The organism is Kaistia sp. UC242_56 (assembly GCF_044452255.1).
In the GTDB taxonomy this organism is placed as follows: Bacteria; Pseudomonadota; Alphaproteobacteria; order Rhizobiales; family Kaistiaceae; genus Kaistia; species Kaistia defluvii_A.
This window is the reverse complement of the sequence record NZ_JBIOAN010000002.1, coordinates 1,989,809-2,444,361: the sequence shown is the minus strand read 5'-3', so window position 1 is coordinate 2,444,361 and position 454,553 is coordinate 1,989,809. Positions and strand designations below refer to the sequence as shown.

The window sequence follows — 454,553 nt, the reverse complement described above, 5'->3', positions numbered from 1 at the left end:
TCGTGGGAAGAGGGCAGCAAAGTGGAAGCGAGCATGCGACCGTTGCACGGCCTCACGACAGTCATCGCCCTCACCGCCGCCCTGCTCACCCTAGCCCCCGCCCAGGCCCAGACCATGACCCCGCAAGCCACGCTTGAATCGCTGATGACGCCGATGGGCCTGCCCGCCGATCGCTTCAGCCCATCTTTCCTCGCGCAGTTGCCCGTGACGCAGGTCCAGGGCGTGGTCGCAGGGCTGGTTGCCAAGCATGGCCCGTTGCAGCGGATCGACCCAACCGAAGACGGCTATACGCTTCGCTTCGCCAGGGCCAATGTGCCGGCCTCGATCACGCTGGACAAGGAGGGACGCATCATCGGCCTCTGGTTCGGTGCGGCCGAAACGCTGGGCTCGATCGCCGATCTCGCCGGCGAAATCCAGGCGCTCCCCGGCAGGACGGCGCTGCTCGTCGTCAGCGACGGAAAGGACATTGTTGCCCATGCGGCGGATCAACCGCTCGCGGTCGGCTCGGCCGCCAAGCTCGCGGTCCTGGTCGCGATCCAGGATGCCGTAAAGCAGGGCAAGCTGCGCTGGGATCAGGTCGTACCGCTCGATCCCGCCTGGAAGTCGCTGCCCTCCGGCCAGTTGCAGGATTGGCCGGACGGAACCCCGCTGACGCTCGCAACCCTCGCCAATCTGATGATCTCGATCAGCGACAACACGGCGACTGACGCGCTGATCCGCATCGCCGGCCGTGAAGCAGTCGACGCCATTTCGCCCGCCAACGCGCCCTTCCTGACGACGCGCGAGCTTTTCACGCTGAAGACCACCGCGAACGCGCCGGTGCGCGCTGAATGGGCAGCAGGCGACACCGGAACGCGGCGCGCCCTTCTGGAGCAGATGGCGAACGAGCCCCTGCCCCCGGCGGCTGCGATCCTTTCCGACGTCACCCATGAAGTCGAATGGTTCTTCACGGCGCGCGAGCTCTGCCGGCTGCTCGACCAGACGGCCGCACTTCCGAGCGTCGCCATCAATCCAGGCCTCGCTGACGCCAAGGCGTGGAAGTCCTTCGCCTATAAGGGCGGCTCGGAGATCGGCGTGCTCAACCTCTCGACCCGCGTCGTCGGAAGGGATGGCGGTGTTCATTGCGTCGTCGCAAGCTGGAACGATGATGCCCCGCTTGACGATGAGAAGCTGTTCGCCCCCTATCGGGGCATCCTCAATCGCCTTGCCGAGCGGGAGTAGACCATGCGCCAGATAACCGTTGCCGCCACGCAGATGGAATGCGACTGGGATCGCCCCGGCAATATCGCGCGGGCGGAGCGCCTGGTGCGGCAGGCGGCAGCCGAGGGCGCCAACATCGTGTTGATCCAGGAACTGTTCGAGACGCCCTATTTCTGCCAGGACCAGTTTCACGACCATTTCAACCTGGCCCATCCCTTTGACGGCAACCCGCTGATCGCGCATTTCGCGGCGCTGGCGGCGGAACTCTCCGTTGTGCTGCCGGTCAGCTATTTCGAGCGGGCCGGCCAGACGGCCTATAACAGCATCGCCATCGTCGACGCCGACGGCAGCGTGCTCGGCAACTATCGCAAAAGCCATATTCCCGACGGGCCCGGCTACACCGAGAAGTTCTACTTCTCTCCTGGCGATACGGGCTTCCGCGTCTGGCCGACCCGCTTCGGCAAGATCGGCGTCGGCATCTGCTGGGACCAGTGGTTCCCAGAATCTGCCCGCGCCATGGCGCTGGGCGGCGCAGAGATCCTGTTCTATCCGACCGCGATCGGCTCGGAGCCGCAGGATTCCTCGCTCGATTCTGCCGCGCACTGGCAGCGCGTCATGCAGGGCCATGCCGGCGCGAACCTGATGCCGCTGGTCGCGTCAAACCGGATCGGCACCGAGCGCGGCCTGAACGGCACCGAGATCACCTTTTACGGCTCCTCCTTCATTGCCGACCCAACCGGCGCGAAGCTGGTGGAGGCCGACCGCAGCAGCGAGACCGTACTGCTCGCGACCTTCGATCTCGACGCCATCGCGCATCAGCGCCGCTCCTGGGGTGTGTTTCGCGATCGCCGCCCGGACCTCTATGGCGCCCTGACGACGCTGGACGGACGCCATCCCACCGCGGCCGGCCGCTGAACCTGACGCAAGGTGATTTGTAGAGGCGGCATGGGCGGGCATGGCCACCCCGTGCGGCTAGTTCATCGTCTGAAGAAGTTCTGACAATTTGCTGATATCGCTGATGATATAGTCGGCCTCCGGCGCCAGTTGCTCGGCCGACATGAAGCCGCTCTCGACGCCGATGGCGATCACCCCGGCGGCGCGCGCGGCGTGCAGGTCGTGCAGCGTGTCGCCGATCATCGCCGTCTCGCCCGGCTGGAAACCGAAGCGGTCGAGGAAGGCCATGATCTGGCCGGCCTCCGGCTTGCGGCCATGGCCGGAGTCATAGCCGAAGATCGCATCGAACCAGGAAACGAGACCGAGGCGCTCGCATTGCGACCGCGCCCCACGCTCAGAATCATTTGTGACGACACCAAGCCGGTAGCCGGCCTGCTGCAACGTTTCGAAAACGGCCGAAGGCTCGCCGATCGGCGTCGCGGCATGAAGCGTCGCGTCATGGAACAGATCGCGCAGAAGCTGGTCGAAGGCAGCGTCGCCCGGCCGGCCGAGCGCTTCGGCCCAGAGCGGGATCAGTTCGCCGACCGAGCTGGCGATGAACGGCGAAGTCGGCAGCAGGACCCGCGCTTCGAGATCATAGTGGACGATCGCGGCCAGACGCACGGCGACGGCGTCGTTGCCCTCCGCCAGCGTGGCGATGACCGAGCCGGTGGCGGCGTCCCAGGTCTTGGCGAAGTCGAGGAAGGTCCCGTCCTTGTCGAACAGGAGCGCGCGGAGCTGCATGGCGTAATCCGTTGGAAGTCTTCGGTAGCCTGCTCTAGCACGCTTGCGTTCGCGTGGCATTCCCGCTTCGATCGCCGAAGCTGCACTCGATCGAATGAGCATCATGTCCGCAACGCTCCCGAGCCTCCCCCGCGACGACGGCTTCCGCATGCCGGCCGAGTGGGAGCCGCATGCCGGCACCTGGATGATCTGGCCGGAGCGGCCGGACAATTGGCGGCTTGGCGGCAAGCCGGCGCAGCAGGCCTTTGTCGCGGTCGCAACAGCCATCGCGGAAGCCGAGCCGGTGACGATGCTGGTTTCTGCCGGCCAGTGGGAGAATGCCCGCCAGCGCCTGCCCTCGCATATCCGGCTCGTCGAGGCGACGACCAACGATGCCTGGTGCCGCGACACAGGACCGAGCTTCCTTGTCAGCGACGACGGACGTCTGCGCGGCAATGACTGGCGCTTCAACGCCTGGGGCGGCTTCAACGGCGGGCTCTATTCGCCCTGGGACCAGGATGACCGCGTCGCCGCCAAGATCCTGGAGATCGAGGGCGCCCCGCGCTATCGCGCGCCTTTCATCCTCGAAGGCGGCGCCATCCACGTCGATGGCGAGGGAACGCTGCTGACCACGCAGGAGTGCCTGCTCAACCCAAACCGCAATCCCTATCTCGACCGCGAGGAGATCGAGGAGCAATTGTCCGCCCGACTCGGCGTGACGAAGACGATCTGGCTCGGACCCGGTCTGTTCCATGACGAGACGGACGGCCATATCGACAATCTGGCCTGCTTCGCGCGGCCGGGTGTCGTGGCGCTGACCTGGTGCGAGGATCCCGACGACCCGCAATATGCAATTTCGCACGATGCCTATGAACGGCTCTCCAGCGCAACCGACGCCCGCGGGAGAAAGCTGGAGATCGTCAAGCTGCCTATGCCCGGCCCGCTGTTCATGACCGATTCCGAAGCGGCCGGCATCGACGTCGCCGAAGGCAGCGCCGTCCGGCAGGGCGGCGCGCGCCTCGCCGCGTCCTATGCCAACTACTATATCGCCAATGGCCTGGTGGTTATGCCGTTGCTCGACCCGGCCACGGACCCGGCGGCGATGGAGATCATCGCCGCGCTGCATCCCGACCGCCGTATCGTCGGCATCGAAGCGCGCGAAATCCTGCTCGGTGGCGGCAACATCCACTGCATCACGCAGCAGCAGCCGGTGGGCACACCCGGTTAGCCCACGATTAAAAAGCTCCCGGGCGCATGTACTGCGCCCGGGAGCTTTTTCAGAAGCGAGATCGCCGCTGGCTGAATTCAACCCTTCAGGATGCTGCGGCCGGCATATTCGGCCTGCGTCCCCAGCTGTTCCTCGATGCGGATCAGCTGGTTGTACTTGGCGGTGCGGTCCGAACGGGCGAGCGAGCCGGTCTTGATCTGACCGCAGTTGGTGGCAACCGCCAGGTCCGAAATGGTCGAATCCTCGGTCTCGCCCGAACGATGCGACATGACCGCGGTGTAGCCGGCGCGATGCGCCATCGAAACGGCGTCGAGCGTCTCGGTGAGCGAGCCGATCTGGTTGACCTTGACCAGGATCGAGTTGGCGATCGCTTCCTTGATGCCACGCGACAGGCGCGTCGTGTTGGTGACGAAGAGATCGTCGCCGACGAGCTGCACCTTGTTGCCGATCTTGTCGGTCAGGCCCTTCCAGCCGGCCCAGTCGTCCTCGCTCATGCCGTCCTCAATCGAGATGATCGGGAACTTCGAGGCGAGATCGGCTAGATAGTCTACCTGCTGCTCGATGGTGCGGACGACGCCCTCACCCTCGTAATTGTACTTGCCGTCCTTGAAGAACTCGGTCGCGGCGCAATCGAGGCCGAGATAGATGTCCTCGCCCAGACGGAAGCCGGCCTTCTCGATCGACTTCGCGACGAAATCCAGCGCCGCGGTCGCCGAAGGCAGGTTTGGGGCGAAGCCGCCCTCGTCACCGACATTGGTGTTGTGGCCCGCGTCCTTCAGCGCCTTCTTCAGCGTGTGGAACACTTCCGAGCCCCAGCGAACGGCCTCGGCCAGCGTCGGCGCGCCAACCGGCAGGATCATGAATTCCTGGAAATCGATCGGATTGTCGGCATGGGCGCCGCCATTGATGATGTTCATCATCGGCACCGGAAGGATCTTGGCGTTGACGCCGCCGACATAGCGGTAAAGCGGCTGGCCGGAAGATTCCGCGGCGGCCTTGGCAAGCGCCAGGGACACACCGAGGATCGCATTGGCGCCGAGGCGCGCCTTGTTCGGCGTGCCGTCGAGATCGATCATCGTGCCGTCGATCATCGCCTGGTCTTCGGCTTCCATGCCGCCGATCGCGTCGAAGATCTCGCCATTGACGGCCTCGACCGCCTTCAGCACGCCCTTGCCCTGGTACTTGGACTTGTCGCCATCGCGAAGCTCGACGGCCTCATGCGCACCGGTCGAAGCGCCCGAGGGAACGGCGGCCCGGCCGAGCGAGCCATCCTCCAGCAGGACGTCGACTTCAACCGTCGGGTTGCCACGGCTGTCGAGGATCTGGCGGGCAGTGATATCGATGATGGCGGTCATGCGGAAATCCTTGTTCTCGGACGGTTCGGCTCAGATATCGCAGCTTCTAGCCTGCCGCGAATGAAGGCGGAAGAGGATGGGCGAGAAACTGTCGTTGCCGGATGGCCACGGCGCGCCCGATCCATGCGCCGGAATGGCCGGAAAAGCTCCGACAGCGCGCATGTCTGTTGCCTTCCGTCTCGCATCGGATGATGAAGACGTCATGACGACGCTCCTCATCACCGACGGCGACCAGACCGTCGATCTACTCACCGCCGCCGGCAGCCGCGCCATCATCATGCCGTGGCGCGATGCGCTGCATGACGGACCGATCCCGCCGCTCGATACGCTCGAAGCGGTCTCGGCCGTGCGGGCAGAGCACCTGGCCGAGGTGTTCAAGTTCGATCCCGAAACGGTGGCGGCGACTTTCGCCGAACGCGACGCGGTCATGCGCCGCCATGCGGAGTTCGACCGGGTCGAACTCTGGTTCGAGCACGATCTCTATGACCAGCTGCAATTGCTGCAGATCCTCGACTTCTTCGCCAAAGAAGGCCGCTCGCAGGGGATCGTGATCGTGCAGGCGGACAGCTTCTTCGCCATGGAGCGCCCGGATACGGTAATGCGCTTTGCGATCGATGGCGTGCGAGTCAGCCCCGCACTGCTGGAGATGGCGGCCACGGTATGGGGCGAACTTACGTCGCCGACGCCGGAACGGATCGCCAAGCGGGCGGCACGGCCGATCAAGGGCTTCCCGTTCCTGCAGCAGGCGCTGGCGCGCTTCCTCGAGGAGTTGCCGCAGCCGAAGACGGGCCTGAACCGTACGGAGATGCGCCTGCTCGATTCGCTCGGGCTCGAGGACATGTCGGCCGCCGCCCTGTTCCATCAGGCGCGCCAGGCCGAGGAGGCCGCGTTCATGGGCACCTGGCCCTTCTACGCGGTGATCGATTCGCTCGCCTTCTGCGACTTCCCCCTGATCGAGGGGCTGCATGCGCCCTACTCGCACGCTGATTCAGAGGTGCATGCGGAATACGTCACTGCGCCCTTGCGACTGACCATGGTCGGCGAGGACATCCTTGCCGGCGATCAGGATCATGTCTCGACCAATGGCATCAAGCGCTGGTGGGGCGGCACCCAGATGAGCGGCTTCTCCGCCTGGCGTTTCAACCGCGACACGCGCGAACTCCTGGCGCCCTGCTAGGGCCGAACCCGATCGGAAGGCATTCCCATGATGACGGAACACGAACTGCAACTCGGCCGGACTGTCGGCATCGCAGAGAGCCCCGAGAAGGCGATCCTCGATCGCGTCCCCAATCCGCATCCGGACACGCTCTATGTCGCCCGCTTCACCGTGCCGGAATTCACGTCGCTTTGCCCCGAGACCGGCCAGCCGGATTTCGCGCATCTGGTGATCGACTACGTGCCCAGGGACTGGCTGGTCGAGTCGAAATCGCTGAAGCTCTATCTGCACTCGTTCCGCAACCATGGCGCCTTCCACGAAGGCTGCACGATCGACATTGCCAAGCGCCTGATCGACCTGCTCGATCCGCACTGGCTGCGCATCGGTGGCTACTGGTATCCGCGCGGCGGCATTCCGATCGATGTCTTCTGGCAGAGCGGCCCGGTACCGGCCAATCTTTGGCTGCCGGACCAGGGCGTCGCGACCTATCGCGGACGCGGCTGACTCAACCCCCCCTCATGCGAGGCCAGTGCCAGTCGAGCCGGATCAGGTGCAGGACCCGCCGGTCAGCGCTTCATCGATGGCCGGGGTGGCGCCGCTCAGCGACACCGTCCCGGCAACCGAGTCGCCGATCGATATCTCGATCTGCTTGCCGGTACGCAGGGTCTCGATGTTCTCCGGCGCCAGGCGGATGCCCCAGGTGTGCGCCGTCAGGGCCAGGAAGTCGCCCGCGAAGCCTTCATTGCGATCCGTCTTCACCTGGATCCGCTGGCGTTGGATGCCGTCCATGCTGCCGCGTTCGGCGATCTCCTGCCGCAGCGTGTCGGTATCCGTGCCATAGGCGACACGGAAAACCGTCAGGTCGGGCGTGTCGCAATAGACGGACACCAGCAGCGGCGTTTCACGATCCTGCGCGAGGGCCATCACCGGCTGTCCGGTGGGCTTGTCCTCATAGCCGCTCAGGCGCTCGGTGCGCCATTCCGAGGCGCCATTCAGGATCGAGACCTTGACATCGGTGACGCGCGGCACGCCAGGCTGCGGCGCAACCGGCGCGAAGGCGGTCGTGTTGTCGGGGTCGGCAGTGGGCTCGACGGCCGGGGGCGGCTGGGCGGCGACAACCGGCGGCGGCGTCTGGGCGCCGGCGAAGGGATCGGTGGCAGGTTCGCTCGCCACCGGCGCAGGCGCCGGTTCGCTGCTCGACGGCGAACTGGATTCACCACCCGCCAGAAGACCCCGTATCGGGCCACCCGGCAGCACGGCGATCACGACGCCCAACGCGACCGCGATCGCCGCCGCGCCGATGCCGATTCGCTTCAGCCATTGCGGCGAGGCTTCTTCGTCATCCGGCTCGGTCAGTTCGGGCGGCGGCGCGGGCGCCACCGTGACGGAGACGCCGGCCGAGGGGCTCGCCGCAGCCGCAGGGCTGGAAACCGGACGCGAGGCTGCAACGGGCCGGGCGGCGACATGGCTCGGACCTGCCGGCGGAGGTGCGGGCGCCACAGGCGTCGGCGTGACGGGCACGCTGGCCGAGGGCGGCACCGCGGCGGCTGCCGCCGTCCGCTTTGGCGCGGGGCTCCGTCTCTGCTGCTCGATGATGGCGATGGCGGCGCCGAGATCCCGGCGCAACGCCTGATAGCGCTCCATGTCCATCTCGCCGCCTTCCGGCGTGCAAGTGGCGCGGATCGTGCGTTCCACCCTCTCATAGACGCGTCGGCGCCCATCGGCGGACGGGTCCGGAAGGTTGGCAATCGCCCGATCGAGAATGACTACAAGTTCGTTCGGGTCCATCGGACGGGGCTTCTTCCAGCGTGGCGCAGGCACATATCCTGCGATCGTTTCACATCATCCCGCAAGCCGCTTCGAAACGACAGGCCGAGCCCTATCCCTTCGCAAGCCGGTCAAAGGCCAGCAACCGCTCCAGCAGCGCCGGCAATTCGTCGATCTGGATCATGTTCGGCCCGTCGGAGGGCGCATTGTCCGGATCCTGGTGCGTCTCGATGAAGACACCGGCGACACCGACCGCCACGGCGGCCCGCGCCAGGACCGAGACGAACTCGCGCTGCCCGCCGGAGGAGGTGCCCTGCCCGCCCGGCTGCTGCACCGAATGGGTGGCGTCGAAGATCACCGGCGCGCCCATCGCTGCCATGATCGGCAGCGCGCGCATGTCGGTAACCAGCGTGTTGTAGCCGAAACTGACGCCGCGCTCGGTCAGCAGGATGTTGGGATTGCCGCTGTCGACGAGCTTGGCCAGAACGTTCTTCATGTCCCAGGGGGCGAGGAACTGGCCCTTCTTGACGTTGATCACCCGGCCCGTCTCGGCCGCGGCCACCAGCAGGTCGGTCTGGCGCGACAGGAAGGCGGGGATCTGTAGGATGTCGACCACCTCGGCCACGATCGCGCATTGCTCGCGCTCATGGATATCGGTCAGCACCGGAACGCCGAACTCTTTCTTGATGTCCGCGAAGATCGGCAGCGCCGCGTCGAGACCGGCGCCGCGCTTGCCCGAGATGCTGGTGCGATTCGCCTTGTCGAAGGAGGATTTGTAGACGAAGCCCATACCGAGCTTGGCGGTCATCTCCTTGAGACGTCCGGCCATGTCGAAAGCATGCTGCCGGCTCTCGAGCTGGCAGGGACCGGCGATCAGCGTCAGCGGCAGATCGTTGCCGAAGGTCGCCTTGCCGGCGGAGACATGCGAATTGGGTTCAGTCGTCATTCTTCACCATGCCTAGAGGTCTCGCGTGCACGGCCAGACCCTTACAACGTAAGCGTCGGCGACGCGACCCTTGATCCGCCTGCGGGGAACGTCCAACCCGGTGTGGGGCCCGACAAGGACGATCGCGACCCGCGTTGCGAGAAGACACGCCGAGATCGCGGCGGATCCATGGCCGTCGCAGGCGCGCCGAACGTCGATCTTGCGGAGGGAGAAAACGGGTCGCCGACGCGGGCGACCCGGGAGCGGCCTCAGACGAGGCGCGACTGTTCGATGGCCGCCGCGATGAACGAGGCGAACAGCGGATGCGGATCGAGCGGCCGCGACTTCAGCTCGGGGTGATACTGCACGCCGATGAACCACGGGTGATCGCGAAGCTCGACCGTTTCAGGCAGGACGCCGTCCGGCGACATGCCTGCGAAGTGCATGCCGCAGGCTTCGAGCCGGTCCTTGTAGTCGATGTTGACCTCGTAGCGATGGCGATGCCGCTCGAAGACGGTGGTCTCGCCATAGATGCCGGCGATCTTCGAGCCGGGCTCGAGATGGCCTTCATAGGCGCCGAGGCGCATCGTGCCGCCGAGATCGCCGGTCGAATGACGCCTCTCGAGCATGTTGCCCTTCAGCCATTCGGTCATGAGGCCCACGACCGGCTCGTCCGTCGGGCCGAACTCGGTCGAGCTCGCCTTGGTGACGCCGGCCAGGCTACGCGCCGCCTCGATGACGGCCATCTGCATGCCGAAGCAGATGCCGAAATACGGCACGTTGCGGCGGCGCGCGAAGCCGGCGGCCTTGATCTTGCCTTCAGAGCCGCGCTCGCCGAAGCCGCCCGGAACCAGGATGCCGTTGACGCGCTCGAGATAGGGCGACGGATCTTCCTTCTCGAAGATCTCGCTTTCGATCCAGTCGATGTTGACCTTGACCGTATTGGCGATGCCACCGTGCTGCAGCGCCTCGATCAGCGACTTATAGGCGTCCTTCAGGCCGGTATACTTCCCGACGACGGCGATCGTGACCTCGCCCTCCGGGTGGCGGAGCTTGTTGGTCAGCGCCTTCCACTTGTCGAGCTGCGGCGGCTGCGCATCAGTGATGCCGAAGGCGGCCAGCACTTCGTTGTCGAGACCTTCCGCGTGATAGCTCGTCGGCACATCATAGATATGCGCCACGTCGAGCGCCTGGATCACGGCCGATTCGCGCACATTGCAGAACAGCGACAGCTTGCGGCGCTCTTCCTTGGGGATCGGGCGGTCGCTGCGGCAAAGCAGGATGTCGGGCTGGATGCCGATCGAGCGCAGTTCCTTGACCGAATGCTGCGTCGGCTTGGTCTTCAGTTCGCCCGCGCTCGGGATGTAGGGCATCAGCGTCAGGTGGATGTAGACGACATTGCCGCGCGGCAGGTCGTTGCCCAGCTGGCGAATCGCTTCCAGGAACGGCATCGCCTCGATGTCGCCGACCGTGCCGCCGATCTCGCAGAGCACGAAATCGACGTCGTCATTGCCGGAAAGCACGAACGCCTTGATCGCGTCGGTGACGTGCGGAATGACCTGCACCGTGCCGCCGAGATAGTCGCCGCGACGCTCCTTGGCGATGATCTCCTGGTAGATCTTGCCGGTCGTGACCGAATCGGCCTTCGAGGCCGGGCGCCCGGTGAAGCGCTCATAGTGGCCGAGGTCGAGGTCGGTTTCGGCACCGTCATCGGTGACGAATACTTCGCCGTGCTGATACGGGCTCATCGTGCCCGGATCGACGTTCAGGTAGGGATCGAGTTTCCTCAGGCGGACCTTGTAGCCGCGCGACTGGAGCATCGCTCCGAGCGCCGCCGACGCGATGCCCTTGCCAAGCGAGGAAACCACACCGCCGGTTATGAATACGTACCGCGCCATGGGTCTCTACCTCAGTTTCCGATCGATCGTTTCATACGTCAAAGGCAAGCCGTCGCGACAGAATGACGACTGTGCCTTCATTCACCAAATTGCCTGTTCCCAAATAAAACGTCGCCGCACGGAACCGCGCGGCGACGCGAAAGGGAGAAAGGCTTGAACGCGCGTTACTGCGAGCTCGGGACCGCCGGAGCGGCAGGCGTTGCCGGTTCCGCTGCCGGGGCGGGCGCCGCCGGAGCGGCGGGTGCCGGCGTGGTCGTGCCAGCGGCCGGAGCCGTCGTACCCGTCGCGGGAGCGGTCGTGCCGGAAGCGGGAGCCGTCGTGCCGGCGGCCGGAGCGGCCTCGCCAGCCGGAGCCGTCGCGGGAACGCTGGCCGGAGCCGCGGCCGGCTTCTGGCCGGGCAGCTGATCCAGGATACCGGTACCGGTGCCGGTCGGGGCCGAAGGCGCCGACTGGCTCTGGATCTGGTCCAGGATCGAGGCGGGCCGCTCGCCATAACGGCTGAGCAGGGCAAGACCCATCGACGTGACGAAGAAAATCGCCGCAAGAATCGCTGTCGTGCGGGTCAGCACGTTGGCCGAACCGCGCGCGGTCATGAAGCCGCCGCCACCGCCGATACCAAGCGCGCCGCCTTCGGACCGCTGCAGCAAAACAACGGCGACGAGCGCGACGACCACCATAAGGTGGATCACGATGATAACTGTCTGCATCGATGTCTCTGATCAGAATTCAAAAAAAGCTGGCGCCTTGTACACGATCGGTTTGGCGGTTTCCAGTGCCGCGCCCCTCATATGGAGAGCGGAAAGCCGGAGACAAGCCAAACCCTCGGTCAGGCATAGGCGGCGGCGATGCCGAGGAAGTCCAAGGCCTTCAGGCTGGCGCCACCGACAAGCGCGCCGTCGACATCGGCGATGGCAAGTATTTCGCCGGCGTTGGAAGGCTTTACCGAGCCGCCATAGAGAATCCGCATCCCCGCCCCTTCCGCGCCGAAGCGCGCAACCAGCCGCTGGCGGATATGGGCGTGCACCTCGGCGATATCGGCATTGGAAGGCGTGAGCCCGGTGCCGATCGCCCAGACGGGCTCGTAGGCAATGACCAGATTCGCCGCCGTCGACCCTTCCGGCACCGAGCCGACCAGTTGCGTGTCGACCACGGAAAGGGTCGTGCCGCCGCGACGCTCGGCCTCGGTCTCGCCGATGCACAGGATCGCGACCAGGCCGGCCCGCCAGGCCGCCTCGGCCTTGGCGCGGACGGTCGCATCCGTCTCGGCGTGATCGGTGCGCCGCTCGGAATGGCCGACTATGACATGGGTGGCACCGGTATCGGCGATCATCTCGGCCGAAATGTCGCCGGTATGCGCGCCGCTGGCCTTGGGGTGGCAATCCTGCGCGCCGATGGCGAGCGGGCTGGCGGCGGTCGCGGAAGCGAAGGCGATCAGCAGCGTCGCCGGCGGACAGATGGCCAGGTCGACCTTGCCCTGCAGATCGGCATCGTAGCCCGCCATGATATGATCGAGCTCGACGCCCGAGGCCCTGAGACCGTTCATCTTCCAATTGCCGGCGATCATCGGCTTCGGGCTTGGCATGGCGCTTCCTGAGATACGATGTTGATTGGTTGGTTGCATCCTATGCACCGGGCCGGGCGCGACAAGTCAAGACCCGGCTGCCAGGCGCCCAAAAACGCTTCCGGGACAACGATTTGCCGGGATGTCATATAGAATGGCGCTTCACCTTGCCCCGGAGAGGGCTCCTTTCTATGATCGCGCGCCCGAAGCGGGGCCGGCAAAGCCCCCGCGCGTTAGAGGACGTCTATGCTCAATACGATGCGCAAATACGCCGCCGGCTGGGTGGCACAGATCTTACTCGGCCTGCTCGTGCTGAGCTTTGCGGTATGGGGCATCGCTGATGTCTTCACCGGCGTCAGCAATCATTCCGTCGCCCGGGTCGGCGGCACGGACATCTCGTCGGTCAATTACGATCGCGCGTATCGCCGCGAGCTGCAGGCGATGAGCCAGCGCGTCGGCCAGCAGATCACGCCGGACCAGGCCAAGATGCTCGGCATCCCGAACCAGGTGCTCGGCCGCCTCGTCACCGAGGCCGCGCTCGACGACCAGGCCAAGAACCTGAACATCGGCGTTTCGCGCGAGATGCTGATCCGCGAGATCGCGGAAGATCCGGCCTTCAAGGGCGCCGGCGGCACGTTCGACCGCAACTATTTCGTATCGCTGCTGCGCAACAACGGCATGACCGAGGACGCCTACGTCCTCGAGCGCCGCGCGCAGGAGAAGCGTCAGCAGATCGCCGAGTCGATCTCGGGCGGCGCCACGGCGCCGCAGGCCCTGGCCAAGGCGCTGCATGAGTACCAGACCGAGCAGCGCGACATCCGCTACATCGCCCTGCCCACCTCGTCGGTCGGCGAGATCGCGGCGCCCAACGCCGACGAACTGACCGCCTACTACAATGACAACAAGGCCGACTGGCGCGCCCCGGAAACCCGGACGATCGCCTTCATCAAGCTCGGCCCCGATGAAGTCGCCCGTCCGGACGATATCAGCGACGCCGACGCGCAGAAGGCCTATGACGCCGAGAAGGCGCGTTACACCACGCCGGAGACGCGCCATGTGTTCCAGGCGGTCTTCACCGACGAGAGCAGCGCTCAGACCGCGGCCGACCAGCTGAAGGCAGGCGAATCGTTCGACTCGATGCTCGAAGGCATCGGCAAGAAGCTCAGCGACAGCGATTTGGGCGTCGTCACCAAGGACAAGCTGATCGACCCGAAGGTCGCCGAGGCCGCCTTCTCCTTGCCCGCGAACAGCTCCAGCGGCGTGATCAAGGGAAGCTTCGGCCCCGTGGTCGTCCACGTCACGGACATCGTTCCCGAGGCGGTCAAGGCGTTCGACGAGGTCAAGGCCGAGGTCAAGAAGGAACTCGCCCTCGCCTCGGCCAAGGCCGACATCAACGTGCTGCGCGACTCGATCGAGGACGCACGCGCCGGCGGCGCTTCGCTCGACGAGATCGCCACCAACAACAAGCTGACCGTCAAGAAGGTCGTCACCGACCAGACCGGCAAGGACGTCGACGGCAATGCCGTCGCCGATATCCCCGCCCAGGCCCAGTTGCTCAAGGACGCTTTCGCGAGCGACGTCGGCATCGACAATGCCGCGATCCCGACCGAGGACGGCGGCTATGTGTGGTTCACCATTGCCGACATCAACGAAGCGCATGACCGGCCCCTGGACGAGGTCAAGGACAAGGTCATCGAGGCCTGGAAGAAGCAGGCCACGACCGACAAGCTCGTCGCCAAGGCAAAGGACGCCAAGGACCGGCTCGGCAAGGGCGAAACGCTGGACGCCGTCGCAACGTCGCTCGGCCTCACCGTGCAGACGCTGGACAAGCTGACCCGCAGCTCGCGTCCGACGGGCGCCTTCTCCACCGAGGCGCTCAAGGCAGCCTTCGCCGGACCCAAGGGTTCCGTCGAGGTCGCTCCTGGGGCCGAGGACAGCGAGCAGATCGTGCTGCAGGTAGCGGATGTCGTCGAGACGCCCTACACTCCGGGCGCAAACGACAACGCGCCTGTTACGCAGCAGCTTGCTGATGCCATGCAGAACGATCTCCTGCAGCAATACGTGGCCGAGTTGCAGCGCCAGCTTGGCGTGACGGTCAACCAGACCGTCCTGCAGCAGATCATCAGCGCCATCTGAGGGTTGGTTGGAAACCATGTCGCCACGCCATTTGCCCGATATGCGAGCCCGCCGGTCGTGCCCCGCGCACGCCGCCGGCTTCGCCTTCGACGGAAGGCAGGCCCTGTCCCGGGCCGGCGTGTGGCCGTCCACGGGAAATGAGGCGTCGGCGGCATGGTGGCGGCGCACGCAAACCTGGCGATGGCGTTGATCGCCACCGGCTAACGCCGGGACGTTGATGCCATTGCCGCGACCGCGTCGCGTACCCAATCAAGGCTCCAGGAGCCTTCCCGAACTGATGGACTGAAACCATGTTGATCGAGCCGTCGCTGGAGACGATTTCGCCTGCCTATGAACAAGGGCGCGCGCAGGTCGTCTGGACCCGAATGGTTGCCGATTTGGAGACGCCCGTCTCCGCCATGCTGAAGCTTTCGGCGGGCAAGTCGAACACCTTCCTGCTCGAATCGGTTGAAGGCGGCGCCGTTCGCGGCCGCTATTCGATCATCGGCATCGAACCCGACCTGCTGTTCCGCGCCATCGGCGACCGCGCCGAGATCAACACGACGCCGACCACCGATCCGGAGGCCTATGCGCCGCTGGAAGGCCGCTCGCTCGATGCGCTTCGCGACCTGATCGCACAGTCGCACATCGACCTGCCCAAGACGCTCCCGCCGATGTCGGCCGGCATCTTCGGCTATCTCGGCTATGACATGGTGCGTCAGATGGAAGAGTTGGACGCGCCCAATCCGGACGCGCTTGGCGTTCCCGACGCCATCATGATGCGGCCGACCGTCATGGTGATCTTCGATTCCATCAAGGACGAGATCACCCTGGTCACGCCGATCCGGCCCCAGGCCGGTGTCACCGCGGCACAGGCGCATGCGCGGGCCATCGAACGGCTGACCGCCGCCGTAGACACGCTGGAAGGTCCGCTGAACCGCAGTGCCACCTATACCGACATCGACCTCGACGTGCCGGTCGTGTCCAACACCTCGCATGAGCGCTATCTCGAGATGGTCGCCAAGGCGAAGGAATACATTGCCGCCGGCGACATCTTCCAGGTCGTGCTGTCGCAGCGCTTCGAGGCGCCGTTCAGCCTGCCGCCCTTCGCGCTCTACCGCGCGCTGCGCAGGACCAACCCGTCACCCTTCCTCTATTTCCTCGATTTCGGCGGCTTCGCGGTCGCCGGCTCCAGCCCGGAAATCCTGGTCCGCGTCCGGGATGGCGAAGTGACCATCCGCCCGATCGCCGGCACGCGCCGACGTGGCGCGACGCCGGAAGCCGACAAGGCCCTGGCGGCCGAACTGCTCGCCGACCCCAAGGAACTGGCCGAGCACCTGATGCTGCTCGACCTCGGGCGCAACGATGTCGGCCGCGTCGCCGAGATCGGCTCGGTGAAGGTCACCGACAAGTTCTTCCTCGAATATTACAGCCAGGTGATGCACATCGTCTCGAATGTGATTGGCCGGCTGTCCCGGGAATACGACATGCTGGACGCGCTCGCGGCCGGCTTTCCCGCCGGAACCGTTTCCGGCGCGCCCAAGGTGCGGGCGATGCAGATCATCGACGAGCTCGAGGGCGAGAAGCGCGGCATCTATGCGGGCTGCGTCGGCTACTTCTCGGCCGATGGCGCGATGGATACCTGCATCGTGCTGCGGACGTCGATCGTCAAGGATGGCAAGATGTACGCGCAGGCCGGAGCCGGCATCGTCGCCGACTCGGTTCCCGAGAGCGAACATCAGGAGTGCATCGCCAAGGCGAGCGCGCTCTTCCGTGCAGCCGAGGAAGCGGTAAAGTTCGCTTCTCAGGCTGGACGCGGGCAGTAGTCGAAGCGGAGGGAAACAGCATCATGGCCTTTCTCGTCATCGATAATTACGACAGCTTCACCTACAACCTCGTCCATTATCTGGGGGAGCTTGGCGCCAAGCTGATCATCAAGCGCAACGACAAGATCACGGTCGAGGAAGTGATCGCCCTCGACCCCGAGGGGATCGTGCTCTCGCCCGGCCCCTGCACGCCAAACGAGGCCGGCATCTGCCTGGATCTGATCGAGCGCGTCGGCGACACCATCCCGATCTTCGGCGTCTGCCTCGGCCACCAGGCCATCGGCCAGGCGATGGGCGGCGACGTCATCCGCGCGCCGAGCCAGATGCACGGCAAGATCTCGACTATCGCCCATACCGGCCGGAGCGTGTTCCGCGGCATCAACGGCCCGTTCAAGGCGACGCGCTATCACTCGCTGACCGTGAAGCGCGAGACCATGCCGGCGGTGCTGGAGATCACGGCGGAGTCGGAGGACGGCGTCGTCATGGGCGCCATGCACAAGACCCTTCCGATGCATGGCGTGCAGTTCCACCCCGAGAGCATCGCTTCGGAACACGGGCACCTGATGCTGAAGAACTTCCTCGACATGGCCGCCGAGTGGAATGCGCGAAATCGCACGTCCCGGTCGGTCGCGTGAGGCGGATGCGGGCATGAGTGATCTGAAAACCCACATCGCCAAGGTCGCCGCCGGCAAGTCGCTGGATCGCGCCGAGGCAGAATCGGCCTTCGACGTGATCATGTCGGGTTCGGCCACGCCGGCCCAGATCGGCGGCTTCCTGATGGCGCTGCGCGTACGCGGCGAAACCGTCGACGAAATCGCCGGTGCGGTTTCGACCATGCGATCGAAGATGGTGCCAGTCGTGGCGCCCGCCGATGCGATCGACATTGTCGGCACGGGCGGCGATGGCGCGCATACCTACAACATCTCGACCGCATCGGCCTTCGTCGTGGCCGGGACCGGTGTGCCCGTCGCCAAGCACGGCAACCGCGCCGTCTCGTCGAAATCGGGCGCCGCCGACGTGCTGACGGCGCTCGGCGTCAATGTCGACATTTCGCCGGAAGCCATCGGTCGGGCGATCCGCGAGGCCGGCATCGGCTTCATGTTCGCGCCGATGCATCACTCGGCGATGAAGCATGTCGGCCCGGCCCGCGTCGAGCTCGGCACCCGGACGATCTTCAACCTGCTCGGACCGCTCTCCAATCCCGGCGGCGTCAAGCGCCAGTTGGTCGGCGTCTTCGCGGAAGAATGGGTCGAGCCGATCGCGCATGTGCTGGCGGCGCTCGGATCGGAAAGCGCGTGGATCGTGCATGGCGCCGGCGGCGTCGACGAGATCACGACGGCAGGCCCCACCAAGGTAGCATCGCTGCGCGACGGCAAGGTCGAGACTTTCACCGTCGATCCCGGCTCGGTCGGCCTTGCCGTGTCGCCGGTCGAGGCGATCCGCGGCGGCGATGCCGACTATAATGCCGCGGCCCTGCGCGCTTTGCTGGAAGGCGAGCGTGGCGCCTATCGCGACACCGTGCTGATGAACGCGGGCGCCGCGCTGATCGTGGCTGGTCGTGCGGCGACGCTTGCCGAAGGCGTGGCGCAGGCCGCCGCCTCGATCGATGAGGGCCGCGCCCATGAACGCCTCGATCGCCTGGTCGCGATCACCAACGGATGAGCCGATGACCGATATCCTGAAGAAGATCGAAGCGACCAAGCGCGAAGAGATCGCCGCCGCCAAGGCAGCCGTGCCGATGGCCGAGATCATCGCCCGCGCCAAGGACCAGCCGCCGGCGCGCGGCTTCGTCGACGCCATCCGCCGCAAGTTCGCCGCCGACGAGCCCGCGCTGATCGCCGAGATCAAGAAGGCGAGCCCGTCCAAGGGTCTGATCCGCCCGGATTTCGACCCGCCGGCGCTGGCGCGCGCCTACAAGGCCGGCGGCGCCGCCTGCCTCTCCGTCCTAACCGACACGCCCTATTTCCAGGGTTCGCCGGAGTATCTGGTCGCCGCCCGCGAGGCGGTCGACCTGCCGGCGCTGCGCAAGGATTTTCTCTACGAGGATTATCAGGTCCATGAATCGCGCGCCTGGGGCGCGGATTGCATCCTGATCATCATGGCCGGCGTCTCCGACGACGTTGCCAAGTCGTTGGAAGAGACCGCGATCGACCTCGGCATGGATGTGCTGATCGAGGTGCATGACGAGCCGGAACTGGAGCGCGCGCTCAAGCTGACGTCACCGATGATCGGTATCAACAATCGCAATCTGCGCACCTTCGAGGTGTCCCTCGAAACCTCCGAGCGCCTGGCGCCGCTGGTGCCGGAGGATCGCATCCTGGTCGGCGAGAGCGGGATCTTCACGCCGGACGACGTCGCGCGCATGCGCCGCGCGCGGATCGGCACCTATCTCGTCGGCGAAAGCCTGATGCGCCAGAACGACGTCGCGGCGGCGACCGCGCATCTGCTCGGCCGCGTATCGGCCTGATCTTCCTATTCTCACCTCTCCCTGAGGGAGAGGTCGGAGCGAAGCTCCGGGTGAGGGTTTAGGGAACAATCCGGTGAGGCCGTAAACCCTCACCGGCCGACCTTCGGTCGTCGACCTCTCCCTCAGGGAGAGGTGAAAGCCCGCCGTCTCGATTTGGATGGATCGTTCTACGACATGCCTTTTTCAATACGGTCTGCCCACCCGGACGAATGCCCGTCGCTTCGCGTCATCGAACGCGACGCGGCCCAGCGCTTTCGCACCGTCGGGCTCGACGCCGTGGCCGACAGCGACACCACGAGCGAAGCCTTCCTGCGGTCGGTCTTCGCGCATGGCATCGTGCTTTGCGCGGCCGAGGCCGATGATGCGCCGGTCGGCTTCCTGCTGGCGGGGCAGCTCGATCATGCGCTTCACCTCTACGAGATCTCCGTCTCCTCCGCCTATGGCGGCCAGGGGGATCGGCAGTGCGCTGCTGGCGGCGGCTGAGGACGAAGCGCGTCGTCGCGGCCTGTCACGCCTGACGCTCGCCACCTTCCGCGACGTGCCATGGAATCGGCCGTTCTACGAGCGGCGCGGCTTCGCCGAAGTCCTCGTCGACGATTGGACACCGGCTTTCTTTCTGTTGCAGGCTGGCGAAGAGCTTTCGGGCCTGCCGCTCGACAACCGCCTGTTCATGCGCAAGGAGCTTGGCTGATGCCCCCTCGCCTCACCCATCTGGACGAGACCGGTGCGGCGCACATGGTCGATGTCTCCGCCAAGGACGTCACGCAGCGCACAGCCGTGGCGGAAGGCGTCGTGACGATGCAGGCCGCGACGCTCGAGCTGATCCGCTCCGGCACGGCGGCCAAGGGCGACGTGATCGCCACGGCGCGGATCGCCGCCATCATGGCGGCCAAGAAGACGCATGAGCTGATCCCGCTCTGCCATCCGATCATGCTCTCCAAGGTGACGATCGAGATCGACTTCGACGACCAGCTTCCGGGGATGCGCATTCGCGCCACGACTAAGGTCGCGGAGCGCACCGGCGTCGAGATGGAGGCGCTGACGGCCGTGTCCGTCGCCTGCCTCACCATCTACGACATGGCCAAGGCGGTCGATCGCGGCATGACGATCGGCCAGATCCGGCTGGTTGAGAAGACCGGTGGCCGCTCGGGCGACTGGCACGCCGACATTGGGAACGCCGGCTGATGGCCGACGCCCTCCTTCCCGTCGCGGACGCCGTCGCCCGCGTCACGCAGGACGTCGCGCCTACTCCCACCGAGACCGTACCGCTCGGCCAGGCGCTGAACCGGGTGCTCGCCGAACCCTTGGCAGCCCGGCGGACCCAACCGCCCTTCGACGTCTCGGCCATGGATGGTTATGCGGTGCGCGCCGCCGACGTCGCGACCCTCCCCGCCAGGCTCACGCTGATCGGCGCTGCGCCGGCTGGCCACGCCTTTGGCGGCACGGTCGGCCCGAACCAGACGGTCCGCATCTTTACCGGTGCGCCGGTGCCCGATGGCGCCGACGCCATCCTGCTGCAGGAGGATGCCGCCGTCGAAGCCGATGGCCGCATCCGGGCCACCGAAGTCGTGCGCCCGCTTCAGCACATCCGCGCCAAGGGCCTCGATTTCCGCGAAGGCGAGGTCCTGCTGCCGGCCGGCATGCGGCTCGGCATGCGCCAGCTGTCGCTGGCCGCCGCCCTCAATCACGGAGAGCTCCCGGTCCGTGCCCGCCCGCGCGTCGCCATCCTCGCCACCGGCGACGAACTGGTGCCGCCCGGATCGGCGCTCGGCCCGAACCAGATCACCGCCTCCAACAGCTTCGGCATCGCCGCGCTCGTGGAAATCATGGGCGGCACGGCGGTCGACCTCGGCATCATTCCCGATGACCGAGCACTGCTCGCCGCCGCGATCGATCGCGCCTCCGCAAGCGGCGCCGACATTCTCGTCACGCTGGGCGGCGCGTCGGTCGGCGAGCATGATTTCGTGCGCGAGGTTCTGGTGGACCGGGGCATGGACCTCGATTTCTGGAAGATCGCCATGCGTCCCGGCAAACCGCTGATGTTTGGCCGGCTGGGCCCGATGCGGGTGCTCGGCCTCCCCGGCAATCCGGTCTCCAGCCTGGTCTGCGGCCTCCTGTTCCTGAAGCCGCTGATTCAGAGCCTGCTCGGCCTGCCGATCGCCGATGAGACCGAGGTCGCCGAACTCGGCGCGGCGGTCCGCGCCAACGACAAGCGGCAGGACTACATCCGCGCCAGCCTCGTCGATATGCCGGACGGGCGCCACATTGCGACGCCGCTGCCACGCCAGGACAGCTCGATGCTGTCGACTTTCGCCCAGGCGCTGTGCCTGATCGTACGCCCGCCGTTCGCGGAGGCTGAAGCCGTCGGCGCGCCCTGCCGTATCTTGCGCCTGCCCTAGACGCAGCGTCGATTCGACGGCTCGCTCGTCAAATATTTTAACCAATCGTTAACATGCCGCTTCACAGCGCCGGATTCTGATCTAGAATGCACCGTTCTCTGGCCTGTCAGGGAACCGGCGCTCCACCGCAATCATTGTGTCAGAGCGTAGCAAGCCGTGGAGGAATTCTATGGCCGACTCGAATCTGAAACCTTCCCTCAGCACGCGTACCTTGGAGTTCGGCTCCCACTTTGCCGCCGGGGCCATGATGCTGTCGCGGATGAACCGGTCCGAGATTTTCCGCTATGACGATCTGGTTTCGGATCTGTGCCGTATGCGCGCGCAGACGGCCGAGCGCGTCGATCAGCCCCGTCGCAACAGTGCCGCCCGGACTGCCAGCAAACGCTGACGCTACTCCGCCGATAGCCTCAGGGGCATGCGGGTAGGCGAAAGGTTGACCGTGAGATTGCCAATCTGCCCGTCGGCGTCTCAGACGGCGCTGACAATGGCCTCACGCGCATTGGTCTTCCGATGCGCGGTGAAATCCAGGTCGACGACCAGCGGCAGGTGATCGGAGGCGACGCGCGCCAGCGGTGTCCGAACCACCTCGACATTCTGCACGGCGGCGCGGCCTCGAAGCCAGACATGATCGATGCGCAGCGTCGGCAAGCGGCCCGGGAAGGTCGGCTTTGCCTTGCGCTCGCCCCAAGCCTTCTGCACGTCGATGAACTCGGCCGCCAAACGGCGATAGGGCGACAGTCCCGGCGGCGCGTTGAAATCCCCTAGGAACACCACGGGTTCGCGGCATTCGGGATGGCCGAGCCATTCCGGGCCCAGCAGGGCGGATAGCTGAAGCATCTGCTCGTGCGGCCAGACGCCGAGATGCGTGTTGACCACCTGGACATCAACGCCGCCGACATGCACGGACGCCCAGAGCGCGCCGCGGGGCTCGACCTTGATGCGCTCGTGAAAGCCCGGAAGCATGCCCATCTTCTTCATCGAATAGGGCAGCCGGGTCAGGATCGCGTCGCCATAGTGCTCGTCCGGGCCGATCCGGGTGGAGGGATGAAAATGCGCCTCCATCCCGAGCAATTCGGCCAGGACCTGCGCCTGGTCGATGCGCCCGCTGCGGGCGCGGCCGACATCGATCTCCTGCAACGCGACGATATCCGGGTCGCAGCTCTGGATGACCCGGGCGATGCGTTCGGGCGACAATTTCTTGTCCGTCCCGACGCAGGCATGGACGTTGTAGGAAAGGATGCGGGCGGTGCTCATGAAATCCAAGTTAGTGAAGGCAGGCGGGAACTCAACTCAACCTTTGTCCAATGTTTAGACATAGCGCGAGTTCCCTCGCCTCCGACGTGACCCTTGGCGGGATCAGGAACGCCGGCGATGCACGGCGGCGCCGAGCGCTGCCACCCAGGTGCGGGCCGGCTTGAAATCCGGCTCGGCAACACCCGCTTCGAGTTCACGGACAAGGGCCTGCAGCTTGCCGGCCAGCACGTCGAGCGTCTCGATGTCATACTTGTCGGACTTCGGATCGGCTTCGATCTCGCCGCGGATCACGCCGAACGCCTGCATCCAGCTTTCCGTATCCTCGACCGAGGCACCGGGTTGCAGGGCGTTATGCAGCGCGCCCAGAAGTTCGAGAACGTCCATGTCATCCATACCGGCTGATTGCGATGGCTCCTTATCCATCGGCCTCGGCCCTTCATCAAGGGCCGAGGTTCGGTTCCGGTCCCGGATCGGCCTTCAAGGCGTTTGCGCCACGGCGCCGCCTGAACCCTGCGGGCCGGCCTCGGGGCTCCGGGTCTCCCGTATGCGGAAACTAGTCACGTAGAGGGCCGGCAGGAACAGAAGCGTCAGCAGCGTCGCCCCCGCGAGGCCGCCGACGATGGCGAACGCCATCGGCCCCCAGAACACGTCGCGCATGATCGGGATCATGCCGAGAATCGCGGCCGATGCCGTCAGCATGATCGGGCGGAAACGGTGCTGGGCGGCCTCGATCACCGCTTCCCACGCGTCTTCGCCATCGCGGCGGGTGTGCTCGATCTGGTCGACGAGGATCACCGAATTGCGGATGATCATGCCGGCCAGGGCGATGATGCCGAGCGTGGCGACGAAGCCCATGGGCGTGTTGGTGAAGAGCAAGGCCGCGACGACACCGATCAGGCCGAGCGGCGCGACGCTGATCACCAGCAGCAGGCGCGAGACGCTTTGCAGCTGGACCATCAGGATGATCAGCATCAACCCGACCATCAGCGGCACCTGCGCGATCAGGGCCGCGTTGCTCTCGGCGCTCTTCTCGACGGTGCCGCCTTCGACGAGCAACCCACCCGGCGGCAAGGTCGCGCGGATCTTCTCGACCGTCGGCCGCAGCCGCTGGTACACGGTCGCCGCCTGGAGGCCCGGCGCCATGTTGGCCTGCACCGTCATGGTCGGCATGCCATCGCGCATGCCGACATACCCCTCGTCCAGAACGTAGTCGATCGTGGCGACTTCGCGCAGCGGCACGGACTGGCCGTTGGGCAGGCTGATCTGCAGATCGCGGACGCCATCCAGCGAAGCGCGCGTGCTCGAATCCGCCCGCGCCACCAGATTGATGAGATAGATCGAGTCACGCATCTGGGTGATCGTCGTGCCGGTCAGCACTGCTTGGAGCGCCTGCGACAGGACCTTGGAGCTGAGGCCGACCCTTCGCGCCATGTCCTGGTTGACGACGATCTTCAGCGTCTTGTTCTTGTCGCGCCAGTCGAAGTTCACGTCGCGCGCATAGCCGGAATCGACCATCGCCGTCACCAGTTGATCGGCGTATTTGCGCGCCTCGTCCGGCGTGCGTCCCGTGACGCGATACTGGATCGGCCAGCCCACGGGCGGGCCCAGTTCGAGATCCTGCACGAAGGTGGTTGCGTCGAGGACGGCGCCGGGAAGCGCCGCCTGCAGCTTCGCCTTGACGCGAACCCGCTCCTCGATCCCCTTGGTAACGATGACGAACTGACCGACGAAGGAATTATCGCTGAGCACGGCCAGCGGCAGGTAGAAGCGGATCGCGCCGCCGCCGATATAGTTGGAGTAGCGCTCGATATCGGGATCACCGTCGATCAGGGACTGGATCTTGTCCACGACCTGTTCCGTCGCGAAGATCGAGGCGGCGGCCGGCAGATTGATCGTGACGAGCAGTTCCGGACGGTCGGAAGACGGGAAGAACTGCCGCTGCACGAATTGCTGACCGAAGATCGCCAGCACGAAAAGGCCCAGCGTCACGGCGATCGTCAGATAGCGCATCCGCATGCAGAAGAGCAGCAGGTGCTTGTAGGCGGTGGTGATTCTCCCGTATTCGCGCGCGCCTTCCTTGTGCTTGGAAACGATCTTGTCCGGCAGCACCGCCACGCCGATGACCGGCGAAAACACGACGGCGACGAACCAGGACGACACGAGCGCGATCGCGATCACGGCGAACAGCGAGAAGCAGTACTGGCCGGTATTGCTGTCGGCGAAGCCGATCGGAAAGAAGCCGAAGATCGTCACCAGCGTGCCGGTCAGCATGGGAAACGCCGTGGTGACATAGGCGAAGGTCGCCGCCTTGGCCTTCTCGTAACCCTCCTCGATCTTCGAGACCATCATTTCGACGGTAATCATGGCGTCATCGACCAGCAGGCCGAGGGCGATGATCAGCGCGCCCAGCGAGATGCGCTGCAGGCTGATGCCGCCCACCTTCATGCCGAGGAAGACGATGGAGAGGACCAGCGGGATCGACAGCGCCACCACGAGCCCGGCGCGCAGGCCGAGGCTCAGGAAGCTCACCGCCAGCACGATGATCAGTGCCTCGAGCAGCGCATCGGTAAAGCCGGCAATCGCCTGTTTCACGACCTGCGGCTGGTCGGAAACCAGCACGACGTCGATGCCGATCGGGAATTCCTGCTCCAGCCCGGCTGCGATCTGGGCCAGCCCCTTGCCGAAATCGAGATTGTTGCCGCCGGCCTTCATCGAGATGCCGAGGCCGATCGCCGGCTTGCCATTGACCCGGAACATCTTGGTCGGCGGGTCGACATAACCCTCCTCGACCGTCGCGATATCAGTCAGGTTGAAGAAGCGGTTGTTGACGAACAGGTTGACGGCTTCGAGGTTTTCCTTGGTCAGGAATCCGCCGGTGACGTTGACGAGGATGTTCTCGCCGGGCGTGTTGACCACGCCCGAGGGAACGAGCGCGTTCTGGTCGGCGATCGAACTCAGGACGTCGTTGAGGTTGAGCCCGAGCGCCGCCAGTTTCTGCGGCGAGAAGGACAGATAGAAGGTCTGGTCCTGCTGGCCGAACATCGTCACCTTGGCGACGTCGCGGCCGTTCTGGAAGGCAACCTTGGCCCGCTCGGCAAAATCACGCGTCTGCCGCATGGTGAAGCCGTCATAGGTCAGGCCGTAGATGACGCCGAAGACATCGCCGAATTCGTCGTTGAAGAACGGCCCCTGATAGCCCTGCGGCAGCTGGTACTCGATATCCGCCACCTTCTTGCGGACCTCATACCAGATGAACGGGATCTGCTCCGGCGGGGTCGACTGCAGCAGGTTGACGTAGAGCAGCGCCTGGCCCGGCGTCGTGTAGCTGTTGATGTAGTCGATGTTGGGCGTCTCCCGCAGCTTCTTCTCAAGCCGCTGGGTGATCTCCGAAATCGTATCCGCGGTGCTGGCCCCCGGCCAGTTGACCTGCACCAGCATGGTCTGGACGGCGAATTCGGGATCCTCCTCACGGCCAAGCGACATGTAGGAGTGCACGCCGGCGACGACGCAGAGCGCCATGAAGAAGGTGACGAGCGTCTTGTGGTTGATCGCCCATTCGGAGAGATTGAGCCCTCCCATCATTGTGCGTCAGCCTTCTCGACCGTGACCTTCTGGCCGTCGTTCAGCGCGTTGACGCCGGCGGTGACGATGCGATCGCCCTTGGAGAGGCCGGACGAGATCGTCACCGTATCGGTGTTGAAACGGTCGACCTTGACCGGAACCTTCCTGACCGAATTGTCGGCGGAGACGAGCCAGACCTCCGGCGTGTCGCCCGTCTGCAGGATGGCGCTCGCCGGCACGGTCACGACCTCGCGGCCCTGGTTGCTCACTTCGCCTACGACGACCGCGCCAATGAACATGTCGGCCGGCGGATCCTGCAGCGTCACCTTGACCGTATAGGTGCCGGTGACCGGGTCGGCATTCGGCGAGATTTCGCGGACGACACCCTGCACCGTGACGCTCGGCTTTGCCTGCATCCAGACCTTGACCGGCATGCCCACCTTGGCGGCGCCAATATAGATGACGGAGATCGAAAAGACGCCATCACGGTCGTTGAAGCTGGAGAGCTGCACGACCATCTCGCCCGCCTGCACCACCTGCCCGACATTCGCGCCCGTCTGGGTCACGACGCCCTCGGTCGGCGCGTGCAACTGGGTGTAACCGAGCTGGTCCTGGGCGAGCTTGAGGTTGGCCTTGGCGCCGACAACGCCGGCCTGCGCCGTCTGGAGATCCTTCAGGGCCTGGTCGTAGCGGGCTTGCGGCGTGAAGCCATTGGCGAGGAGTTGCTTGAAGCGGCTTTCCTCGCCCGCGGCCTGGTCGAGCGCGGCCTGCGCCGACGTCACCTGGGACTGCGCCGCGGTCAGCCGCGAATTGTAGTCGACGGGATCGAGGCTCGCGAGCAGGTCGCCCTTCTTGACCGAGGCGCCGACATCGACATTGCGGGTCAGCACGCGGCCGCTGACCAGGAAGCCGATATTGTTGACGTAGCGGGCCTGGATCGTGCCGGCTCCCTCGGCAGAGAGGACGAGCGGCTTCTCCTCGACGACGATGGTACGCACCAGGCGCGGCGGCGGCGGTGCCGGCTTTTCTTCCGAACAGCCGCCCAAGATGAGCCCAAAACTCGCCGCGACCATTCCGGCGGCGAGCGTACCCATACGTCCCAACATGCTTTCCCCACGTGATCCCTGACGGAAACCCCGCTGGATCATGCCACCACGTTTGGAAAGCGCGCTAGCTAATTCTGGCAGCCGCCACTATTCGGCTGCGACATCCAGCAGGAAAGCAGCATCGTCGCCCGGCCGGCCGACGCTGACATAGCGGAAGCCCTCGCGAACGACATCGTCGCGCCGGTAGATGTTGCGCAGATCGACCATCAGCGGCGTGCGCATGGTCGCCTTGAGACGCTTCAGGTCGAGCGCGCGAAAGATGTCCCATTCGGTCACGATGACAAGGACATCTGCGTCCTGCGCCGCATCATAGGCATCGGCCGCGTAGTCCACATTGCCGAGAATCTGCCGCGCCGGCTCCATGCCTTCCGGATCGAAGGCGGACACAAGCGCGCCGGCGTCCTGCAGCGCCTGGATGATCGACAGCGACGGAGCCTCGCGCATGTCGTCGGTGTTCGGCTTGAAGGTCAGGCCGAGGATGGCGACCTTCTTGCCGCGAATCTCGCCGCCAGAGGCCTGGATGACCTTGCGCGCCATGGCGCGCTTGCGCTGGTCGTTGATCGACACCGTGGTCTCGATGAGCCGCAGCGGCGTCCCCTGGTCCTGCGCCGTCTTGACGAGGGCCAGCGTATCCTTCGGGAAGCACGAGCCGCCATAGCCCGGGCCGGCATGCAGGAACTTCGAGCCGATGCGATTGTCGAGGCCGATGCCGCGCGAGACGGCCTGCACGTCGGCGCCGACGCTCTCGCACAGGTCCGCCATCTCGTTGATGAAGGTGATCTTCATCGCGAGGAAGGCGTTGGCGGCGTATTTGATCAGTTCCGACGACCGGCGCGACGTGAACAGGATCGGCGCCTGGTTCAGATAGAGCGGCCGATAGACCTCGGACATCACATCCTTGCCGCGCTCGCCCTCGAGCCCGACGACGATGCGGTCCGGGCGCTTGAAATCGGCGATGGCAGCGCCTTCGCGCAGGAATTCGGGATTGGATACGACCGCGACATCGGCGTCCGGATTGGCCTCGCGGATGACGCGCTCCACCTCATCGCCGGTGCCGACCGGAACCGTCGACTTGGTGACGACGACGGTGAAGCCTTTGGCGGCCATCGCGATCTCGCGCGCCGCGGCATAGACATAGGAAAGGTCGGCATGTCCGTCGCCACGCCGCGACGGCGTGCCGACGGCGATGAAGACGACATCGGCGTCGCCGACCGGGCCTTCAAATTCGGTGGTGAAGGAAAGGCGCCCTGCCCGGACGTTCGAGGCGACCAGAGCTTCCAGGCCGGGCTCGTAGATCGGGATCCGATTCTGCTTCAGCGCCTCGATCTTGGCGGCATCCTTGTCGATGCACGTCACGTCATGGCCGAAATCCGCCAGACACGCGCCGGAGACGAGCCCGACATAACCAGAACCGATCATCGCTATGCGCATGTTGACGCCTTCGCTTTTCCCACAAATCCGAGCATGGGAGCATCCTACTGGAACAATATGGCGCGTTCATAACCCATATGGATGAGGCAATCGCCTGAGAATTCGTCCGCGCCCCCCACCGATCGATAAAATCCGTGGACCGTTCAACCCATGCCCGGCCGTGGACTATTGACCCGCCCGGTCGTGGCGACTAGGTTCCGCCCCAATTCGAGGCCCAACCTCGATGAGCCCGTAGCTCAGCTGGTAGAGCACGTGACTTTTAATCATGGGGTCTCGGGTTCGAATCCCGACGGGCTCACCACTCCCCTGATAGCTTCCCATCGACCACCCAAGGCGTTTCCGCCTTGCCGGGACGAGTGCGAGCGGCGGTCGATGTATCCGACCTCCGGACCGGGCAATGCGCGCGGGGCGGCCGAATGACAATCCTGATCTATGTCGCTGCCGGCCTGGCCGAAATCGCGGGCTGCTTCGCCTTCTGGGCGTGGCTCAAGCTTGACCGGTCCATCGCCTGGCTGGTGCCGGGGGTGCTGTCGCTGGCGCTCTTCGCCTATCTGCTGACGCTGGTGGACAGCGCCGCCGCCGGGCGCGCTTTTGCCGCCTATGGCGGCATCTACATCGCGCTGTCGATCCTGTGGCTCTGGATCGTCGAAGGCGCCCGGCCGGATCGCTGGGATCTGGCGGGCGCCGCCGTTTGCCTGGCCGGCGCCGCCATCATCCTGTTCGCGCCGCGCGGATAGCGGCTACTGCGCCTTGGGCGGCTTGCCGTTCGACTTGAACGAGCCGGTGAAGTTGCCCTCGGCGGTGGTCGCGGTGCAACTGACGATGGCCGGCTTGCCCGAATAGGGATCGCTGAACTTGCAGAGACCCTCCTTGGCCACGACGATCTTCGGCTCCTTGCCCGAGCGGATGTTGACGTCGACAACCGGAACGCCGGCAATGCCCGTCTCCTTGTCGCCGGCCAGCTTCGTCGCATCGCCGGTGAAGCCGATCAGCGTCTTGCCCTGGGTGAAGATGAACATCACCGCGCCGCCGGGCAGCGGCACGCTGGCCACCTCGTTCTTGCACTGCTTGGTGGCGTCCTTGCCGGCGACGACAAGCTTGTCGCACTTGCCCGCGCTTACCATGACCGGCGGGGCGACCGCCTTGCCCTGGGCGTGGCCGGCGGCCGGCAGCGCCAGAACAAGCGCGGATGCGATCAGGCTCAGTTTCTTCATGATGTCGTCTCGCTGCTAGGTCATGCCCGACGGCAAGGTCGCCGTCGAAACGGGCAAAAGAATGAATGTACCCCTGCATAAGCAGCCGAGACTGATTTGCACAGGCCCGGCGGCCTGCAACCGACATGCCCGCCGCGGCTACGCTTCCGCAGTCGGTTCCGACTTGCCGGCCTTGAGCGGCTTGGTATTCCGCAGCAGGAGCACCAGGGGCATCGCCAGAAGCGTGACGATCATCATCAGGCGGAAATTGTCCGCGTAAGCGATCGTTTCCGCCTGGACGTTGATCAGATCATTGACCGTTGCCCGGCCCGCCGGCGTGTCCAGCCGGAGGACAGGCCCCAATTGCTGCACGGCCCGGCTATAGGGCGACACGTCGCCGGAAAGCCCGGCGTGAACGGTGGCGGCGTTGCGGGTCAGCAGGAACGTCGTCACCGAAATGCCGACGCTGGCGCCGACATTGCGCATCAGGCTGTAGAAGCCGGTGCCCTGGGTGCGGAGATCCGGCGCCAGGGTCGCGAAGGTGACGGTGCTCAGCGGCACGAAGACGAAGCCGAGACCGAAGCCCTGGATCAGGCCGGTCCAGATGATCGTGCCCTGCGAGATGTCGGGCGTGAACTGGCTCATCTGGTGCAACGCGACCGCGGTCAGCAGCAGGCCGACGAGCAACAGATAGCGGGTGTCGACGAGCGACATCAACCGCCCGACCAGGACCATCGCCACCATGGTACCGATACCGCGCGGCGCGAGGACGAGGCCCGCCGTGAGGACGGGATAGCCCATCAGCCGCTCGAGATAAGGCGCCAGCAGCGACAGCGTCGCCAGCAGGACAGCGCCGACGATGAAGATCATCACCTGCCCCATGACGAAGTTCCTGTCGCGGAATAGCCGCCCGTCCAGGAAAGGCTTCGAGGTCGTCAGGGTGTGGACGACGAACAGATAGAGACCGAGCAGCATCAGCGCGAACTCGATCTGGATTTCCGTCGACTGGAACCAGTCCAGCTGTTCGCCGCGATCCAGGAACAGCTGGAGCGCGGCAATCGCGATGCCCAGCGTCGCGAAGCCGAACCAGTCGAGCTTGGCCGCGACGGAGCCGACCTTGCCTTCCAGGAAGCCGAAGGCGAGGACCAGCGTCATCACGCCGAGCGGCACGTTGACGTAGAACACCCAGCGCCAGTCGTAATACTGCGTCAGCCAGCCGCCGAGAGTCGGGCCAAGGATCGGGCCCAGCATGACGCCAAGGCCGAAGATCGCCATGGCCTGCCCGCGCATGCGCAAGGGATAGCTGTCCAGCAGCACCGCCTGCGACAGGGGCACGACGGGGGCGCCGAACGCGCCCTGGATCATGCGGTAGACAACCATCTGCTCGATGCTCGTCGCGGTGCCGCAGAGCATGGAGGCGACGACAAAGCCGGCGACGCACACGATGAACAGCTGGCGGCGGCCGAAGCGTGCCTCCAGCCAGCCGGTGGCAGGAGTCAGGATCGCGGCGGCGACGATATAGGAGGTCAGCACCCAGTTGATCTGCGTGCTGGTCGCGGCAAGACTGCCCTGCATATAGGGCAGCGCGACATTGGCGATGGTCGAATCGAGCGCCTGCATCAGGGTCGCCACCATCACGCAGATCGTGACGGCGGCGCGTTTCGAACCGGTCACCGGCGTCGCGGCGATGTCCGACATCAGTCGATCCCCACCATGCCCGCGAGGTCACGCCAGAGCGTCGCCAGCGTGCGGTGATAGCCGGTGTCGATGGAAACGCTGGCGCTGGCGCCGTCGCGCAGGACGACATCCGGGTTGTCGGTGATGATCTTGAGTCGGACGGGCATGCGCTGCACGACCTTGACCCAGTTGCCCGAAGCATTCTGCGCCGGCAGCAGCGCAAATACCGAGCCACTGGCCGGCGTGATGCTCTGCACCTCGGCCTTCAGCACCTGATCGGGATAGGAATCGAGCGTGACCGTGGCGGGATCGCCGACCTTGATGTGAGTGAGGTCGGTTTCCTTGATGTTGGCGTCAATCCAGGTCTGCAGGCCGATCAAGGAGAAAGCCGCCTGGCCGACCGTCAGGAAGCTGCCCGGCTGGATGTTCTCGACCTGGGTCACGGTGCCGGCAAAGGGCGCCAGAACCTTGGTGAGCCGGACATTGCGCGCCGCCAGCTCCACTTCCGCCTTGGCCGCGAGATAGGCCGCATGCTGCTCGATCGGCTTGTCCACGCTGCCGCCGAACTCGGCCAGGGTCGCGGCGGCACCGGATTCGGCGGCGCGCTGGGCCTGCTGGGCGACGCGCAGGGTGCGCTGGGCCTGGTCCAGCGCGGCCTGGGTCTCGACCCGGTCCTTCACCAGGGCGGAAACCCGGTCGAACTCCTGCTGCGCGAAGGTCACGTCGGCCTTGGTCTGCGCAACGCTCGCCTGATCCTGATGATAGGTGAGCAGAAGTCCCTGCAGCTTTTCGCTGGCCTCGGCGAGATTGGCGTTGGCCCGGTCGAGCGCAATCTGAAAGGGCTCGGGGTCGATTTCGAACAGCAGTTCGTCCTGCTGCACCATCTGGTTGGTACCAACGGCAATCCGGATGACCTGGCCCGTAACCTGCGGGGTGATGGTGACATTGGCCGCCCCGACATAGGCGTCGTCCTCGGTCACATACTGGCCGCCGCTCAGATAGAGCCAGAGGCCGATGACGATGGCGACCACTGGACCGGCAAGGAGCAGGATCCGCCGCAATCCCGAGTGCCTGGTTGCTTTTTCGGGAGCAGCGGGAGCGGAGGAATCGGTTGCAGTCACAATGGTCTCCAGGGTCACTTCGCAAAGCCGGCGCGGGCCATGCCATCTCTTCACGGGGCAACGACGTCGTCCGTCCTGCCTCGGCACGGCAGGATTCGAGCCGGCGCGGCGGCAGTCGAAACCAGTCCCAGGCGACGGATCGCCGGGCTAGCTAACGAATGAGGGCCTCCCGCCCAAGTTGCAAGCGCTTAAACGCGCGCTTGAGCGCAAATTTGGGTTGGGCGCCGAATGAATACGGCGCGAACATGCGGCTTGATCCGCGAGGCGGGGCGTAGCGGATTGCGCGGAATCGTGTCGCTGGGCCCCTCGTCCCGGACTGTCCGACCGTGTCCTGCCGACCCGAGCCGGCAGGACGGAGCCGCTGCTAGAATGCCCGGAAGGTCATGATCGTGCGCGTATCGCGGATGCCGTCGAAGCGCTGCACCGATTCGGTGACGAAATGGCCGGGATCGGCATCATCGGGGAGGTAGAACTTGACCAGCAGGTCGAACTCGCCGGCGGTCGAATAGATCTCCGACGCGATCTCCGCATCGGCGATGGCATTCGCCACTTCATAGGCACGGCCGAGATGGCATTTGATCTGGACGAAAAGGGCTCGCATCGGGGGCCTCCGGCAGTGCGTTGCGTGAGGCACGGGATATCAGGTCCGGTCCCCTCCCCGCAATCGCCCCGGCGCGTGACACGACAGACCGGAAAGAGTCATCGGCTCGCGAAACCTTGCCGCGGCGCGATGCGTAGCTAGTTCAACGGTGGGATCGTTGCGACCTTGCCGACGCGCCGGAGAGCCTGGACATGACCCGCATAGCCTTCGCGATCGTCTTCCTGATGGCGACTTCTCTGCTGTCGACGGCGGCCGTCGCCACCGAGCCGACTCAGGCCGAGCAGACACAGTTGAAGCAGTTGGTCCAGGACCAGCTGGCCGCCTTCCAGCGCGACGACGGCCCCGCCGCCTATGGCCTCGCGGCCCCGGGTATCCAGAAGATGTTCCCGTCGCCCGACGTCTTCATCGGCATGGTGAAGCAGGCCTACCCGCCGATCTACCGTCCGCAGAGCATTGCCTATGGCCAGGTGGCCGATAGCCCGATCGGCCTGGTGCAGAAGGTCTATGTCACCGGCCCGGACGGCCAGAACTGGGTGGCGCTCTATCGCTTCGAGAAGCAGCCGGATGGCAGCTGGAAGATCGCCGGCTGCTCGTTGATCAAGGATTCCGAGCCGACCATCTAGTCGCCGTTGCCGCGCCCGGCTTTTCCGAACGCGGCATTGGCAGAGCTTGGCCTCTCGGCCGCAGACTTAGTTTTCCTGGATGGAGATGCCGGATTTGTCGACCTGGATCTCGACACCCTTCGGCTTGGTCTGCTCGTTGTAAACATAGACCCCGAGGCCGATGACGACGACGATCAGGGCTCCGACGAGGAGATAAAGCGTATTTCTGTTCATGGTGGATTGGGTACCGGGTAGGAGAGAATGCGAGGAACGCCAGCGCCACAACGCGCTTCCTCCTGAATGGTTCCCTCGCCGGCCGGAAATCTTGCGATAAACTACAGCGCCGCCTGCGGTGTCACGATGAGCTGGCCTTCGACCGTGTCGATCTTAGCGCGAATGCCGAAGGTGACCGCAAGGTTTTGCCGCGTCAGCGCGACCTCCGGCGAGCCTTCCGCCACAATTCGCCCGCCATCCATCATCACCAGCCGGTCGGCATAGCGCGCGGCCAGCGAGAGATCGTGCAGCACCGCCATGACGGCCGCCCCGGCCCTCGCCCGTGCGCGCAGCAGGTCGAGCACGATGAACTGGTAGCGCGCATCCAGCGCCGCCACCGGCTCATCGGCGAGGATAATCTGCGGTTCGCCCGCCAGCACCCGCGCCAGCGCCACGCGGGCGCGCTCGCCGCCGGAAAGCGTGGTGACCGAGCGATCGGCGAATTCCAGCGTGCCGGTCGCTTCCAGCGCCGCTAACACGGCCGCGCGATCCTCGACGCCGAGATCCCCCGCGCCGGAGGCATGCGGAATGCGCCCGAGCGCCACGACATCGGCAACCGAAAGCGGCCAGTGGAAGACATGGCCCTGGGGCAGATAGCCGATCTTGCGCGCCCGCAATCGCGGCGATACTGCCTCGGCCTTCTGGTCGCCGAGATAGATCGCGCCCTTGCCATCGAGCAGCCCGGCCAGGCGGCGGACCAGCGTGGTCTTGCCGGCGCCGTTGGGGCCGATCACGACGACGAACTCGCCCGCCGCGAGGCTGAAATCGACGCCTGACAGGATCTGCCGGCGGCCGAGCGTGGCGCCGACGCCTTCCGCCCTGAGAAGCGCTGCCATCAGGACACCTCGCCGGTCAGCCCGCGCCGATGGCGGAACACGAGGAGGATGAAGAGCGGCGCGCCGATCAGTGCCGTGACGACGCCGACCTTGATCTCGTTCTGCGCCGGGATGATGCGGACCAGGATATCGGCCGCCGTCAGCAACGCCGCGCCGGCGAGCGCCGCCGGCCACATCAGCCGCGCCGGATCATGGCGGACGAAGGGGCGCACCAGATGCGGGGCCACCAGGCCCACGAAGCCGATCGTGCCGGCGACCGCGACGCCGCCGCCGACCGCCAGCGCCACGCCGAGCACGACGCGCAGCCGAACGCGGTTGAGCCGGATACCGAGGCTCGCCGCCGCATCCTCGCCGAGCGTCAGCGCGCGGAAGGCCCGGCCGTCGACGAAGAGCAGCAGGCAGCCCGCCACGATGAACGGCAGCGCGATGAAGACGTGCTGCATGCTGCGATCCTCCAGCGAACCGAGCAGCCAGAAGGCGATCTCCAGCGCCGCGAACGGGTTTGGCGCCAGGTTGAGCGCCAGAGAGGTCGCCGCTCCGGCGAGGCTCGAAATGGCGAGGCCGGCGAGGATGATCACCAGAAGGCTGGCGCGCGGGCCGGCGATCAGCAGCAGCAGGCCGACGGAAAGCAGCGCGCCGAGCATCGCCGCCATCGGCAGGAAGAAGGAGAGCGCGTCGAAGACGCCGAAGGCGATGACCAGCACGGCGCCGAAGGCTGCCGCGGAAGGCGCGCCGAACAGCGACGGCGACGCCAGCGGATTGCGCAACAGGCCCTGAAGCGAGGCGCCGGCAAGGCCGAGCGAAAAACCGATGGCCACCGAGAGGATGGCGCGCGGCAGACGGATTTCACGGACGATGAGGCGAGCCGCTTCGTCGCCCGTGCCGAGCAGGCCATCGACCACCGCCCTGAGCGGCAGCAGGACCGGCCCGACGCCAAGCGACAGAAGGAACAGCACGACGACGAGCGCCACCAGGCCGGGCACGAGCCAGCGGCTTGCCGCTGGCCTCAGCAGGAGATCCGGCCTGGGGGCTGTCAATGTGTCCATCTCAATCCGACATAGGCCGAACGCCCGGCATTGTTGTAGCCGAAGGCGTCCTGGTATTCGACGTTGGTCAGGTTCTCGAGCCGGGCATAGAGCGTCGTCTCGGGATTGAGCTTGTAGGATGCGCTAAGGTCGATCTTGGTATAGCTCTCGAGCGGAACCAGCGCCGCCGCCGTCTTGGCATCGTTGTTGAAGCGGTCGCCGACAAAGATCGCCGTGGCACCGAACTCGAAATTCTCGATGCCGGTGTAGGTCAGCGTCAGCGAGCCGCTATTTTGCGGCCGCCGCGACAGCGGCAGGTCGGTGTCGAGATTGATGGCGCGCATATAGGTGTAGGAACCCGTCGCCTTCAGCACGGACGGCCAGAGGATCGCATCCGCCGACAGTTCGAGGCCCGATGTCTCGGCGCTCTTGATGTTGTAGTAGCTCGACTTCGGATAGTCCGGCAGGGCCTTGGACTGGAATTCGATCAGATTGGTGAAGTTGTTGTAGAAGCCGGTGAGCGAGAAGTTCACCCGGCCGTCGAACAGTTCCTGGTCGATGCCGACATCGCCGCCATAGCTCTGCTCATCGATGAGATCGGGATTGCCGTACTGCGCGTCGTAGAGCTGGAACATGGTCGGCCGCTTGGCCGCGTTGCCGAAGCTGCCGCGCAGCTTGGTGCCGGTCTGGTCGATCAGATAGGCGGCCGTGGCGCGTCCGGTCAGGAACCCCTGCCCGTCGACATCCTCGTCATAGCGCCCGCCGAGCGACAGGTTGAGATTGTCGAACAGCGTGAACTGCTGCATGGCGAAGACGGCCAGCAGGGTTCGGGCATTGTCGAAATTATCGACCGTGTTCGCGACGCCCCCGAGCGACGTGGTGGTGGTGTCCTGCGCGCCCGATTCCTGCTCGGCCCGCGCACCGACGATCAGCGAGCCATAGCGCGCCATGTCGATGGTGGCCTGGTACTCGGCGCCGAAATCGTCACCGGTGGAATCGCCGACCCGTCCGCGGAAGGTCGTCGTCAGCGGCTCGGTATAGCGGCTGGTGGTCTGGGTGCCGAACACAGTGAACTGGTTGTTGACCCGGCCATCGAAGCCCTCGAATTCGAAGCGGCCGAACGCCGTCAGCACATCGCGGTCGCGCTCGTATCCCGGCAGGTCGTCGGTCGGCTTGGAGCCCTTCTCGACATCGGATTCCTGATGGTAGGCGGTGACGCCGAAGCTGAGGCTCTTGCCGTCGCCGGCATCGAAGCTCGCCCGCGCGGAGCCGGCCAGCTTCTTGGTGCCGTCCGGCTCGCCATTGTCGCGGTCGCCGACACGCGAAAAGCCGTTGGTATTGAACATCGTGCCGCTGACCGAAAAGCTGGCCGGGCCGATGCTGCCGCCCGCCGCCGCATTGCCGGCGAAGGTGTCGTAGTTGCCGCCCTCGGCACCCACGGTCATCGACAGCGCGCCGGTGCGCTTCTTGGTGATGATGTTGATGACGCCGCCCATGGCATCCGAACCGTAGAGCGCGCTCTGCGGACCGCGCAGGATTTCCACCCGCTCGATGTCGGTCGGCGAGAACACGGCGAAGTCGAAACTGTTGCGGGCGCTTGCCGGATCGTTGACCCGGATGCCGTCGACCAGCACCAGCGTGTGGCCCGCCTCGGCGCCGCGGATGCTGACTTCGGTCGTGCCGCCCGGTCCGCCCGACTGGGTGACGGTCAGGCCTGGCACCTGCCGCAACACGTCGACCAGCGAGCCTGGCGAGGCGTTGTTGATCTTGTCGCCGGGAATGACGGTGATCGCGCTGCCGGATTTGGAAATGTCAGTGGGACCGCGATAGGCGGTCACGACAATCTCTTCCAGATCGTCCGCGCGCGCCGCATGGGCGGCCAGCAGGACAGGAAGCGTGGCAAAAAGGGAGAGAGCGGCGCGCCCCCGGCGCCGTTCGAAGAAGCTCATCAGGCAGACCTCGGTTTGGATCGATCTGGTCGTCGCGCCCGTCACGTGTGTGTCCCGGACCCCGCGAACGGCTTTGCCGCCCGCTCCAGAAGCGGTAGACGAGGACCCTGGTCACTGCAAGCGGGAGCGCACGTCATGCGCGCGTGGGTCAACAGGTTCGGTCTGATTGTGGCAGCATGGGCACTCGCCGGCCCTGCGCTGGCCGAAAGCCCGTCGGCGACCGCGCCAAAGCGGATCGTCTCGATCAACGCCTGCGCCGACCAGTTGCTGCTGGCGCTGGCCGATCCCGCGCAGATCGCCGCGCTTTCGCTCTATGCGACCGATTCCGCCTATTCCTACCTGGCCGAACAGGCCAAGGCGTTCCCGCATGATGCGGGCGCGGCCGAGACGGTGATCCAGCGCGATCCCGACCTGGTCCTCGCCGGCCGCTTCACCAAGCGCGAAACGCGTTCCATGCTGAAGCGGCTGGGTTTCAAGGTGGTCGAACTCGACACGGTGAAATCGATCGACGATTCGATCGCCCAGATCCGCGATGTCGCGACCTTGCTCGGCCACCCCGAACGCGGCAATGCCCTGATCGCCCGTATCGAGGCGGCCCGCGCAAAGGCCGCCGCCGGTGTGCCGGCCGGCGCGCATCCGCCCACGGTCGCCGTCTACCAGCGCCGCGGCTATGTCACCGGGCAAAACACGCTGACCGGCGAATTGCTGCGCCTTGCCGGCTTTGCCGACATGGGCGGCCAGCTCGCCGGCAAGACAGGCGGCTTCGTTCCGCTGGAGCGCATCGTCACCGACAAGCCGGACATACTGGTCGTGGCAGACGCGCAAACCGTCGCCGCCGACCAGGGCAGCGCGCTGCTGGCCCATCCCGCCCTGCGCGAACTCTACCCGCCGGAGCGCCGCATCGCCCTGCCCGGCCGGCTCACCATCTGCGCCGGACCCTCGCTCCCCGAGGCGATCGAAACGCTGGCCGCCGAGCGCGCCAAGCTGGGCGGTTCGTGACCGCATGACCGAATTCCCGTTCGACATTCGCCTTCTGCTGCTGATCGCCGCCATCGGCCTCGATGCGCTTATCGGCGATCCCGACTGGCTCTGGCGCCGCCTGCCCCATCCGGTCACCTGGTTCGGCGCGCTGATCGGCTTTTGCGACCGGGCGTTCAATCGCGACACGGCGGCAGCAGTCATCCGCCGCGCGGCGGGTGTCGGCGTCGTGATCGTCCTCGTCGCGATTGCCTGGTTCGCGGGCTTGCTGGTTGAGCGGCTGGTGGCACGCATTCCCTATGGCATCGTGCTCATCCCCGTCATCGCCTCGGTACTAATGGCGAGCCGCAGCCTCCATGACCACGTCGCCCGCGTGCTCAACGCCTTCCATTCGGGCGGGCTCGACGACGCGCGCAAGGCGGTCTCGATGATCGTCGGCCGCGATCCCGACAGCCTCGACAAATCGGGCGTCACCCGCGCTGCGATCGAATCGACGGCCGAGAACTTTTCCGATGGCGTCGTGGCCCCGGCCTTCTGGTTCGCGGTGTTCGGCCTGCCCGGGCTCTTCGCCTACAAGATGATCAACACGGCGGATTCGATGATCGGCCACCGCACGGCCCGGCATGAGGCTTTCGGCTGGGCGGCGGCGCGACTGGACGATCTGGTCAACCTGCCCGCGAGCCGTCTCGCCGGCTTCCTCATCGCCATGGCAGCGCCCTTTGTCGGCGGCACGATCAAGCAATCCATGCTCGTCATGCTGGACGACGCCCGAAAGCATCGCTCGCCGAATGCAGGCTGGCCGGAGGCCGCGATGGCCGGCGCGCTCGGCCTGGCGCTCGCCGGACCGCGCCGCTATGGCGAGCGCGTGGTCGAGGACCCTTTCCTGAACGATGGCGGCCGGCACGAGGCCGGGCCCGGCGACATCGGTCGCGCGCTGAAAATCCTGCGCGTCGCAACGGCGGCCGGCGCGGTGCTGGCGCTTATCGTGTGGCTATACCTGCATAGTTGAGGATCGCGTCGGTATCGACATGCGCCTCAAGGTGATCGGCAAGCCGGTCGAGCGTGCGATCGACTTCGAGTTCGTAAGCCAGATCCGACACGTCCGCGCCAAGGCTGGAAAGAAATCCGCGTCGGAAAGCGTCGCCGCCGAACAGGCCATGCACATAGCTGCCGCGCACTCGCCCATCCGGCGAAATCGCCCCCTCGCCGACACCCTCCCGCTCCAACCAGGGCCGCGCCGTGTCAGGGCCCTGGGTGCGGCCGAGATGGATCTCGTATCCCGACACGGCGACGCCCGATCGGGCGTCCCGGCCCGAAAACGGCGCCGTCGTCTTGTCGTGCGCCAGTACCGTCTCGACATCGAGCAGGCCGAGTCCGGGCACGCTTTGCGCCGGCCCTTCCAGCCCCGCTGGATCGGAAATCATCCGCCCCAGCATCTGGTAGCCGCCGCAAAGGCCGATGACCCGGCCCCCGCGCCGCCGATGCGCCAGGATATCGATGTCCCAGCCCTGCGCGCGCAGATAGGCTATGTCGGCGATGGTCGATTTCGAGCCGGGAATGAGGACCAGATCGCAGACCGGGATGGGCTCCCCCGCCCGCACCAGCACGACCGACACGCCGGGCTCCAGCGCCAGCGGGTCGAGATCATCGAAATTGGCGATGCGCGGCAGCACCGGCACGGCGATGGTGAGCGTTCCGGGGCGCAGGCTTCCGCCCGAGAGATCGAGGATGTCCTCGGCCGGCAGCCGATGGGCCTCGGCGAACCACGGCACGACGCCGAGCGACGGCCAGCCCGTGGCGGCGCGGATCGCGGCGACACCGTCATCGAACAGGCTGATATCGCCGCGCATCTTGTTGACGAGGAAGGCCTGGATCCGGTCGCGATCCGCCTGCGGCAGCACGGCGCGCGTGCCGACCAGGCTGGCGATGACGCCGCCGCGATCGATGTCGCCGATCAAGATTACCGGCAGGTCGGCAGCCTCGGCGAACCCCATATTGGCAATGTCGCCGGCGCGCAGGTTGATCTCGGCCGGGCTGCCGGCGCCTTCGACAAGGATCAGATCGGCACTCTGCTTCAGCCGATCGAAGCTTTCGAGGATGCTCGGCAGCAGTTCGGCCTTGCGCCTTCCATATTCGCGCGCCCGCATCGTGCCGAAACGCCGGCCCTGCAGGATGATCTGCGAGCCGGTATCGCTCTCCGGCTTCAGCAGCACCGGGTTCATGTGGACGGTGGGCTCCAGCCCGGCCGCGCGCGCCTGCAGCGCCTGTGCCCGGCCGATCTCGCCGCCATCCACCGTCACGGCGGCATTGTTCGACATGTTCTGCGGCTTGAACGGCGCGACGCGGATGCCCTTGCGCGCATAAAGCCGCGCCAGACCGGCGACGAGCACCGACTTGCCGACATTCGAGCCCGTGCCCTGGAACATGATCGCGGCGGTCATTCTCTCACCTCTCCCTGAGGGAGAGGTCGACGGCGTAGCCGGCGGGTGAGGGTTTAGGAACCCATCCGGAGAGGACGTAAACCCTCACCCGGCCCTTTGGGCCGACCTCTCCCTCAGGGAGAGGTAAAGAAAGCCCAGGCGCGGCCGCTTCATGCCCCCTCTCCCGCCTGCGGGAGAGGGTTGGGGTGAGGGTCGTGATCCTCAATACTCGATGCCCTTCTGCGCCTTCACGCCGGAGCGGAAGGGATGCTTGACCAGTTCCATCTCGGTGACGAGATCGGCAATCTCGATCAGCGCATCGGGCGCGTTGCGGCCGGTGATGACGACATGCACATCGGCCGGCTTCTCGGTGGTGAGGAATTCCAGCACATCGGCCAGCGGCAGATAGTCGTAGCGCAGCACGATGTTGAGCTCATCGAGCACGACGAGGTGATATTCGCCGCTCCGGATCAGTTCCTTGGCCGTCTCCCAGGCATGCTTGGCGGCGGCGATGTCCCGCTGGCGGTCCTGCGTCTCCCAGGTAAAGCCTTCGCCGAGCCGGTTGATGGAGACGAGATCGCCAAAGCGCTCCAGCGCCATGCGCTCGCCCGTATCCATCGCGCCCTTTACGAACTGGACAATGGCGACCGGCAGGCCGTGGCCGAGCGAGCGGAACGCCATGCCAAAGGCGGCCGTCGACTTGCCCTTGCCCTTGCCGGTATGGACGATCAGCAGACCCTTCTCGACATTCTTGGAGGCCAGGATCTTGTCGCGGACGGCCTTCTTCTTGCGCATCTTCTCGGCATGACGGGCATTCAGTTCGTCTTCGGTCATTTCAACGGTCATGCGATTTCCTTTCGTGCGGGACGGCGGGAAGCGAGCGCTGCCAGCCGTTCATACGCGCTGTTGGCGCGGGGCGACCAGAGGCCGCGATCCATGGCTTCGAGAAAGCGATCCGCCATCTCAGTGAGTGCGGGTTCATTGGCGTCGGCGATGAAATCGCGGACCGCCTCATCCGCGATATAGGCGTCGTAAAGCGCATCGAAATGATGATCGCCGACGGCGTGGGTGGTCGCGGCGAAGGCGAAGAGATAGTCGAGCGTCGCCGCCATCTCGAAGGCGCCCTTGTAACCATGCCGCATGCAGCCGGCGATCCACTTCGGATTGATCGCCCGGCCCCGCACGACGCGGCCGATCTCCTCCGCCAGTGGCCGCACGACCGGCGTCTCGGGCCGCGAATGATCGCCATGATAGAGCCGCGGTGCCGCGCCCTTCAGCGTCTCGATCGAGGCCGAGAGGCCGCCCTGGAACTGGTAATAATCGTCGCTGTCGAGGATGTCATGTTCGCGATTGTCCTGGTTGTGCAGGACGGCGTCGGTGTCGACCAGCCGCGCGCGCAGCCGGTCTCCGGCCGCCTCGCCTTCGGCTCCGCCACCATAGGCGAAGCTCGACCAAGCGAGGAAGGCCTCGCCGAGATCGGCGCGGCTGTCCCAGATCTTCTCGTCGATCATCGCCTGCAGCCCGGCGCCATAGGCCCCCGGCTTGGCGCCGAAGATGCGGGCAAGATCCTGGCCCTTGCCATGCGCCGCCGCGATCGGATTGGCATCCGCCGGCTCCTCGCGCGCGGCGACGGCGCGGATCGCGGAATCGATCAGGTCGATCTGCTCGGGGAACGCGTCGCGGAACATGCCGGAGATGCGCAGCGTGACGTCGACGCGCGGGCGCTTCAGCTCCGAGAGCGTCAGCACGCGAAAGCCGGTAACGCGGCCGGTTCCCGTCTCCCAGTAAGGCTCTGCGCCGATCAGGGCGAGCACCTGGGCGATGTCGTCGCCGCCGGTCCGCATGTTGGCGGTGCCCCATGCAGAGATCGCCACGGAGCGCGGCCACTCGCCCTCATCCTGCATGTAGCGCAGCACGAGTGCCTCGGCCGCCGCCTTGCCGATCCGCCAGGCGGCGGCGGTCGGGACCGCGCGGGTATCGACCGAATAGAAGTTCCTGCCCGTCGGCAGCACGTCCGGCCGTCCGCGCGACGGCGCACCGGAGGGACCCGGCGGCACGAAGCGGCCATCCAGCGCGGTCAGCACGGCGGATATTTCATCCGCGCCGCAGCGATCCAGCGACGGCGCCAGTTCCCCCCCGATCCAGTCGAGCACTGCCGATGTGCCGGGGCCGGGCGTGGGCGAGGCGTTGTCCTTCGTCAGGAAGGCCCGCACGGTCGCCTTGGCGACCATCTCAATGCGTTCGACCGTATCGCCATTCGTCCGCCAGGACGCGTCGGTCGCGCGCAACAGCGCCTCCGGCCGCGTGCCTTCCCAATCAGCGGCGAGATCGCAGGCGAGCGGATCGAATCCCTCCAGGCCGAGATCGGCTGATATCGCCCTGTGCAGCGAGCCATCTTCCGGCCGGCCGCCGGAGCGCGGAATCCGCGCGATCGCGATCAGCGTATCGAGGCGGTGTTCGTCCTGCGGCGAACTGCCGAAGATGTGCAGCCCGTCGCGAATCTGCAGTTCCTTGATCTCGCAGAGATGCGCGTCGATGGCGCGCAGCGCACTGCCTTGGTCGCCATCGCGCAGGATGCCGAGATCGCGGTCGATGCCGTGGCGCACGGCCTGGTCGAGGATCTCGCGTTCGAGATGATCGCGGCGGCGCGGATCGGCGCCGAGTGCCAGATGATATTCGTCGATCAGCGTCTCGATCTCGGCAAAGGCCCCATACGCCTCGGCCCGTGTCAGTGCCGGCATCAGGTGGTCGACGACGACGGCCGAGGCGCGGCGCTTCGCCTGTGCGCCCTCGCCGGGATCGTTGACGATGAACGGGTAGATCAGCGGCGTCGGGCCGAGCACAACCTCCGGCCAGCAGGCATTGGAAAGGCCCAGCGCCTTGCCGGGCAGCCATTCGAGATTGCCGTGCTTGCCGACATGGACGATCGCATCGACATCGAAGCCTTTCCGCAGCCAGGCATGAAAGGCCAGATAGTGATGCGGTGGAACGAGGTCGGGATCGTGATAGGTCGACTTCGGATCGATGCCATAGCCGCGTGCCGGCTGGATGCCGACCACGACATTGCCGAACCGATGGATCGCGAGGCGGAAAGCGCCTTCGTCGAAGAACGGATCGGCCTCCGGCTCGCCCCAGCGGGCGCTGAGGCTGTCACGGACGGATTGCGGCAGCGCGTCATGGAAGGCGCGGTAGTCCGAGAGGGGGAGAGAAATGGCCTCCACCGCGTCGAGCGTCCTGTCTTCACCTCTCCCTGAGGGAGAGAGCCTGTCCCGGACTTGATCCGGGATCGACGGCGTAGCCGGCGGGTGAGGGTTTACGCCCTCTCCGGAAAGTCCGTAACCCCTCACCCGGCCCTCCGGGCCGACCTCTCCCTCAGGGAGAGGTGAAGGAAGGGAGCCTTCCTCCGTGACACATGCGGGGGAAAAGCCCTCGCCCGCTTGCGGGAGAGGGTTGGGTGAGGGTCTTGTTTTGAAAGCCGCCCGCTTCGCCAGCGCGTTGGTCGGGCCAGCGAGCAGCAGTTCCATCAGCGCCCTACCCGTCTCCGGGAAACCCTCCAGCGCGTAGCCGGCCGCCTTCATGGCGGCAGCGATCCGCGCCGCGCTTTCCGGCGTGTCGAGGCCGACGCCATTGGCGAGACGGCCGTCGCGGTCGGGATAGTTCGACAGGATCAGCGCAATCCGGCGATCGGCAGGCGCCGCGGCGCCCAGCCGGATCCAGCGCGCTGCCTGCGCCGCGACGAAGGCGATGCGCTCGCGATCCGCACGGTAGACGACGATACGGCTGTCGGTCCGGCCGTCGCTCTCGATTTCTTCCTTGAAGGAGACGGCCCGGGTCAGGATTCGGCCATCCACCTCCGGCAGCACGACATTCATGATCAGGTCGCGCGGGCCGAGACCGCGGCTGGATTCGAGCCATGCCTCGCGGCTGGTGCCGGCGAAGACGATCTGCAGCACGGGACGGCCGGCGCGATCCAGAACGGTCGGCTCATGCGCCCGGCCGGGCCGCGAAATGGCAAAGGCGGTGGCGTTGAGGACGATGGCCGGTTTCAGGTCGTCGAACGCCTGCTCGATAAAGGCGGCGGCTGCCTCGTTCTTCAGGCTGGAAGCGAAGATCGCGACGGTGGCAATTCCCTCGCGATCGAGCGCCTCGATCAGCGCATCGACGGGCTCGGTCGAGCCGCCGGGAATGACCGAGCGATAGAAGGTCAGCAGCGCCACCGGGCGCCCGGCATCGCCGGGCCGCAAGGCCTCTGTCACCACACCCTCGCCGGGACGGTAGAAGCCGACTTCCGGCAGCACCTGCGGCTCCGGCGGCGCCTCGTTGGCGCCGATGACGTGCCGGAGGTAGCCGAGCGCGCGGCCGATATTGACCGCGCCGCCCTCGGCGCAATAGCGCCATAGTTTTTGCGCGTTCTCCGGTGAGACCGTCGTGTACGCCTCCAGCGCCGCGTCCCAGCGATCCTCGCCCGGCACGACCGCAATCTGCGGCCCGCCGGCGCGCGAGAGCGCCCGCAGCGCCTCCAGCCCGTAGGGCCAGTAGCCGACGCCGCCCATCATGCGGACGAAGACGAACTTCGCCTGAGCGATGGTCTTTTCCAGATAGAGATCGACGGAATAGGGATGCGTCAGCTGCATCAGATTGGCGAGGCGCAGCGACGGGCCCTCGGGCTCTCGGGCAAAGGCCGAGGCGAAGGCGGCGAGCTCCGTATCGGCGGCCGACAGGATGACGATGTCGCCGGGCGACTGGTCGAGATCGACGGCGCTGCCGCCATCGTCGATCCGCTCCATTTCGCCGGCGACAAGATGCATGGCTCAGGCCTTGAAATGCGCGGCGATGGCGGCCGCGTCGAGGCCGCGCTCGCCGATCACCACGAGACGGCCGGCATTGTCGCCGGGCGCGAAATAGGTGTCGACGCGGGGGCCGACCGCCTGGACAACGGCAGGCGCCGCCTTGCCGGCGATCGCGGCACGCCCCTTGATGCGCAGCACGCCCTTCTCCGCCATGGCGGCGCGGACGCGGGTTGCCAACGCATCGATGGAAGCGAGCTCCGCGACATCGACGATGAAGGTGTCGAAGTCGTCGTGGTCGTGCTCCTCGCCTTCGAGGTCGTGATGACTCTTGCGCTCGAAGGCGTCGTTCTCCGCCGCCGCGCCAACGCCGAGCAGCACCGAGGCCGGCAGGCCGGATGCCGTTGCATGGACGACGCGCGCCTCCTTGCGGGCGTCGCGGGCGACGATTTCGGCAACCTCTTCCAGCTGCTTCGCGTCAACCAGATCCGTCTTCGAGAAGACGATCAGATCGGCGCAGGAAAGCTGGTCCTCGAACAGTTCCTCGATCGGATCCTCGTGGTCGAGCGAGGGATCCTCGGCGCGCTGGGCGGCGACGGCTGCCTCGTCATGCGCGAAGCGGCCGGCGGCGACCGCTTCGGCGTCCACCACGGTGATGACGCCGTCGATGGTGACGCGGTGGCGCACGGTCGGCCAGGTGAAGGCGCGCACCAGAGGCTGCGGCAGCGCCAGGCCGGAGGTCTCGATCACGATGTGATCGGGGGCCGGTTCGCGCGCCAGAAGCTGCTCGATGGTCGGCAGGAAATCGTCGGCGACGGTGCAGCAGATGCAGCCATTGGTGAGTTCGATCACCGTATCGGGCTTGCAGTCGTCGACGCCGCAATCGGACAGCAGCGAGCCGTCAAAGCCCATGTCGCCGAATTCGTTGACGATCAGCGCGATGCGGCGGCCTTCGGCGCCGGCAATCAGGTTGCGGATCAGCGTGGTCTTTCCGGCACCCAGGAATCCGGTGACGATGGTGGCGGGGATACGGGCGGTCAAAGGACGAACTCCGGGTTCGGATTGGGTTTCAGGCGCAGCGGCAGGCCGGCGGCCACGAGAAAGACGGTCTGCACGGCGGCGGCGATCTTCTGGTTGAGGCGGCCCTGCTCGTCGGCGAAGCGGCGGGCGAGCGCGTTCATCGGCACGATGCCGGATCCGACCTCGTTGGAGACGAGCACGACCGGCCCCCTCGCCTCGGCGAGCATACGGGCCAGCGCGTCGCCCTCGGCGGCGACGTCGCGCTCGGCCTCCATCAGGTTGGAAAGCCAGAGCGTCAGGCAATCGACGAGGATGACACGGCCGGGATCGGCCAACGTCGCGAGGCGGCCGGTAAGGTCGAGCGGCTCCTCGACCGTTGTCCAGTCCAGCCCGCGCCGGTCACGATGCGCCGAAATCCGTGCCTGCATTTCGGCATCGCGGATCTCGGCCGTGGCCAGATAGGTGGCGGGCAGCCCGGTCCGGGCCACGATATCCTCGGCGAAGCGGCTCTTGCCGGAGCGGGCGCCGCCGAGGATCAGCGCCGTTCGCGGCGCGGGGGATGGCACGGCCTCAGGCCGACCGCGACAGGCGTTGATAAAGCCAGCCGGAGCAAAGGCCGGAAAGCGCCCAGAGCAGCGCGCTGACCACCAGCGAGGCGGCGACGAATTCGCCGCCGAGGCCGGCCGGATAGGAGGCTTCCAGCGTCGGCGGCACGGGGGCGCCGATGACATGCGGCAGCACGCCGAGGACGAGGCCGGCGATCTTCAGGAGCCACGAACGCCCGAAGACGATCAGCGCGAGGCCGATCGCCGAGGCAGCGGCGGTCGAAAGCCACCAGACCTGGCGCGAGGTGATCTCGGCCGCGGCCGTGCCGGGAAGCTCCGGCGACAGGCCGAGCGAGGGCAGCAGCGACGCGGCGAAGAAGCCGGCAACGCCCCAGAGCACGCCCGTGCTGGCGTCGATCCGGCCGCCGCGGATCGACATCAGGCCGAGCAGCACGGCCGAGACGCCGACTCCCATCAACAGGTTGGCAATCAGCGTATAGGCGGAGCGCTCGAAGCCGTCGGCCGGCGACCAGGCGTCTTCGTCATGCTCATGCGCGGGCGCGGCAGCGGCGGGCGCGGCGGCCTCATGGGCGTGGGCCTCGGTCGTCGAGTGCTCATGCGGCGCGGCGGCGGCAGCCGGGGCCGGCTCGGCGCTTTCGAAGGTCTCGGCGTGGAGGATGAGCGGCTCGGTGGTGACAGCCTGCACCACGGAAAGCGCAATGCCCACGGCAAGCCCGGCGCCGAAGGCGCTCAGGATGATCGTCTTGAACATGATGGATCCTCAGGCGTCAGTGGCAGGGCAGACCAAGGGAATGCCGGGTGTCATGCGTCGCGTTGTGGATCAGGCTCGGCGCGGCGAAGCCGGTGCCGACGAACAGGAACAGGCCGAAGGCGATGGCGAACAGCGCCGGCACGATGCGCGATGCGGCGTCGCTCTTGGCGCCATCTGCGGCAATCGAGGTCGACCTCGTCGCGGTCTTCGAGAAATTGGTCATAGCGTCTCCTTCACCGTCCCACCGACGGCTGGCTGGTATGAGGCGCTGGCTGGTCTCCTGGCTCACGGGTCGCTGCTTCCTCGACGCCTTCCCGGTTTCCCAGTGGCCATCGCGAGGTCGCTCGCCGCTTACAGTTGCGGGGGCAGCTTCGGACTTGGAATCCCGCAAGGGGTCCTTCCGCACCGAATTCCCATTTCATCCCCCAAGGCCTGAGGCCTGTCGGGGGAACCGTCGCAGAGTCACGCTAGAGGGATTGCCGGTCTGGCGCAAGCCACGCCTCATTTGGCGGCAGGCGCGCCCTTGCTGCGAAATCTCGCCCAGCGGCGCAGCAGCGCCACTTCGGATCTCCGACGGATGCGGCGCACCCGCGCCGAGTCATGCGACAGCACCACCAGTCCGACCGGCACCATCCAGAAGCCGAGGATCGGCAGGAAGCCGAGCGTGCCCCCAAGAAGGAAGCCGCTTCCGATCGCGACGCGGGCCGTCCGGCTCTTGGGAAGCGGGAGGGCCTTCTTGCCGAAGCGGATGGACGGCATGCGGCTGGTTTTCTCCGTGGCTCGGATCGGGAAGGACGGTTCTGGCGGACAATGAAACGCCGAGCCCGCTGTCCCGGCGCTCTCTCTTATGTGGAAAGAACCGACATCATTGCAACGGCTGCAGCCGGCAACGGTTCCGGCCGAGACGGGCCGCAAAGAAAAGCCCGGCGCGGGGTGTCCGCGCCGGGCTTGAGGTCGATTCGCGCCGATCTCGCGTCCGGGTTAAGTCGCCGGGCGCATCGCCTTGCGCCGGCGCAGCAGCAGCATGGCTAGCGGGAACAGCCAGATCAGGATGGTGAAAACGCCCAGCCCGCCGGCGATGGGCCGCTCGAAGAAGCGGAAGATGTCGCCATCGGCCTTGATCATGGAGGTGATGAAGTTCTGCTCCAGCATCGGCCCCAGCACCATGCCGAGGATCGCCGGCGCGATCGGGATGTCGTTCTCCTCCATGAAGAAGCCGATGATGCCGAAGATCAGCATCATGACGATGCCGGCCACGGAATTGGCGATCGCGAAGGAGCCGACGATGCAGAAGATCAGGATCATCGGCATCAGCGTCGAGGGCGGAATGGAGAGGATCGGGCGCGCGCCGCGGATCGCCAGCCAGCCCAGCGGCAGCATGATCAGATTGGCCAGGATGAAGACGATGAAGATCGCATAAACCGTCTGCGGATCATTGATGAAGATCGTCGGGCCCGGATTGATGCCCTTGATGTAGAGCACGCCGATGACGATGGCGGTGATCGAATCGCCGGGAATGCCGAAGACGAGCGCCGGGATCCAGGCGCCGCTGACGGCCGAATTGTTCGAGGCGCCGGCCTCGACCAGACCCTCGACATGGCCCGTGCCAAACTTCTCCTTCTGCTTCGAGAAGCGCTTGGAGATGGCGTAGGAAATCCAGGCGGCGATATCGGCGCCGGCGCCGGGAAGAATGCCGAGCGCCGTCCCGGTGATGCTGCCGCGCAGGGTCTGAACCGGATATTGCTTCAGGTTCTTCCACTGCGTGCGGAAGATCCCCTGGCCGTCGGCGCGCGGAATCTTCCTGCGCGGCGACGTCGCCGTCACGGTGCGCAGAACCTCCGACACGGCGAACAGCCCGATCATGGCCGGGATGAACTGGATGCCGGCCATCAGTTCGAGATTGCCGAAGGAGAAGCGCGGCTCGCCCGAGGGGTTTTCCATACCGATCGTCGCCACGAACAGGCCGATCAGCAGCGAGATCAGGCCGCGGGTCGGCGAGCCCGGATTGACGAAGACGGCGCAGGAGAGACCGAGCAGAACAAGCCAGAAATATTCCTCGGAGGAGAATTTGAGGGCGATTTCGGCGAGGGTCGGCGAGACGGTCATCAGCACGATCGCGCCGAAAAGGCCGCCGATCGCCGAGAAGACGAGCGCCGCGCCGAGCGCTTCGTCGCCCCGCCCGGTCTGCGTCATCTTGTAGGCGTCATCGACATAGGCGGCGTTGGCGGGCGTGCCCGGCATGCGCAGCAAGGCCGCCGGAATGTCGCCGGCGAAGATCGCCATGGCGGTTGCCGTCACGATCGCCGCGATGGCCGGCACCGGATCCATGAAGAAAGTCATCGGCACCAGCAGCGCCGTCGCCATGGTCGCGGTCAGCCCCGGAATGGCGCCAACCAGCATGCCGAATACGGCGGATGCCAGGATGACGCCGAGCACATAGGGTTCGAAGACGAGGGCCGCAGCCTGTTCCAGAATCAGCATGCGTCACCCGAGAAAGGAGAGAAATTCGGTGCGCGGCAGCGGCACCATGAGAAGGCGGGAAAAGCCGTAATAGACCGCCAGGGTCGTCGCAGCGCTGGCCAGCAGCGCCGTCAGCCAACCCGTCCGCAGCGCCAGCATCAGCCCCAGGAGGCTGATGAAGGTCGTCGGAATGAAGCCGAGCGTCTCGGCGAACAGGATGTAGAAGACAATGACGGCGATGCAGGCGACCGCCGAGAGCACCAGCCGCGGCGTCCGCACCCAGTCGGCAAGATGCGGCTTCAGCATCGCCGGCAGGTGCTTGAGGCTGGTCGCCACCATGAAGCAACCGAGCAGGATGGCGCACCAGCCGATCAATCGCGGCATGGTGCCGGCGCCATAGGCCTGGCCCGGAAGGGCGGCGAAATGGGCCGAGGCAAGAAGAAGGGCGAGGCCGCCAAGGGCGGACAGAACCCCGAGATGCAGTTCACTGAGCTTGATCATGGCCGTTCCGTGCAAAGCTTTTCCGGGCGAGGCCGGGGAGCCGGCGCGACCGGGACCGTAGGTCCGGGCCGCGCCGCCAGCATGGGATCGAAGAGCCGACCGGCCGCCTATTTGGCGAGACCGGCCTCCTTCATGATCTTGCCGAGCGTGACGTCATCCTCGGCAACGATGCGGGTCGCTTCCGCGCCATTGGCCCAGCGCATGCCGAAGCCGCGCTCGGTCATGAACTTCTTGTATTCGGGGCTGTTGTAGGCCTTCTCGAGGGCGGCCTCGAGCTTCGCCTTCACATCCTCCGGCAGGCCCTTCGGCGCCGCGATCGTGCGCCAGACGGCCAGCGTCCAGTCGGAATCGACCGATTCCTTCAGCGTCGGGGCGTCGGGGAACAGTTCCTGCCGCTCGGGCGACATCGAACCCAGCGCCAGCACGCGCTTGGCGTCGATCATCGAGCGGCCTTCGGCGAGCGAAGTCGGCACGAGGTCGACGCCGCCGGCCACCATGTCGGTGATGCCGGGCGCGGCGCCCTGGCTCGGCACCCAGGTGACCTGGTCCGGCTTCAGGCCGTGCGACAGCATCCAGCCGGCAAGGCCGAGATGCCAGATGCCGCCCTGCCCGGTGCCGGACGCCTTGAAGGTTCCGGCCGGCTTTTCCTTGATGGCGGTCAGCAGCTCGGGAAGCGTCTTGAAGGGCGAATCCACCGACACCATCACGCCGCCCGGATCGGCATTGACCATGGCCAGGAAGTCGAAGTCCTTGTAGGTCAGCGGGGTCAGGCCCTGCCAATGCATCATGTCGATTTCGATCGTCACGATGCCGATGGTGTAGCCATCGGGCTTCGCCGTGGCGATGGCGCTGTGGCCGACCACGCCCGAACCGCCGGTGCGGTTGACGACGTTGACGGGAACGCCGAGTTCCTGCTGCAGCAGGGTTCCGAGGATACGTGCCACGGCATCGGTGCCGCCGCCGGCGCCCCAGGGGACGAGTAATTGGATGGGCCGGTCGGGATAGGACGACTGCGCCATGGCGGGCGCCGTGACAGCGACCGACGCAAAGGCCAGTGCGGTGCAAAGAAGCGTACGTCGCAGCATGAGATCCTCCCAGAATGCTGACAATATTGTACCATCGCGCCCGAGCCTCCCCGCCCGAGTCGCTGGCAAATCCGATCCCTGCTTGGGATTAGTTCCAGAACTATTTAGGCCGAGCCATAATCTGTCAACGCAAACATCGTAATGCAGAACGGATTGACGAGGGCCATCCAAAGATTACGTAGCGATATGCTGCGCAATGAATCCACAGATCTCGACTAATCTGTGCGCTGCAAAATCTATGCTGTAGTGCAATATGCTGGCGATGGAGGAGGCATGCCGTCGACCGCGTAGGCGATGGCCCGCGGTCGCGGTGGCCCGCTTGAAACGTCGGTGGGGTGTGGGATTCGAGACGGAATAGGGGCAGGCCAAGCCTGGCCGTAAACAATCAAGGGGCCGGATGGCAACCCATCCGACCCCTTGATCAAAACTGGCTCCGCGAGTTGGACTCGAACCAACGACCCGGTGATTAACAGTCACCTGCTCTACCAACTGAGCTATCGCGGAACAGCGTTTGCGGCGTCTGCCCGAAGCCTCGGCGCCGAGGCTTGGAAACAATCAAGGGGTTAGATGGCAATCCACCTAACCCCTTGATCAAATTTGGCTCCGCGAGTTGGACTCGAACCAACGACCCGGTGATTAACAGTCACCTGCTCTACCAACTGAGCTATCGCGGAACAGCGTCGCCGCTGCTGTGAGCGAGGCTATAGCAAAGCCTGTGTCGGCTTGCAAAGTCCTAAAACGCATGTTTTCCGCGCCAGCATGGCCGAACCCTTCAAAACGTAGCGTTCCTGCGGGTTTGGCGTGGGGATAACTCGGCGAGTTAGGACGGAATGCGGCGGTCGCCTCGATTTCTGCCGGGCATCGCGGGATTCGACGGCGCAATTGTTGGAAGGCGGTTGCGGCGCGGTCGCGGAGCGCGCCCCGCATGAAGGCTCAGACAATCCCCTACCCTCGCCGTCATCCCGGGCGAAGACCCGGCAACTGTGTGGTCACGGGTTGAATGAGAGGTGTTGTCGGAGCATGGCGTTGGCGATGACTAGGATCTTTCTGGCGATAGCGATGAGGGCGACCTTGGGTGGCTTTCCGGCGTTGATCATGCGTCGGTAGGCGTCTGCGAAGCGTTGCTCGATCCGGGCGGCGCAGACGGCTGCCATGTAGAGGGCCTCGCGGACGCGCCGTCGTCCGCCGTGGATGCGGCGACTGCCGCGGAACTGACCACTGTCGACATTGTAGGGTGCCAGGCCAGCCAGCGCGGCGATGGTCTTGGGAGAGCGCTGGCCGAGTTCGGGCAGCAGGGCGATCAGCGTGGCGCTGGCGACGGGGCCGACGCCGGGGATTGAGCGCAGCCGCGCCTCAGCACCGGCGAGATCGGCCGAGGCCTTGATGCAGGCCTGAATGGTGCGCTCCAGCGCCGCGATGCGGATGTCGAGCCAGGCCAGGGTCTCGCGGATGTCGTCGGCGATCTCGTCGCTGCATCCCTGCCGTCGGGTGCGTTCCTGCTTGCGCATGGCGACGAGCTGGTCGCGACGCTTGTGCAACTCCGCCAGACGGTTGCGCTCCGGGGAGCGCGGCTGGCGGGGCGCGGGACGAAGCGTCTGGGCCATGGCGGCGAGCATGCGCGCATCGATCCGGTCGGTCTTGGCGAGAACGCCGGTGGCGCGGGCGAAGTCACGCGCCCGGGCCGGATTGACGCGAACGAAAGCGATGCCGGCCTCTGTCAGGGCCTGAGCGAGGACCCGGTCGTACGGACCGGTCGCCTCGAACACGACGAGGATATCGCCATGCCGCCAAGGTTCGAGCCTTTGCGCGATCGCCTCGGCTTGATTGGCGATGCGTTCGGCCACGCCCACGGCGCCGTCGAACAGATCCAGATGGGCTTTGGAGATGTCGCAACCGACAAAGCCAGGGTGTATCTTCATGATGCCTATCCCTGTGCTGCGAGGTCCGTCACCACGGCCTCGATCAACTGTTCAGGCTTGGGTATCGAAGCAGGCGGACGAGGACCGGGCCGGCTCACGGTCTCGAAGACCAGGGATCCAACGATCTCTCGTCCGCCACCCCATCATCGCACAGCTTCAACACACAGGGATCCATTCAGCCGGGTTGGTCGAAGTCCCGCCCTACCCCGCCGCCGTCATCTCCCGCAGACGCTCGACAGCCTGTCGCACCAGCGGGTCGAGGTCGGCGCCGCCTGAATCCAGATGGGCCAGGATGCCGGCGCGCATCCTCGGATCCCAGAACTTGCGCAGATGATCGGCGATCGCGGCCGGCGCCTGCTCCGCGCCCTGGCTGGCGAAGAACTTGCCAATCTGGTTCGCCATGTGGACGAGCTTTTCGGACGTGCGCTCAGACATGGGCGGCGGCTTCCTCGGCAATGCGGTCGGGGTGGGTGAAAACTTCAAAGCCGTCACCGCGCGCGATGGCGACCAGTGTGATGCCCGCGGCTTCCGCCGTGCGGACGGCAAGCGCAGTCGGCGCCGAGACGGCGACGATCAGCGGTGCGCCCAGCATCGCCGTCTTCTGCACCATCTCAACCGAGACCCGGCTGGTCAAAAGAACCATGCCCGAGGCCACATCGACGCCGCCCCGCGCGAGGGCGCCGCAGAGCTTGTCGAGCGCATTGTGGCGGCCGACATCCTCGCGCAGCGCCACGACGCCCTCGCCGACCCGGGCAAAGGCGGCGGCATGCATCGCGTGGGTCTCGCGGTTGAAGAGCTGCAGCGGCGCCAGCGCGGCGAGCGCGGCCCGGATTTCCAAGGCGCTCACGCGCATCGCCTCGCCAAGGACAGGCAGGGAGCGCATCGCCTCGCTGAGGCTGTCGATGCCGCAGAGGCCGCAGCCGGTCGGCCCGGCCATATAGCGCCGGCGGCTCGCCAGCGCCTGGCCGCGCGAGGCGGCGAGCCACATGCGCAATTCGACGCCGATCGCCTGCTCCACGATCTCGAAGCGCTCGATCTCGGAGGGATGCTGAATGATCCCCTCCGACAGGCTGAAGCCGACGGCGAAATCCTCCAAGTCCGACGGAGTCGCCATCATCACGGCCTGCGTGCTGCCGTCATAGGTCAGCGCGACGGCGACCTCCTCGGGAATCGCGCGCTCGCCGGCCGACGCGCCCTCGGCGCGCCAGAGCGTCCTCGGCACGCGGAGAAAGGGCGGTTGCATCCCCTACTCCGCCGCCTCGACATGCGGCGCGATCCGGCGGCTTTGGCGCGCCTGCTCGTCATAGTCCTCCTGCCAGGCGGTCGGACCGTTGGAGGGCATGACCTGTACCGCCGTCACCTTGTATTCCGGGCAATTGGTGGCCCAGTCGGAGAAGTCGGTGGTGACGACGTTCGCCTGGGTGCCGGGGTGATGGAAGGTCGTGTAGACGACGCCCGGCGCGACGCGCTCGGTGATCAAAGCGCGGAGACTGGTTTCGCCGGACCGGCTGGCGAGCTTGACCCACTGGCCATCCTGGATGCCGCGCTGCTCGGCGTCGTGCGGATGGATCTCCAGCCGGTCCTCGCCATGCCAGACGACATTCTCGGTCCGCCGCGTCTGCGCGCCGACATTGTATTGCGACAGGATGCGCCCGGTGGTGAGCAGCAGCGGGAAGCGCGGGCCGGTGCGCTCGTCGGTCGCGACATATTCGGTGACCATGAAGCGGCCCTTGCCGCGCACGAAGCCATCGATATGCATGACCGGCGTGCCCAGCGGCGCCTTCTCGTTGCAGGGCCACTGCACCGAGCCCTCGGCGTCGAGCTTGGCGTAGGAGACGCCGGCAAAGCTCGGCGTCAGCGCCGCGATCTCGTCCATGATCTCGGACGGATGGGCGTAGTGCATGTCGAAGCCCATGGCCTGGGCGATATCGAGCGTGATCTCCCAGTCCGCCTTGCCGGATTTCGACGGCATCACCTTGCGCACGCGCTGGATGCGGCGCTCGGCATTGGTGAAGGTGCCGTCCTTCTCCAGGAAGGTCGAGCCCGGCAGGAAGACATGGGCGTAATTGGCGGTCTCGTTGAGGAACAGGTCCTGCACGACGACGCATTCCATCGCCGCGAGGCCGGCCGCGACATGCTTCGTGTCGGGGTCGGACTGCAGGATGTCCTCGCCCTGGACATAGAGGCCTTTGAAGAAACCATCGACGGCGGCATCGAGCATGTTGGGGATGCGCAGGCCCGGCTCGCTGTCGAGCGGCACGCCCCAGAGTGATTCGAACAAATGCCGCGTCTCGTCGCCCGAGACATGGCGATAGCCGGAAAGCTCGTGCGGGAACGAGCCCATGTCGCAGGCGCCCTGGACATTGTTCTGCCCGCGCAGCGGGTTCACGCCGACGCCGGGGCGGCCGATATTGCCGGTCGCCATGGCAAGGTTGGCGATCGCCATCACGGTGGTCGAGCCCTGGCTGTGCTCGGTGACCCCGAGGCCGTAATAGATCGCGCCATTGCCCCCGGTGGCGTAGAGCCGGGCGGCAGCGCGGATGTCCTCGGCCGGAACGCCGGCCAGTTCGGCAATCGCCTCCGGGCTGTGGCGCGGGTCGGCGACGAAGGCGGCCCAGTCCTGGAACTCGTCCCAGTCGCAGCGCTCGCGAACGAAATGCTCGTCGGCCAGCCCTTCTGTGACGACGACATGCGCCAGCGCCGTCAGCACGGCGACATTGGTGCCGGGGCGGAGCGGCAGGTGATAGGACGCCTCGACATGCGGCATGCGCACGAGGTCGATGCGGCGCGGATCGAGCACGATCAGCTTGGCGCCCTCGCGCAGCCGCTTCTTCATGCGCGAGCCGAAGACGGGATGCGCATCGGTCGGGTTGGCGCCGATCAGCAGGATGACGTCGGACTGCTCGACGGAATCAAAGTCCTGCGTGCCGGCCGAGGTGCCATAGGTCTGGCTCAGGCCATAGCCGGTCGGCGAATGGCAGACGCGGGCGCAGGTATCGACATTGTTGTTGCCGAAGCCGCCGCGGATCAACTTTTGGACGAGGAAGGTTTCCTCATTTGTGCAGCGCGACGAGGTGATGCCGCCGATCGACAGACGGCCATATTTCGCCTGGATGCGCTTGAACTCGGACGCCGTGTGGGCGATCGCCTCTTCCCAGGACACTTCGCGCCAGGGCTGGTCGATGCTTTCTCGGATCATCGGGTTGAGGATGCGCTCCTTGTGGCTGGCATAGCCCCAGGCGAAGCGTCCCTTGACGCAGGAATGGCCCCGGTTCGCCTTGCCATCCTTCCACGGAACCATGCGCACGACCTCGTTGCCGCGCATCTCGGCCTTGAAGGTGCAGCCGACGCCGCAATAGGCGCAGGTGGTAATGACCGAATGCTCGGGCTGGCCGATCTCGATCACCGTCTTTTCCGTCAGGGTCGCGGTCGGACAGGCCTGCACGCAGGCGCCGCAGGAAACGCATTCCGAGCCGAGGAAGCTCTCTTCCATGCCGGGAGAAACGACGGAATCAAAGCCGCGCCCGGCAATCGTCAGCGCGAAGGTGCCCTGCACTTCCTCGCAGGCCCGCACGCAGCGCGAACAGACGATGCATTTCGACGGGTCATAGGTGAAATAGGGGTTCGAACTCGTCGAGGCCCGGATTGGGGTGGTTGTGCCCCTCATGGCCATAGCGCACATCACGGAGGCCAACCGCGCCCGCCATGTCCTGCAGCTCGCAATCGCCATTGGCGGCGCAGGTCAGGCAGTCGAGCGGGTGGTCGGAGATATAGAGCTCCATCACGCCCTTGCGCAGGCGCTTCAGCCGGTCGGTCTGGGTCTTCACCACCATGCCCGGCATGACCGGCGTGGTGCAGGAGGCGGGCGTTCCCGCCCTGCCCTCGATCTCGACCAGGCAGAGGCGGCAGGAGCCGAACGCCTCGACCATGTCGGTGGCGCAAAGCTTCGGGATCGCCGTGCCCATCTCGCTCGCAGCGCGCATGATCGAGGTGCCTTCCGGCACGGTCATGGTCTCGCCATCGATGGTCAGCGTCACCATCGTCTCGGACTTGGAGCGCGGCGTACCGTGATCGATCTCGTGGATGAGCGACATGGCGATCTCCTAGCGTGCGGCTTCGAGGACCGGCGTCGTGGCGCCGAAATCCTCGGGGAAATGGTGGAGCGCACTGATGACAGGATAGGGCGTAAAGCCGCCCAGTGCACAGAGGGAGCCGAATTTCATCGTGTGGCAGAGGTCTTCGAGCACGACGAGGTTCTTCTCGCGGTCTTCGCCGCGGACGATCCTGTCGACCGTCTCGACCCCGCGCGTGGAACCGATGCGGCACGGCGTGCATTTGCCGCAGGATTCGATCGCGCAGAATTCCATCGCGAACCGCGCCTGCTTCGCCATGTCGACCGTATCGTCGAAGATGACGATGCCGCCATGGCCGATCAGGCCGTCCTTGCCGGCGAAGGCTTCGTAGTCGAACGGCGTATCGAACAGGGCGCGCGGGAAATAGGCGCCGAGCGGGCCGCCGACCTGCACGGCGCGGACGGGGCGGCCGGATGCCGTGCCGCCGCCGATCTCGTCGACCAACTCGCCGAGGGTGACGCCGAAGGCGACCTCATAGAGGCCGCCATGCTTCACATTACCGGCGATCTGGATCGGCATCGTGCCGCGCGAGCGGCCCATCCCGAAATCGCGATAGGCCGTTGCCCCTTCGGCGAGAATGATCGGCACGGTCGCCAGCGAAATCACGTTGTTGATGACGGTCGGCTTGCCGAACAGGCCCTTATGCGCCGGCAACGGCGGCTTGGCCCGCACGACGCCGCGCCGGCCTTCGAGGCTTTCCAGCAGCGCCGTTTCCTCGCCGCAGACATAGGCCCCGGCGCCGACCCGCACTTCCATGTCGAAGTCGAACGCCGAGCCGGCAACCGCCCGGCCCAGATAGCCCGCCGCGCGGGCGTTGCGGATCGCCTCTTCCATCCGGGCGACGGCATGCGGATATTCCGAGCGGATATAGAGATAGCCGCGCGTCGCGCCGACGGCGATGCCTGCGATCGTCATGCCCTCGATCAGCACGAAGGGATCGCCCTCGATGATCATGCGATCGGCGAAGGTGCCGCTATCGCCCTCATCGGCATTGCAGACGATGTATTTCTGCTCGGCATCCGTCGCCGCGACCGTGCGCCACTTGATGCCGGTCGGGAATCCGGCGCCGCCGCGTCCCCGCAGGCCGGATTGCACGACTTCCTCGATCGTCGCTTCCGCGCCGAGGACGAGCGCCTTCTCCAGCCCCTTGTAGCCGCCATGGGCGCGATAATCGTCCAGCGAACGCGGATCGACGATGCCGCAGCGCGCGAAGGTCAGGCGCGTCTGGCGCTTCAGCCAGGGGATCTCTTCCGTCGATCCGAGCAGCAGAGCGTGCGGCTCTCCGGCCAGCATCGCCTCGAGCAGCGCCGGAACGTCGTCGGCCGAGACCGGGCCATAGGCGACGCGGCCGGCAGCCGTCTCCACCTCGACCATCGGCTCCAGCCAATAGAGGCCGCGCGAACCGTTGCGGACGATGTCGAGCGTCAGCCCCTTGGCTGTCGCCGCCGCCTCGAAGGCCGTGGCGACTTCGTCCGCACCGACCGCGACCGCACCGGCATCGCCGGGAATGAAGAACCGCGCGCTCACGCCTGCGCCTCCGAGACAAGCCGATCCAGCCGGCGCGCGTCGAGCCTGCCGATCACGCGGCCATCCAGCATGGCGGACGGCGCCGTGGCGCAAAGCCCGAGGCAGTAGATCGGCTCCAGCGTGACGCGGCCATCCGCCGTCGTCTCGCCGAACCGGATGCCCAGCGCCTGTTCCGCGCGGGTCGCGAGCGCATCGGCGCCCATGGACTGGCAGGCCTCGGCCCGGCAAAGCTTCAGCACATGGCGACCGGCCGGCTTGCGTCGGAAGTCGTGATAGAAGGTGACGACGCCATGCACCTCGGCGCGCGAGAGGTTCAGCGCGTCGGCGATCATCGGCTCGACGGCTTCCGGCACGAAGCCGAACGTCGCCTGGATGGCGTGGAGGATCGGAAGCGCCGGCCCCTCGCAATCCAATTGGGCTGCGATGATCTCGGCGGCGCGCGCTGCGCTCCATGGCTCGGGGGAATTCACGACGAACGACCACTCCCAAATTAGAATCGTCGCAAGGTGCCGCTAATCCCGGATGCAATCAACCGTTCGATCGCTCCGGCAGGCCATACAACTCAAAAGTGTGACCGGCCGGCCCTGAAACGAAAAAAGGCGCGTCCTCGCGGACGCGCCTTTTAGATCAATGGATCGGCGGCTCAGTTGGCGGAGCCGCGTTCCTTGTTCTGCTGCTCGATGAGCTTCTTGCGGTTCTCTTCGGCGTTCTTCTGCAGCTGGTCCTGCAGCGCGTCGCGGCGCGCCTTGCCGGCAGCGCGGTCGAGACCCTCGCCATCCACCACCTTGGTGAAGCCGGCGAGCGAGAACGGGAACACCATCGGCTTGCCCTGCGGGTTGAGCGAGATCGCAACGACCTTGCCCCCCTTCTTCATCGACGAGATGAAGGCTGCGTCGATCTCGGCCTGGGCGTAGCAGACGCTCGGCTCGCAGACGACGTACTTCAGCTCGGCCGGCTTGTTCTGGTCAACCTGGACGCGCAGGCCCGGCTGGATCAACTGGCCGGTGAGCACGACGGCGGTCAGCGCCATCTTGGGCTCGCCTTCGAGCTGGCGGATCTGCAGCGAAGCGATGAACTGGTTCGTTTCGGCGCGAAGTTCCTGCGAGGTGATGCAGAGCTTCTTCTTGGACTGCGGGTCCTGGCCGCATTCCTTGACCCAGGGCGAAGCCGGCGGCGCTGCGTTCGCAGCGGCGGCGGGCGCCTTGGCGGCCGGGGCCTTGGCGGGGGCGTCAGCCGGTGCGTCCTGGGCGAATGCCACGGGAGCGGACAGCGCCATGATCAGCGCGGCAGCAGCCAGATGCGGCACCCGAACCAGGCCAGAATTCCAACGATGCGACATCGAGCGTGTCCTTGCGTTTATCTCAAAACCCTGCGCTTCGGCGACCGACGGTTCCTGCTGATGTCGCAGGCTGCCATGCGCCGAGGCTGGATGACCAGCAATTGAGGCGACACGGTGACGGAGAAGCTTCGGCGCATCAATAGCCGGACCGCGCTGGGATTTCTAGCTGGCACAAGATTGCCCCAGTGCTCGTGCTACGCTTTTTTTCATTCGATTCGTGGCCCGAGCCGTCTCGGGAGGAGTTTGTCATGCCGATCGGCACCCTTTGGCCCAAGGCCGCTATCCTCGCCTTCGCTGTATTCGCGACCTTGCCTTACGCGGGAACCGCTTTGGCCGAGCCGCGCCACGGCCTGGCCATGCATGGCGAGCCAAAGCTGCCGGCGGATTTCGACCACCTGCCCTATGCCGATCCCGCCGCGCCGAAGGGCGGCAGAATCACCTACGCCTTCGTCGGCAGCTATGACAGCCTCAACCCTTTCATCGTGAAGGGCGCGGAGACGACGGCGCGCGGCATCTGGGACGTGTCGCTCGGCAACAACGTGTTCGAGGCGCTGATGACGCGCAACCGCGACGAGGCCTTCACCCTCTACGGCCTGCTGGCCGAGAGCGTCGAGGTCCCCGACGATCGCAGCTCGATCACCTTCAACCTCAATCCGAAGGCGCGCTTCTCTGACGGCAAGCCGGTGACGCCCGAAGACGTGATCTTCACGCTCGAGATCCTGCGCGACAAGGGGCGGCCGAACTACCGCTCCTGGTACTCCAAGGTGAAGACGATCGAGAAGGTGGGCGAGTATGGCGTCCACATGACCTTCGCCGACGGCGCCGACCGCGAGTTGCCGCTTCTGATCGGCCTGATGCCGATCCTTCCGAAACACGCTACCGACGTCGAGAATTTCGACCGCTCGACCCTGAAGCCGCTGATCGGCAGCGGCCCCTATCTGATGGGCGACATCAAGCCCGGCGAGCGTTTCACGCTGAAGCGCGATCCGAACTATTGGGGCAAGGACCTGCCGATCAAGCGCGGCTTCGACAATTTCGACGAGATCCGCATCGACTATTACCGCAGCCGCAGCTCGATGTTCGAGGCCTTCAAGAAGGGTCTTTACGACGTCAACGCCGAGGCCGACCCGGCCACCTGGCGCAGCGGCTATGACTTCCCGGCCGTCGCCGATGGGCGCGTCGTCAAGGAGAGCTTCGAGACCGGCGTGCCGAAGGGCATGCTCGGCTTCGCCATGAACACCCGCCGGCCGATCTTCGAGGATGTCCGCGTGCGCCAGGCGCTGGCCTCGCTGCTCGATTTCGAATGGCTCGACAAGAACCTGTTCTTCGGCGTCTACCAGCGCAATGCCAGCTATTTCGAAGGGTCGGAACTGTCGTCGATCGGCATCCCGGCTTCCGACAAGGAAAAGGCGCTGCTGGTCGAATTCCCCGGCGTGGTCGAGCCCGACGTGCTCGACGGCACCTACCGCCCGGCGAAAAGCGACGGCACCGGCGGCGACCGCAAGCTGCTGCGCTCGGCGCTCGACCTACTGCAATCGGCAGGATACGAGCTGAAGGGCAATACGCTGATCAACACGGCCACCGGCCAGCCGCTGGCCTTCGAGCTGCTGCTCAAGGACCGCGAGCAGGAACGCGTCGGCCTCGCCTATGCCCGCACGCTGTCGCGCGTCGGCATCAAGGCGACCATCCGCACGGTCGACTCGGCGCAGTACGAGCGCCGCGTGCAGGAATTCGACTTCGACATGATCATGACGTCCTGGCCGTCATCGCTGTCGCCCGGAAACGAGCAGAACTTCCGCTGGTCCAGCACCCAGGCCGACGTGACCGGCTCCTACAACTATGTCGGCGCCAAGAGCCCGGCGATCGACGCGCTGCTGAAGGACATTCTCTCGGCCGAGAAGCGCGAGGATTTCATCGAGTCGGTCCGTGCCCTCGATCGCGTGCTGATCTCGCAGCATTATGTCGTGCCGCTCTATTACCTGCCGGAGCAATGGGTCGCCCGCTGGACCCGCGTCGGCCACCCGGAAAAGCAGGCGATCGCCGGCTACACCTACCCGACCTGGTACCAGTCGGCCAACTAGCCCGCCCGCATCGCCTTGGCCAGCAGCAGGCTGAGCCAATGCCGGAACATGCGACTGCGCGAGTTCATCTGCGCGCGCAGCTGATCGTTCTCGCGCAAAACAACCTCGTAGAGGCCGCGATGGGCCAGCGCGCGGAGATCCTCCGTGCCGCCCTCGCCCTCGGCGACGGATTGCAGCAGCTTCAGCAGCAGCGCATCGCCGTATACGGCGTCGCCGGGCTCGAAAAGATTGGCCCAGCGTGCGCCGTAATGCTCGATCTCCAGGAAACTCGCCTGCGCATCGACCGGCTTGTAGACCTCGAAGGTCCGCGTGACCGATAGCGTCGCCGCGCTTTCCAGCGGGCCGACCCAGCTTGGGTCGCGATCATAGAACCATGGCTGGGCGATCCAGTGTCGCAGCTGCGCGTCGGTGACGAAATAGCCGCCCGAATGCGGATTGCTCGGCGCGATGAAATCGATCCGCCGACCGTGCCAGTCGCCGGAGAGATGTGTCGCCTGGCCTTCATGGACGAAGCGTCCATGCCGCTCGCCGAGATCGGGATCGATGATGAACTTGGCCGGCGTTCCGGTCTTCGACACTTCGCAGCGGTGCGGCTGCAGCAGGCAGCGCTCTGAGAACGTCTCGACGAACCAGCGCAGCTTCTCGAAATGCGCCGGGTCAAGCAGGATGAGATCATCCTCCAGCATGCCATAGAAATCATACTGCCCTACCCGCTCGCGCAGGATCCGCTGCGCCTCGAAGGGCAACGTCATCGGCGGCCCGTCGAAGAGCACGGCCTCAAAGGCGCCCGGCGCGAGATCGAGGCGGTCGAGCACGTTGTGGCCTTCTACCGTGACCACGACGATGTCGAGGCTGTCCGCGGTCGACGGCGCCTGCCCCGGCCGCACCGGAACGTGGCTCGGGCCGAAATTCCGGTGCAGCGTCACGATCTGCTCGCTCAGCGCGGCGAGGCGCGGCAGCCGCGCCCCGGCGCTGCCGTAATAGGCGCCGGTCCCGTTAGTCTGGGGACTGCCACCACAGTAATGCGCGATCACCACCAGCAGCTTCATCGACGCCCCCGCCCGATGGCCGTTTCCGGCCGAACTACGCAGCCTTCTTGCGGCCTTCCTCGGCCATGCGCGCGAGCTGGGTCAGGATCACCGCCGTGCCCTTCAGGCGTTGCTCCGGCTTTTCCCAGTCGCGGATCAGCACGATCTTCTGGTCCGGGCGAACCTTCGCCAGGCTGCCCTGCTCGCCGATATAGCGGATCAGGCCGGCCGGATTGGCGAAGGTCGAGTTTCGGAAGGCGATGACGATGCCCTTCGGGCCGGCATCGACCTTCTCGACATTCGCCTTGCGACATAGTGCCTTGATGTAGACGATCTTGAGCAGGTGCTCGACCTCGTCCGGCAACGGGCCGAAGCGGTCGATCAGCTCCGCGCCGAAGCTGTCGATCTGCTCCGCCTCCTCCAAGTCGCCGAGGCGGCGATAGAGCGACAGGCGCAGCTGCAGGTCCGGCACATAGGTCTCCGGCAGCATGACCGGCGTGCCGACCGTGATCTGCGGCGACCAGCGGCCGTCGGATTCGGTTTGCTCCGTGCCGCCATCGCGAAGCGCCGCCACGGCCTCCTCCAGCATCTGCTGGTAGAGCTCGAAGCCGACTTCCTTGATGTGGCCGGACTGTTCCTCGCCCAGCAGATTGCCGGCGCCGCGAATGTCGAGATCGTGGCTCGCGAGCTGGAAGCCGGCGCCCAGCGTGTCGAGCGACTGCAGCACCTTGAGGCGGCGATCCGCCATGGCCGTCAGGCGCTTCTCGGCCGGCACGGTGAACAGCGCATAGGCGCGCGTCTTCGAGCGGCCGACGCGGCCACGCAACTGGTAGAGCTGCGCCAGGCCGAACATGTCGGCGCGGTGCACGATCAGCGTGTTGGCGGTCGGGATATCGAGGCCGGATTCGACGATCGTGGTCGAGAGCAACACGTCATAGGCGCCCTCGTAGAACGCCGTCATGATGTCCTCGAGCTCGGTCGGCGGCATCTGGCCATGCGCGATCGCGACCTTCACCTCGGGTACGAACTTCTCCAGGAATTCCTTGCGGTCGGCGAGGTCGGAAAGGCGCGGACAGACATAGAAGCTCTGGCCGCCGCGATAGCGCTCGCGCAGCAGCGCCTCGCGAACCACCAGCGCGTCGAACGGCGAAATGAACGTCCGGACCGCCATGCGGTCGACCGGCGGCGTGGTGATCAGCGACAGTTCGCGAACCCCCGTCAGCGCCAGCTGCAGCGTGCGCGGGATCGGCGTGGCGGAGAGCGTCAGCACATGCACGTCGGCGCGGATCTCCTTCAGCCGCTCCTTGTGCTTGACGCCGAAATGCTGCTCCTCGTCGATGATCAGCAGGCCGAGATCGCGGAACTCGATGCCCTTGCCGAGCAGCGCATGGGTGCCGACGACGATATCGACCTGACCCTCCTTGATGCCCTTCTTGGTTTCCGCCAGATCCTTGGCCGAGACGAGGCGCGAGGCCTGCTCGACGCGGATCGGGAAACCGGCGAAACGGGCCTGGAAGGTGCGGAAATGCTGGCGCGACAGCAGCGTCGTCGGCACGACGACAGCGACCTGCTTGCCGCTCATCACCGCGACGAAGGCGGCGCGCAGCGCCACTTCCGTCTTGCCGAAGCCGACATCGCCGCAGATCAGGCGGTCCATCGGCGTGCCGGCGCCGAGATCGGCAATGACCGCCTCGATGGCGGCGAGCTGGTCTTCCGTCTCCTCATAGGGGAAGCGGGCGGCGAACTCGTCATAGAGGCCATCGGCCGGCGCCAAGGGTTCGGCGTGGCGCATGGCGCGTTGCGCGGCGACCTTGATCAACTGGCCCGCCATGTCGCGGATGCGCTGCTTCAGCTTGGCCTTGCGCGCCTGCCAGGCGACGCCGCCGAGCTTGTCGAGCGTCGCCTCGGTATCTTCCGAGCCATAGCGCGACAGCAGCTCGATGTTCTCGACCGGCAGATAGAGCCGGTCGCCGCCCTGATAGACGATCTCGAGGCAATCATGCGGCGCGCCGGCGGCCGTGATCGTCTTCAACCCGGTGAAGCGGCCAATGCCATGGTCGACATGGACGACGATGTCGCCTTCGGAAAGGCCGGTCACTTCGCTCAGAAAGTCGGAGGCGCGCTTCGAGCGCTTGCGCGGGCGCACCAGGCGGTCGCCCAGAATGTCCTGCTCGCCGATGATGACCATGTCCGGCGTCTCGAAGCCGGCTTCCAGGCCCAGCACGCCGAGGCCGACCACGCCCTTGCCGAGCTTTTCGGCCGAGGCCCAGTCGTCGATCCGCTCCACCCGCTTCAGGCCGTGATCGTCAAGCACCTGCGCCAGGCGGTCGCGCGCGCCGTCGCTCCAGGAAGCGATGATGACGCGCTTCTTCTCGCGCAGCCCGCCGATATGGGCGATGACCGCATCGAAGACGTTGACGTCGCCGGCCGTGCGTTCCGCCGCGAAGGTGCGGCCATGCCGGCCGCCGAGATCGGCGACCATGGTGTCGTCCGGCTCGGCGAACGGCGTCATGCGCAGCAGCGGCGCCGTCTTCTCGCGGCCCTGCCATTCCTCGCGGGTCAGATAGAGCTGGTCCGGCGGCACCGGCCGGTAGGGCACGCCGCCCTGCGCCTGCCCCATGCCGCTCTTGCGCGCGTCGTAATGGTCCTTGATGTCGTCGAAACGCTCGGCGATCGCTTCCTCGACCAGATGGTCGAGCACCAGCGGCGCATCCGGCAGGTAGTCGAAGATCGTATCGAGACCGTCGACGAACAGCGGCAGCCAATGCTCGACGCCGGTATAGCGACGGCCGTCGCTGACGGACTGGTAGAGCAGGTCTTCGCGGTCGGTCGCGCCGAACATCGCCACATAGCGCGCGCGGAAGCGGGCGATCGCTTCGGGCGACAGCACCAGTTCGCTCATCGGCACGAGATCGAGGCGCTTCTTCTGCGCCACGGTGCGCTGGCTCTCGACATCGAAGGAGCGGATGGAATCGACGGTATCGCCGAAGAAATCGACGCGGACCGGCTCGCCCTGACCGGCGGCGAACAGGTCGATGATGCCGCCGCGCACGGCATATTCGCCGGCCTCGCGCACGGTCGAGGTGCGCAGGAAGCCGTTATCCTCCAGCCAGCCGACAAGCCGGTCCATCGACATCTGGTTGCCGCTGGCGATCGACAGGCTCTGGCGCGCGACCTGGTCGCGCTTCGGCAGGCGCTGCACGGCGGCATTGACGGTGGTGAGCACGACCAGCGCGCGCCCCTTCACCGGCTGGTAGTTGGCGAGATAGGAAAGCGCCGCCATCCGCCTGGCAACGACCGCCGTATTCGGCGACACGCGGTCATAGGGCATGCAGTCCCAGGCCGGCAGGGCCACCACCTCGGTCCCGGGCGAGAAGAATCGCATCGCCTGTTCGAGATCGGCCATGCGGTTGCCGTCGCGCGCCACGACCAGCACGAAGGGCAGACCTTCGCGCGCGGCGAGCGCTGCGATATCGGCGACGACCTTGCCGTCAAAGCCGTCGGGAACGCCCGAAAGCACCGTCGACGGACGGCCGAGAATGTACGGGAATGTGACCATTACGCCTAACGGGGAGTGGCGCCGGTAAAGGCGGCGAGCTTCTGGAAGAATGCGGTATTGACGTCGTCCGGCGTCGGGGCCTCTCCCGTCAGCCAGATCAGCAGATCGCGATCCTGTTCCTCCATCAGACTTTCCAGGAGGTCGAGTTCGCCATCATCAAGCGTTGCGATGTGGGCATCGGCGAAGCGGCCGAGGATCAGGTCCATCTCGCGCATGCCGCGATGCCAGCAGCGAAAATGGGTACGCCGGCGGCGAACGTCCAGCCCGTCGCTCGACAATGTCGTGCCGCTCATCCTTCACTCCGCCGCTCATGTCCGATGCGGCGTGATATAGCCCCCCGGCAGCCCGTTGTCAGCCTCGCAGGCCCGATGCCGATCAACTCCGCCGCCCGAGCCTCGAGTGTTCACGCATCGAGGTCGGTCCCGCCGCAAAAGTTGACGCTCCCCGACCGGCGACGGGCCTTGCCCACAGGGCTATCCACGACGAGGCGCGGACGACGTCGCCTGCCCCTCGCCCTATCCCCATCCAGGCCGCCGGATGCGCCTCCCGGCGCAAACCGCAGGCTGCCGCCATTGCCGCGCCGCGTGCCTTATTTCAGCAAGTTTTCGTCAACCGTCTTCGATCACCAGACGCTAACCCTGCCCATCATCGCCGGGCCGTTAACCATGTCTCTTAAGCTCTGGGGGGCGGATCGCATGGCATTGTCGCTTCAACAGAGAGCGGGCCCAGTCAACCGGGCCAACCCCTTAAGGTCCCGTTAACCGGACCGAAGCGAGGCAGTGATGGAGTGCAAGGCAATGGCAAACGCAACGGTTCAGGCGGCACATGGCGTTCGTGGCAACGACCTGCGACTCGACCCCTTCGCGCTGCCGGTCCGCTACTCCGCCACTCTCGCCGGTCCGGCTTCCGCCACCACGCCGGCCGTCTACATCGACCGTGAGCTGGCCATCGTCAAGCGCCGCCTCGGCGGCATCCCAACCACCCTCTCCACCCCGGTCAGCGCCTTTCGCGGCGTCGCCGTGCGGATGACCGGCGATGCCGAGACCGGCGCGATCCGCACCACCGTCGAACTGATGCACCGCGATCCCGCCATGTCGCTGCCGCTGGTCGTCGTCGAAGACCTAGGCGATGGCGAGGATGTCGCCGCCGACTGGCAGGCCTGGGGCCGCGCGCTCGGTCTGCCGCTGCTGATCGTCGACGCCGACGGCACCGTCCGCGCTCCGCTCGACCAGATGGGTCCGCTCGTCGTTGGTGCCGCCAAGTCCCGCCGCGCCCCCTCCTCGCTGACCGGCCGCCGCCCGCGCTTCCTGAAGCGCCGCAAGACCGGCTTCTACAAGGAAGTCGAGACGCTCTACGGCCGCGAGATCATCGCCCGCGACTGAACATTCCTCACGGCTCGAACAGCACAAGGCTCGCGGGCGAATGCGCCAGCGGGCGCACGGAGACGCCGCTGAAGCCGGCGGCCCGCGCAATCTCTCCCAGCCCGCTCGCCGTGTAGGCATCGCCCTGCGGCGTCGTGGCCAGCATCACCAGCGCAAACGCCGCCGGGAATGGCGGCGAGACCCGGTCCTCGTTCGGCACGAATTCGACCGCCAGCACCCGGCCGCCCGGCGCGAGGCTGCCCCGCACCTTCTGCATCAGCCTGGTGCAGGTCGCGATGTCGAAGTGGTGCAGGAAGTTCGGCAGCATCACGAGATCGTAGCCGCCGCCCCAATCTACATCGAAGGCGCTGCCCGCGACCGTCCGGTAGCGCGACGCCACGCCGGCCCGTTCGGCATTGCGCCGGGCGAGTTCGAGCACGGCCGCCCAGTCGACGGCGGTGATCTCCGCGTCCGGCAGCGCCTTGGCGACCTCGATGCCGAACATGCCGTGGCCGGCGGCGATATCGAGGACTTTGCGCGGCCGATCCGGCCAACTCGCCACTTCGGCGGCAACGCCCCCGGCGCTGGCGACGACGAATGGAATCATCGCCTCGGCGAATTTCAGCCAGATCGGATGATCCGGCGCCATGTTGGCGAGACCCATGGAGCCGCCATGGCGCACATAGGTCACCGGATCTTGCAGGAAGAGATCGAGCTGTTCCGGCGCGCTCAGGAAATCGACGACGCTGCCCATATAAGCGGGAGACCTGCGGTCGAGGAAAACTTGGCTGGATGGCGTCAGCCGGTAGTGCGCGCCCGCCTTGGTCATGAAGCCATGCGCGGTCAGGAAATCGCACAGGATGCGGACGCCGCGTTCCGAAGCCCCGGACTTCGCGGCAATCCGATCGCTGGTATCGTCGCCCGCCGCGATCGCCGTGAACACTTCCAGCGAGATCGCCGCCTTCAGCGCCGCGGTCTTGTGGAAGCCGAGAATGGCATCGACGATGCCGGCGGGGTTTACATCGGCAATGGATGCATCGGGCATTGCGGACATGCGCATTCCCTCCCAAGCAGATCGATCCTGAAAATCCTGTCGGCACGGCAATGGCTGGCTCAATTAGCGCGCCAGCCCTGCCGGATCTTCAAGTGACGTGTTCGTGAAGGCGCGGCGCAGTCTCGCGTGGCGTTCAGACCAGGCCGTTGATCACCAGACCGGCGAACAGGATCAATCCCGCCTCGCGGTTGGACTTGAACAGGCGCAGCGCCAGCGCCTCGTTGTCGAGCCGCACGCGGACGACCTGCCAGCCGAGATGCGCGGCCACGAGCGCCAGCCCGGCCCAAGCGACCCAGCCGATCCCGGCGGACCAGAAGGCCCCCGCCCAGAGCAGCACGGCGCCGGCGTAGAGCAGGCCAACGATCTGCGGCGCGCGGTCGCCGAACAGGCGCGCCGTCGAGCGCACGCCCATGATCTTGTCGTCCTCGATGTCCTGCAGCGCGTAGATCGTGTCATAGCCGATCGTCCACAGCACGCCGCCGGCATAGAGCAGCACCGGCGCCAGCGTCAGGCTGCCGAACCAAGCCGACCAGCCCATCAGCGCGCCCCAGGAAAAGGCGAGGCCGAGCACGAGCTGGGGCCAGTCGGTGATCCGCTTCATGAACGGATAGGCGGCGACGACCAGCAACGAACAGAGCGCCAGCACGACCGAAAACCAGTTGAACGACAGGAGCACGGCAAGCCCGGCGAGCGCCTGGAGCACGAGGAAGATCTTGGCGCCGCGGACGCTGACCTGGCCGCTCGGGATCGGCCGCGACCGCGTGCGGGCGACGCCGGCATCCAGGTCGCGGTCGACGATGTCGTTATAGGTGCAGCCGGCGCCGCGCATCGCCACCGCGCCAATCCAGAACAGGACCAGATGCGCGAGATTGGGCCAGGTCGCGCCGACGACGTTGCTCGCCAGCGCCGACGACCACCAGCAGGGCAGAAGCAGCAGCCACCAGCCGATCGGCCGGTCCCAGCGCGCCAGCCGCGCATAGGGACGCAGCCAGGCCGGCGCATGGCGATCGACCCAATTGCCCCGGGCGGCGTCGGCGACGGTTCCAGGACTGAGGCTCATCGGGACTCTCTCGCAATTTCGGATTTCTTGCCGCCTGTCATACCGCCAGTTGCGAAGCCGCGCCAAGCCCATGCGGCGCCCTGGCCGCGCCGGATCGCCGCGCGGCGGGCAGGAAACCCACCGCGCCGCCGCTTTCCGGATTCGACAAGCGAGCCCCTGCTTGCTAAGCGCCGCGCTAGGAATTCAACCACGGGCAGTTGGCATGACCGAGACGCGCATCAACATTCTCCTGATCGGATCAGGCGGCCGCGAGCACGCGCTGGCCTGGGCGCTCCGGAAATCGCCGCGTCTCGGCCAGCTTTTTGCCGCCCCCGGCAATCCCGGCATCGGCGCGCTCGCTGAACTCGTCCGGCTCGATCCGTTCGACCATCACGCGGTGATCGACTTCTGCCGCCACAACATGATCGATTTCGTCATCGTCGGCCCGGAAGCCCCACTGGTTGCCGGCCTCGCCGATGCGCTCGACGGCGCGAACATCCGGGTGTTCGGCCCCGGCCAGGAGGCAGCCCGCCTCGAAGGCTCGAAGGGCTACACCAAGGATCTGTGCGCCGAGGCCAATATCCCGACCGCCGCCTACCAGCGCTTCACCGAGGCCGCCCCCGCGCGCGACTATGCGACCCAGATGGGCGCGCCGATCGTCGTCAAGGCGGACGGCATCGCCGCCGGCAAGGGCGTGGTCGTGGCGGAGACGCTGGACGAGGCGCATGCCGCGATCGACGCCTGCTTCGACGGCGCCTTCGGTTCGGCCGGCGCGGAAGTCGTGGTCGAGGAATGCCTGGTCGGCGAGGAAGCCAGCTTCTTCGCCATCTGCGACGGCGTGAACGCCGTGCCGCTCGCCACCGCCCAGGACCACAAGCGCGTCGGCGACGGCGACACGGGCCCGAACACCGGCGGCATGGGCGCCTATTCGCCCGCCCCGGTGATGACGGACGCGATGATCGAGCGCACCATGGCCGAGATCATCCGCCCGACCATGGCCGCGATGGCGGCCCGCGGCGCGCCGTTCAAGGGCGTGCTGTTCGCCGGCCTGATGATCACCGCCAAGGGGCCGGAACTGATCGAATACAATGTCCGCTTCGGCGATCCGGAGTGCCAGGTGCTGATGATGCGACTGGAGAGCGACCTGCTGGAGCTGCTGCTCGCCGCCGCCGAGGGCCGGCTCGACGGCGTCACGACGCAGTGGCGGGACGAGGCGGCGCTGACCGTCGTCATGGCCGCCAAGGGCTATCCGGGCGACTATGCCAAGGGCACGCCGATCGCCGGCATCGAGGCCGCCGATGCCCTGCCCGGCACCAAGGTGTTCCAGGCCGGCACCGCGCTGGTCGACGGCAAGCTGGTCGCCAATGGCGGCCGCGTCCTCAACGTCACGGCGCTCGGCGCGAGCGTCGCCGAAGCGCAGAAGCGCGCCTATCAGGCCGTCGACACCATCGACTGGCCGGACGGTTTTTCCCGCCGCGACATCGGCTGGCGCGCCGTCTAGGTATTCCGGCGGGAGAGGATTTGTCCCCCCGCCCAACAGTTCCCTACCGCTCGCCCGGAGCGTCGCTCCGCCCCCCTCGCTTTCGGGGCCAGGTGAGACAGAACAAGGAGATACCCCATGTCGGACGAGATCATCGTGCGCGACAGCAACGGAACGCAGCTCAAGGACGGCGATTCCGTCTCCCTGATCAAGGACCTCAAGGTCAAGGGTACGTCGGAGACGATCAAGCGCGGCACGGTGGTGAAGAACATCCGCCTGACCGACGATCCCGACACCTTCGAGTGCAGCACCAAGCAGGTGAAGGGCCTTGTGCTGCGGGCCGAGTTCGTCAAGAAAGCCTGAGCGGGGCTCAGAACAGCAGGCGGCGCAGCGCCTCGCCGAGAGGGGGCAGCAGGCTTGCCTTCGGCAGCAGCGCGACGCCGACCTGCAGGCAGAACGCCACGGCGACGGCACCCGGCAGTAGCGGCAGCGCGCAAAGGATCAGCGCCAGATTGGTCCAGGGTTCCTTCGGCGCGCCCGCCAGGTTCTGCCGGATGTAGCGGGCCTTCAGCACCTGCACCAAGAGCGTGACGATGCTGGCGACCAGCGCCGACAGCGCCATCCAGGCCAGCACGCCGCCGAGCGCCGCCGCCAGTCCCGGCGCCAATTCCTCCCCCTTCTTCGGCAGCGACGCCAGCGTCGCCGCCAGAATGGCGAGGGTGAAGGTGAAGTGGCCGATCAGGAAGTTGAGACAAGGCCGGAACGGGTCCGCCTTCTTCAAATCCGCCTTGGCCAGCTGGTCGATCGCCGCCGCCAGATCCGCACCAGATATCGACATGTACGTCACCCGTCGCACATCGCCGTCGAGTTCCTGCCCGGCCTGCAAGGCATAGCGCGGCCACGCCGGGCCGGCGCCCGATGCCGGGATCAAATCTTTGCGATGATGCGCCGCGCCGGCGCACGGCCGTGCGCGCCGCCCTCTCCTTCCCTCGCGGGTGCGAATCCGGCAGGATCGCCGGCCAACAGACAGATAGATCGCCATGACCACCGTCCGCCGCCTGACCGAAGACATGATCAACCGCATCGCCGCCGGCGAGGTGGTCGAACGGCCGGCGAGCGTCGTCAAGGAACTGGTCGAGAACGCCATCGACGCCGGCGCGAAGCGGGTCGAGATCGTCACCGCCGGCGGCGGCGCGTCGCTGATCCGCGTCACCGATGATGGCGGCGGCATGACGCATGACGATCTCGGCCTCGCCATCGATCGCCATTGCACCTCCAAGCTGGTCGACGATCTGCTCGACATCCGCACGCTCGGTTTCCGTGGCGAGGCGCTGGCCTCGATCGGCTCGGTGGCGCGGCTTTCGATCGCCTCGCGCCATGCCAGCGAGCCGCATGGCTGGGAAATCGTCGTCGAGGGCGGCCTGGTGCATCCGCCGCGCCCGGCCGGGCTCAATTCCGGCACGCGGATTGAGGTCACCGACCTGTTCTTCTCGACCCCGGCCCGGCTCAAGTTCCTGAAGGGCGAGCGCGCCGAGGCGAGCGCGGTCACCGATATCGTCAAGCGCCTCGCCATGGCGCATCCGGAAGTGCGCTTCTCGCTGACCGGCAGTGACCGAGGCGCGATCGACTATGCCGTCGCGCATGGCGACGAACCCTTCGTCGAGCGGCTCGGCCAGATTTTGAGCCAAGATTTCGTCGACAATTCGCTGGCGATCGAGGCGGAGCGCGAAGGCATCCGCCTTTCCGGCTATGCCGGCCTGCCGACCTACAACCGCGCCAACGGACTGCAGCAATTCCTGTTCGTCAATGGCCGCCCGGTGCGCGACAAACTGCTGATGGGGGCGCTGCGCGCCGGCTATGCCGACGTGATGTCCAGGGACCGCCATCCGGTCGCAGCGCTCCGCATCGACCTGGAACCGCATGGTGTCGACGTCAACGTCCATCCGGCCAAGTCCGACGTGCGCTTCCGCGACCCCGGCCTGGTGCGCGGGCTGATCGTCGGTGCGCTGCGCAACGCCATCCACCAGGCCGGCCATCGTTCGGCGACGACCGGTGGCGGCGCCACCATCGCCGCCTTCCGCACCGGCGCACCCGCCACGTCCACGGCATGGAGCAGTTCGGCGCCGATGCCCACCTTCGGCAACACCGCCGCCGCGCCGTCCTGGCGCGACTGGGCCTGCGCCCCCTCGCCGGCGCCCCATTTCGCCGAAGCGGCGCAGCCGGCCTTCGCGGCGGTGAACCAGCCCTCGGCCGATGCACGCGCCAATGCGGTTGCCGCCACCGACCCGACCGACCGGCCGCTGGGGGCGGCCCGGGCGCAGGTGCATGAAAACTACATCATCGCCCAGACCGACCACGGCATCGTCATCGTCGACCAGCACGCGGCGCATGAGCGCTTGGTCTATGAGCGGCTGAAGACGGCGCTCGCCCGCTCCGGCGTGGCGCGGCAGATCCTGCTGATCCCCGACGTCATCGACCTGCCCGAGGATGACGTGGCGCGGCTGCTGAAACGCGCCGACGAACTGGCCGAGCTTGGCCTTGCGATCGAAAGCTTCGGACCCGGCGCGGTCGCGGTGCGCGAAACGCCCGCCCTGCTCGGCGAACTCGACACCCGCTCGCTGCTCATCGACCTCGCCGACGACCTCGCCGAATGGGACGACACGACGCGGCTCAAGGAAAAGCTCGACCATGTCGCCGCGACCATGGCCTGCCACGGCTCGGTCCGCTCCGGCCGCCGGCTGCGGCCGGAGGAGATGGACGCGCTGCTGCGCGAGATGGAAGCGACGCCCGGCTCCGGCCAGTGCAACCACGGCCGCCCGACCTATGTCGAGCTGAAGCTCGCCGACATCGAACGCCTGTTCGGACGACGGTAGGCGCGGAGCCTGTCCCGCGTGGGAGACACGTGGCAATAGCTGCCGTCTCACCACCGGAAGGCTGCCAAATGTCGGCCTTCAGGCGGGCGAGCGAGGCCTGCCCCGTCGCCCCGGCGAAGGCCGGGGCCCATGAACACCGCCCGACGAGTTCCTGGCTCAGCCCTCATACCCTGCGCCGGCGCATCTGGATCCCGGCCTCCGCCGGAATGACGCCGGAGGGTGGGATCGGCGCCGGTGCCATGCCGGCTCGCCGCGGGCGGGTGTTGCGTGCTTCGAGACGACCCTTCGGGTCTCCTCAGCATGTTGAAGGCTGTGCCGCATGAAGTGCGGCTGGGAGATCGACTCGCCCACGCTCATCCAGCGATCACCCTCGCCGTCATCCCCGACGCAGCGAAGCGGAGATCCGGCAACTGTGTGGTCACGGGTTGAATGAGAGGTGTTGTCGGAGCATGGCGTTGGCGATGACTAGGATCTTTCTGGCGATAGCGATGAGGGCGACCTTGGGTGGCTTTCCGGCGTTGATCATGCGTCGGTAGGCGTCTGCGAAGCGTTGCTCGATCCGGGCGGCGCAGACGGCTGCCATGTAGAGGGCCTCGCGGACGCGCCGTCGTCCGCCGTGGATGCGGCGACTGCCGCGGAACTGACCACTGTCGACATTGTAGGGTGCCAGGCCAGCCAGCGCGGCGATGGTCTTGGGAGAGCGCTGGCCGAGTTCGGGCAGCAGGGCGATCAGCGTGGCGCTGGCGACGGGGCCGACGCCGGGGATTGAGCGCAGCCGCGCCTCAGCACCGGCGAGATCGGCCGAGGCCTTGATGCAGGCCTGAATGGTGCGCTCCAGCGCCGCGATGCGGATGTCGAGCCAGGCCAGGGTCTCGCGGATGTCGTCGGCGATCTCGTCGCTGCATCCCTGCCGTCGGGTGCGTTCCTGCTTGCGCATGGCGACGAGCTGGTCGCGACGCTTGTGCAACTCCGCCAGACGGTTGCGCTCCGGGGAGCGCGGCTGGCGGGGCGCGGGACGAAGCGTCTGGGCCATGGCGGCGAGCATGCGCGCATCGATCCGGTCGGTCTTGGCGAGAACGCCGGTGGCGCGGGCGAAGTCACGCGCCCGGGCCGGATTGACGCGAACGAAAGCGATGCCGGCCTCTGTCAGGGCCTGAGCGAGGACCCGGTCGTACGGACCGGTCGCCTCGAACACGACGAGGATATCGCCATGCCGCCAAGGTTCGAGCCTTTGCGCGATCGCCTCGGCTTGATTGGCGATGCGTTCGGCCACGCCCACGGCGCCGTCGAACAGATCCAGATGGGCTTTGGAGATGTCGCAACCGACAAAGCCAGGGTGTATCTTCATGATGCCTATCCCTGTGCTGCGAGGTCCGTCACCACGGCCTCGATCAACTGTTCAGGCTTGGGTATCGAAGCAGGCGGACGAGGACCGGGCCGGCTCACGGTCTCGAAGACCAGGGATCCAACGATCTCTCGTCCGCCACCCCATCATCGCACAGCTTCAACACACAGGGATCCATACCGCCGCGCTGCGTCGCCCAGGCCGCCGGTAACCCGACTGAAAAGATTCCGCATCAAGCTTGGGATGACGGCGGAGCTTGTGTCCGGGCCTGCGTCCGACCTCCCCACGCCGAAAAGCGATGCCGAACGTGGGAAGCGCGATCCGCGCTGTTGCACATGGCGGCGTTCCGCACGATATTCCCGCTCATGAACCGTATTGATCCAGCCGGGCGCGGCGGCGAAGCGCGCATTCGTTATCTCGATGGCGATTACCAGATCCTGTCCCCGGGCGCCTTCGTGCGCTGCGCCGTGACGGGCGGCGTCATTCCGCTCGACGAGCTCAAATACTGGAACGTCGCGCATCAGGAGGCCTATATCGACCCGGCCACCTGCCTCGCCCGCCACAAGCAGCTCGGCCTGACCTGGCGCTAATCTTTGAGACGCAAGGGCGTCTCGATCTCGATCGGGCTCCGGCCCTTCCCCACCTCGGACTTGACCAGGGATCCACGCAGCCGGGTTGGTGGGCGAGTGAGACCGCAATTCCCACGCCACGGCCAAATGGATCCTGCTTTCGCAGGGATGATGGAGCTTTTTGGATCGGCCGAAGGGGCGTTCTGCCGCGTACCGTGAGCGGGCGAAGACGTTTCGCCCCGCGCGGCGTCCGAAGCCGAAATCTCCCCTCTCCGACAGATCGAAATGGACCGCCCTCAACATGCTGACGAGGCCCGAAGGGCCGTCTCGAAGCAGGCAGAGCCGTGGGGCGCGCGCCGCCGCCCGGACACGCTGCTTCCTTCGAGATGGCTTGCTCCGCAAGCCGCCGCAGGATGTGGGTAGCCGGGATGCAGTGAGGGCGTGGCCCCTTACCCAAAGGTCAGTCGCGCACGGTCAATTACTCTTCAAGGAAGCAAGCCCCTCACCCCACCCTCTCCCGCAAGCGGCGAGGGCTTTCAGCCTGCGCGTCGTGGAGACGGAACTCGACCTGCCCCCTCTCCCGCGCGCGGGAGAGGGTTGGGGTGAGGGTCTTGCCCGAAGCCACCAAGCCGGTGCGGCGGCCCCCACCGGCCCCTGCTCAGCCCAATATCACACCTCGACGCCGTAGACGGTCTTGGCTCGTTCCGGGCTGAGATAGCCGTTCTTGACGTCCTCGATCACCGCCGCGCGGTCGCGCTTCTTCGGGTCGCCATAGCCGCCGCCATTGCCGGTCACCACCCGGACGATATCGCCTTGGTTCAGCTCGACGCCGGTCGCAAAAGCGTAGCGCTTGCGGCTGCCGTCCGTCTTGATCACGTCGATATGGTTGCTCGTGCCGTCATGGCCGCCCTGCATGCCCCAGGGCAGGATGCGAGAACGGGTATAGCCGCAGGTCAGGAAATTGCCGTCGGCGCGGACGCGGTAATCCATGCGGATGCCCTTGCCCCCGCGCCACTGGCCCTCGCCGCCCTCTTCCGGGTTCAGCGCCAGCTGGTCGACGAACAGGCCGTAGCGCGCTTCCGCGATCTCGGCCGGGCAGTTGAACGTCTCGCCGTGGAAGCCAGAGAAGATCGCATTGTTGCCGTCGCGGCCGGGCATGGCGCCCCAGCCGCCGATCTCCGGCTCGACGATCGTGTAGTGGCGGCCGGTGTCGGGATGCGGGCCGCCGACGACGGTGCCGCAGATCGAGGCGAAGCTGCCGGCCGAAAGCTTTTCCGGCAGGTGCTGCGCCAGGCAGCGCAGGATCAGGTCGAACACCCGGATCTCGACCTCGTAGTAGAAGGCGTGCGCCGCCGGCTCCTGCGCGTCGAAAATCGAGCCGGGGCGCGTCTTGACGACGAGCGGCCGGAACGAGCCGCCATTGGCCGGCGCCGAAACGTCCGTCACCGCCTTGATCGCCATCTGGCAGGCGACGATGACGCCGTCGCGGCTGGCATTGTTGGGCGTCGGCGTCTGGTCGGGGTTGTCGATCAGGTCGACGATGAATTCGTCGTCCGTGATCTCGACCGTCACCTTGTAGATCTGGCCGCTATCCTGCTCCTCGGCAAAGGAGAACTTGCCCTTGGGCAGGTCCTTCAGCGCCTTCAGCGTCACCTGCTCGCCATAGTCCATGAAATGGTCCATGGCGGCGACGAAGGTGTCCTTGCCGTATTTGGCGACGAGGTCGAGGATGCGCTTGTCGCCGATGCGGACCGCCGCGATCGCCGCCCACATGTCGCCCTTGAGATAGGCCGGCAGGCGGGAATTGACCATCATCAGGTCCATCACCGCCTGGTTGGACACGCCCTTCTCGATCAGCTTGATCGCCGGGACGCGCAGGCCTTCCTGGAAGATCTCCTTGGCGTCGGTCGACATCGAGCCCGGCACCATGCCGCCGACGTCGTTCCAGTGCGCGATGTTCGCGGTCCAGGCGACGATCTCGCCCTCGGCGAAGACCGGCATGACCAGGACCATATCGTTCAGATGGGTGACGCCGCCATAGAACGGGTCGTTGGTGGCGAAGACGTCGCCCGGATAGATCGCGGTGACGGGATGCTTGCGCAGCACCGCCTTCACCGCCTTGTCGAGCACGCCGATGAAGGCCGGGATGCCGGCGCCGGACGAGGCGATCTCGCCATCGGCGGCGCAGATGCCGGTGCCCATGTCGAGCACCTCATAGATGATGGCGCTCATCGCCGTCTTGCGCATCGCCGCGAACATCTCGTCGGAAATCGCCTGCAGCGAGTTCTGGATGATGTCGAACGTGACGGGATCGTGGGTCGGGTTGCTCATCACTTGGCCCCCAGTTCGATGTGGGTGTTGCCGTAGGCGTCGATCGACACGCGGTTGCCCGGATGGATCACCACTGTGGTGCCGGGATCCTCGAGGATCGCCGGGCCGGCAAACGACATGCCGGGCTCCAGCTTCTCGAGGTCGTAGATCACGGCCTCGTGGACGCCTTCCAGCGCATAGTCGACGTCGCGGCGGCCCTTGACCGCCTGCTCGATCGTCGCGCCCGTCTTCGGCAGCGCGATCATCTCGAGCTTGCCGACCTCGGCGGAGGCGACGAGATGCAGGCCGACGATCTCCACCGGCGCGTCGAGGCGATAGGTGTATTCGCGCTCATAGGCGGCGTGGAAATGCTCAATCATCGACTGGATCGCCGCATCGTCGACGAAGGTCGCCGGCAGCTCAACCTCGACGGCGTGTTCCTGGTTCTGGTAGCGGCACTTGATGAAGGGCACGAGCTTGACCTTGTCGGCCAAAACCCCTTCCGCCTCGAACTGGCGCAGCGCCCGGTCGCGGGTCTCGCCGACCAAATTCGCCAGCGCCGTCGTGCGGCCATCACCACCCTCGATCAGGCGGGTGACAAAGTAGTCGCGGCGCAGGTCGGACATCATCATGCCCCAGGCCGAGAACACCGACGCGCCGCGCGGGATGACGACCTTCTTCATGCCGAGCTCGGTGGCGAGCGCCACCGCATGCATCGCGCCGCCGCCGCCAAAGGCAACCAGCGTGAAGTCGCGCGGGTCGTGGCCGCGATTGAGCGACACCAGCTTCAGCGCGTTGATCATGTTGTTATTGGCGATGCGGACGATGCCGCGCGCCGCCTCGATCGGCGACAGGCCGAGCTTCTGCGCCAGCGCGCCGAGGGCGCTGTCGACGGCGGTCATGTCGGCCTGGATCGTGCCGCCGCAGAAATAGTCCTTGTCGATGCGGCCGAGCGCCAGGTTGGCGTCGGTCGTCGTCGCCTGCGTGCCGCCCCGGGCATAGGCCGCAGGCCCCGGCTTGGCGCCGGCCGATTGCGGGCCGACATGCAGCTTGCCGAAATCATCGACCCAGGCGATCGAGCCGCCGCCATTGCCGATCTCGACCAGGTCGACCACGGGCACCATGATCGGATAACCGGAAGACGTGCGATCGCGCTCGATCCAGTAGTCGGTCATGATCTTGACGTGGCCGTTCTCGATCAGCGAGCACTTCGCGGTCGTGCCGCCAATGTCGAGCGCCAGCACGTTGGGCTCGCCGATGATGCGGCCAAGCTCGGCCGCGCCCCAGAAGCCCGAGGCCGGGCCGCTCTCGACCATGGTGATCGGGGTCTCGCGCGTCGCCGAAAGCGAGTCGACGCCGCAATTCGACTGCATGACGTAGAGCTGGCCGCCGAAATTCTTGGAAGCCAGGCCGTCTTCCAGCCGGCCGAGATAGCGGCTGGCGACGGGCTGGACATAAGCCGACAGCACGGCCGTCGAGGCGCGCTCATATTCGCGCCACTCGCGGGTGATCTGGTGCGAGGCGACGACGGAGACTTCCGGCCAGAGCCGGCGGATCTCGAGCGCGACGGCTTCCTCATGGCGGGGGTCGGCATAGGAATGCAGCAGGCAGATCGCGATCGCCTCGACGCCCTCGGCGCGGAAGTCTTCCAGGATCGCCGGCAGACACGTCAGGTCGAGCGGGATGCGCTCCGCGCCGGTATAGGCGATGCGGCCCGGCACTTCGCGGCAGAGATAGCGCGGCACGAAGGGCTCGGGCTTCACATATTGCAGGTTGAAGAAGTCCGGCCGGTTGCCGCGCGCGATCTCCAGCACGTCGCGGAAGCCTTCCGTCGTGATCAGCGCGGTGCGAGCGCCCTTGCGCTCGGTCAGCGCGTTGATGACGACGGTGGTGCCATGCGCGAAGAAGGCGATGTCGGCGGGGTCGACATCGGCCTTGGCGAGCACGTTGAGCACGCCCTGCTCGAAATTCGGCGGCGTGGTGTCGGATTTGGCGGTGCGCACCGTCTGGCGGCCGGTCGCCGTATCCGTCTCGAAATAGACGAGGTCGGTGAAGGTGCCGCCGACGTCGGTCGCGACGCGGATCGTCTTGTCGGTCATGTCAGGCCTTCCCGTCGCGGATCTTCGACGCCTGTTCGGTGACGGTGGCGGCCAGGATGCCGATCGCCGCGAAGGGGCGCAGCGCCATGGCGCGCTCGACCTTTTCGGGCGTGTAGGCGCCGGCCTTGTCGAGGATGTTGATGGTGCCGAGCACGCTGCCCTCGAACACGACCGGCACGTTGATGCAGGAACCGCAGCCGAGCGACTGGATCAGCTCATGGTCGTGGAAGACGGTGGCGATCTCCTCGATCGTGTTGGCGACATAGGGCTTCTTCTCGCCGAAGACGAGATCGTTCCACTTGCCGGCGGCCGACTGCTTGTAGCCGGAGGTCGGGTATTCCTGCGGATGGTTGGAATAGAGCCGGCGCGACATGCCGGTGTCGAAATCCGCGCTCATCACCGTGAAGATGATCGCGCCCACTTCGCGCTGGTAGAGTTCCTCGACCTTGGCGAGCGTCGCGGTCGGCTGGTCCTGTTCGCCCAGCGCGGCGATCAGCGCGTCCCAGGCCTTGGGGTCCAACACGGGATCGGCGGCGTTCCGCTCTACGGTGGTGCTCATGCTGTTTCCTTCCTATTCGGCCCCGGCCGGGACTGGCGCCCCGGCACGGATGGCGGCGCGCAGTGCCGCCTCGGCCTCCGTCACGACGGGAATGGCTCCGATCAATTCGCGCGTGTAGGCGCTCTTCGGATCGGAGAAGATGGTCTCGACCGGCCCGGTCTCGACGAGGCGTCCCTTCTGGAACACGCTCACCCGGTCGGCGATGGCACGCACGACGGCGAGGTCATGCGTGATGAAGAGGTAGGTCAGGCCCCGCTCCTGGCGCAGCCGCTGCAGCAATTGCAGCACGCGCGCCTGCACCAGCACGTCGAGGGCCGAGGTCGGCTCGTCCAGCACCAGCAGTTCCGGCTCGCAGGCAAGCGCCCGGGCAATCGCGATGCGCTGACGCTGGCCGCCGGAGAGACCGCGCGGCGAGCGGTGGGCATGTTCGGGCTCCAGGCCGACTTCCTTGAGCAACGAGGCGACGCGCTGATTGCGCTCGCCTCTGCGGCCGAGGTCATGCACGTCGAGGGGCAGGCGGATGGAAGCGCCGACGCTGCGGCGCGGGTTGAGCGCCGAGAGCGGGTTCTGCTGCACGAGCTGAATCGCGCGCTTCTGCTCCCGCGTCCGGCTTCGTCCCAGCGGCGCGCCATCGAAGCGGATTTCGCCCGAGGTGGCGCCGATCAGGCCGAGCACGAGGTTGGCGAGCGTCGTCTTGCCGGATCCGCTCTCACCGACAATGGCGTGGCACTCACCGCGCGTGAAGGCGAGCGAGACATCGTCCAGCGCCGCGACGCTGTGGCCATCGGCGGAGAACACCTTGCCGAGGCGATCGAGTTCGAGGATGGGTGCGCCGGCCTTGCTCATGCGGATGCCTCCACCGGCTCGCCGCAGCCTTCATGGGTGATCAGCGGGTTCTCGAATACGGGGCTGCGCTCGGGCAAATCCGGCAGGCCGCCGCCCGAGATCTTCGGGATCGCGGCGAGCAGCGCGCGCGTATAGGGATGGCGCGGATCGTTGAAGAGCTGCGCCGTCGTGCCGTGCTCGACGATCTTGCCGCGATAGATGACATAGACCCGGTCGGCGAATTCGCGCACGACGCCGAGATTGTGCGAGATCAGCAGCACCGAGGTGCCGGTCTTCTCGGTGAGTTCATGCATCAGGTTCAGCGTCTGCGCCTGCACCGTGACATCAAGGGCCGTTCCCGGCTCGTCGGCGATGAGCAGTTGCGGCCGGTTGGCGAGCGCCATCGCGATCATCACGCGCTGGTTCATGCCGCCGGAAAGCTGGAAGGCGTAGGAATCGAGCGCCCGCTTCGGGTCCGGGATCGAGACCTCGGCCAGCGCCGCCTCGGCGCGACGGTACGCCTCGTCGTTGGAGATCGAACGATCGCCGGAGCGCAGCACGTCGCGAAACTGGCCGCGGATCTTGAAGGTGGGGTTCAGCGCCGAGGTGGGATCCTGGAAGATCATGGCGACGCGATTGCCCCGCCGCCGCGCGATTTCCGCACCGCCTCTGGCGGCATCGATGCCGTCGAAGAAGATCGAGCCCGATACGTGCACCCGCTTCTGGTCCTGCAGAAGGCCCATGGCGAGGCGCGCCGTCACCGACTTGCCGGAACCGGATTCGCCGACAAGGGCCACTTTCTCGCCCGGCTGGATATGCATCGAGATGCCGTGCAGCACCGGGGTCGGATGACGACGGTCGCCAAAGGCGAGGCGCAGGTCGTGGATGGTGAGGACAGGCTTCTGCAGCGTGTTGCTGGCCATCTCAGCTCTCCGCCTCGAACGCTTCGCGCAGGCCGTCGCCGACCAGGTTGAAGCCGAGCACCACGAGCAGGATCGCGACCGCCGGGAACACCGTCAGCCACCAGGCATCGGGCATGTATTTGGCGCCATCGGCGACCATGGAGCCCAGATCCGGTGTCGGCGGCTGGACGCCCAGGCCGAGGAAGGAGAGCGAGGACGCCATCAGGATGACGAAGCCGATATCGAGCGTCATCTTGGTCAGGATCGACGGCCAGCAGTTCGGCAGGATCTCGCGGAACAAAATGTGCGCCGTCGACGCGCCGACCGTCTCGGCGGCCAGCACGTAGCCCTCCTGCGCCTCGGCGCGGGTGACGTTGTAGATCAGCCGCGCATACCAGGGCCACCACATGGCGGTGATCGCCAGCATGCCGTTCAGCAGCGTGGGCTCCAGGAAGCCCATGATCGCCATGGCCAGCACCAGAGGCGGCACGGCCAGGAACACGTCGGTGATCCGCATCAGGATGTAGTCGGTCCAGCCGCCCTTGTAGCCAGCCACGAGCCCGACGATGACGCCGATCGGCGTCGCGATGGCGAGCACAACGATCGCCATGATCAGCGACAGCCGGTAGCCGTAGATGATGCGCGTGAACAGGTCGCGGCCGATCACATCGGTGCCGAACCAGAAATCGGCGCTCGGCGCCGCGTTCATCGCCGCGAAATCACCCGTGGGCCCGACATGGTCGGGATAGGGCGTGACGAAGGGCGCGAAGATCGCAAGCCCCACGATCGCCACGACGATGACGAGACCGATCACCGAAAGCGGATCGGCGCTATAGGCGGTCCAGGCCTTGGAGCGGGTGCGCGAGGCGAGGACCGGGGAGCCGGGTTCCGACATCTTATGCCCTCCCCGCTGCGAGACGGATGCGCGGATTGATGACGTTCACCAGGATGTCGACGATGATGTTCACGATCAGGAAGGCCGCCGCGATGATCAGCACCGTGCCGACGATGGCATCGAGATCCTTGCGCAGGATGACCTCGACGCCGTAGCGCGACAGGCCGGGCCAGCCGAACACCTTCTCGACCAGGAAGGCGTTGCCGAGCATGGCCGCGAATTCGAGGCCGAGGATGGTGAGGGTCGGGATCAGCGCCGGCCGGAAGGCATAGCGTGTGGCGATGCGCCTGGCGGGAAAGCCATAGGCGCGCGCCATCTCGACATAGGGCCGCTCATAGACCTCGTTCATGTTGGAGCGCGTCAGCCGCGCCGTCTGGCCAAGGCCCGACATGGCCAGCGCCAGGGATGGCAGGATCAGGTGGTGCAGCGCGTCGAGGAAGGCTGCGCCATCGCCGGCGAGCAGCGTGTCGATCAGCATGAAGCCGGTCACCAGCGGCGGCGCCACGGTCGACTGTGCCAACTGGCCTTCGATCGGAAACGCGCCCCAGAAATAGCCGAGCACGAGCTGAAGAATGACGCCCCAGACGAAGGCGGGCGTGCAGACGCCGAGCAGCGCGATAAGCCGGCCGACATGATCCGGAAACCGACCGCGGAAATGGGCCGAGAGGATGCCGAGCGGCAGGCCGATCAGCACCATCAGGATGCCGGAGACAAGCACCAGCTCCAGCGTCGCCGGCAGGAATTGCGCGATATCCGTCGTCACCGGGCGGTTGGTATAGAGCGACGTGCCAAGATCGCCCTTGGCGAGCGACTTGACGAACTCGAAATACTGCACCGGCAGCGAGGCATCGAGATGCCGCTCCAGCCGGAGCGACGCGACCTGCTCGGCGGTCGCGTTGGGTCCAAGCGCGATGCGAGCCGGGTCGCCCGGCATGACACGGGCAATCGCGAAGATCAGCATCGAGATGCCGATCATGACGATCAGCGCGGCACCGAGACGATGCAGAAGGGATCGGAAGATGTTCGCCATGGTCTACCCGCTCGCTGGGCCTTTGTAGGCTGTCTTCACCTCTCCCTGAGGGAGAGGTCGGAGCGAAGCTCCGGGTGAGGGTTTAGGAACCCATCCGGTGAGGCCGTAACCCCTCACCCGCCGGCCGTTGGCCGTCGACCTCTCCCTTCAGGGAGAGGTGAAAGCACCGCGCCCAGCCCAAGCCCTGCTCCGAAGAAGAGCTCGCGGGCGCGACCGGAGAGAGGCGCCCACGAGCAGGATCGGAGGAAGGCGGCGCTTACGGCGCCATCTCCATTTCGCGGAACGAGAAGGAGTAGCCCGACAGGGCGTAGCGGTGCGCGTCATCCGAAAGCGCCGGCACCGTCACCGCCTTGCGGGCCGGGAACACGGCGACCTGGTCATAGGCGTAGATGGTCGGGGCGAGGTCGCGCAGGCGCTGGCTCAGATCCTCGTAGATCTTCTGGCGCTTGGCCGGATCGACTTCGGCGCGTCCGGCTTCGAGCAGCTTGTCGACTTCCGCGTCCTGCAGGTATTCCGGCGACTGCCAGGTGCCCTTGGCCGAGGAATGGTAGGTGTTGAACAGCAGCGAATCCGGATCCGGCGTCGTGGCGCTGTTGAAGATCTGCGAGATGTTCGGCGTCGTCTCCGGCTTGGTCACCATGTCGGTGAACAGCGCCCAGGGCACGCGCTTCACTTCCGGCTTGAAGCCGAGCTTGGAGAAGTTCGCCTGCATCAGCAGGGCGAAACGCTCTTCCAGAGGCACCTCGGCGATCCAGGAAATCTCCAGCGGCGTCTCTTCCGGCTTGTACTTGCACTGCGCCAGCTCGGCCTTTGCCTTCTCCAGGTCCTGCGCGTAGTTCGGAACCTCGCTGGAGGAACCGAGCATGCCATGCGGGATCGGGCCGTTCGCCGGCTTGCCGAGCGAGACGGTATCGCTGACCGCGACCATCTTGGCGGCGGTCGCATAATCGAACGCATAGGTGAGCGCGCGGCGGCAATGGACGTCGTCGAGCGGTGCCTTGGCCGTGTTCAGCTTGATGTAGAAGACGTTGGTGCCGGTTTCGGTCAGCAGCTGCATCTTGTCATCAGCCGCGAGCGCCTTGGCGACTTCCGGCGGCAGCCACTGCGAGCCGATGTCATGCTCGCCCTTCGACAGCAGCGCACGGACGGTCGAGGCTTCCAGGCCGTAGCGGAAGCGAACCTTGTCGGGCGACTTCGGCGTCGCGCCGAGGAAGTAGTCCGGGAACTTGGCGAGCGCCGTTTCCGACTGCGGGTTCTGCGTCACGACGACATAGGCGCCGGAGCCGGCATCGTTCGCGGACAGCCAGGCTTCCGAATAGTCACCGAATGCGCCGTACTTGCCGGCGGCCTGATGCTGCTTGGCGAGCTTCGAATCGAGGATCGGCAGGCGGACGAGCGCCGACAGGAAGGGGGCGTAGGGGCCCTTCAGCGTGAACCTGACCGTCTTGGCATCCACCGCCTCGGCCTTCTCGACATCCTCGACGAACAGGTTGGAGAAGCCCTGCCCGAGCGCGATCATGCGATCGAAGGAATAGACGACGTCATCGGCCGTCAGCTTGTTGCCCGAATGGAACTTGACGTCGTCGCGCAACGTGAACGTGTAGACATTGCCATCGACGGTCCAGCTCGACGCCAGGTGCGGCTGCATGCCCGGCTTGCCCGCCGTCGGCACGACCAGCGTGTCATAGACGTTGAACATCAGGATCGAGTCGGCATAGTCCGACGCCTTGCCCGGGTCGAGCTCGCCGACCGGCGCCTCGTCGAGGCGGAGCACCGTCTCGGCAAAGGCCGGCGCCGTGGTCAGGGCCGTCGTCGAAAGCGCCGCCAGCAGCAGCGTTGCACGCAACATCTTCATCGCATTACCTCGTTTCACCCTCGGCTACGTCGTGAACAGCGTTCTTGTCCTGGCTCTTGCGGGAATCCGCCGCCCCGGCATGGGACTGGGCCTGATGGCGGGGTGAATCCGTGAAGAGCTGCTGCGTTCCGACAGAAAGAACCTCGGCGACATGATCGGCAGGGTTGTGCACCCGGTGCGGACGATGGGCCGAGAAATGCAGGGTATCCCCCGCATGCAATTCGTAGATGGTCTCGTCGATCACATAGCGGATGGAGCCGCTCAGCACATAGACGACCTCCTCCCCCTCATGCGACGAGGTCTCGGAGAGATAGCGCGGCGGCACGTTCATCTTGACGGCGTTGAGCATCTGGCCCGGAAACGTCGTCGAAAGCCGCTCATAGGAAATCCAGGCCGGATTGATGCCGTAAGTCACCCTGCCCTCGCGCCGCGAAACCGCGTTCGGAATATCCGGCTGGTGCAGGAAAGCGCTGACCGGAAGGTCGAGCGCCTTGGCGATCGTGACAAGCGAAGATAGAGACGGCGTGGTAATATCGCGCTCGACCTGGCTCAGGAAGCCGATCGAAAGACCCGTCGCCTCGGCGACCCGCTGCAGGGTCAGGCGGCGCTGCTTGCGCGCATCTCGGATCTTCAATCCAACCTTCAAGGGATCGCTGCTCATGCCGGTGCTCCCCGCCGCTTCTAGCGGCGTTACAATTATTTCACCATAGCTAAAATCTTAAGGCAAGATTCTTCGCCCGCTTCGTCGTAGGGCCTTTGTTCCGACGGTCGTTTTGGAGCTTCCGCTCGTTTGATCGGCAGAACTGCACGCCTCGTCCAGTCTCATGTCCCGTGTCCCCCGCCGAACGGATCAGGGGCGACGCCCGGCCAGAGGCCACCGCCCGGCGGCCGACAGGACGCGGGAGCGATGGTCGAGGAGTGTCACAATCCATGCGTGCAATTGGAACGACTCTCAATCAGGACGGATTTAGTTCAGCAGTCTGATGAAAGAAATGCAACCGCCATGATGGGACGCGCGGCAGGGTTGTCCAAGGCGACAAGACGGCCTAGTGAGGTGACGCAGGGCTAACGGGGCGTTAACGCGAAAGGGCGCCGTTAACGCAGCGGTTGCGGCTGCGCGACGTCGAGAATGCGGAAGCTCGATTGCCGCCTGCCCTGCCAATGGTCGATAGACAGCGTGCCGGCGACATGCAGCGGCCGGCCTCGGGACCCAAGCAGCATGCGGCCGAGATCATTGTCGGCGGCACGGAAGGCGATCGCCTTCAAGTTCTGGTCACCGCCGGAAAGCGTGACCTTCACATGGCCGTTGCCGACCGTATCGGCATAGCCGACGATATGGGCCGGCAGCGCGAAGACCGGCTCGGCATGGCCGGATCCGAACGGCCCCGCCTTCTCCACCATGTCGATGAAATCGGGCGTGGCGGCGCGGGCCGTCAGCGCGCCGTCTATAAGCAGCTGGTCGGCCTGTCGCGCCCGACGCGAAGCCTCGGCAGCGCCCGCTTCGAGAAAAGCGCGGAATTCCGCGAATTTCGAGGGCTCGATGGTGAGGCCCGCCGCCATGGCGTGGCCGCCGCCCTTGACCAGTAGCCCCTGCTCGACGGCCCCGCGAACCAGCCCGCCGAGATCGACGCCGGCCACCGACCGGCCCGAGCCGGTGCCAAGCCCGCTCGGCATCAGGGCGATAGCGAAGGCGGGGCGGCGGAAGCGTTCCTTGAGGCGGGCGGCGATCAGCCCGACAATGCCGGGATGCCAACGGTCGCTCGCGGTAACGATGACGGCCGGCCCCTCGCCGGAGCCGATCTCGGCATCCGCCTCGGCGATCGCCTCTTCCAGCATCGATGTTTCAATGGCTTGGCGCTGCTTGTTCAGATCGTCGAGTTCGACGGCGATGCGCTCGGCCTCGGCCGGATCGTCGAGCGACAGCAATCGGGCGCCCAGCGCCGCGTCGCCAATCCGGCCACCGGCATTGATCCGGGGGCCGAGCAGGAAGCCGAGATGATAGGGCGCAACCGGCGCGTCGATGCGCGCGGCCTGTGACAGCGCCGCCAAGCCCGGATTGGCGCGGCGGCGCACGGCCAACAGGCCCTTGGTGACGAAGGCGCGGTTGAGGCCGATCAGCGGAACGACGTCGCAGACCGTGCCGAGCGCGACCAGATCGAGCCATTGCAGCAGGTCCGGCTCCGGCCGGCTCGGGCCATACCAGCCGCGCTTGCGCAGTTCGCGATTGGTGGCGACGATCGCCAGGAAGGTGACGCCGACGGCGGCGAGATGGCCAAGGCCGGAGAGATCGTCCTGGCGGTTGGGATTGACCACGGCCAAGGCCGGCGGCAGTTCCGCGCCCATCTGGTGATGGTCGAGCACCACCGCGAGGCGGCCGAGATCCCGCGCAACGGCAAGCGATTCATGGCTCGTCGAGCCGCAATCAACCGTCACGATCAGCTGCGCGCCCTCTTCGACGAGGGTGCGGATGGCGTCGGGATTGGGGCCGTAGCCCTCGAAGATGCGATCGGGAATATAGATGCGCGTCTCGACACCCTGATGGCGCAGGAAGCGCGCCAGCAGCGCCGACGAAGTCGCGCCGTCGACGTCATAGTCGCCGAAGATCGCGACATGCTCGCCGGCTTCAACTGCATCGGCGATGCGCGAGGCCGCGGCGTCCATGTCGGTTAGCACCGACGGGTCCGGCATCAGCCGGCGGAGACTCGGATCGAGAAAATGCGCCGCGTCGTCAAGGGCGATGCCCCGGCCGGCCAGCACACGGGCGACGAGCTCGGGGATCTCATGGCGCTGGGCCATGGCGGTTGCGACCAGGCTCGAGGTCGCATCGACCCGTTCGGTCCAGCGGCGCCCCGTCACGGATCCTTCTACGCCGAGAAAGGCGCGCCGTGCGTCGCTGGATGACATGGACATGGGAGCTGGATCAGCCCTCGTTGTCGAACTTTTCGAGATCGCGATGCGTCGCCTTGATCCAGCGAACGGTGCCGGAAGACGAGCGCATGACGACCGTATCCGTGGTGATCTCGCCATTGCGGGCGAAACGCACGCCGGAAAGCAGGTTGCCGTCGGTGACTCCGGTCGCTGCGAACAGGACGTCGCCGCGGGCCATCTCGTCATGGGTGAACTTCTTGTCGAAGTCCTTGACGCCCATCTTTGCCGCGCGCTCGCGCTGAGCGTCGGACTGCGTCACCAGGCGGCCCTGCATCTGGCCGCCGATGCAGCGAAGCGCCGCCGCGGCCAGCACGCCTTCGGGCGCGCCGCCAATGCCGAGATAGATGTCGATGCCGGTCTCGTCGGGATTGGTGGTGTGGATGACGCCAGCGACGTCGCCGTCACCGATCAGGCGGAGCGCGGCGCCGGTGGCGCGCACGTCCTCAATCAGCTTGGCATGGCGCGGACGGTCGAGGATGCAGGCGGTGATCTCGTTGACGGGAACGCCCTTGGCCGCTGCCAGCGCCTGGATGTTCTCCATCGGCGAGGCGTCGAGGTCGACCACGCCGGTCGCATAGCCGGGGCCGATGGCGATCTTCTGCATGTAGACGTCGGGCGCGTAGAGCAGGCTGCCGCCCTCGGCGATCGCGATCACGGCCAGCGAATTAGGTTGGTTCTTGGCGCAGATCGTCGTGCCCTCGAGCGGATCGAGCGCGATGTCGACGCGCGGACCGGAGCCGCGACCGACCTTCTCGCCGATATAGAGCATCGGCGCTTCGTCGCGCTCGCCCTCGCCGATGACGACGGTGCCTTCGATCGGCAGACGGTTGAGTTCGCGACGCATGGCGTCGACGGCTGCCTGGTCGGCTGCCATTTCGTCGCCGCGTCCCCGCCAACGCGCCGCCGCAACGGCCGCGCGCTCGGTAACGCGCACCAGCTCCAGCGTCAGGATCCGGTCCAGACCCGCTGCCTTCGCATTCCCCGTCATCGCCATAGTGCTGCTCCGCTCTCAGGCCAGTTGTTCAATGCGTATCATTTGCGGCTGCTCCGCAATATGACCATCCGCCGTAATCCGATCGAGCGCTTCCTTGACCTGCGACTCGGTGGTCTCATAGGTGATGAGCATAACCGGTTGCGGCTCGAGCGGCTGCAGATGCTCCGGCGCATCGGCCTTCGGCGCGCGTCGCCGCTGGACGATCGATTCGAGCGAAATGTTGTATTCGGCCATACGCTTGGCGATGGCGGCGAAAGCACCGGGCCGGTCGTAGACGGCAAGGCGGATGTAGTAGCCGCCGGCATGTGCCCGCATCACGGCCTGCTGGTAGGGCTGCAGCGTATGGGCGGGTCGGCCGAACGTTCCCACCACGTCGCCCCGCGCCAGATCGGCAATGTCGCTCATCACGGCCGAGGCCGTGGCGTCGCCACCCGCGCCCGGGCCGGAGAGAACCAGCCGGCCGACGAAATCCGCCTCGACCGCCACCGCATTGGTGACACCATCGACGCGTGCGATCGGGGAGGACTTCGGCACCATGGTCGGATGGACCCGCTGCTCGATGCCGCTCTCGGTGCGCGTCGCCACGCCCAGAAGCTTGATGCGGTAGCCGAGTTCGTCCGCCGCCTCGATGTCGGCGGTCGTGATCGAACGGATGCCCTCGACATAGATGGCGTCGGAATTGATCTCGGTGCCGAAGGCGATCGCGGTCAGGAGCGCCAGCTTGTGGGCGGTGTCAAAACCGTCGACGTCGAAGGTCGGATCCGCCTCGGCATAGCCAAGGCGCTGGGCCTCGGCGAGGCAGGCGTCAAAGGCGATGCCTTCCCGCTCCATCCGCGTCAAAATGTAATTGCAGGTGCCGTTCAGGATGCCATAGACGCGGCCGACCCGATTGCCGGCGAGCGATTCCCGCAGCGTCTTGATGATCGGAATGCCGCCGGCGGCAGCCGCCTCGAAATTCAGCGAGACGCCGTTGCTCTCGGCGCGACGCGCCAGTTCGGTGCCGTGCTTGGCGAGCAGCGCCTTGTTGGCGGTGACGACATGCTTCTTGGCGTCGAGCGCCGCGCGCACCGAATCGGCCGCCGCGCCGTCCGCGCCCCCCATCAATTCGACGAAGACGTCGATGTCGGGCGATTGCGCCAGCGACATCGGATCGTCGAACCAGGCCACGGTGGAGAGGTCGAGGCCGCGATCGCGGAAGCGATCGCGGGCCGTCACGGCAGTCACGACGACCGGCCGGCCGCAACGAAGCGCCAGTTCATTGGCATGGCGCTGCGTCAAACGCAGCAGGGACGCGCCGACGGTGCCGAGACCGGCGACGCCCAGCCGAAGTACTTGATTCATAAAAACGCCCCAGAGGGGCCCGGCTTATCGCCGGGCGCTGCTGATAGGGACGACGTTGTGCAACGTTTTGTCCGCCGTTTCAAGGAAGCGACGGACATTGCGCGCGGCCTGGCGAATGCGCTGCTCGTTCTCCACCAGGGCGATGCGGACGTAATCGTCGCCATGCTCGCCGAAGCCGACGCCCGGCGCGACGGCGACGTCGGCCTTCTCGATCAGGAGCTTCGAGAATTCGAGGCTGCCCAGCGACTTGAAGGTATCGGGAATCGGGACCCAGGCAAACATCGAGGCGCGCGGTGCCGGGATCTGCCAGCCGGCGCGGCCGAAGCTGTCGACCAGCACATCGCGGCGATGCTTGTAGATCTGGCGCATCTCCTCGATGCAATCCTGCGGGCCGTTCAGCGCGGTAGTCGCCGCCACCTGGATCGGCGTGTAGGCGCCGTAATCGAGATAGGATTTCACCCGCGACAGCGCGGCAATCAGGCGCTCATTGCCGACCGCGAAGCCCATGCGCCAGCCGGCCATGGAATAGGTCTTCGACATCGAGGTGAATTCGACGGCGACGTCGATAGCGCCCGGAACCTGCAGGATTGAGGGCGGCGGCACATCGTCGAAATAGATCTCGGAATAAGCGAGATCCGACAGCACGAACAGCTCGTGCTTGCGGGCGAAGGCAACGACATCGCGATAGAAATCGAGATCGGCCACATGCGCCGTCGGATTGGACGGGTAGCAGAGCACAACCGCGAGCGGCTTCGGGATGGAGTGCATGACGGCACGTTCCATCGCGTGGAAGAATTCGGGTCCCGGCTCGACCGGCACGGAGCGGATAACGCCGCCGGCCATCAAGAAGCCGAAAGCGTGGATCGGATAGCTCGGATTCGGTACGAGAATCACGTCGCCCGGCGCCGTGATGGCCTGCGCCATGTTGGCGAAGCCTTCCTTGGAGCCGATCGTGGCGACGATCTGCGTGTTCGGATCGAGCTTCACGCCGAAGCGGCGCTCGTAATAGGCAGCCTGGGCCTTGCGCAGGCCGTTGATGCCGCGCGACGCCGAATAGCCGTGCACGTCCGGACGGGCCGCCGTTTCGGCGAGCTTCTGGACGATATGCGCCGGGGTCGGAAGGTCGGGATTGCCCATGCCGAGATCGATGATATCGGCGCCCGCGGCTCGAGCGCTCGCCTTAAGCCGGTTGACCTGCTCAAAGACGTATTGCGGCAGACGCCGCACGCTGTGGAACTCGCTCATGACTCCGAATCCATCTTTCCTGGATAGTCGTTATGCGCCTCACCTGGCGCGGGGCGGTTCTACACCGAACCGCAGTCTATGGAAGCACCCTTATTGCGGGCATTTCGTGGCGTCTGCGCCGGGCTCGCCGCAGCGCTCCTGAATTTCGGAGAGCGCCTTCTTGGCATGCGTGGCGGCGGTCTTCTCCAAGGCCGCATTGGTGGTGGCACTATGCTGCCGCGCGGCCTCGGCCGTGCGCGGGTCGTTGCGGGCGCCCTTGGCTTTCAGACCTTCGGTAGCGGTCTTCAGCTCGGCCGGCGTCATCAGCTTGCCGGGCGGCTCGCCGCCCGCGACATTGATGTTGGGAAACACGCCCGGACGGTCCAGCTCGGGATCGGGCGAATTGTCCAGCGTCTTGGAAAGTTGCTGCGAGCACGCCGCCAGAGAGACGGCAATCGCCAGCATGAGGACGAGCGACGCGGAACGGGACCGCTTGATTCCGGACGGATTCATCTTGAACTCATTGTGGTAAGCGGGTCGATAGCATGCGCATCATATCCCTGTGAGCGCGAAGCTATTACACTCCGCGCGTCGGGGAAAGCAGCGCCGCCTTCCCGATCGCAGAATGGCATTCGGGGATACGATGGCCAAAGACAAAATCGGAAGCGACGGCACCAGCCCCGGCAGTGCGCCGATCAGCCTGATCATCAAGGACCCCGAGAAATTCGCCCAGAACATCGCCAAGATGATCGAGGGCATGACCCGGGCCGCCAACGCCTTCCTGAAGCCGCGCGAGGACGGCAAGCTCTCCGCCGATCTCACCGACGAGATTGCCGAGATTGTCCGCACGCTGGCCAAGGTGATCGAGTACTGGACGGCGGAGCCTGGCCGCAGCATCCAAGCGCAATCAAAGCTTTACGGCCAGTATTTCATGCTCTGGACCAGCATGATGCAGCGCATGTCCGGCGTGCCGATGCCGCCGGTGGCCGAGCCCGATCCACGTGATCGCCGCTTCAAGGACCCGCAATGGTCCGAGAACCAGTTCTTCGATTTCGTGAAGCAGTTCTACCTGATCACCACGCGCTGGGCCGAGCAGATGGTCGACGGCGCCACCGACCTGGACCCGCATGTCCGGTTGAAAGCAGGCTTCTATATCCGGCAGATCGCCAATGCGATTTCGCCGTCGAATTTCCTGTTCACCAATCCGGAAATCCTGCGCGACACGCTCGATTCGAGCGCCGACAACCTCGTGCGCGGCATGGACATGCTGGCTGAGGACATCGCGGCCGGCAATGGCGAACTGATCATCCGCCAATCGGACAAGTCCCATTTCGCCATCGGCAAGAACCTCGCCCTTTCCCCGGGCAAGGTCGTCCTGCAGAACGAGGTCTGCCAGTTGATCCAGTACAAGGCGGCGACGACGGAGGTCCTGAAGCGGCCCCTGCTGATCGTGCCGCCCTGGATCAACAAGTTCTACATCCTCGACCTGAACCCGGAAAAATCCTTCGTCAAATGGGCGGTGGAGCAGGGCCATACTGTGTTCGTCGTCTCGTGGATCAATCCGGACGAACGCCAGGCGGAGAAGAGCTTCGAGCACTACATGCGCGAAGGTATCCTCGAATCGGTCGACACGATCCAAAAGATCACGGGCGAGAAAGAGATCAACGCCATCGGCTATTGCGTCGGCGGCACCCTGCTCTCCTATACGCTCGCCTACCTGGCCGGCGTCGGCGACACGCGCATCGCCACGGCGACGCTTTTCGCGACCCAGGTCGACTTCACCCATGCCGGCGATCTCAAGGTCTTCATCGACGAGGAGCAGATCGAGGCAGTCGAGAAGAAGATGAGCGTGCGCGGCTATCTGGAGGGGAAGAACATGACCTCCTCCTTCAACATGCTGCGCTCGAACGACCTGATCTGGTCCTATGTCGTGAACAACTATTTCCGCGGCAAGGAACCGATCCCGTTCGACCTGCTCTACTGGAATTCCGACGCGACGCGGATGCCGGCGGCGAACCATTCCTTCTATCTGCGCAACTGCTATCTCGACAACAAGCTGGCCAAGGGCGAGCTGTCAGTCGACGGCAAGGCGCTGTCGCTCGGCGACGTGACCATCCCGATCTACAATCTCGCCACCCGCGACGACCACATCGCGCCGCCGCGCTCGGTGTTCTACGGCTCGTCCTTCTTCGGCGGTCCGGTGACCTTCGTGCTGGCGGGATCCGGCCATATCGCCGGCGTCATCAACCCGCCCTCGCGCGGCAAGTACCAGTACTGGACCGGCCCTGCGCCGAAGGGCGACGGGCTCGACGACTGGCTCGGCCGCGCCAAGGAGCATCCGGGCTCCTGGTGGCCGCATTGGCAGGCCTGGATCGAGCAGCAGGACGACCGCCGCGTCAAGGCGCGCACGCCCGGCGGCCGCAAGGTCAAGGCGATCGAGAACGCGCCGGGCAGCTATGTGAAAGTGATGGCGTAGCCTAGGCGCTTCCTGACGAAGGAAAGTCCCTCACCCTACCCTCTCCCGCAAGCGGGCGAGGGTTTTCGGCCGGTGCACTTCCCTAGGCGTGAGTCGTTTCCGACTGCCTTATCAAGGTGACAGCAGCGCATCGACCGGGTCGGCAGGACTCCCTCTCCCGCCGCGCGGGAGAGGGTTGGGGTGAGGGTCTACCCCACGCAAAGAACCGATCAGGTACCGGCGAGCGCCTGCTCGAGATCGGCGATGATGTCTTCCTTGTCCTCGATGCCGACCGACAGGCGGACGACATCCGGGCCGGCGCCGGCCTTGGTCTTCTGCACGTCGTCCAGCTGGCGGTGGGTCGTCGAGGCCGGGTGGATGATCAGCGAGCGCGTGTCGCCGATATTGGCGAGATGCGAGAACAGCTTGACCGTCGAAACGACCTTGACGCCGGCGTCATAGCCGCCCTTGAGGCCGAAGGTCAGCACCGCGCCCGCGCCCTTGGGAACGTAGCGGCGGGCGAGGTTGTGGTAGCGGTCGCCCGGCAGGCCGGCATAGCTGACCCAGGCGACGGCCGGATGGTCGATCAGATATTCGGCGACAGCGCGGGCATTGTCGGAATGCTTCTGCATGCGCAGCGGCAGTGTCTCGATGCCGGTCAGGATCAGGAAAGAGTTCTGCGGCGAGATCGCGGGACCGAGATCGCGCAGGCCGAGCACGCGGCAGGCGATGGCGAAGGCGAAGTTGCCGAAAGTCTCGGCCAGCACGACGCCGTTATATTCGGCCAGCGGCTGCGACAGCTTGGGATAGCGCGCCTCGCGGGTCCAGTTGAAGCGGCCGCCATCGACGATGACGCCGCCCATCGAATTACCGTGACCGCCGAGGAACTTGGTCAGCGAGTGCACGACGATATCGGCGCCATGCTCGAACGGCTTGCAGAGGTAGGGCGTCGCGAGCGTGTTGTCGACGATCAGCGGCACGCCGGCGCGCTTGGCGACCGCGGCAATCGCCGCGATGTCGACGACGATGCCGCCCGGATTGGCGATCGACTCAATGAAGATCGCCTTGGTCTTCGGCGTGATCGCCCGCTCGAACGAGGCGATATCGTCGGGATCAGCCCAGACGACGTTCCAGCCGAAGCTCTTGAACGAGTGGTTGAACTGGTTGATCGAGCCGCCATAGAGCTTGGTCGAGGCGATGAACTCGTCGCCGGGCTGCAACAGCGTGTGGAAGACCAGGAGCTGCGCGGCGTGGCCCGAGGCGACGGCGAGCGCGGCGGTGCCGCCTTCCAGCGCCGCGACGCGCTCTTCGAGCACGGCGGTCGTCGGGTTGGTGATGCGCGTATAGATGTTGCCGAAGGCCTGCAGGCCGAACAGCGACGCGGCATGGTCCACATTGTCAAAGACGAATGCGGTCGTCTGGTAGATCGGCGTGATGCGCGCGCCCGTGGTCGGGTCGGGCTGGGCGCCGGCATGGACGGCAAGCGTTGCAAAACCGGGAAGCCTGTCTTCGGACATTCTTGTCTCCTCCATTTTCGTTCTTGATGGGCACGGCCGGATTGATCGTAAGACCTACACGCATAGCGCGGCAGCCCGACAAATCGCAGCCATACGTTTCGCCGGGAGGCGGCTCCCGGCGAATATTCATCCTCCGCGGCGGCCTGCGCCGCAAAATCTCAGCCGATCAGGCGGGGCCGTTCGATCGCCGGGCAACGGTCCATGACGACCTGGACGCCCCTCGCCTCCAGCCGCGCCGCCTCGGCGTCATTGCGGATGCCGAGCTGCAGCCACATCACCTTGGGCAGAACCGGCAGCGCGAGGATCTCGTCGACCACGCCGGCGATCGCGTCCGAATTGCGGAAGACGTCGACCATGTCGATCGCGACCGGCACGTCGGCCAGTCGCGGATAGACCATGCGGCCGAACAGTTCCCGCCCGGCAATACCCGGATTGATCGGATAGGTCTCGTAGCCCGCGCGCGTCAGATAGCCCAGCACGCCGTTGCTGGCGCGGGCCGGATTGGGGCTCGCGCCGATCAGGGCGATGGTCCGCGTGGCCGTCAGGATGCCGCGGATATAGTCGTCATCGTATTGATCGTGATTCATGCGCTCACAGACCCGGAACGACGACGGCGGTGACCATCCATTTGCCCTCGACCTTGCCATAGCAGACGCTAGTCGCCTGGAAGCCGAGCGAGATGTCATTGGTCGAATAGCCGATCTTGCCCGAGGGCAGCGCCACCGAATACCAGTCGGCCGTGCCGTCCTCGCCGTCGACCGAGCCTTCGATAAAGGGCACGATGGTGCCGGCCGGAAGCTTCACCAGCACGGGCGACGTCTCGGTCGGCTTCTCGTGGAATTCCGTGTCTTCGGACAGGATCCAGAGATTGCCGGCGGGAACGCCGGCCGCCTCGGCGATGGCCAGCGCCTTGTCGCGGTCGAAGATCGGCTCGGCCGGCGAGCAGATCGCGCCCCTGGCGGTCTTGGAGTGTCCGATCGTGCCCGAATCCAGCGCGTTGCCGAAAAGGTCGACGACCAGGCCGTCCAGATCCTCGCGGCTGTAATCGACGTCGCCTGTGGAGGACATCGTCGCCGCGCTGTCCAACCGCTCATCGCCGGGGCGCTTCTCCGGATCGGGCAAAGCCTCGGCCGGCGTCGCGTCGGGGAAACCGATCATCGGCGAATAGATCTTCACTTCCGGCGCCGCGCTCGCCTTCAGCGTCGCCACGTCGCCAGTGGAGATCGCCACCTTCAACGTCTCGACCAGAGCCTTGAGTTCGGCGTCGTCGGTTCCGGTCGTGTCATAGGTGACGGTGAGCGCTTCGTAGGGCTTCGGCTGGATCGCCGGATCCTCTGCCGCGAAGGCTGTCGATCCGAAGAAGGCTAGCATCGCGCAAGCGGCCGTGCTGCAAAGAAGGTTCTTCATGATTGTGGACCTGGCAGTGCGAGGCGACCGGCCTCGTCAAACGGGAAGAAGGGATTGTAGGCCACCTCCCAGAGATGGCCATCCGGATCGGCGAAATAGCCGGAATAGCCGCCCCAGAACACTTTGGTGGCCGGCTTCACCAGCCGCGCGCCGCAATTCTCGGCATGCGCCAACGCGGCGTCGACCTCGGCCTCGCTCATGACATTGTGCGCCAGGGTGATGCTGCGAAATCCGTCGCCCGCCGGCGCGACATTCGCGTCGTCCGCAAGCGCATTGCGCTGGAACAGGGCCAGCACGACGCCGGAGAGCTGGAAAAAGGTGATCGCCTCCTGGCTTGCGGCCGAGGCCTGCCAGCCGAGCAACTCGTAGAATGCACGCGCCTTCGGCACGCTGGCGACACCGAGCGTCACAATGCTGAGCCTTGGTGCGAGGCCTGCTTCCGTCATATTGTATTCCCCGTCACGATTGGGCCGACAGCATAGCCGATCGCCCGGCCCGGTACAGATGCCGTCGTGGTCATGCCGCCTGTGCCGGGGCGCGCGATCGGCCGGAAACCGGCCCGTCCCATCGCATGCCGTCGGCAGAAGAGCGACAATCCGTCCCTACGTGGATACGGCAGGCTCGTGACAGATCGACGGCGGCGCGGGGCTTCCGCCAGCCGTCCCCTCGCCGTCAGGTCGTCGCCAGGATGAAGGCGCCCGTCGCGAAAAGCAGCACAACCAGGATTCCCCACTTCACCAGCGGGTGCTTCCATACGGTCCACATCGTCCAATCCCCCAATTTAGCCACGCAGGACCGGCATGCCGGCCCGATGCGACTCCCATACCATGCTTCGTGCCTGTCGCCGCCCCCATCCCGGTTCAATCCACCAGCCGGAGGTTCGCCGGGCGACTTTTGCCGCCAAAAGTGAGATTCTTCGCCCTGCGAGCATGCCTAGGGATGTCCGAAATCTGGTTCCGCTAGTGGTATAATAATACCGTATATATAAGCTATTGATTTCACTATGGTAATCCGCACGCCGTCGTTTTCTGCGCGCTTGACGGAATCTGTGGGGCAGGCTACACACCGGCACGATCGATGGGACCGTGTGTCCTGTTGCCGCTAATCCTGCCCGAACGGGGCACGAGAAAACGAGTTCAACCAATGAGCACCATTTCCACCAAGCCGGCGGACGTCGTGAAGAAGTGGATTCTGATCGACGCTGAAGGGCTGGTCGTTGGCCGCCTCGCCAGCATCGTGGCGAACCGCCTTCGCGGCAAGCACAAGGCCAGCTTCACGCCGCACGTTGATGATGGCGACAACGTCATCATCATCAATGCCGAGAAGTGCGTCTTCACCGGCGCCAAGTACACCGACAAGCGGTACTACTGGCACACCGGCTATATCGGCGGCATCAAGGAGCGCAGCCCGCGCCAGATCATCGAGGGTAAGTTCCCCGAGCGTGTTCTGGAGAAGGCCATCGAGCGCATGATCCCCGAGGGTCCGCTTGGCCGTCGCCAGCTGAAGAACCTGCGCGTCTATGGCGGTTCCGAGCATCCGCACGAAGCACAGCAGCCCGAGACGCTCGACGTCGGCGCCCTGAATGCCAAGAACAAGAGGATTGCCTGAACATGGCTGATCTCCAGTCCCTCCAGGACCTCGCCGTCATCTCGACCGAGAACGCGGCACCTGTCCATGTGCAGAAGCTTGACGCCCAGGGCCGCGCCTACGCGACCGGCAAGCGCAAGAACGCCATCGCTCGCGTCTGGATCAAGCCGGGCACCGGCAAGATCGTCGTGAACGGCAAGGAATACCGCGGCTACTTCGCTCGCCCGGTTCTGCAGATGCTCGTTCAGCAGCCGATCGGCGTCGCTTCGCGCACCGACCAGTACGACATCAACGCCACGGTTGCTGGCGGTGGTCTCTCCGGCCAGGCTGGTGCGCTCCGTCACGGCATCTCGAAGGCTCTGACCTATTACGAGCCCGAGCTGCGTGGCGTCCTTAAGAAGGGTGGCTTCCTGACCCGCGACAGCCGTGTCGTCGAGCGCAAGAAGTACGGCCACGCCAAGGCCCGCCGCAGCTTTCAGTTCTCGAAGCGCTAATCGGCGTCCACGCGACGTTTTCGAAGGGGCGCTTCGGGCAACCGCAGCGCCCTTTTTCTATTCGCGTCTGTCTTATTGCGGTTTCACGACCGTGCGAGATCCTTGCGGGTGGCGCGAGCGCCCCCATCTACTGATGCCCGAACGGAGGCGAGCCCATGGTATCCACGGTCTTCATCGACGGCGAAGCCGGCACGACGGGTCTTCAGATCCGCCAGCGCCTGGAAGGCCGCGACGACATCCAGCTGTTGTCGATCGCGCCCGAGCGTCGCAAGGAGACTGCGGCCCGGGCCGAGCTTTTGAACAGCGCCGACGCGGTCATCCTCTGCCTGCCGGACGCGGCCGCCAAGGAGGCTGTGGGGCTGATCGACAACCCGGATGTCAAGGTGATCGACGCCTCGACCGCCTACCGGACGGCGGCAGACTGGACCTATGGCTTCGCCGAGCTCGACAAGTCGCAGCGGGCCAAGATCGCCGCCTCGACGCGGATCTCCAATCCCGGCTGCTATGCGACCGGCGCGATCGCGCTGCTGCGTCCGCTGGTGTCGGCGGGGCTGCTGCCTGCCGCCTGGCCGGTGACGATCAACGCGGTCTCCGGCTATTCCGGCGGCGGCAAGTCGATGATCGCCGAGTTCGAGGATCCGAACGCCGCGAACTACACCCATGAGAATTTCCGCATCTATGCGCTGCCGCTGCAGCACAAGCATGTGCCGGAGATCCAGAAGCACGGCCAGCTCGACCTCCGCCCGATCTTCGCGCCGGCTGTCGGCCGTTATGCGCAGGGCATGATCGTCGAGATCCCGCTGCATCTGGACCTGATCCCGGGCAACCCGTCGCTGGCCGCGCTGAACGAGGCCCTCTCGGCGCACTATGCCGGTGAGCGCTTCGTCACGGTTGCGAACCTGGCGGAGTCAGGCGCGATGACCGGCCTGGATCCCGAGGGGCTGAACAGCACCAACCGGATGAAACTCTTCACCTTCGGCACCGAAGGCGCAGGGCAGGCCCGTCTCGTTGCTTTGCTCGACAATCTCGGCAAGGGCGCGTCTGGCGCCGCCGTGCAGAACCTGAACCTGGTTCTCGGCCTCGACGAGGCCAGCGGCCTCAACTAGCCGGTCGGGCTACACCACCTTTCAACGGCCATGTTGTCTCGGCGACATGGCCGTTTTCGTTTCTCCCGCCCCCTTCGCGCGGAATTCTACGCGCAGCGGTTTCCTTGACGTTACGTCAGCGCTACCTTCGATCGATCCGGATCCTCCGGCAAGAACGAACGAGGGAGCCTGAAATGCCTGCCACGGTCCTTCTCCATCCCACGATCGACTACGGCATCCGCAAGGGCGCGGATGATTTCGCCGGCGGAACGCTGATCTGCCACTGCCTCGACAAACCGGTACGCGTCGAGATCCAGGGGCAGGTCGCACATAACCATGCCTGCGGCTGCACGCAGTGCTGGAAGCCGGAAGGCGCGATCGTCTCGATCGTCGGCGTCGTCCCGACCGATCATGTGAAGGTCGCCGCCAATGGCGACAAGCTCGCGGTGGTCAACCCGGCCGCCACCATCCTGCGCCATGCCTGCCAGGTGTGCGGCGTGCACATGCACGGTCCGGTCGAGAAGGACCACGCTTTCAAGGGCCTCACCTTCGTGCACACGGAACTGTCGCGCGAGGAGGGCTGGCAGGCGCCGCAGTTCGGCGCCTTCATCTCCTCGGTGATCGAAGGCGGGGTCAAGCCGGACCGCATGGGCGCGATCCGTTCACGCATCCGCGAGCTTGGCCTCGAACCCTATGACTGCCTGTCGCCACCGCTGATGGACGCTCTGGCGATCTTCGCGGCGAAGAAGTCCGGCGTTCTCGCCGAATGATGCCTGTGCGTCCGGCCCTCAGGCGTGACTGAGAATGTTCACCAGCCGACCGAACGGGTCGCGCACATAAAAGCGCCGCACGCCCCAGGGCTCCGTCGCAGGGCCATATTCGATCGGGAGGCTGGCGCTGCGAACGCGAGCCAGCACCTCGTCTAGATCGTCCACCTCGATGGAGAGATCCGGCACCACGGTGCCGGATCCGCCTTCGCGCGCGATGCTGACCTGCGGGGTGGTGGCAATATCCGTTGCGAAACTGACGATCCAGCCATGGTCCATGACGATCTCCATGCCGAGGATGTCGCCGTAGAACGCCTGAGCGTCCGCCGGATCCCGGGCCGCGATATTCGCCACGATGCGCCGTACCGCCATCGAACCTCTCCCTACGCCGCCTGCCCCGCCACCCAGCCGGATGACCAGGCCCATTGGAAATTGTAGCCGCCTAGCCAGCCGGTGACGTCGACGACCTCGCCGATGAAATAGAGGCCGGGGACTTCCCTGGCTTCCATCGTCTTGGGATCCAGCTCGTTGGTATCGACACCACCCAGCGTCACCTCGGCCGTGCGATAGCCCTCGGAACCCGCCGGCCTCACGCGCCAGGCATTGATCGCCGCCTCGACGCGGCGCAACGCCTTGTCCGAGAGGTCGGCGAGATTGCCCGGGCCCTTCTCCTCCTCGGCGATCAACTGCGCCAGCCGCTTCGGCAGCAGCGTCGCCAGCACCGTGTGCAGCGCCTGCTTGCCGCGCTCGGCCTTGGCCGCCTTCAGCGTCGCGAACACGTCCGTCTCCGGCAGCATGGAGAGCGTGATCTCGTCGCCCTCGCGCCAATAGGACGAGATCTGCAGGATCGCGGGGCCGGAAAGGCCGCGATGGGTGAACAGCATTGCCTCGGCGAACCGCGTCTTGCCGTGCTGCGCGACCGCGTCGACGGCGATGCCGGCCAGCGGCTCCAGCCGCGCCAGCGTGGCGGGATCGAAGGTCAGCGGCACCAGGCCCGGGCGCGTCTCGACCTGCTTCAGGCCGAACTGGCTGGCGATCTCATAGCCGAAGCCGGTCGCACCCATCTTCGGGATCGACTTGCCGCCGGTCGCGATCACCAGCGATTTGCAGACGACGTCGCCCGTCGATAGCGCAACCCGGTAGCCGCCATCGACCCGATGCTCCACCCGCTTGATGGTGGTGCCCAGCCGCAGCTCGACGCCGGCCCGCAGCATCTCGGACACCAGCATTTCGATGATCTGCTTGGCGGAGCCGTCGCAGAACAGTTGGCCAAGCGTCTTCTCGTGATAGGCGATGCCATGACGCTCGACGAGGGCGATGAAATCGCGCTGTGTATAGCGTGACAGCGCCGAGATACAGAAGCGCGGGTTCTGCGAGACGAAGTTCTTGGCCGAGGCGTGGATATTGGTGAAGTTGCAGCGGCCGCCCCCGGATATGCGGATCTTGTCGCCGGCCGAGGGCGAATGGTCGATGATGGCAACCGAGCGGCCGCGCTTGCCTGCTTCGATGGCGCACATCATGCCGGCAGCGCCGGCGCCGAGCACGACGACGTCGTAGAATTTCGATCCTGGAAGCGTCACCCTGAGGCTCCAAACACCGCGTCGATGTCGGCAGGCGTCAGCAGGCGGTACGAACCGGCCTCCAGATCGGCAGGCAGATCGAGCAGGCCGATCCGGTCGCGATGCAGCGCCACGACATGGTTGCCGACGGCCGCGAACATCCGCCGGACCTGATGATAGCGGCCTTCATGCAGGGTCAGCGTCGCCTGCTTCGGGCCCGAGGATTCCATCTCGGCCGGCAGCAATGGCTTGTCGTCACCCTCGAGCAGCAGCCCGCCGGCGGCGAAGATCTCGGCCTCGTCGCCATTCAGCGGCCGGTCTAGCGTCACCTGGTAGCGCTTCGGCACATGATGGCGCGGCGAGATGATGCGATGGAGCAGCGCGCCGTCATCGGTCATCAGCAGCAGGCCCGACGTCTCCTTGTCGAGACGGCCGACCGTGGAGATGACGGGATCGCGGCGGCGCCAGCGTTCCGGCAGAAGCGAATAGACCAACGGGCCTATTTCCTTGTGCGAGCAGGTAACGCCGAGCGGCTTGTGGATCATCAGGGCCATGCCGGGCGCCGGGTCCAGCGGCTCGCCGGCCACCGTCATGCGGGTCACCAGGTCCGGCTTCACATAGATGTGCTGCGCCGGATCGGTTTCGGCCTCGCCGTCGAGGATGACCCGGCCGCCCTGGATCAGGCCCTGGACCTCGCGGCGCGAGCCATAGCCGAGATTGGCCAGCAGCCGATCAAGCCGTGCAGAGGGGAAGGCCTGCTTGCCGCCGGGCTTGCTCATTTGCGCGCCTCATAGACCTTGAAGCCATCGGCTTCGACGATCAGCACGGCGCGGGCGAACAGGTCCTTCAGGTGATCCTCATAGGGCAGATGCCGGTTGGCGGTCAGCCAAAGACGGCCGCCCTTGCGCAGGCTTTCGGCGGCACGGCGGACGAAGGACTGGCCGAGCGAGCGATCCTCGGCACCACCATCATGGAAGGGCGGGTTCATGACGATGAAATCGAGCCCTTCGGGAATCGTGCCGGCCTTGCGCACATCCGCCCAATGGATGCTGGCGCGCGGATCGGTGATGTTCTTCGCGGCAGCCTCGACGGCGCGCCGGTCGATATCGACCATGTGCAGCGCCTCGACGGTCGGCATGGCAAGCACGGCGCGCGCCAGATAGCCGACGCCGCAGCCGAGATCCGCGCCGCGTCCGGAAAGCTGCGGCAGGTGCTTCAAGAGCAGCGCGCTGCCCGGATCGACGCGGTTCCAGGAGAACACGCCAGGCTGCGACCAGAGGCCGGTTTCCTCGACCTGTCGCGGCGCGCCATCGTCGATCGCCGCCTGGAGCGCGGGCAGGTCCGTGGGCCGGGTCGAGACACAGATGCGATGATGCCGAAGCGCCGTTTCCTCGAATTCGCAGCCAAAGGCCTTCAGTTCCTTGGCGAGCCGCGAGCCGCCCTTGTCCTTCGGCGCCATCACCGTCAGCTGGCCGCCCGGCTGCAGTACGCGCAGCGCCTGGGCGATATCGTGCCGGCGCTCGATCGTGCCGGGCGGCGCCAGCATCACCATGGCGGCGAGCGAACCTTCCGCCTGGCGTTCTAGCGCCGGGCTCCCGGGCAGCAGCGGCGAAAACTGCACCGCGTCGCGCGGCACGTCCGCCAGCTCCGCCGGGGGGTTGCCATAGACGCCGGTTGTTGCTTCTTGGGTCATCGATCTCTCACGCACAATTTGTGCTGTTCCTACCCTGCCCGACGCCATGGCGAAAGGTTGGCGGGACGTTCTAATCTCCCGGCCAGGAGAATCATGCCCCGATGCGCCCCGAAATCCTGAATCCGCTGTTCCGCCCCGTCACGAGTCTGACCGGCGTCGGCCCCAAGATCGGCGAGGCCATGGGGCGGTTGCTGCTGGGTGGCGACGCGCCGGAACCGCCGCGCGTAACCGATCTCCTGCTGCATATTCCCGTGGGGCTGATCGACCGCCGCAATCAGCCCGGGATCGCCCTGTCGCCGGAAGGCGCGATTGTTACGCTCGAAGTACGCATCGACCGCCATCTGCCGGCGCCGCGCGGCAACAAGCGAATCCCCTACCGGGTCATGGCGCATGACGACACTGGCGAGATCGCACTGGTCTTCTTCCGCGCCGAGCAGAACTTCCTCGAACGCACCATGCCGGTCGGCGAAACGCGCTTCGTCAGCGGCAAGGTCGAGTGGTTCAACGGCCGGCCGCAAATGGTGCACCCCGACCATATCGTCGACCGCGAGGCCTTCGAGCAATTGCCGATGGTCGAGCCGGTCTATCCGATGACGGCGGGGCTGGCGCGCAAGACGCTGGGACGCGCCATGCGCGGCGCGCTCGACAGCCTCCCCGACCTGCCGGAGTGGCAGGATCCGACGTTGATGTCGCGCCAGCGCTGGACCGGCTTCAAGCCGACGCTGGAAGCCGTGCATGCGCCGACGACGCCAGCTGAGCTGGCACCGGAGGGCCCGGCGATCAGCCGCCTCGCCTATGACGAGTTCCTGGCCAACCAGCTTGCGTTGATGCTGACGCGCGCCAATCTGCGCCGCGCCGCCGGACGGGCGCGGATCGGCGACGGGCGGATGCGCCGCGCGATCACCGCCGCCCTGCCCTTCACGCTCACGGGCAGCCAGCAGGCCGCGATCGCCGATATCGAGAAGGACTTGGCCTCCGACGAACGCATGCTTCGCCTGCTGCAGGGCGATGTCGGCTCGGGCAAGACCATGGTCGGCCTGATGGCGGCGGCGACCGTCATCGAGGCAGGCAGCCAGGCAGCGCTGATGGCGCCGACCGAACTGCTCGCCCGCCAACACGCCAAGACGCTTCAACCGCTCGCCGACGCTGCCGGCATCCGCATGGCGATCCTGACCGGCCGCGAAAAGGGCCGCGAGCGCGCCGAGATCCTGGCCGGACTGGACGATGGCAACATCGATCTCGTCGTCGGCACCCATGCGGTCTTCCAGGCCGGCGTCGAGTTCCGCGACTTGGCGCTGGCGATCGTCGACGAGCAGCACCGCTTCGGCGTGCATCAGCGCCTGGCGCTTTCCGCCAAGGGTGCCGCCACCGACATCCTCGTCATGACGGCGACGCCGATCCCGCGCACGCTGGTTCTCACCGCCTTTGGCGACATGGATGTCTCCAAGTTGCCGGACAAGCCGGCCGGCCGCCAGCCGATCGAAACCCGCACGGTGCCACTCGAACGGCTCGACCAGGTGGTGGAGCGAATCCGCGCCGCGATCGCCGAGGGCGCCAAGGCCTATTGGGTCTGCCCGCTGGTCGAGGAATCGGAGGAGGTCGACGCCGCCGCGGCGCAGGATCGCTTTGTCGACCTGCAGCGCGCGCTCGGCCCGGTCGTCGGCCTCGTCCACGGAAGGATGAAGGCGGCCGAGAAGGACGAGGCAATGCAGCGCTTCCAGCGCGGCGAAACCCGGATCCTGGTCGCGACCACGGTCATCGAGGTCGGCGTCGACGTGCCGGACGCGACCATCATGGTGATCGAACATGCCGAGCGCTTCGGCCTCGCGCAGTTGCATCAGTTGCGCGGCCGCGTCGGCCGCGGCTCGAAAGCCTCGACCTGCCTGCTGCTGTACAAGGGGCCGCTCGGCGAGGTGGCGCATGACCGGCTTGCCATCATGCGCGACACCGAGGACGGATTCCGCATCGCCGAGGAAGATTTGAGGCTGCGCGGCGAAGGCGAATTGCTGGGCACGCGCCAGTCCGGCACACCGGGCTTCAAGATCGCGCGCTTCGAGCATCATGCCAGCCTGCTCGAAATCGCCCGCGACGATGCGCGGCTGATCGTCGAGAAGGACCCGGCGCTGCAATCGCCGCGCGGCAAGGCGCTGCAGCTGCTGCTCTATCTTTTCGGCCGAGACGAGGCGATCAAGCTGCTGCGCGCCGGCTGAGACAAGACGCGCCAAGCTTTTGAAGGCGGGAACGCCTATTCAAACGGCGAGCATAGGCATCGCGACTGACATGGGACTTTCCACCCTCCCCGACCGCGCCATGAGCCGCGCCCGCGCCCTGATCCGGACGCGGGAGCCCTCGCTGCTGATCGTTGCGGCGGTGATCGGATGTCTCGCCGGCCTTGCCGTCACGATCATGAGCCGGCTGGCGCAATGGCTGCACGTGGTGCTGTTCTCGATCGAGCCGGATGGCTTCCTCAGCGCAACCGCCATGATCTCGCCGCCCTGGCGCGCGGCCGCCACGGCCGGCGGCGGGGTGGTACTAGGCGCGCTCTTCCTCCTGTTCTTCCGGCGCGCCCGCCAGATCGTCGACCCGATCGAAGCCAACGCGCTGCATGGCGGGCGGATGTCGCTGCGCGACAGTCTGCGCGTCGCCCTCGAAGCGATCATTTCCAACGGCTCCGGCGCTTCGGTGGGCCTCGAGGCGGGCTACACGCAGGTCGGCAGCGCCATGGCCTCGCGCATCGGTCAGCGGCTGCATCTGCGCCGCACGGACCTGCGCACCGTCGTCGGCTGCGGCGCGGCCGGCGCCATCGCCGCGGCCTTCAGCGCGCCGTTGACCGGCGCCTTTTACGGTTTCGAGCTGATCATCGGCGTCTATACGGTCGCGAACATCGCCCCGGTGATGACGGCGTCGATCGCCGGCTTCCTGGTCGCCCAAGGCCTGGGCGCCGCCGCCTACACCATCGAGGTGCCGAAGGCACTGGCGCTGCATGCCGTCGACTATCCCCCCTACCTGCTGCTCGGTGTCATCGCCGGCTTCGCCGCCATCGCCATCATGCGGCTGGTCACGCTCGCCGAGGTGATCTTCCAGAAGAGCCGGCTGCCGCGCGCCATCCGCCCCGCCGTCGGCGGCGCCATCCTCGGAGGGCTAGCGCTCTACAGTCCCCAGGTGCTCGGGGCCGGCCATGGCGCCATGCATCTGAATATGGCCGAGGGCGTGCCAGCCGGCCTGCTGGCGACCATCCTTCTGCTGAAGATCGCCGGCGTCTCGATTTCGCTCGGGTCGGGCTTTCGCGGCGGCATGTTCTTCGCCTCGCTGTTTCTGGGCGTCATCGTCGGCAAGCTGTTCGCCATGGCGGTCGCCTGGATCGCCCCGTCCGCCGGCATCGACCCCGTGGCCGCCGCCATCGTCGGCATGAGCGCGCTCGGTGTCGGAATCGTGGGCGGCCCGCTCACCATGACGTTCCTGGCGCTGGAAGCGACCGGCGACCTCGCCATCACCGGCATCGTGCTGGCTGCCTCGATCCTCTCGGCCATCACCGTGCGCGAGTTCTTCGGCTATTCGTTCTCAACCTGGCGGCTGCATTTGCGCGGAGAAACGATCCGCAGCGCCATCGACGTCGGGTGGCTGCGCGGCCTCACGGTTGGCCGCATGATGCGAACCGACGTGCGCAGCGTGCTCGCCACCATGCCGGTTAGTGCCTTTCGCAGCCTGTTTCCGCTCGGCTCGACCCAGCGCGTCGTCGTCACCGATACCGATGGCCGCTATGCCGGCATCATTCTGGTCGCCGAGATCCACTCGACCCCATCCGAAGATGTCGACGATACGATCCAGTCCTTCTGCCGCCAGCCCGATAAAATGCTGTTTCCCAACATGAGCGCCCAGACAGCGGCCAAGGTATTCGACGAGGCGGAGAGCGAAGAACTGGTCGTGGTCGACGATGCGTCAAGCCGGCACGTCATCGGCCTGCTGACCGAGGCGCATCTGTTCCGCCGTTACGCCGAGGAACTCGACAAGGCGCGCCGTAGCCTCGCGGGCGAGTCCTAGCATCGCGCGGTCGCTGCAACACTTCGTCAACCATATGATCTCTCGGTTAATATAGTTGCCTTAGTGCAACAGCATTTCGAACGAGTTTTGTTACGATGGTTTCACAATCCTTCTGGTGGAGCTCATCATGACCGCTTCGAAGTTCGCCCTGCTTGCCACGACCCTGCTCGTTGCTTCCCCCGCGCTCGCGGCCGACCTGACCTACGAGCCCGCGCCGGCACCTGTGGCAGTCGCCGCACCATTCTCCTGGACAGGCTTCTATGTCGGCCTGAACGCCGGCTACGGCTGGGGCGACGTCGACACCAGCGAGAATTCGATGACCACGACCGGCCCGCTGGTCGGCGTGGGCCCCGGCACCTTCATACCGGCCGCGACGTTCCTTGGCGCCGACAGCTCGGCCAGCGCCGACGGCATCCTGGGCGGCGCACAGATCGGCTACAACTATCAGGTTGGCACCTGGGTGTTCGGCGCAGAGGCCGATTACCAGGCCGCGGACCTCAAGACCTCGGACAGCTTCCTGGGTTCGCCGCAGGGACCCTACTACCAGACCTCGGCGGAACTGCAGTCGTTCGGCACGCTGCGCGCCCGCGTCGGTTACGCCATCGACAACGTCCTGATCTATGGCACGGGCGGTCTCGCCGTCGGCCAGGGCAAGGCCGGCCTCACCATCCAGGGCGGCGTTCCCGGCGGCTTCACCGGTCCGGAATACTCCCAGACAGACAGCAAGACCATGGTCGGCTATGCCATCGGCGCCGGCGCGGAATGGGCGATTGCCCATAGCAACTGGTCGGTCAAGGCCGAGTATCTCTACACCGACTTCGGCTCCAAGACCTTCGACTTCGATTTCGGCTCCGCCGGCAGCGCTTCGAGCCGCGGCGAGATCAGCGCCAGCATCGTGCGCGCGGGCCTGAACTACCGCTTCTGATCGCGACGCGATCTCCTGCGAAAAGGCCCGGTCGAGACCGGGCCTTTTCGTTGGGGGGTTGGACTTTCGCCTAGCCGCCGGAGCGCCGTGTCAGGACCGGTGCGGGCGGGTCGAGCGGCGGGGTATGGGCCGCCACGTCATATTCGGGGGCGACCAGACCGGCCGAGATGACCAGCTTCGCGGCTTCCTCCACCGTCATGTCGAGTTCGATCAGTTCGGAGCGCCGCACGAACATCATGAAGCCCGCAGTCGGCGCCGGCGTGGGCGGCAGGAATACGGTCACCCATTCCTCGCCATCCTGGCTGATCCGCCGCCGGATCTCGCCTTTCGTCTCCGTCGCGATGAAGACGATCGACCACACGCCCTTGCGCGGAAATTCGAACAGCGCCGCCTTCTGGAACGACTTGCCGCCCTTGCCCGACAGCACGGTCTCGAACAGCTGCTTGAGGGCGCTGTAGAGATTGCGGACCAACGGCGTGTGGTTCAGCAACTGCTCGCCCATGCGCACCAACGAGCGCCCGACGAAATTCGCCGTCAGGAAGCCGAGCAGCGTCAGCGCCACCACGGCAACGAACACGCCGAAGCCCGGAACGGAGAAGGGCAGATAGGCGTCGGGGCTGTATTCGAGCGGGATGACCGGCTTGACCCAGCCATCGATCCATTTGATCAGCGACCAGGTCAGGTAGATCGTGATCGAGATCGGCGCGGCGATGACCAGACCGGTGAGGAAATAGTTCCGCAACCGTTTGATCAGCCGACTGCCGCCCGTTTCACCGGCTGGAGGGAGTTGGGGTTCCTGAGAGCTCATTCCACCGCCCGCGCGCCTGAATCATGCCTGCCAGCCGCCATTATGACGGCTGGCATACGGATGACCAGAAGATACTCCTGCGCAAAGGCGCCGGCGGCGAATTCGTTCCGCGGCGACCTGCCCTCCCAGCGTCGCGAACGCGCTACTCTACCGTCACCGACTTGGCGAGATTGCGCGGCTGGTCGACGTCCGTACCCATGAAGACGGCGGTGTGATAGGCGAGCAACTGCACCGGGATCGTATAGACCAGCGCCGTCACGCTGGAGGGCATCTCGGGCAGCATGATCGTCGCCATCGTATCCATGGCGGCCGCCTCGGCGCCCTTCCGGTCGGTGATCAGGATGATCCGGCCGCCGCGCGCCGCGACTTCCTGCATGTTCGAGACGGTCTTCTCGAAGATGTGGTCGTAGGGCGCGATGACGACGACGGGCATGTCCTCGTCGATCAGCGCGATCGGGCCGTGCTTCAGCTCGCCAGCCGCGTAGCCCTCGGCGTGGATATAGGAGATTTCCTTGAGCTTCAGCGCGCCTTCCAGCGCGATCGGATAGCTGGTGCCACGGCCGAGATAGAGGCAGTGCTTTACCTTGGCCAGGTCGCGCGCCAGCGCTTCAATCTGCGCGTCGAGCTTCAGCGCCTCGTGCATCAGACGCGGCACTTCGCTCAGCGCGCGCACCAGCGCCTGCTCCTCGTCGCCGCTGAGCACGCCGCGCGCCTTGCCGGCGGCGACAGCGGTCGCAGCAAGCACGGAAAGCTGGGCGGTGAAGGCCTTGGTCGAAGCGACGCCGATTTCCGGCCCCGCCAGCGTCGGCAGCACGAAATCCGCCTCCCGGGCGATGGTCGATTCGCGGACATTGACGACCGCAGCGATCTTCTGCCCCTCGCTCTTGGCATAGCGCAGCGATGCCAGCGTGTCGGCGGTCTCGCCCGATTGCGAGATGACGATCGAAAGACCGGCCTTCGATAGCGGCTGCTCGCGATAGCGGAACTCGGACGCGATATCAATGTCGACCGGCAGCCGCGCATAGCGCTCAAACCAGTACTTGGCGACGAAGCCGGCAAAGAAGGCCGTGCCGCAGGCGGTGATCGACAGCCGGTCGATCGCGGCGAAATCGATGCCGGCCGGAAGCTTTGCGCTACCGTTCACCAGGTCGAGATAATGCGCCAGCGTGTGGGCGACGACTTCCGGCTGCTCATGGATCTCCTTGACCATGAAGTGGCGGTAGTTGCCCTTGTCGACGACATGGGTGGTACCCTGCAGGCGCGTCAGCGGCCGCTCGACCGGATTGCCCGCCTCGTCATAGATCGCAGCGCTCGAGCGCGTCAGCACGACCCAGTCGCCATCGTTCAGATAGGTGATCTCGTCGGTGAACGGCCCGAGCGCGATGGCGTCGGAGCCGAGGAACATCTCGCCCTCGCCCCAGCCAATCGCCAGCGGGCTGCCGCGACGCGCGCCGATCAGCAGGTCTTCCTCACCCTCGAACAGGAAGGCGAGCGAGAACGCCCCCGTCAGCCGGCCGAGAACTGCCTGAACGGCCTCCTTCGGCGACAGGCCGGCGGCCAGCTTGACCGTCACCAGATGGGCGATGACCTCGGTATCGGTATCGGAGGAGAAGCTGCGGCCGGCCGCTTCCATCTCCAGCCGCAACTCGCGGAAGTTCTCGATGATGCCGTTATGGACGACCGCCAGGCGCTCGGTCGCGTGCGGGTGGGCATTGCGCTCCGTCGGCGCGCCATGCGTCGCCCAGCGCGTATGGCCGATGCCGGTCAGGCCGAAGCGCGGCGAAACGGCCAGCTTCAGGTCGAGATTTCGCAGCTTGCCCTCGGCCCGAAGCCGGTCGAGATGGCCGTCCTCCAGCGTCGCGATCCCGGCGGAATCATAGCCGCGATATTCCAGCCGCTTCAGCGCATCGACCAGAAGTGGCGCGACGGGCGTCCGGCCCAGAATGCCGATAATTCCGCACATGTTGCAGTTTCCCCGTTCGCGATGCCTTCAAGGCGGCATCTTAGTCCAAGTCAAATCCAAGCGCCTCTTAGCCTTTCGGGCCAAGTGCCGGAAATCACTTCCTGTTTCTAGCCTTCACCGACCGCCTAGACGCGGACGCGCTTGGTCTTGGCCTTCATCTCGCGGAAGCGGGCGGCCCAGCCCGGCTTTTCCACCTGCCGTCCGCGGGCAATCGCCAGCGCGTCGGGCGAGACATCCTCGGTAATGACGCTGCCCGACGCGACATAGCCGCCGTCGCCGATCGTCACCGGCGCGACCAGCACGCTGTTCGACCCGATGAAGGCGCCCTCGCCGATCACGGTCAGCGCCTTATCGTAGCCGTCGTAATTTCCGGTGACCGTGCCCGCGCCGACATTCGCCTCGGCGCCGACCTTGGCGTCGCCGATATAGGTCAAATGGCTGATCTTTGCGCCGGCGCCGATCTCGGCGTTCTTCACCTCGACGAAATTGCCGACCTTGCTCTTGGGCCCAAGCTGCGCGCCGGGACGAAGCCGGGCGAACGGCCCGACCTCGGCGCCGCGCTCCAGATGCGCGCCGGTCAGATGCGAAAAGGCGTGGATGACGACACCCTCGTCCACGGTGACACCGGGGCCGAAGAAGACGTTCGGCTCAATCACCACGTCGCGCGAAAGCTTCGTGTCATGCGCCAGGAACACCGTCTCCGGTGCGGTCATGGTGACGCCCGCAAGCAAAGCCGCCTGCCGGGCGCGGTCCTGCCAGATGCGCTCGACATCGGCGAGCTCGGCGCGCGTGTTGACGCCGCCGACCTCCGCCGCGTCCGCCTCGATAGCCACGACGCCGAGCCCACGCTGGTTGGCGATCTCGACCGCGTCGGTCAGGTAGAACTCGCCCTTGGCGTTGTTGTTGTCGATGGCATCGAGCACGGCCAGGATTGTCTCGCCACGAAAGCCCATCAGGCCCGCATTGCAGAAGCCGATGGCGCGCTCTTCCTCGCTCGCCTCGCGCTCCTCGCGGATCTCCAGCAACTGCCCGTCGCGCTCGATCAGGCGGCCATAGCCGGTCGGAACCTCCGGGCGGAAGCCGAGCACGACGACGCTAGCGCCTTTGGCCAGCTCAGCGCGCATCCGCGCCAGCGTCTCGGCGGTGACCAGGGGCGTGTCGCCATAGAGCACCAGCACGTCATCGGAGGCGATTTCCAGCGCCTCGCGCGCCGCCAGCACGGCATGCGCCGTGCCGAGACGCTCCACCTGCTCGACCAGCACTGCCGCAGGCGCGGCCTTGGCGGCGAAGTCGCGCACCGCGCCCGCGCCATTGCCGACGACGACGGCGAAACGGTCGATGCCGGCGCCGGTCGCCGTCTTCAGCACATGGCCGATCATCGGCAGGCCAGCGACCGGATGCATCACCTTGGGCAGGGACGATCGCATGCGGGTGCCCTCGCCTGCGGCGAGCACGATGGCGAGCGAAGAGCGATCCGGCATGTTTCCTCCAGGAGAGCGAAGCTGTGGCGCGTAGCTATGGCCCGAAAAGCCTAAATAGCTATTGCCGCATTTTTGGGATGATCCGAAATCAGCCGATCCGCGACAGCGCGGGGAAAGTTTCAAGCAGCCAGAACGACATCGCCGTCATCTGGCCGGTCAGGAACAGCACTCCGGCAAGAATCAGGAAAACGCCCATCGCCTTCTCGACCATCGGCATATAGCGACGGAACCGGCGCAACCCGCCGATGAAGCGCTCGGCAAAGCCGGCGGCGATCATGAAGGGAATGCCGAGGCCGAGCGAATAGACCGCGAGCAGGCCGGCGCCGCGGCCGACCGTATCCTGCGAGCCGGCAACGGCGAGAATCGCCGCCAGCACGGGACCGATGCAGGGCGTCCAGCCAAAGGCGAAGGCAAGCCCGAGCACGTAAGCCCCGACGAGGCCGCCCGGCTGGTTGGCGACCTGTACCCGCGCCTCGCGCTGCAGGAAGGCGATGCGGAAAACGCCGAGGAAATGCAGGCCCATGACGATGATCACGAGGCCGGCGACGATGGAGAGGATCTCCTGCTGCCGCGCCACCATCCGGCCGAGCACCGAGGCCGTCGCCCCGAGCAGCACGAAGACGGTGGTGAAGCCCAGCACAAAAGCGAAGGACGAACGCAGCACCATTCGCCGGTTGCGGCCATCCGCCTTGGCTCCCGCCACCTCGTCGAGGCTCAGCCCCGTCACGTAGCAGAGATAGGGCGGCACAAGCGGCAGCACGCAGGGCGAAATGAAGGAAAGCAGCCCTGCGATCAGGGCGCCCCAGAGCGTTACGTCTGACGGCATGGCTTCTCGGTCGTTGGCGCAGAAAACTTCGACGATCCGGCGGATGCCACCGGCGCAAGGCCGTTATAGGGCAAAGGCTACGACGAAACACGAGGGACATCGGATCGCACCCCGGCGCGGACCGACGCGACGCGTCGAAGCCGCTTGGCGGCGCGCCGCGCTTCGGCTAATGGGCATGGACGATACAGACCAGCGGGAGAAGACCGAGATGATCGTGAGTTGCGGCGAGGCACTGATCGACTTCCTGCCGGTCAAGGATGCGGCGGGGAACGATTCCTATCAGCCGAAAGTCGGCGGCTCGCCGTACAACGTGGCCCTGACCGCAGGGCGGCTGGGCAACCATACCGGTTTCCTGGGCGGCATCTCGACCGATTTCTTCGGCGAGATGCTGGTCGAGGAACTGAAGCGCTCCCTGGTCAGCCTGAAATATGTCGGCTTCTCGGCGCGTCCCACCACGCTCGCCTTCGTCAGCCTGCTGCATGACGAGCCGCAATACGCCTTCTTCGACGAGAATTCTGCCGGACGCCTGCACGATCCGGCCGCGCATGAGCCGATCGGCGACGAGGTCGAGGCGATCCACTTTGGTTCGATCTCGCTGATCCCCGAGCCCAGCGTCAGCCGCCTTGCCGCCGTGATGGATGCCAATCGCGGCAAGCGAGTGCTTTGCTACGATCCCAATGTCCGCCCGACCCTGATCCACGACCGCGACGCGTTCATCGCCAATGTCGAAAAGTTCGCGCATGGCGCCGACATCGTGAAGATCTCCGGCGCCGATCTCGAATGGCTCTATCCGGGCGTCGAGGCGGAGACGGTTGCCAGCCGCTGGCTCGCTGCCGGCACGGGCCTCGTCGTCGTCACGCGCGGCGGCAATGGCGTCACCGCCTATACGCCAAGTGGCTCGGTCTTCAGCCCGGTCATCCCCGTCACCATCGCCGACACGGTCGGCGCCGGCGACAGCTTTACCGGCGGCCTGCTGGCACGGCTCTCCGAAAAGGGCCACCTGACGATCGACGGCGTGCGCAACATCGACCCCGCAGCCCTCAAGGATGCGCTCGATTTCGCCAACCGCGTCGCCGCGATCACCTGCTCGCGCGCGGGCGCCAACCCGCCCTGGCGCAGCGAACTGGTCGAAGCCGAAGCCTGAGGCTTCGGCGTGACGCAGGCCCCTCGCCCTGGCCGGATCGTCATCCTGAACGGCGCGCCGCGATCCGGAAAATCGAGCATCGCGGCCGCCATCCAGGAGAGCTTCGACGGCCCCTGGATGAGCCTCGGCGTCGACGCCTATGTCAACGCCGTGACGCCACCACGCTATCGGCCGGGCATAGGCCTTCGTCCCGGCGGAGAGCGGCCGGATCTCGAACCGCGCCTCCCGACCTTCTACGCAGCACTCTACGAATCGATCGCCGCGCATAGCCGGCTTGGCCTCGACGTCGTCGTCGATGTCGGCCATCACGACGATTATTCAAAGCCGCTGCAAATCCTGCCCGATTGCGCCCGTCGCCTTTCCTGCCTTCCGGTGCTGTTCGTCGGCGTCCGCTGTCCCATCGAGACCATCATGCAGCGGCGTCGCGCCGGGCAGGCGGGGCGCGAGGGCCTCTATGCCGTAGGCACCGCCGGAGATCCCGTCCCTGCCCCGGTCCTCCGCTGGCAGAACGCCGTGCATGTCCCCGGCATCTACGACCTCGAACTCGACACGTCGCAGCTCACGCCAGCCGAGTGCGCCGCGCGGATCGACGCGCGCCTGAGGGACGGCATCCCGGGCCCGACGGCCTTTGAGCGGCTGGCAAAATTGGCACCGCTCACGGAAAGCTGATCGCCGCGGTGACACAAATCGCCTTCTGGTCACGTATGAGGACTAACAGCGATTGCATGAGGTCCCGATGAATCGATCCGCCACGCCGGCCGCCCGTCTCTATCCCTGGCAGGACAGGAAGGGCGATTTCTCGCCGCTCAAGGCCATCGTCTTCGCCGGCGTGTTCCTGCCTGGCCTGTGGCTCGTGGCCCGCGCCATGATGGGGACGCTCGGTCCCCGCCAGATGATCGAGATCAACCACCAGACCGGCCTCTGGGCGGTGCGGTTCCTGCTGCTGACGCTCGCCATCACACCACTGCGCCATGTCTGGCGCTGGCCGGAACTGGTCTTCGTCCGGCGCACGCTCGGCAATGCGGTCTTCGCCTATGGGCTCATCCACCTTGTCGCCTATGCCGGCGATCTCGCCTGGGATGTGCCAAAGGTGATCTCGGAGATCTTCGCCCGCGTCTATCTCACCATCGGGCTGATGGTGCTGATCCTGCTGACGCCGCTGGCGATCACCTCAACCAATGGCATGATGAAGCGCATGGGCGGCCTCAACTGGCGCCGCCTGCACCATCTCGTCTATCCGATCATCCTGCTGGCGGCGCTGCACTTCTTCCTGCAGTCGAAGCTCGGCGTCACCGAGCCGATCGTCATCACCGCCGTCGCGATCTGGCTGCTCACCTGGCGCTTGCTGGCGGCATGGCTCGGCGAGGCGCGGATCGCCACCCTGCCCGCGACGCTGGCGCTGGGCGCCACCATGACGGTGGCCACGGCGTTCGGCGAGGCGCTCTACTACTATCTGAAGATCGGCGTCGCCTTCAGCCGCGTCCTGCCGACCAATTTCAACCCCGCCGCCGGCATCCGCCCAGCCTGGATCATCGGCGGCATCGTTCTCGCCGTGCTGGCGGTGGCGGTTTTCCGCCGCTTCCTGCCGGCGAAGAAGTCGGCGCGGCGTTCGGCCCGTCAGCCCGGCGTCGCCGCGAAACCGGAGGCCTCGTCGCAGCCGCAGGGAAACGCCGCATAGCGCTCGACGCGGTAGGGCTTCATCGACAGCCCTCGGCAGAAGCCAGTCACGGCCTCCTCCAGCTTTTCGACCTTGGCGATCTCGCCGGCGTTCAGTTCCAGCATGCGGTCGCGCGCCGCCTCCGCCTTGTCGGCGAGCGACGCCATGTCGGAGGCAAGGTGTCGGCCGTCGCGGACGATGAACGTGCCGTCGACCATGACATGGCGCACGGCGGTCGCGTCCTCGGCGAAGACCAGCTGCGTCGCGGGATCGTTGATCGGCATCCAGTTGGGATGATCGAGGCTGAGAAAGACGATGTCGGCGCGCTTGCCGGGCGCGATGGCGCCGACATGGTCGAAGCCGGCCATCCGCGCCCCGCCCCGCGTCGCCGCGTCGATGATTTCGGGCGCCGTCAGCCAGCGGCGATGGTCCGGCTGGCGCACGGCGGCGACCTGGCCGGCGGCGCGCATCGCCTCATACATGTTCTGGTTATCCGACGAGACCGCACCATCCGTACCGATGGCGAGGTTGACGCCGCGTTCCAGCATTCTGCGCGCATCGGCGATGCCCGAACCGAGCCGCATGTTGCTGCCGGCATTGTGCGAAATGGACGAGCCACGGTCGGCGACGCGACGCAGGTCGTCATCGTCGAGCCAGATGCCATGCGCGATCGAGAAATGCGGCCCGAGGACGCCGAGGTCGTCGACATGGGCCAGCATGGTCTTGCCATACTTGGCAATCGCCGAGACGGCCTGCATCTTGGCCTCGCCAATATGGCTCTGGATGACGGTCCCATGCTCGCGCGCCAGCCGGTCGCAGCCAAGCATCAGCTCGTCCGAGCAGACCAGCGGAATGGTCGGGGCGATGCCGAGCTTGACGTGGTCGCGGTCATGCGGCCAGCGTCTCAGCGCCTCGTCCATCAGCCCCAGCACGCGGTCGGTGGCCGGCGCGCCGTCGATCTTCGCCAGCGCGCGCAGATCGCCGGGCAGGCTTTCTACCAGGCCCGGAATGCCGCGATAGAAGGTCGTATCGGCCAGCATCGGCGCCATCACGGCGCGAATGCCGGCGTCGCGATAGGCCTGCCCCATTGCCTCTAGTTCCTCGATCGAGGCGACCGGAAGGCCAAAGGTCAGGTCGAAGGCGAGCGTGCAGCCCTTCATCGCCATCTCGACCGCGCCGAGATAGGTGTTGAGATACTTCATCTCCAGCGTCTGGTTGGCAAAGCGCGCCGGGGTCGCCAACAGCAGGAGCTCCAGATTGAAGCGGTCGCGATAGCCGCGCGTCAGCGCCCCGGTGCCATGGGTGTGGCCGTTGACGAAGCCCGGATGCAGCAGATGCCGGCTGGCATCGACGACCTCCGCATCGTCCGGCGCGGCGAGACCGGGAGCGCCGATCTCGAGGATGGCGCCGTCGCGGATCAGGATATCGCGCAGCGGCGCCGCCCTGGCGCGCGCATCGAGCAGGCGGCCACCCCGGATGATCTTGAATGCGCGCATCGATTTCCCCTCTGACCCGCTCCGGCTCTATCGCCGTCGACCATGCTAGATCGCCGCTCCTCATCCGTCAGCCGCCACCGCATCGCCCGGCAGATGTTGCACCGCAATATTCGCTTGTCGGCGATTTAAGACAGTATTACTGTCCTATTGCATCGGTGCGGCTCGGAGATGGCCCATGGACGACGAACGGCAGCTCGCGCATTCGCTCTATGACGATGTGCTCGCCTTCCTGATCGGCACGCTGTTCATCGCGCTCGGCCTCGCCATGCTGAAGGCGGCGGGGCTCGGCATTGGCGGCACGGCGGGCATCGCCTTCCTGACCAACAACGCGACCGGGCTCGATTTCGGCAGCGTCTTCTTCGTCATCAACGTGCCGTTCTTCATCTTCGCCTATCTGGCCTTCGGCCCGCTCTACCTGCTGCGCTCGGTCATCGCGACGGCGCTGCTTTCGGTCGAGACCACCCTGCTTCCGTCCCTGCTGACCTTCGGCCATATAGAGCCGATCCTGGGGGCGGCGATGGGCGGGCTGCTGATCGGCATGGGCATGCTGTCGCTGATCCGCCACCAGGCGGGCATTGGCGGCTTCGCGACGGCGGCGGTCTATCTGCAGGAGCGCTATGGCTGGCGGGCCGGCAAGCTGCTGATGGCGGCAGATCTCTGCGTCATGGCGGCGGCATTCCTGCTGCTCCAGCCGAGCCAGGTGGCGCTCTCGGTCTTCGCCGTGATCTGCCTCAACATCGTGCTGGCCTTCTACCACAAGCCCGGCCGCTATGCCGGCTTCGCCCGCTTTGAGCGCAACCGCAGCGCCAAGGCGGCCTTGGTGCGCTCGCGCAGGGCGTGAGCCAGAGACGGCCTCAGTCGGAAGCCGGCTTGTAGCGTTCGGCCACCAGCTCGGCCATCGGATGGTCGCTCTGTCGCAATCCGTCGATGACGCCTTCGCGATCGGCGGCAGGCCGGTTCTGGCTCACCTTCCACTTGCCTTCGATACGGGAAATCGGGATCTCCAGCCCGACAATGCCCTTCATCTGGGCGGCAAGAAACGGCTCCGGCGCGTCATCGACGCGCCAGGCTCGCGCCTGCGACGCCTCGCTCGCATCGGTCAGTTCGCCGACCTGCTGGCGCAACCAATCGGTCGATTCGAGGATGCGGGGCGTGCCCCAGGCATGCACCGTGGCGTAGTTCCAGGTCGGCACGACCTTGTGGGTCTCGGCCTTGGTCGCATACCAGTTCGGCGTCACATAAGCGCTGGGCCCCTGGAACAGCACCATCGCCTCGGCGCCGGCACGGAGGGCCGCCAACTGCTCGTTGGCGCGGGCGAGATGGGCCCGCAACAGACCCTTTTCGGAGCCGGCCGGATCGATCAGGAACGGGATCAGATTGGCCATCAGCCCGCCCTCGCCCGCCGTCACCAGCATGGCCAGCGGATGGGCACGCATCAGCCCATGCATGACGTCAAGCCGGTCTTCACGAAAGGCGGGAGGCTGATACACGGTAAACCCTCATGCGGAACATTCGGCCGATCCTGCCATCGGCCGGCGGCGGATCGCAAGGCGCAGACGCCCTTGGCGCCAATCTCAGACCGCGTCGTTGAACCGATATTCGTGCGCGCCGCCATTCGGATCGGTGACAGTGCCGTCCTCCCGGACATAATCCGGCCCGATCGGCACCTTGCCGTAGCCCCCGGGAATGTCGAGCACATAGGTGGGCTGGGCGAGGCCGGAGAGCCGGCCGCGCAGGGCGCGCATCAGCGCCTGACCTTCCGCGATCGAGGTGCGGAAATGGCTGGTCCCGGGGGCGAGATCGCCATGATGCAGGTAATAGGGCTTCACCCGCGCCTCGACGAAGCCGCGCATCAGCGCCGTCATCGTCTCGGGATCGTCGTTGATACCCTTCAGCAGCACCGTCTGGCTGACCAGCGCGATGCCGGCGTCGACAAGCCGGGCCAACGCCGCCCGGGCATCGGCCGTCAGCTCGCGCGGATGATTGGCGTGGACGGCGATATAGACGGTCTTGCCGGTGTTGCGCAGCGCCGCGACCAGTTCGCTGGTGATGCGCGCGGGATCGACGACCGGCACGCGCGTGTGAAAGCGCAGGATCTTGACGTGCTCGATGGTGCGGAAGCGCTCCAGCAATTCCGCCAGACGGCGCGGCGCGATGACCAGCGGGTCGCCGCCGGTGAAGACCACTTCCCAGATTTCCGGCCGACCGCGAATGTAGGCGAGCGCTGCCTCCAGTTCTTCCTCGCCAAGCATGGTCGGGCCGCCGGGGCCGACCGTCTCGCGGCGGAAGCAGAAACGGCAATAGACGGCGCATACATGCACCAGCTTCAGCAGGACGCGGTCCTGATAGCGATGCACCAACCCCGGCACCGGACTGTGCGCATCGTCGCCGATCGGGTCGGCGCGCTCTTCCGGCAAGGTCGTCAGCTCGGCCGTCGTCGGCACAAACTGCGCCGCGATCGGGTCCTGCGGGTCGCTCGCGTCGATCAGCGTCGCCATGGCCGGCGTCACGGCCACGGCATAGCGCTCAGCCACGCGGTCCAGCCCTTCGCGCGCGGAGAGTGGCGCAAGGCCGACTTCGACAAGCGCTGCGGGCGAACGCAGGGTCAGTGATTTTTCAAGCGGAATGACGGGTGAGCGGGACATTCCGCACTCTTTCGGTCATTCCGCCGCCGGTGTCCAGATCACCGCGTCAAGACGCGGCGCTCCGGTCGCCAGCATGACCAGGCGGTCGAAGCCGAGCGCGATGCCGGATGCCGCCGGCATGATGGCGAGCGCAGCGAGGAAATCCTCGTCGAGCGGGTAGCGGTCGCCATAGACGCGCTCCTTCTCGTCCATCTCGGCGATGAAACGCCGACGCTGCTCGGCGGCGTCCGTCAGCTCGCCGAAGCCATTGGCGAGTTCGACACCGCAGCAATAGAGCTCGAAGCGCTCGGCGACGCGCGGATCGCCCGCCTTCGGCCGGGCCAGCGCCGCCTCGACCACCGGGTATTCGCACAGAACCGTCGGCCGGCCCTGCCCCAGATTGGGCTCTACCTTCTCGGCGATGATGCGGCTGAAAATGTCGCTCCAGCTGTCGTCATCGACAATGCGGATCCCGGTCGCCGTCGCCTGCGCCGCCAGCCCGTCGCGGTCCGGCGCGCCGTCCTCGGCAAGCGTCGCCAGCAGGTCGATGCCCGCATGACGGAGAAAGGCGTTGGCGACGGTCAGCCGCTCGGGCTCGGCGAACGGATCGGTTTCGAAGCCGCGATGGGTGAAGCGGCGTGTCTGGGCCGCCTCGGCGGCCGCGGCCAGTAGCGCGGCGCAATCTTCCATCAGCGTCTCATAGGCCTCGCCGGCGCGGTACCACTCCAGCATGGTGAACTCGCAGGCATGGCGGGGTCCGAGCTCGCGGTTCCGGAACACCGGGCCCAGCGTGTAGATCCGCTTCTCGCCCGCCGCCAGCAGCTTCTTCGCCGCGAATTCCGGCGAAGTATGCAGATACAGCGGTTGCCGGGTTCCGTCGGGAAACACCCGTTCGGTGGCGAAGGCGTGCAGATGGGCCTCGTTGCCAGGCGAAACCTGCAGGATGCCGCATTCGACCTCGACGAAATCGCGGCCCAAGAACCAGTTGTGCACCGCTGCCTTGATGCGCCCGCGCGTCATCAGCAAGGGACGGCGATCCGCATGGACATGCGGCGTCCACCAGGGGGATGCACGGGTCATTCTCGCAGTTCTCCTGTCATGGACACCGGGCAAGCCTGCCGGCCTCGACGAGATTCGACTGGCGCGAAGCAGCGGAATCGCTATGGTGCGCGCCATAATCGCGCCTTTGTACGGGCGCCGACGCCAATCTGAGGATTAATTCGTGAAGGTTATCGCCAGCCAGGTCCGCAAGGGCAACATTCTCGAAGTCGATGGCAAGCTCTACGCCGTTCTCACGGCCGAGAGCTTCCATCCCGGCAAGGGTACGCCGACGACGCAGATCGACATGCGCGGCCTCGCCGACGGCGTGAAGATCTCGAACCGCTACAAGACGACCGAGCAGGTCGAGCGCGCGTTCGTCGAGGATCGCGACTTCTCCTTCCTGTTCCAGGACGGCGAAGGCTTCACCTTCATGAACACCGACAATTACGAGCAGCTGATCGTCACGCCGGCCGTCATCGGCGACGCAGCGCCCTACCTTCAGGAAGGCATGGTCGTCCGCCTGTCGATCTTCGAAGAGCAGGCCGTCGGCATCGTGCTGCCGCAGCGCATGACGCTCGAAGTCGTCGAGACGGAGCCCACCACCAAGGGCCAGACCGCCTCCTCGTCCTACAAGCCGGCGATCCTGTCGAACGGCGTCCGCTCGATGGTGCCGCCGCATATCGGCCCGGGCACGCGCATCGTCGTCCTGACGGAAGACGGCTCGTATGTCGAGCGCGCCAAGGACTAAATAAGGCGGGCACGATCCTTCGGACATCGCGCCACCCTCATTCAACGGCGTCGGGCCATCGCCCGGCGCCGTTTTCTTTTGGCCACAGGCAGAGACCGACGGAAACATCCTTAAGATGGCGGAGAGGCCTTGATTCAACCATCTTGACGCAAAACGAGGCCTCAATACGGGCATCCAGAGGAGCAGGACCTGCACGCCAGGCCAATCAGGCGGCCAAAAGCCAACCTTACGTTGCGTCAATATAGAAATCGGAATTACTTCGGCAACGGGTTTCGAGTCTGGTGTTTTTCCAGCTTACCCATTCTTCTATTGACTTGAGCGCATGTTATCCGTGACCCTGTGAGCAGGTCGGACTGCGTTGCGCGGCAATTATATCGAGTTATCGGTATGCTGCTTCTGCATGACAGATCGAGGGCGCATTAGGCAGTAGTCATGTTGACCGGTATCGTTTTTCTTGGTTCGATTACCTTTTTATTGGGTATCTTGGGCATTTTTGCGGCACCATTTGGCGTGACGGCAAGTATTGTCCATATGTTTATCGCCTCAGGATTGTCCCTCTACGCCCTCGCCGGATTTTGCCTGTACCGAAATCTGACGCGCCTGCGTTCCGCACTCCAAATCTCCCTCGCCAACCAGCAGGAACTCAGCACAGCGCATACCAGCGATCCCCTCACGGGCCTGCTGACGCGCAGCGCCTTCCTGCGCGCGACCGACGGCGCTCTGGCATGCTGGCGCGACGGCGGCTCCGCCGCGGCGGTCTTCCTGATGGACCTGGATCGCTTCAAAGCCGTCAACGACACGCACGGCCACGCCGCCGGCGACCGCGTGCTGGCGGAGGTGGGCAAGCGCTTTGCCCAACTGGCCAAGGACGCCACGGCGGTTGGGCGCCTCGGCAGCGATGAGTTCGCGATCCTCGCCCAAGGCGGCGCCTGGGGCGACGCCGAGTCATTCCGCCGACGCATGCAGGAATGGCTGAGCAGCCCGATCGAGATTCCCAATGGCAGCATCGAGGTAAGCGCCTCGGTCGGACTGGCGATCTCCGAGCGGAAAGACATCAACGCCGAGGCGCTGCTGCGCGCCGCCGACGTCGCGCTCTATCGCGACAAGCGGATCGCCCGCAGCAAAGCGCGCGGACTCGCGGTCTGGATCGACGAAGAAGTCGAGTATCGCCAGGCGCTCCAGACAGATTTTCATCGCGCTCTGGATGCGGGCGAAATCGTCCCCTACTACCAGCCGCTGATCGCGCTGGACGATGACCGCCTTATCGGCTTCGAGGTGCTGGCCCGCTGGGATCACCCGACACGCGGCATCATCGCGCCGGCCGATTTCATCCCGCTTGCCGAAGAGGTCGGGCGGATCGGCGAACTCTTCGACAAGCTGCTGGTTCGCGCCTGCCATGACGCCCGCGTCTGGCCCTCGGACCTTCGGCTCTCGGTCAATATCTCGCCGACGCAATTCGCCGAACCCCAGATGGCAGCGCGGATCCTCGATATCCTCGCCCGCGAGAATTTCGCGCCCGCTCGTCTGGAGCTGGAAATCACCGAGAACGCGCTCGTCGACGAAGTGTCGGCGGCGCGACTGATCCTCACCACACTGCGAAATGTCGGAGTTTCGGTTGCCCTCGACGATTTCGGTACCGGTTACTCAAGCCTGCGCCACCTCAGCGACCTGCCCGTCGACCGACTGAAGATCGACAGAGACTTCGTCGAGCGCGCCCGGCTGAACGACGAGGGTTGGCGGATCGTGCGCGCCATCATGCAACTTGCGACGACCTTCGACCTTGCGACCACCGCCGAGGGCATCGAGGCGCCGGAGATCCTTGCCACGCTGCGCGAACTTGGGTGCGATATCGGACAGGGCTACCTGTTCGGCAGGCCGATCTCGGCCGCGGAAACGGGTATCTGGCTCCGCGAACGCGCCGCGCCGATCGCCCTCGCCTCCTAGCGAAGTCAAGTCGTTTCGACCAACAAGCCGCGGCGGGGACTCTAGGGTTTGCCAGGAAAGCAACGCTGGCACTGCCCGGCAATGAGGTCCAAACGCGGTTGCGCTCTGGTTCCATGCGGGACCAGAGCGCAACAATCCTTGAACGTGGATTAGAGGCGGATGTTACATCCGCACCGCGCCATGCTCGCCAACCGCCGGCTTGGCGCCGGTTACGGCTGCCGTCAGCATGATCGCTGCCGAAACCAGCTTGTTCGGCGAATCCCAGACCTCGCCCCGATAGGGCGTGACCGTCAGCAACCGAATGGCCGGATCGTCGGCCGAATCCCACCACGCCTTGGCGAAGGGCGACCAAAGCTCCTTGATCTTGGCGCGATCGTTGCTGAGCTCGGCCTTGCCGTTGATCACGACATACTTGCCGCCCGGCGAATCCGAAAAGCCGAGCATCACATCGGGATAGGTCTCAATGTGGTTGTAGCGGGCTGCTCCCTTGTCGACCAGGAAGTAGAAGGCGCGGGCCTCCTTGTCGACATGTGCGGTCAGCGGCCACTGCTCCAGCTTCTCGCCGGTCCAGGTGGTGAACAGCGCAAACTGGATCTTCTCTGTCAGTTCCCAGGCCCGCGCTTCGATTTCCGCGAGCGACTTGCCGTGATCTTCTTCATGAGCCATCTGGGCCTCCTTTGGTTCGCGGAGAAAACGCGGGCAAAGGAGTTTGGTTGCCTGACGGCCCGCCCCGCCCCCATCGGCGGAGCGACACATGGGCGGGCAACAAAAAGGGCGGCCCGAAGGCCGCCCCGTAGTGTCGCAGACCTAAGGCTTAGAACTTGTAGTTCAGGCCGGCCTTGAGCGTGTGGAAGTGCGTGTCGGCGTCCATCTTCAGATTAGTGGTCTCGCCAATCGGCAGATCCAACAAGGTCTGGCTGCCGAGATCGACATACAGATATTCGGTCTTGAGCGTGATGTTCTTGGTGATGCCGTATTCGAAGCCGGCGCCCGCAGTCCAGCCGTACTGGGTATCGGAGGTGGAGACACCACTGCCATTGATATTGATGGACGACTTTACGTCACCATAGGCGAAACCACCCGTACCGTAGAGCAGCAGGTTGTCGAGAGCGTAACCGACGCGACCGCGGACCGTGCCGAACCATTCGACTTCCGAACCGGCATCAAAGCCGAAGCCGGCGACGTTGCCCGAAATCTTGCCCTCATAAGACGCTGCAGCGATATCGGCCTCGACGCCAACCACCCAGTTGGGATTGAACTGCCAATTGTAGCCGACCTGCGCGCCGCCGAAGCCACCGCTGGCATCCTGCTTCAGTTCACCGCTGGTACCGAATTCGCCAGAGTTGATGCTCAGCGGATACTTGAAGTCGCCGGCGGCGACGCCGCCATGGACACCGACATAGAAGCCGGTCCAGTTGAACACTTCCGGAGCCGCAGCGACGGGCGCCGGCTCATAAGTAAGATCCGCAGCGTGAGCAGCAACGCCCCCCATTGCCAAGATCGAAGCCACCGTAAGACTACGAATTGCGAATTTCATTGCTGAGCCCTTCGCTCCTAAGATTTCACCCAAACCAGGTCGTGGTACTGCCCCGTATGGCTTCATCGTCTAGCGGATCCCAGCCGCGCTGGCTGTTGCAGCGTTGCATCACGTAAGGGAATCTCGCGTAGGGGAATATATGGTGAGTACATAATATCATAAGTCAGAAGAACTGATTGGCTTCGAAACATCTGATCGATCGAGATTTTTTCCGGCCATTACGTCTAGGTAATGCGCTGCGTTGCTGTGAAAACGCTGTCAAAAAAAGGTGAAGAGAGGTACAGCGAGCCCCCGCCCCGAAAGTAAGTCTGCCGTGCTTGATGCTATGGGTGCCAACCGGAAACATGCTGGAGATTCGGCCGGGGCTACGGTGGCGCACTGTCTAGACCCGCATGGGCGATCCAGGCGCCTGATGGCCCGGGTCCGCCACGCGTGGGGGTCGTGGCATCAAGGCGCAAGGGCAGGCATGCCGCCTTGATGGTATCGGCTGGGGCCATCCGCGCGCCGTGAACAGCTGAAAACGCGTGCCCCTGTGGCGGTCGCGCCTTCTCGGCGCGACCGGGGCCGGCTCGTTCGAGCTTCTTAGTCCTCGGCGCCCCCGCCCGCCAAAGGCACCGGCTGCACGAGCAGCTTGTCGATCCGCCGGCCGTCCATATCGACGATCTCGAAGCGCCAGTCTTCATAGTCGAAGCGCTCGCCAACCTTCGGGATGTGGCCAAGCTGGGCCAGGGCGAACCCGGCAATGGTATGGAACGCCCCATCCGCCGACCGCAGCCGAAAGCCCAGCCGGTCGAAGGCCGCATGCGCCGGCATCATGCCATCGAGCAACAGCGAGCCATCGTCGCGCTGGACCACGTCGGGATCCTCGCCTTCGGCGCTGGGCAGGTCGCCGGCAATTGCCTCCAGAAGATCCGTCTGGGTGACGATACCGTCCATGCTGCCATATTCGTCGACAATGATCGCGAGGCGGACCGGCGCCCTCTTGAACTGGTCGAGCACGCGGAAGATCGGCGTCGCCTCGTGCACCACCATGGGCTGGCGAAGCACGGCGAGCGGATCGATCGGCTTGCCTTCCAGCACCTGGCCGAGAAGATCCTTTTTCAGGATCATGCCGATCGGCTCGTCGATGCTTCCGCGCGCGACCAGGAGTTGCTCATGGCGAGATTCGCCGATGCCCCGCAGGATTTCCTCGGGGCTATCCTCGGAATCGACCCAGTCGATCTCGAGGCGCGGCGTCATGATGTCGGCAATGCGCCGGTCGCCGATGTTGAAGACGCGCTCGACCACTTCCTGCTGCGAATAGTTCAGCAGGCCGCCCTCCTGGCTGGCGGCGATCAGCAGTTTCAGTTCCTCCGGCGAATGAAGCGATTCCTCGCCGGCGCCCGGCCGCAATCCGCACAGGCGCAGGACGAGATTGCCGAGGCCGTTGAGCGACAGGATCGCCGGCCGCAAGACGAACAGGAAGACGCTGAGCGGCCGCACCACCCAGAGCGCCGTCGTTTCGCTGCGCTGCAGAGCCAGGCTCTTCGGCGCGAGCTCGCCCAAAACAATATGCAGCGCGGTGATGATGACGAAGGAGATCACGACGGCAATCGTGTGCGATGCTGCGGTGGCGATATTGCCCGGAAGCATAGCCAGCCAGGGCTCGATCAGATGCGCCAGCGCCGGCTCTCCGACCCAGCCCAGCGCGAGCGAGGAAATGGTGATGCCGAGTTGCGTCGCCGCGAGATAGGCGTCGAGATGATCGACGGCGCGCTTCAGCGCCAGCGCATTGGTCCGACCAGCCGCCACGAGTTCCGTAACGCGGCTACGGCGGACGGCGACGAGGGCGAACTCCGCGGCAACGAAAAAGCCGTTCGCGGCAACAAGAAGCAGTACGGCAAGTATCCCTGCGAAATCAAAGATACTACTGCCATCGGAACTGGGCATGGTCTCCTCTCGGACGGCTGCTGCCGCCGCGCTTGGTTGATTGACGCCTCACTCATACCATGCCGATCCCGGACACCCGCAAGATGGGCGGCGCAACAGGACAATCAAAACGGGTATGGCGCGCGCGGCCGATGTTCCAGGGCTTGGCTGCCTTGGCACCTGTCGCCCAGCTAGGCCGGAACATACGTCAGACGGATGACGCCCTCGCCGACCGGATCCGTGGAAATCAGGCGAAGCGGCGGCCGTGGTCCCACGAAGAATGGCTTGCCGCCACCGAGCACGACGGGATGCAGGTAGAGCCGATACTCGTCGATGAGACCGAGATTGGTGAGACTTCCCGCCAGTTCCGGGCCCGCAACCGCGACCTCGCCCGCGGGCCCTGACTTCAAATCCCGCACAGCCGCCTCGAAATCCGCTCCGACCAGGGTGGCGTTCGGGCCGACCGATTTCAGCGAGCGCGACACGACCCATTTGGGCTGCCGCCGCCAGGCCTGCGCAAACGCCTTCTCATCCGCGTTCCACTCCGGACGGTCCTCGTCCCAATAGCGCATGAGTTCGTAGACCCGCCGACCATAGAGGCTGCCAGCCAGGCTGCCGACCTGCTCGACCCAGTGACGAAACAGCACCGGACCCGTCGCCATCTTCTCGTGGTCGACATAGCCGTCCAGAGACTGGTTCATTCCAAAGACGAGCTTGGCCATGCTGTGCATCTCCACCGCAGGATCTTCAGAACCGCTTTCGCAACGTCGCGCGCCCGGCGCGCGCTTGGCAGGAACGCCGCTTCAACAGCCATATCCGAGAACCGCCCGCTCCCGCGCGTCACTGAAATTCTGCAGAAAAAGGGCAAAAAACACCATCGCTCCGACGGCGGATACGGCAGCGACGGACTGGAGGCGCACGCTTCCCTCAACTTGCACGGACGACACTCAAGCAGCGCTCGACAAGGTAGTTAGACCCAGATACACTGCAACCATAACTAGAAATTGTTTGCCTATCAATGATTGAACCTTATCCCGGTCCACCCGAACGCCAAGCTGTGTTTGCAGCCCGGCAGAATATTTACCCAGCCTCTAAGTCGCCAAGAATTCGCCACCCCGGTTACATGATCGATTGAAGCATGACTTATAAAATAGCGAAGCATGCGGATCGGGTGATTTACCGGAGCTGGCAGGAAAGCCCGCGACCGGGAAGCGTATTCCGAATTCTGGTGCTCAAGCTGGATCACATTGGTGATTTCTGGATGGCCTTAAGCCCGCTCAGGGAACTCAGAAGCCGGTTTCGCGATGCGCATATCACCCTGGTCGTAGGCAGCTGGAATCTCAATACGGCCGTGCAGTTCCAACTCGCCGATGAGTACGTGGCGTTTGATTTCTTTGCTCGAAGCCCAAAATCCGGCCAGAAGCGAAAGGCACCCGAAGACATCCTCCGCCTGCTGCCGGACCAGGCGTTCGACCTCGCCATCGACATGCGCGTGCCCGACGATACGAGACTTGTCCTGTGTGCCGTCCAGGCACGCCAGCGAGCTGCCATTGTCGACCGGTACCGGCACCCGGAAATCGATATCGCCATTTCGCCGTCGAGATTGAAGCTTCGCAGAACCCCTGCCTACAAGCTGCTGCAAAAATTGTCGCTCTCCGGCTGGATCCCGCGAAAATGGGTCAACAAGAGCGCGGATCGCGATCAGTTTCGAATTCTGCATGTGGCCGAGACGTTGACCCTGCTGGTTGCCAGGGCGGCGGCGGATTTTGACGAGCAGCGCAGCCGCGCCCGCGAGCCGCGCATGCCGGCTCGCGAGGGCGCGCCCATCGTCGTCGCGCCCTTTTCCAATTCCGCCCTGCGCGATTGGCCGATCCAGAACTTTCAGGAGCTGATCGCCAAGCTTTCGCTGGAGCGTCAGGTCATCATGGTCGGTCGCGACGACGACGCGGTCGAGCTTCAAAGCTCCGCCCAGAAGGCCCGATCCCTGGGGGCCGGGCACGTAGAAATCGCCACGGGCCTGTCAGAGCAGGAATTCAACCAGTTGCTGTCGTCGGCCGCCCTCGTCGTTTCCAACAATTCCGGAGCCGGACATGTCGCGGCCCAGTTGGGGCGGCCGACGATCGGCATCTTCACGGCTTCCCACTTGCCCGAACTCTGGGGTTTCCGCGGGCCCTCTGTAAGCATGCTGATGAGTTCGATCGAGTGTCGCGGCTGCGGAATTGACGTCGTCCGCCGATGCCCGGAGCGAGTTCGGTGCAAGTCCGACATCACGGTCGAGCACGTCCTGTCCGAGATCGAGGCGTTGATGCAGCGCGAGGTCGGGGCCAGCCCGGCGATCTGGCCAAACGTGGCGTAGTCCGCTCCTTTTCCAACCCGTGCGCGTGGGCCCGGTCGCGAATTTGAGCCCACGGACTTGGACATGGAAACGCTCTTTCCACTCCCCTTCACCCCCGCTCTCGCGGCAGTGGATTGGGCACGCTGCACGGGGCGCCATCCCATCTACGTCCCATACAAGCCCAAAAAGGCTCGAGCGCCGCCGCCATAAGATGGCGTGGCGCTCGAGCCGTTCGGGGACTTATGGAAACCGACGCCAGCCGCGCCGCAGCTGGCAGAGTTCAGTGTCCCCCGCTGAGGACCAGGGTCTGGACGGGCAGGAGGATCGCCTGCATGCGCAGGATCATGGCATGCACCAGCCCCACCGTATCGACCACATGGAGGAAGAGCCGGCGGCCGGTGCCGAGGCCCTTTTCCTCCAGCGCCTCGCGATTGTTGGTGTAGGCGTTGGCGATGCAGCTTCCGCCGGGTGGGACGCCTTCCAGCTGGCCGGCATAGAGGGGCTCCAGATAGGCGGTTATCGATCCGGGCTGACCCAGTTGCTGGACGTCGATCAACTGATCCGTCGGGCGGAACTGGCCGGAAGCCACGACGTCCTGCACCTCCGTCACCACCATGGGAATGATGGTGAAGGGTTTGCCGATGCAGGTGGCCTCCGCGATCATCCCGACCTTCAGGACCTGCGTCTCGATCTGGCCGAAGCCGGCGACCAGCGCCACCCGCCCGGCCTCGGCCGGCACGAGAATGCCCGCCGGCCGCAGCATCGGATTGACGACGTCACCCGGCCGCAGCGTGAATTGCTGCAGCGTTCCGGCGACGCCGGCGCGCACCAGCGTCTTGTCGAGTTCGACCTGCGCCTGGGCCAGGGCGGCCTCGGTGCTGGCTCGCTGGGCCGGCAGCAGTTCGGAGATCTGCGCCTCCAGCGTCTTCTTGTTGGCCATGGCAGCATCGACCGCACCCTTCTGGCCATCGACGGAGACCTGCAGGCGCTGGATCTCGCGCGTGGCGACGACGTTCGCGTTGCGCCGCATCAGTTCCTGCTTGGTATCCAGTTCATCCAGCGCTTGCTGATACGCATCTTCCGCCTGCTTGATCGTACCGTCCGCGGCCGCCAGCTGCGTCTTCGCCACGATCAACTGAGCATCGATCTCCGCGATCCGGCGCTGGGCGGCCTCGAGCGCCGCCTCCTGCTTTGAACTATCGAGCTGGAACAGCGGATCGCCGGCCTGGACCTTCTGGTTGAGGCCGACAAACACCTTGGCCACGCGACCGCCGCTTTCGGGAAGGATCGAAACCGTGCGGAAAACGGCCGTGACGTTCTTGGTCGAAGGATGGAAGTAGAAGATCAGCGTGATCAGCGAGACCGTCAGGATCAGGCAGGCGCTGATGCCCCAGCGCAGCTCATACCAGACGGAATACAGGGTGATCTCGCGACCGATCCGCTTGTTCTGGATGTAGCGGCGAAACAGATAGTCGGGAAAGATCGTCAGCATCGAGCACAGCATCAGCTCAAACATGGCTCGGTTCTCCTGCCGTCTGGCGCTGCTGGGCTGCTTCAGGCATCGCCAGCGGGGCGACTTCGACGGCCAGCCGATCGGATGATGGCGCGGCAGTCACTGGCGGGTTGCCGCCCGTCGTGGCAGCGGCCAGAGTCAATTGCTCCGTGCGTTCGGCCTGTTGTCCCGCGAGCTTTTCGAGCGACCCGGCGATCGATGCCATCGGGGTCGAGAAATCGGGAATGCGAACCAGCGCCAACAGCAAGCCCGCGATCCAGAAAAGGTGGTTGTGCGTGAAGAGGGAAATCAGCGCCAGGACCGCGACGACCTGCATCTGGACGACATTGGTCCGGTGCGCCATGCGCTCGGGGATGGCGTGGAGCTGGAAATAGAGATTGCCGACGACCAGGATGATCGCCAGCATGAAAATGGCCATCCCATTGAAGAGCACATCGCTCTGCCCGGGCGCGGTGATGAAGAATGGCAGGTATTCTGCCGCAACCGGATGCATGTTTCCGTCCAACGAGATGGCCTCTGGGCTCTGGGTGAAGTGGTTCTGAACGGCCTTCCGCGAGCCGCCAGATGGCGACGCCGCCGCACAGGTCCGTGCGGCGCGCACACCTCAAGGGGAGCCAGCCGCGCCGATCGCGGGACGTCCCGGCAAAGAAAAGTCCCGCCCCTGCCCTCAGGCCGAGGCGGAACTCCACGACAGGATTAATTCGTCTGAGAGAGAGCGGTAGCTTCCGCCGCGCAATCCTGTGCGGGCTTCAAGCCCTTGGCGCGCGCGGCCTCGACCTCGCCGCGCGCGGCGTTGAGATCCGCCAGGAAGACAGGGTCGGCATGCAGCCGGGCGACCGTGGCTGCCCCCATGATCCGTCCGCCGTCGACGTCGCTCTGCCAATGGGCATCGCAAACCACGCGGCTCTGTCCGAAGGCTATGCCGCGCGCCAGCAGCTCGTTGCTGCGGTCCGGCGCGATCTCGGAGAGCGCGAGCGCCCAAGCCCAGCCCGCGGCCGTGTGACCGGAGGGATAGGAGCCGTCCTCACGCAGGATCGCCTCCTGGTCCGGCGTGCAGGTCCCCTCGTTGTGGACAGCGAAGGGCCGGGTCCGCTCGTACTTGTTCTTGACGCCATAGGTCGAAAGGCCGGCGTCCGACAACAGCTTGACCATCAGGCCGTAGAGACGCGGCGTATTCGCCTCATCGATCGGAACGCCAAGGGCGCACGAGAAATTCTCGGCCGGCTTCGGGAACGCAAGATCCGCATCCTGAGTAGCGAGCTTCCAACGTTCCGCGCCGCGCAGATCCAGCGTCGCCCGGCGCGCCTCTTCGTCCCGGGCCAAGGCGGCGCTGCCGGCGGCGGGCGGCGGCCCGAGCAGCATCAGGCTGTTCGGCACGTCGGCTCGCTCGAGATAGCCGGGGGCGATCGTGAAATGCGCGTCGGTGACCTTGGGGCCGGCATCGGCCGCCTGCGCCACGGCCTGACCGCCGAGCGCGAGCAGCGCCAGCAGGGAAACTTGTGCGACCTGCACCGCAGTCCCGATCCTCGACATCGCCATCCCTTCTCACATTGCAATCAGAAAGAAAGCCAGCCCTTGGCGGGTAGGCTCCAAGGCGAGCTTCTGGGTCATGAGCCGCCGGTCCGTCTTGCCATTTCGCGCCATTCGCCCCGGGCTATACTCCGCCCGCCGCAATTCCCCGCGATTCGGCATGGTGAAGAGCATAGCCCCGGCTGCGGCGAGGTCTGATGACAAGTATCCCGTTGACGCGCGGGCAGTTCCTCCTGCCCTTCGTCAGCATCCTCGACGAAATCGGCGCGCCGACGGAGGCGCTGCTCGGAAAGTCCCGGCTGCCCTCCTCCCTTGCCGAAAAGAGCGAGCTCTATTTGCCGCTCCTGCCCGCCTTGCGCTTCGTCGAGACCGCGCAGAGAACCCAGGGCATCGAGGAATTCGGCTATCTGGCGGCCCAGCGCCTGCATTATTCCCATATGCGGGAGAAGACGCGGGCCCTGATCGCGCATGCGCCGACGCTACTCGTCGCGCTCCGGCACGCCTGCTATTGGGCGTCGCGAGAAGACACGATCCTGAGCATGTGGATCGAACATGACGTGGATCATGTGCGCGTCTGCAGCACGCTCTCGGGCACGGGAGGGATGCTGCATCTGAAATACGCGCAATGGATCCAGAACATCTTCCCGATCCACATCGTCCGGCAATTCGCAGGGCCAGACTGGATGCCGACGGCGATCGGCTTCGAATCGGCCTATTCGCCCGGGCCGGATACCCGGTCCCACTGGCCGAATGTGCGGTTTCACTCCAACCAGCCCGCCGCCTGGGTCAGCCTGCCCGACACGCTTCTGAGCCTCTCCAATCCATCGGCCGCCTCGTTTGTACCCAGCCGGAGCCAAGAGGGAGACGGCCCTTCCGACTATGACATTGTCGAAACGCTCAAGCTGATGCTGCCGGCCTATCTCGAAGAGGGAACGATCGCTCTGGCCGATGTCGCAGATATCGCCGGCCTCAGCCCGCGGACGCTGCAGCGCAAGCTCGCCCATCTCGGCCTGACCTATTCCGACATTCTCGAAACGGCCCGATATGAGACTGCGAGCCGGCTGCTGCGCGACACCGATTGCCGGATCATCGATGTCGCCTTTTCCTCCGGCTATACGGACCCCGCGCATTTCAGCCGCGCGTTCCGACGGATCTCGGGCACGACGCCGCGCCAGTTTAGGGAACGGTCGCGCCTGATCTAGCGGACGGACTCCGCATTTGATGGACGTCCATCGCCATCCGGGCCGAAGCGGGATGGATCAGCGTCTCACCACGACCGGCGTGCCGACATTCACCCGTGCAAACAGGTCGAGAATATCCTCATTGTGCATTCGGATGCAGCCGAAGGACACGAACCCGCCCACCGAGTTCGGCTGGTTGGTGCCGTGGATGGCATATTCCCCACCCGCGAGCGTCATCGCCGCGGCTCCCATCGGATTGGCCGGCGATCCCGACGGGATGAAGTCGGGCACGTTCGGGCGGGCCCGCTTGATGGCCGCGGGCGGCGCCCAGTTGGGACGCAGATGCTTGCCATCGATCGAGGACGCGCCGACCCACTGGCGCCCCGCCCGGCCGACGCCGACCATGTATCGCAGGGCGCGCCCGCCGGGCAGAACCAGGTAGAGCCTGCGTTCCTCCGTGCGTACGACGATCGTTCCGGGCGGGTCGCCGGCGGTAAAGGCGACAAGCTCGCCGGCGAAAGAACCGCTTGTCGGAATGACCGCCAGGACGAGGGCGACGAGAAGCGCCGGCAGAGACGCCCTGCCCGTTACCACCGGTATCTCACCTCGCCGGTCCCCGTGTAGGACTGGAAGCCGTCGGCAAACTGTCCGTCGACCGACCCGCCGATCGCGAATCCGCTTGCAAAGGCTAGCTCCGTGCCAGCCGACAGCAGGATCGAGTCCGTGGCCGGCTCCGCGCCCGTAACGGTGAAGGGCGATCCCGGCAGTTCCTGGAACGAGGCCTGCATTTCCGTCTTCGACCAGTAATCATGCGCCCAGGCTGCGCCGGCCCGCACCGAAAGACTGGTGCCCGGATCGAGCGCGAAGCTATGCTCGGCTCTGGCGCCCAGTTCCACGCGCGCGAAGGTGGTCGTATTCGCCTCGTAGGCCAGCGCGAAAGTCGAGGCGCCGACCGCGGTGCTCTCGCGATAGGCTGGCGTGCGAATGGCCTGCACGCGCAAGGCCGCATAGGGCGTCAGCCAGTCGGCGCGGTAGCCGGCTTCGATATGCACGGCGCCGTTATGGGCGGCGAATTCCGCGGCATACTGGTCATAGCCCGCGACGGTCACGGACCGGTCGGTCGAGACGTCATGATAGGCATAGGCGAGCGCCGCCGTGAAATAGGCCCTGTCAAAATTGGTTCGGCCATAGACGGCCGCCTGCACCATGTTGCTCCGTCCGCCCCCCAGCCAGTTTGCCAGGTCGAAATCGGTGTTGCCGCCTCCCACCGCAAACCCGATCTCGGTGTCCGGGCTGATCTTGTGGTCAGCGCCAACGGCGAAGCCGCGAAGGGTCGACGTCCGCTCATGGCTTCCGACCGAGAAGTCCCCGTCCGTCTTGCTGTTGCCGCCATAGCCTCCAGCCCAGAACTCCCAGCGGCGCGGGTCGGGAATGACGCGCGCCGGGTCCAGCGCTGCGAAAGCCGCGCTTCCCACGGACGCGCTTGCCGTGGCGTAGCCCAGCACCCTCACCGTGCTGGGAGTCTCCGCCGGGGTCGGCGCGGGCCTGCGGCCGTTGCCGTAGCCCGGCTGGAGAACCAGGTTCAGGAAGGAGTTCATGGCCTGGATCCCGGTTGGCGCCACGCCGGTCGCGACCTCCCCCGAGAGTTGCGTGAACGCCTCCGCCAGTTCGGCGGGCGAGAGGAAGTCAACGAGGTCCTGGAATCCGGGCTGCAGCACGCCACCGCGGGTCACGTAATCGTCGATCGCCCCCGCAACGGCTTCCTGGTTGTCCGTGGCGTCGGATCCGATCACCTCGCCAGCGGTCATCTGCTTCAGCACGCACACCGTGATGTTGTTGGTGTCCAGGGTCACGGCTGCCGTTTGGGCCCAGACGGCTCCGCAATTGATGTTGGCGCCGGTGGTGAGCGTAATGGCCGCGAGCGCCAGAATCTGGCCCTGGAACGTCGAGGTCGTGCCGAGTGTCGCCGACGACCCGAGCACGAAATAGACGTTGCCGCCCTGGGCACCGTTGATGAGCCTGACCTCCGACGCACTGTCGGTGGTGAGTGTGCTGCCGACCTGGAATATGAACACCGCATTGGGGTTGCCTTGCGCGTCGAGCGTCAGAGGGCCGCCCAGCGTGTTCAGCGAAGCCGATGTATCGAAGTGATAGACGCCAGCGGTGAGCGTCTTCCCGCCCAGGTCCTGGTTCGTCAGATCCTGGGTGGCCGGCCGATTCCAGAGGTCGTTGTACCGGGTCTCGAGCTCGATCTTCGCATCGATGGCAACCTGATCATTGGAATGCAGTGTCCCATTGACCACACCCGGGCTGGCAGTGGTGCCGAGGCCCGTAATGGCCGAGCCGGGGCTGACGCCGACGTTTCCGGTGATGATCGTGGGGCCGGTATTGGTGACGGTGGAACCCGCCAGCACCCCGAAGCTGTCGAGGCTCTGCGCGCCTGCCGACGTGGCAAACACGGCAAGTGCCACCGACAGGATCGGCGTTAACGGTGTCGGACGCAGGCGCTTCATGGTGGCTCCTTTGGCTTGCCAGAGCACGCTAGCCGATTCCGCCACCTGACCAGTCATGAATCAGTCGCACGAAACAATTCGTGACCAACTCAATTTGAAAACTGCAAGCCCTAATAAATCTTAAGTTCGAGATGCAAGTATATTTATAGCCAACGTGCGATTGTAAATCTTATAAAATATTTGAAACACCCGGATAAAATCACTCGATTTGGCCAAAATATTCGCGAGCAAGCCAATAAATATTGTGCTCTCGCGCGATTTTTCTTTTTACCACAGGGAAAGATAGGGAAGCGCCGACTCTACTTTTCGCGGCTCCAGGCCCGGCCGCGATGGCGCTGGTCCGGAAGCGCTTGGCGCCGAGTCCCTGTGGATAAACCCCGCCTGACCTCTGACGTATCAACCGGGGATGCACGACGTGGCGCTGCCGATGGCGCGATGCCTTGTCCATGCTTGCGGCGACGTGGTGCCTGCAGCGCGTCCGCCTGCCGGGGCCGAGACAGTCACGGCCAGATGCGCCGTCACGGAGGACGGCGACGAGGTCGACCGACTCTCACCCGCTTTCGCAGGGTGAATCGAAGCCCTGCGCTTTCGCGCCTGACGACCTCTATGCCATCACCACGGCTGATTGGCCGGCCCAACGGTGAATTCGTTGATCACGGTATCGTCCGGCTGATCGATGGCGAATTCCACGACGCGCGCTATGCGATCCGCGGAGATTCCATATTTGGCGTAGAGCCCGCCCATGGCGTCGGCGACGCCCTTGTCGCTGATGGTGTGCAACAGCTCCGTATTGATGGCGGCGGGATAGATTGTGGTCGCGCGGATATGGGTGCCTTCCATGGCCGTTTCCATCCGGAGCACCTCCATGAAGTCGCGCAGGAACCACTTGGTGCCGCCATAGACTGCGCCGCCCGGATAGGCCTTGAGACCCGCCACGGACGAGGTGGCGAGAATGTGCCCGCCCTTCTGCGCCGTGAACGTCGGCAGCACCGCAGCGACGCCGTTCAGCACCCCCTTGATGTTGACGTCGACCGTCTGGTGCCAGTCATCGGTCTTGAGCGCGGAAAGCATCGAGTTCGGCATCAGCCCGGCATTGAGAAAGGTGGCGTCGAGCCGTCCAAAGCTGTCCTTGGCAAGGGAAACGATGGCGTCGTTGTCGGCCTGACTGGTGACGTCGAGTTTCGCGTAGACCGCCTGTCCGCCGGCTGCCTCGATCTCTTCCGCGATGCGCTGGAGCTGATCGGTGCGCCTGGCTCCCAGCACGATCTTTGCACCCTTGCTGGCCAGCAGCCGAGCGCTGGCCTCGCCGATGCCCGAGGAGGCGCCGGTGATGATGATGACCTTGTCCTTGATCATGGAAGTTTCCTGTCTGTTGGTGCTGGTGGGGAGGCGATTTCGATGCGGAGCGGAAATTGCCCGGCGACGTGGAGAGCCTCGCGTCCCTCATCGAACCGCCCCAAGCGGATAAGATCCGGGTGGCGGTAGTCGGCATGGAACATGGCGAGGTTTCCCCACGGAACGTAGTAGCAGAGGTCGTAGGGCTGCTCGTTGCCGAAGGGGCCGGACCCCTGTTCGGTGAGTTTTCGCGGAAGGTGGGCGATCTTCTCGTTGCCGCCGAAATCCTGGATGATGAGATCGAGCGGCAGCATGGAATAGAAGTCGCGGGCGGAAGGGCTGTCATGGAGCGTCGCCGTCATGGTCCGCCCGGCGAAGCTGAAGCGCACGCGCATGTCGGTCGGCTCCTGATGGCTGTTCAGCGTTCTTTCCTGTGCCTTCGCCAGAAGCGGCATTGCGCTCGCCGCCAGCGCAGCTCGAACCAGCGAGCGGCGCGTGATTTTGTCGGCACTCATGAGGCCGATCCTGAACTGGCGCGGAAGGTCGCATAAGCAAGAATGGAGGAGCCGCAGAGCAGCACGGCCGCGAAGAGGAAAGGCGCCCACCAGCCGGCCCGGTCAAACAGCAGACCGCCGCCCGCCGCACCCACCGTGATAGCGAACTGGATCAGCGCCACTTGCAGGCCGCCACCAGCCTCGGCATCGCGGGGCAGCGTTCTCGCCAGCCAGGCGCCCCAGCCAACCGGCGCGGCTGTGGCGAAAATGCCCCAAAGCAGAAGCAGCAGAGCAACCGGCAGCGCCAAGGTACCCAAGGCGACCAACGCCACGGCGATCGCAGCCATCACGAGCGGGATGGCAATGAGGACGCTGAACAGGCGCGTGCGCAGAGCATGGCTGATCATCCAGGTGCCGGCCACGCCGGACAGGCCCATGATCAGGAGAATTGTCGAAAGCCCTGGGACGGAAACGCCCGTCACACCTTCCAGGAAGGGGCGGAGATAGGTGAACAGGCCAAACTGACCCATGAAGAGAAGGGTGATCGACGCCATGCCCAGAGCCACCGGACGATGCCGGAGCAAGCGGAAGACATTTCCAGTGCTGTCGGTCGCGCGGGAGGGCAGCGACGGCAGGGCGATCCATTGCCAGACGAAGGCCAGCACAGCGAGCGGAACCACGAAGAAGAACGCGCCGCGCCAGCCGATGATGTCGCCGAGATAGCTGCCCAATGGCGCCGAAACAGTTGCGGCAACGGCATTCCCAGCATTGAGCATGGCGAGGCCGCGCGGCACGTCCTCGGTCGGCACCAGCCGCATGACGATCGACGTCGACATGCCCCAGAAACCACCTATGGCAAGTCCGAGCAGCGCGCGCCCCACCATCAGCCAGAGATAGTCCGGTGCAAAGGCGACAAGGGCTCCGGACGCCACGAGCAATGCGGAAAAGCCGAGGATGACCTGGCGACGGTCCATATGGCGGGTGAGCCGCGCGGCGAACAGGCTGGAGACCACCGCGAACATTCCCGAGACCGATATCGCCTGGCCAGCCTGCCCGTCGGTGATGCCCAGATCGGCGGATATCGGCGTCAGCAGGCTCACCGGCATGAATTCCGAGGCGATGAGCGTCGCGACGCAGAGGGCCATGGAAAAGACCGCGCCCCAGGCCGCCCGGGGTCTCGATGTCGGTGCGCTATCTACGTACGTGGTCATCCTGCCATCCGCTGCAAATCGTTGCGCGGAAGGTAGACCGCCTCATTCCCCTTGATTAGAGGGTATAATTCGCTTGAACCTATCGATGCTCGATATGAATGGGATGGCCATGCAGCGACAGGATTTGAATGACATGCTGGCCTTCATGGCTGTCGCCCAGGAGCGCAGCTTCACGAAGGCGGCATCCAAGCTGGGCTCATCTCAATCGACTCTCAGCCATACCATCAAGCAGCTCGAGCAGCGCCTCGGCCTGCGATTGCTCACCCGCACGACGCGCAACGTCTCTCTGACCGAAGCCGGCGAGCAGCTGCTGCAAACCCTGGCACCGCGGATCGAGGATATAGAAAGAGAAATCGAAGCCCTGACGGCCTTTCGGGACAAGCCGTCCGGCAACGTTCGCCTCACACTTTCCGACCACGCGCTTGACTGGATCGTCTGGCCCAAACTCAAACCGATGCTGAAAGCCTATCCGGACATTCGCGTAGAGTTCAGCATCGACAACGGCTTTCGCGACATCGTGGAGGAACGCTTCGACGCCGGGGTAAGGCTGGGGGAAAGTCTCGACAAGGACATGGTGGCCGCGCGTATCAGCCCCGACTGGCGCCTGGTGGCGGTGGCGTCGCCCGAGTATCTCGACAGCCATCCCCCGCTCGAGTCACCGCAGGATCTGGTCCGGCATAATTGCATCAACCACCGACAGCCGCGATCCGGAGGTCTCTACGCATGGGAGTTTGCCAGGGATGGCAGAAATCTCCGCGTGCGGGTCGAGGGCCAACTGACCTTCAACAGTTCGATCGCCATGGTCGATGCAGCCGTGGCCGGGCTGGGAGTCGCTTACATCCCGGAAAGCCTGGTGATGCATGCGCGTGCCCGCGGCGAACTCGTCCAGGTCCTGGACGAATGGTGCCCCTTTTTCTCTGGCTACCACCTCTACTACCCCAGCAGAAGACAGCATTCCGCCGCGTTTTCGGTCGTGCTGGAAGCGCTCCGGGCCGCAGGCTAAGGACTGAGGAGACAAGCGCACCCTACTCCAGAAAGTACTGCCCCTGGGGGGCGCGACGAATGCGGTCTAACGCGTCAGCTCTACTCAAGGTTGACGCTGCGGCAGACATAGCTAAGCTCCGAGCGCGTTCGTCAGATGGGCCCCTTAGCCGACTGAAGCTCGCAGCCCGTCGGCCCCCTGCCAGGTGCCGGCGGGCACCCCAGTTCGAACGGCTCCGTCTTGGCTCTCAGGATGGCGGGGGTGGCGGGCGAAAGCGCTCGATGCGTCGGCGTCACCAGCGCATGGGAAGCGCCGCCAATGCCTAGGATTGGGGAACGCTTCGTAATATTACTGCGGCCTGCCCATGCGGAATAACGCAGGATTTCCGTCTAAGTCATTGATATATTTGGCGACCCCGGCTGGGCTCGAACCAGCGACCTGCCGCTTAGAAGGCGGCTGCTCTATCCAGCTGAGCTACGGGGCCAATTGTCTCGGCCCATCCGTCCGGACGGCGCCGAGGCAGGGTCAGTGCGTCCAGGACTGCAGGCGACCAAACTTGAAATTGTCCGAATAGGAGATCTTCTTGCGCGTGTCCGACTGCGCCGGCATCAGCTGGTAGGGAATGCCGTTCTTCTCGGCATAGGCCACGGCCTCTTCCTGCGTGTCGAACTGCAGCTTGATCTGGCGGTTCATGTCGGAGGACGAGGTGTAGCCCATCAGCGGCTCGACGGAGACGGGGATTTCCGGCTCGTAGGAAAGCGTCCAACGCTCGGTCTTCGCCTTGCCCGACTGCATCGCATTCCGTGCCGGCTTGAAGATACGCGCAACCATTGTCAGCTCGCCTCCATGGGATCTCTTCGGTCGAATGGTCGGGGCAGTAGATTCGAACTTACGACCCTCTGGTCCCAAACCAGATGCGCTACCAGGCTGCGCTATGCCCCGACATTCTTCGACTGGGGTGGATTACACGGTCCGCCCCGGGTCTTCAAGGCATTGCAAGCCGACAAATGGCGGCCTCAACAGCGCATCTTCGGCGCAGATCCGATTCAGGGCTTCGGAATGGTGAAACGATCGCCGGGCGCCAGCCCCAGTCGCTCGGCGCTGCCGGCCACCATCTCCAGCACGTAGCGCGCCGGCGCGCCGCCCGGAATCAGGTCCTCCGAAAAGGGCTTCGCGCCCCGCTCGATGCGCGAGGTGCGACCGTCCGCCTTGATGAAGATCATGTCGAGCGAGAGCGGCGTGTTCTTCATCCAGAAATAGAGCGGCTGCTCATTGCCGAAATCGAACAGCATGCCGTGATTGGGAGCCATCTTCTCACGCCCCATCAGGCCGCGCTCGCGCTGCGACGGGGTGACGGCCCATTCCACGGTGATCGCGTGGGTGCCCGAGCGAGTCTTGACCTGGATCTCGCCCGGCTTGTCCGCCGCCAAGGCGCCGCTGGCCAGGGCCAGCCCGAAGGCGAGCGCCGCCCCGAGGGTGCGCAACGGAGAAAAGCGAGAGCGGGATTGCGCCACGGCGATCAGTGCGACGACGGGCCGGAGCCGTCATCCGGGCGGATTTCGGCAGCCATCAGTCCCTTGTCGCCGTCGCCGAAGCGCACCAGCACGGTCTGGCCCGGACGGAGTTCCGTCAGGCCATAGCGGCGCAGCGTCTCCATATGGACGAAGATATCCTCCGTGCCCTCGCCCCGCGTGACGAAGCCATAGCCCTTGACGCGGTTGAACCACTTGACGATGCAGCGCTCGAGGCCGCTGGTCGGCACGATGACGGTGTGGGTGCGCGGCGGACCGACCTGGGCCGGATGGACCGCTGTCGAATCATCCATGCTGAGCACGCGAAACGCCTGCAGCCCGCGCTGGCCCTGGGTGACCTCGCAAACGATGCGGGCGCCTTCATAGGCGGTCTGAAAACCGTCGCGGCGCAGACAGGTCACATGAAGCAGAATATCCGGCGAGCCATCGTCGGGCAGGATGAAGCCATAGCCCTTCGAGGCATCGAACCATTTGATCGAGCCCGCTACTTCGACCAGATCCAGCCCGCCTTCGTCCTCGCGCCTTTCGGCGGACGATGGTTCAGCGCTGTTCTTGGAACCCATCTTGTCGGCCCCCGATAGGCCTTCTAACGAGGCCGTCATTTTCACATGGCCGATCGCGCGATACCGCCTTGCGGCGATGTTGCGACCGAATCCCCGCATGAGAATAACATCGGATCGAAGCGTGACCAGTGACATCCCGGCCACAACCGGGGATTTCCGTTAACGCCGGTTAAGGACTACCGCAGGGGCGGCGGGCGGGTTTCTGTTTGCGCCGCCGGAGTCTATGGTGTCGGCGCCATATGACGGACCGGCCCCAATCGGCGGCACGGCTCCTGATCGGGAACATCTGGGAAAGGACAACGCGCCAATGAAGTATCTCCACACCATGGTCCGCGTCACCGACGTCGACAAGTCGATCGCCTTCTACAAGGAGCTCGGCCTGAACGAGGTGCGCCGCATCGACAATGAGAAGGGCCGCTACACGCTGTATTTCCTCGCAGCGCCCGGCGACGAGGCCGCCCAGGTCGAACTGACCTTCAACTGGGACCCAGAAGTGTATGGCGAAGGCCGCAATTTCGGTCATCTCGCCTATCTGGTCGAGGACATCTACGCGCTCTGCGACAAGCTGCAGAAGGCCGGCATCGTCATCAACCGCCCGCCCCGCGACGGCCACATGGCCTTCGTCCGTTCGCCCGACAACATCTCGATCGAGCTGATCCAGGCCGGCGATCCGCTGCCGCCGCAGGAGCCCTGGGCCTCGATGCCGAATACGGGCAAGTGGTAGCAGCCAATCCGTGCCGCCTCAGCGATGAGGCGGCACTCTATCCACAGGCGGAAAACAAGACCCGCAAACGGTCTTGTCACTCCGGGGCTTGCCGCCTATAACCCGCCTCGCCGCGCCCTTCGTCTATCGGTTAGGACGCCACCCTTTCACGGTGGAGAGAGGGGTTCGATTCCCCTAGGGCGCACCACCCATCTTGATCGGGTGTCGGGATCAAGACTTGAGCTTGTCAGGCTCAAGGGAGCTACCTATAACGCGCATCGCTGCGCCCTTCGTCTATCGGTTAGGACGCCACCCTTTCACGGTGGAGAGAGGGGTTCGACTCCCCTAGGGCGTACCATTCCTCCTTGAACGATCTCTGAGATGGAGGTTCGCGCGTTTGAGCGCCGGACCACGCAGGTTGCGCAGGTAGCCGGCGGATTGCGCGTTTTGCGCGATGGGATCTCCTGTGGAGTTCCGATGAGGCGACCGGACGCCTCGGCCTCCCATGCTAGGATGGCCAGGCGGAAAAAGGCGATGTGGAGCACTATGAAAGCTGGAATCGAACTCGGGACGAACACGGCAGGCCAGCCCGCCCTTCTCGACCTTGAGGAACTGCTTTCGACCCGCCTGCTCGTGCAGGGAAATTCCGGCTCCGGCAAATCCCATCTCCTGCGCCGCCTGCTCGAACAGAGCGCGGGCATGGTGCAGCAGGCGATCATCGATCCCGAGGGCGATTTCGTCAGCTTCTCCGAGCGTTTCGGCCACACGGTCGTCGACGCCGAGCGCAGCCCCAGCGAATTGCAGCGGATTGCGCTGCGCATCCGCCAGCATCGCGCCTCCGTCGTGCTCAATCTGGAAGGCCTCGACGCCGAGGAGCAGATGCGCTGCGCCGCCGCCTTCCTGAACGGGCTTTTCGACGCCGACCGCAGCGTCTGGTATCCGATGCTGATCACCGTCGACGAAGCGCAGATCTTCGCGCCCGCCGTGGCCGGTGAAGTCTCGGACGAGGCGCGCCGCCTGTCGCTCGGCGCCATGACCAATCTGATGTGCCGCGGCCGCAAGCGCGGACTGGCCGGCATCGTCGCCACCCAGCGCCTCGCCAAGCTCGCCAAGAACGTCGCGGCGGAAGCGTCGAACTTTCTGATGGGCCGTACCTTCCTCGATATCGACATGGCGCGCGCCGCCGACCTGCTCGGCATGGATCGCCGCCAGGCCGAAGGTTTTCGCGATCTCGACCCCGGCCAGTTCATCGCGCTCGGCCCGGCGCTGTCGCGCAAGCCGATCCCGCTGCGCATCGGCGCGGTGGATACGGCCGGCCGCAGCGGCCGCCCCGTGCTGATGCCGCTTCCCGACATGCCGCAGGCGGAAATGCAGGACCTGATCTTCGTCGGAGGCGAGGCAGACCTGCTGCCTATGCCGGCTCCCAGCCAGTCCCGCGCCCGGGGCACGGCGGAACTGCTGCGCGAGATCGAGATCTCCGGCCCGCTCGACACGACGCCGGAAGCCGAACTCGACACCCGCACGGAAGCCGAGAAGCAGGAACTGCTCGATTCCGTCTATGCCGAGATCATGTCGGACCCGGACACGGCGTTCCGCCCGGCGCCGTCGATCTACCAGGACTTCCTGTTCCATTGCCGGATCAAGAAGCTTGGCACCTATGGCCAGGACATGCCGAGCTTCCGCAAGCGCCTGGCGCTGGCGCGCGCCGGTGTCAGTTCGGACAAGGGCGACGATGCCTGGGAGCAGGTTTTGGCCGTCGCCGAAAGCCTGCCGGAGGAGATGCAGGGCGTCTTCCTGCTGCTCGCCCGCGCCGCGCGCGAAGAGGCCCCCTGTCCGACGGATGAGGCGTTGGCCAACGCCTATGGCAGCCGCTCGCCCTCTCGTGGCCGCTGGCTGCTCACCTATATGTCGGAACATGGCCATATCCGCAGCGAAGCCGATTTCCGCGGCAGCCGGATCGTGACGATCGCCGGCGTCAACTGGCGCACCTTGCCGGGGGCGCCGAAGGCCGGCCCGATCAAGAAGGTCGACCCGCTGCGGCGGGCGCCGATGCTGCCGCTTCCCGCTGCCCGCCCGGCAGAATAGCGCCCCGCGCAAGGTTTGTGGCGGCAGTTGCATTCCCCGCCACATGCCCGCCATCATGCTGTCCAGAATCACGTGCTGCCTTGGCGTGAACAGCCGCGGTTTACCGGGAGAGTTGCCTGGGTACCGCGGCAAGGGGGAGACGCATGGAAGCAACAGCAACGACATCGGTAGCAGGAGCCCCCGCCGGAGGCCGCAACCGCCACGCCGCGCCGTGGCTGGCTGGCGCCGCGGCGCTTCTCGCCATTTCCGGCTGCGCATCGGTCACGGAGCGGGTCTCCCCGTCCGTCGCGCCGGCCACGCCGAACGTCTCGATCACGACGGAGGATCTCGTCGGCAATTGGGGCCTCGGCTCCTTCCGCGAGGAAAAAGACCTGCCGCGCACGATCAACGAGGCGCGCCGCTACTGCAACAATCCCTATGTCATCACGCGCGGACCCAATAACGGCGTGATGATGTATCTGGCCGACCAGTCGCAGCCGAGCGAGGTCGTGCTCAAGAATGCCAGCGGCCGCGTCTATATCGGACCGCCCGGCCCGGCCGGCATGCCCAAGGACCGCCAGATCACGTCGTTCCAGGATGGCGTCATCGTCGCGCCCTGGGTCGACCCAAGCGTTACCGCGCGCTACGGCACCATGGTGTTCGTGCGCTGCGCTCCGGCGGCTCCGGCCGCCACCCCGGCCCGCCCGGCATCCGGCTGATTTCGGGCCTGGCGCCGGCCGGGCCCTCCCCCCCCCAATCGCCTCTCCAGCGTTCGAGGTCCCCCATGCGAGACAAAGCGGCCCGTCTTCTCCAGTGGCTGAAACGTCCCCTGTCGCTCGCCCTGCTCGGCTGTGCCGCCGCCGTGGCGCTGGCGCCCGCGCTGCCTGCCCAGGCCGGCATTCGCGACATGCTCAACATCAACGAGCAGCCCGGCGTCGTCCCGACGAAGCAGGAATCGTTGCTGCCGCCGGAATTCCGGCCGCAGCCGGTCTATTTCCGATCCAACGAGCCGCCGGGCACGATCGTCATCAATACGGATGAGCGCTTCCTCTATCTCGTGCAGCCGGATAACCGCGCCATCCGCTATGGCGTCGGCGTCGGCCGCGACGGCTTCCAGTGGTCGGGCCTGCTGAAGATCTCGCGCAAGGCGGAATGGCCCGATTGGCGGCCGCCGGCGGAGATGATCCAGCGCCAGCCCTATCTGCCGCGCTTCATGGCCGGCGGCGAAGGCAACCCGATGGGCGCCCGCGCGCTCTATCTCGGCGACACCATCTACCGCATCCATGGCACCAACCAGCCGCAGACGATCGGCCATGCGCTGTCGTCGGGCTGCTTCCGCATGGTGAACAACGACGTCATGGACCTGTTCGACCGCGTGCCGGTCGGAACCAAGGTGATCGTTCGCCAGCAGGCCAAGCTCTGACAGCGACTATCCGGTCGCCTCTTCCGGGGTGACTTCCACGAACCATCTTCGGAGGGGCGACTATGTTTCCTGGGGTTCTTTCCCTGCGCGTCGCGACGCTGGCTCTCGCCGCGACGCTTGGCTCGGCCGTCGCGGCCCAAGCCGGAACGCTCGACACGGTGAAGCAGCGCGGCAATCTGGTCTGCGGCGTCAGCCAGGGCCTGCTCGGCTTCTCCAATGCCGACGCGAACGGCAAATGGACCGGCTTCGACGTCGATTTCTGCCGCGCGGTCGCCACCGCGATCTTCGACGATCCGGAGAAGGTCACCTATGTGCCGCTCTCGGCGGCAGAGCGCTTCGACGCGCTGAAGGACGGCAAGGTCGACCTGCTGTCGCGTAACTCCACCTGGACGATGTCGCGCGAGACGGACCTGCCGCTCGCCTTCGTCGGCGTCACCTATTATGACGGCCAGGGCTTCATGGTGAAGCGCGACAGCGGCAAGGTCTCGGCGCTGGAGTTGGACGGCTCGACCGTCTGCGTCCAGAGCGGCACGACCAGCGAAGAGAATTTTGCCGATTATTTCACCGCCAATTCGATGAAGTTCACGACGATCTCGGCCAGCACGCCGGCGGAATCGCTCGAGAACTACAAGACCGGCAAGTGCGCGGTGCTGACCACCGACGTGTCCCAGCTCTATTCCGAGCGCGCGGCGCTGGAAGACGCGGCCGACCACATCATCCTGCCCGACGTGATCTCCAAGGAGCCGCTCGGCCCCGTCGTGCGCCAGGACGACCCGAAATGGCGCGCTTTGGTGGCTTGGGTCCACAACGCCATGCTGAATGCCGAAGAGCTCGGCGTCTCGTCGGAGCGCGTCGACGAGGCCAAGGCCTCGAAGAAGCCCGACGTCATGCGCCTGGTCGGCACGGACGGCGCCTTCGGCGAAAAGCTCGGTCTTTCCAACGACTGGGCGATCAACATCGTCGCCAAGGTCGGCAATTACGGCGAGGTCTACGAGCGCAATCTGGGCGTCGGCTCGAAGCTCGGCATCCCGCGCGGCCTGAACCAGCTCTGGTCGCTGGGCGGCATCCAGTACGCCCCGCCGATCCGCTAGGATTTTGCACTGAAGGAAAAGGCCGGCATCGCAAGGTGCCGGCCTTTTTTGGTTTTTGGGGCGGGAGCGTTTCTCGCTTCACCTCTCCCATGGGGAGAGGTCGGCTCGAAGAGCCGGGTGAGGGGTTGCGGCATCTCCGGATAGGGTTGAGCCCCTCACCCGCCGGCCTTCGGCCGTCGACCTCTCCCTCAGGGAGAGGTGAAAGAACGGCCTCCCCCTCACCGGATCAGCTGGTCGATATAGCCTTCGCCGAGGCCGACATCCGTGTAGTGCTTGCGGCAGAGGTCGATCTTGGTGAAGACGTCCTCATAGCCCTGCACGGCGCCGTCGGGATCGACATAGATCATCGCGCCATTGACCTGGAACAGCGTGATCATCTCTGTCACATGCGGCTCGACCACCAGCGTGTGCGTCTCGCCGGGCGCCTCGTAGACATAGGAGCCCTCCTCCGCCGTCCAGTCGTGCTCCAGATAGTGCCAGCTGCCCTTCAGCACCCAGCCATGCACCGGCTGCGGATGGCGGTGGCGCGACAGCACGCCGGACTTCCGCACGCGGAGCAGGTTCATCCAGTAGCCCCGGCTCGCCGACAGGCAGAGCGGGCGGAACCAGACGTTTTCCTGCTGCGGCACCCAGAGCCGCTCGTCCGTCGGGATCGCGTTGGGGATGACGATCTCGGGGAAGGATTCCTTCGGCTGCGGATGCCGGTAGGGGATGCGCTTCGAATCCGCGTCGGTTTCGAGGCCGGAATGGTTGACCGTGGTGTTGTCGCTCATCGTCTCACTCTCTCGTCTCAAACCGAGGCATAGCCGCCGTCGACCGGCACGACCGTGCCGGTCATGAAGCGCGCGGCGTCGGAACACAGGAAGGCGACGACGTCGCCGATATCGCGGGGTTCGCCCCAACGCTTCATGGGCGTGCGGCCGAGAATGCCGGCGGAGCGCACCGGATCCTCGACAATGCCGCGCGTGACTTCGGTCGCGACCCAGCCGGGCGCCACCGCGTTGACGCGGATGCCCTCCTCGGCCCAGGCGACGCCGAGCGCCTTGGTCAATTGCGCGACGCCGCCCTTCGAAGCCGTGTAGGCCGGCACCAGCGGCCCGCCGAAGATCGCCAGCATCGAGGCGGTGTTGACGATGGCGCCGCCCTGCTTCGCCAGCAGAGGCCTGGCGCCGACGCACATGCGCATGGTGCCGGTCAGGTTCACGTCGATCACCTTCTGGAACACCGCCATGTCGTATTCCTGCCCGCGGAACAGCACGCCGGCGCAGTTGACCAGCGCATCCAGCCGGTCGAACCGGGCGATCGCCGCATCGGCCGAGGCCTGGTCGGTCACGTCGAGCACTATGGCGTCGAGATGCTCGCGCTTGGGCACGGCGGCGACTTCCGCCTCGCTGAGCCCAGTGACGGTGACGGCATAGCCGGCGGCGAGCAGCGCCTCGGCCACGCCGTAGCCGATGCCGCGCGCTCCGCCGGTAACCAGTGCCTGCTTCAAGATCGTGAACCTCTGTGGGAATGCCGAACGAATTGATCCGTAAAATTTTACATGTTAGGTGTCAAGCCAACATCCTATCTGCGCCAAAGGCCCGATTTGCCCCGCGAAAAATCCTCTCCCGCCCCCGTCACCGCGCCGGCCGGCATCGGCTTCGAGCCGTTGATGCATGCCGATCTGGGCGAGCAGACCTATGCCGCCATCCGCATGCGCATCCTCCGGCGCGAGCTGGAAACCGGCCAGCAGATCCCGATCGATCTCGTCGCCGCGGAACTCGGCGTCAGCCGGACGCCGGTGCTGGACGCCATGAAGCGGCTGGCCGCCGAAGGGCTGGTCGAGATCCGGGCGCGGCGGGGCTGTTATGTCCGCGCGCTGACGACGGACGATGTCCGCGAAATCTTCGAGGTGCGCGAGGCGATCGAACTGCACGGCATCCGCATGGCAATCCGGGAGGGCCGCAACGTGGCGCTCGCGAAATCGCTGGAGGAAGCCTGCGAGGCGATGGAGGCGGCCACCGCCGGCGACGTCTATGTCGATTACGACCGGTTCACCGAATGGGACCGCGCCTTCCATGGCGCCATCGTCACATCCGGCGGCAACCACCGGCTCCAGGAGCTCTACGGCAATCTGCATGTGCATCTGCACATCATGCGGGTGCACTATTTCCGCGAGCTGGAAGCGGCGATCCGCATCAAGGCCGACCATCGCGCCATCCTCGACGCCATTCGCCACGGCGATCTCGCCGCCGCCGAAGCGGCGATGTCGGCGCATATCTTCATCACCCGCGACCGCATCACCGCCAATCTGGCGGGTGATGGCGGCCGCATGTAGCTTGCCCCCTCCCAAACCCGGATCCACGCCATGCGCATTGCCATCACCGGCGGCAACGGAAACCTCGCCCGCAAGCTGATCGCCGGACTGGGCGCCGAACCCTGGTGCGAGGCGTTGGTGGCGCTGGATCGACGCTTCGACCCAATCGAGCCGCCGGCGCATGCCAGCCTCGCCTGCATCGAGGCGGATCTGCGCGATAGCGGCGACCGCCGCTGGCGCGACGCCATCGCCTCGGTCGACGCCGTGATCCATCTCGCCGCGCAGAACCCGTATCCCGAAGCGGACTGGACGGATTCCGCCCTCTCCTTCGACATGACCGCCCTGCTCGCCACCGCTGCCTCCGGCTCGGGCGTTCGGCGCTTCGTGTTCGCGACTTCCAACCATGTGATGGGCGGCTACAAGGAGACCGACATCGCCGTGACGCCGGGTGCGCTGACCGAAGCGCTTCCGCCGCTGCCGGGGACGCGGTGGCGCCATGATGGCGGCAGCAGCGACAGCACGCCTTACGCTGTCGCCAAGCTGATGGGCGAACGGCTCTGCTGCACCCTTGCCGCGCGCGACGGCATGACGGCGGTGGCGCTCCGCATCGGCTGGTGCCAGCCGGGTGAAAACCACCCCGCCACCATCTCCGGCTCCGGCACGCCGCATAGCCGCCTCGACGCGATGGACGAGACGGACCGACGCGACCTTGCCTGGTTCCGCGGCATGTGGCTGTCGAACCGGGACCTTGTCGACGTGTTCGCCGCCGCCCTCCGCGCCGACTCCGCCGGCTGGCCCGCTCCTGGGATCGTCGTCAACGCGGTATCGGGCAATGCCGGCATGGCCTGGAGCCTGGAAAGGGCCGCGACGCTACTGGGCTTCGTCCCGGCAGATGACGCTATGCGTGTGTTAGGAGAGGCAAAGGAGTTGCCCTGATTCTAGGCAGATCCTTCCTTGGCGGAAGCCAGGGTGCCGCTGCGTCGCTCCGGATGGCGATCCATCGCATAAATCGTAATCGATATGACTCCCCTACAGGCAGTCTCCTGCGCAGAATTGCCACAATTGCTCTAAACTGCAGCACAAATTGTTGCCCTCCGCTCCCTGAGGGGTCATAAACCCCGCGCCAACCTACGCGGGAAAAATCATGACAACCAACAAGCGGAGCGATGCCGGGATGACGGACGCCACCATGCTCGACCAGGCCCTCACGCGCCTCGACGAAGCAGCAGCCCACCTGCACCTGGACGGCGATGTCCTCGAAAAGCTCAAATATCCGCGCGAGACGACCAAGGTTCGCCTGATGATCCGCATGGATGACGGCTCGCGGAAGTCCTTCATGGCCTGGCGCTGCCGCTATGACGACACGCGCGGCCCGACCAAGGGCGGCATCCGCTTCCATCCCGATTCGACCATCGAGGAAGTCGAGACGCTCGCCTTCTGGATGACGATGAAGTGCGCCGTCATGAACCTGCCCTATGGCGGCGGCAAGGGCGCCGTGCGCGTCGATCCGCATTCGCTGTCGAAGGCGGAACTGGAGCGCCTGTCGCGCGCCTACATGCAGGCCTTCTCGAAGATCGTCGGCCCCGACCGCGATATCCCGGCGCCGGACGTCTATACCAATTCGATGATCATGGGCTGGATGGCGGACGAGTATTCCTCCATCGTCGGCCAGTCGACGCCGGCCGTCATCACCGGCAAGCCGATCTCGCTGGGTGGCTCGCTCGGCCGTGACGACGCCACCGCGCGCGGCGGCTATTATCTCGTCCGCAATCTCGCCTCGGAACTGGGCCTGACGCCCGGCGCCCGCGTCGCGATCCAGGGCTTCGGCAATGCCGGCCAGCACATCGCCAGCCTCCTCGGCGCCGATGGCTACAAGATCGTCGCCGTCTCGGATTCGAAGGGCGCGATCCACAACGACGCCGGCCTCGACGTCGCCAAGCTGCTCGCCGCCAAGAAGACCGGCTCGGTGCTTCAGCTGGCCGGCTCGGACGGCATCGCGGCCATCGACGCCGACACGATCACCGCGGTCGATTGCGAGATCCTGGTTCCGGCAGCGCTTGAGGACCTGATCCACAAGGATAATGCCGCCGCCATCAAGGCGCGCGTCATCCTGGAGCTCGCCAACGGCCCGATCACGCCGGAAGCCGACGTGATCCTGGCCGAGAAGAACGTCGTCGTCCTGCCCGACATCCTGGCCAATGCCGGCGGCGTCACCGTCTCCTATTTCGAGTGGGTGCAGAACCGCCAGGGCTATTACTGGACGGCCGAGGAAGTTCGCTCGCGCCTGCAGGAAACCATGGATCGCGAGGGCCGCGCCGTGTGGACCCTGGCGCAGGAACGCGACATCACCGTCCGCAGCGCCGCCTATGTCCACGCGCTGTCGCGCGTTGCCGGCGCCATCGAGGCGCATGGCACGCAGAAGTTCTTCACCAGCTAAACTGGCTGCCCGGCCATCCGGTCGGCACGGCAAGACCCCGCAAAATGGCGGCGGCGCGAACAGGCGCCGCCGCCATTTTCGTTTCCGCCCGCCACGCCCGGTTGCAGGAGCTATCGCGCCCACGCGTTGTTCGGATACGATCGAGAGGCTTCACGATCGTTTCGGCCCCGCCCGCCCCTTCCGTGCCTGCCTCGCCCAATGGATAGATGCCGATGGATATGCTGCTTCACATCCTTGCCGTTCTCGTAGGCCTCTTCGCCCTCTTCCTCTATTTCCGCTCGATCGTCCGCGTGGTGCTGATCAACCGCCGCGAGCGGGACTTCATCGAGCGGTTCGCCCGCTTCGGCGCGGTATCGATCGTCCACGCGATGGTCGCCAATGCGAAGGACTACGGCCAGACGCAGCGCCGCCAGGCCTGGGTGCTGCCGCTCTTCATCTTCATCGCGGTGGTCAGCTGGTTCCTGCTGGTGCAGGTCGCCTTCACGCTGATCCTCTGGGGGTTGGGGATCGAGACGCACTGGGGCTACGCATTCACGGCCAGCGGCTCCGCCCTCAGCACGCTCGGCTTCAAGACGCCGCCGAGCCTGACGGGCGAGTTTCTCGCGATCTTCGAGGCGGCGATCGGGCTTGCCGTCGTCATCCTGCTGTTCACCTTCGTTCCCGGCTATCAGGCGGCGGTCCAGATCCGCGAGCGGAAGGTCGGCTGGCTCTATGCCCGCACCGGCCGCCGTCCCACCACGTCCAGCCTGATCGAATCCCTGCAGCGCAGCGGCCAGATCGAGCATCACGCCGGGGTCTGGCAGGATTGGGAGCAGTGGTTCCGCGGCGTGCTGGAAACCCATTCGATCTCGCCCATCCTCGCCTATGTGCCGGCCATCTATCGCGGCACGAGCTGGGTCGGCGCCGCGGCTGCCGTGCTCGACGCGACCTCGCTTCTCTCCGCCTGCCAGGAAGCGGAGCACACGGAATCGGCCCGCATCTGCCGCGAGATCGGCTGTGCCGCCCTGAAGAACATCGCGATCGAGCTCAATCCGAAGATCCCGGCCGATGCCTGGACGCACCAGAGCGTCGATCCGCAGCTGATCGAGCACTTCGATCATCTCTACGACCGGCTGAAGGAGATCGGCCTGCCGCTGAAGGCGGACCGGGAAGAGTGCCGCACCGCCTTCATCGCCTTGCGAGCCGACTATGAGACCAGCATACGCCTTCTGGCCGAATCGACCCTGATGCCGGTCGAGGAGCCATGGATCCTGCCGCACCCGCACCAGGCCGAGCGCGTCAGCACTCCGCCGACGCTGGCCTGAGGCCTGCCCGCCGGACGCCTGTCAGCCCGGCTGGGAAGCGCCGCGCTCGCCCAGCTTCATGCCGAGCAGCACGGCGGCGTAACCGAGCACCAGGCTGACCAGCACGTAGACGATGGCGACGACGGCGCCCGAGGCCGAGGCGGTCATCAGCACGACTGCGCCATAGACGAAGCTGGAGAAGGTCGAGAGCCCGCCCATGATGCCCGTTCCGACCATGGTGTTGACGTCGTCGCTCACCGCCCGCCGCTTATGCAGGCCGGTCACCAGCCCAAGCAGGAAGGCGGCGACGACGTTGGCGACCAGAATCGCCATCGGAAAGCCGTCCGAGAGCTCGGGAACGCCGAGCATCAGGAATTCGCGCGCCATCGCGCCGATCGCGCCGCCGACGAAGACGAGTATCACGAGGTTGATCATGAGCCTTCTCCCTCAACCCTGGACGCGCGCGAGCGCGGCGCCGAGCGCCGCGGCGATCAGGCCGGCCGCCACCGACAGAAGCAGATAGCCAAGCGCCAGCTGCCCCCGGCCGGAGCCGGCGAGCTTGGCGGCGTCGATCTGCATGCTGCTGAAGGTGGTGTAGCCGCCGAGGATGCCCGTCAGCACGCCGGCGTTCAGCACAGTGCCATAGCGATCGCGCCAGTCGACGGAGAACAGCACGGAAAGGTAGCCGATGACGAAGGCGCCCGAGACGTTGATCAGGAACGTCGCCAGCGGAAAGCCGCCGCGATAGCGCTCGCCGACGATCCGCCCGATCCACCAGCGCAGCAGCGATCCCGCGCCGCCACCAAGACCGACCCACATGACATCCAGTGCGCGCATCCAACCCTCCGCCACGCTGGCGCCCCGGGAACTCGTCGGGTCGGCGAAGTCGCCGGTCCTCCGATTTCCCAGGGGCGCCCTCCCCAAGTGCCTCCATTGAATAGCGAACTTGCCCCAGCACCAAGGAAAAGTTGTAGAGATGGAAAACGCGTCGTGGCTCCGGTCCACGATCCCGACGGGCGCGGATTGGCGGAGCGCCGCGTTTCCGGCAGGTTGAACGCGCCATGCAGGCAAGGGGCTGCAAGGCCACGGAGACAGGAAGGGTACGCATGCACTGGATGCAGGATGGTCTGTCGCTGATCGAGCCCTACATCGCGGCCTATGGCAGCTTCGCCATCTTCGTCATCATCTTTTTCGAAGCGCTCGGCGCGCCATTGCCCGGCGAGAGCGCGCTGGTCGCCATCGGCGTGCTGGCGACGCGGGGCGACGTCGATCTCGCCCATGCCCTGATCGGCGCCTTCTGCGGCGCCGTGCTCGGCGACAGCACCGGCTATGCGATCGGCCATTTCGGGGGGCGCCCGCTGCTGCTGCGCTATGGCGGCTGGATCAAGCTGACACCCGAGCGGCTCGGCAAGCTCGAAGGGCTGTTTCGAGAGCGCGGCATCTGGATCGTGATGACGGCGCGATTCGTCGTCGTGCTGCGCCAGATGAACGGACTGATCGCCGGCGCGGTCGCGATGCCCTGGCTGCATTTCCTGTCGGCCAATGTCGTCGGCGCGGCGGCCTGGGTTCTGGTCTGGGGGCTCGGCCCCTATGTCGCCGTCGACTGGTTCAAGGCCTTCCTGCACCCCTGAAACGGCATGATTGCCGTAGCGGAATCAACGCCGTTCCGTGCTATCTCTCAAGGGTCCGCGCGGGCCGAGAGGCTCGTGGCGGGCTGACAGGTCAACAACCGGGACAGGCGTCGCGATGGGCCAAATCAACCGCACGAAATCAATGGTCCTTGCGCTGGCGCTCGTGGCCGTCGCCATTCCGAGCCTGGCCGAGGCCGGTATGCTCGAACGCCAGGCCGGCAGGGCGATCCGCCAGGCAGGCCACTGGTGCGACGAGGTCAGCCGCATGGCGGTCAACACCAAGATGTCGCTGCCCTCGCGGCGCGTCGTGCGGGTGACCTGCGACGACGGCACGCGCTATGTCCAGTACGACCTCGTCCTCCGCCCGGATAACAAGATCGCGTCGATCGAGACGGTCAAACCCTGAGCCAAATCCCGTTGCGCCGGCAGGCGACCTAGGCGGTCTCGCCCTCGACGATGTCGTAGCCGGTGTCGCAGATCGTCGGCTGCCCCGGATAGTCGGGGCTCTGGAGGATCATCTCGGCCGCCGTCTTGCCGATCAGGAAGCGCCGCGACAGGATCGTCGACAGCGGCTGCGGCAGCGCCTGGCCGATATCGAGGCCATTGAAGCCGAACAGCGCCAGATCCTCGCGCGGCTTGATCCCGGCGGCGAAGCAGTGGAACACCCCGCCCACCGCCATGTCGTCATTGGAAAAGACGACGACGTCGAGATTGGCATGCTGGGCCAGCAATTGGCCGAGAAGTTCGCGCCCGGCCTGGGTCGAGCTGGGCCCGTCCAGCGTCGCCTCGCCGATCAGCGACAGCCCGAGGGCCTGCAGCCCCTCGCGAAATCCCTCATAGCGGCGCGCGGCACGTTCGTCGCGCTCGCGGTCGTGGCCGACATAGCCGAAGCGGCGATAACCTCGCTTGTGGAGATGCATCGCCGTGTCATAGCCCGCCTGGCGATGCGACATGCCGACGGCGATGTCGAGCGGCGGGGAATCGATGTCCATCAGTTCGGCGATGCGCACGCCCGAGCGCTTCAGCATCGCTACCGTGTAGTCCGTATGATGCAGGCCGGAGACGATCATCGCGGCCGGCTGCCAGGACAGCAGCGACGCCACCAGTTCCTCTTCCGTGTTCATGTCGTAATCGGTGACGCCGATGACGGGCTGATAGCCGGAGGAAGCGAGCGAGGCGTGAATGCCGCGCAGCACATCGGGGAACACGATGTTGGAAAGCGACGGCAGCACGACGCCGATCAGGTTGGAGCCGGCCGAGGCCAGGGTCCCGGCCACCCGATTCGGCACGTAACCCATCTGCCGGACGACGGCGAGCACGCGCTCGCGCGTCTTGTCGGCGACCGAGGCCTTGTTGCGGAGCACGCGCGAGACGGTGATCTCGCTGACTTCCGCCCGCAACGCCACATCGGCCAGGGTGTAGGAGTTCTTCACGTTCATAGAGACGACGCCATCCAGAAAAGAGACGCCCGATCGTACCGGACGCGGCTCCTTATCATGGATCGCCGCGTCCGCATGGTCCGTGTCGTCCTCAGATCATGTCCAGCCGCCGTCGGCGACATAGCTCTGATTGGTGCAGGCGCCGGATTCGTCCGAGGCGAAGAACATGATCACCCGCGCGATATCGGCCGGATAGATCTTCCGCTTGATGCACTGGCGGGTGAAGATCGCCTGTTCGACTTCCGGGGTGACCCAGAGATCCAGCTGGCGCTGCGTCATGATCCAGCCCGGCAGCACGCAATTGACGCGGATATTGTGCGGACCGAGCTCGCGCGCGAGGCCACGGGTCAGGCCGATGACGCCCGATTTCGCCGCCAGATAGGGCGTCAGCCCCTCGACGCCGGCGATATAGGCAAACGAGCCGACATTGACGATCGAGCCGCCGCCCAGCGCCGCCATGTCCTTGTAGACCGCCTGCGAACAGAAGAACTGGTGCTTGAGGTTCACGGCCTGACGCGAATCCCAGAACTCCGGCGTGATCTCGTCGATCGTCGCGCGCTGGTCGTGCGCGGCGTTGTTGACCAGCATGGCGATCGGCCCGAACTTGTCGCGGATGCGTCCGATCGCGGCCTGGGTCGCGGCGATATCGGTCAGGTCGACATTCTCGAAATGGACCGTGTGGCCTTCGGCGGTCAGTTCCTCGACCAGCTTGCGGGACGGCTCCTCGACGATGTCGAGGAAGCCGACCTTGGAGCCCTGGCGGGCAAACTGGCGGACGATCTCCTCGCCAATGCCGCTGCCGCCGCCGGTGATGAGCACGACGCTGTCCACCAGGCTCGGATAGGCGGCGCCATAGCGCGGTTGGTAGGATGAGTCTGACGTCAACGCTTCTGTCCTTCTGTCATTCTGCGTCGGGGTGCCGGGTTGCCGATCCTCATGCGCCCTCCGCCCGTTCCACGCTGCGGATGTTCTGCACGTAGACATTGACGATCAGGGCGGCGAGCAGGATTAGGCCGCGGATCAGGATCTTCAGGAAGCTGTCGATCTGGATGTGATCGAGGCCGTTGTTGAGGACACCGAGCACGCAGAGGCCGACGATCGTGTTGCCGATGCCGCCGCGTCCGCCGAACAGGCTGGTGCCGCCGACGACGACCGCCGCGATCGCATCGAGCAGGTAACCGTCGAACTCGTTCTGCTGGGCGCTGCCGAAATGCGCGACGCCGACCATGCCGGCGATGCCGGAGCAGACGGCGCAGATCACCAGCGCCGCGCCCAGGATCAGCTTGACGTTGACGCCGGAATATTCCGCCGCCTCGCGATTGCCGCCGACCATGTAAATGTAGCGGCCGAAGCGCGTATAGGTCAGCGTCACATGGCCCGCGACCAGGAAGGCCAGCAGCACCAGCGCGATGGTCGGGAATCCTCCGACATTGCTGGCGCCCAGCGTCGAGACGATATCCGGCACGTTGTAGGCAATCTGTCCGCGCACCAGCAGCGCCGAGATGCCGGCGCCGATCTGCATCATCGCGAGCGTCATGATGAAGGACGGGATGCCGATGACGGTCGTGCCAAAGGCGTTGACCAGGCCAAGGCCGGTGCAAGCCGCGAGCGCCAGAGCCACCGCCAGCCAGCCCGCGACCGGGATGTTAGCGATGTTCACATAGCTTTCCTGCAGCGTGAAATAGGCCACCACGATGCCGGTCGCATTGGCGATCGAGGCGACCGAGAGGTCGATCTCACCGCACAGGATGACGAAGGTCAGCCCGACCGCCATGATGCCCGTCACCGAAATCTGGGTGAGGATGTTCGAGGCATTGTCGATGGTCGCGAAGGACGGGCTGGCGATGCTGAAGAAGATCAGCAGCAGGATCAGGGTCGCGAACGGCGCGATGTTGCGCATCTGACTGCGCAGGAACAGGCTCGACTTCGAGGCGCGCGCCGTACTGGTTTGCTGAAACGTCATGTCAATTCCTTCTCAGGCGGCTTCCAGCAGCCGATCCTTGCTGATCGTCTCATTGGTGAATTCGCGTACGATGCGTCCCTTCTTCATGACGAGGACGCGGTCGGCGAGCGACAGGACGGTTTCCGGCTCGGCCGAAACCACGATGACGGCGAGGCCCTCGTCGCGCAGCGCCCGGACGATCTTCACGACATCGTCCTTGGCGCCGACATCCATGCCGCGGGTCGGCTCGCTGAGCACCAGCACCTTCGGGCGGTGGGTCAGCCATTTGGCGAGCGCCACCTTCTGCTGGTTGCCGCCGGAGAGCGCGCCCAGCGCCACTTCGGCGCGCGGCGGGCGGATGCTGAGGCTTTCGACATGCTTGCGGGCGATGGCGCGCTCGACATTTGGCTTCAGCCAGAGGCGCGAGATGCGCCCGAGAATGCTGATCGAGACATTCTTGTAGACGGGCTGCTCGTAGAACAGCATGGAGCGGCGGTTCTCCGGCACGAAGGCGATGCCGGCGTCGCGCGCCTGGGTCGTGTTGCGCAGCCGGCGCTTGCGGCCGTCGATCGCTAGCGTCCCGGTATCGGCCTTGATCTTGCCGAACAGGGTGCGCGCCAGTTCGATCTGGCCGCAGCCCATGAAGCCGTAAATGCCGAGGATCTCGCCGGCCTTCACATCGAAGCTGACGTCGGTATAGGCCCGGCCGTAACCCAGATGTTCCGCCGCCAGCACCACGGGTTGCCCCGGTTTCGAGGCGAGCGTGATCGTGCCGGTATAGCTCTCCTCGAGATCCTCGTGGCCGGCGCCGATCATGCGTTCGATCAGCCAGCCTTTGTCGATGCCCTCGACCGGATGGGTGACGATCAGCTTGCCATTACGGAAGACGGTGACCGTGTCGGAGATCGACAGGATGTCGTCGAGGAAATGCGAGATGAAGACGATGCTGCGCCCGCTGGCGCGCACGCCCTTCAGCACGTCGAAGAGCAATTGCACTTCCGGCGGCGACAGGGCGGAGGTCGGCTCGTCGAGGATGATGATGCGCGCGCCGGAAAAGATCACCCGCGCCAGCTCGATCAGCTGCTGCAGCCCGATCGGCAGGTCGCCCATGCGCGTCTTCGGGTCAACGTCGATGCCGAGGCTCTTCAACTGCTCATGCGCGCCGCTCATCATGCTGCGCCAGTCGATGATGCCGGCGCCCGTCACCGGCTGCTTGCCGAGGAAGACGTTCTCGCCCACCGTCAGGTCCGGCATGATGCTCAGTTCCTGGTGCACCATGCCGATGCCGGCGGCCAGTGCATCGCGGGCGGAGCGGAAATGCACTTCCTTCCCGTCGATCAGCATCTTGCCTTCGTAATCGGTATGAACGCCGGCGATGATCTTCATCATCGTCGACTTGCCCGCGCCGTTCTCGCCGACGAGGCCATGGATTTCGCCCGCGCGCAGCGTGAAATCGACGTCGCGCAGGGCGGCGACGCCGCCGAACGACTTCGAGATGCCCTGCATCTGCAGGCGCGGCGTATCGCTGGGAACGAGAGGATCGGTCGTCATCGGTTTCACCGGGTCGGCGGCATGGAACGCTTCCCATGACAACGGGAACGGCCGGATGGAGCCCGCCGCCAACGCCTGTCAGGAACCGTCGCGGTCGCCTCCGGCACGATGTCTCGCGCGGAAGCGACCGCTTGTTCGGATGGATCAGATCAGGAAGTGGTTCTGCATCCACTGCATGCCGGCGGCATTTTCCTTGGTGACGACCGGACCGTCGGTGACGACATTCTTCGGAATGCCCTCGCCGGTCTTCTCGCCACCCGTCACAGCCGCGACGCCGGCGACGATGGCGCCGCCATGGATGCGGGAGGACGGATTGCGGACGGTGGCATACATGCGGCCATCCGCGACGGCGGCGATCGCCGGCGGCATGGCGTCGACGCCGCCGATCAGGATGTCGGTACGACCGCGCGACTTCATGACGTTGTAGGCGGCCAGCGCCATGTCGTCATTGTGGAAGAAGGCCGCGTCGATCTGCGGGTACTTCGTCAGATAGGTGTCCCACAGGCGCGAAGCCTTGGTGACGTCCCAATCGGCCGGCTGGTCGTCGAGCACTTCCATGCCCGGATTGGCGGCGATCACGGACTGGAAGCCCTTGGCACGACCCTGGGCGCCGGTATGGCCGAGCGCGCCCTGCGTCATGATGATCTTGCCCTTGCCGCCGAGCTTCTGCACGAGGGCCTGGGTCACCGAGGCGCCCATGAACTCGTTGTTCGGAGCAAGGAAGGTGTGGACGTTGATCTTGTCGAGCGGGGCGATCAGCGTGTCCATGTCGATAACCGGGATGCCGGCATCGATCATCTTCTGCACGGGCTGGATCAGCGTGCCGATGCCGAAGGCCTGGATCGCGACGAAGTCCCACTTCTGCGAGGCCATGTTGTCGATGGCGGCGCGCTGCTTGACCGCGTCGAGCTGGCCGTCGAACCAGGTAACCTCGACATTGAACAGTTTGCCCCAATGCTCGGCAGCCTGCTTGCCCTGGGCGCACCAGGTGGCCTGCAGGCCGGCGTTGGAGAAGGCCGCCTTGAGGGGCTTCTCGGAACGGCCGGTGGCCGCGGCCATCTCCTGCGCCATGGCGGGGCTGATGCCGAGACCGCCAAACATGGCGGCCGCGCTACCGGCGGCGGTGACGCCGGCAGTGCGGATAAAATCACGACGCGACTTGGAATGCTTGTCTTCAGACATCTCTTCCTCCCTCTCCGCTCGTCGAAACGCGAGCTTGAGCGGCTGATCATGACAGCGCTGTCAAAATAGTCAACGCGGTCCGTTTCATAATGTTCTGCCCGTCTTTTACGCTTGACGACGCTATTCATCGCACAATAGCGTAAGGGAGACCGCGTATAGGATCATCGAACTTAAACAAGGCGTTACGCCAGGATTGGCTAAGATCTGACCGGCCATCTCCCGCGAGGAGGTCGCCGCAAGACCTATACTGCATAGAGAGAGACTTCCGAGCTGGAGGACCCCGTCGACCGACGGGAGAGCGAGGAAAAAAATCTCCCCTATCCAGTACATCCCGGCATGCGGATCGGCAGAACATCGATCCGCGCGACACGAAGGACCGAGGATCCGTTCGCGTTCGGCAATGGATGCATTCAGGCGCTATGGCCTGATTATTTCCACACATTCAAAAAACAGTTTGAAACTATCAAAGGGCGAGGAAACCATGCACATCTTCAACAGGCGTTCCCTGATCATCGCGTCGTCGGCCATCGCCATGGCGCTGACCGCTACCCAGCCGTCCTTCGCGGCCGACAAGAAGACGCTCGCCTTCGTGGTGAACGTTCCGGCCGACTTCTGGACGATTGCCCGCGCCGGCACCAACAAGGCCCAGGCCGAGCTGCCGAACTACAACATCGAGTTCTACATCCCCGGCGAAATGTCGGCCGCCGCGCAGAAGAAGATCCTCGAGGACCTGCTCGCCCGCGGCGTCGCCGGCGTCGCCATCAGCCCGGTCAATCCGGACGACTCGACCGCCATCCTCAACGAAGTCGCCTCGAAGGCCGTCCTCATCACCCATGACGCCGACGCGCCGAAGTCGAACCGCCTGATGTATGTCGGCACCGACAACGTCGCCGCGGGCCGCCAGGCCGGCGAGCTGATGAAGAAGGCTCTGCCGAATGGCGGCAAGGCGATGCTGTTCGTCGGCACCATGGACGCAGCCAATGCGCGCGAACGCTCGCAGGGCATCAAGGAAGCCATCGCCGGCACCAAGATCGAGATCATCGACATCCGTACCGATGGCGGCGACCAGGCGAAGGCCAAGGCCAATGTCGAGGATACGCTGACGAAGTACCCGGATATCGACCTGCTGGTCGGTCTGTGGGCCTACAACACGCCGCAGATCTACAACGCCGTGAAGGCGCTCGGTAAGGCCGGCTCGGTCAAGATCGTCGGCTTCGACGAAGACCAGCAGACCCTCAAGGGCGTCGCCGAAGGCGTCATCGACGGCACCGTCGTGCAGCAGCCCTTCGAGTTCGGCTACCAGTCGATGATCAACATGGCGAAGATCATCGAAGGCGATAAGTCGGTCATCCCCGAGAACAAGCTGCAGATCGTCCCGACGCAGATCATCGACAAGTCCAACGTCAAGGAATTTGGCGAGAACCTGAAGAAGGTCCTGTCCGGCAAGTAAGAGCCCGATCGCTTGCGCGTCCCCGGCCGGCTTCCGTCCGCCGGGGACGCGTTTGGTGCACATGCAGTCCGGGCACACGCGCGGACAATCATCTCGCGGGCATGATGACAGAACAAATTCTCGAACTACGTGCCATCACCAAGACCTATCCGGGCGTGACCGCCCTCAGCGGCGTTGACCTCACCGTCAATTCCGGCGAGGTGCTCGGGCTGATTGGCGAAAACGGCGCCGGCAAATCCACCTTGATGAAGATCCTGGGCGGCGTCGTCGCGCCAAGCGCGGGAACGATCCGGATCGACGACGTCGAGCACGCGTCGCTGACGGTCAACAGTTCCACGGGCGCCGGCATCGCCTTCGTCCACCAGGAGCTCAATCTCTTCGAGAATCTCGACGTGGCGAGCAACGTCCTGATCGGACGGGAGCCCCGGTTCGGCGGCTTCATGAAGCTTATCGACCAGAAGGCGCTGCGGGCGCGGGTGCAACCCCTGCTCGACCGCCTCGGCGTCGACTTCAACGCCGGCGCGCTGGTCGAGGACCTTTCGATCGCGCAGCGCCAAATGGTCGAAATCGCCAAGGCGCTCTCCTTCGACGCCCGCGTCATCATCATGGACGAGCCGACCTCCAGTCTCACCCTGACCGAGACGGAACGGCTGCTGACGGTGATCGGCGAACTGCGCCAGTCCGGCGTCAGCGTCATCTACATCTCGCACCGCCTGTCCGAAGTGATGGCCTGTGCCGACCGCGTCGTCGTCCTGCGCGACGGCCAGCGGGTCGGCGCGCTCGATCGCGGGCAGATCACGCATGATGCGATGATCCGGCTGATGATCGGCCGATCGCTGAAATCGCTTTATGTTCCGCCGAAACAGCCGCCGCGCGACCAGGGGCTGGTCGTCGAGGATCTCGTCACCACCGCTTTTGCCAACAGCAAAGTGTCGTTCACGATCCGCCGCGGCGAAATCGTCGGGCTGGCGGGTCTGGTCGGCTGCGGCCGCACCGAGATGGCGCAGGCGATCTTCGGCGTCGACCCGGCGCTTGGCGGGCGCGTCACGATCGACGGCAAGCCGGTCAAGCTCGGCGACGTCCGCTCGGCCATCGCCCACGGCATCTATCTGGCGCCGGAGGATCGCAAGCGGTCCGGCCTGGTGCTGGACCTGCCGATCGCGGAGAACATCACGCTGGCCAGCCTGCCGCGCTATGCACGGATGACGCTGGTCGACACCACCGCCGAACACAAGGTCGCCGAGGAACAGAGCCGCAGGCTCAAGATCAAGGCGCCCAATGTCGACACGATCGCCCTCACCCTTTCGGGCGGCAACCAGCAGAAGATCGTGCTCGGCAAATGGATGTCGATGCAGCCCAATGTGGTGATCTTCGACGAGCCGACGCGCGGCATCGACGTCGGCGCCAAGAGCGAGATCTACGCGCTGATGCGCGAACTCTCCGACGCCGGCGTCGCGATCCTGATGATCTCCAGCGACATGGAAGAGGTGCTGGGCGTCAGCGACCGCATGATCGTCATGCATGAAGGCCACGTCTCCGGCCATCTCGAACGCAACCAATTCTCCGAACACAACGTGCTGACGCTCGCCGTCGGTGGAACGATCCAACAGGAAGCCATCGAACATGCTTAGGAAAGAACTCGGTCTCTTCCTGCTGATCATCATCATCGGCGCGATTACCGCGGTGCTCAATCCGCAGTTCATCTCGCAGATCAACCTCTCCAACCTCGCCAACCAGATCGGCCTGTTCGGCCTGTTCGCGATCGGCGTCGGCGTGGTCATCATCACCGGCGGCATCGAATTGTCGGTCGGCTCGATGCTGGCGCTGCTCGGCATCATCTTCCTCGACCTGCTCGTCAATCACGAGCTGGCCTGGCCGCTCGCGCTGCTGATCACGGTCGGCGGCGGCGTCATCCTCGGCACGATCCACGGCCTGCTGGTGACGCAGCTGCGGCTGCAGCCCTTCGTCGTCACGCTTTGCGGCCTGCTGATCTACCGCGGCCTGGCGCGCTACTACACCGCCGATTCGACCGCCGGCTTCGGCTATGGCAGCGGCTACGAGACGCTGGAATGGCTGGTTTCGGGCCGCGTCGGCGTGGTTCCGAACGCCTTCATCTTCTTCGTCGCGGTCTGCCTGATCATGTCGGTCGTTCTGCACAAGTCGGTGTTCGGACGCTACCTGTTCGCCGTCGGCAAGAACGAGGAAGCCGCCCGCTTCTCCGGCATTCCGACCAAGCTGGTGATCACCGCCGCCTATTCGATCGCGGGCCTGCTGACCGGCCTGTCGGCGATCTTCTTCGTGTTCTACACGCAGTCGGTCTCGCCCTCGGCGCATGGCAATTTCTACGAGCTCTATGCGGTCGCGGCGGCCGTGCTGGGTGGCTGTTCGCTGCGCGGCGGCGAGGGTTCGATCCTTGGCATCTTCCTCGGCACGGTGCTGCTGCAGGTGCTGCAGAACCTCGTCAACATGCTGGGTATCCCGAGTTCGCTGAACTACACGGTGATGGGCGCCGTGATCATGCTTGGCGTCATCGCCGACCGCGAACTGCAGCGCCGCCGCATGCAGAAGATCATGATCGAAAGCGCAACGGCCCGCGCCACGGGCAAGCCCTCGGCCGCAGCCGGCTGATCCCCGCCATACCGATGCGGACGGGGCCTGGGGGCAACCTCAGGCCCCGTTTTCGTTTTTCTCGGGGGTTATGCATAGAGGGCTCATGGGCCGAGGTGTAGGGGATCGTCGCCCTTGCCCTCCATGCCACCACACCCTCGCCGTCATCCCGGACGCAGCGAAGCGGAGATCCGGGATCCATGCAGCTGGGTTTTCTAGCGGTGACCCTACGCGGCCATCGCTCCGGCTGAATGGATCCCGGGTCAAGCCCGGGATGACGGCGAGGGTGTGGTGGGATGGGAGGCAGGGATGACGGCCCGGGAGACATGAAAGAAAGCCGGGGCAGTCGCCTGCCCCGGCCTTTTCCATGCCCGATGCCCAGGTTTAGCGAAGCGCCGTCTGCTTCATCCAGCCGAGGCCATCGAGCGTCGCGCCGGCGGGGCGGTATTCGCAGCCGACGAAGCCGGCATAGCCGAGCCGGTCGAGTTCGTCGAAAATGCGGAAATCGTTCAGTTCGCCGGTGCCCGGCTCGTTGCGCAGCGGCACGGAGGCGATCTGGACGTGGCCGATGATCGGCAGCATCGCCTCCAGGCTCTTGATCACGTCGCCATGCAGAATCTGGCGGTGATAGATGTCGTATTGGAGCTTCAGATTGGGCAGGCCCAGTTCCTCGATGATTCCCGCCGCCATGCCGAAATCGTTCAGGAAATAGCCCGGCATGTCGCGGCGGTTGATCGGCTCCAGCACGAGGTCGATGCCATGCGGCGCCATGGTCGCGCAGGCAAAGCGCACCGCGTCGCGATAGAGGGCGCCCGCCTCTGAAGATCCGCTCGGCGCGAGGCCCGACATCATGTGCAGCCGCCGGACGCCCGTCGCCAGCGCATAGTCGAGCGCCTTCGCCACCGAGGCGCGGAACTCGTCCTGCCGGCCCGGCAGCGCCGCGATGCCGCGCTCGCCAGCCGCCCAGTCTCCCGGCGGCAGGTTGAACAGCGCCTGCTCGAGCCCGGCCGCCTTCAGCCTCGCCGCGACGTCCTCCGGCGAGAAATCATAGGGGAACAGGAACTCGACGGCCTTGAAGCCGGCATCGGCGGCGGCGGCGAAGCGGTCGAGGAACGACCACTCGTTGAACATCATCGAGAGATTGGCGGCGAAACGCGGCATCGAAATCTCAGTCCTTGTCGGTGGAAGCGGTTGCCTTGTCGGTGGAGGCGGGTGCGCCGGGCAGGTCGAGGCCGGCGATCATGGCATAGAGGCGCGCGACCGAGGCGTCGTCATCCTTGCCCATTCCGGCGGCGGCAGTCATCAGGAACATCTGCAGCGCCGAGGACGCGATCGGCGTCGCGAATTTTTCGCTGCGCGAGATGTCGGCGATGATGCCGAGATCCTTGGTGAAGATCTCAACGGCGCTCTTCGGCGAATAATCGCCATCCAGCACATGCGGCATGCGGTTCTCGAACATCCAGGAATTGCCGGCCGAGGCAGTAATCACCTCATACACCTTGGCGATGTCGAGTCCGAGCCGCTTGGCGAAGACGATCGCCTCGGACGCGGCGGCGATGTGAACGCCTGCCAGCAACTGATTGACGATCTTGAAGGAAGCGCCGATGCCCGGCTCGTCGCCGAGCAGATAGAGCTTGGCCGACATGGCGTCGAGCGCCGCGCGCGCCTTGGCGATCGCCTCGGGCCTTCCCGAAACCAGCATGGTGAGCGCGCCCTCGGCGGCGCGCGCCGCGCCGCCGGAAATCGGCGCGTCGACATAGTGCCGGCCGGTCGCCTCGACCGCTTCGGCGAGCGCCCGCGCCCGCTCCGGCGCCATGGTGGCGCAGGAGACGATCACCGCGCCCGGCTTGGCCGAGGCCAGCAATCCGCCCTCGCCCAGCAGCACCTGCTGCGTCTGGTCGGCGTTAACGACGACAATGACAAGGATGTCGGCCGTGGCGGCGGCCTCGGCCAGCGACGCGGCGCCGGCGCCATGCTCGGCGGCGAATTTCGCCACGACCTCCGGGCGGGTGTCGAAGCCGGTGACGGCGAAGCCGGCCTTGGCCAGGGACTGCGCCATGCCATATCCCATCGACCCGAGGCCGATGACCGAGAGCCGCGCTCCCGACTCATCCTTTGTCGCCATGACGTCATCCTTTCCCAGGGAACGCCGCCCTTGTGCGCTCCATTATGCTAGCGCTGTCATTGGTTGCGAATTCCCTATGACAGCGCTAACAGTAGGCGATACTAGCCGAGCCGGAGCGGCGGTCGTCAAGCCCATGGGAGGGCGAAAGTGCTTTGCGTTGCCATTTATCGCCGCCCTTCCCCGACCGCTCCGTCCGGCAAGCCAGCCTGACCTCCCCTGCAAGGACATGACCGCATGCTGCTTGGATGCATCGCTGACGACCTGACCGGCGCTACCGACCTCTCGCTGATGCTGTCACGCGAGGGCCTGCGCACGGTGCAGAGCACCGGCCTGCCGCAGGACGATCTCGACCTTTCCGAGGTCGATGCGCTCGTCGTCGCCTTGAAATCGCGCACCATCCCGGCGGCCGACGCCGTGGCGCAGTCGCTGGCCGCGGCCGAATGGCTGCTGGCGCATGGCGCGCAGCGTCTGTTCTTCAAATATTGCTCGACCTTCGACTCGACCGATGAAGGCAATATCGGCCCGGTGGCGGAAGCGCTGCTGAAGCGGCTCGATGCCGGCTTCACCATCGCCTGCCCCGCCTTCCCTGCGACCGGCCGGTCGATCTACCAGGGCCACCTCTTCGTCAATGGCGTGCCGCTCAACGAAAGCTCGATGCGCGACCATCCGCTGACGCCGATGCGCGATTCGGATCTTCGCCGCGTGCTGCAGCGGCAGACCGAGCTGCCGGTCGGACTGGTCGCTTATGCCGATGTCGATGCTGGCGCCGAGGCCATCGCCAAGGCCTTCGCGCGCGAGCAGGCCGCCGGCAAGCGCATCGCCATCGTCGATGCCCTGCAGGACGCCCATCTGCGCGAGATCGGCAAGGCGCTGGTCGACGTGAAACTCGTCACCGGCGGTTCCGGCATCGCCATCGGCTTGCCCGCCGCCTATCGCGATGCGGGCCTGATCGACCAGCTGACGCCGCCGGCAACCTCGATCGCCGCGCCCAAGGGACGCGGCGCGATCCTCGCCGGCTCGTGCTCGGCCGCGACGCGCGGCCAGGTCGCCAAGGCGCAGGAAGCCGGGCTGCCGACGCTTCGCATCGACCCGCTGGAGATCGCCTCCGGCGCGCTGACGCCGGCCTCCGTGATCGACTGGCTGGTGTCGCAGGCGAGCGACGTCACGCCGCTGGTTTATTCCAGCGACGATCCCGACAGCGTCCGCGCCGTGCAGGAAAAGCTCGGCCGCGAGAAGGCCGGCACGCTGGTGGAAGACTTGCTCGCCGCCGTCGCAGCGGCTCTGCCGGCCAAGGGCTTCACCCGCCTGCTGGTGGCCGGCGGCGAGACCTCCGGCGCCGTCGTCAACGCGCTCGGCGTCAAGGCGCTGTCGATCGGCCCGGAAATCGATCCCGGCGTGCCGTGGACGCGCAGCCGTTCCGGTCCGGATGTTGCGCTGGCGCTCAAATCCGGCAATTTCGGCACGCCCGATTTCTTCCTCAAGGCATGGAGTTCGCTCGCGTGAGCCCGACATCCCAGACCGAATCCGCGCTTCGCGAGCGCATCTGCAAGTGCGGCGCCTCGATGTTCCAGCGCGGCCTGACCTTCGGCTCGACCGGCAACATCTCGGTCGCGCTGCCGGATGGCGGCTGGCTGATGACGCCGACCAACGCCTCGCTCGGCGACCTCGACCCAGCCCGGATTTCGAAGATCGACGCCAACGGCAACCATGTCGGCGGCGACAAGCCGACCAAGGAAGCCTTCCTGCACCGGGTCATGTATCAGCAGCGCCCGACCTGCGAGGCGGTGGTCCACCTGCACTCGACCCATTCGGTCGCGGTCTCCTGCCTGCACCATATCGACCATCATGACTGCCTGCCGCCGCTGACGGCCTATTACATCATGCGCGTGGGCAAGCTGCCGCTGGTGCCCTATCACCCGCCCGGAGACGAGAGCCTGGCGCTGGCCGTGGAAAAGCTGGCGGACAAGCATCATGCCGTGCTGCTCGCCAATCACGGCCCGGTCGTCGCGGGAAAGAGCCTCGAAGACGCGATGTATGCGACCGAGGAACTGGAGGAGACGGCCAAGCTGTTCCTGATGCTGCGCGGCGAGGCCACCCGCCCGCTGACGCCGGAACAGGTCGCCGAGCTGCGCAAACGCGGAGGCTGAGGCGCCCGCGCTAACCGCCGACCCAATCGTGATCGGGCCCTCGGTTCCGGTCACGATGGATTGACGGAACCGTCCTTGAGTCGCTGCCGGCAAAGCCGATAATCCTGCACCTGCGGTTGCATGGGGAGGACAGCATGAGACTCGTTTTCGCTCTGCTTTTCTGCGTGGTGTCCCTGGCCGGCTGCCAGACCGACCAGGCGTCAACAGACGGCACCTTCACGAGTTGCCAGTCGATCGGCACGGGCGGCACCGCCGACGTCATCTGCTGACCGGCGCGTGTGCGAACAGGGAAGCTTTTTGACGGCCGACGCGGCGTCGTCTCGGTCGGGTGAGCGAGCGTTCACCTGCCCCCGAGAGCGTTCGAATTGCGCCAACCTCAACATGCTGAGGAGGCCCGCCGGGCCGTCTCGAAGCACGCGGAGCGATGGTGCTCGATATAGCTGGGTTCCGATCGGGACCCTCCCCGTCGTCCCGGCGCAGGCCGGGATCCAGACGCTCCGCGACAGCAAGGCTGCGCCAGATCTCCAAGGCCGGTGTTCATGGGCCCCGGCCTTCGCCGGGGCGACGGAGCCTGCGCCGTACAGAGCTACTCTTCACCTCTCCCTGAGGGAGAGGTCGGAGCGGAGCTCCGGGTGAGGGTTTAGGGAATCATCCGGTGAGGCCGTAAACCCTCACCCGCCGGCCTTCGGCCGTCGACCTCTCCCTTAGGGAGAGGTGAAGGCTAGCATCCAGCGGAGAGAACCTACCCCTACCCCGGCCGGCAGGCGCGCCCATAGAGCTGCAGCATGCGTTCGATGCCGCGCTCCAGCAGCGCCTCGGCCGTCGGCGCGCATTCGGCGCTGCGCACGGCTTCCGCGTCCTCGGCGAGGAACTGCGTGATCAGCGGCTCCGGGATCGTCCGGCCCTTGAGCGTCGCCATCAGCTTCGCCACCGCGCGCTCCGCCTGCTCATGCGGCCAGTAATAGCGGATGCGGTCGCTGTAGCTGTAATGGCGCAGCACATGCTGCTCGTCGGGCGTGCCGGGATAATAGCGCTGCCAGTAGTTCGGCTCGGCCAGCATCAGCGCTTCCATCGCCTTTGCCAGCGCCCGGTCGCCATAGGAAGCCTCCAGCTCCGACGCGATCAGGTCGAGGCCATAGAGCGTCTGGCGCAGCGCGAAGGTCAGGCCCGGCCCGACCTTCAGGATCGGAAAGCCGTCGCGGACCAGCGTCGCGAGGGCCGCTTCCGGCTGGTAATCGGTCGAGTGCGCCTCGAACACGAACTGCGGCTCGTCGGCGAGCACGGCGATCAGCTCGCGCGCCCGCTCCGGCCGGTAGACGACCACCTTGTCATGGCCGAACTCGACGCCGGGCTGCACGACCAGGCCGATGACGCGGGCGAAGGCCTCGCCAAGGCCGGCTTCCGCGAAGACCCGGCGGTGGGTGGCGATGGTTTCGCGCGCGGCGGAAGCAAGGGTCGGCGGCACGTCGTCGAGATCGTGCAGCGCCCCGCCCGGCGTCGGCACTTCCGTGCCGATGATGTAGACCGGCAGCGCCAGGCCGTTCGACTTGGCCGTCGCCTCGGCCACCTTGGCGAGCCGCGCGGCGCGATGCGCCGTCGTCTCGTCGTCGAGGCCCTCCGGTTCGCCGGCGCAGCCCATGCTGGCGTCGAGATGGATTTTTGTGAAGCCGGCGGCGACATAGGCGCCGACCATGATCTCGGCCTTGGCCAAGGCTTCCTCAGCCGGCAGGTTGCGCCAGGGATTGGGTCCCAAATGGTCGCCGCCGAGGATCAGGTTCGCCATGTCGAAGCCGACCTCGGCCGCGATACCCTCGACGAAGCGGCGAAAGTCAGCCGGCTTCATGCCGGTATAACCACCCTCGTGATTGACCTGATTGCAGGTCGCCTCGATCAGCACGACGGTGCCGGTGCGGCGGCCTTCGCGCAGCGTCGCGCGGATGACGGCGGGATGCGCCGAGCAGACGGAGGTGATGCCCCGCGTGCGGCCGGCCTGGTAGTCGCGGGCGAGTTCGGTCAGCAGGCTCATCAGGCGGCTCCCACCGGCGTTGCGGCGATGAAGGCGTCGAGTTCGGCGAAGGACGAGGTGCCCTCCATCGGTCCCTTGACGGTGACGGTGCGCGCGCCGGCGGCATTGGCATAGCGCAAGGAATCCTCGACCGACCTGCCGAGACGGCGGGCGACCAGGAAGGTGGCGCCAAAACTGTCGCCGGCCCCGGTCGGGTCGATTTCCTCGACGACGAGGCCGGGCATGTCGGTTCGGCCGTTGCGATCGAAATGGCTGGCGCCGGCCTTGCCGCGCTTCAGCACGATTTCCTGCACGCCGGCATCGAGCAGCGCCGCGATGGCGCGGCCCTCGTCGGCCTCGCCGGAGAACAGCGACAGTTCCTCGCCCGAGGGCAGGAACAGGTCGGTCGCCGCCAGCACGGACTGGAACGCTGCCTTGCCGGCGGGGTCGCGCAGCATCTCGACGCGGATGTTGGGATCGAACGAGACCGTGCCGCCCCGCGCCTTGATGGCGGGGATCGACGCGCTGACCATGCCGAACACGGCCGGCACCGGCAGGCCGGAGCCCATCACATGCAGGTGCCCGGCCTCGGCCAGAACGGCCTGTGCCTCGGGCGTCGCGGCGATGCGCCCGGCGGCGCTGTCGCGCATGTTGAAGACGAAGTCGCGGCCGCCATCGGGGCGGTAACGGACGAAAGCGCTGCCGGTGGCGGCGCCGGGATGGATGGCGACGGCGGAGACATCGACGCCGTCCTGCTTCAGGCGCTCGAGATTGACCGTGCCGAAATCGTCGTCGCCGACGGCCGAGACGATCGCCGCCGGATGGCCGAGCTTGCCGACCTGGTCGATGAAGATCGCCGGCGCGCCGCTCGGGAACGGCCCGATCAGCGTCTGCGCCTCCAGGAAGCCATGGCCGAGCGTGGTCGCCATGATCTCGACGAGGATCTCGCCAATGGTGACGATCTTGCCTTCAATCATACTCTTCGCCCCTCCCTGGGCTCGCCCGCCTGGAGCAGGATAGCTTTCGTCCAACAGGACCGTATTTCTTCACCTCTCCCTGAGGGAGAGCTTCGCGCAACGTCGCCGAAACGCCAGCGCCGTCCCCCTCCGCCGTCATCCCGGCGAAGGCCGGGATCCATACCCACAGGCCCGCCAGAGAGAGGCCGGCCTGCTCGGCCGGTGTTCATGGGCCCCGGCCTTCGCCGGGGCGACGGTCTTTGAGGTTGCGAAGACGGCTCTTGGCAAAGGCGAGACGGCCGTTCGCATCCCCATCCTCGATATCACGTCTGAAACAGCGTGATCGGTTGGGCGCTGGCGTAGATCGCGCTTTCGTCGATGGAAAACATGCGCTGATGCATGATCAGCGCGCCACCCAGCGCGGGACCTTCGAGGCCCAGCGCCGAGACCTCGATCCTGGGCATCGGGAACCCTTCGAGGAACTCGCGGCGCATGGCCTCCTCGACCTCTTCGGCGACGAAACGGAACAGCGGCGCCACGGTGCCGCCGAGGATGATCACGCCGGGATTGAGCACGCTCGAAAGCTGGATCAGCCCGATGGCGAGGCCGCCACCCCATTCGCGCACCGTGCGGATCGCGCTCGCCTCCCCAGCTTTGAGTGCCGCCAGCAACTGGTCGAGATCCGCGCCTTCGGCGGCGCCATTGGCGCGGTAGCGCGCCAGCACGGCGTCCTTGCCGATATAGCTTTCGAGATGGCCGGGCTTGTGCCGCCCGGCATAGAAGCCCTCGCTGCCGAGCACGATCTGGCCGAATTCGCCGGCAAAACCGGACGAGCCCCGAAACAGTCGGCCGCCAATGACGATGCCGCCGCCGGCGCCATTCTCGATCAGCAGGAAAGCGACCGTTTCGGCGCTGTGCGAGGTGTCGCGATAGGTCTCGGCGATCGCGAAGGCATTGGCGTCGTTCTCGATCGAGACCGCCAGCTCCAGCTTCGGAAAGCGGGCGGCCAAGCGCCGGGTGATCAGGCTCTTCAGGTCGACGTCGCGCCAGCCGATGATCAGCGCGTTCAGCACCTTACCGTCCGCGTCGAGCAGCGCCGGCAGGGTGACGCAGAGGCCGCGAATCTGGCCCTGGTCCGGCAGGCCCTCGATGACCTCGCCGATCATCGCGGCGATGCGGTCGATGCCGTCCTCGACCGGCTGCTGATGGGTCGGAAACGGGGTGGAGATGCGCCGGATCTCGTGGGCGCAGAGGTCGATGGCGACCACGGTCAGCCGGTCGACGCCGATCTCGGCGCCCAGGAAGGTCGCGCCGGCCGGGTTGATCTCGATGTTGATACCGGGCCGCCCGGTCTTGGCGGCGTTCTCGCCGCGGCCGCCATTCGGCAGTTCGACGACGAGCGCATCGGCCATCAGATTGGTGATGATGTTGCCGGTGGTCGAGCGGTTGAGCCCGAGCATGCGCGCCAGATCGGCCCGGCTCATTCCCCCGCTGCGAAACAGCGCGTTCAGCGCCCGGATTTCGTTGAGGTAGCGGACGGATTGAGGGGTTGCCAAGATCTGGGACTCATTCTGGAACGACTTGGAGGCTTCCCGGAACGCGCGGGAAGCGAACCCACGCGGGCGGAGAGGGAGAGGCGGCCGAGACCGCCTCTCCGGAGTAGCTGCGCGCAATCTCTGCGCGCTAAGCCTGATTACTGCGTCTTGCGCATTTCGAGAAGGCCGTCGACGTTGTCGAGCGTGACGGGGATCCACGGCACGGAGTAATGCTGCTGCTTGCCGCCTTCCCAGGCCAGCTTGCCGCCATTGACGTCCCAGACCTTGGCCTGCGGCTTGTAGTCCGGCTGCTTGGCGACGAGGGCGAGGTCGATCGCGCCCTGGGCCTGTGCGTCGGCATCCTGCAGCGTCGACATCATCTCGCCGCGCTTGACGGCGAGCAGCGCGTCGGTGACGCCGTCGACGCCGGCGACCGGAATGGTCTTCGGGTCGAGGCCGTGCGCCTTGATCGCCTCGAGCGCGCCGATGGCGATCTCGTCATTCTCGCCGATGACGCCGTTGATCTGGCCGGCATGGGCGGTCAGCCAGTTTTCCATCAGCGACAGGGCCTCGGCGCGCGACCAGTTGGCCGTCTTCTGCTCGAGAACCTTGATGTCGGGATAGTCCTTCAGGGTCTCTTCGATACCCTGCAGGCGCTGCACCTGGGCCGACTGGCCGATCATGCCTTCGCCGATGACGACATTGCCCTTGCCGCCCATCTTGTCGAACACGGACTTGGCCAGCAGCTTGCCGGCTTCGATGTCGTTCGAGGCGATGTAGGCGTTGTAGAGGTCAGTGTTGGAGATCAGCGTGTTCGAGCCGATGACGGTGATGCCGGCATCCTTGGCGCGCTGGACGGGATCGTTGCCGGCGTCGATGTCGACGGGCACGAAGATGATCGCGTCATACTTCTCGCTGATCGCGGTGTCGAACTGGTTCGACTGGGTCAGCGCGTCCATGCGGCCGTCGAGCACGGTCAGCTTGACGCTGCCGTCCTTGACCAGCGGGTGCTGGTTGGCGGCATTGGCCCAGAGCACGTTGAATTCCGTGTCGAGGCTCTGCACCACGGCGGCGATGCGGACGGGGTCGGCGGCTGCCGCCTGCCCGATCGTCAGCGCCGCGATGCCGACGCCGGCCAGCATGGCCAGCCCGCGGCGGGTAAAGGTCTTGAGTGCCATTATGGGTTTCCTCCCTCAGTCATAGCTCTGTATTCCCGCGTGCAAGCACGCGGATCCCATCAAGGATTCAGGTTTCTGGAGCGGTCGATCAGGACGGCGACGACGATGATCGCGCCCTTGATGATCTGCTGGTAGTAGGACGACACCCCCATCAGATCGAGACCGTTCGAGATGACGCCGATGATCAGCGCGCCGATCAGCGTGTAGACCACCGAGCCGACGCCGCCGGTCAGCGAGGTGCCGCCGATGACGACCGCGGCGATCGCGTCGAGTTCGTAGCCGAGGCCCGCCTGCGGCAGCGCCGAGGTGGTGCGGGCCGTCAGGATCATGCCGGCGAGACCGGCCAGCGCGCCCATCAGCAGATAGGCCGAGAAGATCACGGTGCGGGTCGGGATGCCGCTCGTCTTGGCGCTCTTCACATTGCCGCCGACGGCATAGATCCAGCGGCCATAGACCGTGTAGCGCAGCGTGATCCAGGCGGCGAAGAAGACGATCGCGAAGATAATGACCGGAACCGGGATGCCGGCGATGAAGCCCTGGCCCAGCCAGCGGAATTCGGGCGAGAGATTGGGGATCGGCCGGCCGTTCGAATAGAGCAGCGTCGCGCCGCGCGCCATCGACAGCATGCCGAGCGTGACGACAAAGGCCGGCACCGAGAAGCGGGCGATCAGCGTGCCGTTGAAAGCGCCGAACAGCGCACCAACGCCCACCGCCGCGAAGAAGGCGATGGCCGGATTGTAGGGATCCGCGCCGGTGACCAGGCTGCCGGCGACGACGCCGGTCAGCGCCAGCACCGAGCCGATCGAAAGGTCGATGCCGCCGGTCAGGATGACGAAGGTCATGCCGATGGCGAGGATGCCGTTGATCGACACCTGCCGCAGCACGTTCATCAGATTTCCGCTCGACAGGAAATTCGGATGCGCGAAGGAGAGGATCACGAACAGGATGAGGAACGACAGCAGGATGCCGTAGCGCGACAGGAACCGGCCGATGGCCTGGTTTCTGGCTCCGGCAGCGCCGGCGGTGGTGGTGAGTTCGGTCGACATGGAGGCGCCTCGGTCGCTCAGCTTGCCAGATGGACGAGCGACTTCTTGGGTCGCAGCCGCGCCCTTGAGTTCGCCCGCGATCCGCCCGCGCCGGAACACGAGGATCCGGTCGGCATTGGCGAGAATTTCGGGGATTTCGGAAGAGATCATCAGCACGGAATTGCCGGCCGCCGCGAAGGCCGAGAGGAAGGCATAGACCTCCCGCTTGGCGCCCTCGTCGATGCCGCGGGTCGGCTCGTCGCAGATCAGGATCTTCGGCTCGGTCTCGACGCAGCGCGCGAGCACCACCTTCTGCTGGTTGCCGCCGGAAAGGCTCTGGACCGGCAGGTCGCGCGAGGCGGTGCGGATGCGGAAGCGGGCGATCTGGCCGTCGACATTCGACGCGACCTTCTTGCCGTCGACGAAGCCGAAGCTCGAAAACTGGTCGAGCGCGGCGAGCACGACGTTCTCCGATACGCTGGAGGTCAGGACCAGGCCCGTCTCCTTGCGATCCTCGGTGACGATGGCGATGCCGTTCGAAAGCGCATCGGACGGCGAGCGGATCTCGACCGGCCTGCCCTCGATCTTCACCGTCCCGGAATCCTTCGGCGCATTGCCGTAGAGCGCATTGGCGAACTCGCTGCGCCCGGCGCCCATCAAGCCGTATAGGCCGAGGATTTCGCCCTTGGCGAGATCGAGCGAGATGTCCTCGAACTGGCCCTGGCGCGCGAAGCCGGAGACCGAGATCATCGGTTCGCCGGTGCTGGTGCTCTTCCGGGCTTCCTGGTCGCGCAGATCGCGGCCAACGATCAGCGAGATCAGTCGCTGCCGGTCGATATCGGCGAGATCGCCCGCCTCGATGAAACGGCCGTCGCGGAACACCGTGTAGCTGTCGGCGATGGAAAAGATGTCGGTCAGGCGGTGCGAGACGTAGATGATGCCGACGCCCTGGTCCTGCAGCGAGCGGATCGCCTTGAACAGCGTCGCCGCTTCCTTCTCGCCGATCGCCGAGGTCGGCTCGTCCATGATCAGGATGTCGCTCTCGCGGCTGATCGCCTTGGCAATCTCGACCAGCTGGATCTTGGCGACGGAGAGCGAGCGCATCGTAACGCGGGCATCGATGTCGAAGCCGAGGCGGGCGAACAGCGCTGCCGCGTCCGCCTCCATCCTCGCCTTGTCGGCGAACCAGCCCATCCGGCGCGGCTCGCGGCCGAGATAGATGTTTTCGGCCACGGTCATGTCGAGGACCGGGCTCAGTTCCTGCGTGATGATGGCGATGCCGTCGGCCAGCGCCTCGGCAGCCGAGGTGTAATGAACGACCTTGCCCTTGACCATCACCGTGCCGGCATCGGCGCGGTGCAGGCCCATCAGGATGTTGAGGAAGGTCGACTTGCCGGCGCCATTGCCGCCGCAGAGCGCATGCACGCTGCCGCGCTTCAGCCGGATGCGGCCATCGACCAGCGCCGGAACGCCGGCAAAGGCCTTGGAAATGCTGGTGGCGGCGAGGAGCAGATCGGTATCCGCGACGACGCCTTGTTGAGGCGCGGACGGCGACACGGAGGCTGGCGGAACGAGGACGTGATGCGCCTGTTCCGGCTTGCCCTCACCAAGGGAGGCAGGCTCGGCCACTACGACGTTTCTCCCGATTGATCAGGGCTCGATGGCCCATTCTTTTTGTTCGTTGCGACACCAAACATATTTGTCCGGGTCGGGTGAGTCAACCTGCCGTTAGGTCAGGCGGACGGTCATTTGCAAGTTGCGAGTGTCAGGAAGAAGGACCGGTAGCGCGGACTCTGCTCTGCACGCAGTGCTTGCGCAAATCCGCGTAACCTACCGAATTTTCATCATGATCTGGCGGGACATGCCACGGCCGAAGCCGTTGGCCTCGCCGCTCAGCGATCGACGATCGCTGGCTCCCCCGGCCGGAAAGGATGGATGGCAGCCATTGCAGGCGCCATCCACCAAGGTGCGACGCGTCCCCGGGAGGAGGGTCGGGACGAGCCGCGGATCAGGGGCAGCCAGGGGTCAGCCGCCCCCTGCCCTTCAATCAGACTGTGCGCGCGGTGATCGCCTTGCGGGCGGACTCGCCCATGCGCGCCTCGATATAGGCCTTGGCCAGACGCGCCACCTCGACATTGTCGGTCCAGGTATTGCGCCAGATCGCGCAGGTGATCGACAGATCCTTGTCGACGACCTCGGTCGAGAAGCTTTCGAAGGTGATCCAGTCCTGGTAGTCGATCTCGAGCAGCGCGTCGAAGATCGCCGAGAAGTTGATCACGCCGGAACCGAGGAAGCCGCGATTGCTTTCGCCGATGTGGAAATAGCCGAGCTTCTTGCCGGCGGTGCGCAGCGCCTGGACCGGATCCGCTTCCTCGATGTTCATGTGGAAGGTGTCGAGGTGCAGGAAGATATTGTCCGAGCCGGACTGCTCGATGAAGGCCAGGCCCTGCGCGGTGGTGTTGAGCAGGTTGCTCTCGAAGCGGTTGACGACTTCGAGGTTCATCGACACGCCGGCAGCCTTGCCGATGTCAGCGGCGCGGGCGAGCGCGGCGACGCTGTTGTCCCAGCCCTTCTGGGTCGGCATGCTCTGGTACTTGGTGTGGGCGGAGAAGATGATGCCGCCGAGCTTCGAGCCGCCGAGATCGCGGGTGATCGAGATGGCCTCGGCCAGCAGGGCCTCGCCGCGCTTGACCACGGCCGGATCTTCCGACGACACGTCGCAGTCGAGCGGCAGGCCCATGGTGACGACGACCTTGAGGCCGTAATCCTGCAGCCGCTTGGCGAGCCAGTTGACGTCGAACTTCTTCGGGTCGAGGCGCGGGAACTCGATCAGGCCGTAGCCGAGGTCATGCGACTTCTTCATCGCGCCTTCGAGGTCTTCCTGCGTCGTCCCGCCGGTCCAGACGAACGAATGAATGCCAAGCTTCTTCATCAGCGTTTCCTCATGGTTTCATCGCCGTGCCGGCTTCCGGCCGGATCGGCATCCAGTGCGATTTCAACATCGCTTATTTGTTGGCAGTAGCAGCAAACAAACTTGCTTTCAAGCGGGGGCCGGCGCTAGTTTAGCGGAACGCACCGCCACAAACGAGCGGTGAGAAGCCATGCGCCCGGTTCGGACATGAGGTCCGGCAAGGGTTTTGGGAGGAAACCGAAATGTCTGCCAACCAGGCGTTTACCGCCGACCTGACGCGCCCCTTCGACATGACCGGCAAGGTCGCGCTGATCACCGGCGCCGCCGGCGGCATCGGCCGCGCGCTCGCCACCCTCTTCGCCGCTAATGGCGCAACCCTCGCGCTGCTCGACAAGAACGAGGCGGTGCACGACTTCGCGGCCTCGCTTGGCGCAGGCCACAAGGGCTGGACCGGCGACGTGACCGACGCTTCCGCCATCGAGCGCGCCGTCGCCGAAGTCGCGGCGCATTTCGGCAAGATCGACATCCTCGTCAACAATGCCGGCATCGGCACGCTGGCCCCTGCCGAAGCGACGACGACCGAGAGCTGGGACCTGCAGCTCGCCGTCAATCTGCGCGCGCCCTACATCTTCTCGCGCGAAGTCGCCGGCCACATGATCGCCGCCGGCTATGGCCGCATCGTCACCATCGCATCGCAGGCCGCCGTCATCGGCATCGAGGGCCATGTCGCCTATTCCGCCTCGAAGGCCGGCCTGCTCGGCATGACCAATTGCATGGCGCTGGAATGGGGCCCGAAGGGCATCACCGCCAACTGCATCTCGCCGACCGTCGTGGAGACCGAACTCGCCAAGGTCGGCTGGGCCGGCGAAAAGGGCGAGCGCGCCCGCGCCGACATCCCGACCCGCCGTTTCGCGCAGCCGGAAGAGATCGCTTATGCCGCGCTCTATCTCGCCAGCGACGGCGCGGCGATGGTCAACGGCGCCAACCTGCTCGTCGACGGCGGCTACACGGTTCGCTGATTTCTGGACATTGATGGAGGAAAACACCATGGCCGTATCGATTGCCGGCAAGGTGATGATTGTGACCGGCGCCAGCTCCGGCATCGGCCGCGCCGCTGCCCGCCGCTTCGCCGCCGAGGGCGCCAAGCTGGTGCTGGTCGCGCGCTCGGCCGAGAAGCTGGAAGCGCTGGCGAAGGAACTGGGCGGCGAAGCGATCGCCATCCCCGCCGACCTGACCAAGGCCGCCGATGTCGAGGCGATGGTCGCCAAGGCCGAAGCACATTTCGGCCGGATCGACATCCTGTTCGCCAATGCCGGCAGCTATGTCACCGGCGACGTCGCCACGGGCGATCCGGACGAATGGGACCGTGTCATCGGCGTCAACGTCAATGGCGTGTTCCGCACCGTCCGCGCCGTCCTGCCGGGCATGATCGCCCGCCGCTCGGGCGACATCGTGGTCACCTCGTCGATCTCCGGCCATCAGGCGATCCACTGGGAGCCGGTCTATTCGGCCACCAAGCACGCGGTGCAGTCCTTCGTGCATGGCGTCCGCCGCCAGCTCGGACCGCACAATGTCCGCATCGGCGCGCTCTCGCCCGGCATCGTGCTGAACGAGCTCTGGGGCATCACGGATCCGGCCGAGATCGAGCGCCGCGCCGAGGCGCATGAGGGCCTGCGCTCGGAGGATATCGCCGACGCGCTGGTGTTCATGGTCACCCGCCCGCCCAACGCCACCATCCGCGACCTCGTCATCCTGCCGCAGAACCAGGATATCTGAGCTTCGCTCTCCCCTCGCCCTGCCCTTCACCTCTCCCTGAGGGAGAGGTCGACGGCCGAAGGCCGGCGGGTGAGGGTTTAGGGAAAGATGAGGGCATCTCCCTCGCCCGTGCGCACCGTCCTCCTCCACATGCTGAGGAGGCCCGGAGGGCCGTCTCGGGCAAGGAGAGCGGCCGTCTCGGGCAAAGTGGAGGCAGAAAGCCCCTCACCCCAGCCCTCTCCCGCAAGCGGGAGAGGGAGCCCACCGCGCCCAGTGTCGCTGTCGCGCCCCCCCGCGGCATCGACCAGCCTCCCCCTCGACGCCACGCCGGCCGAAGAGCCCTCGCCCGCTTGCGGGAGAGGGTGGGGTGAGGGTCTTGCTGTCCCCCGTCCCAGCCAAGCAACCGACCAGCGCCCTCCCCGCATCGAAAAAATCCGCGCCCCTGTCGAATCCGCTCCTTCCCGCTCGTCGTCACCCTGACGGCGGCCACGCGCCGCTCGCGATTCCCATGTGAGGAGACAGGACGATGGACACCAGGACCGACGAGACAAACGCTTTCGCCAGCATGCCCAAGGTGCTGAGCGGCGTAGCGCCGTATCTGAGCGTCGGCGGCGCCGTGAAGGCTTCGGAATTCTACCAGCGCGCGCTAGCGGCCGAGGAAGTCATGCGCGTCCCCGTCGACGAGAAGGGACGCACCATGCACATCCACCTCTATATCAATGGCGGATCGGTCATGCTGGCCGACCCCTATGAGGAATACGGCCACCCGCTCGAGAAGCCGCAGGGCTATACGCTCCACCTGCAATTGGGCGACGACATCGACACATGGTGGCAGCGGGCGATCGACGCTGGCATGGAGGTCGTGATGCCGCTCGACCTGCAGTTCTGGGGCGACCGCTACGGCCAGCTGCGCGACCCGTTCGGCGTGCTGTGGTCACTGGGAGCACGGGCGAAAGCGGCCTGAGCCGCCCGCAAACTTGCGAGGGGCGACCAGCGCCCCTCGCCTTTGTTCGTCGTGAACGATCAGCCCACGCCCGGCGTATAGCGCGCCAACGCCTTGATCACCTGCTTGGCGGTGACGCGGCCGATCTGCTTGCCATCACCATCGACCACGCCGACCCATTGATGCTCGGCGAACAGCGGCAGCACGTCCTCGCAGCGCGCATCCATCGATACCGACTGCTCGCAGGGCTCGGTCACGCCGCGCTCCATGATCGAGCGCACATGGATGGCGCGGGCCTTGTTCACCTCGCGCACGAACTCCTCGATATGCTCGTTGGCCGGGCGCAGCACGATGTCCTCGGGCTTGCCCTCCTGCTGCAGGGCGCCGTCCTTCAGCACCGCGATGCGATCGCCGATCTTCAGCGCCTCGTCGAAATCATGCGTGATGAACAGGATCGTTTTGTTCAGCGATTTCTGCAGCGTGATCAGCTGGTCCTGCATGCCGGAGCGGATCAGCGGATCGAGCGCCGAGAACGCCTCGTCCATCAGGATGATATCCGAATCCATAGACAGCGCCCGCGCCAGGCCGACGCGCTGCTGCTGTCCGCCGGAGAGCTGGCGGGTGCGCGAGTTCTCATAGCCCGCGAGCCCGACCGTCTCGATCCATTTCGCCGCTGTCTCCAGCCGCTCCTTGCGACCGACGCCGCGGACCTCCAGGCCATAGGCGACATTGTCGATGACCGAGCGGTGCGGCATCAAGCCGAACTTCTGGAACACCATCGCCACCTTGGTGCGGCGATAGGTGCGCAGTTCGTCGAGGCTCATCTTCAGCACGTCGGTGCCGTGCACGAGGATCTCGCCCGCCGTCGGCTCGATCAGCCGGTTGACGTGGCGGATGAGCGTCGACTTGCCGGAGCCGGAAAGCCCCATGACGACGAATATCTGGCCGCTGGCGATATCGAGCGAGACATTGTCGAGACCGACGACATGGTTGGTCTCGGCCTGCACCTCGGCCTTCGACTTCCCCGCCCGAAGCAGCGCCAGCGCGCCCTCCGGGTCGGGACCGAAGATCTTGGTGACCCCGCGCATGGCGATGGCGAGATCGGTCTTCACGGATAGGTCGGACATTAGCGCGCCTCCTGCATGCCGATGCGGGCCTGCAACTGGCGGCCGAACGCCTGGGTGATGCGGTCGAAGATGATGGCGAGCGCCACGATGCCGAGACCGGCGAACAGGCCGCGGCTGACTTCGAGCCGGCCGATGCCCTGCAGCACCTGGTAGCCGAGGCCGCCGGCGCCGATCATCGAGGCGATCACCACCATGGAGAGCGCCATCATGGTCGTCTGGTTGATGCCGGCGAGGATGGTGGGCAGCGCGAGCGGGATCTGCACGCCAAGCAGGCGCTGGCGCGGATTGGTGCCGAAGGCGCGGCTGGCCTCCATCACGGCCGGATCGACCGAACGCAGGCCGAGATCGGTCAGCCGCACCAGCGGCGGCGCGGCATAGACGATGGTGGCGATCAGCGCCGGGATCTTGCCGGGGCCGAAGATCATCACCGTCGGGATCAGGTAGACGAAGCTCGGCAGCGTCTGCATCAGGTCCAGGACCGGCGCAACCGCCTGCCGGGTGCGCAGCGAGCGCGACATCCAGACGCCGACGGGGATCGAGACGAGGATGGCGGCGAGCGTCGCCGTGATCATCAGCGCCATGGTCGTCATGGCATCTTTCCAGAGATCCATCACGCCGAGGAACAGAAGCGCGCCCAGCACCACGGCCGGCAGCGGCCAGCGCCGCGTGGCGAGCCAGGCGATACCGGTCAGCACCGCGATGATCAGCCACCACGGCGTCGCGATCAGCAGGTTCTCGATCGCCTTGAGCAGCATGAGGAGCGGATAGGCGGCCGCCTCGAAGGTGCCGCCCCAATGGCGGACGACCCAGTTCAGGCCGTCATCGACCGCGCGGCGCCAGGGCCGCGTATCAATCAGTTGAGGAAACAAGATCTGTCTCTTTCTTCATCCCGCCAGGGCGGGGCAAATTCGCTATGGGCGCGCGAAGGCGCCCGCCCTGCCCGGCCTTGATGGCCAGGGCGCAGGGCAGCGGCAAAACGGAAACGGCCGGGAAACCACCCGGCCGTCCGTTTGCCTGTCGGCGATGTCAGTTGAGGCTGGCCTTGACCTTGGCGGCCACTTCCGGCGCGACCCAGCTCATCCAGCGGTCTTCCTTGGTCTTCAGGAAGTTGAGCGCGGTCGCCGCGGCGTCCGCCTTGTTCTCATCGCCATAGACGAGGATCTCGCTGATCTCGGCGTTGGTCAGGCCGACCTTGGCGAGATAGCCGGCGACGTTCGGCGCATCGCTCTCGATCCACTTCGCCGCGCCGACAACGGCCGGCGAGGACGGATAGGCGGTCACGCCCGGCTTGTCGGTGCAATCGCGGCTGGTGTTGCAGGCATAGACGTCCGGCTTGGTGGGACCCAGATCCAGCTGCACGGCGTCATACTTGCCGAGGATGGCCGTCGGGCCCCAATAGTAGAACAGGATCGGCTCTTCGCGGGTGAAGGCGCGGGCGATCGAGGCGTCCAGCGCGCCGCCGGAGCCGGGCGAGAACAGGTTCCAGCCCTTGTCCTTCATGCCCAGCGCCTCGAACAGAGCGCCGGTGGAAATTTCGCAGGCCCAGCCCGGCGGGCAGGAATAGAGCCGCCCCTTGCTGCTGTCCTCGGGATCCTGGAACAGCTCGGGATGGCCGATCACGTCCTGGACGGTCTTGATGTCGGGATGCGCCGTCTGGACATAGCGCGGGATGAACCAGCCCTCGACGGTGCCGTCGGTGATGGCGTTGGTCTGCTCGACGACCTTGCCGTCGGCCAGGCCCTTCGCCCAGGGCTCCTGGATCGTGCTGGTCCAGAGTTCGGGCGCCACCGCCGGGCTGCCGCGCGTCAACATCGAGGACGATGTCGGAACGGTGTCGCCGGTGACGATCTCGACGTTGCAGCCGAAACCCTTCTCGAGAATGATGGCATGGATATGCGCCAAGGCGGCCGCGGAGGGCCAGGTCATCTCGGCGATATCGATGGTTCGGTCGGTGCCGCAGCTGGCGGCGTCAGTGGCTTGCGGATCGGATCCCTGGGCAAGCGCGGAATGGCTCGTGGCGGACAAAAACGCAACGGCGATCGCGGCGGCAATGCCACCGGATTTGAATATCATCGGATAGAACCTCGTGTCAGTTGATGATCGAGACCATAGGGACACAGTGCAATTGTGTCAAATCCGACAATACATTGCCATAAATTGGCGATGAGATCGCCTTATTCTTGATCGATCATCCTTTGTCATGCTCTTGGCTTTCTCTGCCAAGAAAAGATCACCTGTCCGAACCATAGCGCAGCCGCGCCGGATACGATCGCCAAGAAAAAATAAATTTCGCACTGCTGTGCGAGATCTCGGTGCCCGCCGCAAAATCACCGGCTGCCGCCGGTTCAGGCGCGATCCCTTCGCGACAACCTTCCTCTACGGCATCCAGAATCTGGAGACTTGCGCCCAAACGCTGCCGGCGCGAGAAGGCGTTTCGCACCGAGCGAAGACGGCGCACGCTTGTCCGCGTTCACCCTTTGCCGATCTGGCTGCCGACCCGCAGCCTCTGACGCGCCGGACGTCGCCCGTTCGCGCCGGCGCACGCGGCCCGCCCGGGAGCCCAACCCAGCGCCGGTCTTGCGGAACGCATCGGGAACAGCTATTCTGTTCGCGTTTTGTACCTAAATGATTCCCGTGTCCGCCATCCCGCCCGGCTCCGTCGTCCGGGGTACGGCGACACTCCCTTGGCAATGCCCGCAGCGCGAGATCAACATGCTCACCCGGAAGCAGTATGAACTCCTCATGTTCATCCAGGAGCGGCTCAAGGAAGCGGGCGTTCCCCCCTCTTTCGACGAGATGAAGGATGCGCTGGATCTCCGCTCGAAATCGGGCATCCACCGGCTGATCAAGGCGCTCGAGGAACGCGGCTTCATCCGCCGCCTGCCCAACCGGGCCCGCGCGCTGGAAGTGGTCCGCCTGCCGGAGACGATGACGCCGGCCATGGCGCGTCCGAAGAAGCAGGCCTTCTCGCCCAGCGTGATCGAAGGCAGCCTCGGCAAGGTCCGCCCGGTCGACGACATGCACGACGTCGCCGAGCCGGTGATCATCCCCGTCATGGGCCGTATCGCCGCCGGCGTGCCGATCTCGGCCATCCAGACCCAGAGCCATTCCATCACCGTGCCGCCGGAAATGCTGCGCGGCGGCGAGCATTTCGCGCTCGAAGTACGCGGCGATTCGATGATCGAGGCCGGCATCCTCGACGGCGACACGGTGCTGATCCGCAAGAGCGACAATGCGGAATCCGGCGACATCGTCGTGGCGCTGGTCGACGAGGAAGAGGCGACGCTGAAGCGGCTGCGGCGCAAGGGCGCCTCGATCGCGCTCGAAGCGGCGAACCCCGCCTATGAGACGCGGATCTTCGGGCCGGATCGCGTCCGCATTCAGGGCAAGTTGGTCGGGCTGCTGCGGACCTACTGATCGGCCGGGTCGTCCTCATAGGGCGGCATCCAGGGCCTTCGCACCGGCGCATAGGCGGTGCGAATCTCGAAGCGCCGGCCGAGCCATGGATCGGGCGGCGCAGTCTGTGACTCAGCTGTGGCCGAGGGCTCCGGCGGCAGCACGTCCTCGTCCTCGGCATTGCGCTCGACGAGATCGTAGCGCGACGGCTCCATGGGGAGGCCGGCATCGGCAACAACCGGCTCGTGTCGCGCGTCGCGCGGCTCCAGCCCTGCCCTTCCCGCCGTTTCGGATGCCTGCCCGTCGCCACTCCCCTCCGATGAAGCACCCGCCCCGCGCGGCTTCATGAAGGAACTGGCTCCGGCAACAACCGTCTCCGGTTGCGCCTCGGTTGACTTCGGTCCCGCCCTTCCCGCCGTTTCGGATGCCTGCCCGTCGCCACTCCCCTCTGATGAAGCACGCGCTCGGCGCGGCTCCATGAAGGAACTGGCCTCGGCAACAGCCGTCTCCGATTGCGCCGAGGGTGGCTCCGGCCCTGCGGTTCCCGCCATTACGGATACCGGCCCGTCCGAACCGCCCGCCGATGACGCCACAGCCCCGCGCGGCCACATGGCCAGCGAGCCCGAGCGCTCCAGCGTGCCGCGATCGATCACGGCGGTATGGCGGAGGCAGGTTTGGGGCGCCGCCAGCGGCGTCACCACCAGCGTGGCGCGGCGGCAATCCTCCTCGAACGCCGCGCGGTCGAGCGCCAGCGCCACCCAGCTCCCATCCGGCATTTGGCCGACGCAGCCGGCGGCGTCGCAGCCACCCGCCTGCAACGCCGCCTTCGCGTCCCGCTCGTCGCCATCGGATCGAAGCCAGATATCGCTGACGAAGCGGTCCGGCTTGCGCGCGACGATGCGATAGAGGCCGTCCCCGCCCCGGATCGCCATCTGCCTGCCATCCGCGCTGACCAGCAGCTCCGGTCGCACGGGGAACAGGGCCAGTGCGATTCCCGCCAGCATTGGCACGACGCCGAGCAGCCGCCAGCGCTCGCGCCAGAGCGCCAGCCAGACGAAACCACCGACGAACAGCAGCAGGGCCGCGACGCCCGGCATGGCCGCGCCGCCGGATTGACCCGACCATCGGGCGACCGTCGCCGACACGCCGAGCATGCCGTCAATGCCCCAGTGCACGACCGCGAAGGGCAGCGCCTCCATTCCGAACGGCATGGCGAGCACCGAGAGCAGCGCGAAGGGCATGATGAGGAAGTCGGTGAGCGGCATCGCCGCGACATTGGCCAGGATCGACAGCGGCGCCATGCGCTGGAAGTGATAAAGCGCGAAGGGCGTCGTGCCGAGGCCGCCGAGCAGCGAGGTCAGCGCCATGCCGGCGACGAACAGGAAAGCGCGCCTCGGCAAGCCGGCCGCGCCGCTGCGGGCGCCGAGACGCGGCGCTGGGTTGTTGCGCCGGCGGTCGGCCAGCATCTCGAAGCCGGCGACGAGGGCGATCGTGGCGGCAAACGACATCTGGAAGCTGGCCGAGAGGATGCTTTCCGGCGTGATTGCCAGCACGACCAGCCCCGCCAGCGCGACATTGCGCATCGAGATCGCCCTTCGGTCGAGCAGAATGGCGAGGAAGGCGATCGAGGTCATGATGAAGGAGCGCTGGGCGGCGACGTCGAGACCGGAGATCAGCAGGTAGAAGCCGCTGACCAGCAGTGCCGCGATCGCCGCCCATTTCTTGATCGGCCGACGCAGCGCCAGCGACGGGATCAGCGCCAGCCCGGCCCGCACGCTCCAGAACACCACGCCGGTCACCAAAACCATGTGCAGGCCAGAGACGGAGAGCACATGCGCGAGGCCGGAGAGGCGCAGATCGTCCTCCGTCGTCTCCGAGAGACCTCCGGCATCGCCGATGATCAGCGCCGAGGCGATGTAGCGACTCTCGCCATCGAGATTGGCGACGATGCGGGCGCGGATCGCCTCCCGGACCGCCTCCAGCGGCTGGCGCAGGCGGATCGACAGCGGCGCGGGGCCGAGTTCGGCCGGCTGCGCCGCGCCATAGCCGAAGCCGGTGGCGCCGATGCCGCGATAATAGGAATCGCGCGCGAAATCATAACCGCCCGGCAGCACCGGCCCGGATGCCGGCCGCAAGCGCGCCAGCACCTTGATGCCGTCGCCGACCGCCGGGGCCGACTTCCCCCGCACCGTCACGGTGACGCGCTGCGGGATGACCGTCACGCGCTTGGCGTCGAGGCCGGCGACCCGGACGGTCAGGCGATAGCCGCCCCGCCGCGCCTTGCGCTCCTCGACCCAGCCGGTGACCGTGCCCGTCACCTGCCGCTCCAGCACGCGGGTCGCCAGCGTGTCGGTGCGCAGCTTGATCGCGCTGGCGCCGGTCGCGGCCATGGCGAGCACGATCAGCAGGCGCACGGAAGCGGTGCGGTGCCGGCGCGCCACCGCCAGCCCCCAGAGCAGGACCGCAAGGGCGGCGAGCGCCAGGATCGAAGGCTCGGAGGGCAGCGCGAAATAGATCAGCGCGCCGATGCCGAAGGCGACGGGCAGCCAGGGAAAGCCACGCCCGGCCTCGATCTCGCGCTCCAGCCAGGCGCCGGCGCCGAGCCAGAACCGATCGAGCGCGACGGCGGCGCGAAAGCTTGGCGGGATGGCGACGGGGGCAAGGAAACGGCGCGCGCGAACCGGGGCCGGCTCGTCGCTTATGCCCTCCTCCTCGCGCGGATCGCTTTCAGCCATGCCCCCGCCTTTGCGCAGCTGGGCAAACAGGCCGGGCGCTCCCAAACCCGTTTGGCCCCTGCGCCCCCCTATGCTACATGACCAGCCGCAGATCGCCGAGTGGCGAGACTCCATGCCCCTTGCGGCTTCCCGCACATCGAGAACAGTCCATGTCCAAACCGGTCGTCACCCGCTTCGCCCCCTCGCCTACCGGGTTCCTGCACATTGGCGGTGGCCGCACCGCGCTGTTCAACTGGCTCTATGCGAAGCATACGGGCGGCAAGATGCTGCTGCGGATCGAAGACACCGACCGCGAGCGCTCGACAGAACCCGCCATCGAGGCCATCATCGACGGGTTGAAGTGGCTCGGCCTCGACTGGGAGGGCGAGACCGTGTTCCAGTTCGCCCGCGCGCCGCGCCACCGCGAGGTGGTCGAGGAACTGCTGGCGGCGGGCAAGGCCTATCGCTGCTACTGCACGCCGGCCGAGCTCGACGCCATGCGCGAGAAGGCGCGGGCCGAGGGCCGTGCGCCGCGCTATGATGGCACCTGGCGCGACCGCGACCCGTCCGAGGCGCCGGCCGGCGTCAAGCCCGCCATCCGCATCAAGACGCCGCTCGACGGCGAGACCGTGATCGAGGATCAGGTGCAGGGCCGCGTCGTGATCCCGAACAAGGATCTCGACGATCTCGTGCTACTGCGCTCGGATGGCAACCCGACCTATATGCTCTCGGTCGTGGTCGACGACCACGACATGGGCGTCACCCATGTCATCCGCGGCGACGACCATCTGACCAATGCCGCACGACAGATGGTGATCTACCACGCCATGGGCTGGGACGTGCCGGTGATGTCGCACATCCCGCTGATCCACGGCTCGGACGGCGCCAAGCTGTCGAAGCGCCATGGCGCGCTCGGCGTCGACGCCTATCGCGCCATGGGCTACCTGCCCGAGGCGATGCGCAACTATCTCGTCCGCCTCGGCTGGGCGCATGGCGACGATGAAATCATGTCGCTCGACCAGATGATCGAGTGGTTCGACATCGTCGATGTCGGCCGTTCCGCCTCCCGCTTCGATTTCGCCAAGCTGGAGAACCTGAACGGCCACTACATGCGCGCGACCGATGACGAGACGCTGCTGAAGATCTTCCTCGAGACCCTGCCTTATCTGCCGGGCGGCGAGGCGATGGAAGTGCAGCTCACGCCGGAAAAGACCGAGCAGCTGCGCATGGCGCTGCCGGGTCTCAAGGACCGCGCCAAGACGCTGGTCGAGCTCAAGGACGGCGCCAACTTCCTGATGGTGCAGCGCCCGCTGGCGCTGGACGAGAAGGCGACGACCATCCTCGACGCCAATGCCCGCGCGCTGCTCAAGGACGTGCATGACGTGCTGGCCGGCGTCAATGACTGGACCGTCGAGGCAACCGAAGAGGCGGTCAAAGCGTTCGCAGAATCGCGCGAGCTGAAGCTCGGCAAGATCGCCCAGCCCCTGCGGGCGGCCCTGACGGGACGCGCGACGTCGCCGGGAATCTTCGACGTGCTGATCGTGCTCGGCCGCGAGGAAAGCCTCGGCCGCATCGCCGACCAGGCGCTCTGAAAACCGACGCCGCGGCAGGAGCGAACCGCCGCCTGCCGCGACGTCCCGTTGATATCAAAGCCTTATTATAGGCCAAGCTAGGCCCGCTTGCCGCGGTGCAATAAATCGGATACCCATCGGACCGTTAATTTTCTCGGCAGCGCTGCCAGATTCACGCATGACACGCGCGCGAGCACCCGCCCGAACAAAACAATTCTTCAAGGGGGTAGGTTTCATGAGCGAAACCAAAGCGACACTCACAGTTGGTGGCGAGTCCTGGGACTTCGACGTCAAGCAAGGCACCCTTGGCCCTGACGTCATCGACATCGGCTCGCTCTATTCCAAGACCGGACGCTTTACCTACGACCCCGGTTACACGTCGACCGGTGCCTGCGACAGCAAGATCACCTTCATCGACGGCGACAAGGGCGTTCTGCTCTATCGCGGCTACCCGATCGAGCAGCTGGCCGAGAATGGCGATTTCCTCGAGACCTGCTACCTGCTGCTCTATGGCGACCTGCCGACCGCGGCGCAGAAGGCCGATTTCGATCAGCGCGTGACCTATCACACGATGGTCCACGAGCAGATGTCGCGCTTCTTCACCGGCTTCCGCCGCGACGCGCACCCGATGTCCGTCATGGTCGGCGTCGTCGGCGCGCTCTCCGCCTTCTACCACGACTCGACCGACATCTCGGACCCGCATCAGCGCATGGTGGCCTCGCTCCGCCTGATCGCCAAGATGCCGACAATCGCGGCCATGGCCTACAAGTACCATGTCGGCCAGCCCTTCGTTTATCCGCTGAACTCGCTCGACTACGCGTCGAACTTCCTGCGCATGTGCTTCGCCGTGCCGGCGGAAGAGTACAAGGTGAACCCGATCCTCGCCCGCGCGATGGACCGGATCTTCATCCTGCACGCCGATCACGAGCAGAATGCCTCGACCTCGACGGTCCGCCTCGCCGGCTCGTCGGGCGCCAATCCGTTCGCCTGCATCGCGGCCGGCATTGCCTGCCTCTGGGGCCCGGCGCATGGCGGCGCCAATGAAGCGGCGCTCAACATGCTGCAGGAAATCGGCAGCGTCGACCGCATCCCGGAATACATCGCCCGCGCCAAGGACAAGAACGATCCGTTCCGCCTGATGGGCTTTGGCCACCGCGTCTACAAGAACTACGACCCGCGCGCCAAGATCATGCAGAAGACCTGCCATGAGGTGCTCGGCGAGCTCGGCATCACCGATGATCCGATCCTTGAAGTTGCCCTCGAGCTCGAGCGCATCGCGCTGCATGACGAATATTTCGTCTCGAAGAAGCTCTATCCGAACATCGACTTCTATTCGGGCATCACGCTGAAGGCGCTGGGCTTCCCCACGACCATGTTCACCGTGCTGTTCGCGCTCGCCCGCACCGTCGGCTGGATCGCGCAGTGGAAGGAAATGGTCGAGGACCCGAGCCAGCGCATCGGCCGTCCGCGCCAGCTCTACACGGGCGCCGCCTCGCGCGACTACGTCCCGGTCTCCAAGCGCCACTAAGGCGTTGGGGTTCTGATATGCAAAAAGGGCGCCTTCGGGCGCCCTTTTTTGTTTGCTCTACGCGGCCCGTGACGGCGGCGGTCATCCCGGCCAAGGGGTTGGAAGCAAACCCCTCACCCCAGCCCTCTCCCGCGCGCGGGAGAGGGTGGCGGCCGCGCATGCGCCCTGCGGCGTGTCGCTCCGGCCCTCGTCCCATCCTCGCCGTCATCCTGGGCTTGACCCAGGATCCATTCAGCCGAGGCCTTGGGCGTCGCGGTGAATTGCCTCCGGCCACCCCTTCCCTCCAACCCGGCAGGATGGATCCCGGATCTCCGCTTCGCTCCGTCCGGGATGACGGCGAGGGTGGATTCAGGAAGAGGAAGGGCCGCGCAGGCGCAGAAACCCCCTACCCGCGAGCGGCCAGCAAGGTCAGCACCGTGTCGGCGGCGCGGTCGGAGGGCGGGACGCCGCCCGTGCTCATCAGCGCGTCGAGGCGCGCGAAGCCGTCGAGCTGGGCCTGGCGCGCGGGGCCATCGGCGATCAGCGGCTCCAGCGCCGCGACCAGCTTCTGCGGCGTGCAGTCATGCTGGATCAGCTCCGGCACGACCGGCCCGTCCAGGATGATGTTGGGCAGCGTCGCAAAGCGGCCGGTGATGAAATACTTGACCAGCCGCGCCTCCCAGCCGGGAACGCGATAGGCCGCGGCGAAGGGCACGCCGGCCAGCGCCAGCTCCAGCGTCACCGTGCCGGAGGCGGCCAGCGCCATCCGGGCCGAGCGGAACGCCGCCAGCTTGGCCTCCTCGCCGGCCACGATATGGGGCCGCACGGACCAGTCCCGTGTCATCTCGGTGACGCGGTCGACCAGACGCGGCAAGGTCGGCAGCACCAGCTTGAAATCATGCCCCCGCGCCTTCAACAGGGCCAGGGCCTCGCCAAATGGCTCGCCGAGCCGCTTCAGTTCCATGCGGCGGCTTCCCGGCAGCACGAGCAGGATCGGCGGCTCGCCATTGCGCAGAGCGAGATCGCCAGCCGTCGGCTGCAGGTCCGGGATCTCGCTCAGCAGCGGATGGCCGACATAGGTCGTCTCCGGCCCGCCCAGGCGATACATGGCCTCGGGCTCGAAGGGCAGCAGCGCCAGCACATGGTCGATCGATCCGTGCATCGCGCGGGCCCGGCCCGGCCGCCAGACCCAGACGGTCGGCGCCACATATTTCACGATCAGCAGGTTGGGCAGCCGCCGGCGCACCCGCGCCGCGACGCGGTGGGTGAAATCGGGCGCATCAACCAGGATGAGGATATCGGGCGGGTTGGCGACGATCGCCTCGACCGTCTGGCGCATCCGCTTCAGGATGGTCGGCAGCTTGCCGAGCACGGCGCTGAAGCCCATCGCCGTCAGATCGTCCATCGGATAGAGGCCGCGAAGACCCGCCGCCGTCATGCGGTGGCCGCCGACGCCGCGATAGCGCACCGGCCCCGGACGCTTCTCGGCCAGCGAGCGCATCAGCCCAGCGGCGAGGATGTCGCCCGATTCTTCGCCTGCGATGATGAAGACGTCGAGCGGCTTGCTGGCCGGCAGGGTCATTTGTCGAGTCCGATGATGAACAGGCCCTTTTCGTCCGCGATGCGCACGATGGCCTCGATTTCGGCGGCGATGACGCCGCCCGCCTCGACCGCGACGCCGGCAAGCCCGGCCTCGGCAGCAAGCTCTATGGTGCGCGGGCCGATCGACGGCAGATCAAGCCGCCGGTCCTGACTGGGCTTGGGCGCCTTGACCAGGACGCCGGCGCGGCCATGCAGCTTGATCCGGCCAATGGCGCGCAGTTCGCGGCAGCGCGCGAGCATCAGATCGGTGCCTTCCGCCGCCTCGACCGCCAGAACGTGGCGGCCGCCGACAACGACCCCCTGCCCGATATCAAACGGCCCCAGAGCGCGCACCACGTCGCGGCCGAACTCAGCGGCGGCGAGATCGTCCGCGCCCGGTTGATGCGCGCCCAGCACACCCGCCGGCACGAGGATATCCGGCGCGATTTCATGCGCGCCCACCAGCTCGAAGCCGTTTTCCTCGAAAATGCGGCCGACGGCGGAGAGAAGATGATCGTCGCCACCCCGGAACATGCCGAGCACGCGAGGCAGCAGCTTCAGCGAGCCCCAATCGACCCGGAGCTTGCGGATGCTGGGGCGCAGCACCGTGCCGACGAAGACCACTTGGCGGCAGCCATTGCGCTTGAGCACGGAAGAAAGCTTGCCGAAGGCGCCGATATGGATCCACTCATGCGGATAGCGGGCCACGGCGGCGGGCTCGGCAAAACCGTGGATCGGCAGCAGGAAGACGTTGCGCCCGGCCTTGAGCGCCGCCTCGGCGACGACGACCGGAAAGGCGCCGCCACCGCAGATGATGCCGAGCGTGCCCGGATCGGACGCGCTCGGCTGGGATCGGGCCGCTTCCGTCACGGCCAACCTCTCACGCGTCCGCGTCGTGATGTTCGGTCGCGGCCGAACGCGGCGTCGTCAGCCGGCGCTTGCCGCGATTGCGGATGAACTCGATCACATGCATGACGTTGGCATCGTCGGTATAGCGCTCGGCCACCGTCTCGATGCGCTCGGCCAGCTGGCCGGGGCCGAAGAACAGGTCGCGATAGGCGGCGCGCAGGCGCTGAATCTGCGGCCGGTCGAAGCCGCGACGCTTCAGACCGATGATGTTGAGTCCGCCCAGGCCTTCCGCGCCCTCGCGGACGGCGCCGAACGGGATCACGTCGTGCCAGATCGGACAGAGGCCGCCGATGATCGCCTGGTCGCCGACGCGCACGAACTGGTGCAACGCGCAGAGGCCGCCGAGGAAGACGTTGTTGCCGATCTCGACATGGCCGCCCAGCGTCGCACAATTGGCCATGATGACGTCGTTGCCGAGTTGGCAATCATGCGCGATATGCACGCCGGTCATCAGGAAGCAGCGATCGCCAACCTTGGTCTCGCGACGTTCGCCGACCGAGCCGATGCTGATCGTGACGTTCTCGCGGATGACGCATTTCTGGCCGATCGTCACCAGCCCCGGCTCGCCCTTGTAATGGACGGACTGCGGGTTGCCGCCGATCGAGGCGAAGGGATGGATGACCGTGCCCTCTCCGACCGTGGTCCGGGCGGTGAGCGAGACGTGGTTCTGGACCACTACGCCATCGCCGAGCACGACGTCGCGGCCGATCAGGGAGAATGCGCCGACGCGGACATCGGCGCCAAGACGGGCCCCATCCTCGATGACGGCTGTGGGATGAATGTTGCTCATGAAGCTCCGTTCACTGATCAATCAGCATGGCGCTGATCTCAGCCTCTGCGACCTTGGCGCCTGCGACGATACCCTCGCACTGGAACTTCCAGACCGCGCCGCGCGAGCGCGTCTTGCGGACGTGATATTCGAGCACGTCGCCGGGGACCACCGGCTTGCGGAACTTCGCGCCGTCGATCGTCATCAGGTAGACGACACCCGGCGGGCCCGACTTGCCGGCATTGGCGATGCAGATAGCACCGGCCGTCTGCGCCATGCCCTCGAGGATCAGGACACCCGGCATCACCGGATGCCCGGGGAAATGACCCTGAAAATGCGGCTCATTGAAGGAGACATTCTTGATGCCCCTGGCGCTCTCGTCACGGTCGATATCGACGATCCGGTCCACCATCAGGAACGGATAGCGGTGCGGCAGCAGCGCAAGGATCTTGTGGATGTCGGCCGTGGCCAGCACCTTGGCGTCTTCGGTCATGGGATTATTCCCCCTCACTGTCCTTGTTGTGCCCGGACTTGATTTCCCGCTGCGCGAGGCGGCGCATCGCCACTTCCTCGCGGTACCATTCCCGGACATTGCGCGCGGGCGCGCCGCCATAGCGGCCGCCGGCTGCCAGATCATCCTTGACGCTCGCCGTCGCCGCGACCTGCGCGCCGGAGCCGACCGTCACATGACCGAGCACGCCGACCTTGCCGCCGAGCACCACGAAATCGCCCAGCGTCGCGCTGCCGGCCAGCGCCACCTGCGAGATGATGATGCAGTGGCGGCCGACCACGACGTTGTGGCCAATCTGAACCTGGTTATCGATCTTGGTGCCCTCGCCGATCACCGTGTCGCGATTCGCGCCGCGGTCGATCGTCGTGTTGGCGCCGACCTCGACGTCGTCCTGGATGACGACGCGGCCGATCTGCGGGACCTTGGCATGGCCCTTGGCGCTCATCTGGTAGCCGAAGCCATCCTGGCCGACGCGTACGCCCGGATGCAGGATAACCCTGTTGCCGATCAAGGCATTGGTGACGGTTGTTCCAGCGGCGATCGAACAATCGCGGCCGATGCGCACGCCGGCGCCGATCACCGCGCCGGGGCCGATCACCGTATTGGAGCCGATCTCGACATCCGCGCCGATGACGGCGGCGGGCTCGATCGTCACGCCGGATTCAAGGCGGGCCTTTGGATGGACATGCGCCGCCGGCGAAATGCCCTCGCCATAGACGATCGCAGGCCGGAGCGAGGTTGGATAGAGCTTGGTCTGGACCGCGACATAAGCCTCGTAGGGCTTGGCGGTCTCCAGCGCGGCGACGCCAGCCGGCACGGCGGCGGCGTGCTTCGGCGAGCAGAAGCAGGCGGCTGCCTGGGTTGCCGCCAGCAGCGGCGTATAACGGGGATTGTCGATGAAGGTCAGGTCCGACGAACGGGCCTGATCCAGCGGGGCGACACCCAGGACCTGCCGGCTTCCATCAATGCCGTTGGCGATCCGCGCGCCCGTGAGGGCAACGATGTCATCGAGCGTGATCGGGCCTGACGGAACGAAGAAGACGGGATCTGTCATGCCGCGAAGGTCCACAAATAGAAAGGCCGCCGGCTCACCCGGCGGCCTATCAGATTTCTATAGAGGCTATCAGAACTGGGTGCCAGCGCTGAAGCGGAAGACCTGCGTCTTGTCGTAGTCGGCCTTGGTGAGAGCCTCCGCGAAGTCTGCGCGCAGCAGACCGAACGGCGAGTTCCAGATGACCGAGGCACCGACCGACGAACGGATCGTCGAGTCGTCCTGGAGGTAGGTGCCGGCCGGCAGCCCTTCGAGATCCGAGCCCCAGAGCGAGCCGGCATCGGCGAACACGGCGCCGCGCAGACCGAACTCTTCCGGGAACAACGGCAGCGGGAACTGCGCTTCGGCCGTCACGTTCCAGTAGTTCTTGCCACCGATCGGGTAGTCGTCGTCGACGCCCTGAACACGGCCGCCGTAACCGAAGGATTCGAAGCCACGGATCGTCTCGCCGCCACGGAAGAAGTTGTCGAGAACAGACACGTCCTTGCCGAGGCCGGTGATGTTGCCGGCGCCGCCCTTGACGAAACCGATGACGCCGCTGTCGGGCCACAGTTCCTTGTAGTAGCGCGCATCGATGATGCTACGCATGAACTGGCCGTCGCCACCGACACCGGCAAAGTCCTGGGCGAAGCGCAGGAACACGCCGTCATGCGGATCCTGCAGATTGTCGATCGTCGAGTAGGTCAGCTGATAACCGACCGACGAGTTGATCCACGAACCCTGCGGGTAAAGGATCGGCAGCAGGCCGTTCGGGCCATTCGGCGGCGGATTGCCGGGCTGAAGCGGGCCGTCACCGTTATACGAGCTGCCGTACGACGTGACGTCGCGCTGCACCAGCTTGTAGTTGAACTGGACGTTGAAGTCGTCGGTGATCGGCAGGCCGAGACGCACCGTGCCACCCCAGCTGTCCATGTTGTACGGACGGAAATCCGTATCCTTGGCCTGGTTGTAGAACACGTCGAAGCCGAGCGACATGCGACGACCGAGGAAGTAGGGCTCGGTGAACGAGAGGTTCGCCGTGCGATCGTCGACGCCGCCGCCAACCGAGACCTTCAGGTACTGGCCACGGCCGAGGAAGTTCTTCTCGGTCATCGAGACGGAAGCGATGAAGCCGCCGCCCTGATCGGTGGTGTAGCCACCGCCGACCTGGAACGAACCGGTCGACTGGTCCTCGACCTGCACGTCGATGACAACCTTGTCGGGCGTGCTGCCCGGCTGGGTCGTGACCGAGACGGTCTTGAAGTAGCCAAGATTCTTGAGGCGACGCTCGGCCTTGTCGATGATGACGCGGTTGTACGCATCGCCTTCGGACAGGTCGAACTCGCGACGGATGACATAGTCACGCGTCCGGGTGTTGCCGCGCACATTGATGCGCTCGACATAGAGACGCGGACCCTCATCGATCAGATAGGTCAGATCGATGGTGTGGTTTTCGTAGTTGCGGTCGCCGCGCGGACGGATCTGCGCGAAGGAGTAACCCTTGCGGGCGACAGCCGTGTTCAGGTCTTCGGTCGTGCGCTCGATCAGCGTCGCGTTGAAGACGCGGCCTTCACGGGTGCGGACCAGGCCCTTGAGATTGGCGGCGTCCACTTCCGGGATCGACGAGTCGACGTTGACGGTACCGAAACGGTAGCGCGGACCTTCATCAACGGTGATCACGAGACGATAGCGGTTGGCCGCCTCGTCGAAATTCGCCTCGGCCGAAACGATGCGGAAATCGGCAAAGCCGTTGCGCATGTAAAGGCGGCGGATGAGTTCCTGGTCGGACTGGAAGCGAGATTCATCGAAGGTGTCGCGCTTCGACAGCCAGCTGGTGATGTTCGTCCGCTTGGTCGTCATCGTGTCGCGAAGACGGCTGTTGGAGAACGCCTTGTTGCCGACGAAGTCGATGCTGGCGATGCCCGTGCGCGTGCCTTCGTTGATCACGAAGGTGACGTCGATGCGGCCATTGTCGCGCGGCGTCGTCTGGACCGTGACGCCGGCCTCGGAACGACCGTTGCGGCGATACGCTTCCTTGATGCGCTCCACGTCGCCATCGAGCTTCTCCTGGGTCAACACCCCACGAGATTTCGTCTCGATGATCGGCTGCAGCATGTCCTTCTTGAGCTTCTTGTTGCCCTGGAAGCGCACGGTGCCGACGACGTTGTTTTCCTTGACGCTGACAACCAGGTTGTTGCCCTGACGCGAAATCTTCACGTCGGAGAACAGGCCGGTGCCGTAAAGCGCCTTGACGGACTCGTTGATCTCGGCCGCGCCGAAGTTACGGCCCGGTTCGATCGTCAAGTAATTGCGGACGGTTTCCGGATCGACGCGCGAGTTGCCCTGCACGACGATGTTACGCACTACGTCAGCGTGGGCTTGCGTTGCCCCAATGACGGACATCTGCGCGGCAAGCGCCGGCACGGCCACTGTCATGACCGCGGCACGGGCCGCTCCCCGCGTGAAAGTCTTGAAGGAATTCATTGGGTTCAAACGCCCTGCTCTATTCTGACTTCCCAGATCGAGCCCCGAGACGGGATTCGTACCGGACCGATCAACTGCAGCTTTGTGGCATGCGCCCGTACCGATCGCAAGCCGAGCCCCATAGTGGCACGACGGAATTTAACCGTCCGTTGCCAACGGGCCACGCTCCCTCAAAGAGAGCTCAAGTGGATGATATCGTTCCAGGTTGTGAAGATCATCAGCATGAGCACGGCGGCGAGGCCAATGCGGAAGCCGATGTCCTGGGCCCGTTCGCTCAGCGGGCGACCGCGGATGATCTCGAAGAGATAGAAGAGCAGATGGCCGCCATCGAGCATCGGCACCGGGAAAAGATTGAGCAGGCCGATCGATACCGACAGGATTGCTGCCAGATTGATGAGCGCCACCACGCCGAGCGTCGCAACCTGTCCGGAGACCTGGGCGACCCGAATCGGTCCGCCCAGCTCCTCGGTCGACTCGCGGCCGGTGAAGATGCCGCCGATATAGTCGAAGGTGCGCTCGACGATGAACCAGGTTTCCTTGGCGCCCTGCCAGACCGCCTGGGGCGGCGAGAAGCGCTCGAGCTTGACGTCGCCGCCGGTCGCGCTGCGGGAAAGACCGAGCTGGCCAATCTTGTGGACATTGCCGAAACGGTCGGTGACTTCGCGGCGCTGCGGCGTCGCCGAGAGCGTGACTTCGCTGCCTGCGCGCTCGACGCGAATCGAAAGCGGCTGGTCGGCGCTGGCGCTGACGATCCGCTGCAGGTCGTTGAAGGACGAGATCGGGCTGCCATCGATCGACAGCACAAGATCGCCAACCTGGAAGCCGGCCGCCTCGGCGGCGCCTCCCGCGACGATCTGGTCGACCCGGGCGCTCGTCACCTCGCGACCATAGATCGTGAAGATGCCGGCGAAGATCAGGATGGCGAGGATAAAATTGGCAATCGGGCCGGCCGCGACGATGGCCGCGCGCTGCCAGACATTCTTGGCGAAGAAGGTGTCCTTGCGGTCTTCCTCGGGCATGGCGTCGATGGCCGTGCGGCTCGGCGTGCTGGCCGCGTCCTCGTCGCCGAGGAACTTGACGTAGCCACCCAGCGGAATGGCCGAGATCTTCCAGCGCGTGCCGCGGCGATCGTTGAAGCCGATCAGCTCGGGGCCGAAGCCGATGGAAAAGGCCTTGACCCGCACGCCGCACCAGCGGGCGACCAGGAAGTGGCCCAGCTCATGGAAGAACACCACGATGGTCAAAACGAAGAGGAACGGAATCAGGTAGCCGAGCGTGCTCGATCCGAAATGTCCCAGAGGGGCCAGAAAATCCATTCCTCACATCACCTTTCCGCTTTCGCGTGCAGCGCCGTCAGCTGGCGCGCCGTCCTCGGAATTCAATTCGCTCGGCGGCCAGGCGCCGCCCTTCGCCGTCCAGCGCCAGCACCGCCTCGACGGTATCCAGAACCGTGCCGCCGACCGTCGCGGTCGCTCGTTCGAGCACGGCCTCGACGGTCGCCGCGATCTCCAGGAACTCGATGGTTCCATCCAGAAACGCCGCGACGGCCACCTCATTGGCAGCATTCAGAATATTGGTGGCCCAATCGCCGTTTTCCAGCGCGGTTCGCGCGATCGAGAGCGCTGGAAAGCGCTCCAAATCCGGCTTTTCAAAGGTTAGGGTGCCCAGCGCCGCCAGATCCAGCCGCGGCGTCGCGGTTTCGGCACGGCGCGGCCAGTTCAGGCAATGCGAGATTGGAATGCGCATGTCGGCGGCGCCGAGCTGCGCGATGACCGATCCGTCGGCATAGGTGACGAAGCCATGCACGACCGACTGCGGGTGCACCAGCACGTCGAGCCGGGCGGATTCGATATCGAACAGATGGTGCGCCTCGATCAGTTCGAGGCCCTTGTTCATCATCGTCGCCGAATCGATCGAGATCTTCGGCCCCATCGCCCAGCGCGGATGCTTCAGCGCCTGGGCGGGGGTGGCGCGACGCATCTCGTCCAGCGTGGCGGTGCGAAACGGGCCGCCCGAGGCGGTAATGGTGATCCGCTCGACAGCGCGAAGGTTGTTGGCTTCCAGCGACTGGAAGATGGCGTCATGCTCGGAATCGACCGGCAGCACGCGCACCGAGGCCGCCGCTGCGCGACGGTTGAACAGCGCGCCGGCGCAGACCATGCATTCCTTGTTGGCGAGCGCGATATCCGCGCCGGCATCGATGGCCGCGAGCGTCGGCTCCAGCCCGGCCGCGCCGACAATCGCGGCGACCACGAGATCGACCGGACGCGACGCTGCCTCGACGATCGCCGCCGGGCCGGCGTCAACGGCGATTCCCGTGCCGGCCAGCCGCTCGCGCAGGCTCTCAAGACGCGTGACATCGCCGATGACGGCGAGCCGCGCGCCAAGCTGGATCGCCATCTCGGCCAGTTCGTCGACCCGGCTCTGGGCCGTCACGACCTCGACGTCGAAGGCATCCCGATGCTGAAGAACAACGTCGGCGGTGCTGCGCCCGATCGAGCCGGTGGCGCCCAGGATCGACAGGGTGCGGCGGGCCTTGTCGGCACGCGTCCGCCCCGCCGGCAAGGCAGGGCTTCTCACCATGAAAGCAGCCCCTGGCCGATATGGTGGTTGCCGCCGTGCAGGGCGCCGATCAGCGCGGCGCCGATGGCGGCGAAGATCAGGCCATCGACCCGATCCATCATGCCGCCATGGCCGGGGATGATGCAGCCGGAATCCTTCTTGTCGAAATGCCGCTTGATCGCGGATTCGAACAGGTCGCCCGCCTGGGAGACGATGGAGAGCAGCGCCAGGACCAGCACCAGCACCGGACCGACCCGGACGCCGAACAGCATCGCCGTCAAGGCCGCGAGCAGTACGCCGCCGACGAGGCCGCCAATCGAGCCGGACCAGGTCTTCTTCGGCGAAACGCGGGGCCAGAGCTTCGGCCCGCCAATCGTGCGGCCGGCGAAATAGGCGAAGCTGTCCGTGCCCCAGACCAGCACCAGCAGCACGACCACGGCGGTGAGGCCATCGGCGCCATCGCTGCGCAGCGCCGCGAGGCAGACGCCCAGCAGGCCAGCATAGGCGACGCCGCCGGCAAGCCAGGCCGAACGCGACAGCAGCGCGACGCCGACAATGCCGGCGATGAGCACGGCGAGGCCGGCGCCGAAGCCCTGCAACCCGGCGACGATCGCCGAGAGCGCGACAAAGGCGATGCCGACCGAAACGTCGGTCGTCGAGGGAAGCAACCGCGGCGAGCGGCCGACAATGTTCGCCCATTCGGCGAAGACGATCGCGGAGACGAGGGCCACCAGCAGGAAGGACGGCAGGCCGCCCCACCAGGTCACCACCAAAGCGAGCGGAATCAGCACAGCGGCCGACCACACCCGAAGCGTCAGATCGCTTCGACGGGGCTTGCCGTCGTCATTCGCGGGCACGCCCACGGGATGCTGGGATTTCAACCGCTCCTCCGGGCGGCAATCCCGCCAAAGCGCCGCGCACGACGCGAATATTCCTCGACCGCCTGCAGATAGGCCGCGCGGTCGAAATCAGGCCAATAGGCCGGCAGGAAGACGAGTTCGGCATAAGCCGCCTGCCAGAGCAGGAAATTGGACAGCCGCATTTCGCCGCTGGTGCGGATCACCAGGTCGGGATCGGGCATGTCGGCCGTATCGAGACGGGAGCGGATGGTGTTTTCGTCGATCGCGTCCGGCGTCAGCCGACCGTTGGCGACATCCTCGGCCAGGCGGCGCACGGCGCGGGTGATCTCGTCGCGCGCGCCATAGTTGAAGGCGATGACCAGGCGAAGGCCGGTGTTGTCGCGGGTCAACTTCTCGGCCTGCTCAAGCAGCGAGCGGATATCGGCCGACAAGCGGACGCGATCCCCAATGACGGTGACGCGTACGCCGTTGCGATGCAGATTGGCCAGGTCGCGCTGGATGAACAGGCGCAGCAGGCCGAACAGGAACTGGATTTCCAGCGGCGGCCGCGACCAGTTCTCCGACGAGAAGCTGAACAGCGTCAGATAGGAAACGCCGAGCTCGCGCGACGTTTCGACGGCGGCGCGAACCGCCTCCATTCCACGCCGGTGCCCTTCGGTGCGGGTAAGGCCCCGCCCCTGTGCCCAGCGGCCATTGCCATCCATGATGATGGCGACATGGCGCGGAATGCTCAGCGGCGAAACCGCTGCGTCAGAGGGTTTCGCCAGAAGCTCGGCGCCCGAATCGTCGGCATTCGAGTTCATGGCTAATCCGCCCTGGTCAGACCTGAGTGATCTCCGCTTCCTTCGCCGCGAGGACCGCGTCGATCTCGGCGATGGTGTCGTCGGTGAGCTTCTGGACCTTGTCCGACATCTTGCGGCTGTCGTCCTCGCTCATGCTGCCGTCCTTCTCCGCCTTCTTCAGGCCGTCAATGCCGTCGCGACGGACATGGCGAACCGAAATGCGGGCCGACTCGGCATATTTGTGCGCGACCTTGACGAATTCCATGCGGCGCTCGGTGTTGAGCTCCGGGATCGGAATGCGGAAGACCTGGCCTTCGACGACCGGGTTGAGCCCGAGGCTCGACTCGCGGATCGCCTTCTCGACGGCGGATGCGGTGGCGCGGTCCCAGACCTGGACCATGATCAGCCGCGGCTCCGGCACGCTGATCGTCGCGAGCTGCGTGATCGGCATATGCGAGCCATAGGCATTGACCATGATCGGGTCGAGCATTCCCGACGAGGCGCGGCCGGTGCGAAGGCCTGCGAGTTCTGTCCTCAGGACCGAGATGGCGCCGTCCATGCGGCGTTTCAGGTCGTCCAAGTTCATGGCATCCTCTTTATACTTGGTGCGCGTCGGAGATTACCGAGGCGCGCATCACTCGTCAGCGACAATCGTCGCGCGGCCTTGGCCACGCAGGATGTCGACGAACGCGTTGGGTTCCTGGATCGAAAATACGACAAGCGGAATGCCGTTGTCACGGGCCAGCGCCACAGCGGCCGTATCCATGACCTGCAGCCCGCGCGCCAGCACTTCGGCGTGGGTAATGCGCTCGAAACGGACGGCGTTCGGGTCCTTGCGCGGATCGGCGGAATAGATGCCGTCCACCTGTGTGCCCTTGAACAGGGCGTCGCAGCCCATCTCGGCCGCGCGCAGCGCCGCGCCCGAATCCGTCGTGAAGAACGGGTTGCCGGTGCCGCCGGCGAACAGCACGACCTTGGAGCGCTTCAGCGCCCGCTCGGCGCGCTGCTGGCTGAACGTTTCGCAGATGGTGGGCATCGGCACGGCCGAGAAGACGCGCGAGGAGATGCCGCGGCGCTCCAGCGCCTCATGCATGCCGATCGCATTCATCACCGTGGCGAGCATGCCCATATGGTCGCCGGCGACGCGGTTGCCGCCCGCCTTGGCGATCGTCATGCCGCGGAAGATGTTGCCACCGCCGACGACGAGGCCGACTTCGACGCCCAGTTCCACTGCCTGGCCGACTTCCCCCGCGATCCGGTCGATGACTTTCTCATCGATACCGAAGGGTTGATCACCGAGAAGCGCTTCGCCAGAGACCTTGAGGAGGACACGTCGAAAACGGACCGACTCCGCCATGCTTGCTTCCTCTTCGCTTTATGAAAGGCGCCTTCGGATACACGAAGGGCGCCGGGATGTCATCCGGCGCCCTGTCTTTTCTCGCAAAGGAACGGATGTTCCCCGAATTATTTGGTGCCCGCTGCGGCGGCCACTTCGGCCGCGAAATCGGACTCTTCCTTCTCGACGCCTTCGCCGAGGCGGAAGGAGACGAAGGTGGTGAGTTCGATCGGCGCGCCGACATCCGCCTCGGCAGCCTTCAGCGCCTTCTCGACGGTCAGGTCCGGGTTGATCACGAAAGCCTGCGAGAGAAGGACGACTTCCTCGTAGAACTTGCGGACGCGACCCTCGACCATCTTTTCGATGATGGCTTCCGGCTTGCCGGATTCACGCGCCTGCTCGGCATAGACCGAACGCTCGCGCGCGACGACGTCGGCATCGAGATCTTCGCTGCGGACCGAAAGCGGGTTGGTGGCGGCGATGTGCATCGCAACCTGGCGGCCGAGGGCAACCAGCTTGTCCTTGTCGCCCGTCGACTGCAGGCCGACGAGAACGCCGATCTTGCCGAGGTTCGGCGCGACGGCCGAGTGGACATAGGTTGCCACGACGCCATCGGTCACCGAAACGGCGGCCGAACGGCGCAGGTTCATGTGCTCGCCGATCGTCGCAACCGCGGTGGTGATCGCGTCTTCGACGGTCTTGTCGGAGCCCGGGAAGTTCGATGCGGCAACCGCTGCGACCGAGCCGTCGGTGGCGAGAGCGGCCTGGGCCACGTTCTGCACGACCTGCTGGAACTCGGCGTTGCGCGCCACGAAGTCGGTCTCGGAGTTGACTTCGACGACAACGGCGGTCGTGCCCGACGCCGCGACGCCGACGAGGCCTTCCGCTGCGACGCGGCCGGCCTTCTTGGCAGCCTTGGCGAGACCCTTGGTCCGCAGCCAGTCGATCGAAGCCTCGACGTCGCCGCCGTTCTCGATCAGCGCCGCCTTGCAATCCATCATGCCTGCGCCGGTCTTCTCGCGCAGGTCCTTCACCATCGAAGCGGAAATGGTCATCGTCTGCCTCGTTTTCTCGTGTTTCTAACGAACAGCCGGGCAAAAGCGCCCGGCTGCGTTTGTCCTCAGTTCCAACACCACGCAGAGATGCGTGACGGCGGGATGACTTAGGCGGCGGGAGCGGCCGGAACTTCCTCGGCCTGAGCTTCCTCAGCCGGAACTTCCTCGGCCAGCGCCTCTTCGTAGACTTCGTCCTGGGCGCCGAGATCGACGCCGGCATGGCCCGAAGCGCGCATGATGCCGTCGAGCGCTGCACGGGCGACGAGGTCGCCATAGAGCGTCAGGGCGCGGCCGGCGTCGTCATTGCCGGGGATCGGGTAGGTGATGCCATCGGGATCGGAGTTCGAATCGATGATCGCCGCGACCGGGATGTTCAGACGACGGGCTTCCTGGATCGCCAGGGCTTCCTTGTTCGTGTCGATGACGAACAGGAGGTCCGGAATACCGCCCATGTCCTTGATGCCGCCGAGCGCGTTCTCGAGCTTGTCGCGCTCGCGCGACAGCGTCAGACGCTCCTTCTTCGTCAGGCCCTGCACGTCCGACGAGAGCAGCTCGTCGAGGTGGCGCAGGCGCTGGATCGAATGCGAGATCGTCTTCCAGTTGGTCAGCATGCCGCCGAGCCAACGCGAATTGACATAGTACTGAGCGCAACGCTTGGCAGCCGAAGCGACCGGCTCGGAAGCCTGGCGCTTGGTGCCGACGAAGAGCACGCGGCCGCCGCCGGCGACGGTGTCGCTGACAGCCTGGAGGGCGCGGTGCAGCATCGGCACGGTCTGGGCCAGGTCGATGATGTGGATGTTGTTGCGCACGCCATAGAGGTGCGGTGCCATCTTCGGGTTCCAGCGGTGCTTCTGGTGACCGAAGTGGACGCCAGCTTCAAGCAACTGACGCATAGAGAAATCCGGAAGAGCCATGGCCCTATCTCCTTGTTTACCGGTTCAGCCTCCGTGGGGAAAGCCGCGATTGCGACACCGGTGGGTTCCGTCGGACGATGCAAAGATCGCCGCCGGAGCCCGAGCCCCACGTGTGGAATGCGCGCCTTATAGGCGGCGAAAGGCCAGAGTGCAAGCGTTTCGCCGCGGCGCACCGACACTAGATGGGGATCGCAGGGCGGATTGGCGAGGCTTGGAAGCCGGTGGCTCTTCGCAGCGCGGGTTTTAAAGCAAGCCCCTCACCCCAACCCTCTCCCGCGCGCGGGAGAGGGAGCCGACGGGGCCCAGTCTCGGCGTCGAAACCCCGCCGGCCGAAACGCCCTCGCCCGCTGGCGTGAGAGGAGCCGGCGGAGCCCGGTCTCGGCGTCCAGACCCCACCGGCCGAAAAGCCCTCTCCCGCTTGCGGGAGAGGGTTGGGTGAGGGTTTGCTGGCTTTTCGCCCCGAGCCGCCTGCAAGCCGCGGCATGCAATGGCCCGTCGCCCCGGCGGAGGCCGGGGCCCATAAATACCGGCTGGGCACGTGTTAGCGAGCGCTCTCTGAACAAGGCGGGAGGGTATGGATCCCGGCCTTCGCCGGGATGACGACGGAGCGAAACGACGTCCTGCGTTTCGACCGACGCAACTCCTCACCTCTCCCTTGGTAAGAGAGCTGAAGAACGCACCTCCATCCGTCCACCCGTACCAAGCCGTAGACGACGGGCGCGTTGCCCCCGCCGGCTCAGACGAGCGCCCTCCCTATACCAGCTCGACCTGCACGACGCCGCTCACGGCTCGGAGCGCGCCGGCGATCTGGGGGGAGAGCAGGTAGCGGCCGGGGAGTTGCACCTCGACCTCGCGCTGGCCCTTGTCGAGCATCAGCACCAGGCTGACGTCGCCCTCGCCCTTGCCGCGGGAGAGATGGCGCTCGATGCTCTTCAAAGGCTCCTCGCCGCGCATGAAGATGCGGAGCTGCTTCAGGCCGGTGGTCATCTGGTCGAGCGGCTTGACCGTGACGATCCGGACGCTGATGCCTTCCGGGCGATCCTCGGCCGCGACCTGGACGATCACGGACTGGCCCGGCTCCAGCTTGTCGCGATACTCGTTCAGCGCCTCGGAGAACAGGATCGCCTCGAACTGGCCGGTCGGGTCGGAAAACTGGACGATGCCCATCTTGTTGCCGGACTTGGTCCGCCGCTCCTGCCGCGTCGTGACCGTGCCGGCCAGGCGCCCGGCGGCAGAGCCAAGGCGCACGGCCTCGGAGAATTCGGCCCAGGTCTGGACGCGCATCCGCTTCAGGATCGGCGCATATTCATCGAGCGGATGGGCACTCAGATAGAAGCCGACGACGGCATGCTCGCGCTGCAACCGTTCGGACGGCATCCACGGGTCGACGAAGGGCAAGGTCAGCGCCTCGCCCTGCCCGCCCCCGCCGAACAGCTCGTCCTGGCCGATCGCCTGCCCTTCGACCACGCGGCTGCCGATGGCCATGATCCGCTCGACGCCCGCCATGACGCGGGCGCGGTCCGGGGTGAAGCCATCCAGCGCGCCGGCGCAGATCAGGCTCTCCAGCGTGCGCTTGTTGAGCACGCGCGGATTGATGCGGGCGGCGAAATCGGCGAGATCGCGGAACGGACGGCTGCCACGGCTCTCGACCAGATGCTCGACCGCCTGGCTGCCGACGCCCTTGATGGCGGCGAGCGAATAGATGATGCGGCCGTCCTCGACGTCGAACACGGCGCCGGAGCGATTGACCGAAGGCAGGTCGACGGTGAAGCCGAGGCGCATCGCCTCGCGGCGGAAATCGTTCAGCTTCTCGGTATTGCCCATGTCCAGCGTCATCGACGCGGCCAGGAACTCGACCGGGTAGTTCGCCTTCAGATAGGCCGTCTGGTAGGCGACGAGCGCATAGGCCGCCGCGTGGCTCTTGTTGAAGCCGTAATCGGCGAACTTCGCCAGCATGTCGAAGATGGTGTTGGCATGGTCCTTGGTCAGGCCCTGCTTGACGGCGCCGACGACGAAACGGTCGCGCTGGGCGTCCATCTCCGCCTTGATCTTCTTGCCCATGGCGCGGCGCAGCATGTCGGCTTCGCCGAGCGAATAGCCGGACAGGATCTGCGCGATCTGCATCACCTGTTCCTGGTAGATGACGACGCCGTGCGTCTCCTTTAGCACGACCTCGATCAGCGGATGGTAATAGTCCGGCTTCTCCTCGCCATGCTTGCGCGCATTGTAGGTCGGGATGTTGTCCATCGGACCCGGGCGATAGAGCGCCACCAGCGCGATGATGTCCTCGAACCGGTCCGGCCGCATGCCCATCAGGGCCTTGCGCATGCCCTGACTTTCCAGCTGGAACACGCCGACCGTCTCGCCGCGCGCCAGCATCTCGTAGGAAGGCTTGTCGTCGAGCGGAATGGCGGCGAGATCGACGGTGATGCCGCGCTTGGCGATCAGCTTCACCGCCGTGTCGAGCACCGTCAGCGTCTTCAGGCCGAGGAAGTCGAACTTCACCAGCCCGGCGCTCTCGACCCACTTCATGTTGAACTGGGTGACGGGCATGGTCGAGCGCGGATCGCGGTAGAGCGGTACGAGCGCGTCGAGGCGCCGATCGCCGATCACGATGCCGGCGGCGTGCGTCGAGGCGTGGCGATAGAGCCCTTCGAGCTTCTGCGCCATGGCGAGCAATTGCGCGACGGCCGGATCCTCGTCGCGCGCCTCACGCAACCTTGATTCATCGATCAGCGCCTGCGCCAGCGACACCGGATTGGCCGGATTCTGCGGCACCATCTTGCAGAGGCGATCGACCTGGCCATAGGGCATCTGCAGCACGCGGCCGACGTCGCGCAGCACGGCGCGCGCCTGCAGCGTTCCGAAGGTGATGATCTGCGCCACCTGGGCGGCGCCGTATTTCTGCTGGACGTAGTCGATGACCTCGCCGCGCCGGTCCTGGCAGAAGTCGATGTCGAAGTCCGGCATCGAGACGCGTTCGGGGTTGAGGAAGCGCTCGAACAGCAGCGCGAAGCGCATCGGGTCGAGATCGGTGATGGTGAGCGACCAGGCGACGAGCGAGCCGGCGCCCGAACCACGGCCCGGCCCGACCGGAATTCCCTGCAGCTTCGCCCATTGAATGAAGTCGGCCACGATCAGGAAGTAGCCGGGGAACTTCATCTTCTCGATGACGGAAAGCTCGAATTCGAGCCGGTCCCAATACTCCTTGTCGGTCAGTCCGGGCGCGAGACCGTGAAAGGCGAGGCGCTTCTCGAGGCCGGTCCGGGCCAGGTCGCGCAGCGCCTGGACCTCGGCCAGCTCGGCGGCCTCCGGCTCCGCATCGGCGCCGGCGAAGCGCGGCAGGATCGGCTTGCGCTTCATCGGCCGGTAGGAACAGCGCAGCGCGATCTCGACGGAATTGTCGGTCGCCTCGGGAAGGTCGGCGAACAGCGCCACCATCTCGGCGCGCGACTTGAAATAATGCTCCGGCGTCAGCCGCCGCCGCTTCTCGTCCGCCACCACCGAACCCTCGGCGATCGCGACCAGCGCGTCATGCGCCTCATAGTCGTCGCGCTTCGGGAAGAAGGCCTCGTTGGTGGCCACCAGCGGCAGGCCATAACGATAGGCGAGATCGATCAGCTCCGGCTCGGCGCGCTGCTGCTCGATCGCCTGGTGGCGCTGCAATTCGACATAGAGCCGGTCGCCGAGCAGGCCGGCCATGCGCTCGACCCGCCTTTCGGCGAAGGCGCCCTGCCCGATGCGGATCGCCTGGTCGAGCGGCCCGGCGCCGCCGCCGGTCAGCACGATCAGACCCTCATGGGTTTCTTCCAGATCGCCGAACTTGATATGCGGCTTGTCGCCGGGGTCCGTCTCCATGAAGGCGCGCGAGACGAGGCGGACGAGATTCCAGTACCCCGCCTCGTTCGAGGCGATCATGACCAGATCGGAGAGGTTCTTCTGGCCCGGGACCGGGCGACGCGACGGTTCGAACCCGTCGTCGAAATGGACCGCCACCTGGCAGCCGATGATCGGCTGAATGCCGGCCTCGACCGCCCTCTCGGAGAATTCCAGCGCGCCAAACAGATTGCCGGTATCGGTCAGGCCAAGCGCCGGCATCTTGTCCGCCGCCGCCAGCTTGATCAGCGATTTGAGCGGCAGCGCGCCTTCCAGCAGCGAATAGGCGGAGTGGACGCGGAGATGAACAAATCCGACGTCGCGAGCAATAAGACTCATCAGGCGATCCTCTTCCGCCTGATTTACGTCCAGAGCGCCGCGCCTGTCCATCACGCCGGCGCCTTTCCCCCGCTGAGGCGGCTCAGACGACGTGGACGAGCAGATCCGACCAGAGGCTCACCATCGCGATGAACAGCATCAGGGCACCCAGGGCGGCAACGTCGCGGATATAGGCGGTCATGGCTATCTCCTTATCGGACTGTCGATATCTCATATGTTCACGTTTTGTTCTAGTCGTCAAGTCTTTCCGTCTGGACGGCATTTTTGCCGCCTGTCGGCAGGCAGGAATGGCGGTTCGGGCGGCGGCCGCGCGGCACGCCGAAGACGGCTGTGCATCAACCGGTCTTTCGGGACAGGAAGCCGCGCGGCGGGACGGGGCGCGCTCGCAATCCTGCGCCGTCGCGCTATGGTAGCGTTGCTGTGCCATTGCATGTTCGCGGCGGCCGTATGCCGACCGCCAACCGGCCAACAGTTCAAGATCGTTCCGAACGATGGAGTTTTCCCAATGAGCGACCTCGTCTTTATCGCCTTCCCGTCCGAGCAGAAGGCCGAGGAAGTGCGCGACCGCGTCCTCGAGATGCAGAAGGAATATCTGATCGAGCTCGGCGACGCGGTGGTCGCAGTGCGCGACGCCAATGGCCGCATCAAGCTCAACCAGCTGGTGAACACCACGGCGACCGGCGCCGTCTCCGGCGCCTTCTGGGGCACGCTCATCGGCTTCATCTTCCTGATGCCGCTAGTCGGCACGGCGATCGGCGCCGCTTCCGGCGCGCTCGGCGGCAAGCTCACCGATGTCGGCATCAACGACGAGTTCATGAAGGACGCGGCGCAGTCGCTGGCGCCGGGCAATGCCGGCCTGTTCCTGCTGATCCGCAAGATGACCACCGACAAGGTCCTGGCGGACCTGCGCGGCGTCGGCGGCACGGTGATGCGCACCTCGCTCACCGACGAGCAGGAAAAGGCGCTGCGCGAGGCGCTGGCCGATCATGCGGCCGCACCGGCCGAGACCACCGCCCCCGCCGACACGACCGCCCCCCGCCGGCGGCACCACGAGCTAGCCGGATTGATGTCGCCCTTGCCCGTGTGCCGCCGATGAATCCGATTGTCGATCCCCGCAAGGGCGACATTGAAGACGACGCCTCCAGCACGAAGCAGCGCTCGCTGTTTTCGATCGCCGGATCGCTTCTGGCCGAGATCAGCCCGCTCAAGCTGATCCTCGCCTGGACCCTGCTGATGGGTCTGCCCGGGCTTGCGCTCGGGCTCGCCCCCTTCTTCCTGTCGATCTGGATCAGCAAAGTGTCACGCCAGGCGGCGGAGCTGTTTACGGGCCTGGTGCCCATCCTGCTGCTGGCGATCCTTGGCCTGGTCGCCTGGTATGGCGGCCGGCCGCTGTTCCGCATGATCGAGAGCAGCTTCTGGTCGCTGAACTCAATCGCGGTGCAGCCGGCCTATGCGCTTTGCCGCGAAACGCTGCGCCATCTGATCGAGCACCGGCTGCTGCGCCGCATCGATGCCAAGCCCGCGACGATCGCCCGGGCGCGCGCCATGACGGCGGCGATCGCCGGCCTCACCGTGTGCGTGCTCGCCATCGGCGTCGCGGCGCTCATCTGGCCGGCGACGCACTGGACCGGGACGCTGGCCGATCTCAGCGCGCCGCGCCGCGTGGTGGGGATCGCGCTTGCCAATGGCACGGTGCTGCTCTGCGCCTATCTCGCCATCGCGGCGCTCGTCTGGGGCATCGCCGACGCCACCATGGCGCAGCCGCGCGGCTTCACCGGCTTCCGCCCGGCGCCCGACGATGCGCCGCGCTGGCGGGTCGCCCATCTCTCCGACATTCACTGCGTGGGCGAGCGCTACGGCTTCCGCATCGAGAGCGGCCGGGTCGGCCCGCGCGGCAACGACAAGTTCAAAGCGACGCTGGAGCGGCTGCGCGCCGTGCATGCGGCAAGGCCGCTCGACGCGATCCTGATCACCGGCGACATGACCGATGCCGGCATCTCGACAGAATGGGCCGAATTCTTCGACGCGCTGGAGCCGTTCCCGGACCTCGTACCGCTGGTCACGATCTTGCCCGGCAATCACGACGTCAACGTCGTCGACCGCAACAACCCTGCCCGGATGGACCTGCCGACGAGCCCGAACAAGCGGCTACGGCAGTTGCGCACGCTCTCGGCGATGGAAGCCTTGCAGGGCGACCGTTACCGGCTGGTCGACCGCGAACACAACCGGCTCGGCGAGACGTTTCGCGAGGCGATGGAGCGCCAGCGCGGCTCGATCGAGACCTTCGCCGACCGCGCCTCGCGCCGGGCCTGGCGGCCGGTGTCGGATATCTGGCAGACGTCCTTCCCGATGGTCCAGCCGCCCTCGCGCCCGGACGGGCTCGGCATCATCGTGCTGAACTCGAATGCCGAGACGCATTTCTCCTTCACCAACGCGCTCGGCATGGTGTCGCTGGAGCAAGCGCGGGCGATGGATGCGGTCAAGGCCGACTATCCGCAGGCGTCCTGGCTGGTCGCCCTGCACCATCACGTCGTCGAGTATCCGCAGCCCGCCAATGCGCTCTCGGAGCGGATCGGCACGGCGCTGATCAATGGCAGCTGGTTCGTGCGGCGGCTCCAGCGTTTTGCCGGCCGGGTCGTCATCCTGCATGGCCATCGCCATGTCGACTGGATCGGCGAGAGCGGCGGCATGCCAATCCTTTCGGCCCCCTCACCGGTGATGGAGGGGACCAACGCCAAGGGGAGCTATTTCTACGTCCACACCCTGCATGTCGACGGCAAGGGCCTGGCGCTGGCAAGGCCGGAACGCATCCTGGTCGCCGCGCCCGAGCCGGAAACGACTTGAGCGCTGACGGGACGCTAACGGGGCGTTACCAGAACGGACGCTGTTAACCTCGCCTCAGCCGGCTTCCGGATCGGCCGGCGGGGAGCCGAGGATGTCGGCGATCCAGCGGCTCGAATCGTGGTGGGCGCAGATGGTGACGATGGCGATGACGATCGGCACGCCGATGAAGGCGCCGGCGATGCCCCACAGGAACGTGCCGAAGAACACGGCGAACAGCACCATGACCGGCGAGAGCGACAGCGACTTGCCGGCGATCCGCGGCTCCAGATAGCTGCCGACCAGGAACTGGATCAGGTTCAGGAAGACGAAGATCAGGATCGCCGCCTGCCAGGTCTCGAACTGCGCGATGGCGAACAGGGTCGGCAGCACGGTGGCGAAAAGCGGCCCGATCACCGGGATGTAGTTGAGCGCAAAGGCGATCACGCCCCACTCGGCCGAGAGGCTGAGGCCGGCGCTGTAGGTCAAGCCCCAGACCAGAACGCCGGTCATGATGCTCATCAGCGTGCGCACCAGCATGTAGCGGCGCAGCTTGGCGCCGGTCTCGCCGCTGCCGACCAGGAAGGCGTAGCCGAGGCTGCCGGGCTTGAAGCGGCGCAGCTTGCGGCCGATATCGCCGACTTCCAGCAGGCCAAGCATGACGTAGATCAGCACCACCAGCGAGAAAGTCAGCGTGCTGTTGAGGCGGCCCGTGACCTGCTGGACGATGCGCAGGATCCAGCTGACGTTGAAATGCTGTTCCCAGAGGCCGGAAACGGCGATGCCATGGCCCTCGAGCCAGGCCGCGAGTTCGTTGTACATCGTCTGGAAGCGCGCCGTGTCGCTCAGCACATAGATGCCGACCCGGTTGAGGCTCCAGCCCAGCAGCAGCGTGAAGATCCCCATCACGACGATGGTGCCGACCAAGCATACCAGCAGCGCCACGAGTTGCGGCAGGCGAGCCTGGAGGGCGCGCTGCAGGGGCCAGACCATGGCGATGATCAGCAGCGCGAAGGAGATGGGCGCAAAGACATTGCTGGCCCAATACATCGCCGCCACGATCAGGATCACCGCGCAAAGGCCGATCATGGCCGGTACCGGGCTGCGTCCCGCATTGCTCGTCGAATCGTTCATGGAAGGCCCTGGCTACGTCCTGTTCGCGCTGTCGCTCCGAGCGTCGTAGCACGCGCGTCCTGATTCGACTGCGCAATCCCTGCGCGAAGCCTATGCCAGGTGCGTGACGAAAGCCTTGCGGAACGTTACGGTGGGGTAGGTTCGGCTGCCTCAGGCGGGTGCGCCGGGACCGGCTGGGGGAAGGCTGCCCGCCAGCGCTTCGCGGATCCTGTCGAGCAGGGCCGGGCCCAGCAAGGGCTTCTCGACCAGCGCAACGCCGGCCGCTTCGGCCTGGCGTGCCAATGCCGGCGAGGGGTTGGTGACCGTCAGGATCGCCGGCATCGGGCAATCGCGCCGGCGCATCGACTGGATCAGCTCAAGCCCGCTCATGCCCTTCAGCCGATAATCGACGACGACGCAGGCGTCGGGCCGGCATTCCCCCACCTTCAGAAACGCCTCTGCATCGGCGAAGGTGTCGACCTGAAAGCCTTCGATCCCCAAGGCGAACCGCAGGGAACGCCGGACGGCGCCATCGCCGTCGACGACGAAGACCACAGGCGGTCGCGGTTCGGAATGTGCAGAAGCGGCCATGGATCTCGGGTTCGCGCGGAAAGCCTAAACCCTGCCCGGCTCCCCGAGCGGCCGCATTGATCCACCTCAAGACGGCCGGTCAGCCGTCCCTGGCGGCGAAGTCTCCCGTGGCCCCCACGACCAGCGCCATGCGCACGAGTTCCGACAGGCTCGATGCGCCCATCTTGGTCATCACATGCGCGCGGTAGATCTCGACGGTGCGCGGGCTGATGTCGAGGTCATGCGCGATCCGCTTGTTGGCGTGGCCGGCAACCAGCCCCTCGAGCACCTGATGCTCGCGGTTCGACAACGCCGCCAGGCGCTGCCGGATCGCGGCCCGCTCCTGTCCCTGCTCGCGCGTCGTGCCCTGGCGCGCGAAGGCGGAGCGGACGGCGCGCAGCATGGCTTCGTCGTCGAACGGCTTCTCCATGAAGTCGACCGCGCCGCTCTTCATCGCCTCGACGGCCAGCGCAATATCGGCATGGCCAGTGATGACGATGACCGGCAGCGTGATCGCCTTCGCCTTCAGCCGCCTCAGCAATTCAATGCCGTTGATTTCCGGCATCCGCACGTCCGTGACGATGCAACCATCCGAAAGACCGGGCGCAACGGCGAGAAAGGCCTCCGCGGAAGGGTAGGTCGCCACCGCGATGTCTGCGCTTTCGAACAGGAAGGCGAGCGAATCGCGCGCGGCATCGTCATCGTCGATGACATGAACCCTACGTTCAGTGGACACGCTCCGCCTCCTCGATCCGCACGGCCGGCACGGTGAAATTGAACACGGTGCCGCCGCCGGGATTGCCCTCGGCCCAGATCCGCCCGCCATGCGCCTCGACGATGGTCCGGCAGATCGACAGGCCGACGCCCATGCCGTTCTGCTTGGTCGTCAGGAAGGGCTGGAACAGCCGCGCCATCACGTCGGGCGCAATGCCGGTTCCCCGGTCCGAAACCTTCACCCGGATCATGTCGCCCGCCTCGACCTCGCTGGAAATGACCAGATCCCTGCCGCCGCCCTCCTCCATAGCGTCGATGGCGTTGCGCATCAAATTGACCAGGACCTGCTGGATCTGGACCCTGTCGCCGAAGAGGAGGTCGACGTCGGGGGCGAGCTCGAACCGGATGCGGATGCCCTTCTCCTTGGCGCCGACGAGTGCCAGCGCGCTCGCCTCCTCGATCAGCCGCGCCAGGCTCTCCACCCGCTTCTCGGTCTCGCCGCGCGCCAGGAAATCGCGCAGGCGGCGAATGATCTCGCCGGCCCGCAGCGCCTGGTCCGCCGCGCTTTCCAGCGCGGCACGAACCTTGGGGATATTTTCCGGCGTCGCGTTTTCCAGCAGCCGGCGTGAGCCGCGCAGATAATTGGCCACCGCCGAGAGCGGCTGGTTCAGCTCATGCGCGAGCGTCGAGGCGATCTCACCCATCGCGGTGACACGCGAAATATGCACCAGCTCCGACTGCAGTTCCTGCAGCCGCGCCTCCGTCTCCTGCCGTTCGGAAAGATCGCGGACGAAGCCGGTGAAGAATCGTTGCTCGCCGGAGTGCATCTCGCCGATCGCCAGTTCCATCGGAAAGGTCGAGCCATCCTTGCGCTCGCCTACCACGATGCGGCCGATGCCGATGATCCGCCGCTCGCCCGTCTTCCGGTATCGCTCGAGATAGCCGTCATGCTGCTCCCGGTAGGAGGACGGCATCAGGAGCTTGACGTTGCGTCCGAGGATCTCCGCCGCCGTATAGCCGAACATGCGCTGCGCGGCCGCGCTGAAGGACTGCACCAGACCCGACTCGTCGATGACGATCATCGCGTCGGGAATCGTCTCGAGGATCGAACGAAGATGCGCCTCGCGATAGCGCAGGTCCGCGGCCGCCGTGGCGAGTTGCCCCCGGACGCGGTGCAGCCACTCGCCGAGTGCGACAAGGCCGCCGCCGATCACCGCAAAGGCGACGCCATTCCAGACATGGGAGGTGCCGAGCCCGTCCGCCTGGCCATAGATCGCCATGCCGAGCGACAGGCTGGCGACGATCGCCACGATTCCCGGCCAGAGCCCGCCAATGCCCGCCGCGACAATCACGGCCGGAATGTAGAGCAGGAATGCCGCCTGCGCGCGAAACACGGGCTGCAGCGACAGCCAGGAGGCGCCGACCACGAGAATGGCAACAAGCAGGGAAGAAAGCAGTGTCCGTCTCATGCCGGTGACGGGCCAGGAAAAGATCTTCATGGCCGAGCCGCCACCTTCCGAGCTTCGCGCGCGACGCCGAAGGCGGCCGCTTTCCGCAATCCAAACACGCACCCTACCCCTCGCCCCGAGCCCGATCACCTACGGGATATCCCTTAGGTACATGATCTGAATGTCGGCGCAGCCGTCTTCATCCTATTCCAGCGTTCATGCTGATCGAATGCAAGGAAAACGACATGCTGACCGCCGTTGCAACCGCCCGGAACATCCTGCCGGAAATGAAGGATCGCTCGGCCGGAATCGTCGTCAAGGGCTCGCGCTTCGCCCCGTCGAACTTCATCGGCCTGATGGGCATCACGATGCACTTCGAACGCGGCGCCGAGATCGTCGCCGAGGAGGACCCGGCGGAGTATGTCTACCAGGTCATCAGCGGCACGGTGCGGACCTGCAAGCTGCTCAGCAATGGCCGCCGCCAGATCGGCGCCTTCCTGATGGAGGGCGACTATTTCGGCATGGAGGCGCGCGCCGTTCACTGCTTCGCCGCTGAAGCGATCACGGACGCGACCATCCATATGATCAACCGGAACACGGCCTTCGCCGCGGCCGGTCGTGACCCCGAGATCGCCCGCGCGCTGTGGGACATCACCGCGCGCAGCCTCGATGCCTGCCAGCAGCATTCGCTGCTGCTTGGCCGCAAGACGGCGCTCGAGAAGATCGGCTCGTTCCTGACCGAGATGGCCGAGCGTCAGGGCAGCCACGCAGAGATCGAGCTGCCCATGTCCCGCCAGGACATCGCCGATTATCTCGGCCTGACGATCGAGACTGTCTCGCGCACCATGACCCAGCTCGAATGCGCCGGCACCATCGCGCTGCCGACCTCGCGCCATGTGCTGGTGAAGCGACGGCAGGAGCTGGCGCGTCTCAGCGCTTGCTGAGACCTCAGGATCCGTGCAGCGATCCGGCGCTGCCGGTCACCCGCTCCAGGATGGTCTTCACGAAAAGGGTCAGGAGCGCGACCAGCGTCAGCACAGCCGCCGCCGCAAAGGCGCCGGCTGCGTTGTAGTCGTGATAGAGCAGCTCGACATGCAGCGGCAGCGTGTTGGTCTCGCCCCGGATGTTGCCGGAAACGATCGACACCGCACCGAACTCGCCCAGCACGCGCGCATTGCAGAGCACGACGCCATAGAGCAGGCCCCAGCGGATGTTGGGCAGCGTCACGCGGAAGAAGGTCTGCCAGCCATGTGCGCCCAGCGTCGCGGCGACTTCCTCGTCGCCATTTCCCTGCAACTGCATCAGCGGGATCAACTCGCGCGCCACGAAGGGCGCGGTGACGAAGGTCGTCGCCAGGATGATGCCCGGCAGCGCGAACATGATCTTCAGATCGTGCGCCTCAAGAAACGGGCCGAACAGCCCCTGCCCGCCATAGACGAACAGATAGGAAATGCCGGCAACGATCGGCGAGACCGAGAACGGCAGCTCGACGATCGCCAGCAGCAGCTTCCGACCGGGGAATCGGAATTTGGCGATGGCCCAGGCGGCGGCGATGCCGAAAACCGTATTGATCGGCACGACGACGATGGCGACGGTGATGCTGAGCCAGATCGCGGCGCGCGTGTCGGGCTGCGCCAGCGATTCGAGCGCGTAGCCGAGGCCCTGTGACAAAGCCTGCGTGAACACGGCGACGACCGGCGCACCGATGACGAGCGCAGTGACCAGCAGGACGATGCCGATCAGGACAGGACGCGACCATCCCTTTCGAGCGCCGACGGGCGGTTGCGAGGTCACGCTCATGGCGCCAACTCGTGGCGGCGCGCGTAAGCCTGCAGCGCGTTGGTGACGACGAGAAGCACGAAGGCCGTCCCAAGCATCACGGTCGCGATCGCGGCGGCGCCGGGATAGTCATATTCCTCGATCCGGATGAAGGCGAGCAAGGCGGTGATCTCGGTACTGTAGGGCTGGTTGCCGGCGATGAAGATGACGGCGCCGAATTCGCCGAGGCAGCGCGCAAAGGCAAGCGAGACGCCGGCCAGCAGCGCCGGCACGAGAATCGGCAGCACGACGCGGAAGAAGATCGTGACCTTGCCCGCACCCAGCGTGCGGGCGGCTTCCTCGATCTCGCCGTCCAATTCCTCCATCACCGGCTGCAAGGTGCGCACGATGAAGGGCAGGCTGGTGAAGGCCATGGCGAGCGCAATGCCGATCGGCGTGTAGGCGACCTTGATGCCAAGCGCGCCCAGCGGTTCGCCGAACCAGCCATTCTTGGCAAAGATCGCTGTCAGCGCCACGCCGGCCACTGCCGTCGGCAGGGCGAAGGGCAGATCGACGATCGCGTCGAGCACCCGCCGGCCCGGAAATTCATAGCGGACCAGCACCCAGGCGAGCGCAAAGCCATAGAAAGTATTGAAGATCGTCGCGAGCGCAGCGGCGCCCAGCGTGACGCGATAGCTGGCGAGCGCGCGTGGCGAGCTCACGACAGCCCAATAATCGGCAGGCCCGAGGCGCGCGCCGACGAGAATCAGCGTCGCCAGCGGCAGGCAGATGATGATCGCCGCGTAAAAGAGCGTGATGCCCAGCGAAAGGCGAAAGCCGGGTACGACCCGGCCCTGCCCTTTGCCATTTGTCTTCGATGGGCGGCGGCGCGCCAGCGCGCCGGCTCCGCCCATGCCTATGTCGACGGAGCTCACTGGCCTGCGAGCTGCTGATCGAGAATGCCGTCGGAGCCGAAATAGGCCTTGTTAACGGCGGACCAGCCACCGAAGACGTCCTCGACCGTGACCAGGCGAACCGGCTGGAACGAAGCCGCGAACTTCTCGGCGACCGCCTTGTCGCGCACGCGGTTGCCGTTCTCGGCGAGGATGGTCTGGCCCTCCGGCGAATAGAGGAAGTTCAGATAGTCGGTCGCGATCTCCTTGGAGCCACGCTTCTCGGCGACCTTTTCGACGACGGCGACCGGGAAATCGGCCAGCAGGCTGACGGAGGGAACCACCGTGTCGAACTTGTCGGCGCCGAACTCCTTGCGGATGCCGGTGGTCTCGGTCTCGAAGGTGATCAGCACGTCGCCGATCTCGCGCTCGACGAAGGTCGTCGTCGCACCCCGGCCGCCGGTATCGAACACCGCGACATTGGCGAGGAACTTCTTGACGAAGTCGTTCACCTTGGCCTCGTCATTGCCAAAGGCTTCCTTGGCGTAGGCGGTCGCGGCCAGATAGGTGTAGCGCGCATTGCCCGAGGTCTTCGGGTTCGGGAAGACCAGCTTGACGTCGTCGCGGACGAGATCGTTCCAGTCCTTGATGCCCTTGGGGTTGCCCGCCCTAACGAGGAACACCGGCAGCGAGTAATAAGGCGACGCATTGTCCGGGAACTTCGTCGTCCAGTCGCTGGCGACGAACCCCTTGTCGGCCAGGACCTGGACATCGGTCGTCTGGTTGAAGGTCACGACATCGGCGTCGAGACCTTCCAGGATCGAGCGCGCCTGCTTGGACGAACCGGCATGCGACTGCTTGATCTCCAGCGTTTTGCCGGTGTCCTTCAGATATTTCGCGGCATAGGCCTGATCGACCGCGACGAACAGCTCGCGCGAGACGTCATAGGAGGCGTTGAGGATCGTGCTCGGCGCCTCGGCGAAGGCCGGAAGACCGCCAAGCGCAAAAAGGACCGCAGCCGTTACAACCGGAAGGCGACGCATCGTGGTTCCTTGCTCATGTTTTCGGCACGACGGAGCCGCGACCGATGAATGGGATGAGCAAAGTAGCAAGCGTATGCGGGGCGCTCGAGAAACGGATATCTCATTTCCCGAGCAACATAGGATGGATGTCCTAGAAACCCGCCGCGCCGCGCACAAACGCGATGCGGCTCAGAATTCGACGATCTTGCCCGCCTGAAGGGTGATGCGCCGATCCATCCGCTCCGCCAGTTCCATGTTGTGCGTCACGAAAAGCGCCGCCAGGCCGGAGGCGCGAACCAGAGCCTCCAGCGCCTCGAAGACGTAGTGCGACGTCTCCGGATCGAGATTGCCGGTGGGTTCGTCGGCCAGAAGCAGGCGCGGCGCGTTGGCCACGGCCCGGGCGATCGCCACGCGCTGCTGCTCGCCGCCGGACAGCTCGGACGGACGGTGCGTCACGCGCGCCTCCAGCTTCATGTAGGCAAGCAGTTCGGCAGCGCGGCGGGCGGCCTCCTTGCGGTTGAGGCCGCGGATGAGCTGCGGCATCATCACGTTCTCAAGCGCCGTGAATTCCGGCAGCAGGTGGTGGAACTGATAGACGAAGCCGATTTCCAGCCGGCGGATCGCGGTGCGTTCGGCATCGCCCAGCGAACCGGCAAGCCGCCCGCCGATCTCGACGTCGCCGCCATCCGGACGCTCCAGCAGGCCCGCCATGTGCAGGACGGTCGACTTGCCGGCGCCCGAGGGCGCGACGAGGGCGACGATCTCGCCGGGATAGATGGCGAGGTTGGCGCCGGTCAGGATCGAGAGCTTGCCCGAGCCTTCCTTGTAATGGCGCTCGACGCCCAGAAGGCGGAGCGCGGGCGCCCGCTCGGCGCCGGATTTCGGCTTCTGCCGTTCGTCGGTCAAGGCGTTGCTCATTCGTATCGCAGGGCCTCGACCGGATCGAGCCGAGCCGCGCGCCACGCCGGATACAGCGTCGCGAGGTAGCTCAGCACGAGCGCCATGATGACGATCGAGAGCGTTTCGCCGGGGTTCATGTCCGCCGGCAGCTTCGACAGGAAATAGAGTTCCGGCGAGAACACCTCGGTGCGCGTCAGCCAGGACACGAACTGGCGGATCGATTCGATGTTCAGGCAGACCACGGTGCCGAGCAGCACGCCGAAGGCGGTGCCGACGGTTCCGATCGCGGCGCCCGTGATGAAGAACACGCGCAGGATCGAGCCCCGCGTCGCGCCCATGGTGCGGAGGATGGCGATGTCGTGACTTTTGTCCTTCACCAGCATGGTGAGGCCCGAGATGATGTTCAGCGCCGCCACGAGCACGATCAGCGTCAGGATCATGAACATCATGTTGCGCTCGACCTCGAGCGCCGAGAAGAAGGTCATGTTTCGCTGGCGCCAATCGGTCAGCAGCACGGGCCGGCCGGCGGCGGTCTCGATCGGCTCGCGCAACGCGCCCGTCTGTTCCGCGTCAGAGAGGTAGATCTCGATTGCCGACGCCTTATCGTCCGAATTGAAGAAGGCCTGCGCCTCGGCGAAGGGCATGAAGACGAAGGACGAATCATATTCCGACATGCCGATCTCGAAGATCGCCACGACCGGATAGGCCTTGATGCGCGGCGTCATGCCCATCGGCGTGACGTTGCCGCGCGGCGAGACCAGCGTGAGCTTGTCGCCGATGGTGAGGCCCATATTGGTCGCGAGCCGCGTGCCGATGGCCACGCCCTCAGCTTCGTCGAAATTGTCGAGCGTGCCGAGCTTCACGTTCTTGGAAATGCTGGGCAGGTTCGGCAGGTCCTCGGACCGCACGCCGCGAACGAGCGCGCCTGTCGAGTTGTTGGCGCCCGACGCCAGCACCTGGCCCTCGACCAAGGGAATCGCCGCCGTCACGCCCTTCACCATGGTGATGCGGCTGGCGACGTCGGCGAAATCCGTGAACGGCGTCTCCAGCGGCTGCACGACGATGTGGCCGTTGATGCCGAGGATTTTGTCGATCAACTCGCCGCGAAAGCCATTCATCACCGACATGACGATGATCAGCGTCGCGACGCCGAGCATGATGCCGATGAAGGAAAAGCCCGCGATGATCGAGATGAACGTCTCACGCCGGCGTGCGCGCAGGTAGCGCAACGCCAGCATCCATTCGAAGGTGGAAAACGGTTTCGTGCCGGTCGGCTCAGCCATTCCTGTCCCGATCGCGGCGCGCCGCGCGTTAAGAGCTGCCCAGAAGTTTGGCCACTGCCGCATCCAGGCTAACGGATTCGCGTTCGCCCGTCGCCCGTCGCTTGATCTCGACTTCGCCACGCTCAAGTCCCTTCGGACCGACGATCAGCTGCCACGGCACGCCGATCAGATCCATGGTCGCAAACTTCGCCCCGGCGCGGCCCTCGACATCATCGTAAAGGACTTCGATTCCGGCATTCGTAAGGCGCTCATAGAGGCCGTCGCAGGCCAGGTCCGTCGCCGCGTCGCCGACCTTCAGATTGATCAGGGCGACCTTGTAGGGAGCGATGCTCTCCGGCCAGATGATGCCCGCCTCGTCATGGCTCGCCTCGATGATGGCCGCCACCAGCCGCGACACGCCGATCCCGTAGGAGCCCATGTGCACCGGACGATCCACGCCGTCCGGTCCGGTGACCGTGGCGCCCATCGGCTCGGAGTATTTGGTGCCGAAATAGAAGACCTGCCCCACTTCGATGCCGCGCGCCTCGACCCGGTTCTCTTCCGGCAAGGCCTCGAAGACGGCCTTGTCGTGCATCTCTTCGGTAGCGGCGTACTTCTCGGTCCAGGCCGAGACGATCGGCGTCAGATCGCCATAGAAGTCTACGTCGTCGCCGGGCACCGGCGTGTCGAGCGCCGCCTTGTCCAGGAACACCGCGCTCTCGCCGGTCGAGGCCAGCACGATGAACTCATGAGTTGCGTCGCCGCCGATCGGGCCCGAATCAGCGCGCATCGGGATCGCCTTGACGCCAAGCCGGTCGAAGGTGCGCAGGTAGGCGACGAACATGCGGTTATAGGCGCGGCGCGCCGCGGCCTCGTCGACGTCGAACGAGTAAGCGTCCTTCATCAAGAATTCGCGGCCGCGCATCACGCCGAAGCGGGGACGCAGCTCGTCCCGGAACTTCCACTGGATATGGTAGAGGTTCATCGGCAGCTCCTTATAGGAGCGCACGTAACTGCGGAAAATGTCGGTGACCATTTCCTCGTTGGTCGGGCCGTAGAGCATCTCGCGCTCCTGCCGGTCCTGGATCCGCAGCATCTCCTTGCCGTAGTCATCATAGCGACCGCTCTCGCGCCAGAGATCGGCGGACTGCAGGGTCGGCATCAGGATCTCGACGGCGCCGGCGCGGTTCTGTTCTTCGCGGACGATGCGCTGGATGTTGCTCAAGACCTTCTGGCCGAGCGGCAACCAGGAATAGATGCCTGCGCTCTGCTGGCGGATGAGGCCGGCACGAAGCATCAGACGGTGGGAAACGATCTCGGCTTCCTTCGGCGTCTCGCGGAGAGTCGGCAGGAATGAGCGGGAAAGGCGCATCAGAAAAGGGCTCCAGCGAGTCGAATGGGCGCACATCAAGCCATACGCGGACGAAAACACAAGTCCCGGAAATCAGCGCCTTTGTCGCGGCATTGATCAAGCCTTGTGCAGAGTTGCCAGAACCCGTCCAAAGCAAATTCCGACGCGCAAATGCTCCCTTCGCGCGTCGTCTCCACTAAGGTCAGTCATACTGACGCAAAAAATATGGGCTGCCCTTGCACAATTAGATGACAAGCGCGTGGGCATTGGATAACGTCGGGTCATAATAAAGGAACACGCAATAAAGCGTGGCTCCAAACAAAGGCACGCGGTCTAAGTCTTGGGAGGAAGCCCCCTCTGGCGCGCTGAAAAGCAGCTGCCGCCGAGCTCGCCATAACGAGCTCGATCAAAGCCAATCGAGCGAAAAGCTCGGCTGAGGGGTTGAACGCGAACTATTCAAGGCAAGATCCTCGCGGATCTTGCCTTTTTTATTGCCTGGAATCGGCGCTGTTCTTTTCCGGATCAGAACGAGATGTGGCTGAGGACTTCCGCGGTCCAGCCCATCTTCACATAGCCGTACCAGATGCCGTAGACGATGATCGCGCTGATGACCGAGGTGATGATCATCTTGCGAACCAGACGAAGATTGGCCGGAGCGCTCTCGGTGGTTCCCAGCAGCACATCGCCCTGCTCGTCATGGGTGCGGACGCCGAAGGGCAGGACCATGAAGATCACCAGCCACCAGACGATGAAATAAACGGCGAAAATGCTGTAGATCGGCATGGTGTTCAGGCCTCCTCGAGTTCGACCAGCGTTCCGCAAAAGTCCTTGGGATGCAGGAACAACACCGGCTTGCCATGCGCGCCAATCTTCGGCTCGCCATCTCCCAGCACTCGGGCGCCATCCGCCTTCAGCCGATCGCGCGCGGCCAGGATGTCATCCACCTCGTAGCAAAGGTGATGAATGCCGCCATCCGGATTGCGGTCCAGGAATTTCGCGATCGGCGAATCCTCGCCCAGCGGCGCCAACAGCTCGATCTTGGTGTTCGGCAATTCGACGAAGACCGTCACGACGCCATGCTCGGGAAGCCGCAGCGGCGCGGAAACCCGCGCGCCCAGCGTATCGCGATAGGTTCGCACCGCGGCATCGAGATCCGACACCGCGATCGCGACATGGTTCAGTCGGCCGATCATGCCCTGCTCCTTCGCGGACGTTGCGTCCGCACAGGCGTCATACGATCGCGACGAACACAGTGCAAAGTGGCTTTTTGCCCCAAGCCTGCCGGACCGAGGCCCGCACCGAGCGGCGAATCGCCTCGCGGACCAGTTCGGCGTCGCGGCGACGCGCGCGCGGGATGCTCTCGATCGTGCCGAGAACCGCCGTCATGACCGTCTCCTCGAACGGGTGGCCGGAGACGCCCTGGATCGGCAGGCCGGTCAGCGCGATTTCCGGATCGACGGCGACGCCGCCCTTGGAATCGAGCACCACGGAGATGGCGACATGGCCGGCAAAGCCGAGCTTGCGCCGCTCCGGGACGCCGACGCCGTCCTCGTCCGAGATGATCATGCCGTCCTTGTAGAGGCGGCCGACCGGAACGTCGTCGATCTCTTCAGCGGGACCCGGCGCCAAGCGAACGATATTGCCGTTCTCGGTCAGCACCACCTGCTTGACGCCCATGTCGCGGGCAAAGGCCGCGTGCGCCCAGAGATGCATGGCCTCGCCATGGACGGGAATCGCGATCTCAGGCCGAACCCAGCCGTACATTTCGGCGAGTTCGTCGCGACGCGGATGGCCCGACACATGCACGAGCCGGTCACGGTCGGTGATCACCACGATGCCCTGGTCGCAGAGCGCGTTGATGATGTTGCCGATCGCCTTCTCGTTGCCGGGGATCGGACGCGCCGAAAAGACAACCGTGTCGCCCGGCGAGAGGCCGACGAACTTGTGCTCGTCCTCGGCGATCCGGGCCAGCGCCGCGCGCGGCTCGCCCTGGCTGCCGGTCAGGATCGCGACGACCTTGGAACGCGGCAGGTAGCCGTAGGATTCTTCATCGAGGAAGGCCGGCAGACCTTCCATGTAGCCAAGCTCGGTCGCGACCTCGATGGCGCGGCGCAGCGCACGGCCGACCACCACGACCTGGCGGTCCGCGGCCTGGGCGGCCAGAGCGATCGACTTGATGCGGCCGACATTCGACGCGAAGGTGGTGAAGGCAACGCGCCCCGTCGCTTCCTTGACGATCTCGGTCAGCGACAGGCCGACTTCGGTCTCGCTCGGGCTGCGGCCATCACGCATCGCGTTGGTCGAATCGCAGACGAGCGCCAGAACGCCCTCGTCGCCAATGGCAGCGAATCGCGCACCGTCCGTTACCGGGCCGAGCACCGGCGCGGGATCCAGCTTCCAGTCGCCGGTATGGACCACCGTGCCGAGTGGCGTGCGGATCGCCAGCGCCATCGGCTCCAGGATCGAGTGCGCGACCGCGATGAACTCGACCTCGAAGTCGCCGATCGTGATCCGGTCGCCCGGATGGACGATGGTGATCGGGATTTCGGGAGCACCGGGCTGGGCCGCCCGCTTGGCGTTGAGCAACCCGGCGGTGAAGGGGCTCGCATAGACGGGCACGCGCAGGCGTGGCCACAGATCCAGCAGCGCGCCAAAATGGTCTTCATGCGCATGGGTGATGATGATGGCGTCGATGAAGTCGCGCTCTTCCACCATGTAGCGGATATCGGGCAGCACGATATCGACGCCCGGTAGGTCCGGTCCGCCGAAGCTGATGCCGAAATCGATGCCGATCCAGCGCCGCCGATTGGAAGGGCCGTAGCCGTAAAGGGCGAGATTCATACCGATCTCGCCGACGCCACCCAGGGGAAGAAAGACGAAGTCGTCCGTAGCTGCTGTTTTTGCGCTCATTGCCTCGACGTCGCCACTGTACCGAAATGGACTTCGCCGGCGGCGATCGTCCTAACCAAACCCTCGGGAGAACGAATGACAAGGCGGCCTTCCTCGTCGATCGTCTCGAAAACTCCAGAGAATACCTGTTCGCCAACCCGCACGGCGACCGTCTCGCCGAGACCGGCAGCACGATCGAGCCATAGCCGTCTTACCGACTTGAAACCGCGACCTTCATTCCAGACGCGTGCAACGCTCGCCCAGGCATCGGAAAGCGCTTCGAACAAGCGAAACGCATCGATCCCGACACCCAGTTCGGCAAGCGCCGTCGCAGGATACGGCAAGCCCTCAGGGGCCGCGACGACATTTACACCGATTCCGATCACAACCGCGAGGCGGTCATCCGGAAGCGGCTCTGCTTCCAGTAGGATGCCGGCCAGTTTGGCGCCGTCGAGCAGGACGTCGTTCGGCCATTTGAGCCGCAGGCGATCGCGGCTGCCGGCCGGCCCGTGTCCCTCAATGCCGTCCAACCCGATCCGGAACGCCAGACCGGGCGCCACCGAACGCAGCGCCTCGTCGAGCGCCAGCCCGGCCACGAAGCCAAGCGTCGCGGCGGTGGCAGGCTGATTGGGGACGACGACCAGGAGACTGGCGGCGAGGTTGCCCGCGGGCATGGCCCATGGGCGTCCACGACGCCCCCTGCCCGCCGTCTGCTGTGCCGTCACGAACCAGCAACGGCCGGGATCCCCGGCGCGCGCGGCCGCCAGGCCCTCGGCATTTGTCGAACCCGTCGTCTCGAAGAACTTGAGACGGTAGGCGCTTTCTGCGGAGGCCCGGCCGAGCTTGAACTCCATCAAATCAGAAGAAGGTCTTGGCTGCGACGCTCGCCGCCGTGCCCAGCGGGCCGGCGATGAAGACGAAGAGGATGACGAACAGCCCCGACAGACCGAGAACAACGCGCAGTTCGCCGGACATCGGCTCGAAGGCGCCGGCCGGTTCGTCGAAATACATGATCTTGACGAGACGGAGATAGTAGAAGGCGCCGACCACGCTCGACAGCACGCCGATCACCGACAGCACGTAGAGGTTCGCCTCGATGGCTGCGAGGAAGACGTAGAACTTGGCGAAGAAGCCGGCCAGCGGCGGGATGCCCGCCAGCGAGAACAGGATCATCGCGAAGATGAAAGCGACGACCGGATGGGTGCGCGACAGGCCGGCGAGATCGCTGGTGTCCTCGACCATAGTGCCCTGGCGGCGCATGAACAGGATCACCGCAAAGGCGCCGAGCGTCATGGCGACATAGATCGCCATGTAGATCAGCACGCCCTGCACGCCCGCCTCGGTGCCGGCGGCGAGGCCGACAAGCGCGAAGCCCATATGGCCGATCGACGAATAGGCCATCAGTCGCTTGATGTTGCGCTGGCCGATCGCGGCGAAGGCGCCGAGGATCATCGAGGCAATCGCGATGAAGGTAATGACCTGCTGCCAGTCCGCGAGCGCCGGGCCAAGCGGGCCAACCAGGACGCGCACGAGAAGCGCCATGGCGGCTGCCTTCGGCGCGGCGGCGAAGAACGCCGTCACCGAGGTCGGGGCACCTTCATAGACGTCCGGCGTCCACATGTGGAACGGCACGGCCGAGACCTTGAAGGCAAGGCCGGCGATGACGAACACCAGGCCGAACACAACGCCGACCGAGACCGGGCCAGCGCTCAGCGCGGTGGCGACGCCCTGGAACTGGGTGTGACCGGTGAAGCCGTAGATCAGCGAAATGCCGTAGAGCAGCATGCCGGACGAGAGCGCGCCGAGCACGAAGTACTTGAGGCCAGCTTCCGTCGAACGGACGGAGTCGCGGTTGCTGGCGGCGACGACGTAGAGCGCGAGCGACTGCAACTCGAGGCCGAGATAGAGCGCGATCAGGTCGTTGGCCGAGATCATCAGCATCATGCCGAGGGTCGCGAGCAGGATCAGCACCGGATACTCGAAACGGGCGATCTTCTCCCGCTTCGTGTAGTTCGTCGACATGATGATGGCGAAGCCGGAACCGGCGAGCGCCAGGAGCTTCATGAAGCGCGCGAACGGATCGAGCACGAAGGCGCCGTTGAAAGTGACGCCGTCCTCGGCCTTGAAGACCAGCACGAGACCGGCGACCAGAACCAGCAGCACCGCCAGCGTGGTGACGAGCGAGGTCGTCCGTTCGCCGCCGAAGGCGCCGATCATCAGAAGGACGAGCGCACCGACCGCGAGCGTCAGCTCCGGCAGGAAAGGCATGAGCGAGGGGAACGTAGCGAGGTCCATCATGATCTGTCCGTGTTCCTCACTGCGCTGCCAGCGCGAGCTTGCCGGCAGCGGAGAGCGCGGCCTGATAGTTGGTGATCAGCTTGTCGACCGCCTGCCCCGTCACGTTGAAGACGGGCGTCGGATAGACGCCGAAGAAGATCGTCAGCACGACCAGCGGAACGAGAATGGCGATCTCGCGACGCGACAGGTCGAACATCGACTTGAGGTTCGCCTTGTCCAGCGCACCCATGATCACCTTGCGGTAGAGCCACAGGCCGTAGCTTGCCGACAGGATGACGCCGGAAGTGGCGAAGGCTGCGACCCAGGTGTTAGCGCGGAAGATGCCGATCAGGACCATGAACTCGCCGACGAAGCCGCTGGTACCCGGCAGGCCGACATTCGCCATGGTGAAGACGAGGAAGGCCGTCGCGTAGAAGGGCATCCGGTTGACGAGGCCGCCATAGGCCGCGATCTCGCGGGTGTGCATCCGGTCGTAGATGACGCCGACGCAGAGGAAGAGCGCGCCCGACACGATGCCGTGCGACAGCATCTGGAAGATCGCGCCTTCGACGCCCTGGGCGTTCATCGTGAAGATGCCCATCGTGACGTAGCCCATGTGGGCGACCGACGAGTAGGCGATCAGCTTCTTCATGTCGGTCTGAACGAGCGCCACCAGCGAGGTGTAGATGATGGCGATGACGGAGAGCGTGTAGATCAACGGCGCGAAATCGGCCGAGGCGATCGGGAACATCGGCAGCGAGAAGCGCAGGAAGCCGTAGCCGCCCATCTTCAGCAGGACGCCGGCCAGGATGACCGAGCCCGCCGTCGGCGCCTCGACGTGCGCATCCGGCAACCAGGTGTGCACCGGCCACATCGGCATCTTCACCGCGAAGGAGGCGAAGAAAGCGAGCCAGAGCCAGGTCTGCATCGAGGCCGGGAACTGGTGGTCGAGCAGCGTCGGGATGTCCGTCGTGCCGGCCTGCCAGTACATCGCCATGATGGCGAGCAGCATCAGCACCGAGCCGAGCAGCGTGTAGAGGAAGAACTTGAACGCCGCATACACGCGCCGCTGACCACCCCAGACGCCGATGATCAGGAACATCGGGATCAGGCCGGCTTCGAAGAAGACGTAGAACAGGAACAGGTCCATCGCGCAGAACACGCCGATCATCAGCGTTTCGAGCACGAGGAAGGCGATCATGTACTCCTTGAAGCGGATCTTCACGGAGTACTTGGACGCCACGATGCAGGCCGGCATCAGGAAGGTCGTCAGGATGACGAACAGCATCGAGATGCCGTCGACGCCCATCGAGTAGGAGATCTTGCCGCCGAGCCATTCGCTGCGCTCGACGAACTGGAAGCCGGCGCTCGAATTGTCGAAGTCGACCCAGATCAAGATCGACACCAGGAAGGTGACGATCGTGGTCCAGAGCGAGATCCAATAGACGTTGCGCCGCGCCGCGGCGTCATCGCCGCGGATCAGCAGAAGCAGGAGTGCGCCGACCGTTGGCAGGAAGGTAACGGTCGAGAGGATCGGCCAGTCAGTCATCTAAAACCCCTCAACCCGCAAACATCATCCACGTGACCAGCGCAGCGACGCCGATCAGCATGGCAAAGGCATAATGGTACACGTAGCCGGACTGCAGCCGGATCACCCGGTTGGTGACGTCGACGACGCGCGCCGAAATGCCATCCGGACCCAGACCGTCGATCACCATCCCGTCGCCCTTCTTCCACAGGAAGCGGCCGAGCGCCCTCGCCGGTCGAACGAACAGGAAGTCGTAGATCTCGTCGAAGTACCACTTGTTCAGCAGGAACCGGTAGAGCACCGGCTGCTCGGCGGCGAGGCGCTTCGGCGTCTCGGGCGAGCGGATGTAGAACCAGTAGGCGACCGCCAGGCCGAGCACCATGGCGATGAACGGCGAGTACTTCACGAGCGACGGAACGCTGTGCATCTCGTGCAGGATGTGGTTGTCCGGATTGGTGAACAGCGCACCCTTCCAGAACTCGGCATATCCCTCGCCGATGAACTGGTTGGCGAAGACCATGCCGGCGAACAGGGCGCCGATCGACAGCACCAGCAGCGGCACGGTCATGACCGGCGGCGACTCGTGCACATGGCTCATGACCTCGGCCGAAGCGCGGGGCTTGCCGTGGAACGTCATGAAGATCAGGCGCCAGGAGTAGAACGAGGTCATCAGCGCGGCGGCCACCGTCAGGACGAAGGCGTAGCCGGAGAAGGTGTTGTGACCGACGAAGGCACTCTCGATGATCGCGTCCTTCGAATAGTAGCCGGCGGTCAGCGGGAAGCCGGTCAGCGCCAGCGTACCGATGATCATCGTCCAGTAGGTTAGCGGGATCTTCTTCCTGAGGCCGCCCATATGGCGCATGTCCTGCTGGCCCGAGACGGCATGGATCACCGAACCGGCGCCGAGGAACAGCAGCGCCTTGAAGAAAGCGTGCGTGAACAGGTGGAACACGCCAGCGCCATACGCACCGACGCCGAGCGCGACGAACATGTAACCGAGCTGCGAACAGGTCGAGTAGGCGATGACGCGCTTGATGTCGTTCTGGACCAGGCCGACCGTGGCGGCGAAGAACGCCGTCGTCGCACCAAAGAAGGTCACGACCGTCAGCGCCGTCGGCGCCAGGTCGAACAGCGGCGACATGCGGGCGACCATGAACACGCCCGCGGTCACCATGGTGGCGGCGTGGATCAGCGCGGAGACCGGCGTCGGGCCTTCCATCGCGTCCGGCAGCCAGGTGTGCAGCAGGAACTGCGCCGACTTGCCCATCGCACCGATGAAAAGAAGGATGCAGATCGCCGTCAGCGCATCAAAGTCCCAGGACAGGAAATGGATCGTCTGGCCGGCGACGCTGCCGGTATTGGCGAAGATGGTGTCGAACTCGACCGAGCCGAACATCACGAAGATGGCGAAGATGCCGAGCGCGAAGCCGAAATCGCCGACGCGGTTGACGACGAACGCCTTCATCGCGGCTGCGTTGGCGGCCGGACGCTTGAACCAGAAGCCGATCAGCAGATAGGAGGCAAGACCGACGCCCTCCCAGCCGAAGAACATCTGGAACAGGTTGTCCGACGTCACCAGCATCAGCATGGCGAAGGTGAAGAGCGACAGATAGGCGAAGAAGCGCGGCCGGTGCTCGTCATGGCTCATATAGCCGATCGAGTAGAGGTGCACGAGCGACGAGACCGAGGTGACGACGACGAGCATCATCGCGGTCAGCGTGTCGACGCGCAGCGCCCAATCGAAGGAGAGCGTGCCAGAGGTCACCCAGGGCAGCACCTTGATCCGCACCGCCTCGCCTTCCGGCGAACCGATCGTCAGGAAGGCGATCCAGGAGAGAACCGCCGAGACCAGCAGCAGGCCGGTGGTGATCAGCTCCGCCGGGCGCGAACCCGGAGCGGCGGCGTGATGGTGATCATGGCCATGATCGTCATGACCATGGTCGCCATGGCCGTGATGGTCATGATCGTGCCCATGCGCCGCATGATCATGATGCGTGTCGACCCCGTCGGCGGGGGCGCCGACCATGGCAGCGGTATAGCTGCCACGGAGCGCGATGATGCCCGCCAGAAAGAAGCCCAGGAGCGGGAGGAAGACGATGGCTGAATACATGGCAGGCCTCAGCCCTTCATCATGTTGATGTCTTCCACCGCGATCGAGCCACGGTTGCGGAAGTAGACGACGAGGATGGCAAGGCCGATGGCCGATTCAGCGGCCGCGACGGTCAAGACCAGGAGCGCGAAGACCTGCCCGACGAGATCGCCCAGGAAGGACGAGAACGCCACGAAGTTGAGATTGACGGCGAGCAGGATCAGCTCGACCGACATCAGGATGACGATCACGTTCTTCCGGTTCAGGAAGATGCCGAACACGCCGATCGTGAACAGGATCGCCGCGACCGACAGATAATGGGAGAGACCAATTGCCATGGGGTGTTCCTCGTCTCTCGCTCAGATGCCCTTGCCGGGCTCGACGGAGTGCAGTTCGACTTTCTGCGTCCGCGCGACCTGGTCGGCGATGTTCTGCCGCTTGACCCGCGGCTTGTGGCGCAACGTCAGCACGATGGCGCCGATCATGGCCACCAGCAGCACGAAGCCGGCGATCTGGAAGAAGAAGATGTAGTGGGTGTAGAGCAGCCGCCCGATCGCTTCCGTATTGGAAATCTGCGCCATGTCCGGGATGGGCTGGACCGGGTTGCCGGCGACATTGGGCGCGAAGGCCCAGCCGCTCAGCACGATCAACAGCTCGGCCAGCAACACGACACCGATCAGCCCGCCAACCGGCAGATACTGCAGGAAGCCCTGGCGCAGTTCCGTGAAGTCCACGTCGAGCATCATGACGACGAACAGGAACAGCACCGCGACGGCGCCGACATAGACTACCACCAGCATCATCGCCAGGAACTCCGCGCCCAGCATCACGAAGAGGCCGGCCGCGTTGAAAAAGGCGAGGATCAGGAAGAGCACGGAGTGCACGGGATTACGCGACGAGATCACCATCAGCGCCGAGGCGATGGTGATGCCCGAAAACAGATAAAAGAAAATGGTATGCAGGATCATGATCCGTGCCCTCGGACAGCGCGGCAAGCCGCGGCATCCCTCCAAAATTGCGTCGGAACCACACCCCGCCTAGCGGTAGGGTGCGTCCATGCTGATATTCTGCGCGATCTCGCGCTCCCACCGGTCGCCATTCGCGAGAAGCTTTTCCTTGTCGTAGTAAAGCTCCTCGCGCGTTTCCGTCGCGAACTCGAAATTCGGTCCCTCGACGATGGCGTCGACAGGGCATGCTTCCTGGCAGAAGCCGCAATAGATGCACTTCACCATGTCGATGTCGTAGCGCGTGGTCCGGCGCGTGCCGTCATTGCGGCGCGGACCGGCCTCGATCGTGATCGCCTGGGCGGGGCAGATGGCCTCGCACAGCTTGCAGGCGATGCAGCGCTCTTCACCGTTCGGATAGCGGCGCAGCGCATGCTCGCCGCGGAAGCGCGGGCTCAGCGCCCCCTTCTCGAACGGATAGTTCACGGTCTTCTTCGGCGCAAAGAAATAGCGCATCGCCAGGAAGAAGGCGGACACGAATTCCGTCAGGAAGATCGACTTGGCGGTCTGGTCGAGGCGCATCACGGTGCCCATCCCATGGTCTGCAGAACAACGGCGACCACGACGACCATACCCAGCGAGATCGGCAGGAATACCTTCCAGCCCAGACGCATCAGCTGGTCGTAGCGGTAGCGCGGCACGAAGGCCTTCACCATCGAGAACATGAAGAAGACCAGGGAGCCCTTCAGCACGAACCAGACGATGCCCGGCACCCAGGTGAAGGGCGCGACGTTCACCGGCGGCAACCAGCCTCCCAGGAACAGGATGGTCGTCATGGCGCACATCAGGCAGATCGATGCGTACTCGCCGAGCATGAACATCATGTACGGGGTCGAGCCATATTCCGACATGAAGCCGGCGACGAGCTCGGATTCCGCTTCGACGAGATCGAAGGGGGGACGGTTGGTCTCCGCCAGCGCCGAGATGAAGAAGATCACGAACATCGGCAGCAGAGCGAGCCAGTACCAGTCCAGGAAGCTTCCCGGCAGGCCGAGCTTGGTCCCGAGACCGGTCTGCTGCGACATGACGATGTCTGTGAGGTTCAGCGAACCGACGCAGAGCAGCACGGTGACGATCACGAAGCCGATCGAGACTTCATAGGAGACCATCTGGGCGGCGGCGCGCAGCGACGACAGGAATGGGTACTTCGAGTTCGAAGCCCAGCCGCCCATGATGACGCCGTACACGCCGAGCGACGAGATCGCCAGCAGGTAGAGCACGCCCACATTGAGGTTGGCGATCACCCAGCCGAAATTGAACGGGATCACCGCCCAGCCGGCGAGCGCCAGCGTCACCGTGACGAGCGGCGCGAGCAGGAAGATGCCCTTGTTGGCGCCGGACGGAATGACCGGCTCCTTGAGGACGAACTTCAGCAGATCCGCGAAGGACTGGAACAGGCCGAAGGCGCCGACGACGTTCGGGCCGCGACGCATCTGCACCGCCGCCCAGATCTTGCGGTCGGCAAGCAGGACATAGGCGATGAACACCAGCAGCAGCACGAGCACAAGCAGGCTCTGCCCGACCATGATCGCGCCAGGGATGAGGTAGTTTTCGACGAAGCCGTTCATTCCCGCCTCACTCCGCAGCAGCGGCAAGCTGGCCGGCCGCGAGCGCCGAGCATTCCGCCATGATGGCGGAGGCGCGGGCGATCGGGTTGGTCAGGTAGAAATCATGGATCGGATTGGCGAAAGCCGCCCAGCCGAGCGAGCCGCCGGCCGAAGCCAGCGCCGCCACGTCGGCGAAATCGCCGGCGCGGACCGTGTCGACGGCCGCGAGATGCGGATGGGCCGCATAGAGCGCCCTGCGCAGTTCGCCGAGCGAATCGAAGGGCAGCTTGTGGCCGAGCACGTCGGACAGGGCACGAAGAATGGCCCAGTCCTCGCGCGCGTCGCCGGGCGGAAAGCCGGCCCGGTTGGCGATCTGCACGCGGCCCTCGGTATTGACGAAGGTGCCGGACTTCTCGGTATAGGCCGCTCCCGGCAGGATGACGTCGGCGCGGTGCGCGCCCGCGTCGCCATGGGTGCCGATATAGACGACGAAGGCCGAGCCGAGGCTCGTGGTGTCGATCTCGTCGGCGCCGAGCAGGAAGAGTACGTCAAGCGCGCCCTGCCCTGCGGCGGAAACCATGCCGGCGACATCCAGTCCGCCTTCCGCCGGGACGAAGCCGACGTCGAGCGCGCCGACGCGCGAAGCGGCGGTGTGCAGCACGGCGAGGCCGTTCCAGCCTTCGTCACGACCCGGAGCCGACGCAATGGCAGCGGCTGCGGCCAGCACGGCCTTGCCGTCGTCGCGGGCGAGAGCGCCCTGCCCGACGATGACGATCGGCCGCTTGGCATTGGCGAGGATCTCGCCGAACGCGCCCTTGCCGGCTGCGATCTCGCCGAGAGTCTCGGGACCGGCGCCGAGGTAGTCATGCGGGTAGGTCAGGTCGACATGCTCACCGACGACGCCGATGCGCACATTGCCGGCGCGCCAGCGCTTGCGGATCCGCGCGTTCAGCACCGACGCTTCCTTGCGCGGATTGGCGCCGACGATGAGGATTGCGTCCGCCTGCTCGATGCCGGCGATGGTCGGGTTGAACAGGTAGCTCGCACGGCCCAGCGCCGGATCGAGCTTCGCGCCATCCTGGCGGGCGTCGAGATTAGCGGAGCCCAGCGAACCGATCAGCGCCTTCAGAGCATAGAGCTCTTCGACGGCGGCCAGATCACCGGCGATGGCGCCGATCTTCGAACCCGAGGTCGCGTTGACGCGGTCAGCAATGGCGGCGAAGGCCTCAGCCCACGAAACCGGCTTGAGGCGACCGTCGACGCGCAGATACGGACGGTCGAGGCGCTGCGTGCGCAGGCCGTCCCAGATGAAGCGCGTCTTGTCCGAGATCCACTCTTCATTGACCGCCTCGTTGAGGCGCGGCAGCACGCGCATCACTTCGCGGCCGCGCGTGTCAACGCGGATGTTCGAACCGACGGCATCCATGACGTCGATCGACTCGGTCTTGGTCAGTTCCCAGGGACGGGCCTGGAAGGCATAGGGCTTGGAGGTCAGCGCGCCGACCGGGCAAAGGTCGATGACGTTGCCCTGCAGCTCCGACGAAAGCGCCTTCTCGAGATAGGTCGTGATCTCGGCGTCCTCGCCACGGCCGATCAGGCCGAGCTCGGAGATGCCGGCGACTTCCGTGGTGAAGCGGACGCAACGCGTGCAGTGGATGCAGCGGTTCATCGACGTCTTCACCAGCGGGCCGATATGCTTGTCTTCGACGGCGCGCTTGTTCTCGGCGAAGCGGTTCTTGTCCACGCCATAGGCCATGGCCTGGTCCTGCAGATCGCACTCGCCGCCCTGATCGCAGATCGGGCAGTCCAGCGGGTGGTTGATCAGCAGGAACTCCATCACGCCTTCGCGTGCCTTCTTCACCATGGGCGACTTGGTGAGCATGACCGGCGGCTCGCCGTTCGGGCCCGGACGCAGGTCGCGCACGTTCATGGCGCAGGAAGCGGTCGGCTTCGGCGGTCCGCCCTTTACCTCGACGAGGCACATGCGGCAATTGCCGGCGATCGACAGACGCTCGTGGAAGCAGAAACGCGGCACTTCGGCGCCCGCAGCTTCCGCCGCCTGCAGCAGCGTGTAGTCCGGCGGAACGTCGACTTCGATGCCGTCAACGATAATCTTGGCCATGATTTACTCCGCCGCTTCCATCATCTGCCGTTCGACCGGCCTGGGGTTGCGGGAATAGAGGTCGATCCGCTCCTCGATCTCGTGCCGGAAATGCCGGATCAGGCCCTGGATGGGCCATGCCGCGGCGTCGCCGAGCGCGCAGATCGTGTGGCCTTCGACCTGGGTCGTGACCTGGAGGAGCATGTCGATTTCGCGCTTCTCGGCTTCGCCGCGCGCCATGCGGTCGATCACGCGCCACATCCAGCCGGTGCCTTCGCGGCACGGCGTGCACTGGCCGCAGCTCTCATGCTTGAAGAAGTAAGCGATGCGGGCGATGGCGCGGATGACGTCGGTCGACTTGTCCATGACGAGCACGCCGGCCGTGCCGAAGCTCGACTTCACGGCGCGGGTGCCGTCGAAGTCCATGATGAGGTCTTCGCACTGGTCGGCCGGGATGATCGGGCAGGAAGCGCCGCCGGGGATGATCGCCTTCAGATTATCCCAGCCGCCGCGAATGCCGCCGCCATGCTTCTCGATCAATTCCTTGAACGGGATGCCCATCGCCTCTTCGACGATGCAGGGGGTGTTCACATGGCCGGAGATGCCGAACAGCTTGGTGCCGACATTGTTGGCGCGACCGATCGAGGAGAACCAGGCGGGACCGCGACGCAGGATGGTCGGGGCGACCGCGATGCTCTCGACGTTGTTGACCGTCGTCGGGCAGCCATAGAGACCGACATTCGCCGGGAACGGCGGCTTCAGGCGCGGCTGGCCCTTCTTGCCTTCAAGGCTTTCGAGCAGAGCCGTCTCTTCGCCGCAGATATAGGCGCCGGCGCCATGGGCGACATAGATATCCATGTCCCAGCCATGGACGTTGTTCTTGCCGATCAGGCGCGCGTCATAGGCCTGGTCGATGGCGGCCTGCAGATGCTCGCGCTCGCGGATGAATTCACCGCGCACATAGATGTAGGCGACATGGGCGCCCATCGCGAAGCCGGCAATCAGCGCGCCTTCGACGAGATGGTGCGGGTCGTGGCGCAGGATCTCGCGATCCTTGCAGGTACCCGGCTCGGATTCATCGGCATTGATGACGAGGTAGTGCGGCCGGCCGTCGTTCTGCTTGGGCATGAACGACCATTTCAGGCCAGTCGGGAAACCGGCGCCGCCACGGCCGCGCAGGCCCGAGGCCTTCATCTGGTCGACGATCCAGTCGCGTCCAGCCTCGAGGATGGTCTTGGTGCCATCCCACGAGCCGCGCTTCAGCGCGCCCTGCAGGCCCCAGTCATGATGACCGTAGATATTCGTGAAGATGCGGTCTTTGTCCGAAAGCATCGTCCGCCCCTCTACTCTTTCTTGCCCGCGTCCGGGCGGACGGCAGGGTCCGACGCCGGTACGGTCTGGTTGACCTGATTGGGAACCTTTTCCTTGTCGGCCTCGCCCTGCGCCTTGACGGCGGGAGCAACGGGCGGCTCGGCAGGCTTATTGTCGACGGGAGCGGGATTGGCTGCGGCGCGGGCGGCTTCCTCGGCAGCGGCTGCGCGGGCGGCGATCGCCTCGCGGGCTGCGGCCAGGCCGGCGCCCTGGCCGACCATCGATCCGTCATAGAGTTCCGGGGTCGTCAGCGCGCGGAAGCCACCGACGGGCGCCGAATGATGGCGCTCGATTTGCGGACCGGGCTTGATCGGCCGGTCCGCCTGGATGTCGTCGATCAGCTTGTCGAGGGTCTCGACCGTCAGATCTTCGTAGGTATCCGGCACGATCTGCAGCATGGGCGCGTTCACGCAGGCGCCGAGGCACTCGACTTCTTCCCACGACAGATTGCCATCGGCCGAGACGTGGAACGGCTCGGGATGGATGCGCTCGCGGCAGCGGTCGATCAGCTTGTTGGCGCCACGCAGCATGCAGGGCGTGGTGCCGCAGACCTGGATGTGCGCCTTCTTGCCGACCGGGGCCAGCAGGAACATCGTGTAGAAGGTGGCAACCTCGAGGACGCGGATATAGGGCATGTCGAGGAACTCGCCGACCCAACGGATCGCGGGTTCCGACACCCAGCCTTCCTGCTCCTGAATGCGCCAGAGCAGCGGAATGACGGCAGAGGCCTGCTTCCCTTCCGGGAACTTCAGCAACTGCTTTTCAGCCCAGGCCAGATTGTCCGGCGAGATGGCGAAGCTTTGCGGCTGCTCGGATGCGAGACGACGTACGGACATTAGCGGTCAACCTCTCCGAACACGATATCGATGGAGCCCAGCACCGCGGAGACGTCGGCCAGCATGTGGCCACGGCACAAGAAGTCCATCGACTGGAGATGCGCGAAACCGGGAGCGCGGATCTTGCAGCGATATGGCTTGTTCGAGCCGTCCGCCACCAGATAGACGCCGAATTCGCCCTTCGGCGCCTCGACGGCCGCGTACACCTCGCCGGCGGGCACATGGTAGCCCTCGGTGTAGAGCTTGAAGTGATGAATCAGCGCTTCCATCGAGCGCTTCATCTCGCCGCGCTTCGGCGGAACGATTTTGTTGTCGGTGTAGGAAACCGGGCCAGTCTTCTCGGTGCCGAGCAGGCGCTTCACGCACTGCTTCATGATCCGGATCGACTCGCGCATCTCCGCCATGCGGACGAGATAGCGATCATAATTGTCGCCATGCACGCCGGTCGGGATGTCGAATTCGAGTTCCGAATAGCACTCGTAAGGCTGTGAACGGCGCAGATCCCATGCTGCGCCCGTGCCGCGGATCAGCACGCCCGAATAGCCCCACTTCCAGGCCTCTTCCTGCGTCAGCACGCCGATATCGACATTGCGCTGCTTGAAGATGCGGTTGCCCGTGACGAGACGATCGAGATCGTCGAGCCGGCGCAGATAGGGATCGCAGAAATCGCCGATATCGCGGACGAGCTGCTCCGGGATGTCCTGGTGGACGCCGCCGGGCCGGAAATACGCAGCGTGCATCCGGGAGCCGGACGCGCGCTCGTAGAAGATCATCAGCTTTTCGCGTTCCTCGAAGCCCCAGAGCGGCGGCGTCAGCGCGCCGCAGTCCATCGCCCAGGTCGTCACATTCAGGATGTGCGACAGGAGACGGCCCATCTCGGAGAAGAGGACACGGATCAGCTGGCCACGCTTCGGCACTTCGATCTCGAGCATCTTTTCGACGGCGAGCGCGAAGGCATGCTCCTGGTTCATCGGCGCGGCATAGTCGAGCCGGTCGAAATAGGGCACCGCCTGAAGATAGGTCTTGGTCTCGATCAGCTTCTCGGTGCCGCGATGCAGCAGGCCGATATGCGGATCGACGCGATCGACGATTTCACCATCGAGCTCCAGCACCAGACGCAGCACGCCGTGCGCGGAAGGATGCTCGGGACCGAAGTTGATATTGAATGGACGAACCTGGGCTTCTGCCATGGGTGCCTCAGCTCGGCTTCTGTTCGGGCTTGGGAGCTTCCTTGGCCTTCTCGTCGCCCGGCAGCACGTAGTCCGTGCCTTCCCAGGGGGAGAGGAAGTCAAAGTCGCGGAATTCCTGCGTCAGCTTGACGGGCTCGTACACGACCCGCTTCTGCTGGTCGTCATAGCGAACCTCGACATAGCCGGTCAGCGGAAAATCCTTGCGCAGCGGATGTCCTTCGAAGCCGTAGTCGGTGAGCAGGCGGCGCAGGTCCGGGTGACCGGTGAACAGGATGCCGTACATGTCATAGGCTTCGCGCTCGAACCAGTCCGCGCCCGGAAGCACGGAGGTGATCGAGCGAACCGGCGTCACGTCATCCGTCTCCAGCTTCAGCCGGATGCGGAGGTTCCGCGTCGGGCTCAGCAGGTGATAGACGACGTCGAAACGCATCTCGCGCTGCGGGTAGTCGACACCGCAGACATCGATGATGCTGATGAAGCCGGTATTCGCATCGCGCTGGAGCCAGGTGACGAGATCGAGGATCGCGTCGCGCTGCACGGTGACGGTGAGCTCGCCATAGGCGACCTCGAAGCCGATAACATCGCTCGCGCGCTGCGCGACGATGTAGTCACCGAGCTCTTTGAGGGTCTCTTCCATGCTGTACCTTCAGCGCTCGATGGTGCCGGTGCGGCGGATCTTCTTCTGCAGCAGCAGAACGCCATAGAGCAGCGCCTCGGCCGTCGGCGGACAGCCCGGAACGTAGATGTCGACGGGGACGACGCGGTCGCAGCCGCGCACCACCGAATAGGAATAGTGATAGTAGCCGCCGCCATTGGCGCAGCTGCCCATCGAGATGACGTAGCGCGGCTCCGGCATCTGGTCGTAGACCTTGCGGAGCGCGGGCGCCATCTTGTTGGTCAAGGTGCCGGCGACGATCATCACGTCCGACTGGCGCGGCGAACCGCGCGGCGCGAAGCCGAAGCGCTCGACGTCGTAACGCGGCATCGAGACCTGCATCATCTCGACGGCGCAGCAGGCGAGGCCGAACTGCATCCACATCAGCGAGCCGGTACGAGCCCAGGTGATCAGGTCGTCAGCGGCGGCGACCAGGAAGCCCTTGTCGGCCAGCTCGTTGTTGACGTCCATGAAAAAGGGATCGTCATGGCCCAGCGGGCGGCCAGACGCATCGACAAGCCCCTTCGGCCGCTGCGCGACCTGGGTGCCAGAGGTTCCGCTCAATCCCATTCGAGCGCTCCCTTCTTCCATTCGTAGATGAAGCCGATCGTGAGCACGGCCAGGAAGCTCATCATCGACCAGAAGCCGAACCAGCCGAGATCCCCGAACACGACGGCCCACGGGAACAGGAAGGCGACTTCGAGATCAAAGATGATGAACAGAATTGCGACGAGATAGAACCGGACGTCGAACTTCATGCGCGCATCGTCGAAGGCGTTGAAGCCGCACTCATAGGCGGAGAGCTTCTCGGGATCCGGATTGCGATAGGCGACAAGGAACGGTGAAATCAGCAGCGCCAGACCGATCACGAGGGCGATCCCGAGGAACACGACGATCGGAAGGTATTCGCGCAACAGGTCTTCCATGAATCCGGCTCCGTTGCTCCATCCCGAGCAGCCGCGCCGCTGCCTCAGGATGGTGCGGCGCAAAAAGGCCGCCAAGCGTTTCACTCAACTACGATATCGGCCGGCCGCGAAAAGGCGGCGATCCGCCGGGGCGGCGGTCGAAACATGAGGCGAGGCTTATCGGAGGCGAACAGACGTGGCAAGCCCCAAGCCCACTCGGAGGAAGCGCCCTGGAGCCCCACCGTAGCGCATCCCGGCTGAAAACCGGCAAAAATTAGAACTGGAAGAATGAAAGCAATCGGGTGTGCGGCGAGATGTCCCGCCGAAAGGCGCGGAAACCGCCCGATTGCCGGCGGAAACCGAGAGTTCACCATAAGGGCGGCTTTCCATAAAAATGGGGGCGAATCGCCCCCATTTTTCTCAGCCTGTGCTTCCGGAGATACGGTCCCGCCTGCGCCGTCAGCGCCGCCCTATCGCGCGCCCGAAACCTGATTCTTCAGCATGCCGATTATGGCCGTCAGGATCGCGCCGCCGGCACCGCCGCCAACGATGTCCGTGACGATCTTGCCGATGTCCATGCCGGCCATCGCGGCACCCGCGTCCGGAGCAGCGCCACCCATCACGGCCTGCAGAATCTGGCCCAGAATAATGCCGCCGACGCCGCCGGCGATCGAATTCCCGGTCGTCCCGAGGCTCCTCTCCTTGAGCGCCGCGCCGGCCGCGTTGCCGCCAATCAGGCCGGCAACCACCTGTAGGATCAAAGGCAGTAGAGTTTCCATGAGAACCCCCTGATATGCCGACCGGATTCGAATCATTCGTGACCGAGATCAGCAACAGGATGATAAACTTGTCACGGTTCTCGATCTAATCTTATCGTCATTGCGCCGCAGCATAAGTATTCGTCTCCGGCAGGCATCCTGCTGGCGCCGTTCGGCCCGATATCAACATCGCGACCACACCAGCCAGGTAGGGCCTCAAGCGTCCTTCGCCGGAATCCCGCCCTGGTTTCGCGGCGGGGCACCACGAGCCGGCGTCGGCGCGCTGCCGGGCAGCAGCCCGATGATGACGGCGGCGATCACTAGGCCCCCGACTGTCAGCAGAACCCTGTCCATGGCCACGGGAAGCGGATGCGCGGCGGGCCCGAGATCGAAGGCGAGCGCCACGGCTGTCAGGCAGAAGGTCCACGCGCCATAGCGCTTGGCGCCGATCGTCAGCATGGCGAACACGAGCCCGCCGACGAGCAACGCATGGAGCCAGGCGGCGCTGGCCCAGCCGAGGATCAATCCGCCCGCCGCGGCGCCGAGCAGGCTGCCGACGCCGCGCTGCTTCATGCGGCGCAGCGTCTCGGCCCGGGTCGGCTTGAGAACGCGGAGCGCCGCGGCCGGGAGCCATCCCGGATGCGAGCTTGGCACGAAGACCGCCGCCAGCGAGCCGAGCAGGCTCGTCACCGCCGCAGCGCCGAGAAAGCGCGTAGCGGCAGCCTCCCCTTCTCCCTTCGGAGCGGGCTTCGCCGGCGCCCTGGGAAGGACAGCGGCCGCGACGAGGCCGCCCCAAAGCGCGCCAGCGAGAAAGAGCCCGCCATAGGTCAGCCATCCGCCCGCGGGCATTTGACCGACCGCCAGGAAGAAGGCCAGCGCGCCCAATGCCACCGGCAGGCGCAGGGGGCCACCCCGGAGCTCGGCGGCAGCCTGCGCGAGCGCGGCCAGAATGGCGACGATGAAGAAGGCGGGGCTGCCGAGCGCGATGCTTGCGCCGAGGCCTGCGAAGAAGCTCAGGATCAGCGCGGAGGCCCCGAGCGTGGCAAACGGCCGGACAAGCGGCACGGTCGGGAAAGAAACGATCAGCAGGTACGCGCCAAAGGCGGCAACGGAACCGTTCCCGGCCTCCTCGACGGCGATGCCCACGGCCCATGGCGCCACCACGGCCAGCGCCAGCAGGAGCGAGCGCCGGATCCTGGCAAGATCTGCGCTTGGGGATGGCGGGGCAATGTCGGTTGGCATCGGCGGGCTCTCTTGGGAAAGACGGCTCCGCGCAGTCATAGAGGCACAGGCGAGATATGCAACCACCGCGCGAGCGCAACGCACGGCGCGCGCCAACTGCTGCAAAATGATGTCGATGGAGATTGGAAAAAATGGCGGGAGTGACGGGGCTCGAACCCGCGACCTCCGGCGTGACAGGCCGGCGCTCTAACCAACTGAGCTACACCCCCGCGGGTGCCCCTTTCGGGTCAATACGGCCTTGGCCGCATCGTGCAGAGAAACCGGAAGCGGATCGAACCCGAGAGGTCCGTGATGGCTTCCAATCCTTATCCAAGCCGATGGATGCAGTGCAATCCGAGGCTTGGTAAAATGAATGGCGGGAGTGACGGGGCTCGAACCCGCGACCTCCGGCGTGACAGGCCGGCGCTCTAACCAACTGAGCTACACCCCCGCTGGGGTCCCCTTCCGGGGGCGCCGCAGCTCGTCGCCGCGTCGTGTTGAGCGCTGAAGTACGGTACCGACCTATCCAAGTCAAGCACGCGATCCAGCGGTATTGTGGAAAACCGGATAAGCCGGCGAAAACCGCTGGAACCGGCCAAAAGCGCCCTTCCCTGCGTATGGACTAGGCGACTGGATGCGCATGAGCCGCACATTTCATGCACCCGGCCGAGAGGGCTTACGGCGAAATCGACACAGAGGCCCCAAGGAAGGGATTGCGAGCCCAACAAGGGGGACCAGAGCAGGGAAGAGGAGAGATGGGCGCAGGAGGCCGGCGCGCGTGGCGCGGAGGCATGGTGGGCGATGAGAGACTCGAACTCCCGACATCCTCGGTGTAAACGAGGCGCTCTACCAACTGAGCTAATCGCCCGCAGTGTCCTGCAGCGCCGAGACGTGTAGGCGAAAAGCGCCCTGCCTTACAAGTCCGGAAAGCGGGCCTTTCCGTCGCACGCACAAAATAAAACGGCCTCGCGCGGGAAGCGCAAGGCCGTAGAAACCCAACAAGCCAGGAATGGCTTAGTTGACGGCGTCCTTCAGGCCCTTGCCGGCCTTGAACTTCGGCGTCTTGGAAGCGGCGATCTGGATCGTCTCGCCGGTACGCGGATTGCGGCCTTCGCTCGCGGCGCGCGCGGCGACGCTAAAATTGCCGAAGCCAATGATCTTGACCTCGTCACCCGACTTCAGGGCAGCCGTGATCACGTCGAACGTGGCGTCGACAGCCTCGGCGGCGGCGGCCTTGGACGTGCCGGTACGCTCGGCGACGGCAGCGATGAGATCGTTCTTGTTAGCCATGGATGATCCTTTCTCAGGTCTTGAGCCGGGACGATTCGCATGACCCGACCGAGCGCGAGAAATCACTGAAAACGAGGCCAAAGGCAAGCGAAACTGGCGGAATTCTGCGCTTTTGACCGATATTTCGGTGAAATTGCACATGAAAACGCCCGCCGAGGTGGCGGGCGTCTCCGTTTTCGCAGGATTGAGCCGTTAGTGAGCGGTAAGAGCCGATGCCGGATCGTCCTCGGCAACGACCGTTTTATCGGCCACCACCTTGCTCTCATCCCATGTGATCGGCTCCGGCTTGCGCACCAGAGCGTGTGCCAGAACATCGTCCATACGGGCGACCGGAATGATCTCGAGGCCGTTCTTCACATTGTCCGGGATCTCGGCGAGATCCTTGGCATTGTCCTCGGGAATCATCACCGTCTTGATCCCGGCGCGAAGCGCCGCGAGCAGCTTTTCCTTCAATCCGCCGATCGGCAGGACGCGACCGCGCAGCGTGATCTCACCCGTCATGGCGACGTCCTTGCGGACGGCGATGCCAGTCATGGTCGAGACGATCGCCGTCACCATCGCGATGCCGGCCGAAGGTCCATCCTTGGGCGTCGCGCCTTCCGGCACGTGCACGTGGATGTCGCGCCGGTCGAACAGCGGCGGCTCGATGCCGAAATCGACGGCCCTCGAGCGGACATAGGATGCCGCCGCCGAGATCGATTCCTTCATCACGTCGCGCAGGTTGCCGGTGACGGTCATGCGGCCCTTGCCGGGCATCATGACGCCTTCGATCGTCAGGATCTCGCCGCCGACTTCCGTCCAGGCGAGGCCTGTCACGACGCCGACCTGATCCTCGAGCTCCGCCTCGCCGTAGCGATAATGCGGAACGCCGAGATATTCCTCGACGACCTTCTCGTTGACCTCGACCGACTTCACCTTCTTCAGCAGGATGTCCTTGACCGCCTTGCGGGCCAACGTGGCCAACTCGCGCTCAAGACTCCGGACGCCGGCTTCCCGCGTGTAGCGACGGATGACGAAACGCAGCGCCTCGTCGTCCAGCGAGAACTCCTTGTCGTTCAGGCCGTGGTTCTTCACGACCTTCGGCAACAGGTGGTTCTTGGCGATCGCCAGCTTCTCATCCTCGGTGTATCCGGCGATCCGGATGATCTCCATACGGTCCATCAACGGGCCGGGGATGTTCAGCGTGTTGGCGGTCGTCACGAACATCACGTTCGACAGGTCGTAGTCGACCTCGAGGTAATGATCGTTGAACGTGCTGTTCTGCTCCGGATCCAACACCTCGAGCAGCGCCGAAGACGGATCGCCGCGGAAGTCCTGGCCCATCTTGTCGATCTCGTCGAGCAGGAAGAGCGGATTGGCCTTCTTCGCCTTCTTCATCGACTGGATGACCTTGCCAGGCATCGAACCGATATAGGTGCGCCGATGGCCACGGATCTCGGCCTCGTCGCGCACGCCGCCGAGCGACATGCGGACATATTCACGGCCGGTTGCCTTGGCGATCGAACGAGCCAGCGAGGTCTTGCCGACGCCCGGAGGGCCGACGAGGCACAGGATCGGCCCCTTCAGCGTGTTGGCGCGGCTCTGCACGGCCAGATACTCGATGATCCGGTCCTTGACCTTGTCGAGGCTGTAGTGATCGGCATCGAGCACCTCCTGCGCGAAACGCAGGTCGTGCTTGACCTTGGAGCGCTTGCCCCACGGAATGCCGAGCAGCCAGTCGAGATAGTTGCGGACCACCGTCGCCTCGGCCGACATCGGCGACATCTGGCGGAGCTTCTTCAGCTCGCCCATCGCCTTCTCGTTGGCTTCCTTCGACAGCTTGGTCTTGGCGATGCGCTCCTCGAGTTCGGCGAGTTCGTCCTTGCCGTCCTCCTGGTCGCCCAGTTCTTTCTGGATCGCCTTCATCTGCTCGTTCAGATAGTACTCGCGCTGAGTCTTCTCCATCTGCCGCTTGACGCGGGAGCGGATGCGCTTTTCCACCTGAAGAACCGAAATCTCGCTCTCCATCAGGCCCAGCACACGCTCCAGGCGCGCGCCAACGGTCGGCAGAGCCAGAATGGCCTGCTTCTCCGGGATCTTGATGGCGAGATGCGAGGCGACCGTGTCGGCCAGCTTCGAATAATCGTCGATCTGCGTGACCGCGCCAACGACCTCGGGCGAGACCTTCTTGTTCAGCTTCACATAATTCTCGAACTCGGTAACCACCGAGCGCGACAGAGCCTCGACCTCGACCTTGTCGCCGAAGTCGTCGACAAGCACCGTGGCATAGGCCTCGTAATAGGATTCATGGTCGGTGTAGCGCTGGATCTCGGCCCGGGCGATGCCCTCGACCAGAACCTTGACGGTTCCGTCCGGCAGCTTCAGCAGCTGCAGCACGCTGGCGAGCGTGCCAACGGGGAAGATCGCCTCCGGCGACGGATCGTCGTCGCTGGCATTCTGCTGGGTCGCCAGCAGGATCTGCTTGTCCGCCCGCATCACCTCTTCCAGCGCACGGATCGACTTTTCTCGCCCGACGAAAAGCGGCACGATCATATGCGGGAACACGACGATGTCACGCAGCGGCAGGACCGGATAGAGTTCGTCGCCTGCTTCGAGGCCGATCGAACGCTTGGTATCAGCTGTCATGAGGCATTCCTTTCGAACCGGGTACGGCCCAAATTTGGCACCGTTCGGCTTGGGAGATGAGCCACCGGCTTGGGAGGATTAGCCGGCGGATCGACTCAGGGGTCGGAGCATCTTGCGATGCGTTGTCCATTAGGTGGCGTTGCACCATCGGGGTGTCAAGTTGTCCGGGCGATGCAGAATGCGGTTCCGATCCGGGTTTTCGTCGGCAGCCTTAGGACAGAGCACCTGCCCTGCCCGCTGTTGCCGCAAAGCCGCAGGAAATCGGCCGAAACGAGCGGTAGCTCCGTGGGATAGGCCATCGAAAGCGACAGCCCACGCTCGATCTGGGCCGAAGACAAAAAAACGGCGGGGACATGCCCCGCCGTTCAAATCGCTATGGCAGCCTGCGTTTACGCGCCGGCGCTGGCAACGGCATCTTCCTGCCGCTCCGCATAGATGTAGAGCGGGCGGGCCGAACCGTCGACGACCTCGGCCGAGATGACGACTTCCTGCACGCCGTCGAGGCCGGGCAGGTCGAACATCGTCTCGAGCAGGATCGCTTCCATGATCGAGCGGAGACCGCGGGCGCCGGTCTTGCGCTCGATGGCCTTCTTGGCGATGGCCGACAGAGCGTCGGGATGAAACGTCAGCTCGACATTCTCCATCTCGAACAGACGCTGGTACTGCTTGACCAGAGCGTTCTTGGGCTCGGTCAGGATCGTGATCAGCGCCGGCTCGTCGAGATCCTCGAGCGTCGCCAGGACCGGCAGACGACCGACGAACTCCGGGATCAGGCCGAACTTCAGCAGATCCTCTGGCTCGACATTGCGGAACAGCTCGCCGGTGCGGCGATCTTCCGGCGCCGAAACCCGGGCGCCGAAGCCGATCGAGGTCGAGCGGCCGCGATCCGAGATGATCTTCTCGAGACCCGCGAAGGCGCCGCCACAGATGAACAGGATGTTCGTCGTGTCGACCTGCAGGAATTCCTGCTGCGGGTGCTTGCGACCGCCCTGGGGCGGCACGGAGGCAACCGTGCCTTCCATGATCTTCAGAAGCGCCTGCTGAACGCCCTCGCCCGACACGTCGCGCGTGATGGACGGGTTGTCCGACTTGCGGGAGATCTTGTCGACCTCGTCGATATAGACGATGCCGCGCTGGGCCCGCTCGACGTTGTAGTCAGCCGACTGCAGCAGCTTGAGGATGATGTTCTCGACATCCTCGCCGACATAACCGGCCTCGGTCAGGGTCGTCGCGTCGGCCATCGTGAACGGCACGTCGAGGATGCGGGCGAGCGTCTGCGCGAGCAGCGTCTTGCCGCAACCGGTCGGGCCGATCAGCAGGATGTTCGACTTGGACAACTCGACGTCGTTGTTCTTCGCCGCGTGGTTCAGCCGCTTGTAGTGGTTGTGAACGGCAACCGACAGCACGCGCTTGGCGTGGCGCTGGCCGATCACATAATCATCGAGGACCGCGCAGATCTCGAGCGGCGTGGGAACGCCGTCGCGCGATTTCACCAGCGAGGACTTCGATTCCTCGCGAATGATGTCCATGCACAGCTCGACGCATTCATCGCAGATGAACACCGTCGGGCCTGCGATCAGCTTGCGCACCTCATGCTGGCTCTTGCCGCAAAACGAGCAATAGAGCGTATTCTTGGTGTCGCTTCCGCTGACTTTGCTCATCCGTCTACCTCGCTGTCGTTCAGGCTCGGAACCTCCAAACGACTTTCTTCGATGTCTCTTCCGGCTCGACTTCCGCCCAGCCAGCGGTCGAAAATTCGGACCCTGCTGTCCCTACCGACGGAGACAATCCGAAGATTGTGATCCAATCATGCTAATCGCGACATGATCAATATATACTTAATGTCGCGGTCGGCTGACGAACAGCCGACCTAGCTCCGGAAGGGCGGATCCCAGCGTGATCCGGTCAGTCCTTCTTGATCGCGTCGAGCGCGTCGCGGCTCGTCAGGACCTGGTCGATCAGGCCGAATTCGACGGCCCGCTCGGCGACCATGAAGTTGTCGCGCTCGAGCGCGTCTTCAACGGTCTTCATGTCCTGACCCGTGTGATGCACATAGATCTCGTTGAGCCGCTTGCGCAGGCTCTCGACCTCACGGGCATGGATCAGGATGTCGGTCACCTGGCCCTGGTAGCCGCCGGAGGGCTGGTGCACCATGACGCGGGCGTTCGGCAGCGCGAAGCGCATGCCCTTCTCGCCGGCCGTCAGGAGCAGCGAACCCATCGAGGCAGCCTGTCCGACGCAGAGCGTCGACACGGCCGGCTTGATGAACTGCATCGTGTCGTAGATCGCCAGGCCGGACGAGACGACGCCGCCCGGCGAGTTGATATACATCGCGATCTCTTTCTTCGGGTTCTCGGCCTCGAGGAAGAGAAGCTGGGCGGTGATCAGCGTCGCCATGTAGTCCTCGACGGGACCCGTGACGAAAATGATCCGCTCCTTCAGCAGTCGCGAATAAATGTCATAAGCGCGTTCGCCACGGTTGGTCTGCTCGACCACCATCGGAACCAGAGTACTCATATAGAGGTCGACAGGATCTTTCATGATCTTCCTTCGGCGCAGTGGACTGCCACAAATACCTTGAGATGCCCCGGCCCGACCTCACTCGGTACGACCGATTCCCGGGGCTCGAAGGCCCATACATATGGTACGCCGACTGCGTTCGAAAGGGGTGGCGGAAGGCCCTTTCGCAGATCGTCATCCCCGACGCGGTCGAGATCGCAGATCCCCGTCGCATCGCTACCGTTCCGCCGGCGCGTCGGATACCCCGGCTTTGGCCGGAGTATCCTTGTCGTGATGGACGCGGGCTTGCCCGGTCCTAAGGTCTCAGCAAAAGCCGATCAGGCCTTCGCTTCTTCCTCGTCATCCTTCATCAGGTCTTCGCGCGACACCGTCTTGTCGGTGATCTCCGCGAGGCCCAGAACGTAGTCGACAACCTTCTCTTCGAAGATCGGCGCGCGCAGGCTTGCCAGCGCGTCCGGGTTCTCGCGGTAGAAGTCGTAAACCTGCTTTTCCTGGCCCGGGAACTGACGGATCCGGTCGACGAGAGCGCGCTGCACTTCCTCGTCGGTGACCTGGATCGAGTTCTGCTCGCCGATTTCCGACAGCACGAGGCCAAGGCGCACGCGGCGCTCGGCGATCTTGCGGTAGTCGGCCTTGGCGGCTTCTTCCGTCGTGTCCTCGTCGGCGAAGCTGCGGCCCGAACGCTGCAGATCCTGGGTGACCTGGTTCCAGACGTTCTGGAATTCCTGTTCAACCATGGTCGGCGGCAGTTCGAAGGCATGCTTCTCGTCGAGCTGGTCGAGCAGCTGGCGCTTGACCTTCGTGCGGGTCGCGGAGCCGAGCTGGCTCTCGAGCTGCTGGCGCATCGTTGCCTTCAGCTCATCGAGCGACTCGATGCCGAACTTCTTCGCCCATTCGTCGTCGATGGTCGTCTCGGCAGGAGCCGACACTTCCTTGACGACGACGTCGAAGGTAGCAGCCTTGCCGGCCAGCTGCTTCGCGCCGTATTCCTCGGGGAAGGTCACGTTCAGGACGCGCTCTTCACCGGCCTTGGCGCCAGCGAGCTGCTCCTCGAAGCCCGGGATGAAGCGGCCGGAGCCGATCGTCACGAACGCATTGTCGTCGGCGCCGCCCTCGAAGGGCTCGCCGTCGAGCTTGCCGAGATAGGAAATGGTCAGGCGGTCGCCATCGGCAGCCGCGCCATCCTTCGGCGCATATTCAGCGGAATCGCGCGCGAGCCGCTTGAGCTCGGTCTCGACTTCCTCGTCGGAGACTTCCGCAACCGGACGCTCGATCTTGATGCCCTTGAAATCACCGAGTTCGAACTTCGGCAGGACTTCATAGGTCATCTTGTAGGCGAGGTCCTTCTTACCGGCGAGCACTTCGCCAGCATCGGACTCGTCCTCGGGCAGATCGAAGCTCGGCTGCATGGCAGCACGTTCGCCGCGCTCTTCAAGCGTCTTGCGAGCGTTCTCGTTCAGGACGTTCTGAACGATCTCGGCCATGGCCGACTTGCCGTAGATCCGGCGCAGATGCGCGACCGGCACTTTGCCTGGACGGAAGCCCTTGAGCTGGACCTGGCCCTTCATCTCTTCCAGACGCGCCGAAAGGCGGCTGTCGAGTTCGGTCGCCGGCACCACGATCTGGAGTTCACGTTTCAGGCCCTCTGAGAGGGTCTCGGTCACCTGCATGTTCAGCGCTTTCTGTCTTGTTCCGATCGGTCTTTGGCGTTTCGCCCGGCTGCTTTCACGGCTTATTCCGGACGTTGGTACGGGCGGAGGGACTTCGAACCCCCAAACCGCGAGGCGGCAGGACCTAAACCTGCTGTGTCTACCAATTCCACCACGCCCGCAATAACCGGTCGCAGCTAGGCTCCGGCCAAGGTGGGGCCTCTATAGCACTAGCGGTCGCAGGGTCAAACGAAAAGCCGCGCAAACACACGGGGAAGCGCGTCCGCCAGGTCATCCGCGATCAAACCGCGCCCGAGAACCACGCCGGCGTCGCCATGCAACCATACAGCCGCGGCCGCTGCCTCGAAGGCGGGCATCCCTTCCGCGAGCAGGCCGGTGATCATGCCGGCCAGCGTATCGCCCGATCCGGCGGTTGCAAGAAAGGGCGGCGCATTGTCGGCGATCGCCGCGCGGCCCGCCGGTTCCGCGACGGTGGTGTCGGCGCCTTTCAGCAAAACGATGGCGCCGGAGCGCGCCGCCGCCTGGCGGGCGCGATCGAGCTTGCCGGGCAGGCTCGCCAGATCCGGGAACAGCCGCGCAAACTCGCCGTCATGCGGCGTCAGCACGACCGGTGCGCTCCGCTGGCGAATGGCCGCGAAGAGCCGTTCCGGATCCTCGCGGAATGCCGAAATGCCATCCGCGTCCAGAACGATCGAAGCGTCGGACGCCAAAGCCGCCTCGACCAAGGGCAGCGAAACGTCGACTGGGCCGAGGCCAGGGCCGATCGCAACGGCGTTCAGTCGCTTGTCGGCAAGCAGTTCCGACAGCCCTGTGGCCCCTTCCATGCGCTTCAGCATGATCGAGGTCAGATGCGCCGCGTGGACCGCGAGCGCGTCGGGCGGCGACGCCACCGTCACCAGCCCTGCCCCGATGCGCAGCGCGGCACGCGCAACCAGCCGCGCCGCCCCCGTCTGCGTCATGCCGCCGGAAACGACAAGGGCGTGGCCGCGATCATATTTGTGGCCATCCACCTTCGGCGTCGGCAGATGCGGCAACCACAGTTCAGGCCGGTTGAGCGCAGCGCGGGGCCGGATCGAATCCAGAACCTGCGGACGGATGCCGATATCCGCCACCGTGAGGCGGCCGGCATGCGCCCTGCCCGGCATCAGCACATGGCCGGGCTTCGGGCGGAAGAAGGTGACGCTGTCGTCGGCACGGACCGCGACGCCCAGCACCTGCCCCGTCCCGCCATGGATGCCGCTTGGCAGGTCGACGGCGACGACGCGCGCCCTGGACGCATTGATCGCGGCGATCGCGGCAGCCGAAGGACCTTCGATCGGCCGATCGAGGCCGGCGCCGAACAGCGCGTCGATGATCAAGTCCGCGCTGGCGAAATCGAGGTCGCCGAGCGGCAATGTCTCGCCGCGCCATTCGGCGGCAGCCAGCGCCGCATCGCCCTTGAGGGCAGCGATCGAGCCAAGCAGACCCAGTTGAACGCGGTATCCGCGCGCCATCAGGATTCGCCCCGCGACAAAGCCATCGCCGCCATTATTGCCGGGGCCGCAGGCAATCGCGATGCGCGTTCCAAGCGGCGATCGCGCGGCGACGTCGGCCACCGCGCGGCCCGCCGCTTCCATCAGGACGATGCCCGGCGTGCCGGATGCAATCGTCAGGCGGTCGGCTTCAGCCATCTCGGCCGGGTCCAATAGCTCGATCATACCTCTTCGCCCTCCTCTGAACCGAACCGGCAGACAGCCGGTCGGCCTGCGCGCCTTCGGGGCAGAGTGGCGCGGCACCGGCAGGGCCGCAACCGCCTGCACGGCATGGGACCAAGCTATCCGACCCCAATTCCGGACTTTGTGGCGGAGGATACGGTTGTTCATTTGCCGCGCTGCGATAAGTTCTCCGCCAACCTTCACCGCCAACGGGGAACCGCCCATGACCGATCTCATCAAGATCAATGACAAGCTCTCCATCGCCGGACAGATCGAAATCGAGGATTTCGCGACGCTTGCGGGCCTCGGCTACAAGGCCGTCATCAACAATCGTCCCGAGGGCGAAGAGGCATCGCAGCCCGCCTCGGCCGAGGAAGCGGAAGCGGCCACGAACGCCGGGATGGCTTATGCCCACATTCCGGTCACGGGTCCCTCGATCAGCGAGCTCGACGTCCGCGGGCTGCAGGCCGTGCTGGCCAATACGGACGGACCGGTGCTGGCACATTGTCGCAGTGGCACGCGTTCGCTCAATCTGTTCGCGATCGGCGAAGTGCTGGATGGCCGCATGAACCGTGAGGATTTGCCCGCTTTCGGCGCCGAACACGGCATCGACATGCGTATGGCCGACGGATGGCTGGCGCGAAACGGTCGTTAAGGCAGCAGCACTAAGACGGGCTCTGTGCCAACTTGTTGTTCATTTGCCTATAAAATGGACAATTGGCGGATCGCTTTTGCGCGATACGCGCTATGATGCAATGCGATGAGCCCATTTTTCCGGCGTTTTCCAGCGAGATCGGCAATTGGCACGGAGCCTGCAAGTGATTGGCCAGGCCGGTCACATCGGCCAGGTTGGGCAGGCACTAGAGGCAAGCATTCGGAGATGCGGAGGCAATGAAAAAGATCGAAGCCATCATCAAGCCGTTCAAGCTCGATGAAGTGAAGGAAGCGCTGCAGGAAGTTGGCCTGCAAGGCATCACCGTCACCGAGGCCAAGGGCTTCGGCCGGCAGAAGGGACACACCGAGCTGTATCGCGGCGCGGAATATGTGGTCGACTTCCTGCCGAAGGTGAAGGTCGAGATCGTGCTGGGCGACGAACTCGTCGAACGCGCGGTGGACGCCATTCGCAAGGCCGCGCAAACCGGTCGCATTGGCGACGGCAAGATTTTCGTTTCCAACATCGAAGAAGCAGTTCGCATTCGCACGGGCGAAAGCGGCCTGGACGCGATCTAAGCCCCTCATTTCTCGCCGGCGACCTTTTGCCGGCACTCCCCCTCCTGCCGGCCTCGCCGGCTACCTGTTTGCCTCAGCCACGACCGGGCACAGTTCACCTGATAGAAGGAAGAGAGTTATGACGACCGCGAATGATGTCCTGAAGCTCATCAAGGAGCAGGACGTGAAGTATGTGGATTTCCGCTTCACGGATCCGCGCGGCAAGTGGCAGCATGTGACGTTCGACATCGGCATGATCGACGAAGAAATCTTCGCCGAAGGCACGATGTTCGACGGCTCGTCGATCGCCGGTTGGAAGGCCATCAACGAATCCGACATGCTGCTGATGCCCGATCCGGCAACGGCGACCATCGACCCCTTCTTCGCGCAGTCGACCCTCTCGATCGTTTGCGATGTGCTCGAGCCGACGACCGGCGAAGCCTATGACCGCGACCCGCGCGGCATTGCCAAGAAGGCCGAAGCCTACCTGAAGCAGACCAAGATCGGCGACACGATCTATGTCGGCCCGGAAGCTGAATTCTTCGTCTTCGACGACGTGAAGTTCTCGGCCACCCCGTACAACACGGGCTTCAAGCTCGACGACATCGAGCTGCCTACCAACTCCGACACCGATTACGAGAGCGGCAACCTCGGCCACCGCGTCAAGACCAAGGGCGGCTACTTCCCCGTTCCCCCGATCGACAGCCTCCAGGACATGCGCGGCGACATGCTGGCCGCGATGCAGTCCATGGGCGTCGTCGTCGAGAAGCACCACCACGAAGTGGCTTCGGCGCAGCACGAGCTGGGTGTCAAGTTCGGCACGCTCGTGACGATGGCCGACCACATGCAGATCTACAAGTACGCGATCCACAACGTCGCGAACTCGTATGGCAAGACGGCCACCTTCATGCCGAAGCCGGTTTACGGCGATAACGGCTCGGGCATGCACGTCCACCAGTCGATCTGGAAGGAAGGCAAGCCGGTCTTCGCTGGCAACGAATATGCCGACCTGTCCGAGACCTGCCTGTACTACATCGGCGGCATCATCAAGCATGCCAAGTCGCTGAACGCCTTCACCAACCCGCTGACCAACTCCTACAAGCGTCTGGTCCCGGGTTACGAGGCTCCCGTGCTGCTCGCCTACTCGGCGCGCAACCGTTCGGCTTCCTGCCGTATCCCGTTCGCGACCTCGCCCAAGGCGAAGCGCGTTGAAGTCCGCTTCCCCGATCCGGGCGCGAACCCCTACCTCGCCTTCGCAGCCATGCTCATGGCCGGCCTCGACGGCATCAAGAACAAGATCCATCCCGGCGCCGCGATGGACAAGAACCTCTATGACCTGCCCCCGAAGGAACTGAAGAAGATCCCGACGGTTTGCGGCTCGCTGCGCGAAGCGCTGACCTCGCTCGAGAAGGACCATGGCTACCTGCTCGAAGGCGGTGTCTTCTCGAAGTCGATGATCGACGCTTATATCGAGCTCAAGATGGAAGAAGTCATCCGCTTCGAGCACACCCCGCATCCGGTCGAATTCGACATGTACTTCTCGGTCTGACCGAATCAGGATGCACTATCAGCGGGGCGCCTTCGGGCGCCCCGTTTCGTTTCAACAGATTCAGCTCCCAGGAGGCACGATGACCGCCCAGAACGCGCCCGACTTTCCCCATTCGACGACCATCCCTGTCATCCGCACCATCGCCATGCCGCACGACACCAATCCGGCCGGCGACATTTTCGGCGGCTGGCTGATGTCGCAGATGGATCTGGGAGCGAGCACGATCGCGACACGCCGCGCGCGCGGGCGCACCGTGACGGCATCGGTGGATGGCATGTCGTTCCTGAGCCCGGTCTTCGTCGGCGACGAGGTCACCATCTACGGGCGCATCCTCGCGACCGGGCGGTCGTCGATGCGCGTCTTCGTCGAGGCCTGGCGGCGCAATCGTGAAAGCAATGACGTCACAAAGGTGACGGAAGCGACCTTCACCTTCGTGGCGATCGACGCCACGCGCAAATCCCGTCCGCTGCCGCCGGAAGAATAGGGCGGCGCCGACAACGCGGAGAGCCGGAAGGATCTCCCAATCTCGACCATCATCCTGAGGGGCTTCGCGTGCGCGAAGCCTCGAGGGAGGGTCCAGTAAACTCACAGCGCTGCCGGAATGCCTCGCGCTGTGGCCCAGCCGCGCCGGGAAGCCCCCTGAACCCTCCTTCCAGGCCCGGCTGCGCCGGGCACCTCAGGATGATGACAACGGTGTTTTGGGCGAAGGTTTCCTTTGGGGAGAGGTAAAGACCCCTCCCCAAGAAAATCAGACGTCGCGGAAACGCGAGACCGGCGAGCCGCCGACGGGCGAAGTCCCGATGAAGACCGAGCCCGTGAGCGGCCAGCGCTGCAGCTGCTCCTCGGTGCGGCCATCGCGCAGGCTGGTCAGGAACAGCGTCTTCATGTCCGAGCCACCAAAGGCCGGCATGGTCGGCGATGCCGCCGGAACATCGTAGCTCGCCAGCAACTCGCCTTCCGGCGAGAACTGGTTGAGCTTGGCGCCCGAAACGCCGGCACTCCAGTAATTGCCCTCGGCATCGGTCGCGCCGCCGTCCGGGCGGCCAATCGTGTCGTCGAGCACGGCAATCCGCTTGCGTTCGCTGATCTCGCCCGTCGCCGGGTCGAATGCCCAGCGGTCGATCCAGGGGCCGCGGGAATCCGAGTGGAACATGGTGCGCCCGTCCGGGCTGAAGGCGAGGCCATTGGACACCATGAGTCCGTCGATCTTCTTCTCGACGGTGCCATCCGGAGAAACACGGTAGAGCGCGCAGACCGGCTGGCGATTCGCGTCCATGGTGCCGACCCAGAAGCATCCATCCGGTCCGACCTTGCCGTCATTCAGGCGCGTATCCGGCATATCCGCTTCGATTTCGGCGAGCGTCCGGCTCTCTTCCGTCTCGGGGTCGAACAGCACGACGCTGTCGCGAAGCGCCACGACGAAACGACCGCTCTCGGTCAAGCCGAACGAGCCGACCACGGTCGGAAACCGCCAGACCTTGGTATCGCCCGTCGCGAGGTCGACCGCGTGGATCGACTTGTCGAGGATGTCGCAATAGAGAAACCGATTGTTGCGATCGTCATAGACGGCACTCTCGGCCAGCTGATGCAGGGTGGGAACGAGCGGGCGAAGGCCGAGATCCGTCATGAAGTGACTCCAGGTGGTTGCGAGGGCGCAACCATGGCATGCTCGCCGCCGCACGTCGACCGCCGCCGGCCGCCGCTTTCGGCGGTGTCACGACCTGCCCTTTCAGCGTCCATGCGGCACGCCATCCGTCGGCGAACCTGCGTTCGTCCCTGCCCGCCGTGGCCGAACGGCGCATATGGCGCAAGCTCACAACGATTTGATCGCGGTCCCGAATGCACCCCTATGGGGCGCGTCTCCCCGGTTTTCCGTTCGCTGGCTGTCGAATCCGGGCCACAGCGGGGGGGAAATTCGCCGCGCACGCATGGAATGTAAGGCCGCAGGACCGCCCGGCTCCCTTGCAAATCCGTCCTGCCGGGCGCATTTCTCCGACGTCACCGCGACCGAAGACGAAAGCCTGCCCCCCATGAATGATCAGGGCCCTGCCCACCACGCCGCTCCGGCGACGGCTGCCGTTCCCATCTACGACGACTCCTTCGAACTTCAATTCTCGCCCAACATGCTGGCCAAGCTGGAGACCCGCCGCTCGGTTCCGATGCGGGCCTTCGACCCGATGCCGATTCCCCCTGAGCATCTCGAGCGCATCCTGAAGATCGCGGCGCGATCGCCCGATCACGGCCGCCTGGCGCCTTGGCGCTTCATCGTCATCGAAGGCGAAGCCCGCCAGCTTTCCGGCCAGCGCTTCGATGCGCTCTACGCGGCGCGCAATCCTGGCCTCGACGATTCCAAGCGCGATATGTGGACGCTCTACATGATGCGCGCCCCGGTCACGGTCGTGGTCGTGAGCCGCCCCGATCCAACGTCCCGCATTCCCGAGTGGGACCAGATCCTCGGTTCCGGCGCCGTCGGCATGAACCTGATTCTTGCCGCGTCAGCCCATGGCTACGCCACGCAATGGCTGCTGAAATGGCCGGGACGCGATCCGGAAGCGGCCGCCATTCTGGGCGTGCAGCCGGGAGAACGCGTCGCCGGGTTCATCCATCTCGGCCGCCAGACCGAACGCCCTGCCGACCGCGCGCGTCCGGACCTGAACGCAATCGTCACCCACTGGGCGGGTTGACGGCTGCCGGCTCGGCGATCCGCGCCAGCCGCATTTCGCGCCGGAAGGTGTAGACGCCGGTCGCCACGACAATGAGCGTGCCGACCAGCGTCAGCACGTCCGGCACGTCGCCCCAGACCATGTAGCCGAGGATCACGGCAAACAGGATTCCGGAATATCGGAACGGGGCGACCACGGCCATCGCGCCATAGCGCATCGCCAGGATCGACGTGCCGTAGCCGAACAGCAGCAGCACCGACGCGGCACTCAGGGTCGTCCATTGCCGCGCGTCCGGAATCGGCCAGGTCTCCGCCAGCGACATCGTGGCTCCTGTGGCCGTCATCGCAGCGGCGGTGATCGCAACCACGAGCAGCGTCGGCACGCCCGGCGCCATTTCGCGCGTGACGAGATCGCGCAGCGTGATGAAGCCCATCGAGCCCAATGCCGCCAGCGAGAACAGGTCGAAGCCAGAGACGCTCGGACGCATGATCAGAAGCACGCCGAAAAAGCCGACGGCGATCGCCGTCCACCTGCGCCAACCGACCGGCTCCGCCAGGAAAACGGCCGCCGCCGCGGTCGTCATCAGCGGCACGATCTGGCCGATCGCTGAGACATTGGCGATCGGCATGTTGAACAGCGCATAGAGATAGAGGACCGTCGCTCCGATCTCGCCGACCGTTCGCCACGCCACCAGGCGGTTGCAGACGGCGCGCCATTGACGATGCGTGCCCGTCGCAAAGACGACCAGGCAGATCAGCACGAAGGAGATCGAGCCGCGGATGACGAGGATCTGCCCGGTCGGGAGCCCCTCGCTGACCAGCTTGATCCAGGTGTCGTTGATGATGAAGGCAAGGTTCGAAAGCACCATCATGATGATGCCACGAGAATTGTCGGCCAGGGCGGGCATGGAACTTCAGGCTATGCGCGGCAGCGCGGCGCCGCAGATGATCCGGGTCGGGCGGTTGGGGCCTGACCTGGCAAGATTGACCAATAAACCGGCACGAAGCAACCGAAGTGACGCCGCCGGCGGTCCGAAATACATGCAAAGACAGAAAAACGCGCAAAGCCGACAGCAACGCGCCGTGTGCAGCGCAACATAAAAGCGAACGATCCGGGCGAAACTACCCGCCGGTCATGCTCATGTGACGACCCAGCGCAGGGCGGCGATGATCGCGGTCTATGATGAAATCATGGCCCTTGGGCTTGCGCCCGATCGCTTCATCGATCGCCGCGGAAAGCAGCGCGTCGTTCTCGGATGCGCGCAGCGGCGCGCGCAGGTCGGTCGCGTCCTCCTGGCCGAGGCACATGAACAGGGTGCCCGTACAGGTGATGCGGACCCGGTTGCAGGTCTCGCAGAAATTATGGGTCAGCGGCGTGATGAAGCCGAGCCGCCCGCCCGTCTCGGCGACTTCCACATAACGCGCGGGGCCGCCCGTCTTGTAGGGGATGTCGGTCAGCGTCCACTGCTCCTCGAGCCGCGCGCGGACGGTCGAAAGCGGCAGGTACTGCTCCGTGCGATCGCCCTCGATCTCGCCGAGCGGCATCGTTTCGATCAGCGTGAGATCCATGCCGCGCCCATGCGCGAAACGCAGGAGATCGTCGATCTCATGCTCGTTGACGCCCTTGAGCGCGACGGCGTTGATCTTGACCTTCAGGCCCGCGGCCTGGGCGGCATCGAGGCCCGCCATGACTTTGTCCAGGTCACCCCAGCGCGTGATCGCGCGGAAGCGAGCCGGGTCCAGCGTATCGATCGAAACATTGATGCGGCGCACGCCGGCATCCGCCAGTTCGGACGCAAAGCGCGCGAGCTGCGAGCCGTTGGTGGTGAGAGTCAGTTCGTCCAGCTGGCCGCTCTCGATATGGCGACCGAGCGAGCGGACCAGCGACATGATGTTGCGGCGAACCAGCGGCTCGCCACCGGTCAGCCGCAGCCGTCGCACGCCCTTCGCGATAAACGCGCTACACAGCCGATCCAGTTCCTCCAGCGACAGCACGTCCCGCTTCGGCAGAAACGTCATGTCCTCGGCCATGCAATAGACACAGCGGAAATCGCACCGATCCGTCACCGAGACGCGGAGATAGGTGATGGAACGCCCGAATGGATCGACCATCGGCGTCGTCTCGGCCATGAGCGGCACGATCTGGTTCATGCGCATTCCTCAAACCGCCCCTCTTTAGGATCGGGGCGGCGATCTCTGCTATGTAGACGAGATACCGCGCCGTTTCAAAGGCAAGCGGCCAAAAGCGGGACGTCGGGTGACGACCGCCCTTGTTTTTCACGGCCGAACGGCCGTCGGGGTCCAACATGAATACTGCATCCACGCCGTGGCCGACCGAGATTCGCCTGTCGCCCGACAAGCGCACTCTCACCGTCTCTTTCGAAGACGGCGCCCGGTATGAGCTGGCGGCGGAATATCTCCGCGTCACCAGTCCCTCGGCCGAGGTGCAGGGTCACAACAAGTCGCAGAAGCAGACGGTTCCGGGCAAGATCGATGTCGCCATCGCCTCGATCAATCCGGTCGGAAACTACGCCATCCGACTGAACTTCGACGACGGCCACGATACCGGCCTTTTCACCTGGACTTATCTCGCGGAATTGGGTCGCGACCGAGACAAGCTCTGGGCTACCTATCTGGCCGAATTGCAGGAAAAGGGCCTCTCGCGCAGTCGCCGCTGAGGCTCAGAGGTCCTGAAGCTTATTCGACGCGAGCGCGTTAGGATTGCGACATTGAAGCTGGGAGAGATGCGATGACCGAGGCCAAGTTTCTGATCGAAATCGATGCACGCATCGCCGCGATCCGCGAGACGATGCAAAGGCTTGGCGAACAGGCCGCCTCGACGGCCAATTCTGCCGAGAAAACCCGACTCGCCGAGGAGATTTCCGGCCTGAAACAGCAGCTCGCGACCCTTCACAACGAGCGCGACGCGCTTTCCTGACCCTGCGGCCTGCGAAATGGCGCCGGTTTCTATCGATGCGAGGCGAGGCGCCAGAAGAGCCGAACCGTCCCCACGCGCTTCCGGAGGCTGGATGGGTTAAGCGCTCTATCTGCTGAATCCGTGCAAGAAACTTGGGGCAAATGGAAAAGCCCCTTGTTTGAAGCGATCCTCTCCATTAGACCCAGCGGCGGAGAGGTGGCCGAGTGGCCGAAGGCGCTCCCCTGCTAAGGGAGTAGACGGCTTAAAACCGTCTCGAGGGTTCGAATCCCTTCCTCTCCGCCACTCCCATTTATGGGCCCTTTCTGATCAATGGTTTAGCTGCTGTTTTGGCTAACCTGCGCGGTCGGTTAGCCAAAGTCTGTTCCCGTTCTCCCCCATCGACCGAATCAATCGCCTGCCCGGCGAGTCGCTGCTGATCGGCGGCAGCCGTGTATCGGGAGACCTCTTTATCGGTCTTGTGGCCGGTCACGGCCTTGATCTGCTGGTTGCTGCAGCCGGCCTCTGCCAGCCTTCGGGCCGCTGCCTTGCGCAGGCCGTGAGCAGAGCATTGCGACAGTCCAGCCTCATCGCAGCGCTCTCGAAACCAGTTGCCGAAGCCGGCAGGCGTAAAAGGCTTGCCGTGAGATGTGACGATGAACGTTAAATTGTCACGCGACGTCCCTGACAACACCTGGCGGAGCGACGAATGGATCCGGATCGCGAGACGGGCATCCGTTTTCTGCTGTCGGACGTGAATAAGATCACCGTCGATGTGCTGCCATCCCATTGTGACCGCATCGGAGCGACGCTGACCGGTGAAGAGCATCAAAGCCAGCGCCAAACGCGGCTGCGTCCCGATCGGATGCCTATCCTCGAACTGCTGAATTTCGTCTTCAGTCCAGGTATGAAAACCGTCGCCAGAAATCCTGAACCCACGGACCCGAATCGTCGGGTCATCCTTTCGCAACCCGATATCTAGGGCGAGGGTCATGAGCGACTTCAGACGGTCTAGCAGGTTGTTCGCAGCTGACGGTGTCTCCGCCATTGCGCCGATGATCGCCTTGATATGCTGGCGCTCGATCAGCGCCACGCGCTTGTCGCCGTGCTTTTCGCGAAAGCGCTCTATGATGCCGCGATAGGTGACCTTCGTGCTGTCCCGCAACCCCGTAAATTCAGGCGTGCTGTAGTACGCTGCGATCAGCGCCGAGAACGTTCCCGGCTTAGTGCGACTTGCACCAACGATGAGACGCGGCGCGGCCTCCTTGGCCATGCATGCCTCATACTCCTGCATGAAGTCAGCCGACCAAGGGACCGATTTGAAGTAGTACGTCGCCTGCCCTTTGCGGCGAAAGCGGACGTGCATCTTTCCGTGGCGATCGGCGAATTCCGACACATACTGAGGCAGGCGCCGGCGGCCAGTCATTTCAGCACCTCATCCCACTCGTTGAGGGACAAAGGGGCCCCAGACGGCGTTTGATCGCCCATGAGTAGGGTCACGCCGTCTGCGGTCATCTTGAGGCCTGTGATGCGCTCTGAGGGCACGCCGGCCGCGATCAGGCCGCGCACCACGCGTGTAATGTCGGCTTGGGTCACAACGGCGGAACGACGGGACATCCTCAAGCAACCTCGCCTCTGACAAGCTTCTCAATTTCTTCGATCGATACTCTCACCGGCGAGGTGCACCCGCCGGGCTTGAAGCCTTTCAGCTTCCGATCGCGCAGCCAGCGCCTCAACGTCCTCTCAGAGATAATCATGCCGCGATCGGCGAGCGCGCCGGCCACGGCAGCTATACCCACGTACATTGTTGGGGCGACGAGACTCTTGCTCACAGAAGTCGCCCCTTTCCGGCTGGCTCCCAGACTGCGGCCAATGGAAGGACTGTGGGTGCAGACACGGGCATCATTTCGAATTTCCCTTCCCGGGCCATCGACTACCTGGTCCTTAGTCAGCCGGGCCGATGATCGAACGCTGCTCCTCAGTCGCCTCCGCGATGAGCTCCCGCAGTTTGCTGATCCTGAAGGTCGTGACCTTGCGGATCTCCACGCCGCTGAACTTGAGATCGTCCCACTCAGACGGCGCCGGAATAGCCTCAGACGCATAAGCACCGCCACCGGCGCCGCCTTCCAAATAAGTCTGGACATAAGAAATTGCGCCAGCACCCGGGTTACGCCGGGCCGCTCCGCTGACGGCGCAGGCAATCTTTCCGGCCCTCGATGCGTCAAGGCCGTCATCCATCAGCTCGCGAAACAGCCACAATGCAATCATGTCATCAGGATCAAACAGGCGAGCGCGCCCCGGAGTCGTCTCCGGAGCGCAAGGAAACCGCCCTCCGGCGACATGTTCATTGAAACGGTCGCGATCGATGCGAGCGACCTGGCAGGCGGCTACAGCGGTCAGCTTGGGGATCATTACACGTTCCTCCTCTTGGTATTTTCAAGAGGTATTCCATCCTCTTGAAAAACACAAGAGGAGAACGGAACGCAAACACAACTTAGCTGGTCGAGTGAATCAGAAGGGCAAATCCACCGCTCAGGCACACCTCTTTGCGCCACGTACCTGGACGCAGATTGGTCAGAGCTCCGACAGAAATCCGCAGCCCCTCCTCCAAGCGCAATTCAGGTGATTTGCGCTGCGGTTGCACGGAGTAGATGGGGGCCCCTCGGTAAGGCGCCGAGGCCCTGACCTCCCACATCCCGTCATCCAGAACACCTAAGAGATGAGACATTTCCTCGGCGAGAACGCGTACGCGCCTCGCGATATCGATGTGGGACGACGAAACCGAGGCACCTGGTGCTTTGGCCGCATGTACCGAGTTGGGCCACGTCGACGCCACCGCTCCGGTGGCTGCGATGAACACTCGTCGATTGATCATATGGCAGCCCCGCCAAACTCATTGGCGAAGCCCTGCTCAAACATCCCCTCAAGATCGCCTACGCCACTTTCGGCGCCATCGCATCGTCGCAGGAGACGGCCTTCAGCACCGATTTGGTCTTCGGGTGCATGACCTGGTGCTTGTAATCGGCGAAGTTCATTTTCGACGAAATGCGACTGTCTTCGCGGATGATGTTGGCCGCCTCCTCGAAGGCAATCCGGGCCTGCTCACGATCGGAAGCTGCGCAAATCACTTGCCCGCCATTCACCCGTTCCGGGCCGATGGCGTGCAGTAGCGCAAGGCAGGCGCCGAGGCTCGTCTTTCGGTTGCCCCGTGGCAGGAGCATTACAACTGTGCGCACGATCCGCCTGCCGTCCGGGTGGCACGGCCCGTAGATTTTGCGGATGATCCGTTCTTGCCAGTCAAAGAGCTCAAAGGCGCGGCCCGGCGCCCGGCTCTTGGGATGCCTCAAGGCACGCACGAAATTGACAGCACGCTGGCCATAGCCAAACGGATCCTCAATTTCCGAGCTGTCAGAAATCCACGCCGAAGAGTTCCGGTTGGCCGCTAGTGTCACGATCGTCATCCCTGATAGAAGGCCGCGAACGGCTCACAGGCGTCAGGCCCAGTTCATTGGCTAGCAGTCGCGCTCGCGTCGACGCGTCGGCTTGTATGGCCACCGCTGGGTGTTTACGGGGGCCTCGCTTCGGGTCGTTGATCACCGCACCTTCAGTCGCGATCAATTTCTGCATGTCGCGTACCTGTCCCATGGCGAGGCAGTAGGATTCGAGGCTGCCGAGGTCGCCATCGTTCAAGCGCCGCTTTGCGACCAGGTCGGGAATCACGCGTCGCCACTCTGCTGCAGCGCTTTCGCTGAACCACTCGGGCGGCTCCGGCTCTGCATGGATGGCGCCAGACCCATTGTCGACGGCGTGGTATGGTTTTACGCCTCTCACCGGGAAGACCTCCTATTCCCTCGTTCGGCTTGGCGCTCCTGGGACTGCTTGTCCTTGCTGTGATGATGAGCGCATAGGGACTGCCAGTTGTCTGCGTTCCAGAACAGTTCCGCGTCGCCGCGATGTGGTCGTATATGGTCCACGACCGTCGCCGGAGCGGCCCTCCCTTGGGCCTGGCACATGACACAAAGAGGCTGCACAGCGAGGTGGGCCTCGCGTGCCTTTTGCCAGCGCCGGTCATAGCCGCGATTGCGAGCCGATGGCCGGCGCCCATCCGCTTCCGCCTTTCGACGGACCTCGCAAGCGCAATTTGCCCCTGGCTGGACGACCTGGCCGCAGCCGCAGATCCGGGGAACCGCCTTTGGCATATCGACTTTCCTCAAATGAGTTAGCGGGCGCCTCTGTGCTGGCGCCCGCCGGTGAACCCTTGGCCGAAGGATTGAACGGCTGGTGTTCGCGACCTTGTCGACCTTGAGCCCCAATCCCTCCTTCGAGGCGGCGCTAGGCAGGTCGATTTACCGTTGTTGGACGGGCCGCTAAGCGCCCTCACGAGTTGGCGCCCGGAAGGATCACGATACGGGGTGGGCGTGGGCACTTCCCTTGACAACAAGGGCAGAGATCGGAGTGCCGGTGCCGTGGGTGCCTGCGAAATCGGCCAGCAGCTTCAGGTAGCGCTTGCCGCCCACATAGCCGACCTTCGTCACGTCGGCTGCCGCATGAGCAGTCCTCAGCGACTTGATGATGCCGTTGCTCACATTGTCGGCGCCTTGGACATCACCGGACACAACCGGCGCGTAAGTCACGTCGTCGTCACTGTGCGTGAGGACGAAATCGACCTTGTTCGTGCCGTTGAAGGTAATACCGCCGATTCCGACATGCAGCGCGATCGCCACGCTCTCGAAACCGAGGAGATCGATAACGGCCGGCGCATTGTCCGAGGCATAGACGGCCGGGTCGATCGCATTGACCAGGCCGATGTTGTGTATCAAGTCGCGCATTGGCTTTCTCCACGTTGGGTAATTTTTCGGTTTGAGCGGTGCTGCTACGTCCAGCGTCTGAAATTGACGAGTAAGGCCGCTACGGCTCGGTCGACGGCCCCTGTGACCTCGACAACTCCTCCGAATTGCTGCGAGCCAATGCCCTCGACGGCTTCGGTTCGCACCAGAGCGTCCTTGCCGGACAGGCTGATCGCCATGCCGAGGTGAAGCAGGATTGCGGAGGCGATCGGAGCCGGAACCGCGCTCGCCAACCCGTAGCCGGCCGTTGCGGTCATCTTGATCCTCGAGCCCGCTTGTATTGCCGGCCAACTCTTGCCGAAGCGGCGAACGATAGTTGGCGACAGGCCGTCAAGCCTCGGCTCAAAGACATCGGACGGTAGGATCTGGTCGATGCCCGCACTATCGACATAGGCGATCGACACGACCGCTTGGAGCGGGGCCTCAGGAAGGGAACCAAGATCGCCGAAGAGATCGCAGGCGACCTCAATCGTCTGGGACACGAGGCGAATACCGCAATAGTGTTCGATAAAGACCCGCGCCGATTGGATGGCGCGAACGAGCTCAGAATCCCGGTCTTCGCCGATGACGCCGCACTGGGCACGCGCTTCGGAAACCGTTACCGGCTCCTCCGCTGGCGCTGCTATCACTTTGGCCTCATGCCACATTCGTTCGCCCCATCAGAATTCCCCAATCGAAAGATCTAGTTCCACCAAGCGGCGAGTTAGGTGCCGCCAATGGCGACACCATCTCCGCCTAGGACGTGGCGCATCGGATCTTGCGGAGAGCCTCGGCTTGGACCATGCCGCCACCAACCCGGCGTCGGGCGTGGAAGCGGGTCAGGCCGTTCGTCGCCTTGCTGTAGGGATCACGCAGGATCGACAGCGCGAGCCGGTCATAGATCCGGTATGCGCTCGCGAAGTCGCCGAAGATGATCGGCTCGGTCCCGGCGCCAATGTCAGGCATGTCGAGAGCTTCGATCACCGGATAACCGAGGATCGTCTCGGGCTGGCCGGCGACAAAGGCCGGCTGCCAAAGGAAGTTGCCCTGCCCGTCCTTCAGCTTGCGGATGGCCGACAGCGTGGCCCCGTTCATCATCCAGGCCGAACGGGTGCGGTAGGTCGCCGGCAGGCTGTAGAGCGCGGTGATCAGCAGATCGGCCGGCGCAGCGCCCAAGGTCGCCGCGTTGCCCGTTGGCACACGTATGACGTCCGGGTCCTTCAGCAGGCCCAGCGGCTTCTTGACGCCATCGCCGGTCAAGAAGGAGACGCCCTCAAGGCGCCCGAATTCTTCGGCGAGATCCGAACCGACCTCAGCCTCGACGTTGACGGCGGCATCCTCGAGGAGCCGGTTCGACACATCGACAAAGCAGGCCATTTCGTGCGCCGAGATCTCCATCTGGCCGTAGCTGGATTCCGTCTCGGAGCGATCCTCGGTCTCCCCGACCCAATGGGCGGTCGGCCGGCCGGTACGCTTAGGCAGGATGATCGAGCCGGATGCGATCGAACCGACACGTGCTGCCTGGCGAACCGGCGAGAACTCGACGATGCCCTTGACGATCTCGGTCGAGAACTCGGCCGGCGCCAGATAGCCACCCGCCGTGTCATCGCCGATCGTGAGAGCCTTCACCTCATCGGGCGACAGCGATTCCCGGCCGGCGCGCAAATAGCCGGTGAAGGCCTTGCGCTCAATCGGGGGGCCATCCTCGGGCTTTTCCTTGCCGGCGTTCAGACGGTTGGCCTTTGCCTCGACCTTGTCCAGCCGATCCGAGATCTTGCCGAGGGTATCGGTCTGCTTCGTCTGGAACTCGGCCGACGATGCTTTCAGCTCTTCGACAGCGGCAAGGATCGGATCGTCATCGTCGCCGGCTTCCTTGGTCTCAAACGGTGCCGCCGTGACGAGCAAAGCCGATCGGAAATGTTTGGTCATAGGGGTCGGCCTCCTAGCCGCGAAGCGCCAAAGCGGCGCGGTTCATAGCCTCGATCAGACGACGCGCGCGATCGGGATCATGGTTTTTGACCGCCGTGACGGTCGCTTTCGGATTCATGGGAAAGGTGACGATAGAGACCTCGGCCAGTTCGACTTCTTCGATCAGGCGGGCATTCTTGGTGCGGTCGAAGCGAGCGCGCTTGACGCAGTAGCCGATCGACATGCCGTCGAGTGCGCCGGCCTTCATCAGCAGATGCGTCTCGCGGCCCTTGATGGTGTCGACGATGATCCGACCTTCGGCCTTCAGGCCCTTGCGGTCCTCGACCAGCGAGGTCCAGACGCCAATCGGCTCAGACTGATCATGCTGGCGCAACATCTTCACGCGGGCCGCCGGCCGTGCGGCCAGCGACTTGACGAAGGCGCCGGGCAGGATGATGTCACCGCCCTGGTCGACGTTGCCGAAGGTGGCGGCGTAGCCGGAGAACGTGCCGTCCTCAGCGATAGCCTTGAGGTCGAGTTCGATCAGGAGGCCATGCGTGCTCATGCGGCCACCGCACGATCGTTCTCGTCGAAGACGGCGTCGTCAGGCGCAAGGCCGAACAAGCTGGCTTCCAGGATCTTGAGTGCCAAGGCGGCGTAGCGAGCCGGCGCATTGTCGAGCAGGACGCGATCAATACGGCTCGGGCCGCATCCCCGGCCGAGGGCGCGATCAAGCACATAGCTGTTGAAACCGACCGCAGCTGTCTGGCGATGGGGCGCCTTGTCTGATGCCGACATCGCAGCGAAGTTCAGGACCGTACAAAGATCCGTGACGCTCCAGAGACCGCCGGCGAACTTGGTGAAGATCGTATAGGCGGGGAGTCCGATCGCCATCTCGAGCGCGACCAGGTCCTCGCGCGCAATGGCGAAGCGCATCTCCTGGCCGCCGAAGGTAGCGAGGACCGATCCGGTCATCTCCGTCATGTCTTATCTCCGGGCTTCGGCGCCGAGGCCGGTGCTGTGGTGATGTTGGGATTGGTGAAGGCGTTGCCCTCGGCATAGGCCGGTAGGCCCTCCCAGCGGCGCGCCTCGTTCGGGTTCAGCACACGGGATGCAATCAGCGAGGAATAGGCGGTCGCCCTCGCGCCGAGATCCGCGCGGGTCAGGTCATCGCGATCGAAGACGATGCGGTAGCGCTTGCGGTCGTCGGGGCTGAACAGCGCGCGGCGCAAAGCGCCTTCCAACGATCGCAGCCACGGCTCTAGGCAGTAGGTCAGGAACTCCTTGCCCATCTGCTCGGAGTTCGACCAGGTCGCGCGGTCGAGGTCGAAGAGCATCGATGGCGGCACGCGGAAGTGGCGCGCGATCTCGACGATCTGGAATTTCCATGTTTCGAGGAACTGCGCGTCCGTCGAAGAGAACGTGATAGGCCGGAAGGTCGCGCCGTCCCAGAGGATGGCGGTCTTGCCGCTGTTGGCGCTGCCCTCATGTGCGGCTTTCCAACCGGCCTTCATCCGCTTCAAGCCCTCGTCGCCGAGGGCCTTGGGAACCTCGATTACGCCGGACGGGCGCGCGCCATTCGAGAACAACTTACTTGCATGGGCGCCCATCTCGGCCGCGATGCCTATCGCCGCGCTGGCGAGTGACAACGGGCAACGACTGAAGGCGCCGCGCAAATGAACGATGTCATTCGGATCGATGACTTCGCCATTGAGGCGATAGGTCGGCTCGCGGTTGCGGGCGTAGCTGACATCGATGGTGCCGGGATCGTACTGGATGACTTCGACCGGCTTCCCGTCGACCCGATTGACCCAGGCGATCCCGCCCGCGTCGCGTGTCAGAGCCTCGGACGTCAAATCGCGGATGAATTCGAAACCGCTCGTCCAGGTATTGGCAGCATCCCGAAGCAGACCAGCTACAGGATGAGTGGGCTCTTCGATTTCTTCAGCGCCGTCGACCCGAACCACCCGCACATCCAGCGTCGCGGCGGCTTCAGAAATGACGCGCACGGCAGCAGAGACGGCCGGAACAGCTAAAGCCGCAGCTGGCGAGATCGGCGCTGTGCCGGCTGCCGCACCGAACAGAGCGAGCAGTTCGCTATCTGGGGCCGCGAGCGACTTCGCTTCGGCGGCTGCAGGTCGGCGGGTGAGGAACGGGATGTGCATCCCAATTCTATGCCACCACCTGTCGCGCCAAAGAACCTGACAACTGCGGCCAACTGAGGCCACAAAATCCCTATTTACGGCTCCCTAGAGCGCGATTGACCCCAGCGGTCCCGCCCCCTTCCCTCTAAGTCTCAAGCCCCCCCCCGGGCAGTATGGTATCGAGGCCTCATCAGGGGGAATGAGCAGTGTCAACCAAGTTTCATGTCACCATCCTGGCTTGCATAGCGGCGGGCCTTAGCGCTCCGGCTTATGCATCTTGCTACGAGCCTTCCGCACCCTACTGCGCGTCAAGCTACGGCGACTTTGACGATCAGTATGAGTTCGATCGGTGCCGTCGCGAGATGCAGAACTATCAGAGCGAGGTGGAGAACTATCTCAGCTGCGTCGAGGGAGAAATGAAGCGCCTCCGCTATTCAGCGGAAACGGTGACCAGCGACTTCAACAGCGCGGTGGCATCGTTCAACCGCAGGGCGAATTAGCTGATCCTCCCATCCTCCCAAACGGTCCCAGAGCTAACCTATTGAATGGATTAGCATTGGGAGGATTTGGGAAGATGGGAGGATTATAATGGGTCTTTCGTATGCATGTGTGCGCGCGCACACGCATATAAGGGAAGGCAAAAGACGGTCCCATCCTCTCAGATCCTCCCAAGCCCAATCTTTTCAGTGGGTTACGAGTGGGAGGATTGAGAGGCGATCCTCCCAATGGGAGGATGAAGGGCGGTCTTCAGTCGTCGTCTTGGGTGGGGTGCGGGGCGTGAAGACCATCGAACTCATTGCCAGCGGCTGTCAGTCGAACGTTTAACCACCACATAACGCTGGACTGCATGGACTTGTACCCGCGCTCCTTGAGGGCGAGGGAGAGCCCTTTAGGCGTCCACTCCCTCTCACCGACGGCCTTAGCCCAGGCAATGAAGACCCGATGCAGTGCAGAGGATTGGATGCGGTCGCCTTCGGAACGCTCGACGGCCAGGCGGAGGAAGCGACCTAACGGATCTGAATCGTCACGATAGCTGGCCGTCGCTTCGCTAATGGCGGGTGGGGTGATGAGCCCGTTGTCGACATAGTCTCGAATGCCATCGAGCAGCCGGTTCAGTATCCCGGACGCTTCCTTACTCAACTTCGACGGTAAATTGCGATCTGGCTTCTCGACCGTCACCAGCCACGGAACAAGGGCCACGCGCCGCCAGATACCTTCGTCCGTGCCGTCGATGGCTGGTCGGTAGTTGCCGCTCATGGTCAGCTTGAATGCCGGCTTGAACTTGAAGTAGCCGCTGTTCAGGTGTCTGGCCAGAATGGGCTCACCACCGGTCACCAGCTTGATCAGTGCTTCCGCAAGCTTAGCGCCCTTCTCCGGCTCCGATGTCCGTAGAAAACGGACGCCCGGTAGGATCGCGAGATCCGGCGTTGCCGCTCCAGCGTTGCGCCCCTTGCCCTGACTGATAAAGGTCTCGATAGGGACCGTCTCACCATAGTCGCCAGCGACTGCCGCCCATGCGTCAACCAGCGTGCTCTTCCCGTTTTTCCCCTTGCCGTAGAAGAAGCAGAGGCGCTGTTCAGACGTATCGCCACTGAGCGAATAGCCGCCCCACTGATGCATGAATCGCCGCGTATCAACGTCGGGCATGACCTCCCGCAGGAAGCGATCATAGTGCGGACAGCATGCATCGGGATCGTAGACAACCGGTGCGAGCTTCGTGATGCGGTCTGAGGGGCTGTGCTTGTCGAACTTCACGACGTCGCCAGCACCTCCCGTCCGATCAATCGATATGGTTCCGTTCAAGACGTTGAAGCGCCAAGGATCGGCATCGAGGCTGTCGGCGCTGGCGGATAGATATGCCGTTGCATGCTTGGGTATCGCCTGCAGCTTTGGCGCGGCTTCCGAAGCTCGGCCCCAGCTGGCGATCATGTCCGACATCCTCACCACTTCGCCGTCCGACTTAACGCGCACGACTATGTCAGCCTCAGTCCCGGCGATAGCAGCGGCTTCGTCCTGAATAGCTCGGACGGTATCGTGAACAGCCTTCAACAAATGGCCTTCGGCGCCGTCTTTCGCCCAGCGCTTTCCATCCCAGGCGAGCCAGCCGATTTCGGGGACGTGCAGGAACCTCATCTGATTTCGCCGGGCGAACCGTTCGGCATTGCCAAGGTCTGTCAACGGAAACAGGGCAAGGTGGCGCGACAACGACTGCGCCGCCGCTCGCTTGATGTCCTCCTGGGACGCCCTTTTGCGAGCGCCCTGCCTCTTGTCTGCAGCGGGTGCATCTGCAGCAGCACCGTCGCTAATGGGCTCGGCGTCGTCGATGATGGCGACAATTAGATCCTTGCTGTGATCCACGACCATGTCGCTGGCTGTGATGCTCATCTCGATCGCCGATCAATGAGCGCATCGAAGTCACCCGGCCGACACGCAAGCAAGGCGCCTCGGCGAGTTGCCGAACCATAAGTAGAGTCGATGATCGCCATGGTCTCGACGGTCGCACGCCTCAACCCAGCAAATGGACCGACGATCGGCCGGCCGTCGAGATATGCAATCCAGCCGTCTGGTAGTCGATAGAGGCTCGCCAGCACGCGCCGGCCCACCCGAATAAATGCCCTCGGTTCTCCGGCCAGAATACCCCACACCAGAGGCGGCGCCGGATTTGATGAACTCCGATCGCTGTGGTAAAAATGACCATCTGCATTGATATCGAAATTCGCGCCGTTCCGGGGTCCAGCCGGGACGGCGTTTCTCTTTCCAGAGGCGTTACCCGAGTTAGCCAGTTCCGTAAAAAACCCTTTCGGATCAATCGGAACCGAAGTGCCGGTTAGCCTGCCTAACTTGTTGAAGGGCTTGGATTTCCTCAGTCCCTTCCTCTCCGCCATTCCCCCTTTAAGTCCTTGAAATTGCCCAGGCCCTGCTCGCTCGCAACGGTAGCGTGCTGTCGTTGGTCGGGCAGCATTTCACAAGGCGCTGGGCACCCCATCCGCGATCCGGCCTCGACGTCCAATCCAGCCCCGTCGGTCCTATCTCGGCCTGCGGGCTTGCCTTGGCGCCTTCGTTACTTCCTTCAGCAATCGCTGGAATTTCGGACAGGCCATGTGGGATTCGGCCGAGCACTCCGCCACGTGCCGCAGCACGTTCCGCAGTGTCGTCAGTTCGCGGATCTGGTCCTCCAGCTGATCGACCCGTCCGTGCAGGGCCGTGCGCGAGAGTTCGGGAGCGCCGTCCTTGCCGAACATCCCGCGGATCTCGTCCAGCGAGAAGCCAGCCTTTTTCCCGAGTGCGATCACCGCAAGCTGGTCCAGCGTCCCCAGGTCAAACTGCCGCCGCAGGCCCCGGCGCGCAACCGAGGCGATCAGGCCGACTTCCTCGTAATAGCGAAGCGTCGAGGCCGGCACGCCGCTTCTCTCCGCCAGGACACCAATATCGAGAAGATTCACGCTTGACCTCAAGGTGACTTGAAGTGGCAAACCTAACGGAAGCCCCTGAAATCGACAAGAGGAATGCCGCGATGAAAACCCGGACGAACCACAGATGGGCCACGCAAGCGGCGCTGGCAGGGGCGATGCTGCTCGCCTCGCTCGGCACCAGCATCACCTCCGTGGCGCTTCCAACCCTCAGCCGGGCCTTCTCGGCGTCCCTTTCCAGTATCCAATGGGTGGTGCTCGCCTATCTGATCGCCGCGACCGTCGCGATCGTCCTGGCGGGTCGCCTGGGCGATATGTTCGGTCATCGCCAGGTGCTGCTTGCCGGGCTTACCCTGTTCGCTATTGCTTCTGTTGCCTGCGCGACCGCGCCGACGCTGGGCGTGCTGATCGCCGCTCGGGCCGCTCAGGGCGTCGGGGGCGCCATCCTGATGGCGCTGCCAATGTCCATCGCGCGCGATGCCGTGAAAGAGGAACAGCTCGGCGCGGCGATGGGACTGCTCGGGACAATGTCGGCGGTTGGAACCGCCTTGGGCCCGTCCCTGGGCGGCGTGTTGGTCGCGGCCTTGGGATGGCGGGCGGTATTCCTGCCGCTCGCAGGAATTGCCGTGCTGGTGCTGGGACTGGTCTTGCTCGCCATTTCGCCGCCGGCCGCTCGCGTCGGGAAGGTCGGCGCAAGCCTGGACTGGCCCGGCGCCGCCGTGCTCGCATTGAGCTTGACCGCCTATTCGCTGGCGACGGCCGGAGGAAGGGCCGGCGTTGCCGGGGCCGCGAGCCTTTATCTGCTGATCGCGGTGATTGGCCTTGCGCTGTTCGTCCGGATTGAGACGAGAACGTCGGCACCTCTTGTCTCGGTTGCGATGCTGCGCAAGCGGGAGATCAGCGCCTCCCTGGCCATGAACGGGATTGCCAGTACGGCCATGATGTCGACGCTGATCGTCGGCCCGTTCTTCCTGGCGCTCGGCTTGCACCTAAACGCCGCCGCCGTCGGGCTTGTCATGGCCGTGGGGCCGGTTACGTCCGCCTTGGCCGGCATTCCCGCCGGCCGCCTGACGGATCTCTTCGGCGCTCCGAGAATGCTCGTGGTGGGGCTGGCGCAGATGACGATCGGTCTTGTCTCTCTCGCGCTGCTGCCTCTTGCTTTCGGAATAGCGGGCTATGCCGTTGCCCTGGTGCTGCTGACGCCGGGATACCAGCTCTTCCTCGCCGCCAACAACGCCAGTGCCATGCTGTTCGCCCCGGATCAGCAGCGCGGCATGCTGTCCGGCTTGCTGGGGCTGTCGCGCAATCTTGGCTTTATGACCGGCGCTTCCGTCATGGCCACGCTGTTTGCCGGCTTGGTCGGTATCGAGCCGATCGCGAACGCAACAGCCGATGGAATCGGCCATGCGTTCGCGGCGACCTTTGTCGTCGCCGCTGGCATGACGTCAGTGGCGCTGCTGCTGGCCGTCTGGATCTGGGCGAAGCCTGCCGCGGCCAAGCAAGCCGCGACCTGAACGCCCTGAAAACTTCCAGCCGGTCGCAGGCCGGTTTAGAGCTCGGAGGCGATCTTCTCCGGCGGCATGTTTTCGCCGGCGACCTCGCTCTGGCTCTTGGGAGCCTGTGACGCAGCTTTCAGATTTTCGATCGCCTGCTGCCAGTGACTGGCGGCGCGGCCCTCGGGGCTTCCCTCGGCAAGCCACAACCGGTGGGCTTCGTCCGCAATCTGCTGCTCGGTGAGCTGGGTCATTCTTGTTCTCCTTCTGGGCGGGCGGGACGTTCCCGCATTCAACACATCGAGCGATACGGGGTTCCGCCCTCTTTACATGGGGCGGCGAGGCTGCCCCTTCCCGTCCGTTCGTCGCAATCCGTTCAAATGCCGGCTCTAGACTGCGAATAAGGGTTTCCACTCTGACGACAGAGCACGCTCGGGCCGACGTTTCGCCAGGCACGGGCGCTGCGACGATGGGCCATTCCACTTCCGGCACGGAAAGCCCTAAAAATGCAGGGCGGTATGCGTTGGCATGGGCAGCCGCATCCGCCACACTGACCGTGGTTTCCGCATTCGGCAGGATCAAGCCCCTCCGGCATTCCGTGTCATGTGTGCTAACCCATTGGAGAACTTGACTTGGCAGACGTGAGAATCCCTGCGGAACCACCCTTGCCGACGCGCGAGCCGCGTCTACTCGGCGCTGCAGGATCGTCCCGATCCGGCCTGATTGCCCCGCTTTCGGCAGCCCGCTGGCTTGTGATTCTCATCGGCATTGCAGGAATCTATTTCTTTCACAGCTTTGTCGTTCCGGTCCTGGCCGCCTTGGTCATCGCCTTTGCCGGCTGGCCGATCTATCGGCGCATCGTCGATTTTACGGGTGGTAACCGGACGGTAGCCGCCACGGTCGCGCTGGCCCTCTTCACCCTGTTCCTGATCGTCCCGATCGCCATCGCGGCCTGGTATGCCATCGACGAGGTTCGCGGCCTTTCGGCCTGGGCGATCCAGACCAACCGCTTCGGATCCGACGTGCCGGCCTGGATGGCCAACATCCCTGGCATCGGCGAGTGGCTCTCCGTCCGATGGGCCGAATATGTCGGCCGCCCCGGCGCCATTGGCGAAATGATCTATGCGATCAGCGGCGCCAATATCGGCAACATCTATCGCGCGGTTCTGGCGGCCGGCGGCGGCCTGTTCGGCCTGCTGCTCACCCTCATCTTCATGCTGATCACGCTGTTCTTCGTCTTTCGCGACGGCGAGCTGTTCGTCGCCAAGATCGACCTGATCGGCGAGCGGATCATTCCCATGCGCTGGGAGCGAATCTCCCGTGTCGTCCCGGCGACGATCAGCGCCACCGTCACCGGCATGACCCTGATCGCGATCGGCGAGGGCATCGTGCTCGGTTTCGCCTACTGGATCGCCGGCGCCCCCTCGCCGATCACGCTTGGCGTCATCACCGGCATGATGGCCCTCATCCCCGGCGGTGCGCCGCTGGCGATGACGCTTGTGTCGATCTATCTCGCGGCGAGCGGATCGATCGTCGCCGGCATCAGCCTGTTCGTCTGGGGAACGGTGGAACTGTTCATCGTCGACAAGACGCTGCGCCCCAAGCTGGTCGGCGGTCCGATCAAGCTGCCGTTCCTGCCGACGATTTTCGGCCTGGTCGGCGGCGTCAAGACGCTGGGCTTCCTGGGCCTTTTCATTGGCCCGGTGCTGATGGCGCTGCTGGTGGCGATCTGGCGCGAATGGGTGCGGGATATCGAGGCGATCGACCCGCCGCAACCATCGGTGAAGATTGCCCAGGCCGAAATGCGGTCGGAGATCCAGACGCCCGTCGAGCCGCTCTAGGCGTCGCAGGGCGCCGGAGGCGCCCCAACCTCACGTCTGTAACTTCGCCTCCAAAATTGACATCAATCTGAAACTTTGTAAGACATTTATCAGTCGTCGAGCAGGGGTGGAGCGATGTCGATCCGCGAAGATCTCGCCAATACGAGCCTGGTCCTCACCTCGGCGGAATCGAAGATCGTCCAGGCACTTCTGGATGATTATCCGATGTCGGGATTGGGCACCGCCACGCGCCTGGCCAGCCGCGCCGGCGTTAGCGATCCGACCGTCACCCGCCTGATGATCAAGCTCGGCTATAGCGGCTTTGCCGAGTTCCAGTCGAAGCTCTTGGCCGAAGTCGAGGCCCGGCTCCTGTCTCCGCTGCTCATGCTCGAAGTGAAGCGGCCGCCGCCCTCGGGCGAGGTGGCTCCCGCCCTCGCCTATTTCCATTCCATCGCCGATAGTCTCGAGCGCACCAAGACTGCCGTACCGTCGCAATCCTATGTGCGCGCCGTCCAGATGCTGCTGGAGTGCAAGGGTCAGGTCTATCTGCTGGGCGGGCGCTTCAGCCGCCACGTCGCCTCGATGCTGGCCGCTCACCTGATCCAGTTGCGGCCCGGCATTCGGGATCTCGGCGCGTTGACGCCGGCGGATTTCGACCTGCTGATCGACATGGGCAAGCGCGATCTGCTCGTCGTGTTCGACTACCGCCGCTATCAGTCCGACGTCGTCGATTTCGCGCAGCAGGCCCACCGGCACGGTGTCGAAATCCTCCTGTTCACCGACCCGTCGCATTCGCCGATCGCCGATATTGCCACCCTCACCATGGTCGCGACCACGGACGCCCTTTCGCCCTTCGACACGCTGACGACAGCCGTCGCCCAGGTCGAGGCGATATGCGCCCACGCCCTCGAAAGCCGCGGCCAGCCCGCCCGTCGACGCATCGAGGAAATCGAGGCGATCCGCCGGGCCAACGCCGTCACGCTCGACATTCCCGAGACGCCGGACCCTGCCGCTGCCAGCGACAGCGCAGCACCCAATTCGGCCAAACCCAGATCCGCCAAAGCCAGAAAGAAATCCACGCCATGACTTCGCCCCTGCCGCGCCGCGACGAGCCCTTCCGGCGCAACGAGACCGCTCTTCTCCTCGTCGACATGCAGCGCATCTGGCTGGAGCCGGGCCTGGATCCCGACCATGCGGATTGGGGGCCCGACCATTATTTCTATCGCCAGACGCGCGAGACGGTGATCCCGAACCAGCAGCGCCTGCTGGCGACGGCGCGGGCCTCGGGCGTCGAGGTGCTGCACACCATCATCCAGAGCCTTACCGAGGACGGACGCGATCGCTCGCTCGACCACAAGCTGACGCCGATCCACATCCCGCCGAGTTCCCCCGCCGGCCTGCCCGCGCCCGAGGTAGCCCCCATCGGCGACGAGATCCTGATCCCGAAGACCTCGTCGGGCATCTTCAACTCGACCAATATCGACTATCTGCTGCGCAATCTCGGCATCCGCCATCTGGTCGTCGCCGGCATTCTCACCGACCAGTGCGTGGACATGACGGTTCGCGACGGCGCAGATCGCGGGTTCCTCGTCACCTGCGTCTCCGATGCCTGCGCGGCCCCGACGCCGGAACGCCATGCCAATGCGCTGAAGGCCTTCGGCGGCTATTGCTGGGTTTCCGACACCGCCACCGTCGCGGCCCGCTTCGAAGCGCTGGGCGGCGCCAAGTGAGCGAGTTTCCTTCGCTCGTCAGCGTCGTCACCACCGATCTCGCCGCCGTCACGCGCGGTCGCCCCGTCACGGCCGCACGGCTCGATAAGACAGCCGAGACCGGCGTAGGCTGGGTTCCCGCGAATGTCTGCCTGACCGCCTTCAACACGATCGCCGATCCGAACCCCTGGGGCTCCTCCGGCGATCTGCGCATCCTGCCGGATCTGGCAGCCCGCTATCGCACCACGGCGACGGGTGCCGAAACTCCGTTCGACATGGTGATGGGCGACATCATCGAACTCGACGGTTCGGCCTGGAGCGCCTGCACCCGGACGCTGCTGCGCGACGCCCTGGCGACGCTGAAGGCCGAGACCGGCTTCACGCTGAAGGCTACCTTCGAGCAGGAGTTCAAGCTCCAGCCGGCCGAGGTAAGGGAAACGGCGCCGCTGCACGCCTTCTCGTTCGAGGCGCTGCGCGCCGCCGACCCGTTCGTGCCGCGCCTCGTCGCTGCGCTGGAGGAAGCCGGCGTCGAACCTGAAATGGTGCTGGCCGAATATGGCGCAGACCAGTTCGAGGTGACGCATGCGCCGACCGACCCGTTGACCGCCGCCGACCGCGCCGTCGCGATCCGCGAGATCACGCGCGAGATCGCGCGATGCCTGGGCAGCCGCGCCAGCTTCGCGCCGAAGCCCGCGCCGAACGAGGTCGGCAACGGCGTCCATATCCACTTCAGCCTCGTCGACGCTACGGGCAAGCCTGCGACCTACGACGCGGCCAATCCCGGCGGCCTCTCGACGGAGGCTGGAAGCTTTTGCGCCGGCATCGTTCGCCACCTGCGGGGGCTGACCGCGCTGACCGCGCCCAGCGTGCCGTCCTACTACCGGCTGGCGCCGCACAACTGGAGTTCGTCCTTCACCTGGCTGGGCGACCGCGATCGCGAGGCGACGCTGCGCATCTGCCCGGTCGTGACGAAGGGTGGGCGCGATCCCTCGGGCCAGTTCAACGTCGAATATCGCGCCGCCGACGCCACGGCCAATCCATATCTCGCCATGGCGGCCATCGTCTGGGCCGGTCTCGCGGGCCTTCGCGAGGCCTTGCCGACGCCGCCGATCGTCAATGGCGACCCGACACTGATGAGCGAAAGCGAACGTCAGTCCAACGGCTTGCACCGCTTGCCGGAGACGTTGCCCGAAGCGCTGGAGGCGTTGAAGGCGGACCCGCTGCTGTCGAGCTGGCTGCCACCGAAGCTGCTGCAGAGCATCCTCGTCATGAAGCAGGCGGAGATCGGCCTGATGGAGGGCCTGTCGCGCGAAGCGGTCTGCGCCGCATTCGGAGCGCGGTACTGAGCGTGGACACCCAATCCGCTTCGTCGGCCGACTGGCCGGAGCCGATCGAGGTCCTCAACGAGGACAGCGACTGCGAGATCGTGCTGATCTGCGAGCACGCCGCCAACCACATCCCGGCAGAATATGACCGCCTCGGCGTCACCGAGGCCGATCTGGAGCGGCATATCGCCTGGGATGTCGGCGCCGCCGCCGTGACGCGGGGGCTTGCCGAGACACTGGGCGCGCCCGCATTCCTGGGCACCTATTCGCGGCTCCTGGTCGATCTGAACCGCCCCTTCGGCTGCCTGTCCAGTATGCCGGTGCGGTCGGAGGCCACCTCGATCCCCGGCAATGTCGATCTGACCGAGGCCGAGTTCCAGCGGCGTCGCGAGCGGGTGTTCGATCCGTTCCACGACCGGATCACGGCCCGGCTCGACGCGCGCGACGCTGCGGGCCTGCCGACGCGGATCGTCGCCATTCACAGCTTCACGCCGGTCTATCTCGGGGTCGCGCGGCCCTGGCATGTCGGCATCCTGTTCGATCAATCGGCCGATTTCGCCGAGGCGACCATGGCGGCGCTGGCGCAGGACCCGGCCCTGGTGGTCGGCGCCAATGTCCCCTACGTCATCGACCGCGACGAGGACTACGCGATCCCCGTCTTCGGCACCGATCGCGGCAATCCCGCCATCCTGGTCGAGATCCGCAACGACCTCATCTCGGACGCGGCCGGGATCGCGGACTGGACCCGACGCATGACGCGGGTCCTGCAGGACGTTTCAACGCAATGAGCGGCACGCCGAGGGGGCACGCCGCCGATGAATGTCAGGGAAAGGGCACGAACCATGCTGGATAAGGAAGCCGCCATTGCCGCGGTACAGGCGGAAATCGAGGCGGATCGCGATTGGGTCATCGGCCTGACGCAGGACATCGTCCGCATTCCCTCGGTCAATCCGAAGTTTCACCTCGACCCCGCCATCAACCGCGAGGCCGATGTCCAGGCACACCTCGATCACGTGCTGACCGCCGAGGGTTTCGCGACCGAGCAGTGGGACGCCCTGCCCGGCCGGCCCAACCTCGTCGCAGAGAAGCCTGGTACTGAAGAACGCAGCCTCATTCTCTGCGGCCATATCGACGTCGTGCCGGTCGGCGACGAGAAGGACTGGACCGTCGACCCGTTCGGCGGCGCGATCTCCGATGGCAAGCTCTATGGCCGTGGCGCCATCGACATGAAGAGCGGCCTCGCTGCTTGCATCGCCGCGGCCCGCGCCATCCGCAAGGCCGGCATCACGCTGGAAGGTCGCCTTGCCATCCACGCCGTGGTCGACGAGGAATCGGGCGGCTTCGGCGCCATGGATGCGGTTGCCAAGGGCAAGCTCGCCAAGGGCCTGATCGTCGCCGAGCCGACCTGGGGCGACGTGCTGCCGGTCGAGGGCGGGCTGGAATGGGCGCGCGTCACCATCCGCGGCCGCAACGCGCATTCGGCCTTCCGCTTCAACGAGATCTACCCGCAGCGGCATGAGCCGGGCGCGATGGTGCATGGCGTCAATGCCATTGAACTCGCCGCACGCTTCATCACCGCCGTTCGCCAGTACGAACTGGACCGGACCCGCGCCAAGTCGCATCCGCTGCTGCCGGTCGGCATGAACACAATCAATATCGGCGTCATGCATGGCGGCACGGGGCTCGGCGCCAACGGCCTGCCGACGGTGATGAGCAATCCGGCGATCATCCCGGATGTCGCCGTGCTCGACCTCGACATGAAGTTCCTGCCGGACGAGACCTCGGCCGACTATCGCCGCGATTTCGAAGCCTTCGTGCATCACTTCGCGCAGCAGGATGCCTGGCTGCGCGAGCATCCCCCGGTGATCGAATGGGAACTGGGCGGCCTGCATTTCCCGCCGATGAACACGTCGGTCGAGCATCCGCTTGTTAAGTCTCTGGTAGCACGCCGCAACCAGTTGGGTAGCCCCACCAAGGTTCAGGGCTTCGTCGCCGTGTGCGACGCGGCGCACTATGCCGGCGCGGGCGTCGATGGCGTCATCTTCGGACCCACCGGCGACGGCCTGCACGGGGCCGACGAGTATGTCGAGATCGAGTCGCTGGTCGAGGCCACCAAGGTCATCGCCGCGGCGGTGATCGACTGGTGCGGCGTCCGATAGCGTTTTCGAGCGAAGTGGAACCCGGTTCGCGTGAGGAAAACGCGGAAAAGCGATGAATGAGAGCCACGGCTCGTCGAAACGAGGCGTGGCTCTCGCGCCGCACACATAACCAGATCAGGCCGTGCGCTTCATGCGCGCGGCGATGGCGCCCCAGCCGGCGCGGATCATGCCGACGAGACCGCTCGGATAGACGAGCATCACGACGATGATCAGCAAAGCCGTGATCATTGGCCGCCAGGCGCCGAAATCGGCCATCGCCTCGCCAAACACCGTCAGCACGAAGGACGCGATGATCGCGCCATAGATCGTGCTCGCGCCGCCGAGCAGCACCATCGACAGGATGATCGTGGCGAGGCTCATGCCGAACACGTCGACCGAGGCATTGCGCTGGTAGGCGGCGTAGAAGGCGCCCGCCATGCCGGTGAAGAAGGCGCTGGCGGCGAGCGTGATCATGCGCTGGCGGACCAGCGACATGCCCCGGCTGATCGCATATTCCTCATTGTCCCGCAGCGCCACGACGCCCGCTCCCAGCCGCGAGCGGACGAAGACGCGCAGGAAGACCGTGCTGGCGACCAGCAGGCCGAGCGCGATGTAGAAATAGGCGAACTTGCCGTCGCGGATCATGTTGTGGTCGAACCAGTAGAGCCCCGGCACGCGCACCAGGCCCTGCGTGCCACCGGTGATCGCGGACTGGCTGATGACGATCTGCATTACCAGTTGCGCGAAGCCGAACGTCACCAGGATGATGTAGATGCCCTTCAGCCGCAGGATCGGAATGGTCACCAGCACGGCGGCGACGGTTGCGATCACGCCGCCGGCGAACAGCGCCAGCCACGGATCGAGGCCGACCAGCTTGGTTAGCAGGCTGTAGGCGTAGACGCCGATTCCGAACAACGCCAGATGGCCGAAATTGAACACGCCGCCATAGCCGAGGCTCAGATCCCAGTTGGAGGCGACCACGGCGTAGATGAACACCATGATCAGCACATGCCGGCTGTAGGTGTCTCCGATGACGAGCGGCAGCAGCGCCAGCACCAGAAGGGCGATGGCGAAGCCGATGGCCTCATGCTTCCACGGCGTACGGCCGGGGGAGACAGGAACGGCGCGGGTCGGAATGGCGGGGGCGACGGCGTCGGTCATGCGAGTCCTCGGGAACGGCTGGCGAAGATGCCTTCGGGGCGCACCATCAGGATCAGGATGAGCACGGCGAACAGCAGCGTGGGCGTCCAGTAGAGCCCGAAATAATAGTTACAGGCGGCCTCGAAGAAGCCGATCAGATAGGCGGCGAAGATCGGCCCCGAAACGCTGGAGATGCCTCCGAACACGACGACGATCAGCGCCTTGAGCAAGGGATCGCTGCCCATCACCGGCGACATGAAGCGATAGCCGCCGATGAAGATGCCGGCGAGGCCGGCCAGTGACGCGGCAATGCCGAAGGCGAGACCGTAGAGCGCGGTCACGTTGAGGCCGACCAGATGGCTCGCATCCTCGTTCTGCGCCACCGCGCGCATGGCGAGGCCAAGCCGGGTGCGGTTCAGGAACAGCCAGAGCGCGCCGAGGATGATCGGCGTGATGACGATGATGGCGATCTGGTGCAGCGAGACGCCGACGCCGCCAATGGTCGCGTTGCCGGAGATCAGGCTCGGCAACTGCTTGGAGCGCGGCCCCCAGAAGGTCAGCGCGCCGTTCTCGATCAGGGAGCCCGCGGCCAGCGTCGTGATGACGACGACCAGCACGATATTCGGCCGGCCGATCAGCGGGCGCACCACGCTGGCCTGCAGAAGCCAGCCGACGCCGCCCAGGACGACGATCGCCAGCGGAAACGCCGCCCAGGCCGGCAGGCCGATCTCGATCAGCTGCCAGGCGACATAGGCGCCCAGCATCATCAGCACGCCATGGCTGAAATTGAACACGCCGATGGTGGTCCACACCAGCGCCAGTCCCACCGCCATCATGGCGTAGAGCGAACCCTGGAACAGGCCGCCAAAGGCGATATCGGCGAATGCGCTGCTCATGCCGGGGCCCCTTCTTTCGGCACCAAGGCCGGGATCTGCCGCGCCGGTGGCATCACCGGGGAGCGAGGAAAGCGAATGTCACGCGATGCGCTTACGATCTGCATCGGTGCCCTCAATGGCCGAAATACATCGACATGATCTCTTCATGACCGAGGCTCTTCTCGCCCGGCTTGATCTCGGTCGATACCGCGCCGTGGTCGATCAGGTAGAGCTGCTGGCTGAGCTCCAGAAGGAACTCGATGTCCTGCTCCACGACGATGAGCGGCACGCCGCCGCGCGAGATCTCCAGCACAGAGGCACAGAGCTCGTCCTTGATCTTCGGGGCGAGGCCGAGGGTCGGCTCGTCGAGGATCAGCAGGCGCGGATGGCTCATCAACGCGGTGCCGATCGACACCATCTGCCGTTCGCCGCCCGAAAGCGTGCGCACCTTCTGGCGCCAGCGTTCGGCGAGCTTGGGGAAGAGCTTCACGACCTTCTCGCGGTTCTCTTCCTCATGCGGACGGGCATGTGGCGAGAAAGCGCCGAGCGCCATACAATCGCCGATCGAGAGGTCCGGAAACAGCCGGTTGCCCTGCGGCACATGGATTAAACCGCGGGCGACGATGCTGCGGGCGCTCCCGCCGGCAATGTCGACGCCGTCAAAGACGACGCGGCCGGATTGCGGCTTCAGCAGGCCCGACACGACCCGCAGCAGCGTCGTCTTGCCGTGACCGTTCGGTCCGAAGAGACCGACATTGCCGAACCGGCCGGCTTCCAGCGTGATGTCGCGCAGCACCGTGACGCGGCCATAGCCGGCGGTGACGCCTTCGATGGAAAGGATGGGATTGCTCACGCGTCGGGCCTCCGGGTACCCAGATAGGCTTCGACCACGCGAGGATCGGAGATGACCGTCTTCGGATCGCCCGCCGCCAGAACGGTTCCCTGATTCAGAACAAGGAGATGCTGCGAGAGGCTCATAAGGAAGGTCAGCACGTGCTCGATCAGGACGATGGTGATGCCGCGCCCGGCAATGCGCCGGATCAGGCCGATCGAGGTCTCGATCTCCGGCTTGGTCAGGCTCGAGGCCGGCTCGTCGAGAAGCAGCATGCGCGGCTCCATCGCGATCGCGGTGGCAAGCATCAGGCATTTGCGATCGAACACGGAAAGCTCGCCCGCCAGCCGGCCGAACTGCACAGGGCCCAGACCGACGAATTCGAGCGCCTCGGCCGCCGCCTCGCGCACAGCCACCGACTTGCGAGCCGGGCCGCCATATCCGGCGCCGATGACGGCGTTCTCGAACACGGTCAGACCGTCGAAGCTCGTCTCGCGCTGGAACGTCCGCGCCAGGCCGAGCCGGGCGATGTCGTTGCCGGACTTCCTATGGATATCCGTACCGTCAAACCGTATCCGGCCCTTGTCGGGGCCGAACGGTATGCCGGTGATGACATTGAACAGCGTGCTCTTGCCGCTGCCATTTGGGCCGGCGACCCCGAAGATCTCGCCGGCCTGCAACTGGAAAGAGACGCCGTCGACGGCTTTCAGCGACCCGAAAGCCTTCGACACGCCATCCAGCTCTAGAAGAGCCATATCCTACTTCATCCAGGGCTGGATCTTGAATTCGCCGGTTGCGTAGGCAGCGGGCGAAATCAGGGTGCGCTCGCCATCCCAGATCTGGAAGAAGGTGATCGGGATATAGTCGTCGCCCTGCATCGCCAGATGGGTGGCTGGATCGAACTTCAGGCGGCCCTGCGCGGTCTGCTTGTCGGTCTCGCCCAGCGCCTTCATTATGCCGGCGTGATCGGACGGATCGCCAACCTTCTTCAGCGCGTCGAAATAGACATTGGCAATCTCGTAGAGACCGACGCCATAGGTGCCGCTCTCGACGCCGAACTTGGCCTTGAACTTGCCGGCGACCTCTGCGGCGCGCGGGTTCTTCGGCGTCGTCAGCGCGCCGCCCAGCAGGTTGTAGATCACGCCGTTGGAGTTCTTGCCGGTCAGCTGGACGAACTCCGGCACGCTCGGCGCATACTGCAGGAAGACCAGGCTCTTGGTCGGCTGCTCCAGGAACTGGTTCAGGAACGAGGCCGAGTTGCCGGGCAGGTAATCGGTATTGATGATCAGGTCCGGGACATTCTCGCGGACCTTGGCGAGGATCGAGCGCCAGTCGGTCACTTCGCCGAACGGCACGATCTCGTCGACCGTGATCGTCCAGCCCTTCTCGGTAAAGGTCTTCTTCATGCCTTCCGAGATCGTCTTCGAATAGGCGTTGTCGGACGAGATGATCGCGACCTTCTTGGTCGGCAGCGAGATCTTGCCATCGGCCGCCAGCTTCTCGGCGAACGAGGTCACATCTGTGTTGTAGGCGTCGAAGGAGGGCGTCAGCGACCAGCAGCAGCCATACTTGTCCGGCGCCGGCGCGATGATGTCCTTGGTCTGCTGCGACGTGGCCGCCAGCATGTAGGGCATCTCGGCTTCGGCCATGTTGTCGATCTCGAAATTCGAGAGACTGGCGTAGCCGGTCATCATGAAGTGAACGTCGGGATCGCCCAGCAGGCGCTCGACGGCGCTGGTGACGTTGCTGGCCGACTGGTCCTTCACGTCGCCGATCGCGAGTTCGAACGTATGACCGTTGATACCGCCGGCTGCGTTGACCTCGTCGATCGCCATCTGCGCGCCGCGCTGGTATTCCTGACCATCCGCCGCGGCGGGACCGGTCAGCGGCGCGAGCAGGCCGAGCTTGACGACGTCGGCGAAGGCCGGCGCGCTTGCGAAGATCGTCGCCATCGCCGTACCCAGAATGACCTTTCGCAGGCGGCTTGTCTTGGAATGGGAAACCATGGTCGCGACCCCTCTTATTCGACCTGTGCACTTGCGTGCGATAATTGACAATCTACGCATATGCGGCTTCTTTTGAAAAGATAGTTTCACAGTCTTGAGCTGCCTGAAGACGCTGGTGCCACAAGCGAAATCTTCATGCCGCGCCCTTGTGCAGATGCCGCTGAAACCGGCAGATTCTTTGCGGAGACCCGGATGACGATAACCACCAGCACGATCCAGACCAGCCATGGCGACATCGCCTATCGCGAGACCTCCGGAACCGGCACCGCCGTGCTTCTCATCCATGGCAATTCGTCGTCCGGCGCCGTCTTCCGCAACCAGATGAACGGGCCGCTGGGCGAGCGCTATCGCATTATCGCGCCCGACCTGCCCGGCCATGGCGCCTCGTCCGACGCGATCGATCCGAAGCGCTCCTATTCGATGGAAGGCTATGCCGACGCGATGACCGAGTTTCTCGGCCTGCTCGGCATCGAGAAGGCGATCGTCTTCGGCTGGTCGCTCGGCGGCCATATCGGCCTGGAAATGATCGACCGCTATCCCGGCCTGCTTGGCCTCATGATCACCGGCACGCCTCCGGTCTCGGCGGCCGAGGTCGGTCTCGGCTTCAAGCCGAGCGAGCACATGGGTCTCGCCGGCAAGGAGGACTTCAGCGACGCCGACGTCGAAGCCTATGCGCGCAGCACCTGCGGCGAGCCGTTCGAATCCTTCCTGCTCGACACGGTCGCCCGCACCGATGGCCGCGCCCGCCGGCTGATGTTCGAGAGCTTCGCGGCGGGAACCGGCCGCGACCAGAGCGCCATCGTCGGCGGCCCGACGCCGCCGATCGCCGTCCTGAACGGGCTCGACGAACCCTTCGTCAACACGGAGTTCGTCGCCAACGTGACCTATTCCAATCTCTGGGAAGGCAAGGCGCACGAGTTGGACAATTCCGGCCACGCGCCTTTCTGGGATGCCCCAGACCGCTTCGACCCGATCTTCGCGCGCTTCCTCGAAAGCGTCGACGACCGCGCCTGATCGCGAGGTCACGGCGGGCGGCGTCGCCAAGCGGCGCGGCTCCGGCTATGGATGAGCGCCTGCCGATTCCGGCTCTCGCATTCGTTCAGGAACCGCGCCCGACATGCCGCCCGCCCTTTCCGACCTGCTGACGGCACAGCAGCCCTTCGTCCTGCTGGAAGACCGCCTCGCCACTCCGGCGACGGCAATGCTCTATGCCGATCCAGTCGAGATCATCCGCTGCGAGGAAGCGGCGGATGTCGAGGCCTCTCTCCAGCGGATCGAGGCCGGACTGGCGCAGGGGCTACATGCCGCGGGATTCCTCAGCTACGAGCTCGGCTACGCGCTGCAGGAGCGTCTGGTCGCCTCGATGCCAGCCGGGCGCACGCTGCCACTGCTCTGGTTCGGCCTGTTCCGCGAACCGACCCGCACTCCATCCTCGGAACTGGACGCCTTCTTCGGCGCCCTCGCCCCGTCCCCGCCGCTTGGCGATGCGCGGCCCAGGCTGGACGCTGAAGGACATGCGGCGCGGATCGCTCGCATCCTCGACTATCTGCGCGAGGGGGACGCCTACCAGGTCAATCTCACCTTCCCGATCGACTTCCGCTACAGCGGCGACCCGCTGGCGCTCTATGCGGCGCTGCGCGCGAGCCAGCCCGTCTCGCATGGCGGCCTCGTCCGTTTCGACGGGGCGACGATCCTGTCGGTATCGCCGGAGCTCTTCCTCGATATCGACAACGGCCGCGCCACCACCCGGCCGATGAAGGGCACGGTGCCACGCCAAGACACGATTGAGGCGGACGAACGGGCGAAGGCGGAGCTCAGCGCCGATCCGAAGCAGCGCGCCGAGAACCTCATGATCGTGGACCTGCTGCGCAACGATCTCAGCCGGATCAGCGAGGTCGGGTCCGTCGAGGTTTCCAACCTCTTCAACGTCGAGACCTATCCGACCTTCCACGCCATGGCATCCACGGTGACGTCCCGCCTGCTGCCCGGCACGTCACTCCGGGATTGGATCCCGGCCGTCTTTCCCTGCGGTTCGATCACCGGCGCGCCGAAACTGCGCGCCATGCAGATCATTAGGGAGCTGGAGGACGCGCCGCGCGAGGTCTATACCGGCTCGATCGGCGCCCTGGCGCCCAATGGCGACCTGCGCCTCAACGTGGCCATCCGCACGGCGACGCTGCTGGCCGATGGCACGGGGCGCTACGATGTCGGCAGCGGCATTGTCACGGATTCGGAAGCCTCGGCCGAATACGCCGAATGCCTGCTCAAGGCGCGCGTCCTGACCGATCTCGCCGAGGATTACGGCCTGATCGAAACGCTGCGCTGGTCGCAGGAGACTGGTTTCGAGCGGTTCGATCTCCACCTGGCCCGTCTCGCCAGATCGGCCGGGGCGCTCGGCTTCCACTTCGACCGCGCCGAAATCGAAGCCCGTTTTGCCGCGCTCGCCGCAACGCTTCCCGTCGAAGGCGCGCGCCGCGTCCGGCTCGAACTGCGCCGAAGCGGCGCGTTCGACCTGATCGCGCCCGAGCTCGCGCCCGAGCCGGATCGCCCGGTCACCACCCTCTTCGCCAGCCTGCGTGCCGATAGCGCCGACCCGTTCCTGCGCCACAAGACGACGCGCCGGCAGCTCTACGATGCAGCCTTCGCCGAGGCGACCGCCAAGGGCGCCGACGAAGCGATCCTGCTCAATCGCGCCGGCTTCGTGACGGAAGCGACCCGCAGCAATGTCTTCGTCGAGCGAGACGGCCTGCTGCTGACGCCGCCGCTCACCGACGGCCTCCTGCCCGGCATCCTGCGCCAGCACCTGCTGGAAACAGGGGCTGCGATCGAACGGCAGATCACCCCCAAAGACCTCGCCACCGCATCCCGCTGGTTCCTCGGCAACAGCCTGAGAGGGTTGCGACTGGCACGCCTGAGCTAAATCTCCAGCGTCGCTAGCTCGATGCCCCGGAAGGCGGCGCAACCTCAGGTTCGAAGATCGTCCGGAACATCGGGATCATCAGATCGGCCCCGCGCATATTCAGGTGGTTGTCGTCGCCGTAGATCGGGATGCCGTCGACCGCCCCGTAGCAGCGCTCCTTGTCACAGAGATAGGGCAAGGGATCGAGTATTTTGACCCCGCATCTTTGCGCCGCGAGATCCTGCGTCGCCCAGATCCAGGCGTGCCGCTGGCGATAGGCATCGAGCGAGATCGAAACATCAAGCCGATGCCCCCACATGAGCGCTCGCCCCATCGATTTCGGCACGTGGTACTTCATCTCCGGAATTGGCCGAACGTAGTAAACGGGCCGAGTTCGGGCGAACTCGCAGGCGGTCGAGATAAGGCCCTCCCTGATTTCCTCAAAGAAGGCCGCGTTGCGAGAAGCGTGAGGTTTGCTGATATAGAAACCTGGCGCCTGCGACATGGCGGTCGCCTGCTGGGGATCCACTTCGACGCTCGTCCGGTTCAGGATCACCAGCGGCGCCGGGGGCAGCGTCTTGCTCTTGTCCACCGCGTACTGCACGAACTCGCCACAGGAGACGACCTGGCCGCCAATCTTCTTCAGCCCGGCAATCGTCTTGCAGCCAGCCATTGTCCAATCCAGAACATGAAGATTGGGGGACGGCAGCGCCTTCTCGACGGATCGCACGATGTTGCCGGCGTGGCTGTCGCCAATCACGACGATCCCGAGATCAGGCCCGCCATATGTGCACTCCGAGACGCGAGTCTTCTCGTTGCCCTGGCACTGCATCATCCGCGGGTTGGCGTCGTCGGCAGCCTTGAAGATCGCATTCACCTCCGGCGGGAGCCTAGAAGGAAAGCCGTCAAAGCTGCGCACGACATGGGCCGATAGCATCACCGCCAGCAGAGCGGCCATGATGGCGCCGAACTCCAGGCGACGGGGCATCCGGGCCAGACGCGTGCGCGTGGGGGTCTCGATCCATCGATACGAGAGCCATCCCAGAACCAGCGTCAGCGCCAAACCCGCGAGCCTCGCGACGAGATCCTTCTCCAGCTCCAGGTAATAGAGCGCTACCACGATCGGCCAGTGCCAGAGATAAAGCGAATAGGACGCCTTCCCCAGCCACTGGGCCACGCGGCTACCACTCAGGATCGAATCCTGGCGCGACGCCAGCAGAACAAAACCGGTACCGATCACTGGGATAACGGCCAGCCAGCCCGGCCAGACGACGGAAGCGTCCAGCAGCACGATGCTGCCGAGGATCAGGAGGAAGCCCGCGATCTCCAGTGCAATCTTGGGGAAATCGCCCAGGCGGGGACGCACCTGATAGAGCAGCCAGATGAGGGCACCGCCCAGCAGTTCCCACGCACGCCATGGCAGCAGGAAGAAGGCGCGGGCCGGCATGCTGGCCGATGTCAGGATTGACAGCGCCAGCGACGCCGCGGTCAGGCAAGCCAGCGCCACGGCCAGACGCCGGCGGCTGCGCGATAGCTTGTAAAGGCCGATGACGATCAAGGGGAACAGTAGATAGAACTGCCACTCGACGGACAGCGACCAAGTGTGGAGCAGGACCTTTTCGTGCGAGGAGGCATCGAAATAGCCCGCCTCCCGGTTGAAGCGGAAGTTCGAGAGGAAGGCCAGGGCGCTGACGATGTTCTTGCCGACGCCCTCATATTCCTTTGCCGACATGACGAACCAGTCGACGACGAGAATCACGGCACACAGCACGGCCAGCGCGGGGACGATCCGGCGCGCGCGCGCGAGGTAGAACTTGGCAAGGAAAGCGCGGATGGAGGCAGCCGATCCGTCGATCGCCTCGACGCCGCCGATGACGATTCCAGCCATCAGGAAGCCGGACAGGACGAAGAAGACATCGACACCGATGAAGCCGCCCGGGAAGCCGGCAATGCTGAAATGATAGCCAATGACGGCAACGACAGCCCAGGCGCGCAAGCCGTTGATATCTTTTCGAAACCCGTCGGTCTTCTCGATCATTAATTCATCTCGGTCATACGTCGTGCCAAGCGAGCACGGGTTGGCTTGCCTTGAGATCGGCGGCAGTCGTCGACCTCTGGGTGGTGAGCTGGTGATGAAAAGAAACGGGAGCGGCTATCTTCTCGACCGCCCCCTTGCTCCAATCCGGAGCGGCGCGATCCTAGATATGCCTGACACTACGTCATCTGATTATCGATCTGCTGATGGATATCAGCAGCAAATATCGGATGCGAACGCAACCCGCTAATCCGGCGAATTGGCAGTTTTGGCCGGCTGGTTGCTATCTGGACGCAGCCCCGGAAGGCCGCTGTGTGCTAAGGTCACTTGGCAAAATCGAACAGAGGGAACACGATCAGGGATGGCCAAGCGAGCCGGGAGCGCGGATCTGTCGCTGCATGGCGGGCATGTGCCGCGCTGGCTATCCGACCGGATGACGAAGCTCGGCGCCGTGATCAGCGAGGCGATCGTGCAGGAATATGGTCGCGACGAACTGTTGCGCCGCCTTGCCCACCCGTTCTGGTTCCAGTCCTTCGGCGCCGTCATGGGCATGGATTGGCATTCGTCCGGCATCACCACCAGTGTGCTCGGGGCGCTGAAGCGCGGACTGACGCCGCTTTCCCGCGAACTCGGCATCCATGTCTGCGGCGGCAAGGGACGGCATTCCCGCCAGACGCCGCAGGAACTGATCGGGATCGGCGAGCGGGTCGGCTTCGACGGAATGGCGCTGGCCAAGGCCAGCCGACTGGTTGCCAAGGTCGACAGCGCGGCCATCCAGGATGGGTTCGATCTCTATCTGCACGGCTTCATCGTCACCGATGACGGCCATTGGGTGGTCGTGCAGCAGGGCATGAACGACGACACGCATCAGGCGCGGCGCTATCACTGGCTGTCCGAGGGGCTGACGAGCTTCGTCGAGGCGCCGCATGCGGCGATCGACGGCGTGCAACAGGGCGAGATCGTCAACCTGACCGACAAGCGCGCCGAGGCCTCGCGCGCCGGCCAACTCACCATGCTTGCGGATCTCGGCCCGGACAAGATCGCGCTGGAGTTCGCCGCGCTGCGCGCCGAGACGGCCCCGCCGCCGCCCGCGACCGACCAGATGCTGCTGCCGCATCTGATCATGCCGGCACATCATGACGTGCGTTCCAGCGATGTCGTGACGAGACGGCTGCATGGGGCGCTGGCCGCAGCGGCCGACCAGGGGCCGGCCGATTTCGCGGATCTGCTGCTGGTGCCGGGCGTCGGCGCCCGGACGGTGCAGGCGCTAGCGATGGTGGCGGAAGTGGTGCATGGCGCGCCGTATCGCTTCAGCGACCCGGCCCGCTTCTCCTTCGCGCATGGCGGCAAGGACCGCCACCCCTTCCCCGTGCCGCTCCGCGTCTATGACCACACGATCCGCGTCATGACCTCGGCCGTCCAGAAGGCGAAGCTCGGCGAGGCGGAAGAGATGGCGGCACTGAAGCGGCTCGACGAGCAGGCCCGCCGGCTGGAACGCGTCGCCACCGGGCCGAGCGTCGAGGAAATGATCGACGACGAGCGCGAACGGTCGGCAAGCTATGCCGGCCGCAGCGTGTTTGGCTGGGAGTAGCGGCCCACCCCGTTTTCAAGGTTCCGGCCAGGCCGCTCATCCCGCGCCAGGCAGGCCTCAGGCCGCGCGGGCGGCCGCATGGCGGGCATTGAGCCGGGCGGCAAGCGCGCGGGCCCGTTCAATCGACTCGGCGCGATCGGCATCGAAGCGCTCGCCGATCTCCATGATCAGCGCCGTGCCGGGCAGCACGTCGATGGTGTCGAACACGCTCTCCCACGGCAGGTCGCCCCAGCCGAGCGGCAGATGCAGATCGCCGATCCCCAGCGCGATCGCCTCGCTCTGGTGGTAGAATTTTGACATGGTGTAGGGGCGGCCGAAGCTGTCATGCACATGCAGATGGCCGGCGACTGGTCCCATCGCCGCGACCTCGGCCAGCAAATCGCCGCCGGTCCGGGTCGCCTCGATATAGGCGTGGCCGAAATCGATGGTGGCGACGAGATAGGGATGGTGGATCGCCTGGACGGTCGCGGCGACCTCGGATGGCTGCTGGCGATACCTCTCGTCATCGACGGCGAAGATGTTTTCAAGCGCGATGCGAACGCCATGCTTGCCACCGAAATCGGCAAGTTCCTTCAGCGCGTCTTCCTGCATCCGGTCATAGCCGGCGATGACGCGAGCCGGCGCCATGGGCGCATGGCCACTGTGATGGACCAGCGTGTCCGACCCGACGCGATGGCTGAGCTCGACCATCGCCTTGGCCGCGGCCATCTGGAATTCGAGGTTCGGCGCGTCCATGAAATTGGACACGATCAGGCCATGCACCGTATAGCGCAGCGGGAACTTTGCGCAGATGTCGACCAGCCGCCTGGCGCGCGCTTCGAGCACGCGGCCGCCGGAGATCAGGTCGTCGCCGCAAAGCGATAACTCGGCGACGTCGGCGCCGAGTTCGACGATGCGGGCAAGCGACGCCTCGATGTGGTTCATGTCGCCCTCGCCGGACGTGGTGGCGAAGCCGATATGCGTGATGAGATCTTTCGTCATGACTTGTCTCTCGAAACGGGGATCAAAGGGAGGCGGCAGCGAGCGGCTGTGACGTGAGGGCGTCGATGCGCTTGCCCGTGTCGGCGGCGAACAGGTGGATATCGGCCGGATCGATCTGGATGCCGACGGCATCGCCGGTCTCGAAGGAAGCGGGGCCGCTGAGCGCGACCGCGAAAGACAGGCCATCGAAATCCGTGTGCACGACCCGACCGGCGCCCAGTTCCTCGATGAAATCGACCGTGGCAGGGAGCGAACCGGGCGTGCCGGGGGCGACGAGCCGGGCAGCTTCCGCGCGGACGCCCAGCGTGACCTTGTGGCCGACCAGGCGAGCGTCGATCGCGCCCGGCAGCGGGATGCGTCGCTGCTCGTCATAGACGAAGACGCCATGCCGATCGATCGCGCCTTCCAGCAGGTTCATCGACGGCGAGCCGACGAAATTGGCGACGAAGCGGGTGGCGGGGCGGTTATAGACCTCGGCCGGCGTGCCGACCTGTTCGATCCGGCCGCCATTCATCACGACGAGACGATCGCCCAGCGTCATTGCCTCGGTCTGGTCATGCGTGACGAAGACGGAGGTGGCGCCGAGGCGGCGATGCAGGCGGCGGATCTCGGCGCGCATGGCGACGCGCAGCTTGGCGTCGAGATTGGAGAGCGGCTCGTCGAACAGGAACACCTTGGGCTCCCGCACGATGGCGCGCCCCATGGCGACGCGCTGCCGCTGGCCGCCGGAAAGGGCTGCCGGGCGGCGGTCGAGGAAGGCTTCGAGACCGACGACCTTGGCGGTGGCGGCGACCCGCTTCGCCCGCTCGGCCTTCGGTACGCCGGCGACCTTGAGCGCATAGCCGATATTCTCGGCGACGGTCATGTGCGGATAGAGCGCGTAGTTCTGGAAAACCATGGCGCAGCCGCGTTCGCGGGGTTCCATTTTGTTAACCAGTTTGCCGTCGATCCGGATCTCGCCGCCGGAGATCTCCTCCAGCCCGGCGATCATGCGCAGCAAGGTGGACTTGCCGCAGCCGGACGGGCCCAGGATGACGATGAACTCGCCGGTGGCGATCTCGAGGTCGACCCCGTGCACGACCGCGTTCCTGGCATAGGCCTTCTTGACGCCCTTGATGGCGATCGATGACATCGGATTGTCCTTCTACTTCTCGGTCGAGATCAGGCCGCGCACGAACCAGCGCTGCATCACGATCACGACGATGAGCGGCGGTGCCATGATGATGAGCGTCCCCGCCATGGCGACGTTCCAGTCCGGCAAGCCGAATTCGGAGGGAATGAGGTGCTTCAGCTGCGTCACGGCGATGCCGAAATTCGGATCGGTGGTGATGAGCAAGGGCCAGAGATACTGGTTCCACGACCAGACGAACATGATGGTGAACAGCGCGATCATGTTGGGCTTCGACAGCGGGAACAGGATGTCGACGAAGAAGCGGACGGGACCTGAGCCATCCATCTTCGCGGCTTCCGCCAGTTCGTCCGGCACCGTCAGGTAGAACTGGCGGTAGAGGAAGGTGCCAGTCGCGGTGGCGACGAGCGGCAGGATCAGGCCGGGGTAGGAATTGAGCAGGCCCCATTCCAGCTTGACCTGCAGGCCGGAGACGGCGTGGATCAGCCAGGAGATGCCGGTGATATCCAGGATCGCCTGGAACGGCGCCAGCGCATTGGCCGCCACCGCATAGGTCGGCACGATGCGCACCTCGAGCGGCAGCATCAGGGTGACGAAAATCACCCAGAACATCAGCATCCGGCCGGGAAAGCGGAAATAGACGATGGCGAAGGCCGCCATCGACGACAGCAGGACCTTGCCCGCCGCCACCGTGCCCGCGAACACGAATGAATTGAGCAGCTTGCGGCCGAGATCCGCCCGGACCCAGGCCTCGTGCAGATTGGTGAAGAGGTCAGAGCCTGGCACCAGCGACATCGGCACCGTGTTGACGGCGCGGATGTCGTGCGTCGCCGCGACGATGACGATCACGAAGGGAAACAGCACCGTCAGCAGGCCGATCAGGAGAACGATCTGGCAGACGGCGTTGAAGATTGGCGTGCGTTCGACCATCGGATCCGCCTCTATTTGTAGTGCACGCGCCGCTCGATGAAGCGGAACTGCACGATGGTGAGGAGGACGACGAGGCCCATCAGGATGATCGACTGCGCGGCGGCGCCGGAATAATCGAGGCCTTTGAAGCCGTCGAAATAGATCTTGTAGACCATCAGTTCGGTCGCCCTCGCGGGGCCGCCCTGGGTCATGATATCGACGATGCCGAAGCTGTCCTGGAAGCTCTCGGTGATGTTGATCACGAGCAGGAAGAACAGGGTCGGCGTCAGCAGGGGCAGTTGGATGTCCCACATGCGACGCATCGGGCCGGACCCGTCCATCGCCGCCGCCTCGATCAGCGAGCGGGGAATGCTCTGCAGCGCCGAGAGGAAGAAGATGAAGTTGTAGCCGATATATTTCCACGAGAAGGCAATGATGACCGCGATCATCGCATCGGTGCCGTCGAGCGCCGGATTCCACAGCCCCGGCCAAATCTGGTTGATCAGCGACAGGAAGCCGGCTTCGGGCGCGAGGATGAAGCGGAAGGCCAGGCCGAGCGCCGGAGCGGCGATCGCATAGGGCCAGATGAAGATGCTGCGATAGGCCTTGTGGCCGCGCATCTCGCGATCGGTAAACAGCGCCAGCAGCAGCGCGACGCCCATGGCGATGCCGGTCGAACCCAGCCCGAACACCATGCTGCGCGAGATGGCGCCCCAGTAATAGGGATCGCTCAGCAGCTGGCGGAAATTCTGCAGTCCAACCCAGGTGTTGCCGCCGCCCCAGGGTTGTTCCAGCGTGAAGGCCCAATAGAGCGCCTGGCCGCTCGGCCAGTAGAAGAAGACGAAGATCAGCACGAGCATCGGCAGCGCGAACAGCAGGCCGATCGTCGTGGACGAGAAGGTAGCGCGCTTTTCCATCGGACGGTCTCATTCTTCAGGCGGCCGGCACTCCGAGATGAAGCGACGACGGCCTGGATCCGGCGCGGCGCATGGCGCCATGGCCGGATCGAGGAATAGGCGGAACGTGAACGGGCCACGTTCCGCCCGGCCTCCCGTGCCCCTCCCCGCCTGGACGAGGAGGGTGGGGTGGGAGTTCGGCCCGGCAGACTAGGGAAGCGTCTTGCCGGCGTAGGTCTGCTCGAACTTGCGCAGGATCTGGTTGCCGCGTTCGACGGCAGTGTCGAGCGAAGCCTGGACGTCTTCGTTCTTGATGAAGATCGCCTGCAGGCCGTTGGAGACTTCCTGGCGGATCTGCAGCAGGCCGCCGAGGCGGATGCCATGCGGGGCGGCGTCATCGGCCGGCGAAGCCGTCAGGCTCTCGATCGCCAGCTCACGGCCCTTATAGGGAGCCTTGCCGTAGAAGCCCTGCTCGTTCAGGTACTTGAAGCCGGAGTTGCGCACCGGGATGTAGCCGGTCACGGTCGACCAGGTCAGCGCCTCTTCCGGCTTGGCGATGAAGTCGAAGAAGGCGGCGGCGCCCTTGTATTCGGCGTCCGACTTGCCGGTCAGCACCCAGAGCGAGGCGCCACCCACGAACGAGCTCTTGCGCTGCGTGCCCTCATAGACCGGGAGCATCGCGACGTCCCAGTTCATGCCTTCCTTGGCGGTACGGCCGATATTGCCATGGTCGCCGACCGAGGTCAGGATGACCTGGCAATCGCCATTGGCGAAGGCTTCGACAAAGGTCTGGCCGGTTTCCTTCGACTTGATGACGGCTTCGCCATTGTCGTACCAGCCCTTGAGATCGCGAACGAACTGGACCCACTTGCCCTTGTTGAAGGTCAGCTCGGCGTCGAGGCCTTCATAGCCATTTTTCTTGGTGGCGATCGGCTCGCCATGAATGGCGTTGAACTGCTCCTCGAGCTGCCAGACCTCATCCCGCGAGATGTTGAAGCCGAGCGGGCACGCATAGCCGGCCGCCTTCAGCGCCTTGAAATCGGCTGCCGCTTCTTCCCACGTCGCCGGAGCATGGTCCTTGCCGATCTTGGCGAAGGCGTCCTTGTTCCAATAGAGCAGCGCCGTCGAGGAGTTGAAGGGGAAGGAGTACATCTCGCCCTTCGACGTCGCATAGTAGCTGGCGATGCCGGAGAAATAGTCCTTCCAATCGACCGTATAGCCCATGTCGGTCATGAGCTTGTTGGCCGGGTAGTAGGCGCCCGACAGCATGATATCGAGCGTGCCGGCGTCAGAGACCTGGGCGATGGTCGGCTGCTGGCCGGCGCGGAAGGCCGCGATCGTGTTCTGCAGCGAGGCGTCATAGGAGCCCTGGCTGGTGCAGACCACTTCGTAGTCGGCCTGGCTGGCGTTGAAGCGCTCGCACTGCTCCTGCACGCGCTTGGCGATATCGCCCGAATTGCCGAACCAGAAATCGATCTTGGTCTTGTCGGCCGCGGCCGGGCCGGCGAGCAGCGCGGCAACGGCGAAGGTGCCGACGGCGCCGAGGAATTTGGCGTTCATGAGAGCCTCACGAAAGAAAGGGAGCGCCGGTCCGGCGCGACGGTCCCCGCTTAGCCCGCCGCCCGTAACGCTCGGATGACACGACGGCTAAGCGCAGCGCCGGATCCCCTCGCCTCGCCGGCCGCTCTCGGGTCCGCCGCTACGTCACTATTGAAACCGAATGAAAAATAGAGAGCGGGGACTGTTCTTGCTGTCCGAGAGCGCGCATAGAACCTCACCCCCGAACAGCACGGGCGCCCCGGCGCCCAGACCGCCAAGGCAGTCTCCATGAACTCCCGCACGGCGGTTCTCGCCCTCGGCCTGACCCAGATCATCGGCTACGGCACGCTCTATTACAGCTTCAGCGTCCTCGCGCCGGCGATGGCGCGCGAGTTCGGGCTCTCGACCGAGTGGATCTTCGGCGCCCTTTCCGTTTCGCTCCTGGTCGGCGGCCTCTGCGCGCCTTGGGTGGGCGGCTGGATCGACCGCCGCGGCGCCGGCCGGGTCATGACGATCGGCTCGCTGGCAGCCGCGCTCGCACTGGCCGCCTGCGCCATGGCGGGCAATACTTCGACGCTGGTGCTGGGGCTGATTGCCATCCAGATCGCCTCGACACTGGTGCAATACAGCGCATCCTTCACGCTGCTGGTGCAGTTGAACCCGGCCAGGGCGCAGCGCTCGATTACGTATCTGACGCTAATGGCCGGCTTTGCATCGACGCTGTTCTGGCCGTTCACCACGGCGCTGCACGCCCATCTCGACTGGCATCACGTGTACCTGCTGTTCGCGGCGATGCACCTCTTCCTCTGCCTGCCGGTGCATTTCTGGCTAATGGTCAAGACGCGCACGGTTTCCGACCGCCGCGCGCCGCTGGATCACGCGCCGCGCGCGGTCGAAGCCGTGGCCGGGGTCATCGCGGCGGCCGCCAGACCGCGGGCGTTCGCCCTGATGCTGCTCGGCTTTGCCATCCAGAGCTTCGTCACCTCGACCTTTCTGGTCCACATGCTGCCGATGCTGACGGAACTCGGGCTCGCCAAGGCCAGCGTGCTGGTCGCCTCGGCGTTCGGGCCGGCGCAGGTGCTGAGCCGCTTCACCAACATGACCTTCGGCGGACGGCTTTCGCAGCGGACGCTCGCCGTCATCGCCTCGGCCTTCCTGCCGCTGGCGACCGTCATCCTGCTCGCTACGGCGCCCAGCCTTGCCGGCGCCTTCGCCTTCGCCATCGTGTTCGGACTGAGTTCCGGCCTCGCCAGCATCGTGCAGGGAACGCTGCCGCTCGAACTCTTCGGCAGCGACGGCTATGGCAAGCGGCTCGGCCGCGTCACGTCGGTGCGGCTGGTGGTGTCCTCCGCCGCCCCCTTTGCCTTCGCCCTGATGACGGAGCACCTCGGCTATCCGATCGCACTGTCGATCATCGCCGCGCTCAGCACCCTCGCCGTCCTGGCCTTCCTGGCAATCGGCGGTTCCGGCAAGCCCACGGTCGAGGCGACGCGAACCGAATAGACACAGTCTTTCCCCAACCGACCGAAATTCCCGGCTTCCGTGCATTAGCCGCACACACGACCACCCGACTCAGCTAAGCGTCGTAAGAAGCTTAAGGAGAAGTTAAGTGTTCGATTCGGCGGTCTATTATGTTCAGCCCAATGAAGACCGGGGCTATGCGATCGTGAGCCAGAGCGGGTCGCAAATCGGAGCTTTCACGTCGCATGACGTCGCGGTGTCGATGGCCAAGCATCTGGGTCATTCGGCCTCCGAACTTGGCATGGCCGCCCGCGTTTTCGAACGCTCGGCCGAAAACGAGGAAACCCTCGTCTTCGAGCGCTGGCCGATACGCGTCGCGGACCTGCCCTGGGACGCCGTCACGGACTGACCCAGCGGCCACGGATTGCCACCCTGCGTCAGCTTGACAGGCCTCGTCCGATTTGTTGAAAGGCGCGCCCCTCCGCGAACCGCAAGGAGCAGCCCCATGGACCCTTCGACCGTCGCCGCGCACTGGGAAGCCAATGCCGAAGCCTGGACCCGCCATTCGCGGGCTGGCTACGATATCTACCGCGACGCCCTCAACACACCGGCCTTCCTGGCCATGCTGCCGCCGATCACCGGTCTGCAGGGCCTCGACATCGGCTGCGGCGAGGGCTCCAACACGCGACAGCTCGCCCGGCTCGGCGCGAAGATGACGGCGATCGACATCGCGCCCACTTTCGTTCGCCATGCGCAGGACAGCGAGGCCAACGAGCCGCTCGGCATCCGCTATCTGCATGGCGACGGCATGGCCCTGCCCTTCGCCGAGGCGAGCTTCGATTTTGCCACCGCCTTCATGTCGCTGATGGACATGCCGAACCAGCAGGCCGTGCTGCAGGAAGCGTATCGCGTCCTGCGCCCGGGCGGCTTCCTGCAGTTCTCGATCCTGCATCCCTGCTTCGTGCCGCCGCGCCGCCGCAACGTCCGCGACGCTGACGGCATCCCGCGTGCCGTCGAGGTGGCCGACTATTTCGAGGAGACCGACGGCGCCGTCGAGACCTGGTGGTTCTCGACCTTGCCGGCGGAAGAGCGCAGCAAGGTCGAGCCCTTCCGCGTTCCGCGCTTTCATCGCACGCTGAGCGACTGGGTCGCGATGATCGTCGGGGCCGGCCTCGTCATCGAGGCCTTTGGCGAGCCGAGGGCGACCGAGGCCCAGGCAGACGCCGAGCCCGTCATCGCTGACACGCGCGTGGCACCGATCTTCCTGCACGTCCGAGCCCGCAAACCCGGCTGACGTCAGGCCAGAGCGCCGACCCGCAAGCTCCTGAGATAGGCCACCAGCTCACCGCCCGATTGCTCGATCGGGCGGTCGTTGACGATCGTCAGATCGGGCTGGATCTCGCTCGCGCAAATCGCCTCGCGCGCAAGGCGCGCCGCGATGGCTTCGTCGCTTTCGCGCCCGCGCGCAGCAAGGCGCGCGGCCAGCACCGCGTCGGGCGCCGAGATCGCGACGACGCGTACCGCCGGAAACCTCTCCCGCGCCGCGTCGATGGCGCCACGGGAGAAATTGCAGATGACGACCGCGCCTCGGGCGACCGCATCCAGCGTGTCGATCGGCAGCGCATAGCCAAGACCATGCGCGCGCCAGGACACGGGGAACCGTCCGGTCGCGACGCCTTTCTCAAAGGCTGCCTCGTCCAGCGTGTCGTGGTCCTCGAAGGCATTCTCGCCGCGTGTCACCAACCGGCGGACGAAGACGAACCCTGCCTCCTCCGCCAGCGCTGCCTTCGCATGGCCGAGCAGACTGTCCTTGCCGACGCCGCTCGGCCCGACCACCGCTACCAGTACACCCATGCTCGTCATGCTCTCATGAAACCCGCTGGCCCTCGCGCCAGACCTGGCGGACGAGCGGCGTCGGGCTTTCCTTGTCCTTGCCGCTGACATGCACGCGGACGAGATCAGCCCGAAGCCCGGTCTCGATCGCGCCGCGATCCGTCAGCCCGGTCGCGCGGGCCGGCGTCTGGGTGACGGTACGGATCGCCGCCGCGAGGTCGATCGACGGAATGCGACGGGGCAGTTCGAAAGCAGACATCAACAGACTCGCAGGCACATAGTCCGACGACAGAATATCGAGAAAGCCGGCGCGCGCGAGATCCTCGGCTGCGACATTTCCGGAGTGCGAGCCGCCGCGCACGACATTCGGCCCGCCCATCATCACGCGGATGCCGGCCTGGTTCAGCGCCTCGGCCGCTTCGAGCGTCGTCGGGAACTCGGCAAGGGCGACGCCATTGTCGACGGCTTCCGAAGCATGCGCCGCCGTGGCGTCGTCATGGCTCGCCAGCACGGCGCCCTTCTCGGCGGCGAGCGCCACCAGCTTTAGGCGGTTCGGGCCGGCATTGCTGGCATGCTGCTCGAGGCGCGCCGCGACGAAGCGGTTCACGTCCTCGTCCGACATCGGCTTCTTGCGCATGTAGTAGCGGCGCCATGTCTCGAGATCCTTGAACTGGCGCTGGCCGGGCGTGTGGTCCATCAGCGACATCATGTGGATCGGGTAGAGAGCCGCATAGGCCTCGACATGCTCGATGACGTCGTCGCAGGCGATCTCGCAGCGAAGATGCGTGCGGTGATCGACGCGGAGATGGCCGGTGGCGCGGGCTTCCTCGATGGCGGAGGCCAGCACGGCGAGATCGGTGCCGATCGAGGCGGAGTCGGCGTCCGAGCCGGCGCGCAGCGAGTCGAACACCGTGGTGATGCCGGCCGCCGCGATCTGTGCGTCATAGGCCATCACCGAGGACAGCGCATGCCAGCGGACATGCGGGCGCGGCGCGAAATGCGCTTCGAGGTGATCGGTGTGCAGTTCGACGAGGCCCGGCACCAGATGATCGCCGGCAAAGTCGATGCCGCGCTCCGGCGCGTCGCCTTCGCCGGTCTCGGCGATCTCGCCATCGACGACGGCGACCCAGCCCTTTTCGACCACGCGGTCGGGCAGGACGAGGCTGGCATTCTCGATCAGGAATTCTGTCGGTTCGGTCATTTCGATCTCGTTTGCTCTAAGCTCTCAGGCCGCCTTGGAGGAGGCGAATTCCGTCACGTCGACGATGCGGTCGGCGACCAGTTCGCGGACATCGTCATCATGGAAGATGCCGATAACAGCCGCGCCCGCCCGTTTCTTTTCCTCGATCAGCCGTACGACGACGGCACGGTTGGCCGCGTCGAGCGAGGCGGTCGGTTCGTCGAGCAGCAGGATCGGCCGGTCGGCCGCGAGGCCGCGCGCGATGTTGACGCGCTGCTGCTCGCCGCCGGAGAAGGTCGCCGGCGGCAGGCTCCAGAGCCGCTCCGGCACGTTCAGAAGCGTCAGCAGGCGCTCGGCCCGCGCCCAGGCCTCCGCCTGCGGCACGCCGCTATCGGTCGCGGCGCCCGCGACGATATCAAGCGACGACACACGGGGGATGACGCGCAGGAACTGGCTGACATAGCCCATCACCGAACCGCGCAGCGCCAGGATGCGGCGCGGCTCGGCATTGGCGACATCGACCTGCTCGTCGCCGTCGCGGACCAGGATGCGGCCGTGATCGCAGCGGTAGTTGCCGTAGATCATCTTGAGAATGGAGGACTTGCCGGCGCCCGAGGGGCCGCCGAGCACGACGCATTCGCCGGGCTTCACGCCAAACGAGACATTGTCGACGACGCTGATCTTCATGCCGTCGCGCAGATGCAGGGTGAAAGCCTTGGAGACGCCTTCGAGGGTGACGAGGTTCCGAGTCACGTTGTTCTGGGTCATGCTGCGAGCACCGAGGAAACGAGAAGCTGGGTGTAGGCTTCGCGCGGATCGTCCAGCACCTGGTCGGTGAGGCCGGTCTCGATCACCCTGCCCTGCCGCATCACCATGATGCGGTGCGACAGCAGGCGGGCGACGGCGAGGTCGTGGGTGACGATGATGACCGCGAGGCCGAGTTCCGAAACGAGGCCGCGGATCAGGTCGAGCAGGCGCGCCTGCACCGAGACGTCGAGGCTCGATGTCGGCTCGTCCATGAAGACCAGGCGCGGATGGGTGACCAGGTTGCGGGCGATCTGCAGGCGCTGGCGCATGCCGCCGGAGAAGCTCTTCGGCAAGTCATCGATGCGTTCCGGCTCGATCTCTACCCGGTTGAGCCAGTCGCTCGCCGTGTCGCGGATGCGGCCATAGTGCCGGCCGCCGACTGCCATCAGCCGCTCGCCGACATTTCCGCCGGCCGAGACACCCATGCGCAGGCCGTCCCGCGCATCCTGGCGGACGAAGCCCCAGTCGGTGCGCAGCAGGAAACGGCGCTCGGCCTCGGTGAGGTCGAACAGGTTCCGCGTCTCGCCGTCGCGCATCCGGTAATTGACGGCGCCGGCAGTCGGCGGAAGCTCGGTCGCGAGCAGGCTGAGCAGGGTCGATTTGCCCGAGCCGGATTCACCCACCACCGCCAGCACCTCGCCCTCATAGAGGTCGAAATTCACATCGCGGCACCCGAGCCGTTGGCCGTAATGCTTGCCGAGATTGCGGGCGGAAAGCAGCGGCTTGTCGTTCAGCTTCGCCATCATGATGCGGCTCCGTCGATGAATTCAGCCTGAGGGGCGCGCTCGCCGGACACCGGCTCCAGCCGAAAGCTGAAGCCGTATTTCTCGAAGCCGAGGCTTTCGTAGAAGGCGTGCGCCTTGGTCGATTTGATGTTTGAGGAGAGCGCCACCTTGTAGGCGCCTTTCGCTTCGGCCAGCCTAAAGGCCTGCTGGATCATGGCGCGGCCGATACCCTCGCCCTGATGCCCCTTGGCGACGACGACGTTCTCGACCAGCGCCGATGACATGCCCCAATGGGCGAGATTGTCGATCACCATCAGCGAGAAGGTGCCGACGATTTCGCCATCCGCCTCGACGCAATAGGCGGCGAAGTCGGGATATTGCGCCATGCGAGCGAGCGTCGCCCTGGCCACCTCAAGCGAGGTGACGCGGCCATTGTTGAAATCCGGCTGGGCATAGAGCGCGAGCAGCGCCGGCAGGTCAGCCTCGGTCGCCTTGCGAACGGAGATATCGGCCATCACGCCGCCCCTCCGACCGCATGCAGCCCCGGCGCCTCGCCGGAGAGCTCGCCGCGATGGCCATCGGCCCGGCGTTCCTCGCAATAATCCGAGTCCGAGCAGACGAACATCCGCCCGCCGCGGTCGTCCAGCACGACCTCGTCGAGATAGACGTTGGTCGCGGCGCAAAGCGCGCAGGGCTTGTCAAAGCGCTGCACCTCGAAGGGATGATCCTCGAAGTCGAGGCTGCGCACCTTGGTGAAGGGCGGCACGGCGTAGATGCGCTTCTCGCGACCGGCGCCGAACAATTGCAAAGCCGGCGACATGTGCATCTTCGGATTGTCGAATTTTGGCGTCGGCGACGGGTTCATGACGTAGCGATCCGCCACCTCGACCGGATAATCGTAGGTCGTGGCGATGTGGCCGTGGCGCGAGATGTCCTCGTAGAGCTTCACATGCATCAGGCCATAATCGGCGAGCGCATGCAGCTTCCGGGTTTCGGTCTCGCGCGGCTCGAGAAAGCGCAGCGGCTCCGGGATCGGCACCTGGAAGACGATCGTCTGCTTTTCCGTCAGCTGCCGCTCCGGGATGCGGTGGCGCGTCTGGATGATCGTTGCGTCCTTCGTTTCGGTCGTCGTCGCGACGCCCGCCGTCTTGGCGAAGAATTTGCGGATCGAGACTGCGTTGGTGGTGTCGTCCGAACCCTGGTCGATCACCTTCAACACGTCATCCGGCCCGATGATCGCCGCCGTCACCTGCACGCCGCCAGTGCCCCAGCCATAGGGCATCGGCATTTCGCGGCTGGAGAAGGGAACCTGATAGCCGGGGATGGCGATCCCCTTCAGGATCGCGCGGCGGATCATCCGCTTGGTCTGTTCGTCGAGATAGGCGAAATTGTAGCCGCTCGCCTGCGGTGCTGCCACGGCGCTCATTCGGCCGCCTCCTTCAGCTCTTGCTGGCGCGCCGCATATTCGGAGCGCATCTTTCGGACGAGCCCGAGCTCGGCCTGGAAATCGACATAGTGCGGCAGCTTCAGATGCTCGACGAAGCCGGTCGCCTGGACGTTGTCGCAATGGGACAGCACGAATTCCTCGTCCTGCGCCGGGGCGGTGACATCCTCGCCGAACTCGCGGGTCCGGAGCGCCCGGTCGACCAGCGACATCGCCATCGCTTTGCGCTCGCTCTGGCCGAACACCAGGCCGTAGCCGCGGGTGAACTGCGGCGGCAGCTCGGCCGAACCATGGAACTGGTTGACCATTTGGCACTCTGTCAGCGAGACAGGCCCGAGCGGCACAGCGAAGCCGAGCTCTTCCGGCACGAACTCTGCCATCACCTCGCCGAAGCGGATTTCGCCGACGAAGGGGTGGGTGCGGCCATAGCCGCGCTGGGTCGAATAGCCAAGCGCCAGCAGGAAGCCTTCATCGCCACGAGCGAGCGCCTGCAGGCGCAGGTCTCGATCCGCCGGGAAATCGAGCGGCGCGCGGGTCAGGTCGCCGACTTCCGCCGTTTCGTCGGGAAGTTCCGCCTCGATCAGCCCCTGGCCGTCGAGCAGGTCGGTCACGCGCGGCGTCGCCTCGAAATCGGTCTCGACTTCGGCGGGTGCCGGCGGGGTGACGCCAGCGGCGAGCATGAAGTCTATCAGGCGGTGGGTGTAGTCGAAGGTCGGCCCGAGCACCTGTCCGCCGGGCAGATCCTTGAAGGTCGCGGAAATGCGGCGCTCGATCGCCATGGCGCTGGTATCGACCGGTTCGCCATTGCCGAAGCGCGGCAAGGTGGTGCGGAAAGCGCGGACGAGGAAGATCGCCTCGATCAGATCGCCACGCGACTGCTTGATCGCGAGCGCGGCCAGGGCCGGATCATAGAGCGAGCCTTCGGCCATGACGCGGTCGACGGCGAGCGCCAGCTGGTTTTCGATCTGGTCAGGGGAGAGATCGGGGACCGAGACGGGACCGCGACGCTCATGAGCGAGAAGCCCATGCGCATTGTCGATCGCTTCCTCGCCACCCTTGACGGCGACATACATGATCAGACCTCCGAAACGAGTGTCGTGCGCGGCAGCGCCGCGACTTCGCGGGCGCCGACGAAAACCAGATCGACGCCGCGCGGAAATTTCGCGCGGTTGGCGGCGAGTTGAACGGCAAGGCCCTCGGGCCGGGGCGAGAGATCGAAGCGGGTCCGATCCTCGATGCCGGGGCCGGTAAGTTCGAGATCGCCGCCGGCGGCGAGCGTCTCGACGGCGACGGCGATCGTCGTCGAGCGATCGGGATACTCGTCGGTCCCCTGCGCGAAGCTGGCGAGCGTCGGCATCGCCGCCACGTCGGCGACCAGCGCGAAGGCGGCGTCGGATGGGTTGGCGACCAGGCGGGCGCCGGTATGGAAGCGGAGATAATCGACGACCGACTTCGAGGCGGCGAGCGTCTCGTCGAGCCAGAGCGTCGCCTCATGGTCGGCCAGCGTCAGCGCGACGGCGGCGAGTTCCGGCGTCAACGGCGCGGGGGCGTCGAGGGCTGCCGGGAAAGGCTGGATCGAACCCGGACGCGCCAGCGCGTTCATCAGGGCATTAAAATGCGCCTGCGCCTCGATGACAGGATCGGCAAAGCCGGCGGTGATAGCGAGGGCGGACATCAATCCTCTCCGCGAACCATGGTGAAGAAATTGACCCGGGTCGCGGCGACGCGGCGGGCCTTGGCGGCGGCTTCCCCGGCGATCCGGTCGCGGATCGGCGTCAGCACGCGCTCGACGGCGGCGCGCTCCGGACCCTGCCAGAGCGCGTCCAGAATGGCTGATATCCGCGCCTTGGCGGTATCGCGGCCGAGCTGGTAGGCGAAGCCGGTGCGGCCGTCGTCCAGACGAACCGCGGCGCGCGTGACCGTCGCCTCGCCCAGGTTGAAGGCGCGGCCATCGCCGCCCATCCGGCCGCGCAGCATGACGAGACCGTTTTCGGTCCCGCGCAGATCGCTCGCCGCCGGTATCTCGCCAACGCCCTGCAGCGCGTGCTCGAGCTCGGCGGTCGTCGCGCCGGTGCAGGTCGCCATCACCGCCTGGCGGGCGGCAATATCGGGGTCGGTTGCCGGCTTGGCGCCGTTCGCTTCATGTCGCATGACCAGATCCATCACCTACGAGGCTTCTCATTCGAGTTGTCTAATGATATAGACAACTGCATGAATAGGTCCAGTGACGATTTGATGACAGACACAGTGCTCCCGGCCGACGACAACGGCGTGACGGAAGTGGCCCGCGGCCGCGGCATCGCCGCCTGGCGGCAGATCGCCGACGAGATCGAAGCGGATATCCGCAGCGAACGCCTGCGAGCCGGCATGCAGCTGCCGACAGAGAGCCAGCTCGCCACCCGCTTCGCGGTCAACCGCCATACGGTCCGGCGCAGCTTGTCCGAACTCGCGGCGCGCGGCCTGGTGCGGGCGACGCAGGGGCGCGGCACTTTCGTCGAGGCAAGGCCGCTGCCCTACCCGATCGGCGCACGCACCCGCTTCTCGGAAAACGTGTCCCGCGCCGGGCGCGAGGCCGGCGGCAAGCTGCTGGAAGCGTATGAGACGGTGGCGGATCCCGGCGTCGCCAAGGCGCTGGCGATCGCGGAGGGCGCGCCGGTTGTCCGGCTCGACACGGTCCGCATGGCCGATGGCAGCCCGATCTCGCTCGGCAACGCCTATTTCCCCCTGCCCCGCTTTGGCGGGCTGGTCGATGCCTATCGCGCGGTCGGCACGGTGACACAAGCGCTGGAAGCCTGCGGCGTCGGCGATTATCGCCGGCTGGAGACGCGGATCTCGGCGCGGCCGGCCGGCGTCGAGGAAGCGCAGAAACTCGACCTGGCGCCGGGTCGCCTGCTCCTGACGGTCGAGAGCGTCAATGTCGATCCGGCCGGCACGCCGATCCAGTTCACCCGCGCGGCGTTTTCCGCCGACCGGACGGAACTGGTGGTGGAGAGCTGAGGGGCCTCAGGGAGAGGTTGAGGATAGTACGTGCTTCGAGACGCCGCTCTGCGATCGGCTCCTCCGCATGTTGGGTTTGAAAGCCTCTCCAATAGGAAGAGGCCTGCGACGGCCAAGACCTGTCAGCAGACCTCCAACGCAACATGCTGAGGAGCCGATCGCAGAGCGGCGTCTCGAAGCACGCACGCCCCTTCGGGACAGCCCTCAAACCATCTTTGACTTGCCGATCACCGCCATGCGCAGCTTGGACGAGATGAAGTCGATAACCGCGACGGTGACGAGGATCATAAGGATCAGGAAGGCGACCTGCTTCAGCTCGAGCACGCGGATCAGTTCGGTGAGATACGCACCGACGCCACCGGCGCCGACAATGCCGATGATCGTCGCCGAGCGGACATTGGATTCGAAGAAGTAGAGCACCTGGCTGGCGATCACCGGTAGAACCTGCGGCACCAAGCCGAAGCGGACCTGATGGGCCTTGCTGCCGCCCGACGCCGCGATGCCCTCGGTCGCCTTGCCGTCGGTCGCCTCGATCGCTTCGGAGAACAGTTTTCCAAACGCGCCGAAATCGGCGCAGGCAATGGCAAGCGCGCCGGCGAAGGGGCCAAGGCCCACGACGTTGATCCACATCAGCGCCCAGATCAGCGTGTCGACCGAACGGAACACGTCAAAGGTCCGGCGGGCGCCGAAATGGACGAAGGGGTTGGGAATGACGTTCTTGGCGGCCAGGAACGCGACCGGAAAGGCGAGGATCGCCGCCGTCAGCGTGCCGAGGAAGGCGATCGAAAGCGTTTCGCCGAGCGCGATGGAGAAGGCCATGAACCGGCCTTCGGGCGCCGGCGGGATCATCAGCACGGCGAACTGACCGAGCCGGTGCAGGCCGTTCCAGATTCGCACCAGCGAGAAATCGAGCCAGACCATGGCGCCGAATGCCAGCAGCGCCATCGCCAGCGGCAGCCCGATCATGAACACGCGCCGCGTCGCCGACTGGGCGAAGGCGCCGGGGTGGCGTCGTCGGAGACCGTCGAGATCGGCCAGCGCCGTTTCGCGAATGGCGCGCTTGCCTGAGGGCATCGTAGAGGAAGCCGTGTTCATCGCATGCGCTCCATGCCGATCAATCGATGACGAACCTGTTCGGTGCCGAGATCGATCAGGATCACGGTGACGATGATCATCAGGAGGATGGCGCTGACGTCGGTGTAGTAGAAATTGCGGATGGCGATCAGGAATTCCTGGCCGATGCCGCCGGCACCGACGAAGCCCATGACGCCTGCACCGCGGACATTGATCTCGAAGCGCAGCAGGGCATAGGAGGCGAAGCCGGACGAGACCTGCGGCAGCACGCCGAAGCGCACGACCTGCAGCCAGGAGGCGCCGGTCGCCTGAAGACCCTCGACGGGCTTCATGTCGATGTTCTCGACCACCTCGGCGAACAGTTTTCCCAACGCGCCGACCGTGTGGATCGTCAGTGCCAGCACGCCCGCCATCGGACCGAGGCCGAAGGCGATCACGAAGATCAGCGCGAAGACGATATCGGGAACGGTGCGGCAAAATTCGAGGAAGCGCCGGGCCACGAACCGCGTCGTCTTGTTGCGGACGAGGTTGGCCGAGGCGAAGAAGCAGAGGCAGAAAGCCAGAATACCGCCCAGGAACGTGCCGAGATAGGCGATCAGGATCGTCTCGACCAGCAGCCGGAACCAGGCGCCGAAATTCCAGTACCAGCTGGCCATGTCGGCGAAGAAATTGCCTAGGGTCAGCGTCGGCAGCGTGCGTCCGATGAAGGAGCCGAAATTGCCGATATTGGTGATCAGCTTCCACGGGCGGATATCCGCCATCTGGCCGCTGATGACGATCAACACCGCGAGGACAGCGAGAACGCCGAGCGTCTTCATCCGCTTGGCCGCAACGGAGCTGGCATAGGCGCGGCTGAGCGCCGCCGCCTGCTGGTCCGGAAGCTTTGCAATGGCGGTTGCCAAGAGCCGTCTCCGCTCGTTCTTCGTCCGCCCCGAGGGACGAACAACCGCGACATGCGGCCGGTTACGAAAAAGGCGGCCGGATGAACCGGCCGCCTCCCGAAAAGGCTGGAAGAGGCTTAGGAGCCCTTCTTGCGCTGCTCGTCGTTGAACTTGACCATGTCGATGATCGGCTGGAGCGTCGCCGGCTCGATCGCGACGAATTCCTTGTCCTTGCCGTCCGAGAGGCCGGCAAACGCCTTGGCATCGTTCTTCGGCATGTCGAGGAAGGCCTGCTTGATCTGGGCCTTCAGGTCGGCCGGCAGGGTCGACAGCACCGAGAACGGACCTTCCGGCAAGAAGTCGGTCTTGAAGACGATGCGGAAGTCTTCCTTCTTCATCGGCTTGCCATCGGCATTCTTGAGGACGCCCTTCGAGATCATGCGGGTCAGGTTGGAATCGTCTTCCGAGTTCCAGGAATTGGCCGCGGCGTCGACGGTGCCCTGGGCGAGCGCGAGGACGGCGTTGTCATGGCTGCCGGCGAAGATCGCCTTGCCGAAGAACGAGTCGACGTCCTTGCCATCGCGATGCAGGAAGAAGCGCGGAGCGTTGTTGCCCGAGGTCGAGTTGGAGTCGACCAGCGCCAGCGTCTTGCCCTTCAGGTCGTCGATCGACTTGTAGGGGCCGTTGGCGAGCGTGTAGATCACCGAATAATAGCCGGTGGCGCCGTTCGAATGACGCGGCACGACGACCGGGTCGACTTCGACGCCGGTCAGCACGGCGCGGGCATAGGAAGCCGGGCCGTACATGGCGATCTGAGCATTGCCTGCGCGCTGGGCCTCGATGACGGCGGCGTAGTCGGTGGCGACGGCCAGCTTGACCGGAACGCCGAGCTGCTTGCCGAGATAGTCGGCCAGCGGCTGGTAGCGGTCGGCGGTGGTCGAGGCGTTTTCGGCCGGGATGACGGCGATCGTCAGCTCGGGATACTGGGCCTTCCAGTCAGCGAAAGCGGGCGAAGCCACGCCGGCCAGCGCCAGGCCAGCGACGGCGGCGCCGATAAGGGTACGACGGTTCAACATCGGGTAGTCTCCAGGTTTTGGCGGTGCCGTATCGACACCGATTTGGAAGCAGTGCTTGGGATCAGGCCGCGGCCGCGATGGCGCCGCGGAAACGTTCCGGCGCAACCGCCGGATCGAAATCGAGAACATCATCGGCCTCGAGGCCGTAGAGGTCGCGGGCGACATCCTCGGTCAGCTCTTCGGGCACGCCGTCAAAGACGACGCGGCCGGCCGACATGCCGATCAGCCGATCGCAATAGGTGCGGGCGAGATCGAGCGAGTGCAGGTTGCACATGACGGTGATGCCGTAGTGGCGATTGATGCGCAGCAGCGCGTCCATCACGACCTTGGTGTTGCGCGGGTCGAGCGAGGCGATCGGCTCGTCGGCCAGGATGATCTCCGGTTCCTGCACCAGCGCGCGGGCAATCGCCACACGCTGCTGCTGTCCGCCGGAAAGGCTGTCGGCGCGCTGGGCGGCCAGCGCCGAGATATCGAACTGCTCCAGCGCCAAAAGCGCCACGGCGCGATCCTCGTCCTTCCAGAGCTGTAGCAGCGAGCGCGGCGTCGAGACGGTGTTGAGGCGGCCCATCAGGACATTGGTCAGGACATCAAGGCGGCCGACCAGGTTGAACTGCTGGAAGATCATGGCGCAGCGGGCGCGCCAGTCGCGCAGCTCCTTGCCGCGAAGCTTGGTGACGTCGACATCGCCGAAGCGGATCGAGCCGGCGGTCGGATCGACCAGGCGGTTGACCATGCGCAGCAGGGTCGACTTGCCTGCGCCGGAGCGTCCGATCACGCCAACAAAGCTGCCCGAACCGATCGTCAGGCTGACGTCGCTGACGGCTGCCTTGTTGTTGAAGTGTCGTGCGACGCCGTCCAGAACCAACATGCAATGATCTCCTCGTTGGGCGGATCATGCATTTTCGAAGCAAATCTTTTGTGACAGGCAACCTACCCTGTGCACCACTGTGGAAGCGCGCGAAGACAAAGTAGAAATCGACTTCGCCGGCTCATTCATCGTTGCGTCACACAGTCGGGACGGCGCGCCACCGACAGAATTCGTGTCAGGGATTCTTGGCAGCGCAGCCCACCTCCCTCCGGACGGCGCGGCTCACGGTCGGAGGCAATTACAGGCGGCTCTCCGCCTAGGCGCCCTCGCCCCGGATCGCGGCATTGATCGCAGCCGCGGCCGCCTGCGCCGCGTCGCGAACCTCGCCGATCGGCCGCCGGCTGTAGCTCGTCGCGACATAGGGCACGGTGAGAGCCGCGACGACCCGGCCATCGCGGCTCCAGATCGGGAAGGCGAGATCGGTGATACCGGGTTGCAGGCTGTCCGGCTCTTCCTCGAAACCATGCTCGCGAATGATGGCAAGCCGCCCCAGCATGGTTGCGCGCTCCGCCTCGGGAACGGACAGATCGAGCCAGTGGCGCGCCAAGGCTTCGGGCTCGAAGGCCATCAGCATCCGGCCGGTGGCGCTTTCAAACAGCGGAAACGTTGCTCCGGCCCGCACGCGGAATCCAAACGGGCTCGGGCTGTCGATCTGCGCGATGACGACGACCCGCCCGGCATCATGGATGCTCAGATTGCTGGATTGGCCGATCGCTTCGCTCAAGCTGCGCATCGCCGGCAGCGCCATGTCGATCAGGCCGCGCATCGGTTCCTGCCGGTGGGCGATCTCGAACAGCATCAGCGACAGGAAATAGAGCCCGGAGGGGCGCGCGCGGAACAGGTAGCCGCGCCGCTCCAGCGTCACCAGCGTGCGGTAGATCTGGTTGACCGAGCGGTCGACCGCCGCAGCTATTTCGCCGAGCGTCATCCCCTCCTTGCTGCCGGCCAAAAGCTCGAGGATATCGAGCGCCTTGTCGAGCGCGGGCACGCCGTAGTTCGGGCTCTCGATTCCGGTGTCGGCGACCATTTGGCTGTCCATGGCTGCGGCCATCTCCAAGGCGGATGGCAGAGGGATGGATGACCTCCTACAGGTCGACGCCCATCTCCGCCACCATGCGTCGGGCGATCGTCTGGTTGATGTCGGCGGGAACCGGCTGGGCGCCCTCGACCAGCGCTGCGCGGCTGTCGCCTGCGACCCGCGCCAGCGACAGCGCCTGCAGCATGAAACCGATATCCATCGATTCGATCGAGTTGCCCTTAGGCTCGCGGCCGGCGAGATTGAACATCCGCCCATCCGCCACCAGCACGACATGCCGGCCATCGGCAAGCTCGATCCGTTCCAGCGAGTTCGTCCACCAGTTCCGAGCCGGTCGCCTGCGTCCGCAGGGCTGCAACGTCAATCTCCCACGGGAAATGGCCGGAATTGGCGAGGATCGCGCCCGAGCGCATCCTTGCGATCGCCGCTTCGCCGATGACGCCGGGACGGCCCGTGGCGGTAATGAAGACCTCGCCCCAGCCGGCCAGGTCCTCGATCTTTCCAACCCGATAGCCGTCGAGGGCCGCTTCCAGCGCCTTGATCGCATCGGTCTCGACCACGGCCACGCGACCGCCAAGCGCGTCCAGATATTGCGCGATGCCGCGCCCGCACCAGCCATAGCCGACCACGACGAAACGGCGGCCAGGGATCATCAGATTGGTGATCCGCATAAAGCTTTCGACGATCGACTGGCCGACGGCGTGGCGGTTCTCGGCGATCTGCTTCAACGGGCTGTCGTTGATGACGATGACTGGGAACGGCACCCTGCCGGCGAGCTCGTCGCGCAGGCGGTCGCCGCCGGATGTCGTCTCCTCCGTGCCGCCGCGTATCGATCCCTCCGTGCCCGCCTCGATCGCCAGCGCGACCAGATCGGCGCCATTGTCGAGCAGGATGTCGGGACGGGCAGCAACGACCTTGGCGACGTTCTTCAGGTGCTGGTCGATATCGTCGTCGCGCTTGCCGTAGAGCTGCATGCCCTTGGCCTTGAGCACGGCGACGATATCGTCCTGGGTCGAGCCGTGATTGCCGGTTCCGACAATCGCCGCGCCGCCGGCCTGCAGCACTTCGAGCAGTACCGCCGTCTTCGGCTCCAGATGCAGCGAGACACCGATGGAAAGGCCAGCGAACGGCCGGTCGCGCTCGAAATCGGCGCGGACGCCGGCCAGCAACCGCATGCGCGAGCGAATCCAGTTGATCCGCTTGCCGCCGCGCTCGATCCGTTCGCTCTCCGTCAAGGTGTCGGCCATGTCCCGTCTCCCGCATACATTTCCTATGCGAAAAACTTTTTCATATTTGTCGAGAGCGAGTCAATCCTGCCGCTCCCGTCCATCAGCTATGAAAGGTTGTTGGGCGGCCTCAGCCGCGCGGGCCGAACAGGTCGATCACTTCCAGGCTCGCGCTGCGATTGAAGGTATGCAGGCCGGTATTGTCGCCCCAGGGCAGCACCATCGCCGACAGCGTCTGCGCATAGGCCTCGGACGTGAGCGTGCGGATTTCGGCAAAGCCCAGTGCCGCGCCATAGAGCCCGTCGCAATTTTGCACCGGCCGCACCAGCCGGCCGCCGATCTCGAGGATACGCCCGGCGGGACGCGCGGCGTTAAGATCGACCATCACCGGATTGCCGGGATGGGGCTGCCATGGGCCGAAGGGCGACGGCGCGCGATAAAGCGAGAGCGCATCCCAGCTCGACGTCCAGCGCTCCCGCGAGCCGGCGAACATCCACCAGCTGTCGCTGACCTTCTGCAGGGTCGCATCGCCGAGATCGACATTTTCCAAGAGCACCGAATGCAGCGTCCAGCGATCGGGGAACGGATCGGCGCGATAGAGCTCGACGGTGCGGCGCGCGGATGTCTCCGGGATCATCCAGTGAGCGCCCTCATGCTCGAACAGGAACGGATAGGAGAGATGGCAATCGGTCTCGAAGATCACGCGCGGCCGATCGATCTTGCCATCGCCGTCGATCTCGCTGAGCGAAAGGACGCCCTTGCCCGTCGCATAGGGGAATTCCTCGACGAAGAGATAGCGCTTGCCGTCGCGTTCCCAAAGGAATGGGTCGGCATAGAAGCGCTGGCCGTCATCGGCGAGCCGGCGAAAGCCGGTCGGCGTGATCACAGGCAATTCGTCACCGCCCGTCCGCTCGCGCCAGGCGACGAACCAGTTCGGCGCGCGGCCCAGTTGCCTTTCGATCCGATGGCGCACGCGGGCAGACAGCGATGCGGCAAGGAAGCCTGCCGCCGAACGATTGCGCTTGGCCGGAGCCGGAGGAGCGGCAAGGCTGCCCGCCGGGATACCTTCGACGAGCCGCGCCGCATCATGCACGAGCATGTGGGCGGCGCGGCCGAGCAGCATGCCGAGCGCCGCGGTCGCGCTGCGCGGATTCTCGACCGCCGGCCGCCAGACGGAAAGAACCCGCGAGGCCCCCTCGATCGCCAGCACAGTTTCGAAACAGGGCGCGCGCTCGTCGAGCACCGCCGCCAGCGCGCCCGCTTCCAGCGGCTCGCCGTCGCATCGGATCGTCAGCACATCCCCCGCGCGCTCCTCGCTGCCGTCGCCACAGAGATCGATCCGAAGATCCGGATTCCAGTCACCATCCGCGATTGGCAGATCGGGCCAGCCAGCGTGGGTCGCCAGGGCGCCGTGTTCGGCATGGAAAAGCGTGCGCTCCAGCCAGAACAGGGTCTCGGCGGATTTCGGCAGGCCGCCGGTCGCCCTGCCCTTGGAGATCCTGACTTCGCATTCGGGAAGCGCGCGCAGGCCAGCGACAACTTCGACCTGCCAGCCGCGCAATTCCGCCGGGTCGAGCCGGATATCGATCCGCATGGCATCTCTCTCCTTGGCGCGGCGCGCATTCGGCATTACGGCTCGATACGATACATTTCCGGCACGCGGAACGAGCAGGCTAATGGCAAAGCGTAAGTATCTGTTTTACACGCGTTCGCTCGCCGGCGGCGGCGGGGCGGAGCGCGTCTGGGCTCTGCTCGCCTCGCATTTCGCGTCCCAGGGCGACGAGGTCATTCTAGCTGTCGATGGCGCGGGAGACGACGCAACGCCGCTCAACCCCGCCGTCCGGCTCGAGATCCTGAAGCCCGGCAACCGGGCCAATATTGCCGGGCTCGCCCGCCTGCTGCGCCACTTCAAGCCGGATGTGGCGCTCTCCGCCCTTTCCGGCAACGCCACCAAGCTGGCGCTCGCCAAGGTGGTATCCGGCAGCCGCGTGCCGCTGGTCGTCTCGTTCCATGGCTTCCAGGAATACCGGACCGGCAAGCTCAGCGCCGCCGCCTATTACGGCATGCCGATCCTGACCAAGCTGTGCAGCCGGATCGTCTGCGTCTCGGAGACGCTGAAAACCGTGATGATCGATCGCTGGGGCGCGGAAGCCGGCAAGACCGTGCGGATCTACAATCCCGTGCCGCTACCGCCGACAGAGGTCGACGCCGGGAGCCTGGCGGCGCGACCGCCCGCCGTCGTCACCGTCGGCCGGCTGTCGCGCGAAAAAGGTTTTGGCGACCTGATCGAGGCCTTTGCCCGCGTCGCGACCCATCATGCGACGCTGACGATTGCCGGCGAAGGGCCCGAGCGCGGCGCGCTGGAAGCGTTGATCCGCGAGCATGACCTCGGCTGGAAAGTGAACCTCGTGGGCTACACCGACCCCGCGCCGCTCTACGCAAAATCGCGGCTCTGCGTGATCCCGTCGCGCACGGAAGCTTTCGGCATGGTCGCGGTCGAGGCGCTGGGTGCCGGGCTGCCGGTCGTTGCCACCGCCTGCGCGGGCCCGCGCGAAATCCTCCAGGGTGACACGTTCGGCAAGATCGTTCCAATTGGCGACACGCGGTCGATGGCGCATGCGATCGATGCGGCTCTTGCCGACCCCGGCGATCCGGCGCCGCGCATCGCCCGGGCAAAGCTGTTTTCGAGCGAGGCCGGCTTTGCCGCCTGGCAGGCTCTGCTCGACGAGATCGTGCGCGAGCGCCGAGGCGGCTAGCTCCGGGCCGCCGCCAGTTGCCGGTGACGCTCGAACAGCTTCGGCATCTGCACCTCGGTCGAATAGGGAACCGCCCTGGCGCGGATCGCGGCGGGATCGAGCTGGCCGGACTGGATCTCGTCCCAAAGCTTCAGGAAGCCAGCGGTCATCGCCTCCGCAGAGGCGACCGGATCCGCCGGCCGTTCAACCAGGAAGCCGCTTTCGCCGTCCACAAGCAACGGATCGAATTGCGGCAGGCGGATCGCCCCTACGGGGCGACCGGTCGACAGCGATTCCAGGAGGTAGCAGGGCATTCCCTCGAAGAACGAGGTCAGCACGCCGGCATGGCATTGCCGCATGATCGCCGCGACGCCCTCGGAATTCTGGAAGCCGTGCCGGATCGTAAACGGCTCGATCGCGGCGAATTCGGCGAAGCGATGGGGATCGCTGGTGCCGATATAGTGAAACTCGAAACGGCCGCCGCGCGAACTCGTGCAGCCGGCGCGTCGTCTCGAACATCAGGGGCGGGTCCTTGAACGCATCGAGGCGGCCCGCAAAGACGATCCGGAACACGTCGCCTTCGGGAAAGGGCGCCAGCGCAAAGCGGTCCATGTCGACCGAGACGGTCAACAGTTCCGACTTCGCCACGAATTGCGGCATCACCTTCTTGAAGCGCTCGATGATGTTCTGGTTGACGCAGACGATGCGGCTCGCGAGCCGCAAGGCGATGCGCTCGTTGACGGCATTGATGTACCAGAAGCGCTTGATCAGCGAATCCATCTGGTCCTTGCGGCTGCCCTCGCCATGCACGAGCTGCACGACGGGGCGACCGAGCATCCGTCCGATCGGCGCGAACTCGAAGCGCTGCAGTTCGGTCGTCGCCCTAGGCGAGGCACCCGCGCGGCGGATGGTCGGCAGATACCGTAGCGCGCCCAGCGCGAAGCGCAGCGTCACCGATTGCCAGAGCTTCTTGGCTGCGCCGTGGATCTCCTTGCCGGGGATATGCACGACGGGCAGGAAGTCGATCGTGTGGTCGCCGACCGGAAGCTTCACCACCTTGCCAAGCTCGAGATCGCCGCGCTCGTCGACGCCGACCAGCAGCACCGAGAAATCGGGCGGGTGGCGCTCGAACATCAGGCGGACATGCGTTTCGATGCCGCCAACCTTGGAGCCGCGCGGATCAATCGGATGCAGCATTGTCAGGCGGTGTTGCATTGCCCGGTATTCCTCAGCCGCGACGCGAGCCCTTTAGCAGATAAGCGATGTAATAGGCCATGGAGCGCGCATAGCGCATGCCGAGCCGGCGCGGTTCCTGGAGAAAGCGCCAGACCCATTCCGTGCCGGTGCGCTGGAAAGCGACCGGCGCGCGCTTGCTGTGGCCGGAGATGAAGTCGAGCGCGGCGCCGATGCAGATATAGACGACGCTGCCGGCGCGCTGCGTGGCGGCGTGGGCGAACAGTTCCTGCTTCGGCGCGCCGAGCGCGACGAAGCATATGCCGGCGCCGGACGCAGCGATCCGGTCGGCGGCAGCCCTCGCCTCCGCGCCGTTCGGGTCGAAGCCGCGCGGCGGCGATTCCGATCCGGCGATCACGAGCCCCGGAATTTCGGTCCGCAGCTCCGCCGCCGCGGCATCGCGGATCGTGTCGGAGGTGCCGAACAGATGGATGGAGACGCCTGCCTCGGCCGCCGCCTGGCAGAGCGGCACGACCAGATCCGCGCCGGTGACGCGATCGACCGCCGCCCCCTGGCGACGGGCGATGCTGACAACCGGCGCGCCATCGGCGGTGACATAGGTCGCGGCCGCATAGGCGTCGCGAAAGGCGGCATCGTCGCGGAGCTTCACCAGATGATCGAGATTGAGCGTGAAGACGGAACCACCATGGCCGCTCCGCGCATCGGCGATGACGCGTGCGATCAGCTCGGCCTGCGTCGCGACATTGACGCGACCGGCATCGATGCGCACGAGGTCCGCCGGGCCTGCCGATCGCTTGATGTCAGGGCTTGCCATGGTCGTCCGCTCGCATCTTCTCGAGTGCTTCAACGCCTGTCGGATCGCGAAGGCGACGCGGCGCCGGCGGCAATCCCGCGACCCGCACGACGTCTTGTCCGCTACCGGTATAGCTGAGAAGGTTAAAAAGACTGGAACCGCTGCCGGCACAGGTGACTTCATGAGATTTTCTCGTCGGGATGTTCTGCGCATGGGCGCCGCTCTTACCGCCTGCGCCGCATCGCAGGGCAGCCGCGCCCTGGCCCAGACGAACGAGGAGACGCTCGGCGCCATCGCACAAGAGTCGGGCATCACCTTCGGAACGTCGATCGCCGCGGACACGATGGAGATCCCCGCCCAGGCGGCGCTCTACCTGCATCAGGCGCGGATCTTCACCGTCGACTGGGCGCTGATGTTCGGCAATCTGCGGCCCGAGGCAAACCTGTTCCTGCCGGGCGACGCCGAGGCCATCCTGGCTTTTGCCGACGCTGGCAACCTGCCGGTACATGGCCACGCGCTGGCCTGGAACGAAAGCCGACCGGAATGGCTGATGTCCCTGTCCAAGGCCGGGAAGCAGAAGGCGCTCGACCGGCATATCGACGAGACCGTCGGCTATTTTGCCGGACGATTGCCATCCTGGAACGTCGTCAACGAGCCGTTCTGGCCGGGCCATGGTCTGGATGGCGGGTTTCGCGACGGGCCCTGGCTGCAGGCGTTCGGCCAGGACTATGTCAGCCGGGCCTTCAAGCGGACACAAGCGGCCGATCCAAAAGCCCGGCTCGTGCTGAACGAAGCGATGGCGGAGGTCTGGAGCGAAGACGGGGCCAAGATCCGCGCCGGGCTGCTCAAGCTGGTCGACCGTCTCCAGCATGACGGCGTGCGGCTCGACGCGGTCGGGCTGCAGGGCCATCTCGACCCGGCACGGCCTTACGACGATGCCGGCTTCGCCGACTTCCTGCATCAGCTTGCCGAGCGCAATATCGACATCATGATCACGGAACTGGATGTCGATGACAGCAGCCTTCCCGACGACATCCCGACGCGTGATGCGGCCGTTGCCGCCCGCTACCGCGATTTCCTGAGAGCGGTCCTTGCGGTGCCGGCGGTGAAGACCGTGATCACCTGGCAACTTGCCGATTCCGCCAGCTGGTACGACCACGCCGCGCGCGAGGCGGATCCGGACGCGAAACGTCTGCCCCGCCCCCTGCCCTTCGACGCGGCCTTCCGGCCCAAGCCGGCGGCCGACGCGATCGCCGAAGCCCTGAGGGATCGCCGGATCTAGCCGCGCGCCGCAAGCTTCGCAGCCAGGCGATCGATCAGTTGCGCGTGATCCCGGTCGGCAGCTGCGTTCCAGCGATCGAGATTGTCGCGCGCGAGCGACGCAGCGGCGGCAAGGCCATCCGGGGCGTCGATGAGCCGGGCGCGGATCTGTTGGGCCGCCGCATCCGGCCGGGCCGGATCGACGAGCAGGCCGGACTCGCCCAGCGCCTCGCGAAATACCTTGATGTCGGCGGCGATGGTCGCGAGACCGCCATGCTGCGCCTCGAGCGGCGCGAGGCCGAGGCCCTCGTCATGCGACGTGGTGATCAGCGCATGCGCGGCCGCGATCAGGTCGCGGACTCGATCCGCTTCCTGATAGCCATGCAGCGTGACATGCGGCATCGCCTTCAGCGCCTCGACCTCATTGCCCCAACCGAGCCTGCCGACAATGTCGAGTTGCGCATCGATGCCGATCGCCTGCAGGGCGGCCACGATGGCCGCTGCCGCACGCAGGTTCTTGCGCGGCTCGACCGTGCCGATGGCGATCAGCCGGAGCGGCTGGCCCTCTGACCAGGAGCGAGGCCGATTGGCCTGATCCGCAATGCCGAAGACATCGCGCACCCGGGGCCGATAGAGCGAGATGTCGGCGTCGGATCGGGCGAAGGCGGCGACCTCGGAGCGGGTCGTCTCGGAGTTGACGAGCAGCCATGGCAGACGGCGCAGGGCGAACCGGAAAGCGGGCGCCATGTAGGTCCGGGCGCGCCAGTTCAAATCCTGCTTGCGGGTCAGCAGGAAGGTGTCGTGAATATAGGGAATGACCCGATCGCCAAACAGCGACAGGGGAATTGACGGCGGAAAGCCCGGACAGAGCGCCAGCGAGCGCCGGTTGGAAGCCAGGCGCGCCGGCAGGCGCATGGTCTGCGCCACGATCATGCCGCGCGTGCCGGAAGCGCGCAGTGGCTCGACGGCAAGGGGCGCCAGGGCGGCTGCGGAAAACAGCTCCAGCGTGATCCGCTCCAGCCCCGTCACATAACGGCCGAGATGGCTCTCATCGACATAGATAATGGGAGCCTGGACCATGGTTTCACGCCGTTGCCGTCGCAGGGGGCGTTTCGACGACGATGGTGGTCGCCCTTGTCGCGACCATGCCGCGCAATTCCGGCACCAGATGCTGGAGATCGGCGAACATGGCGCGGATTTCCGGGGAGTCTACCTCCGGCGCGTCCACGACCATGACGACGTCGTCGGCAATGCCGATCAGGGCGTTGAACAATGCCGGCGGACAGGATGGCCCGAGATCGACCACCACCCGTTCGAAGCCGTCCGCGACATCACGGATGGTCTCGACCAGGCGATCGCCGTGGAAGCCGATCTCATGGCGCAATCGGGCGCTGGCGGCGGGGAGAAGCACGATCGAGGTATCCTCGAGCCGGCTGCCGATGGCATCGGCTTGGGCGTGATTAAAGTCGACATCGAGAATGCCGTGGACGTCGCGGCCGATCAATGATGAGCCCGTGGTCACGGTGCCGCTACTGGCATCGATCAGCAGCGTCTCGACCGATTGTTCCGCCATGACGCGCGCCAGCCCGTAAGCCACGGCGGCGATGGCGCCGCTGGCGGCGGTGCCGAACAGGACATGCACGGCCGGGCCTTCGGTATCGCCGGGCCGGGTCAGGGCCTCGGCGATCGCCTGGAAGGCAGGACGGGAGTCGACGGCGACACCGCCGAGCAATTCGCCGGCGGCCTCTTCGGTCAGCGCACCGCCGCTTGCCAGCGAGCCCGGCACGCCGATTTCGGCAAGCACGTCCGGAGACACGCTCCCTTCAGCTGCGACGGGTTCTGGTTCAGCCTGCGGCAAGACCGGATCCTCGAGGACCGGAAAAGTCTCCCGCACCACCGGCCGGACCGGCCGTATCCGTCCCCGATAAAGCGCCAGCGCCAGCCCGACGCCGAGCCCGCCAATGCCGGCCAGTCCCAGGATGATCTTCTTGCGCGGTGACGAGGGATAGAGCGGCACCTGCGCCGGGCTGATGATGCGCGCGTCGGAGACCTGCAGGTTTTCCTGGAGGCCCGTCTCCTGGGCGCGGGCGACGAAGGCGCGATAGACGTCGCGGCGGATCGCCGCCTCGCCTTCGAGATCGCGCAAGGCCACGCTGGCGTCGCTGGTCTCGTTCACCTTGCGGGTGGCGGCCGCCAGCGCCGCGGCGGAACTCGCCACCTGCGACTTGGCGAGGTCGGCCTCGACGCGGGCGCGCGCCACGAGCGTATTCAGCTCCTGCGTGATCAGGCTGCGGCTTCGCGCGATGTCCGCGCCGATCGCCTGCATGCGCGGATGGCGATCGCCCAGCGTCTGCTGCAGTTCCGCCTGCTCGCGCAGGGCCATCGCATATTCGACCTTCAACCGCCCCAGCACGGGGGAATCGATCGACGACAGTGCCGAGGCGAGATCGCCGCCGGTCGTCCGCGCGATCGCGTCCAGCTTGGCGAGCCGGCTGGATGCCTCGTCTGCTTTCAGCCGCGCCGTGACATTGGCCTCGTTCAACTGCTTCAGCGTCTGCTCGTCGACCGGCCGCCCGTCGACCTGGACGACGCCGTTCTCCTTGCGATAGGCCTCGACCCGGTCTTCCGCTTCGCGCGCCTTGGCCTTGAGATCGTCGATCTGCCGCGCGATCAGCAGATTGGCCTGGCGGGCGGCGTTCTGCTTCGCCTCCGTCAGGCTCGCCATGAAGGCTTCCGCGACCGCGATCGACAGGCGGGCAGCCTTTTCCGGCGATGTCGAGGAAACGATGATGTCGATGACGTAGGTCTGGGCGCCACGCTCGGCGCGTACGTGCCGTGCCAGCGACGTCAGCACCGCGTCCATGTCGGAGGGATTGCCGGTGCCGCCGAATTCCGGATCATCGATCAGGTTCTCCCGCTCGACCACCTTGCGCAGCGTGCCCGATGCGGTAACGAGGTCGACCTGCGTCTCGATCCAGCTCAGGTCGACGCCCTGGGTCGGGCGCACGACCTCGGGCCCGACGAGCTGCTTGTCGCGCGGATCGAGCAGGACGCGCGTGGTCGCCTGGTAGATCTTGTCGGCCAGGTAGGAATAGGCAAAGCCGGCGCCGAGGAACAGCGCCATGGTCAGGATGATCAGCAGCCACTGGCGGCGCAGCAATCCGAAAAGGGCCGACAGATCGATAGAATCCGAGGCAGGGTCGAACACCCCGCCGCTTTCGGCCGCCAGCTCCGGCGGTCGAGTCATCGAAAAATTGGCCCTGGCCGCCATTGTCTTCCAACGGACGAGATCTGAATCCGCATGGTTCACGGGTCGCCGGTCCGCCCACCCGGCCCAACGACTATGGCGACGCGCGATTAAGGATATCTAAACGATAATTTTCGCGCATCCGCGACGTTTTCAGTCTCACGCGACCACGAGAGCCGGGGCCGGCAAGGCCATTTTCCTGACGAACATTTCCATTCATCATGGCCGGGGAATGAACGGTTAACGCTATCGACAGGAAACCGGCCGCAGCAGGACGAATAGCCGTATAGCTCGTGCGCGCGCACGCCTCTGTCTAGACGGACAAGTTCAACGGTATGGTGACGACCTCCCCTCGCCGAGACCGACACATCGACGCCCTGCGCGGGCTCGCTTGCGTGCTGCTCGTCGCCTACCACGTCATCGGTAACGACCCCGAACATGGCATGCACATCGTCGCCCATAATGGCTGGCGACTGTTCACCGAGCTGTTCATCCACATCCGGATGCCGCTGTTCTCGTTCCTGTCCGGCTTCGTCTTCCAGGCCTATGTCGCCGACAGGGCGGCGCTCTCCAGCGCCTTCGGCAAGAAACTGCGGCGTATCGGCATTCCCTTCGTCGTCGTCTCCACGCTGTTCTATCTCTGCTTCGGCATCATCAACCACGACTTCTCGCAGCCGATCTGGCAGATCTACATCCTGCCCTACGAGCACTACTGGTATCTGCAGGCAACCATGCTGATCATGGCGGCGCTGCTGGTCGGCAGCTATCTCGCCGGGCACCATGCGCGCGCCTTCCTGACCGGGCTGTTCCCCATTGCCTGCGCGATCTTCATCGCGGCCCCGACCTTCGATCCCGACATCTTCGCGATCGGCTCCGCGCTCTATCTGCTGCCCTATTTCCTGCTTGGGCAATTGCTGAAGATCTGGTCGCTGAACCGCCGGATCGGCGACGTCCCGGCGCGGCGGCGCGCGGCGGTCATCGTGTTCGGCGTCGCCGTCGCGATCCTGTTCCTGCTCAATCTCGGCCAGTATGAAGGCTGGAACACGCTCAACTTTGCCCGCCAGTCCGCCTTCGGGCTGCTGTTCGGCCTTTCGGCCTGCCTGTTCCTGTTTTTTTCGCCGCTGGAGTGGCGGCCGCTCGAATTCGTCGGCGCCTACTCCTACACGATCTACCTGTTCCACGTGTTCTTCACGGCCGCCTTGCGCAAGGCGATCGGCATCGCGGATCCCGGCCTGCCGCCCGGCATCTACTTTGCCGCTGCGCTTGCGGCTGGCCTGTTCCTGCCGATCCTGCTGCACAAGGTGCTGGTCCGCTGGCGCTGGAGCGCCCTGCTGCTGCTCGGAATTACGCTCCGGCCCTCCTCCCGGCCCCGGTCCGACGAAGCCGGGCCCAGGCAGGAGAAAGCCGTGCTGCCATGAGCGCCTCCTGGACCACGCCGGTCCATCGACCGATCCGCATAGCGCGGCCCATCGGGCTCGCGACCGGGTTGACGGTGGTCACCATCGCCGTGCTGTTCCTGGTCTCGTCCAAAGTGCTACAGGCCCTCGGCATCCCCTATGCGTCGACCGGCGGATCGCCCCTGACCAAGTTTCACCCCGCCACCTTCCTGTCGCTGGCGGCGCTCGGCACCTGGGCCATCGTGATCGGCCCCGGCCGGCTGCTGGCCGCGCTCGCGGCGCAGCGCCCCGGCATTCTCGTCTTCGCGATGGCGATCGCTCTGCTGACCTTCCAGGCGGCCGTGGTGCAGCAACTGCCCATCTCCGCCGTCGTCGACACTTTCGTGCTGCCGCTGGCGCTGTTCATCTCGATCCTGGCGCTCCGTGCCAGCGTGATGGAGCGCCTGGTGATCGCGCTGCATCTCTTCTTTCTGCTCAATTCCACGCTCGGCTACGCGGAGTATTTCACCGGCTGGCGGCTGACGCCCTATTATGAGGGCGGGGTGCTGATCACCTATGACTGGCGCTCGACGGCGCTGCTCGGCCATCCGCTCATCAATGCGCTCGCCACCGGCCTGTACCTCCTGATCCTGAGCGGACCCGGCGGCCGGCGCTTCGACCTGCCGGTCCGGACCTTCCTGCTGATCTACAGCCTCGGTGCCATGGTTGCCTTTGGCGGACGCGCCGCGACCGTGATGGCGCTGGCGTTGCTGGCGGCGCGTGGCCTGTTCAGCCTCGCCAAGGTGCTCTCCGGCCGGCCCTTCGGCCGACGGGATGCCTTCGCCGTCATCGTCGTGCTGACCCTGATCGCGACGATCGGCTCGCTGCTGGTGCAGGGCGGTGTCCTCGACACCTTCCTCAGCCGGTTCGAGGACGATTCCGGCAGCGCCGCGACCCGTGTGGCCATGTTCCACGTCTTCGACGGCATGGCGTTGCGCGACCTGTTCTTCGCGCCGGACCTCGGCCATGTCGCGTTCCAACCAGCGCCGGCTCGACCTCACCATCGGTATCGAGAGCTTCGTCGTCGCCTTCTTCGCCTATTACGGCATCGTCACCACGCTGGTGTTCTTCGCCGGCCTCGCCTTCTTCGCCGCGGAAATCATCCGCACGGTCGGCACGCCGGGCCTTGTCCCGCTTGCCTATTTCTTTCTCGTTTCCTCGACCTCGACCGGCATCGCCAACAAGACCACCGACATGGCGCTGATCATGGCAATGATCCTGATCGGGCTCGACCGGCGCTTCATCCCGCCCATCTCGGACGGACGGTCCTGATGCTGATCCGCCAGACGATCCGCTACCTGCCGGCCCAGCTGCTGTCGCCGGCATTCCAGCTGCTCTCCATGGTGGTCTGGACCTATTTCCTGCCGCCGGGGGAAATGGGCTCCTATGTGCTCATCACCGCGACCCAGGAATTTGCCTATCTGATCGCGCTCTCCTGGTTTTCGGTCTATGCGCTGCGCTTCATGCCCTTCGAGCGCGGCCGGTCGGAGCGCAGCGATTTCCTGCATACCGAAGCGGCGATCATCGCGCTGTCGGTTCCGATCAGCCTGATCGCGGCGCTAGCGACGGTGGCGATCATCGACGAGACGCAGGTCTCGCTGCAGACGGTGCTGATCACCGCCTTCTTCTTCGCGACGCGCGGCATCAACACCCACTATTCGGAGCGGGCGCGGGCGCAGTCGAACATCTTCGCCTACACCATGCTGCAGATCCTCGGCCCGATCCTCGGCTTCGGCTTTGGCCTGGCTTTGCTGACCTGGTGGCAGCCGACCAGCGAGGCGCTGATCCTTGCCTATGGCGTGGCACAACTCATTGCCAATTTGGTCGCCGCGCCGCTGATCGGCTTCGCCATCCTGCCGCGCCGGATCGACAGCGCCATCTTGCGCGCCGCCTTCGCCTATGGCGGTCCGATCCTGCTGCTCTATGGGCTTGGCTGGATCGCCGAGAACAATTTCCGCTATGTGATCGGCCATATCTCGGGCGCGGCCGCCTTCGGCCTGATGGCGGTGGGCTGGGGCCTCGGCCGTCGCTGCGCCTCGTTCGGCGCGATGCTGGTCGCCGCCGCCGCTTTCCCGATTGCCGCGCGCCTTCTCAACGAAGGCAAGCGGACCGAGGCGCTGGCTCAGCTCGCCACCACCGCCGCCCTCCTGATCGGCGTCATGGCGCCGACCGTCGTCGGCATCGCCATGATCAGCACGCCGGCCACCGATCTGCTGATCGCCGAGCCCTATCGCGAGATGACCAAGGCGATTCTCGGCCTCTCGGCGCTCGCCGCCGCCATACGCTTCCTGCATGTGCATGTCAGCGACCAGATCTTCATCCTGGAGAAGCGGCTGAGCTATGCCGGCATCGTCGACATCGTCGAGATCGTCGCCGCCGTCATCCTGACGATTGCCGGGCTGCTGCTGCACGGACCGGTCGGCGCCGTCATCGGCACGGCGCTCGGCTCGGCCATGGCCGCGATCGTCAGCATGTATCTCGCCATGCGCAAGCTGGACTTCGTTCCCCCGGTCCTCGACATCGTCAAGGTGCTGGCCGCCACCGGGGCGATGGCGCTCGGCCTCGCGGCAATCCCCACGGCGCAGAGCATCACCGCGCTGGTGCTCACCATCCTGTATGGAATGATCGTCTACGCCGTCGCGATCCTGGTCGCCTATCGCGGCGAGGCTCGCGGCATCCTGCAGCGCCGGCTCGATCGCAGGGCGCAGGCGTCCGCCTGAGCCTCAGGCCGCGCGGCGCAGGACCTTGCGGGCCAACCGCTCGATCGAGGGATGGCGCTTCACGAACGCCTTGGCGCCCTCATAGCCGACGGTTCCCCAGCCGCGCCAGGAAACGCTCTCGTGGATGTTGAGCAGCGGGATGTGCTCGACCTCGAAGCTGCGCTTGTGGCCGTAGTCGCCGATGGTGAAATCGAAGGTGCGGAAGCCCTGCCGGTGCAGCGCTTCCATCGTGCGCTCGATCAGCAAACGGCCGGGCGAGCAATTGGCCCACTCCCCGCCCGCCGTGCTGATGCGCACCATCGAATAGTGATCGCCATGCGCGATGCCGAACAGGCCCGCGACCAGTTCATCACCGGCCGTGAGCGCGGAGAGCTTGGCCGAACCGTCCTTCAGCCCGTCCAGCAGAAGCTCGCGATAGAAGGCGTCATAGTCGGGCTCGTCCAGCAGATAGGGCAGACCAAGCGACCGGATGCGCGCGCTCTGCTGCGCCGTGAGGTGCCCGTAGATCTTGCCGACCGTCTCCGGATCCTCGGCAAAAACGAACTGGGCCCGTTCGTCGCGCGTGAACACGCGCCAGAACCGGCCGAGTTCCTTGCGGTTGTCCTTGGCGAGGCTGCGCAGCCAGGTCTCGTAGTCCGTATCGATGCGGACATAATTGCCGAAGAGGTTGGAGACCTCACCGCCAAGCGCCTGCACCAGCGGATTGGGGCGGTCACCGATCTTCGTCAGCACCTTGGTGAATTCGATCAGGTCGGCCTGCGGCAGCGCGGCGCGTACCGCGCGCCACAGCGAGCGCGCCCCGGCCTCGTCGGCCGGCGCAGCGGGTCCCAGCAGCGGCGCGTTGTAATCGCTGATTCCGAGATCGGCGAATTCGACCGTCCGCAGCTTCTCCCGCCGCAGGATCAGCGGCAGCGCCAACGCGTCCTGGCCTTTGGAGTCAGCGACATGAACCAGCAGCGGCTCGACATCGGGGCGGCCGGAAAAGCTGGCGTACCAATGCGATAGCCAATGTTCCGTCTGGAACGGCGTCACCGGAGCGTCACTGGCGAAGAAGGGCCGCCAAATCGGGGCCGCCTCTTGCCAGGATCCATGCACGGTGACCGTCCAGCGGTCACCCGGCGCGTTGGTCATCGTGAAGCTCCCCCGATCGTCGCGACCTTCCAGACGGAATCTCAGACGACATAGGCGGGGATATCGACGATGTTGGTGGTCGTTCCTGGCGCCAGGCGGAAGTCGACCGGCAACATCTTGCGCTGCTCGCGCTTGTACCAGGGGCTGCGGCGCCAGCCGGCCTGCAGCACGGCCTTGGCCCAGAAACCGGCGCCCTCGGTTGCGTTGCGCTTCGGCGAGACGCCGAAATGCTTGCGCAGGATGCCATTTGCAACCGTCAGCATCTGTTCGCGGCGGATCTGCTCCGTCCAATGCTCGGTGGTCATCGAGACGCTGAGCTCGTCATGGTTCTCGACGCGGTGCGGCGCGTTCAACTCCCAGGTCAGCATCTGGCCCGGCTCAAGATCGAGAACCAGCGCATGCCGGTCGAATTCCGGATCATAGCGAAGCGCCGATTCCAGCCCCGTCAGCGCGATCTTTTCCAGCTCTTCCTGCGGCAGATAGGGCTCTTCGGCGGGATAGATGTAGACCCGCTTGCGGCCCATGATCTGCCAGAGCGCCTGACCCGGCAGGTCGGCGTGATAATGCGCCTTCGCATTGGGCGAGGAGATCAGGACACCCATCTCATGGCTGAACGAGTCGAAGCCCGGCACGCGTTGCTCGACTTCGCCATAGATCGACATCAGCAGGTCGTAGTAGCGCTTGTCGACAAGCTTCAGTTCGCGCAATTGCAGCCACAGGCCGCCGGAGGCGATCTGGGCCATGACTTCATGACCGCTCAAGCCGCCGACTTCGCCGCGGCGCCAGATCTTCTTCTCTTCGCCGCGCGAACTGGTGCGCATCAGAGAATAGTGTTCGATCGGGTAGCGCTGGATCAATTCCGCCAAGGCGTCCTTGGAGAACAGCTCATTCTGGCTCAAGGAATGATCGATCCGGAGCGGCTTCTTGCCCCAGTCACGGCTCAGCTCATCCGTCCAGTTCCTGAAAATCGTTTCCGGCACGACAGCCTCCGTCAACAGCGCGGAATTCTTGACTACAAATTTAACGAAAATCGGCAAGCCCAGCCACCGAATTAGCGCAACAGCGTAAATGACGAGAAGCGCTGATCTCGCTGGTTTATGTAAAATCTTCTTGATCGAGCAACAAGGCCAAGAATTGCGACGCGGATGAGCTAGCCGAGGAAGAGCAATACCGATCGAGGCGGCAGCGAGAGGGGCTGGTCCGGGCTGACCGGCGAGGACGAAATGGCGAGATTCCAAGGATTTCCGCCGGCATTGGGCGGCAACCGGAGCTCGGTCTCGGTCGTGCCGCCATTCAGCACGAGGCAGACGCGATCGACCTCCCCTTCCCGCATTGGCACGGCGAAAACGGCGACCAGCGTCCGGCCCTCCGGCGCGTGCCAGCCGCCCTCGTCGAGCGGCTCGCCGTCAGCACCGTACCAGGCGACATCGGGCTCGCCCCCCGCGGAAAATGGCTGTCCGGTGAGGGGGCGCGAGTCCCGCAGCGCCAGATGCGCCGCGCGCAAGGCGATGATCTCGCTGGTGAAATCGATCAGATCGCGGTCCGCCGCGGCCCAGTCGAGCCAGGCCAGCGCATTGTCCTGCGCATAGGCGTTGTTGTTGCCCTGCTGGCCGCGACCGAGTTCGTCGCCCATGGTCAGCATCGGCGTCCCGCGCGAGAACACCAGCGCCATCAGCAGCGCGCGGACGTCGGAGCGGCGGCGTGCAAGGATGGCAGCGTCGTCGGTTTCGCCCTCGGCGCCATTGTTCCAGGAGCGGTTGTCGTCGGTTCCGTCGCGATTGTTCTCGCCATTGGCGCGGTTCTGCTTGCGCTCATGGGCGACCAGATCGGCGAGCGTGAAGCCGTCATGGGCGGTGACGAAGTTGATGCTTCTGTTAGCTCTCCGGTAACGGGGCGTAAAGATGTCGGAGGAGCCGGCAATCCGCGTGGCAAGATCGCCGATCATGCCCTCGTCGCCACGGAAGAAGCGCCGCACGGTGTCGCGGTAGCGATCGTTCCACTCACCCCAGGCGGCCGGGAAATTGCCGAGCTGGTAGCCGCCCCGTCCGATGTCCCATGGCTCGGCGATCAGGATCAGGTCGCGCAGAAGCGGATCCTGGTCGATGGCGGCGAGCAGTGGCGCCGCCGGATCGAATCCGTCGTCGCGGCGGGCGAGCGTGGTGGCGAGATCGAAGCGGAAGCCGTCGACGCCGGCGCGCTCGACCCAGGTCCGGAGCGCGTCCATGACCAACCGCACAACCGCTGGCCGGTCGCAGGCCAGAATGTTGCCGGTGCCGGCATCGTTGACGTAATGCGCCGGGTCACGCGGGTCGAGCCGGTAGTAGCCAGCATTGTCGAGGCCGCGCATCGAGACGGTCGGGCCGAGATGGTCGCTCTCGCCGGAATGGTTGAAGACGACGTCCAGGATGACGGCGATGCCGCCCTCGTGCAGCGCCGCGACAGCGGCCGCCACTTCGGCGAAGCCCCCGGGCGCCAGGCGCGGGTCGGGCGCCATCCAGGCGACCGGGTTGTAGCCCCAGTAATTCGTCAGCCCGAGCGGCGGCAGATGGCGCTCGTCGAGCCAAGCGGCGACCGGCAGCAGTTCCACCGTGGTGACGCCAAGGCGCTTCAGATGCGCGACCGAAGCCGGATGGCCGAGCCCGGCAAAGGTGCCGCGAAGGGCCTCGGGAATGGCGGGATTGAGCTTGGAGAAACCGCGCACATGCAGTTCGTAGATCACCTGCCGGTCCCAGTCGACAGGCGGGTTTAGGCGCGGCTGCGGAGCCGCTGCCGATGTCACGATCGCCTTCGGCACTACGCCGGCGCTATCGCGCTCATCGCTGGCAACGCCAAGGCGGCGGGCGTCGAACAGCAGGTCGTCGAGCCGGAATGGCCGGTCGAGCGCCAGGGCGTAGGGGTTGACCAACAGCTTCGCGACATTGAAGCGCTGGCCTGCCCCGGGATTCCACTCGCCGTCGGCGCGCAGGCCATAGCGGTCGCCCGGCTTGATGCCCTCGACATGGCCATGGAACACGTCGCCGGAGCGGGCCGGCAGGCGGATGCGCTGGAGTTCGACCTGCCCCGTCGCGTCGAACAGGCAGAAATGGATCGCCTCCGCATGGGCGGAGACCACGGCGACATTGACGCCCGTCGCCGTCGGGGTGACGCCGAGCGGCTCGGGCGAGCCGTCGCTTACAGACGCGTCGAAATTCATCCCGCGTGGCCGGCCACGAGCTCGCGGTAGAGCCGCGCATAGGCGGCGGCTGGCCGGGTCCACGAAACGTCCGTTTTCATCGCGTTCTTCTGCATCTTCTTCCAGGCCGGGCGGTCGCGCCACAGATTGGCCGTCCGCAGGATGGCGGATTCCAGCGCATCGCCATTGACCGGATTGAACTGCACGCCGGTGCCGACGCCCGCGGCGATCGCCACCTCATTAGCGTCGATCACGGTATCGGCCAGGCCGCCGACCCGCGACACCAGCGGCAGCGCGCCATAGCGCAGCGCGCAGAGCTGGGTCAGGCCGCACGGCTCGAAGCGCGAGGGCACGAGGATCACGTCCGAGCCGGCCTGGATCAGATGCGCCAGGCCCTCATCATAGCCGTTGATCATGCCGACCCGACCGCGATGCAGCGTCGTGGCGCCGCCGAAACCATTCGCCAGCCACGGCTCGCCGGAGCCGAGCAGCGCCAGTTGTCCGCCCGAACCGAGGATCACCGGCAGGCGATCGAGCAGCAGGTCGAGCCCCTTCTGCCAGCTCAGCCGGCTGACGACGCCGAAGATCAGCGCATTGGGATCGACATCGAGGCCAAGCCGCTGCTGCAGCGCCTTCTTGTTGACGGCGCGGCCAGCCATCTTGGCGAGGTCGTAGGGCGCGGCGATCGAGGTGTCCGTCGCAGGATTCCAGACCGCCGTATCGATGCCGTTGAGGATCCCCGAGACGGCATTGCCGCGACTGCGCAGCAGGCCGTCCAGACCCATGCCGCCCTCGCCCGTCCGGATCTCGGCCGCATAGGTCGGCGACACGGTGGTGATGCGATCCGAGAGCTGCAGCCCGGCCTTCAGGAAGCCGATGGTGCCGTAATATTCGACGCCGTCCACGGCATAGGCGCGCGCCGGCAGGCCAAGCGCCGGCAGCAGGTCGCGGCCATACTGGCCCTGGAAGGCGAGGTTGTGGACGGTCATCACCGTCGGGATGGCGACGCGCTCGTCATAACGCATATAGGCGGCGGTCAGCCCCGTCTGCCAGTCATGCGCATGGATGACATCCGGCGTCAGCCTCGGCACCAGCCCCTGGCCGATTTCGGCGGCGACGCGCGAAAGCGCGGCGAAGCGGAGCGGATTGTCCATCCAGTCCCGCCCGTCGCCATCGACATAGGGGTTGCCCGGCCGGTTGAAGAGATGGGGCGCGTCGAGAACGAGCAGGTCCAGACCCTTCGCGTGCGCCCTGAGCAGCCGCGCGTCATGGCCGAACAGGCCGGGAAAGGTATGCACGACCTCGGGCTTCTTCAGCTCCGCCATCACCCCCGGATAGCCCGGGATCAGCGTGGTGACCGCGATATCCTCGGCCGCGAGCGCGCCCGGCAAGGCGCCGGCGACATCGGCGAGGCCGCCGGTTTTCACGAGCGGGTAGATCTCGGAGACGACGGCGAGAACTTTCAGGGTCATCAGCTAAACCTTGGAACAGGAAGCAAGGCCCTCACCCCCCTCTCCCGCAAGCGGGAGAGGGTCTGGGACGAGGGTCTTCAAAGATTCAACGCATCGATCATCGGCTGGGTGATCAGGCAGATGCCGTTATCGGTGCGCATAAAGCGTTTCGCGTCGAGTTCCGGATCCTCGCCCACGACGAGCCCTTCCGGGATCTGCACGCGCGCATCGACCACCACATTGCTGAGACGGGCCGAACGGCCGACCTCGACATAGGGCAGGATGACGCCGTTCTCGACATGCGAATAGGAATTGCAGCGCACGCCGGTGAACAGCAGCGCCCGTTCCAGCGACGCGCCGGAGACGATGCAGCCGCCCGAGACCAGCGACGACAGCGCATAGCCGCGGCGATGATCCTCGTTATGGACGAACTTCGCCGGCGGCGTGACCTCGCTATAGGTCCATATCGGCCAGTTGCGGTCGAACAGGTCGAGATCGGGCACGATGCTGGTCAGGTCGATATTCGCTTCCCAATAGGCATCGACCGTTCCGACATCCCGCCAGTAGCTGACGGATTCCTGGGTCGAACGCACGCAGGAATCCTCGAAGTGGTGCGCGACGGCTTTCCCGTTCTTGACGATGTTCGGGATGATGTCCTTGCCGAAGTCGCGGCTGGAATTCGGGTCGTTGGCGTCGCGCTCCAGTTCCTCGATCAGGAACTTGGTGTCGAAGACATAGATGCCCATCGAGGCCAGCGCCTTGTCCGGCTTGCCGGGCATGGCCGGCGGATCCGCCGGCTTCTCGACAAACTCAAGAATGCGATCGGTCTCGTCGACATGCATGACGCCGAAGCCTGTCGCCTCCATGCGCGGCACTTCCAGGCAGCCGATCGTCACGTCGGCGCCGGAGTCGACGTGCTGCTGCAGCATCAACTCATAGTCCATCTTGTAGATGTGATCGCCGGCGAGAATGACGAAATACTTGGCTTCGTAGTCCTTCAGGATATCGAGGTTCTGATAGACCGCGTCGGCCGTGCCGCGATACCAGGCGTCCTCGGAGACGCGCTGGCTCGCCGGGAAGACGTCGAAAATCTCGTTGCGCTCTGGCCGGAAGAAGTTCCAGCCCCGGTTCAGGTGCCGGATCAGGCTGTGCGCCTTGTACTGGGTGGCGACGCCGATCCTGCGGATGCCCGAATTGACGGCATTGGAGAGCGCGAAATCGATGATGCGCGACTTGCCGCCGAAATAGACCGCCGGCTTGGCGCGCCGGTCGGTCAATTCCATCAGGCGGCTGCCGCGTCCACCCGCCAGCACGAAGGCCATGGCATTACGCGCAAGCGGCGCATTGGTCTGCGGCCGTTCCATCCTTAGTCCTCCCGAAACGCACGTTGTCTTGCAGTGTTTTTGTCAACCACGCCCCCGCGCTGACGGTTCCTTCGGATCATATTCGAAGAAGACCGTCGCGAGCGGAGGTAGAACGAATTCGGCAGAAGCCGGGAAACCATGCGCCGGCACGGACGTCGCCTCGACGGCGCCCAGATTGCCGACACCCGAACCGCCATAGATCGTAGCGTCCGAATTGAGGATCTCGCGCCAGCGGCCTGCCTCGGGCAGGCCAATGCGATAGAAATCGCGCACCACCGGGGTGAAGTTGGAGATGACGAGCACCGGCTTGTCGCCCGGCGCGCCGAAGCGCAGGAAGGCGAAGACCGACTGGTCCTTATCGTCCGGAACCACCCAGCGAAACCCTCCGCCCTCGCAATCGCGCGCATGCAGCGCCGGATGGCTGCGATAGGCGGTGTTCAGGTCGCGGACGAAATCCTGCAGGCCGGAATGCTGCGGATCGTCCAGCAGGTGCCAGTCGAGACTCTGGTCGAAGTTCCATTCCTTGGCCTGGCCGAACTCCTGGCCCATGAACAAAAGCTTCTTGCCGGGGTGGCCCCACATATAGCCGTAATAGGCGCGGACATTGGCGAATTGCTGCCAGCGGTCGCCCGGCATCTTGCCCAGGATCGAGCGCTTGCCATGCACCACCTCGTCATGGCTGAGCGGCAGGACGAAATTCTCCGAGAAGGCATAGAGCAGGCCGAAGGTCAGCTTGTCGTGGTGATAGCGGCGATGGATCGGCTCGAGCGACATGTAGTCGAGCGTGTCGTTCATCCAGCCCATGTTCCACTTGAAGCCGAAGCCGAGCCCGTTCTCATGCACCGGCAACGTGACGCCCGGCCATGAGGTCGATTCCTCGGCGATGGTCGTGGTGCCCGGATGCTCGCCATAGCAGAGCTGGTTGACGCGGCGCACGAACGCCACCGCGTCCTTGTTGTCGTTGGTACCGTCCGGATTGGGCGACCATTCGCCGTCCTTGCGCGAATAGTTGAGATAAAGCATCGACGCGACCGCATCGACCCGGAAGCCGTCGACATGATAGCGGTCGAGCCAATAGAGCGCGTTGGCGGCGAGGAAGTTCGACACTTCCTTTCGGCCGAAATCATAGATCGCCGTGTTCCAGTCGGGATGGAAGCCGCGGCGCGGATCGGCATGCTCATAGAGCGGCTTGCCGTCGAAATGCGACAGGCCATGCCGGTCGGTTGGGAAATGCGCCGGAACCCAATCGAGGATGACGCTGAGCCCGGCCTGGTGCGCGCGATCGACGAAGCGGGCGAAGCCGGCCGGGTCACCATGCCGCCGCGTCGGCGCGAACAGGCCGATCGGCTGGTAGCCCCAGGAAGCGTCGAGCGGATGTTCGCTGACCGGCAGCAGCTCGAGATGGGTGAAGCCCATCTGGACCGCATAGGGGATCAGACGGTCGGCCAGTTCCTCATAGGTGAGGAAGGAGTTGCCGTCGCCGCGCTGCCAGGAGCCGAGATGCACCTCGTAGACCGACATGGGCTGGCGCCGGGCCTGGCCCTCGCCGCGCTGGCGGAGAAACGCCTCGTCGTTCCAGGTGAAATTGTCCGTCCGCGCGACGATCGAGGCCGTCGAGGGCCGAAGCTCGCCGGCAAAGCCGACCGGATCCGCCTTGAGCGGCTGGACGATGCCATCGGCGCCGACGATCTCGTATTTGTAGATCGCCCCCTCGCCGAGGTCGGCCGCGAAGATTTCCCACAGGCCGCTGTCCACGCGCTTGCGCATCTGGTGGCGGCGGCCATCCCAGCCGTTGAAATCGCCAACCACCGAAACCCGCTGCGCATCGGGGGCCCAGACGGCGAAATGCACGCCGTCGACGCCTTCGTGATGCAGCAGGTGTGCGCCGAGCTTTTCATAGAGCTGGCGATGGGTACCTTCGACCAGCAGGTAGTCGTCGGTCGCGCCCAGCACGCCGACGAAGCTGTAGGGATCATGGAAGGTCCAGCCGCCGCCGGCATTCTCCGCCCGAAGCCGGTAGCGGAAGCGCGCGGTGCGGCCGGGAATCAGGGCCTCGAAGAAATCGGTGCCGGGACGCCGTTCCAGCGGCGCGACCCGGTTGCCGTCGCGATCCTCGACCACAAGCGTTTCCGCATGCGGCATGAAGGCCCGGATGACAAGGCCATCCGGCGTTTCATGCGGCCCTAGAAGAGCGAAGGGATCACCGTGGCGCGCGGCAATGAGGGCTTCGACATCCGATACGCTTGCCCGCCAACCCGTCATCGCAACTCCCTGTACGCTTTGCCTATCCAGCCGGTCTGACGGGCACATTCCAGATCTCCCCGGCATATTCCGCAATGGTGCGGTCCGAAGAGAACCAGCCGACCCGAGCCGTGTTCAGCAGGCTCGCTTTCCACCATGCTGCTCTGTCGAGCCACAACGCGTCAACGTCTCGTTGCGCTGCATAGTAAGAATCGAAATCTGCGGTCACCAGGAAGTAGTCGTGATGGCGCAGCGCCGTCGTCAGGGCGGCGAAGCGGGCGGGCTCGCCGGGCGAGAAGATGCCCGTCTCGATCGCCTCGAGAACGTCGGCCAGCATGCGCGACTTGGCAATCGTGTCGCCCGCGTCGATGCCGGCGATCCGGCGCGCCGCGACCTCCTCGGTGGTCAGGCCGAAGATGAAGATGTTGTCGTCGCCGACGCGCTCCTTGATCTCGACATTGGCGCCATCGAGCGTGCCGATGGTGAGCGCGCCATTGAGCGCCAGCTTCATGTTGCCAGTGCCGGACGCTTCCATGCCGGCGGTCGAGATCTGCTCGGACAGGTCGGCGGCCGGGATGATCATCTCGGCCAGGCTGACATTGTAGTTCGGCAGGAACACCACCTTCAGCAGGTCGCGCACGGTGGGGTCGTTGTTGACGACCTGCGCCACGTCATTGGCAAGCTTGATGATCAGCTTGGCCTGGTGGTAGCTCGCCGCCGCCTTGCCGGCGAAGATCTTCACACGCGGCACCCATTCCTTGTGCGGCTGGGCGCGCATGGCCTGGTAGAGCGCGATCGTCTCCAGGATGTTGAGTAGCTGGCGCTTGTATTCGTGGATGCGCTTGATCTGCACGTCGAACAGCGCGTTCGGGTTGACGCGGATGTCGAGACGGTCTCGGATCAGCTTGGCGAGCGCGATCTTGTTGTCCCGGCGCACGGCGCCGAACTGCTCGTGCAGGCCGAAATCGCTGGCCCAGGGCTCCAGCTTGGTCAGCACCTCGGCATTGTCGAGGATCGACGCGCCGCAGGTGTCGACGAGGATGCGCGTCAGCCCCGGATTGGCCTCGTGCAGCCAGCGGCGGAAGGTGATGCCGTTGGTCTTGTTGTTGAGGCGGTTTGGATAGACCTCGTCAAGATCGCGGAAGATCGTCTGCTTGATCAGGTCGGAATGCAGCGCCGAGACGCCGTTGATGGAATGCGAGCCGATGAAGGCGAGATGGCCCATGCGCACGCGGCGGCCATTGTTCTCGTCGATCAGCGACACGGAGGAGAGGAAGCGGTCATCCGATTCGGTGAGCTTCTTCGCCTTTTCCAGATGAATGGCGTTGATCAGGTAGATGATCTGCATCTGGCGCGGCAGCAGCCGCTCCAGCAGCGGCACAGGCCAGGTTTCCAGCGCCTCGGGCAGCAGGGTGTGGTTGGTGTAGCCGAGCGTGCGGACGGTGATGTCCCACGCCTCTTCCCACGGGATCTCGCGCAGATCGACCAGGATACGCATCAGCTCGGCGACCGAGATCGCCGGATGGGTGTCGTTGAGCTGGATCGCCACCTTGTCGGGCAGCGAGCGGATGTCGCCATAGGTGCGGGTGTGGCGGTGGATCAGGTCCTGCAGCGAGGCGGAAACGAAGAAATATTCCTGGCGCAGGCGCAATTCCTGCCCGGCCGCGCTCTCGTCGCTCGGATAGAGAATCTTGGAGATCGCCTCGGCCCGAACCTGCTCGACCAGCGCGCCGATATGGTCGCCGGAGTTGAAGGCGTCGAGGCGGAGCGGGTCGACGGCGCGCGCCGACCACAGGCGCAGCGTGTTGACGTGGCGGCCGCGCCAGCCGGGGATCGGCGTGTCATAGGGCACGGCCTCGATCGTCTCGGCCGCGTGCCAGACATAGCGGGCAATGCCGGTCGGCGACATGATCGCCTCGACCGAGCCGCCGAACTGGATGTCGTAGACGACTTCCGGGCGCTCGAACTGCCAGGGATTGCCGAAGGAGAGCCAGGTCTCGGGATATTCCTGCTGCCAGCCGTTCTTCACCACCTGGCGGAACAGGCCGTGATCGTAGCGGATGCCGTAGCCATAGGCCGGGATCGACAGCGAGGCCATGGAATCCATGAAGCAGGCGGCGAGACGGCCAAGGCCGCCATTGCCGAGCGCTGCGTCCGGCTCGACCGTCTTCAGCCGCTCCAGGTCGACGCCGAGATCGCCCAGCGCGGCGCGGAACGCCTCGGTGAGGCCGAGATTGTTCATCGCGTCGAACAGCAGGCGGCCGATGAGAAATTCGAGCGACAGATAATAGACGCGCTTGCGACCTTCGGCATAGGTCGACTTGGAGGAGGCGATCCAGGGATCGACCATGCGGTCGCGCACCGCGAGCGCCGTAGCGACGAACCAGTCGCGGTCGCTGGCGGTGACGGCGTTCTTGCCGACCGCATAGGTCAGCTTGGCGTTGATCGCATCGCGGGCGGCGGCGATCTCGGCCTCCGTCGCCGCGGCGACGGGCGCGCGCGCGGCCTCCGCGTCCTGGGTCGATATCGACATGGTGGCGTCCTGCATCGAATGGCCTCGTCCTGGCTCGCCGCGAATTGCCTCGCATCCGGACCGACGGCGATCGCTCGGGCCAGACTGCACTCCATGCAACAACAATGCCGAATTGCATCGCCCCCGGGATTCACCCGGAAGGGCAGAAAGCGGCCGCTGGTCACTCGGCCACCTTATGGCATAGTCCGTTTCGTTTAGACGACAGCCTAATTTATGGGCGAGCGTCGGCGCACCGGAAACAGCGACACTGCCGCTGAGCCACGCCGGATCAGGCCTCGCGGGTCGAGCGGTGCACGTTGATGCGATGGCCGTCGACGGAGAGGCGGCCCTCCTTGATCAGGGCGCGGATCTGCTTGTTCACCGCCTCGCGGCTGGCGCCCAGCATCTGGGCGAGCGTGCCCTGGGTCAGGTCGAGCTCGACGACCGCGACATCGCGTTCGATGCGGCCGTGGATCAGCGCGAGCTGGCGCAGCAGCACCAGCAGGCGATGGCGCAGATCGGTGAAGACGGCGCGGTTGACCTGCTCATTGGTGTGCCGGAGCCGCTCGCACAGACTGAGGATGATCTGGCGCTGCAACTGGCTCGAACTGTCGAGCAGGTTGAGGAAGGACTGGCGCGGGATGAAGATCAGCCGCGTCTCGGTCAGCGTCGCGGCGCCGGCGCTGCGCGGCAGCCCGTCGATCAGCGCGATCTCGCCGATGACCTCGCCTTCCTCGTAAAGCTGGATGGTCAGCTCGCGGCTGTCATCCGCTGTCAGGAAGATGCGGACGATGCCGTCGACGACGGCGTAGAGCCCGTCGGATTCATCGCCCTGCGAGAACAGGATGGTATCGGCCGCATAGGTCGAGACGCGCGCGATCTGGGCGAGGCGCGTCAGGTCGTCCCTTTCGAGGCCGTTAAAAAAGCTCGTCCGTCCGAGCCGGGAAACGATGTCGGCGACCTGCACCCTGCCCTCCGTCGAAAACCGCGCACCACACGAATGCGTTGCGCAACGGATAGCATTCAATTGGCGTCATGACGAGGGAAGCGAATCGCGTCCCGGGCCGCGCTTCAGCAATTCGCGAAACAGCGACCGCCGCCAGGATTGCAGGGCCCGCTCGCCTGTTTCCATCGCCATCACGACATCGCCATTGATGAGCAGCCGCGCCGCGCCGCGGAAGCGCACCGGCGCCAGCGCGCGGCCGATTTCCCGGCATCGCTTGTCATCGTACAGCGTCGCCGCCAGATCGAGCGCGGCGACCAGCGCCAGCCGGATGCCCGAACGGCGGACCAGATCCTCCAGCGCCTGCTCCTCCGCCGCGCCCTGCAGCCGGCGCGCCGCCTGCAGCACGTCGACGACCAGCCGCAGCAGTTCGAAATGGTGCGAGCTCGCCGCATGGACGCCGGCGATCGCCAGCCGAGTCGACGGCCGCGCCGCCTCGGCCGGGTCGCCATGCGGGCAGAGCTCCGCGAAGCCGAGCGAGAGCTTCGAGCGCAGGCCTGGCGCATGCACCAGATTGCCCTGGATCTCCAGCATCAGGCGGCGATGGACCGAATGGATCCACTTGCGCTCCAGCTGCTCGTCGTCGCGCTGGTCCGGCAACAGCTCGAATCCGGACGACGCCACCACCGCCTCGACCGAGGCGAGGCTCTCGAGCGGGACGATGATGTCGATGTCGCTGGTCGGGCGCAGGACCGGGTCGGGATAGATGTTGTCGGCGAAATCATGCCCTTTGATCAGCAGCGCCGGCTGACGGGCGGCGCGCAGCGCCGTGGCAAGACGCTTCGCCTCGACGCGCAGCTGCATGTTGAAGGCGACGCCGGCCGAGAAACGCGCCACGAAATCGTCGCGCACCGGCCGGAGATCGGCGCTGGTCAGGATCGGCCGTAGCTTGCGCAGCACGGCCGGCAGCACGCCATGGCGCTCGGCCTGCGACAGCAGCAGATTCGCCCGCTCGGGCGCGAGCGACATCGGAGCCAGGCTCGATTCCGGATCGGCTAACGCGATCAGCAGCCGGCCATCGGCGCGCGAGAGGCGGCGCGGCGTACCGCCTCGAAGCGGCACGGCCTCGGCAACGTCAAGGGTGGACATTCAGCTTCATTCCAGCGACGGCAAAACCGGAGGAACATGTCCAACCGGATGAACGAAGGGCGATGCCCGGCACCGCCCGTCATCCTGGAAAACCAACGTCAGCCGCCTGCGACCAGGAGCACCGGCCCCGCCGACGGCCAGCCGTCCTACGGCGGCGGCGGCGGCGTGTTGCCGGAAGTTGCAGCGACAATCATCGCGACCCGATCCCGCTTCAGAAGCTCGGGCTTCTCATAAGCCTTCTTCATTCCATATTCCCCAGTCATCTTTTGAATCGCGCAGGAATTACCCGCCGATAGATCAGCCAACCGCAAGCTTGACCTCTGGTCAAGCACATGAGCTTCGGCTATCCCACTTTTCGCACCAGCCTTACGGAGAGACATCCCGTGTCTAGAATCGAGCCGAGCGCCGTTTGGGCGCTTCATGAAAATACAAGCTTTCAGCCGCTCGGCGACGGCGAAGGCGGCGTGCTGCTCGACACCGTGTCGGGCCAGCTGTTCACCTGCAACGACACTACGGCAGCCTTCCTGTCGACGGTCGACGGAACGCGCAACTTCGCCGGCATCCTGACGGAACTCGAAACGGTCTTCGACGTCGACGCCGACATGCTGCGCGACGACATGTCGGAACTCGCCAACCATCTGGCCTCCGAAGGCCTGATCGTCCGCGTCGACAAGTGACAGACGGCAGCGTCCTGCGCCGGGCGATGTTCCGGGCCGAAATGTGGTTCTGGGCTCGCACCCTGCCGTTGCGCTGCCGAAAATCGCGCGATTTCGCCGATATCATGCGGATCGCCGATGCCGGCGCGGATCGCCGCTACCACGGTTTCGCCGCGCCCTACATCGCCCATCGCGCCAAGCGCGCCGCGCGCCGCCCGTGGGTGATGCGCGACCGGCGCTGCCTGCGCGAGGGCATTCTCGCCTATCGCTTCCTGACACTCGCGGGCATCCCGGCCGACATGTATTTCGGCGTCGACCGCAAAAGCATCGGCAGCGCGAAGCTCTCCGCCCATTGCTGGGTCGTCGTCGACGGCAAGCCGCTGCTCAACCCACCCGAACCGTCCATGGTGACGGTCTTCATCGAAAAGAACCGCGCCGGACACGCCTGATGCACACGACCCGCTACGTCATTCCCGGCCTCGCCTTCAACATCGTCGCCGAACGCGAGGGTCTGGCCGCGCCGATCTTCCCGCAACTTGTCGGGTTCCAGCAGCCGGAAGGCCCGGTCGCGCATGAAATCCGTGTCCGCGAGGCGGCCGACGATGACATTCCCACCGAGGGCGAGGTGATCTGGTCCGGCAAGCTGATCGATGGCCTCTATGCCGAGATCAGCACGCAGGGCAACCGCCAGCAGTTCCGCGTGCCTGGCAAGCTTTCGATCGTCGAGGAACTGGGCAAGCCGCACACCGACGTCCAGGTGACGGCAGCCGCCGAGCAGCCTTTCCGATCCATGGCCGGGGCCGTGCTGTTCGACATGGTGCTGCGCGGGCACGGGCTGATGACGATCCACTCCGCCTCGCTGATGGTGCCGGGACGCGACGAACTCCTGCTGCTGTTCGCCCCCAGCGGCTTCGGCAAGACGACGACCTCGCTGGCGCTGGCGCTGGGCGGTTACGGCCATATGGGCGATGACGTGGTGATCCTGCGCCAGGAAGGCACCGACCTATTCGGCTGGGGCATGCCGCGCACGCTGAAGGTGCAGCGCCGGACGGCGGCGATGTTCCCGGAGATCCTGCCGCATCTGGGCGAATTCGGCGGCGAGGAGGACGAGGCGCCGCTTACCCGCGCCGCGCTGGCGGAACTGATGCCGCTGCCGGACGCCTCGAAGAGCTACAAGATCGCCGCCGTGGTGGTGGTCGGCCCCCGCTCGGAAGGCGAGGCGAGCCTTGCCCGCCTCAGTAAGGGCGACGCGCTTTCCGTGATCCTCAGCGACAATATCGGCCTGCTCGGCGGCGGCGTCCCGCGCTCGCAGCAGGTGCTGTTCCGGCTGCTGTCCAAGCTCGTCGGCGCAACCCCGACCTTCCGCCTCGACGCCGGCAACCAACCACATCGCATCGCCCCGGCCTTCGACGCGGCGCTGGGGATCATGCGCGAGGCGCAGGCCGCCGAGGTTTAGGGCGACTGGGGCTTAGGGCGGCTGGGGTATGGGCCGACCGGGGGTTGGGAGATCCCTGGATCCTCCTTCGAGGCCCGGCTGCGCCGGGCACCTCAGGATGATGGTCGGGGGTGCTCGTCGTTCTGGACTGCTGGTGAGCGACCAGCGCGGCGATGAAGATACGGCGCATGGCCGCCTCTTCGATCGGGGGCAATGGGCAGCGCTCCGGCCATAGCCGACTGCGATCACCGGACTGACGCACCAGTTCCATCCACTACTCACTCCACCGTCCCCTCACCCACCCCGGCCATCATCCTGAGGTGCTCCGCGCAGCGGAGCCTCGAAGGAGGGTCCAGCCATCTCAACTCTCCCCGCCCAGCATCCGGCGCACCAGCAGGAGGCCCAGTTTACGGGGCTCGGTTTCGGCGACCAGCGTCAGCTTGCTCGTGACGGCCAGGGTCGAGATGCCGTGCAGGCCCGCCCACATCGTGACCGTGGCCGCCTGCCGCGCCTCGGCCGAATTGTCCGGCATCAGCGGGCCCAGCGCCTCGGCGACGAGCGCGATCAGCGCCGCGAGCTTCGGCCGGTACCAGTCCGGCAGGTCCTCGCCCTCCGGCAGGCGATGCTCGAACAGCAGGCTCCAGAGGCGCGGGCGGCTTTCGACGAAATCGAAATAGGCCTCGACCAGCCGCTCCGGCCTCGCCGGCAACTCCGCCCTTGCCGCCTCGACAAGCACCACCGCCAGCGCATCGAGCGTCGCGGCGTTGAGCTGGACGATCAGGTCGTCGAGATTGGCGAAGAGATTGTAGAGCGTGCCCGGCGCATAGCCGATCCGCTCGGCGACCCGGCGGACCGTCAGGCCGCGCAGCCCCTCCTCCATGACGATCGCACGCGCCGCCTCCAGCGCAAGGCGCTTCAGCTCCTCCGGGGCGTGGTCGCTGCGTCGTGCCATGTCACCTCCTGCCAGGGCTTTCGGCCCCTCGATCCCATATCGCTTCCTAACATATATTGAACATCGTTCAAAACACTGATAGAGAATTGAACACCGTTCAATTAATGCGGCTTGCGACTTGCCGCGAACAGGCTGAGGTTTGACGCCATGGATGCTTCCGCACAGACACCTTCGCCCGACGCCCCGCCGCTCGACCGCACGCAGGCCGGCTCGCCGCCGCTGCTGAAGACGCCCGGCTTCCTGCCGCTCTTCATCGTGCAGTGGTTCGGCGCCTTTGCCGACAATGCGCTGAAGAGCGCCTTCGGCTTCATGGTCGCCTATGGTGGCGCCGACCTGTTCGGCCTGTCGCCGCAGGTGGCGGTGACGCTGGGCGGCGCGGTGTTCATGCTGCCCTTCTTCCTGTTCTCCGGCGTATCGGGCCGCCTCTCCGACACGGTCGACAAGAAGCTGGTCGTGCGCTGGACCCGGCTTGCCGAAGTGGCGCTGGCGATCCTGTCCTCGATCGCGATCATGATCCACTCGGCGCCGCTCGCCCTGCTCGGCATGTTCTTCTACGCCGTGCAATCGACCATCTTCGGACCGGCGAAATATTCGATCCTGCCGCAATTCGTCAGCCGCGAGCGGCTGGTTGCCGCCAACGCGCTGTTCGAGGGCTCGACCTTCGTCGCCATCCTGCTCGGCACGCTGTTCGGTGGCCTCACCATCGGGCTTGGCGGCAAGTGGGTCGCGATCGTCGGCCTCGTCTCGGTCGCGCTGGTCGGCGCGGTCGCCGCCTTCTTCATCCCCTCCGCGCCGCCGGCTCCGGGCGCCGGAAAATTCAAGTTCTCGCTCGTCGGCTCCAGCCGCGACGCCTTCGCCGCCATCCGCCGCAAGCGCACGCTGTTCCTCGCCGTCTCCGGCATTTCCTGGTTCTGGATGATCGGCCTGATCGTGATGTCGGTGTTCCCCGACTTCGCCAAGACCACGCTGAAGGTCGACGAGATCGTCGCCAACCTGCTCGTCGCCGCCTTCGTCATCGGCATTGCGCTCGGATCGGCCGCCACGGCAAAACTGCTTGCCGGACGGATCTCGGCCCGCCACACGCCGATCGGCGCGCTCGTGATGGCCGCCTTCATGGTCGACCTGTCGCATTCGGCGAGCGCGCTGGGCGTGGTCGGCGCCGGCGGGACGCTGGATTTCGGCGCCTTCATCACTTCGGCCGCCGGCATCCGCGTGCTGGTCGATCTGGTCGGCGTCGCCTTTGGCGGCGGACTGTTCACCGTGCCGCTCTATGCGCTGCTGCAATCGCGCGCCGAGGAGCATGAGCGTTCCGCCGCGATCGCCGGCAACAACATCATGAACTCCGCCGTCATGGTCGCCGGCACCGTGATCGCGGCCGCCCTGCTCGCGGCCGGCGTCACCACGCTGCAGCTGCTGTTCTGGCTCGGCCTCGCCAACATCATCGCGGCGATCGTCTGCCTCAAATTCGTGCCCGACGAACTGGTCAAAGCGATCGGCCACCGGCTGATGCAGCTGCTGTTCCGCGCCCGCGTGAAGGGCCTGGAAAACTATGGCGACGGCGAGGATGCCGCCGTCGTCGTGATCAACCACACCTCGTTCATCGACGCCGTGCTGATCGGCTGCATGCTGCCGGGCAAGCCCGTCTTCGCGATCAACAAATACATCGCCGAGAAGTGGTGGGTTCAGCCGGCCTTCCTGTTCTTCGATCTCGTGCCGGTCGACCCGACCAGCCCGTTCACCGTGCGCAAGATGGTGAAGCTGGTGAGGGATGGCCGCCGGCTCGTGATCTTCCCGGAAGGGCGCATCACCGTCACCGGCGCGCTGATGAAGGTCTATGACGGACCGGCGATGATCGCGGCTCTTGCCGACGTGCCGATCATCCCCGTCCGCATCGACGGCGCGCAATACACCATCTTCTCGCGCCTCAAGGGCAAGGTGCGGCGCCGCTTGTTCCCCGAGATCCAGATGACGGTGCTGCCGACGCGGCGGATCGAGCTGACGCCCGGCCTGGTCGGCCGCAAGCGCCGGCACGAAGCCGGGCATCATCTGCAGGCGATCATGACGGAGATGGTCTACGAGACCAGCCCGGCGGCGGAGACGCTGTTCGACACCCTGCTGCGTGCCCGCCACATCCACGGCAAGCGGCCGGTGCTGGAAGACGTGACGCGCAACCCGATCGGCTACAAGCAAATCATCCGCGGCGCCTTCGCGCTCGGCAAGTCGTTCGCGAAGCTGTCGGCGCCGGGCGAACGGGTTGGCGTGCTGCTGCCCAACACCCTGGCCGCCGTCGTCACCTTCTTCGGGCTGCAGGTGACGGGCCGCATCCCGGCCATGCTCAACTTCTCCGCCGGGCCCGCTTCGGTCGACGCGGCGCGCAAGGCGGCCGAGGTCAAGCTGGTGCTGACCTCGCGGTTGTTCGTCGAGAAAGGCCGCTTGCAGCCGCTCGTCGACAGCCTCGGCCAGAACGCCCGTATCGTCTATCTGGAGGACCTGCGCGGTGAGATCGGGCTGTTCCGCAAGCTGTTCGCGATTCTCGGAGGCGTCGCGCCGCGGTTCCTGAGCCGCGTCGCGTTCCAGCGCCCGACCGATCCGCAGGCGGAGGCCGTCGTGCTGTTCACCTCCGGCTCGGAGGGCACGCCCAAGGGCGTCTCGCTCAGCCATCACGCCATCCAGTCGAACCGCCAGCAGATCGCCAGCGTCATCGACTTCTCCGGCGAGGATATCGTCCTCAACGCACTGCCGCTGTTCCACGCCTTCGGGCTGACGGCCGGCTGCCTGCTGCCGCTGTTCTCCGGCGTCCGGCAGATGCTCTACCCCTCGCCGCTGCACTACCGGATCGTGCCGGAAATGGCTTATGACGTGAACGCCACGATCCTGTTCGGCACCGACACCTTCCTGGCCGGCTATGCCCGGATGGCGCATCCCTACGACTTCTATTCGGTCCGCTACGTCTTCGCCGGCGCCGAGCGGGTGAAGCCGGAGACGCGCCGCGTCTGGTCGGAAAAGTTCGGCATCCGCCTGCTCGAGGGGTACGGCACGACGGAAATGGCGCCGGTGATCTCGATTAACACGCCGATGGCCAACCGGCCGGGCTCGGTCGGCAAGGCGCTGCCGGGCATCGAGACGCGGCTGGAGAAGGTGGCCGGCATCGAGGAAGGCGGCAAGCTGCTGGTGCGCGGCGCCAATGTCATGCGCGGTTACTATCGCGCGGAGGCGCCGGGCGTGCTCCAGCCGCCGGTCGATGGCTGGTACGACACGGGCGACATCGTCACCATCGCGGACGGCTTCATCACCATTTCGGGCCGTGCGAAACGCTTCGCCAAGGTCGGCGGCGAGATGGTGTCGCTGGCGGCGATCGAAACGCTGGCAGGCGAGTTCTGGCCGAACCACGCCACGGCGGCCGCCGCGGTGCCGCACGAACGCAAGGGCGAGGAGATCGTGCTGGTGACGGAACGGCCGGAGGCCGATCTCTCGGAGTTCCAGCGCTTTGCCAAGATGCGCGGCCTGTCGGACATCATGCTGCCGCGCACGGTGCTCTTCGTCGAAAAGCTGCCTCTGCTCGGCTCCGGCAAGCTCGACAACACGGCCGTGACGGAGATCGCCGTGAAGGCCAAGACGCGGCCGGCCGAGGCGGTGGTAGCGTAGTAAGCCCCTCACCCCAGCCCTCTCCCGCACGCGGGAGAGGGAGTCCGGGCGGAGCATTTGGACCTGGTGCTCTCGTTCTGAATGAAACCCACCGGCGGAAAAGCCCTCGCCCGCCTGCGGGAGAGGGTTGGGTGAGGGTCTTGCTTCGGGGGAGCGATGCGGAAGGAAATCGCAAGAGCCCGATCGCTCCGCCGGACCCAGACGGACGCCGAATTGAAGCTCTGGCTGCATCTCCGCGATCGCCGACTGGAAGGGTTGAAGTTCCGCCGGCAGGTGCCGATCGAAGGCTACTACGCCGATTTCGTCTGCAAGGATGCGATGCTGATCGTGGAACTCGATGGCGGACAGCATGCGGAATTGCGGGCGGTGCATGACCAGCAGCGCGCCGAGGTCTGGCTGGCCTTGGCTACCGGGTCATCCGGTTCTGGAACAACGATCTGTTCGAGAATATCGGCGAGGTACTGAGGCAGATCGTCGAGGCCTGTCAGCAAGCCCCTCACCCCAGCCCTCTCCCGCATGCGGGAGAGGGGGCGATCACGACAGACCGCGAACAACCGGAATAGCAGGAGCTATCCGGCGACCGCCAATAGCCGTCGATGTTGATGAAACCCACAGGCGGAAAAGCCCTCGCCCGCTTGCGGGAGAGGGTTGGGTGAGGGTCTTACTTCCGCTGCTTGACCGACTTTTTCGCGTTGGCGCGGATCGCCACGTCGATGGCCGCCAGCGCCCAGTCGCGCAACTCGTCGGTGTCGTCGAGCAGGCGTTCCGGGATGCGGTAGTAGTTGAGGGACGTCTTGCCGCCATTCTTCGAGCCATAGACGAACGGGCCGCAGCCCTCCGCCTCGAAGGCTGGGCGGGTTTCGTCGTCGGCCTTCAGGAAGATCCCGTCGCTCTGCCAGATGCCGAACATCAGCCCGTCGCGAAAGAAGCCGAGACCGCCGAACATGCGGCGGATGCGGACGCCGCCGACCGGCTCGAACAATTCGGCGAGGTATTCGAGGTCAGCCGTCATAGCGATGCTCAGCCTGCGAGATCGAGACCCATCTGCCAGAAATCGGCCTCCAGGCGAACGGCCTGGCGGAAGATCTCCAGCAGGCGCGGATAGCGCGCCTCGGTCAGGTAATCTGCCGCAAGCCGGTCGATCTGGGCAAGACTGGCCTCGGCCACGGCCTGATAGCCCTCGCCCGCATATTCGTGGATCCAGGGCGCATAGGGATTTGGGCCATCGAGGCCGGTGCCGGACGCCGCAAGAGCGGTACCGATCTCGGCATAGCCGACGACGCAGGGCGACAGCGCGACGATGAGATCCAGCATGTCGCCGCGAAGGCCCGCCTCCTGGACGAAGCGCGTATAGGCGACAGTGGCGCGGGCTTCCGCCGTGTTCTCGACGGCGTCCTGCGACAGGCCCCATTCGGCGCAGAGCTTCAGATGCAGGCTGGTCTCGTCGAGAATCGCGTGCATGCCGGCCGAGGCCTTGCGCATTTCCATCGCGTTGGGCGCCTTGTAGACGCCGATCGCATAGGCGCGGGCGAACTCGATCAGGAACAGATAGTCCTGCACGAGGTAGTGCTGGAAGCTGGGCTTGGGCAGCGAGCCGTCCCCGAGGCCGAGGACGAAGGGATGGCGGACATAGGCGTCCCAATCGGCGGCGGCATCGGACTTCAGACGTTCGAACAGGCTGGACAAGGAAGACTCCAGAATGGGGATTGTCGGACTGGATGACGGAGGGCGCGGGCTCGTCGCCCCGGCGGAGGCCGGGGCCCATAACCGCAGGCCATGGGGCATAGGGCGCGGTTGTCTGGAAATCCGGCGGTGGGTATGGATCCCGGCCTTCGCCGGGATGACGGCGATGTACAAATTTGCCTTGCGTGCTTCGAGATGGCCCTCAGGCCTCCTCAGCATGGGGCGGTCGGTGGGTTGGGAAACAATCCTATGAGGAAGTCGCCCCTCACCCGCCGCCCGTCGACCCGGATCAAGTCCGGGGCAGGCTCTCGCTCGGGGAGAGATGGGGACAGAAGACCGCGGACGAGCCTAGTGCTCTGCCGCTGTTGAAACGGCGTCACCAAGTTCGGCCGGCTTCAGCATGACGGATTCGCCGCAGCCGCAGGCCGAGACCTCGTTCGGGTTCTTGAACACGAAGCCGGAGCGAAGCTTGGTCGTCTCGAAATCCATCACCGTGCCGAGCAGATAGAGGACGGCGGCCGGATCGATGAAGACGGTGGCGCCTTTCTCCTCCAGGCGCTCGTCCTTCGGGTCAGGCTCGGCAACCGGCTTCATGGTGTATTCCATGCCGGCGCAGCCGCCCTTCTTGACGCCGATGCGCAGGCCCAGCACGGGCTCGTCGGAATCCTCGACGATCTCGCGCACGCGCTCCGCGGCGGCTTCGGTCAGGGTCATCACGGCAAAGCGTGAACGGACGCCCATGGCATATCTCCAATTCGCGGCGCGAAGCGCCCTTGTCGACCCTAAGATCGGCTTTCAGATCCCGTTCTGCAAGGCGCTGACGGGTAGATCGGAATCGTTCGCCCAAATGCCCGGCGTCGCCAACTCGACGACATGGCCATCGGGATCGTTGAAATAGAGGCTCTCGCCGCCCTGCGGCCACTTCATCTCGGCGGTCACCGTCACGCCCTTGGCGACCAGATGATCGCGCCATTGGGACAGCGAATCCTTCGGGATGCGCAGCGCGAAATGGTAGGGGCCGCTGCTGTCATGCGCGGGAATGGTGCCGCCCGGCAGCACGACATCGCTCAACGTCGCGCCACGCAGGAACACCAGCAGGACGCTGGAGGGACCGGCATCGAAGGCAACCAGTCGGGCGTCCTCGAGCAGGGGCCGCAGGCCGAGAATGTCGCGATAGAAGCTTGCCGCGCGCTCGATGTCGTCGACATAGATCGCCGTTTCGAGAACACCGGTGATCGGAGGCGCCATCGTCAGTGCCTCAGTACCAGTCGAGCGCGACGCGGGCTTCGTCCGACATGCGGTCCTGCGACCAGGGCGGATCGAAGGTCATGGTGACATCGACGCGGCCGACGCCGGGCACCGAACCGACGGCGTTCTCGACCCAGCCGGGCATTTCGCCGGCCACAGGACAGCCGGGCGCCGTCAACGTCATCTCGATCGCGACATTGCGGTCGTCGTCGACGTCGATCTTGTAGATCAGGCCGAGTTCGTAGATGTCGGCCGGGATCTCGGGGTCATAGACCGTCTTGAGCGCGGCGACGATGTCGCCGGTCAGACGCTCCAGTTCCTCGGCCGGAATGCTGGAAACAGGCGCTTCCGGTGCGGCGGCCGCCGTCTCGTCCTGCCCTTCGCCGATCACTGCGATATCGTCCATTTCAGATCCTCATGCGAAGAAAGAGTGCGCCTTGATCAGCGCATCGGCAAGCCGGTCGACTTCATCGAACGTATTGTAGAGACCGAACGATGCCCGACATGTGGAGGTCACGCCGAAGCGGTGCAAGAGCGGCTGGGCACAATGGGTTCCCGCTCGGACGGCGACGCCCTCGCGGTCGATGATGGTCGAGACGTCATGTGCATGGGCGCCGGCCATCTCGAACGAGACGATCGCGCCCTTGTCCTTCGTGGTGCCGAAGATCTTCAGGCTGTTGATCGCCGAGAGGCGCTCTGTCGCGTAATCGCGCAGCGCCAGCTCATGCGCCAGGATCCGGTCGCGGCCCAGGCCTTCCATATATTCGAGCGAGGCGCCAAGCCCGATCGCCTGGACGATGGGCGGGGTGCCGGCCTCGAAGCGGTGCGGCGGCACGCCATAGGTGACATTGTCTTCGGTGACGTCGCGGATCATCTCGCCGCCGCCCAGGAAGGGCGGCATGACCTCGAGCAGCGCTTTCTTGGCGTAGAGCACGCCGATGCCTGTCGGGCCGTAGAGCTTGTGGCCGGTGACGCAATAGAAGTCGGCGTCGAGCGCCTGCACGTCGACCGGCAGGTGCACGGCCGCCTGGCTGCCGTCGACCAGCACCTTGACGCCATGGGCGTGGGCGATGCGGATCACGTCCTCGATCGGCACGATGGTGCCGGTGACGTTCGACATATGCGTGATCGCGACGATCTTCGTGCGCGGCGTGATCAGCTTCTCGAATTCGTCGAGCAGGAAGGTGCCGTCATCGGCGATCGGCGCCCACTTGATCACTGCGCCCTTGCGCTCGCGCAAAAAATGCCACGGCACGATGTTGGAATGGTGCTCGAGGATGGAGACGATGATCTCGTCGCCCTCGACGATCTCCATCTGGCCGAGCGACGAGGCGACCAGATTGATCGCCTCCGTCGACGAGCGGGTGAAGATGATCTCGTCGACCGAGCCGGCATTCAGGAAACGCCGCACCGTCTCGCGCGACTTCTCATAGGCGTCGGTGGCGACATTCGAGAGATAATGCAGGCCGCGATGGACGTTGGCGTATTCTTCCGAATAGGCCTTCGTCACCGCGTCCAGCATCGCCTGCGGTTTCTGCGCCGAGGCGCCATTGTCGAGATAGACGAGCGGCTTGCCATAGACCGTCCTCGACAGGATCGGAAAATCCCGCCTTATCGCCTGAACGTCATAGGCGCCCTGCTCGCTCATGCTGCCTCTTGCCCGCGCGCGGCGAGCCAGTTGCGGGAGATCTGCTCGAAGGCTTCGCCGATGGCTTCATCGCCAAGGCCCTCGATGGCTTCGGCCAGGAAGGCCGTCACGAGCAACGTCTCGGCCTCGGCGCGGGGCAGGCCGCGCGAGAGCAGGTAGAACAGGATGTCCTCGTCGATCTCGCCGCTCGTCGCGCCATGCGCGCACTGGACGTCGTCGGCGAAGATCTCCAGCTCCGGCTTGACGAAGAAGGAGGCGTCCTCGGAAAGGAGCAGGCCCTGCGTCATCATCCGGCCGTCGGTCTTCTGCGCATCGGGGCGCACGATGATGCGGCCCTGGAACACGCCCTCGGAACGGCCGTCCATCACCGCCTTGAACAGTTCGCGGCTGGCGCCATTCGGCACGGCGTGATCGACGCTGAGCGCGATATCGGCGTGCTGCTTGCCGCGCAGCATCGTCGCGCCAAACAGGCCGGCGCGGGCATTCTCGCCCGAATAGGTGACGAAGGTCTGCGAGCGCGAGATCGCGGCGCCGATCATCAGGGTCAGGTGATCGAACTCGGTCTCGGTGCCGATGGTGACGGCGAGCGTGCCGAGATGGACGCTGGCATCGCCCTCGCTCTGCAGCTTGGCCCAGACGACCTTGGCGCGATGACCCGCCGTCGCCTCAGTGACGATATTGGCCTGATAGGCGCTGCCGGCCGGACCGACATGCGTCTCCAGGATGCGGACGAAGGCATCGTCGCCGACGGTCACGAGGTTGCGCACATGTGAGGCGACGGCCGAGGTCGTCACATGGGCGATCTCGATCGCCCGCTCGATGCGGACGCCGGCTGGAACCTCGATGGCGACGCCACCCAGCATCAGCGCGGAATTCAGCGAGACCATCGCATCGTTCAGCGAGGCGACCTGCAGGCCGATGCGCGCATCGCCTTCCTGCAGAAGATCCACCAGCGGACGGATGGTGACGCCTTCGATGCCCGTGAGATCGGAAAGTTCGGGACGGAAGCTGCCATCGACCACAACGAGGCGCGCCCGGTCGAGACCCGGCAGCGGATCGGCCAGGGTGCTCGCCTCGGCGATTGGGCCGATTGCCAGCGGCGGCACGGTGCGCAGCAAGGCGCGCAGATCCGTATAGCGCCAGGCTTCGGTCCGGCGATGCGGCAGGCCCTGCTTCTGGAAGGCGGCGAAGGCGTTTTCGCGCGCCGCGGCGATCGCCGGCGAACCGGGCAACTGCGTGCGGGCGGCGGCGAATTCCAGCGCCAGCGTTTCTTCAGCCTGTGTGCGCAGGATGCGCGGCTCGGCGTTCATCGATGCCACTCCCCCGCTCAAGCCGCTTCGCCGGCATAATCGGCATAGCCCTTGGCTTCGAGCTCCAGCGCCAGCTCCGGACCGCCGGTGCGGACGATGCGGCCCGCCGACATCACATGCACCTTGTCGGGCACGATATGGTCGAGCAGGCGCTGATAGTGGGTGATGACCAGCATCGAGCGGCCGGGATCACGCAGCGCATTGACGCCTTCGGAGACGACGCGCAGGGCATCGATGTCGAGGCCGGAATCCGTCTCGTCGAGGATCGCCAGCTTCGGCTCGAGCAGCGCCATCTGTAGGATCTCGTTCCGCTTCTTCTCGCCGCCCGAGAAACCAACATTGAGCGGACGACGGAGCATTTCCTGAGTCACGTTCAGCTTTTCCGAGGCCGTCTTCACGCGGCGCATGAAGTCCGGCGTGGTCAGCTCGGCCTCGCCGCGCGCCTTGCGCTGGGCGTTCATGGCGGCCTTCAGGAAGGTCATTGTGGCGACGCCGGGGATTTCCAGCGGATATTGGAAGGCCAGGAACACGCCGGCGGCTGCACGCTCTTCGGCCGGCATCTCGACGATGTCCTTGCCGTCGAACAGGATCTCGCCCTCGGTAACGTCATAGCCATCGCGGCCGGACAGCACATAGGAAAGCGTCGACTTGCCGGAGCCGTTCGGCCCCATGATCGCATGGACTTCGCCGGTCGGGACGACCAGGTCGACGCCGCGCAGGATCTCCTTGCCGTCGATGGAGGCGTGGAGGTTCTTGATCTCGAGCATAGTATTGTTCCGTTCAAACTGGCTGTCTGAACCCTCCCCTTGAGGGAGGGTCGAAACGCTGCAAGCGTCTCGGGGAGGGCTTTCCGGTGCCTGGACCGAGCGCCCCTCCCGAAACCGGCTTTGCCGGTTTCGACCTCCCCGCAAGGGGGAGGTTCAGAGAGAAAGGGCTTAGCCGACCGAGCCTTCGAGGCTGATCGAAATCAGCTTCTGGGCCTCGACCGCGAACTCCATCGGCAATTGCTGGATGACGTCCTTGACGAAGCCGTTGACGATCAGCGCCACGGCCTCCTCCGACGAAAGCCCGCGCTGCAGGCAATAGAACAGCTGGTCGTCGGCGATCTTCGAGGTCGTCGCCTCATGCTCGAACACGGCGCTGGCGTTCTTCGACTCGATGTAGGGCACGGTATGCGCGCCGCACTTGTCGCCGATCAGAAGGCTGTCGCAATTGGTGAAATTGCGCGCGCCGGACGCCTTGCGGTGCGCCGAGACGAGGCCGCGATAGGTATTGTCCGAGCGGCCGGCGGCGATGCCCTTCGAGATGATCCGGCTCTTCGTGTTCTTGCCGAGATGGATCATCTTGGTGCCGCTGTCGACCTGCTGGTAGCCGTTCGACACCGCGATCGAATAGAACTCGCCCTGGCTGTCATCGCCGCGCAGGATGCAGGACGGGTATTTCCAGGTGATCGCCGAGCCGGTCTCGACCTGAGTCCACGAGATCTTCGAACGGTCGCCACGGCAATCGCCGCGCTTGGTCACGAAGTTGTAGATGCCGCCCTTGCCGTCCTTGTCGCCGGGATACCAGTTCTGGACCGTCGAGTACTTGATCTCGGCATCTTCCAGCGCCACCAGCTCGACCACCGCCGCATGCAGCTGGTTCTCGTCGCGCATCGGCGCCGTGCAGCCTTCGAGATAGGAGACGTAAGCCCCCTTCTCGGCGATGATCAGCGTGCGTTCGAACTGGCCGGTGTTGCGCTCATTGATGCGGAAATAGGTCGACAGCTCCATCGGGCAGCGGACGCCCTCGGGGATGTAGACGAACGACCCATCGGAGAACACGGCCGAATTCAGCGTCGCGTAGAAGTTGTCGGTCACCGGGACGACGGAGCCGAGATATTTCTTCACGATCTCCGGATATTCGCGGATCGCTTCCGAGATGGCGCAGAAGATCACGCCGGCCTTCTTCAGCTCTTCCTTGAACGTCGTCACGACCGAAACGGAATCGAACACCGCATCGACCGCGACCCGGCGATCCGACGCGCCCTCGACGCCGGCCAGGATCTCGCGCTCGCGCAGCGGAATGCCCAGCTTCTCGTACATGGCGAGCAGTTCGGGATCGACCTCGTCGAGCGACTTCGGACCCGGCGTGCTCTTGGGTGCCGAGTAATAATAGAGGTCTTCGAAATCGATCTTCGGATAGTGGACGCGCGACCAGGTCGGCTCGGTCATGGTCAGCCAGCGCCGATAGGCGTCCAGCCGCCATTCGAGCATCCAGTCGGGCTCGTTCTTCTTGGCGGAGATGAAGCGGACGATATCCTCCGACAGGCCCTTGGGGGCGCGGTCGGATTCGATATCGGTCACGAAACCGTATTTGTACTGATCGACGTCGATCTGGCTAACCTGATCGACCGTCTCCTGAATTGCAGGCATTGCCTACTCCATCCACAGCGGTTTCAAGGACCGCGGGTTGAGTGCGTTGTCATGCGGCGCGTGTCACGCCCGGCGCGAGCCGTCTCATGACACGTCCCCAGACCTCCGTAAATCTACGTATGTCGGATTCGGTGGTCGCCCATCCGAAACTGACGCGGATCGCGGCCTTCGCCTGGGATTCGGGCACGTTCATCGCCCGCATCACATGCGAAACACCGACTTTTCCCGAAGAGCAGGCCGATCCGGCGGATACCGCCGCGCCTTCGAGATCGAGCGCGATCACCAGCGTTTCCGCTTGGAGACCGTCGACGCCAAGTGACAGCGTCTGCGGGAGCCGCTCGGCGCCCCCGCTCAAGAGAATGGCCGGAGCCGACTTCGTCGCGATCTCGTCGCGCCAGAGGCTCCACGCGGCAGACCGATCGAGATCGGCGCGGGCGCAATCCGCCGCCACGCCGAAGCCGACGATCGCCGCCACGTTCTGCGTGCCGGCGCGGCTGTATTTTTCCTGCCCCCCGCCGACCAGGAGCGGCAGCGGCGAGACGAGATCGCCGCCCAGAACGATCGCACCAGCCCCCTGCGGACCGCCGATCTTGTGGGCGGAAAGGGTGAGGAAATCGACGCCAAGCGCCGCAATATCGACCGGGATCCGGCCCGCCGCCTGGATCGCGTCGGTATGGACCAGCGCGCCAAACTTGCGCGCCAGCGCCGCAATCTCGGCAACCGGCTGAATCGTGCCGGTCTCGTTATTGGCCAGCATGACGGAGACCAGCGCCCGCTTGCCTTCGGCGGCAGCCAGCTCCAGCGCCGCGCCCAGATCGGTGAGGCTCAACCGCCCCTCGCCATCGACCGCAATCGAACGGACCCTGTCGGGACCGAAACGGCCACCAGCCAGCACGGACGGATGCTCGGTCGCCCCCACCAGCAGCAGGTCGATCGCCAGTTCACCGGCACCCATACGCATCCGCGGCGACAGCACGGTGACATTGGCCTCGGTGCCGCCGGAGGTGAAGATCACGCGGGTCGGGTCGGCGCCGACAAGGGCTGCAACCCGGCGGCGCGCCGCCTCGACCTTGGCCCGAGCGGCCCTGCCCTCGCCATGCACGGAGGACGCATTGCCGGTCGCATCCAGCGCATCGATCATCGCCATGCGCACTTCGGGACGAAGCGGCGCACCGGCGTTGTAATCGAGGTAGATACGCGGCGCGGCCACGGCTGGCAGTCTCCCGTTGCAAGGCGGATGTCGCATTATGCTTGAAATCCGGACCCTGCCTCATGCTACAAGGCCCGCTACAAGGCAGGATCGACATCCGACGCCGATTTCGAATAATTCTAAAGTGTTCTAGAAACCCTGAGCATCAGAGTCAAGTTAGGATTTGACGCTGATATAGGTCGCTTGGGACGTTCTGAACAGATCGAAAGGTCCGAGGCTAAACATGCCCGAGGTTATTTTCACCGGCCCCGCCGGCCGCATTGAGGGACGCTTCCAGCCGTCCAAGGAAAAGAACGGCCCGATCGCCATCATCCTTCATCCGCATCCGCAGTTCGGCGGCACGATGAACAATGCGATCACCTATCAGCTGTTCTACATGTTCGCGAAGCGCGGCTTCGCCGTGCTGCGTTTCAACTTCCGCGGCGTTGGTCGCAGCCAGGGTGAATTCGACCATGGCGAGGGCGAGCTTTCGGATGCCGCTTCGGCGCTCGACTGGGCGCAGACAATCCATCCGGACGCGCGCGCCTGCTGGGTCGCCGGCTTCTCGTTCGGCTCCTGGATCGGCATGCAGTTGCTGATGCGCCGCCCGGAGATCGAGGGCTTCATCTCGATCGCGCCGCAGGCCAACCTGTACGACTTCTCGTTCCTGGCGCCCTGCCCGTCCTCCGGCCTGATCGTCCATGGCGACCAGGACAAGGTCGCACCGCCCAAGGACGTGCAGACCTTGGTCGACAAGCTGAAGACGCAGAAGGGCATCATCGTCGAACAGACGATCATGCCGGGCGCCAATCATTTCTTCGAGGGCCAGGTCGAGCCGCTGATCGATATCTGCGGCAACTATGTCGACAAGCGCCTCGCCATGCTGAGCGCCGCTTAAGCCTTCCCCTGCGGCAGCGCTTCGGCGCTTCCGATGCCGATTTTGACGGCCCGCGGCGACCTCGCCGCGGGCCGTTTTCTTTGGGCGATGCCGTCAAGCGGCACTGGCAGATGTTAGTCAACGGATACTGCGAGCCCACGGCTGGTTCGATGAGGCCCGCCCTCAATGGAATCCGTCCTTCCGCCGAGGCGCTCGGTACAGCGCGCTAGAAAGCGCCGGCGGACCCAACCCCAAATCGTTTGCGATCAATGGCTTGCGGCGAGAGACTGAGAACCCGATTCTGGTCGAAGCGACTGCCGCGACCACAGGCAAGGCTCGTTTCATTCCGCCCACATCGCCATCTCTACGAACGAAGAATCCCTGCCCGCGCCTGGCGCGGTTGGCGCTAAAACCGTTCTGGCTACCGCCCGATGGTCGGAGGCCGCTTTTGCAGGTCTGACCGCAACGTGGATTGCTGGAGGTTAGGCCTTGGCCCGTCGACATCAGGAAAACCCTAGCCGAGATTGATCGAGCGGTGCTCGATGGCAAGCCGGGACATCACCTCGAAGACGGTGGCCGGAAGGCCAGTAGGACGGATTGGTCCCGGCCGATGCCAGGCCTGTGGAGCCCCACCCCGAGGGAGGCATCCCGGAGAGCTTGCGGGGCGACAAAAACCAAAAGGCTCCGCCGAAGCGGAGCCTTTCAGTATGCGCCCCGTCTATGAGATCAGAACTTATAGCTCAGGCCGACCGTGACGGCCGTCTGCGTAAAGTCAGCATCGACCGGACCTTCGAGCAGCTGGTAGGTCTTGTGGCCGAAATCGCTGTAGCGAAGCTCGGCACGAGCGATCCAGTTCGGCGAGAAGGCGTATTCGGCACCGACACCAGCCGTCCAGCCGACATGCGTATTGCTGTCGTCGGAACCAAACGCCGCGCCATCCTCATCATAGTTACCATTCGAGGACATCTTGGCGTTGGCGAAGGCGATGCCGCCGGTGCCATAGATCAGGAAGTTGTCAAAGGCATAGCCGGCGCGAGCCCGAAGCGAGGCCTGCCATTGGCTTTCGAATTCAAGATTGCCCGTGACGAACTCATCGAAATTTGTCACGTAGCCGGCATAGCCTTCGCTGCCCTTGATGTTGGCATAGTCGAGGTCACCCTCAAGGCCGAAGACGAACTGGTCCATCTGCCAGTTGTAGCCGGCATGGACGCCCCCGATGAAGCCGTCCACGTCGAAGCTGTCGGCGACGGCCGAGTCAGTGAGCACCTGCGCTATCGGCGGCTCGCCGAACAGGCTGCTCTGGTTGTCGTCCTCGCTGCCCCAGGCATAGCCGGCATGCACACCGGCATAGAAGCCAGACCAGTTGAACGCGGCGGGGGCCACGACGACCGGGGCTGGTTCATAGGTGAGATCGGCGGCGCGAGCTCCACCGAGGCCCAGGGCCAGGACAGATGCCGCTGCCGTCGCAGTCAGTAGCGAATGTTTCATTGCGGGCCTCTTCAGTCTTACTGTTCACGAAGAATGCTATGAAAGTGCCACCCAGAGACCAAAGCCTAGCACCGGATTCGCAAACAAACCATTGCCGATTCATCGACGGAAGGAAGAATCCGGGCCTATAAAGGCCGATTCCGTGACAATATTGCAATCACCGCAACAATAGTTTCTAGAGAGACCTCTAGGTAAGATGATAGAGATACACGTTAGCTAGGTGCACCTTCGTCTAGCTAATCCATAAATACTGGACGGCATCGGCTCCATTCCGCATCGACGGATGCACGATATCCCACCTGCGGTAGCAAGACGGGACGCCCCCGCTTTCCGGCAGAGTCTGACAAGCCGGCGCAGGCCCCATGCAATGCCCCAATAGAAAAGGGCCCTGCGATGCAGGGCCCTCCGGTACCGATATGGGACGTCGGATCAGAACTTGTAGTTCAGACCGGCCTTTAGGGTGTGGAAGGCGGTGTCTACGCTGCTATGCCCATCATAGTCGGCAACACCGTTGTATCCAGAACTGTCAATGCTACCCAGGTCGACATAGAGGTATTCGGTCTTCAGGGTAATATTCTTTGTTATTCCGTATTCGAACCCTGCGCCGGCCGTCCAACCCCACTGGGTGTCCGACACCGAGAAGCTACCGGACTGATCGCCGTAATAGCCATAGGAACCAGAGGTCTTAACCTCGCCGTAAGCGGCACCACCGGTTCCGTAGATCAACAGATTATCCCATGCGTAGCCGATGCGGCCGCGGATGGTTCCGAACCAGTCGACCTTCGTCTCCGAATTCTCGCTGTAGTACTGATCACCGTCATAATAGTCGGTGAACTGGTGTTTTGCCTTCAACCCCGATGCGGCGATATCGGCCTCAACACCAGCCACCCAATTTGGCGAGAACTGATAGTTATAGCCGACCTGCACACCACCAAATCCGCCAAAGCCGTTGTCACTGCTACTGGTGGAGTAGATATCGCTCTCGCCATCATCAAAGGACGTGAACGAGCCATCAAATTTTCCACCAGCGATGCCGCCATGGACACCGATGTAGAAGCCGGTCCAGTTGAAGACTTCCGGAGCAGCCACCGGGGCGGGCTCGTAGGTCAGGTCGGCCGCCTGGGCGCCGACAACGCCCAGCGCCAGTAGGGATGCCATGGTTGCACTGCGAAGAATGAATTTCATCAGAGATGCCCCTCGCTCGGAAAAGTGGGTCCGAACAACCGATCGTGCGGGGGTCGGTTGCTCAGTTGGGACACGCTACCGCAACCAGGCTTAGTTGACTGTTGCGAAAAGGCATCACGAACTACGCAAGTGACGCAACGGAATTCAAACATTCGTTCGAGATATTTAAAGTGGACCTTATGGGTTTGACGAAAAAACATTGCAGATCAAGCTGATTGATACACAAGCCTGCCGCGCTCCCATTGCTCGACTCCAACGATCGAAAATCACTGCGATCATTGCTTGCAAGATCTCGCTGCGCTTCAAAATCTACTGAAATCCGCCTTGTGATGGCAGTTTTGAAGCGAAACCAAATCGCTGCTTGGCCTTGGAAACCCACTGTCGATGGGAATCACCAGCTCAGGGATGGCCATGAGGGCATTCGCACGAAGCGCGGCGGGGATGCTGGCAGCCGTGGCGGCGGATGTGCGCTGGAAGAGTGGCTCCCCTGCCGCCTGCGGCTGCGGAAGCCCCCTCGCCGCCCCGTCCGCACCCGCAGCCCGCCGAGCGCGCGCCGTAGGTTCCCGGCGCTCCGGGGGAAAGTCCTTCGATTAAAGGCCACAAAAAAGCCCTCGCCCGCCTGGCCAGCGAACGAGGGCTGAGACTGGGAGACGGCGAACCGCCCAGCGGCTACATCGCGCCGGATTTGGGCTGCAGCTTCACCTTGCCGCCGGCCAGACGGACGATTTCCGCGACCACCTGCTGGTGCAGCACGCGGTTCTTGTCGATGTCGAAATGCGAGACGGCAGCCTTGATGTCGGTGCGCTTGCGCACGTCGGAATTCACCACGCGCTTGCCGGCGCCCGGCGGCACGTCCAGCGCCTCGGCCCAGCCATTGTTGGACTGGTACAGGTTCAGGTAACGCCGGACGCCGGGGGCGACGGGGCCCTTGGTCGTCGGGTCGAAGGTGACGACGAGATCGACCGGGACGCCGTTGCGCGCCAGTTGCTGACCCATCAGGAGAACGGCATTGGCGCCCAGCGAATGGCCGACCAGGACGATCGGACGGGTGGCCTTCGGGTTCGCCTTGTACTTGGCGGTGATGTCGGCGGCGACGCTCGGCCAGTTGGCGTGGTTCAGCACCTTGTTGGGGATGCCCTGGGCCTTCAGCTCCTTCGACATGTCGTCCATGCCGAGCGAGAACACGTTGGCGAGGCCGCGGAACAGGTAGACCTGCGGGTCGCGCTGGACGACCGGCGCACGCTTCGTGGCCCTGGCGACCAGCCGGGGCGCGGGCTTGGCCGCGCCGGCTTCAGCGCCGGCGGCCGGGGCCGTCATGGGCGGCATGGCGGCACTTGCGGTCGTCACCGGCCGCGATCCGGCAGCGCCCTGGGCGGATGCGGCGAGCGGGGCAACAAGGGCTGCGCCCGCGACCAGCAGGACGCCAAATTTCAGCATGCGAACGAGCATCCGGATCTCTCCCAAAGAAGAATTTGAAACGATGGTGGCGGACAAGGCGGCGGTTCGAGCCATCACGGGGCCACTGCCCCCGGCTCGGCCAGGACACCGCCCGGCATGGGATGCGGCACCCCGGTGGTCTCGGGCAGGCTGAGCGGCAGGCCGGCGACGCTGCGCGCCGCTAGATAGGCGAAGGCCTGCGCCTCCATGAAATCGCCGGACCAACCGAGGGAATCGGCCGTCATGACCTTGGCCCCGCTCGCCTCGGCGAGCTGGTGCAGGATGGCCGGATTATGCGCGCCGCCGCCGCAGACGATGATCTCGCCGGCGCCGCCCGCGAGCGCCACGGCGCGGGCGATCGATTCGGCGGTGAAGGCGGCGAGCGTCGCGCAGGCATCGGCCGTCGACAGACGCGCCACCGGCGCGCGGGAAAAGGCATCGCGATCGAGCGATTTGGGCGGCGGCAGGCTGAACCAGGGATCGTCCATCAATTCGGCCAGGGATTGCAGCTGGACCGTGCCCGAGGCGGACAGCGCGCCGTCGACATCCATGCTCGCGCCGGTGCGCTCACGCACGAGATCGTCGATCAGCGCATTGCCCGGGCCGGTGTCGAAGGCGACGATCGAGCCATCGGCGCCGATCCGCGTGACATTGCCGACGCCGCCGATATTGACCACCGCGACATCGCCCTCGAGCCCGGCCGCGCGGACGAGGGCCGCATGGAAGATCGGCACCAGCGGCGCGCCCTGCCCGCCGGCGGCGACGTCGGCGGCGCGAAAATCATAGACGACGGGAAGACCCAGCCGCCGCGAGAGCGCCGCGCCATCACCGATCTGGATGGTGAGCCGGCGCGCGGGCGCGTGAAACACCGTCTGGCCGTGAAAGCCGACCAGGGTGACGCGCGGCGCGTCGACGTCCTGGCGCGCCAGCAACGCTTCGACGGCTTCCGCATGCGCCTCGGTGACGATCCGCTCGGCCTCGCCCAGGATGCCGGGGCGAGCCTCGCGCCGATCGAGCCCCACGGCAGCCGCCAGCGCCGCGCGAAGCACGGTGCGCTCTTCCGCTGCATAGGGCCTGAAATAGGTGGGGCCAAAAGCCTCGACCTCTTCCCCGTCGGTCGCGATCAATGCCGCGTCGACGCCATCCATCGACGTTCCGCTCATGAGCCCGACAACGACCGTTCTGCGCATTGGTTCCCCCGGAACTATTCCAATCCGGGATAGCCGCATGCGTCGCTTCCGCAAAGAGCAGATCGGCAACAGTCGCGCCGTTTCGTCAAAAGCCGCAACGTCCCCCGTGACAAACCGTTTCGGCTGATCTATATGCGCTGTCATGACTTTCGCCGCCACCACCTATGCTTGGTACTTTAGCTATCCGCTCGCAATGGCGGAGGTAGGGGTGCGCGCGGTCTAAAAAGCCGCAAAATGTCCCGAAGCCGCCAGACACCTGGCGGCTTTTTTATGCCGCCGGGTGGTCCAATTTCTCAAGGAGCCACACCGTGCTGATCACCGACGACCTCCGCATCCGCGAATTGAAAGAACTCTCGACACCCGAACAGGTGATGCGCGAGTTCCCCCGCACCGAAACCGCCAGCGACACCGTCACCTGCGCCCGAACCGCGCTGCACAACATCCTGCACGGCACCGATGACCGCCTCGCCGTCGTCATCGGCCCCTGCTCGATCCATGATCCCGTCGCCGCGATGGACTACGCCCGCCGGCTCGCCGAAATCCGCCCCTACCTCGCGGACCGGCTCGAGATCATCATGCGGGTCTATTTCGAGAAGCCGCGCACGACCGTCGGCTGGAAGGGCCTGATCAACGATCCCGACCTCGACGGCAGCTTCGAGATCGACAAGGGCCTGCGCATTGCGCGCAACCTGCTGCTCGACATCAACGATCTCGGCGTGCCGGCCGGCTCCGAATTCCTCGACATGACGACGCCGCAATATTTCGCCGATCTCGTCGGCTGGGGCGCGATCGGCGCGCGCACGACCGAAAGCCAGGTGCATCGCGAGCTGGCCTCCGGCCTCTCCTGCGCGGTCGGCTTCAAGAACGGCACGGACGGCAACGTCAAGATCGCGCTCGACGCGGTTCTCTCGGCGTCGCAGCCGCATCATTTCCTGGCCGTCACCAAGACCGGACGGTCCGCCATCGCCACCACGGTCGGCAACGAGGACTGCCACATCATCCTGCGCGGCGGAAAATCGACCAATTTTGACGCCGCCAGCGTCGAGGAAGCGGCCAAGGCCTCGGAAAAGGCCGGCATCACGCCGAAGATCATGATCGACGCCAGCCATGCCAACTCCTCGAAGAAGCCGGAAAACCAGCCGATCGTCGTCGAGGACATCGCCCGCCAGGTCGAGGCCGGCGACAACCGCATCATGGGCGTGATGGTGGAGAGCAACCTGGTCGCCGGCCGGCAGGACCTGATCGAAGGCCAGCCGCTCGTCTACGGCCAGAGCATCACCGATGGCTGCATCGACTGGGACACCTCGGTCGACGTTCTCGAGCGTCTCGCCGCCGCCGTGGAAGCCCGCCGGGCCCGCGCCCGCCGCGCTGCCTGACCCTGATCCGGGAAATTTCGCCCTTCGAGGTGAAATTTCCCGTTCCGGCTGCTAGAAAGCCGGCCAATCCCATCCTTCTTCCAAAGGTCCGTCATGAGCGCCTTCAAGTCCGAGTTGATGCAGATCCTGACCGAGCGTGGCTTCGTCCACCAGTGCTCGGATAGCGAAGGGCTCGATCGCCGCTTCGCGACGGAGACGGTCACCGGCTATATCGGCTTCGACGCCACGGCGAAGAGCCTGCATGTCGGCTCGCTGATGCAGATCATGATGCTGCGCTGGATGCAGAAGACCGGCCATCGCCCCCTGGCGCTGATGGGCGGCGGCACCACCCGCATCGGCGACCCGTCCTTCAAGGACGAGGCGCGCAAGCTGCTCACCGACGAGATGATCGACGAGAACCTCGCCGGCATCCGCAAGGTGTTCGCCAACTACCTCGATTTCGACCGCGCCGAGCGCCCGGCGATCATGACCAACAATGCCGAATGGCTGAACGGCCTGCATTATATCGACTTCCTGCGCGATGTCGGCCGCCACTTCTCGGTCAACCGCATGCTTTCCTTCGACTCGGTGAAGATGCGCCTCGACCGCGAGCAGTCGCTCTCCTTCCTCGAATTCAACTACATGATCCTGCAGGCCTATGACTTCGTCGAGCTGAACCAGCGCCATGACGTGACGCTGCAGATGGGCGGCTCCGACCAGTGGGGCAACATCGTCAATGGCATCGAGCTCGGCCACCGCATGCTGGACAAGCAGTTCTACGCGCTGACCACGCCGCTGCTGACCACCTCGTCCGGCGCCAAGATGGGCAAGACCGCGAACGGCGCCGTCTGGCTCAACGCCGACATGCTCGGCTCGTACGAGTTCTGGCAGTTCTGGCGCAACACCGAGGATGGCGACGTCGAGCGCTTTCTGAAGCTCTACACCGAGCTGCCGCTGGACGAGATCGCCCGCCTGGCGGCGCTGGGCGGCTCCGAGATCAACGACGCCAAGAAGATCCTCGCCACCGAGGTGACGGCGCTGGCGCATGGCCGCGCCGCGGCCGAGGAAGCCGCAGAAACGGCGCGCCGCACCTTCGAGGAAGGCGCGCTGGCGGAAAATCTGCCGACGATCGAGGTCGCTGCGTCCGACTTCGCCAACGGCCTTGGCGTGCTGTCGCTGTTCGTGCAGGCCGGCCTCGTCGCCTCGAACGGCGAAGCCCGCCGCCAGATCAAGGGCGGCGGCCTGCGCGTCAACGACCAGGCGATCACCGACGAGAAGGTTCTGGTCGGCCCGGACGCACTGACGGCGGAAGGCGTGGTCAAGCTGTCGCTCGGCCGCAAGAAGCACATCCTGGTCCGCCCGCTCTAAGCTTCCGGACCGGTTGAATTCCAAGGCGGCGCAGGCAACCGCGCCGCCTTTTTCTTGTTTTGAGGGAAGCGATCCGGAACGATCAGTAGCCCCGCCGTTCAGTTGACCGGAAACTCGAAGATCTTGCGGAAGATGCCGGGGGTGATGACCGAGAGGGGGTTGATCATCAGGCTGGGCGCGCCGAGCTTGCCGTCCACCTTGAAGGTGACGCCGATCAGGCCGCCCTTGCTGCCGCCGCCCAGCGCCAGACCGATGATGGGAAGCCTGCCGAACAAATTGTTGAAGGCATAGGCCGGCAGGTAGGTACCGGCCAGCGAGACGGTCTGGCGGGCGAGGTCGAGCGTTCCGTTGAATGTCGCGCCGACCGAGGCGCCGCGCAGGGTAGCGTCGTCGATGACGACGATCGAGCCACGCTTGGTGTAATCGAGCCGCATGCGGTCGAACGGCACGTTGGACGGATCGAGGCCGGTGCGCGTCGCCTCGGGGCCGCTGCCATTGGTGGCGGAAACCAGCCGACTCATCGACGGCTCGTCGACGATGCGGAAATTCCAGACGTCGAATACGCCGGAGAACGGCCCGCTGGAGCCCGCCCGGGTTCCCGTCAGGGTCAAGCGCCCGCCGGCGATGCGGCCGTAAATGTCGATGAAGCGGAACACGCTGCCGGCATCGCCGGAGTTCAGCCGCAGCTCGGCCTTGTCGCCGCCGTCGATGAAGCTGAGCGAGATGCCGCCCTTGTCGAGCATGCCTTCGAGCGACGCCTTCTGCACGGTGCCGCCACGTGCCTGCACGACGACGGTGGCGTCCGACAGCGTCGCCTGGTTGAAGCCGATCAGCGTGCCGACCTTGGCGTCGAGCGAGATGTCGGCCGCGCCCTCGCTCGGCCCCATCGCCGCCGACTTGTACTGCGCGATCAGCCCGCGCACGTCGAAGGAAGACCCCCGCGCCACGATCGCGTAGCCATTGCCCTTGCGGCTCAGATTGACGGAAATCTGGTCGCCCTTGCGCAGCGCCAGCCGATCGAGATCAGCGGAGACGAGGCCGTATTTGGAGTCGAGCACGGCCTTGCCCTTGAAGCCGAAGCCGTCGCCCGCAGCGACCATGTTCTCGACGACAAAGCCATTGCCGCTCGGGCGCAGATCGAAGCTCAGCTTGGCCGGAACGCCGATGCCCTTGGACCAGCCGACGGCCTGGAGCACGAGGCGCGCCTGCTTCAGGTCCAGCTCGTAATGCTGCCCCTTGCTGCCATCGCCGAGGTCGGAAACGGTGGCGCCGACCGTGCCGCCGATGACATTGTCGAGGCCGATGCCGAGCGCCTTGCGGGCCTTCTCATCGAGGCTCAGCGTCACCTTGCGACGGCCGGCCTCGGTCTGCCCGTCGCCATCCGTGTCGCCGAGCGGCTGGGTGACGTCGATCGAGACCGGGACGCCGTTGATCGTCGCCTTGCCGTGCAGTTCGACCTCCGCCTGCGTCGCTGTCATGGAGAAGGCGCCGTTCTTTACCAGCTTGCCTTCGATCGGCTCGCTGCTGGCAAAGCCCGTGGTCGTCAGCCCGACGCGCCAGTCGACTTCGGTCGGCGTCAGCCCGGGCTGGAGCGGCAGCTTGATCGAGACGGTGGCCTGCGCCTTGCCGGAAAGGGTCGCCGGGTCGATCGAGCGGCGCTCCATGGCGCGCATCGGTTCGCTATTGGCGATCTCGGCCATGGCGCCGACATCGCCTTCCAGCTGCATCTCGATCTGCGCGTCGGGGAAGCGCTGGGCGGTGTTGGAGACGGCGAAGGCGCCGGCCGTGATCTCGACCGTCTTGCCAAGCGAGGTGACGACCCTGCCCTTCTCGATGTCGAGGCCGAAGGTCGAGCCCGCCAGCACGGCATTGCCGCTCGCGCCGGTGACGGTCGGGACCGTTCCGATCGTCGTGAACGACACGTCTTCGAGGCGCATGTCGAGGCGCATATATTCTTCCGGCAGGACCACACGCTCGCCGGTCCACAGGACGCCGGCCGGCACGGATGCCTCGAAGCGGCCCGCTTCCAGCGTCCCGCCCGTCACATGCTCATAGGCCCACTTGCGCGCCCCGCCGGCGAGAAAGGGCGGCCACATTTGCTTCAGCGTCGAGAGCGCCATCGGCGAGAACGAGGCTGCCATGGCGAGCGACGGCGTTGCGCCCTCAAGTCCCAGCGAGCCGGCCGCGGCGATCGAGCCGCCCTGGGTCGTGATCGAGGCGTCGGTGAAATCGATGCGCTTCGCGTCAACATCGGCGGTGCCGACGAAGGCGATCCTATCGGCGACGATCGGCGGTGCGTTGGCGTCGGCGGCGAAGAGAACCGCATTGCGGCTCTCCAGCGTGAAGCCGTATCGGCCATCCGCCTTGTCGCTCAGCGGCTTGACCTCGCCGGCGACGACGGCGCGGGTGTCGCCGAAGAAGAAGGAGGACGGCTCGATGACGATGGCGCGGCGCGGCACATCCCAGCGCAGCCGCACCGTCGCCTCGTCGAGCAGCACCGTGTCCTTGCCAAGCCCCGAGACGAATGTGCCGGCGCCGAGATCCAGTCGAACCGTCGCTGCCTGCACGTTTCCCTTGTCGTTCAGGCGAACGGTGGCGCGGCCGAACATCGGCACGTTGGATTGCAGCATGCTGTCCGGCCGGCCCAGGGCAGGATTGAGATCGGCCAGCGACAGCTGCGAGAAGATCAGCGAAAGGTTGCGGTCGTGGGTCTCGGGATCGACGGTGCGCTCGGCCAGCACGCCCCAGCGCCCGGCATAGCCCGACGTATCGAGATTGGCCTTCACGGCGCCGGTATCGGCATCCACGGTCAGCGCGATGTCGGTGTGCCCGAAGCTGCGCTGCTGCATCTGCACGGCGTCCCAGACCCGGATCGTCGAGGCATCGACCGACAGACGCTCGAAGCCGCGCGAGATCGCGAAGTCCACGGCCGGATCGAGCGCGCCATTGACGGTGCGCAACGCCCGCAGCAGGTCGGGGAAGCCGCCATCGGCGACATCGGCGCTCTCGGGCGCGGTGGCGCTCTCTGGCGCCGTCGGCGCCGCCGCGGTCACCGTCGGTGGCGGACCGGGCTGGTGATCGGTATCCGCCGTGCCCAGATAGACCGCGCCCGAGGGGGCACGCACGAAGGAGACGTCGGCGTCGGAAATCTCGACCGTGCGGATGTTGAGGCGAAGACGCAGGAGCGAGAGCGGATCGATCGCCAGCCGCGCCGCCGGAACGTTGCCGACGACGACATTGGCGCGATCGCGCACGGAGATATCGTCGAGCTGGACGACGAGGCCGAGCACGGGATCGACATCGATCAGGGCGCGGCCGACCTTTACCGCATAGTCCGGCCCGAGGCGGGAGGCGAGCGAGGCGCGCACACGGTCGCGCACGGCGTCGAGTTCGACCGGCCCTGTGGCCACGATGGCCGCCAGCGTGCCGAACAGGATCACGACGAGCAGAAGAAACGCCCCAAGAAGACGCAGCAGCAAGCTGGACCAGCCACGCCGTCTCGGCGGCGGACGCTCATAGAGAGGCCGGTGAGCGCGCGCCGATGGATACTCGTCGAGGCGCATTGTCAGGCGTCAACACCCCTTGCCGGCCGCATCCGTTCGGGGAGCGGCGTGAAACTCATCGGTGACGTCGACCGATCCGAAGCAGGAGACCGACGTGCGGATTCTGATCTCATCCGGAATCGCGAGCCGATCCAAGCCCCACTTGCAAATTCCCCGTCAATTCTGCTTCTCACGCCAGACAAGTGCGACGAAAGGAAGGCAGCATGTCCACACTGACCCAAGGTTCCCTGGCTCCGGATTTCGACCTTCCGACCGATGGCGGCAGCAGAATCAAGCTCTCGGAGCTGAAGGGACGCAAGGTAGTCCTCTATTTCTACCCGAAGGACAACACTTCCGGCTGCACTGTGGAAGCGATCGACTTTTCGGCGCGTCAGGCCGACTTCGAGGCGGCCGATACCTTGGTGATCGGCGTGTCGCCCGACAGCGTCCAATCTCACGAGCGCTTCCGGAAGAAGCACAAACTCTCGATCACGCTCGCCTCCGATGAAAACAAAGCCATGCTGGAGAGCTATGGCGTCTGGGAGGAGAAATCGATGTTCGGGCACAAATATATGGGGGTGGTCCGCACCACCTATCTGATCGACCGCGACGGCAGAATCGCCCGCACCTGGGAAAAGGTGAAGGTGAAGGGGCATGTCGACGAGGTCCTCGCCGCCGCCCGGAGCGCATGAAGCCCCTCATGGAACCGACCGACCTGCGCAGCCTCGCCGCGGCTTCCGCCCGCATTGTCGCCACCGCCGATCTCGACGAGAAGGTCGAGCTTGCCTTCGCCACCGCCAAGGCCTGGTTCGGCCGTCGCCTGTCGCTCTCGGCGGGGCCGCTCGACGGCGCCATGCCGGAACGGCCCGGCCGTCCCGCCAATCTGGTGCTGGTGCCGCCGCGCGAATTGCCCAAGCGCTCGGTTCATTCCGAGCATGGCCGGATCTCGATGATCCATTCGCTCGCCCATATCGAGCTGAACGCCGTCGACCTGACCTGGGATCTGGTCGGCCGCTTCGTGCGCGTCCCCCTGCCCCGCTCGTTCTTCGACAATTGGGTGCAGGTGGGGCTGGAGGAGGCCAAGCACTATTCGCTGCTGGCCGACCGGCTTCGTTCGCTCGGCGCCGCCTATGGCGACCTTCCGGCGCATGACGGGCTCTGGCAGGCGACCCAGGAAACCGGACACGACCTGACCGCCCGGCTCGCCATCCTGCCGCTCGTGCTGGAAGCGCGCGGGCTCGACGTCACGCCGCCCTTGATCGACAAGATGATTGAAGTCGGCGACGCCGAAAGCGCGGCCATTCTTTCGATCATCTACCGCGACGAAAAGCGCCATGTCGCCTTCGGGGCCAAGTGGTTCCGCTTCATGTGCGACCGACAGAATCTGGCGCCGGAACCGACCTTCCGGCAGCTGGTAATCAAGCATTTCCGCGGTCCGCTGAAGCCCCCCTTCAACGAGGCAGCGCGCTCCGAGGCAGGCATGACGCCGGGCTTCTACCGCCCCCTCGCCCCCTCCCGGGACCGCTGAGACGGCGCGGCATCAACCAAGCTTTAACCTTAACCGCCTCTAATCGTTGCGATCGGTCGTTCTCCTCGGCCAAAGGTCCGAGTACCGACGTTACGGTTGGAACGCAGATGCCGAGTCAGTATCAAGATTATCATCCAATCCCCCGCCAGAGCCTCGTCTCTCACCTTCCCGCCCCCCCGCTACCGGAGCCCGAAGCGCCGCAGGCACGGGCGGGTGGCAGACGGGGCAAGACGCAAATCGTGATCGCCGATGGCGACCGCGTGCGGGCCATCCACGTTCGCCGGCGCACGATCGCGCTTGGCGGTGTCTGCCTGCTGCTGCTCACGACGCTGTACTTCGGCGCAACGGCCTATCTCGTCTTTCGGGACGGCCTGCTCAAGGCCGCCGAAGAGCAGCAGAAGGCCATCATCGCCTCGCAAAACGTCCGCGAGGCGCGCGAGCTCGAAGCCAGCGCCATTCACGAGGGCCAGATCACGGCCTATGAGACCCAGGTCGCAACGCTGCGCGACAAGGTGGGCAAGCTGAATGCCGAGATCGAGACGCTGAACAAGACGCGCTCGAAGGAGAGCGCCGGCGTCGACGAGAAGGTGCGCAGCCTGCTCGACCGCCAGAAGGAACTCGAAGCCCGCCAGAAGGCGCTTGCAAAGGTTGCCGAGGCAGCCCGCCGCGCCGGATTGGATGTGCCGATCCAGCCCTCGACCCCCGCCAAGCCAAAGCCGGCCAAGGGCCGCAAGGCCGCGCTCGACCCCGAAGTGACGGGTTCGATTTCGCCGGCCGTCGCCAAGCCTTCCGTGCAGTTCGCCGACATGGGCCTGCGTTCGCCGCAGCCCATGCCGGCCATTGTCGCCCCGCGCCTCGATCCGCTCGAGGACAAGATCGCCTCGATGGCGGCCGATCAGGACGCGCTGGTGGGCGGCCTGATGGCCGGCGTCACCAAGCGGACACAGAAGATCGACGCGGCGCTGCGCAAGCTCGGCCGCCGCGTGCCGCCCGCCCCGTCCGGTGTCGGCGGTCCGTTCGTGCCCGCGCCCAGGGGCGCGATTTCCAGCCCGGCCAACTTCAAGGCGGATGTGGCGACGCTGACCAGCCAGTTCGACCGCCTCGCCAAGCTCCGGCAGATCGCGCTCGACCTGCCGCTGAAGCGGCCGATCGAGAACGCCGACATCAGCAGCCGCTTCGGTACCCGCTCCGACCCGTTCCTCGGCCGTCCGGCGATGCATACAGGAATCGATTTCCGCGCGCCGACCGGCTACCCGGCCCGCGCCGTCAATGGCGGCCGGATCGTTGCCGCGGGCTATAATGGCGGCTACGGCAATTGCGTCGATGTCGACCACGGCAACGGCGTCGTGACCCGCTACGGCCACCTGAGCAAGATCAGCGTCAAGGTCGGCGAGCGCGTCGTGGCCGGGCAGAAGATCGGCCAGGTCGGTTCCACCGGCCGCTCGACCGGCCCGCACCTGCACTACGAGATCCGCATCGACGGCGAAGCCATCGATCCGATGATCTATCTCCGCGCCGGCCAGGAAATCACCGCCCTGCTCTAGCGAGCAGTCTCGCTTTAGGCGTGAAAGCGCCGGCGGTATTCCGCCGGCGACAGCCCGACGATCCGCACGAACACCTTCCGGAACGCACCGGAATCGCCATAGCCGACCTGCCAGGCGATCTGGTCGGCCGACAGCGCGCTGAACTGAAGCAGTTCGCGCGCGCGGTTCACCTTGAGCTGCTGCTGGTATTCCGTCGTCGTCAGCCCGGTCGCCTTGCGGAAGCGGCGCAGGAAGGTGCGCTGCTCCAGCCCCGCCTGCGAGGCGAGCCGCTCCAGCGAGGCCTCGCCGTCGGCCAGCCCATGCAGCCAGTGCTGCGCCTGCAGAACCGCCCGGTCGCCATGACCCAGCCGCGGCACGAAGGTGCTGTAGTAGCGCTGCTCGCGCCCCGGCGGATCGACCAGCAGCACGCGCGCCGTCTCAAGCATCACCTCCGAGCCGAGATAGCGATCGACCAGCTTGAGGCCGAGATCCGTCCAGGCCATCAGCCCGCCGGCGGTGACGATGTCGCCCTCATCGACGATCAGCCGGTCGAGATCCAGCCGCACGTCGGGAAACCGCCGGGCGAAGGCCTCTCCGAGCCCCCAATGCGTCGTGGCGGTCCGGCCTGCGAGCAGGCCGGTTTCGCCGAGCAGGAAGGCGCCGGCGCAGACGGAGACGAGCGTACCGCCGCCCGCATGGAATTCGCGCAGCCATGCCGCATAGGGCGCGGCGGACTCCGGCCCGATCGGATCGCCGAGGCTCGGCGGCAGGATCAGGGCGGCGGGCGTGCTGGCGCCCTCCGGCGCGCTGTCGAACACGCGGACGACCGCCCCACCCGGCTCGGACAGGCGCCAATGGGAGACACGAAGCGGCGCGCTGGCGGCCTTTCCCTGTCGCAATGCCGTGCGGTTGGCGACGGCGAACAGGTCGGTCAGGCCGAGCACGCCGGCCATCTGCGCCTCGGGATAGAGCACCAGGCCGAGCTCTCGAATTTCCACCTTCCCCATATGTCCAAATCACCCCGCCATTTGTCGATATCGACAATATGGCGCTGTCCCCTACGCTGCCATAGTGGCGCTGTGAACAACCAGCCATCGGGAAGAGCCGCCATGAGCCAACGCGCCATCGTCGTCGTCGATCTGCAGAATGACTATTTTCCGGATGGCAAATGGTCGTTGGAGGGCATCGAAGCCGCCGCTGCGCAGGCGGCGAAGGTCATCGACGCAGCCCGCCAAAGGGGCGATGCCGTCATCCACATCCAGCATCTGGCAACGTCGCCGGAAGCGCCCTTCTTCGTCCCCGGCACCGAGGGCGCCGAGATCCACGCGACCGTCCGGCCCCAGGGCGACGAGACGGTCGTGACCAAGCATTTCCCGAACGCGTTTCGCGAGACGGTACTGAAGCAGGTTCTCGACGAGCGCGGGATCGACGAGGTCGTGCTCGTCGGCGCAATGAGCCACATGTGCATCGCCGCGACCGGCCGCGCCGCCGCCGACTTCGGCTACAAGACCGTCGTCATCCACGATGCCTGTGCAACGCGCGCGCTGGAATTCAACGGCACGACGGTTCCCGCCGCGCAGGTCCATGCCGCCAACATGGCCGCACTGGCCTTCGGCTACGCCAAGGTGATCGGTGCGGCCGAGTGGATCGCTGGCGAGGGCTGATGGCGGCGGAGTGAGTCCCCAACATCCGGGCGGAGCCAAGCCCCGCCCGGAGAAGAATCAGTCGAGATCCTGGACGTCGACTTCGTTGCCGCCGAGGCGCTGGGCCAGGGCTGCTTCCATGAAGTCGTTCAGATCGCCATTCAGCACGTCCTGCGGGCTGGTCGATTCCACGCCCGTGCGCAGATCCTTGACCAGCTGGTAGGGCTGCATGACGTAGGACCGGATCTGGTGACCCCAGCCGATGTCCTTCTTGGTCGATTCCGTCGCCATCGCGGCAGCCTCGCGACGCTCCAGCTCGGCCTCGTAGAGGCGCGAGCGCAGCATGTCCCAGGCAGCGGCCCGGTTCTTGTGCTGCGAGCGCTCGTTCTGGCACTGCACGACGATGCCGGACGGAATGTGCGTGATGCGCACGGCCGAGTCGGTCGTATTGATGTGCTGGCCGCCGGCGCCCTGCGCGCGATAGGTATCGATGCGGCAGTCGCTCTCGTTGATCTCGATCTCGATCGAATCATCGACGACCGGATAGACCCAGATCGAGGCGAACGAGGTGTGGCGGCGCGCGGCGCTGTCATAGGGCGAGATGCGGACCAGGCGGTGCACGCCCGATTCGGTCTTCAACCAGCCATAGGACTGCTCGCCCTTGACGAGGATGGTGGCCGACTTGATGCCCGCCTCTTCGCCGTCATGGACTTCCAGCAGTTCGACCTTGCGGCCGCTCTTCTCCGCCCAGCGCGTATACATGCGCAGCAGGATGTTGGCCCAGTCCTGGCTCTCCGTGCCGCCGGCGCCGGCATGCACTTCGACATAGGTGTCGTTGCCGTCGGCCTCGCCGGAGAGCATCGAATTGACCTGGCGCTTGCGAATGTCGCCCTTGAGCGCGAAAATCGCAGCCTCGGCCTCGGCGACGATCGAGGGATCCCCCTCGGCCTCGCCCATCTCGATCAGCTCGATATTGTCCTGAAGCTCGCGCTCGCTGGTCAGAACGGCGTTGATGCCGTCCTCGAGGCCCTGGCGTTCGCGCATCAGCTTCTGCGCCTTCTGGGGATCATCCCAGAAGTTCTGCGTCTCGGAGAGGGCGTTCAGTTCGAGCAGGCGTCTCTGGGCACGATCCCAGTCAAAGATGCCTCCTCAGCAGGGTGATGCCCTGCTTGATCTCGTCGATGATCGTTTCGATCTCGGCTCGCATTGGATAGACGTCCATTTCTCGTTCGGGCGGGTTACCCCGCCGGGTGGGGCAACATAGTGATGCCCCTATCCCATGTAAACCAAGCCGACCAACCAGGGAGATCCCGATGACGCCGCTTCCCAAGGCTTTGTTCGCCCGCCGCTTCCGCCCGATGGCGGCCCTGCTGCTGATCCTCGTGCCAGGCAGCGCCCTCGCCGATGGCACCATGGCGGCGCGAACCCTGACCAAGACCGACAAGGAGCGGATCGCCCGCTACGAGGCGACGCAGAAATCGGCCATAGCCGAGGCGCGGGCCAAGGGCGACAAGGCGGATGTGGCGACGCTCGACGCGCTGCTGGCCGGGAAGCCCCAGCCGATCCTCGGCGTCGATATCCGCGGCGACTATCGCTGCCGGACGATCAAGCTGGGCGGCAGCCTGCCGCTCACCGTCTATGGCTGGTTCAACTGCAAGATCGACGAGGACGACCTCGGCTACCGGCTGACCAAGACCAGCGGGTCGCAGCGCCTGACCGGCCGTTTCATCGACGATTCCGCCAACCGCTTGCTCTATTACGGCGTCTCCTTCATCGCCGGCGAGAAACCCGGACGCTATGGCGCCAAAGCCGACGACGACCAGGTCGGCTATTTCCTGAAGACCGGGCCGAAGAGCTACCGGCTCGACCTGCCGCTGCCGAAATTCGAATCGAAGTTCGACATCATCGAACTGCAGAAACGGTAGTCCAGACAGGGCGGCGCGCGTGCTTCGAGGCCGGCCTTTGGCCGGCACCTCGGCATGTTGAGGTTCAGGGCTCCCTGGGGAACAGTCCTCAACATCCTGAGGTGCCCGAGCGAAGCTCGGGCCTCGAGGGACGCACTCTGACCGTTTGCTAAAGCAGCGTGCCGCTCAGGATCACCATCGCCACGCTGAAATAGATCACCAGGCCGGTGACATCGACGAGCGTCGCAACGAAAGGCGCCGAGGCGCTGGCCGGGTCGAAGCCGAGCCGCTGCATGATGAAGGGCAGCATGGAGCCCGCCATCGAGCCGAAGGTGACGATCCCGAGCAGGCCGGTGCCGACGGTGGCCGCGATCAGCATCCAGTGCGGGCCGTAGTCGTAGAGGCCGAGCACCTGCCAGGCGCTGATGCGGATGACGCCGAGCGTGCCGAGAATGGCGCCCAGCGTCAGGCCGCTCGGCAATTCGCGTAGCGCGACCCGCCACCAATCCCGAAGCTTGACCTCGCCCAGCGCCAGCGCACGAATGATCAGAGAGGTCGCCTGCGAGCCGGAATTGCCGCCGGAGCTCATGATCAGCGGAATGAACAGGGTCAGCACGATCGCCCGCTCCAGCTCATGCTCGAAATGCTGCATGGCGGTCGCCGTCAGCATCTCGCCGATGAACAGCGCGCAGAGCCAGCCGGCCCGCTTGTGCATCATCTTGAGGAAGCCGATGTCCATGTAGGGCTGGTCGAGCGCCTCCATGCCGCCGAACTTCTGGACGTCTTCCGTGCTCTCCTCGAAGATCGTGTCGATGATGTCGTCGACGGTGACGATACCCACGACATGGAACCGTTCGTCGACGACCGGCACGGCGATCTGATCGTATTTCGAGAACAGGCGCGCCACTTCCTCGCGGTCGGTGCGGGGCGTGACGGTGATCGGACGGCGATGGCGGGCGGCGGACAGGACCGGGGCATTGAGGTCGGCCGCGATCAGGCGGCGCAGCGTCACGGTCTGCACGAGCGCATGCGTGACCGGGTCGAGCACGCAGATCGTGTAGATCGTCTCGCGGCTCTTCTCGACGACGCGAATGTGCTGCAGCGTCTGGCCAACGGTCCAGTTGGCCGGGACGCTCACCACTTCGGTGGTCATGATCGAGCCGGCGCTGCCTTCCGGATAGGCGGCGAGCCGGGCGACGGCGTTGCGGGTTTCGGGATCGAGCTTGGCGATCAGCTGCGAGCGCGTCGGCTCGTCGATTTCCGCCAGCAGGTCGGTCGCCCGGTCCGCCGACATGCCGGCCAGCACCCGGACCGCGCGCTCGCTCGGCAGGCTCGACATCAGCTCGACCGCGGCTTCGAACTCCGGCTGGTCGAGAACCTCGATCAGCCTTTCGTCGGAAACGCCGGCCAGAAGCGCCGGATTGGCCTCGGCTTCATGTTGGTTGAGACGTTCGACGAGATCCGCAACGTGCTCGCCTTCGAGATCCAAAGCGCGCGAACGCACGGTGGCCTCGTCTTCGCGGACGATATCTTCCATGACTCACTCCGATCGGCCACCCAGCCGGTCGCGTGAGCCGATCGAGCGATCAGATCACGGCGGCCGTGGGCGGCGCCTGTATTCGACAGCTACTGTCGCTCGACATGAAACTGGGGTTCCAATGGGGGTCGGCCGCAGAAGCGGAAACCGACTTGACCCGGGTCAGGTGCGCCACTCCGCCGGCCGCGTCAAGCTCTTTCGCTCCCTCGGCGCAACGAAATTCAATTTGACGCAGTTTTGCCGCGCGTCGCCATTTTAAGGCGGCTAGGGAACGCTGCAGCGCCCGAGAGCGCGATGCCCTAGGTGAACGGCCTCAGCTTCGCATGGCCACCAGAATCGCCCCGGACGCGATCAGGAGAACGCCGAGCCAATTCCGGGCGGACAGCTTCTCGCTCAGGAAAACGACGCCGGCGCGGGGAACCCTCGTCGCCCCGGCGAAGGCCGGGGCCCATGAACGCCGGCCGAACAAGCCCAGGTGCCAGCCCCTCCAAGCCCGGCCTGCGTGTATGGATCCCGGCCGTCGCCGGGATGACGGCTCAGCAAGACCGAGCGCTCGCGCTTCAACGATGACGTGTGAAGGCCTCCCTCAGGGAGAGGTGAAGGAAGTGCGCCTGCCCTCAGACCGCCTACGCCAGCGGCCGGACCATGAAGCGGGCGTCGTCGTCATAGCTGCGCAGCTTGGCGTCAAGCCCCGGGATGGAGACCGTGTGGAAGCCGTGGCGGCCCCAGAAGCCGGCCGAGTCGTTCACGGCGACGAGGGAGACATCCGGGCAGCCGGACTGGCGCGCGCCATCCAGCAGGAGGCGGACAATGGCCGAGCCCGCGCCCTGCCCGCGCGTCTCGGGCAACAGGGCGAGGTCGTGGATGTAATAGGTCGTGGGCAGCTCCGGCAGCGCGCCGAGCAGCGAGTTGAGCGGTGGCGGGGCGAAGGCCTGCGCCGGATGGCTCAGCACATAAGCGATCAGTTCGCCGTCGCTCTCATAGACCCAGCATCCGCTGGGCCAGAGGCGCAGGCGCTCGGCGAAGATTTCGGGATCTTCGGGATAGGCCGCGTGAACCCGGTCTGCGATCGCGGCCACCGCGGGCAGATCGGCCGGCCGCATCGGCCGCCAGGTTCCCGGCTTGGTCGGGATATCGCTCGTCATCGTCAAGGAAACAGCACCAAACAAGAGGCCGCGGATTGGAGCCCGCGGCCTGCTTGATCAGTAGAGGCCACCGGTGCCCGATATGACGGCCCGGTCGGCTTCCGGCGTCACGGTCAGCGGCTGACCATTCGCATCGGTCTGGCCGATGATCGAATAGGTATCCGGCGGACCCGTGCCCGGCTTGAAGGCTTCGAGGATCGTGCCCGCGCCGCCGGCGGTGGAGCGCATACCGGTCTTGCGGTCGATGGGGATCAGGGTGAGACCCGGCGGCACGCGGAACGGGATGGCGGCCTTGTCGGCCAGCGCCAGCTTGAAGAAGTCGCCAGCGATCGGAGCCGCGATTTCGCCGCCCGTCATGCCGCGTCCCATCGGCTTCGGATTGTCGTAGCCGATGAAGACGCCGACCACGAGATCCGGCGAATAGCCGATGAACCAGGCGTCCTTGTAGTCGTTCGAGGTACCCGTCTTGCCGGCAAGCGGCTTGCCGACGCTCTTCAGCACCGTCGCGGTGCCGCGCTGAACGACGCCTTCCAGCATCGAGGTGATCTGGTAGGCGGTCATCGGATCGAGCACCTGCTCGCGATTGTCCTCGATGACCGGCTCGTCCTGATGCGACCACTGCTCGGCATCGCAGCCTTCGCAGATGCGCTCTTCATGCTTGAAGATGGTCTTGCCGAAGCGATCCTGGATACGGTCGATCAGCGTCGGCTTCACCTGGCGGCCGCCATTCGCGAACACCGAATAGCCGGAGACCATGCGCAGCACCGTCGTTTCCGACGCGCCGAGCGCGTTGGGCAGGAAGGGCCCGAGCTTGTCATAGACGCCGAAGCGCTTGGCGTATTCTGCCACAAGCGGCATGCCCATGTCCTGCGCCAGGCGCACGGTCATCACGTTACGCGACTGCTCGATGCCGGTGCGCAGCGTGGAAGGCCCGTAGAACTTCTGGGCGTAGTTTTCCGGACGCCAGATCGGCTGGCCATAGCCGGGGTCGACTTCGATCGGCGCATCCATGACCACCGACGACGGCGTGTAGCCATTGTCGAGGGCGGCGGCATAGACGAACGGCTTGAACGAGGAGCCCGGCTGGCGCAGCGCCTGGGTGGCGCGATTGAACTGGCTCTCCGCATAGGAAAAGCCGCCATCCATCGCCAGCACGCGGCCGGTATGGGGATCCATGACCACCATGGCGCCGGCGATGCTGGGCACCTGGCGCAGGCGGAACGAGCCCGGCTTGCCATCGGCCGGCTCGACATAGACGACGTCGCCGACTTCGAGCGCGTCGCTGGCGCCGGTCAGCTTCTTGCCGGCGGGCTTTGCCCACTTCATCTCCGAGAACGGGATGACGCCGGTTTCGCGGGCGGGCAGCAGCTTGCCGGTCTCGTCCCGGCCCGGCTGCAGGCCGATCTCGGCCTCGTCCTTGTTGACGGCCGTGACGATGGCGAGGCGCCATTCGATGATGTCGGAAAGCGCCGGCACGGTGCCGACGGCAACGCCCCAATCGCCTTCGATCGGCACGTTCTTGACGGGTCCACGCCAGCCATGCTGCTCGTCGAACTGGACCAGGCCGTTCATCAACGCTTGGCGCGCCATGACCTGCATGCCCGGGTCGAGCGAAGTGCGCACCGAGAGACCGCCGTCATAGAGCGCCTTCTCGCCATAGATCTGCATCAGCTGGCGGCGCACTTCCTCGACATAATAGTCGGCGGCGAAGATGTGCGGGCTGGCGACGCGGGTCTTCACGCCGAGCGGCTGCGCCTTGGCGGCCTCGCCTTCGTCGGCGGTCGCGAAGCCGTTCTCGACCATGCGGTCGATGACCCAGTTGCGACGCTCGATGGCGCGGTCGGCATAGCGGAAGGGATTGTAGTTGTTCGGGCCCTTGGGCAGCGCCGCCAGATAGGCGGCTTCCGACAGGGTCAGCTCGTGCACGGACTTGTCGAAATAGGACAAGGACGCGGCGGCGACGCCATAGGAACCAAGGCCGAGGAAGATCTCGTTCAGGTAGAGCTCGAGGATCTTGTCCTTCGAGTTCGCCTGCTCGATGCGGAGCGACAGGATCGCTTCCTTGATCTTGCGGTCCAGCGAGCGCTCGTTGGTCAGCAGGAAGTTCTTGGCGACCTGCTGGGTGATCGTCGACGCGCCGATCATGCGCTTGTCAGACGAGAGCGCCGCGATGTTCTGCAGGGCCGCGCGGGCGATGCCGTAATAGTCGAGACCGGCGTGCTGGTAGAAGTTCTTGTCTTCCGCCGAGATGAAGGCAGCCTTGACCCGATCCGGGATCGCCTGGATCGGCAGATAGAGGCGACGCTCGCGGGCATATTCGCCGACGAGCTGGCCATCGGACGCGTGGATGCGCGTCATCACCGGCGGCTCGTATTTCGCCAGGACCTCAACCGACGGCAATCCGCCCGTCAAGCCGGAGACATACCAAGCCACACCTGCAGCAACTGCCAAGAAAAACACGGCGCCAATCCCGAATAAATAGCCGATTAGTCGCAGAAACATATCGCTCGCGTTCCCCGCTGGATCGCCTTGCCGGCGACAAGCTCAGGCCGACGAGACGAACCCCGGTACGAAATTGGTTGATCTACCTGGCAGCTCTTGCCAGGCCGGTCCCGAAAAAAGAACGACACCGTCCGCGCGATATGCGCGACCAACGCCTGAAGGCTTGGGGCTCAACCGCCCGTTGACTGAAGGCGAACTACAGGTTCGTTTGGCCTCGATAGACCCAACAGGTCCGTTCTTCCAGTCCGTTTGTGGAGAAACTTGGGCGCTGCCGGCCGGAAGGGAAGCGCGAGCCGCCGCGTGTTGTTCGAGCAACAGCGCCTTCATGGCTCGCCGACCCCCGAAGTCAGGGCTTCGGAGGCGGCCATGTTGGCGACCCGGTTGCGAAAATAGGCGTCGATGGCGCGGGTGATCGCGACGGCCGTCTTGTCCCGCCATTCGGGAGAAGTCAGCAGTTTTTCGTCATCCGGATTGGACAGATAGCCTAGTTCGACGAGAGCCGAGGGGACGTCGGGCGCCTTCAGGACCATGAAGCCTGCCTGCTGGTGCGCGCGCTTGAACAGGCGCACCGCCGGCTTCAGTTCCTTGATCATATTGCGGGCAAAGACGACCGCGAAATTTTTCGTCTCGCGCCGCGCCAGGTCGATCAGGATGTCCGAAACCTCGTTGGTGTCCTCCGGAACGTCGACGCCGGCGAGGATGTCGGACTTGTTTTCCGATTCTGCGATCGAGGCCGCCATCTGATCCGACGCGCGCTCCGACAGGGTGTAGACGGTCGCGCCGCGGATATCGCTGCCCGAGAAGGAATCGGCGTGGATCGAGATGAACAGGTCGGCGTGCTTGGAGCGCGCGAACTGGACGCGGCCTCGCAGGGTCACGAAGGTGTCGTCCGACCGGGTCATCAGCACTTCGTAGCGGCTATTCGCCTCGAGCTTTTCCTTCAGCGTCTGGGCGAAGGCCAGCACGATGGTCTTTTCCAGCATGCCGGACTTGGCGATGGCGCCGGAATCGATGCCGCCATGGCCGGGATCGAGCACGATGCGCAGCTTGCCGTCGTTCGGGGCGGGACCGGGCACGGCCTCGCGCTCATGTCCCGCGGTGGCGCGGTCGCGATCACGCGAGATGCGCAGCGTGTCCAGGAAGGCGGTGCGGGTGCTCTTGACCAGATCGACGACGAGCCGTGCCGGCTGCCCCTTGTCGGCCGGCAGCACGAAAGCCTTGTCGACCGAGACCGGGCCGGTGGCATCGAGCACGATGCGCGACTTGCCGGCGGAGATCAGGCCATAGCGGAAGGCGGAGACGAGCCCCTTGCCTGCCTTGCCCGCATCGGCGGCGAGATCGAAGTGGACTTCCGGCAGATCGACGACGACCCGGTAGGGTTCGTCGAGGGTGAAGACGGAGACGGCCGAGGGGCCGGTCAGATCCATCACGAAGCGGGTGCGCGATCCGTCGCCGACGACGCGCGCCTCGCGCGCAATCACCGGCTCGCCGGATACGGCCGGCGGCGCGGCAACGAGAGGCGCATTGTCGGGCGCCGGCGCGATTGCGGCTGGCGTCTCGGCGCCTTCTGTCGAGGCAACCGGGGAAATGGCGGAGGTGACGCTATTGTCGATCGGCGATTGGGCGGCGGACGCCCACGCGGAAAACAAGACGAAGCAGCCTGCGCCCAGCCATCGCCCGGCACCCTGTGTGGCCCTTCGCCCATTCTGTCGATCGGCGCTGACGCCTTGTCGTTCTCGCATGTCTATCGTGTCGTCCGGTGCAGCCTTGCCCCCGCCCCGATCTTGGCTGTGTAGACGATTAGGATCGAATGGTTAAGACCTCCTAACCAAACCGGCTTCATGCACAGCTGGATGAGTGTAAAACGGCTGGTTCGGGAAGCGAGATCCCCCTTCGGCACCGCCATGCTTCGCCGTCCAATATCCTTGCCAAGAATCGTCGCCTTCCATAAAAGGAGACTACGGAATTCATCCTCCGACCGGTTTGCTGCCTAACGTGGCGTGATCGGCATGATGCGGTGGGGCGCTGAGAGACGATCGACCCGATCAAGGGTTGCCGCCTCAAGAGCGTTCCGCGGTCACTTCGGTGCACGGTCTGGGGATGGGACAGGTATCTTTGTCGTGCAGGCTCGACCCTTTCCGAGCGCACGGCCGGCGAGCCTGCGATCCGGCGGCTGTGGGACGCGGAAGCGTCCGCGGTCGGGATTTCCGGCGGGGGCAGCTCTGCCGGTCTGTTCTTCAAGAGGCTCATAGCGCGTACCCATGTTTTTGCCGACCCCCTACCGTTCAGCCAACCTTGAACCGGCCATTGCCGGTCGGGTGGTATCTACGGTGCTGGCGCAGGCGCGCGCACGTTCACTTTTCCCCCATCACGGCTTTCTTCGCGACCAACACGGCATCGGCGCTCAGCGCCGGCCGGAGATTTGCGCGTCGAGCCATGGAGAATTTCCAATATGGCAAACAAGATGCTCATCGATGCCACCCACCCGGAGGAGACCCGGGTCGTGGTGGTACGCGGCAATCGGGTCGAGGAATTCGACTTTGAATCCGCGAGCCGGAAGCAGCTTCGCGGCAACATCTATCTAGCCAAGGTCACGCGCGTCGAACCTTCGCTGCAGGCGGCCTTCGTCGAATATGGCGGCAACCGCCACGGCTTTCTCGCTTTCTCCGAAATCCACCCGGACTACTACCAGATCCCGGTCGCCGACCGTCAGGCGCTGATCGACGCCGAAGAGCAGGAAGAGCGCGAGGCTGAAGAGCGCGCCGCCGCCAAAGCCAAGAGCAGCCGCCGCCGCGGCAGCAATCGTTCAGTCGCCGCCAAGGCCGCCGACGAAGCCCGTTCCGAGGGTGTTTCCGAGGAAGGCCAGGAAGGCGTGTCGGCTGACGAAGCGCATCACGACGACCACCACGAAGACGGCCATCACGACGAGCACCATGACGACGAGTCGAATGGCGAGCGTCCGGTCTCCGCCGGCGCGTCGGACCATGGCGACGAGAACGGCTCGGGTGACGAGAACGGTTCGGACGACAATTCCTCCTCGCATCTCGATGCGCCGGCCTCCGACCATAGCGTCGAGGAAATCGGCGGCGACGAAGAGCATGAGGAAGACGTCGTCGAGTCGGTCGGCGCCGAGGACGCGCTCGAGGAACTGCCCGAGCGGCGTCGCGGTCGCGGCCGCCAGTACAAGATCCAGGAAGTGATCAAGCGCCGCCAGGTGCTGCTCGTCCAGGTCGTCAAGGAAGAGCGCGGCAACAAGGGCGCGGCTCTCACCACCTATCTGTCGTTGGCCGGCCGCTACTCGGTCCTGATGCCGAACACGGCACGCGGCGGCGGCATTTCCCGCAAGATCACCAACACCGCCGATCGCAAGCGCCTCAAGGAAGTCGCCGCCGATCTGGAGGTGCCGGAGGGCATGGGCGTCATCCTGCGCACGGCAGGCGCCTCGCGCACCAAGGCCGAGGTCAAGCGCGACTTCGAATATCTGCTCCGCCTCTGGGAGAATGTCCGCGAACTGACGCTGCGCTCGGCCGCCCCCACCCTCGTCTACGAGGAAGGCAGCCTGATCAAGCGGTCAATCCGCGATCTCTACAACAAGGACATCGACGAGGTTCTCGTCGCCGGCGATGACGGCTATCGCGAGGCGAAGGACTTCATGCGCATGCTCATGCCGAGCCATGCCAAGAACGTTCAGCCCTATCGCGAGAGCCAGCCGATCTTTGCCCGCACCGGCATCGAGGCGCAGCTCGACGCGATGTTCTCGCCGCAGGTGACGCTGAAGTCCGGCGGCTACATCGTCATCAACCAGACCGAAGCGCTCGTCGCCATCGACGTGAACTCGGGTCGGTCGACGCGCGAGCACAATATCGAGGACACGGCCTACCAGACCAATCTAGAAGCGGCCGAGGAAGTGGCGCGCCAGCTTCGCCTGCGCGACCTTGCCGGCCTGATCGTCGTCGACTTCATCGACATGGAAGAGAAGCGCAACAACCGTTCGGTCGAGCGCAAGCTGAAGGACGCGCTGAAGAACGACCGCGCCCGCATCCAGGTCGGCCGGATCTCGCATTTCGGCCTGCTCGAAATGTCGCGCCAGCGCCTGCGCACCGGCGTCGTCGAAAGCTCGGTCGAGGTCTGCCCGCATTGCCATGGCACCGGCTATGTCCGCGCGCCGGCATCCGTCGCGCTGCATGTGCTGCGGTCGCTCGAGGACAACCTTCTCAAGGGCGCGACCCACAACCTCACCATCCGCACCAGGACAGTCGTCGCACTCTACATTCTCAACCAGAAGCGCAATCACCTGGCCGAGATCGAGGCGCGCTTCGGCATCGCCATCACGGTTCTGGCCGACGAGACCGTCAACTCGGCCCAGCATTACATGCTCGAGCGTGGCGAGGCCGTGCAGCCGCGCGACGTGCCGCTGATCACGGCACCCTCGCCGATCGTCCATCCCGACACGATCTATCCGGAAGACGAGGAGATCGAGGACGAGGTCGAGTCGGAAGAGAGCGAAGCCGAGGCGGACGCCGATACCGAGGCCGCCGGCGAAAGCTCGACCGAGGCGGCGCGGGCCGATGAAGGCGGACGCCGCAAGCGTCGTCGCCGTCGGCGTCGGCGGGGCGGCGAGGCTGGCGGTGCTGGCCAGGAAGCCGGTTCTGCGGGTGAAGCCGGGGACGAGGAAGACGAAGGCGAAGCGGGCGAAGGCGCCGCCGCCGAAGGCTCCAGCAGCGAAGCCTCCGAAGGCGGCAGCGATGCCGAGGGCGACGAGCAGGAGCACGACGAGAATGGCGAGCCGCGCCGTCGCCGTCGTCGCGGTCGTCGGGGTGGCCGTCGCGGTCGCCGTGGCGCCGAGGGCGAAGGCTCCGAGGTCGAGGGTTCCGAGGGCGAAGGTTCCGAAGAGGGCCGGACGCTGGAACTCGACGAGACCGGTGAAGTGCTCTCCGAGCGGTTTGTCGAGGTCGAGGATGAAGGCATTCGCGACATCGAGCCGGAAGATGCCGGCGAGCGCCTGATCGCCGAGGATATTCCGGTCGCCGACATCGCCGACATGGCCGAACCCTTCCTTGACGAGATCGGCGATGAGCCGGAGCTCGACATGCCGGAAGTCGGCGATGACGAGGATGACGAGCCGGAAGAGGAAATCTCCGACCTGCGCGTCACCACGGAAGAGGTGATGGCGAGCCAGAGCGACGATCCGCTCGGCCTCGACGACGAGTCGATGGTCGACAAGACCCCGGCCGAGATCGAGGCCACCAAGCAGGAGCCCGAAGCGCAGCCCGAGGACGATCGTCCGAAGCGCGGCGGCTGGTGGCAGCGGCGCTCGTTCTTCTAGAACGAGCTCCCGAAATTCACGCCAGCGCCTCGGCGCTGGCGTCCAGAACTAGAAAAGGCCCGGCATTGCCGGGCCTTTTCTTTTGGCTCCAGTCCCTGGCTTAGACCGCGACGGAAACGCGGAGGTCGAGATTGGCGCGGGTCGCTTCCGAATAGGGGCAGACGATATGCGCCTTGGCGACGAGGTCTTCCGCTTGCGCCTGGTCGAAGCCCGGAAGGGCGACGTGGATCGCGACGTCGAGACCAAAGCCGGTGCCGTCGGGGCGCGGACCGATGCCGACCTCGGCCGTCACGCTGGTGTTTTCCGGAAGCTTGGCCTTTTCCTTGCCGGCGACAAAGCGCAGCGCGCCAAGGAAGCAGGCGGAATAGCCGGCCGCGAAGAGCTGTTCAGGATTGGTGCCCGGGCCGTCATTGCCGCCCATCGACTTGGGAACGCTGAGCTGCAGGTCGAGGCGACCGTCCGAGCTGGCGGTGCGGCCATCGCGGCCGCCGCCGGTTGCGGTTGCGGCGGCGGTGTAAAGTATCGTCATGATGGGCTCCTGGCTGCATGGGCGCCGATGCGCTTCAAGGGACCGGTCTCGTCCGGCGAGCAATTAAATCGCACACGATTTGATCGCTGACGATGCACATTCTCGCATGGCTGCCCTGCCGGTAGCGCGCTTCCGCTTCAATCGCGCACGATATAATATGCAGGGTCAAACCGGAGACCAACCATGACGCCGCACGCTGCCTCTGCGCTCGACCTCGACCGGATGCTGTGCTTCGCGATCTACTCGGCCAATGGCGCCTTCAACCGCGCCTATCGGCCGCTGCTCGACAGGCTCGGCCTCACCTACCCGCAATATCTGGTGCTGATGGCGCTGGGCGAAGCGGAGGACCTGACCGTCAGCGAGATCGGCTCGCGCGTGTTCCTGGAATCGAACACGCTGACCCCGCTGCTGAAGCGGCTGGAAGCGGCCGGTCATCTGGTCCGCCGCCGCGATGCGGCCGACGAGCGGCAGGTTCGGGTCTCGCTGACCGACCAGGGACGCCGGCTGCTGCAGGACGCCTGCGGCGTGACGCAGTCGCTGGCCGGCACGCTCGCCATGAGCGAGGCGCAGGTGATGGCGCTGCGCGACAGCATCGCGGCGCTGCGAGACATCCTCAACGATCCCGCCGCCGACGCCAGCCGCGACGGATGAGCGCAAGCCGGGCCGCATTCCTCGGTATGGGCTCTTGCAGCCTTTGACTTGGCCGCGCCATGGCGGCATAAGCAGGGTGAAATCGCTGTCGAGAAGAGGGTCGAAAATGGGCTGGTTCCTGACCGAATTGTTCACCTGGTGGAACGGCCAGACCATGGGCACGCGTCTCTATACGCGGCGCAAGGGCCAAAAGGTCGGCACCGACGAGTTCGGCAACACCTATTACCGCACGCCCGACCCGGACCGCACCGCCGGCGGCTTTCCCGAGCGTCGCTGGGTGATCTACAACGGCTATGCCGACAGCTCGACGATCCCGACCGGCTGGCATGGCTGGATCCATCACCGCAGCGAACTGCCCCCGACGCAGGTGAGCTACGCTCCGCGCGACTGGCAGAAGCCGCACAAGCCGAACGGCACCGGCACCGCTGCCGCCTACCGGCCGAAGGGCTCGATCGTCGGCGCCGACCAGCGCCCGCGCGCGACCGGCGACTACGAAGCCTGGACGCCCTAGACTTCCTTGCTGTTTCCCGGCCCTGCCGTCTCACGAGCCCTCCCTTGCGGGGGGCTCGTTTCGTTTGGGCGGTTGGCTAGATCCCCTGCCCGCCCGACACTTCGATCCGCTGCGCGTTGACCCAGCGATTGTCTGGCTGAAGCAGGCTCGCGATCATCGGACCGATATCGTCGGGGACGCCCGCCCGGCCAAGCGCCGTCATGTCGGCGAAGATCCGGTTGACCTCGGGGTTATCCCGAACGGCACCGCCCCCGAAATCCGTCTCGATCGCGCCAGGCGCAACCGTGTTGACCGCGATTCCGCGGCTACCCAGTTCCTTCGCCATATAGAGCGTCAGGATCTCGACCGCGCCCTTGACCGCCGCATAGGCGCCGTACCCCGGATAGGAAACGCGCGTCAGGCCGGAAGAGAGATTGACGATGCGGCCGCCATCGGCAAGCAGCGGCGATAGCGCCTGCGTCAGGAAATACACGCCCTTGAAGTGTACGTTCACCAGCCCGTCGAACTGTGCCTCGGTTGTGTCGCCGATCATGGCATAGTCGCCATGGCCGGCATTGTTGACGAGATGGTCGAACGTCTCTCGCTGCCATGTCTCGCGCAGCGCATAGCGCAGCCTATCGGAGAAGGCTGCGAACTCGGCCAAGTTGCCCGTATCGAGTTGGAAGGCGAGTGCCTTGCGGCCCAGCGCGGCAATCTCGGCCACGACCGCTTCCGCCTCCTCGCGCTGGCTGCGATAGGTCAGGATCACGTCGCCGCCATGGCGGGCGATGCTGAGGGCGGTGTTGCGGCCAAGGCCACGGCTGGCTCCGGTAACAAGTGCAATGGTCACGCTGAAAACTCCTGTTGCGAGGAGCCCTACTTAGCGATTCCCCAGGTTTCGCCCTTGCCGGAAGCTCGCCGTTGCTTGCCTATTCCTACAAGACGAATGCATCCCTAGCCGGAAGAGGCTACGGTCGGCCCATGACCCACACGCTTCTCGACGCCGTCCGACGCTATGTCGAAACCCATGGCGATCCCGCGGGACAAGCACAGACGCCCATTCCCGGCCTGACCACCATCCGCTCGCGGAGGCCCAGCGATCTCATCCATGCGATCTCCCGGCCTTTGGTTTGCCTGGTCCTGCAGGGAGCCAAGCAGGTAACGACGGGCGCGCAGACGCTGACGTTCCAGGCCGGCGACTCGCTTCTGATCACGGCGGATGTTCCCACCGTTAGCCAGATCACTCGCGCCAGCTTCGGCGAGCCCTACCTCTCTCTCGTGCTGGAGCTGGATCCTGCGGTAATTGCCGAGCTTTCCGTGGAGATGGGTTCCCTGCCGGCTACCGAAAGCGCCGCGGTACGGTTCGAGCCGACCGACCTCGAGGTCTCGGACGCAGCGCTCGGGCTGATGAGACTGCTCGACCGTCCGGCATCGGTGCCGATACTGCATGCGCAACGGGTACGCGAACTCCACTACTGGCTGCTGGAGGGACGCCACGGCGCCGCGATCCGCCGGCTCGGGCTCGTGGATGGACACCATCGGCGCGTGGCGCGCGCCGTGGCGGTGCTCCGGACCGACTATGCCCGGTCGCTGCGGGTCGAGCATCTGGCGGAGATCGCAGGCATGAGTCCCTCGTCCTTCCACCAGCATTTTCGAGCCGTGACCTCGTTGTCGCCGCTGCAATTCCAGAAGCAGTTGCGGTTGATCGAGGCGCGGCGGCTGATGCTGGCGGAGGGGGTGAACGCCAGCAGCGCCGCCTTTGCCGTGGGCTATGAAAGTGCATCGCAGTTCACGCGGGAATATGGTCGCCTTTTCGGCCTGCCACCCAGCCGGGACACCGTCGCGGTGCGCGATAGAACAGAGGCCTTGCCGTCGCATGGAGCCTCCTCGGCGTTGCCAGACGGCATGGGGCCGGGCTGATTCGCGCAACGTCGATTTCCGACGGAATATGCGTTTGCGGCAGCTCCGCAGCATTCCGCCGTTTTCATTTCCGCAAGGCCATCGGGGCCACATCCGGCCACGAATTGAGCGCCTGTGGAGATTGAGGATAAGGCGCCCCGCCCTTTCGCGATCGACAGCGCGTCATACGGGCGTCGTCCGTTCCAGCCTTCCCGCGCAAGGCTTTGTTAACTTTGAAACTCCTGACGTTTCAAACGCCCGCGCGAAATCGCTACGCAACCCCTCGCGGATTTTGCAATGCCAAATCCACATGTAGGCGGCTTAGAATTCACCACCACTATTCCTTGACGCTTTTGCCGGACTCGTCATAGCTTCCGGCTTAGAGTTGGAATGCGCTCCGGATCCCCCCGATCCGGTTTTCCAGGACATGGTTGGCAGTCGGAACATACGGCGGTTGGGTGGACTCCCTTCCCCGTCTGATCGCCCTATTGTGTCTTGGATCGGCATGTCCAAACCGTGACATTTTGGTGTGTAAACACTATATTTAGAGTCTCAGCGTATCTTGAGCACTAGATAAGGGGTGGGGCCGAAACCCATCCTGGTGTAAAGCGTTGGGCAAGGGACAGAGCGGGCGCCATGCGCCGGCCGGTGGTGCGCCGAGGCTGCGCCACCCGAAAACAAAGGGCTTGAGACGATGCGGATCGAACGGCGCTACACGACGGCAGGCCAGTCAGCCTATGCCGGCATCGAGTTCCGAACGACGAAAAGCGAGATCCGCAATCCCGATGGATCGATCGTTTTCCGCCTGGAAGGCATCGCGGTGCCCTCGACCTGGAGCCAGGTCGCCAGCGACATCATCGCCCAGAAATATTTCCGCAAGGCCGGCGTCCCGGCGCGGCTGAAGCGCGTCGAGGAGAACGACGTTCCGTCGTTCCTCTGGCGCTCGGTCGCCGACGAAAAGGCGCTCGCCACGCTGCCCGAGAAGGAGCGCTTCACCGGCGAAGTCGATTCGCGCCAGGTGTTCGATCGTCTCGCCGGCACCTGGACCTATTGGGGCTGGAAGGGCGGCTATTTCGACACCGAGGAAGACGCCCAGGCCTTCTTCGACGAACACCGTTTCATGCTGGCGACGCAGAAGGTGGCGCCGAACTCCCCGCAATGGTTCAACACCGGCCTGCATTGGGCCTATGGCATTGACGGCCCGAGCCAGGGCCATTTCTACGTCGACTACAAGACCGGCAAGCTCGTCAAGTCGAAGACCGCCTACGAGCACCCGCAGCCGCATGCCTGCTTCATCCAGTCCGTCTCCGACGACCTGGTGAACGAAGGCGGCATCATGGACCTCTGGGTCCGCGAGGCGCGCCTGTTCAAGTACGGCTCCGGCACCGGCTCCAACTTCTCGGCGCTCCGCGGCGAAGGCGAAAAGCTTTCCGGCGGCGGCAAGTCGTCCGGCCTGATGAGCTTCCTGAAGATCGGCGACCGCGCGGCCGGCGCCATCAAGTCGGGCGGCACCACACGCCGCGCCGCCAAGATGGTCGTCGTGAACGCCGACCATCCGGACATCGAGAAGTACATCAACTGGAAGGTGCACGAGGAGCAGAAGGTCGCCGCCCTCGTCACCGGCTCGAAGATCAACGCGCAGCACCTCAAGGCCATCATGAAGGCCTGCGTGAACTGCGAGGGCTCGGGCGACGATTGCTACGACCCGACCAAGAACCCGGCCCTGAAGCGCGAGATCCGCGCTGCCAAGAAGGCGCTGGTGCCGCAGAACTACATCCTGCGCGTCATCCAGTTTGCCAAGCAGGGCTACACGGATATCGAATTCCCCGTCTATGACGCCGATTGGGATTCGGAGGCCTACCTCACCGTTTCCGGCCAGAACTCCAACAACTCCGTCTCGATCACCGACGATTTTCTCCGCGCGGTGGAGAGTGATGGGGACTGGAACCTGATCCGCCGCACCGACGGCAAGGTCGCCAAGACGCTGAAGGCCAAAGACCTCTGGGAGCAGATCGGCCACGCCGCCTGGGCTTCCGCCGATCCGGGCCTGCACTTCAACACCACGATGAACGAGTGGCACACCAGCCCGGCCTCGGGACGCATCAACGCGTCCAATCCGTGCTCGGAATACATGTTCCTTGACGACACGGCCTGCAACCTCGCCTCGCTGAACCTTCTGCAGTTCCGCAACGAGGACAAGAGCTTCGACGTCGAGCGCTACGAGCATGCCTGCCGCCTCTGGACGGTGGTGCTCGAGATCTCCGTGCTGATGGCGCAGTTCCCGTCCAAGGAAATCGCCGAGCTCTCCTATGAATTCCGCACGCTCGGCCTCGGCTACGCCAATATCGGCGGCCTGCTGATGACCGCCGGCATTCCCTATGACTCGGCCGAAGGCCGCGCCATCTGCGGCGCGCTGACCGCGATCATGACCGGCACCGCCTATGCCACCTCGGCCGAGATGGCCAAGGAACAGGGCCCCTTCCCCGGCTTCGCCAAGAACCGCGAGCACATGCTCCGCGTCATCCGCAACCATCGCCGCGCGGCGCATGCGGAAGCGACGGGCTATGAGGGCCTGTCGGTCCTGCCGGTGCTGCTCGACCATGCCTCGCTCAAGGATGCCCGCCTCGGCGAGCATGCGAAGGCTGCCTGGGACAAGGCGCTGGCGCTCGGCGAACAGCATGGCTACCGCAACGCCCAGTCCACCGTCATCGCGCCGACCGGCACGATCGGTCTGGTCATGGATTGCGATACCACAGGCATCGAGCCCGACTTCGCGCTGGTGAAGTTCAAGAAGCTCGCCGGCGGCGGCTACTTCAAGATCATCAACCGCGCCGTGCCGGAAGCCCTCCAGGGCCTCGGCTATGCCGAGCACCAGATCGCCGAGATCGAGGCCTATGCGGTCGGCCATGCGTCGCTGCGCCAGTCGCCCGGCGTCAACCACACGACGCTGAAGGCCAAGGGCTTCACCGACGAGGTGCTGGAGAAGCTCGAAGGCGGCCTCGCCTCGGCCTTCGACATCAAGTTCGTCTTCAACAAGTGGGCGCTGGGCGAGGACTTCCTCAAGACGCTCGGCTTCACCGAGACGCAGCTGAACGACCCCGCCTTCGAGATCCTGCCGGCTCTCGGCTTCTCGAAGAAGGAAACCGAAGCCGCCAACGTGCATGTCTGCGGTGCGATGACGCTGGAAGGCGCGCCGCATCTGAAGCTCGAGCACTACGCCGTGTTCGATTGCGCCAATCCCTGCGGCAAACTCGGCAAGCGCTATCTCTCGGTCGAGAGCCACATCCGCATGATGGCGGCGGCGCAGCCCTTCATCTCGGGCGCCATCTCCAAGACCATCAACATGCCGAACGACGCCACCGTCGAGGATTGCAAGAACGCCTACATGCTGTCCTGGCGCCTGGCGCTGAAGGCCAACGCGCTCTATCGCGACGGCTCGAAGCTGTCGCAGCCGCTGAATTCGCAGATCCTCGCCGATGACGACGAGGATGCGGACGACGCCGTCGAGGCGCTGATGGCCAAGACGCCGGCGGCGCGCGCCGAGCAGATCGCCGAGCGCATCGTCGAGCGGATCATCGAGCGCGAAGTCCGCAAGCGGGAGAAGATGCCGGACCGCCGCACGGGCTATACCCAGAAGGCGAATGTCGGCGGCCACAAGGTCTATATCCACACCGGCGAATATCGCGACGGCCGGCTCGGCGAGATCTTCATCGACATGCACAAGGAAGGTGCCGCCTTCCGTGCGATGATGAACAACTTCGCCATCGCCATCTCGCTCGGCCTGCAATATGGCGTGCCGCTCGAGGAATATGTCGAGGCCTTCGTGTTCACCCGCTTCGAGCCGGCCGGCCTGGTCACCGGCAACGAGGCGATCAAGAACGCCACGTCGATCCTCGATTACGTGTTCCGCGAGCTGGCCGTTTCCTATCTCGGCCGCAACGACCTCGCCCATGTCGTCCCCGAGGACAATAATGCGACGACGCTGGGCGGCGGCGACCTGCCGACCTCCAAGCCGCCGCAGGTCAGCCATGGCCTCGTCCGCGGCAAGACCGAGCGCTTCAAGCTGGTCGACCGCGCTGGTGAATCGAAGGGCGCGGCCACCGCTCCCGCCGTCACCGGCTCGACGGTAACGGCGCTGCGCACGACGGGCATCGGCGGCGCCGCCGCCACGGCCTTCAAGCGCGACGTCGCTCCCGAGACGGAGCTTTCTGTCGGCACGGTGGAGCCGGTCGCGGTCTCGCCCGCCAGCCAGCCCAAGCCAAAGGCGGCCGAACAGGTCGCGATCGCGCGGATGAAGGGCTATGAGGGCGAAAGCTGCACCGAATGCGGCAACTTCACCATGGTGCGCAACGGCACCTGCCTGAAGTGCGATACGTGCGGCAATACGAGCGGCTGCTCGTAGGGAATTGAACTAAGCCGGGCCTCGCGCGAGCGGGGCCCGGAATACTTAGGGGAACATATCGTAAACAGATATACTCGCGAGCTTATGGGGCAGAGAGTTGGCAGCCAATGAAGACAACAACGGCGACGCTGATCGCGGCTATGTCCTGTCAATCGCAGAGAATGCCATAGCCCCTGAGAACATTAAGAAGCGATGCTGCTTCGCTTGTGGTGGCCCTCCGAGCACAGGCCAAGGCGAACACGTTATACCAAAGTGGCTCCAGAGAAAGTTCTCGCTACATGACGAGCGGCTGGGGCTACTGAACCAAACACTCATCCCCTATCGCCACCTTACTGTCCCATGCTGCACCCCGTGTAACACCGGTTTTCTATCTGAAATCGAACGGAAGGTTCAATCCATTGTAGATCGCGGGGAAATTGGGTCTGATGATGAGCAATTGGCTATTGCTCGATGGATGGCAAAGATATTGATCGGGATCTTGGTCCTTGAAACTGCGTTGCTACTAGACCGAAAAAATCCTTCGTTAGGCAGCATAGTTCCAGTCGACTGGATCCAGGAACTGCATCACTGCCACCTCATCTTGCAGAGCGCTCGGAAGCCAACAATCTTCAATTGCTTGCACTCACCTTTTCCATTCTCAGCATACTGGTACAAAATAGAATACCAGGAGAACGAATTCCCTTTTGATTTATCAACCAACATCATTGGCCAATCAATTGCCATGCGTCTGGGTTGCCTTGGAATAGTTCTCATCAATGATGGAGGGCTGCAGATGGAAGTTGGACCCAAAGGACCTTTTGACTTACTGGGGTCCACGGTTTCAGAGACACAATTTAGCGAATTATACGCAAGAATTCACTACAAGTCATCGTTACGGGATGCAACACATTTTTACATAAACTCGGAAAGCCCGACAAGCATCATAATCAATCAGGAAACAGTTCGACCATATACATCTACATTATTACCAGGAGGGGAGATTAAAATCTTCAGGCCGTGGGATGAGACAACGTTCTCTTATATTGCCTCGCGAGCAACAGGTGCTGATAGGTCAATTTTCTTCGATCCCGCGACAGGCAAGCGAGGTACTTTTCTTGGAAATCTCCTTGGTGAAGACATGGTGGAGCGCTCGGACGCAAATTAGTCCCCAAGCTAGTGAGCGGACGAACGTGCTTCAACTCCGAGTTCACTAGATCGGCATTGCTTAGCACGCCCAGCTACCGGTCCCGCCCCTACCGCGAAAAATTCAGTCACAGCCCCTCGCCGCCGCCGAGGTTTCCATTGCTGTTGATGAGAGGAACGCGACTGGCGCCGGTCGACAGCACATCTTGCCGCCTCTTGCTGTCCCGGCCATATGCACCTACATTCTTGGCATATCGCCAGGAGGCGCTCATGGCTCACACGCAAGCACTCGATATTGTCGGCGGGGAAACCGCGCTCGGGCTTTCGATCCGGAGCGGGCGGGATCTGATCGCCGCCGTGCGGCACGGATTGCCGGTGCGCGCCGTCGAACACGTGCTCGATAGCGGCCGGATGACGCTGGCCGAGCTCGACCTCGTCGTGCTGCCGCGAAAAACGCTGTCGCACCGTCGAAAGATCGGCACGCTCACCGCCGACCAGTCCGACCGGCTGATGCGCGCCGCGCGCGTGATCGCGGCGGCCGAGGATACGTTCGGCAGCCAGCAGAAGGCCGCGACCTGGCTGCGGCGGCCGACGACCGCACTGGGCGACGAGACGCCCCTGTCCCTGCTCGACACGTCGGAAGGCGCGCTGCAGGTCGAAAACCTGCTCGGCCGGATCAGCCACGGCATCGCCGCCTGATGGACGCATGCAGCCCTGCGAGCCGTGAGTTTCGTCGCCACCGGGGCGGACAGGTTGCAGCCTGCCGCGCGTCGGCGGGCGCCGCACTCCTGACGGCGCGCCTCGCTTGATCGCCTGGCGCATCTCCCGCGCGGCCTTCGCCGATCTTTCCGGCACCGGGGCGCGGCTCTATGGCGGGCGCTGGAATTCGCCCGGACGGGCGATGATCTACGCGGCCGAAGCGGCGGCGCTGGCCGTGCTCGAGGTCCGCGTTCATCTCGACCTGACGCCCGATCTGCTGCCGGACGACTACGTCCTGACCGGCATCGCCCTCGACGGCCTCGCCGTCGAGATGCTCGACACCCTGCCGGAGGCCCCGCAGGGCTTTGGCGATGCCTGGCTGGCCGAGGCGCGCACGCCGGTGCTGCGCGTGCCGTCCTTCATTGTGCCGGAGAGCTTCAACCTGCTGGTGAACCCGGCCCATCCGGCGGCCACGGCGCTTTCGATTGCCAACCAGCGTCCCTTCCGCTTCGACGAACGCCTCTGGCTGCCCGCCCGTCTCTAGGCATGGCGCCGCGTCAAAGCGCGGCGGCACCTTCGCCTCGCCGCATGAAGGTGAAAGAATCCGGCCTTCCGATCTGAATCGAGAAGCCCGGACAACGCCTTGATCTCGCTCGGCTATCAGCCGTCCACGCGCAAGAGCGCCCTTCACCTGACCGCGCGGATCGCCTCGATCTTGTCCATGCCGCCGACCTTGCCGGCAAAGCTCTGCCAGACGGTGCGCGCGCCTTTCTCCCAGGCCGGACGGTCTTCCGGCTGGACGATCTGGCCGCCACTTTGGGCTGCGAGCTGCATCGAGGCCGCTTCGTCGGCGATGATGAGTTCGTCGAAATAGCGCGCGCCTTCGGTGGCAGCCGCCTGGAAGACAGCCCTCTGGCGCTCGTCCAGGCGCTTCCAGAACGGCGCTGCGAAGACGACCACGCCGGAGGCCCAGATGTGGCCGGTCTCAGTCAGATACGGCACCACCTCGTAGAGCTTGAAGCCGGCATAGGCGGATTTCGTCAGGTCCATGGCGTCGACGACGCCGGTAGACAGTGCGTTGTAGGTTTCCGGGATCGGGATCGCCGTCGGGTTGGCGCCGAAGGACGCCCAGAGTTCGGTATGCAGCGGGCTCTGGATGACGCGGATGCGCTTGCCCTTCAGCTGTTCCGGCCGGGTGATCGCTTCCTTGGCCAGAAGATGGCGGGCGCCGTAGTTGATGTAGTCGGCGACGACGAAATTCTCCGCGCCAAGCTTCTGTTTCAGTTCGGCGCCGAGATCGCCCTGAACGACCTTTCGGAGATGATCGCGATCGCGAAACAGGAAGGGCAGATCGAGGATCTGCGTTTCCGGCACCCAGCCCGACAGGGTCGAGATGGTGGAAAGGCTGGCCTGGATCGAGCCAAGGCGGAGGCCCTCGGCCACCTCCTTCTCGCCGCCCAGCGCCGCATTGGCGACGATGTTGAAGCGGAACGCGCCCGGCAGTTCCGCCTCGACCCGGTCGCGGATCCGCTCCCAGATCTTGGTCTCGGGCTTGTCTGGTCCCAGCAGCGAGGCGACCGTCAGCGACGTGGCGGCGGCGGCCCGGCCGACCAGAGCCGGGGTTGCAAGCGCGGCGAGGCCCAGCGTCTGGGCGGAGCGGAGGAACTGGCGGCGGGTGAACGGGGGCATGGGGGAAGCTCTCTAGCGGACGGATGGAATGGCGAGGATCGCGCCAGCGGAAAGCAAAGCGAGCGCGACCACGAGGGCGAACAGATAAGGCAGGATGGCGCGGAACAGCGATCCCGCCGGTAGCTTCGTGACGCCGCTGACGACATAGACCAGCATGCCGACGGGCGGCGTCAGGCCGCCGATCATCAGATTGACCACCAGGATAACGCCGAAGTGGATCGGATCGATGCCGGCGGCGACCGCGAGCGGCAACAGGAGCGGCCCGAACAGCAGGATCGCCGCGCCGATATCGAGCACCAGCCCGACGACGAGCAGGATGAGATTGCTGAGCAGCAGGACGGCGACCGGGCTGCCGCCGAAACTGTCGGCCAGGCTCGCCACAAGGCCCGAAATGTCGTCGACGGCGAGCAGGAAGGCGAAGGGCGCCGCGGTGCCGATCAGAAGGCCGATCGCCGACGCCTCGGCGCCCGCCTGCCGGAAGGCGGCATAGAGGCTGTGGGCACTCAGCCGTCCGAACAGGCCGATGAGCAGCGTGTAGAGCGCGGCGAGAGCGGCGGCCTCGGTCGTGGTGACGACGCCGAGCCGGATGCCGGCGACGACGATGACGCCAAGGCCGAAGGCCGGGATCGCCGCGATGGCGGCATTACGGCGCTCGGCGGGCGTGGTGCGGGCCTCGGCGCTGCGGACCCGCACCGTGAGATGGATGGCAACGGCCAGCGCCACGGCCATCACCGCGCCGGCGACGAAGCCGCCGACCAGCAGGCTGCCAACCGAAAGATTGGTCGCCGCCGCGAGGATCAGGAAGGCGATCGAGGGCGGGATGACATTGTCGAGCACCGAGGTGGCGGCGATGATCGCGCCCGCCTGGGCCGGCGGATAGCCGCGCTTGACCAGTTCCGGCTGAAACGTGCTGGCGCCAAAGGCGGCGTTGGCGACGGAGGATCCCGAGGCGCCGGAGAACAGCACGCTGGTCAGGAGCGTCGTCTGCGCCAGCCCTGCCCGCTTGTGGCCGACCAGCGCGGCGGCGAAGCGCACAAGCTGGCCCGCGACACCGGAAGCGGTCAGCAAGCCGCCCGCGAGCAGGAAGAAGGGAATCGCCAGCAGCAGGAATTTCGACATGCCGGAAACGACGGAAGCGACCATGGCCGGTTCGGGCATGCTGCTGCCGAAGGGAATGGCGAGATAGGCGGCGGCGAGAAACGCAAACGGCAGGGGCGCCGCGACCACGAGGCCGACCAGCGCGATCAGGCCAAGCGCCAGGCTGGGCGGCAGGCAGACCGGGAGGACGAGGCTGTCACCGCCGATATAGAGCGTCGTTCCGATCACAAGGACGGCCAGCAGCAGCCAGGCGCGGCCTTCCGATAGATGTTTCAGAACAACAACCAGCAGCGTCAGCGCACCGCCAAGTCCCAGAAAGGCGAAGCGCACCCATTCCGGCAGGCCAAGAGTCGGCGAGACACCGCCGAGCATGGCGATAATCTCCCCGCCGCCGAAGACCAGCACCAGGCCGCCGACGATGACGAAGCTGTCGGCGAGCACCAGCGCTGCCCGTTGTCCGGCCGCCGGCAGCAGACGTGTGAGGACGTCCAGGCGCATCGCCAGCGCACTGTGGATCGAGAGCGGCGCGCCGATGGCGATCAGCGCGACATGCAGCCATATCGCCAGTTCGTCGGAGCCGAGAAAGGCGCTGCCAAGGCCATAGCGGAGCCCGACCGAGAGCAGGACCACCGCCAGAAGGAGGGCGAGAATGCCGGCACAGAGCGCGCCAAGCCCTGTCTCCAGCCGGCTCAGGACGAGACCGGCGCGGATCGCAACGGCGTCTCGAAAGCCCGGTCGCGCACCGGGGGGCGAGGGTTTCGTGGCTTCAAGGATCATACAGCGGCCGTCCCTGCCATCCTGCGCCAGCGGATGTCCAAACGTGCCAAGGAATCACCGCGATCGCGGCATGACACTGCATCGAGCCTGCGGGGACAAGTGTTTAGGGCGAACCCTTGGAGCCCCATGGATCGAGACGCGGGTGGGGTCCGTTGGCGATGGAGGCGGGATGCGCTTGGGGATAGGGTGCCGGAAAAGCACCCAAGGCTGATTCATGACCCGACCGCCCGCTCCCGCCCCGACCCGCATCGTCGAAAACCTCGTTGCCGAGAAGATCCGGCTGGCGAGCCTGTTCGATGGCGAGACGGATCTTTCCGGGGTGCGCTTCGCCGATTGCCAGTTCACCGATTGCGACATGAAGGGTCTCCATCTCGCCGAGGCGAGCTTCGAGCGCTGCGATTTCTCCGGCAGCGATCTTCGCGGCGTCGAGGCCACGGGATCGCGCTGGAACGAGGTGCGGGCGCTGAAGGCGGTTTTCTCCGGCGCCGAGCTGGCGGACGTCCGTTTCGGCAACTGCAACCTGAGCAACGCCGAATTCGTCCGCGCGCGATTGACCAATGCCCGCTTCGAGGATTGCAAGCTGACGGGCGGCGACTTCCAGGGCGCGGCGGCGATCGGCATCGCCTTCCGCCGCACCCGTTTGAACGGCGCGATGCTGCGCAACCTGTCGTTTCGCAAGGAGCGGGTCGACGGCGTCGATTTCGCCGATGCCGATCTCGCCGGCGCGGATTTTCGCGATGCCGTGTTTGTCGATTCGTCGCTGCGCTCAGCCAGCCTGCGGGCGGCGAAATTCGAGGGAGCGGACCTGCGCGGCTGCGATCTCGGCGCCATCACGCTGGCCGATGCCGGCCTGTTCCGCAAGGCGATCATCTCCAAGGCTCAGGCGGCGGATTTGTTGAAGGGCATTGGGCTGATCGTGCTGTAAGGATGCCACTTGCGCGCGACCTTCCGTTGCGAGACCCTCCGGTTTGCCCACGAAGAAAGCGCTGTGCCGCCGGGAAGCCCGGCGCATCGAAGCGAAGGGCCAACCAGAGGATGAGTTCCCATGCGCACCCTGCTTGCCGTTCTTGCCATCAGCGCCGGCCTGGCCAGCCTGTCGGGCTGCACCAGCAATCCCAACGCCCCCGCGATCAAGGCGATGGACGACCCGGTCAATGCCTGCGGTCCCGGCGGATCCAGCAATGTGAACGATTGCTCGAGCGGCCGCCGCTGATCATTTCGCAACCAGGCAGACGGATCCTCCGCCTGCCTGGCTTGACCTTGGCTTCATCGGCCACGAGCTGCGAAAACGGCCTAGTCTTCCGAACGAGGACTGGCCGCGTCGGCGTGCTCGCCTATATCGGCAAGGAGATCGACAGAGCCCCTCACCGTTTCGGCGGCGGCGGGGCTCATCATCGCCGCTCGAACCGCATAGGTGAAGCAAGTTGATGCGCTCTCTGCTTATGGTTTTCGCAGTCCTGTCCGCCGGTGCCAGCCTGCAGGGCTGCACCACCGATCCGAATTCGCCCGCCATCAAGGCCATGGAGCCGGTCAATGCCTGCGGCCCCGGCGGAACCTCCGACATCAATGCCTGCTCGCGCAGCCGCGGTTGATGGCGCGGTCTTCTTCGAAATTTCCCATACCGCCGGTTGCGGCGCTCAACCGGGCGATTCCAGGCGTGCCGGCACGGTTTGGGCAGATTCGGACGGGTGCAATCCCCCGTTTCGACACGGGTGACGTTCATCACAGGCAGGGCTGCCGTTCTTGCTCTCGCCATGAAGTACGGACAGAATGCCCGCCGGACCTTGTTTCGGCCTCTCGCCGAGCACTTTCGATTCGTTCCTTGGAGGACATAATGAACCTGACAGTTTCCGGCTTCGCGGTGCGCAGCCTTACGCTCGCATCTGCGCTGATGCTGTCGACGGCGGCCTTCGCAGCTCCCGACGCCCAGAAGATCTCAGACGCCTTCATCGCCGCCGCCCAGGCACGCGGCGAGGCCAAGGTCACAGTCGAATCGGCCAAGGCCGATGGCGACAACGTCACTCTCAGCAATGTGAAGATGGTCGCCAAGCAGGGCGGCGACGTGACCATTCCGGCCATCGTCATCGAAAGCCCGATCGAGCGCACCAGCGGCGGCTTCACGGCTGCCAGCATTTCGTTCGACGCCGGCAAGATCGTCGACGAGAAGACCACGATCAGCTGGGACAAGGGCCTGTTCAAGGACGCCATCGTTCCCGCGCCGACCGAGATCAACTCGAAGGCCAAGATCACGCCGTTCTCGAACATGGAAATGTCGACCATCAACGTCGTTTCCACCGAGACCCCCGCGCCGATCACCGTCGATGGCGTGAACATCTCGCTCGGCGATGTCGTCGAAGGCGCGCCGAATGACGGCCAGCTGCGCGTCACCGGCGTAACCATTCCCGGCGAAGTGCTGAAGTCGGACGAGCAGACCAAGGATTGGGTCGAGCAGCTCGGCTACGACAAGCTCAACTTCGACGTAGGCATCGACGGCGCCTATGACAATTCCAAGCAGAGCTTCACCTTCCGCTCCATCAGCCTCGACGGCAAGGATGTCGGCAAGCTCGTGATCACCGGCACGTTCGGCGGCCTGCCGCGCGACAAGCTGCAGGATCCGGACAAGCTCTCGGAACTCGCCGCCACCGCCACCGTCGACAACGCCAAGATCCGCTTCGACAATGCCGGCATTGTCGGCCGCGTGATCGCGATGCAGGCGAAGCAGATGGGCGCGACGCCCGAGCAGTTCGTCGAGCAGATCAGCGGCGCGCTGCCGCTGCTGCTTTCGGTCGTCGGCAACCAGGGCTTCCAGGATCGCATCGCCATGGCGGCGACCGCTTTCCTCAAGGACCCGCAGTCGCTGACCATCACCGCGGCCCCCGGCAATCCCGTTCCGATCATGCAGATCTTCGGTGCCGCTTCGACCGCGCCGCAGACGCTGCCGGACGTTCTGGCCGTCGACATCCAGGCCAACCAGTAAGCGCCTGAGAAAACTGCGCGCCCCGGCGCGCCAAACGGATCCCGGGCGGTGCAGACCGCCCGGTTTTTCTTGTCCCGCATCGGGACAGACTGTAACGGTCGATCGCTCGCCGAGCTGGATCGACCTGCTGCCAATGGAGCACCCTATGAGCCGTTCGTCGCTACGCGTCCGTCTTCTCGCCGCCGGTGTCAGCGCCGCCGCCATGACGGCCTCGTTGCCGGCGCTTGCCGAGGAGCCGATCGAGACGGCGATCCGCCACTGGATCTCGACGCTCGACGCCTCGCCGAACTGGGTCGCCGGCTTTTCCGAGCTTTCCTATGACGAGGGCCAGCGCACCGCGACGCTGCGCAACCTGACGATCCGCAGCGAGACGCTGGCGACCAAGCTGGAAATCAGCTTCGGCAACATCGCGATCACCAATTACGCCGAGGCTGCCGATGGCGGCTTCAAGGCGAGCGAGATCACCGCCGACAGCGGCAAGCTGGTGGTGGGCGACCTCGGCAGCTCGAAGCTCACCGATATCCGCGTCGACAACCTCGCGGTCCCGAGCTTCGTCAATTACGTCTTCGACCAGAACCGTATCTTCACCTCGCTCGCCAGGGGCTGGGGCATCATCGCCAAGGCTTCCGTCGACAGCGTGCGTGTCGGCCGGATCGAAGCGACCGAGACCAGCGAGGGCCAGACGTCCGCCGCCAGCTTCGGTTCCTATGAGCTGAAGGGCATGGCGAACGGCGTCATCGACCAGGTGACGATCGGCCCCGTCTCGCAGGAAATGCCCTCCCCCGACGGCCTGCTGAAGTTCACGATCGACAAGATCGAGGCGCGCAAATACGACCTCGACGCCATCTCGGCCGTGTTCGATCCCGAGCGCTATGTCGGCGGCGTCGGCGACGGCAAGTGGCGCACCGCGCTCGGCCTCGAGATCTATCGCAACTTCTCAATCGAGATGCCCGGCGCGTCGATCCGCATGGGCACGTTCGAGATGGAGAATCTCCGCCTGCGCCAGCCGCCGAAGAGCTTCACCGGCTTCCTCGACACCATGCTGGCGACATCCGATCGCCCGGAAGACGAACTGGCGCAGATGGCGCTCGAGCAGCTCTCGGGACTGTTGAGCTTCGCCGGCGTCGGCACGGTGCGCCTGACCGACCTCGATGTGACCGCCCCCGAGGTGGAACGCTTCCATCTGGGCGATTTCCACATCAATGATTTCTCGAGCGACGGCATCGGCGAAATCGGCCTGCGCGATCTCGATGTCGCGATCCAGGACAAGGGTTCGGTCGGCGCCGAGCGGCTGGCCATCGGCGGCTTCAAGTTCCCGGCGCCGGATCTGGTAGTCGCATCGGTCTTCGCCAGCCTGGGCGGCGCCGAGTTCGACCCGACGCCGATGATCCCGACCATGGGCTTCGCCGAGGCTGTCGGCGTCGACGTCACGCAGGGCGGCAAGAAGCTTGGCGCTGTCGACCGCGCGCGCATCGATCTCGACGCCTATATCGGCCCCGTGCCGACCAGCATCACCAGCGACGTCCGCGGACTCGATCTCGACCTGTCGCAGATCGACGACCGCCGCGCCCGCGAAATGATCAAGGGCCTCGGCTATGACCGCCTAGTGGCCGATTACGGCTTCCATCTCTCCTGGCGCGAAGCGGATGAGAGCGTCATCCTCGACGGCTTCAAGCTCGCCATCAAGGATCTGGCGACGATGAACGTCGACGCCACGCTGACCGGGCTGACGCGCCAGGCGATCGAGGATCCGAAGGCGCTGGAAGGCGCGCTGGCCTCGCTGCTGTTCACGCGCGGCAAGCTCTCGATCGAGGACAAGTCGATCGTCGAGCGCGCCGTCGGCATGCAGGCGAAGAAGATGAATGTCGAGCCGGACAAGTTCCGCCAGCAGATCGCCGGCGCTCTGCCGTTGTTCCTGATGGTGCTGAAGAACCCGGGCTTCCAGGCGAAGCTGGCCCCTGCCCTGCAGGCCTTCATCAAGGCGCCGGGCACCATGACCATCACCGCCGCGCCGGCGACGCCGGTGCCGGTGATGCAGCTGATCGAGACGGCGGACAGCGCGCCGCAGAAGCTGCCCGATCTTCTGCAGATCGAGATCAAGACCACCACCCCGTAACGCAAACGGCCGGATCGCAAGATCCGGCCGCTTCTCTTTGAGGCTCGAAAGCGGCCTCAGGCGGCGATGGCGCGCGCCGTCTCCGAAGCCTTGATCTCGGCGGCAGCGACCGCATTGGCAGCCTGCTCCGCGCCGAAGGCTACGCCCTCGACCGTGATCTCCTCGACCTGGGACAGGCCCATGAAGGACAGGATGAAGCGCAGATAGGGTAGCTGGAAATCGGCCGGCTTCATCGGGCCTTCCGAATAGATACCGCCCTTCGACTCGACCAAGACGACGCGCTTGCCGGTGACGAGACCGACCGGCGCATTATCGACATAAGCGAAGGTGCGGCCGGCGCGGGCAATGTAGTCGAGCCAGGTCTTCAGCGTCGAGGTGATGGTGAAATTGATCATCGCCGAGGCGATCACGATGATGTCGGCGGCGAACAGTTCGTCGATCAGCTGGTCCGACAGGGCGACCGCCGCCTTCTGGGCGTCGGTGCGGGCCTCGGCCGGGGTGAACAGCGCGCCCAGATAGGCTTCATCGACATGCGGAAGCGGATCGGCGGCGAGGTCGCGGCGGACGACCGTTGCACTCGGATTATGCGCGACGAGGTCGGCGAGAACGCGCTCGGCGACCTTGCTGGAATGCGAGGCGCCCCCACGGGGGCTCGAGGTAACGAAAAGGATGTTGGTCATCGGTCTTCCCTTCACTATGTTACGGAAACCGGCCCAAATCCGGGGGGAGCTGCGTCGATACCGTAGAGTAACATTATCAAATGTTACTCCTAGGTAACATCGAGTCAACGAGATGGAAGTGAAGATCGCTGAACAGTCTGTTCACAGCAGCCCCGCCGCACGGGCGCTGCCGCCGCGCGAGCGCATTCTGATCGCCGCGCGCGAACTGTTCGCGCGTCACGGCGTGCATGGCGTTGGCGTGGAAGCGGTGGCCGAGGCCGCCGGCACCAACAAGATGACGCTCTACCGGCATTTCGAATCGAAGGACCTGCTGGTCGCCGAATATCTGCGCGGCCTCGCGGCGGAAGGCGCCGCGATCTGGTGCGAGATCGAAAACGAGCATCCCGGCGAGCCGCTGGCGCAGATCGACGCCTGGCTGCAGCGCATCGCCAATCACGCGGAGCACGGCAATGAGAGCGGCTGCGCCTTGGCCAGCGCCGCGATGCAGATCACCGACCCCGCCCATCCCGGCCGTCAGGTGCTGGAGGCGAACACCCGCCAGCACCGCGACAACCTGATCCGCATCTGCCGCGCCTCGGGGCTGGCGGAGCCCGAACTGCTGGCGGACCAGTTGTTCCTGATGATCGAGGGATCGCGTGTCGCCTGGCAGAATGTCGAAGGCGGCAAGCCCACCAGCACCCTCGCCGCGCTGGCCGCCGGCATCATCGCCTCGCACCGGCGTTAGGCTGGTCGGCCCGTGTCGCGGGCTCAACCCTCCAACGTCAGCGCACCATCCTCCAGCCGATAGACGCGATCCACGGCCCCATACGGAATGGCGGCGTGGGTGGCGAGGATCAGCGTGCGTCCGGTTGTGACGGCCAGCAGATCGGCCAGGAACTCGGCCTCCGTCGGCCGATCGAGGCCGGCGGTGGGTTCATCGAGAAGCAGCACGGGAGCCGGCGACAGCAAGGTTCGCGCCAGGCAAAGGCGTCGGGCCTGCCCGGCAGAGAGCGTTTCGCCGGATTCGCCCAGCCAGGCGTCGAGCCCCTGCGAGAGGCTGCGGACGAAGCCGTCGAGCCGCGCCTTGGCGAGCGCGGCATGGAGGGTCGCGTCATCGGCGGCCGGATCGGCAATCCTCAGATTGTCGCGGATCGTGCCGATGAAAACCGGCGCGTCCTGTGACAGAAGCCCGATATGGGCATGGAGATCCGCCTGACGCATGGCGCGGATATCGACGCCGCCGATGCAAATACGCCCCGTATCGACATCGACCAGACGCAGCAGCAGGCCAAGCAGGGTCGATTTGCCGGAGCCGCTTTCGCCGATGATGGCGATGCGCTCACCCGGATGCAGCGTGAGAGCGAGGCCGCTCAGGATCGACGGGTCGCGGCCATAGGTGAAGCCGACCTTTTCGAAGGTGATATTGCCGGCTGGCGGGACGGCGACCGGCTTGGCGGGATCGACGATGGCGGGCTGCATGTCGACCAGCGACTGGACCCGGCCGGCGGCGGCACTCGCGGCTCCGAGCTTCCCAGCGCCGCGCAGGATCGGCCCTGCGACTTCGAACACCGCCATGACGGCCAGCAGCGCGCCGACCAGAACCGGGCCGCTGACGCGGCCTTGCTCCAGAACCGGCAGCCCGACAAAAAGCGTCGCGATGGCGGTGGCGCCGGTGCCGAGCACCACGAAGGCCGGGCCGAACGCGATGCGCCAGGATTGCCGCAGCCGCGCTTTGCGGACCGAGGCAACCGCCTCGTCGACCGAATGGCGCGCGCCATCGACGGCGCCAAGCGTCACGAGATCGGCGTGCCCGTCGATACCATCCAGGACCGCGATGCGGAGATCGGCAGCCGTGCGGACGGTTTCCGCGCCCGAGCGCCGTCCGGCCAGCACGATCAGCCCGGGCAGAAGGAGGGTGGTCAGTCCGAATCCGATCAGGACGACCGGCAGCGCTTCCGGCAGCACCAGCCACAGGAACAGGCTGAGGCCAAGCGCGCCGAGGATCGCGGTGGCGATCGGCGCGACGACCTGAAGGAACATCATGTCGAGCGTCTCGACATCGGCGGTCAGTCGCGCGACGAAATCGCCCGTCCGGTGCGCCGCCGCCTTCAGCGGCACCAGCGGGATCAGGCGCGAGAAGATGCGGACGCGGATATCCGACAGGATCTTGAAGGTCGTGGCATGGCCGGAAAGCCGTTCGCCATAGCGCGAGACGATGCGCAGGAACGAGAAGCCGCGCACCATGGCCGAGGGACCGAACAGGTTGAAGGTCATGGCCGAGGTAGCCAGCGCCGCCCCTGTCAGGAACCAGCCGGACACGCCGAACAGCGCGACGCCCGCTGCCAGCGTCATGCAGGAAAGCAGCAGCGCCAGCAGCAGGCCCCCGGCGCGGGTACCGTAGAGGCTGAAGAGAAGCCGCATCACGCCACTCCCTTCATGGCAGAAGTCGTCGCCGCGGGAGCGTGGCGGACGATACGATGGCGGTCGTCGATCTCGCAGATCCGATCCATCAGGCTCGCGACCTCCATGGAGTGGGTGGCGATCAGCAGGGTTCGGCCGGCCGCAAAATCCAGAACGGAGCGCATGACGCGGGCCTCGGTCTCGATGTCGAGATGCGCGGTCGGCTCGTCGAGCAGCACCAGCGCCGGGTCGCGCAGAAAGATGCGGGCGAGCGCCACGCGCTGCGCCTCGCCGCCGGAAAGTCCCCTGCCTCGTTCGCCGATCGGCGTATCCAGCCCTTCCGGAAGACGGTCGGCGAAATCGAGCACACAGGCCTGTTCGGCGGCGGCGCGCACCTCGGCGTCGGTCGCATCGGCGCGGCCGAGCCGGATGTTGCTGGCGATGGTGCCGTGGAACAGGCGCGGCCGCTGGCCGAGCGCCGCCACGCCCTGGCGAAGCGAGCGCTCATCGATATCGGCGAGCGGCACGCCGCCGAGTTCGATTCGGCCCTGATGGCCCCGCAGGCGAGCCAGCACCTCGATGAGCGTCGACTTGCCGATGCCGCTTGGGCCGAGTAGCGCCACGGTCTCGCCAGGCAGAATCTCGAGGGTCGCATCCGAGAGAATGGTGCCGCGATCGGGCGTCTCAACGGTCAGATGGCGGGCCGTGACGGCGATGGCACTGACGGGAGCCCAGTCGGCGCCCTGGGCCACCACAGGCTCGTCGACGCCGGGCAGATTCTCGAACGTCGCGGCCAGGCTGGCGACGGCCGCCTTGGCGCTGGCGCGGTCGTGGTAATGCGCCGCCAGCGTGCGCAGCGGCATATAGACCTCCGGCGCCATCAGCAGACAGAACAGGCCAGCCTGGAGGCCGAGCTCCGCGCCGCGCAGATCGAGCAGGCCGATATAGGTCAGCCCGACATAGAGCGCGACGCCAGCCACGCCGAGGGCGGCAAAGAACTCGAGCACCGCCGAGGACAGGAAGGCGATCCGCAGCACGGCCAGCGTGCGCGTGGCAAACTCGTCGCTGGCGCTGCGGACCCGCGCGATTTCGTCCTCGGCCCGGCCGAACAGCTTCAGGACGAGCAGGCCGCGCAGCCGGTCGGCGAACATGCCGGACAGGCGCGACAGGGCGGTCAGGTGCTGGCGGCTCGCGGCTTCCGCGCCCCAGCCGGCCAGCGCCATGAAGACCGGGATGAGCGGCGCGGTGACGAGCAAGACGATGCCGACGACGAGATCGACCGGCATCAGGCCGATGGCGAAGGCGATCGGTACCACGGCAGCGGCGATCATCGCCGGCACGAAGCGCGAGAAATAACCGTCCAGCGCCTCGACCTGGTCCAGGATCTGGCTGGCCAGTTCGCCGGAGGCGCGCTGGCGCATCCAGTCGGGCCCGCGCCGCATCAGCGTCGCGAACAGGTCCCGGCGAATCGCCTGCTTGATGTCCTCGGCGGCGCGGATGCCCGCCGCCTCGCCGATCCAGGCCAGCAGCGCGCGTGCGGCGACCAGGCCGAGCAGCACCAGGATCGCCGCCGCCTGCGACGAACTGGCCACCTGATCGATGATGGCGCGATGCAGGATCGTGGCGAGCCAATAGGCCTGCGCCACGGTAAGGCAGGCGCTGACGAGCGGCACCAGGATGGCGATGCCCATGGCGCGACGGCCGACACGCCCCCGCGTCCTCAGCCATTTCGCCTCGATTGCCGGGGGACGGACAGCTTTTTCTGAAGCTGTGGTAGATTCGACGGTGTTCATGCACCCAGTCTTACAGTGTAGGCGATCATTTGGGCCTCCCCCTGTGCCAATCGACCGCACGCGACCGGTCGCTGCATTGATTTCGCTCAATGTTAGAGGCCTTATAGATCGGTAGTTTTTAAATCCTGGCGACTCAAAAGGTATAGGCCATGATTGATATCGATATTGTCACCCTGTCGAGGCTGCAGTTCGCGGCCACGGCGATGTATCATTTTCTTTTCGTTCCCCTGACGCTCGGGCTCTCTTTCCTGATGGCGATCATGGAGAGCGTCTACGTTATGACCGGCCGCGAAATCTGGCGGCGAATGACCCTATTCTGGGGAACCTGCTTCGGTATCAACTTCGCCATGGGCGTTGCTACCGGCGTCGTCATGGAATTCCAGTTCGGCATGAACTGGTCCTATTACAGCCACTATGTCGGCGACATTTTCGGCGCGCCGCTGGCCCTCGAAGGGCTGATGGCCTTCTTCCTCGAGGCGTCGTTCGTCGGCCTGTTCTTCTTCGGCTGGGACCGCATGTCCAAGGTCGGACATCTGATCGTCACCTGGCTGGTCGCCTTTGGCGCGAATTTCTCGGCGCTCTGGATCCTGGTCGCCAATGGCTGGATGCAGCATCCGGTCGGCGCCGTCTTCAATCCTGATACGATGCGCATGGAAGTCACCGACTTCATGGCCGTCGTGTTCAACCCGGTGGCCCAGGCCAAGTTCGTCCACACGGTGAGCGCGGGCTACGTCACCGGCGCCATGTTCGTGATGGCCGTCAGCTCCTGGTACCTGCTGCGTGGCCGCCACCAGGAATTCGCCAAGCGCTCCATGGCCGTTGCCGCCAGCTTCGGCCTCGCCGCGGCGCTGTCCGTCGTCGTGCTCGGTGACGAGAGCGGCTATGTGACGACCGAAAACCAGAAGATGAAGATCGCCGGCATGGAAGCCATGTGGCACACCGAGCCGGCGCCGGCCGCGATCAACGTCATCGCCTTCCCCAACATGGAGAAGCAGGAAAACTCCTTCGCCATCAGCGTCCCCTACCTGCTGGGCCTGATCGGCACCCGCTCGCTGACGACCGAACTGCCCGGTATCCTCAACCTGGTGGATTCCGCGCATGAGAGGATCCGGGACGGCATCGAAGCTTACGTCGCGCTGCAGACGGTCCGCGCCAACCCCGCCGACAGCGAAGCCCGCGCCGTGTTCGACGCCAAGTGGCCGAACCTCGGCTATGGCCTGCTGGTCAAGCAGTTCCGCACCGACATCGAGAACGCCACGCCGGAAGACATCACCAAGGCAGCGAATTCGACCATCCCGAACGTGCCGGTGCTGTTCTGGAGCTTCCGCGTGATGGTGGGCCTCGGCTTCTACTTCATCGCCTTCTTCGGCGCCGCCTTCTGGATCGCATCGCGGCACAAGCTCGGCGAGAAGCGCTGGACGCTGTGGCTGGCGCTGTTCAGCCTGCCGCTGCCCTGGCTCGCGATCGAATGCGGCTGGTTGCTGGCCGAGTATGGCCGCCAGCCCTGGGCGATCGAAGGCGTGTTGCCGACCTTCTACGCGGCATCGGGGCTCACGCTCTGGGATCTCGCCATCAGCCTCGCCCTGTTCCTGGCCATCTACACCGTGCTGGCGATCATCGAGGTCGTGCTGATGGTCAAGACTATCAAGAAGGGACCGCTGGACCATAACCCCTTCGAGTCCGCTCCTGCGGGTGCCGGTGTCCTGCCGGTGACGGCAGCCGCCGCTCCGAAGCTCTGATCCGCGAGGTATGCGATGAGTAACATTGTGCCTATCGACTATGAGACGCTCCGCCTCCTCTGGTGGATGCTCCTCGGCATCCTGCTGATCGGCTTCGCGGTCATGGACGGCTTCGATCTCGGCATCGGCGCCCTCCTCCCGTTCGTCGCCAAGACGGACGAAGAACGGCGTATCGTGATCAACGTCGTCGGGCCGGTCTGGGAAGGCAACCAGGTCTGGCTGATCCTGGGCGGCGGCGCCATTTTCGCCGCCTTCCCCCTGCTCTATGCCGTGTCGTTCTCCGGCCTCTATCTGGCGATGATGGTGATCCTGATCGCCCTCATCCTGCGGCCCGTCGGCTTCAAGTATCGCAGCAAGATCGGCGATACCGGCTGGCGCTCGAAGTGGGACATGGTGCTTTGCTTCTGCGGCACCGTCCCGGCCCTGATCCTCGGCGTTGCCGTCGGCAACGTGCTGCTCGGCCTGCCCTTCGAGCTCGACGGCACGATGCGGACCTTTTATCGCGGCAACTTCTTCCAGCTGCTGACGCCGTTCGCGCTTCTGGCCGGCCTCGTCAGCCTCTCCATGCTGATCATGCATGGCGCGGCGCTGCTGACCTGGAAGACCTCGGGCCCGATCGCCGACCGCGCCCGTACCTATGGCCGGTGGGCGGCGCTCGCCGCGATCGTGCTGTTCGCACTGGCCGGCGTCTGGATCGCCTACGGCATTGGCGGGCATGTGATCACCAGCGTCATCGATCCGAACGGACAGTCCAACCCACTCGGCAAGACGGCGATGGTCGAGACCGGCGCCTGGCTCGCCAACTACAAGACCTATCCCTGGATGATGATCGCGCCGATCGCGGGCTTCGTCGGCCTGGTGCTCGCCGTCGTCGGCTTCACCATCCGCAAGCCGGCCCTCACCTTCATCACCTCGGGACTGGGCGTCTTCGGCATCATCGCGACGGCGGGCGTCTCGCTCTTCCCGTTCCTGCTGCCGTCCTCGATCAACCCCAATGCCGGCCTGACGATCTGGGACGCCTCGTCCTCGCATCTGACGCTCTGGATCATGCTGCTCTCGACCGGCTTCTTCCTGCCGATCATCCTGCTCTACACGGCCTTCATCTACCGGGTCATGCGCGGCAAGGTGACGGGAGACAGCATGGCCAAGAACCCCAACGCCTACTGAGTGGAGGACGACGCAATGTGGTACTTTTCCTGGATCCTCGGCCTCAGCCTGGCCTGTGCCTTCGGCATCCTCAACGCCATGTGGTACGAGCTGCGCGACGACCGGCTGAAGGGTCGCATCGCGATCACCCCGGCCGAAGACTAACCGGCTGATCGGCGCGACCATCGCGCCGGCCAACGACACCAGCGACCGCCTTGCGCGATCTTCGGATCCCGCCTGGCGGTCGTTTCGTTTGGGGGCCGCTATTCGAAGAAGCCGAGCCGTTTCAGCAGCAGCAGGGTGCAGCCCGAGGCCAGGCCGCCGATCAGCGACGCGCCGATCCAGCCATGCGCGCCCTCGAGAAAGGGGAGACCGCCGGTGTTCATGCCGAAGAAGCCGGTGACCAGCGTCGGCGGCATCAGCAGCGCCGTCATGACCGACAGCACATAGAGATGCCGGTTGCTGATTGTGGCCAGCTTCGCCGCGATCTCGTCCTGCAGGAAGCGCGCGCGGTCCTGCACCTCCTGCACTTCCTGGTCGAGCGTCTCGATCCGGCGCAAGAGCCGTTCCGCTGCCGCGCGCGAGGCGACATGGCTGCCGTCGACGTGTTCATCCTCGGCGAATTCGCGCAGGATGCTGCGCAGGCCTGATAGCTGGCGGTGCAATTTCACGGCCGTGCGCCGCAACGGTCCAAGCCGGCGCGATTCGTCATGCAGGCGCTCGTCGAGTACGCGATCCTCGATCGAATCGGCCTCCGTCCGCGAAGCGCGCAGCGTTTCCGCGATGGCGCGCAGAACCTGCTCGATCATCACCTCGAACAGGGCGACCGGTCCGCCGACGGGATGGCCGCTGTCGATCTTCGTCCGCGTCAGAGCGGCGGCGCGGACCGGATGGCGGCGACCGGAAACCAGATAGCCCGGGCCAAAGGCGAAGCGCATCGGCACCGTGCGATCGCTGTCCTCGTCGGGATCCTGCAGCGTGTCGGAGAAGCGGCCCCACACCGAGGACGCGTCATATTCAAGCGCGGGATAATCGTCCGGGCTCAGGAGCAGCCGTCGCGCCTGCGGCCCGAGCCAGTCGATGCCGGCGATCCAGTCGCGCGCCAGCCTGTCGACGAAGTCGAGGTGGACCCACAGGAACCCCTCGCCCGGCGCGAGCGGCCGGATGCAGGCATCGAACGCCACCGGCGCCGCCTGCCCCTTGCCGTCGAAGCGATACGCCCAGATCACGCCCGACACGGGCCGCGCCATCCGGTCAGCCGGCAATGGATTTTCTCGGTGACTCATGGGTCGTCGGGCTATTCAAGATCGGTCGGGCGGAGCGCCGCATGGCATCACTGCGACAGCAGCCATGACAGAACGATGACAGTCGCGAGGCGGGACTGGATTTCCGTTGTCGAGGGCCTGCGCCCCAGCCATGATCGCATCAAACCTCCGGCAGCTGGCGGACAGGCATATGCAGAACGACCCGCGATCGCACGGCCTCTGGGAGCGGACGGCTCCCCCGTCTCCCGTCACGACGGCGCTTTCCCGCGCCCTGACGGCGGACGTGGTGGTGGTCGGCGGCGGCTATACCGGCCTTTCGACCGCGCTGCATGCGGCCCAGGACGGACTCGACGTGGTGCTGCTGGAAGGCGTCGAATTCGGTTTCGGCGGCTCCGGACGGAATGTAGGCCTGGTCAATGCCGGCATGTGGGTCATGCCCGATGACCTGCCGGCGGCCCTCGGTCCCCTCTATGGCGACCGCCTGCTCGACCTGCTCGGCAACGCGCCGAAGCTCGTCTTCGAACTCGTCCGTGCGCATGACATCGCCTGCGAACTGGAGATGGCGGGAACGCTGCATTGCGCCGTGGGCGGCAAGGGGCTGATCGAAATCCAGCAGCGTGCCGCACAATGGGGCGCGCGTGGCGCGGCGGTGCGCCTGCTCGATGCGACCGAAACGGCGGCCAAGCTCGGCAGCCGCGCCTATGCCGGATCGCTGCTCGACATGCGCGCCGGAACGGTTCAGCCGCTGGCCTATGTGCGCGGCCTCGCCCATGCCGCCATCCGCGTCGGCGCGCGGCTGTTCACCCAGAGCCCGGTCCGCCAGGCCGAGAAGGTCCCGACGGGCTGGCGCGTGACCACGGATCGCGGCAGCGTCACCGCGCGCTGGGTCGTCGTGGCGACCGACGCCTATACCAACATGCCCTGGCCCGAAATCCGGACCGAGCAGGTGCACCTGCCCTATTTCAACTTCGCCACCGTGCCGCTCAGTGCGGAACTTCGCCAGTCGATCCTGCCGGAGCGCCACGGCGCGTGGGATACGAAGGAGGTCCTGACCTCGTTCCGATTCGACCGCGCCGGCCGGCTGGTGTTCGGCAGCGTCGGCGCCTTGCGCGGCACCGGGGCTGCGGTGCACCGGGCCTGGGCCAAGCGGGCCCTCGCCAAGATCTATCCGCAGATCGGCGATATCGACTTCGAGGCCGAGTGGTACGGGCAGATCGGCATGACCGATAACAGCCTGCCGCGCTTCCACAGGCTGGCCGAGAACGTCATCGCCTTCTCGGGCTATAATGGCCGCGGCATTGCGCCGGGCACCGTATTCGGCCGGGTGCTGGCCGACCATATCGCCGGCCGGATCGCGGAGGCCGATCTGCCGCTGCCGGTCACAAAGCCACAGGAGGTGCGCTTGCGTCGCCTCAAGGAAGCCTATTACGAAGTGGGGGCGCAGATCGCCCATCTCGCCGATGCCCGGCTCTGAACATCCGCGCGGAAGCCACGGAATTCGAGGAAACACCATGACCATCGCCATCCAGAACACCCTCGCGACCGAGGTCGATGCCCTGCTTTCCGGGATGGGGGTCACCGCCGCGCGAACGGGCGGCACGCTCGCCGTGCATTCGCCGATCACAGGCGAGGAACTGGAGCGCCTAGTCGAGATCGACGCAGCCCGCGCCAAGGCGGCGATCGACGCGGCGCACACCGCCTTCCTCGCCTGGCGCAATGTCCCGGCGCCGAAGCGCGGCGAACTGGTGCGCCTGCTCGGCGAGGAACTGCGCGCCCATAAGGCGGCGCTTGGCCGCCTCGTCTCGATCGAGGCCGGCAAGATCGTTTCCGAAGGCCTCGGCGAGGTGCAGGAGATGATCGACATCTGCGATTTCGCCGTCGGCCTGTCGCGCCAGCTCTACGGCCTGACCATCGCCACCGAGCGCAGCGACCACCGCATGATGGAGAGCTGGCATCCGCTCGGCGTCACCGGCATCATTTCGGCCTTCAACTTCCCCGTCGCCGTCTGGTCCTGGAATGCGGCGCTGGCGCTTGTCTGCGGCAACAGCGTCGTCTGGAAGCCGTCTGAGAAGACGCCGCTGACGGCGCTCGCGACCTCGGCTCTGTTCGAGCGTGCGCTCAAACGCTTCGTCGACGAAGGCGGCATCGCGCCGGAGGGCCTCTCCGCCCTGCTGATCGGCGGTCGCGAGATCGGCGAAGTGCTGGTAGACCATCCGCGCGTGCCGCTGGTCTCGGCCACCGGCTCGACCGCGATGGGCCGCATCGTCGGCCCGCGCCTCGCCGGCCGCTTCGCCCGCGCCATCCTGGAGCTGGGCGGCAACAATGCTGCCATCATCTGCCCCTCGGCCGATCTCGACCTGACGCTGCGCGGCGTCGCCTTCGCCGCCATGGGCACGGCGGGCCAGCGCTGCACGTCGCTGCGACGCCTGTTCGTGCATGACAGCATCTATGACAGCTTCGTGCCGCGACTGAAGCAGGCCTATGGGTCGGTGACGATCGGCAACCCGCTCGAATCCGGCACGCTGGTCGGCCCGCTGATCGACGCGGCCGCCTATAAGGGCATGCAGTCGGCGCTCGACGCCGCCAAGGGCGCTGGCGGCAGCGTCACCGGCGGCGAACGGGTGGATGGGGACAAGGCGTCCAACGCCTTCTATGTGCGCCCGGCCATCGTCGAAATGCCGGAGCAGAGCGGGCCGGTGGCGCATGAGACCTTCGCGCCGATCCTCTATGTGATGCGCTATTCGGAGTTCGAGGAGGCGCTGGAATTGCACAACGACGTGCCGCAGGGCCTATCCTCGTCGATCTTCACCAATGACCTGCGCGAAGCCGAGACGTTCCTGTCGGTGCGCGGCTCGGATTGCGGCATCGCTAACGTCAATATCGGCCCGTCCGGTGCCGAGATTGGAGGCGCTTTCGGTGGCGAGAAGGAGACGGGCGGCGGGCGCGAATCCGGCTCCGACGCCTGGAAGGCCTATATGCGCCGCGCCACCAACACCATCAATTACGGCAAGACGCTGCCTCTGGCGCAGGGCGTCAAGTTCGACGTCGCCTGACGCACGACGCAAAAAGGCCCCGGCCGGAAGATCCGGCCAGGGCCCTGTATATCGTCAATGATAGGTCCTGTAGATCAGGCCTTGTCGACGACGTTCTTGACGGCGTCCTTGGCCTTGCCAACAGCCTGCTGGGCTTCGCCCTTGACTTCCTGAGCCTTGCCCTCGGCGCGCAGGCGATCATTATCAGTCATCTTGCCAACACCCTGCTTCACGTTGCCGGCTGCTTCGTTGGCGAGGCCCTTGATCTTGTCGCTCGTGCTGCTCATCGTGCATTCCTCGTGTTGTTATTACGGGGAGACAACCGCTCAGCCGATCGATGGTTCCGCCATCGGCGCTAATTTTCGATTTCGAGCCGTCGGCTCGCAGGCCCAGGGGGCCACGACGCTACCTAGATTGCTGTGGGGGGCGCCAAAACGAAAGAACCCGCCGGTTAGGGCGGGTTCTTTGTAGGCTGGTTGCGGGGACCAGATTTGAACTGATGACCTTCAGGTTATGAGCCTGACGAGCTACCGGGCTGCTCCACCCCGCGTCACGCGCTTCGTCTTTCGTCGTCGCGCAGTGGTGATATAGGGGGTCGAACCCCGAATGAGAACCCCAATTCGAAATTTAATCGGCTTTATACACCGCGATCCATTCAACCCGGTTTGCCCCACACAGCACGCCAGGCAAGCCCTACGGCGAGCCATCTCTGGCGGCGCCAGTGTCGGTTGCCGCGCGTATCCTGCTCCGCGGCGAGGACTTGGGCCGGGTGGACGGTCGTCCAAGGCCATGCCGCTCAGCCGGAAAACGCCTCCATCAGGATGAACGTGCCGTCCTGCCGCTGATGCGCGTTGATCAACGGCACGAGACGCGTGAAGTGCTCCGTAGCGCAGTGGATGTCGAGGGCCGCGCGGTCGGGCCACGTCTCGATGAAGATGAAATGTCCCGGATCCTTCTGGTCAATGAAGAGATCATAGGCGATGCAAAGGGGCTCCTGACGCGTGAGCTCCACCAATTCGCGATAGAACGGCAGCACGATTTCCACGGCCTCGGGCTGAATGAAATCCTGCGCAATGACTTTGAGCACGAGTGGTTCTCCGTCTAACGGCTGTATGAAGGGGTCCTGATAGACAGCAACTCGTTCCCCAAACAAGCCGCCAGCCGGCGACAGGACCGATATCCCTGACTACGGGTCCGCGCCCTTCCTCACCGAGGCAGGGCGCCGGCGGCAATCGCTATCGGCAGAACGCCCTGCAGCGGCTCGCGGATAGCCGGGGTGCCGGCCAGGACCGCATTGCCCTGCAGCAGCCCGTCCCGGGCGGTGAAGTCGCTCACCCAGCCGCCGGCCTCCTCGACCAGAAGCAAGCCGGCGAGCACGTCCCAGCTGTGCAGGAACAGTTCGCAATAGCCGTCGATGCGGCCGCAGGCGACCTGGGCCAGCCCGATCGCCGCCGAGCCGTTCTGCACAAAGGCGAAGTCGCTCTCCAGCAGCCGGCCAACCAGCGCCACGTAGTCGGCCAAGGGGCGCTTCGACGAATAGCCGGCGTCGATGAGGGCGTCGGTTACACCCCGGGTGGGCCGCACGCGGATCGGCTGCCCGTTGCAGGTCGCGCCGAAACCGCGCCGCGCCACGAACATCTCGTCCAGGACGGGATTGTAGACGACGCCGCTCTCGGTGCGCCCCTCCGCGTGAAAGGCGATCGAGACGGCGAAATGGGGGATCCGGCGGGCGAAATTCGTGGTGCCGTCGATCGGATCAATCACCCAAAGGTTCGGAGCCGCGCTGCCACCCGACTCCTCGGTCAGGATGCCATCCTCCGGAAAGGCCTGCCGCAGCCGCTCGATCAGGAACCGGTCGATCTCGAGATCGGCCTGCGTGACAAGGTCATGCGCGCCCTTCTCCGTCGCCTGGATACGGTCGCCCGAGTGGAAGTAGCGCCGAGCGATGCCCCCCGCCTCGCGCGCGATCTCCTGGGCAAAGGCGTGGCGGCGGGCGATGTCGAGGCTGTTCATGGCCTGAATCCTTCGAGGGAGAATGGGGGCAAAAGGCCGTCGTGCTATTTCAGCCGGCTGAGCCGGGCTTCGAGCGAGGCGCGCACGTCCTCTTCCGCGCCATCCAGCAGCGCAATCAGCGCCTTCGTCGTGGCAGCGGGATCGCGCTGCTCGATCGTCTCGACGATGCGCCGATGCAGGCCGAGCGAATGGACCTGCCCGGCCGGATTGTCGTCGGTCAGGCGGAAGCTGATCACCAGCGCGGTTTCGATCAGGGCCGAGAGCGAGCCGATCAGTTCATTGCCGGACATGTGCAGGATCGCCTGGTGGAAGGCGAGGTCCGGCACGGCGAAACGCTCGCCGTCGCTGCCGGCTTGCTCCATCTCGTCGAGCAGCGCGCGCAGCTCCGCGATCTGTTCCGCGGAAGCGCGTTCGGCCGCCAGCGCGCCGGCCATCGGCTCGATCGCCCGGCGCAGTTCGAACAGCGAGCGCGCCTCCTCGGCCGTCGTCCGGGCGCTGAAGCGCCAGAGCAGCACGTCGGGATCAAGGAAGTTCCAGTCCTTGCGGGGGCGGACCCGCGTGCCGGTGCGCGGCCGCATCTCGACCATGCCCTTGCCCGCCAGCACCTTGACGACCTCGCGCAGGCCGGTGCGGCTGGCGCCAAAAGCGGCGCTCCAGTCGTCGCCATTCGGCAACTGGTCGCCAGGCACCAGTTCGCCGCGGACGATGCTGAGGCCGATCTCGTTGAGCAGCCGCGCGTGCAGTCCGGAACGGGCCGAGCCCTCGATGCGGGGTCGCGTCCGGGAGGCCCTCGAGAGGGCGTCGCCATTCTTCATATCATTCACACTATTCACAAGACTGTCATGCCCCGGCCCTATTAAGCACACCATCCACCCCGCATCCAGAGTATTCGATACGAAGACGCATAAATAGTAATCCATACTCAAGTAAATATATGAATAGATAGAATCCGACCGGGCTATGCCGAAGGATTTCTTCTGCATGATTGCCGCGAACGCGGATGATCCGAACTTCACACCTTGCTGATTGGATCATTTCAGCAAGGAAACCACACCCGAGTTGAATTTTTCCACCGTCGAGGGCTGCCGCTGTCGGGGAACGATATCGCGCGAGCTGAGAAATCGACGCAATGCACCAACAGGAATGCCACCAATGCCATCCATGATGATCGACACAGCCGGCGAAGCCGCCCGCCGTTCGGCCCCGCATCACCGCCGCCTTGCCGCCCTGAAGCATACGGCGGCCGCCACCCTGCTCTGGTCCACCGCCCTCGCCGCGACGTCGCTGCCGGCTTTCGCGGTCGAGCCCTGGATCATGGTCGAGCGCAACTTCTTCCTGGGCGCCGACCCCGCGCGCGGCCAAGGCGTCACTTCGGACGGCACCTATTGGTATTTCTCGGGCACCCATTCGCTCGAGATCGCCGACAGCAACTTCAACACCGTCTCGATCAACCCGGAAGCGATCGCGAACGTGTTGAAGATCCCGTCTGAGCTCTCGGATGCGGGCCTGAACCACATCGGCGACATCGATTACGCCAACGGGCTGCTCTACATCTCGCTCGATTCCAGCAACCGGGATCCGGTGACCAACCTGAAATACAACAACCCGGTCTTTGCCATCTATGATGCGAAGACGCTGGAATATACCGGCAAGGCCTATGCGCTCAATCCGCCGGGCGGCACGGTCGATATCGCCAGCTGGGTGGCGGTAGACGCCAAGGCCGGCCTCGCCTATGGCATGGCCTACGACAACGCCACGCAGATCGCCGTCTACAACCTCGCCGATTTCAGCTTCAAGGAATACCTGCCCCTGTCCCAGGTTGTCGACCAGGCGCAAGGCGGCAAGATCCTCAATGGCTGGATGTATTTTTCGAGCGACGACGCCGAGAAGACGCTGAGCCGCGCCAATCTCAAGACCGGCGAGGTCGAGATCCTCGGCAATCTGAAGCTCGGCGCCGAGCAGGAAATCGAGGGCCTCTCCTTCAAGTGGACGAAGGACGGCTGGTCGCTGAACGTCCTCGACCGCGAGGAGAGCTTTCCCGGCAATGGCGAGGAAGGCGTCGCCTTCTACAAGTATCTGCGCCCTTATGGAAATACGCTGTCCGGCGAGATCCATGCCGACATCAAGGGTGGCCTGATCGAGGACAGCCGCTATGTCCGCGACGCGGCCAACCGCCGTATCCGCTCCGCCTTCGACGCGATCGCGACGCCATCGTCTATGACCGCCACTTTTGACGCCAACGGCCTGCATGCCGCGCCCGCCAACACGGACGGCATCGTGATCTGGGGCGAGGCGCTGGCCATGACGGCGGATGCCAAGGCCTCCGGCGACGCCGCCGATTTCGGCCGCAACTCTGCCGGCTTCGTGGCGGGCGTCGATGCACCGGTCGGCGGCTGGCGTCTCGGTATGCTGGGCGGCTACAGCCATTCCAGCTTCGACGTCGACGATCGCGCCTCGTCGGGTTCGAGCGACAATTACGACATCGGCGTCTATGCCGGCACGCAGTGGGGCGCGCTCGGCTTCCGCTCCGGAGCCATGTATGGCTGGCACGAGATCGACACGCGCCGCAACGTCGCCTTCCCGGCGTTCAGCGAATCGCTTTCCGCCGATTACAACGCCGCGACGGCGCAGGTCTTCGGCGAGCTCGCCTATCGCCTCGACATGGGCAAGAGCGCGATCGAGCCCTTCGTGAACCTCGCTTATGTCCATCTCGACACGGACGGCTTCTCCGAGACGGGCGGCACGATCGCGGCGCTTTCGACCGACGACTCGACCACGGAAAACACCTTCTCGACCTTCGGTGCCCGTGCCTCGACGACGTTCGATCTCGGCAAGACCAAGACCGCCCTGCACGGCATGCTCGGCTGGCAGCACGCCTATCAGGACGTGACGCCTGTCTCCAGCTTCGCCTTCGGCACCGGCGCCTCGTTCGACATTGCGGGCGTGCCGATCGCCAGGGATGCACTGGCGGTGGAAGCCGGCTTCGGCGTCTCGCTGACGGAAAGCGCCACGCTCGGCGCGTCCTATTCCGGCCAGATCGCCAGCGACGTCCAGGCGCACGCGTTCAAGATCAACTTCGACGTGAAGCTCTAGCCGCAGATAGCCGGTCCCACGGAACGGGACCAGCTCGGAGCAGACAGGAGGAAGCCCCGGATCCCGCGATCCGGGGCTTCTTCATGAGCGGTGCCACAACACATCGGGGTGCCTCGCCCGAGCCGTCAGCGGGCATCCGTGGGCTTTATTCCTGACGGCGTACCATCCGGTTTCATGCCGTACCGGCGATAGAGTTCCTGCTCGTCGCGCGCCAGTTGGGCCTCCATGCGCGCATTGGCGCTTCGGGCCATGGCATTGCGCCCGGCCAGGGCTACCGGCGCCTTGACGAAGCTGGAAAGCCCCGTGGGATCGGCGGAGGCGGCCAAGCTCGTTGCGCCCTGTGCCGCGCCGAAGGCTACCGCCTCGGCTTCCAGCTGCTTCTCCAGCGCGCGTGTCTTGTCCGAGACATTCGCGCCCTTGAAACTCGACGCGGAACTCTGGCAGGCGGCCGTACCGCCCGCGGCGACGAGCAGCAGCGCCGCCCGAAAAACCTGGCCATTCCAATAGATAGGCACGATCGCGACCTCTGGGTTTAAAGACAGGCTCGGCACAGGAGGCCGGTGGCTAGTAACAGGCGACGCTGAAGGGCGCCTGGCTCGCCATTGCCGCGCCGCTTACCGGCCCCATGGCGCGCGCCGCCAGCGCACCGCCCGACCCCGCAAAGCTGACCGCCGCCATCGCGGCCGTGGTCGCCATGTGCGTCGCCTGAACCGCCTTTCCATGGGCCTGAATCTGGTCGACGCAGGATCGCGCGGAGGCATAGCCCCGGGCGCGTTCCCTATCCTCCGCCGTGCCGCCGGGGCGGCTGGCCGCAGCCTCGGCAGCGGCCTGCCGGGTGGTCAGGTCGGCGCGAACGGCATTCATCCGCGCATCGCTGGTGCAGCCGGCCGCGAACAGGCAAAGACCGGCGGTGAGAAGCCATTGCGCGCTCATGCCGCCGCCCCTTTCCGAGGCGTCGATGCGTAGATCGCGACCAGCAGCCCTCCGACCACGGTGATGTGTTCCATGGCGACATGGAACTCCAGCGTCTTCAGGGGCTCTTCCATCGCCCAGAAATTGTGGGCGATCGGAATCGTCAGGAGGGTGAAGACCGCCAGGGCTCCGGCGCCCAGCCATGTCCAGCGGTTAAGGATGACCAGCAGCGAACCGCCGAGTTGAACCGCCACGGTTGCCACGTAGAACAGCATTGCCGGCTCAAGACCGAAATGCTGCATCTCGGCAAGGCCGGCATCCATGTCCAGAAGCTTCGCGAGGCCGCTGGCCCAGAACATGAAGGTGAGCAGCGCACGGGCGACATAGCCTGCCCAGGGCCTGCGGAGGATGGCGGACGGAGTATCCAGCCACCGCGCTGCCGAGGCGACCGGGTTCTCCGGGCCGGATTCATTCGATATTTCAAGGCTCATCGTGGTCTCGCTTTGGTCCGTTGCCATGCCCTTGCCCCGGTCGGCCGCGGACAAAGCTCCGCCGGCGACGGATGCAGGTGCGTCCGAAGGAAAAAACCTGGTTATGTCTGGCCCCCGATTGCCCCGGGAGGTTGGGCGCCGATAGCGTCGCGCCCTATTGGCCGGCCTCGAAAGGGCTGGCCTCGTCGAGCAATAGCGAACCCGATCGCGGCATCGAAGGGCCAATTAGCTACAATTCTTCGGCTAATTTCCTGCTCGATCGCCGAAGGCGGCCAGGTGTGACCTCGGTCGCAGCGAAGTGCGCCGGGACGTGGCAATGCCTTATGGTTGAAACACAGAGTGGTCCTGTTCCCGCGGTCGGAATCCAAACCCATGCACAAGAGCGAGGTCGCGCGCCGCGACATCTCCAATGACGTCCTTGAGATCGAAGATCATGCGGAGGTGGCGCTCGATCCGGAGCAGCGGGCGCTGCTGGCCTCGGACGTCTCATGGCTCGAATACCGCGCCGAATTCCGCCGGCAGATGATCCAGCAGGGTTTTCTCAAGCATCCTTGGCGGAGCATCTTCGAAGCCGACATGATCTTTACCCTGATCGGCCACAAATGGCTGCAGGGAGAGATCCTGACCGTCAAGCAGGTGGCAACCTACTTCGAGGCCTTCACCAGCGACGTCACGATTACCCGGCACATCGACGACATGGTCGCTTCCGGCACGCTGGTGCGCACGCCCGACCCCAAGGATCGCCGCCGCCTGCTGCTGATGCCGACGCAAAGGCTGTTCGAGATCGGCCGCATCTTCCTGCAGGCGCGCAAGGAAATCGCCCGCCGGCATGGCTACGTCTATGACCCGGCTCGCGCGAGCGCCGGCGAATAGGCCTCAAATTGCAATCGATCGGCTTTGATCGCGCCGATCCGCATCCCTAGGCATGGCTGTCACCAGCAACAGGAAAGCGTTCATGCTGAAGCGTCTGATCGCCATGTCATCCCTTCTCGCCGCGATTGTTCCGGTCCCGGCAGCGCTCGCCGATGGGGCGGCCTGTTCGTGCCGCCATCTCGAGAGCATCCAGCAGGAACTCAGGAACGCGGAAGCCCTGCTCAAGATCCAGCAGAAGATCCGCGACCAGCTCGAGACAATCGAAGCGCCTCTGATCGAGGCCAAGAAGACGCCGACCCATCCTGATTCCGACGTCAACATCTACGATCGCTCGATCCGGGAACGCACGCGGATCCTGGCCGGCTTCACCCTGCCCCACCCGCAGGTCAAGGGCTACACCGGCCCCAGCAACGTCAAGATGCCGTTTGGAACCTGCGAACAGTCGGCCTCGGATCTCGAAGCGCTGAAATCGGGCTCCCAGTGCAAGGAACTGGCGGATATCAACCTCGCGCATGAAAACGCGCACGGGGCCGAATGCCGGGCCGCGGGCGCCAGCGAATACTGGAAGCGCCTGCCGAGCAAGATGGCCGCCGAGGAGGTCGTGCGCTACACCGAGCAGATCGCCGCTCTCCGCGCGCTGCTCAAGAAGGTGCTCGACGAAGGCGAAATGACAGTGGAAGCCCGGCTGGAGCCGCGGATCCAGGGGCCGCAGTTCGACGTCACCTATCTCTACCAGACCGGCCCGATCGAGCTGAAAGGCAAGAGTTCGCCCGGTTCCGATCAATGGTCGCTGGACGGCAAGGGCGTCCAGATCGGCCGGATCGGCAAGATGCGCCTGGCCGGCATGACCTGCACCTCTTCGGGTCAGCTCAATACCAAGGTCAACCTCACCCTGGAGACGGACGGCCTGACCATGGCGCTGAAGGGCAAGACGACCAGCGCGCCGGGCGACGTCAAGGTCCAGTGCCGCGGCGGCCACGGCATGTCGATGCGGCCGCAGGGCGAATTAAGCGGCGGCTCCTATTTCGCGGACCAGGACATGCGGACGGAATCTACGATGTCCCGCGACGTCAAAAGCATGGATTTTGCGAAGCTCCTGGCCCAGGGCGGCCTGTCGGCGAGCGGCACGGAGACGATCAAGGTGAAGCTGATCTGCCCGGGCGACTGACCCGACAAGAAGGCCTGGCCGACAACCCTCCAAAACGAAAGAACCCGCCGGTTAGGGCGGGTTCTTTTTAGGCTGGTTGCGGGGACCAGATTTGAACTGATGACCTTCAGGTTATGAGCCTGACGAGCTACCGGGCTGCTCCACCCCGCGTCAAGCGCGGCGACTGATGTCGTCGCGCAGTGGTGATATAGACGGACCCCCCTCGCTTGTGAACCCCGGCTAAACAACTATTCGCCGTCGTCCACAGGCTCGCCGGTGCGTCCTGCCGATCAGGCCGGCAGGTTCAGGCGGATGTGCAGCTCGCGCAGCGCCTTCGGCGTCGGATCGCTCGGTGCGCCCATCAGCAGGTCTTCCGCCTGCTGGTTCATCGGGAACAGCGTGATCTCGCGCAGGTTCTGCGCGCCGCAGAGCAGCATGACGATGCGGTCGACGCCGGCAGCCATGCCGCCATGCGGCGGCGCGCCGTACTGGAACGCGCGGTAGAGACCGCCGAAATCGCGCTCGACATCCTCACGCGACCGGCCGACCAGCTCGAATGCCTTGACCATCGTCTCCGGCAGCTGGTTGCGGATCGAACCCGAAGCGATCTCGAAGCCGTTGCAGACGGCGTCATACTGATACGCCTTGATCGTCAGCGGATCCTGGTTGTTGAGCGCCTCAATGCCGCCCTGCGGCATCGAGAAGGGGTTATGCGCGAAATCGAGCGTCTTCGTTTCCTCGTCCCATTCGTAGAACGGGAAATCGACGATCCAGCAAAGCTCGAACCGGTCCTTGTCGACGAGGTTCAGATCGGTGCCGACGCGCGTGCGCGCATCGCCGGCGAACTTGTAGAACTTCGCGGGATCGCCGGCGACGAAGAAGACGGCATCGCCATCGTCGAGGCCGAGCTGCTGGCGGACGGCCTCGGTGCGCTCCGGACCGATGTTCTTGGCGACGGGACCGGCCCCCTCGAGCGCGCCGTTCTCGGTGCGCCAGAAGATGTAGCCGAGGCCCGGCTGGCCCTGCTGCTGCGCCCAGGAGTTCATCCGGTCGCAGAAGGCTCGGCTACCGCCGGTCTTGGCCGGGATCGCCCAGACCTCCGCCTTGGGATCCGCCTCGATCATGCGCGCGAACACCTTGAAGCCGGAACCGGCGAAATGCTCGGTAACCGCCTGCATCTCGATCGGGTTGCGCAGGTCGGGCTTGTCCGAACCATAGGTGCGGATCGCCGTGTCATAGGGAATGCGGCGGAACTTCTGGCTGACGGGCTTGCCGTCGGCGAACTTCTCGAAGATGCCGCGCAGCACCGGCTCCATCGTGTTCCAGACGTCTTCCTGGGTGACGAAGCTCATTTCGAGGTCAAGCTGGTAGAACTCACCCGGCAGGCGATCGGCGCGCGGATCCTCGTCCCGGAAGCAGGGCGCGATCTGGAAGTAGCGGTCGAAGCCGGCCATCATCAGCAGCTGCTTGAACTGCTGCGGCGCCTGGGGGAGCGCGTAGAACTTGCCGGGATGAATGCGCGACGGCACGAGGAAGTCGCGCGCGCCTTCCGGCGACGAAGCGGTCAGGATCGGCGTCGTATATTCGTGGAAGCCGATCTCGGTCATGCGCTCGCGCATGGTGGCGATGATCTGGGTGCGCTTGACGATGTTGGCGTGCAGCGTCTCGCGGCGTAGGTCGAGAAAGCGGTACTTGAGGCGGATATCCTCGGGATATTCCGGCTCGCCGAACACCGGCAGCGGCAATTCCTTGGCGACCCCCAGGACCTCGATGTCCTGTGCGAACACTTCGATGTGGCCGGTCGACAGGTTGGCGTTGACCGTCTCGGCCGTGCGCTTCTTCACGATGCCGTCGATCTTGATGCACCACTCGGAGCGAACCGCCTCGGCCACCTTGAAGGCGGGCGAGTCGGGATCGCAGACAATCTGCGTCAGGCCGTAGTGGTCGCGCAGATCGATGAACAGCAGGCCGCCATGATCTCGCACGCGATGAACCCAGCCCGAGAGACGGACGGTCTCGCCCGCATGAGTCTCGCGGAGTTGTCCGCAGGTATGGGTGCGATAGCGGTGCATGGTGCTGGAATCCGGTTTGGTCTGGCGTCGACAGGGCGAACGGACAAGCCCCCGGAAGCGGAGGGAATATCGCATACGCGCGCGGAAAAGCGCATGTGGGTCCCGCTTTGTCAAGAACCGGGGCCCGGCGCGCGGCCTTCCCTTGTAATCCCGAAACGGTCGCCTATCTAAGTCTCATCCCAGCCACTGAAACGGACCGCGCGCCGAAAGGCGCTGCAGTTCAAACGATCGGGTCAGGACGGATGTACTCCGGCCCCATCGGTTGGCACGCGACGTACTAGTCGTCGCGCGCCATGGCGGGATATTGGATTGCCCAGGCCCGAAGTCGATGCGAGCGGCGCTTTCTCCTGGCGCCCGCGTCGCCGGAGCCTGGGCTCTCTCCATTTGGGAAGCGCACCTCCCCCCGCGACAAGCCGCCCGGCCTGCGCTATTAGAAGCTTCATGACCGATATCATTACGACAACAGAAGCCCTCGCCGCTGCCTGCGATCGCCTCGCGAAGTTCGAATTTGTCACCGTCGACACGGAGTTCATGCGCGAGACCACCTATTGGCCGAAGCTCTGCATCATCCAGATTGCAAGCACGGACGAAGCGGTGGTCATTGACGCCGAAGCTCCCGGCCTGGATCTCGCCCCCTTCTTCGCCCTGATGGCGAACGAGGCCGTGGTGAAGGTCTTCCACGCCGCGCGGCAGGACATCGAAATCGTCTGGCATCTGGGCGGCATCCTCCCCCACCCGATCTTCGATACGCAGGTCGCCGCCATGGTGTGCGGCTTCGGCGAATCGATCAGCTATGACCAGCTCGTCGGACGCATCACCGGCCACCCGATCGACAAGTCCTCGCGCTTCACCGACTGGAGCCGCCGTCCGCTGACGCCGCAGCAGGTCGAGTACGCCATCGCCGACGTCACCCATCTGCGCGATGTCTACAAGGCGCTGAAGGAAAAGCTCGACAAGGAAAACCGCAACGACTGGGTTGCGGAGGAAATGAATGTCCTGACCTCGGTCGACACCTATCAGGTGGATCCGGCCAATGTCTGGAAGCGCCTCAAGATGCGCATCAAGAAGCCGCTGCAACTGGCTGTGCTGATGGAAGTCGCCGCCTGGCGCGAGCGCGAGGCGCAGGCCCGCGACGTGCCGCGCGGGCGCATCCTGAAGGACGACGCGATCTACGAGATCGCCGAGCAGCATCCTACCACGGCCGAGGCGCTGGCGCGCCTACGCACCATTCCGCGGGGCTTCGAGCGTTCGCGTACGGCCGAGGACATCCTCGCCGCCGTCAAGAAGGCCGTCGACCTGCCCAAGGACAAGCTGCCCAAGGTTCCCAAGGTCAAGCCGGCCTCGGATGGCAATGGCGCGGCCGTCGACCTGCTGAAGGTCCTGCTGAAGATGACCAGCGAGGAGCATGGCGTCGCGGCGCGGGTGATCGCCACGGTGGACGATCTGGAAGCCATTGCCGGCGACAACAATGCCGACGTCCCGCCGCTGCATGGCTGGCGCCGAGAGCTGTTCGGCGAGCAGGCGCTCAAGCTCAAGCGCGGCGACATCTCGCTGCGTCTCGACGGCCGCCGGGTGACGATCGTCAGCGACGCGCCCAAGCCGGCCATCGAGGCCGCCTGAACGGCATCCCTAAGGGTTCGGACTATTCAAAGCGCCGACGGCTCGCCGTCGGCGCTTTCTTTTTATGCGCCCGCTGAGGCGCTCAGACGATTTCTTCGACGACGATGGCCGGCTTCATCGCGCCCAGCTTTGCCAGCTGCGCGACGCGCCGCTGCAGGCGGCTGCCGGCCAGCATGGCGCGGTCCGGCGGCAGGACGAGCGTCAGCTGGTCGCCGCGCGCCTCGATGCGGGTGCGCGAGATGACGCCCGCCATGGCGCCCGAGACGAGATAGGCGACGCGCAGCGCGGCGCCCAGCGCCCGCGCCCGCTCCAGCAGGCGGGTCGTCGCCAGTTCGCGGATGCGCGACGAGATGTGCTCGTCGACCAGTCCCTCGTGGCGATAATAGTTCGCCAGGGCCAGATAGGCGCGGCCGGGATGGTCGATGCCGACGAAGGAGCCATGCGCGATCAGATTGAGACTCTGTTCGCCGCGATAATCGGGATGGGCACGCCAGCCGATATCGGCCATCAGGCAGGCCGCCGTGCGCAGGCGAACCTCCTCGGCCGTCTCCTCGATGCCGATCGCGGCCAGGGCTTGGCCAGTCCAGGGGCCGAGCTCGCGCACATGACCGGGCGAGCGGGAACGAAGCAGAGCCAGTTCCTCGGCCGCCTCGATCAGCGGATCGGCCATCTGGGTCTCTTTGTCGAGCAGGTCGTAGAGCAGGCCCTCGCGGACGCCAAGCGCCGACAAGATGATCATCGACGGCTTCATCGCGCGGATCACCTGCTCCAGCACGATCGCGCCATAGGGCAACAGCAGGCGCCGGCTCTTCGAGACCGCTTCGATCGAATCGAGCGACTCGGCATCGCGGCGGGCGACCATGCGGCAGAAGTCGAGCGCCTCGTCCGCCGGGATCGCATATTCATGCATGATGTGAAGCGGATAGCCCTTCTGGCGCATGTGCAGCCGGGCGAGCGATCGCCACGTGCCACCGATCGCGTAGAAGGGCCGGCCCTCGCCCTTGGCCAGGACAGACGAATTGGCCAAGGCGTCGATGGCGATCTTCTCGGCCTTTTTCAGCGTCTTTTCGGACACTTCCTCAAGCCGGAGGCCACCCAGCGGGAAGGTCTCGCCAATGCCGACTTCGCGGCCGCGTATGTCGACCACTTCCAGGCTGCCGCCGCCGAGATCGCCGGCGATGCCGTCCGGATCATGGATGCCCGAGAGCACGCCCATGGCCGACAGACGCGCTTCTTCCGGGCCGCTGAGCAAGGCGACGTCCGCGCCGGTGATGGATTCGACCTGCGCCAGGAAATCGGGGCCGTTGGAGGCCTCGCGCGCGGCGGCGGTCGCCAGGACATGCACCGCCTTGACGTGCATCTGCTCGCAAAGCGCCATGAAGCGCCGGATGGCCGCCAGCGAGGCCTCGACGGCCTGATCGTTCAGGCGACCTGTGGCGGCGATACCGCGACCGAGGCCGGCCAGCTCCTTTTCGTTGAAAAGGGGCATCGGCGTGCGGCTCATGCGCTCGTAGACGACGAGACGCACGGAGTTGGAACCAATGTCGATGATCGCGACGGGACCGCTGCCATTCAGCCGCCCCGGCGCATACTCATGCGTCGGCAGGGTTCCCCCCGCGCTGGTATCTGATTCAGGATTTGGCAGGCCGGTTTCCGATTGACCGAGGGGAGCTGTTTTTGAGCGATTTGCCACGGCCAGATAGACTCGGGTTTGTCATGAAATACTGATGGGCGTTGAAGACTTCTTCGCCCTTGCGCGGCACGATCCGTCGGGACGTCCCGTCAGGCTGGATCTCCCAACTCTGCTGGTTGTCCTTCAGGTTTGCGACCATGATCTGATCGAGCACCTGTTCGTGCACGGTCGGATTCAGCATCGGGATCATCGCTTCAACACGACGATCGAGGTTCCGCGGCATCAGGTCGGCTGATCCGATATAAACGATCGCTTCCGGCGAGGGCAACCCGTGGCCATTGCCGAAGCAGAGAATGCGGGCATGCTCCAGGAAGCGGCCGACGATCGATTTGGCCCGGATGCGGTCCGAAAGTCCGGGCACGCCCGGCCGCAGGCAACAGATGCCGCGGATGACGAGATCGATTTCGACCCCTGCCCGGCTGGCGTCATAGAGCGCGTCGATGATCTGCGGATCGACGAGCGAATTCATCTTCATCCAGATCGCGCCCGGCCGGCCGGCCTTCACATGGTCGATCTCGGCATAGATCAAGTCGAGGATCCGCTTGCGCAGGAAATGGGGCGACGTCGAAAGCCGCTCGATCTCGACCGGCTCGGTGTAGCCGGTAATGTAGTTGAAGAGCCGCGCCACATCGCGGGCGATCGCCGGATCGTCCGAGAAATAGGACAGATCCGTGTAAACGCGCGCCGTGACCGGATGATAGTTGCCGGTGCCGATATGGACGTAGCTGACGAGCGCCCCGCCCTCGCGGCGAACCACCAGGGACAGCTTGGCGTGGGTCTTCAGTTCGATGAAGCCGTAGACCACCTGCACGCCCGCGCGCTCGAGATCGCGGGCCCACTTGATGTTGGCCTCCTCGTCGAAGCGCGCCTTCAATTCGACCAGCGCCGTCACCGACTTGCCGGCCTCGGCGGCTTCCTGCAGCGCCCTGACGATCGGGCTGTCCTTCGAGGTCCGATAGAGCGTCTGCTTGATCGCGACGACGTCCGGATCGAGCGCGGCCTGGCGCAGATACTGCACCACCGTATCGAAGGACTCGTAGGGATGGTGGACGATCAGATCCTTCTTGCGGATGGCCGCGAAGCAATCGCCGCCATTCTCGCGGATGCGCTCGGGAAATCGCGCCTGATAGGGCGGGAACTTGAGGTTGGGACGATCGACGCCGACGAGTTGCGACAGGTCGTTCAGCGCCAGCATGCCGTCGACGAGGAAGATCTCGTCCGGCAGAACGGCCAGCGCGCCGGCCACGAAATTGCGAAGCGCGTCAGGCGTGGCCGATTCAATCTCGAGCCGGATCACGGAGCCGCGCCGGCGCCGCTTCAGGGCCGATTCGAAGAAGCGGACGAGATCCTCGGCCTCTTCCTCGACCTCGATGTCGGAGTCGCGGATGATGCGGAAGGCGCCGACGCCCTCGATCGTATAGCTCGGGAACAGCCGCGCCGTGAACAGCTGGACGGCGTGCTCCAGGCTGATGAAGCGCTCGATGCCGGGCTCGGAACTGGGCAGCTTGATGAAGCGGTCCAGCGTCATCGGCACACGCAGCAGCGCCGTCATGCGGTTGCCTGTCGCCGGGCGCACCAGCTGCAGCACCAGCGAGAAGCCGAGATTGGGGATGAAGGGGAACGGATGGGCCGGATCGATGGCGAGCGGCGTCAGGACCGGGAAGACCGAGTCCATGAAATAGCCTTCCAGCCAGTTCCGCTCGCTCTCCTTGAGGTCCACGGGGTCGACCAGCATGATGCCGGCGATGGCCAGTTCGCCGCGCAGTTCCGCCCAGCGGTTCTGCTGGTCGGAGGCGAGCGTGCCGACGGCGTCCGCGATCTTGATCAGCTGCTCGCTCGGCGTCAGGCCGTCATCGCTGGTCATGCTGACGCCTTCGCGCTGCTGGCCCCGAAGGCCGGCCACGCGCACCATGAAGAACTCGTCGAGATTGTTGGCGGAGATCGACAGGAAGCGCAGGCGCTCCAGCAGCGGATGCTGCGCGTTGCCCGATTCCTCGAGAACGCGGCGATTGAACTCCAGCCAGGAAATCTCACGATTTATGAAGCGTTCCGGGCTGTGACGCAGCCGGTTCGCTTCGTCCGCCTCGATCTTGACGGCAGCCAGGGCTGCCTTGGCGTCCGGATTCTTCTGGTCCATTTCCGCTCTTCCAATCGCGTTGTCCCCACAGGATACACGCGAATTGTGACAATTGCGTCAGGCTCAGAGCCTCTCGGGATCTTTAGTCGTCGAAAGGCAATTCGGGCTCGTCGCCGGCTTCGCGCGCCAGAACCGTCGCCGCCAGATGACGCGTGATCGGCCGGCCCGCGGCCAGCGCCTCGCGGTCGAGCAGTTCGACAAGCCGATTGGCCGCGCCCAGCGAGCGCTCCATCCGATGGCTGATGAAATCGATGACGGCGGGATCGACCGCCAGCTGCCGGTCGGCGAACAGCTTGACGATGACGCGAGCCAGCAATTCGTCATCCGGCTCCAGCAATTCGACCGGGACCGCCGAGCGCAGGCGCGAGGCGAGGTCGGGCAGGTCGAAGGGCAACGCCTGCAGCGGGACCCGGCTGGTAAAGAGCGCGGATACGCGACGCTCGCGCACCAGATTGAACAGGTGGAACAGCGCCGTCTGGGAGACGCCCTCCCCGTCGACATCCTCGACCAGCACGGGATGGGTGCCCACCAGCTCGTCCAGGCCGGCGGTGGCCAGGTCCCGCGCCGCGATCTCGACGGCGCCGGTCGCTGTCTTCCAGATCTGGCCGAGATGGGTCTTGCCCGAGCCCGCCGGGCCGACGAGGAGCGCCACGGGATTGGGCCAATCGGGATAGCGGTCGATCAGGGCGATGGCGGACTGGTTGGCCCGCCCGACGATGAAATCCGCACGCGTCATGGCGGCGCTATGCGGCAGCGAAAGCGGCAACTGCCGCAGGGAATCACTCATATCGAACAGGCTCGAACGACGGACGCTCAAGGAAGCGCGGGGGGCTGGTCGTCACCGCCCATCCGGCCCCGATAGATCGGGCTGGTCAGATAGCGCGCTATGGCAAAGCGCATCAAGACGGCGATCGCGGCGGCGGCCGGCACGGCCACCAGAAGCCCGACGAAGCCGAACAGGGCGCCAAAGGCAAACAGCGCGAACATCAGCCAGACCGGATGCAGCCCGACGCTGCGCCCGACCAGGCGCGGCTGCAGGATGTTGCCCTCGATGAACTGCCCGATCATGAAGACGACGACCGTCGCGCCGATCCACGGCCAGTCCGGCCAGAACTGGACCAGCGCCACGCTGACGCCGACGACGAAGCCGACCGTGGTCCCGACATAAGGGATGAAGGACAGAATGCCCGCGCCGATACCGATCAGCAGGCCGAAGTTCAGCCCGACCAGCATCAGTCCGAAAGCATAGATGCAGCCGAGCAGGAGGCAGACGAGGCCCTGCCCGCGCACAAAACCGGCGATCGCATGGTCGATGTCGCGTGCGATCATGCGCACCGTCTCGACATTGTCGCGCGGCACCCAGCTGTCGATCCGCGCCACCATCCGGTCCCAGTCGATCAGCATGTAGAAGGCGACGACCGGCGTGACGACGAACAGCGCCGCCAGGTCGACCAGCGCCGAACCGCCGCTCCAGAGCGACTTCAGCAGCGTCGACAGCCAGCCGGCGCCCTCGCTCATCAGCGTGCCCATGGAATTCGATAGCTGGCCGGAATCGACCTGCAGCATCTGTCCGAAGCGGGTCTGCAGGAACGCCTGGATCAGAGCCTGCAATTGCTGCGCATAGGTCGGGATCTTGTCGATCAGCCCGGCCAGCTGGTTGACCAGCAGCGGCACGATCAGGACCACCATCAGCACCAGGATGACGATGAAGCCGACCAGAATGACCAGGGAGGCCGAGAGGCGATTTAGCCCGCGCCGCTCCAGCCAATCGGCGATCGGATCGAGGCCATAGGCCACCGCCATGCCGACCAGGAACGGCAGGAGAACGCTGCTGAACACAACGAGGAAAATTATGAAGACCAGGAGCGCGCCCAGCCAAAATCCGATCTGACGTTGCAGATTCACGGCGCTGGCGCCCTCTCATCTCATCGGTCGGCGGGCAATCCACCTGCTCCGTAGCGCTCCAGATAGAGCGTGCATGGCAAGATGGTCAAGGCGAGCGGCCCGCAACCGGCGAATAGTCAGGTATATCCGGGCGATATGCGCGCCGACAGTGGTCCGCGCCGCGTCCGCAACGATCTTGCCCCGTGCGCCACGCCACGGAGGCCAATACGCCGCTCAAAACGCTGCATTTGCGAGCATTCGGTGATTCCGGGTTGACGGCGACGGCGCGGATGTGGTCCTCCCTGCCGAAAGCAACCGGGATCCTTCGATGACCGAAAAGACCGGCGCCAAAAACGCCCTCAGCTACGCCGACGCAGGCGTCGATATCGACGCCGGCAACCGTCTGGTCGATATGATCAAGCCGCTGGTCAAGGCGACCCGCCGGCCGGGTGCGGATGCCGATATCGGCGGTTTCGGCGGCGTCTTCGATCCGAAGGCGGCCGGCTATACCGATCCGCTGCTCGTCGCCGCCAATGACGGCGTCGGCACAAAGCTGAAGGTCGCGATCGACACCGGCATTCATGACACGGTCGGCATCGACCTCGTCGCCATGTGCGTCAACGACCTGATCGTGCAGGGCGCGGAGCCGCTGTTCTTCCTCGACTATTTTGCCACCGGCAAGCTGGACCCGGCCGAGGCCGCGACCGTCGTCGCCGGCATCGCGCAGGGTTGCCGGATCGCCGGCGCCGCGCTGATCGGCGGCGAGACGGCCGAAATGCCCGGCCTCTACAAGGCGGGCGATTATGACCTGGCCGGCTTTGCGGTGGGCGCGGTCGAGCGCACCGGCCTGCTGCCGCGTCCCGATATCGCCGAAGGCGACGTGCTCCTGGGCCTCGCCTCCTCGGGCGTGCATTCGAACGGCTTCTCGCTGGTTCGCAAGATCGTCGAACTCTCGGGCCTCGACTTCGATGCCCCGGCCCCGTTCGCGCCGCAGCTTTCGCTCGGCCGCGCCCTGCTCGAGCCGACGCGCATCTATGTGAAGCCGCTGCTCGCCGCCATCCGCGCCACCGGCGCGATCAAGGCGATGGCGCATATCACCGGCGGCGGCTTCGTCGACAACATTCCGCGCGTGCTGCCGGATGCGCTGGCTGCTTCGGTCGATCTCGACGCGGTTACCGTGCCGCCCGTCTTCGCCTGGCTGTCCAAGACCGGTGGCGTTGCCGAGCACGAGATGCTGCGCGCCTTCAACTGCGGCGTCGGCATGATCGTGGTCGTCAGCCCCGAAGCGGTGGAAGCCGTCACCGCGGCGCTCGCCGCCGAAGGCGAAAGCGTGATGCAGCTGGGCACGCTGGTGCCGCGTACCGGCGAAGGCGTCGAGTTCTCCGGCGCGCTGGCGCTGTGACCATGGCAAGGAAGCGCGTCGCGATCCTGATCTCGGGCCGCGGCTCCAACATGACGGCGCTGATCGAGGCGGCCGCGGATCCCGAATTCCCCGCCGAAATCGCGCTGGTGCTCTCCAACCGGGCCGATGCGGGCGGGCTCGCCCGAGCCGCCGAGGCCGGCATCGCGACCGCTGTCATCGATCACAAGGCCTATGGCAGCCGCGCCGAGTTCGACGCTGCCATGGACGCTCGCCTGCGCGCCGAGGCGATCGACCTCGTGTGCCTCGCCGGCTTCATGCGGCTGCTGACGGATGGCTTCTGCGAGGGCTGGCGCGACCGGATGATCAACATCCACCCGTCGCTGCTACCGCTTTTCCCAGGTCTGCACACGCATGAGCGGGCGATCGAAGCCGGCATGCGGCTGCATGGCTGCACGGTTCATTTCGTCCGCGCGCAGATGGATTCCGGTCCGATCATCGGCCAGGCCGCCGTGCCGATCGCGCTCGACGATACGCCTGACATGCTGTCAAAGCGGGTGCTGACGGCCGAGCACCAGCTTTACCCGCTGGCGCTCGCTTTGGTCGCCTCGGGCCTGGCCTCCGTCGAAAACGAACGGCTGGTGATGCAGGGCGACCTGCCCGCCGATCTTGCCGGCATGCTCGTCAGCCCGCGATTCGGCGGCTGAGAGAACACTCACCCGACCAGCGCACGGGCCAGCCAGAACGCCGCCGTGCCGAACAGAAGCGTGACGGCGGAGATCGCGCCGAACAGGCGAGCAAACCGCCCGCCACCAATGATCAGGGCATAGATGGCCTTCGCGACCGTATTGGCCGCCACCGCCGCGATGATCGCCGTAGCCCCGATGACAGGATCGAGCGAGAGAAGCCCTGTCACCGTGACCGTGGCGGCATCGACATCGGCAATGCCGGCCAGTGCCGACGTGGCGATGATGCCGGCCGAGCCGAACACGGAAGACGCCGCCCGAACCGCAAAGCCGATCGCGGCGAGGAATAGCGCGACCTTCAGAACGCCCGCGATCTCGAAGGGATTGCCGATTGGCTCCATGTCCTGCTGCGCCACGATGGGTCCGCGCATGAGCCAGGCGGCTCCGGCGGCCATGGCGAGCGCGCCGATCACAAGCGGCGGCAGCAGCAGCGAGACAAGCGCGGGCATGAGAGCGACCGCGAGAATGGCGGTCCGAACATAGGAAACGCCGGCCGCGACCGCCGCGCCAGCCGCCAGCCGATTTGCGTCGCCGCCGCTGGCGGCCTGCCGGGCATTGCCAAGTGTCAAGGCTGTTGAAGAGACAAGCCCGGCCGCTGCGCCCGCCGCCAGTTCGCCACGCCCGGAGCCGAGGACGCGCACCGCGATGTATCCCGCATAGGAGATCGCGGCGAGCAGGATGGCGAGCGACCAGACCGCCCGCAGCGAGATGCCGCCGAAGGGTCCGAACGGCGCCTCCGGCAGCAGCGGCAGGATGACGAAGCTCATCGCCAGCAGGATGATCGCCGACCGAAGCTCGACCCAGCTCAGGCGCTCGATGAAGTGATGTAGCGCCTCACGGCTCGCGAGGATCGCGGTAAGCACGACAGCACCGGCTGCCGCCAGCCGCAGATCCCCGACCACGGCCAGCGCCCCGAACATATAGGTGACCATCGCGGCGACCACCGTCGTCACGCTGAAGTCGAACTCCGCCTGCGCCTCCCGCCATTTGTAGAATGCGAAAATTCCGGCAAAGGCGACGAAAACCGCGGCGACCACCACACCCGGCGTACCGCCGCTCGGCAGCGCGGCCTCGATCAGGCCGGCAGCTCCGCCCAGCATTCCGATCAATGCGAAGGTGCGGATACCCGCGGTTCGCTGGCCGGGTGCCGCCTCCCGCTCGCGCCAATGACGCTCTATGCCGACGGTCAAGCCGATCGCGGCGGACACCGCCAGCCGGTAGAACGGCTCGAACTCATCCACACGCCTTCTCCCGCACGGTATTAACGCGACCCATCATAGCAGCCGCGATACAGAACCTCACGATGACGCATGGCATGCGCCCTCGCCAGCGTGATTGCCGCTGGACAGGATCCAGCCGCAGCCGGCGAAAGGCCATCGCGCGCTTGACGGCGGTTTTCCCCTCGCCTGTCATGACGACGACCGAAGGAGGAGACCATGAGCATGAGTTCGAATGAGCCTTTCATCCAGGAGGGCGGATGCCGCTGCGGCGCGGTGCGGCTGCGGATCACGGCACGGCCATTGCTGACCATGGCCTGCCACTGCACCGGCTGCCAGAAGATGTCGTCGGGCGCCTATTCGCTTTCCGCCGCCATCCCCAGCGAAGCCTTCGAGGTGACCCTAGGGGAGCCCGTTATCGGGGGCCTGCATGGTGCGCCGAAGCACTATTTCTGCGGACATTGCATGACGTGGATGTTCACTCGGCCGGATGGGATCGACTTCTTCGTCAACCTCCGGCCCACCATGCTCGACGACCCCAGCTGGTTCGTCCCCTACATGGAGACGTGGACAAGCGAGAAGCTGCCCTGGGCGACGACGCCGGCCGTGCGCAGCTTCACGGCGCTGCCGCCGGACGACGCCTATGGCGAGATGATTGCCGGCTATGCGGCGACGTGGGCGGCGCCGGATAGACTGCCAGCGAACACGCAAAGCTGATCCAAGGTGGCGCGATTTGCGGTGTCCGTCGGCACCGGCTCCGACCATAATGCCGCAACCCAACGGCGAAGGGTGCGTTGGCGTGACAAGCACCCTCCCTCTCCGGGGGGCGCTTGCCCGCAATGATCCCCGCAGGAAGGTGTCTCATGCCCGATTTTCTCATCCACCATAACGCCCTGATCCTGGTCGGCGACGGGCGCAAGGCGCTCTTCCTGCGCAATCGCGGCACGCCGCAGGCGCTGGACCTGGTCGTCGAGCGGATCCTGGACGGCGCGGATAACCCGTCGACGCATGAGCAAGGCACCGACCGGCCGGGCCGCGTCATGCAGAGCGTTGGCTCCGCTCGCAGTTCGGTGGAGCAGACGGATTGGCACACGCTGGAAGAGCAGAAGTTCGCCACGACGATCGCTGAGGCGCTCTATCGGGCAGCGCTTGCCGGCGATTTCGAGGAACTGGTGATCGTCGCGCCGCCGAAGACGCTCGGCATGCTGCGGCAGACCTTCCACAAGCAGGTCAGCGACCGCATCCATGGCGAGGTGCCGAAGACCCTCACCTCAACACCCGTGGACGAGATCCAGCGCCTGCTCGCCGCCTGATCGCCGGCGCGGCGGTGCTGATAAGTGCATGCCCTGGCCGGAATGGGCCTTGCACCGCCGCCCGGCCAATGCCAACACCGTGGCCATGAACTATCGCCACGCCTATCACGCCGGAAATTTCGCCGATGTCGTCAAGCACGCCATCCTCGCGCTGCTCCTCGAGCACCTCAAGGCCAAGGACAAGCCGTTCCGGGTGATCGACACCCATGCCGGCATGGGTCTCTATGACCTGACGGCGACCGAGGCGGGCAAGACCGGGGAATGGCAGGGCGGCATCGGCAAGCTGCTGCGCAGCGATGGCAAGCCGGCCATCGACCTGTCCCGCAAGCTCGCAGAGGCGCTGGCGCCCTATCTGGCGACGATCGCTGCCGCCAATCCCAACGGCAAGCTGAAGCACTATCCGGGCTCGCCCTGGCTCGTGCGGCACCTGCTGCGCGAAACCGACCGGCTGACCGCCGTCGAGATGCATCCCGCCGACCATGCAACGCTGGCGGCGCTGTTCGCGGGCGACATCCAGGTCAAGGCGATCGAGCTGGACGGCTGGCTGGCGCTGGGCTCCTTCGTGCCCCCGAAGGAACGGCGCGGCCTCGTCCTGATCGACCCGCCCTTCGAGCAGCCCGACGAATTCAAGACGATGTTCGAGCGCTTCGAGAAGGCCTATCAGCGCTGGCCCACCGGCATCTACGCGCTCTGGTATCCGATCAAGGATATCGGCGCGGTCTCGAATTTCCACAAGCGGTTGGCCGAGAGCGGAATCACCAAGATCCTTGGAGCCGAGCTCTGGGTGCGCGAGCGGACGACGCCCGACACCTTCAACGGCACGGGCATCGTCATCTGCAATCCGCCTTGGCAGCTCGACCGCACGCTCGACACGCTGCTGACCGGCCTCGCCCCCATTCTGGGCGAGACCGACAAGGCAGGCCGCCGCGTCTGGTGGATCCGCGGCGAGACCTAGCGGATCACGCTGCGAAGGCGCGATCCGGCCTTTCGTCGAAATCCAGGATCGGGCCGAGCGGCACGATGCCGGTCGGGTTGATCGTCTTGTGGCTCTCGTAATAGTGCCGCTTGATGTGGTCGAAATCGACTGTCTCGCGGATGCCGTCCATCTGGTAGAGCTCGCGCGTGTAGGACCAGAGCGCGGGATAATCGACCAGCCGGCGCAGATTGCACTTGAAGTGGCCTACATAGACGGGGTCGAAGCGCAGCAGGGTCGTGAACAGCCGCCAGTCCGCCTCGGTCAGCCGGTCGCCGGCCAGATAGCGCTGCTGGGACAGCAATCCCTCCAGCCAGTCGAGGCTGGCGAAGAGCGGGTGGATCGCTTCCTCATAGGCCGACTGGCTGGTGGCGAAGCCGGCCTTGTAGACGCCGTTGTTGACGGTGTCGTAGATGCGGGCGTTGAGCGCGTCGATCTCGGGGCGCAACGCCTCGGGATAATAGTCGCCCGTCCGGGCGCCGATGCCGTCGAAGGCCGAGTTCATCATCCGGATGATTTCGGAGGATTCGTTGCTGACGATCGTGCCGGTCTGCTTGTCCCAGAGCACCGGCACGGTGACGCGGCCCGAATAGTCCGGATCCGCCTTGGTGTAGACCTGATGCAGGAACTCGAAGCCGTTGATCTTGTCTTCGGTGACGCCCTCGCCCGGGGCAAAGGTCCAGCCATTCTCGGCCATCAGCCAGTTGACCACGGAATAGTCGATCATCTTCTCGAGGCCCTTCAGGGCGCGGAAGATCATGACGCGGTGCGCCCAGGGACAGGCCCGGGCGATGTAGAGGTGATAGCGACCCGCCTCGGCCTTGAAGCCGCCCCGGCCCGTCGGGCCCGGGCTGCCATCCGCCGTCACCCAGTTGCGAAAGCCCGCGGCGCTACGCTGGAAGCGACCGCCCGTGTTGCGGGTGTCGTACCATTGATCCTGCCAAACTCCGTCGACCAGAAGGCCCATATCCGTGCTCCATTCCTTGTTGCGCCTCATATCGGCTCAAACGGGGGTTGTTGCCAGCACTCCACACGGCGACTCTCTGTTCACCACCCTGCCCGATCCGGCCCCCTGAATGCTTGACCATAATGGCGGCTGTGACGCATCGTCCTGCAAAGCGTCCTCTGGGGAATCGCAATCATGATCCGTCGCCTCGCAGCTGCCCTCGCCTTTGTCGCCGCCCTTGCCGGCTCCAGCGCCGCCCTCGCGGCCGACTATGATGGCGGCTACACCCAGGAGGTCCGGCGCGGCTGGGATCGCGGCACCGTGCCGCCCTGCGACTCGCCGAAGGTGATGTCCAACATCGCCGAGCGCTATCACTGGGCCAATACCCATACCTGGGGCAACAACCTCGCCTTCCGCGAAGTGGCATCGATCACCGAGACGCAGTTCCGGCCGGGCGATCCGGGCCTGATCGACCGCCGCTTCTGCAAAGCCGACGTCTATATCGCCGACAATGTCCGCCCGACCGCCGTCTACTACCTGATCGAGGAGCGCATGGGCTTCGCCTCGATCGGCTGGTATGTCGATTTCTGCGTCGCCGGCCAGGATCCGTGGCGCGTCCATGACGGCTGGTGCCGCACGGTTCGTCCGGGCCGGTATTGAGCGTGCCACGCTCGCGGGCCGTCCGTGGCCTGTTAGCGGTTTGTCTCGCCCTATCCGCCTGGATGACAACGGGCGCGCCGGCCTCCGCCGACACGCCGGGCGATTTCGATTTCTACGTCCTCTCGCTGTCGTGGTCGCCGACCTATTGCCAGGACCGCGGCCGCTCCGACCGCATCCAGTGCGGCGGCCCCCGTCCCTTCGCCTTTGTCGTGCACGGCCTCTGGCCGCAATATGAACGCGGCTCGCCGCGCGATTGCGATGTGGGGCCGCGCAGCGGACTGCCGCGCCGCCTCGTCGACAGCATGCTCGACGTGATGCCGAGCCCGTCTCTCGTGCGGCATGAATGGCGAACGCACGGCTCCTGCTCCGGCCTGGAGCCTTCGGATTATTTCGACCTGACCCGGCAGGCGCATGATGCCGTGCGGATCCCGCGCCAGTTCGTCGACCTGCCGGATTATCTGACGGTCTCGCCCCGCGACGTCGAGGCCGCCTTCATCGCCGCCAATCCCGACCTCAAGGCCAGCGGCATCGCCGTCAGCTGCGATTCGCGTCGGCTGAAAGAAGTGCGCGTCTGCCTGACGAAGGATCTCCGCTTCCGCGATTGCGCCGAGGTGGACCGCAAGGCCTGCCGCAACAACAGCCTCGTCATGCCGCCGGTCCGCTAGGCCGGCAGGACACTTCCCCCATCCGACAGGAACCCTCGCTTTGCTCGTGTTGCGCAGTTCGCCCGCCTCCCCGTTCGGGCGCAAGGTCAAGATTGCCGCCCATCATCTCGGACTGATGGACCGGATCGACATCGTCGCCGCCGATACGGCGGATCCGAACGAGGTGCTCCGGCAGCAGAACCCGCTCGGCAAGATCCCGGCGCTGGTCCTCGAGGATGGCACCGTGCTCTACGATTCCCGCGTCATCCTCGAGTATCTCGATTACCTGGCCGGCGGCGGAAAGATCATCCCCGCCGATGCAGCGACGCGCTATCCGGTTCTGACAGCACAGGCGCTGGCCGACGGCATCGCCGACGCCGCGCTGCTCCAGGTCTATGAGGGCCGCTGGCGCGAACCGGCGGCGCAGAGCGTCAAATGGACGACACATCAGCAAGGCAAGGTCGATCGTGGCCTCGCCGCCGCCGAGGCCCGTGCCTTCGATGGAGCGGTTCATGTCGGTTCGATCGCGCTCGCCTGTGCGCTTGGCTATCTAGACCTTCGCTTCGAGGGCGCCTGGCGCGCCACCCATCCCCGGCTGGTCGCCTTCCTCGACGACTTCGCCGCCCGCGTCCCGAGCTTCGAGCTGACGCGCTTCCCCTCCTGATCCCCCGGAGAATTCCATGAGCTTTTCAGTGGGCGATGCCCAGACGGTCGCCCGGATCCTGCACGACGCCGCGGAAGCCGAGATCCTGCCGCGCTTCCGGCATCTGAGCGCCGGGGCGATCCGCCAAAAGACTTCGGCCGAGGACCTCGTCACCGACGCCGACGAGGCGGCGGAGCGGATGATCACCGCCGCGTTGAACAAGGCATTTCCGGGCGCCGTGGTCATCGGCGAAGAGGCGGTATCGGCGGATGAGGCGCTGCTCGACCGGCTCGACGGCGCCGAACTCGCCTTTGTCGTCGACCCCGTCGATGGCACCAAGAATTTTGCCTCTGGGCTCACCCTGTTCGGGGTCATGGCCGGCGTTGTGGTTCGCGGCGAGGCGGTCGGAGGCGTCATCCTGGACCCGATCGGCGGCGACTGGACCACGGCCATTCGCGGCGAAGGCGCCTGGACGGAGAATGCCAGCGGCGAACGCAACGACCTTCAGGTCGCGGCCGCGAAGCCGGTTCACCAGATGTCGGGCACCGCGTCCTGGTCGCTGCTGCCGGAACCGCTGCGTTCGCAGGTTTGCGCCAATCTGGCCTCGACCCGTTCGGCCGCAGGGTATCGCTGCGCCGCGCACGAGTACCGGATGCTGGCCGGCGGCAATAGCCATTTTGGTCTCTATGCCAAGCTGACCGTCTGGGATCACGTCGCGGGCTGGCTGATCCATCAGGAGGCCGGCGGCTATTCCGCCCGCTTCGACGGCAGCGCCTACCTGCCGACGCATCGCGAAGGCGGCCTGCTCTGCGCGCCGGACGAGGAAAGCTGGCATGCGCTGCAGGCGGCCCTGTTCGCCGGCACGGAATACGCCCGCGCCTGATCGGCCCGGACCATCCGACAGACGAAAGAGCCCCGGCATCGCCGGGGCTCTTTTTGTTTGGGCAGGTGAGCCAACCAGAACACCGGATAACCCCGCCAAAACAAAAAACGCCGGCGGGTTGCCCCGCCGGCGTTTTGATCAGGTTCGGAAGAACCGATCTTAGAACTTCACGCCAACGCCAGCACGGATCGTGTTGGTGCTGAAGTCGATGTCGGTGCCGCCCGGGCCGCCGATGTCGTAGTGTTCCTTGCCGTAGGAAGCGTACTGGTATTCGACGCGAGCGGTGACGTTGTTCCAGACCTGGGCCTCAACGCCGGCGCCAACGGTCCAGCCCATGTGGGTCTGATCGTCCGAACCAGCACCGTTGACCGAAGCCTTGGCGCCCGAGATCGCCGCACCACCGGTGCCGTAAGCGAGGTAACGGTCGAAGGCGTAACCGACGCGGGCGCGGGCCGTGCCGTCCCACTTCTGACGGAAGCCGCCGAGGGCGTTGTAGCCGCTGACGTCATCGAGGTTGGCGTCGATTTCAGCACCGACAACCCACTGGTTGCCCATGTCGAAGTTGTAGCCTGCATAGAGGCCGCCCTTGAAGCCGTCGCCGTTCACGCTGCCGAAAGCGCCGAGCGAGTTGGCATCGCTGGAGGACCAGCCGTAGCCGACCAGGGCGCCGACATACGGGCCGGTCCAGCTGAATGCCTGCGCGGCCGGAGCCATCGGAGCCGGGGCGGGCTCGTAGGTGAGATCCGCAGCCAGAACCGGGGCTGCCGAAAGAGCGAGCGCCAGAGCGCCGAGGGAGAGGGTGCGGATACGCAGCATCTTAGTCTCCATGCTTACTAAACTGAACTTACAAAACTTGATCCGGGAGCGACTTTCTGCCCCCGATCCGATGGTCCGAATTAACCCTGTCATTGCGGCAGAACATGACAGGAATTGCGGCATGTTCGGGGCATTCGGCCAGCGTTGCCAAAATCACGCAAATCGGTGTTAACCACCTGATTTAACGACAATTTTAGCGAATGGAACCTTTTCGCGTTAACCCCTCTGACATGGTGTCGACGCAGGTGTTGACCACATTTAACCAAGCCTAATGAAGGCTTACCGAAATGGCCCCGCCACCCTATCTTCGCAGTCCCATGGATTCGCACGATCGGCAGGCAGAATGACGGACGAAAAGGGCATCGCGC

At 65.4% G+C, this 454,553-nt stretch carries 402 protein-coding genes, 14 tRNA genes, 6 pseudogenes and 1 riboswitch (1 of these 423 cut by a window edge); of the genes and pseudogenes, 144 read left to right on the top strand and 278 right to left on the bottom strand.

Annotated features, from left to right (window positions below):
• The first annotated feature begins 33 nt into the window (after window positions 1-33).
• Entirely contained in the window at window positions 34-1,221 is a 1,188-nt protein-coding gene (locus ACHMWQ_RS14210; RefSeq protein ID WP_396307948.1) for a serine hydrolase, read from the top strand.
• A gap of 3 nt (window positions 1,222-1,224) precedes the next feature.
• Complete coding sequence (gene aguB / locus ACHMWQ_RS14205) at window positions 1,225-2,115, top strand: N-carbamoylputrescine amidase (protein ID WP_396307947.1); 891 nt, start codon at window positions 1,225-1,227, stop codon at window positions 2,113-2,115.
• A gap of 57 nt (window positions 2,116-2,172) precedes the next feature.
• Here the strand turns inward: aguB and ACHMWQ_RS14200 are convergent, their stop codons facing one another.
• Window positions 2,173-2,877 carry an HAD family hydrolase gene (locus tag ACHMWQ_RS14200; RefSeq protein ID WP_396307946.1) on the bottom strand — a complete coding sequence of 235 codons (705 nt, stop codon included), beginning with the start codon at window positions 2,875-2,877 and terminating at the stop codon, window positions 2,173-2,175.
• A 103-nt stretch (window positions 2,878-2,980) separates the two neighbouring features.
• Here ACHMWQ_RS14200 and aguA point away from each other — a divergent pair, with 103 nt between their 5' ends.
• On the top strand, window positions 2,981-4,084 hold the full coding sequence (aguA, locus tag ACHMWQ_RS14195) for an agmatine deiminase (RefSeq protein WP_396307945.1): 1,104 nt from the start codon (window positions 2,981-2,983) through the stop codon (window positions 4,082-4,084).
• A 77-nt stretch (window positions 4,085-4,161) separates the two neighbouring features.
• Here aguA and eno read toward each other — a convergent pair whose 3' ends face one another.
• A complete protein-coding gene (gene eno, locus ACHMWQ_RS14190; protein WP_396307944.1) occupies window positions 4,162-5,439 on the bottom strand; it encodes a phosphopyruvate hydratase in 1,278 nt (425 codons plus the stop codon).
• A gap of 202 nt (window positions 5,440-5,641) precedes the next feature.
• Here eno and ACHMWQ_RS14185 point away from each other — a divergent pair, with 202 nt between their 5' ends.
• Window positions 5,642-6,616 (top strand): hypothetical protein, encoded by a 975-nt coding sequence (locus ACHMWQ_RS14185; protein ID WP_396307943.1) that lies wholly within the window; start codon window positions 5,642-5,644, stop codon window positions 6,614-6,616.
• Between the two features lie 30 nt (window positions 6,617-6,646).
• A complete protein-coding gene (gene queF, locus ACHMWQ_RS14180) occupies window positions 6,647-7,099 on the top strand; it encodes a preQ(1) synthase (RefSeq protein ID WP_354551565.1) in 453 nt (150 codons plus the stop codon).
• A gap of 42 nt (window positions 7,100-7,141) precedes the next feature.
• On the opposite strand, the gene ACHMWQ_RS14175 is transcribed toward queF, so the two are convergent.
• From ACHMWQ_RS14175 to tpiA, 5 genes are all read right to left on the bottom strand, one after another.
• Entirely contained in the window at window positions 7,142-8,383 is a 1,242-nt protein-coding gene (locus ACHMWQ_RS14175; protein WP_396307942.1) for a hypothetical protein, read from the bottom strand.
• A 91-nt stretch (window positions 8,384-8,474) separates the two neighbouring features.
• Entirely contained in the window at window positions 8,475-9,308 is an 834-nt protein-coding gene (kdsA, locus tag ACHMWQ_RS14170) for a 3-deoxy-8-phosphooctulonate synthase (RefSeq protein ID WP_396307941.1), read from the bottom strand.
• A gap of 248 nt (window positions 9,309-9,556) precedes the next feature.
• Window positions 9,557-11,185: a CTP synthase gene (locus ACHMWQ_RS14165; RefSeq protein ID WP_354548924.1), complete on the bottom strand. Its 1,629-nt coding sequence runs from the start codon at window positions 11,183-11,185 to the stop codon at window positions 9,557-9,559.
• A 164-nt stretch (window positions 11,186-11,349) separates the two neighbouring features.
• Entirely contained in the window at window positions 11,350-11,892 is a 543-nt protein-coding gene (gene secG / locus ACHMWQ_RS14160; RefSeq protein ID WP_396307940.1) for a preprotein translocase subunit SecG, read from the bottom strand.
• Between the two features lie 119 nt (window positions 11,893-12,011).
• Window positions 12,012-12,767 carry a triose-phosphate isomerase gene (gene tpiA / locus ACHMWQ_RS14155; RefSeq protein ID WP_396307939.1) on the bottom strand — a complete coding sequence of 252 codons (756 nt, stop codon included), beginning with the start codon at window positions 12,765-12,767 and terminating at the stop codon, window positions 12,012-12,014.
• A 225-nt stretch (window positions 12,768-12,992) separates the two neighbouring features.
• On the opposite strand from tpiA, the gene ACHMWQ_RS14150 reads away from it, so the two are divergent.
• The 10 genes from ACHMWQ_RS14150 (at window position 12,993) to ACHMWQ_RS14105 (ending at window position 21,941) form a co-directional block, all read left to right on the top strand.
• Window positions 12,993-14,882, top strand: a complete 1,890-nt coding sequence (locus tag ACHMWQ_RS14150) for a SurA N-terminal domain-containing protein (protein ID WP_396307938.1) — start codon at window positions 12,993-12,995, stop codon at window positions 14,880-14,882.
• A gap of 290 nt (window positions 14,883-15,172) precedes the next feature.
• Window positions 15,173-16,687 (top strand): anthranilate synthase component I, encoded by a 1,515-nt coding sequence (trpE, locus tag ACHMWQ_RS14145; RefSeq protein WP_396307937.1) that lies wholly within the window; start codon window positions 15,173-15,175, stop codon window positions 16,685-16,687.
• 23 nt (window positions 16,688-16,710) lie between these two features.
• Window positions 16,711-17,322, top strand: a complete 612-nt coding sequence (locus ACHMWQ_RS14140) for an anthranilate synthase component II (protein WP_396307936.1) — start codon at window positions 16,711-16,713, stop codon at window positions 17,320-17,322.
• 13 nt (window positions 17,323-17,335) lie between these two features.
• Window positions 17,336-18,349, top strand: a complete 1,014-nt coding sequence (trpD, locus tag ACHMWQ_RS14135) for an anthranilate phosphoribosyltransferase (protein ID WP_396307935.1) — start codon at window positions 17,336-17,338, stop codon at window positions 18,347-18,349.
• Between the two features lie 4 nt (window positions 18,350-18,353).
• Window positions 18,354-19,154: an indole-3-glycerol phosphate synthase TrpC gene (gene trpC / locus ACHMWQ_RS14130; protein WP_396307934.1), complete on the top strand. Its 801-nt coding sequence runs from the start codon at window positions 18,354-18,356 to the stop codon at window positions 19,152-19,154.
• Window positions 19,155-19,328: 174 nt separating this feature from the next.
• Complete coding sequence (locus ACHMWQ_RS14125) at window positions 19,329-19,637, top strand: hypothetical protein (protein WP_396307933.1); 309 nt, start codon at window positions 19,329-19,331, stop codon at window positions 19,635-19,637.
• On the top strand, window positions 19,594-19,845 hold the full coding sequence (locus ACHMWQ_RS14120; RefSeq protein ID WP_396307932.1) for a GNAT family N-acetyltransferase: 252 nt from the start codon (window positions 19,594-19,596) through the stop codon (window positions 19,843-19,845). The genes ACHMWQ_RS14125 and ACHMWQ_RS14120 overlap by 44 nt, the downstream gene beginning before the upstream one ends.
• On the top strand, window positions 19,845-20,339 hold the full coding sequence (gene moaC / locus ACHMWQ_RS14115; RefSeq protein WP_396307931.1) for a cyclic pyranopterin monophosphate synthase MoaC: 495 nt from the start codon (window positions 19,845-19,847) through the stop codon (window positions 20,337-20,339). The genes ACHMWQ_RS14120 and moaC overlap by 1 nt, the downstream gene beginning before the upstream one ends.
• Window positions 20,339-21,553 (top strand): gephyrin-like molybdotransferase Glp, encoded by a 1,215-nt coding sequence (gene glp, locus ACHMWQ_RS14110; RefSeq protein WP_396307930.1) that lies wholly within the window; start codon window positions 20,339-20,341, stop codon window positions 21,551-21,553. Before moaC ends, glp begins: the two co-directional genes overlap by 1 nt.
• A 169-nt stretch (window positions 21,554-21,722) precedes the next feature.
• The gene (locus ACHMWQ_RS14105; RefSeq protein ID WP_354548906.1) at window positions 21,723-21,941 is read left to right on the top strand and encodes a hypothetical protein; all 219 of its coding nucleotides are present in this window, start codon (window positions 21,723-21,725) and stop codon (window positions 21,939-21,941) included.
• An 80-nt stretch (window positions 21,942-22,021) separates the two neighbouring features.
• On the opposite strand, the gene ACHMWQ_RS14100 is transcribed toward ACHMWQ_RS14105, so the two are convergent.
• The 5 genes from ACHMWQ_RS14100 to ACHMWQ_RS14080 form a co-directional block, all read right to left on the bottom strand.
• Window positions 22,022-22,807 (bottom strand): endonuclease/exonuclease/phosphatase family protein, encoded by a 786-nt coding sequence (locus tag ACHMWQ_RS14100; RefSeq protein WP_396307929.1) that lies wholly within the window; start codon window positions 22,805-22,807, stop codon window positions 22,022-22,024.
• Window positions 22,808-22,909: 102 nt separating this feature from the next.
• On the bottom strand, window positions 22,910-23,191 hold the full coding sequence (locus tag ACHMWQ_RS14095; protein ID WP_396307928.1) for a hypothetical protein: 282 nt from the start codon (window positions 23,189-23,191) through the stop codon (window positions 22,910-22,912).
• 93 nt (window positions 23,192-23,284) lie between these two features.
• Window positions 23,285-26,389 carry an efflux RND transporter permease subunit gene (locus ACHMWQ_RS14090; protein WP_396307927.1) on the bottom strand — a complete coding sequence of 1,035 codons (3,105 nt, stop codon included), beginning with the start codon at window positions 26,387-26,389 and terminating at the stop codon, window positions 23,285-23,287.
• On the bottom strand, window positions 26,386-27,474 hold the full coding sequence (locus ACHMWQ_RS14085; protein ID WP_396307926.1) for an efflux RND transporter periplasmic adaptor subunit: 1,089 nt from the start codon (window positions 27,472-27,474) through the stop codon (window positions 26,386-26,388). Before ACHMWQ_RS14085 ends, ACHMWQ_RS14090 begins: the two co-directional genes overlap by 4 nt.
• 87 nt (window positions 27,475-27,561) lie before the next feature.
• A complete protein-coding gene (locus tag ACHMWQ_RS14080) occupies window positions 27,562-28,905 on the bottom strand; it encodes a UDP-glucose dehydrogenase family protein (protein WP_396307925.1) in 1,344 nt (447 codons plus the stop codon).
• 225 nt (window positions 28,906-29,130) lie between these two features.
• On the opposite strand from ACHMWQ_RS14080, the gene ACHMWQ_RS14075 reads away from it, so the two are divergent.
• Together ACHMWQ_RS14075 and ACHMWQ_RS14070 are read left to right on the top strand one after the other, a co-directional pair.
• Window positions 29,131-29,206 (top strand) — tRNA-Lys (locus tag ACHMWQ_RS14075).
• A 115-nt stretch (window positions 29,207-29,321) separates the two neighbouring features.
• A complete protein-coding gene (locus ACHMWQ_RS14070; protein ID WP_354548896.1) occupies window positions 29,322-29,642 on the top strand; it encodes a YnfA family protein in 321 nt (106 codons plus the stop codon).
• 3 nt (window positions 29,643-29,645) lie between these two features.
• Here the strand turns inward: ACHMWQ_RS14070 and ACHMWQ_RS14065 are convergent, their stop codons facing one another.
• The 4 genes from ACHMWQ_RS14065 to ACHMWQ_RS14050 form a co-directional block, all read right to left on the bottom strand.
• Entirely contained in the window at window positions 29,646-30,119 is a 474-nt protein-coding gene (locus tag ACHMWQ_RS14065; RefSeq protein WP_396307924.1) for a hypothetical protein, read from the bottom strand.
• 138 nt (window positions 30,120-30,257) lie between these two features.
• Entirely contained in the window at window positions 30,258-31,796 is a 1,539-nt protein-coding gene (locus ACHMWQ_RS14060; protein WP_396307923.1) for a DHA2 family efflux MFS transporter permease subunit, read from the bottom strand.
• Window positions 31,796-32,896, bottom strand: coding sequence for an HlyD family secretion protein (locus ACHMWQ_RS14055; RefSeq protein ID WP_396307922.1), 1,101 nt, complete (start codon window positions 32,894-32,896; stop codon window positions 31,796-31,798). The genes ACHMWQ_RS14060 and ACHMWQ_RS14055 overlap by 1 nt, the downstream gene beginning before the upstream one ends.
• A 364-nt stretch (window positions 32,897-33,260) precedes the next feature.
• Entirely contained in the window at window positions 33,261-33,497 is a 237-nt protein-coding gene (locus tag ACHMWQ_RS14050; RefSeq protein WP_018184528.1) for an Lrp/AsnC ligand binding domain-containing protein, read from the bottom strand.
• Between the two features lie 191 nt (window positions 33,498-33,688).
• On the opposite strand from ACHMWQ_RS14050, the gene ACHMWQ_RS14045 reads away from it, so the two are divergent.
• Window positions 33,689-34,120 carry a DUF4864 domain-containing protein gene (locus ACHMWQ_RS14045; protein ID WP_396307921.1) on the top strand — a complete coding sequence of 144 codons (432 nt, stop codon included), beginning with the start codon at window positions 33,689-33,691 and terminating at the stop codon, window positions 34,118-34,120.
• 66 nt (window positions 34,121-34,186) lie between these two features.
• Here ACHMWQ_RS14045 and ACHMWQ_RS14040 read toward each other — a convergent pair whose 3' ends face one another.
• From ACHMWQ_RS14040 to ACHMWQ_RS14025, 4 genes are all read right to left on the bottom strand, one after another.
• Window positions 34,187-34,333 carry a hypothetical protein gene (locus ACHMWQ_RS14040; protein ID WP_266334644.1) on the bottom strand — a complete coding sequence of 49 codons (147 nt, stop codon included), beginning with the start codon at window positions 34,331-34,333 and terminating at the stop codon, window positions 34,187-34,189.
• A 101-nt stretch (window positions 34,334-34,434) separates the two neighbouring features.
• Complete coding sequence (locus ACHMWQ_RS14035) at window positions 34,435-35,208, bottom strand: ABC transporter ATP-binding protein (protein ID WP_396307920.1); 774 nt, start codon at window positions 35,206-35,208, stop codon at window positions 34,435-34,437.
• A complete protein-coding gene (locus tag ACHMWQ_RS14030) occupies window positions 35,208-36,254 on the bottom strand; it encodes a FecCD family ABC transporter permease (RefSeq protein ID WP_396307919.1) in 1,047 nt (348 codons plus the stop codon). The genes ACHMWQ_RS14035 and ACHMWQ_RS14030 overlap by 1 nt, the downstream gene beginning before the upstream one ends.
• A complete protein-coding gene (locus ACHMWQ_RS14025) occupies window positions 36,242-38,182 on the bottom strand; it encodes a TonB-dependent receptor plug domain-containing protein (RefSeq protein WP_396307918.1) in 1,941 nt (646 codons plus the stop codon). Before ACHMWQ_RS14025 ends, ACHMWQ_RS14030 begins: the two co-directional genes overlap by 13 nt.
• A gap of 135 nt (window positions 38,183-38,317) precedes the next feature.
• Here ACHMWQ_RS14025 and ACHMWQ_RS14020 point away from each other — a divergent pair, with 135 nt between their 5' ends.
• Complete coding sequence (locus ACHMWQ_RS14020) at window positions 38,318-39,181, top strand: ABC transporter substrate-binding protein (protein WP_396307917.1); 864 nt, start codon at window positions 38,318-38,320, stop codon at window positions 39,179-39,181.
• 4 nt (window positions 39,182-39,185) lie between these two features.
• Window positions 39,186-40,169, top strand: coding sequence for an adenosylcobinamide-phosphate synthase CbiB (gene cbiB, locus ACHMWQ_RS14015; RefSeq protein ID WP_396307916.1), 984 nt, complete (start codon window positions 39,186-39,188; stop codon window positions 40,167-40,169).
• On the opposite strand, the gene ACHMWQ_RS14010 is transcribed toward cbiB, so the two are convergent.
• The 20 genes and pseudogenes from ACHMWQ_RS14010 to ACHMWQ_RS13915 form a co-directional block, all read right to left on the bottom strand.
• Window positions 40,141-41,601 (bottom strand): cobyric acid synthase, encoded by a 1,461-nt coding sequence (locus ACHMWQ_RS14010; protein ID WP_396307915.1) that lies wholly within the window; start codon window positions 41,599-41,601, stop codon window positions 40,141-40,143. The two genes, cbiB and ACHMWQ_RS14010, sit on opposite strands and share 29 nt — an antisense overlap.
• A 201-nt stretch (window positions 41,602-41,802) precedes the next feature.
• A complete protein-coding gene (cobO, locus tag ACHMWQ_RS14005; RefSeq protein ID WP_396307914.1) occupies window positions 41,803-42,426 on the bottom strand; it encodes a cob(I)yrinic acid a,c-diamide adenosyltransferase in 624 nt (207 codons plus the stop codon).
• Window positions 42,423-46,388 (bottom strand): cobaltochelatase subunit CobN, encoded by a 3,966-nt coding sequence (cobN, locus tag ACHMWQ_RS14000; protein WP_396307913.1) that lies wholly within the window; start codon window positions 46,386-46,388, stop codon window positions 42,423-42,425. Before cobN ends, cobO begins: the two co-directional genes overlap by 4 nt.
• A 3-nt stretch (window positions 46,389-46,391) precedes the next feature.
• Window positions 46,392-47,408, bottom strand: coding sequence for a cobalamin biosynthesis protein CobW (cobW, locus tag ACHMWQ_RS13995; protein ID WP_396307912.1), 1,017 nt, complete (start codon window positions 47,406-47,408; stop codon window positions 46,392-46,394).
• The gene (gene cobU / locus ACHMWQ_RS13990) at window positions 47,405-47,953 is read right to left on the bottom strand and encodes a bifunctional adenosylcobinamide kinase/adenosylcobinamide-phosphate guanylyltransferase (protein ID WP_396307911.1); all 549 of its coding nucleotides are present in this window, start codon (window positions 47,951-47,953) and stop codon (window positions 47,405-47,407) included. The genes cobW and cobU overlap by 4 nt, the downstream gene beginning before the upstream one ends.
• 4 nt (window positions 47,954-47,957) lie before the next feature.
• Window positions 47,958-48,704: a CbtA family protein gene (locus ACHMWQ_RS13985; protein WP_396307910.1), complete on the bottom strand. Its 747-nt coding sequence runs from the start codon at window positions 48,702-48,704 to the stop codon at window positions 47,958-47,960.
• A 16-nt stretch (window positions 48,705-48,720) separates the two neighbouring features.
• Window positions 48,721-48,927 carry a CbtB domain-containing protein gene (locus tag ACHMWQ_RS13980; protein ID WP_354548867.1) on the bottom strand — a complete coding sequence of 69 codons (207 nt, stop codon included), beginning with the start codon at window positions 48,925-48,927 and terminating at the stop codon, window positions 48,721-48,723.
• A gap of 29 nt (window positions 48,928-48,956) precedes the next feature.
• Window positions 48,957-49,175: riboswitch (cobalamin riboswitch) on the bottom strand.
• A 30-nt stretch (window positions 49,176-49,205) separates the two neighbouring features.
• Window positions 49,206-49,463, bottom strand: coding sequence for a hypothetical protein (locus tag ACHMWQ_RS13975; protein WP_354548866.1), 258 nt, complete (start codon window positions 49,461-49,463; stop codon window positions 49,206-49,208).
• Window positions 49,464-49,685: 222 nt separating this feature from the next.
• Window positions 49,686-51,185: a tripartite tricarboxylate transporter permease gene (locus tag ACHMWQ_RS13970; RefSeq protein WP_396307909.1), complete on the bottom strand. Its 1,500-nt coding sequence runs from the start codon at window positions 51,183-51,185 to the stop codon at window positions 49,686-49,688.
• 3 nt (window positions 51,186-51,188) lie between these two features.
• A complete protein-coding gene (locus ACHMWQ_RS13965) occupies window positions 51,189-51,665 on the bottom strand; it encodes a tripartite tricarboxylate transporter TctB family protein (protein ID WP_396307908.1) in 477 nt (158 codons plus the stop codon).
• Window positions 51,666-51,772: 107 nt separating this feature from the next.
• On the bottom strand, window positions 51,773-52,750 hold the full coding sequence (locus ACHMWQ_RS13960; protein ID WP_396307907.1) for a Bug family tripartite tricarboxylate transporter substrate binding protein: 978 nt from the start codon (window positions 52,748-52,750) through the stop codon (window positions 51,773-51,775).
• 428 nt (window positions 52,751-53,178) lie between these two features.
• Window positions 53,179-53,254, bottom strand: a tRNA-Asn gene (locus ACHMWQ_RS13955).
• A 94-nt stretch (window positions 53,255-53,348) separates the two neighbouring features.
• Window positions 53,349-53,424, bottom strand: a tRNA-Asn gene (locus ACHMWQ_RS13950).
• A 315-nt stretch (window positions 53,425-53,739) separates the two neighbouring features.
• Window positions 53,740-54,669, bottom strand: a complete 930-nt coding sequence (locus ACHMWQ_RS13945; RefSeq protein ID WP_396306466.1) for an IS110 family transposase — start codon at window positions 54,667-54,669, stop codon at window positions 53,740-53,742.
• A 201-nt stretch (window positions 54,670-54,870) separates the two neighbouring features.
• The gene (locus ACHMWQ_RS13940) at window positions 54,871-55,104 is read right to left on the bottom strand and encodes a formate dehydrogenase subunit delta (protein WP_396307906.1); all 234 of its coding nucleotides are present in this window, start codon (window positions 55,102-55,104) and stop codon (window positions 54,871-54,873) included.
• Entirely contained in the window at window positions 55,097-55,912 is an 816-nt protein-coding gene (fdhD, locus tag ACHMWQ_RS13935) for a formate dehydrogenase accessory sulfurtransferase FdhD (protein WP_396307905.1), read from the bottom strand. The genes ACHMWQ_RS13940 and fdhD overlap by 8 nt, the downstream gene beginning before the upstream one ends.
• A gap of 3 nt (window positions 55,913-55,915) precedes the next feature.
• A pseudogene (gene fdhF, locus ACHMWQ_RS13930) lies at window positions 55,916-58,763 on the bottom strand (formate dehydrogenase subunit alpha).
• A gap of 9 nt (window positions 58,764-58,772) precedes the next feature.
• On the bottom strand, window positions 58,773-60,329 hold the full coding sequence (locus tag ACHMWQ_RS13925; RefSeq protein ID WP_396307904.1) for a formate dehydrogenase beta subunit: 1,557 nt from the start codon (window positions 60,327-60,329) through the stop codon (window positions 58,773-58,775).
• A complete protein-coding gene (locus tag ACHMWQ_RS13920) occupies window positions 60,326-60,799 on the bottom strand; it encodes a formate dehydrogenase subunit gamma (protein WP_354548853.1) in 474 nt (157 codons plus the stop codon). The genes ACHMWQ_RS13925 and ACHMWQ_RS13920 overlap by 4 nt, the downstream gene beginning before the upstream one ends.
• 173 nt (window positions 60,800-60,972) lie before the next feature.
• Window positions 60,973-61,668, bottom strand: coding sequence for an invasion associated locus B family protein (locus ACHMWQ_RS13915; RefSeq protein WP_354548852.1), 696 nt, complete (start codon window positions 61,666-61,668; stop codon window positions 60,973-60,975).
• A gap of 248 nt (window positions 61,669-61,916) precedes the next feature.
• On the opposite strand from ACHMWQ_RS13915, the gene ACHMWQ_RS13910 reads away from it, so the two are divergent.
• Window positions 61,917-63,749: an extracellular solute-binding protein gene (locus ACHMWQ_RS13910; protein ID WP_396307903.1), complete on the top strand. Its 1,833-nt coding sequence runs from the start codon at window positions 61,917-61,919 to the stop codon at window positions 63,747-63,749.
• Here ACHMWQ_RS13910 and ACHMWQ_RS13905 read toward each other — a convergent pair.
• The 3 genes from ACHMWQ_RS13905 to ACHMWQ_RS13895 are packed head-to-tail and all read right to left on the bottom strand — an operon-like array spanning window position 63,746 to window position 68,629.
• On the bottom strand, window positions 63,746-64,798 hold the full coding sequence (locus ACHMWQ_RS13905) for a hypothetical protein (RefSeq protein ID WP_396307902.1): 1,053 nt from the start codon (window positions 64,796-64,798) through the stop codon (window positions 63,746-63,748). The two genes, ACHMWQ_RS13910 and ACHMWQ_RS13905, sit on opposite strands and share 4 nt — an antisense overlap.
• A 34-nt stretch (window positions 64,799-64,832) precedes the next feature.
• Window positions 64,833-68,336, bottom strand: a complete 3,504-nt coding sequence (gene mfd / locus ACHMWQ_RS13900; RefSeq protein WP_396307901.1) for a transcription-repair coupling factor — start codon at window positions 68,334-68,336, stop codon at window positions 64,833-64,835.
• Window positions 68,337-68,341: 5 nt separating this feature from the next.
• Window positions 68,342-68,629, bottom strand: coding sequence for a succinate dehydrogenase assembly factor 2 (locus ACHMWQ_RS13895; protein ID WP_266334594.1), 288 nt, complete (start codon window positions 68,627-68,629; stop codon window positions 68,342-68,344).
• A gap of 504 nt (window positions 68,630-69,133) precedes the next feature.
• Between ACHMWQ_RS13895 and ACHMWQ_RS13890 the strand changes: the two genes are divergently transcribed.
• Window positions 69,134-69,718 (top strand): DUF6101 family protein, encoded by a 585-nt coding sequence (locus tag ACHMWQ_RS13890; RefSeq protein WP_354548848.1) that lies wholly within the window; start codon window positions 69,134-69,136, stop codon window positions 69,716-69,718.
• A 7-nt stretch (window positions 69,719-69,725) separates the two neighbouring features.
• Here the strand turns inward: ACHMWQ_RS13890 and ACHMWQ_RS13885 are convergent, their stop codons facing one another.
• Window positions 69,726-70,751 carry a methyltransferase gene (locus tag ACHMWQ_RS13885; RefSeq protein WP_396307900.1) on the bottom strand — a complete coding sequence of 342 codons (1,026 nt, stop codon included), beginning with the start codon at window positions 70,749-70,751 and terminating at the stop codon, window positions 69,726-69,728.
• 133 nt (window positions 70,752-70,884) lie between these two features.
• Window positions 70,885-71,811 carry a 4-hydroxybenzoate octaprenyltransferase gene (gene ubiA / locus ACHMWQ_RS13880; RefSeq protein ID WP_396307899.1) on the bottom strand — a complete coding sequence of 309 codons (927 nt, stop codon included), beginning with the start codon at window positions 71,809-71,811 and terminating at the stop codon, window positions 70,885-70,887.
• Between the two features lie 217 nt (window positions 71,812-72,028).
• Between ubiA and purD the strand changes: the two genes are divergently transcribed.
• Complete coding sequence (gene purD, locus ACHMWQ_RS13875) at window positions 72,029-73,291, top strand: phosphoribosylamine--glycine ligase (RefSeq protein WP_396309447.1); 1,263 nt, start codon at window positions 72,029-72,031, stop codon at window positions 73,289-73,291.
• 117 nt (window positions 73,292-73,408) lie between these two features.
• Complete coding sequence (locus tag ACHMWQ_RS13870; protein WP_266334586.1) at window positions 73,409-73,633, top strand: alkylphosphonate utilization protein; 225 nt, start codon at window positions 73,409-73,411, stop codon at window positions 73,631-73,633.
• Window positions 73,634-73,640: 7 nt separating this feature from the next.
• Here ACHMWQ_RS13870 and ACHMWQ_RS13865 read toward each other — a convergent pair whose 3' ends face one another.
• The gene (locus ACHMWQ_RS13865; protein ID WP_396307898.1) at window positions 73,641-74,312 is read right to left on the bottom strand and encodes a hypothetical protein; all 672 of its coding nucleotides are present in this window, start codon (window positions 74,310-74,312) and stop codon (window positions 73,641-73,643) included.
• Here ACHMWQ_RS13865 and mutL point away from each other — a divergent pair.
• Window positions 74,311-76,143, top strand: a complete 1,833-nt coding sequence (mutL, locus tag ACHMWQ_RS13860; RefSeq protein WP_396307897.1) for a DNA mismatch repair endonuclease MutL — start codon at window positions 74,311-74,313, stop codon at window positions 76,141-76,143. The two genes, ACHMWQ_RS13865 and mutL, sit on opposite strands and share 2 nt — an antisense overlap.
• Before the next feature lie 418 nt (window positions 76,144-76,561).
• On the opposite strand, the gene ACHMWQ_RS13855 is transcribed toward mutL, so the two are convergent.
• Window positions 76,562-77,491: an IS110 family transposase gene (locus ACHMWQ_RS13855; protein ID WP_396306466.1), complete on the bottom strand. Its 930-nt coding sequence runs from the start codon at window positions 77,489-77,491 to the stop codon at window positions 76,562-76,564.
• Window positions 77,492-77,853: 362 nt separating this feature from the next.
• Between ACHMWQ_RS13855 and ACHMWQ_RS13850 the strand changes: the two genes are divergently transcribed.
• The gene (locus tag ACHMWQ_RS13850) at window positions 77,854-78,078 is read left to right on the top strand and encodes a DUF2093 domain-containing protein (protein WP_354548839.1); all 225 of its coding nucleotides are present in this window, start codon (window positions 77,854-77,856) and stop codon (window positions 78,076-78,078) included.
• Between the two features lie 648 nt (window positions 78,079-78,726).
• Here the strand turns inward: ACHMWQ_RS13850 and ACHMWQ_RS13845 are convergent.
• From ACHMWQ_RS13845 to ACHMWQ_RS13780, 14 genes are all read right to left on the bottom strand, one after another.
• Window positions 78,727-80,388 (bottom strand): hydantoinase B/oxoprolinase family protein, encoded by a 1,662-nt coding sequence (locus ACHMWQ_RS13845; protein ID WP_396307896.1) that lies wholly within the window; start codon window positions 80,386-80,388, stop codon window positions 78,727-78,729.
• Window positions 80,388-82,466, bottom strand: coding sequence for a hydantoinase/oxoprolinase family protein (locus ACHMWQ_RS13840; RefSeq protein WP_396307895.1), 2,079 nt, complete (start codon window positions 82,464-82,466; stop codon window positions 80,388-80,390). Before ACHMWQ_RS13840 ends, ACHMWQ_RS13845 begins: the two co-directional genes overlap by 1 nt.
• A 1-nt stretch (window position 82,467) precedes the next feature.
• Entirely contained in the window at window positions 82,468-83,025 is a 558-nt protein-coding gene (locus tag ACHMWQ_RS13835) for a GAF domain-containing protein (RefSeq protein WP_396307894.1), read from the bottom strand.
• Window positions 83,026-83,037: 12 nt separating this feature from the next.
• Window positions 83,038-83,871, bottom strand: a complete 834-nt coding sequence (locus tag ACHMWQ_RS13830) for an ABC transporter ATP-binding protein (protein WP_396307893.1) — start codon at window positions 83,869-83,871, stop codon at window positions 83,038-83,040.
• Window positions 83,868-84,773: an ABC transporter ATP-binding protein gene (locus ACHMWQ_RS13825; protein WP_396307892.1), complete on the bottom strand. Its 906-nt coding sequence runs from the start codon at window positions 84,771-84,773 to the stop codon at window positions 83,868-83,870. Before ACHMWQ_RS13825 ends, ACHMWQ_RS13830 begins: the two co-directional genes overlap by 4 nt.
• A gap of 1 nt (window position 84,774) precedes the next feature.
• The gene (locus tag ACHMWQ_RS13820; RefSeq protein ID WP_396307891.1) at window positions 84,775-85,647 is read right to left on the bottom strand and encodes an ABC transporter permease; all 873 of its coding nucleotides are present in this window, start codon (window positions 85,645-85,647) and stop codon (window positions 84,775-84,777) included.
• Between the two features lies 1 nt (window position 85,648).
• On the bottom strand, window positions 85,649-86,677 hold the full coding sequence (locus tag ACHMWQ_RS13815) for an ABC transporter permease (protein ID WP_396307890.1): 1,029 nt from the start codon (window positions 86,675-86,677) through the stop codon (window positions 85,649-85,651).
• Between the two features lie 256 nt (window positions 86,678-86,933).
• Window positions 86,934-88,532: an ABC transporter substrate-binding protein gene (locus tag ACHMWQ_RS13810; RefSeq protein WP_396307889.1), complete on the bottom strand. Its 1,599-nt coding sequence runs from the start codon at window positions 88,530-88,532 to the stop codon at window positions 86,934-86,936.
• Between the two features lie 4 nt (window positions 88,533-88,536).
• Window positions 88,537-89,193 carry a helix-turn-helix domain-containing protein gene (locus tag ACHMWQ_RS13805; RefSeq protein ID WP_396307888.1) on the bottom strand — a complete coding sequence of 219 codons (657 nt, stop codon included), beginning with the start codon at window positions 89,191-89,193 and terminating at the stop codon, window positions 88,537-88,539.
• 434 nt (window positions 89,194-89,627) lie between these two features.
• Entirely contained in the window at window positions 89,628-91,442 is a 1,815-nt protein-coding gene (gene recJ / locus ACHMWQ_RS13800) for a single-stranded-DNA-specific exonuclease RecJ (RefSeq protein WP_396307887.1), read from the bottom strand.
• A gap of 10 nt (window positions 91,443-91,452) precedes the next feature.
• Window positions 91,453-92,454 (bottom strand): class II fructose-bisphosphatase, encoded by a 1,002-nt coding sequence (gene glpX, locus ACHMWQ_RS13795; protein WP_266334561.1) that lies wholly within the window; start codon window positions 92,452-92,454, stop codon window positions 91,453-91,455.
• A 15-nt stretch (window positions 92,455-92,469) separates the two neighbouring features.
• On the bottom strand, window positions 92,470-93,795 hold the full coding sequence (locus ACHMWQ_RS13790) for a homoserine dehydrogenase (RefSeq protein ID WP_396307886.1): 1,326 nt from the start codon (window positions 93,793-93,795) through the stop codon (window positions 92,470-92,472).
• A gap of 24 nt (window positions 93,796-93,819) precedes the next feature.
• A complete protein-coding gene (locus ACHMWQ_RS13785; RefSeq protein ID WP_396307885.1) occupies window positions 93,820-95,040 on the bottom strand; it encodes an LL-diaminopimelate aminotransferase in 1,221 nt (406 codons plus the stop codon).
• 90 nt (window positions 95,041-95,130) lie between these two features.
• On the bottom strand, window positions 95,131-95,484 hold the full coding sequence (locus ACHMWQ_RS13780; protein ID WP_396307884.1) for a hypothetical protein: 354 nt from the start codon (window positions 95,482-95,484) through the stop codon (window positions 95,131-95,133).
• 178 nt (window positions 95,485-95,662) lie between these two features.
• On the opposite strand from ACHMWQ_RS13780, the gene ACHMWQ_RS13775 reads away from it, so the two are divergent.
• A complete protein-coding gene (locus ACHMWQ_RS13775) occupies window positions 95,663-97,495 on the top strand; it encodes a PHA/PHB synthase family protein (protein ID WP_396307883.1) in 1,833 nt (610 codons plus the stop codon).
• 209 nt (window positions 97,496-97,704) lie between these two features.
• On the opposite strand, the gene ACHMWQ_RS13770 is transcribed toward ACHMWQ_RS13775, so the two are convergent.
• From ACHMWQ_RS13770 to ACHMWQ_RS13755, 4 genes are all read right to left on the bottom strand, one after another.
• Window positions 97,705-98,991 (bottom strand): O-acetylhomoserine aminocarboxypropyltransferase, encoded by a 1,287-nt coding sequence (locus ACHMWQ_RS13770; protein ID WP_354548812.1) that lies wholly within the window; start codon window positions 98,989-98,991, stop codon window positions 97,705-97,707.
• Window positions 98,992-99,149: 158 nt separating this feature from the next.
• A complete protein-coding gene (locus ACHMWQ_RS13765; RefSeq protein ID WP_396307882.1) occupies window positions 99,150-99,578 on the bottom strand; it encodes a CoA-binding protein in 429 nt (142 codons plus the stop codon).
• 4 nt (window positions 99,579-99,582) lie between these two features.
• On the bottom strand, window positions 99,583-100,398 hold the full coding sequence (locus tag ACHMWQ_RS13760; protein WP_396307881.1) for an SH3 domain-containing protein: 816 nt from the start codon (window positions 100,396-100,398) through the stop codon (window positions 99,583-99,585).
• Entirely contained in the window at window positions 100,395-100,844 is a 450-nt protein-coding gene (locus ACHMWQ_RS13755; protein WP_396307880.1) for a VOC family protein, read from the bottom strand. Before ACHMWQ_RS13755 ends, ACHMWQ_RS13760 begins: the two co-directional genes overlap by 4 nt.
• A 697-nt stretch (window positions 100,845-101,541) precedes the next feature.
• On the opposite strand from ACHMWQ_RS13755, the gene rplM reads away from it, so the two are divergent.
• From rplM to gfa, 4 genes are all read left to right on the top strand, one after another.
• Complete coding sequence (gene rplM, locus ACHMWQ_RS13750) at window positions 101,542-102,006, top strand: 50S ribosomal protein L13 (RefSeq protein WP_266334543.1); 465 nt, start codon at window positions 101,542-101,544, stop codon at window positions 102,004-102,006.
• Window positions 102,007-102,008: 2 nt separating this feature from the next.
• The gene (gene rpsI / locus ACHMWQ_RS13745; protein WP_266334541.1) at window positions 102,009-102,479 is read left to right on the top strand and encodes a 30S ribosomal protein S9; all 471 of its coding nucleotides are present in this window, start codon (window positions 102,009-102,011) and stop codon (window positions 102,477-102,479) included.
• Between the two features lie 155 nt (window positions 102,480-102,634).
• On the top strand, window positions 102,635-103,585 hold the full coding sequence (argC, locus tag ACHMWQ_RS13740) for an N-acetyl-gamma-glutamyl-phosphate reductase (protein WP_396307879.1): 951 nt from the start codon (window positions 102,635-102,637) through the stop codon (window positions 103,583-103,585).
• A gap of 173 nt (window positions 103,586-103,758) precedes the next feature.
• Window positions 103,759-104,334, top strand: coding sequence for an S-(hydroxymethyl)glutathione synthase (gfa, locus tag ACHMWQ_RS13735; RefSeq protein WP_396307878.1), 576 nt, complete (start codon window positions 103,759-103,761; stop codon window positions 104,332-104,334).
• 18 nt (window positions 104,335-104,352) lie between these two features.
• On the opposite strand, the gene ACHMWQ_RS13730 is transcribed toward gfa, so the two are convergent.
• Genes ACHMWQ_RS13730 through ACHMWQ_RS13715 form a run of 4 tightly spaced genes read right to left on the bottom strand, consistent with a single transcriptional unit; the run spans window position 104,353 to window position 107,583 of the window.
• Window positions 104,353-104,703, bottom strand: a complete 351-nt coding sequence (locus tag ACHMWQ_RS13730; RefSeq protein ID WP_396307877.1) for a VOC family protein — start codon at window positions 104,701-104,703, stop codon at window positions 104,353-104,355.
• Window positions 104,704-104,714: 11 nt separating this feature from the next.
• The gene (locus ACHMWQ_RS13725; protein ID WP_354548799.1) at window positions 104,715-105,911 is read right to left on the bottom strand and encodes an NAD(P)/FAD-dependent oxidoreductase; all 1,197 of its coding nucleotides are present in this window, start codon (window positions 105,909-105,911) and stop codon (window positions 104,715-104,717) included.
• Window positions 105,908-106,669, bottom strand: coding sequence for a pseudouridine synthase (locus ACHMWQ_RS13720; RefSeq protein WP_354548797.1), 762 nt, complete (start codon window positions 106,667-106,669; stop codon window positions 105,908-105,910). Before ACHMWQ_RS13720 ends, ACHMWQ_RS13725 begins: the two co-directional genes overlap by 4 nt.
• Window positions 106,666-107,583: a class I SAM-dependent methyltransferase gene (locus ACHMWQ_RS13715; protein WP_396307876.1), complete on the bottom strand. Its 918-nt coding sequence runs from the start codon at window positions 107,581-107,583 to the stop codon at window positions 106,666-106,668. Before ACHMWQ_RS13715 ends, ACHMWQ_RS13720 begins: the two co-directional genes overlap by 4 nt.
• Window positions 107,584-107,684: 101 nt before the next feature.
• Here ACHMWQ_RS13715 and recG point away from each other — a divergent pair, with 101 nt between their 5' ends.
• The 3 genes from recG to ACHMWQ_RS13700 all read left to right on the top strand — a co-directional run bounded on the left by recG (window position 107,685) and on the right by ACHMWQ_RS13700 (window position 112,549).
• Entirely contained in the window at window positions 107,685-109,793 is a 2,109-nt protein-coding gene (gene recG / locus ACHMWQ_RS13710; protein WP_396307875.1) for an ATP-dependent DNA helicase RecG, read from the top strand.
• 70 nt (window positions 109,794-109,863) lie between these two features.
• The gene (locus ACHMWQ_RS13705; protein WP_396307874.1) at window positions 109,864-111,624 is read left to right on the top strand and encodes a chloride channel protein; all 1,761 of its coding nucleotides are present in this window, start codon (window positions 109,864-109,866) and stop codon (window positions 111,622-111,624) included.
• A 127-nt stretch (window positions 111,625-111,751) separates the two neighbouring features.
• Window positions 111,752-112,549, top strand: coding sequence for an outer membrane protein (locus ACHMWQ_RS13700; RefSeq protein ID WP_396307873.1), 798 nt, complete (start codon window positions 111,752-111,754; stop codon window positions 112,547-112,549).
• 70 nt (window positions 112,550-112,619) lie between these two features.
• On the opposite strand, the gene ACHMWQ_RS13695 is transcribed toward ACHMWQ_RS13700, so the two are convergent.
• From ACHMWQ_RS13695 to ACHMWQ_RS13680, 4 genes are all read right to left on the bottom strand, one after another.
• Window positions 112,620-113,357, bottom strand: coding sequence for a DUF502 domain-containing protein (locus ACHMWQ_RS13695; RefSeq protein WP_354548789.1), 738 nt, complete (start codon window positions 113,355-113,357; stop codon window positions 112,620-112,622).
• 142 nt (window positions 113,358-113,499) lie between these two features.
• Complete coding sequence (glmS, locus tag ACHMWQ_RS13690; RefSeq protein ID WP_396307872.1) at window positions 113,500-115,320, bottom strand: glutamine--fructose-6-phosphate transaminase (isomerizing); 1,821 nt, start codon at window positions 115,318-115,320, stop codon at window positions 113,500-113,502.
• Between the two features lie 125 nt (window positions 115,321-115,445).
• Window positions 115,446-116,801, bottom strand: a complete 1,356-nt coding sequence (gene glmU, locus ACHMWQ_RS13685; RefSeq protein WP_396307871.1) for a bifunctional UDP-N-acetylglucosamine diphosphorylase/glucosamine-1-phosphate N-acetyltransferase GlmU — start codon at window positions 116,799-116,801, stop codon at window positions 115,446-115,448.
• Window positions 116,802-116,889: 88 nt separating this feature from the next.
• A complete protein-coding gene (locus ACHMWQ_RS13680; protein WP_354548785.1) occupies window positions 116,890-117,627 on the bottom strand; it encodes a cytochrome c biogenesis protein CcdA in 738 nt (245 codons plus the stop codon).
• A 175-nt stretch (window positions 117,628-117,802) separates the two neighbouring features.
• Here ACHMWQ_RS13680 and ACHMWQ_RS13675 point away from each other — a divergent pair, with 175 nt between their 5' ends.
• The 3 genes from ACHMWQ_RS13675 to ACHMWQ_RS13665 all read left to right on the top strand — a co-directional run bounded on the left by ACHMWQ_RS13675 (window position 117,803) and on the right by ACHMWQ_RS13665 (window position 120,449).
• On the top strand, window positions 117,803-118,771 hold the full coding sequence (locus ACHMWQ_RS13675) for a carbohydrate kinase (protein ID WP_396307870.1): 969 nt from the start codon (window positions 117,803-117,805) through the stop codon (window positions 118,769-118,771).
• Window positions 118,772-118,780: 9 nt separating this feature from the next.
• On the top strand, window positions 118,781-119,440 hold the full coding sequence (locus ACHMWQ_RS13670) for a chloramphenicol phosphotransferase CPT family protein (protein WP_396307869.1): 660 nt from the start codon (window positions 118,781-118,783) through the stop codon (window positions 119,438-119,440).
• A gap of 67 nt (window positions 119,441-119,507) precedes the next feature.
• Window positions 119,508-120,449: a sulfite oxidase heme-binding subunit YedZ gene (locus ACHMWQ_RS13665; protein WP_396307868.1), complete on the top strand. Its 942-nt coding sequence runs from the start codon at window positions 119,508-119,510 to the stop codon at window positions 120,447-120,449.
• Here the strand turns inward: ACHMWQ_RS13665 and ACHMWQ_RS13660 are convergent.
• Complete coding sequence (locus ACHMWQ_RS13660) at window positions 120,389-121,924, bottom strand: amidohydrolase family protein (protein WP_396307867.1); 1,536 nt, start codon at window positions 121,922-121,924, stop codon at window positions 120,389-120,391. The genes ACHMWQ_RS13665 and ACHMWQ_RS13660 overlap by 61 nt on opposite strands.
• A 175-nt stretch (window positions 121,925-122,099) precedes the next feature.
• On the opposite strand from ACHMWQ_RS13660, the gene ACHMWQ_RS13655 reads away from it, so the two are divergent.
• Window positions 122,100-122,765, top strand: coding sequence for a YitT family protein (locus ACHMWQ_RS13655; protein ID WP_396307866.1), 666 nt, complete (start codon window positions 122,100-122,102; stop codon window positions 122,763-122,765).
• Window positions 122,766-122,778: 13 nt separating this feature from the next.
• On the opposite strand, the gene ACHMWQ_RS13650 is transcribed toward ACHMWQ_RS13655, so the two are convergent.
• The 3 genes from ACHMWQ_RS13650 to epmA form a co-directional block, all read right to left on the bottom strand.
• The gene (locus ACHMWQ_RS13650) at window positions 122,779-123,414 is read right to left on the bottom strand and encodes an FMN-binding negative transcriptional regulator (RefSeq protein ID WP_396307865.1); all 636 of its coding nucleotides are present in this window, start codon (window positions 123,412-123,414) and stop codon (window positions 122,779-122,781) included.
• A gap of 84 nt (window positions 123,415-123,498) precedes the next feature.
• A complete protein-coding gene (locus ACHMWQ_RS13645) occupies window positions 123,499-124,569 on the bottom strand; it encodes a lysine-2,3-aminomutase-like protein (RefSeq protein WP_396307864.1) in 1,071 nt (356 codons plus the stop codon).
• Between the two features lie 15 nt (window positions 124,570-124,584).
• Entirely contained in the window at window positions 124,585-125,628 is a 1,044-nt protein-coding gene (gene epmA, locus ACHMWQ_RS13640; RefSeq protein WP_396307863.1) for an EF-P lysine aminoacylase EpmA, read from the bottom strand.
• A 142-nt stretch (window positions 125,629-125,770) separates the two neighbouring features.
• Between epmA and efp the strand changes: the two genes are divergently transcribed.
• Together efp and ACHMWQ_RS13630 are read left to right on the top strand one after the other, a co-directional pair.
• On the top strand, window positions 125,771-126,337 hold the full coding sequence (gene efp, locus ACHMWQ_RS13635) for an elongation factor P (protein ID WP_266331805.1): 567 nt from the start codon (window positions 125,771-125,773) through the stop codon (window positions 126,335-126,337).
• A gap of 432 nt (window positions 126,338-126,769) precedes the next feature.
• Window positions 126,770-128,281: a putative bifunctional diguanylate cyclase/phosphodiesterase gene (locus ACHMWQ_RS13630; protein WP_396307862.1), complete on the top strand. Its 1,512-nt coding sequence runs from the start codon at window positions 126,770-126,772 to the stop codon at window positions 128,279-128,281.
• 162 nt (window positions 128,282-128,443) lie between these two features.
• On the opposite strand, the gene ACHMWQ_RS13625 is transcribed toward ACHMWQ_RS13630, so the two are convergent.
• The 4 genes from ACHMWQ_RS13625 to ACHMWQ_RS13610 form a co-directional block, all read right to left on the bottom strand.
• On the bottom strand, window positions 128,444-128,947 hold the full coding sequence (locus tag ACHMWQ_RS13625; RefSeq protein WP_396307861.1) for a pyridoxamine 5'-phosphate oxidase family protein: 504 nt from the start codon (window positions 128,945-128,947) through the stop codon (window positions 128,444-128,446).
• 148 nt (window positions 128,948-129,095) lie between these two features.
• Window positions 129,096-129,818: an outer membrane protein gene (locus ACHMWQ_RS13620; RefSeq protein ID WP_396307860.1), complete on the bottom strand. Its 723-nt coding sequence runs from the start codon at window positions 129,816-129,818 to the stop codon at window positions 129,096-129,098.
• Window positions 129,819-130,400: 582 nt separating this feature from the next.
• The gene (locus ACHMWQ_RS13615) at window positions 130,401-131,747 is read right to left on the bottom strand and encodes a hemolysin family protein (RefSeq protein WP_396307859.1); all 1,347 of its coding nucleotides are present in this window, start codon (window positions 131,745-131,747) and stop codon (window positions 130,401-130,403) included.
• A gap of 170 nt (window positions 131,748-131,917) precedes the next feature.
• On the bottom strand, window positions 131,918-132,448 hold the full coding sequence (locus ACHMWQ_RS13610; RefSeq protein ID WP_396307858.1) for a dihydrofolate reductase family protein: 531 nt from the start codon (window positions 132,446-132,448) through the stop codon (window positions 131,918-131,920).
• 416 nt (window positions 132,449-132,864) lie between these two features.
• Here ACHMWQ_RS13610 and ACHMWQ_RS13605 point away from each other — a divergent pair, with 416 nt between their 5' ends.
• Window positions 132,865-134,082 (top strand): glycosyltransferase family 9 protein, encoded by a 1,218-nt coding sequence (locus ACHMWQ_RS13605; RefSeq protein ID WP_396307857.1) that lies wholly within the window; start codon window positions 132,865-132,867, stop codon window positions 134,080-134,082.
• Between the two features lie 259 nt (window positions 134,083-134,341).
• On the opposite strand, the gene ACHMWQ_RS13600 is transcribed toward ACHMWQ_RS13605, so the two are convergent.
• From ACHMWQ_RS13600 to ACHMWQ_RS13590, 3 genes are all read right to left on the bottom strand, one after another.
• Window positions 134,342-135,577 (bottom strand): HlyD family secretion protein, encoded by a 1,236-nt coding sequence (locus ACHMWQ_RS13600; RefSeq protein ID WP_396307856.1) that lies wholly within the window; start codon window positions 135,575-135,577, stop codon window positions 134,342-134,344.
• The gene (locus tag ACHMWQ_RS13595) at window positions 135,570-136,079 is read right to left on the bottom strand and encodes a hypothetical protein (RefSeq protein WP_354551561.1); all 510 of its coding nucleotides are present in this window, start codon (window positions 136,077-136,079) and stop codon (window positions 135,570-135,572) included. The genes ACHMWQ_RS13600 and ACHMWQ_RS13595 overlap by 8 nt, the downstream gene beginning before the upstream one ends.
• 191 nt (window positions 136,080-136,270) lie before the next feature.
• Window positions 136,271-137,107 (bottom strand): phosphatase PAP2 family protein, encoded by an 837-nt coding sequence (locus ACHMWQ_RS13590; protein WP_396307855.1) that lies wholly within the window; start codon window positions 137,105-137,107, stop codon window positions 136,271-136,273.
• A 194-nt stretch (window positions 137,108-137,301) separates the two neighbouring features.
• On the opposite strand from ACHMWQ_RS13590, the gene ACHMWQ_RS13585 reads away from it, so the two are divergent.
• Complete coding sequence (locus ACHMWQ_RS13585; protein WP_396307854.1) at window positions 137,302-138,306, top strand: helix-turn-helix domain-containing protein; 1,005 nt, start codon at window positions 137,302-137,304, stop codon at window positions 138,304-138,306.
• A gap of 57 nt (window positions 138,307-138,363) precedes the next feature.
• Here ACHMWQ_RS13585 and ACHMWQ_RS13580 read toward each other — a convergent pair whose 3' ends face one another.
• The 5 genes from ACHMWQ_RS13580 to ACHMWQ_RS13560 form a co-directional block, all read right to left on the bottom strand.
• The gene (locus ACHMWQ_RS13580; protein ID WP_396309446.1) at window positions 138,364-138,822 is read right to left on the bottom strand and encodes a L,D-transpeptidase; all 459 of its coding nucleotides are present in this window, start codon (window positions 138,820-138,822) and stop codon (window positions 138,364-138,366) included.
• A 50-nt stretch (window positions 138,823-138,872) separates the two neighbouring features.
• Window positions 138,873-140,798: an ice-binding family protein gene (locus ACHMWQ_RS13575; protein WP_396307853.1), complete on the bottom strand. Its 1,926-nt coding sequence runs from the start codon at window positions 140,796-140,798 to the stop codon at window positions 138,873-138,875.
• 612 nt (window positions 140,799-141,410) lie between these two features.
• Window positions 141,411-142,154 carry an SDR family oxidoreductase gene (locus tag ACHMWQ_RS13570; RefSeq protein WP_396307852.1) on the bottom strand — a complete coding sequence of 248 codons (744 nt, stop codon included), beginning with the start codon at window positions 142,152-142,154 and terminating at the stop codon, window positions 141,411-141,413.
• A complete protein-coding gene (locus ACHMWQ_RS13565; RefSeq protein WP_396307851.1) occupies window positions 142,151-142,648 on the bottom strand; it encodes a cyclophilin-like fold protein in 498 nt (165 codons plus the stop codon). The genes ACHMWQ_RS13570 and ACHMWQ_RS13565 overlap by 4 nt, the downstream gene beginning before the upstream one ends.
• Window positions 142,645-143,838: an MFS transporter gene (locus ACHMWQ_RS13560; protein WP_396307850.1), complete on the bottom strand. Its 1,194-nt coding sequence runs from the start codon at window positions 143,836-143,838 to the stop codon at window positions 142,645-142,647. The genes ACHMWQ_RS13565 and ACHMWQ_RS13560 overlap by 4 nt, the downstream gene beginning before the upstream one ends.
• Window positions 143,839-143,947: 109 nt before the next feature.
• Here ACHMWQ_RS13560 and ACHMWQ_RS13555 point away from each other — a divergent pair, with 109 nt between their 5' ends.
• Window positions 143,948-144,841: a LysR family transcriptional regulator gene (locus tag ACHMWQ_RS13555; protein ID WP_396309445.1), complete on the top strand. Its 894-nt coding sequence runs from the start codon at window positions 143,948-143,950 to the stop codon at window positions 144,839-144,841.
• 386 nt (window positions 144,842-145,227) lie between these two features.
• Here ACHMWQ_RS13555 and ACHMWQ_RS13550 read toward each other — a convergent pair.
• From ACHMWQ_RS13550 to ACHMWQ_RS13530, 5 genes are all read right to left on the bottom strand, one after another.
• Window positions 145,228-145,304, bottom strand: a tRNA-Arg gene (locus ACHMWQ_RS13550).
• Between the two features lie 41 nt (window positions 145,305-145,345).
• Window positions 145,346-145,651, bottom strand: coding sequence for an ETC complex I subunit (locus tag ACHMWQ_RS13545; protein ID WP_354548751.1), 306 nt, complete (start codon window positions 145,649-145,651; stop codon window positions 145,346-145,348).
• Window positions 145,652-145,686: 35 nt separating this feature from the next.
• Window positions 145,687-145,762, bottom strand: a tRNA-Pro gene (locus ACHMWQ_RS13540).
• A gap of 104 nt (window positions 145,763-145,866) precedes the next feature.
• Window positions 145,867-146,304, bottom strand: coding sequence for a DUF192 domain-containing protein (locus ACHMWQ_RS13535; RefSeq protein ID WP_396307849.1), 438 nt, complete (start codon window positions 146,302-146,304; stop codon window positions 145,867-145,869).
• Between the two features lie 35 nt (window positions 146,305-146,339).
• Window positions 146,340-146,915, bottom strand: coding sequence for a cold-shock protein (locus tag ACHMWQ_RS13530; RefSeq protein ID WP_354548748.1), 576 nt, complete (start codon window positions 146,913-146,915; stop codon window positions 146,340-146,342).
• Window positions 146,916-147,222: 307 nt separating this feature from the next.
• On the opposite strand from ACHMWQ_RS13530, the gene ACHMWQ_RS13525 reads away from it, so the two are divergent.
• The 7 genes from ACHMWQ_RS13525 to ACHMWQ_RS13495 all read left to right on the top strand — a co-directional run bounded on the left by ACHMWQ_RS13525 (window position 147,223) and on the right by ACHMWQ_RS13495 (window position 152,196).
• The gene (locus ACHMWQ_RS13525) at window positions 147,223-147,639 is read left to right on the top strand and encodes a VOC family protein (protein ID WP_266331815.1); all 417 of its coding nucleotides are present in this window, start codon (window positions 147,223-147,225) and stop codon (window positions 147,637-147,639) included.
• Between the two features lie 112 nt (window positions 147,640-147,751).
• Window positions 147,752-147,826, top strand: a tRNA-Glu gene (locus tag ACHMWQ_RS13520).
• Between the two features lie 75 nt (window positions 147,827-147,901).
• Window positions 147,902-147,976 (top strand) — tRNA-Glu (locus tag ACHMWQ_RS13515).
• A gap of 188 nt (window positions 147,977-148,164) precedes the next feature.
• On the top strand, window positions 148,165-149,703 hold the full coding sequence (locus tag ACHMWQ_RS13510; RefSeq protein WP_354548747.1) for an ATP-binding protein: 1,539 nt from the start codon (window positions 148,165-148,167) through the stop codon (window positions 149,701-149,703).
• A gap of 143 nt (window positions 149,704-149,846) precedes the next feature.
• Window positions 149,847-150,401 (top strand): hypothetical protein, encoded by a 555-nt coding sequence (locus tag ACHMWQ_RS13505; protein ID WP_396307848.1) that lies wholly within the window; start codon window positions 149,847-149,849, stop codon window positions 150,399-150,401.
• Window positions 150,402-150,466: 65 nt separating this feature from the next.
• Complete coding sequence (locus ACHMWQ_RS13500) at window positions 150,467-151,105, top strand: L,D-transpeptidase (RefSeq protein ID WP_396307847.1); 639 nt, start codon at window positions 150,467-150,469, stop codon at window positions 151,103-151,105.
• A gap of 62 nt (window positions 151,106-151,167) precedes the next feature.
• Window positions 151,168-152,196 carry an amino acid ABC transporter substrate-binding protein gene (locus ACHMWQ_RS13495; protein WP_354548743.1) on the top strand — a complete coding sequence of 343 codons (1,029 nt, stop codon included), beginning with the start codon at window positions 151,168-151,170 and terminating at the stop codon, window positions 152,194-152,196.
• Between the two features lie 218 nt (window positions 152,197-152,414).
• Here the strand turns inward: ACHMWQ_RS13495 and ACHMWQ_RS13490 are convergent, their stop codons facing one another.
• Window positions 152,415-152,969 (bottom strand): 2,4'-dihydroxyacetophenone dioxygenase family protein, encoded by a 555-nt coding sequence (locus ACHMWQ_RS13490; protein ID WP_018181501.1) that lies wholly within the window; start codon window positions 152,967-152,969, stop codon window positions 152,415-152,417.
• A gap of 17 nt (window positions 152,970-152,986) precedes the next feature.
• A complete protein-coding gene (locus ACHMWQ_RS13485) occupies window positions 152,987-153,688 on the bottom strand; it encodes an SDR family NAD(P)-dependent oxidoreductase (RefSeq protein WP_396307846.1) in 702 nt (233 codons plus the stop codon).
• Window positions 153,689-153,784: 96 nt separating this feature from the next.
• On the opposite strand from ACHMWQ_RS13485, the gene ACHMWQ_RS13480 reads away from it, so the two are divergent.
• The 4 genes from ACHMWQ_RS13480 to ACHMWQ_RS13465 all read left to right on the top strand — a co-directional run bounded on the left by ACHMWQ_RS13480 (window position 153,785) and on the right by ACHMWQ_RS13465 (window position 158,236).
• Window positions 153,785-154,516, top strand: a complete 732-nt coding sequence (locus tag ACHMWQ_RS13480; RefSeq protein WP_396307845.1) for a GntR family transcriptional regulator — start codon at window positions 153,785-153,787, stop codon at window positions 154,514-154,516.
• A gap of 30 nt (window positions 154,517-154,546) precedes the next feature.
• Window positions 154,547-155,431: an NAD-dependent epimerase/dehydratase family protein gene (locus ACHMWQ_RS13475; protein ID WP_396307844.1), complete on the top strand. Its 885-nt coding sequence runs from the start codon at window positions 154,547-154,549 to the stop codon at window positions 155,429-155,431.
• 238 nt (window positions 155,432-155,669) lie between these two features.
• Window positions 155,670-156,932, top strand: coding sequence for a Glu/Leu/Phe/Val dehydrogenase (locus ACHMWQ_RS13470; RefSeq protein ID WP_396309444.1), 1,263 nt, complete (start codon window positions 155,670-155,672; stop codon window positions 156,930-156,932).
• A 212-nt stretch (window positions 156,933-157,144) separates the two neighbouring features.
• Entirely contained in the window at window positions 157,145-158,236 is a 1,092-nt protein-coding gene (locus tag ACHMWQ_RS13465; RefSeq protein WP_396307843.1) for a hypothetical protein, read from the top strand.
• A 36-nt stretch (window positions 158,237-158,272) separates the two neighbouring features.
• On the opposite strand, the pseudogene ACHMWQ_RS13460 reads toward ACHMWQ_RS13465, so the two are convergent.
• Window positions 158,273-158,650: pseudogene (locus ACHMWQ_RS13460) on the bottom strand (CrcB family protein); the annotation flags it as partial.
• A 12-nt stretch (window positions 158,651-158,662) separates the two neighbouring features.
• Window positions 158,663-159,052 (bottom strand): fluoride efflux transporter FluC, encoded by a 390-nt coding sequence (locus tag ACHMWQ_RS13455; RefSeq protein WP_396307842.1) that lies wholly within the window; start codon window positions 159,050-159,052, stop codon window positions 158,663-158,665.
• Between the two features lie 290 nt (window positions 159,053-159,342).
• Between ACHMWQ_RS13455 and ACHMWQ_RS13450 the strand changes: the two genes are divergently transcribed.
• Together ACHMWQ_RS13450 and ACHMWQ_RS13445 are read left to right on the top strand one after the other, a co-directional pair.
• On the top strand, window positions 159,343-159,846 hold the full coding sequence (locus ACHMWQ_RS13450) for a DedA family protein (RefSeq protein WP_354551555.1): 504 nt from the start codon (window positions 159,343-159,345) through the stop codon (window positions 159,844-159,846).
• Between the two features lie 115 nt (window positions 159,847-159,961).
• Window positions 159,962-160,252: a hypothetical protein gene (locus ACHMWQ_RS13445; protein WP_396307841.1), complete on the top strand. Its 291-nt coding sequence runs from the start codon at window positions 159,962-159,964 to the stop codon at window positions 160,250-160,252.
• A gap of 28 nt (window positions 160,253-160,280) precedes the next feature.
• Here ACHMWQ_RS13445 and ACHMWQ_RS13440 read toward each other — a convergent pair whose 3' ends face one another.
• From ACHMWQ_RS13440 to ACHMWQ_RS13420, 5 genes are all read right to left on the bottom strand, one after another.
• A complete protein-coding gene (locus ACHMWQ_RS13440; protein WP_354548732.1) occupies window positions 160,281-161,285 on the bottom strand; it encodes a LacI family DNA-binding transcriptional regulator in 1,005 nt (334 codons plus the stop codon).
• A 96-nt stretch (window positions 161,286-161,381) separates the two neighbouring features.
• On the bottom strand, window positions 161,382-162,170 hold the full coding sequence (locus ACHMWQ_RS13435) for an SDR family NAD(P)-dependent oxidoreductase (protein ID WP_396307840.1): 789 nt from the start codon (window positions 162,168-162,170) through the stop codon (window positions 161,382-161,384).
• A gap of 49 nt (window positions 162,171-162,219) precedes the next feature.
• Window positions 162,220-163,248, bottom strand: a complete 1,029-nt coding sequence (locus ACHMWQ_RS13430; RefSeq protein ID WP_354548728.1) for an ABC transporter permease — start codon at window positions 163,246-163,248, stop codon at window positions 162,220-162,222.
• A 12-nt stretch (window positions 163,249-163,260) separates the two neighbouring features.
• On the bottom strand, window positions 163,261-164,778 hold the full coding sequence (locus ACHMWQ_RS13425; protein ID WP_354548727.1) for a sugar ABC transporter ATP-binding protein: 1,518 nt from the start codon (window positions 164,776-164,778) through the stop codon (window positions 163,261-163,263).
• A 144-nt stretch (window positions 164,779-164,922) separates the two neighbouring features.
• Complete coding sequence (locus ACHMWQ_RS13420) at window positions 164,923-165,960, bottom strand: sugar ABC transporter substrate-binding protein (protein ID WP_354548726.1); 1,038 nt, start codon at window positions 165,958-165,960, stop codon at window positions 164,923-164,925.
• A 481-nt stretch (window positions 165,961-166,441) separates the two neighbouring features.
• Between ACHMWQ_RS13420 and ACHMWQ_RS13415 the strand changes: the two genes are divergently transcribed.
• From ACHMWQ_RS13415 to ACHMWQ_RS13405, 3 genes are all read left to right on the top strand, one after another.
• Window positions 166,442-167,410: a sugar-binding protein gene (locus ACHMWQ_RS13415; RefSeq protein WP_354548724.1), complete on the top strand. Its 969-nt coding sequence runs from the start codon at window positions 166,442-166,444 to the stop codon at window positions 167,408-167,410.
• Window positions 167,411-167,514: 104 nt separating this feature from the next.
• Window positions 167,515-169,041, top strand: coding sequence for a sugar ABC transporter ATP-binding protein (locus tag ACHMWQ_RS13410; protein ID WP_396309443.1), 1,527 nt, complete (start codon window positions 167,515-167,517; stop codon window positions 169,039-169,041).
• Entirely contained in the window at window positions 169,034-170,038 is a 1,005-nt protein-coding gene (locus ACHMWQ_RS13405; RefSeq protein ID WP_266331836.1) for an ABC transporter permease, read from the top strand. The genes ACHMWQ_RS13410 and ACHMWQ_RS13405 overlap by 8 nt, the downstream gene beginning before the upstream one ends.
• A 363-nt stretch (window positions 170,039-170,401) precedes the next feature.
• On the opposite strand, the gene otnI is transcribed toward ACHMWQ_RS13405, so the two are convergent.
• A complete protein-coding gene (otnI, locus tag ACHMWQ_RS13400; protein ID WP_396307839.1) occupies window positions 170,402-171,178 on the bottom strand; it encodes a 2-oxo-tetronate isomerase in 777 nt (258 codons plus the stop codon).
• Between the two features lie 7 nt (window positions 171,179-171,185).
• A complete protein-coding gene (ltnD, locus tag ACHMWQ_RS13395; RefSeq protein WP_396307838.1) occupies window positions 171,186-172,142 on the bottom strand; it encodes an L-threonate dehydrogenase in 957 nt (318 codons plus the stop codon).
• 234 nt (window positions 172,143-172,376) lie between these two features.
• Here ltnD and otnK point away from each other — a divergent pair, with 234 nt between their 5' ends.
• From otnK to ACHMWQ_RS13380, 3 genes are all read left to right on the top strand, one after another.
• Window positions 172,377-173,645 carry a 3-oxo-tetronate kinase gene (otnK, locus tag ACHMWQ_RS13390; protein ID WP_396307837.1) on the top strand — a complete coding sequence of 423 codons (1,269 nt, stop codon included), beginning with the start codon at window positions 172,377-172,379 and terminating at the stop codon, window positions 173,643-173,645.
• A complete protein-coding gene (otnC, locus tag ACHMWQ_RS13385; protein ID WP_396307836.1) occupies window positions 173,627-174,289 on the top strand; it encodes a 3-oxo-tetronate 4-phosphate decarboxylase in 663 nt (220 codons plus the stop codon). The genes otnK and otnC overlap by 19 nt, the downstream gene beginning before the upstream one ends.
• 134 nt (window positions 174,290-174,423) lie before the next feature.
• Entirely contained in the window at window positions 174,424-174,558 is a 135-nt protein-coding gene (locus ACHMWQ_RS13380) for a hypothetical protein (protein WP_354548714.1), read from the top strand.
• Between the two features lie 479 nt (window positions 174,559-175,037).
• Here ACHMWQ_RS13380 and ACHMWQ_RS13375 read toward each other — a convergent pair whose 3' ends face one another.
• From ACHMWQ_RS13375 to ACHMWQ_RS13350, 6 genes are all read right to left on the bottom strand, one after another.
• Window positions 175,038-176,315 (bottom strand): D-tagatose-bisphosphate aldolase, class II, non-catalytic subunit, encoded by a 1,278-nt coding sequence (locus ACHMWQ_RS13375; protein ID WP_396307835.1) that lies wholly within the window; start codon window positions 176,313-176,315, stop codon window positions 175,038-175,040.
• Window positions 176,315-177,271 carry a sugar kinase gene (locus tag ACHMWQ_RS13370; protein WP_396307834.1) on the bottom strand — a complete coding sequence of 319 codons (957 nt, stop codon included), beginning with the start codon at window positions 177,269-177,271 and terminating at the stop codon, window positions 176,315-176,317. Before ACHMWQ_RS13370 ends, ACHMWQ_RS13375 begins: the two co-directional genes overlap by 1 nt.
• Before the next feature lie 302 nt (window positions 177,272-177,573).
• Window positions 177,574-178,806, bottom strand: coding sequence for an ROK family transcriptional regulator (locus ACHMWQ_RS13365; RefSeq protein ID WP_396307833.1), 1,233 nt, complete (start codon window positions 178,804-178,806; stop codon window positions 177,574-177,576).
• Between the two features lie 137 nt (window positions 178,807-178,943).
• Entirely contained in the window at window positions 178,944-179,963 is a 1,020-nt protein-coding gene (locus ACHMWQ_RS13360) for a substrate-binding domain-containing protein (protein ID WP_354548707.1), read from the bottom strand.
• 59 nt (window positions 179,964-180,022) lie between these two features.
• Window positions 180,023-182,617 carry an ATP-binding cassette domain-containing protein gene (locus tag ACHMWQ_RS13355; protein WP_396307832.1) on the bottom strand — a complete coding sequence of 865 codons (2,595 nt, stop codon included), beginning with the start codon at window positions 182,615-182,617 and terminating at the stop codon, window positions 180,023-180,025.
• Window positions 182,618-183,035: 418 nt separating this feature from the next.
• Complete coding sequence (locus ACHMWQ_RS13350) at window positions 183,036-183,920, bottom strand: sugar phosphate isomerase/epimerase (RefSeq protein WP_266331847.1); 885 nt, start codon at window positions 183,918-183,920, stop codon at window positions 183,036-183,038.
• 221 nt (window positions 183,921-184,141) lie between these two features.
• On the opposite strand from ACHMWQ_RS13350, the gene ACHMWQ_RS13345 reads away from it, so the two are divergent.
• The 3 genes from ACHMWQ_RS13345 (at window position 184,142) to ACHMWQ_RS13335 (ending at window position 186,618) form a co-directional block, all read left to right on the top strand.
• On the top strand, window positions 184,142-184,918 hold the full coding sequence (locus ACHMWQ_RS13345; RefSeq protein ID WP_396307831.1) for a GolD/DthD family dehydrogenase: 777 nt from the start codon (window positions 184,142-184,144) through the stop codon (window positions 184,916-184,918).
• A 28-nt stretch (window positions 184,919-184,946) separates the two neighbouring features.
• Window positions 184,947-185,675, top strand: coding sequence for an SDR family oxidoreductase (locus tag ACHMWQ_RS13340; RefSeq protein WP_396307830.1), 729 nt, complete (start codon window positions 184,947-184,949; stop codon window positions 185,673-185,675).
• 505 nt (window positions 185,676-186,180) lie between these two features.
• Window positions 186,181-186,618, top strand: coding sequence for a VOC family protein (locus ACHMWQ_RS13335; protein WP_396307829.1), 438 nt, complete (start codon window positions 186,181-186,183; stop codon window positions 186,616-186,618).
• A gap of 59 nt (window positions 186,619-186,677) precedes the next feature.
• On the opposite strand, the gene ACHMWQ_RS13330 is transcribed toward ACHMWQ_RS13335, so the two are convergent.
• From ACHMWQ_RS13330 to ACHMWQ_RS13320, 3 genes are all read right to left on the bottom strand, one after another.
• Window positions 186,678-187,724 (bottom strand): glycine betaine/L-proline ABC transporter ATP-binding protein, encoded by a 1,047-nt coding sequence (locus ACHMWQ_RS13330; RefSeq protein ID WP_396307828.1) that lies wholly within the window; start codon window positions 187,722-187,724, stop codon window positions 186,678-186,680.
• On the bottom strand, window positions 187,724-188,593 hold the full coding sequence (locus tag ACHMWQ_RS13325) for a proline/glycine betaine ABC transporter permease (protein ID WP_354548694.1): 870 nt from the start codon (window positions 188,591-188,593) through the stop codon (window positions 187,724-187,726). The genes ACHMWQ_RS13330 and ACHMWQ_RS13325 overlap by 1 nt, the downstream gene beginning before the upstream one ends.
• A 157-nt stretch (window positions 188,594-188,750) precedes the next feature.
• Window positions 188,751-189,797 (bottom strand): glycine betaine ABC transporter substrate-binding protein, encoded by a 1,047-nt coding sequence (locus tag ACHMWQ_RS13320; protein ID WP_396307827.1) that lies wholly within the window; start codon window positions 189,795-189,797, stop codon window positions 188,751-188,753.
• A 639-nt stretch (window positions 189,798-190,436) separates the two neighbouring features.
• Here ACHMWQ_RS13320 and lexA point away from each other — a divergent pair.
• The gene (gene lexA / locus ACHMWQ_RS13315) at window positions 190,437-191,141 is read left to right on the top strand and encodes a transcriptional repressor LexA (protein ID WP_354548690.1); all 705 of its coding nucleotides are present in this window, start codon (window positions 190,437-190,439) and stop codon (window positions 191,139-191,141) included.
• On the opposite strand, the gene ACHMWQ_RS13310 is transcribed toward lexA, so the two are convergent.
• Window positions 191,135-193,855, bottom strand: coding sequence for a ComEC/Rec2 family competence protein (locus tag ACHMWQ_RS13310; protein WP_396307826.1), 2,721 nt, complete (start codon window positions 193,853-193,855; stop codon window positions 191,135-191,137). The two genes, lexA and ACHMWQ_RS13310, sit on opposite strands and share 7 nt — an antisense overlap.
• Before the next feature lie 149 nt (window positions 193,856-194,004).
• Between ACHMWQ_RS13310 and gltX the strand changes: the two genes are divergently transcribed.
• Window positions 194,005-195,426, top strand: a complete 1,422-nt coding sequence (gene gltX / locus ACHMWQ_RS13305) for a glutamate--tRNA ligase (protein ID WP_396307825.1) — start codon at window positions 194,005-194,007, stop codon at window positions 195,424-195,426.
• A 214-nt stretch (window positions 195,427-195,640) separates the two neighbouring features.
• On the top strand, window positions 195,641-196,933 hold the full coding sequence (gene gltA, locus ACHMWQ_RS13300) for a citrate synthase (protein WP_354548685.1): 1,293 nt from the start codon (window positions 195,641-195,643) through the stop codon (window positions 196,931-196,933).
• Window positions 196,934-197,318: 385 nt separating this feature from the next.
• On the opposite strand, the gene lpxB is transcribed toward gltA, so the two are convergent.
• The 15 genes and pseudogenes from lpxB to dnaE all read right to left on the bottom strand — a co-directional run bounded on the left by lpxB (window position 197,319) and on the right by dnaE (window position 215,920).
• Entirely contained in the window at window positions 197,319-198,494 is a 1,176-nt protein-coding gene (gene lpxB, locus ACHMWQ_RS13295; protein ID WP_396307824.1) for a lipid-A-disaccharide synthase, read from the bottom strand.
• Window positions 198,491-199,363 carry an LpxI family protein gene (locus tag ACHMWQ_RS13290; protein ID WP_396307823.1) on the bottom strand — a complete coding sequence of 291 codons (873 nt, stop codon included), beginning with the start codon at window positions 199,361-199,363 and terminating at the stop codon, window positions 198,491-198,493. Before ACHMWQ_RS13290 ends, lpxB begins: the two co-directional genes overlap by 4 nt.
• A gap of 10 nt (window positions 199,364-199,373) precedes the next feature.
• A complete protein-coding gene (gene lpxA / locus ACHMWQ_RS13285) occupies window positions 199,374-200,192 on the bottom strand; it encodes an acyl-ACP--UDP-N-acetylglucosamine O-acyltransferase (protein ID WP_396307822.1) in 819 nt (272 codons plus the stop codon).
• 10 nt (window positions 200,193-200,202) lie between these two features.
• Window positions 200,203-200,664: a 3-hydroxyacyl-ACP dehydratase FabZ gene (fabZ, locus tag ACHMWQ_RS13280; RefSeq protein ID WP_354548678.1), complete on the bottom strand. Its 462-nt coding sequence runs from the start codon at window positions 200,662-200,664 to the stop codon at window positions 200,203-200,205.
• A 4-nt stretch (window positions 200,665-200,668) separates the two neighbouring features.
• Window positions 200,669-201,736, bottom strand: coding sequence for a UDP-3-O-(3-hydroxymyristoyl)glucosamine N-acyltransferase (gene lpxD, locus ACHMWQ_RS13275; protein WP_396307821.1), 1,068 nt, complete (start codon window positions 201,734-201,736; stop codon window positions 200,669-200,671).
• Between the two features lie 69 nt (window positions 201,737-201,805).
• Entirely contained in the window at window positions 201,806-204,076 is a 2,271-nt protein-coding gene (gene bamA / locus ACHMWQ_RS13270; protein WP_396307820.1) for an outer membrane protein assembly factor BamA, read from the bottom strand.
• A gap of 290 nt (window positions 204,077-204,366) precedes the next feature.
• A complete protein-coding gene (gene rseP, locus ACHMWQ_RS13265; protein ID WP_396307819.1) occupies window positions 204,367-205,512 on the bottom strand; it encodes an RIP metalloprotease RseP in 1,146 nt (381 codons plus the stop codon).
• A gap of 37 nt (window positions 205,513-205,549) precedes the next feature.
• Window positions 205,550-206,779: a 1-deoxy-D-xylulose-5-phosphate reductoisomerase gene (dxr, locus tag ACHMWQ_RS13260; protein WP_396307818.1), complete on the bottom strand. Its 1,230-nt coding sequence runs from the start codon at window positions 206,777-206,779 to the stop codon at window positions 205,550-205,552.
• Window positions 206,773-207,639 (bottom strand): phosphatidate cytidylyltransferase, encoded by an 867-nt coding sequence (locus ACHMWQ_RS13255; protein ID WP_396307817.1) that lies wholly within the window; start codon window positions 207,637-207,639, stop codon window positions 206,773-206,775. The genes dxr and ACHMWQ_RS13255 overlap by 7 nt, the downstream gene beginning before the upstream one ends.
• Window positions 207,636-208,421, bottom strand: coding sequence for an isoprenyl transferase (locus ACHMWQ_RS13250; protein WP_396307816.1), 786 nt, complete (start codon window positions 208,419-208,421; stop codon window positions 207,636-207,638). The genes ACHMWQ_RS13255 and ACHMWQ_RS13250 overlap by 4 nt, the downstream gene beginning before the upstream one ends.
• Window positions 208,422-208,437: 16 nt before the next feature.
• Complete coding sequence (gene frr / locus ACHMWQ_RS13245; protein ID WP_354548667.1) at window positions 208,438-208,986, bottom strand: ribosome recycling factor; 549 nt, start codon at window positions 208,984-208,986, stop codon at window positions 208,438-208,440.
• 48 nt (window positions 208,987-209,034) lie between these two features.
• Window positions 209,035-209,757, bottom strand: a complete 723-nt coding sequence (gene pyrH, locus ACHMWQ_RS13240) for a UMP kinase (RefSeq protein ID WP_396307815.1) — start codon at window positions 209,755-209,757, stop codon at window positions 209,035-209,037.
• Window positions 209,758-209,864: 107 nt separating this feature from the next.
• Window positions 209,865-210,791, bottom strand: a complete 927-nt coding sequence (gene tsf / locus ACHMWQ_RS13235; protein WP_396307814.1) for a translation elongation factor Ts — start codon at window positions 210,789-210,791, stop codon at window positions 209,865-209,867.
• 116 nt (window positions 210,792-210,907) lie between these two features.
• Window positions 210,908-211,705, bottom strand: a pseudogene (rpsB, locus tag ACHMWQ_RS13230) (30S ribosomal protein S2); the annotation flags it as partial.
• A 753-nt stretch (window positions 211,706-212,458) separates the two neighbouring features.
• A complete protein-coding gene (gene dnaE, locus ACHMWQ_RS13225; protein WP_396307813.1) occupies window positions 212,459-215,920 on the bottom strand; it encodes a DNA polymerase III subunit alpha in 3,462 nt (1,153 codons plus the stop codon).
• A gap of 505 nt (window positions 215,921-216,425) precedes the next feature.
• On the opposite strand from dnaE, the gene ACHMWQ_RS13220 reads away from it, so the two are divergent.
• Window positions 216,426-217,016 carry a DUF1269 domain-containing protein gene (locus ACHMWQ_RS13220; RefSeq protein ID WP_396307812.1) on the top strand — a complete coding sequence of 197 codons (591 nt, stop codon included), beginning with the start codon at window positions 216,426-216,428 and terminating at the stop codon, window positions 217,014-217,016.
• Window positions 217,013-218,764, top strand: a complete 1,752-nt coding sequence (locus ACHMWQ_RS13215) for a metallophosphoesterase family protein (protein ID WP_396307811.1) — start codon at window positions 217,013-217,015, stop codon at window positions 218,762-218,764. Before ACHMWQ_RS13220 ends, ACHMWQ_RS13215 begins: the two co-directional genes overlap by 4 nt.
• Window positions 218,765-218,818: 54 nt before the next feature.
• On the opposite strand, the gene ACHMWQ_RS13210 is transcribed toward ACHMWQ_RS13215, so the two are convergent.
• The 4 genes from ACHMWQ_RS13210 to ACHMWQ_RS13195 all read right to left on the bottom strand — a co-directional run bounded on the left by ACHMWQ_RS13210 (window position 218,819) and on the right by ACHMWQ_RS13195 (window position 222,636).
• Window positions 218,819-219,874: an AI-2E family transporter gene (locus ACHMWQ_RS13210; protein WP_396307810.1), complete on the bottom strand. Its 1,056-nt coding sequence runs from the start codon at window positions 219,872-219,874 to the stop codon at window positions 218,819-218,821.
• Between the two features lie 150 nt (window positions 219,875-220,024).
• The gene (locus ACHMWQ_RS13205) at window positions 220,025-220,444 is read right to left on the bottom strand and encodes a response regulator transcription factor (protein ID WP_396307809.1); all 420 of its coding nucleotides are present in this window, start codon (window positions 220,442-220,444) and stop codon (window positions 220,025-220,027) included.
• Between the two features lie 79 nt (window positions 220,445-220,523).
• On the bottom strand, window positions 220,524-221,159 hold the full coding sequence (gene fixJ / locus ACHMWQ_RS13200; protein WP_396307808.1) for a response regulator FixJ: 636 nt from the start codon (window positions 221,157-221,159) through the stop codon (window positions 220,524-220,526).
• On the bottom strand, window positions 221,149-222,636 hold the full coding sequence (locus ACHMWQ_RS13195; protein ID WP_396307807.1) for a PAS domain S-box protein: 1,488 nt from the start codon (window positions 222,634-222,636) through the stop codon (window positions 221,149-221,151). The genes fixJ and ACHMWQ_RS13195 overlap by 11 nt, the downstream gene beginning before the upstream one ends.
• A 194-nt stretch (window positions 222,637-222,830) precedes the next feature.
• Here ACHMWQ_RS13195 and ACHMWQ_RS13190 point away from each other — a divergent pair, with 194 nt between their 5' ends.
• On the top strand, window positions 222,831-223,529 hold the full coding sequence (locus ACHMWQ_RS13190; protein WP_396307806.1) for a helix-turn-helix domain-containing protein: 699 nt from the start codon (window positions 222,831-222,833) through the stop codon (window positions 223,527-223,529).
• Window positions 223,530-223,533: 4 nt separating this feature from the next.
• Here the strand turns inward: ACHMWQ_RS13190 and cysW are convergent, their stop codons facing one another.
• The 36 genes from cysW to ACHMWQ_RS13010 all read right to left on the bottom strand — a co-directional run bounded on the left by cysW (window position 223,534) and on the right by ACHMWQ_RS13010 (window position 259,944).
• Window positions 223,534-224,385 carry a sulfate ABC transporter permease subunit CysW gene (gene cysW / locus ACHMWQ_RS13185; protein WP_396307805.1) on the bottom strand — a complete coding sequence of 284 codons (852 nt, stop codon included), beginning with the start codon at window positions 224,383-224,385 and terminating at the stop codon, window positions 223,534-223,536.
• Window positions 224,382-225,257, bottom strand: a complete 876-nt coding sequence (cysT, locus tag ACHMWQ_RS13180) for a sulfate ABC transporter permease subunit CysT (protein WP_396307804.1) — start codon at window positions 225,255-225,257, stop codon at window positions 224,382-224,384. The genes cysW and cysT overlap by 4 nt, the downstream gene beginning before the upstream one ends.
• A 17-nt stretch (window positions 225,258-225,274) precedes the next feature.
• Window positions 225,275-226,279, bottom strand: coding sequence for a sulfate ABC transporter substrate-binding protein (locus ACHMWQ_RS13175; RefSeq protein WP_396307803.1), 1,005 nt, complete (start codon window positions 226,277-226,279; stop codon window positions 225,275-225,277).
• 168 nt (window positions 226,280-226,447) lie between these two features.
• Window positions 226,448-227,176, bottom strand: coding sequence for an ABC transporter ATP-binding protein (locus tag ACHMWQ_RS13170; RefSeq protein WP_354548642.1), 729 nt, complete (start codon window positions 227,174-227,176; stop codon window positions 226,448-226,450).
• Window positions 227,173-228,441, bottom strand: coding sequence for a lipoprotein-releasing ABC transporter permease subunit (locus ACHMWQ_RS13165; protein WP_396307802.1), 1,269 nt, complete (start codon window positions 228,439-228,441; stop codon window positions 227,173-227,175). The genes ACHMWQ_RS13170 and ACHMWQ_RS13165 overlap by 4 nt, the downstream gene beginning before the upstream one ends.
• 28 nt (window positions 228,442-228,469) lie before the next feature.
• Window positions 228,470-229,792, bottom strand: a complete 1,323-nt coding sequence (proS, locus tag ACHMWQ_RS13160; protein WP_396307801.1) for a proline--tRNA ligase — start codon at window positions 229,790-229,792, stop codon at window positions 228,470-228,472.
• 501 nt (window positions 229,793-230,293) lie between these two features.
• The gene (locus ACHMWQ_RS13155; protein ID WP_396307800.1) at window positions 230,294-230,554 is read right to left on the bottom strand and encodes a DUF1467 family protein; all 261 of its coding nucleotides are present in this window, start codon (window positions 230,552-230,554) and stop codon (window positions 230,294-230,296) included.
• A gap of 5 nt (window positions 230,555-230,559) precedes the next feature.
• Entirely contained in the window at window positions 230,560-230,964 is a 405-nt protein-coding gene (mce, locus tag ACHMWQ_RS13150; RefSeq protein WP_396307799.1) for a methylmalonyl-CoA epimerase, read from the bottom strand.
• Window positions 230,965-231,001: 37 nt separating this feature from the next.
• The gene (locus ACHMWQ_RS13145; RefSeq protein WP_396307798.1) at window positions 231,002-232,681 is read right to left on the bottom strand and encodes a ribonuclease J; all 1,680 of its coding nucleotides are present in this window, start codon (window positions 232,679-232,681) and stop codon (window positions 231,002-231,004) included.
• Complete coding sequence (locus ACHMWQ_RS13140) at window positions 232,678-233,514, bottom strand: biotin--[acetyl-CoA-carboxylase] ligase (protein ID WP_354551550.1); 837 nt, start codon at window positions 233,512-233,514, stop codon at window positions 232,678-232,680. Before ACHMWQ_RS13140 ends, ACHMWQ_RS13145 begins: the two co-directional genes overlap by 4 nt.
• Window positions 233,515-233,518: 4 nt before the next feature.
• Complete coding sequence (gene nuoN / locus ACHMWQ_RS13135; protein ID WP_396307797.1) at window positions 233,519-234,958, bottom strand: NADH-quinone oxidoreductase subunit NuoN; 1,440 nt, start codon at window positions 234,956-234,958, stop codon at window positions 233,519-233,521.
• Between the two features lie 16 nt (window positions 234,959-234,974).
• Window positions 234,975-236,486, bottom strand: a complete 1,512-nt coding sequence (locus ACHMWQ_RS13130) for an NADH-quinone oxidoreductase subunit M (RefSeq protein ID WP_396307796.1) — start codon at window positions 236,484-236,486, stop codon at window positions 234,975-234,977.
• 10 nt (window positions 236,487-236,496) lie between these two features.
• Window positions 236,497-238,575: an NADH-quinone oxidoreductase subunit L gene (gene nuoL / locus ACHMWQ_RS13125; RefSeq protein WP_396307795.1), complete on the bottom strand. Its 2,079-nt coding sequence runs from the start codon at window positions 238,573-238,575 to the stop codon at window positions 236,497-236,499.
• Window positions 238,576-238,583: 8 nt separating this feature from the next.
• A complete protein-coding gene (gene nuoK / locus ACHMWQ_RS13120) occupies window positions 238,584-238,892 on the bottom strand; it encodes an NADH-quinone oxidoreductase subunit NuoK (protein WP_266331896.1) in 309 nt (102 codons plus the stop codon).
• Between the two features lie 21 nt (window positions 238,893-238,913).
• The gene (locus ACHMWQ_RS13115) at window positions 238,914-239,522 is read right to left on the bottom strand and encodes an NADH-quinone oxidoreductase subunit J (protein ID WP_354548628.1); all 609 of its coding nucleotides are present in this window, start codon (window positions 239,520-239,522) and stop codon (window positions 238,914-238,916) included.
• A gap of 69 nt (window positions 239,523-239,591) precedes the next feature.
• The gene (gene nuoI, locus ACHMWQ_RS13110) at window positions 239,592-240,080 is read right to left on the bottom strand and encodes an NADH-quinone oxidoreductase subunit NuoI (protein ID WP_266332368.1); all 489 of its coding nucleotides are present in this window, start codon (window positions 240,078-240,080) and stop codon (window positions 239,592-239,594) included.
• Complete coding sequence (gene nuoH, locus ACHMWQ_RS13105) at window positions 240,080-241,126, bottom strand: NADH-quinone oxidoreductase subunit NuoH (protein WP_354548627.1); 1,047 nt, start codon at window positions 241,124-241,126, stop codon at window positions 240,080-240,082. Before nuoH ends, nuoI begins: the two co-directional genes overlap by 1 nt.
• Before the next feature lie 7 nt (window positions 241,127-241,133).
• Entirely contained in the window at window positions 241,134-243,227 is a 2,094-nt protein-coding gene (gene nuoG, locus ACHMWQ_RS13100; RefSeq protein WP_396307794.1) for an NADH-quinone oxidoreductase subunit NuoG, read from the bottom strand.
• Between the two features lie 3 nt (window positions 243,228-243,230).
• Window positions 243,231-244,538 carry an NADH-quinone oxidoreductase subunit NuoF gene (gene nuoF, locus ACHMWQ_RS13095; RefSeq protein WP_354548624.1) on the bottom strand — a complete coding sequence of 436 codons (1,308 nt, stop codon included), beginning with the start codon at window positions 244,536-244,538 and terminating at the stop codon, window positions 243,231-243,233.
• Window positions 244,539-244,549: 11 nt separating this feature from the next.
• On the bottom strand, window positions 244,550-245,413 hold the full coding sequence (gene nuoE / locus ACHMWQ_RS13090; RefSeq protein ID WP_354548622.1) for an NADH-quinone oxidoreductase subunit NuoE: 864 nt from the start codon (window positions 245,411-245,413) through the stop codon (window positions 244,550-244,552).
• Window positions 245,413-246,603: an NADH-quinone oxidoreductase subunit D gene (locus ACHMWQ_RS13085; RefSeq protein WP_266331902.1), complete on the bottom strand. Its 1,191-nt coding sequence runs from the start codon at window positions 246,601-246,603 to the stop codon at window positions 245,413-245,415. Before ACHMWQ_RS13085 ends, nuoE begins: the two co-directional genes overlap by 1 nt.
• A 7-nt stretch (window positions 246,604-246,610) precedes the next feature.
• Window positions 246,611-247,240, bottom strand: coding sequence for an NADH-quinone oxidoreductase subunit C (locus ACHMWQ_RS13080; RefSeq protein WP_396307793.1), 630 nt, complete (start codon window positions 247,238-247,240; stop codon window positions 246,611-246,613).
• Between the two features lie 9 nt (window positions 247,241-247,249).
• A complete protein-coding gene (locus ACHMWQ_RS13075) occupies window positions 247,250-247,828 on the bottom strand; it encodes an NADH-quinone oxidoreductase subunit B family protein (RefSeq protein ID WP_266331904.1) in 579 nt (192 codons plus the stop codon).
• On the bottom strand, window positions 247,819-248,184 hold the full coding sequence (locus ACHMWQ_RS13070; RefSeq protein WP_266331905.1) for an NADH-quinone oxidoreductase subunit A: 366 nt from the start codon (window positions 248,182-248,184) through the stop codon (window positions 247,819-247,821). Before ACHMWQ_RS13070 ends, ACHMWQ_RS13075 begins: the two co-directional genes overlap by 10 nt.
• Before the next feature lie 449 nt (window positions 248,185-248,633).
• Window positions 248,634-248,942 (bottom strand): hypothetical protein, encoded by a 309-nt coding sequence (locus tag ACHMWQ_RS13065; RefSeq protein WP_354548617.1) that lies wholly within the window; start codon window positions 248,940-248,942, stop codon window positions 248,634-248,636.
• Window positions 248,943-249,137: 195 nt separating this feature from the next.
• Window positions 249,138-250,067: an FUSC family protein gene (locus ACHMWQ_RS13060; protein ID WP_396307792.1), complete on the bottom strand. Its 930-nt coding sequence runs from the start codon at window positions 250,065-250,067 to the stop codon at window positions 249,138-249,140.
• A gap of 228 nt (window positions 250,068-250,295) precedes the next feature.
• A tRNA-Asp gene (locus ACHMWQ_RS13055) sits at window positions 250,296-250,372 on the bottom strand.
• Window positions 250,373-250,516: 144 nt separating this feature from the next.
• Window positions 250,517-250,593 (bottom strand) — tRNA-Asp (locus tag ACHMWQ_RS13050).
• Between the two features lie 341 nt (window positions 250,594-250,934).
• A tRNA-Val gene (locus tag ACHMWQ_RS13045) sits at window positions 250,935-251,010 on the bottom strand.
• Between the two features lie 146 nt (window positions 251,011-251,156).
• A complete protein-coding gene (locus ACHMWQ_RS13040; RefSeq protein WP_266331908.1) occupies window positions 251,157-251,432 on the bottom strand; it encodes an HU family DNA-binding protein in 276 nt (91 codons plus the stop codon).
• Between the two features lie 192 nt (window positions 251,433-251,624).
• The gene (lon, locus tag ACHMWQ_RS13035; protein ID WP_396307791.1) at window positions 251,625-254,057 is read right to left on the bottom strand and encodes an endopeptidase La; all 2,433 of its coding nucleotides are present in this window, start codon (window positions 254,055-254,057) and stop codon (window positions 251,625-251,627) included.
• A 389-nt stretch (window positions 254,058-254,446) separates the two neighbouring features.
• Window positions 254,447-255,718: an ATP-dependent Clp protease ATP-binding subunit ClpX gene (clpX, locus tag ACHMWQ_RS13030; protein ID WP_266331910.1), complete on the bottom strand. Its 1,272-nt coding sequence runs from the start codon at window positions 255,716-255,718 to the stop codon at window positions 254,447-254,449.
• 244 nt (window positions 255,719-255,962) lie between these two features.
• Complete coding sequence (locus tag ACHMWQ_RS13025; protein ID WP_354548609.1) at window positions 255,963-256,598, bottom strand: ATP-dependent Clp protease proteolytic subunit; 636 nt, start codon at window positions 256,596-256,598, stop codon at window positions 255,963-255,965.
• A 296-nt stretch (window positions 256,599-256,894) separates the two neighbouring features.
• Window positions 256,895-258,247: a trigger factor gene (gene tig / locus ACHMWQ_RS13020; RefSeq protein WP_354548608.1), complete on the bottom strand. Its 1,353-nt coding sequence runs from the start codon at window positions 258,245-258,247 to the stop codon at window positions 256,895-256,897.
• Window positions 258,248-258,322: 75 nt separating this feature from the next.
• Window positions 258,323-258,408, bottom strand: a tRNA-Leu gene (locus ACHMWQ_RS13015).
• 63 nt (window positions 258,409-258,471) lie between these two features.
• Entirely contained in the window at window positions 258,472-259,944 is a 1,473-nt protein-coding gene (locus ACHMWQ_RS13010; RefSeq protein WP_396307790.1) for an NAD(P)H-hydrate dehydratase, read from the bottom strand.
• Window positions 259,945-260,164: 220 nt separating this feature from the next.
• On the opposite strand from ACHMWQ_RS13010, the gene ACHMWQ_RS13005 reads away from it, so the two are divergent.
• From ACHMWQ_RS13005 to ACHMWQ_RS12990, 4 genes are all read left to right on the top strand, one after another.
• Complete coding sequence (locus ACHMWQ_RS13005) at window positions 260,165-260,596, top strand: TIGR01244 family sulfur transferase (RefSeq protein ID WP_396307789.1); 432 nt, start codon at window positions 260,165-260,167, stop codon at window positions 260,594-260,596.
• Window positions 260,597-260,832: 236 nt separating this feature from the next.
• Window positions 260,833-261,171: a P-II family nitrogen regulator gene (locus ACHMWQ_RS13000; protein WP_018185381.1), complete on the top strand. Its 339-nt coding sequence runs from the start codon at window positions 260,833-260,835 to the stop codon at window positions 261,169-261,171.
• Window positions 261,172-261,289: 118 nt separating this feature from the next.
• The gene (gene glnA / locus ACHMWQ_RS12995) at window positions 261,290-262,699 is read left to right on the top strand and encodes a type I glutamate--ammonia ligase (RefSeq protein ID WP_396307788.1); all 1,410 of its coding nucleotides are present in this window, start codon (window positions 261,290-261,292) and stop codon (window positions 262,697-262,699) included.
• 79 nt (window positions 262,700-262,778) lie between these two features.
• Window positions 262,779-263,183, top strand: a complete 405-nt coding sequence (locus ACHMWQ_RS12990) for an acyl-CoA thioesterase (protein ID WP_396307787.1) — start codon at window positions 262,779-262,781, stop codon at window positions 263,181-263,183.
• A 264-nt stretch (window positions 263,184-263,447) separates the two neighbouring features.
• On the opposite strand, the gene ACHMWQ_RS12985 is transcribed toward ACHMWQ_RS12990, so the two are convergent.
• On the bottom strand, window positions 263,448-264,326 hold the full coding sequence (locus tag ACHMWQ_RS12985) for an SMP-30/gluconolactonase/LRE family protein (protein ID WP_396307786.1): 879 nt from the start codon (window positions 264,324-264,326) through the stop codon (window positions 263,448-263,450).
• A gap of 403 nt (window positions 264,327-264,729) precedes the next feature.
• Between ACHMWQ_RS12985 and ACHMWQ_RS12980 the strand changes: the two genes are divergently transcribed.
• Window positions 264,730-265,383, top strand: a complete 654-nt coding sequence (locus ACHMWQ_RS12980) for a nitroreductase (RefSeq protein ID WP_396307785.1) — start codon at window positions 264,730-264,732, stop codon at window positions 265,381-265,383.
• On the opposite strand, the gene ACHMWQ_RS12975 is transcribed toward ACHMWQ_RS12980, so the two are convergent.
• Together ACHMWQ_RS12975 and moaA are read right to left on the bottom strand one after the other, a co-directional pair.
• Entirely contained in the window at window positions 265,364-266,269 is a 906-nt protein-coding gene (locus ACHMWQ_RS12975) for a DMT family transporter (protein ID WP_396307784.1), read from the bottom strand. The genes ACHMWQ_RS12980 and ACHMWQ_RS12975 overlap by 20 nt on opposite strands.
• A gap of 214 nt (window positions 266,270-266,483) precedes the next feature.
• Entirely contained in the window at window positions 266,484-267,512 is a 1,029-nt protein-coding gene (gene moaA / locus ACHMWQ_RS12970; RefSeq protein ID WP_396307783.1) for a GTP 3',8-cyclase MoaA, read from the bottom strand.
• A gap of 155 nt (window positions 267,513-267,667) precedes the next feature.
• On the opposite strand from moaA, the gene ACHMWQ_RS12965 reads away from it, so the two are divergent.
• The 3 genes from ACHMWQ_RS12965 to ACHMWQ_RS12955 all read left to right on the top strand — a co-directional run bounded on the left by ACHMWQ_RS12965 (window position 267,668) and on the right by ACHMWQ_RS12955 (window position 268,581).
• Entirely contained in the window at window positions 267,668-268,039 is a 372-nt protein-coding gene (locus ACHMWQ_RS12965; protein ID WP_354548594.1) for a DUF971 domain-containing protein, read from the top strand.
• Between the two features lie 71 nt (window positions 268,040-268,110).
• Window positions 268,111-268,299: a hypothetical protein gene (locus ACHMWQ_RS12960; protein WP_396307782.1), complete on the top strand. Its 189-nt coding sequence runs from the start codon at window positions 268,111-268,113 to the stop codon at window positions 268,297-268,299.
• Between the two features lie 189 nt (window positions 268,300-268,488).
• A tRNA-Ser gene (locus tag ACHMWQ_RS12955) sits at window positions 268,489-268,581 on the top strand.
• Between the two features lie 7 nt (window positions 268,582-268,588).
• Here ACHMWQ_RS12955 and ACHMWQ_RS12950 read toward each other — a convergent pair.
• The 12 genes and pseudogenes from ACHMWQ_RS12950 to ACHMWQ_RS12895 all read right to left on the bottom strand — a co-directional run bounded on the left by ACHMWQ_RS12950 (window position 268,589) and on the right by ACHMWQ_RS12895 (window position 277,174).
• Window positions 268,589-269,701: a tyrosine-type recombinase/integrase gene (locus ACHMWQ_RS12950; protein ID WP_396307781.1), complete on the bottom strand. Its 1,113-nt coding sequence runs from the start codon at window positions 269,699-269,701 to the stop codon at window positions 268,589-268,591.
• 193 nt (window positions 269,702-269,894) lie between these two features.
• Entirely contained in the window at window positions 269,895-270,107 is a 213-nt protein-coding gene (locus ACHMWQ_RS12945) for a hypothetical protein (RefSeq protein WP_396307780.1), read from the bottom strand.
• Window positions 270,108-270,219: 112 nt separating this feature from the next.
• A complete protein-coding gene (locus ACHMWQ_RS12940) occupies window positions 270,220-270,687 on the bottom strand; it encodes a hypothetical protein (RefSeq protein WP_396307779.1) in 468 nt (155 codons plus the stop codon).
• Window positions 270,688-271,235: 548 nt separating this feature from the next.
• Window positions 271,236-271,736, bottom strand: a pseudogene (locus ACHMWQ_RS12935) (terminase large subunit domain-containing protein); the annotation flags it as partial.
• The gene (locus ACHMWQ_RS12930; RefSeq protein ID WP_396307778.1) at window positions 271,684-272,106 is read right to left on the bottom strand and encodes a phage terminase small subunit P27 family; all 423 of its coding nucleotides are present in this window, start codon (window positions 272,104-272,106) and stop codon (window positions 271,684-271,686) included. The pseudogene ACHMWQ_RS12935 and the gene ACHMWQ_RS12930, both read right to left, overlap by 53 nt.
• Entirely contained in the window at window positions 272,103-272,288 is a 186-nt protein-coding gene (locus ACHMWQ_RS12925) for an HNH endonuclease signature motif containing protein (protein ID WP_396309442.1), read from the bottom strand. Before ACHMWQ_RS12925 ends, ACHMWQ_RS12930 begins: the two co-directional genes overlap by 4 nt.
• A 387-nt stretch (window positions 272,289-272,675) precedes the next feature.
• Window positions 272,676-273,104 carry a hypothetical protein gene (locus ACHMWQ_RS12920; protein ID WP_396307777.1) on the bottom strand — a complete coding sequence of 143 codons (429 nt, stop codon included), beginning with the start codon at window positions 273,102-273,104 and terminating at the stop codon, window positions 272,676-272,678.
• Window positions 273,105-273,148: 44 nt separating this feature from the next.
• Window positions 273,149-273,769 (bottom strand): phage head-tail connector protein, encoded by a 621-nt coding sequence (locus ACHMWQ_RS12915; RefSeq protein ID WP_396307776.1) that lies wholly within the window; start codon window positions 273,767-273,769, stop codon window positions 273,149-273,151.
• 88 nt (window positions 273,770-273,857) lie between these two features.
• The gene (locus ACHMWQ_RS12910) at window positions 273,858-275,030 is read right to left on the bottom strand and encodes a phage major capsid protein (protein ID WP_396307775.1); all 1,173 of its coding nucleotides are present in this window, start codon (window positions 275,028-275,030) and stop codon (window positions 273,858-273,860) included.
• A 13-nt stretch (window positions 275,031-275,043) separates the two neighbouring features.
• Window positions 275,044-275,574, bottom strand: a complete 531-nt coding sequence (locus tag ACHMWQ_RS12905; protein WP_396307774.1) for an HK97 family phage prohead protease — start codon at window positions 275,572-275,574, stop codon at window positions 275,044-275,046.
• Entirely contained in the window at window positions 275,571-275,993 is a 423-nt protein-coding gene (locus ACHMWQ_RS12900) for a hypothetical protein (protein WP_396307773.1), read from the bottom strand. Before ACHMWQ_RS12900 ends, ACHMWQ_RS12905 begins: the two co-directional genes overlap by 4 nt.
• Window positions 275,990-277,174 carry a phage portal protein gene (locus tag ACHMWQ_RS12895; protein WP_396307772.1) on the bottom strand — a complete coding sequence of 395 codons (1,185 nt, stop codon included), beginning with the start codon at window positions 277,172-277,174 and terminating at the stop codon, window positions 275,990-275,992. The genes ACHMWQ_RS12900 and ACHMWQ_RS12895 overlap by 4 nt, the downstream gene beginning before the upstream one ends.
• A 185-nt stretch (window positions 277,175-277,359) precedes the next feature.
• Between ACHMWQ_RS12895 and ACHMWQ_RS12890 the strand changes: the two genes are divergently transcribed.
• A complete protein-coding gene (locus ACHMWQ_RS12890) occupies window positions 277,360-277,653 on the top strand; it encodes a hypothetical protein (RefSeq protein ID WP_396307771.1) in 294 nt (97 codons plus the stop codon).
• A gap of 247 nt (window positions 277,654-277,900) precedes the next feature.
• On the opposite strand, the gene ACHMWQ_RS12885 is transcribed toward ACHMWQ_RS12890, so the two are convergent.
• The 3 genes from ACHMWQ_RS12885 to ACHMWQ_RS12875 all read right to left on the bottom strand — a co-directional run bounded on the left by ACHMWQ_RS12885 (window position 277,901) and on the right by ACHMWQ_RS12875 (window position 280,596).
• Window positions 277,901-279,538: a phage/plasmid primase, P4 family gene (locus ACHMWQ_RS12885; RefSeq protein WP_396307770.1), complete on the bottom strand. Its 1,638-nt coding sequence runs from the start codon at window positions 279,536-279,538 to the stop codon at window positions 277,901-277,903.
• The gene (locus ACHMWQ_RS12880) at window positions 279,535-280,038 is read right to left on the bottom strand and encodes a hypothetical protein (protein ID WP_396307769.1); all 504 of its coding nucleotides are present in this window, start codon (window positions 280,036-280,038) and stop codon (window positions 279,535-279,537) included. The genes ACHMWQ_RS12885 and ACHMWQ_RS12880 overlap by 4 nt, the downstream gene beginning before the upstream one ends.
• A 141-nt stretch (window positions 280,039-280,179) precedes the next feature.
• Window positions 280,180-280,596: a helix-turn-helix domain-containing protein gene (locus ACHMWQ_RS12875; RefSeq protein ID WP_354548591.1), complete on the bottom strand. Its 417-nt coding sequence runs from the start codon at window positions 280,594-280,596 to the stop codon at window positions 280,180-280,182.
• A 23-nt stretch (window positions 280,597-280,619) separates the two neighbouring features.
• Here ACHMWQ_RS12875 and ACHMWQ_RS12870 point away from each other — a divergent pair, with 23 nt between their 5' ends.
• Window positions 280,620-282,077, top strand: coding sequence for an MFS transporter (locus ACHMWQ_RS12870; protein ID WP_396307768.1), 1,458 nt, complete (start codon window positions 280,620-280,622; stop codon window positions 282,075-282,077).
• 35 nt (window positions 282,078-282,112) lie between these two features.
• Here ACHMWQ_RS12870 and ACHMWQ_RS12865 read toward each other — a convergent pair whose 3' ends face one another.
• Window positions 282,113-282,310, bottom strand: a complete 198-nt coding sequence (locus ACHMWQ_RS12865; protein ID WP_354548588.1) for a DUF2934 domain-containing protein — start codon at window positions 282,308-282,310, stop codon at window positions 282,113-282,115.
• Between the two features lie 411 nt (window positions 282,311-282,721).
• On the opposite strand from ACHMWQ_RS12865, the gene ACHMWQ_RS12860 reads away from it, so the two are divergent.
• From ACHMWQ_RS12860 to ACHMWQ_RS12835, 6 genes are all read left to right on the top strand, one after another.
• A complete protein-coding gene (locus ACHMWQ_RS12860; RefSeq protein ID WP_396307767.1) occupies window positions 282,722-283,897 on the top strand; it encodes an AI-2E family transporter in 1,176 nt (391 codons plus the stop codon).
• Window positions 283,898-284,011: 114 nt separating this feature from the next.
• A complete protein-coding gene (locus tag ACHMWQ_RS12855; RefSeq protein WP_396307766.1) occupies window positions 284,012-284,962 on the top strand; it encodes a MurR/RpiR family transcriptional regulator in 951 nt (316 codons plus the stop codon).
• A complete protein-coding gene (locus ACHMWQ_RS12850; protein ID WP_396307765.1) occupies window positions 284,959-285,606 on the top strand; it encodes a cysteine hydrolase family protein in 648 nt (215 codons plus the stop codon). The genes ACHMWQ_RS12855 and ACHMWQ_RS12850 overlap by 4 nt, the downstream gene beginning before the upstream one ends.
• Complete coding sequence (locus ACHMWQ_RS12845) at window positions 285,603-286,931, top strand: glutamine synthetase family protein (protein WP_396307764.1); 1,329 nt, start codon at window positions 285,603-285,605, stop codon at window positions 286,929-286,931. Before ACHMWQ_RS12850 ends, ACHMWQ_RS12845 begins: the two co-directional genes overlap by 4 nt.
• A gap of 2 nt (window positions 286,932-286,933) precedes the next feature.
• Window positions 286,934-287,698, top strand: a complete 765-nt coding sequence (locus tag ACHMWQ_RS12840) for an N-formylglutamate amidohydrolase (protein WP_396307763.1) — start codon at window positions 286,934-286,936, stop codon at window positions 287,696-287,698.
• A gap of 54 nt (window positions 287,699-287,752) precedes the next feature.
• Window positions 287,753-289,069, top strand: coding sequence for a M20 family metallopeptidase (locus tag ACHMWQ_RS12835; RefSeq protein WP_396307762.1), 1,317 nt, complete (start codon window positions 287,753-287,755; stop codon window positions 289,067-289,069).
• A 114-nt stretch (window positions 289,070-289,183) separates the two neighbouring features.
• Here ACHMWQ_RS12835 and ACHMWQ_RS12830 read toward each other — a convergent pair whose 3' ends face one another.
• From ACHMWQ_RS12830 to ACHMWQ_RS12810, 5 genes are all read right to left on the bottom strand, one after another.
• Entirely contained in the window at window positions 289,184-290,209 is a 1,026-nt protein-coding gene (locus tag ACHMWQ_RS12830) for a branched-chain amino acid ABC transporter permease (protein WP_396307761.1), read from the bottom strand.
• Window positions 290,206-291,084, bottom strand: coding sequence for a branched-chain amino acid ABC transporter permease (locus tag ACHMWQ_RS12825; protein WP_354548574.1), 879 nt, complete (start codon window positions 291,082-291,084; stop codon window positions 290,206-290,208). The genes ACHMWQ_RS12830 and ACHMWQ_RS12825 overlap by 4 nt, the downstream gene beginning before the upstream one ends.
• A gap of 112 nt (window positions 291,085-291,196) precedes the next feature.
• Window positions 291,197-291,916, bottom strand: a complete 720-nt coding sequence (locus ACHMWQ_RS12820; RefSeq protein ID WP_396307760.1) for an ABC transporter ATP-binding protein — start codon at window positions 291,914-291,916, stop codon at window positions 291,197-291,199.
• Window positions 291,913-292,650 (bottom strand): ABC transporter ATP-binding protein, encoded by a 738-nt coding sequence (locus ACHMWQ_RS12815; RefSeq protein ID WP_396307759.1) that lies wholly within the window; start codon window positions 292,648-292,650, stop codon window positions 291,913-291,915. The genes ACHMWQ_RS12820 and ACHMWQ_RS12815 overlap by 4 nt, the downstream gene beginning before the upstream one ends.
• A 3-nt stretch (window positions 292,651-292,653) precedes the next feature.
• A complete protein-coding gene (locus tag ACHMWQ_RS12810; RefSeq protein ID WP_354548571.1) occupies window positions 292,654-293,901 on the bottom strand; it encodes an ABC transporter substrate-binding protein in 1,248 nt (415 codons plus the stop codon).
• 192 nt (window positions 293,902-294,093) lie between these two features.
• Between ACHMWQ_RS12810 and ACHMWQ_RS12805 the strand changes: the two genes are divergently transcribed.
• A complete protein-coding gene (locus ACHMWQ_RS12805) occupies window positions 294,094-294,915 on the top strand; it encodes an alpha/beta fold hydrolase (protein WP_396307758.1) in 822 nt (273 codons plus the stop codon).
• 103 nt (window positions 294,916-295,018) lie between these two features.
• Window positions 295,019-296,821, top strand: coding sequence for an aminodeoxychorismate synthase component I (locus ACHMWQ_RS12800; RefSeq protein ID WP_396307757.1), 1,803 nt, complete (start codon window positions 295,019-295,021; stop codon window positions 296,819-296,821).
• Window positions 296,822-296,834: 13 nt separating this feature from the next.
• Here the strand turns inward: ACHMWQ_RS12800 and ACHMWQ_RS12795 are convergent, their stop codons facing one another.
• Window positions 296,835-298,838, bottom strand: a complete 2,004-nt coding sequence (locus ACHMWQ_RS12795; protein WP_396307756.1) for an acyltransferase family protein — start codon at window positions 298,836-298,838, stop codon at window positions 296,835-296,837.
• 358 nt (window positions 298,839-299,196) lie between these two features.
• Here ACHMWQ_RS12795 and ACHMWQ_RS12790 point away from each other — a divergent pair, with 358 nt between their 5' ends.
• The gene (locus ACHMWQ_RS12790; protein ID WP_396307755.1) at window positions 299,197-300,426 is read left to right on the top strand and encodes a DUF763 domain-containing protein; all 1,230 of its coding nucleotides are present in this window, start codon (window positions 299,197-299,199) and stop codon (window positions 300,424-300,426) included.
• 57 nt (window positions 300,427-300,483) lie between these two features.
• On the opposite strand, the gene ACHMWQ_RS12785 is transcribed toward ACHMWQ_RS12790, so the two are convergent.
• The 5 genes from ACHMWQ_RS12785 to ACHMWQ_RS12765 all read right to left on the bottom strand — a co-directional run bounded on the left by ACHMWQ_RS12785 (window position 300,484) and on the right by ACHMWQ_RS12765 (window position 305,901).
• On the bottom strand, window positions 300,484-301,407 hold the full coding sequence (locus tag ACHMWQ_RS12785; RefSeq protein WP_396307754.1) for a sugar phosphate isomerase/epimerase family protein: 924 nt from the start codon (window positions 301,405-301,407) through the stop codon (window positions 300,484-300,486).
• A gap of 22 nt (window positions 301,408-301,429) precedes the next feature.
• Window positions 301,430-302,539: a sn-glycerol-3-phosphate ABC transporter ATP-binding protein UgpC gene (ugpC, locus tag ACHMWQ_RS12780; RefSeq protein ID WP_396307753.1), complete on the bottom strand. Its 1,110-nt coding sequence runs from the start codon at window positions 302,537-302,539 to the stop codon at window positions 301,430-301,432.
• A 12-nt stretch (window positions 302,540-302,551) separates the two neighbouring features.
• Window positions 302,552-303,466: an ABC transporter permease subunit gene (locus tag ACHMWQ_RS12775; protein WP_396307752.1), complete on the bottom strand. Its 915-nt coding sequence runs from the start codon at window positions 303,464-303,466 to the stop codon at window positions 302,552-302,554.
• 11 nt (window positions 303,467-303,477) lie between these two features.
• Window positions 303,478-304,362 (bottom strand): sugar ABC transporter permease, encoded by an 885-nt coding sequence (locus ACHMWQ_RS12770; RefSeq protein ID WP_354548558.1) that lies wholly within the window; start codon window positions 304,360-304,362, stop codon window positions 303,478-303,480.
• A 189-nt stretch (window positions 304,363-304,551) separates the two neighbouring features.
• Window positions 304,552-305,901, bottom strand: a complete 1,350-nt coding sequence (locus tag ACHMWQ_RS12765; protein WP_396307751.1) for an extracellular solute-binding protein — start codon at window positions 305,899-305,901, stop codon at window positions 304,552-304,554.
• A gap of 267 nt (window positions 305,902-306,168) precedes the next feature.
• Between ACHMWQ_RS12765 and arsK the strand changes: the two genes are divergently transcribed.
• The 3 genes from arsK to ACHMWQ_RS12750 all read left to right on the top strand — a co-directional run bounded on the left by arsK (window position 306,169) and on the right by ACHMWQ_RS12750 (window position 308,635).
• The gene (gene arsK, locus ACHMWQ_RS12760) at window positions 306,169-307,383 is read left to right on the top strand and encodes an arsenite efflux MFS transporter ArsK (protein ID WP_396307750.1); all 1,215 of its coding nucleotides are present in this window, start codon (window positions 306,169-306,171) and stop codon (window positions 307,381-307,383) included.
• 106 nt (window positions 307,384-307,489) lie between these two features.
• Window positions 307,490-307,750 (top strand): hypothetical protein, encoded by a 261-nt coding sequence (locus ACHMWQ_RS12755; RefSeq protein ID WP_354548552.1) that lies wholly within the window; start codon window positions 307,490-307,492, stop codon window positions 307,748-307,750.
• A 96-nt stretch (window positions 307,751-307,846) separates the two neighbouring features.
• Window positions 307,847-308,635 carry a class I SAM-dependent methyltransferase gene (locus ACHMWQ_RS12750; RefSeq protein ID WP_396307749.1) on the top strand — a complete coding sequence of 263 codons (789 nt, stop codon included), beginning with the start codon at window positions 307,847-307,849 and terminating at the stop codon, window positions 308,633-308,635.
• A gap of 2 nt (window positions 308,636-308,637) precedes the next feature.
• On the opposite strand, the gene phnN is transcribed toward ACHMWQ_RS12750, so the two are convergent.
• Genes phnN through phnG form a run of 9 tightly spaced genes read right to left on the bottom strand, consistent with a single transcriptional unit; the run spans window position 308,638 to window position 315,481 of the window.
• The gene (gene phnN / locus ACHMWQ_RS12745) at window positions 308,638-309,195 is read right to left on the bottom strand and encodes a phosphonate metabolism protein/1,5-bisphosphokinase (PRPP-forming) PhnN (RefSeq protein WP_396307748.1); all 558 of its coding nucleotides are present in this window, start codon (window positions 309,193-309,195) and stop codon (window positions 308,638-308,640) included.
• A gap of 13 nt (window positions 309,196-309,208) precedes the next feature.
• Entirely contained in the window at window positions 309,209-310,375 is a 1,167-nt protein-coding gene (locus ACHMWQ_RS12740; protein ID WP_396307747.1) for an alpha-D-ribose 1-methylphosphonate 5-triphosphate diphosphatase, read from the bottom strand.
• Window positions 310,376-310,399: 24 nt separating this feature from the next.
• Complete coding sequence (phnL, locus tag ACHMWQ_RS12735) at window positions 310,400-311,122, bottom strand: phosphonate C-P lyase system protein PhnL (RefSeq protein WP_396307746.1); 723 nt, start codon at window positions 311,120-311,122, stop codon at window positions 310,400-310,402.
• Complete coding sequence (gene phnK / locus ACHMWQ_RS12730; RefSeq protein WP_380223847.1) at window positions 311,119-311,907, bottom strand: phosphonate C-P lyase system protein PhnK; 789 nt, start codon at window positions 311,905-311,907, stop codon at window positions 311,119-311,121. The genes phnL and phnK overlap by 4 nt, the downstream gene beginning before the upstream one ends.
• The gene (locus ACHMWQ_RS12725; protein ID WP_396307745.1) at window positions 311,904-312,401 is read right to left on the bottom strand and encodes a GNAT family N-acetyltransferase; all 498 of its coding nucleotides are present in this window, start codon (window positions 312,399-312,401) and stop codon (window positions 311,904-311,906) included. The genes phnK and ACHMWQ_RS12725 overlap by 4 nt, the downstream gene beginning before the upstream one ends.
• Entirely contained in the window at window positions 312,401-313,312 is a 912-nt protein-coding gene (locus ACHMWQ_RS12720) for an alpha-D-ribose 1-methylphosphonate 5-phosphate C-P-lyase PhnJ (protein ID WP_396307744.1), read from the bottom strand. Before ACHMWQ_RS12720 ends, ACHMWQ_RS12725 begins: the two co-directional genes overlap by 1 nt.
• Window positions 313,309-314,403 (bottom strand): carbon-phosphorus lyase complex subunit PhnI, encoded by a 1,095-nt coding sequence (locus ACHMWQ_RS12715; protein WP_396307743.1) that lies wholly within the window; start codon window positions 314,401-314,403, stop codon window positions 313,309-313,311. The genes ACHMWQ_RS12720 and ACHMWQ_RS12715 overlap by 4 nt, the downstream gene beginning before the upstream one ends.
• A 2-nt stretch (window positions 314,404-314,405) precedes the next feature.
• The gene (gene phnH / locus ACHMWQ_RS12710) at window positions 314,406-315,005 is read right to left on the bottom strand and encodes a phosphonate C-P lyase system protein PhnH (protein ID WP_396307742.1); all 600 of its coding nucleotides are present in this window, start codon (window positions 315,003-315,005) and stop codon (window positions 314,406-314,408) included.
• Window positions 315,005-315,481: a phosphonate C-P lyase system protein PhnG gene (phnG, locus tag ACHMWQ_RS12705; RefSeq protein ID WP_396307741.1), complete on the bottom strand. Its 477-nt coding sequence runs from the start codon at window positions 315,479-315,481 to the stop codon at window positions 315,005-315,007. Before phnG ends, phnH begins: the two co-directional genes overlap by 1 nt.
• 84 nt (window positions 315,482-315,565) lie before the next feature.
• On the opposite strand from phnG, the gene phnF reads away from it, so the two are divergent.
• The gene (gene phnF, locus ACHMWQ_RS12700; protein ID WP_396307740.1) at window positions 315,566-316,327 is read left to right on the top strand and encodes a phosphonate metabolism transcriptional regulator PhnF; all 762 of its coding nucleotides are present in this window, start codon (window positions 315,566-315,568) and stop codon (window positions 316,325-316,327) included.
• 204 nt (window positions 316,328-316,531) lie between these two features.
• Here the strand turns inward: phnF and phnE (ACHMWQ_RS12695) are convergent, their stop codons facing one another.
• The 8 genes from phnE (ACHMWQ_RS12695) to ACHMWQ_RS12660 form a co-directional block, all read right to left on the bottom strand.
• Window positions 316,532-317,422 carry a phosphonate ABC transporter, permease protein PhnE gene (gene phnE, locus ACHMWQ_RS12695; RefSeq protein WP_396307739.1) on the bottom strand — a complete coding sequence of 297 codons (891 nt, stop codon included), beginning with the start codon at window positions 317,420-317,422 and terminating at the stop codon, window positions 316,532-316,534.
• Complete coding sequence (gene phnE, locus ACHMWQ_RS12690) at window positions 317,419-318,303, bottom strand: phosphonate ABC transporter, permease protein PhnE (RefSeq protein ID WP_396307738.1); 885 nt, start codon at window positions 318,301-318,303, stop codon at window positions 317,419-317,421. Before phnE (ACHMWQ_RS12690) ends, phnE (ACHMWQ_RS12695) begins: the two co-directional genes overlap by 4 nt.
• A 116-nt stretch (window positions 318,304-318,419) precedes the next feature.
• Complete coding sequence (gene phnD / locus ACHMWQ_RS12685; RefSeq protein WP_396307737.1) at window positions 318,420-319,358, bottom strand: phosphonate ABC transporter substrate-binding protein; 939 nt, start codon at window positions 319,356-319,358, stop codon at window positions 318,420-318,422.
• 61 nt (window positions 319,359-319,419) lie between these two features.
• Window positions 319,420-320,226 (bottom strand): phosphonate ABC transporter ATP-binding protein, encoded by an 807-nt coding sequence (gene phnC / locus ACHMWQ_RS12680; RefSeq protein ID WP_396307736.1) that lies wholly within the window; start codon window positions 320,224-320,226, stop codon window positions 319,420-319,422.
• 256 nt (window positions 320,227-320,482) lie between these two features.
• Window positions 320,483-321,265, bottom strand: a complete 783-nt coding sequence (locus ACHMWQ_RS12675; protein WP_396307735.1) for an IclR family transcriptional regulator — start codon at window positions 321,263-321,265, stop codon at window positions 320,483-320,485.
• Window positions 321,266-321,311: 46 nt separating this feature from the next.
• Window positions 321,312-321,512 carry a hypothetical protein gene (locus ACHMWQ_RS12670; RefSeq protein WP_396307734.1) on the bottom strand — a complete coding sequence of 67 codons (201 nt, stop codon included), beginning with the start codon at window positions 321,510-321,512 and terminating at the stop codon, window positions 321,312-321,314.
• Window positions 321,484-322,509 carry an adenosylhomocysteinase gene (locus tag ACHMWQ_RS12665; RefSeq protein ID WP_396307733.1) on the bottom strand — a complete coding sequence of 342 codons (1,026 nt, stop codon included), beginning with the start codon at window positions 322,507-322,509 and terminating at the stop codon, window positions 321,484-321,486. The genes ACHMWQ_RS12670 and ACHMWQ_RS12665 overlap by 29 nt, the downstream gene beginning before the upstream one ends.
• Window positions 322,510-322,618: 109 nt before the next feature.
• Window positions 322,619-324,082 carry a hypothetical protein gene (locus tag ACHMWQ_RS12660; RefSeq protein ID WP_396307732.1) on the bottom strand — a complete coding sequence of 488 codons (1,464 nt, stop codon included), beginning with the start codon at window positions 324,080-324,082 and terminating at the stop codon, window positions 322,619-322,621.
• 82 nt (window positions 324,083-324,164) lie between these two features.
• On the opposite strand from ACHMWQ_RS12660, the gene ACHMWQ_RS12655 reads away from it, so the two are divergent.
• Window positions 324,165-325,244 (top strand): glycosyltransferase, encoded by a 1,080-nt coding sequence (locus ACHMWQ_RS12655; protein ID WP_396307731.1) that lies wholly within the window; start codon window positions 324,165-324,167, stop codon window positions 325,242-325,244.
• On the opposite strand, the gene ACHMWQ_RS12650 is transcribed toward ACHMWQ_RS12655, so the two are convergent.
• The 3 genes and pseudogenes from ACHMWQ_RS12650 to ACHMWQ_RS12640 form a co-directional block, all read right to left on the bottom strand.
• Entirely contained in the window at window positions 325,241-325,393 is a 153-nt protein-coding gene (locus ACHMWQ_RS12650) for a hypothetical protein (protein ID WP_396307730.1), read from the bottom strand. The two genes, ACHMWQ_RS12655 and ACHMWQ_RS12650, sit on opposite strands and share 4 nt — an antisense overlap.
• Before the next feature lie 54 nt (window positions 325,394-325,447).
• A pseudogene (locus ACHMWQ_RS12645) lies at window positions 325,448-325,639 on the bottom strand (hypothetical protein); the annotation flags it as partial.
• Window positions 325,640-326,451: 812 nt separating this feature from the next.
• A complete protein-coding gene (locus ACHMWQ_RS12640; protein WP_396307729.1) occupies window positions 326,452-327,231 on the bottom strand; it encodes a WecB/TagA/CpsF family glycosyltransferase in 780 nt (259 codons plus the stop codon).
• A 190-nt stretch (window positions 327,232-327,421) separates the two neighbouring features.
• Between ACHMWQ_RS12640 and ACHMWQ_RS12635 the strand changes: the two genes are divergently transcribed.
• Window positions 327,422-328,492 (top strand): endo-1,4-beta-xylanase, encoded by a 1,071-nt coding sequence (locus tag ACHMWQ_RS12635; RefSeq protein WP_396307728.1) that lies wholly within the window; start codon window positions 327,422-327,424, stop codon window positions 328,490-328,492.
• Here the strand turns inward: ACHMWQ_RS12635 and ACHMWQ_RS12630 are convergent.
• Together ACHMWQ_RS12630 and ACHMWQ_RS12625 are read right to left on the bottom strand one after the other, a co-directional pair.
• Complete coding sequence (locus tag ACHMWQ_RS12630; RefSeq protein ID WP_396307727.1) at window positions 328,489-329,550, bottom strand: glycosyltransferase; 1,062 nt, start codon at window positions 329,548-329,550, stop codon at window positions 328,489-328,491. The two genes, ACHMWQ_RS12635 and ACHMWQ_RS12630, sit on opposite strands and share 4 nt — an antisense overlap.
• A gap of 4 nt (window positions 329,551-329,554) precedes the next feature.
• Window positions 329,555-331,717, bottom strand: coding sequence for a Wzz/FepE/Etk N-terminal domain-containing protein (locus ACHMWQ_RS12625; protein WP_396307726.1), 2,163 nt, complete (start codon window positions 331,715-331,717; stop codon window positions 329,555-329,557).
• A 335-nt stretch (window positions 331,718-332,052) separates the two neighbouring features.
• On the opposite strand from ACHMWQ_RS12625, the gene ACHMWQ_RS12620 reads away from it, so the two are divergent.
• Window positions 332,053-333,135, top strand: coding sequence for an acyltransferase family protein (locus tag ACHMWQ_RS12620; RefSeq protein WP_396307725.1), 1,083 nt, complete (start codon window positions 332,053-332,055; stop codon window positions 333,133-333,135).
• Window positions 333,132-335,873, top strand: a complete 2,742-nt coding sequence (locus ACHMWQ_RS12615; protein WP_396307724.1) for a VpsF family polysaccharide biosynthesis protein — start codon at window positions 333,132-333,134, stop codon at window positions 335,871-335,873. Before ACHMWQ_RS12620 ends, ACHMWQ_RS12615 begins: the two co-directional genes overlap by 4 nt.
• A 3-nt stretch (window positions 335,874-335,876) precedes the next feature.
• Here ACHMWQ_RS12615 and ACHMWQ_RS12610 read toward each other — a convergent pair whose 3' ends face one another.
• From ACHMWQ_RS12610 to ACHMWQ_RS12570, 9 genes are all read right to left on the bottom strand, one after another.
• Entirely contained in the window at window positions 335,877-337,004 is a 1,128-nt protein-coding gene (locus ACHMWQ_RS12610) for a GNAT family N-acetyltransferase (RefSeq protein WP_396307723.1), read from the bottom strand.
• A gap of 41 nt (window positions 337,005-337,045) precedes the next feature.
• The gene (locus tag ACHMWQ_RS12605) at window positions 337,046-337,984 is read right to left on the bottom strand and encodes a hypothetical protein (protein WP_396307722.1); all 939 of its coding nucleotides are present in this window, start codon (window positions 337,982-337,984) and stop codon (window positions 337,046-337,048) included.
• Between the two features lie 170 nt (window positions 337,985-338,154).
• The gene (gene glgX / locus ACHMWQ_RS12600) at window positions 338,155-340,197 is read right to left on the bottom strand and encodes a glycogen debranching protein GlgX (RefSeq protein ID WP_396307721.1); all 2,043 of its coding nucleotides are present in this window, start codon (window positions 340,195-340,197) and stop codon (window positions 338,155-338,157) included.
• Entirely contained in the window at window positions 340,194-341,651 is a 1,458-nt protein-coding gene (gene glgA, locus ACHMWQ_RS12595; protein ID WP_396309441.1) for a glycogen synthase GlgA, read from the bottom strand. The genes glgX and glgA overlap by 4 nt, the downstream gene beginning before the upstream one ends.
• 74 nt (window positions 341,652-341,725) lie before the next feature.
• The gene (gene glgC, locus ACHMWQ_RS12590) at window positions 341,726-342,991 is read right to left on the bottom strand and encodes a glucose-1-phosphate adenylyltransferase (RefSeq protein WP_396307720.1); all 1,266 of its coding nucleotides are present in this window, start codon (window positions 342,989-342,991) and stop codon (window positions 341,726-341,728) included.
• Between the two features lie 42 nt (window positions 342,992-343,033).
• Window positions 343,034-345,253, bottom strand: coding sequence for a 1,4-alpha-glucan branching protein GlgB (glgB, locus tag ACHMWQ_RS12585; RefSeq protein WP_396307719.1), 2,220 nt, complete (start codon window positions 345,251-345,253; stop codon window positions 343,034-343,036).
• A 22-nt stretch (window positions 345,254-345,275) separates the two neighbouring features.
• Window positions 345,276-347,765 (bottom strand): glycogen/starch/alpha-glucan phosphorylase, encoded by a 2,490-nt coding sequence (locus tag ACHMWQ_RS12580; protein WP_396307718.1) that lies wholly within the window; start codon window positions 347,763-347,765, stop codon window positions 345,276-345,278.
• 268 nt (window positions 347,766-348,033) lie between these two features.
• Window positions 348,034-348,711, bottom strand: a complete 678-nt coding sequence (locus tag ACHMWQ_RS12575) for a Crp/Fnr family transcriptional regulator (protein WP_396307717.1) — start codon at window positions 348,709-348,711, stop codon at window positions 348,034-348,036.
• 66 nt (window positions 348,712-348,777) lie between these two features.
• Window positions 348,778-349,836: a nucleotidyltransferase family protein gene (locus ACHMWQ_RS12570; protein WP_396307716.1), complete on the bottom strand. Its 1,059-nt coding sequence runs from the start codon at window positions 349,834-349,836 to the stop codon at window positions 348,778-348,780.
• Window positions 349,837-350,219: 383 nt separating this feature from the next.
• Here ACHMWQ_RS12570 and ACHMWQ_RS12565 point away from each other — a divergent pair, with 383 nt between their 5' ends.
• The 3 genes from ACHMWQ_RS12565 to ACHMWQ_RS12555 are packed head-to-tail and all read left to right on the top strand — an operon-like array spanning window position 350,220 to window position 351,948.
• Window positions 350,220-350,513, top strand: a complete 294-nt coding sequence (locus ACHMWQ_RS12565; RefSeq protein WP_266332008.1) for a PqqD family protein — start codon at window positions 350,220-350,222, stop codon at window positions 350,511-350,513.
• Window positions 350,510-350,941, top strand: a complete 432-nt coding sequence (locus ACHMWQ_RS12560) for a lasso peptide biosynthesis B2 protein (protein ID WP_354548491.1) — start codon at window positions 350,510-350,512, stop codon at window positions 350,939-350,941. The genes ACHMWQ_RS12565 and ACHMWQ_RS12560 overlap by 4 nt, the downstream gene beginning before the upstream one ends.
• Window positions 350,941-351,948 (top strand): hypothetical protein, encoded by a 1,008-nt coding sequence (locus tag ACHMWQ_RS12555; RefSeq protein ID WP_396307715.1) that lies wholly within the window; start codon window positions 350,941-350,943, stop codon window positions 351,946-351,948. Before ACHMWQ_RS12560 ends, ACHMWQ_RS12555 begins: the two co-directional genes overlap by 1 nt.
• Window positions 351,949-352,288: 340 nt before the next feature.
• Here the strand turns inward: ACHMWQ_RS12555 and ACHMWQ_RS12550 are convergent, their stop codons facing one another.
• Window positions 352,289-352,879: a TetR/AcrR family transcriptional regulator gene (locus ACHMWQ_RS12550; RefSeq protein WP_396307714.1), complete on the bottom strand. Its 591-nt coding sequence runs from the start codon at window positions 352,877-352,879 to the stop codon at window positions 352,289-352,291.
• Window positions 352,880-353,026: 147 nt separating this feature from the next.
• Here ACHMWQ_RS12550 and ACHMWQ_RS12545 point away from each other — a divergent pair, with 147 nt between their 5' ends.
• Together ACHMWQ_RS12545 and ACHMWQ_RS12540 are read left to right on the top strand one after the other, a co-directional pair.
• Window positions 353,027-356,524: an acyl-[ACP]--phospholipid O-acyltransferase gene (locus tag ACHMWQ_RS12545; RefSeq protein ID WP_396307713.1), complete on the top strand. Its 3,498-nt coding sequence runs from the start codon at window positions 353,027-353,029 to the stop codon at window positions 356,522-356,524.
• Window positions 356,525-356,680: 156 nt separating this feature from the next.
• Window positions 356,681-357,087 (top strand): annotated as a pseudogene (locus ACHMWQ_RS12540) (endonuclease domain-containing protein).
• A 98-nt stretch (window positions 357,088-357,185) separates the two neighbouring features.
• Here the strand turns inward: ACHMWQ_RS12540 and ACHMWQ_RS12535 are convergent.
• The 10 genes from ACHMWQ_RS12535 to ACHMWQ_RS12490 form a co-directional block, all read right to left on the bottom strand.
• Entirely contained in the window at window positions 357,186-357,536 is a 351-nt protein-coding gene (locus tag ACHMWQ_RS12535; protein ID WP_396307712.1) for a TfoX/Sxy family protein, read from the bottom strand.
• An 8-nt stretch (window positions 357,537-357,544) separates the two neighbouring features.
• Entirely contained in the window at window positions 357,545-358,210 is a 666-nt protein-coding gene (tenA, locus tag ACHMWQ_RS12530) for a thiaminase II (RefSeq protein ID WP_396307711.1), read from the bottom strand.
• 345 nt (window positions 358,211-358,555) lie between these two features.
• Entirely contained in the window at window positions 358,556-358,948 is a 393-nt protein-coding gene (sufA, locus tag ACHMWQ_RS12525) for a Fe-S cluster assembly scaffold SufA (RefSeq protein WP_396307710.1), read from the bottom strand.
• 54 nt (window positions 358,949-359,002) lie between these two features.
• Window positions 359,003-359,455 (bottom strand): VOC family protein, encoded by a 453-nt coding sequence (locus ACHMWQ_RS12520; RefSeq protein ID WP_396307709.1) that lies wholly within the window; start codon window positions 359,453-359,455, stop codon window positions 359,003-359,005.
• A gap of 10 nt (window positions 359,456-359,465) precedes the next feature.
• Window positions 359,466-359,861: an SUF system Fe-S cluster assembly protein gene (locus tag ACHMWQ_RS12515; protein WP_266332024.1), complete on the bottom strand. Its 396-nt coding sequence runs from the start codon at window positions 359,859-359,861 to the stop codon at window positions 359,466-359,468.
• 9 nt (window positions 359,862-359,870) lie between these two features.
• The gene (locus tag ACHMWQ_RS12510) at window positions 359,871-361,103 is read right to left on the bottom strand and encodes a cysteine desulfurase (protein ID WP_396307708.1); all 1,233 of its coding nucleotides are present in this window, start codon (window positions 361,101-361,103) and stop codon (window positions 359,871-359,873) included.
• Window positions 361,100-362,413 (bottom strand): Fe-S cluster assembly protein SufD, encoded by a 1,314-nt coding sequence (gene sufD / locus ACHMWQ_RS12505; RefSeq protein ID WP_396307707.1) that lies wholly within the window; start codon window positions 362,411-362,413, stop codon window positions 361,100-361,102. Before sufD ends, ACHMWQ_RS12510 begins: the two co-directional genes overlap by 4 nt.
• Window positions 362,414-362,430: 17 nt before the next feature.
• On the bottom strand, window positions 362,431-363,180 hold the full coding sequence (gene sufC / locus ACHMWQ_RS12500; RefSeq protein WP_396307706.1) for a Fe-S cluster assembly ATPase SufC: 750 nt from the start codon (window positions 363,178-363,180) through the stop codon (window positions 362,431-362,433).
• Window positions 363,181-363,348: 168 nt separating this feature from the next.
• Window positions 363,349-364,827 carry a Fe-S cluster assembly protein SufB gene (sufB, locus tag ACHMWQ_RS12495; protein WP_266332028.1) on the bottom strand — a complete coding sequence of 493 codons (1,479 nt, stop codon included), beginning with the start codon at window positions 364,825-364,827 and terminating at the stop codon, window positions 363,349-363,351.
• Between the two features lie 49 nt (window positions 364,828-364,876).
• Window positions 364,877-366,037, bottom strand: coding sequence for a cysteine desulfurase family protein (locus ACHMWQ_RS12490; RefSeq protein ID WP_396307705.1), 1,161 nt, complete (start codon window positions 366,035-366,037; stop codon window positions 364,877-364,879).
• A 223-nt stretch (window positions 366,038-366,260) separates the two neighbouring features.
• On the opposite strand from ACHMWQ_RS12490, the gene ACHMWQ_RS12485 reads away from it, so the two are divergent.
• Entirely contained in the window at window positions 366,261-366,914 is a 654-nt protein-coding gene (locus tag ACHMWQ_RS12485) for an alpha/beta hydrolase (RefSeq protein WP_266332030.1), read from the top strand.
• A 705-nt stretch (window positions 366,915-367,619) separates the two neighbouring features.
• Here ACHMWQ_RS12485 and ACHMWQ_RS12480 read toward each other — a convergent pair.
• The 4 genes from ACHMWQ_RS12480 to ACHMWQ_RS12465 form a co-directional block, all read right to left on the bottom strand.
• Entirely contained in the window at window positions 367,620-368,381 is a 762-nt protein-coding gene (locus ACHMWQ_RS12480) for an outer membrane protein (RefSeq protein WP_396307704.1), read from the bottom strand.
• Between the two features lie 429 nt (window positions 368,382-368,810).
• Window positions 368,811-369,566 carry an outer membrane protein gene (locus ACHMWQ_RS12475; protein ID WP_396307703.1) on the bottom strand — a complete coding sequence of 252 codons (756 nt, stop codon included), beginning with the start codon at window positions 369,564-369,566 and terminating at the stop codon, window positions 368,811-368,813.
• 669 nt (window positions 369,567-370,235) lie between these two features.
• The gene (locus ACHMWQ_RS12470) at window positions 370,236-371,015 is read right to left on the bottom strand and encodes a hypothetical protein (protein ID WP_396307702.1); all 780 of its coding nucleotides are present in this window, start codon (window positions 371,013-371,015) and stop codon (window positions 370,236-370,238) included.
• Between the two features lie 62 nt (window positions 371,016-371,077).
• Window positions 371,078-372,193, bottom strand: coding sequence for an anhydro-N-acetylmuramic acid kinase (locus tag ACHMWQ_RS12465; protein WP_396307701.1), 1,116 nt, complete (start codon window positions 372,191-372,193; stop codon window positions 371,078-371,080).
• Between the two features lie 314 nt (window positions 372,194-372,507).
• Between ACHMWQ_RS12465 and ACHMWQ_RS12460 the strand changes: the two genes are divergently transcribed.
• Together ACHMWQ_RS12460 and tyrS are read left to right on the top strand one after the other, a co-directional pair.
• Window positions 372,508-373,569 (top strand): 3-deoxy-7-phosphoheptulonate synthase, encoded by a 1,062-nt coding sequence (locus tag ACHMWQ_RS12460; RefSeq protein ID WP_396309440.1) that lies wholly within the window; start codon window positions 372,508-372,510, stop codon window positions 373,567-373,569.
• Between the two features lie 93 nt (window positions 373,570-373,662).
• Window positions 373,663-374,916, top strand: a complete 1,254-nt coding sequence (gene tyrS / locus ACHMWQ_RS12455) for a tyrosine--tRNA ligase (protein ID WP_396307700.1) — start codon at window positions 373,663-373,665, stop codon at window positions 374,914-374,916.
• A 98-nt stretch (window positions 374,917-375,014) separates the two neighbouring features.
• On the opposite strand, the gene ACHMWQ_RS12450 is transcribed toward tyrS, so the two are convergent.
• Window positions 375,015-378,395: an AsmA-like C-terminal region-containing protein gene (locus tag ACHMWQ_RS12450; RefSeq protein ID WP_396307699.1), complete on the bottom strand. Its 3,381-nt coding sequence runs from the start codon at window positions 378,393-378,395 to the stop codon at window positions 375,015-375,017.
• A 287-nt stretch (window positions 378,396-378,682) separates the two neighbouring features.
• Between ACHMWQ_RS12450 and bcp the strand changes: the two genes are divergently transcribed.
• The 3 genes from bcp to ACHMWQ_RS12435 all read left to right on the top strand — a co-directional run bounded on the left by bcp (window position 378,683) and on the right by ACHMWQ_RS12435 (window position 381,530).
• Window positions 378,683-379,150 (top strand): thioredoxin-dependent thiol peroxidase, encoded by a 468-nt coding sequence (gene bcp, locus ACHMWQ_RS12445; RefSeq protein WP_396307698.1) that lies wholly within the window; start codon window positions 378,683-378,685, stop codon window positions 379,148-379,150.
• An 8-nt stretch (window positions 379,151-379,158) separates the two neighbouring features.
• Window positions 379,159-379,986, top strand: a complete 828-nt coding sequence (locus ACHMWQ_RS12440; protein WP_396307697.1) for a ferritin-like domain-containing protein — start codon at window positions 379,159-379,161, stop codon at window positions 379,984-379,986.
• 239 nt (window positions 379,987-380,225) lie between these two features.
• Window positions 380,226-381,530, top strand: coding sequence for a peptidoglycan DD-metalloendopeptidase family protein (locus ACHMWQ_RS12435; RefSeq protein WP_396307696.1), 1,305 nt, complete (start codon window positions 380,226-380,228; stop codon window positions 381,528-381,530).
• Between the two features lie 14 nt (window positions 381,531-381,544).
• Here the strand turns inward: ACHMWQ_RS12435 and ACHMWQ_RS12430 are convergent, their stop codons facing one another.
• Entirely contained in the window at window positions 381,545-382,516 is a 972-nt protein-coding gene (locus tag ACHMWQ_RS12430; RefSeq protein ID WP_396307695.1) for a GlxA family transcriptional regulator, read from the bottom strand.
• Between the two features lie 102 nt (window positions 382,517-382,618).
• Between ACHMWQ_RS12430 and ACHMWQ_RS12425 the strand changes: the two genes are divergently transcribed.
• The gene (locus ACHMWQ_RS12425; protein ID WP_396307694.1) at window positions 382,619-383,173 is read left to right on the top strand and encodes a cysteine hydrolase family protein; all 555 of its coding nucleotides are present in this window, start codon (window positions 382,619-382,621) and stop codon (window positions 383,171-383,173) included.
• Between the two features lie 57 nt (window positions 383,174-383,230).
• On the opposite strand, the gene prfB is transcribed toward ACHMWQ_RS12425, so the two are convergent.
• Window positions 383,231-384,359, bottom strand: a protein-coding gene (gene prfB, locus ACHMWQ_RS12420) for a peptide chain release factor 2 (protein WP_396309439.1) whose coding sequence is annotated in 2 segments (ribosomal slippage) — window positions 383,231-384,289 and window positions 384,291-384,359 — 1,128 coding nt in all. Because the reading frame shifts where the segments join, the coding sequence is not laid out codon by codon here.
• A 106-nt stretch (window positions 384,360-384,465) separates the two neighbouring features.
• On the opposite strand from prfB, the gene ACHMWQ_RS12415 reads away from it, so the two are divergent.
• Complete coding sequence (locus ACHMWQ_RS12415) at window positions 384,466-385,077, top strand: DUF4893 domain-containing protein (RefSeq protein WP_396307693.1); 612 nt, start codon at window positions 384,466-384,468, stop codon at window positions 385,075-385,077.
• A gap of 148 nt (window positions 385,078-385,225) precedes the next feature.
• Here the strand turns inward: ACHMWQ_RS12415 and mgtE are convergent, their stop codons facing one another.
• From mgtE to ACHMWQ_RS12395, 4 genes are all read right to left on the bottom strand, one after another.
• Window positions 385,226-386,593 (bottom strand): magnesium transporter, encoded by a 1,368-nt coding sequence (gene mgtE / locus ACHMWQ_RS12410; RefSeq protein ID WP_354548442.1) that lies wholly within the window; start codon window positions 386,591-386,593, stop codon window positions 385,226-385,228.
• 626 nt (window positions 386,594-387,219) lie between these two features.
• On the bottom strand, window positions 387,220-387,738 hold the full coding sequence (locus tag ACHMWQ_RS12405) for a GNAT family N-acetyltransferase (RefSeq protein ID WP_396309438.1): 519 nt from the start codon (window positions 387,736-387,738) through the stop codon (window positions 387,220-387,222).
• A 57-nt stretch (window positions 387,739-387,795) separates the two neighbouring features.
• Entirely contained in the window at window positions 387,796-390,240 is a 2,445-nt protein-coding gene (locus ACHMWQ_RS12400; protein ID WP_354548438.1) for a penicillin-binding protein 1A, read from the bottom strand.
• 323 nt (window positions 390,241-390,563) lie between these two features.
• Window positions 390,564-391,889 carry an N-acetylmuramoyl-L-alanine amidase gene (locus ACHMWQ_RS12395; protein ID WP_396307692.1) on the bottom strand — a complete coding sequence of 442 codons (1,326 nt, stop codon included), beginning with the start codon at window positions 391,887-391,889 and terminating at the stop codon, window positions 390,564-390,566.
• An 803-nt stretch (window positions 391,890-392,692) separates the two neighbouring features.
• Between ACHMWQ_RS12395 and ACHMWQ_RS12390 the strand changes: the two genes are divergently transcribed.
• Complete coding sequence (locus ACHMWQ_RS12390; RefSeq protein WP_396307691.1) at window positions 392,693-395,566, top strand: ribonuclease E/G; 2,874 nt, start codon at window positions 392,693-392,695, stop codon at window positions 395,564-395,566.
• Between the two features lie 100 nt (window positions 395,567-395,666).
• On the opposite strand, the gene ACHMWQ_RS12385 is transcribed toward ACHMWQ_RS12390, so the two are convergent.
• Window positions 395,667-396,095 (bottom strand): organic hydroperoxide resistance protein, encoded by a 429-nt coding sequence (locus ACHMWQ_RS12385; RefSeq protein ID WP_396307690.1) that lies wholly within the window; start codon window positions 396,093-396,095, stop codon window positions 395,667-395,669.
• Window positions 396,096-396,278: 183 nt separating this feature from the next.
• Between ACHMWQ_RS12385 and ACHMWQ_RS12380 the strand changes: the two genes are divergently transcribed.
• Window positions 396,279-396,746 carry a MarR family winged helix-turn-helix transcriptional regulator gene (locus ACHMWQ_RS12380; RefSeq protein ID WP_396307689.1) on the top strand — a complete coding sequence of 156 codons (468 nt, stop codon included), beginning with the start codon at window positions 396,279-396,281 and terminating at the stop codon, window positions 396,744-396,746.
• A gap of 106 nt (window positions 396,747-396,852) precedes the next feature.
• Entirely contained in the window at window positions 396,853-397,257 is a 405-nt protein-coding gene (locus ACHMWQ_RS12375; protein ID WP_354548428.1) for an NADH:ubiquinone oxidoreductase subunit NDUFA12, read from the top strand.
• A gap of 76 nt (window positions 397,258-397,333) precedes the next feature.
• Here the strand turns inward: ACHMWQ_RS12375 and ACHMWQ_RS12370 are convergent, their stop codons facing one another.
• Complete coding sequence (locus tag ACHMWQ_RS12370; protein WP_396307688.1) at window positions 397,334-398,086, bottom strand: SDR family oxidoreductase; 753 nt, start codon at window positions 398,084-398,086, stop codon at window positions 397,334-397,336.
• A 131-nt stretch (window positions 398,087-398,217) separates the two neighbouring features.
• Between ACHMWQ_RS12370 and ACHMWQ_RS12365 the strand changes: the two genes are divergently transcribed.
• From ACHMWQ_RS12365 to ACHMWQ_RS12345, 5 genes are all read left to right on the top strand, one after another.
• Entirely contained in the window at window positions 398,218-399,156 is a 939-nt protein-coding gene (locus ACHMWQ_RS12365) for an AraC family transcriptional regulator N-terminal domain-containing protein (protein WP_396307687.1), read from the top strand.
• 673 nt (window positions 399,157-399,829) lie between these two features.
• Window positions 399,830-403,537 carry a vitamin B12-dependent ribonucleotide reductase gene (locus ACHMWQ_RS12360; RefSeq protein ID WP_396307686.1) on the top strand — a complete coding sequence of 1,236 codons (3,708 nt, stop codon included), beginning with the start codon at window positions 399,830-399,832 and terminating at the stop codon, window positions 403,535-403,537.
• 97 nt (window positions 403,538-403,634) lie between these two features.
• The gene (locus tag ACHMWQ_RS12355; protein WP_396307685.1) at window positions 403,635-404,681 is read left to right on the top strand and encodes a hypothetical protein; all 1,047 of its coding nucleotides are present in this window, start codon (window positions 403,635-403,637) and stop codon (window positions 404,679-404,681) included.
• A 248-nt stretch (window positions 404,682-404,929) separates the two neighbouring features.
• Window positions 404,930-405,358, top strand: coding sequence for an antitoxin Xre/MbcA/ParS toxin-binding domain-containing protein (locus tag ACHMWQ_RS12350; protein ID WP_354548416.1), 429 nt, complete (start codon window positions 404,930-404,932; stop codon window positions 405,356-405,358).
• Between the two features lie 106 nt (window positions 405,359-405,464).
• Window positions 405,465-405,902, top strand: a complete 438-nt coding sequence (locus ACHMWQ_RS12345) for an RES family NAD+ phosphorylase (protein ID WP_396307684.1) — start codon at window positions 405,465-405,467, stop codon at window positions 405,900-405,902.
• A gap of 143 nt (window positions 405,903-406,045) precedes the next feature.
• On the opposite strand, the gene ACHMWQ_RS12340 is transcribed toward ACHMWQ_RS12345, so the two are convergent.
• Both ACHMWQ_RS12340 and ACHMWQ_RS12335 read right to left on the bottom strand, forming a co-directional pair.
• A complete protein-coding gene (locus tag ACHMWQ_RS12340; protein ID WP_396307683.1) occupies window positions 406,046-407,047 on the bottom strand; it encodes a TRAP transporter substrate-binding protein in 1,002 nt (333 codons plus the stop codon).
• A gap of 12 nt (window positions 407,048-407,059) precedes the next feature.
• Complete coding sequence (locus ACHMWQ_RS12335) at window positions 407,060-408,922, bottom strand: TRAP transporter large permease subunit (RefSeq protein WP_396307682.1); 1,863 nt, start codon at window positions 408,920-408,922, stop codon at window positions 407,060-407,062.
• Window positions 408,923-409,136: 214 nt separating this feature from the next.
• Here ACHMWQ_RS12335 and ACHMWQ_RS12330 point away from each other — a divergent pair, with 214 nt between their 5' ends.
• From ACHMWQ_RS12330 to ACHMWQ_RS12310, 5 genes are all read left to right on the top strand, one after another.
• Window positions 409,137-409,847, top strand: coding sequence for a pentapeptide repeat-containing protein (locus ACHMWQ_RS12330; RefSeq protein WP_396307681.1), 711 nt, complete (start codon window positions 409,137-409,139; stop codon window positions 409,845-409,847).
• Window positions 409,848-409,967: 120 nt separating this feature from the next.
• Window positions 409,968-410,135 carry a hypothetical protein gene (locus ACHMWQ_RS12325; protein WP_354548408.1) on the top strand — a complete coding sequence of 56 codons (168 nt, stop codon included), beginning with the start codon at window positions 409,968-409,970 and terminating at the stop codon, window positions 410,133-410,135.
• A gap of 214 nt (window positions 410,136-410,349) precedes the next feature.
• On the top strand, window positions 410,350-410,514 hold the full coding sequence (locus tag ACHMWQ_RS12320) for a hypothetical protein (RefSeq protein WP_396307680.1): 165 nt from the start codon (window positions 410,350-410,352) through the stop codon (window positions 410,512-410,514).
• Window positions 410,515-410,756: 242 nt separating this feature from the next.
• A complete protein-coding gene (locus tag ACHMWQ_RS12315; RefSeq protein ID WP_354548404.1) occupies window positions 410,757-411,899 on the top strand; it encodes a hypothetical protein in 1,143 nt (380 codons plus the stop codon).
• A 145-nt stretch (window positions 411,900-412,044) separates the two neighbouring features.
• A complete protein-coding gene (locus ACHMWQ_RS12310; RefSeq protein WP_396307679.1) occupies window positions 412,045-414,015 on the top strand; it encodes a hypothetical protein in 1,971 nt (656 codons plus the stop codon).
• 56 nt (window positions 414,016-414,071) lie between these two features.
• On the opposite strand, the gene ACHMWQ_RS12305 is transcribed toward ACHMWQ_RS12310, so the two are convergent.
• Window positions 414,072-414,695, bottom strand: a complete 624-nt coding sequence (locus tag ACHMWQ_RS12305; RefSeq protein WP_354548401.1) for an FMN-dependent NADH-azoreductase — start codon at window positions 414,693-414,695, stop codon at window positions 414,072-414,074.
• 112 nt (window positions 414,696-414,807) lie between these two features.
• Between ACHMWQ_RS12305 and ACHMWQ_RS12300 the strand changes: the two genes are divergently transcribed.
• Window positions 414,808-415,419: a TetR/AcrR family transcriptional regulator gene (locus tag ACHMWQ_RS12300; protein WP_354548399.1), complete on the top strand. Its 612-nt coding sequence runs from the start codon at window positions 414,808-414,810 to the stop codon at window positions 415,417-415,419.
• A 23-nt stretch (window positions 415,420-415,442) separates the two neighbouring features.
• Here ACHMWQ_RS12300 and cydC read toward each other — a convergent pair whose 3' ends face one another.
• Window positions 415,443-417,095 (bottom strand): thiol reductant ABC exporter subunit CydC, encoded by a 1,653-nt coding sequence (gene cydC / locus ACHMWQ_RS12295; RefSeq protein WP_396307678.1) that lies wholly within the window; start codon window positions 417,093-417,095, stop codon window positions 415,443-415,445.
• Window positions 417,095-418,765, bottom strand: coding sequence for a thiol reductant ABC exporter subunit CydD (cydD, locus tag ACHMWQ_RS12290; RefSeq protein WP_396307677.1), 1,671 nt, complete (start codon window positions 418,763-418,765; stop codon window positions 417,095-417,097). Before cydD ends, cydC begins: the two co-directional genes overlap by 1 nt.
• A 254-nt stretch (window positions 418,766-419,019) precedes the next feature.
• On the opposite strand from cydD, the gene ACHMWQ_RS12285 reads away from it, so the two are divergent.
• Genes ACHMWQ_RS12285 through cydX form a run of 3 tightly spaced genes read left to right on the top strand, consistent with a single transcriptional unit; the run spans window position 419,020 to window position 421,917 of the window.
• Entirely contained in the window at window positions 419,020-420,606 is a 1,587-nt protein-coding gene (locus ACHMWQ_RS12285) for a cytochrome ubiquinol oxidase subunit I (RefSeq protein WP_396309437.1), read from the top strand.
• Between the two features lie 15 nt (window positions 420,607-420,621).
• A complete protein-coding gene (cydB, locus tag ACHMWQ_RS12280) occupies window positions 420,622-421,773 on the top strand; it encodes a cytochrome d ubiquinol oxidase subunit II (protein WP_396307676.1) in 1,152 nt (383 codons plus the stop codon).
• 15 nt (window positions 421,774-421,788) lie between these two features.
• Window positions 421,789-421,917: a cytochrome bd-I oxidase subunit CydX gene (cydX, locus tag ACHMWQ_RS12275; RefSeq protein WP_354548392.1), complete on the top strand. Its 129-nt coding sequence runs from the start codon at window positions 421,789-421,791 to the stop codon at window positions 421,915-421,917.
• 98 nt (window positions 421,918-422,015) lie between these two features.
• Here the strand turns inward: cydX and ACHMWQ_RS12270 are convergent, their stop codons facing one another.
• Window positions 422,016-423,017: a CorA family divalent cation transporter gene (locus ACHMWQ_RS12270; protein WP_354548390.1), complete on the bottom strand. Its 1,002-nt coding sequence runs from the start codon at window positions 423,015-423,017 to the stop codon at window positions 422,016-422,018.
• Between the two features lie 190 nt (window positions 423,018-423,207).
• On the opposite strand from ACHMWQ_RS12270, the gene ACHMWQ_RS12265 reads away from it, so the two are divergent.
• Window positions 423,208-424,491 carry an NAD(P)/FAD-dependent oxidoreductase gene (locus ACHMWQ_RS12265; RefSeq protein WP_396307675.1) on the top strand — a complete coding sequence of 428 codons (1,284 nt, stop codon included), beginning with the start codon at window positions 423,208-423,210 and terminating at the stop codon, window positions 424,489-424,491.
• Between the two features lie 37 nt (window positions 424,492-424,528).
• A complete protein-coding gene (locus ACHMWQ_RS12260) occupies window positions 424,529-426,070 on the top strand; it encodes an aldehyde dehydrogenase family protein (RefSeq protein ID WP_396307674.1) in 1,542 nt (513 codons plus the stop codon).
• A 74-nt stretch (window positions 426,071-426,144) separates the two neighbouring features.
• Here the strand turns inward: ACHMWQ_RS12260 and ACHMWQ_RS12255 are convergent, their stop codons facing one another.
• The 5 genes from ACHMWQ_RS12255 to ACHMWQ_RS12235 form a co-directional block, all read right to left on the bottom strand.
• Window positions 426,145-426,336 (bottom strand): CsbD family protein, encoded by a 192-nt coding sequence (locus tag ACHMWQ_RS12255; RefSeq protein ID WP_354548384.1) that lies wholly within the window; start codon window positions 426,334-426,336, stop codon window positions 426,145-426,147.
• A 186-nt stretch (window positions 426,337-426,522) separates the two neighbouring features.
• Window positions 426,523-426,599: transfer RNA gene (locus ACHMWQ_RS12250), tRNA-Met, on the bottom strand.
• Window positions 426,600-426,845: 246 nt separating this feature from the next.
• Window positions 426,846-427,136, bottom strand: coding sequence for a putative quinol monooxygenase (locus ACHMWQ_RS12245; RefSeq protein WP_396307673.1), 291 nt, complete (start codon window positions 427,134-427,136; stop codon window positions 426,846-426,848).
• 119 nt (window positions 427,137-427,255) lie between these two features.
• Window positions 427,256-428,062 (bottom strand): inositol monophosphatase family protein, encoded by an 807-nt coding sequence (locus tag ACHMWQ_RS12240; protein ID WP_396307672.1) that lies wholly within the window; start codon window positions 428,060-428,062, stop codon window positions 427,256-427,258.
• 44 nt (window positions 428,063-428,106) lie between these two features.
• On the bottom strand, window positions 428,107-428,877 hold the full coding sequence (locus ACHMWQ_RS12235; protein WP_396307671.1) for a FadR/GntR family transcriptional regulator: 771 nt from the start codon (window positions 428,875-428,877) through the stop codon (window positions 428,107-428,109).
• Window positions 428,878-429,214: 337 nt separating this feature from the next.
• On the opposite strand from ACHMWQ_RS12235, the gene ACHMWQ_RS12230 reads away from it, so the two are divergent.
• Entirely contained in the window at window positions 429,215-431,155 is a 1,941-nt protein-coding gene (locus ACHMWQ_RS12230; RefSeq protein WP_396307670.1) for an autotransporter domain-containing protein, read from the top strand.
• Between the two features lie 125 nt (window positions 431,156-431,280).
• Here the strand turns inward: ACHMWQ_RS12230 and ACHMWQ_RS12225 are convergent, their stop codons facing one another.
• Genes ACHMWQ_RS12225 through ACHMWQ_RS12215 form a run of 3 tightly spaced genes read right to left on the bottom strand, consistent with a single transcriptional unit; the run spans window position 431,281 to window position 432,612 of the window.
• A complete protein-coding gene (locus ACHMWQ_RS12225; RefSeq protein WP_396307669.1) occupies window positions 431,281-431,670 on the bottom strand; it encodes a hypothetical protein in 390 nt (129 codons plus the stop codon).
• 49 nt (window positions 431,671-431,719) lie between these two features.
• Window positions 431,720-432,088, bottom strand: a complete 369-nt coding sequence (locus tag ACHMWQ_RS12220; protein ID WP_396307668.1) for a hypothetical protein — start codon at window positions 432,086-432,088, stop codon at window positions 431,720-431,722.
• Window positions 432,085-432,612, bottom strand: coding sequence for a DoxX family protein (locus ACHMWQ_RS12215; RefSeq protein WP_396307667.1), 528 nt, complete (start codon window positions 432,610-432,612; stop codon window positions 432,085-432,087). The genes ACHMWQ_RS12220 and ACHMWQ_RS12215 overlap by 4 nt, the downstream gene beginning before the upstream one ends.
• 318 nt (window positions 432,613-432,930) lie before the next feature.
• On the opposite strand from ACHMWQ_RS12215, the gene ACHMWQ_RS12210 reads away from it, so the two are divergent.
• Both ACHMWQ_RS12210 and ACHMWQ_RS12205 read left to right on the top strand, forming a co-directional pair.
• Entirely contained in the window at window positions 432,931-433,431 is a 501-nt protein-coding gene (locus ACHMWQ_RS12210; RefSeq protein WP_354548372.1) for a MarR family transcriptional regulator, read from the top strand.
• A gap of 82 nt (window positions 433,432-433,513) precedes the next feature.
• Window positions 433,514-434,599, top strand: a complete 1,086-nt coding sequence (locus tag ACHMWQ_RS12205; RefSeq protein ID WP_396307666.1) for a hypothetical protein — start codon at window positions 433,514-433,516, stop codon at window positions 434,597-434,599.
• Window positions 434,600-434,672: 73 nt separating this feature from the next.
• Here ACHMWQ_RS12205 and ACHMWQ_RS12200 read toward each other — a convergent pair.
• Window positions 434,673-434,749, bottom strand: a tRNA-Met gene (locus ACHMWQ_RS12200).
• Between the two features lie 119 nt (window positions 434,750-434,868).
• Window positions 434,869-436,650, bottom strand: coding sequence for an aspartate--tRNA ligase (gene aspS, locus ACHMWQ_RS12195; protein ID WP_354548369.1), 1,782 nt, complete (start codon window positions 436,648-436,650; stop codon window positions 434,869-434,871).
• Window positions 436,651-437,091: 441 nt separating this feature from the next.
• Between aspS and rnd the strand changes: the two genes are divergently transcribed.
• The gene (gene rnd / locus ACHMWQ_RS12190; RefSeq protein ID WP_396307665.1) at window positions 437,092-438,270 is read left to right on the top strand and encodes a ribonuclease D; all 1,179 of its coding nucleotides are present in this window, start codon (window positions 437,092-437,094) and stop codon (window positions 438,268-438,270) included.
• Between the two features lie 82 nt (window positions 438,271-438,352).
• Here the strand turns inward: rnd and ppx are convergent, their stop codons facing one another.
• The 4 genes from ppx to ACHMWQ_RS12170 all read right to left on the bottom strand — a co-directional run bounded on the left by ppx (window position 438,353) and on the right by ACHMWQ_RS12170 (window position 444,005).
• Window positions 438,353-439,819: an exopolyphosphatase gene (gene ppx, locus ACHMWQ_RS12185; protein ID WP_396309436.1), complete on the bottom strand. Its 1,467-nt coding sequence runs from the start codon at window positions 439,817-439,819 to the stop codon at window positions 438,353-438,355.
• Between the two features lie 82 nt (window positions 439,820-439,901).
• Window positions 439,902-442,100, bottom strand: a complete 2,199-nt coding sequence (locus ACHMWQ_RS12180) for an RNA degradosome polyphosphate kinase (RefSeq protein ID WP_354548365.1) — start codon at window positions 442,098-442,100, stop codon at window positions 439,902-439,904.
• 82 nt (window positions 442,101-442,182) lie between these two features.
• Window positions 442,183-442,887, bottom strand: coding sequence for a hypothetical protein (locus tag ACHMWQ_RS12175; protein WP_396307664.1), 705 nt, complete (start codon window positions 442,885-442,887; stop codon window positions 442,183-442,185).
• Between the two features lie 26 nt (window positions 442,888-442,913).
• Window positions 442,914-444,005, bottom strand: coding sequence for an AI-2E family transporter (locus ACHMWQ_RS12170; RefSeq protein WP_396307663.1), 1,092 nt, complete (start codon window positions 444,003-444,005; stop codon window positions 442,914-442,916).
• 307 nt (window positions 444,006-444,312) lie between these two features.
• Here ACHMWQ_RS12170 and purM point away from each other — a divergent pair, with 307 nt between their 5' ends.
• Window positions 444,313-445,386 carry a phosphoribosylformylglycinamidine cyclo-ligase gene (gene purM, locus ACHMWQ_RS12165; RefSeq protein ID WP_396307662.1) on the top strand — a complete coding sequence of 358 codons (1,074 nt, stop codon included), beginning with the start codon at window positions 444,313-444,315 and terminating at the stop codon, window positions 445,384-445,386.
• Between the two features lie 2 nt (window positions 445,387-445,388).
• Window positions 445,389-446,051, top strand: a complete 663-nt coding sequence (purN, locus tag ACHMWQ_RS12160) for a phosphoribosylglycinamide formyltransferase (protein WP_396307661.1) — start codon at window positions 445,389-445,391, stop codon at window positions 446,049-446,051.
• 8 nt (window positions 446,052-446,059) lie between these two features.
• Here purN and ACHMWQ_RS12155 read toward each other — a convergent pair whose 3' ends face one another.
• Window positions 446,060-447,331 carry an MgtC/SapB family protein gene (locus tag ACHMWQ_RS12155; RefSeq protein ID WP_396307660.1) on the bottom strand — a complete coding sequence of 424 codons (1,272 nt, stop codon included), beginning with the start codon at window positions 447,329-447,331 and terminating at the stop codon, window positions 446,060-446,062.
• A gap of 195 nt (window positions 447,332-447,526) precedes the next feature.
• Here ACHMWQ_RS12155 and ACHMWQ_RS12150 point away from each other — a divergent pair, with 195 nt between their 5' ends.
• The 3 genes from ACHMWQ_RS12150 to ACHMWQ_RS12140 all read left to right on the top strand — a co-directional run bounded on the left by ACHMWQ_RS12150 (window position 447,527) and on the right by ACHMWQ_RS12140 (window position 449,575).
• Entirely contained in the window at window positions 447,527-448,024 is a 498-nt protein-coding gene (locus ACHMWQ_RS12150) for a GFA family protein (RefSeq protein WP_396307659.1), read from the top strand.
• 146 nt (window positions 448,025-448,170) lie between these two features.
• Window positions 448,171-448,620, top strand: a complete 450-nt coding sequence (locus ACHMWQ_RS12145; RefSeq protein ID WP_354548353.1) for a host attachment family protein — start codon at window positions 448,171-448,173, stop codon at window positions 448,618-448,620.
• An 85-nt stretch (window positions 448,621-448,705) separates the two neighbouring features.
• Window positions 448,706-449,575 carry a 23S rRNA (adenine(2030)-N(6))-methyltransferase RlmJ gene (locus tag ACHMWQ_RS12140; protein WP_396309435.1) on the top strand — a complete coding sequence of 290 codons (870 nt, stop codon included), beginning with the start codon at window positions 448,706-448,708 and terminating at the stop codon, window positions 449,573-449,575.
• A 4-nt stretch (window positions 449,576-449,579) separates the two neighbouring features.
• Here ACHMWQ_RS12140 and ACHMWQ_RS12135 read toward each other — a convergent pair whose 3' ends face one another.
• Window positions 449,580-450,560, bottom strand: a complete 981-nt coding sequence (locus tag ACHMWQ_RS12135) for a glutathione S-transferase family protein (RefSeq protein ID WP_396307658.1) — start codon at window positions 450,558-450,560, stop codon at window positions 449,580-449,582.
• Between the two features lie 174 nt (window positions 450,561-450,734).
• On the opposite strand from ACHMWQ_RS12135, the gene ACHMWQ_RS12130 reads away from it, so the two are divergent.
• From ACHMWQ_RS12130 to ACHMWQ_RS12115, 4 genes are all read left to right on the top strand, one after another.
• Window positions 450,735-451,199 carry a hypothetical protein gene (locus ACHMWQ_RS12130; RefSeq protein ID WP_396307657.1) on the top strand — a complete coding sequence of 155 codons (465 nt, stop codon included), beginning with the start codon at window positions 450,735-450,737 and terminating at the stop codon, window positions 451,197-451,199.
• Window positions 451,200-451,261: 62 nt separating this feature from the next.
• The gene (locus tag ACHMWQ_RS12125; protein ID WP_396307656.1) at window positions 451,262-451,864 is read left to right on the top strand and encodes a ribonuclease T; all 603 of its coding nucleotides are present in this window, start codon (window positions 451,262-451,264) and stop codon (window positions 451,862-451,864) included.
• 40 nt (window positions 451,865-451,904) lie between these two features.
• Window positions 451,905-452,507 carry a glutathione S-transferase N-terminal domain-containing protein gene (locus ACHMWQ_RS12120; RefSeq protein WP_396307655.1) on the top strand — a complete coding sequence of 201 codons (603 nt, stop codon included), beginning with the start codon at window positions 451,905-451,907 and terminating at the stop codon, window positions 452,505-452,507.
• A gap of 16 nt (window positions 452,508-452,523) precedes the next feature.
• Window positions 452,524-453,369, top strand: a complete 846-nt coding sequence (locus ACHMWQ_RS12115; protein ID WP_396307654.1) for an inositol monophosphatase family protein — start codon at window positions 452,524-452,526, stop codon at window positions 453,367-453,369.
• 159 nt (window positions 453,370-453,528) lie between these two features.
• Here ACHMWQ_RS12115 and ACHMWQ_RS12110 read toward each other — a convergent pair whose 3' ends face one another.
• Window positions 453,529-454,185: an outer membrane protein gene (locus ACHMWQ_RS12110; RefSeq protein ID WP_354548341.1), complete on the bottom strand. Its 657-nt coding sequence runs from the start codon at window positions 454,183-454,185 to the stop codon at window positions 453,529-453,531.
• A gap of 343 nt (window positions 454,186-454,528) precedes the next feature.
• Here ACHMWQ_RS12110 and ACHMWQ_RS12105 point away from each other — a divergent pair, with 343 nt between their 5' ends.
• Window positions 454,529-454,553, top strand: the beginning of a protein-coding gene (locus tag ACHMWQ_RS12105; RefSeq protein ID WP_396307653.1) for an SDR family oxidoreductase. It continues 740 nt past the right edge of the window; only the first 25 of its 765 coding nucleotides appear in the window; it begins with the start codon at window positions 454,529-454,531; its stop codon lies off the right edge, out of view.

Coding starts and splice junctions, on each gene's coding strand:
- ACHMWQ_RS14210 (WP_396307948.1), top strand. CDS start 34: ATGCGACCGTTGCACGGCCTCACGACAGTCATCGCCCTCACCGCCGCC.
- aguB (WP_396307947.1), top strand. CDS start 1,225: ATGCGCCAGATAACCGTTGCCGCCACGCAGATGGAATGCGACTGGGAT.
- ACHMWQ_RS14200 (WP_396307946.1), bottom strand. CDS start 2,877: ATGCAGCTCCGCGCGCTCCTGTTCGACAAGGACGGGACCTTCCTCGAC.
- aguA (WP_396307945.1), top strand. CDS start 2,981: ATGTCCGCAACGCTCCCGAGCCTCCCCCGCGACGACGGCTTCCGCATG.
- eno (WP_396307944.1), bottom strand. CDS start 5,439: ATGACCGCCATCATCGATATCACTGCCCGCCAGATCCTCGACAGCCGT.
- ACHMWQ_RS14185 (WP_396307943.1), top strand. CDS start 5,642: ATGACGACGCTCCTCATCACCGACGGCGACCAGACCGTCGATCTACTC.
- queF (WP_354551565.1), top strand. CDS start 6,647: ATGACGGAACACGAACTGCAACTCGGCCGGACTGTCGGCATCGCAGAG.
- ACHMWQ_RS14175 (WP_396307942.1), bottom strand. CDS start 8,383: ATGGACCCGAACGAACTTGTAGTCATTCTCGATCGGGCGATTGCCAAC.
- kdsA (WP_396307941.1), bottom strand. CDS start 9,308: ATGACGACTGAACCCAATTCGCATGTCTCCGCCGGCAAGGCGACCTTC.
- ACHMWQ_RS14165 (WP_354548924.1), bottom strand. CDS start 11,185: ATGGCGCGGTACGTATTCATAACCGGCGGTGTGGTTTCCTCGCTTGGC.
- secG (WP_396307940.1), bottom strand. CDS start 11,892: ATGCAGACAGTTATCATCGTGATCCACCTTATGGTGGTCGTCGCGCTC.
- tpiA (WP_396307939.1), bottom strand. CDS start 12,767: ATGCCAAGCCCGAAGCCGATGATCGCCGGCAATTGGAAGATGAACGGT.
- ACHMWQ_RS14150 (WP_396307938.1), top strand. CDS start 12,993: ATGCTCAATACGATGCGCAAATACGCCGCCGGCTGGGTGGCACAGATC.
- trpE (WP_396307937.1), top strand. CDS start 15,173: ATGTTGATCGAGCCGTCGCTGGAGACGATTTCGCCTGCCTATGAACAA.
- ACHMWQ_RS14140 (WP_396307936.1), top strand. CDS start 16,711: ATGGCCTTTCTCGTCATCGATAATTACGACAGCTTCACCTACAACCTC.
- trpD (WP_396307935.1), top strand. CDS start 17,336: ATGAGTGATCTGAAAACCCACATCGCCAAGGTCGCCGCCGGCAAGTCG.
- trpC (WP_396307934.1), top strand. CDS start 18,354: ATGACCGATATCCTGAAGAAGATCGAAGCGACCAAGCGCGAAGAGATC.
- ACHMWQ_RS14125 (WP_396307933.1), top strand. CDS start 19,329: ATGCCTTTTTCAATACGGTCTGCCCACCCGGACGAATGCCCGTCGCTT.
- ACHMWQ_RS14120 (WP_396307932.1), top strand. CDS start 19,594: ATGGCGGCCAGGGGGATCGGCAGTGCGCTGCTGGCGGCGGCTGAGGAC.
- moaC (WP_396307931.1), top strand. CDS start 19,845: ATGCCCCCTCGCCTCACCCATCTGGACGAGACCGGTGCGGCGCACATG.
- glp (WP_396307930.1), top strand. CDS start 20,339: ATGGCCGACGCCCTCCTTCCCGTCGCGGACGCCGTCGCCCGCGTCACG.
- ACHMWQ_RS14105 (WP_354548906.1), top strand. CDS start 21,723: ATGGCCGACTCGAATCTGAAACCTTCCCTCAGCACGCGTACCTTGGAG.
- ACHMWQ_RS14100 (WP_396307929.1), bottom strand. CDS start 22,807: ATGAGCACCGCCCGCATCCTTTCCTACAACGTCCATGCCTGCGTCGGG.
- ACHMWQ_RS14095 (WP_396307928.1), bottom strand. CDS start 23,191: ATGGACGTTCTCGAACTTCTGGGCGCGCTGCATAACGCCCTGCAACCC.
- ACHMWQ_RS14090 (WP_396307927.1), bottom strand. CDS start 26,389: ATGATGGGAGGGCTCAATCTCTCCGAATGGGCGATCAACCACAAGACG.
- ACHMWQ_RS14085 (WP_396307926.1), bottom strand. CDS start 27,474: ATGTTGGGACGTATGGGTACGCTCGCCGCCGGAATGGTCGCGGCGAGT.
- ACHMWQ_RS14080 (WP_396307925.1), bottom strand. CDS start 28,905: ATGCGCATAGCGATGATCGGTTCTGGTTATGTCGGGCTCGTCTCCGGC.
- ACHMWQ_RS14070 (WP_354548896.1), top strand. CDS start 29,322: ATGACAATCCTGATCTATGTCGCTGCCGGCCTGGCCGAAATCGCGGGC.
- ACHMWQ_RS14065 (WP_396307924.1), bottom strand. CDS start 30,119: ATGAAGAAACTGAGCCTGATCGCATCCGCGCTTGTTCTGGCGCTGCCG.
- ACHMWQ_RS14060 (WP_396307923.1), bottom strand. CDS start 31,796: ATGTCGGACATCGCCGCGACGCCGGTGACCGGTTCGAAACGCGCCGCC.
- ACHMWQ_RS14050 (WP_018184528.1), bottom strand. CDS start 33,497: ATGCGAGCCCTTTTCGTCCAGATCAAATGCCATCTCGGCCGTGCCTAT.
- ACHMWQ_RS14045 (WP_396307921.1), top strand. CDS start 33,689: ATGACCCGCATAGCCTTCGCGATCGTCTTCCTGATGGCGACTTCTCTG.
- ACHMWQ_RS14040 (WP_266334644.1), bottom strand. CDS start 34,333: ATGAACAGAAATACGCTTTATCTCCTCGTCGGAGCCCTGATCGTCGTC.
- ACHMWQ_RS14035 (WP_396307920.1), bottom strand. CDS start 35,208: ATGGCAGCGCTTCTCAGGGCGGAAGGCGTCGGCGCCACGCTCGGCCGC.
- ACHMWQ_RS14030 (WP_396307919.1), bottom strand. CDS start 36,254: ATGGACACATTGACAGCCCCCAGGCCGGATCTCCTGCTGAGGCCAGCG.
- ACHMWQ_RS14025 (WP_396307918.1), bottom strand. CDS start 38,182: ATGAGCTTCTTCGAACGGCGCCGGGGGCGCGCCGCTCTCTCCCTTTTT.
- ACHMWQ_RS14020 (WP_396307917.1), top strand. CDS start 38,318: ATGCGCGCGTGGGTCAACAGGTTCGGTCTGATTGTGGCAGCATGGGCA.
- cbiB (WP_396307916.1), top strand. CDS start 39,186: ATGACCGAATTCCCGTTCGACATTCGCCTTCTGCTGCTGATCGCCGCC.
- ACHMWQ_RS14010 (WP_396307915.1), bottom strand. CDS start 41,601: ATGACCGCCGCGATCATGTTCCAGGGCACGGGCTCGAATGTCGGCAAG.
- cobO (WP_396307914.1), bottom strand. CDS start 42,426: ATGACCGTTGAAATGACCGAAGACGAACTGAATGCCCGTCATGCCGAG.
- cobN (WP_396307913.1), bottom strand. CDS start 46,388: ATGCATCTTGTCGCCGGCGAAATGGAGCGGATCGACGATGGCGGCAGC.
- ACHMWQ_RS13985 (WP_396307910.1), bottom strand. CDS start 48,704: ATGTTCAAGACGATCATCCTGAGCGCCTTCGGCGCCGGGCTTGCCGTG.
- ACHMWQ_RS13980 (WP_354548867.1), bottom strand. CDS start 48,927: ATGACCAATTTCTCGAAGACCGCGACGAGGTCGACCTCGATTGCCGCA.
- ACHMWQ_RS13975 (WP_354548866.1), bottom strand. CDS start 49,463: ATGCCGTCCATCCGCTTCGGCAAGAAGGCCCTCCCGCTTCCCAAGAGC.
- ACHMWQ_RS13970 (WP_396307909.1), bottom strand. CDS start 51,185: ATGCTGATTCTGGAACAGGCTGCGGCCCTCGTCTTCGAACCCTATGTG.
- ACHMWQ_RS13965 (WP_396307908.1), bottom strand. CDS start 51,665: ATGATCAAGCTCAGTGAACTGCATCTCGGGGTTCTGTCCGCCCTTGGC.
- ACHMWQ_RS13960 (WP_396307907.1), bottom strand. CDS start 52,750: ATGCTGCGACGTACGCTTCTTTGCACCGCACTGGCCTTTGCGTCGGTC.
- ACHMWQ_RS13945 (WP_396306466.1), bottom strand. CDS start 54,669: ATGAAGATACACCCTGGCTTTGTCGGTTGCGACATCTCCAAAGCCCAT.
- ACHMWQ_RS13940 (WP_396307906.1), bottom strand. CDS start 55,104: ATGTCTGAGCGCACGTCCGAAAAGCTCGTCCACATGGCGAACCAGATT.
- fdhD (WP_396307905.1), bottom strand. CDS start 55,912: ATGCAACCGCCCTTTCTCCGCGTGCCGAGGACGCTCTGGCGCGCCGAG.
- ACHMWQ_RS13915 (WP_354548852.1), bottom strand. CDS start 61,668: ATGTCGCATCGTTGGAATTCTGGCCTGGTTCGGGTGCCGCATCTGGCT.
- ACHMWQ_RS13910 (WP_396307903.1), top strand. CDS start 61,917: ATGCCGATCGGCACCCTTTGGCCCAAGGCCGCTATCCTCGCCTTCGCT.
- ACHMWQ_RS13905 (WP_396307902.1), bottom strand. CDS start 64,798: ATGAAGCTGCTGGTGGTGATCGCGCATTACTGTGGTGGCAGTCCCCAG.
- mfd (WP_396307901.1), bottom strand. CDS start 68,336: ATGGTCACATTCCCGTACATTCTCGGCCGTCCGTCGACGGTGCTTTCG.
- ACHMWQ_RS13895 (WP_266334594.1), bottom strand. CDS start 68,629: ATGAGCGGCACGACATTGTCGAGCGACGGGCTGGACGTTCGCCGCCGG.
- ACHMWQ_RS13890 (WP_354548848.1), top strand. CDS start 69,134: ATGGCAAACGCAACGGTTCAGGCGGCACATGGCGTTCGTGGCAACGAC.
- ACHMWQ_RS13885 (WP_396307900.1), bottom strand. CDS start 70,751: ATGTCCGCAATGCCCGATGCATCCATTGCCGATGTAAACCCCGCCGGC.
- ubiA (WP_396307899.1), bottom strand. CDS start 71,811: ATGAGCCTCAGTCCTGGAACCGTCGCCGACGCCGCCCGGGGCAATTGG.
- ACHMWQ_RS13870 (WP_266334586.1), top strand. CDS start 73,409: ATGTCGGACGAGATCATCGTGCGCGACAGCAACGGAACGCAGCTCAAG.
- mutL (WP_396307897.1), top strand. CDS start 74,311: ATGACCACCGTCCGCCGCCTGACCGAAGACATGATCAACCGCATCGCC.
- ACHMWQ_RS13865 (WP_396307898.1), bottom strand. CDS start 74,312: ATGGCGATCTATCTGTCTGTTGGCCGGCGATCCTGCCGGATTCGCACC.
- ACHMWQ_RS13855 (WP_396306466.1), bottom strand. CDS start 77,491: ATGAAGATACACCCTGGCTTTGTCGGTTGCGACATCTCCAAAGCCCAT.
- ACHMWQ_RS13850 (WP_354548839.1), top strand. CDS start 77,854: ATGAACCGTATTGATCCAGCCGGGCGCGGCGGCGAAGCGCGCATTCGT.
- ACHMWQ_RS13845 (WP_396307896.1), bottom strand. CDS start 80,388: ATGAGCAACCCGACCCACGATCCCGTCACGTTCGACATCATCCAGAAC.
- ACHMWQ_RS13840 (WP_396307895.1), bottom strand. CDS start 82,466: ATGACCGACAAGACGATCCGCGTCGCGACCGACGTCGGCGGCACCTTC.
- ACHMWQ_RS13835 (WP_396307894.1), bottom strand. CDS start 83,025: ATGAGCACCACCGTAGAGCGGAACGCCGCCGATCCCGTGTTGGACCCC.
- ACHMWQ_RS13830 (WP_396307893.1), bottom strand. CDS start 83,871: ATGAGCAAGGCCGGCGCACCCATCCTCGAACTCGATCGCCTCGGCAAG.
- ACHMWQ_RS13825 (WP_396307892.1), bottom strand. CDS start 84,773: ATGGCCAGCAACACGCTGCAGAAGCCTGTCCTCACCATCCACGACCTG.
- ACHMWQ_RS13820 (WP_396307891.1), bottom strand. CDS start 85,647: ATGTCGGAACCCGGCTCCCCGGTCCTCGCCTCGCGCACCCGCTCCAAG.
- ACHMWQ_RS13815 (WP_396307890.1), bottom strand. CDS start 86,677: ATGGCGAACATCTTCCGATCCCTTCTGCATCGTCTCGGTGCCGCGCTG.
- ACHMWQ_RS13810 (WP_396307889.1), bottom strand. CDS start 88,532: ATGAAGATGTTGCGTGCAACGCTGCTGCTGGCGGCGCTTTCGACGACG.
- ACHMWQ_RS13805 (WP_396307888.1), bottom strand. CDS start 89,193: ATGAGCAGCGATCCCTTGAAGGTTGGATTGAAGATCCGAGATGCGCGC.
- recJ (WP_396307887.1), bottom strand. CDS start 91,442: ATGTCCATGTCATCCAGCGACGCACGGCGCGCCTTTCTCGGCGTAGAA.
- glpX (WP_266334561.1), bottom strand. CDS start 92,454: ATGGCGATGACGGGGAATGCGAAGGCAGCGGGTCTGGACCGGATCCTG.
- ACHMWQ_RS13790 (WP_396307886.1), bottom strand. CDS start 93,795: ATGAATCAAGTACTTCGGCTGGGCGTCGCCGGTCTCGGCACCGTCGGC.
- ACHMWQ_RS13785 (WP_396307885.1), bottom strand. CDS start 95,040: ATGAGCGAGTTCCACAGCGTGCGGCGTCTGCCGCAATACGTCTTTGAG.
- ACHMWQ_RS13780 (WP_396307884.1), bottom strand. CDS start 95,484: ATGCTGGCGATTGCCGTCTCTCTGGCGGCGTGCTCGCAGCAACTTTCC.
- ACHMWQ_RS13775 (WP_396307883.1), top strand. CDS start 95,663: ATGGCCAAAGACAAAATCGGAAGCGACGGCACCAGCCCCGGCAGTGCG.
- ACHMWQ_RS13770 (WP_354548812.1), bottom strand. CDS start 98,991: ATGTCCGAAGACAGGCTTCCCGGTTTTGCAACGCTTGCCGTCCATGCC.
- ACHMWQ_RS13765 (WP_396307882.1), bottom strand. CDS start 99,578: ATGAATCACGATCAATACGATGACGACTATATCCGCGGCATCCTGACG.
- ACHMWQ_RS13760 (WP_396307881.1), bottom strand. CDS start 100,398: ATGAAGAACCTTCTTTGCAGCACGGCCGCTTGCGCGATGCTAGCCTTC.
- ACHMWQ_RS13755 (WP_396307880.1), bottom strand. CDS start 100,844: ATGACGGAAGCAGGCCTCGCACCAAGGCTCAGCATTGTGACGCTCGGT.
- rplM (WP_266334543.1), top strand. CDS start 101,542: ATGAGCACCATTTCCACCAAGCCGGCGGACGTCGTGAAGAAGTGGATT.
- rpsI (WP_266334541.1), top strand. CDS start 102,009: ATGGCTGATCTCCAGTCCCTCCAGGACCTCGCCGTCATCTCGACCGAG.
- argC (WP_396307879.1), top strand. CDS start 102,635: ATGGTATCCACGGTCTTCATCGACGGCGAAGCCGGCACGACGGGTCTT.
- gfa (WP_396307878.1), top strand. CDS start 103,759: ATGCCTGCCACGGTCCTTCTCCATCCCACGATCGACTACGGCATCCGC.
- ACHMWQ_RS13730 (WP_396307877.1), bottom strand. CDS start 104,703: ATGGCGGTACGGCGCATCGTGGCGAATATCGCGGCCCGGGATCCGGCG.
- ACHMWQ_RS13720 (WP_354548797.1), bottom strand. CDS start 106,669: ATGAGCAAGCCCGGCGGCAAGCAGGCCTTCCCCTCTGCACGGCTTGAT.
- ACHMWQ_RS13715 (WP_396307876.1), bottom strand. CDS start 107,583: ATGACCCAAGAAGCAACAACCGGCGTCTATGGCAACCCCCCGGCGGAG.
- recG (WP_396307875.1), top strand. CDS start 107,685: ATGCGCCCCGAAATCCTGAATCCGCTGTTCCGCCCCGTCACGAGTCTG.
- ACHMWQ_RS13705 (WP_396307874.1), top strand. CDS start 109,864: ATGGGACTTTCCACCCTCCCCGACCGCGCCATGAGCCGCGCCCGCGCC.
- ACHMWQ_RS13700 (WP_396307873.1), top strand. CDS start 111,752: ATGACCGCTTCGAAGTTCGCCCTGCTTGCCACGACCCTGCTCGTTGCT.
- ACHMWQ_RS13695 (WP_354548789.1), bottom strand. CDS start 113,357: ATGAGCTCTCAGGAACCCCAACTCCCTCCAGCCGGTGAAACGGGCGGC.
- glmS (WP_396307872.1), bottom strand. CDS start 115,320: ATGTGCGGAATTATCGGCATTCTGGGCCGGACGCCCGTCGCGCCACTT.
- glmU (WP_396307871.1), bottom strand. CDS start 116,801: ATGCCGGATCGCTCTTCGCTCGCCATCGTGCTCGCCGCAGGCGAGGGC.
- ACHMWQ_RS13680 (WP_354548785.1), bottom strand. CDS start 117,627: ATGCCGTCAGACGTAACGCTCTGGGGCGCCCTGATCGCAGGGCTGCTT.
- ACHMWQ_RS13675 (WP_396307870.1), top strand. CDS start 117,803: ATGGACGATACAGACCAGCGGGAGAAGACCGAGATGATCGTGAGTTGC.
- ACHMWQ_RS13665 (WP_396307868.1), top strand. CDS start 119,508: ATGAATCGATCCGCCACGCCGGCCGCCCGTCTCTATCCCTGGCAGGAC.
- ACHMWQ_RS13660 (WP_396307867.1), bottom strand. CDS start 121,924: ATGCGCGCATTCAAGATCATCCGGGGTGGCCGCCTGCTCGATGCGCGC.
- ACHMWQ_RS13655 (WP_396307866.1), top strand. CDS start 122,100: ATGGACGACGAACGGCAGCTCGCGCATTCGCTCTATGACGATGTGCTC.
- ACHMWQ_RS13645 (WP_396307864.1), bottom strand. CDS start 124,569: ATGTCCCGCTCACCCGTCATTCCGCTTGAAAAATCACTGACCCTGCGT.
- epmA (WP_396307863.1), bottom strand. CDS start 125,628: ATGACCCGTGCATCCCCCTGGTGGACGCCGCATGTCCATGCGGATCGC.
- ACHMWQ_RS13630 (WP_396307862.1), top strand. CDS start 126,770: ATGTTGACCGGTATCGTTTTTCTTGGTTCGATTACCTTTTTATTGGGT.
- ACHMWQ_RS13625 (WP_396307861.1), bottom strand. CDS start 128,947: ATGGCTCATGAAGAAGATCACGGCAAGTCGCTCGCGGAAATCGAAGCG.
- ACHMWQ_RS13620 (WP_396307860.1), bottom strand. CDS start 129,818: ATGAAATTCGCAATTCGTAGTCTTACGGTGGCTTCGATCTTGGCAATG.
- ACHMWQ_RS13615 (WP_396307859.1), bottom strand. CDS start 131,747: ATGCCCAGTTCCGATGGCAGTAGTATCTTTGATTTCGCAGGGATACTT.
- ACHMWQ_RS13610 (WP_396307858.1), bottom strand. CDS start 132,448: ATGGCCAAGCTCGTCTTTGGAATGAACCAGTCTCTGGACGGCTATGTC.
- ACHMWQ_RS13605 (WP_396307857.1), top strand. CDS start 132,865: ATGACTTATAAAATAGCGAAGCATGCGGATCGGGTGATTTACCGGAGC.
- ACHMWQ_RS13600 (WP_396307856.1), bottom strand. CDS start 135,577: ATGTTTGAGCTGATGCTGTGCTCGATGCTGACGATCTTTCCCGACTAT.
- ACHMWQ_RS13590 (WP_396307855.1), bottom strand. CDS start 137,107: ATGTCGAGGATCGGGACTGCGGTGCAGGTCGCACAAGTTTCCCTGCTG.
- ACHMWQ_RS13585 (WP_396307854.1), top strand. CDS start 137,302: ATGACAAGTATCCCGTTGACGCGCGGGCAGTTCCTCCTGCCCTTCGTC.
- ACHMWQ_RS13575 (WP_396307853.1), bottom strand. CDS start 140,798: ATGAAGCGCCTGCGTCCGACACCGTTAACGCCGATCCTGTCGGTGGCA.
- ACHMWQ_RS13570 (WP_396307852.1), bottom strand. CDS start 142,154: ATGATCAAGGACAAGGTCATCATCATCACCGGCGCCTCCTCGGGCATC.
- ACHMWQ_RS13565 (WP_396307851.1), bottom strand. CDS start 142,648: ATGAGTGCCGACAAAATCACGCGCCGCTCGCTGGTTCGAGCTGCGCTG.
- ACHMWQ_RS13560 (WP_396307850.1), bottom strand. CDS start 143,838: ATGACCACGTACGTAGATAGCGCACCGACATCGAGACCCCGGGCGGCC.
- ACHMWQ_RS13555 (WP_396309445.1), top strand. CDS start 143,948: ATGCAGCGACAGGATTTGAATGACATGCTGGCCTTCATGGCTGTCGCC.
- ACHMWQ_RS13545 (WP_354548751.1), bottom strand. CDS start 145,651: ATGGTTGCGCGTATCTTCAAGCCGGCACGGAATGCGATGCAGTCGGGC.
- ACHMWQ_RS13530 (WP_354548748.1), bottom strand. CDS start 146,915: ATGGGTTCCAAGAACAGCGCTGAACCATCGTCCGCCGAAAGGCGCGAG.
- ACHMWQ_RS13525 (WP_266331815.1), top strand. CDS start 147,223: ATGAAGTATCTCCACACCATGGTCCGCGTCACCGACGTCGACAAGTCG.
- ACHMWQ_RS13510 (WP_354548747.1), top strand. CDS start 148,165: ATGAAAGCTGGAATCGAACTCGGGACGAACACGGCAGGCCAGCCCGCC.
- ACHMWQ_RS13505 (WP_396307848.1), top strand. CDS start 149,847: ATGGAAGCAACAGCAACGACATCGGTAGCAGGAGCCCCCGCCGGAGGC.
- ACHMWQ_RS13500 (WP_396307847.1), top strand. CDS start 150,467: ATGCGAGACAAAGCGGCCCGTCTTCTCCAGTGGCTGAAACGTCCCCTG.
- ACHMWQ_RS13495 (WP_354548743.1), top strand. CDS start 151,168: ATGTTTCCTGGGGTTCTTTCCCTGCGCGTCGCGACGCTGGCTCTCGCC.
- ACHMWQ_RS13490 (WP_018181501.1), bottom strand. CDS start 152,969: ATGAGCGACAACACCACGGTCAACCATTCCGGCCTCGAAACCGACGCG.
- ACHMWQ_RS13475 (WP_396307844.1), top strand. CDS start 154,547: ATGCGCATTGCCATCACCGGCGGCAACGGAAACCTCGCCCGCAAGCTG.
- ACHMWQ_RS13470 (WP_396309444.1), top strand. CDS start 155,670: ATGACGGACGCCACCATGCTCGACCAGGCCCTCACGCGCCTCGACGAA.
- ACHMWQ_RS13465 (WP_396307843.1), top strand. CDS start 157,145: ATGGATATGCTGCTTCACATCCTTGCCGTTCTCGTAGGCCTCTTCGCC.
- ACHMWQ_RS13455 (WP_396307842.1), bottom strand. CDS start 159,052: ATGCGCGCACTGGATGTCATGTGGGTCGGTCTTGGTGGCGGCGCGGGA.
- ACHMWQ_RS13445 (WP_396307841.1), top strand. CDS start 159,962: ATGGGCCAAATCAACCGCACGAAATCAATGGTCCTTGCGCTGGCGCTC.
- ACHMWQ_RS13440 (WP_354548732.1), bottom strand. CDS start 161,285: ATGAACGTGAAGAACTCCTACACCCTGGCCGATGTGGCGTTGCGGGCG.
- ACHMWQ_RS13430 (WP_354548728.1), bottom strand. CDS start 163,248: ATGACGTTTCAGCAAACCAGTACGGCGCGCGCCTCGAAGTCGAGCCTG.
- ACHMWQ_RS13425 (WP_354548727.1), bottom strand. CDS start 164,778: ATGACGACCGATCCTCTCGTTCCCAGCGATACGCCGCGCCTGCAGATG.
- ACHMWQ_RS13420 (WP_354548726.1), bottom strand. CDS start 165,960: ATGTCTGAAGACAAGCATTCCAAGTCGCGTCGTGATTTTATCCGCACT.
- ACHMWQ_RS13415 (WP_354548724.1), top strand. CDS start 166,442: ATGCACATCTTCAACAGGCGTTCCCTGATCATCGCGTCGTCGGCCATC.
- ACHMWQ_RS13410 (WP_396309443.1), top strand. CDS start 167,515: ATGACAGAACAAATTCTCGAACTACGTGCCATCACCAAGACCTATCCG.
- ACHMWQ_RS13405 (WP_266331836.1), top strand. CDS start 169,034: ATGCTTAGGAAAGAACTCGGTCTCTTCCTGCTGATCATCATCATCGGC.
- otnI (WP_396307839.1), bottom strand. CDS start 171,178: ATGCCGCGTTTCGCCGCCAATCTCTCGATGATGTTCAACGAGTGGTCG.
- ltnD (WP_396307838.1), bottom strand. CDS start 172,142: ATGGCGACAAAGGATGAGTCGGGAGCGCGGCTCTCGGTCATCGGCCTC.
- otnK (WP_396307837.1), top strand. CDS start 172,377: ATGCTGCTTGGATGCATCGCTGACGACCTGACCGGCGCTACCGACCTC.
- otnC (WP_396307836.1), top strand. CDS start 173,627: ATGGAGTTCGCTCGCGTGAGCCCGACATCCCAGACCGAATCCGCGCTT.
- ACHMWQ_RS13380 (WP_354548714.1), top strand. CDS start 174,424: ATGAGACTCGTTTTCGCTCTGCTTTTCTGCGTGGTGTCCCTGGCCGGC.
- ACHMWQ_RS13375 (WP_396307835.1), bottom strand. CDS start 176,315: ATGAGCCTGCTGACCGAACTCGCCCGCGACTACCAGGCCGGCCGCACG.
- ACHMWQ_RS13370 (WP_396307834.1), bottom strand. CDS start 177,271: ATGATTGAAGGCAAGATCGTCACCATTGGCGAGATCCTCGTCGAGATC.
- ACHMWQ_RS13360 (WP_354548707.1), bottom strand. CDS start 179,963: ATGGCACTCAAGACCTTTACCCGCCGCGGGCTGGCCATGCTGGCCGGC.
- ACHMWQ_RS13350 (WP_266331847.1), bottom strand. CDS start 183,920: ATGAAGAAGCTTGGCATTCATTCGTTCGTCTGGACCGGCGGGACGACG.
- ACHMWQ_RS13345 (WP_396307831.1), top strand. CDS start 184,142: ATGTCTGCCAACCAGGCGTTTACCGCCGACCTGACGCGCCCCTTCGAC.
- ACHMWQ_RS13340 (WP_396307830.1), top strand. CDS start 184,947: ATGGCCGTATCGATTGCCGGCAAGGTGATGATTGTGACCGGCGCCAGC.
- ACHMWQ_RS13335 (WP_396307829.1), top strand. CDS start 186,181: ATGGACACCAGGACCGACGAGACAAACGCTTTCGCCAGCATGCCCAAG.
- ACHMWQ_RS13330 (WP_396307828.1), bottom strand. CDS start 187,724: ATGTCCGACCTATCCGTGAAGACCGATCTCGCCATCGCCATGCGCGGG.
- ACHMWQ_RS13320 (WP_396307827.1), bottom strand. CDS start 189,797: ATGATATTCAAATCCGGTGGCATTGCCGCCGCGATCGCCGTTGCGTTT.
- lexA (WP_354548690.1), top strand. CDS start 190,437: ATGCTCACCCGGAAGCAGTATGAACTCCTCATGTTCATCCAGGAGCGG.
- ACHMWQ_RS13310 (WP_396307826.1), bottom strand. CDS start 193,855: ATGGCTGAAAGCGATCCGCGCGAGGAGGAGGGCATAAGCGACGAGCCG.
- gltX (WP_396307825.1), top strand. CDS start 194,005: ATGTCCAAACCGGTCGTCACCCGCTTCGCCCCCTCGCCTACCGGGTTC.
- gltA (WP_354548685.1), top strand. CDS start 195,641: ATGAGCGAAACCAAAGCGACACTCACAGTTGGTGGCGAGTCCTGGGAC.
- lpxB (WP_396307824.1), bottom strand. CDS start 198,494: ATGACCCTGCCGGCCAGCAAGCCGCTCGACGTCTTCATCATCGCAGGC.
- lpxA (WP_396307822.1), bottom strand. CDS start 200,192: ATGAGCAACATTCATCCCACAGCCGTCATCGAGGATGGGGCCCGTCTT.
- fabZ (WP_354548678.1), bottom strand. CDS start 200,664: ATGACCGAAGACGCCAAGGTGCTGGCCACGGCCGACATCCACAAGATC.
- lpxD (WP_396307821.1), bottom strand. CDS start 201,736: ATGACAGATCCCGTCTTCTTCGTTCCGTCAGGCCCGATCACGCTCGAT.
- rseP (WP_396307819.1), bottom strand. CDS start 205,512: ATGGATTTTCTGGCCCCTCTGGGACATTTCGGATCGAGCACGCTCGGC.
- dxr (WP_396307818.1), bottom strand. CDS start 206,779: ATGGTGAGAAGCCCTGCCTTGCCGGCGGGGCGGACGCGTGCCGACAAG.
- ACHMWQ_RS13250 (WP_396307816.1), bottom strand. CDS start 208,421: ATGAACTCGAATGCCGACGATTCGGGCGCCGAGCTTCTGGCGAAACCC.
- frr (WP_354548667.1), bottom strand. CDS start 208,986: ATGAACTTGGACGACCTGAAACGCCGCATGGACGGCGCCATCTCGGTC.
- pyrH (WP_396307815.1), bottom strand. CDS start 209,757: ATGGCGGAGTCGGTCCGTTTTCGACGTGTCCTCCTCAAGGTCTCTGGC.
- tsf (WP_396307814.1), bottom strand. CDS start 210,791: ATGACCATTTCCGCTTCGATGGTGAAGGACCTGCGCGAGAAGACCGGC.
- dnaE (WP_396307813.1), bottom strand. CDS start 215,920: ATGAGTCTTATTGCTCGCGACGTCGGATTTGTTCATCTCCGCGTCCAC.
- ACHMWQ_RS13220 (WP_396307812.1), top strand. CDS start 216,426: ATGAGCGACCTCGTCTTTATCGCCTTCCCGTCCGAGCAGAAGGCCGAG.
- ACHMWQ_RS13215 (WP_396307811.1), top strand. CDS start 217,013: ATGAATCCGATTGTCGATCCCCGCAAGGGCGACATTGAAGACGACGCC.
- ACHMWQ_RS13210 (WP_396307810.1), bottom strand. CDS start 219,874: ATGAACGATTCGACGAGCAATGCGGGACGCAGCCCGGTACCGGCCATG.
- ACHMWQ_RS13205 (WP_396307809.1), bottom strand. CDS start 220,444: ATGGCCGCTTCTGCACATTCCGAACCGCGACCGCCTGTGGTCTTCGTC.
- ACHMWQ_RS13195 (WP_396307807.1), bottom strand. CDS start 222,636: ATGAAGATCTTTTCCTGGCCCGTCACCGGCATGAGACGGACACTGCTT.
- ACHMWQ_RS13190 (WP_396307806.1), top strand. CDS start 222,831: ATGCTGACCGCCGTTGCAACCGCCCGGAACATCCTGCCGGAAATGAAG.
- cysW (WP_396307805.1), bottom strand. CDS start 224,385: ATGAGCGTGACCTCGCAACCGCCCGTCGGCGCTCGAAAGGGATGGTCG.
- cysT (WP_396307804.1), bottom strand. CDS start 225,257: ATGGGCGGAGCCGGCGCGCTGGCGCGCCGCCGCCCATCGAAGACAAAT.
- ACHMWQ_RS13175 (WP_396307803.1), bottom strand. CDS start 226,279: ATGCGTCGCCTTCCGGTTGTAACGGCTGCGGTCCTTTTTGCGCTTGGC.
- ACHMWQ_RS13170 (WP_354548642.1), bottom strand. CDS start 227,176: ATGAGCAACGCCTTGACCGACGAACGGCAGAAGCCGAAATCCGGCGCC.
- ACHMWQ_RS13165 (WP_396307802.1), bottom strand. CDS start 228,441: ATGGCTGAGCCGACCGGCACGAAACCGTTTTCCACCTTCGAATGGATG.
- proS (WP_396307801.1), bottom strand. CDS start 229,792: ATGCGCCTTTCCCGCTCATTCCTGCCGACTCTCCGCGAGACGCCGAAG.
- ACHMWQ_RS13155 (WP_396307800.1), bottom strand. CDS start 230,554: ATGCCGATCTACAGCATTTTCGCCGTTTATTTCATCGTCTGGTGGCTG.
- mce (WP_396307799.1), bottom strand. CDS start 230,964: ATGATCGGCCGACTGAACCATGTCGCGATCGCGGTGTCGGATCTCGAT.
- ACHMWQ_RS13145 (WP_396307798.1), bottom strand. CDS start 232,681: ATGAGCGCAAAAACAGCAGCTACGGACGACTTCGTCTTTCTTCCCCTG.
- ACHMWQ_RS13140 (WP_354551550.1), bottom strand. CDS start 233,514: ATGGAGTTCAAGCTCGGCCGGGCCTCCGCAGAAAGCGCCTACCGTCTC.
- nuoN (WP_396307797.1), bottom strand. CDS start 234,958: ATGATGGACCTCGCTACGTTCCCCTCGCTCATGCCTTTCCTGCCGGAG.
- ACHMWQ_RS13130 (WP_396307796.1), bottom strand. CDS start 236,486: ATGACTGACTGGCCGATCCTCTCGACCGTTACCTTCCTGCCAACGGTC.
- nuoL (WP_396307795.1), bottom strand. CDS start 238,575: ATGTATTCAGCCATCGTCTTCCTCCCGCTCCTGGGCTTCTTTCTGGCG.
- nuoK (WP_266331896.1), bottom strand. CDS start 238,892: ATGGCAATTGGTCTCTCCCATTATCTGTCGGTCGCGGCGATCCTGTTC.
- ACHMWQ_RS13115 (WP_354548628.1), bottom strand. CDS start 239,522: ATGATCCTGCATACCATTTTCTTTTATCTGTTTTCGGGCATCACCATC.
- nuoI (WP_266332368.1), bottom strand. CDS start 240,080: ATGCGCCTCGACCAGACCGCCAAGTCGATCTTCCTGACGGAATTCGTG.
- nuoH (WP_354548627.1), bottom strand. CDS start 241,126: ATGAACGGCTTCGTCGAAAACTACCTCATCCCTGGCGCGATCATGGTC.
- nuoG (WP_396307794.1), bottom strand. CDS start 243,227: ATGGCCAAGATTATCGTTGACGGCATCGAAGTCGACGTTCCGCCGGAC.
- nuoF (WP_354548624.1), bottom strand. CDS start 244,538: ATGCTTTCGGACAAAGACCGCATCTTCACGAATATCTACGGTCATCAT.
- nuoE (WP_354548622.1), bottom strand. CDS start 245,413: ATGTCCGTACGTCGTCTCGCATCCGAGCAGCCGCAAAGCTTCGCCATC.
- ACHMWQ_RS13085 (WP_266331902.1), bottom strand. CDS start 246,603: ATGGCAGAAGCCCAGGTTCGTCCATTCAATATCAACTTCGGTCCCGAG.
- ACHMWQ_RS13080 (WP_396307793.1), bottom strand. CDS start 247,240: ATGGAAGAGACCCTCAAAGAGCTCGGTGACTACATCGTCGCGCAGCGC.
- ACHMWQ_RS13075 (WP_266331904.1), bottom strand. CDS start 247,828: ATGGGATTGAGCGGAACCTCTGGCACCCAGGTCGCGCAGCGGCCGAAG.
- ACHMWQ_RS13070 (WP_266331905.1), bottom strand. CDS start 248,184: ATGGAAGACCTGTTGCGCGAATACCTTCCGATCGTCGTGTTCCTCGGG.
- ACHMWQ_RS13065 (WP_354548617.1), bottom strand. CDS start 248,942: ATGGAAACTCTACTGCCTTTGATCCTACAGGTGGTTGCCGGCCTGATT.
- ACHMWQ_RS13040 (WP_266331908.1), bottom strand. CDS start 251,432: ATGGCTAACAAGAACGATCTCATCGCTGCCGTCGCCGAGCGTACCGGC.
- lon (WP_396307791.1), bottom strand. CDS start 254,057: ATGACAGCTGATACCAAGCGTTCGATCGGCCTCGAAGCAGGCGACGAA.
- clpX (WP_266331910.1), bottom strand. CDS start 255,718: ATGAGCAAAGTCAGCGGAAGCGACACCAAGAATACGCTCTATTGCTCG.
- ACHMWQ_RS13025 (WP_354548609.1), bottom strand. CDS start 256,598: ATGAAAGATCCTGTCGACCTCTATATGAGTACTCTGGTTCCGATGGTG.
- tig (WP_354548608.1), bottom strand. CDS start 258,247: ATGCAGGTGACCGAGACCCTCTCAGAGGGCCTGAAACGTGAACTCCAG.
- ACHMWQ_RS13010 (WP_396307790.1), bottom strand. CDS start 259,944: ATGATCGAGCTATTGGACCCGGCCGAGATGGCTGAAGCCGACCGCCTG.
- ACHMWQ_RS13005 (WP_396307789.1), top strand. CDS start 260,165: ATGACCGATCTCATCAAGATCAATGACAAGCTCTCCATCGCCGGACAG.
- ACHMWQ_RS13000 (WP_018185381.1), top strand. CDS start 260,833: ATGAAAAAGATCGAAGCCATCATCAAGCCGTTCAAGCTCGATGAAGTG.
- glnA (WP_396307788.1), top strand. CDS start 261,290: ATGACGACCGCGAATGATGTCCTGAAGCTCATCAAGGAGCAGGACGTG.
- ACHMWQ_RS12990 (WP_396307787.1), top strand. CDS start 262,779: ATGACCGCCCAGAACGCGCCCGACTTTCCCCATTCGACGACCATCCCT.
- ACHMWQ_RS12985 (WP_396307786.1), bottom strand. CDS start 264,326: ATGACGGATCTCGGCCTTCGCCCGCTCGTTCCCACCCTGCATCAGCTG.
- ACHMWQ_RS12980 (WP_396307785.1), top strand. CDS start 264,730: ATGAATGATCAGGGCCCTGCCCACCACGCCGCTCCGGCGACGGCTGCC.
- ACHMWQ_RS12975 (WP_396307784.1), bottom strand. CDS start 266,269: ATGCCCGCCCTGGCCGACAATTCTCGTGGCATCATCATGATGGTGCTT.
- moaA (WP_396307783.1), bottom strand. CDS start 267,512: ATGAACCAGATCGTGCCGCTCATGGCCGAGACGACGCCGATGGTCGAT.
- ACHMWQ_RS12965 (WP_354548594.1), top strand. CDS start 267,668: ATGAATACTGCATCCACGCCGTGGCCGACCGAGATTCGCCTGTCGCCC.
- ACHMWQ_RS12960 (WP_396307782.1), top strand. CDS start 268,111: ATGACCGAGGCCAAGTTTCTGATCGAAATCGATGCACGCATCGCCGCG.
- ACHMWQ_RS12950 (WP_396307781.1), bottom strand. CDS start 269,701: ATGACTGGCCGCCGGCGCCTGCCTCAGTATGTGTCGGAATTCGCCGAT.
- ACHMWQ_RS12940 (WP_396307779.1), bottom strand. CDS start 270,687: ATGATCCCCAAGCTGACCGCTGTAGCCGCCTGCCAGGTCGCTCGCATC.
- ACHMWQ_RS12925 (WP_396309442.1), bottom strand. CDS start 272,288: ATGTGCCAGGCCCAAGGGAGGGCCGCTCCGGCGACGGTCGTGGACCAT.
- ACHMWQ_RS12920 (WP_396307777.1), bottom strand. CDS start 273,104: ATGCGCGACTTGATACACAACATCGGCCTGGTCAATGCGATCGACCCG.
- ACHMWQ_RS12915 (WP_396307776.1), bottom strand. CDS start 273,769: ATGTGGCATGAGGCCAAAGTGATAGCAGCGCCAGCGGAGGAGCCGGTA.
- ACHMWQ_RS12910 (WP_396307775.1), bottom strand. CDS start 275,030: ATGACCAAACATTTCCGATCGGCTTTGCTCGTCACGGCGGCACCGTTT.
- ACHMWQ_RS12905 (WP_396307774.1), bottom strand. CDS start 275,574: ATGAGCACGCATGGCCTCCTGATCGAACTCGACCTCAAGGCTATCGCT.
- ACHMWQ_RS12900 (WP_396307773.1), bottom strand. CDS start 275,993: ATGACGGAGATGACCGGATCGGTCCTCGCTACCTTCGGCGGCCAGGAG.
- ACHMWQ_RS12895 (WP_396307772.1), bottom strand. CDS start 277,174: ATGCACATCCCGTTCCTCACCCGCCGACCTGCAGCCGCCGAAGCGAAG.
- ACHMWQ_RS12885 (WP_396307770.1), bottom strand. CDS start 279,538: ATGAGCATCACAGCCAGCGACATGGTCGTGGATCACAGCAAGGATCTA.
- ACHMWQ_RS12880 (WP_396307769.1), bottom strand. CDS start 280,038: ATGGCGGAGAGGAAGGGACTGAGGAAATCCAAGCCCTTCAACAAGTTA.
- ACHMWQ_RS12865 (WP_354548588.1), bottom strand. CDS start 282,310: ATGACCCAGCTCACCGAGCAGCAGATTGCGGACGAAGCCCACCGGTTG.
- ACHMWQ_RS12855 (WP_396307766.1), top strand. CDS start 284,012: ATGTCGATCCGCGAAGATCTCGCCAATACGAGCCTGGTCCTCACCTCG.
- ACHMWQ_RS12850 (WP_396307765.1), top strand. CDS start 284,959: ATGACTTCGCCCCTGCCGCGCCGCGACGAGCCCTTCCGGCGCAACGAG.
- ACHMWQ_RS12835 (WP_396307762.1), top strand. CDS start 287,753: ATGCTGGATAAGGAAGCCGCCATTGCCGCGGTACAGGCGGAAATCGAG.
- ACHMWQ_RS12830 (WP_396307761.1), bottom strand. CDS start 290,209: ATGACCGACGCCGTCGCCCCCGCCATTCCGACCCGCGCCGTTCCTGTC.
- ACHMWQ_RS12825 (WP_354548574.1), bottom strand. CDS start 291,084: ATGAGCAGCGCATTCGCCGATATCGCCTTTGGCGGCCTGTTCCAGGGT.
- ACHMWQ_RS12815 (WP_396307759.1), bottom strand. CDS start 292,650: ATGGCTCTTCTAGAGCTGGATGGCGTGTCGAAGGCTTTCGGGTCGCTG.
- ACHMWQ_RS12810 (WP_354548571.1), bottom strand. CDS start 293,901: ATGGTTTCCCATTCCAAGACAAGCCGCCTGCGAAAGGTCATTCTGGGT.
- ACHMWQ_RS12805 (WP_396307758.1), top strand. CDS start 294,094: ATGACGATAACCACCAGCACGATCCAGACCAGCCATGGCGACATCGCC.
- ACHMWQ_RS12800 (WP_396307757.1), top strand. CDS start 295,019: ATGCCGCCCGCCCTTTCCGACCTGCTGACGGCACAGCAGCCCTTCGTC.
- ACHMWQ_RS12795 (WP_396307756.1), bottom strand. CDS start 298,838: ATGATCGAGAAGACCGACGGGTTTCGAAAAGATATCAACGGCTTGCGC.
- ACHMWQ_RS12790 (WP_396307755.1), top strand. CDS start 299,197: ATGGCCAAGCGAGCCGGGAGCGCGGATCTGTCGCTGCATGGCGGGCAT.
- ACHMWQ_RS12785 (WP_396307754.1), bottom strand. CDS start 301,407: ATGACGAAAGATCTCATCACGCATATCGGCTTCGCCACCACGTCCGGC.
- ugpC (WP_396307753.1), bottom strand. CDS start 302,539: ATGTCATCGATCGCCATCAAGGGCGTCAAGAAGGCCTATGCCAGGAAC.
- ACHMWQ_RS12775 (WP_396307752.1), bottom strand. CDS start 303,466: ATGGTCGAACGCACGCCAATCTTCAACGCCGTCTGCCAGATCGTTCTC.
- ACHMWQ_RS12770 (WP_354548558.1), bottom strand. CDS start 304,362: ATGGAAAAGCGCGCTACCTTCTCGTCCACGACGATCGGCCTGCTGTTC.
- ACHMWQ_RS12765 (WP_396307751.1), bottom strand. CDS start 305,901: ATGAACGCCAAATTCCTCGGCGCCGTCGGCACCTTCGCCGTTGCCGCG.
- arsK (WP_396307750.1), top strand. CDS start 306,169: ATGAACTCCCGCACGGCGGTTCTCGCCCTCGGCCTGACCCAGATCATC.
- ACHMWQ_RS12750 (WP_396307749.1), top strand. CDS start 307,847: ATGGACCCTTCGACCGTCGCCGCGCACTGGGAAGCCAATGCCGAAGCC.
- phnN (WP_396307748.1), bottom strand. CDS start 309,195: ATGGGTGTACTGGTAGCGGTGGTCGGGCCGAGCGGCGTCGGCAAGGAC.
- ACHMWQ_RS12740 (WP_396307747.1), bottom strand. CDS start 310,375: ATGACCGAACCGACAGAATTCCTGATCGAGAATGCCAGCCTCGTCCTG.
- phnL (WP_396307746.1), bottom strand. CDS start 311,122: ATGACCCAGAACAACGTGACTCGGAACCTCGTCACCCTCGAAGGCGTC.
- phnK (WP_380223847.1), bottom strand. CDS start 311,907: ATGATGGCGAAGCTGAACGACAAGCCGCTGCTTTCCGCCCGCAATCTC.
- ACHMWQ_RS12725 (WP_396307745.1), bottom strand. CDS start 312,401: ATGGCCGATATCTCCGTTCGCAAGGCGACCGAGGCTGACCTGCCGGCG.
- ACHMWQ_RS12720 (WP_396307744.1), bottom strand. CDS start 313,312: ATGAGCGCCGTGGCAGCACCGCAGGCGAGCGGCTACAATTTCGCCTAT.
- ACHMWQ_RS12715 (WP_396307743.1), bottom strand. CDS start 314,403: ATGTATGTCGCCGTCAAGGGTGGCGAGGAAGCGATCGACAATGCGCAT.
- phnH (WP_396307742.1), bottom strand. CDS start 315,005: ATGTCCGCCCTCGCTATCACCGCCGGCTTTGCCGATCCTGTCATCGAG.
- phnG (WP_396307741.1), bottom strand. CDS start 315,481: ATGCGACATGAAGCGAACGGCGCCAAGCCGGCAACCGACCCCGATATT.
- phnF (WP_396307740.1), top strand. CDS start 315,566: ATGACAGACACAGTGCTCCCGGCCGACGACAACGGCGTGACGGAAGTG.
- phnE (WP_396307739.1), bottom strand. CDS start 317,422: ATGAACACGGCTTCCTCTACGATGCCCTCAGGCAAGCGCGCCATTCGC.
- phnD (WP_396307737.1), bottom strand. CDS start 319,358: ATGTTGAACCGTCGTACCCTTATCGGCGCCGCCGTCGCTGGCCTGGCG.
- phnC (WP_396307736.1), bottom strand. CDS start 320,226: ATGTTGGTTCTGGACGGCGTCGCACGACACTTCAACAACAAGGCAGCC.
- ACHMWQ_RS12675 (WP_396307735.1), bottom strand. CDS start 321,265: ATGGACAGCCAAATGGTCGCCGACACCGGAATCGAGAGCCCGAACTAC.
- ACHMWQ_RS12670 (WP_396307734.1), bottom strand. CDS start 321,512: ATGTTCAATCTCGCCGGCCGCGAGCCTAAGGGCAACTCGATCGAATCG.
- ACHMWQ_RS12665 (WP_396307733.1), bottom strand. CDS start 322,509: ATGGCCGACACCTTGACGGAGAGCGAACGGATCGAGCGCGGCGGCAAG.
- ACHMWQ_RS12660 (WP_396307732.1), bottom strand. CDS start 324,082: ATGCGGATCGATATCCGGCTCGACCCGGCGGAATTGCGCGGCTGGCAG.
- ACHMWQ_RS12655 (WP_396307731.1), top strand. CDS start 324,165: ATGGCAAAGCGTAAGTATCTGTTTTACACGCGTTCGCTCGCCGGCGGC.
- ACHMWQ_RS12650 (WP_396307730.1), bottom strand. CDS start 325,393: ATGACCGCTGGCTTCCTGAAGCTTTGGGACGAGATCCAGTCCGGCCAG.
- ACHMWQ_RS12640 (WP_396307729.1), bottom strand. CDS start 327,231: ATGGCAAGCCCTGACATCAAGCGATCGGCAGGCCCGGCGGACCTCGTG.
- ACHMWQ_RS12635 (WP_396307728.1), top strand. CDS start 327,422: ATGGGCGCCGCTCTTACCGCCTGCGCCGCATCGCAGGGCAGCCGCGCC.
- ACHMWQ_RS12630 (WP_396307727.1), bottom strand. CDS start 329,550: ATGGTCCAGGCTCCCATTATCTATGTCGATGAGAGCCATCTCGGCCGT.
- ACHMWQ_RS12625 (WP_396307726.1), bottom strand. CDS start 331,717: ATGACTCGACCGCCGGAGCTGGCGGCCGAAAGCGGCGGGGTGTTCGAC.
- ACHMWQ_RS12620 (WP_396307725.1), top strand. CDS start 332,053: ATGGTGACGACCTCCCCTCGCCGAGACCGACACATCGACGCCCTGCGC.
- ACHMWQ_RS12615 (WP_396307724.1), top strand. CDS start 333,132: ATGAGCGCCTCCTGGACCACGCCGGTCCATCGACCGATCCGCATAGCG.
- ACHMWQ_RS12610 (WP_396307723.1), bottom strand. CDS start 337,004: ATGACCAACGCGCCGGGTGACCGCTGGACGGTCACCGTGCATGGATCC.
- glgX (WP_396307721.1), bottom strand. CDS start 340,197: ATGAATTTCGACGCGTCTGTAAGCGACGGCTCGCCCGAGCCGCTCGGC.
- glgC (WP_396307720.1), bottom strand. CDS start 342,991: ATGGAACGGCCGCAGACCAATGCGCCGCTTGCGCGTAATGCCATGGCC.
- glgB (WP_396307719.1), bottom strand. CDS start 345,253: ATGACGGGTTGGCGGGCAAGCGTATCGGATGTCGAAGCCCTCATTGCC.
- ACHMWQ_RS12580 (WP_396307718.1), bottom strand. CDS start 347,765: ATGTCGATATCGACCCAGGACGCGGAGGCCGCGCGCGCGCCCGTCGCC.
- ACHMWQ_RS12570 (WP_396307716.1), bottom strand. CDS start 349,836: ATGTCCACCCTTGACGTTGCCGAGGCCGTGCCGCTTCGAGGCGGTACG.
- ACHMWQ_RS12555 (WP_396307715.1), top strand. CDS start 350,941: ATGCACACGACCCGCTACGTCATTCCCGGCCTCGCCTTCAACATCGTC.
- ACHMWQ_RS12550 (WP_396307714.1), bottom strand. CDS start 352,879: ATGGCACGACGCAGCGACCACGCCCCGGAGGAGCTGAAGCGCCTTGCG.
- ACHMWQ_RS12545 (WP_396307713.1), top strand. CDS start 353,027: ATGGATGCTTCCGCACAGACACCTTCGCCCGACGCCCCGCCGCTCGAC.
- ACHMWQ_RS12535 (WP_396307712.1), bottom strand. CDS start 357,536: ATGACGGCTGACCTCGAATACCTCGCCGAATTGTTCGAGCCGGTCGGC.
- sufA (WP_396307710.1), bottom strand. CDS start 358,948: ATGGGCGTCCGTTCACGCTTTGCCGTGATGACCCTGACCGAAGCCGCC.
- ACHMWQ_RS12520 (WP_396307709.1), bottom strand. CDS start 359,455: ATGGCGCCTCCGATCACCGGTGTTCTCGAAACGGCGATCTATGTCGAC.
- ACHMWQ_RS12515 (WP_266332024.1), bottom strand. CDS start 359,861: ATGGACGATATCGCAGTGATCGGCGAAGGGCAGGACGAGACGGCGGCC.
- ACHMWQ_RS12510 (WP_396307708.1), bottom strand. CDS start 361,103: ATGAGCGAGCAGGGCGCCTATGACGTTCAGGCGATAAGGCGGGATTTT.
- sufD (WP_396307707.1), bottom strand. CDS start 362,413: ATGAACGCCGAGCCGCGCATCCTGCGCACACAGGCTGAAGAAACGCTG.
- sufC (WP_396307706.1), bottom strand. CDS start 363,180: ATGCTCGAGATCAAGAACCTCCACGCCTCCATCGACGGCAAGGAGATC.
- sufB (WP_266332028.1), bottom strand. CDS start 364,827: ATGCCTGCAATTCAGGAGACGGTCGATCAGGTTAGCCAGATCGACGTC.
- ACHMWQ_RS12485 (WP_266332030.1), top strand. CDS start 366,261: ATGCCCGAGGTTATTTTCACCGGCCCCGCCGGCCGCATTGAGGGACGC.
- ACHMWQ_RS12480 (WP_396307704.1), bottom strand. CDS start 368,381: ATGAAACATTCGCTACTGACTGCGACGGCAGCGGCATCTGTCCTGGCC.
- ACHMWQ_RS12475 (WP_396307703.1), bottom strand. CDS start 369,566: ATGAAATTCATTCTTCGCAGTGCAACCATGGCATCCCTACTGGCGCTG.
- ACHMWQ_RS12470 (WP_396307702.1), bottom strand. CDS start 371,015: ATGCTCGTTCGCATGCTGAAATTTGGCGTCCTGCTGGTCGCGGGCGCA.
- ACHMWQ_RS12465 (WP_396307701.1), bottom strand. CDS start 372,193: ATGCGCAGAACGGTCGTTGTCGGGCTCATGAGCGGAACGTCGATGGAT.
- tyrS (WP_396307700.1), top strand. CDS start 373,663: ATGAGCGCCTTCAAGTCCGAGTTGATGCAGATCCTGACCGAGCGTGGC.
- bcp (WP_396307698.1), top strand. CDS start 378,683: ATGTCCACACTGACCCAAGGTTCCCTGGCTCCGGATTTCGACCTTCCG.
- ACHMWQ_RS12440 (WP_396307697.1), top strand. CDS start 379,159: ATGGAACCGACCGACCTGCGCAGCCTCGCCGCGGCTTCCGCCCGCATT.
- ACHMWQ_RS12430 (WP_396307695.1), bottom strand. CDS start 382,516: ATGGGGAAGGTGGAAATTCGAGAGCTCGGCCTGGTGCTCTATCCCGAG.
- ACHMWQ_RS12425 (WP_396307694.1), top strand. CDS start 382,619: ATGAGCCAACGCGCCATCGTCGTCGTCGATCTGCAGAATGACTATTTT.
- ACHMWQ_RS12415 (WP_396307693.1), top strand. CDS start 384,466: ATGACGCCGCTTCCCAAGGCTTTGTTCGCCCGCCGCTTCCGCCCGATG.
- mgtE (WP_354548442.1), bottom strand. CDS start 386,593: ATGGAAGATATCGTCCGCGAAGACGAGGCCACCGTGCGTTCGCGCGCT.
- ACHMWQ_RS12405 (WP_396309438.1), bottom strand. CDS start 387,738: ATGACGAGCGATATCCCGACCAAGCCGGGAACCTGGCGGCCGATGCGG.
- ACHMWQ_RS12400 (WP_354548438.1), bottom strand. CDS start 390,240: ATGTTTCTGCGACTAATCGGCTATTTATTCGGGATTGGCGCCGTGTTT.
- ACHMWQ_RS12390 (WP_396307691.1), top strand. CDS start 392,693: ATGGCAAACAAGATGCTCATCGATGCCACCCACCCGGAGGAGACCCGG.
- ACHMWQ_RS12385 (WP_396307690.1), bottom strand. CDS start 396,095: ATGACGATACTTTACACCGCCGCCGCAACCGCAACCGGCGGCGGCCGC.
- ACHMWQ_RS12380 (WP_396307689.1), top strand. CDS start 396,279: ATGACGCCGCACGCTGCCTCTGCGCTCGACCTCGACCGGATGCTGTGC.
- ACHMWQ_RS12375 (WP_354548428.1), top strand. CDS start 396,853: ATGGGCTGGTTCCTGACCGAATTGTTCACCTGGTGGAACGGCCAGACC.
- ACHMWQ_RS12365 (WP_396307687.1), top strand. CDS start 398,218: ATGACCCACACGCTTCTCGACGCCGTCCGACGCTATGTCGAAACCCAT.
- ACHMWQ_RS12360 (WP_396307686.1), top strand. CDS start 399,830: ATGCGGATCGAACGGCGCTACACGACGGCAGGCCAGTCAGCCTATGCC.
- ACHMWQ_RS12350 (WP_354548416.1), top strand. CDS start 404,930: ATGGCTCACACGCAAGCACTCGATATTGTCGGCGGGGAAACCGCGCTC.
- ACHMWQ_RS12340 (WP_396307683.1), bottom strand. CDS start 407,047: ATGCCCCCGTTCACCCGCCGCCAGTTCCTCCGCTCCGCCCAGACGCTG.
- ACHMWQ_RS12335 (WP_396307682.1), bottom strand. CDS start 408,922: ATGATCCTTGAAGCCACGAAACCCTCGCCCCCCGGTGCGCGACCGGGC.
- ACHMWQ_RS12330 (WP_396307681.1), top strand. CDS start 409,137: ATGACCCGACCGCCCGCTCCCGCCCCGACCCGCATCGTCGAAAACCTC.
- ACHMWQ_RS12325 (WP_354548408.1), top strand. CDS start 409,968: ATGCGCACCCTGCTTGCCGTTCTTGCCATCAGCGCCGGCCTGGCCAGC.
- ACHMWQ_RS12320 (WP_396307680.1), top strand. CDS start 410,350: ATGCGCTCTCTGCTTATGGTTTTCGCAGTCCTGTCCGCCGGTGCCAGC.
- ACHMWQ_RS12315 (WP_354548404.1), top strand. CDS start 410,757: ATGAACCTGACAGTTTCCGGCTTCGCGGTGCGCAGCCTTACGCTCGCA.
- ACHMWQ_RS12310 (WP_396307679.1), top strand. CDS start 412,045: ATGAGCCGTTCGTCGCTACGCGTCCGTCTTCTCGCCGCCGGTGTCAGC.
- ACHMWQ_RS12305 (WP_354548401.1), bottom strand. CDS start 414,695: ATGACCAACATCCTTTTCGTTACCTCGAGCCCCCGTGGGGGCGCCTCG.
- ACHMWQ_RS12300 (WP_354548399.1), top strand. CDS start 414,808: ATGGAAGTGAAGATCGCTGAACAGTCTGTTCACAGCAGCCCCGCCGCA.
- cydC (WP_396307678.1), bottom strand. CDS start 417,095: ATGCGGCTTCTCTTCAGCCTCTACGGTACCCGCGCCGGGGGCCTGCTG.
- cydD (WP_396307677.1), bottom strand. CDS start 418,765: ATGGGCATCGCCATCCTGGTGCCGCTCGTCAGCGCCTGCCTTACCGTG.
- cydB (WP_396307676.1), top strand. CDS start 420,622: ATGAGTAACATTGTGCCTATCGACTATGAGACGCTCCGCCTCCTCTGG.
- cydX (WP_354548392.1), top strand. CDS start 421,789: ATGTGGTACTTTTCCTGGATCCTCGGCCTCAGCCTGGCCTGTGCCTTC.
- ACHMWQ_RS12265 (WP_396307675.1), top strand. CDS start 423,208: ATGCAGAACGACCCGCGATCGCACGGCCTCTGGGAGCGGACGGCTCCC.
- ACHMWQ_RS12260 (WP_396307674.1), top strand. CDS start 424,529: ATGACCATCGCCATCCAGAACACCCTCGCGACCGAGGTCGATGCCCTG.
- ACHMWQ_RS12255 (WP_354548384.1), bottom strand. CDS start 426,336: ATGAGCAGCACGAGCGACAAGATCAAGGGCCTCGCCAACGAAGCAGCC.
- ACHMWQ_RS12240 (WP_396307672.1), bottom strand. CDS start 428,062: ATGAACAGCCTCGACATCGCCCGCCGCCACGCCTTTGCCCAGGAGATC.
- ACHMWQ_RS12235 (WP_396307671.1), bottom strand. CDS start 428,877: ATGAAGAATGGCGACGCCCTCTCGAGGGCCTCCCGGACGCGACCCCGC.
- ACHMWQ_RS12230 (WP_396307670.1), top strand. CDS start 429,215: ATGCCATCCATGATGATCGACACAGCCGGCGAAGCCGCCCGCCGTTCG.
- ACHMWQ_RS12220 (WP_396307668.1), bottom strand. CDS start 432,088: ATGAGCGCGCAATGGCTTCTCACCGCCGGTCTTTGCCTGTTCGCGGCC.
- ACHMWQ_RS12210 (WP_354548372.1), top strand. CDS start 432,931: ATGCACAAGAGCGAGGTCGCGCGCCGCGACATCTCCAATGACGTCCTT.
- ACHMWQ_RS12205 (WP_396307666.1), top strand. CDS start 433,514: ATGCTGAAGCGTCTGATCGCCATGTCATCCCTTCTCGCCGCGATTGTT.
- aspS (WP_354548369.1), bottom strand. CDS start 436,650: ATGCACCGCTATCGCACCCATACCTGCGGACAACTCCGCGAGACTCAT.
- rnd (WP_396307665.1), top strand. CDS start 437,092: ATGACCGATATCATTACGACAACAGAAGCCCTCGCCGCTGCCTGCGAT.
- ACHMWQ_RS12180 (WP_354548365.1), bottom strand. CDS start 442,100: ATGGACCAGAAGAATCCGGACGCCAAGGCAGCCCTGGCTGCCGTCAAG.
- ACHMWQ_RS12175 (WP_396307664.1), bottom strand. CDS start 442,887: ATGAGTGATTCCCTGCGGCAGTTGCCGCTTTCGCTGCCGCATAGCGCC.
- purM (WP_396307662.1), top strand. CDS start 444,313: ATGACCGAAAAGACCGGCGCCAAAAACGCCCTCAGCTACGCCGACGCA.
- purN (WP_396307661.1), top strand. CDS start 445,389: ATGGCAAGGAAGCGCGTCGCGATCCTGATCTCGGGCCGCGGCTCCAAC.
- ACHMWQ_RS12150 (WP_396307659.1), top strand. CDS start 447,527: ATGAGCATGAGTTCGAATGAGCCTTTCATCCAGGAGGGCGGATGCCGC.
- ACHMWQ_RS12145 (WP_354548353.1), top strand. CDS start 448,171: ATGCCCGATTTTCTCATCCACCATAACGCCCTGATCCTGGTCGGCGAC.
- ACHMWQ_RS12140 (WP_396309435.1), top strand. CDS start 448,706: ATGAACTATCGCCACGCCTATCACGCCGGAAATTTCGCCGATGTCGTC.
- ACHMWQ_RS12135 (WP_396307658.1), bottom strand. CDS start 450,560: ATGGGCCTTCTGGTCGACGGAGTTTGGCAGGATCAATGGTACGACACC.
- ACHMWQ_RS12130 (WP_396307657.1), top strand. CDS start 450,735: ATGATCCGTCGCCTCGCAGCTGCCCTCGCCTTTGTCGCCGCCCTTGCC.
- ACHMWQ_RS12125 (WP_396307656.1), top strand. CDS start 451,262: ATGACAACGGGCGCGCCGGCCTCCGCCGACACGCCGGGCGATTTCGAT.
- ACHMWQ_RS12115 (WP_396307654.1), top strand. CDS start 452,524: ATGAGCTTTTCAGTGGGCGATGCCCAGACGGTCGCCCGGATCCTGCAC.
- ACHMWQ_RS12110 (WP_354548341.1), bottom strand. CDS start 454,185: ATGCTGCGTATCCGCACCCTCTCCCTCGGCGCTCTGGCGCTCGCTCTT.